This is a genomic window from Halomarina pelagica (assembly GCF_024228315.1).
GTDB classification, from domain to species: Archaea; Halobacteriota; Halobacteria; order Halobacteriales; family Haloarculaceae; genus Halomarina; species Halomarina pelagica.
Genome location: NZ_CP100454.1, coordinates 2,102,332 through 2,539,285 on the forward strand (window position 1 = coordinate 2,102,332; position 436,954 = coordinate 2,539,285).

The following is a 436,954-nucleotide window of genomic DNA, read 5'->3' on the forward strand; positions in this document are numbered from 1 at the left end:
CCCCGTCGCCGGTATCGGGTACGGCGAGTCGACCTACCTCGTCACCGGGTCGGGGACGTTCCTCGCGGCGGGCGAGGACGGCTGGCGCGCCCGGTCGCTGGGCGTCCGCGACGTCCGCGGGCTCGCGGTGCTGTAGTTCCCCGGCGGCAACGAAAACGCGTTTTACCGCGCGCCGTCGAGAGGCGCACATGATACTGCCCGGATCGGCGTCGCAGTCGCTCGCGGCGTCGCTCGCCGCCGAACTCGACGCGGAGGTTGGACCCGTCGAGTACGACCGGTTCCCCGACGGCGAACTCCTCGTCCGCGCGCCGGCGAGCGGCGAACGCGCGATCGTCGTCGCCTCCACCGTCGACAGCGACGCCCACGTTCAGCTCTTGCAACTCCAGGACGTCGCCCGCCAGCACTTCGATCGGGTCACGACGGTGATCCCGTATCTCGGCTACGCCCGGCAGGACCGGGCGTTCAGGGAGGGCGACCCCGTCTCCGCGCGCGCGATGGCGCGGGCCATCTCCACGACCACCGACCGCGTCGTCACCGTCACGCCCCACGAGGAGGCGGTCTGTAACTTCTTCGACGTCCCCACGGAGTCGGTGGACGCCTCGCCGCTGCTCGCCGACCCGCTCCCCGCCGACCTCGACGAACCGCTCTTTCTCGCCCCCGACGAGAGCGCCACGCCCCTCGCGGAGACGGTCCGGGACGCCTACGGGGCGGGCGGCGTGGACTACTTCGAGAAGGCGCGCGACTACGACACCGGCGAGGTGACGCTCACGCCGAGCGAGACGGACGTCTCGGGACGCGACGTCGTCGTCGTGGACGACATCATCGCCACCGGCTCGACGATGGCCGGGGCGATCGAGCACCTGCACGCCGAGCGCGTCGCCCGCGTCTACGCCACCTGCGTCCACCCGATGCTCGCCGCGAACGCCCGGGCGAAGCTGGCCCGGGCGGGCGTCGCGGCGGTCTACGGCACCGACACCGTCGAGCGCGCCGAGAGCGCGGTGAGCGCCGCGTCCGTTCTCGCGCCGGCCGTCGCGGACGCGCGGTAGCCATCCCCCCTTTCCGCCGGTCCTCCCCCCGCTCTCGGGGTAGCGACCGTTCTCCCACCGCGCCGACCTCCGAGCTGATTTTGGTCGGCCTAAATCGATGCGCTCAAGTATTTTAGGCCGACCTAAACCGGTATGGACGCCGGACGAACGGAACGCGAACCGGAGAACGGGGGGATCGACCGTGCGGGCGCGTGAGTGGGTCGTCGCCTCGCTGTACTACGGGCCGGAGGACTACGACATCCCGCCGCTGCCGCGCTGGCGCGAGGGGCGCGACGAGTGCGGTCGGCTGGCGCTGTTCGCCGCGGGGACGGACGAACCGTTCATCACCTGTGCGAGGCCGGTGACGGTGCGCCGGTAGGAAATCGAGAGTGGGGTTCCGGTTCAGTCCGAGGGTTCGGGCGTCGCGAGCGGTTCGACCGCGATCGACATCTCGACGCCCTCGACCTCCCACTCGCGGCGGTGGCCGTCGGCCACGTCGCCGAACTCGGCGGCCCGCACCTCGCGGGCGATGAGGTCCTCGTGTTCGCGCACGAGGCGGGCGACGCGGTCGTCGCCGACGTCGAGGTCGACGCGCACCTCCGCCTCGATGTCGAGGTCGAGGTCCTTGCGCATCTCCTGGACGCGACGGATCACCTCGCGGGCGTAGCCCTCGCTCTCGATGTCCTCGGTGATGCTGGTGTCGACGTAGACGACCCCGCGCTCCCCGCCGTTCGTCGAGAAGACGGTCCCGGCCACGTCGTCGGGCGTCTCGGTGACGAACTCGACCATCTCGTCGGTGAGTTCGACGGGTTCGTCGAGCCGGTCGTTGACGCTCGCCTCGAGCGCGTCGAGCGTCGCCTCGGACACGCGGGCATCGTTGAGCGCCCGCATGACCTCCTGGGCGCGGGGGCCGAAGGCGGGGCCGAGGACGCTCATGTCGGCCTGCGCGGAGTACCGAAGCTCCTCCCAGGACTCGTCGGGGGCGACGACCTCCACCTCGCGGGCGTTGAGCCGCTCGCGGAGGAGCGGGGCGTGCTCGCGGGCGGCGCGGGCGGCCTCGGCGTCGTTGGCGGCGACGACCACGCGCGGGACGGGCCAGCGGAGCTTGCGCTCGGCCTGCTGGCGGGCGTTCGCGCCCGCCTCCTCGATCCCGCGCAGCACGTCGACGTCGGCCTCCAGGTCCTCCCGGAGGAGCGCCTCGTCGGGTTCGGGCCAGTCGCACATGTGGACTGTGTCGTACCCCGCCTCGCCGGTGAGGGTGGCGTAGACGTCGTCCGCGACGTACGGCGCGTAGGGCGCGAGCAACTGGACCGTCTCCAGGAGGACGCGGTAGAGCGTCGCGTAGGCGGCGCGCTTCGAGTCGCTCGCCTCCTCGGCCCACATCCGCTCGCGGACGACCTGGATGTAGAACCGCGAGACGTCCTCGACGACGAACTCGAGGAGGGCGTCGAGCGCGCGGTCCTGCCGGAACTCCTCCCAGTGGGCGGTCATCTCGCGCTTCGTGGACTGGAGGCGCGAGAGCACCCACTCGTCGGCGAGTTCGAGGGGGACGTCCCCGACGCCGACCGCGTCGGGGTCGAACCCGTCCATCCGCATGTACGGCAGCGGGAAGCGAAAGACGTTCCAGAGGATGTTGAGGTCGCGCTGCATCGTCGCCATCTCGTCCCAGGAGAAGCGCATGTCCTCGCCCTGCGGGTTCACCGAGAGGAGGAACAGGCGCATGGGATCCGCGCCGTGGCGCTCGAGCGCCTCCCGCGGCGTGACGACGTTCCCGATGGACTTCGACATCTTGCGGCCGTCCTCGGCCAGCGCCCAGCCGTGCATGAGCACCTCCCGGTAGGGGATCTCGCCCATCGCGGTCGTCCCCATGCCGAGTTGCGACCAGAACCAGCCGCGAGTCTGGTCGTGGGCCTCCATGATGAGGTCCGCGGGCCACAGCTCCTCGAAGTCCGCCGTCTCGGCGGGGTAGTTCAGGGTGCCCCACGACGCCACCGAGGAGTCGAGCCACACGTCGAAGACGTCCGGGACGCGCTCGTAGGTGACGCCCCCCTCCGTGATCGTGAGGTGGTCCACCGTGGGCCGGTGGAGGTCCACGTCCTCGGGATCGACGTCCTGATCGACGCGCTCGGCGAGTTCCTCGCGCGTCCCTACGACGATCACCCCCTCCATGTCGCCGTCCCACCCCTCGGGCACCCAGATCGGGATCGGGATGCCCCAGTAGCGCTGGCGGGAGACGTTCCAGTCGGGCGACCCCTCGATGAACTTCCGGAACCGGTTGTCGCGGGCCTCCGGGGGGTGCCACTCCGAGTCCTCGATGTTCGAGAGCATCTCCTCCTTCACGTCGGTGACGGTGACGAACCACTGGTCGGTGGCGAGAAAGACGATGTCCGTCCCGCAGCGCCAGCACTGCCCGTAGTCGTGGCGGGTGGTCTCGTCGGCGAGCAACAGGCCCTTCGCGTCCAGGTCCGCGATGATGTCGTCGTTCGCGTCGCGGACGAACTCGCCGGCGTACGCCCCGCCCTGCTCGGTGTAGACGCCGTCGGGGCCGACTGGGCAGAAGATCTCGAGGTCGAGTTCCCGCCCACGCTCGAAGTCCTCCTGGCCGTGGCCCGGCGCGGAGTGGACGAGGCCAGTGCGATCCACCTCGACGTAGTCCGCGTGGTAGACCCGCCCCGCTCCCTCGCCGGCCGGGTGGGTGGGCACCTCCTCCGCGAGGGGGTGGTCGTACTCCCAGCCGAGCATGTCCGCGCCCGACAGCTCCTCGACGACCTCGTAGTCCTCGTAGCGCCCGCGCTTCAGCACGTCCTCGACCATCGCCTCGGCGAGGTAGAGGCGATCGGTCTCGCCGTCCCGCTCGGCGTCGACGGCCACGTAGTCGGCCGCCTCGTCCACCGCGACGAAGGTGTTCGCCGGGATGGTCCACGGCGTCGTCGTCCAGATGACGAGCGAGCCCTCGCGGTCACGCAGGGGGAACGTCACGTAGATGCTGGGCGACTCGATCTCGTGGTACTCCACCTCGTTCTTGGCGATCGCGGTCTCGCAGCGGGGACACTGCGTGATCGAGCGCTTCCCGCGGTCGACGAGGCCGCGCTCGTGGGCGCGCGCGAAGCCCCACCACGCCGCCTCCATGTACTCCGGCGTGACGGTCCGGTAGGGGTTCTCCCAGTCCATCCAGACGCCGAAGGACCTGAAGTCGTCCTGGAGGCCCTCGAGTTGCTCGTCGGCGTACTCCTTGCACGCCTCGATGAACGCCTCCATGCCGAACTCCTCGATGTCCTTCTTGTTGGCGAAGCCGAGCTTCTCCTCGACCTTCGTCTCGATGGGTAGCCCGTGCATGTCGTAGCCGGGGCGGTCGGTCACGTCGTAGCCGCACATCCGCTTGTAGCGGATGTAGGCGTCCTTCAGCGACTTGTTCCACGTCGTCCCCATGTGGGCCGCGCCGCTCGTGTAGGGGGGCCCGTCGACGAAGAAGAACCGCTCTGCGCCCTCCCGGTTGCGCTTGGTCTGCTCGTAGGCGTCAACGTCCCGCCAGTACTCGCGGACGCGCGCCTCGACCGCGTCCGGATCGTACTGGTCGTCTACCTCCCCGAACCGTCGTCGGAGCCCGGAGGACTCCGCGCCCGACTCGGGGGCGCTGTCGGCGCTATCGCTCATGGGTGAGAAACGCACCCCCGAAGGTAAAGGCGAATCGGTCCGACAGGTGGGGCCGTCAGCGGTCGCGCGGACGACGGTACGATCGGACGATCAGGCCAGGAGCGCCCGCGCCCGGGGGAGCAGGTGGCCGGTCGCCACGAGGTACGCCCCGCCGAGCGCGACCGCGCCCATGGCGAGCATCCAGAGGCCGAGCGTCTGGTCGGTTCCGAGCGTGGTGAGTCCCGCCTGTTCGGTGAGCAGACCGACGCCCGTCAGCGCGACCGTCACGGCCGCGTAGACGAGCACGGAGAGCGCCTCGAGCGCGGGTTCGAGCAACGCGTCGTTCACGGGGGAGGGTATCGCGCTCTCGGATAAACCACTTGCGGAACGTGTGCTATTCGCTCTCGAACAGGTTTATGCCCGAGGTGGCGAATACGTGAGGTATGGGACGTTACGGTTCGCTCGATTACACTAGGCTCACGAAGGGCGGCTTCCTGCTCGGCCTCGCGCTGTTCCTCGTCGGGGCCATCGGGGGCGCGTTCGCCCCCGCGGTGCTCGGCTCGACGCCCGGCTGGCTCTCCACCGTCTTCGTTGACATGGAGGCCGTCGGCATCCTCGTCGGCCTGCTCTCGCCCATCGTCTTCGGCGTCGTCCTCCCGCTGACGGAGTGACGGTGTCGCCGCGGTACCCCGAGCCCGACGACCGCCTCGTCCTCGAACCCGACTGCCGGCGGTGCCCCGAACTCGCCGACGCCCGCGAGCGCATCTCGTGGGGCGTCGGACCCGCGAACGCCGATCTCGTGGTCGTCGGCGAGGCCCCCGGCGCGGGCGCGCCCGAGGCGGATCGCTGGCGGGGCGGCAACTGGACCGGCGTGGCCTACACCTCCCGCGCCTCGGGTCGGAAGGTGCGGGCGATGTTCGAGGAACTGGGCTACCCGGACGCCTACTACACGAACGCGGTGAAGTGCTTCCCGCCCGCCCCCGGGGGCGGCAACCGCGAACCCACCGACGAGGAGCGCGCGAACTGCCGCCCGCACCTCCTGCGCGAGATCGAACTGATCGACCCGGCGTGCGTCGTCGCCACCGGCAAGCACGCCGCGCGGTCGCTGCTCGCGGTCGAGGGACGCGAGGTCGACCGCTTTCTCGACCTCGTGCTCGAACCGCAGGCGTGTCCGACGCTCGGCGTTCCGGTCCTCCCCGTACTCCACCCCTCCTATCAGGAGGTCTGGATCGCGCGGCTGGGACACACCTACGAGTCCTACCGCGACGCGATCGGAGAGGCGCTGGCGGCGTACGTCTGACGCCAGCGCGTCCGTCCGCGGGTCGTCAGAGCCAGTCGTCCGGCAGTTCGTCTCGGTTGTCGTGCAGGAGGCGGATCGCCGGTTCGATCTCGCGGAAGTGCGGACCGGGACCGATCGTCCCCCGCTCGCGATCCCAGGCGACGAAGCCCGCCGCCGCCAGCTTCGGCAGGTGGACGTGGCGGAGGCGCCCCCGACACTCTTCCGATAGCTCTCCCCGCGCCGTGAACGCGTCGACGCCGAACGCCTCCCCCTCCGATCGGCGTCTCCGACGGTACACTTCGAGGAGGAGTCGGCGGCGATAGCGGTCGCTGAGGACGTCGAACATCGCGTCGAGCGACGAAGCGACGTCGGATTCGTGGTGGTCTGTCGTCATTTCGTGGGCGATAGGACACGCTCGTCGCCGTCGTGGGAACTGCACGGATCGGAGCGACCCAACCAGTGTGATCTGACGCGCCGCGTGAGGAGATCCGGGCGACCGCGTGACCGCAGAACGTCGTGTCTGTCTCCCGGTACTGGCCGAACGGTATTAATGCGTTCCGCGAACCGTGGTAGCGTTTACCCGTTCTCGTGCTAACGGAAAGCCATGACCGTCGACCTCTCCGACCTCGCCCGGCGCGAGGTGACCGGACGCCGCGAGTTCACCGTCCAGCCCCGTCACGCGACGAACGTCTTCGGCGAGCAGGACGACCCGCCCGCGCTCCCCGCGGCGGCGGACGCGACGCCCGAGGAGGCCGTGCGCGTGCTCGGCTCGCCGTCCCTCCTCGCCTTCTGCGAGTTCGTCGGCCGGGAGTCGCTGCACGGACTCCTCCCGGACGGCACGGGCACGGTGGGCGAGCGCGCCGACCTCCGCCACCGGCGGGCCGCGCCCGTCGGGACGACCGTGGCCGTCGAGACGGACCTGGTCGGCGTCGAGGGCCGCCGCCTCGAACTGGCGGCGACCGCCTCGCGCGCGGGCGACGGCGCGGTCGTCGGGACGGCGGATCTCGTCTTCCGGGTCGTCGAGCGCGCGCGGTTCCGGGCGGCGCTGGAGGGACTGGAGGGGTGAGAGCGACGGTCGGGGAGCCGGCCAGCCCCAACGCCTACCCTCCCGGCGTGCGTCCCCCTCCCATGGACACGAGCGAGCAACTGTACGACCGCGAGGCGACCGGGTGGCGGCGGGGCCTCTACGACGACGTCAAACGCACCTTCCGCGCGCCGGTGGTCAACTGGATCTTCCGGACGGCGATGGCGAACGAACCCGCGTTCACCCGCTACGCGTGGGGGCAGGTCAAGCCGCTGTTCGAGACGCGCGCGTTCGCCCGGCTCACGGTCGAGTACCGCGACGCCGTGCTCTCGGAACTGGACGACCTCCCGGCCTACGACCCGGCGGCGCTCGGCGTCTCGCCGGCCGAGTTCGCCGAGTTGCGGGGGCAACTCGCCACCTTCGACGTCGTCGCGCCCCGCCTCGCCGTGCTCTTCGAGGCGATGGACCGGGCGCTCCACGGCGAGGCGGTGGGGACCGAACCGGCGGACGACCCCGCGACGACCGCGCCGTTCCCCGACTGGCTCGACCGCGACCGGGGCGCGCCCCCGTCGATGACCCCGCCCGACGCGGTGCCGGGCGAGCTGTCGGGGACGGTCGAGTCGATCCGGGAGTTCCACGGTTTCGAGTCGAACCTGCCGAGCATCTACCGCTGTCTCGCGCAGTGGCCCGCCGCGCTCGACCGGCTGTGGGGGGACGTCGAATCGGCCTTCGAGAGCGCGGCGTTCGACCGCGCGTGCGATCGCGTGGACGATCTCACGAGCGGGTTCGTGACGGGCGCGCCCTACCGACCCCGCCTCGCGCCCGACGACCTGCGCGGGATCGGGATGGACGAGGATTCGATCGAGGACGTGCAGGACCTCTTCCGGGAGTTCAACTCGGGGCCGGTCGAGACGGTCCTGCCCGCGCTCCCGGTCTTCGCGGCGACGGTGGGCGCGGGCGGCGAACGCTCGTTGTCGTGATCAGTCGTCGGCCGCCGCCACCCCGCCGCGGGCGGGTCGGCCCATCCGCAGGTGGATCCACGCCGCGCAGCCGACGGCGAGCACGCCCGCGAGCGCGGCGAGGCCGAACGCGACGCGGTAGCCGGTGACCGAGTAGACGCGCGCGCCGTTGATCGTCTCGCCCGTCCAGTAGGCGTCGAGCGCGACGCCCATCAGCGCGGGGAAGGTCGCCGCCCCGAAGTAGCCGAGGCTGTTCACCGTGCCGGTCACCGTCCCGCTCGCGGTCGCGCCGTGGCGCTCCTTGGCGACGGTGTAGGCGAGCGCCGTCCCGCCGTTGACGAACGTCCCGAGGAAGAGCAGCGCCCCGAGCACCGGCAGCGGCGGCGCGACCGCGAGGAAGATGGCCCCGTAGGCGAGCGTGAACCCGACGCTCGACGCGAGGATGACCTCCGTCCGGCGGCCGAGGCGATCGGAGAGCGCGCCGAAGACGGGCGGGCCGAGTAGCAGGCCGACGTTCCCGAGCAGGACGTACGTCGAGGCGCGGGCGACCGACACGTCGTAGACGTGGACGACGTACGGCACGCCCCACAGCCCGAGGACGGTGAAGTTGACTCCGAAGAGGAAGAAGAGCATGCCGCCGAGCAGCCACGTCTCCCGCTCGCGCAGGACGCGTTTCGTGTTCGCGAGGACCGTCGCGGCGCTCACCGCCTCCGTCCCGGGGGTCACGCCGTCGGGCGCGTCGAAGCCGGCCCGCGCGGGGCGGTCGCGGACGAGCGCGTAGACGACGACCGAGATGCAGAGGCCGACCGCCCCCGCGATCAGCAGCGCCGTCCGCCAGCCGAGGGCCCCCGCCGCGAGCGCCAGCGGGGTGGTGGCGAACACGCCGCCGAGGCCCGCGGCGGCGATCGTCCACCCGGTCATCGTGGCGAACTCGTCCGCGCGGAACCAGTTCGCGCAGAACCGGAGCGTGGCGATGTAGAGGACGCTCCCGCCGAGGCCGATACTCGCGCGGGCGAGGAAGCCCCCGACGAGCGTCCCCCGGGTGGCGAACGCGAACACGCCGGCGCTCATCACCACCAGCCCGAGGGCGGCCACGCGACGCACCCCCGCGCGATCGACGAGCACGCCCGCCGGTAGCTGGAGGGCGGCGTAGACGTAGAAGAACGAGGCGTGGAGCAGGCCGAGTTCGGCCGCGCTGGTGTCGAACGCGCGGGTCAGCTGATCCGCGAGCACCGACGAGGAGACGCGGTGGAAGTTCACCAGCAGAAAACCGCCAGCCAGGATCGTCCACAGCACCCAGCGCCACCGTCGCGGATCCGACCGGAGCGTCATTCCCTGTTCCGTTCGGCTCGAGCGACAAATAGCTAGGTACGGTCAGCAGTTCGCGAAGCCGGTTTCGGCGTACCGGTCGAACGCCGCCCCCTCTCGTCACTGCGGGATCCTGTGGTTGCGGTGAAAACTTATGCCGGTACCCTCGAATCGTTCGCTCACGATGACGAAATCGACCGGTGAGACGATCGGACGTGTCTCGGGAGCGTCACCGTACTGCTGATCGTCGCGCTGGTGATACGACAGACGTTCCTCGGCGTCGCACATCCCGTCACTGGCGAGTTCGTCAGGGGGATCGACGTCCTCACCGACGAACCGGGAGGGGCCTACCGAGTCGTCATCACCGGCGTCTCCAGCCTCGTGATCGCGGGCGTCGTCGCGTACGCCGCGTACGCGAAGCGACTGACCGTCCTCTGGTTACTCGCGCTCGCGCTCGCCGCCGCGCTCGTCGTCGGTGCAGACCTGGTCGTGGCGCTCCCGGCCGTCCTCGCGCTCCTGCTTCTCACCGCGGTCGCGTACTCCGTCGGCGAGTACATGCACGTCCTCCGGTCGAGGGGGGACGCCACCTGATCCGATCCCGTCCTCGAATCGCGGATCGGCCGGGGGGCATACAGGTCGTCGGAGGAGCTACCGCTCCCCGAGAAAGCGCGCCGCCGCGCCCCGGAGGAGCGCGTCGAAGGCCCCGTCGGACAGGTCCCGGGACAGCAGGTGCTCGCGTTCGCGCTCGTAAGCGTAGGGGACGTTCGGGTAGTCGGAGCCGTACATGATCCGGCCGGCGAGGTCCTCGAAAGCGGCGTCCGGGATCGAGGCGGGGTCGAAGTCCAGCAGGTCGGGCGCGGTGGACGCCATCGCCACGCAGGTGTCGAGGAACACGGACTCGCGCTCGCGGGCCAGGTCGAGAAAGCCCTCGTGCTCGTAGGTGCCCATGTGGGCGCAGCAGGCCCGTACCTCGGGGTAGGAGTCGACGAACGCCCGGAAGCGGTCGAGGCCGACGTGGGGGCTGTCCTCGAACATCGGCGCGGTGCCCGCGTGGAAGACGATCGGGCGGTCGTACTCGGCGGCGAGTTCGTAGGCGGGGTCCAGCCGCGGGTCGTCCGGCGCGCAGCCCTGGACGGGACACTGGAACTTCAGGCCCCGCGCGCCCCCTTCGAAGGCGTCGCGGACGACCGCCCGCACCTCGTCGTCGGCGTGGACCGTCGCGAACGGGATCGCCATCTCCGACGCGCCAGCCCGCTCGAGCAGCCACGCGTTCAGCTCCCGCGCGATGCCCGGCTTGTGGGCGTAGGGGAGCGCCACGTAGCGCGCGACGCCCTGCGCCCGCAGCGCGCGCTCCACGTCCGCCTGGGCGGCCGAGTCCGGGAACGACCAGCCCGCCTCGTCGTGCAGGGCGCTCCGGATGGCCGCCATGAGGCGCTCGGGCATCAGGTGGACGTGGGCGTCCGTGACGTCGCTGAAGCGGTCGTCACGGTCAGCGTCGCCGGGATCGTCCCGGGTCGCGTCGTCGGGGACGTCGTCCCCCGCCGCGCCGCCGGATCGACCCCCTCCCGTCATGCGCGCTCGGCCTCGAAGTCGAGCAGGCGGCGCTTGCACGCGACCCCGTCGGCGGCCGAGAACCCGCGCAGGTCGCCGTCGCTGCCGACCACCCGGTGGCAGGGGACGACCAGCGGGACGGGGTTGCGCCCGCACGCCCCGCCGACGGCGACGGGGGCGGTGTCGAGGTCGGCGGCGAGGTCGCCGTAGGTGCGCGTCTCGCCGTAGGGGATCGCCGCCATGGCGCGCATGACCCGCCCGGTGAACGTGTCGGGGAACCGGATAGGGAGGTCGAACGACCGGCGCTCGCCGCGCTCGTACTCCCTGACCTGCTCGCGGACCTCGTCGGGGTCGGCGTCGAGGGACCGCTCGTCGAGGACGAGGTCGGACCCGAGGACGGAGACGCGCATCAGAAGTGCCCCCGCGCCTCCGCCGCGTACGTCTCGGGGGCGACGTCCACCACGCCCTCGTCGTGCAGCACCGTGAAGAACGGCGAGTCGCTCCAGTAGTACCGGTCGAACACCGACCGCGCGACGACGTCGAACACGGGCGTCGCTCCCTCGTCGAGGAAGAGCGCGAAGTTGAAGCTGTTCAGCCCGGCGTCGCCGTAGTACGAGAGGACGCTCGCGATCCCCGACGCGAGGTCGGCGAGGAGGTCGCTCTCGGGGGCCGGGACGCCCTCCGCCCCGGTCGCGACGCCGACCAGGTGGCGGTGGTGGCGCGGGGCGAACGGCGCGAGCCACGAGACGCCGCTCGTCTCGGCGACGAACCGCTCGCCGTCGCGCTCCTCGTCGGTGAGGTCCGCCCAGTAGTCCGCGCCGTGCTCCTCGCGGTAGGCGCGGTCGGCCTCGCGCAGCTCGCGCTGGACGTTCGTCCCCCGGTCGTCGACGAGCGTCTGGAGGTGCGGGTGGATGATGCTGCTGCCCGCCGGTCGGAGGAAGTTCATGTTCACGCTCGCGTGCGGGGCGTCCTCGTGGTCGCGGACGGCCGTCACGTACCGGAGCGCGGCGCGGAGTCCGTCCTCGAACACCTCGGGCGTGAACCCGTCGATCGGCCGGTAGTGGTCCTCCGTGAGGGCGACGACGTTCGAGTGCGCGCCGTAGGGGTTGAGGTTCGGGAAGGAGGTCGCCTCGCCCTCCGTCACCCGCTCCTCGCCCACCCAGTCGGGGTACTTCGGGGTGACCTCCTCGACCGTCCCCGGGCAGAAGAAGCAGTTCTCGTCGTCGCGCACGACCTCCTCGATGTCGAACTCCCCGGGGTGGACGAAGCTCTCGGGGACGATCCGCGCCTGTCGCCCGGTCAGCGGGTCCTCTCGCACCTCGACCTCGACCTCGACCGGGGCGAAGTCCTCGAGCGGACTGTAGAAGGACGCCCGCTGTACGTCCCTGACGAACTCGATTGGCATGATGTCTCACGGTTTCGCGGGTCGAGACAAAAAGGTTCACCGCCCCGGCGCGCCGGCCCCCCGGTCGGAGTCACCGGGAGGCTTTTCCCGCCGCCGGACGACCGCCCGCCCATGACCGACTGCATCTTCTGTCGCATCGTCGACGGCGACCTCCCGAGCCGCACGGTGTACGAGGACGACTCGATCCTCGCCTTCCTCGACGCGAACCCACTCGCGCCGGGGCACACGCTCGTCGTCCCGAAGGCCCACCACGAGCGGCTCGACGACCTCCCCGGCGACCTCGCGGCGGACCTCTTCGCGGTCCTCTACGACCTCGTGTCGGCCGTCGAGGACGCGGTCGACGCCGACGCCACCACCGTCGGGTTCAACGACGGCGCGGCGGCCGGCCAGGAGGTGCCCCACGTCCACGGCCACGTCGTCCCCCGGTTCGAGGGCGACGGCGGCGGCCCCATCCACGCCGTCGCGGGGAGCAGCCCCGACCTGAGCGACGGGGAACTGGACGACATCGCCGCGGCGATCGGGGAACGGGCGTAGCCGCCGTCGCTCGCCTACCTGATATTTTTATACGAGACTGTCCCGATATACTGTATGAACAGTTACAGCCTCGTCGGTGCCACCGGCGGCGCGGGGACGACCCGTCTCGCGCTGGAGTTCGGTGCGCTGCTCGCCCGCGGCGGCCACGACGTCGCCGTCATCGACGCGGCGTACGCCACGCAGGGGCTCGCCGATCACTGCCCGGTCCGTCCCGAGGCGGACGTGACCGAACTGACGCTCGACCCCGACGCGCCGCTGGAGGCCGGCCTGGTCGACCTCGCGCCCGACGCCGCGGGCCGTCTCGCGGCCTGTCCCGCCCGCGCGCCGTTCGAACGGCTGGCCCGCGCGAAGACGCCCGAGGCCGCCCGGCGGTTCGAGGCGCGTATCGAGGAGGCGGGCGACCGCTTCGACCACGTCCTCGTCGACACGCCGCCGGTCGCGGCGAACCAGGCGGTCGCGGCGGTCTCGGCCTGCGAGTCGACGGTACTCGTCGCCCCGTCCGGACAGCGCGGTCGCGACTCGCTGGTGCGGGCGCGCGACCGCCTCGCGGACCTCGCGGTCGAGGCCGACGCGGTCGTCGTGAATCGGACCGAGCGGCTCGACGCCGCGCCCGACGCCGACGCCGTCGTTCCGGAGTCGTCCGTCGTCGATCCGGCGGCCGTGCCGGTCTGTGATACCGAGGACGGTCCGTTCGCCGCCGGCGTCGCCGCGGCGGTCTCGACGCTCTTCGGCGTGCGCGTCGAGGTGGCGGTCGAGCGGGGCGGGGTGCGCGAACGGTTGCGGTCGCTCCGACGCTAGCGGCAGTCGAACCCGTCGTCCATCGTCTCGGCGAGGAGGTCTCGCTTGGCGACCGCCGCGTCCCCGTCGGGGGCGAGCACGCCCTCCAGCGCCTCGCTCGCGCCGGAGATCGGATCGTGCGTCTCGACGTAGACGGCGAGCGCGAACGCGGACTCGCTCGCCCCCGAGAGCGCGAGGGCGTCGGCGCGCGAGAGTCGCGCGTCCAGCCAGTCGCGCACCAGGTCGCGGCCCGTCGGTCCGAGCGGCGAGACGTGCTCGCCGAGCAGGTGCAACACCTTCGCGCCGGTCATCGCCGGCAGGTCGGCCGTGGCGGCGCTCGCGCCGACGCTCGCCCCCTCCGCGTAGGTCTCGACTACCGCCGCCGCGGCTTCGGGGGAACACGGTAGCTCCGCCGAGAACGCGGCGAGTCGCTCGTCGAGGGCCGTCTCGGTCGCGTCGACGGTCGCGATCCCGCGCTCGCGCTGCTCGGTCGTCACCTCCAACCCGGCGGCGATGTCGGATAATCCCATATCAGACACTATCTCGTAATCTGACTTAAATGTGAGGTAGTAGTTTCATAATGGTTTGAGGACTGCCGACCGCCAGAGGTACCGGTAACCGGTACCTGGGCCCCTCGATCACGATCTCGTTTTCCGACCTGTCGCTCTTCTTTAAAGGTGGTGTCGGGACAAGTTCCACCTGTATGAGTTCGGCATCAGCACGGTGTTGCCCCGAGTGCGACGGTCGCCTGCACCGCGAGCGGACCGAGACGATCTGCGGCAGTTGTGGCCTCGTCGTGAGCGAGGACGCGATCGACCGCGGCCCCGAGTGGCGTTCGTTCGCCGCGGACGAGGCGGATCCCAGGCGCACGGGCGCGCCGCTGACCCGTTCGCGTCACGATCGCGGTCTCTCGACGGAGATCGGCTACGCGACGCGACTCAAGGGCCGGAAGCGCCGTCGCGTCGCCCGGATGCGTCGCCACCACAACCGCGCGAAGATCGGCTCGAAGACGGAACGAAACCGCGTCTACGCCTTCACCGAGATCCGCCGGCTCATCGGCGCGCTCCAGCTTCCCGACCACGTCCGCGACCGCGCGTGCGTCCTCTTCGAGTCCGCGCAGAACGAGGACCTCCTCCGGGGACGCTCCATCGAGGGGTTCGCCGCGGCGGCGGTGTACGCGACCTGTCGCGCCGACGCCATCTCGCGCACCGTGGCGGAGGTCGTCGCGCACGCCAAGGCGACTCGGGCGGAACTGAAGGCGGCCTACGACGCGCTGAACCGCGAACTCGGGCTCCCCACCGGTCCGATCGACCCTCGCGAGTACCTCGCGCGCTTCGCGACGGAACTCGACCTCCCCGCCGCCGTCGAGCGCCGCGCTCGCGACCTCGCCGGGGAGGCGGCGGAGCGCGGGCTCGTCTCGGGGCGTAACCCGGCGGGCGTCGCCGCGGCGTGCCTCTACACGGCGGCCGACGAGGTCGACCACGCGATCACCCAGCGCCGCGTCGCGGCCGTCGCCGACGTCACCCCCGTCACGCTCCGATCGACGTACTACGACCTGACCGACGACTGAACGACCGCGCCCAGTTCCTCGAACGGCTCCGCCGCCCGTCCGTCGAGCGACGTGACCGGCACGCCGTGGGCCGTCGCTCGCGCGACGGCGGCGGACTCGGGGATCGTCGTCACCGGCGCGCCGAAGAGCTGCTCGACCCGATCCGCGGCCGGGTGCTCGCCCGCCCGATTGAGCGCGACGGCGGCGAGCCCCGCGTCGAGTTCCCGCGCGAGGACGCGCACCCGGACGGCGTCGGCCAGCGCGACCGCCGACGGCGTCGTCACGATCACGGACGCCTCCGCCGCGAGCAACGCCATCCCCACGTCGCTCCCCAGCCCCGCGGGGCAGTCGACGACGCACCGACCGTACGCCTCGGCGACCGCCGCGAGCGCAGTCGAGAGGGCGCGCGGGTCCGCCGCCCGCGCGCCGGCGAGCGTCCGACCGCAGGGGAGGATCGACACCGGCCCGTCCTCGCGCACGGCCTCGACGGGATCCGCCCGCCCCGCCAGCACGTCGTGGAGGTCCGGCCCGCGGGCGGCGGGGAGGTCTGCCATCCCGAGATCGGCGTCCACGACGACCGCGTCGAGCGCCCGCCCGAGGTTGTACGCGACGGTCGTCTTCCCGACGCCGCCCTTTCCGCCGGTGACGGCGAGGATCACGCGACGCGCTCCAGCGTCTCGATCGGGAGGTCGAGCGCCGCCCGCCCGCGCAGGTCGGCGACGCGCGCCTCCAGCCGCGCCAGCGCCTCCCGGTCGTCTTCGAGCGCGGACCGAAGCGCACGCGCGCCGGCCAGTCCGCCGACGCGCTCCAGCGCCGCCGTCGCGTCGTCCAGCGTCTCCACGGCGGCGAGTTCCTCGGCCGCCTCGATCCGCGCCTCGACGGTGGGGAGCGCCGCCGTCGCCGCGCGCACCGAGCCGTCGTCTCCCTCGCGCTCGTCGGTCGCCTCTCGCTCGCTCCCCGCGCTCCGCTCGCGTTCGTCCACTCGCCCGCCCTCGCTCCTTCGTTCGGGAACCGGCACGGCCGCTCGCGGCGGCCGGGGATCGCCGAGCGCCCGGACGACGCCGTCGGGGGTCGCCTCGACCGCCGGTGCCCATCCGGGGCGGTCGAACGTCGGTGGCTCCTCGACGATCGGTAACGGTTCGACGTCCACCGGCGCGCCGTCCGTCGGCGGGGCGGGTGTAGCGAAGCCGAGCGACAGGATCCCGTCCACGACCCCCTCGTATCCATCGTCCGTCCACCCCGCTTCGGGCACGCCACGGCGGCGGGGCGGCCAGATCGGCGCGAGCGCGCTCGTCAGTCGAACCCGCCGTCGGCGGTCGCTCCGGAGGACGACCGAGACGAACGTCACCCCGTTTCGGCGACACTGTGACCACTCGCTGTCCATGCGGACGCTTGCCGCGTCTTCCGGGATAAACTACAGGCGGAGGACGGGCGCGTCGAGCCACTCGGCGGCCGCCGTCGCGCTCTCGAAGCGGTCGCACGCGAGCACGACCGGTGCCCGGACGGTCCCCACGCGGAGCACCGCGAGGGTCGCCGTGACGCCGTCCGCGGCGAACGGATCGGACGCGGCCGCCGTCGCTCCGGGCGCGTCGGCGACCGCCGCGCGGTACTCGTCGGTCACGCGCTCGACCAGGTGCCGCCGCGCCGCCCGGTCGAGGTTCGCGACGCGGTCGGCGAGTCGCCGACGCTCGTCGCGGGCGTCGCGGACGGCGCGCTGGCGCTCCGCGAGCGCGTCGAGTTCCTGCGCGGCCGCCTCGCGCGCCGTCTCCCGCTCGGAGAGCGCCCGCGCGGCCTCGGCGAGATCGGCCCGCGCCGCCTCCGCCCCCGCCTCGTCGTCCGCCTCTCGGAGCGCCTGTATCCGACCCTGGAGGGTCGCACACCGCTCGCGCAACCGGGCCACGTCGGCGTCGGCCGCCGCGACTCGACGCCGTGCGTCGCTGGCGTCAACCCGCTCGACCCGTGCGGCGTCGAGTTCGGCCAGTCGCCGTCGGGCGCGGTCGCGCTCCTCGTCCTGCGGGGCGAGGAACCCCCGCGACCGGGCGGCAAGCGCCAGCGCCGTTCGCACCCTGAGCGTCGCGTCCCGGCGGACGACGCCCGCCCGTTCGTGGAGCGCCCCCGGCGGCGGACACTCGACGAAGCCGTCGGCCTCCCGGACCGCTCGCGCGACGCGCCCGACGGCGAGTCCGCTCCCCCGGAGGTCGATCGCGTCCCCGGTCAGCGTCGCGGACGGCAGGTGGACCCTCATCGTCGCGTCGTCACAGCTCCCGGTCGGCCAGCTCCCGGTCGGCTAGCTCCTCGGGCGCAGGGTGGTCGGTCCCCGCCGCGAACGTCGCGTAGGGGACGTTGGGGTTCTCCCGGCGCTCGTAGGCGCGGGCGGCCTCGCGAACGCGCTCGGGGACGGCGCTGAACTCGTTGAACGGCTCGACGCGCGAGATCTGCACCTCGCCGGGGTGCTTCTCGCGCAGGCGGAGCGCGAGGAACGCGCCGAGTTCCGTCGCCTCGAACAGCGCGACCCGACCGAACCGCCTGACGACGCTCCCCTCGTGGGTCCGATGGACGTTCCTGAGGCTCCCGCGGGCGGCCCGCGAGTAGGCGATGACCAGTAGCACTGGGTGAACTGGAACACCTCTATACGATAAACAGTACGATTTTCGTGACTGTCGGTCACTCGACGCGCTCGACGTCGAACGGGCCGGGGTCGTCGACGAGCGCGCGCAGGCGCTCGCGCGCCTCCTTCGGCGAGGTCGCCACGACGACGAGGCCGTCGATCGGCGGATCGCCGCTGGCGCGGTAGGCGTCCTGTTCCGCGAACGACGTGGCGTAGGTGCGCAGGACGCCGCGGACGCGCCGCTCGGCCGTGGCGAGGTCGCACTCGCCCGCCTCGAAGTCGCTCAGCGCGTCCTCGATGTTGCGCAGCGCGGAGATCCGATCCATTCGACTGGTCGTGATCGAGCGCGGGGCATAAGTCTCCCGCTCGGGCGTACCGGTCGACTCAGTCCGTCCCCGGCTCCGGTCCCGCCCGGCTCTGCGCGCGCCAGCCGCCCGACAGGTCGCACTCCGGGCGCTCGACGTACGCGATCTCCGTCTCCCGCGTCACCTCGCCCTCCCCCTCGACCGCCTCGACGACGAACGCGATGTCGTGGGAACTCCCGCAGCAGCCGACGTCACAGAACTCCTCGAAGCGCTCGCCCTCCTCGAACGTCCCGTGGGTGCGCCTGAGCCACGCCCGGAAGGGCTTCGTCTCGATCTGCATGCGCCCCCACGCGCTCAGGTCCTCCGGGTGCGAGAGCACGACGCGCGTGATCATGCCCGCGGGTAGGGGCCGAACGCGCATAGGCCTTCGGCGCGCACCGCGTCACGTCTTCGGTACGAGACGCACGAGACGGGCGGTCAGACCGTCCGGAGGTAGTCGGTCTGTGGCTCGTAGACGTCGCCCTGGCGGCGTAGCTTCTCGATCTCGTGTTCGGCCTTGGAGCGCTCGATGCCGACCGCCTCGGCGCGGTCGAGCACCTCCTCGACGGGCGCGCCCTCGTCGTACTCGCCCTCGACCTCGCCGATGATGCCCTTGATGTCGCGGATGCGATCGCGCTGGGTCTTCGAGGTGCCCGTCTCGACGATGTCCGCGTCGAACTCGCCCGTCTCGGGGTCCATGCCGATGTCCTCCAGCGAGGAGCGCACGATGTCGATGACGCGCTGGGCGTCCTCCCGGTCGACGCTGTCGGAGAGGCGGACGCGCGCGGAGGCCTCCGCGAGGCGGACCAGCCCCTCCAGCTTGCGCGCGGTGACGGGGACGGGCGCGTCGCCGTCGGCCCCCTGCGAGCGGAGGTCGACGTAGAACTCCTCGATCTCCTCGCGCGCCTCCTCGGTCATCACCGGGAAGCAGGTGCGCTTCGCGTAGGCGATGTACTTCCGCAGCAGGTCGGCGTCGATGGCCGGCTCGACCCCCTCGGTGACGGTGTCGACCTCGTCCTGCGTGACGTTCGAGGCGTTCGCCTCCGTGCGGTGGGTGTGGAGTTCGCCCGCGTAGTTCGTCGTGAGGATGTGCTTTGCGAGGTCGCGGTCCCGATCCGGGTCGGGCTTGTCGGTGATGGTGAAGATGAGGTCGAACCGCGAGATGAGCGCGGGTTCGAGTTCGATCTGCTCGCCGATGGACTCGTACTCGTCGAAGCGCCCGTACTTCGGGTTGGCCGCGCCGAGGAGCGCACACCGGGACTTGAGCGTCGCGTTAATTCCGGCCTTGCTTATGCTAATACTTTGTTGTTCAAGCGCTTCGTGCATGGCCGAGCGATCCTCCGAGTTGTGGACGACCATCCCGTTCGCCACGAAGTTGTGCGTCCCCTCGACCGTGAGGTCGTACACCTTCGGCCGGCCGCGAGCCTCCAGTTCGTCGAGGAGCGCGCGGGCTCGCGTCCTGACTGCCTCGAACTCGGCGCGCGCGGTCGCTCTGACCTCCGGGAAGCGATCGGTCTCGACGACCCCGTCGAACCAGCGCGAGACCGTCGAACCGGCGACGCCGAGGTCGTCGGCGAGATCCTCGAACGAGACGCCGTGCCGGTCGAGTTCAGCTCGAAGCTCGTCCCAGGACGACGCCGTCGGCTCCTCCGCGAGCAGGCGTTCGGCGGACGATACCGCGTCCGCCGGCGTACAGCCGAGGAGGTCGGCCAACTCGCCGCGTAGCAGTCGGGTACGGTCGTCGGTCGTCCCCGGCGCGACGGGTTCGACGCTCGCGACCCGCCGCCACTTCACGTCGCCGCGGACCAGATCGCGAAACGGCGCGAGGTCGGTGTCGGCGACGGCCGCGACGACCTCGCGGAGCTGTCGTCGAACAGTCTCGCGGAGGTCGTCGTCGTCACCCCACCGTTGAGACACCTGCGACTGGCTGTACGACGTCCCGCTCGCGAGTTCGAGCTGTGAGACGTGGTACCTCTCCTTCACCTGCGAGAGCGTCTCCCAGCGATCGTCCTCGGACAGCGCCTCCGCGTCGGCCGCGGCGTCCCGCCGCCGCGCCTCGAACGCGTCGAGGACCGTTCGACCCAGCCGGAGCGAGACGTTCGCGTCCCCGTTCTCGAAGTTGCAGTACGTCGCGTCGTTCAATCCGCACTCGGACTGGTAGAGCCGGAGGGAGTCGCGGAGGTCCGAGAGCAGGTCGCCGCACGCTGGGACGACGTCGAGGATCGTCCGGTCCCCGCCCACCCGCTCGCACGCGGCGTCGAGGGCCTTCGTGTCGGCTTCGACGGTACCCGCGTCGGCGACCGTACCGCCGTCGGTGGCCGGATGCGGGAGCCGCCGCGGTACGTACACCCAGTCGTCGTGACCGAGTTCGGCCGCGGCCTTCTCGACGCGCTCGCCGCCGTCGAACACGAAGAACGGGTGGTCGGACGTCGCCGTGACGGCCTCGCCGGATTCGAGCGTCACCTCGACGAGGTCGTCGGGTGCGTCGTATGCGTGGACCGCGGTGACCGGTCGCCTGACGAGCCGCCCGTCGTCGGTCATCGTCCACGCCTCCGCGTCCACGTCGCGGATCGTTCGCCCGTTCGGGAGTTCCTCGATCGTCCCGGAGCGGGCGGCCTCGCGCGCCACTTCGCGGATGCGCGTCACGCGTCCGTCCCCGAGGTGGACGAGCGTGTCGCCCGTCACGCACCGCATCTTGTCGAGTTCGTCGATCGCGGCGATTCCCTGATCGGCCAGCACGAGCGCGCCGGCCTCGAGCGACCACTGCTGCCCCTCGCCGAAGTCGTCGCGCACGGCGGCGGCGGTCAGCCCGGCCGCGGAACTCCCCTTCCCCGAGGTGTACACCGATCGCGGCGCGATGTTTCGGACGTACTGCAGCAGCGCCGACTTCCCGGTCCCGGGGTCCCCGATCAGGAGCATGTGGAAGTCGCCGCGGATCCGGGAGCCGTCGGGGAGGTGCTTCGTCACCCCCGAGAAGAGCTGGAGGACGATCGCGAGCTTCTCCTCCTCGTAACCCCAGATGGAGGGGGCGAGCGAGCCGACCATCTGCTCGTAGATGCTCGACTCGTTGGAGAGGTTGACGATCTCGCGTTTCTCCTCGTCGGTGATGTCCATCTCCTCGAACTGCTCGTCCTCGATCTCGATCGAGATGCCGTCCATGAAGATGTCGAACATCGCGGACTTCTTCTGGCCGGACTCCTGCTGGTCGAGCCGGAGGATGCCGGTGACCTTCACGTGGTCGCCGGCGGTCACCCGGCCGGTGACGTCGTCCTCGACGTGGACGTCGATGTTCTGCGGGGTCTCGCCGCCGCGCAGTCCCTCGGGGGACTCCTGGACGCGGAGCTTCTGTGCGTCGACGAACTCCGACTGGTCGAAGTTGATGCGGAACGGTCCCTGTCGCTCACAGCCCTGACACTCGTGGGGCTCCTGGAAGTCGCCGCCCGTCTGGGGGATGCGGGTGAGCGTCCCGCAGCGCTGGCACTCGAAGGCGGCCTGCTGGATCTTCGGGCGAACGTCGGTGGCCTTGCGGACGATCCCCTGCACGCTGATGAGCTGGCCGCGGTGGCGCGCGCGGATCGCCCGGATGTCCGTCGTCCGATCGAGGTCGCGGATGCGGACGTGCGCCTGCCCGAGGCTCACGTCGACCGGCAGGTCGTAGAGCCGGAGGGCCTCCTCCGCGTACTCCTGGAGCTGCCCCGGCTGATTGCGGTACTGTTCGGCGAGTTCCGGGTCGAACCGGTAGAGGTCGGTCCAGGAGATGTAGAGCGAGCGCTGATCGTTGGGATACTTACGCGCGAGTTCACCGATCTCGTTGCGGTAGTACGTCCGATAGAACTCCTCGAACGAGTCGATGATGTCGGTATCCTCCGCGAGCGCCATTTGCCGACGATTGCGCCCGTTCGGATTAAAACCTTCCCACGAAGCGGAGCGAAAGTGAACGTGATCGATCGACGGCCGCTGCGTCCCGTATCGCCCGCTCGTCCTCTCCTCCCTTCGAGACGTACGCGGAGCGGCCGCTCCTCGCGTTCGTCACGAGATCGGGACCACGAGCGCGAGCGATACGCCCCGCGTACTCCCCCGGAAAAACGGTGAAGGTCTAGAACGACACCTGCTCCGGCCCGAACTCGCCGACCGCGTACGGGTCGCGGTCGGAGTAGAACTTCCGCCCGATCGCCTTGCTGGAGACGCCGCTGTAGAGCGCGTAGCGCGCGTCGTCGGCGTCCGAGAAGACCTCGCCGGGCACGCTCCGGAGCGCCTCGCCGACCGTCTCCGAGCCGTTCGGCAGGTCGAGTTCGAGGTCGCCGTAGGCCTCGACGAGGTCCTCCGTGGTCGCCGGATAGCTGTGCGCGTCGAGCTTCTCGTCCGCGTCGTTGAACAGACGCATACCCCAACGCAGCCGCGAATCCATCATAAACGTTCACTATAGATCCCTAACCCAAATATAAGGAACTTACATGCCCCGGTCGCCTACGGTCGTCGATGGTCGTCGCCGACCTGCACGTGCACACGACGAACTCCGACGGGACGCTGACGCTGGCGGAGGTCCCGCCCGCGGCGCGCGAGGCGGGCGTCCGCGTCGTCGGGATCACCGACCACGACCGGCTCCACCCCGACCTGCGGACGCCGGTGGCGCACGTCGGGGGCGTCACGCTCGTCCACGGCGTCGAACTGCGCGTCGAGAGCGACGCCGGGAGGGTGGACCTCCTCGGCTACGGCGCGCGCCGCACCGACGCGCTCGCGGACGAACTGGAGCGACTCCAGCGCGATCGGATCGAGCGCGCCCGGCGGATCGTAGAGCGCGTCGAGGCCGAGACGGGCGTCTCGCTCGACGTGTCGTTCGAACCGGGCGTGGGGCGGCCGCACGTCGCGCGCGCCATCGCCGAGAGCGACGCGCCGTACGACGCCCAGGGCGCGTTCGACCACCTGATCGGCGACGGCGGGCCGTGCTACGTCCCGCGGGACGTCCCGTCGTTCGAGCGCGGGGCGGCGCTGCTCGACGACGCCTGCGGGCTGGTGAGCCTCGCGCACCCGCTGCGGTACGACGACCCCGGGTCGGCGCTCGCGCTGACCGCGGAACTCGACGGCGTCGAGTACCGCTACCCGTACGGCCGCGAGGTCGACCTGCGGCCCGTCGAGCGGGCGATCGACGAACACGGTCTCGTCGTCACCGGGGGGAGCGACGCCCACGACCGGACGCTGGGGCGGGCGGGGCTGGACCGCGAGGAGTACCGACTGTTTCGCGACCGCGTCCGATTGAGCCGGTAGCGCAGGGTTCAGTAGCCTCGGGCACGGAGCGGACGTATGCAGTGTCACTACTGCAGCGACGAGGCGGACATCGCCGTCGAGCGCGGCGGCGTGACGGTCGGACTCTGTCAGATACACTTCCGCGAGCGCCTCGACGAACTGCAGGAGGAGGGGTGGCTCGACGACCTCAGGAGCGAACTCGAGATGGATCGATTCGACTGATCGCGCCCGGCGCTCAGGCCCGACTCCCGTCGACGTCGATGGCGTCCACCGGACAGATATCCACGCAGAGCATACAGTCGATACACTGCGCCTCGTCGACGGGCGCGGCCTTCTCCTCGCTCGCGGGGTGTCCCGGCGTCTCCACCCACTCGAAGACGTCGACCGGGCAGTTCTCCAGACACGGTCCCTCGCCGGTGCAGACGTCGAAGTCGACGGCGACGTGCGTCCCGTGGATGCCCAGCGCCTCGGGCGGTTCGACGCGGCCCCACACGTCGTAGTCGGCGTCGAGGTCGAGGTCGGTCTCCGCGACGGGTGTTCGCTCGCGGCTCTCGGCGAAGTCCGGGTCGATGGACATGGCGGCGATTCACGGCTCTCGCGTAAACCACACGCGGTCCGAGTCGATGAGCAGAGCTATCAGGACCCACTCCGACGGAGCGCGCATGGAGAAGGTGCGCATCGACGACGTGGACGGGTGGATGGGTCCGGCGGACGTGAAGCGACCGCTCGGGCGCGAACTCGGGACGGAGGACGTGGCGATCAACTACTTCGAACTCGCCCCCGGCGAGAGCTTCGCGTTCGGCTACCACCGCCACGCCGACCAGGAGGAGGTGTTCTACGTCCAGCGGGGAACGGTCGCGTTCGAGACGGCGGACGGCGAACTGCCCGTCGAGGCGGGCGAGGCGGTCCGCTTCGCGCCGGGCGAGTACCAGCAGGGGTGGAACCGGGGCGACGAGCGCGTCGTCGCGCTGGCGATCGGCGCGCCCGCGGAGTCCGGCGAGACGGAGATCCTCAGAGAGTGCGCCGACTGCGGCGACCGCACCCCCCAGCGCATCGAACCGACCGACGACCGCTCCGCGCTCGTGACGCTGTGTGAGGGCTGCGGGGCCGAGACGGGCCGGTTCACCTGAGGACGGGGAAGTAGCCCCCGGCGCGAGGGAACGCCGGGGCGAACGGCTTTGCGCATCGCCCGCCGAGTAGTCGGCGATGGCCGAGGCCGAGACCGCGACGGCGACCGGATCCGAGGACGGAGGGACGCCCTCGCCCGACCGCCTGCTCGAGGTCGCCCTGTTCTTCCTGAAGATCGGGCTCGTCGGCTTCGGCGGCCCACTCGTCCACATCGCGATGATGGAGGACGAACTCGTCGGCCAGGGATCGCGCGAGTGGACCGACGAGCGGACGTTCGTGGAGGGGCTCGCCATCTGCAACACGCTTCCGGGACCGGCTTCCACCCAGCTCGGGATCTTCATGGGCTGGGTGCGGGCGGGCACGCCCGGCGCGCTCGTCGCGGGGACGGCGTTCATGCTCCCCACGTTCCTCGTCGTCCTCGCGCTCTCGTACCTCTACTTCGCCTACGGGGGCCTCCCGGCGGTCGGGGCGCTGTTCTACGGCATCAACCCCGTCGTCATCGGGTTGATCGTCGGCGCGACGTACTCGATGGCACACACGGCGCTCGCGGAGGGCGACGACGACCTCCGGTTCGCCTTCGGCGGACGCGACTGGGCGGTCGACCTGAAGCTCCTCGCCCTCCTCGTCGCCGCGCTGGTCGCCACCGCCGCGCTGAACCCCAACCCGCTCCTGCTGTTCGTCGTCGCGGGCCTCGTCGGCGTCGGGATCTACCGCCCCGACTGGGTGCGCGCGAACGCCGGACGGCTCGCCGTCGGTTTCGCGACCGTAGGCGTCCTCGCCATCGCGTACGACCGGCGGGACGCCGTGGCCGCCGCGCTCGCCGGACTGGGCCGCACGCTCGGCGTGACCGGCGCGCTCGGCGGTCTGGCGGGTGCGCTCTGGGCGAACACGTGGGTGAAGCTCTTCCTGTTCATGGTCTACACCGGGTCGTTCATCTACGGCGGCGGGCTGGTGCTCGTCCCGTTCATCGAGAAGTACGTCGTGAGCGAGTTCGGCTGGATGACCGGCGCGACGTTCGTCGACGGGATCGCCATCGGCCAGCTCACCCCCGGCCCGGTGGTCATGACGACCGCCTTCGTCGGGTACGAACTCATGTACGAGACCTACGGCGGGAGCGTCGCGTGGGGCGCGCTGGGCGCGCTCGTCGCCGCCGTCGGCGCGTTCCTCCCCTCGTTCGTCTTCGTCGTGGGGCTGTTCCCCTACGTCGCCCGGATCCGGGAGGACGACCGTATCCGGGTCGCCCTCACGGGCGTCAACGCCGCCGTCGTGGGGGCCATCCTCGGCGCGACCGTCCCCCTCGCGGCGGAGGCGCTGTTCGCCCCGGAGGGGACGCCCTTCCCCGACCTCGCGGTCGATCCCGTCGCCGCCGCCCTCGTCGCGCTGTCGACGGTGCTGTTCGCTCGCGGGGTGAGCGCCGTGCGGCTCATCGCGCTGGGCGGGGCGGTGGGCCTCGCGACGCTCCTCGCCTGAGGCTTCTTTGCCTCCGACGCCGTAGGAGCGCCATGGACGACCCGCCCCTGCTCGTCTACGACGACGACTGCGGCTTCTGCACGTGGTCCGCTCGCTGGGCGGCCCGTCACAGCGACGTGCGACCGATCGGGTTCTCCGAACTGTCCGACGACCTGCGGGCGCGCCTGCCCGCCGACTACAAGCGGTGCGCCCACCTCCTCGCGGACGGGGAGACCTACTCCTGCGGCGCGTCCGTCGAGCGAACCCTCGGCAGGGTCCACCCTGCACTCGGGAGAGCGTTCGCCGTCCTCCGGCGCGTCCCGGGGTACGCCCGTCTCCGGGAACGCCTCTACCGCTGGGCCGCCGATCACCGGGCGTGGTGGGGAAGGGTCGTGAGCGCGGAGGCCGCCCGCGACGGAGCGTAACGCTCGCTACGCGCGTTGCCCTCCAGTAAGGGACTCCCACCGATCACTGATACCCAGCGGGGAACGACCGGTCGGGGAGCGACGCACATCGCTCGCCCACGTATCCCTGTAAGTTATCTAAACCCACTACGAAGCCACGAAAGCATTGTTTTGGATTGTACAAAAATCCTACCACCCGAACTTTTTTGTTCTGAGCTGAGGGACACGCTAGCGTTATGACAGTGTTCGCCAGCGACTTCGAGGAGGTGCACCGCCGATGATCGGTCCCCTGCTCGGCGTCGGCCTGCTCGTCGCCGTGTTCGCGGGGATCAACACCGGCGGGTCGTCGATCGGGGAGTCGTTCGGGCCGTCGGTGGGGAGCGGCGTGCTCTCCACCCGGGCGGCGGCCGCGCTCATGTCGGTCTCCGTCCTGGCGGGCGGCCTGCTCGTCGGTCGTCACGTCGTCCAGACGCTCGGCCACGGCTTCGTTCCGGAGGCGTACTTCACGCTCCCGGCGGCGATCGGCGTCCTCCTGTTCACGGGGCTCGGCATCCTCCTCGGGAACCTCCGCGAGGTGTCGGTCAGCACGAGCGAGACGGCCGTGGGCGCGGTCGCCGGGATGGGCGCGGCGTTCGGCGTGCTCAACTGGGAGACGGTCGGCGTCGTCGTCACCTGGTGGCTCGTCTCGCCCGTCGTCGCGTTCTGGCTCTCGGCCGTCGTCGGCCGCTACCTCTATCACCGCATCGAGGGTCGGCTCGACCTCGCCGACGGCTCGCGATCGCGCGCCGGAAAGGCGCTCGTGATCGCGATCGCCTGTTACATGGGCTTCTCCGCCGGGGCCTCGAACGTCGCGAACGCGATCGCCCCGCTCGTCGGCGCGGGCGTCCTGCCGATGGGCCCCGGGATACTGCTCGGGGCCGGCGCGATGGCGATCGGCGCGTTCCTCATCGGCCCCCGGACGATGGAGACCGTCGGCAACGAGATCACCGTCCTCTCGCTGGAGGGGGCGCTCGTCGTCGAGGTCGTCGCGGCGACGATCATCACGCTCCTCAGCTGGGCCGGGATCCCGGCGAGCCTGGCGATCACGGCGATCACGTGCGTCATCGGGCTGGGCTGGGGCCGCGCGACGCGTCACACCGAACTGGCCGAGGGCCTCGGGCTGGTCGAACGCCCGCACGCCGACGGCGGCTCGACCTCTGCCGACGAGGTGAGCGACCTCTTCAGCGAGGAGACGACGCGCCACGTCGTCGCGACGTGGATGCTCTCGCCGGCGGTCGCGGCGGGGCTCTCGTTCCTCTGTTTCACGGCCGCACAGACGCTCGGCCTCGTCTCCGTCTAGACCACCACCTTTTGCTGCGGTCGCTCGCTTCGCTCGCTCCCTGGCAAAAGCTGGATCAAAACCGCGCCTCACCCCCTCGCTTCGCTCGGGGGATTCGTCGCGTCCGCTCGTTCGCGCCTCTCGGCGCTCACTCGCGGGTGCTGCGCTGGTGCCGGCGGTGGTCAGGTCGTCCGTACCTTTATACCCGAGAGCGGGACCAGCGTCCGTGTGACCTGACGTCGGTCGCGGGGCGCTCGCGGGTGCGCGACGCCACGCCCCGCGAATCCATCCCTGCCGCGGCGTCGCCTGTCCGCCACTACCTCACCGCCTCCCCGCCCTTGTACACCGCCTCGACGTCCCGGAGGGCCGCGACGTCGTCGAGTGGATCGGAGCCGAGCGCCACGAGGTCGCCGTAGCGCCCCGCTTCGATCGCGCCGACCTCGTCGCCGGGGACGGTGCGCGCGGCGACGCTCGTGGCCGCTCGTATCGCCTCCATCTCCGAGAGGCCGACCGCAGAGACGAGCAGTTCGGCTTCGAGGGCGTTCTCGCCGTGCGGGACGAGGTCGGGACCGATGAAGTCCGTCCCGAGGGCGACGGGGACGCCCGCCTCGTGAACCCGTCGGGTCGAGTCCAGGTGTGCGCGCTGGGCCTCCCTGGCCTTCCGCAGTCCCCACTCCGGCATGCCGTGGTCCGCGCCCTCCGCGACGATCCGGTGCATGATGGCGAGCGTGGGGACGAAGGTGGCGTCGGTCTCGAGGAGGAGATCGATCGCCTCGTCGTCGACGTAGAAGCCGTGTTCGATAGTGTCGACGCCGTTTCGGAGGGCGTTCTTCATCCCCGGCGCGCCCTGCGCGTGGGCGGCGACCGGGATCCCGACGCGATGGGCCTCCTCGGCGAACGCGCGGATCTCGGCCGCCGTGTACTGGCTCTGGTCGGGGGCGTCCTTCTCGGAGAGGACGCCGCCGGTGGCCATGATCTTGATGCAGTCGACGCCGTCGCGGATGCGTCGCCTGGCCCCCTTGCGACACTCGTCGGGGCCGTCGACGATCTCTGAGAGTCCCGCGCGCGAGCGCGACCACTCGTAGGGGAGGAAGTGCGAGTCGCCGTGTCCGCCGGTCTGGGAGAACGCCCGCCCGCTCGTGTAGATCCGCGGCCCCGGGATGACGCCCTCCGAAACGGCCGTCCGGAGACCGAGGCCCGTGGCGCTCCCCACGTCCCGGACGCTCGTGAAGCCCGCCGCCAGGAGCCTCCGGAGGTCGGCGGTCGCGCGGGCGGTCATCGTCGCCACGTCCTCGCGCGCCCAGTCCATCGGGTCCATCGACCGCACCCCGGCGAGGTGGACGTGCGCGTCCACGAGCCCGGGGATCACCACGTCGTGTTCTACTTGCTCGCCGACCGCTTCGACCTCGTCGCGCGGCCCGACCGCCGCGATGCGCCCGTCCTCGATCACCACGCGGGCGTCGTAGCGCGGTTCGTCGGTGATGCCGTCGATCAGCGTCCCGCAGTCCACGGTGAGCATACCCGGTGTGCGGGTACCGGCGACAAAGCCCTGCTGGGTGGGCTTTTCCTTGCCGGGGCGCGTAGGGGAGTCCATGACCGTCACGGCCGAGGTCGTCTCCGTCCATCAGATGACGCCGCGGGTCAAGCAGTTCCGTCTGCGAGTCGAGGGTCACGAGTTCGACTACGAGCCGGGACAGCACACGACCGTTCAGTTCGAGCGGGACGGCGAGGAGGTCGTCCGGCCGTACACGCCGACGAGCCTCCCCGGAACGGACTCGATCACGCTCGCCATCAAGGTCTACGACGACGGGACCGCCTCGGCGTACATGCACACGCGCCGCGTCGGCGACGAGGTCACCCTGGGTGCGCTGGAGGGGAACCTCACGCTCGAGAACCCCGAGGCGGACGTCGCGTTCGTCGCCACGGGGACGGGCATCACGCCGATGATGGCGCTGCTGAAGCAGTACCTCCGGGAGGGCGAGGGCGACGTCCACTTCTTCTTCGGCGAGAAGGACCGGGAGAGCGTCCTCTACCGCGAGACCCTGGACCAGCTCGAGGCGGAGCACGAGAACCTCACCGTCGTCTACTCGCTGTCGGAGAGCGGCTACGAGTGGACCGGTCCCACCGGGCACGTCCAGGAGCACCTGGAGGAGTACCTCGACGACTTCGAGGAGCGAGATTTCTACGTCTGCGGCGTCCCGGGGATGGTCGTCGAGACGACGGAGCGCCTCGCGGACCTCGGCGCGCCCGACGACCGGGTGTTCACGGAGGGCTGGGAGGAGGGTGCCGTCGCGGACGAGGGCGACGGCGGGTGATCGATCGGCGCTCCGTGGGACGCGGAGCGACCCGGAGCGACCCGGGGTGCCCACCGCGAGTGTCTACCACGGCGTGACGCCGCCCCGGTAGTCGCGGATCCGTTCGCCCGCACACTGGCTGTAGCGAAGCATCAGGCGCGGTTCGCGGCCCGCCGGCTCGACGTATCGACACCCGCAGACGCTCCCCTCGTAGTCGAAGTGCTCGGCCCGGACCGCCGCCGTCTCCCACGGGTAGCCGCTGACCATCGGGCTCACCACCAGCGCGCCGTCGTCCGGTCGCATCGAGCCGACGTCGTGTTCGAGGCCGAGGGCGTGGCCGCACTCGTGGAGCGCCACCTGCATCGCGTAGGTCCCCCAGGTCCGGCCGACGACCGTCGACGCGCTCCCGGCCGGCGGGAGGCTCGCCATCGCCGCACCGCCCCCGACCGCCGCGACGTGCGGGACGCCCGCGCCGGTCGGCCACTCGGTCAGGGGCTCGTCGGTGACGAGGAGGTTGACGTCGTCGCACGGCGTCGCCGGTCCCATTCCGGCGCTCCCCTGGACGAGCCGTCGGGGCCACTCGCCGCCGACGACGAGGTCGTATGCACGCTCGGTCGAGACGCGGACGGTGCCGCCGAACTCGACGGTCGCCCCCCGATGCACCCGACGGAACGCCCGTCCGAGGTAGCCGCTCACCCGTCGCCACAGCCCCGCGTACGCGGCCGCCTGTTCGCTGAACCATACCTTCACGTTGAGGGTCGCCTCCGGGCGGGAGAGCCGTCGACCGGTGACTCCCATCGAGCCGATCGCTCCCGCCGAGAGGAGGAACTTTCGCCGTTTCATTCGTGCCAGCCACGCGACATCGAGCGCCGTACCCGGTTCCCACGTGCTCGTATCGGTCGCCCGATGTGTCGCGCTGAGTGGCACTGACGACCGGCCCCGCATCATCCCCCCGTAAATACATGTAGCCGTCGCTCCGGCGGAGGGCTACGTGTATGGCAAGTGAGCAGGTGTGCGAGCGACCGCGGCGGGCTTCGGCCGGCGATCGGGCGGCTTCGAACCGTCGATCCGAGATCGTCCGGTCGGCGGTCGGTCGGCGGTCGGTCGGTTCCGCCCCCGATCGACGCGGGCGGAGGCGTGCCGGCGGAACCGGCGCGTCAGAGGACCGCACCGGGCGTCGCGGGCTACGGTTCCGGGGTCTCCTCGGGAGCCGGTTCCGGTCGGACGTGCGCGAGGCGCATCGCGTTGCCGGTCACCCCGAGGCTCATCCCCATGTCGCCGACGACGACGGCGAGGGCGACGCTGACGTACCCGAGCGGGACGCCGAGTGCGAGGGCGGCCTTCGCGCCGAGGCTGAGCCAGACGTTCTGACGGATGACGCGGGTGGCGGTGTGCGAGAGGCGGTAGAGATAGGGAAGTTTGGCGAGGTCGTCGCCCATGAGGGCAATGTCGGCAGTGTCGAGGGCGGTGTCGGTGCCGGCCGCACCCATGGCGATGCCGACGGTGGCGGTGGCGAGCGCCGGCGCGTCGTTGATGCCGTCGCCTACCATCGCCACGCCGTCGAACCGCTCGGTCAGCTCTTCGATCGCTTCGACCTTCTGGTCGGGGAGGAGGCCGGCGCGGACGTCGTCGACGCCGACGCGGTCGGCGATCGCGCGGGCGGTTCGCTCGTTGTCGCCCGTCAGCATCACCGTTCGCGAGACGCCCAGCTCTTTCAGGCGCGCGACGGTCCGGCGCGCCTCCGGCCGGAGTTCGTCCGCCACCGCGATCACCCCGAGGATGGCCGACTCACTGCCGACGAGGACGACGGTCTTGCCCTCGGCCTGGAGCGACGGGATCGTCCGTTCGGCGAGGTCGACGCAGTTCTCGCGCCCGCAGTCACGCGCCGTCGGCTCGACGATCCCGCCGTCGGTGGTGGCGTGGACGTGCGAGAGGTCGAAACCCAGCTCCTCGAACAGGTCAGGTTTGCCGGCGTAGTGGGTGGTCCCGTCGAGGTCGGCGCGGACGCCCCGGCCCGTCAGACTCTCGAACTCGCTCACGTCGCGCGATCCGACGCCCTCGGCGCGCGCGACGATGGCCTGACCGATAGGGTGTTCGCTGCGCGCTTCGAGCGCCTCGGCGTACGCGAGGACCTCCGATTCGGAGCGACCGTCGAGCGGGACGACGTCGGTGACGGCGAGGTCGCCGGTGGTGAGGGTGCCGGTCTTGTCGAAGGCGACCGCGTCGATCGCCCCCATCGCCTCCAGGTACGATCCCCCCTTGATGAGCACGCCGTTTTTCGCCGCGCTCGTGATCCCCGACACCACCGACACCGGCGTCGAGATGACGAACGCGCACGGACAGGCGATGACGAGGAACGTCAGTCCGCGCACGAACCACGTCCCCCACGGCGCGCCGAACGCGAGCGGCGGCACCGCGGCGGTGAGGATCGCGAGGGCGACGACCGCCGGCGTGTAATAGTCCGCGAAGCGCTCGACGAACCGCTCGCGCTCGGTCCGCCGCTCCCGCGCGCCCTGCACCATCTCGATGATGTGCGCGAGGGTGGTGTCGTCGGCCGTCGCGGTGGTCCGCACCTCCAGGTACCCTTCCTGGGTGATGGTGCCGGCGTAGACCTCGTCGCCGACCGCCTTGTCCACGGGCACCGACTCGCCCGTGATCGGTGCCTGGTTCACCGCGCTCGACCCCTCGATCACTTCGCCGTCGAGGGGGATCTGCTCGCCGGGGCGGACGACGAGCACGTCGCCGACGGCGACGTCCTCGACGGGAACGGTGACTTCTTCGACGGGGGCGGCTTCGCCGGCTGCTCGGGGCGTCTCCGACGCGCCGGTGTCGCGCCGGACGGTCGCCTCCGCCGGCGACAGGTCCATCAGCTCGCGCAGCGAGTCCCGCGCGCGGTCCATCGCGTACTGCTCGAGCAGTTCGGCGACGCTGAACAGTACGGCGAGCGTGGCCGCCTCCTCGAAGTAGCCGATGCCAGTCGCGGCGACGATGGCGGTCCCCATCAGGAGGTCGATGTCGAGGCTCCGGGTGCGCGCCGAGTAGTAGCCGCTGCGGACCACCGGCAGGCCGCTGCTGAGGGCGGCGGCGAACAGGAGGACGTCCGCGAGCGAGAGGTCGTACCAGAGAAACGTCCCGACGGGGACGTTCCGCCCCACGAGGACGAACTCGAACAGGAGTCCCAGCGCGAGAAAGCCCGCGCCGAGCCACGTCTTGCGCGCGCGCGGACTCGTCCAGACCTCGGCGGAGTCCGCGACCGTCCCGGCTCCCGTCCCCGCCTCGTCGCTCCCCGCCGCGACGCGCTCGGTCACCTCGTAGCCCGCGCCCTCGATCGCGGCGACGAGGCGCTCCTCGGAGACGCGGTCGGGATCGTAGGTCACCCGCGCGGTTCCGGCCGTCGGGCGGAGGTCCGCGTCGACGAGTCCGTCCACCTTCCCGAGGGCGTTGTCCACCTTTCCCGCGCAGGAGGGACAGTCCATCTCGGGAACCGCGAACTCGGTCGTCCGCTCCCGCGTCGGTCGTATCGATCGTTCGACCTCGTATCCGGCCCGTCGAACGCGCTCCTCGATGGCCTCCTCGTCCGTCCGCGTCGGGTCGAACGTGACGGCGAGCGTGCCCGCGGTCGGGCGGGGGTCGAGGTCGCGGATCCCGTCGAGTCGTTCGACGCTCTTGGTCACCTTCCCGGCGCAGGAGGGACAGTCCATCTCCGGGACGGAGAGTCGGACCGTCCGAAGCGCGTCCGCGGGCGGCGACCCCGATGGTTGACTCATCGCCCTCGCTACGAACGGACGACGCATATCGCTTGATTGGCGCACGCCAATCGAAGGTTGGCGAACGACGATCCACCTCGGATCAGGTGGGCGACGACAGCGACCCGAGCGGGCGGTCGGCGGCGACGAACCGCTCCGCGAGTTGCGCCTCCGCGCGACGGAGGCGGTACGACAGCGTGGACCTCGGGAGGTCGAGTCGAGTCGCGAGTTCCGAGAGGTCGACGGCGCGGGGGGTCTCGTAGTAGCCGTGTTCGACGGCGGCCCGGAGCGCCTCGCGCTGCTCGGCCGGCAGGACGTCGGCCTCCCGCTCCGTCGGCGGCCGCCGCGGGGAGAGTTCGGTCAGCCGGAGCAGCTCCATCCCTGCGCAGTCGCCGACTTCGACGCGGAGGGCGTCGAAGAAGCCGTGGATGTCCGCCTCGTTCGAGAGGATGATGCGCCAGGTGTAGCGCCGACCGTCGCGCCGGGTCTCGAAGAGCAGGCCGTCGCCGAGGTAGTCGAGCGCGACGTGCGGGACGGAGGTGCAGACGGGCGTCCGCTCCCAGTAGGTGTAGATGACGAGCGTCCCGTCGGTCCGATCCAGGGGCTGGGTGTCGCACTCCGCCCCGCAGTCGTCGGTGACGAGACAGTCGGAGCAGTACTCGGCGGTCCGGTAGGCGTCCTCGAGCGCGTCGAGCGCCGGGGCCGGTCCCGTGGCGTGATCGACGCGCCAGAGGCTCTCCGCGGTCACGTGACAGGAGAGCGACCGCACCGTCGCCTCGGAGTGCGACGCGAGGACGTCGGCCACCGGGTTGCACCCGGGTTCGTAGTCGAGTGCGAAGACGAGTTCGCGCATACCCCCAGTACGGGCGCGAGGGTATTATACGGGGATCGATGCGGCGGATCGTCGCGCGCGTCGCTCGCCCGACCGATCTCGACTCCCCGCGCTCTGCGCTCCGCCCTCACAGCCCGAGGCGGTCGCGTAGCCTGTCGATCGGACCGCCCGTCTCCCCGAAGATCGTCCGCATCTCGTCGTCCGCGAGCGCGAAGTCGAACACGTCGAAGTTCTCCCGCAGGTGGTCGCGTCCGGCCGCCTTCGGGATCGCCGCGACCGTCTCCTGCTGGAGGAGCCAGCGGAGCGCGACCTGGGCCGCGGTCTTCCCGTACCGGTCGCCGATCTCCGCGAGCGTCGCGTTCGACGTCACCTTCCCGACGGCGAGCGGGCTGTACGCCGTCAGCACGATCCCTTCGTCGATGCAGGTCTCGAGGAGCGCCGACTGGTCGCGGTAGGGGTGGTACTCGACCTGGTTCGTGAGGATCGGCGCGTCGGAGACCGCCATCGCCCGGCGCAACTGGTCGACCGAGAAGTTACTCACGCCGACGTGTCGGACGACCCCCTCCTCCCGTAGGTCGTTCATCGCGCCGATCGTCTCCTCGAGGGGCACAGTGCTGTTCGGCGAGTGCATCAACAGCAGGTCGACGTAGTCGGTCCGGAGCGCCGCGAGGGACTGCCGCGTCGATTCGAGGACCCGGTCGCGGCCGCGATTCGACTCGCTCAGCTTCGTCGTGACGAACACGTGGTCGCGGTCGACGTCGGCGGTCGAGACGGCGGCTCCCACGGCCCCCTCGGTGCCGTAGCTCTGGGCCGTGTCGACGTGGCGGTAGCCGACGTCGAGGGCCGCCTCGACCGCTCGCCGACAGGCGTCGGGCGAGTCGAACCGCGCGGTTCCCAGCCCGAGGGCGGGGACTTCGACGCCCTGCGTGGTTACGTACTCCATGGGTCGAACGCCTCCGTTTCCCCTTCGCGCGCCGGCGACGAAAAGGAACGGCCGGCAACGTCCCGACTCGGGCGGGGGGACTCCTCAGTCGGCGTGACGCGAACCGGACGCGTCGTGCCGGGTCTCCAGCCGTTCGGCGACGCCGTGGACGATCGTGGAGCGGACGATCGCCCGCCAGACCTCGCGGGGTAGCGATCGGAGGACGGACCGCAGGAAGGTTCGGACCGCGCTCGTCATCGAACCCGCCGAGAGGGCGCTCACCGCCTCCCGATACGCTCCGGCGAGCGCGTCGTAGTCCTCGGCGTACAGCGCGAACGTGTCCGGGTTGGTCGTGGGCGGGTACGGGGGAGACTCCCACCCCGCGGGGAGGTCGGGAAGGAGCGCTTCCCAGCGCATCGCGGCGAGGTCGAGGACCCGCCGCCGTCGAGCGACCGAGGCGCAGCTATCCAGGAGGAGTGCGACCTGCCGGTAGGCCGACGCGGTCCGTGCGGCCGTCTCGGCGGCGGTGCGACACTGGGCGACGAGGATGTCCCGTGGCGACTCCTCGAGCGACGGAGTCGCGCTCGTGGCGGACATGAGTGGCCGTCGGGTGACTCTCCGGATAACTGTTCCGTCACCGATCGTATCGTCATCGCGTGCGACGGGAATACACATAGCCCCGCTACGCGCTCGCATTCGGCACGGAGCGGCGATCCGCACCGCCGCGCCCGACGGCCGAAGCGACGGCGGTGCGGGTCAGAACCCGGTGTAGTACATGAGGAAGCCGACGACGAGCCAGCCTCCGACGAGTAGACCGACCGCGAGGGCGAGCACTACGTCGCGGGGAGTGATCCCCTGCGCGACGTACTCGCCGTCGGCTCCTCGCATCGCTCCACAGCGGAGACACTCCTGTGCGTCGAGGAACGGGTGATCGGTCCACTCGTGACCGGCCCGCCAGCAGACCACGGGGCCGAACAGCGACGGCTCCGGCGGCGGCGGTGGCGACGCGGAGTCGTTCATCACGTGCGACTCCCTCCGTCAACGAGGCGTGCGAGCAACATACCTCGACAGAGGGGCTACATCTCATAAAACGCTGACGAGCGATTCGCCATACGTGAGTACGTTCACGTGCTTTCATATCTATTTATTTTCACTCGTTGAGGGACGGTTACGGAAGTACCCTTCGCGTCACGCAGAACAGGCCCGACGGACTGAGCCAGACGTGCTCGTTCGCTTCGCTCGTTGCGCGCGCCTTGCAGGGTTCAAATCCGTCGGTACGCTCACCACGCCTCGCTAGCGCTCGGCGGGTTCACGAGCCCGACGGGACCGAGCGAAGCCGAAGGCTTCGCGAGGGTCGTCGGGCGAGTCGACCGAGGAGCGAAGCGACGAGGGAGACGAGCCCGACGGGATTTGAACCCGCGACATCTTGGTCCGGAACCAAGCACTCTGTCCACTGAGCTACAGGCTCTCGTTCAATCGTACCCGACACTCCGGTATAACGGTTGTGTGTTCGCTTCAGTCCTCGCCGTCCGGGTCGGTCGCCTCGACCCGCGGCGTCGGGGTCGACCGCACGTCCACGACGGACTGTTTCCACGTGCCGCGGAGGAACCACAGCCCGGCGGCGATCGCGCCCACGACGTTCCCGAGGGCCATCCCGATCCAGATGCCCGTCGCGCCCATGTCGGCGACGAACGCGAGGCCGTAGACCGTCGGGACGCGCCCGATCCAGAGTGCGACCATCGAGAAGGCGAGGGCGGTTCGGGTGTTGCCCGCGCCGCGGTACGCCCCGAGGAGCACCTGGAGGACGCCGATGAACGCGAACTCGACGGTGCGGATGCGAAGGTACTCCGCGCCGAGGGCGATGGTCCGGAGCGCCTCGGCGGTGCGCTCGCCGATGAACACCGCGACGATGGGTTCGGCGAACAGCAGCGCAACGAGCGCGACGACGAGCATGATCCCGGCACCGGCCCCCGCCGCGAGGTGGACGGCGCGCTCGGCGCGTCCCGGCTTCTCGGCCCCGAGGTTCTGCCCGACCATGGTGTCGGTCGCCCGGCCGAGACCCATCGCGGGGAGGAACACGAGCGAGACGAGGCGGTTGCCCAGCCCGTAGGCCGCGACCGTCGCGGTGGGGAAGGTGGCGACCATCGCGGTGAGGGTGATCATCGCCAGCGCGCTGGTGGACTGTTCGAGCGCGCTCGGGACGCCGATGCGGACGATCTTCGCGATCGCCGAGAGGTCCGGCCAGAGGTCCGTCGGGCGGACGGTCGGGCCGACGTCCGTCCGGAGGATGAGGTAGAAGCCGACGATCATCGCCACGAGCCGCGAGAGCAACGTGGCGAGCGCCGCGCCCGCGACGCCCATCCCGGCGAAGCCGGTCGCCCCGAACAGCGCCGCTTCGAGCCCGCCCAGCCCGAGCGCGCCGAACAGGGGGTTCGCCCGGAAGCCGAAGATGAAGATCGGATCGAGCGCGATGTTGAGCGCGACCGAGAGGAACATCACGCGCATGGGCGTGCGGGTGTCGCCGTGGCCGCGCAGGAGCGCCGAGAAGACGAAGAAGCCGAACATGAACGGCGTCCCGAGGAAGAACACGCGCATGTACTCCTCGGCGAGGGGGATCACCTCGACGGCGGTCTCGGGGTCCGTCGGCAGCAGCGAGAGCGCCGGCCCGGTCGAGAGGTAGCCGACGACGGCGAGCGCCACCGCGAGGAACGTGATGAACGAGAGCGTCTGGCCCGCGATCTTCCCGGCGGACTCGCCGCTGTCGGCCCCCGTGTACTGCGCGACGAGGATGCTCCCCGCCACGGTGAACCCGCCGCCGATCGAGAGAAAGAGGAAGATGAGCGGGAAGGCGATGCTCATCGCGGCCACCGCGGCCGCCGAGAGTTGGCCGAGCCAAAGCGTGTCGGCGATGTTGTACGCCACCTGCAGCAACTCGGTGACGACGATGGGCCACGCGAGCGTGAACAGCGGGCGCGCCAGGCCCCCCTCGGTGATCGTATCTCGTGTGGAACTCACTCCCCCTCATCCATCGCGTGAGGACATTTGAGTGCGTTGGTTTCTCACCCACCGTGACAGAAGAGTAGCACACCGGCGACCGCGAGTGTCGGACGCGTCGAGCGGTCCCACCGAATCGAGAGAGAGCGGTATCGGGGTGGAGCGTGAATCAGGGAAGGAAACCGGCAGATCGGGAGTGAACTACTCAGGGGAGGAGCGAATCTGGGGTGAGTCGACCGGGAGGGGGCGCGGTGCGGTGTGAGGGTCGGATCGGGCGCGTCGTTCGAGCGCGGTCAGGGGCTCTCGCCGGTTTCGAGGCTGAAGTCGGCGGTGGGGTAGGCGACGCAGGTGAGCGTGTAGCCCTCGGACATCTCCTCGTCGCCGAGCATCTCGTTGGTGTGGTGCACGACGTAGTCCTCGCTGTGGCCGCCGTCGGCGATGTGGCCCGAACAGGAGATGCACTGGCCCTGACGGCAGGCGTACGGCAGGTCCCAGCCCTGCTCCTCGCCCGCCTCGAGGAGCGTCTCGTTCTCCTTGACCTCGATGGTCGTGCCCTCCTTCACGTACTCGATCTCGTACACCTCCGCCTCGTCGTCGGGGATGGCCGAGGGATCGTCCCCGGCCGCCTCCTCGGCTTCGCCCTCCTCGAGTTCGCCGCCCGCCTCGCCCGCGGCGACGGCACCCGCCCCCCCGCCTCCGGCACCGATGGCGCGGTTCATCGGCTCGGGGAAGTCCGTCTCGGCGACGGTCGCCGCGCGCCGTTCGAGGACCTGCTCCGAGATGTCCTCCGTCGGCGTCCACGCGGTGCCCCTCGTGAAGTGCAACGTGACGGCGATGAGCGTGAAGAGCGCTCCCAGCCCGATACCCAGCAGTGGGTCAACCATGCTGATCGGTTGGGAACAGGTGCTTAATTGCGTTGTGATTATCCGCCCCCTCCCGGTCCGATCGGTCGCACACCCGCCCCGCGACTCGAACGTGTCTCTCCTCCATGAAATTTGTTTAATAAAAAATTTCATGGATTAAACTTATCCCGGTCCCACGATAGCTTCGGCCGATGGAACTGACCCGACGGACCGCGCTCAAGGCCCTCGGCGGCGTCGTCGCCGCCAGTGCGTCCGGCGGTATCGCCGGGGGCGCGTGCGCCCCTCGCGAGCGCGTCGCGCTCGATTACCTCGCGAACGACGACCTCCTGGGTAACGACGAACTCGAACTGGCGCTGCGCTCGCTGCGCCGGGCCTACCCGCACCGCGTCCGGCTCCGCCGCGCCGGTCGGTCCAATCAGGGGCGGCCGATCTGGTCCGTCAGCGTCGGCACCCGTCGGACGGACGCCGTCGACGTCGTGGCGCTCGGACAGCAGCACGGCGACGAGATGATCTCGTCGGCCGAGGGGCTCCTCTCCGCGGTCGAGTACCTCGCCCGTGCTCCGGAGGCGGCCGCGATCCTCGACCGCGTCACGCTCCACGTCCTCCCGCGCGTGAACCCGGACGGCTTCGTCGCCCGCCAGCGCTACAACGTCGACACGGACGCCCCCGCTCGGGGCGAGGGCGACGACGTCTTCGGCGGCGACGCCGGGTTCTACACCTCCGGGCTGGAGGGGATCGGCTGGGACGTCAACCGCTACCATTGGCCCGACTGGACCGAAAGCGACCTCTACCGGGCGCTCCCGGATCGGTACCCCGAGAACCCGGTCACGGAGGCGCGGGTCGTCCTCGACGCCGTCGAGCGCGTCGATCCCGACTGGGTCGTCGACTACCACCGGCAGGGGACCTACTGCGTCGACCCGGACGCCGCCTTCGATCCGGCGAACCCCGGGGCGGCCTACGAACGCGGCCGGTATCCGCCGGCCCCCGACGACGACGGCGGCGGCGAACTCGTCACCGCGTCGCTGTTCTGGCCGATCGCCGAGGGGGTCCCGACGGCCGCCCGGACCCTCTCGAAGCGCCTCGTCTGGACGATGTTCGAGTCGCTCGACGCGCTCGATCGCTCGACGGTCACGCGCTATCCCGGCGGCACCCACCGGGGCGTCGCCCGCAACGCCTACGGCCTGCAGGGACGCGGGAGCGTCCTCTTCGAACTGAGTACCGGCACGCTCGGCGACCGCGAGTTCCGCGTCAGGCAGGTGTTCGAGTCGCTGCTCGCCGCCCTCGAAGCGACCGCCGACGGCTCGCTGCGGCGCGTCGATCCGAACCGGGTGACGGAACTCCCCGAACGCGAGACGAACAACTTCGTCGTCTGAGACGATGGGCCACCGTTCGAACGCCCCGACCGAGGCCGCGGATCACCCGGGCGCGACGTACCCCAGCGGATCGCCGCGGGCGAAGGTCTCGTTCTCGCCGACGAGCACCTCGACGGTCCCCGTCGCGGGCGCGGGCACGTCGACGCTCACCTTCTCGATCTGGATCTCGCAGACCGCCGCGCCCGCCTCGACGCGGCCGCCCTCGCGGACGAACCAGTTCGCCACGACTCCCTCCGCCACGTCGTCGGCGTCGTCCGGCCAGACCGCCGCGGGGTCGATCGCGGTCCGATCGCCGCCGCTCATGCCCCCGTCGCGCGCACCGCCTCGGCGATGTCCTCGACACCGGGGTTGACCTCCCGCTCCAGCGGCCGCGCGTAGGGGATCGGCACGTCGGGGATCGCGAGCCGCCGGACCGCCTCCAGGTCCGAGAGCGCCTCCTCGGCGACGCGCGCGACGATCTCGCCCGTCACGCCGAACGAGCGGTAGTCCTCGTCGACGACGACGAGGCGGCCGGTCTTCCGGACGGACTCGACCACGGTCTCCGTGTCCAGCGGGACGAGCGTCCGCAGGTCGATCACCTCGGCCTCGACGCCCTCGTCGGCGAGCGCCTCGGCCGCCTCGAGCGCCCGGTGGACGTGCAGGCCGAGGGTGACGACGGTGGCGTCGTCGCCCTCGCGCTTGACGTCGGCCTCGCCGAAGGGGATCTCGTAATCCTCCTCGGGGACGGGGGTCTTCGGGCCCTCCGGCGCGGGCATCCAGCCGAGCCCCATCAGCCGCTTGTGGAACATGTAGACGACGGGGTTGTCGTCCCGGATCGCGGCGTGCATCAACCCCTTCGCGTCGTAGGCCGTCGAGGGGACGACCACCTTCATCCCCGGGAGGTGGGCGAAGGTGCCGTAGAGCGTCTGGGAGTGCTGGGCGGCGTCGTTGTAGGTGCCGCCGACGGCCGTCATGAGCACCATCGGGACGTTCACCGCCCCGCCGCTCATGTAGGTGTTCTTCGCCATCTGGTTGTAGATCTGGTCCATGCAGACGCCGAAGAAGTCGACGAACATCAGCTCGGCAATCGGGCGCATCCCCCGCTGGGCCGCCCCGACCGCCGCCCCGATGAACGCCGTCTCGCTGATCGGGACGTCCATCACGCGGTCGCGGCCGAACTCCTCCAGCAGGCCCTGCGTCGAGTCGAAGATGCCGCCGTAGTCGGCGACGTCCTCGCCCATGACGAACACCTCCTCGTTCCCGCGCATCTCGGTCGCGATCGCCTCGACCATCGCGCGGCTCATCGTCAGCTCCCGCTCCGCGGCGGCCTGCGCCATCAGTCCTCACCTCCGGCGGTCGCGGCCGGCTCCTGGCGCCGCTCTCCCCTCTCGACGAATACGTCCTCGTAGGCCTCCTCCGGGTCGGGTTCGGGTTGGTCCTTCGCCCACGCGATGGCCTCCTCGACGCGCTCGCGGGCGCGCTCCTCGATCTCCTTTACCTCGTCGTCGGTCGCACCGGCCGAGCGAAGGTCGTCGGCGAGTCGCGCTACCGAGTCGAGTCGCCGGTGGCGTTCGACGTCCTCCTCCGGTCGATACGACTCCGGGTCGCCCATGAAGTGGCCCATCCGGCGGTGGACCTGCACCTCCAGAAGCGACGGCCCGTTGCCCGCCCGGGCACGCATGATCGCCTCCTCGGCCGCCTCGTGTACCGCCACGGCGTCGTCGTAGTCGATGCGGACGCCGGGCATGTCGAAGCCCGCGGCGCGCTGTGAGCCGTCGGCCACGTCCGTCACGCGTTCCTTGGGCATGCTGATCGCCCAGTCGTTGTCCTCGATGACGAACACGACCGGGAGGTCGTGGACCGCCGCGAGGTTCAGCGACTCCAGGAAACCGCCCTGGTCGATGGCCCCCTCGCCGACGAACGAGACCGCCACGCCGTCGGTGTTGCGCTTCTTCGCGGCGAGCGCCGCCCCCACCGCGGGCGGGCTACCCTCCGCGATGATGCCGCTGCACGCGAAGTTCACATCGGGGTCGAACAGGTGCATGTGTCCGCCCTTCCCCTTGCAGAGCCCGGTCCGCCGACCGAATATCTCCGCGGTCATCCGCTTCAGAGCCACCCCCTTCGCGATGGCGACGTGGTGCGGTCGGTGGGTCGCCGTCACCGCGTCGTCGTCGCGCAGGTGCGCGCACACCCCGGCGGCGACCGCCTCGTGGCCCGCCGCGAGGTGCAACTCGCCGGGGATCGGCCCCGCCGAGATGTCGAACGCCGGCTGTTTCCCCTCCAGGTACTCCTCCTGCAGGCGCTCCTCGTAGTGGCGAGCGGTGACCATCCACTCGTACATCTCTTGCAATTCGGTAACGCTTGGCATGGTCTCTCCCCGGGTGTCCCCTTACCGACCGCCGTAATAAAATCTCGGTAACACGTTCTCTCCCACCTTTTGCCGCGCTCGGCGGCGAAGCCGCCTCGCTGGCAAAAGCTGGACCAAAAGCGCGGCGCGCTCCCTGCGGTCGCGCTTGCGGCCGCTCGCTCACTTCGTTCGTTCGCGGTCCGATTGCTCGGGTTAGCGGTGGAAGGGCGAGCCTCGCCGACGCCGAACTCGCCGTCTCCCTGACTGAATATTTATATACCGAAACGGGACCAGACCCCCCGTGCGCTGACCACCGCCCGCGGGCGGCCCGCGGTCGTGCGACACGACCGCTCGCGGACCGTAATCCGTGTCGCCTGTCCATCCACCGCGTGCCGCGGTCAGTAGCGGTAGCACTCCTCCGCGGGGCTACTCCTCCCGGACGACCTCGTGCCGGCCGAAGCCGTAGCGCAGGCGGTTCGCCAGCCGCCGCGAGAACCGCCCCTCGTCGGCGCGCGAGCCGAAGCGCTCGGCGAGCGCCGCGTAGATGAGTGGGACCGCCACCTCCCGCTCCAGCGCCTCCTGCACCGTCCAGGTGCCCGTCGAACCCCCCTCGATCCGGTCGGCCACGTCGCCGAGGTCCGTCCCCTCCTCGCGGAACGCCTCCTCGCAGAGTTCCAGCAGCCAGGAGCGGATCACCGCGCCGTTGTTCCACGTGCGCGCGACGGCCTCCAGATCGAGGTCGTAGCGCCCGTTCGCGAGCAGGTCGAACCCCTCGCCGTAGGTCTGCATCAGCGCGTACTCGACGCCGTTGTGGACCATCTTCACGTAGTGGCCCGACCCCGACGGCCCCATGCGCTCGTGGCCGTCGGGGCCGGTAGCGACCGCGTCGAACGCCGGCGTCATCGCCTCGTAGGCCCACTCGGGCCCGCCGACCATCAGCGAGAAGCCGAGGTCCGCCCCGGCGGGGCCGCCGCTGGTGCCGCAGTCGAGGTAGGCGGCGGTCGTGCGATCGGCCCGCGCGACGGAGTCCTCGAAGTGGGAGTTGCCGCCGTCGACGACGACGTCGCCCTCGTCGAGGTGCGGTTCGAGTTCCGAGAGCGTCGCGTCCACGACCTCGCCGGCGGGCACCATCAGCCAGATCCGCCTGTCTTCGCCGAGCGCCTCGGCGAGTTCCACGAGCGAACCGGCGGGCGTCGCGCCCGCCTCGGCCGCCGCCGCGACGGCCGTCTCGTCCACGTCGAACGCCACCACCTCGTGACCGGCGTCCATCACCCGTTCGGCGACGATGCGTCCCATGCGCCCGAGACCGACGACTCCGAGTTGCATGCGCGAGAGTCCGCGGGCGCGCGCTAAGGGGTTGTGGTTCCGCGATCGAACCGTCTCGGTCGCGATCAGCGATAGCCCAGCTGCCGCAGTTGCGCCTCGGGATCGTACTCCCGACGGGGCTGGGCGGTCGCGTTCGGATCGGGGTCGTACTCCTCCGTGTCGCGGGCGCTCGTGACGTACCACGGGACCCGTCGGATCGCGTCGATGCCCGCGAACGCCGGGTGGCCGTAGACGCCCCACTCGCCGAGCGCGTTGCCGTGATCCGACGTGATGACGACGCGCTCGGCGTCGAGGTTCGACAGCAACAGCGACACCTCCTCCAGCGCGTACCGGAGGTTCGACCGGTAGGAGTCGAGCACGTCGTCGAGGTCACGCTCTCCCCTGCGCACCTGATCCCACGGGTCGGCCGTGCGGGGGTTCGGGTAGGTCCCCGGCTCGAACCCCGCCGTGTCGTCGTCGAGAAACGGGTGATGCGGCTGCATGTAGTGGACGATCATCCGCTCGGGACGATGCGCGCGGTGCTGCGCGATGGCTCGGTCCGTGACGCTCCGGGGGAGCACGGTCCCCTCCTCCTCGTCCCAGGCGTAGCGCCAGACCTCGTCGAGCAGGGCGAACGACGACGCGTCGAGCACCTCCCCGGAGAAGGGGTTGGCCGTCACGTACGCCGTCTCCCGAATCTGTCGCGCGTGCTCCGGCGCGAAGTTCCGGCGCATCCACGACTTCGAGTAGCTCGCGACCGAGCGGATCTCCTCGCCGGCGGTCAGGTAGGGGTACTCCCCCTCGAACGCCGCGAGCAGGTCGGCTCGACACGCATCGAGGACGATCAGCGCGTCCCAGTCGCGGTCGTATATCGGCGTCCCGTTTCGCGGACCCGACGCGAACAACCCGATAGTCCCGACTCGGGCGTAGTACAACCCCTCGCGGCCGATGCGGCTGACCGACTGTACTCCACGTTCGATGAACCCCCCTCCCGCCATTCCCGATGTACTTCGACGGTGGTTAGTCTAATTCTTTTGACTATATTACGTTACTTCACGTAGTCGTGTTTTACCTACTCCTGGCTCATTCTCACGCTAGAACGGTTCCGCCGTGATCGAACCGCGCCGTCGGGCGCGACGCGAAGATTTATCCTGCCCACCCCTCTAGACGCGAGCATGTACCGGTCGTCCGTAGTACGTGCGTAGGCTCCTTCTCCTCCAGCACCGTCCGACGACCGTCCCACAGCGACCATGACCGAGCTACCAGACGAGTACGATCCGAACCGAATCGAGCAGAAGTGGCGCGACGCGTGGCGCGAGAGCGACGTCTACGCCTACGACGGCGACGGCGAGCGCCCCGAGTACGTCATCGACACGCCGCCGCCGTACCCCACCGGAAACCTCCACATCGGCCACGGACTCGGGTGGACGTACATCGACTTCGCCGCCCGCTATCACCGCCTGAAGGGCGAGGACGTCCTCTTCCCGCAGGGGTGGGACTGCCACGGCCTCCCGACCGAAGTCAAGGTCGAGGAGATCCACGACATCCACCGCACCGACGTTCCCCGCGAGGAGTTCCGCGATCTCTGCATCGAGTACACCGAGGAGCAGATCGACGCGATGCACGAGACGATGGACCTGCTCGGCTTCTCCATCGACTGGGATCACGAGTTCCGGACGATGGACCCCGAGTACTGGGGCGAGACCCAGCGCTCGTTCGTCCGCATGGCGGCCGACGACTACCTCTACCGCGACGAGCACCCCGTCAACTGGTGCCCGCGCTGCGAGACCGCCATCGCGGACGCGGAAGTCGAGAAGGAAGACCGGACGGGGACGCTCTACTACGTCACCTTCGAGGGGGTCGACAACGACGACAGTGAGGGGCGAAGCTCCTCTGGCTCCTCTGGCTCCGCGGCGGAGCCGCGGAACATCGAGATCGCCACCACCCGCCCCGAACTGCTCGCCGCCTGCGTCGGGATGGCCGTCGATCCCGACGACGAGCGCTACGCCGACCGCGTCGGCGACACCTTCGAGGTCCCGCTGTTCGGCCAGGAGGTCGAACTCATCGCCGACGAGGACGTCGACGGCGACTTCGGGACCGGCGCGGTCATGATCTGCACCTTCGGGGACAAGCAGGACGTGACCTGGTGGGCCGAGCACGACCTCGATCTCCGCCCCGTCGTCACCGAGGACGGCCACCTGAACGAGCTGGCGGGCGAGTTCGAGGGCCTCGCGATCGCCGAGGCGAAGGAGGAGATCGCCGCGGCGCTCGACGAGCGCGGTCACCTCGTCGACAGCGAGCCGACCGAGCAGTCCGTCGGCGTCTGCTGGCGCTGTGACACGCCCATCGAGATCCTCTCGAAGGAGCAGTGGTTCGTCCGCGTCGATCAGGAGACGATCCTCGAGAAGGCCCGCGAGGTCGAGTGGGTCCCCGAGCACATGTACACCCGCCTCGAGGAGTGGACCGAGGGGATGGACTGGGACTGGGTCATCTCCCGCCAGCGCGTCTTCGCGACGCCCATCCCCGCCTGGTTCTGCGAGGACTGCGGGCACGTCCACGTCGCGAGCGAGGACGAACTCCCGCTCGATCCCACCGAGACGGCCCCCGAGACCGACGCCTGTCCCGAGTGCGGGGGCGAGTCGTGGCGCGGCGAACCCGACGTGATGGACACCTGGATGGACTCCTCCATCTCGCCGCTCTACGTCAGCGGCTGGCCCGAGGAGGAGTTCTCGCCCGTCGCGCTCCGCCCGCAGGGCCACGACATCATCCGCACGTGGGCGTTCTACACCATCCTTCGAACCGCGGCGCTGGAGGGCGTCCGCCCGTGGGACGAGATCCTGATCAACGGGATGGTCTTCGGCGAGGACGGCCGCAAGATGTCGAAGTCCCGCGGGAACGTCGTCTCGCCGGACGAGGCGGTCTCCGAGTACTCCGCCGACGCCTTCCGGCAGGCGCTCGCGCTCGGCGGTCAGCCGGGCACGGACGTCCAGTTCCAGTGGAAGGAGGTGAAGTCCTCCTCGCGGTTCCTCACGAAGGTCTGGAACATCACGAAGTTCGCGTCGGGCCACTTCGACGAGCGCACGCCCACGATCGAGGATCCCGCCTACCGAGACGCCGACAAGTGGATCCTCTCCCGAGCATCGCGGGTCGCCGACGCTGTCGGCGCGCACATGGACGCCTACCGCTACGACGCGGCGCTGCGCGAACTCCGCGAGTTCGTCTGGCACGACCTCGCCGACGACTACCTCGAACTCATCAAGGGGCGGCTCTACGAGGGACGCCCGGGCGAGCGCAACGCCGCCCGTCACGCGCTGTACGCGGTGCTCTCGGCATCCCTGCGGATGCTCTCGCCGTTCGCGCCGTTCCTCGCGGAGGAGGCCTACCGCGCGCTCCCGGGCACGGAGGGGAGCGTCCACAACGCGCGCTGGCCCGATCTCGACCGCGTCGACGGGGACGCCGAGGCGCGCGGACGACTCGTCGCCGACGTCGCCAGCGCGGTCCGGAGCTGGAAGTCCGACCGCGGGATGGCGCTCAACGCCGACCTCGACCGCGTCGAACTCTACCTCGACGACGACCGCGCGCTCGACACTTACGACCTGAGCAGCGCGGTCAACGGCCCCGTCTACATCGAGTCCGGCCGTCCGAACGTCGAGATGGTCCCGGTGGGGGTCGATCCCGACCACGCGACCATCGGGCCGGAGTTCCGCGACCGGGCGGGGGCGGTCATCGGCGCGCTCGAATCCGCCGATCCCGCGGAGATCAAGGCGCAGATGGAGACCGACGGCGAGATCGAACTCGACGCGGGCGGCGAGGTGGTCGTCCTCGCGCCCGACGCCGTCGAGGTCGTCGAGGAGCAGCGCGCCGCCAGCGGTGAGGAGGTTCAGGTGCTCGAACTGGACGACGCGACCGTCCTCATCTACGAGGGCTGAGCGACTCGCGTCGGTTCCACATCGGTTCGGCTTTTATCCACGCCCGGCCAGTCGTGGGCATGGACGAACGAATCCGCGAGCACGCCCGCGTGCTCGTCGAGTGGAGCGCCCGCGTCGAGCGCGGCGACGACGTCGTCGTGAGCGTCGGCCCCGACGCCCACGAACTCGCCGTGGCGGTCTGCGAACTGCTCGGCGAGCGTGGTGCGAACGTCGCGACGACCTACGACTCCGGCGAACTCACGCGTGCGTACCTCCGCGCGCACGACGGTGACTTCGAGACGCCGGACCACCGGCTCGCGCTGTACGAGCGCGCGGACGTCGTGCTCTCACTCGGCGGGGGACGCAACACAAGCGCCACCGCCGACGTTCCGGGGGAGGCGCGACAGGCGTACGCGAGGGCGCAGACGCCCGTCCGCGAGGCGCGCATGGACACCCGGTGGGTCTCGACGGTCCACCCGACGCGGTCGCTCGCCCAGCAGGCCGGGATGGCCGTGGAGGAGTACCGGGAGTTCGCCTACGGCGCGATCCTCCGGGACTGGGCGGCGCTCGCCGACGAGATGGGCCGGATGAAGGACCTCCTCGACGAGGGGAGCGAGGTCCGGCTCGTAAAGGAGGACACCGACCTCACGATGTCGATCGAGGGACGCACCGCGGTCAACAGCGCCGCGAGCGTCGCCTACGACAGCCACAACCTCCCCTCCGGCGAGGTGTTCACCGCGCCGTACGCGGCCGAGGGCGAGGTGTTCTTCGACGTGCCGATGACGCTGCACGGCAAGCGCGTCCGGAACGTCCGCCTGGCGTTCGAGGGCGGCGAGGTCGTCGACTACTCCGCAGAGGCGAACGAGGGGGTCCTCGAGGAGATCCTCACGACCGACGAGGGGGCGCGGCGGCTCGGCGAACTCGGCGTCGGCATGAACCGCGGGATCGACCGCTTCACGGACAACATCCTCTTCGACGAGAAGATGGGCGACACCGTACACATGGCGGTCGGCCGCGCCTACGACTCGAACCTCCCCGAGAGCGAGGAGGGGAATCAGAGCGCCGTCCACGTGGATATGATCACCGACGTGAGCGAGGACTCGCGCCTGGAGATCGACGGCGAGGTGGTCCAGCGCGACGGGCGCTTCCGCTGGGAGGAGGGGTTCGAGGGGTAGCCCTACCGCGAGTAGCGCGATACCCGACAATGGCAAACAGGCGACGCCGCGGCGGGGGCTGTTCGCGGGGCGTGGCGTCGCGCACCCGCGAGCGCCCCGCGACGACTCTCACGTCACACGGACGCTGGTCCCGCTCCCGGATATAAAGATACGGACGGGGCGACTGTTGAGCGCCCCGCCTCGAATTGCACCAGCGCGGTAGCCGCGAGTGAGCGCCCCAGGCGCGAACGAGCGGGCCGACGACCGAGCGGAGTTTCCGCGAGCCAACGGCGAGCGGGAGCACGCTGGACGAGCGCAGCGAGTCCAGCGGAGCGCTCGGAGAGCGCGAAGCGAGGGAGGAGTGCTTTTGATCGAGCTTTTACAGAGGGGCCGCCGGAGGCGGCCCCTCGTAGTAAAAGGTCGTTGTCTAGAAGTAATCGACGCTCGGGGGCAGTTCCGTCTTCATGCCCTTGCGCTCTCGGATCTCCGTGATCGTCTCGCCCTGGAGGTTGTCGGCCATGACCTGGAAGCCGGCGTTCTCGGTGTTCCAGGAGGCACGCCCCTCGGTGGCGCTCCGAATGTCGCTGGAGAAGCCGAGCATCTCGGAGACGGGCGCGACGCCCTCGACGACCATGAGGTCGCCCTCCTGGTACATGTCGTCGACGCGGCCGCGGCGGCCCTGGATCTCGCCGCTCGCGGGCCCCATGTGCTCGTTGGGGACGTCGATGCGGACGTTCTGGATGGGTTCGAGGAGCCGCACCTCCGCGTCGATGAGCGCGCCGTGGACGGCCTGGCGGGTCGCCGGGATGACCTGCGCCGGGCCGCGGTGGATGGCGTCCTCGTGGAGCTTCGCGTCGTGGAGGCGGATGAGCGCGCCCTGCACCGGCTCGGCGGCGAGCGGCCCGTCGTCGAGGGCCTCCTCCAGGCCCTCGATGACGAGTTCCATCGTCTCGTTCAGGTGCTGGATACCCTTCGTGTCGTCGATGAGGATGTTCGTCCCGTAGATGTGCTCGACGTTCTGGGAGGTGTCCTTGTCCATGCCGGCCTCCTGGAGGGCCTCGCGGCGCTCCAGTTCGGGCATGTCCATGGACGCCTCGCCGAGCTTCAGGATGTCGACGATGTCCTGACTGAGGGGTTCGACGCTGATGTAGAACCGGTTGTGGCGGTTCGGCGAGATGCCCTCGACGACGTCGCCGGCCCTGGTGGGCTGTTCGCGGAAGACGACGATCGGCTCGCCCGTGATGACCGGGATGCCCTGGTTGCGCTCGATGCGCTGGGTGATGACTTCGAGGTGGAGTTCGCCCTGGCCGCTGATGAGGTGCTCGCCGGTGTCCTCGTTGATCTCGATGCGGATCGTCGGGTCCTCCTTCGACACCTGGCGGAGCGTCTCGATGAGCTTCGGCAGGTCGTCCATGCTCTTGGCCTCGACGGACTTCGTGATGACGGGCTCGGAGATGTGTTCGATCGACTCGAAGGGCGTCATCTCGATGGAGGAGACGGTAGAGCCGGCGATGGCGTCGCGCAGGCCGGTCACGGCGGCGATGTTCCCCGCGGGGACGCGCTCGACCTCCTCGCGCTCGCCGCCCATGAAGATGCCGACGGACTGGACGCGGTTCTTCCCGGCCGTCCCGGAGACGTAGAGTTCCTGGCCCTTCTCGATGGTGCCGGAGAAGACGCGGCCGGTGGCGATCTCGCCCGCGTGCGGGTCCATGGAGATGTCGGTGACCATGAGGACGACCTCGCCCTCGTCGTCGACGAGGCGCATCTGCTCTGCGAGTTCCGACTCCGAGTCGCCGCGCCAGATCCGCGGGATGCGGCGGGGCTGGGCGTCGATGGGGTTGGGGAAGTGCTCACAGACCATGTCGAGCACGACGTCCGAGAGCGGCGTCCGCTCGTGGAGTTCCTCGCGCTCGCCGGCGCGCTCGAGGTCGATGATGTCGCCGAAGTCCATGCCCGTCTCCTGCATCGAGGGCATCGAGACGCCCCACTTGTACAGGGCCGACCCGAACGCGACGGTGCCCTCCTCGACGGAGACGCGCCAGTCGCCGACGTCGTCCATCTCCTCGGTCATGCCGCGGATGAGTTCGTTCACGTCGCGGATGACCGCCATGAGCCGCTGCTGCATCTCCTGGGGTCCCTCCTGGAGTTCCGAGATGAGGCGGTCGACCTTGTTGATGAACAGCGCGGGCTTCACGCCCTCGCGGAGCGCCTGCCGGAGGACGGTCTCCGTCTGGGGCATCGCGCCCTCGACGGCGTCGACGACCACGAGCGCCCCGTCGACGGCTCGCATCGCGCGCGTCACGTCGCCGCCGAAGTCGACGTGGCCGGGCGTGTCGATGAGGTTGATGAGGTGGTTCTTCTCGTCGTACTCGTGGGTCATCGAGACGTTCGCGGCGTCGATCGTGATGCCGCGCTCCTGCTCGTCCTCCTCGGTGTCCATCGCCAGCTGGTGGCCGGCCGTCTCGTCGGAGATCATGCCCGCGCCCGCGAGCAGGTTGTCGGAGAGTGTCGTCTTCCCGTGGTCGACGTGAGCGGCGATCGCGATGTTCCGGATGTTCTCCGGCTTGTCCATCAGCCGCTCGCATTCCTGTACGATTTTCTTACGTCGGCCCATTACCGGGTCATACCGACAGCGTAGTGAAAAGGGTAGTGTTTCGCCCGCAGGATTTCGCTCGAATATTGTGAGAATACGCCTCATACCGCGCGGACGCGCCGATTCCGTCGCGACCGCGAGCGCGCGCCGTGCGGTCCCCGAGTCGCCTCTGCGCGGTCTCCGCGTCTCCTCTGCGCGCGGTCCTACCGTCGCTCTCGAACGCGCTCGTAGGCCCACCGAACGCGCTTGAACGCCTCCCGATCCCCGCCGGCGTCGGGGTGCGTCTCCTTCGCCCGCTCGCGGTACGCCCGCCTGATCGCGTCCGCGTCGGCGTCCGCGTCCACGCCGAGCACGCGGTAGGCCGCCGCGAGTTCGGGATCGATCCCGACCGCCGCCCCGCCGGGTGCCCGTCCGTCGATTCCGCGTCCGTCGGACCCCCGTCGGTCGGTTCCGCGCCGGTTCGTCCCTCGCCCGCCGTTCGCGGCCCCCGCGCCGCCCGTCCGCGAGCGTCCGGTCGTCCGCCCGTCTGCGTCTCCCCGACCGTTACTCGCGGTTCCGTTCCGATCGTTTCTACTTCCCGCCCCCGTCCAGCCGTCGCGCGCGCCGTCCGCCCAGCGCCAGTCGTCGCCGGTCCACTCGCCGTCTCCCGCGTCGCGCCCGCCGACGGTCGCCCGCCAGCCCTCGCGGTGCCAGTCGTCGGCGGGCGTCCGTTCGCGCCGCCCGTCGGTCCACTCCCCCTCGACGCCGATTCGCTCGTAGATGTCGCCGACGACGCGCTCGTTGCCGTAGCGCCAGCAGCGGTGTCCCCCGACGGCGAGCGCGAGCGCGACGGGCAGGGCGAGCGGCGTCCCGGTGACGCCGACGATGCACGCGATCGCCGCCGTCGCTCCGAGGACCGCCGCGAGCGCGAGTGCGACCCAGCCGAGCACGGTCACCATTCCGTCGCTTTCGTAGTAAATCTCCCGCCGCGATCGGTTCGCCGCACCCCTCGCACGCGCCGTCATAAGAGTCATACTCGCCCCGACCGTGGTACGCGTGAGCATGGACGTTCGAGTGTTAGGCGGCGGACCGACGGGGCCGTTTCTCAGCGCGCAGGGGCTGTTCGAGACGGAGTACGACCTCTCGAAGCCGGTGCGCGTGCGCGTCCGGCGGGACCCCGACGAGCGGACGTGGACGGGTCACTACCCCGACCACCACGTCCTGAACATCTCCGCCCAGGCGGCCACCAGCGCGATGGCGCGCGAACTCGCCCTCCACGAGTACGCCCACATGCGGCGCAACGAGGAGGCCCACCCCTCCCACACCCAGTCGACGGCGGAGGCCATCTACATCGGACTGGCCGGGCGGCGCGTCGAGCAGCGTAAGCTCACCCACTGCTACCAGATCGCGAACCACATGAAGGACATCTACGCCGACGACATCACGCTCTCGGTCGCCCCGGCGGACAAACTCGTCTCCTTCCTGGAGGCGAGCCTCGCGGCGGCGCTGGCGGACCGCCCGCACGACCCGCCGCGGGGCCACCGGCTCACGCCCGCGTCCGATCCCGAGATCACCGTCGTCAACGCCGCGTTCGCCCTCGCGCTGGTCGAGCGCCACGACCTCGTCGGGACGGACCACCGCCTCTACGACCTCGCGCACGCCGCGGCCGACGACGCGCCGGGCGTCCCCCTCGAACGGTTCAAGCACCACTTCGAGACGCTGGCGGACGACCCTGATCCGAGCGAGTACCGCAAGGCGCTCGTGGACGTCACCAGACGGTACGCGGTCGAGACGGGGCAGGCGGCCGATTGATCCACCCGACGGACGTAGCGGGACGTCCACCGGGCGACCGCCACGTCGCGCGCCTCCACGGCGTACCGTTCGTCGATGCCGTGATCCCGGTGGCGTCCCGGTGCACGCGTCTCCCCGCCGATTCGAGCGCCCGTCACGGCGCACGACTACGTCGTCGGCGATACGGCCGCCGGTCGGATGCGGGTCCGCTACGGTTTCGGCCCGATCGCGCCCGGCACGACCGTCTCGCCCCGTCCGTGAACGCCAAGGGACGGGACCGCCTCGTATCGACCCATGAGCCGCCGAGTCCTCGTCACGGGCGCGACCGGTACTACCGGGTCGGCCGTGGTCGAGTCGCTGCTCGCCGCCGACTACGACGCGGTCGCCGCGGTCCGCGACGTCGCCGCCGCGCGCGAGCGGTTCGGTCGCGGCGTCGAGTACGCCCGCTTCGACTTCACCGACCCGGCGACCTACGACGCCCTCGGCGGTGCTGACGCACTCTACCTCGTTCGGCCGCCGGCGCTGAGCCGGGTCCACAGGGACGTGTTTCCCGTCGTCGACGCGGCCGAGCGCGCGGGCGTCGAGCGAGTCGTCTTCCTGTCCGTGCTGGGCGCGGAGAAGGCCCCGCCGATCCCGCACCGGCGGATCGAGCGGCGGCTCGAACGCTCGTCGCTCTCGCATACGTTCCTCCGAGCGGCGTACTTCATGCAGAACCTGAGCGGCGTCCACGCGGTCGACGTGCGCGAGCGCGACGAGGTGTACGTTCCCGCGGGAACCGGCCGGGTCGGCATGGTGGACGCCCGCGACGTGGCGGCCGTCGCCGCCCGCGCGCTCGTCGAACCGGATCGCGCGAATCAGGCCTACGACCTCACCGGCCCGGAGGCCCTCGGCTTCGACGCGGTGGCCCGGACGCTCTCGTCGGTGCTCGGTCGCGGGATACGCTACCCAGCGCCCTCCTACCCGGCGTTCGTCCGGCGGCTGCGCGCCCGCGGCTACCCGTGGGGGTACGTCGCGGTGCTGTGCGGCATTTACGCGCCGGTCCGCCTGCACCGGGCGGACCGGGTCACCGACGCGGTGAGCCGGCTCCTCGGCCGTCCGCCCCGCTCGTTCGAGGCGTTCGCGGAGGGCGACCGCTCGCCGTGGTCGCCGACCTGAGCCGTTTCATCCGCTCTCGACGACTCCTCGTCGGCCGGCTCGCTCCTCACTCCCCCGCCAGTCACCCCTTGTCGACCATGTCAGAGCGATCGTAGTCGACCTGTTCGGGCAGGTAGACGTTCGCGTCGGGGTGCTGGTCCGCGTCCTCGACGACCTCGCCCTCTTCGCGGAGGCGCTCGACGGCGGCCTTCGCCTCCCGACGGTCCACGTGACCGACGACGCTCATCGCATCGAGCAGACGTTCCTCGGGGATCCCCCGGCTACCGGTCGGGTTCTTCGGCTCGAACGCCGCCTCCCCCTGCATGAACCGCAGGTACGCCCGCGGGTCGTTCGACCCGGCCAGCCGCTCGTGCCAGTTCGCGGGATAGGTGCTGAGCCGCCCCGAGGGGAGTCCGTACACCGCATCGCCGTCGACCCACGTCTCGCTGTCTGTGCGTCGATCGTCGAGGGCGCTCGACAGCGCCTCGTCCTCCGCGGGAACGCCCCGCTCTGCGAGCGCCGTCGCGTACGCCTCGACGACCTCGGGTTCGACGCCGGGCGTCTCGTCGCCGTGGTGGCGCTCGACCAGCGACAGGAACTCCTTCGGCAGGAGGCTCTCTCCGTGGTGCTCCGCCTCGTCGAGGACGCGCTCGTTCAGGTCTACCATCGTTTCCGACCTTCGCACGCCAACTGTAAAAACCCGGTGCGGGCGTGCAATCGGAGCGTCGCGGGTGGCGGTCCGATCCCCGACGTATTCGACGCGACGCGATAGGACTCGGGGGAGGGGAGATCGACGGAGGCGAGAGGGGTGGAGAGATGGGAGGAGGTGAGGGACGGGAGGAGATGGAGAGATGGGAGGAGGTGAGGAGACGAGAGGAGACGAAACGATACGGAGAGACGAGAGGGGTTACCGTGCCGCGGCGGCGACGCGCTCTTTCTCTTCCTTCTGGTTGATCGCGTAGGTCTGGACGTCGTAGTTGGCCGCGCCGATGAGCTGCGAGGCGAGCGCCTCGGCGGCGGGCGTGGCGGTCTTGAACGACGCGTTGTACGCGCCCTCGGCGATGAACTTGAGCGACTGGTCGACCCGGCGCTGGGGTGCGACGTCGACGGCCTTCGGGACCGAGATGCCGCCGTACTTGAGCCGGACGGTCTCCTCGCGCGGGCCGGCGTTCTCGACGGCCTGGACGAGCACCTGCACGGGGTTCTCCTCCGTGCGGTCGTGGACGATGTCGAACGCCTCGCGGACGATCTTCATCGTCTTCTGCTTCTTGCCGGTGTTCTCCTCGGTCTGCATCAGGCGGTTGACGAGCCGCTCGACGATGCTGATCTCGGACTTCTTGAACTGCTTCGAGGAGTGTCGACCCATCGTGTGGGCGATAGGGGTGAGCGTGATGTAGCGCTCCATCGAGGGGTCGGAGAAGGCGATGTCGGAGACGTCCCACTTCGTGAAGAGCAGCGCGTCGACGCTCGTTTCCTCCTCGTCGGTGCCGGCGGGCGGCTCGGGGTCAGGTGCTTCGCTCTCGCTCACGCGAACCACCCTCGGTGGTGAGCGTGAGTAGATGAGTCACAGCCCGCACAGCGAAGCGAGCGGGAATGTCTTAGCGTACTCATGTTAGCGCACCGGTTTCTCCGCGTTGCCGCGCACCAGTTCGACGAGCGACACGCCGTTTACCTTCTCGACCTTGTAGTTCACGCCGGAGAGGTCGCCCATCGCGCGACCCTTCGCGCCACCGATCCCGGCGATGGTGACCTCGTCGTGCTCGTCGATGAACGAGATCGCGCCGTCGCCGGGGCAGAACGCCGTGACCTGCTTGCCGTTCTTGATGAGCTGGACCCGGACGCACTTCCGGATGGCGGAGTTGGGCTGCTTCGCCTCGATCCCCACCTTCTCCAGGACGATACCTCGACCCTGCGGTGCGCCCTCGAGCGGGTCGGACTTCTTGCCGAGCCCGCGGGCGCGTCGCGCGTACTCAGAGTCGGACCACCGGTGGCGCTGGCGGTCCTTGTTGAGCTTCCGCGCGGCGTACTTGCCGTTCGCCATAGTACAATTCGGTATCTGTCCGAGCTACTTAAGGCTCCCCTTTCGAGACAGGGGACGCGCCGTGCGTGCGGATTTCACGCGGTCGGAGGATATCGTGGAACCCGCTCGCACACCTCGTCCGGTCTCCGAAGCCTCATGTACGTTCGTGGTATAACCGATCGACATGGCAAACACGTCGTCCTCGAAGGACGTGGGGGACGCGCCGGCCGCGACCGACGTGGGAACCGACTGGTTCTCCGGGGTCGCTCGCCGCGCCGCCGGCTTCGTCGTCCTGATGATCGCCCTCGCCCTCGCCCTCGAATTCCTCATCGGGATCGGGGCGCTCAACGACACGGAGATGAACAACGTGTTCATCGGCATCGCGCTCAGCCTCGCGCTCCTGACGGTGCTGACCGGCGTCGTCCTGTTCGTCGTGTCGACGATCCGGCGCGCGCTCTGAGCGGGTCGGGTCGGCGCTCACGGGTCGGGATTGCGGTCGAAGGACCGAACCGTCGAACGCGCCTCTCCTCTCCCACCGTCCGCGTCAGGTCAACTCGACGTCGGCGACGTCGAAGTGCCGTCGGGCGAGCGTCCGCGCCCGCTCGATGTTCCGCCCGTCGACCCCGATGGCGACGCCGCGATCCTCCTGGGCGACCTCGGCGTACGCCACCACGTCCCTGTTCCGGCTGATCGTGACGTTGTACACCGCCGCCGGCGCGAGGGCGTTCGCGACGAACGCCTCGGGCGTGTCGGCGTCCTCGACGAGTTCGACCCGCCGACCCAACCGCTCTTCGACCGCCTTGACGTGCCGACCGTTCGGGCCGATCGCCCGCGCCATGTCGCCGGGCGGGACGAGGTAGACGACCCGGTCGTACTCGTCGTCGACGAGGCAGTCGCGGGCGGCGACGTCCGTCACGTCCTCGAACAGCGCGATGTACCGACGGGCCGCGTCCGAGAGGGTGACGCCCATCGGCTCAGTCGGCGTCGGCGCGCTTCCCGTCGCGCTCTACCGTCCCCATCCGCAGGTTCACGTCGCCGGTGCCCAGCCGGATCGGCTTGCCGACGATGACGTTCTCCGTCACGCCGTCCAGGTCGTCCACCTCGCCGTGGATGGCCGCGTCGAGCAGGTGGTTGACGGTCACCTCGAACGCCGCGCGGGCGAGCACGGAGTCCTTGTTCCCGGAGATCCCGTGTCGGCCGATCGACTCGATCTCGCCGCGGTTCGTCATGATGTCCGCGACGAGCATCAGGTGGCGGATGTTCACGTCACCCAGCCCCTGCTCCTCCAGCGTGTTCATCGTCTCCTCGATGATGGTCTCGCGGGCGGCCTCGATACCGAGCTGCCGGTGGACCTCGTGGATGTTGTTACACGTCGCGCGCGACGCGTCGACGCCCTCGATGTCGAGGACCTTCCCGAACGCCGATCCCTCGGTGTAGAGGACGAACTCCTCGTCGCCGTCGTCGGTCTCCTCCTTCCGGATGACGACGCGGTTGACCTCGTCGATGCCTTTGAAGACGATGTCGCGCAGTTCCTCGACCAGCTGGAGGAGCCCGCGGTAGCTCGGCTCCTCGGGGCCGAACTCGATGACCGTCGGCTGCGGACGGGCGGTCTCGACGCCGAGGTCGCCCTCGATGGTCGCCGCGATCTCCCCGACGATCTCCTCGGTCGCGTCCACGGTCGGCCAGCGCTCGTGGAGCGTCTCCTCGTTGAGGTCGATCCGCACCAGCATGTCCGCCACGTTGGTCGAGACGTCCCCGAGCGCGAGGACGCGCGTCGCCTCCACCTTCCAGACGACCTCGTGGGCGCGCTCGCGGTCGGTCGCGTACTCGTCCTCGAGGTAGACCGTCATCATCGGCGTGTCCGGCGTCTTCCGGGCGTCCACCAGCTCGATGAGCCGGGGGAGCCCCTGCGTGACGTCGATCTCCGCGACGCCCGCGTAGTGGAAGGTGTTCATCGTCATCTGTGTACCGGGTTCACCGATCGACTGCGCGCTCACGGTCCCGACGGGGTCGAGCGGATCGACGCGCGTGTCGATATAGCGGTCCTCGACGCGCTCTGCGATCTCCGTCGCGGTGTCGAGATCGGAGACGCCCTTCTCCTCGATGACGCGGTACACCTCGTCCTTGAGCCGTCGCGGGAGGTCCGTCCCCTCGACGACCGTCTTCACGTCGTCTTGCGTTGCTGCCATCAGTCGTCACCCAGTGCGAAGTGGTCCATGTGTTCAGAGAGGTTGGTCTGCCTGTCCTGGGCGGCCAGGAACTCCTCTCCCTCGTCCTCGAACTCCGCGGCGAGGACGCGATCCGCGATGTCGTCGACGTCGATGTCGTTGTCCGCCGACGAGGAGACGTGCACCGGGCTGGTGCCGTCCTCGCCGAACTCGAACTGCACGATGGTGTCGCTGGTGTCGCGCACCGTCCCGTCGTACTGCGTCTCCAGTTCGGACAGCGCGTTGATGAGCCGCCGCTGGAGGTACCCGGACTTCGACGTGCGAACCGCCGTGTCGACCAGCCCCTCGCGGCCGCCCATCGCGTGGAAGAAGAACTCCCGCGGGGTCAGCCCGGCGCGGTAGGACGACTCGACGAAGCCGTGAGCGTCCGCAGAGAGGTTGTTGCGCTGGTAGTGGCTGAGGGTGCGGTCCTCGTAGCCGCGGTTGATGCGCTCGCCTCGAACCGCCTGCTGGCCGACGCACCCGGCCATCTGGGTCAGGTTGAGCAGCGACCCGCGCGCCCCCGACCGGGCCATGATGACCGCCGGGTTGTCCTCCTCCAGGTACTCCTCGGCGATGTCGCCCGCGCTGTCGCGGGCCTTCCCGAGCGTCTGCATGATCTTCATCTCGAGCGTCTCGTCGACCGTCCGCCCGGGCAGGGACTCGAGTTCGTCCGCCTCGTACGTCTGGATGAGTTCCTCGACGCGATCGTAGGCGTTGTCGATCGCCTCGGTGATCTGCTCTTCCGCCTCGGTGGGCACCGACTCGTCGTCGATGCCGACCGAGAACCCGAAGTGCATGATGGCGCGCATCGCGAGCGACGCCACCTCGTTGATGAACATCCGGGCGCGGGTCGTCGAGTACTGCTTGCAGATGGTGTCCACGACCTCGCCGCCGAACGCCCCGACGGCGTCCTCGTCGATGGTACCGGCCGTGAGGACGCCGTCCTCGATCGTGACCGTATCGCCGGCCGAGGCGGTGAACTCCAGGTTCAGCCCCGCCGGGAGCAGTTCGGAGAAGATGGTCCGACCGTTCCAGTAGGGGACCCCGTCGTCGTCGCTGCCGTCAGGCTCGGGGAGTTCGTCGACGCGGGTCGCGCGCAGCAGGTCGAGCGCCTGCGTCTCGTTGAACTGCGGGTTCTCGTGGGTGAGGAGGTACGTGCCGGAGATGTGGTCCTGGATTGCACCGATGATGTTCTCGCCGAAGCGCGGGCTGAGGATCTGCTCCTGGACGCGCATCAGCACGCGCGCCTCGGCGCGCGCCTCCTCGTTCTGCAGCGCGTGCATGTTCATCTCGTCGCCGTCGAAGTCGGCGTTGTACGGCGGGCAGACGACCGTGTTCAGCCGGAACGTCTTGTACGGCATCACCACGACCTCGTGGGCCATGATGGACATGCGGTGCAGCGACGGCTGCCGGTTGAAGATGACGATGTCGCCGTCGACGAGGTGGCGGTTCACCTCCCAGCCGGGTTCGACCTTCTCGGACAGCTCCTCGCAGTTCTTCTCGGTCACCTTCAGGCGGCGGTTGTCCGGGCGCTTGACGTAGTTCGCGCCGGGGTGGCTCTCCGGTCCGTTACGGACGTACCGGCGGGCGTCCTCCAGGTTCCGCTCGGTGACGTTCATCGTCTGGGTCATCTCGGTCGCCACGCGGTCGGGGACGCCGACCTCGTTCAGGCTGAGGGTGGGGTCGGGCGAGATGACGGTCCGCGCGGAGAAGTTCACGCGCTTGCCCGACAGCGAGCCGCGGAAGCGGCCCTCCTTCCCCTTGAGCCGCTGGCTGAGCGTCTTGAGCGGCCGCCCCGAGCGGTGGCGAGCGGGCGGCGTGCCCGAGATCTCGTTGTCCATGAACGTCGTCACGTGGTACTGGAGGAGTTCCCACAGGTCCTCGATGATGAGCTGGGGCGCGCCGGCCTCGCGGTTCTCCATGAACCGCTGGTTGATGCGGATGATGTCCACCAGCTTGTGGGTGAGGTCGTCCTCGGAGCGCTGGCCGTTGTCGAGCGTGATGGAGGGACGGGCCGTCACCGGCGGCACCGGCAGGACCGTCAGGATCATCCACTCGGGGCGGGACTTCTCGGCGCTGATGCCGAGCACCCGGATGTCCTCGTCCGGGATGTCCTCGAACCAGTCGCGGATGTCGCTCGGCATCAGCTTGTTCATGTCCTCCTCGGTGAGGTCGATGTCGAGGGCCTTCTCGAGCGACTCGCGGTCGGCCGGTCGCGGGCGGAACTCGCCGGAGATGATCTCGTTGACGCGCGAGACATCGATCCCCGTCTCGTCCGCGAGTTCCGTGGGCGAGGTGGGCTCGCGCTCCGTCTCGTCGTCCTCGTCGACCGGGCGGCCCTCCATCGCGGCCGCGATGCGCTCGGCGTAGTCCGAGGAGAGCACGTCCTGCACCTCGTAGTAGGTGGTCGGCTTCTCGTGGTTGATGTCGTACTGCTTCGCGCCGCAGTACGGACAGCGCGACTTCTTGCGCGCCTGCCGGATGGCCGCCTTCGTCACGTTGTTCAGATCGTTGCCGAGCTGGCGGTCCCGCTCCAGGCGCTCGCGGAACTCGTCGCGCTCCTCCTCGGTCAGACAGAGGCGCGAGCACTCCCGGCAGGTGCCGCGCAGCAGCCGCCGGATGAGCTTCGAGAACCCGACGTGGATGACCGGCGCGGCGAGTTCGATGTGCCCGAAGTGGCCGTTGCACGACCCGGAGTGCTTCCCGCAGGTCTTACACTCGAGCCCGGGATCGATGACGCCCAGGCGGGGGTCCATCAGCCCCATGTCGATGGGGAACCCGTCGTCGTCGTACGTGTCCGCCGTGATGACCTTCGTCGCGGACATGTCGCGGTACTCCTCCGGGTTCATCAGCCCGAAGCTGATGGCCCCGATTTCCTTGGGAGACTGGTTTACACTCATGTATTAGACTGCGTCCTTCAGTTCGATGCGCGGCGCGATCCCGAGCGCCTTCATCTCGTCCAGGAGGAGCTTGAACGCGTAGCTCATCTCGATGCGGTGGATGTCCGTCTCCTCGCCGCAGTTCGGGCAGTACACCCGACGCTGCTCGACGTTCTCGACGGCGGCCATCCCGCAGTTGCCGCAGATGTCGATGAACTCGCGGTCGGACTCGTCGAGCAACCGCTCCTTGAGGGCCATGGCCGCGCCGTGGCCGATCAGCACGTCGCGCTCCATCTCGCCCACGCGCAGGCCGCCCTCGCGGGCGCGCCCCTCGGTGGGCTGGCGGGTGAGCACCTGCACCGGCCCCCGCGAGCGCGCGTGGATCTTGTTCGAGACCATGTGGTAGAGCTTCTGGTAGAAGATGATCCCGACGAAGATCTCGGCCTCGATCTTCTCGCCGGTGACCCCCGAGTACATGACCTCCTTCCCGGAGGACTCGAACCCGTGGTCCCGGAGCGCGTCACGCAGTTCCTCCTCGCTCTCGCCCTGGAAGGCGGTCCCGTCGACGCGACGCCCCTCGAGCGCGCCGACCTTCCCGCCGAGCATCTCCAGCACGTGACCGACCGTCATGCGCGAGGGGAGCGCGTGCGGGTTGACGATGAGGTCCGGGACGACACCCTCCTGCGTGAAGGGCATGTCCTCCTGGGGCGCGATGTGGCCGATGACGCCCTTCTGGCCGTGGCGCGACGCGAACTTGTCCCCGAGTTCGGGGATGCGCTCGTCGCGCACCGACACCTTCGAGAGCTTCGAGCCGTCCTCGCCCTCCATCAGCGTCACCGTGTCCACGGTGCCGTTCTCGCCCGAGCGCATCGTGACGCTCGTCTCGCGGCGCTTCTGCGGGGAGAGACCGCCCATGTCGTCGGGTTCCTCCAGGAACCGGGGCGGGCTGGTCTTGCCGAGCAGCACGTCGTTCTCGTCGACGGTCGTCTCGGGGTTGACGAGGCCGTCCTCGTCGAGGTGCGTGTACGCCTCCTCGCCGCGCGCGCCCCGAACGTCGTCGTCGGGGATCTCGAAGCGGTCCTCCTGGCCGCCGGGGTAGCGGCGCTCCTCGCCCTCGTAGGTGCGGAAGAAGTGCGAGCGACCGAGCGCGCGGTCGACGGAGCCGCCGTTGAGGACGAGCGCGTCCTCGATGTTGAACCCCTCGTAGCTCATGACCGCGACGACGAAGTTCTGGGCCGCCGGTCGGTCGTCGAACCCGATCTGCTCTGTGGTCTGGGTCTTGACCATCGAGAGCTGCGGGTAGTGGAGCAGGTGCTGGCGGGTGTCGGGGCGGATGCGGTAGTTCGCGGAGGGGAGCCCGAGCGACTGCTTGATCATCCCCGACCCCATCGTGATGCGCGGCGAGGCGTTGTGTTCGGGGTAGGGGATCATCCCGGCCCCGATGCCGAAGATGAGCTGCGGGTCGATCTCGAGGTGGGTGTGCTCGGTCGTGAGTTCGTCCTCGTCGACCGCCACGTAGATGTCCTCCTCCTCCTCGGCGTCGATGAACTCGATCGCCCCCGTCTCGACGAGGTCGTGGAACTCGATCTGTCCGGCCTCGAGCGCCTCGGTGTCCTCGTCGGTGACGAGCGGTTCGCCGTTCTCGACGACGATGAGGGGGCGGCGTGCGCGCCCCGCGTCGGCGTTGATGATGACCTCGCCGGTGCGCTCCTTGACGGAGACGTTCACCATCGAGCTGACGTCGCCGCGGCGGCGCGCCTGCCTGATGTCGCTCGCGAGCTTGTGTGGATCGGGGTGCGTCCCGATCAGACTGCCGTTGACGTAGATCTTCGCGTCTCGTGCCTGACTCATGTTAGTCGTCCGCTGGTTGCTGGTCGAACGTCTCGATACCCGGCATCCCCTCGACGCCCATCGTGGCGAGTTCGCGCTTGAGCCCGCGCTCGTCCTCGACGTTCTGTGAGAGTTCCATCGCCTGCGCGAAGTTCTTCACGAGGCCGCAGTTCGGACCCTCCGGCGTCTCGGAGGGACAGATGCGCCCCCACTGGGTGGCGTGCAGGTCGCGCGCCTCGAAGTGCGGCTGCGACCGCGAGAGGGGCGAGCGGAGGCGACGGAGGTGCGACAGCACGCCCATGTAGTCCGTGCGGTCCACGAGCTGGGAGACGCCCGAGCGCCCGCCCACCCAGTTGCCCGTCGCGATGGGGTGCTCGAGGCGCTCGGTGAGCACGTCGGAGCGGACGACGGTGCTCACGGTGAGCCGCCGGTTACGCATGTTCGCGCGTTCGAGCTGGTACTTCACGTCGCGCGCGAGCTTGTTCAGCGCCGTCCGGAAGAGGTCGCGCATGAGGTCGCCGCTGACCTTCAGGCGCTTGTTGGCGTAGTGGTCCTTGTCGTCGGCGTCGCGGCGCTTCAGCGCGAGTTCGAAGCAGGCCTCGGCCATCCGACAGAGGTAGTACGCCTTGTTCATCCGCACTTCCTCCTCCTCGATCCCCTCCTCGTGGAGGTGCGGCAGGAGGTAGCGGTCGATGACGTAGTTGGCGCGCTTGAGCTGGTAGTTCTTGCCCTGGCCGCTGGCGACGCGCTTGCCGAGCGCCTCGATCGCCTCGTAGGTCGTCTGGACCTCGGCGGCCTCCAGGTTCTCGAGCATGAACTTCACGATCTCGGGGTCGTCGCTCACGCGGTGGACGATCTCCTCGTCGGACTCGAGGCCGAGCGCCCGGACGAGCGTGACGAAGTTGATGCTCCCCGACACCGAGGGGAACGACACCTCGAGGATGCCGCTCCGGTTGCGCTCACAGAGCACCAGCGCGCGGTAGCCCCGGCGCTGGCTGAACGTCTTCGCGACCTGGATCTCGTCGCCGTAGCGCGTGTCGTACTCCGCGAGGATCTTGTTCGGCGCGAGGTCCTCGCTGGTCATGAGCACGCGCTCGGAGCCGTTGACGATGAAGTAGCCGCCGGGGTCGGCGGGGTCCTCGCCGATCTCGACCAGTTCGTCGCGCGAGAAGCCCGCGATGTTGCACTTGTTCGAGCCGACCATGATGGGCATGCGCCCGACCTTCGTCTCCGCCTGGTCGACGACGTGTTCCTCCTCTTCCTTCCCCCCGCGGACGATCGTCATCTCCATGAACACCGGTGCGGCGTAGGTGATGTTCCGGAGGCGCGCCTCCTGCGGGTAGAGCAGTTCCTCGCTCCCGTCGGCCTCGCGCACCCGGGGCGTGGTCACCCGCACGTCGCCCAGCTCGACGTACACCGGTTCCTGGCCCTCCTTGTCGCCGATGTCGGTGTCGATGGTGCCCTTCTCCTCGACGACCTCCTGCATCCCGCGCTCGAGGAACGCGTTGAACGAGCGGAAGTGGTGTTCGGCGAGGCGGTCGCGCGAGAAGTACTCCCGGGAGATGACGCGTCGGTCTTGCCTGTTCATTCTATCACGAGTCGGTATACTACGGCGACGTCTGCGGTTCGCGAGTTGCGCTCGATGCGGACGACGTCGCCCACGTCGGCGTCCATCGAGCGCAGCGCGGGGTCCCGTCGCTTGATCTTCGGTAAGTCGGTACGGTCGATGTCGTACTCGGCGAGCACGTCGTCGACCTCCGCGTCGTCGACGATAGTGTGCTCTGGCACGAGGTCGTGTTGGCTTGCGTCTACCATGTGTGGCTCTGGACGGTCGAGAAGGCTGTCACGAGATACTACAGCGCGTTAATCGTTCCGGCCACATAACGCTTACTAAGTAGGGCAGCGGCGCTCTCGCTACGTCGGAACGAGGTTCCGACAGGCCGCTTCACGCCAACCGGTATGCCGGCGTCACTGATGTACTAATCGGTGCGCTCCGCGGTATCATACGTTTTGCGGCGCGTCGTTTGGAAAGGGTTAAATGAAGCCGCTAACAACGATTGAGTGCAGCACACCCGGTGCCCGGGTGGTGTAGTGGCCCATCATACGACCCTGTCACGGTCGTGACGCGGGTTCAAATCCCGCCTCGGGCGTTTTTCGGAACACAACGCGAACGAGGAGCGTAGCGACGAGTGAGCCGTGTTCCGAAATCGACTCACGAGGGATTTGAACCCTGCCAGTCGCGCGCAGCGACCGAAGGGAGCGAGCACGTCTGGTTCTGGTTCAAATCCCGCCTCGGGCGCTTCTTCGATTTCTACTCCGTGAGCGACCGGCGTAGCCGTGTCGCGATTCGCTGAAATCGAAGAGCGGTCGGACGAAGGGATTTGAAGCAGGGAGCACGCAGTCCGAGCGTAAGTGAGGAACCGTGCGACCGTGGTTCAACTCCCGTCGGACTCGTCTCCCTCGTCGCTTCGCTCCTCGGTCACCTCGCCCGACGTCGTTCGCGACCGCGAAGCGGTCGCTCACTCCCGCCTCGGGCGTTCCTTCGATTCTCACCTCGCGAGCGGACGGGGGCAGATACTTGTCCGGCCTCGCACAGTTCGTCGGTGATGAACGGAAGGGACCGTTACGACGTGATCGTGGTCGGCGTCGGCGGGGTCGGAAGCGCGACCGCGTATCGGCTCGCCCGACGAGGTGCCGACGTCCTCGGTCTCGAACGCTTCGACGTGCCGCACGGGCGAGGGTCGTCCTTCGGCACTCGTCTCATCTTGCCGGCCGGTCACCGACCGACGCCGGAGGCGCTCGACCGGCGGGCCTACGCGCTCTGGAGGGACCTCGAGACGGAGACGGGCCGTCGGCTGCTCTCCGTCACCGGCTCCCTCGGGATCAGTCCGGCGGGCGGGGAGCAGTTCGAGAACGAACTCCGAGCGTGCCGCCGACACGGCGTCGATCACGAGGTGTTGACCGGCTCCGAGGTCTCCGAACGGTTTCCGGCGTACGACCTCCCGGCCGACTACGAGGCGGTGTTTCAACCCGGGGGCGGGTTCCTCGACTGCGACCGGTGCATCGCCGCGCACGTGGAAGCCGCGCATCGACACGGCGCGGAGATCCGCGCGCGGGAACGCGTCACCGGGTGGCGATCCACGCCGACCGGCGTCGACGTGACGACGACCCGGGGCGAGTACGAGGCGGCGGCGCTCGTCGTCACGGCGGGCGCGTGGGCCGGCAAACTGGTCGACTCCCTGCGCGACCTGTTGACGCCGGAACTCCACCTGACCGCGCGGTTCCAGCCGACGGCTCCCGAACGATTCGCCCCGGAGAACTTCCCCGTCTTCTCGATGACGGCGGAGGAGGGGTTCTGCTACGGGACGCCGATCCACCGGACGCCGGGGTTCAAGTTCGCGCACGGTCGACCGCTGGAGCGCCCGACCGATCCCGACGCCCCCGACCGCGAACCGACCGTGGAGGACGAATCGCGGCTCCGGAGGGTCGCGGAGCGATACTTCCCGGAGGGTGTCGGGGCGACGATGGGGTTGAAGACCGGGTTCATCACGTGGACGGCGGACCGGTCGTACTCGAGTCCCGTACTCGACACGCTCCCGGAGGCGGAGAACGTCGTCGTCGGCGCGGGGTTCTCCGGCGGCGGATTCAGCTCCGCCCCCGTGACGGGCGAGATCCTGGCTGACCTGGCGCTCGACGGGCGGACCGACTACGACACGGACCGGTTCTCGATGCGTCGGTTCGACTGATCGCGCGCCTCACTGGTCATAGAGGGGCTCGACTCCGAGGCGGTTCACGTGATCCCCCAGATGAGGGCGATGCCGAGCACCGTCGCGATCGAGAGCAGCACCTGCAACGGCGCGCCGACGCGGAAGTAGTCGGTGAAGCGGTAGCCGCCGGGACCGTAGACGAGCAGGTTCGTCTGGTAGCCAATCGGCGTCATGAAGTCGGCGCTGGCGGCGAACGTGACGGCGAGGACGAACGCGAACGGGTCCGCGCCGATCTGGTTCGCGGTCGCCACGCCGACGGGGATGAGCAGCACGACGCTCCCGGCGTTGCTCACGAGCGCGGTCGTCAGCGCGGTCACGACGTAGAACAGCCAGAGGACGCCGATCGGCGGGAGGACGGTCGCGCTCTGGGCGACGAGCGAGCCGATGAGCGCGGCCGCGCCGGTCTCCTCGAACGCGATGCCGAGCGGGATCAGTCCGGCGAGCAGGAAGATGACGTTCCACTCGATGGCGTCGTACAGTTCGTCGGAGTGGAGCACGCCGCTGAAGAGCATCAGGATGACGCCCCCCAGCGCCGCGATGAGGATGTCGACCACGCCGAGGGCGGCGAGCCCGACGACGCCCCCGATGATGGCCACCGCGATGGGGATCTTCCCCGTCCGGTAGTCGGGATCGGCGACCTGGTGGGCGACGATGACGTCCGGGTCGGTCGCGAGCTGGTTGAGGCTCTCCTCGGTCGCCTGGACGAGCAGCGTGTCACCCCCGCGCAGCAGCAGTTCGTCGAGGCGGTTGTGCAGGAGCGTCCGCTCGCGGCGGATGGCGAGGACGTTCGCGTCGTAGCGCTCGCGAAAGAGCGCCTCGGAGAGCGAAGTGCCGACCAGCCGCGACTGCGCCGGGACGACGAGTTCGACCAGCGTCTTGCGCCGGGCGACCGCCTCGAGTTCCTCCTCGGTCACGTCCGGCGAGGAGGCGAACGAGAGCCCCTCGGCGCGCATGAGCGCGCGGACGGTCGCGAGGTTGGCCCGGACGATGAAGACGTCCCCAGCCCGGATCGTCGTCTCCGTGAACGGCTCGATGTAGCGCTCCCCGTCCCGGATCAGCTGGATGACCTCCACGTCGAGGTCCGTCTCCGCGAGTATCGCGTCGACGCTCTCGCCGACGAGCGGGGAGCCGTCGTCGACGACGACCTCGGTCAGGTAGCCCTCCATCTCGTACTCCTCGAGCAGTCCCTCGTCGGGGCTGACCCGCTCCGGGAGGAGGTGCTGGGCGACGAACACGACGTAGAGCGTGCCGGTCACGAACACGATCGCTCCGAGCGGGGTGAACTCGAACATCGAGAACGAGTTGCCGATCAGCCGCTCCGAGACGTCGCTCGCGACGATGTTCGTCGAGGTGCCGATGAGCGTGAGCATGCCGCCGACCATCGCCGAGTACGAGAGCGGGATCAGGAGTTTCGACGGGGAGGTACCCCCACCGCGCGCGAGGTCGGACACTGCCGGGATGAGCATCGCGACGATGGGCGTGTTGTTGAGCACGGCCGACGGGAGGCCGCCGACGCCGACCACGGCGAGCAGTTGCTTGCGCTCGTCGGTCCCCGCGAACGACGACATCCAGGTGCTGAGCATCTGAACCGCGCCCGTACGGCTGATGCCCGCGCTCAGGATGAACATCGCGAGCACCGTGATGGTCGCCTCGTTCGAGAACCCCGAGATGCCCTCCTCGATGGAGATACGCGTCCACGGCTCCAGTATCATCAACAGCGCCATCGTGATCAGCGCGGTGACGTCGACCGGCACCACCTCGCTCGCGAACAGGAGGAACGCGAGCAGGGTGATCCCGAACACCACGAGCATCTCGATCGTTATCGGCGGCACATCCGTCGCTGCTTGCAACAACGCCGACGTGACCCCGACTACCCACATGGTATCTCATTCAACGGAGTTGCATTAAAGAGTCATCTCTACCCCGTGAGAACGTCTCCCCGTGCGTACGTCTAGGTCTCGGGATGAGTTCGCGACGCGCTGCGGTTCGTCGGACGCTCGGGGACGTCCGCCCCGAGCCGTCCCCCTCCGTTACACCGCCTCGTCCTGCCCCGTTCCCCGCTTCGTCCGACCGTGTGACCGCTCTCCCGCGTCTCTTCGCACCGCGTCGCGGAACGCATTTATTCCCGCCGTCGTGAGCCTCCCTTATCCGTGTGATGGAGCCCGCCTCGACGCGGAGACGCCGGCCGGTGGCTCCTTCTCGGAGAGCCATGACCGACCGACACCCCATCCTTCGACTCGAATCGCTCGCGCTCGTCGCCGTCGGCGGCTTCGCGGGAGCCAACGCCCGATACCTGGTCGGGCAGTTCGTCCCCGGTGCGCTCGGGACGCTCGCGGTGAACGTCCTCGGGAGCTTCCTCCTCGGGTTCCTCCTCTACGAGGCGATCCTCGGCGGCGTCATCGCCCAGGAGACGCGCGCCGTGCTCGGCACCGGGTTCCTCTCGTCGTTCACCACCTACAGCACGTTCGCGCTCGAGACCGTCCTGCTCGACTCGCCGCTGTGGATGGTCGGCAACGTCGTCGCCTCCTACGGCCTCGGGTTCGCGGCGGTCCTCGTCGGTCGGGCCGTCGCGCGCGTCGTCGCCGGGGGGCACCGGCCGCTGGAGGGGACCGCGTGATGGTCGCGCTCGACCCCGCCCAGCTGGTCGGGCTCGGCGGCGTCCTCGGGGCGGTCGCCCGCCACCTCGTCAGCGAGGCCGTCGACGTCGAGTGGTTCCCGCTGGGAACGCTCGCGGTGAACGTCCTCGGGAGCTTCGCGCTCGGACTGCTCGCGTTCGGCGGGTGGGGGAACGACGTCGTGCTCCTGCTCGGAACCGGTGCCTGCGGGTCGTTCACCACGTTCTCGTCGTTCTCGTTCCAGACCGTGCGGCTGTGGGAGGCGGGCGATCGCGCCCGGTCCGCCGTCAACGCGCTCGGCAACCTCGCGGGCGCGCTCGTCGCCCTCGGCCTCGCCTGGCTGGTCGCGGGCGCGCTCTGAGCGTCGTCCCGGTGGACGGTACGCAGTGTGCGTTCGGAGGCGTTCGTCGTGCGACGCGCTCCCCCTCGGTTCACACCGCTCTACTCTCCCTGCGCTCTACTCCCCCTGCGCTCCACTCTGCTCCGTACCGTTCCAGGCCGTCACTCGTCGTCGCCGGCGCGGACGGTGAGGACGGGGACCGGCGACCCGCGGACGACCTTCTCGGTGACGCTCCCGAGGAGGACGTGACCGAGACCGGTCCGCCCGTGGGTCGCCATGACGATGAGGTCGACGTCGTTGCGCTCGGCGTAGTCGAGGATGACGCTGTGCGGGACACCGGGTTCGAGCGTCGTCGTCACCCGGAGCCCCTCGCCCTTCGCCCGCGTCTCGATCCGCTCCACGGCGCGTTCTCCAGCGTCTTCGACCGCCTCCTGAACGGTCATCCAGCTCTCCTCCGACAGCGTGCTGTAGCTGCGCACGTCGACGACGTAGAGCGCGTGGATCGTCGCGTCGGAGGCCGCCGCGAGCGCGATCGCCTCGTCGACGGCGCGCTCCGCCTCGTCGCTCCCGTCCGTCGGCACGAGTATGTGATCGAACATACCCCGTCGTACGCGCTCGGGGGTCATAGTGGTGGGGAGCGAACGTCACGCTCGCCCGCCGTCCGACAGTCCCGACGGCCGAGGACTCCCTCCGCCGTGGGGCGTCGTCCGCTCTCGAACCTGTACGGTGTGGACGCGTTCGGTCGCGTCGTCGACGACGACCGCCTCGCCGGGGCGGGTCGGCATCCGCTCGTCGAGCGTCTCGCGCATCGAGGTCGGCCTGGCGGCGCGCATCGCCTCGCGGTCGTCCCGGCTCGACAGCCGGTGCATCACCACGAGGTCGGCCTGCGACACGGCCACCTCGGGGAGGGCCGCCGGGCGCTGGGTCGCGGCGACGAGGCTGACCCCCGGCTGTCGCCCCCGGGTGAGCAGGCGACGGAGCGCGGGCGCGGCGAGTCCGTCGAAGAAGGCGTGCGCCTCGTCGACGAGCAGCCACGGGAGGCGGTCGGTCTCGCCGTCGAGTCGGGCGCGGTAGCATCGACTCGCCGCGGCCCGACACACGGCGTTCATCGGCGCGCGATCGAACCCCGAGCAGTCGAGGACCGTCGTTCGCCCGTCGAACAGCGGGGGCAGTTCGCCGCCGAAGACGTCCCACGCGGCAGCGAGGTCGAGGTGGTTCGACGCGGCGCGTCTCGCCGCGTCGGGTGCGTCGGATTCGGCGACGAACGCGCACATCCCCTCGAGCGTCGTGGCGGCCGACGCCGCGCGCCAGACGAGCACTCCCGCCGCGCCCTCGGGATCGAGGCCGAGCAGGTCGCACCACGCCCGCGGTTCGAGCGCGTCGGCGCGGACGCGCGGCCGGACGACCCGCGCGCCGACCGGCCCCTTGGCGAGCGTCTCGAACGCGCCCATGGGATCGACGATCACCGGCGCGATCCCCTCGACGCGGTCGAGTTCCTCCGCCAGCACGCCGAGCGTGTAGGACTTTCCCGACCCGCGCTTGCCGACGACGAGCGCCGCGTGCGGCCCCCCGAGGTCGATCCCGGTCCGCGCTCCCGCGCTCCCGTCGCGCGCCCGGTAGGCCCCGAGGTGGCCGACCGGTCCGTTCTCGTCCGGGGGTCCGTCACCCGACTCTCCTCTGCCCGCGTCCGCTGTCCGCCCGAGGATCGACATGGGGGTGTCTGGTCCCGCTCTGGTTCATAAACTCTCGTCCGAGCCTTCAAGTAGGATACCGGGACCAGCGACCCCATGCGTCTCCCACGGGACACGACGGGACGGTTCGTCGCCGACGAGCGCGCCATCGAGGGGTTGCCGATCCGCCTCGTGATCGCGCTGGTCGTCGGCGTCGCCAGCCTGAGCGTCATGATGAACATGCTGTCGGGCGTCAACGGCCTCGCGGTCGTCGAACTCGACACGAAGCCGACGCCGGAGGTGATCACGCCGGGTCAGCAGGAGATCGACGTGCGCGTGATCTCGCCGGAGGGCGACCCCGTGTCGGGCGCGACGGTCGTCGCGCGCGGCGGGAGCGCCCGCCTCGACGGGATCGAGACGGCGCGAACGGACGAGAACGGGGTTGCGACGCTCGCGCTCTCCCCGCGCCTCGGGGCGAACCAGGCGGACGGAACGATCACGTTCGACGTGAAACCGCCCGCCGGAAGCCGGTACGTCGACCGGCGGGAGAACACGGCGGTGCTGGTGGTGCGGGAGTAGGATCGCGCCCGTACACGGGTCGCAGTCGGTGGGGAATGCGTCGGAACACGCACCCGCCGGCGGGGATCGCCCGTCGCTCTACTCGCCGAGTTCGCGGTTCGTCGCGGCGACGCCGGTTCCGACGTCCACGTCGACGCCCTGCGCGTCGAGCGCTCGGCCGAGCGCCCCGACCGTCGGGAGGACGTTGGCCGCGCGCGCGGAGTGGCCCATGCAGCCGACGCGGACGATCTCGTCCGCGAGGTCGCCGAGGCCGCCCGCGATCTCGATGCCGTCGTCCTCGAGGAGGCGGCTCGTGAGGGCGTCGCCGTCCGCCGCGGCGGGGATGCGGACGGCGTTCAGGCTGGGCAGCCAGTGTTCGTCTGCGGGGAGGAGTTCGAGGCCCATCGCCTCGACCCCGGCCTTGAGCGCGCCGGCCGTCCGCCGGTGGCGCTCCCAGCGCGCCTCGATCCCCTCCTCTGCGACCAGCCGCAGCGCCTCGCGGAGGGCGTACACCGTCGAGGTCATCCCAGTGTGGTGGTACTGCGGGTCGTCGCCCCAGTAGCTCCAGAGCCCCTCGAGATCGAGGTACCACGATCGGGGTTGCGTCTCGCGGTTCCGCACCTTCTCCATCGCCCGGTCGGAGAGGGTGAGCGGGCTCGCGCCCGGCGGTGCCGAGAGGCACTTCTGCGAGCCGGAGTAGACGAGGTCCGCGCCCCACTCGTCGGTGCGGAACTCCACGCCGCCGAGGGAGGCGACGGTGTCCACCACGAGGTAGGCATCGTGTTCGTGGACGATCCGCGCGATCTCGTCGATCTCCGGTTGGCGGACGCCGGTGCTGGTCTCGCCGTGGACCACGCCGACGACCGTCGGCTGGTGCTCGTCGAACGCGGACTCGATCGTTCCGGGGTCGAGCGGCTCGCCCCAGGGAGCGTCCGCGGTGACGACCTCGCCGCCGACGCGGTCGGCCATCTCGCCCATCCGCCCGCCGAAGTAGCCGTTCGACGGTACGAGGACGGTCTCGCCCGGTTCGACGAGGTTGGCGAAGGCGGCCTCCATCGCGGCCGATCCCGTCCCGGAGACGGCGAGCGTGTACTCGTTGTCCGTCCGGAGGACGTACCGGAGCAGTTCCTGTACGTCGGTCATGATCTCCACGAACGAGGGGTCGAGGTAGCCCACGAGCGGCGTCGCCATCGCCCGGAGGACGCGGGGGTGGACGTCGCTCGGTCCGGGGCCCATCAGCGTCCTGTCGGCGGGCGTCAGTTCGTCGGTGTCTGGTGCGTCAGTCACGGTCACGAGCGAACGAACACTCCGCACGGATAAATATCACGAGCACGCGATCGGGGCGTTCGGTCGTTCGAACGATCGGCGGCTCGGGCGCTTGGACGTTCGAGCGTTCGATCAGTACGCGTCCCAGTCGATCCAGTCCTGCTCCCAGCCGCGCCGTCCGTGGGTGTTTCGCCGGGCGAACTCGCGGTCCTCGCGGACGGTGCGGTTGCGCTCGACCGCGTCGGCCTGCTCGCCCTCGACGAGCATGGGCGCGAACGCGACGGGGCCGAAGCGGTCGGTGACCCGCCCCGAGTCATCGACCGCGACGAGCGACTGCTCGGTCGCGCCCAGCGGCATCACGAGGCGGCCGTCGGGCGCGAGCTGGCGGACGAGCGCGCGCGGCGGGTCGACGGCGGCCGCCTCGAGGAGGATGCGGTCGTAGGGCGCGTACTCGGGCAGGCCGTCGGTCCCGTCGCGGCGGTCGACGAGGACGCCGCCGTAGCCCGCCCGGTCGAGGTTGTCCCGCGCCTCGTAGACGAGTCGGCGGGCGATGTCCACGCCCTGGACGGTCTCTTGCCCGGCGATCTCGGCGACGACGGCCGCCGTGTAGCCGACGCCGACGCCGACGACGAGCGCCGAGTCGCCCGGCTCGGGCGCGAGGGCTTCGAGGAGGCGCGCGGCGGTGCTCGGCGAGAGGACGCGCGTGCCGAACCGTTCGAGCGTGCGGTCGGCGTACGCGCTCGCCTCGTCGTCGACGAACTCGTGGCGGGGGACGGTGCGCATGGCGAGGCTGATCGCGTCGCTCCGGACGCAGCCCTTGGCCTCGTACTCGAGGCCGTCGACCATGTCGTCCCGCAGCACCGTCCGATCCATGGTCGCCCTCCGCGGTGGAGCTTAATCAACTACGCGGCCGGCGACCGCGCGGTCGTCCAGTCCGGGGATCCCGATCGCGTCCGGCGCGAAGCCCGCCTCCGCCAGCCAACCTGTCAGTTCGTCGGCGGTGTGCGCGCCCCCCTCGCCGTGCAGCGCGTACTCGTGGAGCGCCCGCAGGGTCGCGTCGGGCGTCTCGCCGCGCACCGAACCGACGAAGACGGCGACCCCGTCGTCGGTCAGCGCCCCCCGCGCGTTCGCGAACGTCCGTCGCAGATGGGTCGCGCCGTACCGCGACAGGAGACCGACCGCGAAGACGAGGTCCGCCTCGGGGTACGCCTCGCCGTCGAGCGGGTCGCCCGCGACGAGCGAGACGGCCTCCTGTTCCAGCGCGGCCTCGTTCACCTCGATCACCGCGTGCGCGTCGAGGAGGGTTACGTCGTAGCCCCGGCGGGCGAACTCGACGGCGTGGCGGCCAGGACCGTCGGCGAGGACGAGGACGCGCTCCGCGCGCGGGTGGTAGCGAACGGCGGCGGTGACGGCGGCGGTGACGGCGGCCTCGCCGCGGGCGGCCGCCGCGCCCATCGCGTTGCGCGTCCAGTCCGGGTGACGGTCCGGGCGCTCCCCGGTTCGCATCGTCTCCGGGAGCGCGAGCCACGCGTCGAGCGCGTCGAGTTCGTGGGGCAGGCGGCCGATCGAGCGCACGTCGGTCTTCGCGAGGAACCCGAGCATCCGGTTGGTGGGCTGGTACTCCCCGTCCCCGCCGAGACGCTTCAGGAAGCCGCGCTCGGCGAGCGCCTCGACGACGAGGCGGGCGGCGCGCCCCTCGATCCCCGTCTCGCGCGCGACGCCCTCGACGGTGCCGGTCGTCCGCGTCAGCGCCTCCAGCACGCCGGTCCGGCGCGCGACGTGGAGCAGGAGGAGTTCGCGCACCGCCGGGTCGGTTCGGTCCTGCGTGGGCATGGCTCCCGGTTCGTGGCGGGCGATAAAAGGCGCTCAGTTCGGGCCCGCCCGACGCGCCGGTCGGCCGTCTGCGCCCTACCACGCGGACCAGGCGTCGCTGGTCTCGTCGTCGGCGTACAGCCGCTTCACGTCCTTCGCGATGGCGGCGTCGCCGCGGTGTCTGAGTTGATCGTGGTCGTACCCGCGGGCGTCGTGGCGGAGGCGGATGGACTTCACGGTGAACTCCTCGTCGCCGAAGGTCTCGGTCGCGCCGACGACGAACTCGTGGTCCCCCGGGAGGAGCAGCTTCAGGCTCCGCGTCTCGTCGCGGCGGCCGTCCCGCGGGTTGAGCGTCACGGGGACCTGCACGTTGTCGACCGCGCGGGTCCAGAACGTCTCGACCTCGCTCGCGGGCGCTCGCTCGGCGCGCCGCTCGTCGCCCACCTCGAGGCTCGTGATGCGGACGGTCATCAGCGCCTCCTCGGTGTCGACGATGAACTCCTCGCCGACGGCGACGACCTCGTCCGCGGGGGCTTCGACGCGCGTGCTGAACGACTCGCCCTCCTGGGAGACGATCACGTCGCGCTCGACGGTCCGCTCCTCCTCGATCGTCGCCTTGTGGGTGTGCCCGCACTCGGCGCAGCGGACGGTCAGCGTCTGTCCGCCCCCGCCCGACGAGAGCACCTCGTGGGCCGTCTCGAGGTCCGGCGAGCACGCCGGACACGGGACGGCCACCTGCTGGCCTGGTTCGCTCATACCCGCCCTACTCGGCGGGGCGTTAAAGGGGCGTTCAATCGTTCTTCCGCGCGTCGCACTGTTCTGCGCGGCGCACTACGGCCGCGGGAGGTCGATCTCCTCGCCGTCGGCGTACACCGTCGGCTCGGTGACGATGCCGTCGAGGTGGAGCGGGGCCTCGACGTCGCCGCCGATGCCAGCGTCGTCGCCGAGCGCGACGTGGACCGTCCCGGCGGCCTTCTCGTCGAGCAGGACGCTCCCGACCAGCTCGGTGACGGCCACGTTCGTCCCGATGCCCAGCTCGGCGAGGTTGTAGGCGTCCTCGCCCACCTCCTCGGCGGCGGCCTCGACCTGCTCGCGGATCTCGTCGTCGCCGATGTGCGTGACGACGCCGTCCTCGACCTCGAACTCGAGGGTCTGGCCCTCCTCCAGCCGTCCGTAGGGCATCATCGTGCCGTCCACGACGTAGGTGCCGTCGGCCGACTCGGGGCTGACGAACGTCTCGCCCGCGGGGAGGTTCGAGAACGCGCTCTGCTCGTGGACGATGCCGGTGTCCTGGAGCCAGGCGCGCCCGCCGGGGTAGAACGTGATGTCCGTCCCCGCGGGGGCGGTGACGCGGATCTCCTCGGCCCCGGCGACCTGGTCGTAGACGGCCCGGCAGTGGCTCGCGATGGAGTCGTAATCGGCGTCCAGACCGGTCACGAACACCTCCTCGGTGACGCCCGGGAGGGTGGCGACGCGCGCGCCGGATTCCGTCGCCTGCCGACGGGCGCGGGTGTGGCTCAGGCTCTTGGTCGTCGGCGCGAGCACCACGTCCGCGTTCCGCATCGCGGCCGCGACCGGCCGCGGCGGCTCCTCGCCGTGCTGGTCGCCCGGCGGGTAGCGGACGATCACGGCGTCGCCGGTTACCTCGCGGGCGGCCGCGAGTAGCGCCTCGCCGATCGCCTCGCGCCCGTCGTCCGTCACGACGAGGCACGACTCGTCGTCCCGCAGCCCCATGCACTGTTCGATGGCCGTCCTCGCCGGGGCGGCGAGGGGGGAGTCGTCGCTCATGCGCCGGGGTTCGCGAGAGGGACGGTTAGGCGTTACCGTGTGCGGCCCCCGGCGGCGGCAGTCCGAACCGCGCGGGCGGGGTCGCCGCGTCAGGGGCGCGAAGCAGAGAACGCGAAATAGAAACTCGGATTCGAGTAAAAACCGGGGGTATGGCGGCGGTACCCACGGAATAATTATCCCCGTCGCTGTTGGACGGGCGGGTAGGTACATGATCAAGGTCGGCATCAACGGCTACGGCACGATCGGAAAGCGCGTCGCGGACGCGGTCGCCCTCCAGCCCGACATGGAACTCGTCGGCGTCGCCAAGACCCGCCCGAACTTCGAGGCGGAGACGGCCGTCGCGAAGGGCTACCCGCTGTACGCCGCCGTCGAGGAGCGCTTGCCCGGGTTCGACGAGGCGGGCATCGACGTCGCGGGCGGCGTCGAGGAACTCGTCGAGGCGGCCGACGTCGTGGTGGACGCCTGCCCCTCCGGCATCGGTGCGGAGAACAAGTCGACGTACGAGGAGCACGACACGCCCGCGCTCTACCAGGGCGGCGAGAGCGCCGACCTCGTCGACGCCTCGTTCAACGCCCGCGGGAACTACAGCGAGGCGGAGGGCGCGGATCACGTCCGCGTCGTCTCCTGCAACACGACCGGGCTCTCGCGGCTGCTCGCCCCGCTGCAGGAGGCCTACGGCGTGCAGAAGGCGCGCGTCACGCTCGTCCGCCGCGGCGGCGACCCCGGCCAGACCGGGCGCGGACCGATCAACGACATCCTCCCGAACCCCGTCACGCTGCCCTCCCACCACGGGCCGGACGTGAACACGATCTTCCCCGACCTGAACATCGACACGCTCGGGATGAAGGTGCCCGCGACGCTCATGCACACCCACAGCGTGAACGTCCAGTTGGACGCCGCCCCGGCCGCGGAGGAGGTGCGCGACCTGCTCGCCGACGAGTCGCGGCTCTTCCTCGTGCCCGCCTCCTACGACGTCGACGGCGCGGGCAAGCTGAAGGAGTTCGCGATGGACCGGGGTCGCCCGCGCGGCGACATCTGGGAGAACTGCATCTGGGAGGAGTCGATCACCGTCGAGGACGGCGTCGCGCCGGCCGGCCGGGACGGGGACGGCGGGACCGCCGGGGCGGACCTCTACCTCTTTCAGGCCATCCACCAGGAGTCCGACGTGGTGCCGGAGAACGTCGACGCGATCCGCGCCGTGCTCGGCGCGGCCGACGCCGACGAGAGCGTGGCGACGACCGACGAGGCCCTCGGAATGGGGTTCTGAGGCGCTCGGAACCCGCACAGACAGAAGGCTTTTGCGGCGAGCGCACCTGTGTTCCCTCATGGGACCTCGTGACAGGGACGACAGGGACCCCTTCGACGACATCTTCCGGGAACTGAGTCGAATGATGAACGATATGATGGGCGACGACGTGGGCGTACACGTGCAGGGTAACGACGCCGGCTTCGGCGACGACGTCCACATCACCACCCAGCAGGACGACGAGCGCGTCTACGTCGTCGCGGACCTGCCGGGCGTGGAGAAGGACGCGATCGACATCAAGTGCGACGGCCGCACGCTCACCATCGCGGCCGCGACCGACCACCGCGAGTACGAGGAGCGCCTCCGCCTCCCGGTGCGCGTCGACGAGCACTCCGCGAACGCGACGTTCAAGAACGGCATCCTCGAAGTGATCTTCGAGCGCGCCGACTCCTCGGCCAACATCAACCTGGAGTAAGCCCGGTCGTCTCTCCGCCCTCCGAAAGTCGACGCGCGAGGAGCGGTCGCTCCGGCGGCCTTCGGTTGCTCCGTCGACCTTCGTCGGTTCGCTCGCTCCTCCGGCTCCCCCGATCGTGCGCCTCGCGGGCGGACACCGGCAACGCTTCGCGGAAGCGCGAGGCTTCTTAACCCTCCGTCGCTTGCCAACGCCAATGAGTCGCGCCGACCCTCTGCGGCGGTGGAGTCGATGAGCGACGACGTGGTTCGGGCGTACACCGTGCGCCTCGAACTCGTCGACGAGCCCGGCGAGCTGCTGAACGCGCTGGGGCCGATATCCCGAAACAGCGGCAACCTCCTCTCGATATTCCACGAGCGCGGCAACCTCACGCCTCGCGGGCGCATCCCCGTCGAGGTGGACCTCGAAGCGACGCCCGAGCGCTTCGACCAGATAGTAGCGGACCTTCGCGCCGCCGGGGTGAACGTGATCCAGGCGGGGCCAGAGCGCTACGGCGAGGAGCTGACGGTGCTGCTCGTCGGCGACCTCGTCGAGACCGACCTCTCGGACACGCTCTCGCGGCTGGAGACGTGCACGAGCGCGTCGGTCGCCGACGTCACGCTGACGGCCGCCGACGGGACGGACAACGCGTCGAGCGCCCGACTCCGCCTCGCCACGCAGGCGGGGGAGGCCGAGCACGTCCTCGAGACGGTCCGCGACCTCGCCGACGAGAAGGGCCTGACTGTCATCGAGCCGCTCACGCCCGGGGGTGCCAAATGAGGCTCTCCGTCGTCGGCGCGGGGGCGGTCGGTCGCTCGGTCGCGGAGCTGGCGAACGAGTACGGTCACGAGGTCGTCGCGCTCGCGGACTCGCGGTCGGCGGCGGTCGCCGACGGGGACGCGCTCGACGTGGCGGCCGTCCTCTCCGCGAAGCGCGAGACGGGCCGGGTCGGCGACCTCGCTCCCGAGGCGGCGCTGGACGCCGACTACGACGTCCTCGTGGAGGCGACGCCGACGACGCTCGGCGACGCGGAACCGGGCTACGGTCACGTCGTCGAGGCGCTCGCGCGCGATCGACACGTCGTCCTCGCCAACAAGGGACCGGTCGCCGAGCGCTACGACGAGGTGCGAGCGCACGAGCGCGAGAGCGCGGGGAGCGTGCGCTTCGAGGCGACCGTCGGTGGGGCGATCCCGATCCTCTCGACCATCGCCGACCTCGGTCCCGGCCAGGTGACGGCCGCGCGTGGCGTGCTCAACGGCACGGCGAACTTCATACTCACCAGGATGGCCGCCGAAGGCCTGGACTACGAGCACGTCCTCGCGGAGGCACAGGACCTGGGCGTCGCGGAGGCCGATCCCTCCTTCGACGTCGAGGGGACGGACGCCGCGCTCAAGTGCGTCATCCTCGCGAACGTGCTGGGCGACGGGGGACACACGCTCGACGACGCCGAGGTCTCGGGCATCAGCGACATCCCCGGCGAGGCGCTCGACCTCGCGGCGGAGGACGGTCGGACGATCCGGCTCATCGGGGAGGTCGCCGGCGACCGCGTCCGGGTCGGCCCGCGGCTCATCCCCGAGCACGGGACGCTCGCCGTCTCCGGCACGCGCAACATAGTACAACTGGAGACGAACCACGCCGGTCGACTGAACGTCAGCGGGCGCGGCGCGGGCGGTCCCGAGACGGCGACGGCGGTGCTCTCGGACGTGGGGCGACTCCCCCCGCTCGAGTGAACCGGAGCGACCCCCGAGGGAGCCGGGGGTCGTTCGCGCCCCTGCCGATCGTGGTAGTAAGTGCCAAACCGCTATACGGCGTCGGGGTGGCCGGTATATCGTTTCGAAATCGTTTTATCCGATTCAGTCGAAAGCTTTCGCCACAGCGCCTTTGCGCGTGAGCTATCAATGAGCGACAAACCCCACCAGAACTTGGCCGTCATCGGCCACGTCGACCACGGGAAGAGTACGATGGTCGGGCGACTCCTGTTCGAGACAGGGAGCGTACCCGAGCACGTCATCGAGCAGTACCGCGAGGAAGCCGAGGAGAAGGGCAAGGGCGGCTTCGAGTTCGCCTACGTGATGGACAACCTCGCGGAGGAGCGCGAGCGCGGCGTCACCATCGACATCGCCCACCAGGAGTTCGACACGGACAACTACTACTTCACGATCGTCGACTGTCCGGGTCACCGCGACTTCGTGAAGAACATGATCACGGGCGCGAGCCAGGCCGACAACGCCGTGCTCGTGGTGGCGGCCGACGACGGCGTCGCGCCCCAGACCCAGGAGCACGTCTTCCTGGCGCGCACGCTCGGCATCGGCGAACTCATCGTCGCGGTCAACAAGATGGACCTCGTCGACTACGACGAGGACAAGTACCGCGCGGTCGTCGACGACGTGAAGAAGCTCCTCCAGCAGGTCCGCTTCGACACGGACGACGCGAGCTTCATCCCGACCTCGGCGTTCGAGGGCGACAACGTCTCCGACAAGAGCGACAACACGTCCTGGTACGACGGGCCGACGCTCCTCGAGGCGCTTAACAACCTCCCGGAGCCGTCCGAGCCGACGGACGCGCCGCTGCGCCTGCCGATCCAGGACGTCTACACCATCTCCGGCATCGGGACCGTCCCCGTCGGCCGCGTCGAGACGGGCATCCTCGAGACGGGCACGAACGTCTCGTTCCAGCCCTCGGACGTGAGCGGCGAGGTCAAGACCATCGAGATGCACCACGAGGAGGTGCCCGAGGCCCGCCCCGGCGACAACGTCGGGTTCAACGTCCGTGGCATCGGCAAGGACGACATCCGCCGCGGGGACGTGTGCGGTCCGGCGGAGGACCCGCCGAAGGTCGCAGAGACCTTCCAGGCCCAGATCGTCGTGATGCAGCACCCCTCGGTCATCACCGCGGGCTACACGCCGGTCTTCCACGCCCACACCGCGCAGGTCGCCTGTACGATCGAGTCCATCGACAAGAAGCTCGACCCGGCGAGCGGTGAGGTCGCAGAGGAGAACCCCGACTTCATCCAGTCCGGCGACGCGGCGGTCGTCACCGTCCGTCCGCAGAAGCCGCTGAGCATCGAGCCGTCCTCGGAGATCCCGGAACTCGGGAGCTTCGCGGTGCGCGACATGGGCCAGACCATCGCCGCCGGCAAGGTCCTCAGCGTCCAGGAACGATAGATGCAGCAGGCACGCGTCCGACTCGCGGGGACGAACCCCTCGGACCTCGACAACATCTGCACCGACGTCCGCGAGATCGCGAACAAGACGGGCGTCAACCTCTCGGGGCCGGTCCCGCTCCCCACGAAGAAGCTGCAGGTGCCCACCCGCAAGTCGCCCGACGGTGAGGGTACCGCGACGTGGGAGCACTGGGAGATGCGCGTCCACAAGCGTCTCATCGACATCGACGCCGACGAACGGGCGCTGCGCCAGCTGATGCGCATTCAGGTGCCCAACGACGTCAGCATCGAGATCGTCCTCGAGGACTGACGCCGGCTCTTCCCGTTCTCTCTCGCCGGGGAAGCGCTCGCCACCCAGCAACGCGATTCATTCTCGTAACCGTCCAGCGACAGGTCGGTCGCTCGCGGCCACCGCCCGCCGGTTTCCGTCGTGATACCGTCCCGCACCCCGGTACTCAAAGCAGAAGGTACAAGTACGAAACGGCGGCAATTCGATAACGCGGGCTCGTAGATCAGCGGCAGATCGCTTCCTTCGCAAGGAAGAGGCCCCGGGTTCAAATCCCGGCGAGTCCACTTCCTTCCCTCACTTCGTTCGGTCAGTCGTGGACTCGCCGACCCTCGCGAACGCTTCGCGTTCGCTCAGTCCCGGCGAGTCCACTCGATCCACTGCGTCTCCTTCCCTTGTCGACGTCACACTCGCTCACGCTCGCGTGACTCCCGGCGAGTCCATCGGAGCGAGAGAGTTCTCGAGCCGGTAAGTCTCGATAGATATTCTCGCTCGAACGACCGCTACATCCGCCTTCATCCGGCGTCGTGGGGATCGGTCTCGGTCGCGCTGCGCCGAGGGGGTCCGGTCGACGTAGCCCTCTCCTGCCTTGTCGTCGAGTACGGCTCGCGCTCGGCCGAGTGGATCAGCTCCCCTCCCGGGCCGCGACCCGAGACCCGGGGAGGCGGTGCTTTTATCCTCCGCTACGTCGAACGTCCTCACCTGTCCCGACACGTGGTAACGCACCACATAATACGGGGTGGGGGCCAATGGTGATCACGACGTGACAGACGAGACGCTAGCCAGCGAGGAGTGGTGGAACGACTATCGGGACGTCGTCAACGCGGACCCCGAAATGAAACTGCACGGCCGGGACGCGTTCGACGAGAACTTCCTGGTCGGTATCGGCGAGGAACACTTCCTCGTCGAGATGCGCGACGGTGAGGTACGGGAGGTGCGGACGCCGGGGCTGGACGACGCGTGGTCGTTCGGCGTCGTCGGACCGCGCGAGGCGTGGGAGCAGTTCGTCAGCGAGGTGCCGCCGCCGCATCACAACGAGGTGTTCGCCTCCTTCTACCGGACCGCGGTGAAGGGCGAGGACGGGTACTTCGACCTCGTCGGCAACCACAAGCGAATATTCCAGAACTTTCGGCCGTTCCAGCGCGCGCTCGATCTGATGCGGACGGCCCACAGCGGGGGCGAACCGCGGACGGAGGGATCGACTCGCCCCGCCGAACCCGCCGCCGCCACCATCGTGGGGCGGTACGTCACCGTGGATCTCGACGGCGTCGACCACCGCATCTACTACGAGGCGGCCGGCCCGGAGGACGGCATCCCCCTGCTCTGTCAGCACACGGCGGGGTGCAACAACCAGCAGTGGCGGCACGTCCTCGCCGACGAGGAGATCACCGAACACTTCCGGGTGATCGCCTACGACCTGCCGCGACACGGGAAGTCGGTCCCGCCGTCGGGCGAGTCGTGGTGGGCCGACCAGTACGACCTCACCGCCGAACGGTTCGCGGACACCATCGTGTCCATCGCCGACGCACTCGAACTCGACGATCCGGTGTTCGTCGGGTCGAGCATGGGCGGGACGATCACGCTCGAACTCGCCGACTGGTACCCCGAGCGGTTCCGGGCGCTCGTCGGCCTCGAGGTCGGCCTGTTCACGCCCGGGTTCTACATCCAGTGGCTCGATCACCCGCACGTCAACGCGAACGACGTCAACTCACACGCGACTTGGGGGTTGATGGCGCCGCAGGCTCCCGAGTGGGCGCGCCGCGAGACGCTCTACCTGTACGAACAGGGTGCGAACGGCGTCCTCAAGGGCGACCTCTACTACTACTCCGTGGAACACGACTATCGCGAGTCTGCCGCCGACATCGACGCCACGCAGGTCCGGATGTACCTGATGAACGGCGAGTACGACTACCTGACCAACCCCGACGACGCCCGCGAGGCCGCCGCGGCCATCGGCGAAGGGGCGACGGCCCACGAGATGAAGGCCACCGGCCACTTCCCGATGAGCGAGCGCCCGGAACTGTTCCGGGCCTACCTGAAACCCGTGCTCGACGATATCCGCGGCATCAGGGACGAACCGCTCCCCGAGGTCTTCGCGCCCGAGGACTTCGGCGTCGAAGCGAGCGAGTAACCCCGCGACCAGCCATGAGCGAACGACAATTCGACCCCGAGCGGTACACCGGAATGCCTGATGGGACGTACGTCCCGTCGCCGCAGCTAATCAAGAACGCGCGGATGCTCATCGTCGGCTACGAGGCCGACCCCGAGGTACTCGAATCGGCGTTGCCTCCCGGCCTCGACCCGCACCCGAACAACCTCGTTCAGATGAACATGTATCGAGTGCCGTCGGCGGAGCAGACGAGCCACCTCGACCCGTACACGCTCACCTACCTGACCGTGGAGGTCGCCGACCGCGACAGCCGCGCGATCAGCGCCGCACAGGGCGAGATTCCCGTCCCCGGCCGGTTCTGGGTGGGCTACTGGAACGACTCCCCGCAGATGCAGGCGTACACCCGCGAAGGTGGCGGCATCCCGACGCTCGACGGGGCCTGTGAGTGGGAGGAGGCCGACGGCGAGTTGTCCTCGACGCTCTCGGTCGACGGCACCCCGGTCATCGAAGCCGAGGCGAGCGTCGGCGACGAGCAGGTGGACACGCTCACCGGCCACCTGCACTACTACGCGCATCGGCAGATACCGGATCCGGCGGGCGGCCGAGCGCAGATCAACGAACTCGTCGAGTTCCCGATCCCCTTCGTCAGCGAACTGTACGAGGCCGAGGTCGACCGCGTCGACTTCGACTTCCCCGACGGATCGCCGTTCCAGCGGTTCGCTCCCGTCGAACCGCTCTCGACGCCGTCGGTCCTCCACGGCACGGTCACGTTCACCTACTCGCAGGGCCGACGCGTCCGGGACTACCTCGCCGAGGAGGCGTCGCGGGGGCTGTCGTCGGACGTTTCCGATCGGTAACTACGACGGACGGGGTGCGAGAGGCGCGGAGTCGTGCCCTCAGTCCGCGCTCTCCGCGACCGACACCGAGAGGTACTCCTCGAGGAGGTCCTCGCGCGAGCGGAGTTCGTCGATGGTGCCCTCGTAGACGGTGCTCCCCTTCTCGATGATGTAGGCGCGCTCGGCCAGTTCGAACGAGAACGCGACGTTCTGCTCGGTGAGGACGACGGTGACGTCCTCCCGGACGACCTGCCCGAGGACCTCCCGGAGGTCGTCGACGATGACCGGGGCCAGCCCCTCGGTGGGTTCGTCGAGCAGGAGGAGGTCGGGGTCCTGTACGAGCGCGCGGGCCACCGAGAGCATCTGCTGTTCGCCCCCCGAGAGGTTGCGTCCCCTGTTCTCGCGGTGGTCGTCGAGCGCCGGGAAGATCCCGTACATCTCCTCTACGTCGCGCGGATCGTCGCAGGCGTCGTGGGCGACCAGCAGGTTCTCGTGGACGGTGAGCGTCGGGAAGACGCGCCGGCGCTCGGGGACGAGCTTGATGCCCATGTTGCTGATGCGATCGACCGACTCCCCGACGATGTCGGTCCCGCGGTAGCGGATGCGGCCCGTTCGACGGGGGACCGTCCCGACGATGCTACGCAGCGTGGTCGTCTTGCCCGCGCCGTTGCGCCCGAGCAGGACGACGATCTCGTTCTCCTCGACGGTCATCGAGAGGTCGAACAGGACGTGGCTGTTGCCGTAGTAGGCGTTCACGCCGTCGAGTTCGAGCAGGCTCACGCCTCCTCACCCCCGAGGTAGGCCTCCTTGACCCGTTCGTCGGCCATCACCTCCGCCGGCGTCCCCTCCGCGATGAGCCCGCCGCTGTCGAGCACGAGGATCCGGTCGGAGATGCCGAGGACGACCTCCATGTCGTGCTCGGTCAGCACGAACGTCGTATCCGTGTTCTCGTTCAACCGCTGGACGAGATCCACCATCTTCCGGGTCTCGCTCGCGTTCATCCCCGCCGTGGGTTCGTCGAGCAGGACGACGGAGGGATCGGTGCCGAGCGCGAGGGCGATCTCGACCTTCCTGGTATCCCCGTGCGAGAGGTTGGAGCACTCGGTCTCGGCCACCTCCTCGAGGCGCGCGAGTTCGATCACCTCCCAGGCGCGCTCGGTGAGTTCCTCGTCCTCGGTCGCCCGCGAGGTGAGGTCGAGCGTCCGTCCCTGGAGGCTGATGCGCGCGATGCGCACGTTGTCGAGCACCGACAGCCCCTCGAAGACGTTGTTGATCTGGTACGCCCGCGAGAGGCCGAGGCGGCTGATCTCGTACGGTTCGTCGCCGGTCACGTCGACCAGGTCGCCGCCGCCTCGCGGGCGCAGTCGGACGCCGCCCGCCGTCGGTTTCAGCTGTCCCGAGAGCAGGTTGTAGAACGTCGTCTTCCCCGCCCCGTTGGGACCGATGATGCTGGTGATGTCCTCGGAGTCGATGCTGACGGTCACGTCGTCCACGGCGACCAGTCGGCCGAACGCCTTGGTCAGCCCCTCCGTCTCGAGGACGGTCGTCATCGAACCACCCCCCCGATCACGCCTCGGCACCCCCGAACAGCCCCTCCGGACGGAGGACGAGGACGGCGATCATGGCGACGAACGGGAGTAGCTGGTTGGCCCCCGGAATACCGACGATCGTCCCGACCGAGATCAGTAGCCCGATGATCATCGCGCCGACGAACGCGCCGACGAACGACCCGAGGCCGCCGATGACGGCCACGACGAAGGCGTTGATGATGACCTGGTCGCCGAGCGACGTGGTGACCGACTGGAGCGGCGCGGCGAGCGCGCCGCCGACGCCCGCGAGCACGCAGCCGGCGAAGAACACGCCCGTGTACAGCCGCGGCACGTCGATGCCGAGAAGCGAGGCCATGTCGCGGTCGGACGAGGTCGCCCGCGTGACGCGCCCGACGTTCGTCGTCTCGAGGACGGTGAACAGCAACCCCATGATGACGAACGCCATCACGATGACGAAGAGTCGGTAGCCGCCGACGGCGACGTTCTCGCTGAACCGAACGCTGAAGTCGAAGACGGCGGGCGGGTTGATGGACCTCTGTCCCGTGCCGAAGACGAACCGGACGGCGTCGGTGAGCATGAGCACGAACGCGAACGTCAACAGGAGCTGGTCGAGCGGTTCGCGGTCGTACACCCGGCGGATGAATCCCGCCTCGATCGCCGCCCCGAGGACGCCGACGACGAGTCCGGCGGCGATCACGCCGATCCAGAAGTTCCCGACGGCGCTGTTGACGGCGACGACGGCCACGTACGCGCCGATCATGAAGAGCGCGCCGTGGGTGAAGTTCAGCACGTCGAGGACGCCGAAGATGAGGCTGAGCCCCACGGCCACGAGGAACAGCCAGCTCCCGATGCTGAGCCCCGCGATGATCTGGTTCGCGAGCAAGTCAGGGCTTACCATACCACTCCGGTCCGGGAGGGTGCGATTAAACCTTTCGCAATGAGTGACCGTTTTCGTCGAGAGTATCGGTGTGAAATCAATCAGAATTATATAATTTCTGACACTCGGGATCGTCAGGCACGGTAAAGTATATATATCGAAAGTCCATGTCCTCGGTAGACTATGACAGGCAGACGGAAGAGTGGCGTGGAAACCGGCGGAGCGCGACGAGGCGGACTGGGTCGTCGCGGGTTCCTGCGGGCGGCCGGTGCCGGCGCGGCGGCGACGGCGCTGGCGGGCTGTCTCGGCAGGGGTGGTGGTGGCGGCAGCGGTCCGATCAAGATCGGCGGCGTGTTCCTGCTCTCGGGCATCGCGGAGGCGCTGGGCTCCGCCTCGCAGGCCGGCGCGAGGCTGGGCGTGAGCGCGGTGAACGAGGCGGGCGGCATCATGGACCGCGACGTCGAGATCGTCTTTCGGGACCACAACAACGGCGACGCCGTCTCTCAGATCACGAGCCTCGTTCAGGAGGAGCAGGTCCACGCGCTCATCGGCCTGACCTCCTCGGGGGTGACGCTCAGTTCGGCGTCCGCCATCCGCGACCTGGGCGTTCCGTTCACGCTGACGGACATCGGGACGCCGTGGATCACCGAGCACGACACGGAGACGTACGGCTCCTTCTTCGAGGACGACAACGGGAAGGCCGCCGGGATCCCCAACCTGTTCCGGACGAACGCCAACACGACGGTCAACACCTACGCGATGGCGAAGTTCGCCGTCGAGGAACTCGACGTCACGCGCGTCGCCAACATCGGCCCGGACTACGCCTACGGGTCGCAGACGTGGGACTACTTCAAGGCGTTCGGGGACGCGCTGGGCGGCGACTTCGAGTACGTCGAATCGGTGTTCCCCAAGCTCGGGGCCAGCGACATGACCCCGCAGATCAACCAGGTCAAGAGCGCCAACCCAGACCTCGTGTTCACGTCCTTCTGGGCGGGTGACGCCGTCACCTTCGTCCAGCAGGCGACCGCGCAGGGACTGTTCGACCAGGTGGACGACGTCTTCGACACGCTGGGTGCCGACCCGACGGTGTTCGAGGCGCTCGGCAGTTCGATGCCCGAGGGGTACCACTACTCCTCGTGGTACTGGCACTCGGCGTACGACAACAAGGCCAACGAGGAGTTCGTCAAGGCGTACAAGGAGGCCAACGACGGCTCGATCCCCTCGTTCACCGGACCGAGCACCTACTCCTCGATCTGGCTGTACAAGCGCGCCATGGAGAACGCGGAGAGCACGAAACCGGAGGACGTCATCGCCGAGATGGAGGGGATGGAGTACGACGGCCCGCGGGGCAAGTGGAAGATCGATCCCGACAGCCACCAGGCGACCGCGCCGACCATCATCGGCGAGACCAGCACGAAGGACGACGTCCCCTACGACGGCGTGGGACTGAAGCCCGTCCAGTCGGTCTCGCTCGACAAGAAGACCGCCCAGGACCTCCTGAAGGGAACCGGTCTGCCTCCGGGACTGTGATCGACGAATATCGACGAATGAACGCGTACGCACGATACCGATGAGCTACGGAGTCCGTGAGCGTCTCCTCGACGGGGAACGCTCGAGTGTCCAGTACGCGGTGCTCGCGGCGGTGCTCGTCGCGGCACCGTTCCTCGTTGGGCCGTTCGAGACGCGACTGCTCACCGAAGTGCTGATCTTCGCCGTGTTCGCGACGGCGTTCAACCTCCTGTACGGCTACACGGGGTTGCTCTCGTTCGGCCACGCGATGTTCGTCGCGGCGGCGGGCTACACGCTCGCGCAGTTCGTCAAGAACGGTAGCTCGGCGCTCGGCTTTCCCGACCTGTTCGGCGGGGCGTCGGTGCTGGTGACGTTCGTCGTCGCCGTCGTCCTCGCCGTGCTCGTCGCGACGCTGCTCGCGGTGGTCGTCGGCTACCTCAGCGTCCAGTTGCAGGAGATCTACTTCGCGATGATCACGCTGTCGTTCAGCATGGCCGTCTTCGTCGTCGCGAACCAGAACATCGGCGGCCTCACCAACGGGAGCGACGGCCTCTCGTTCATCCTCGGACGGGTCGACCTGTTCGGCGTCGAGTTCACGCTGATGAACATTAGGGACCCCATCGTCTACTACTTCGTCGTGCTCGCGGTCTTCGCCGCGGCGATGTACGCGCTCTGGCGGGTGGTCAACTCGCCCTTCGGGATGATCTGTACGGCCATCCGGGAGAACCCCGAGCGCGCGGAGGCCCTCGGGATCAACGAGACCTTCCACAGCTGGATGACGTTCATCGTCTCGGGGGCGTTCTCGGGGCTCGCCGGCGCGCTCCTCGTCCCGTTACGGACGGGCATCACGCCCGATCTGGCCTACTGGTCGTTCTCCGCGGAGCCGGTCATCATGACCGTCATCGGCGGCCCCTACTCGTTCGCCGGTCCCGCCGTCGGCGCGTTCGTCTACGAGTACCTCCGGGAGTTCATCAACAGCTACCCGACGCTGGCGAACCGCTGGCAGTTCGCCTTCGGGTTCGTCCTGTTGCTCGTCGTGCTGTTCTTCGACAACGGCGTCGCGGGCGGGATCGAACGGCTCCGCGCCTGGCTCGGGGAGACCGGGGAGCACTACCGCGAGGGCGGCTTCGCGGCGGTCGTCTCGTTCGCTCGCGCCTCCGTCGTCCGGCGGGTCGCGTCCGCCCGAGACGCGGTGACCGGACGCCCCGCGGGACGAGAGCGCGAGCGGAAACCGAGCGACGACTGACGCCGCCGTCCCCCACGGTTCACCGTCCTGTCTTTTCTCCTCGCTCCCGTCCGACGCTCACGCTCAAGTCCCGGCCGGCCGTCCGTGGGGTATGATCCGCTACGACCTGCGCGACGACGTCGCCTGGATCACCATCGACAGACCCGAGAAGCGGAACGCGCTCCACCTCGACGGGTGGGACGACCTGCGCGCGGCGCTCTCCCGCGCGAGCGACGAGGCCCGCGTCGCGGTCGTCACCGGGGCGGGCGACGCCTTCTGCGCCGGCGACGACGTCGCGACGCTCGCCGAACTGGACGACGAGGCGGCCGTCCGCGCGCTGAGCGACCGTCTCTACGAGGGTCTCCACGGCGTGGAGGCGCTCTCTGTCCCCGTGATCGCCGCCGTCAACGGACTCGCCTACGGCGGCGGGTTCGAACTCGTCGCCGCGGCGGACCTCGCGGTCGCCGTCGAGGGCGCGACGTTCGCGCTCCCCGAGACGCGCATCGGGGCGTACCCGCCCTACGCGGTGGCCCGCGTCGGCGACCTCTGCGGGAAGAAGCGACTCATGGAACTCGCGCTCACCGGCGAACCGATCGACGCCGCCACCGCCCGCGAGTGGGGGCTGGTAAACCGCGTCGTCCCCGCGGAGGAACTGTCCGACGCGGTCGGAACGCTCGTCGATCGGATCCTCGAGTCGCCGGCCCCCGCGACGCGGCTGGCGAAGGCGTACGCCGCCGTCGCGCTGGCTGACGCCGACGAGCGCGAACGGATCGCCGGCGGGTTCGCGCGGGTCGCCGCGGCGGAGGACTGCCGCGACGCGACCCGGGCGTTCCTCGAACGCTGACTGCGCACGTTCGTTCGACTATCTCTTTATACTCGGGGGATACTCTGACCATCCGCGCGCTCGACTGGTCGGATGTCCGCCCGTCACCGATATTTCTTCTCGCGACCAACCTCTACCTTGGTGGGGAAGTAATGGCAACGCAACAGTCGATGGAGGAGCGAAACGTGGACCTCGTCCGACGGTTCGTAGCGGAGGTCGTAAACGAGCGGCGCTACGAGCGCATCCCGGAGTTCTTCTCGCCGGAGTACGTGCGCCACGACCCCGCGGTCGCGGGTGACGCGCGCGGGCCGGAACGGTTCGAGGAGACGGTCCGGGCGTTCCACGCGGGGTTCCCGGACGAGGAGATGGTCGTCGACGACGTCTTCGCCGCGGGGGACAAGGTGTGCCTCCGGTACACCGTGACGGGGACGCACACGGGCGAGTTCATGGGAATGGAACCGACGGGCGAACCCGTCGAGATGACGGCCATCGCCGTCCACCGCATCGGCGAGGACGGCACGGTCGCCGAGACCTGGGTGAACTACGACTCGCTCGGCCTCATGGAACAGATCGGGGCCGTCCCGCCCCGCGACGAGCCGACGGCGGAGTGAGCGGTTCGTCTTCGTTTTTGTCGTCGAAACGAACCAGCACTCGCCATGTTTGATCGTCGTCGGTCACCGTGATCGATCCACGCGTCGAGCGGGAACTGTCGATCTACGGCAGTGGACTCGCAGCCGCCATCGTCTCGCTCGCGGTCGCACTACTCGTCGGATGAGTGGGCGTGGTCCGCTCGACTACTCGACGGTCCCTTCGGCCTCGGCGTCCGCCTCGGCCGTCGCCTCCTCTTCCGTCCCCTCGTCGGTCTCTCCGTCTGTCCCCTCGGACTCCTCCTCCTCCTCGTCTTCCTCGTCCTCGACGACGCGCAGTCCGCGGTTGTTCACGGCGTAGGGGTCCAGACCGACCTCCTGGAGGAACTGCTTGTACTCGCGCTCGCACTGCTCGGCGTTCTTCTGCTTGTCGCTCGCGCGGTCGCAGAGTTCGAGGAGGTCCTCGGGGACGTCGTTCTCGTGGACGATCCAGTGGTTGATGAGGTCGGACAGCCGGCGGATGGGGCTGGTGAAGTGGCCGTAGATCTCGAAGTTGAGCGCGTGGTGGCCGCCGAAGGGGTCGTTCATGTACTTCGCGCGGGGCATCACGCGCATCACGGCGCGCTGGATCTTGTGGAGCTGACGGCCGGGTGCCTGTTCGAGCGTGGCGTTGACCGCCTTGCGGGGATCGTCCCACGAGTCCCCCGGGATGTTCACGCCGTCGAGTTCCTGGATCTCCTTGAGCGCGCGGTCCCACTCCTGGGGCGTGGGCTGGGGGTGGACGCGGTACATCGCCTCGACGCCGCGCTGGAACATGAGCACGTGCGTGACGGCCTTGTTCGCCTTCAGCATGCACTCCTCGATGATGGTGTGCGCGCGGTCCCGGGAGGGGTTCAGGACGAGCGAGCCGTCCTCCTTGCGCTGCTCGTGCATCCGATCCGCGAGTTCGAAGACGAGCGAGCACTCCTCGTGCAGCGGGGCGTCGGGGTCGTCGAGGCGGTTCTCCGCCTGCGTGTAGGTGAGCCGCTCGTCGCTCCGGATGACGGACTTGTAGATGTCGATGGACTCGTAGGAGAGCGTCTCGTCGTCGACGACCATCTCGACGGTGTGCGCGAGCCGGTCCTCCTCGGGCACGAGCGAGCAGACGGTCTCCGCCAGGGCCGGCGGGAGCATGTGGATGGTGTACGCGGGGAGGTAGACGGTGTTGCCGCGCTCGACGGCCTCCGCCCACATCTCGCTGCCCGGGTGGACGTAGTGGGTGACGTCGGCGATGTGGACCCAGAGGCGGTACGCGCCGTCCTCGCGCTCGATCGAGAGCGCGTCGTCGAAGTCCTGGGCGTCGATCGGGTCGGTCGTCCACGTCGTCAGGTCGCGGAGGTCCCGCCGGTCGCCGACCTCGTCCCGTATCTCCTGCTGGACGCCCTCGGTGCGCCGTTCGGCCTCCTCGAGCACTGTCGGCGGGAACGCGTCGCGGATGTCGAACTTCTCGAAGAGTTGTTCGCGCTTGTTCCGCAGGTGTCGCGCGAGTTCCTCGTCGATCTCGACCGGACCCTGGCCCTCGGCCGTCCCGGCCGCCGCCTGGTCCTGCTGACTGGTCATAGCCGGGTTAAGTGAAGAACGCAGTTAGTCGTATCGGGGACGACGAACCGGACGCGAACGCCTCACCGGCCGCGCTCCTCGAGCGACCCGTACCGCTCCTCGACGACCTCGTTGTACCGCCGGAGGAAGTCCCCTTGCCCCCGTCGCCCCTCCCGCTCGATGTCGACGAGCAGCGCCTCGAGTTCGTCGCGCGGTTGGTGACACAGCTCGCGATGACAGCGCTTACAGAGGTACTCGAACGTCTTCCCGCGGCGCGACCAGCGGTCGCCCTCCTTGTCGTACTCGCGCGCGGCGGATCGCTGGACGGTCTGGCCGCAGGCCACACAGACGACGCCGCCGTTCTCGCCCTTTCGCGTGCCCCACATCCTACCCGCCCCTTCGTTCGCTGTCACTTATCCCTTTTCGCTGGTATATGAGAGTGTGTCTGGTGCGTCCACGGAATCCCGTACCGCCGCCTCGCGGCACGTCGGGCGGTTTATCTTTCCGGCACCCGCACACCCCCTCATGCAGGTCAAGTCCCGTCACCACCTCCGCAGCGACGAGATCGAGCGCGTGAAGGAGACGCTCGCCGACGGACTCGGCGTCGACCTCGACGGCGACGCCTTCGAGCGCGTCGCGTTCGTCGACGACGACACCGACCTCGTCCTCGTCGACGGCGACCCCGTCGTCGTCTACTTCGACGACGAACCGTTCCTCACCGTCCGCGGGGCCAACGCGTTCCCCCCCGACCACCACGTCGTCACCGTGGACGCCGGCGCGGTCTCGTTCGTCTCCGACGGCGCGGACGTGATGCGCCCCGGCATCACCGAGGCGGACGAGGCCATCGAGGCGGGCGACCTGGTCGCCATCGCCGAGGAGACCCACGGGAAGGTGCTCGCCGTCGGGCGCGCGCTCGAGGACGGCGACGACCTCACCGGGGACTCCGGGAAGGTGGTCGAGTCGCTCCACCACGTCGGCGACGAACTCTACAACGCCACCTTTTAGAACGGGGTCCTCCCTCGCGGCGCTTCGCGCCGCTCGGTCGAACCCCGTACCAAAATCTGGACCAAAACTGCCGTGAGCGAGGCGTAACCGCGCCTCGCTCACGGTACATCACGGCCGCGAGCGAGCGATAGTGAGTGAGAAAAGGAGTGAGTGAGAAAAGAAGTGAGTGAGGAGGAGATCGATAGACGAGCCGTGCGGGACGGCGGACGCGGTTCGTCGCCAACGAAGCGAGTCCATCGGCGGACCGAAAGCGGAACCTCGCGCGCTCCCACCGAACCGCTCGCTCCGCTCGCGTCTCGGTTCCGCTCGTTCGGTTCCGAGGAGCGCGCACGTAGGGGGTCCCAATCGCTACTATCGGGTAGATCCGTGCCCGTATCGCAGGACGTGTTTCCCGTCGTCGAGCCGGATCGTCGCTCCGCGCCCCTCGTCTAACCCGTACCGAGGTCCGCACTGTGAGGCGCTTCGCGCCTCGCTCGCGGTCCGACACGGCGGCCTCTCCCGGTTGACCACCTCCGTCGAACAGTCGTACGGATCAGTTCGCCGTTGGTTCCCACGTCGCGTCCGCGTCGACGTTCTCGTCGGTAATCGCGACCGACGCGCTCCGTCCGACTCCCACGCACGGTTTTATGTCCTCCCTCATTTGACGTTCGAGCGATGGCTTCACCGATCCACCTCGCGATCCGCTGGCTGCACGTCCTCAGCATGGCGCTCCTGCTCGGCGGGGCCGTCCTCGCGTGGCTGTCTCTCCGGTAGGTCGGGGCGGCCGGCGGGGAGGTGGAACGACGAGAGCGGTACGGTGAGTACGCGGTCGCCGTCGCCGCGGGGTACGAACGGCTGTTCTGGGGGGCCGCCGGCGTCGCGGTGATGACCGGCGTGGGGAACCTGGGCGCGCTCGCGCCGGGTCTCCCGCCGAGCGACTCCGCGTGGGGGCTCGCCCTGACGGTGAAGCTCGCGGGCGTCCTCGGACTCCTCCTCGGGTCGGTTCCCCGGACGCTCCTCGTCGCCCGGTGCGACGCGGCAGGCACGGTCGGCGACGGGGTGCGGACGCTCCGACGGGGCTACGGCGCGACGGCGCTCTACCTGACGGGAGTGCTCGCGCTCGCGGAGGTGCTCGCGCATGGGTGAGCACGCGCCCGACTCGCTCCTCGTCTGGGCGCTCGGTGCGTTTCACGCCGCGTTCCTGGTCGCGTCGCTCGTCGCGCTGCTCCACGTCACCCTGTCGCTGGGCGACCTCCTCAGGGGGCTCGACACCGCTACGGGCCTGGCGCTCTATCTCGTCCTCTGGGCGACGACCTGGTGGACGGCGCGCGCCGTCCTCGCGCGGGCGACCGTCGGCGAGAGCGTCGACCGCCTCGCACTCGTCAAGCGGGGCGTCCTCTGGGGCGGCGTCGCCGGCGTCTGCTTCCTGCTCGCGCTCGTTCTCGTCGTCCTCGCCCCGCGGTTGCTCGTCGAGGGCGAGTTCGTCGCACTCGGCCTCGTGACGGGAATCGGCGTCGTGATCGCCCTCGTCGTCGGGGGCCTCGTCGGCGGCCTGTTCGCCCTGCTCGACCTCCTCCTGTTCCGGTTGGCGGGGTGGTCCCGGCGGGGGAGCGACGCGATCACCGACGACCCTGAACGGCAGTCGTGCGACTGACGTACCGTCGAAGCGCGTCCCGGCGTGGTTCGCCGGCGTTGTCGCGACTCACCCGTCCGGGTACGTCGGCAGCCGGGCCGAGCGCGCGCTCCCCTCGACGAACGGCAGGTCGACGGCGCGCGCCCCGCGCTCCTCGCCGTCGATCCGCACCGTGGGGTCGCCGTCGAAGTCGAACGGGACGTAGGCGAGCGCGATCGGCCCGCCGTGGCTCGGTCCCTCCGCGCCGCGGGTGACCTCGCCGACCGCCGAACCGTCCGAGAGGACGGCCGCGCCGGATTCGGGAACGGCGTCGCACGCGAGGCCGACGAGGCGCTTCGAGGGGCGTCCGCGGTTCTCGACGCGGGAGACGACCTCCTGGCCGACGTAACAGCCCTTCTCGAAGTCGAGGGCGTTGCGGACGCCCGCGACGTTGGGGACGCGACCGCGGAGTTCCGTCTCGTAGAGGGGGGTGCCGGCCTCGAGCGTGAGCGAGTCCCACGTCTCGTAGCCGAAGGGGACGGCGTTCATCCCGTGATTGACGAGGGTGTCGAACACCTCGGCGGCGGCGTCCGCGGCGCAGATCACCTCGTACCCCTCCTCGCCCGCGAGGCCGTCGCCCGCGATCACGGTGACGCCGGCGTCGCCCATCGACCCGCGGACGAAGGTGAGCGCGGGTTCCGGCGCGCCGGCGCGGTTGAGGACGCTCGCGATCTTCTCGGTCGCGCTCGGGCCGTGGACGCCGAAGACGGCGAGGTCGTCGGTCGCGACGCGGATCGAGACGTCCTGGATGAACGTCTTCCCGCGCCAGTCGTCGGCGATGGGGCCCGCGCGGTCGGGCGGGCAGAACAGGAGCAGGCGCTCCCCGGCGTTGTAGACGTAGAGGTCGGCCTCGATGCGGCCCTGCGGGTCGAGCAGGAGGCAGTACGCGCCGCGGCCGTCCTCGTCGGGGACGCGGTTCGAGACGGCGTTGTCGACGAACTCGACGCGGTCCTCGCCGGTCACCTCGACGACGCCGGAGCCGAGTTCGACGACGCCGACGCCGTTACGCACCGCGCGGTGGGTGCGCTCGGTGCGACCGTAGGTGGCGACGACGCGCCGTCCGCCGCGCTCGACGAACGCCGCGCCGTGGTCGGCGTGTACGTCCTCGATGACGGTCATGGCTCGTGATTGGCCGGGGTGGCAGATGACCCCTGCGGTCCTCGCGGGATCGCGCGTCGGTCGCCGTCCGGAGAGCGATACGTCTTCGACGGTCAGGGATCGTCGTTCGACGTCAGAAGGGGAGGCGCTCGCGGAGGCGCTCGAACAGCGACGGCAGTTCGTCCTCGTCGCCGTCGGGGACGACGTGATCCGCCGGGACGAGCACCATCCGGTCGTTCGAACGGGTGGCAGTCTCGATTAGGCCGTCGGCCTTCAGCGCCGTCAGCGCCTCGTCGAGCGCGTCGATCTCGGCGTCGACGCGCGTGCGGAGTTCGAGGACGGTCATCCCCTCGCTCCCGCGCTCGACGAGGGCGTCGAGCACCGCGACCTGCGTCTCGTCGCGGTTGCGGAACTCCCGCTTGGCACGCATAGCCGTCGGTAGCACGCGACGACCCTTAACGTGTACCCCCGCGCGGCGGACAGTACGCTTATGGTTCGGACGCGGTAGTTCCCCACAATGGCTCTCACATGTTCGCTCCTCGGACACGAGTTCGGCGACCCCGAACTGGCGCGCGAGCGCGAAGAGCGCGGGAGCGAGGTCATCACGTCGGTCCGCGAGGTGGTCGTCTGCGAGCGCTGCGGCGCGGAGCGCGTGCTCTCGGAGAACACCGAGATCGCCGCCGTCGTCGACGAGGACGAGGTCGACCTCGCGCCGCCGGTCGGTTCGGACGCGACCGACGAGGTGGGTGCAGCGGCCGACGAGGCGGACGCCGCGACCGACGACTCCGACGCGGACGCCGCGACCGACGACGAGGACGCCTTCGACCTCGAGGAGACGCCCGACCCGGCGGAGGAGGACGCGATCATCCTGACCGACGGTCCCGACGAGCGCGAGTACGGCGAGTGGCCGACCGAGGCGGGGTACGACTACCGGCCCTGGAACCCCGACGAACTCCTGAGCGGACCGGACGACGGCGATCCCTCCGGTCCGACCGTCGCGGAGGCGGTCGGGTCCGACCTCGACGGGTCGGCGGCCGGCGCGTCCGACGCGGACGGCGTAGACGACGCGGCTGGCGATCTCGACGCCGGCGTCGAACCGGCGGCCGAGCCCGCGTCCGCGCGCGACGCGACGTACGCCTGTGGGTCGTGTGGCTACACCGTCGAGGCGTTCAGGACCTCCCTCAGGCGGGGCGACGCCTGCCCGTCCTGTCGACGGGGGTACCTCCGCGACGCTGAACGGAATCACTAAACCTTCCCTCGCCCACCACACATGCATGCGTGAGTACAAGATGCGCCGGGGCGAGCACCTCGAGGAACGCGTCCCCGACATGAAGGCGAAGATCGAGGAGATGTTCGGCCCCATCACGGGGACCGAGGAGTACAAGGGGAGCGACCTCTACGTCGTCGGCGAGCCGTCGAATCCAGTGTTCGAACGCATCGTCGCAGGGGCGGTTGCCTACAGCGGCAAGAAGGACACGCTCGCAGTCGAGTTCGAGGAGGCCGACCCGACCGAACTCTCGCCGGACGACCTCGAAGCCGCGGGCGAGGCGGTCTCGCTCAAGAACGACTTCCTCCTCGAGTGCACGGGCCGCGACGCGAAGAGCCGACGGGAGTCGATGAAGAACGCCGTCCAGGACGACGCGCCCGACGTCTAGTCTACCAGTCCGTATCCCTTCTCGAAGAGGTAGACGTCGAACAGCAACACGGCGAGTGTCAGCGCCGTCAGGACGGCCAGCGAGAGGTTCGGGTCGAGTTCCGCGTAGCCGAGGACGCCGTACTGCACGCCGTCGACCATGTAGACGAGCGGATCGAGCAGCGAGAGGGTCCGGAACGGCTCGGGGAGGACCGACAGCGAGTAGAACACCCCGCCGAAGAACACCAGCGGCCGGAGGATGAACTGGGTGAGCACGGTCAGGTAGTCGAAGTCGCGCGCCCAGAGGCCGCCGATGACGCCCAGCCCCGCGAACAGCGTCGGGACGACGACGGCGAACGCGAGCAGGTAGAACGGCCTCGCGGGGACGACCGGCGCGAACAGGTAGCCGACGGCGTAGATGAGTATCCCGACGAGCAGGCCGCGCAGCGCGCTGGAGAGGACGTACGCGAGCACCATCGACGTGTACGACAGCGGCGAGGTGAGCGTCTCGTGGATGTACTCGTTCCAGCGGCCGTGGAAGATGGAGAACGAGGCGTTCTCGAAGGCGTTCGAGACGATCCCGAGGACGACCAGACCGGGCAGGACGAACTCGACGTAGCCGAAGTCGCCGCTCACGCCCGAGAGCCGCGAGCCGAGGATGACGCCGAACACGGAGAAGTAGAGCACGTTGGTGATCACCGGCGGGAGGAACGTGTTGCGCGGCCGGCGGACGAACCGCAGGATCTCGCGGCGCAGCAGCGACCGGAACCCGGTCGTCGAGAGGCCGCCGACGAGCGAACTCACGCGATCACCTCCGCGCCCGCCTCGGCCTCCTCGCGCCCCTCGTCGCCGTCACCGCCGGTGAGTTCGACGAACACCTCCTCCAGGGAGGCGCGGCGGATGCTCACGTCCACGACGCGCTCGCCGGCGCGGTCCAGGTCGCGGAGCACGTCCGGCGCGAGGCGGCCCGCGCCGGTCGCGCGGAGGCGGATCGTGTCGCCCTCGACCCGCACGCCCGCCACGTCCTCGTAGTCGAACGCGGGGAGCGCGGTCGGCTCCGACGCGAGCGTGACCTCGAGTTCGTCGGTGCTGCGCGACCTGAGGTCGTCGGGCGTCGCCACCTCCACGCGCCGGCCGTCGTCGACGATCGCGACGCGGTCGCAGAGGCGCTCGGCCTCCTCGATGTAGTGGGTGGTGAGGAGGATCGTCGTCCCCTCGTCGTTGAGCCGCCGGACGAGGTCCCAGAGGTCACGCCTGAGTTCCACGTCCACGCCCGCGGTCGGCTCGTCGAGGATGAGCAGGTCGGGATCCGAGACGAGCGCCCGGGCGATCACGAACCGGCGCTTCATCCCGCCGGAGAGCCAGTCGAAGCGGGTGTCGCGCTTGTCGTAGATGCCGACGGTCCGCAGGGCCTCCTCCGCGCGCCGTCGGGCCTCCTTCCGCGGGACGCCGTGGTACCCCGCCTTGTGCTCGAGCACCTCGACGATGGGGAAGAACCGATCGACGTTGAACTCCTGGGGGGCGAGGCCGATGGCGTCGCGCGCCCGCTGGTACTCCGACTCGACGTCGTAGCCGAACACCTCGGCGGTGCCGCCCGTCTTGCGCGCGAGGCCGACGAGGACGTTGATGAACGTCGTCTTGCCCGCGCCGTTGGGACCGAGCAGGCCGAAGAACTCGCCCTCCTCGACGTCGATCGAGAGCCCATCGAGCGCCCGAACGTCGCCGTACTCCTTGTGGAGGTCGCGGACACGGATGGCCTGTGTCATCCCCTGAATCGAGGGGCGGGCGGCGGATAAGACTGCTGAACGCGGCGTTCCGACCGACTCCACGACGGGCGCTTCCGGTGGGAGGAGAGGGCGTGAGACGCGCGGAGAGCGTCGGAGCGGGCGGCGAGAGCCAGAGGAGAGAGAAGAACGGAGAGAGAAGAACGGAGAGAGGAGAGAACGCCGCCGGCCGGACGCGCCGAGGCTCTTAGAGTTTGGTCCGGCTGATCGTCACGTCGGTCGGCGTGATGATGATCTGGTCGTCGTCCTTCTGGACGATGTCGCCGCCGACCTCGCGGGCGACCTGCTTCAGTTCGTCGGTGATGTGCTCCATCGTCCGGTCGGAGGTCGTGTGCCGGGTGATGTCGGCGATGACGAGGTCGCCGTCGTAGACCGCGTCCTTGATGGCGATCACGTCGTCCTGCCCGCCGATGTTCGCGATGCGGACCTGCGTTCCGGGGGTGCTCGACTCGGTGTGGAAGTCGTCGACGTCCAACTCGACGTACTCGTCGGTGCTTCGCGTCCCGGTCCCCCCCATCAGCTTGTCCATGAGACCCATAGCACGTGAGGTGTCCGGCGCGGCAATAATTCTTGCGTCAGACACCGTTTCCCCCTCCGATGCGGGAGTGAGTTCAGATTATTAATTATTTGCTATCGTAATATTAATGTAACAACTACTCTCACATAGAATTGTATGGTACGAAATAACACCACACGACGGCGCTTCCTCGCGGGTACCGCCGCGGGCACCGTCGGAACGTTGTTCGTCGGCGGCGTCGGCGCGAGCCGTGCGCCGAGGCGCATCGTCGGCGTCACCTCCCCCGAGGCGGCGGCGGACGCCCGCGACCGTGCCGAGTCGGTCCGGAGGACGCTCGACTTCGGGGGGATCGGACTGGCCGTCGCCGGTCGCTTCTCCGACCGGGCCGTCGAGGAACTGCGGCGTCGGCGCGACGTGCGGTACGTCGAGGCGGACGGGACGATGCGCGCCATCGGGGATCGGCCGGGGGCGAACGCACCGCCGTGGGAGGGGGGTGGCGGTAGCTCCACCGCCGCCGAGACGCTCCCCTACGGGATCGATCGCGTGGACGCGGAGGTGGCCCACGCCAACGGCTACACCGGCGCGGGTGCGGACGTCGCCGTCATCGACACCGGCATCGACTCCGACCACCCCGATCTGGCGGCGAACCTCGGCGAGGGGAGGGCGTTCGTGAAGTGCCGCGGCGGATCCTGCAACGTCCCGTGGGACGACGACAACGGCCACGGGACCCACTGTGCGGGTACGGCCGACGCGATCGACAACGAGGAGGGGGTCGTCGGCGTCAGCACCGAGGCCACCCTCCACGCGGTGAAGGTGCTCGACAGGCGCGGCTCGGGGTCGTTCTCCGACGTCGCGGCCGGTATCGAGTACACCGCCGACCAGGGCTGGGACGTCGCCAGCATGAGCCTCGGCGCGAGTTCCGGCTCGCAGACCGTCGAGGACGCCTGTACGTACGCCTACGGGAAGGGCGTCCTCCTCGTCGCGGCGGCGGGCAACAGCGGCCCCTGCACCGACTGCGTCGGCTACCCCGCCGCCTATCCCGAGGTGATCGCCGTCAGCGCCACCGACTCGACCGACGCGCTCGCGAGCTTCTCCTCGACCGGTCCCGAGGTGGAACTCGCCGCCCCCGGCGCGGACGTCCTCTCGACGGTCCCCGGCGGCGGCTACGACACCCTCTCGGGCACGTCGATGGCCTGCCCGCACGTCGCCGGCGCGGGCGGTCAGCTGATGGCCCGGGGGTACGCGAACGCGGAGGCGCGCGATCGCCTCGCCGCGACCGCCGAGGACGTCGGTCTCTCGGAGAACGAGCAGGGGAACGGCCTGCTCGACGTCGCGGCCGCGCTCGGGCTGAACTCCGACGACGACCTGAACTGACGATCCGACGACGACCGCGCCCTTCCCCGCCCCGCCTTCCGCGCTACCGGCCGAGCAGCGCCCGAAGCTGGTCGCGCGAGAAGAGCGTCGAGGGTTCGTCCATGTGCACCGCGATCTCCCCCGAGAGCGCCCGCAGCCCGGCCCGCTGGAGGGTCGTCGGGAGGGAGTAGCCCGCGCGGACGAGGCGGCCGAGCCGGATCTCGTTCCGGAGGTCGGCGCGCCACGCCCGCTCGTAGTCGTCGAGCGTCTCCGGGCGTTCGGGGTCCACCCGGTCGGCGGCGTGATCGGCCGCGCGCATCCCGTAGAGGATGCCGCCGCCGGTGAACGGCTTGGTCTGCCCCGCCGCGTCGCCGAGCAGGAGGCTGCGGCGGCCCGTCACCCGGTCGGGCGGTCCGACGGGGATCATCCCCGAGCAGCGCCGTTCGAGTTCGACGCCGTAGGCGGCACACAGGTCGTCGAACCGCCCGGACACGTCCGCGCCCGGCGCACACCCCAGCCCGTACTCGACGCCCGCGTCGCCGCGCGGGATGCGCCACGCGAAGAACCGCGGGACGGTGAGGTGCACGTCCACGAAGTCCCGGTGGTCGGGTTCGGGATCGAACCCGAGCACGCCGTGGAGGAACTCGTTCGGTTCGGGGAGGCCGCACTCCGCGCGCACCCGGGAGCGCGGCCCGTCGCTCCCGACCGCCATCCGCGCCTCGTGGCGCTCCGTGCCGTCCGGGCCCTTGACCGTCACCCGTACGCCGTCCGGGCGCTCCTCGACGCCGGTGACGGTGTGGCCGTCGCGCACGTCCGCGCCCGCGTCGCCCGCGGCGCGCGCGAGGACCCGATCGAGGCCGACGCGATCGATCGCGTTGGAGATCACCTCCCGCTTGTAGAACGGTTCGCCGGGCGTCTCCGGGCCGCCGACGTGGAAGCGCGCGCCGTAGATGTCGTTCTGGAAGAGGTCCGCGCGCGCCCCCTCGGGGACGTACTCCCAGACGTCGAGGCTCACGTGCCCGGAACAGGCGAGGGGCTCTCCGATCTCCCCCTGCTCGAAGACGAGCACGTCCCGACCGCGCTCGGCCGCCCGTCGCGCGAAGCGCGACCCCGCGGGCCCCGCGCCGACGACGATGAAGTCGTGCATCACTCCCCCGTCGGCGGGGGTCCGCAAATAGCTTCTCGCTTCGCCTCAGAGCACGACCAACCCCTGGGGCGTCTGTCGCTCGTACCCCTCGTGCCACGGCCAGACCTGCCGCATCCACGTCTCGCCGCCGTCCATCGAGCGGAAGGGGCCGCGGTTCGTGAGCGCGTAGAACTCACCCGGCCCGCCCGACGCGAGGACGGGCCGGAGGAGGCCGTCGGGTCCCGGCAGGCCGTCCATCGACCGCTCCCACGCGCCGTCGTCCTCGCGGCGGTAGACGTAGGTCTCCGCGCGGTCGGGGTTATGGGCGGTATAGGCCCCCCGCGCCGACGAGAGGAGGACCACGTCCGGGTCGTCCGCGTCCACGGCGACGCTCCAGCAGTAGCGGTGGTCGAGGCCTTCCTGCGGGTGCGTCCAGGTCTCGCCGCCGTCGCGCGTCTCCGCGTAGCCGTCGCCCGCGGCCGCCCACGCCCGCCCCGGTGCGTCGGGGTGGGTCGCCATCGAGTGCGTGTCGCGCCGCGCGGAGGGGACGCGGTCCGTCCACGTCTCGCCGCGATCGCGCGTCTGGACGAGCGCGCCCGCTTCGACGGTGACGTATAGGTGCGCCGGGTCGTTCGGGTCCACCTCCAGCCAGCGGACGTGGTGGGTGTGCGGGCGCGGCGGGAACGACCACTCGGACGACGAGGGGAGGTCGGTCAGCCCCTCGCGTTCGGCCCACGTCTCCCCGCCGTCACCCGAACGGTAGACGCGACTCGGCTCCGTCCCGGCCCACAGTTCGTCGGGGTCGTCGGGCGAGACGGCGAGCGCGGTCACCCGGTCGCCGACGACGCCCTCGCCGACGCGGTTCCACGTCTCGCCGCCGTTCGACGAGCGGTAGACGCCGTCGTCGGCCGTCCCGCAGAGGACGCGATCGGGGCGACCGGGCGCGGCCACGACGCACTGGATCTCCTCGCCGGCGAGGCGCTCTGTGACGCGCCAGTCGCCCGGTTCGCCGTCGGCCACGAGCAGGGCGTTTCGCAGAGCGGCGTAGATGCGGGTCATCGTGTAAGCTAGTCGCACGCGGGATCGGAAACGCCTGTCGCCCCACTGCCTCCGTCGTGATCTCGCCGACGGGTATCCAACCGTCACGAGGTGGGACATCTCTACGTCCGGGTGTGAACGTATTCGTCGACCGCTTCGGCGAACTCGACGTAGCGTTCGAGGCCAGTTTGTAGCGAATCGTACACGATGTCGTCGTTGACGATCGGTCCGTACGTGTGCGATAACACGTCTCTGAATTCGACGGCATCGAGCAGCCTCTCGGTGAGCGCACTATCGATGACCCCCTCCCGTCGCAGTTCGCGGATTTTGTCCTTTCGGCCACGCGGTGAACTCCCACGTTCGTGCTTCAGGAGTTGATCCGCGATGTCGAGAACCGCTTCGGTCAGTTTCTCGAATTTTCGCTCGACTGCATCGCGGAGGTCCTGCTCGTCGCTCGCTTTGTATTCTGCCCGAGATAGATGCTGCTTCTCTCGAAGCGAGGAGAGATTCCGCTCGATATCCTCGATCGCTTCAGTGATTCGATTCGCCCTGTCGCTGGTGAGGGGATCGGTTCCCATATCTACTTCTTCTGGCCCGGCAGTAAATACAGCGCGAACTGTGCCGTTACTTCGTCATCCGGTCGACGGCGGCCGAGATGCGTTCGCTCGCTTCATCCAGTGAGATCGGCTCGCCTGCCAACTCCGTCTCCAGCGCCCGTCGTTTCTCTTCCGTCCCGATGAGCAGGTCGCCACTGTCGAATACCGCCCGTGCGAATCGCGGTGACATCGAATACACGTCGACGATATCGACGTCCGTCGCAAGCGCGTCTGCGAGGTCTGTCGAGAGGCGCAGGTAGACCCGACTGTATCCGGTATCGTCGGGACGGATGTCCTCGAACGCAACGGCGATGTCGATGTCACTGTTCCCAGTAGCGGTTCCGCGTGCGGTCGATCCGAATACGATTGCGAAAGTAATCGGATGGCGGGAGAGGACATCGCGCAGCCGCTCTCGAACCTCGTCGTCGAGGGTGGAGTCCGCTGGAGTGCTGCGCGCCATGGTTGGGTATAGATGCCGGCCGATAAAGTGCTTTTGTACCTCGGTCGTGGTTCCCTCTCGGCCTCGCTGGCGTCGACACTCTCGTCGATGGGGTCCCTTCGTGCTGTTCATGGCCTTGCTCGGGGGTGTCCTATCAGACCGACTGTGGGCGCGTTGTTCTACGGCGTATTTCAGGATACGTTAGCCCACGTTGGCCCGCCGGGTCGTCGTCGCCGTGACGAACACCGGGCGGACGAGATCGACGCCGGAACGCGCGCTTCCTCTGGAAGGATCGTTCGGGGGCGGACGCGCGCCTCGAGGCCCCGTTCGCGCCCGGCGAAACAGTTTACCTCTATCGCCCCGCGGGGGAGGCGGTCGCGGTCGAGGTGAGTCGGACACCGCCCTCGGCCGCGGTCGCCCCTCTCGACGGCTCCTACCGCGTCGAACTGACCGCGGGGCGTACGACCCGCTGGCCGAGGTGCGCGCCGGGTAGCGTCGATCGAGCGCGGGGAGCGGTTCGGCGTCGCGTCGCGCTCAGTCGTCGCTCGCGACCTTCGCCGCCGGGCGATCCGAACGCGGCCCCTCGAGTTCCACCGTCGGCAGGAGGTCGCGCAGGTAGCGGCCGGTGTAGGAGTCGCCGTCCGCGGCGAGGTCCTCGGGGGTCCCCTGCGCGACGACGCTCCCGCCGTTCTCGCCGCCCTCCGGCCCGAGGTCGATGACGCGGTCCGCGTTCTTCACGAGGTCGAGTTCGTGCTCGACGACGACGACCGTGTTGCCGTTGTCGACGAGGCGCTGGAGCACGTCGATGAGCTTGCGCTCGTCCTCGGAGTGGAGGCCGGTCGTCGGCTCGTCGAGCAGGTAGAGGGTGTCGCCGGTGTCCTTCTTCCCCAGCTCCTCGGCGAGCTTGACGCGCTGGGCCTCGCCGCCGGAGAGCGTCGTCGAGGGCTGGCCGAGGCGCATGTAGCCGAGGCCGACGTCCCTGAGCAACTGGAGCCGCCGGCGGATGCCCGTGTGGCTCTCGAAGAACGCGTGAGCCTCGTCCACGTCCATCGCGAGCACGTCGGCGATCGTCTTCCCCCTGTAGGTCACGTCGAGCGTCTCGTCGTTGTAGCGCTTCCCGTCGCACTCCTCGCAGGGGACGTACACGTCGGAGAGGAAGTTCATCTCGATCTTCACCGTCCCCTGCCCGCCGCACTCCTCGCAGCGGCCGCCCTTGACGTTGAACGAGAAGCGCCCCGGCTCGTAGCCGCGCTGCTTCGAGAGTTTCGTCTCCGAGAACAGGTCGCGGACGTAGTCGAAGACGCCGGTGTAGGTGGCGGGGTTCGAGCGCGGCGTCCGGCCGATCGGCGACTGATCGATCAGGCGGACGTTCTCGATCTCCTCGATCCCCTCGATGTCGTCGTGGTCGCCGGGGTTCACGTCCGTGTCGTTCATCCGGCGGACGAGCCCCTTGTAGAGGATCTCGTGGAGGAGCGTGGACTTCCCGGAGCCGGAGACGCCCGTGATCGCGACGAAGGTGCCGAGGGGCACCGTCACGTCGAGGTCGCGGAGGTTGTGCTGGCGCGCGCCGCGGACGGTGAGCGCGCCGGTCGGCTCGCGGCGCTCTTCCGGCACGGGGATCTGCTTCCGCCCGGCGAGGTAGTCGCCGGTGATGGACTCCTCGGTGGCCATCACCTCCTCGACGTCGCCGTTGACGACGACCTCGCCGCCGCGCTTGCCGGGGCCGGGGCCCATGTCGACGACGGTGTCCGCGCGGTACATCGTCTCGGTGTCGTGCTCGACGACGATCAGCGTGTTCCCGAGGTCGCGCAGTTCCTCCAGGGTGTTGAGCAGGCGGTCGTTGTCGCGCTGGTGGAGGCCGATGGAGGGCTCGTCGAGGACGTAGAGCACGCCTACCAGCCCGGAGCCGATCTGCGTCGCCAGCCTGATCCGCTGGCTCTCGCCGCCCGAGAGGGTGGTCGCCTCGCGGTCGAGCGTGAGGTAGTCGAGCCCGACCTCGCACATGAACCCGAGGCGGGCGCGGATCTCCTTCAGGATCTCCTCGGCGATGGTGCGCTCGCGGTCGGTGAGGTCGGCCTCCAGGTGCTCGAAGTGCGAGAGCGCGTCGCCGATCGACAGGCGGTTGACCTCGGTGATCGCGGTGCCGTCGACGAGCACGGCGCGCGACGCCGGCTTGAGCCGCGTCCCGTCGCAAGCCGAGCAGGTCGTCGCCGCCATGTACTTCTCGATGTGCTCGCGGGCCCGGGAGCTGTCGGTCTCGACGTAGCGCCGTTCGAGGTTCTCGATCACGCCCTCGAAGGGGTGTTCCTTCCGGCGGACGCCGTTCTTCGTGTTCCACTCGAACAGCACGTCCTCGTCGGTGCCGCGGAGGAACGCCTCCCGGACCCCCTCGTCGAGTTCCTCGAAGGGGGTGTCGAGCGAGACGCCGAAGTGCGCCGCCACGGAGTCGAGCTGTCGGCGGTAGTACGACCGCGAGTAGCTCCACGGCTCGAAGACGTCGCGCAGGGGTTTCGAGGGGTCGGTCACGACGAGGTCCTCGTCCACCTCCTTGGTGACGCCGATGCCGTCGCAGGCGGGGCACGCCCCGTGAGGGCTGTTGAACGAGAAGCTGCGCGTCTCGATCTCGGGGAGGTCGATGCCGCAGTGGGTGCACGCGAGGTCCTCCGAGAAGGTGACGACGAGCCTGCTGTCGCCCTCCCCCGCGAGGTCGCCCGTCGCCCGCGCCTCCGCGCCGCCCAGTTCGACGCCCTCGGGCGGGTCGGGGAGGATCACCTTGAGCGCGCCGTCGGCCTCGGAAAGGGCCGTCTCCACGCTGTCGGTGATGCGAGAGCGGGCGTCCGCCGACACCTTCACGCGGTCGACGATCACGTCGACCGTGTGGTTGTAGTTCTCGTCGAGGTCGGGCTTCTCGACGGCGAGGTCGTGCTCCTCGCCGTCGACCTCGACGCGGGCGTACCCCTGGGCCACGAGGTCGTCGAACAGGTCGGCGAACGCGCCCTTCTGGTCGCGGACGACGGGGGCGGCGAGCTTCGCCTTCGTGCCCGCCGGGAGTTCGAGGATCCGTCGGACCATGTTCTGGGCGCTCTGCTCGCCCACCTCGCGGCCGCACTCGGGGCAGTGGGGCGTGCCCACGCGGGCGTACAGCAGGCGGAGGTAGTCGTGGAGTTCGGTGACCGTCCCGACGGTCGAGCGGGGGTTGTTCGCGCCGTTCTTCTGGTCGATCGAGATGGCGGGCGAGAGCCCCTCGACCGTCTCGACCTGCGGCTTGTCCATCTGCCCCAGGAAGTTGCGGGCGTAGGCGGAGAGCGACTCGATGTAGCGGCGTTGCCCCTCCGCGTAGATCGTCTCGAACGCGAGCGAGGACTTCCCCGATCCCGAGAGCCCGGTGACGACGGTGAACGACTCCCGGGGGATCTGCACGTCGATGTCCTTGAGGTTGTGCTCCTCAGCCCCACGGACCTCGATGAACTCCTTCATCGTCTGGGTCACGTGTGCGAGAGGGGAAACGCTGTCGATCCGGGCCCGACCCCCGCACGCAGGAACCGTCCGATGAGGTCGTATATCTCCTCTCTGCGGCGTTTCAGGCTCCGTTCGGGAATCCTGACTCTCGCCCGCGTCGACGCAGCGACGCGGCGGCGACGCGGCGGCGACGCGTCGCCCCAGTCGCGTCGAACGTGACTTCGAAACGAACATTCAACCGTCGATTTATTACCGGTGACGGTCGACGTATCGGTATGAGCGACACGACCGGAAGAGACGTCATCGGCGGGATCGACCTCTCGAGCGATCGGTACGTCATCAAGCAGAGCTACATCCGCAGCAAGTACGCCGTCGAGGACGCGAACGGGAACGTCGTCCTCAAGGGGCGAAAGAAGCGCTTCAAGCTCAAGGAGGAGTTCCCCTTCACCGACTCCGGGGGAAACGTCGTCTTCCGGATCAAGGCGCGGAACCTCCTCGACGTGTCGGGCAGCTACGCGCTGGAGGACGAGGCGACGGGCGAGACCTTCGCGGTCATCGAGAAGGAGTTCACCATGTTCAAGCACGTGTACAACGTGCGGAGCCCGGACGGCGCGCTCTGGGCGCGCATCGAGTCCGAGAGCGCCCTGGTCATGGCGCTCAAGGGCGTCTCGGAGCTGTTCGGCCTGCTCCCGCACTCCTACTCCGTGACGGGACCGAACGGCGAGTCGATCGGCAGCATCGAGGAGCGGTTCTCCCTGCGCGACGTCTACGACGTGCGGATCGGCGACGCGGGCGACGCCCCGCGCGAGGCGATCATCGCCGCCGCCGTCGCCATCGACGCCCTGGAGGAGAACTGAGCGCGGAGTTACGCCGACGGCGGCGTATTTACCCTAGCGGTCGCGCAGCAGCAGCGCGACGAGCAGCGCGAGGAGGAGCACCTGGGCGACCTTGTCGACGTAGTCGGCGACGCCCAGTTCGCCGGCGGTCTTGCCGAGGCTGACGACGTTCACCTGGTACCAGAGGGCGATCTGGACCGCCGTGAACGGGATACCGAGGAGGTAGATCAGTCGCCGCCGGTAGTCGAGCAGGACGAGCGCGATCGCCCCGAAGAAGCCGAGGCCGGCGAGGAGGAACGCGATCCCCACCGGCTCGGCGACGAACTCCACGCCCAGCCAGAGGTGGATCGTTCCCGACAGCGCCGCGAGCGCGATGGCGGCCCAGTGGAGACCCGAGAGCGTGCTCGTGTCGAACGCGAATCCGTCTGCGGCGGTCGTTGCCATGTCACGACGGTACACATTCAACGGTATTGACGCTATCCCCGCGGGGTACTTACCCGGCGGGCGTCATCTCCCGCCGATGATGGTCACCACCCACGCGGCGGTCGGGGTGGCGCTCGCCTCCTCGCTGGTCGTCCTCGCCCCGGAGCACGCGACCGTCGGCGCGCTCGCCGCGCTCGCGGGCGGCGTCCTCCCGGACCTCGACCTCCTGGTGGGCGCGCACCGCCGGACGCTGCACTTTCCCGCGCTCTACTGGGTGGCGGCGCTCCCGGCGCTGGCGTGGGCCGTCGTCGCCCCCGCCGCGGGATCGGTCGCGCTCGCGTGCTTCCTCCTCACGGCCGCGGTCCACTCCCTCTCGGACGTCCTCGGCGCGGGCGAGGAACTCCGCCCCTGGGAGCGCACCACCGACCGCGCGGTCTACCTCCACCCGGCGGGGCGGTGGCTCGCCGCCCGCCGGTGGGTGCGCTACGACGGCGCGCCGGAGGACCTCGCGCTGACGGTCCTCTTCGCCGCGCCGGGGATCCTGCTCTTCCCGGGGGCGGTCCGCTACCTCTGTCTCTCCGGGGTCGCGGTCGCCACCGTCTACGCCCTCGTGCGCAAGCGGATCCCCGACATCATCGAGGGATCGATCCGGTAGCCTCAGGGGGCTCGGCGGGACGTCACCGCCGACCAGTCGCGGGCGAACTGCGCGAGGAAGGGGAGCATCGCCGCCGTCGCGAGGACCGTCGTGGTCGGCGGGCCGAGCACCGGCAGGAGCGCGAGGCTCACGACGGCCATCTGGACGCCCGCAAGGACTCGGCGGATCGGTCGCTCCGGCAGCGGCGCGATCGGTCGTCCCCGCCGCCGCCGCAGGAAGAGCCCCGCGAGGAAGACGTAGCGGGCGGCGCTCACCGCGAGGTACCAGACAGGGAGCTGTCCGTAGCGCACGGCGAGTACCGGCGCGACCAGCAGACCGATCGCATCGAACGCCACGTCGAGTCGCGCGCCGAGCAGGGTCGTCCGCCCGGGGCCGCGGGCGACGCGCCCGTCGAGTTGATCGAGCAGCACCGCCGTCCCGTACAGCAGTCCGGGGGTCCACGCGAGCGCCCCCGAGGGCGGCGGCAGGAGGAGGAAGCCGGCGACGCCCGCGACCGCCAGCCCGCGGACGAGCGTGAGGGCGTTCGCCGGGCCGAGCGTGGGCAGGAGGGGTCCCTCGGCGCTCGTTCGGTTGTCCCCGAGCGCGCGCCGCAGCAGCGCCGCCTCCGCGCCGAGGGTCGCCCCCGCCCCGACCGTCCACCAGAGGCCCACCCCGGGTGACCGGGCGAGGGCGAGCGCGCTCGCCCCGCCGACGAGGGCGACGACGCCGGCGGCGACGGCCCCCGCCCATCCCCGACGCAGGCGGTCGGCCGGGGCGTGGCCGTCGCGGGGGCTACGTACGCCGCGGGGCGTCGCGTCCGTGTCGGCGTCGTAGCTGTCCATCTGCGGAGAGAGCGGGCGCGGAGCACCGGTCGGTCCCCGTTACGCCCGCCGGACGGGTTAACCTATCCCGTCGCACCCTCGTTCGGCGGGGTCGAGCGATCGCGGAGCGGAGCGGAGCGAGGCCCCTACACGCGCTCGGGGAGCCACCCGCCGTCGATCTCGACGTTCTCGCCGCTCACGTACTCGCTCCCCTCGTCGCAGAAGAACAGCAGCGCCTGCCGGAGGTCGTCGTAGGTCGCCCACCGTCCGCGGGGGGCCTCCTCGGGGAACTCCGCCGAGTTCTCGACGACGTACGGCGAGATCGCGTTGACCGTGATCCCGTCGTCCTGGGTGTCGGCGGCGAGCATGCGCGTGAACATGAGGACGCCCGCCTTGGCGACGAAGTAGGGGAAGTTCTTCGGGTTCACGAGGCCCCTCTCGCTCGAGGCGTAGCCGACGTTGACGATGCGCCCCCACCCCTCCTCGCGCATCGGCCCGAGCGCGCGCTTCGCACAGAGGACGGTCGCGTTGAAGTTCGTGTCGAGCACAGAGTTCCACGTCGCCCAGTCGATCGCCGCCCAGTGTTCCGGCGCGAACCGACCGACGTTGTTGACGAGCACGTCCACCGCGCCGAGGTCGGCCTCGACGCCCGCGAACAGTTCGTCAACCGTCGCCGGATCGGTCACGTCGCCGCGGACGGTCGTCGCCTCGACGCCGCGCTCGCGTGCCGCGTCGGCCGTCTCGCGCGCCGCCTCGTCGCTGGTGTGGTAGTGGACGGCCACGTCCGCGCCGCGGTCCGCGAGCGCGAGCAGGAGCGCCCGTCCGATGCCCTTCGAACTGCCCGTGACGAGCGCCGTGCGCCCCGAGAGATCCGGCTGGATCATGCGTCCATTCGTCCACGCGGGGGTATATACCCCCGCCCGACCGCCGTCCGGGCGACCCGCCGCCCGGCTTTTGTCCGCTCGCGACCTCCGCTCCGCATGGCGGGAGGACCACCGACGGGGAGACCACTGGCGGGGAGCGTCGCCGTGGTCACCGGCGCGAGTCGGAACGCGGGGCGGGGGATCGCCGTCGAACTCGGGGAGGCGGGCGCGACCGTCTACGCGACGGGTCGCAGCTTCGGCGACGACGCAGCGACCGACCTCGGCACCGGCACCGTGGACGAGACCGCGCGGATGACGACGGCGGCGGGCGGCGAGGGGATCGCCGTCCGTTGCGATCACACCGACGACGAGCAGGTGGCGGCGCTGTTCGAGCGCGTCGCGGACGAGCGCGGGGAGATCGACCTGCTCGTGAACAACGTCTGGGGCGGCTACGAGGGGTACGACGAGGAGTCGTTCGTCGCGCCGTTCTGGGAGCAGCCGATGGACCGATACGACCGGATGTTCGACGCGGGCGTCCGGGCGCACTTCACCGCGAGCAGGCACGCCGCGCCGCTGCTCGTCGAGGGAGGGCTGATCGTCAGCACGACCGCGTGGGACCGCGACCGCTACCTCGGGGCGGTGCCCTACGACGCGGCGAAGTGCGCGATCAACCGCATGGCATACGGGATGGCGCTCGAACTCCGGGATCGGGGCGTCGCCGCCGTCGCGCTCGCGCCGGGGTGGATGCGGACGGAGTACGTCCTGCGCGAGTACGGCGTGGACGACGCGACGGCTCACGAACACCCGGAACTCGGATCGACGGAGTCCACGCGGTACGTCGGGCGGGCGGTGGTCGCGCTGGCGACCGATCCCGACGTGATGGAGAAGAGCGGTCGCGTCCTGCAGACGGGCGCGCTCGCCGACGAGTACGGCTTCGTCGACGTGGACGGGCGGCGCGTGCCGCCGTTCGAGATCCCCGAGGAGTATCGCCGGGAGTGAGCGCGTCTCGCGTCCCCTCGCGTCCCGTGACGGGGCAGTGGCACGTTTTCACCCGCCGCCGAAATAATCTCTTGAGTTTTAAGTGCGGCGGGCGTCCGTATCCGCGTAATGGCCTATTACGTGGGCGTCGACCTCGGGGCGACGAACGTCCGGGCGGTCGTCGCCGACGGCGAGGCGACGATACTGGGTCGCAGTCGCGAACGAACGCCCGACGGTCCGACCGGCATCGCCGTCACCGAGACGGTGCTCTCGGCGATCCGGGGGGCGTGCGAGGACGCGGGCGTCGCGCCCGGGGAGATCAGCGCCGCGGGGATCGGGTCGTTCGGCCCGCTCGATCTCACCGAGGGGACGGTCGAGAACCCGGCGAACCTCCCGGAGGCGATCGACCGCATCCCGCTTACGGGACCGGTGGCGAACCTCGTCGGCACCGATCGGGTACACCTGCACAACGACACGAACGCGGGCGTCATCGGGCAGCGCTACTTCAGCGAGCGCAACCCCGACGACATGGTCTACCTCACGATGTCCTCGGGCATCGGGGCGGGCGTCTGCGTCGACGGGCACGTCCTGCGCGGCTGGGACGGCAACGCGGGCGAGGTCGGCCACATGACCGTCGATCCCGAGGGGCGGATGACCTGCGGGTGCGGCCACGACGGCCACTGGGAGGCCTACTGCTCGGGCAACAACGTCCCCCGGTACGCCCGCCTCGTCCACGAGACGGAGGGCGTGCCGACCGACCTCCCGCTCGACGATCCCGACTTCGACGCGGCCGCCGTCTTCGCCGCGGTGGACGAGGACCCGCTCGCCGAGCGCGTCATCCACCGCTTCTCCGACTGGAACACGATGGGCGTCGCGAACCTCTGTCACGCCTTCGCGCCGCTCGTCGTCTACGTCGGCGGGGCCGTCGCGCTCAACAACCCCGACCTCGTCCTCGACCCGATCCGCGAGCGCCTCGGCGACCAGGTCATGGTGAACGTCCCCGACGTCGAACTGACGACGCTCGGCGACGACGTGGTCGTCCTCGGCGCGCTCGCCAGCGCCCTCACGGACGGGACCGGCGACGGGCGCGCCGGCCGCTGATCCCACGCCGTCGCACCGTTCGCCACCCGCTCACCGCCGCCCGCGTCCCCCCGTCGTCGGATCACCCCATCGCCGTCACGTCCCTCGCTCCTCTGCCATCGTAACGCATACCGTCCTCCCCCGACAGAGGGTGGTATGGTCAGCAGTGGTCCCTCGCGGCGCACCGCCCTCCGGGCGATCGGCGGCGCCCTCTCCCTTCCCGCGCTCTCCTCCCTCGCCACCGCATCCGGCCGCGGGGCCGCTCGCGATGACGTCGCCCCGCTCGGGCGCGTCGAGGTCGACGGCGCGAAGGAGGCCGTCGTGGGCGACGACGGCGACACGGTCTACCTCGCGACGACCGACGGCTTCGCCACCGTGGACGTGAGCGATCCCGAGAAGCCCGCCGTCCTCGCGGAGCGGCGATCGCTCCTCGGGGACCGCGAGGACGGTCCGCTCACTCAGATCTACGACGTGAAGGTGGACGGCGACCGGCTCGTGGTCCCCGGTCCCGCGAACCCCGTCCGGAGCGGGCTCCAGGCGGCGGTCCTCTACGACGTGAGCGACCCCGCCGCCCCCGAGCGGTTGGGCGTCTACGAGACGGACTTCTACCACCACAACGTCTACTTCCACGACGGCGTGCTCTACTTCGGCGGCAACGGCCTCCCCGGCAATCCGCTCGTGATGGTGGACGCGGACGCACTCGCGTCCGGCGATCCCACGCCCGAACTCGGCCGGTGGTCGCCCGCCGACGAGGACGAGCGGTGGCTCGACGTCCCCCTCCCCGTGTTCAACCTGCACGACCTCTGGGTGCAGGGCGGGATCGCGGCGCTCGCCTACTGGGACGCCGGCACGTGGCTCGTCGACGTGAGCGACCCGAAGAACCCCGAGCCTGTCGTGAAAGTGCGCGGGATGGACCCGGGGAAACTCGCCGACCTCTCGCGCCAGGAGGCCACCGTGCGGGCCTTCGAGCCGCCGGGGAACGACCACTACGTCGCGTTCGACGACGACGGACGACTGCTCGGGCTGGGGATCGAGTCGTGGGATCAGAACCAGGAGGACGACGCGGGCGGTCCGGGCGGCATCGAACTCTACGACGTCTCGACGCCGACGGATCCGACGCTCGTCCACTCCATCGCCGCGCCGCCCGCCGAGAACGACTCCTACGAGGGGACGTGGACCACCTCCCACAACTTCGAACTCGCCGCCGGGCGGCTCTACTCCTCGTGGTACCAGGGCGGCGTGAAGCTCTACGACGTGCGCGACCCTGCCGCCCCGGAACTCCTGGGCGAGTGGGCGGACCGCTCGGACGCGAGTTTCTGGACGGCGCAGGCCGCCCGTCCGGGCGAGTTCTTCGTCGCCAGCAGCGCGAACTTCCTCGAGTGGGGGACGACCGAGGCGCTCTACACCTTCTCCGAACCGGCGCTCGACGGGACGCGGAGCGGCGGGGGTAACGGGACCGCGGGACCGCCCGGCGGGAACGGCTCGTCGAACGGAACCGACGGAGACGCAGGAGGCGGTTCGGGCGCGACGGGGGCGGGGTTCGGCGTCCTCGGAGGCGCGGCCGCCCTCGGGATCGCCGGGTGGCGACTCGCGCGCCGACGCCGGGAGTGAGCGGCAGCAGCGAACCGAGCGCGGTGTCGCCCCGTCAGCGGAGCGCCCGCTCGATCGCCGTCGCCACCCGCCGCGCCCGCTCGGCGAGCGGTTCCGGCACCTGTCCGGCGGCGACGGCCTCGTCGAGTTCGTCGTCGTCCACGCGCTCGACCGTCCCGTCGGCGTGCTTCACCACGTCGACGTGGAGGTCGACGTAGCGCGCCGCGTCGGGAAAGAGTTCGACCGGCGTGCAGACGTTGACGTAGGTGCCCCGGCGCTCGCCGTCGGCCCCGCGGTAGACCGTCGCGTACCACCAGCGCCCCTCCTTGAGCTTCGTGACCGCCACGTCGCCCGCCCGCCGCTCGACGCCGAGCGCGTCGTACGTGCCGCCGGGGGTCATCTCCCGCTCGACGGTGATGCCGCCCTCGGGGTCGTAGTCGGTCACCTCGCCGCGCCCGAGGACGAGGAGCCGACCGTCGGGTTTGCCGTGTCCGAGAGCCACGGTGTCGCCCTCGCGCGGGCCGAACTGCCGGGTGACGGCCGAAAAGGGGAACTCGCCGCCCGGCTCGCAGACGGCCTCGGCGAAGTCGACGGCGGCGCTCGCCGCGCTCGCGTGGGCCTTCGTCCGGTGGTGTCCCGGCATCGTCGTCGCGACCGCGCGCCGGTGCTCGTCGAGCGCGAAGCGCGATTCGCGACCGAACCACACCCACGCCGTCGCGCGGCCGTCGGTGAGTCGGCGCGGCGCGTCCACCTCGTCCGCCAGCGCCTCGTCGACTCGCCCGGCGCGCTCGTCGAGGTTCGCGAGCGCGGCCCCGAGCGCGTCGAGGTCGGCGGCGTCCGCCCGCTCGTCCCACCGGACGGCCCACCCCTCGGGAGGGTCGGTCGGGAGCAGGGAGGCGAGATCCACGCTCGCGCCGCCGCCGCTCGCGCCGCCGCTCGCCCCGCGGACGAGGCGAGCGAGGCCGTTTCCGATCTCGATCCGCGTCGCACACTCCGGCGCGCGGTCGCTCCACGGCGGTTCGCCCCGCCGGACCTGCACGCGGACGGCGTCGCCCGTCTCCACGTAGCCGTCGGCGCGGTCGAACGGGAGGTACCCCTCGCGCTCGCCCAGGTCGAGGACCGCGCCGCCCCCGCGCGTGTCGGTCACCGCGGCGTCGAAGACCGCCCCCTCCGGCCCGGGGTCGTCCCACGAGAGGGCGTCGACGCCGACCTCCCGTAACTCGGCGGCGATCACCGCGACCCGCTCGGCGGGGCCGCTGACGCCGACGCCCTGCCGGTCGCGCGTCGTCTCGATCGCGACGGCGGCGGGCCGGGCCGGGAGATCGTCGTCGAAGCGGTCGCGGATGGGCTCGGACGCCTGGACGACCTCGTAGTCCTCGCGGAGGAGGCGCGTCAGCGCCGTCGCGTAGATCCCCCGGACGCGGACGCCCGCGCCGTCGCCGTCGCTCATAGGTCGTCCGAGTCGGCGGCGAAGCGCACGCGATCGTTCACCGTCGGGCCGAGCGTCAACTCGACGGTCCCATCCGAGAGGGGTCTGCCCCCCTCGACGGGGACGCCCCACGAGTCGAAGCGGAGGTAGCCACGGACGTCTGCGGCGTGGGTGTAGAGGTCCAGGTACTCGACGACGTGCTCCTGGACTCCGCCCGCGCCGTGGGCCACCTCCATGTCCGAGTAGACAGTCTCGCGCCCCTCGAAGAACGCCTCCAGGGCGGCGGCGTCCTCTCTGGTGGCTTCCTTCACGAGGTCGCTCGCCGTCCGCAACTGGTCGGCCGAGAGGCCCACCTCGCGGAGGGCCGCCTGCGTCCGCTGGTCGAAGTGCATGGGCGCGCTTGGCGGGCGACCGTAGAAAACCCCGCGAAACCCCGCCGCCGGGGCCTAGAGTTAGGGGACTGGCGCGTGTGCTGTGCGTATGGGAGAACGTGACCCCGTCGAGGCGAGATCCGACGGCACGCGCGACCTCTACGACATCGCGACGTGGGAGCCGCGGAGCGCGCTCGACCGCCTCTCGGTCAAGGTCTACGGCGGTGCCGTCGCGGTCGGCAAGTGGATCGTCGTCCTGCTCGCGCTCGCCTTCACCGTCGCGATCGGCGCGTTCGGGGCGCTCAGCGATCCGTTCGTCGGGGCGCTCACCGTCCTGTCGGCGATCCCGGCGCTGGCGCTCGCCGCGTACGTCTACTACGTCGACATCACGAGCGGCGAGCCGATCTGGCTGCTGACCGCGACGTTCGTGCTGAGCATCTTCTTCGCCAGCTTCGCCGCCGTCATCAACTCGCTGTTCAGCCCGCTCTCGCTCCTCGGCCCGGTGGGGCTGGTGCTCTTCTTCTACCTCGTCGTCGGCCCGGTCGAGGAGTCCGTGAAACTGCTCGCGGTCTGGCTCTACGCCTACCGCGACGCGCGCTTCGACGCCGTCGTCGACGGGGCGGTCTACGGCGCGTTCGCCGGCCTCGGCTTCGCCTTCGTCGAGAACGCCATCTACATCAACCGCGGGCTGGAGATGTCGCCCGCCGCGGGGCCGGAGACGCAACTCGCCGTGGCGGGCGGCACCGCCGCCTTCCGCGCGCTCGCCGGGCCGGGACACGTCGTCTACTCCGCCTTCGCCGGCTACTACCTCGGGCTGGCGAAGTTCAACCCCGAGAACGCAGGCCCCATCGTGGCGAAGGGACTGCTCATCGCCGCGTTCATCCACGCCACGTACAACACGCTGGTCAGCTTCATCCCTAGCGTCGTGTCGCTCAGCTTCCCGAACGTCCCGCAGTTCGTCGTCTTCCTCGCGTTCGTGCTCATCTATCAGGGCTTCTTCGGCTACCTGCTCTACCGGAAGATCGCCCGCTACCGCGCGACCTACCGCGCCGTCCGGACGGAGACCGAACGGAAGGGTGGCGACGTCTCGGTCGACACCACCGAGTTCGATAGCTAGAGTCCACCACCACCACCTTTTGCTGCGCTCGCGCGCCAGCGACACGCTTCGCGGTCGCTGGCGGCTCGCTGGCAAAAGCTGGAGCAAAACCCTCCTCACCCGTTCGAGCCTCCGGCTCTCACGGGTTCGTCGGTCCGCTCGTTCGCGCCTGCGGCGCTCCCTCGCGGGTGCCGCGCTGGCGTCGGCGGTGGTAAAGCCAGTCCGCCGTCCGTACCTTTATATCCGAAAGCGGGACCAGCGTCCGTGTGACGTGACAGTCATCGCGGGGCGCTTCGCGGGTGCGCGACGCCACGCCCCGCGAACCAGCCCCGCCGTGGCGTCGCCTGCACGCCCACCTTTTGCTGCGCTCGGCGGCTTCGCTCGCTCCCTGGCAAAAGCCGGATCAAAACCCTCCTCACCCCCTCGCTTCGCTCGGGGGTTCGTCACCGGAACGCACCGCGTTCCGGTTGGCTCACGAGAGTTTCACTCTCGTGAACGTCGGTCCGCTCGCTCGTTGCACTCGCTCGCGGTGCAACGCGCCGGCGCGAGCGGCGGCGATGAGTGGAAACGCTGGCCGTCGTCGCCCCGCCCGCTTCGTTCACCGTGCGTCGTCGAGCAGCGGGCTCTCCAGGTCGCCCTCGCGGACCAGCCGCTCGACGTACTTCGCGATCACGTCTACCTCCAGGTGGATCGGATCGCCGACCTCCTTCGCCGAGAGGTTCGTCAGATCGTAGGTCGCGGGGATGATCGCGACGGCGAACTCGCCCGCCTCCCCGTCGAGTTCGGCGATCGTGAGCGAGATGCCATCCACCGTGATCGACCCCTTCTCGACGACGTAGCGGGCGAGCGACGCGGGCAGCGAGAAGCCGAAGGTCCAGTCGTCGCCCACGCGCTCGATCCGGGTCACCTCGCCCGTCCCGTCGACGTGTCCCTGCACGAGGTGGCCGTCGAAGCGCCCGTCCGCGGGCATCGCGCGCTCGAGGTTCACGCGGTCGCCCACCGCCACCCCGTCGAGGTACGTCCGGTCGAGGGTCTCCCGCGAGAGGAATAGCTCGAACGAGTCCGCGTCGCGGTCCTCGACCGTCAGACAGGCCCCGCTGACGCTGATGCTCTCGCCGCGATCCAGATCGCCGGTGAAGCCGCTCGCGACTCGGATGCGCTTTCCCCCCTCGTCCGACTCGACGCCGACGACCTCGCCCGTCTCCTCGACGATTCCGGTGAACATGTCGTCCGCTTGGCGGTCGCACGTCCAAAGCGTTGCCATCCCGACTCGCGATCCGTCGCCGGACTCGGCGCGTGTGCGCGGCGGGCGGAACTAAAGATACTTGTCGGAGCGTCGATACCATCCGGACGAACGTGACCGCCAAAGACCCCAGCGGTCCCGGTCGATGGTTGAACGACGAACGTGCCGTTCGCCGTCGGGAGGACTCCGACGGGATCGGCCGGTTGCTCACCGGAATCGGGTACTACGGCCTCGGACAGCTGTGTCTCCTCGCCTGGCCGATGATCTACCTGATCTATCAGGCACCGCTGGCGTTCGTCGAGGCCAAGGCCGCCGCGGCCGTCTCGTTCGGGCTGGTGCCGTTCCTCGTCGGGCTCTTTCGAGGGCGGTACGTCGCGGTCGGACGCCCCTGGCCGGCTCTCACCGCCAACACGCTCGGGACCGACGCGGGGTACGGCGCGTATCTCACGCGCTCTGTGTACCTGTCGTGCACCCTCGGGTTGGCGACCTACGCCGGGACGGCGGTGCACGTGCTCGCCGGCTCCTGGGTGCTGAACGTCCTCGTCGCCGCGGGCATCACCGTCGGCGGGATCGCCCTGCTCCCGTATCTCTCGACCGGATCGACCGAGGCGCGAGTGGCGCGGGGCGGCTACTACGCGCTCTCGCTCGCGGTCGTCGCCGTCGGAGCCGCGCCGCTCGATACGTCCGTCGGCGACCCCATCCTCGGGCCGGCGCTGTTCGCGCTCCTGGTCGGGCTGGCGCTGCTCGACCTCCGGCCGCTGCCCGGTACCGGCGACGGCCGGACGCCGTGAGGGCGGTGACGGACCCGACGCGCATCGCTGGCTTTTATCCCCACGCCGCGTACCACCGGGCATGGCACGCGGCATCATCGGAACGCTCCAGTTGGCCGTCACGGTCGCGTTCGCCGCGCCGATCGCGCTGCTGGGGCTCTCCTTCCTCCGCTCGGGCGAGACACTGCTCGGGGCGGGCTTCGTCGCGTTCGCGGTGCTGATGCTCCTCGTCGAGGAGTACCTCACCACGCCGCAGGACGTGCCCGCGAAGGTCGCAGAGAAGGCGGTCGGGACGGTGCTCCCCGACGAGGACGACCCGGACTAGACCGTCGCCAGCGGTTCCTGCGCGTCGTCGATGAGCTGATCGAGCGGCGCGCCGGTCGGTTCGTTGTGGAGCAGCACGTCGATGGGGAGCGTCGGTGCGCCGTCGACGAGGTTCTCCATGAGGACGAGCCGTTCCCGGGCGCGGGACATGCCGACGTAGAAGACGCGGCGCTCGTTGTCGGTGAGCGTCGGCACGGGGTCGGTCGTCTTGCTGAACGCGCCGTCGCCGGGGACCTCGATGCCCTCGTCCTCGATGGTCGCCGCCATCTGCTCTACGACCTTCTCGGTGAGGTCGGTGGCGACGAAGACGTGGTCCGCCTCGCGCCCCTTCGCGGAGTGGATGGTGCCGAGGCGGACGCGCGAGCGGTCGACGTCCTGGTAGTCCCCCCCGAAGTACGCCTTGATCGAACGCTTCTGGTAGTTGGTGACCTTCCGCACCATGTCGGCGGCGCTCGCCCGACCGGGCGTGAACGGCGCGTGGTCCTTCACGAAGTCGGGGGCGACCTCGAGGTCCGTGAGGTCCTCGACGCCCTCCGCGTCCTGCAGGTCGTCGAGGGCGTCGTAGAGGTCGTCCCGTTCGCCGGTGCCGAAGGCGGCGCTGTCGAGCATCTCGGCGAGGCGGCGCACCTGGAGCCCGTCGACCGGCTCGCCGTCCTCGATGGCCTCGACGGCGCGGACGTAGTCGGTGAGGCGGTCGGTCCACATCCGCTGGTCCGTGAGCGCCCGGAAGGGGATGCCCTCCCCGATGAACTCATCGATGAACTGGTACATCTGGTAGCGCGCGCGGAACAGCACCATCACGCTCCCCTCCTCGTCGGTCTCGATCGTGTGGCGGATGTTGCGCACGAGGTCGAGCATCGAGGGGTTCCGGACGGCCTCGACGGCCCCGCCCTCCTTGCGGGGGAGGAAGTCCTTCTCCTGGCGCTCGGTGACGTGGGCGATCTCGTGGTTGACCACGTTGAGGATGCGCGAGGGGAGCCGATAGGAGGTGTCGAGGATGACGTCCTCGCCGACCTCGTTGAGCAGCAGGTGTGGATCCGCGCCCTGCCAGGCGTAGACGACCTGGTCGTCGTCGCCCGCGATCAGGACGCGCTTCATGTGCGCCTTCCACTCGTCGTAGACCTCGTACTGGAGCGTGGTGATGTCCTGGAACTCGTCGATGACGAGGTAGTCGACGTTCGGCAGCAGCGAGCGCTGCTTGACTCGCTCGAGCATGTCCGCGAAGCCGACGAGGCCGTTGTCGCCCTTGTAGGCCCGCCACGCACGGATGGCTTCGGGCACGTCGAGGCGGTCGTCGCCGCTCGACCACGTCGGGGTGTACTTGTTGCCGGTCTGCGCGTTCGGGTCGACGTCCGGGGGGAGTCGCACCGTCTCGACGTCCCACTGGAACGGCACGTCGTACCAGTCGGCCACGTCGCGGCGCGTCCGCTGGAGCCACTGGCTCGTGGCGATGATCTTGTTCCCCATCGTGGTCGAGCGCGAGGAGCGCCGCCGCGAGGCCTCGTACTCGTCCTCGTACTCGAGCCCGTAGTCCTCACAGAACTCCTTCTTGTGCTTCTCGCCGACCACGTCCCCGCGCGAGAGGTCGAGCAACTGGTAGGCCTTCGCGTGCATCGTGCAGACGTTGCCGCGGAGCGAGCGCGGGTTGCGGTCGAGGCGCTCGGCCAGTCGCTCGCGGATCTCCGCGGCGGCCGCCCGGGTGTACGAGACGACGAGCACGTCGTCGACCTCGACACCCTCCTCCTCGAGCAGCGAATCGACGCGGTCGAGAAGCGCCGTCGTCTTCCCGCAGCCCGGCCCGCCGAACAGCCGGGTAACCTGCGTGTCGGTCATTGAAGCCACGAACGGTCCCCTCCAGTATAAGTCACGTGAATTCGGGAAGGAAACGAAACGGTCCGTCGATCGCCGGTCGCCGATCGACGGCTACGGCGACCACCCGCAGACGGTACACTGCGTGGCGGACATGTCGTGGAGACCACCGCATTCGGGACACTGCTTCTTGTTATAGTCCTGCTCCCAACTCGGCCGCTCGGTCGCGTGACCACGCTGTGACAGGAACTCGTCGAACAGGTCGGTGTCTGCGGTTGCCATACAGGTCATGGTATGGCACACCACGGCAATAAAAGTACTGGCGATTCCCGTCGATCGAGACTGTGCTGACGTGGACTACGGACCGTCCCGCCGCCGGTCAGGCGACGAAGAAGATGAGCACGCTCACCGCGACGACGACGAGGATGAACGCGGCGGCGAGCGCGCCGCCCATCGAGATCATCGCGTTGGCGTGGCTGGCGAGCGTCTCGGTCCGATCGTTGCCGAAGACCGTCACCTCGGCGCGCTCGACGGCCATCCCCGCCTCGACCGGCTCCAGGTCGGCCAGCGCGTCCGAGACGAGGTCGGTGACGAGCGATTCGAGTTCGTCGTGCGGGAGGGCCGCGCCCACCTGGTTGTCCGCCTTGACGGTGTTGACGATGTGGGTGTCGGTCGTCATCACCTCGACCAGTTCGACGTCCGCCTCGGCGAGCACCGCGTCCACCAGACGGTCGCGCAGCCCCGGTTCCATGTTGTTCCCGTCGACGAGGACGTACGCCGTCCGCTGGTCGCCGACCTCGACGCACGCGACGCGAACGCCGAGCGGACCGATGCCCTCCTGGGGCGTCCACCGGGTGCGGTCCCACGCGACGCCGAGGCGGACCGGCCCCTGCTCCGCGGCGGCGAGGCGGCGACCCGCCTCGCCCGCGGCCTGGATCATCGAGAACGAGCGACGGCTCCCGGGGGTGACGTGTCCGAGGTCCTCCCCGTCGAGCCCGTCGTTGCTGTTGTGCGCGTCGACGAGCATCACGTCGTCGAGACCGGTGGTACGCGCCTCGGCGGCCGCGGAGAGGCCGACGGCGTACTCGATGTCGTCGGCGAACGCCGGGGCGTAGGTCGCCACGAGCAGGGCGTCGTCGCCGAAGGCCTGACCGAGGATCGACACCTCCCCGTCGCGCGTTCGGACGCTCTCGCTCGCCGTCGTCGCGTACTCGATGCGCTCGTGGGCGCGCGTCGCCGCCTCGACGACGGCGTCCACCTCGCGCTCGGTGACGAGGTTGAAGTCGTGCCCGGCGGTCGCGTGCGGGGGGAAGGCCATCCCCTCGGAACTCGCCGCGACGCGGGCCGGGAGGTTCCCGCCGCCGATCTCGCCCATCGGACCGGGGTGGATCATCGGGAGGACGAACCGGGCCTTCTCGACGCCGTCCTCGATCCGACGGAACGAGAGGACGGTGACCGGCACGATGGCCTCCTCGCCCAGCTGCTCGAAGAAGTCCTCGAGTTCGCGGGTGCCCTCGGCGATGTGGCCGATGAACCCCCGGACGAAGTCGAGGACGCTGACGCCCAGCCCGCGCTTCCAGGGCGTGTCGATGATCACGACGAACAGCCACGCCGCCCCGCCGTAGAGGAGGCACATCACCCCGAGCAGGAGGAAGTCCTGCGGGACGACGATCGACAGCGCCTCGGGGGCGCGCTCCGGTCGCGAGAGGTACGACCGGAAGATCGGCCCGCCGATCTCGAGGTAGGTCATCGTCCCGCTGTAGACGAACAGCAGGAGCGCCGCCGCGAGCGTCTGGATGCTTGCGGGGACGGCCGCGACGAGCAGCGACTTGCGCGAGACGGCCATCACGACCAGCAACCGGACGGCGAAGACGCTCGCCAGCGCGACCAGCAGCGCGTCGAAGACGAACTGCTGTCCGAGGGGGGTGAGGATGGCGACGACGCCGGCGACGGTCATCACCGCGACGGTGACGAGTTCGCAGAACAGCGCGAGCAGGGAGGCGCGGTTCGGCGTCAACTGCCCGTCGAGGCGACGGTCGACCCACGGCGTGAGCACGCTCGCCGCGACGGTCGGAATGCCGATGAAGAAGACCCCCTGCCAGGCGTCCTCCAGGACGTAGCGCGAGTCGAACGCCGCGATGCCGGTGAGTGCCGCGATGAGGAGCGAGAACCCGACGCTCGCGTACCAGTTCGGCGCGCGGAAGATGAACCGCGAGAGATCCGCGAGGTCGCCCTGATTCGTGGTCATCGTCCGGTGCGGGCTCTCTCAGTCCTCACATCGCGCGAGGAAGTTCTCGAACACCGCCTCGCCCTCCGCCGTGTGGGCGACCTCGGGGTGCCACTGCACGCCGTAGAGGTCGCGCTCGGGGTCGCCCATCGCCTCGATGCCGCAGACGTCGCTGCGGGCCGTGAGGCGGAACCCCGGCGGCAGTTCCTTCACCTCGTCGGCGTGGCTCGCCCAGACGCGCGTCTCGGGGGCGAGCGAGCCGACGAGCGGGTCGTCCTCGTCCACGATCTCGACGGTCACGTCGGCGTAGCCGCCGTAGTCACCGCTCCCGACGCGCCCACCGAGCGCGTCGGCGATCACCTGCATGCCGAGACAGATGCCGAGCACGGGAACGCCGAGGTCGAGGTACTCCGCGCTGTGGCCCGCCCGGTCGATGTCGGGGCCGCCGGAGAGCACGACGCCGTCGGCGTCGACCTCGGCTGCGGGGGTGGCGTTGTCGACCAGCGCGACGTCCACCCCCATGTCGCGGAGCGCGCGCTGCTCGAGATGGGTGAACTGCCCGTGGTTGTCCACCACGACGATGCGGGTCATTGCTGGCACCTACGGCGGTACCCCGATAAAAACCTCCGGAAACCGTCTCTCGGTACGTGCGGGCGGATCGTCTCCCAGCGGCCGGGAGAGCGGCGAACGGATCGGTTCGGCCGACCGACCGTCCTCCCCGCCGGACCGTCCAGACCTGCACAAGCAGGACGTACACTTATCTGGGTGGATAGGTTAGTCCCGCTGTCCGAGCGGTTCACCCCGGACCGACGCGATCTCCGGGGTCCGGGGGCACTCCTGGTCATGGCAAACACCGAACACGAAACGCGAGCGATCGACTCTCTCGAAGAACTGGGCCTGCGGGAGTACGAGGCGAAGTGCTTCGTCGCGCTGTCGCAGCTCTCCGAGGGGACGGCGAAGGAGGTAAGCAAGGTCGCGGGCGTCCCGCGCTCTCGGGTGTACGACTCGCTCGACCAGTTGCGCGAACGCGGGCTGGTCGACGTCCGTGGGTCGAACCCCCGGGTCTATCGGGGGACGCCGACCGACACGGCGATCCGGACGCTCCGGAACGAGTTCAGCGCGCACATCGAGACGGTCAGCGACAGCCTCGCCGAACTCCAGGTGTCGCCCCAGCGGCGGAACGACGAGTGCTGGACCGTCACCGGCGAGGAGAACGTCACCGAACGCGGCCGTCAGCTCGTCGATGACGCCGACCGGGAGGTCGTCGTGGTCGTCCAGGACGACGAGCGCGTCGTCGCCCGCTCGACGTCGTGGATCCGCGCCGCGCTCGATCGCGGGGTGACGACCTTCGTCCAGGTGCCCTCGGCGGAGGTCCGCGACCGGATCGAACAGCTGGTCCCCGGCGCGCAGGTGTTCGTCACCGACCGGTCGCCAGACGGCGGCGGCGTCGGTCGCACCCTCCTCGTCGACGACGACTCGGTGCTGCTGAGCAGTATCGACGACGAGACCGCCGCCGGTGGAATGGAGACGGCGATCCTGGGCACCGGCGGCCTCGGGTCGCGCCTCGGGTCGCTCGTTCGCGGGGGGTCCGCGTCGACCCGACGGCTCACCGACCTCTCCGAGTCGATCCTCGCCGACCCGGGCGAGCGGTTCTCCGACGACTGATACTGTCTGACCGGGTTACAGCGCCGTCGGATCGAACGGGGCCGTCTCGCCCCGCCACTCCTCGCGCTCGTTCTCCGCTCGCGTGTCCAGGTACACCTCGACGCCGTTTCCGTCGGGGTCGGAGAAGTAGAGCGCCTTGCTGATGCCGTGATCTACCGGCGACACCCGGACGCCGCGTTCGCGGAGCGTCTCGTAGACGCCCCGCAGAGCCGCCGCGTCGGGCACCTCCCAGGCGGCGTGGTAGAGACCGACGCCGCGGCCGGGGGGCGCGGCGTGCGACCCGAGCGCCTGCAGCGCGAGGTCGTGGTGGTGCTCGCCGAACGAGAGGAACGCGAAGTTCCCCTGCCGCTCGCTGACCGAGAGGCCGAGGACAGCCTCGTAGAAGCCGACGGCGCGGTCGAGGTCGCGAACCTTCAGGTGGACGTGGCCGAGGTGGCTCGCGCTCGCCGAATCCGCTGAATCCATGCGATCACTTGGCAGGGGGAGACAAAAGCGTTCGCGTCGGGCGGTCGTTCAGCGGTCCTCGGGGATCGCGCCCAGTTGCTTCATCATGCCGAGCGCGTCGTCGTGGACCCACCGCTCCGCGATCTTTCCGTCCTCGATGTGATCGACGATCGCGCCCGTCACCTCGATGCGCTTCCCCGTCGCCTCGACGCCGCGGAGTTCGCCCTCGACCGTCCCGCGCGTCGTGAACCGCGTCGCGACGCGATCCCCGTCGCCGAACATCTCCTCGACGGTCATCTCGAAGTCGGGGACCGCCTCGCGGTACTCCTCGATCAGGTGCCGGTAGCCCTCGGGTCCCCGTATCTCCTCGTCCACCATCGGATTGTGGTAGACGAAGTCCTCGGCGACGAGGTCGGGGATCGCGTCCGTGTCGTCGCCGTTCCAGATCTCCTCGACGTCGCGCCGGACGACGTCCATGTTGTCTCGAGTTGTCACTGCCATCTCTCTCTCACCCCGGTACTCCATCGCGAGCACGGGAAATAGCTATTCTCGCGGATCCCCCCGACAGTACCGGGGCGAGTACGCTCCCGGCGTCGGGCGGGCTACGCCTCGGGGTCGTCGCGCCCGCCGTGATCGTCGCACCCGCCGTGATCGTCGCGTTCGTTGCGATCGCCGCGACCCTCGTGCCCGCCGCCATCGAGTCGACTGTCGTCGGTCGGTTCGACCCGCTCGCCGGCAGTCGAGAAGGCGAACTCCGCGAGTTCGCGTCCCCGGCGCTCCTCGCGCGCGGCCAGGGCCTCCGGATCGGGCGCGGCGTCGTCGTCGACGCGCGCCCACGAGGCGTGGACCTTCGCGTGACACCACCGACAGAGGGTGACCGTGATCTCGTGGGAGAGATGGGACTCGTCGCGGTAGGAGAGGTGGTGCTCCTCCAGCAGCGGGCGCGCCCGATCGTGGGCCATGCGGACCTCCTCGAGTCCGCAGCGGGCGCACTCGCGCGCACGTCCCCGACGGCGCATGTGCGGGCAGTCGCGCCACTCCCAGCACCCCTCGGCGACGGGGCAGGCGTAGTCGTCGCGCTGGCGCGCCTCCGCGAAGCGCGGGTCGGCCTCGGGGCGCTCGAACGCGAACCGACAGCGCCCGTCGTCGGTGAGGTGGTCGCACCGCTCGACGAACTCGTAGGGGTCGTCCACGCCGACCGACGATCCGGCGGGCGTCTTCTCCATGGGCGGGATTGCGCGCCCTCCGATTTCAACGTTCGCGGAAGTATCGAAGGGAGTGTACGTTCGCGGTGTCGCCGCGCGGCGTGCCGCGTCGCGGCTCGACCGTTACCGGCCCCTCGCCTCGCCGGGGCCGGGGCCGGGCTCGGTACCGTCTCCGGGCCCGTTGCCGTTCCCGCGTCCCTTTCCAGTCCGTCGGAACTCGACCTCGAAGTCGTAGGGGACGGTGCCGGTGTCGCCCGGCGGGGCGGCCCACGTCGCGGAGACGACGATCTCCTCGAAGTTACCGTTGCGGAGGAACCTGTCCAGTTCCTCCGCGTCGCCCTCGTCGAACGTCCGCATGTCGAGTTGCTGGACGCGGTAGTTGCCGTTGTTCATCACGCCGACGAGGGTGAACTGGTACTCGACGTAGTCCTCGCGCACCTCCCGGAGGCTCCGGAAGGGCGCGACGCTCGACCCGTCGTAGCTGACATTCGTGCCCGACACGGCGACGTCGCGCACGTACCAGCCCTCGTTCGCGACCGCCCAGTCGGTCTGATAGCGGAAGGCGACGAGCACCTCCTGGCCCGCGTACGCCGAGAGGTCGAACTCCTCGGTCACCCACGAGCCGTTCGTGCTCCCGGTGAAGCCGGGGACGTTCGCCGCAACGTCGGGGTGCGCACCGTCGGCGAGTTCGGTGGACGTGTTCCCGTTCGCGAGGCTGGTCCACGTCTCGCCGCCGTCGGTCGAGACCTGCACGAAGCCGTAGTCCCACGCCCGCTCGATGTCGTAGTAGGTCTCGAACCCGAGCGTCGGGTCCTCGACGTTCGTCAGGTGGGCCTCGAAGATGGCGCGGTTGTCGAGGAGGTCCCCCCGCCCGCTGTAGAGGACGGTGTCGCCCGAGCCGGTCGGGTCGGCCGCGGTCGTCCACCTCGTCCCGGTGAAGTCGATGCCGTTGATCGTGACGCCGGCGACCGGTCCCTCGCCCGCGGCGTCGACGGTGGTGTGAGAGGCACCCCACGCGGCGGCCTCCCGGTCCGGATCGCTCGTGTTCACGTCGAGGTCGATGGTGCGGAACTCGTAGCGTGGCTTACTGGCGCGGCCCATCCCGTCCGCGACGGTCGCCGTCGAGAAGTCCTGGTAGAGCGAGTAGAAGTCCCCCTCGTGACCCTCCGCCTCGAGCACGCCCTCGACGCTCGCGATGCCGTTTTGGTCGTCGCGGGCGATCGCCCGGATCGCGTCCTCGCCGTACTGCTCGTAGAGGTACAGCTGGAAGAGGTAGGCGTGGCCGTAATCCGCGAGGACGTTGATCGCGCCCTCGTCCTCCCACTCGACCAGCGAGTTGTCCGGGCTGGCCTCGAAGGCGCTGACGTGCCCCTCGGGGTGGCCGTAGCCGACCGCGTACTCCGCGAAGTCGGAGAGCCCCTCGTTCACCCACGTCGTCTCGTCGGCGTCCAGGTCGCCGTGGACGAGGTGCTGGTACTCGTGGGCGAAGGTGCCCTCGACGAGGTGCGGGACGTTCCGCTCGTCGCCCGGCTCCTTCCACGGGGCGTCGGGACCGCCCGCGCGGTGCTGCCAGTCGTAGGCGTCGACCGTCACGACGTTGCGGTCGGTGTACCGCTGGATGGTCGGCGAGTAGAACCCGGCGACGTAGTTCGGGTAGTCCGCGTCGTAGTAGTTCTCGTCGCGGACGTTGTCGACGAGGACGACCGAGCGCCCCTCGCCGTCAGTCCGCCAGTAGTTCTCCGGTAGGCCGAGCGCCTCGTCGAGCGCCTCGGTCCCGTTGCGCGGCGCGGGCGTTCCGAACAGCTCGCTCTCGGTCGGGTAGATGTTCGAGTCGAACTCCTCGGCGAGGTAGTCGAGTTGCGCGTCGGTCACCCGCGGCGTAGAGCGCGGGTCGTCGGACGGCCACGAGAGGTCCTCGGCGACCCAGATCTCGACCTCCTCGCCCACCTCTCGGAGGGTGAACTCCTTGAAGTAGTACCCGCCGCTGGCGTAGTCGAGCGCGAGGAAGTACTTCGTCTGGCCCTCCTGTGCGGCGGTCGATCCGGTCCCGCCGCCCGATCCGGCGGCGCTCGCTCCGTCGCCGCTCGCGCCCGCCGCGTCGCCGGGTAGCGTGTCGGCGTCGACGGGGAGCCGCGTGTCGTTCGGGGTCACCTCCGTCGGGCGGTACTCGATGGGTTCTTCGGCGGGGTCGGTCGCGGCGACCGACGCGGAACCGTTCTCGGTGGACGGGTCCGCCACCCCGGCGACACCCCCCGTCCACGCGGTCGCGGTCGATACCACGACCAGGACTGTCAGTACGATGGTACGGATTCGCATCCGAGAACGATTCACCTGCTCGACGACTTAATGTTTCCGATACCAAATTATTATATTCCACACAGGAACGGTGTGTCGATCGGTACGCGACATCGTTTTGGTAGCGGCCCGCTCTCGGAGGGACGTGCGCGTCGTACACGACTCGGGACGGGTGCTCGCGACCGAGGTCGAGCGGGCGGAGGGGTTACTCTCGCAGGGACGGGGGTTGATGTTCCGGCGCTCGATCCCGGACGACTACGCGCTCGTCTTCCCGTTCGGTCGGCAGGCTCGGCGGGGCATCCACACGCTCTGCGTCCCCTTCCCGCTCGACGTCTGCTGGCTCTGCGACGACGTGGTGCAGCGGACGGCGACGCTCGCACCGTGGCGCGGCTACGGCCGGGCGATCGCCGACGCCGTCGTGGAGTTCCCGGCGGGTACGCTCGACGGCGTGGAACGGGGGGACAGAATTCGGATCGAGTGAGCGAGGACCCCGAAGCGCGTTCGGAACGGTGTCACCCTCGCGCGACGGGAGCCGAGGTGGTGGGGATCGGGGGATCGATCAGTCGTCGCTGACGGCCTTCGTCTCCTCCGCGTCGTCCCTGGCGGTCCCGGCCGCTTCGGCGATCTCGTAGAGGTTCTGGCGTGCGTCGGCGAAGTAGACGTCCTCGTCGACGACGTCGATGGATTCGAGCCGTTCGAGCGCGTACCGCACGGTCCTGGCCGAGAGCATCGACTCCTCGACGATACCCTTCTGGGTCAGCGGCCCGTTGTACTCGAGCACCTTGTACACCAGCTTCGCACTCGGCGGTAGGTCCGTTATCCCCTCGGCAGTAGTGTCGCTCATCAGTGGGCGGAAAGACACGTCCACGGCGCATAAAGCTTGAGGGGTTCTTCCGGTTCCGGACACACCCGCCGGTATCCGCGCCGCGGGTGCACCGCCGCGAGCGCCGTCGGAGTCGACCGACGCACCAGCGGGCCAACCGAACGGCTTTTGCGCGCGGGCGGTCGACGCATGGACATGGCAACCGACACCGTCGAGCGACGACGCGCCCACGTGCGGGGCCTCACGGTCACCGCCCTGGCCGCGGTCGCGGGACTCCTCTCCGGCGTCGCCGGGAGCGTCGTCGCCTCCGGTCCGCAGGACGTCCTGTCGGCGTCGGTCCTTCTCGTCGCCATCGCCGTGCAGATCCCCCTGCTTCGCGTCACCGGCGTCGTCGATGAGTTCTCCGGGAAGGACTACCTCTACGTCGCCTTCATGACGTTCGCCTTCTGGTTCGTCAGTCTGACCGTCCTCTACACCGCGGGAGTCAGCTTCTGATGGCGGAGGACAGCATCGCGGTCGTCGATCTCGACCGCTGTTCGCCGGACCGCTGTAACTACGAGTGCGCCAACTACTGCCCACCCAATCGGACGGGCAAGGAGTGCATCACGACCCGCGGCGACGCGGCGAAGGAGGGCAAGATAGCGGGCGATCCCGACCAGGTACGTATCTCCGAGGAGATCTGTCTCGGCGAGTCCTGTGGCATCTGCGTGGTGAAGTGCCCGTTCGACGCCATCGAGATCATCAACCTCCCGCAGGAACTCGACGAGGAACCCGTCCACCGCTACGGCGAGAACGCCTTCTCGCTGTACGGCCTGCCCGCCCCGCAGGACGGGAAGGTGACGGGCATCCTCGGCCCGAACGGGATCGGGAAGACGACCGCCGTCCGCATCCTCGCCGAGGAGATCACCCCCAACCTCGGCGACTACGACACCGAACCGAGCTGGGAGGCGGCCATCGACCGCTTCCGCGGCACCGAACTCCAGAACTACCTGGAGGCGATGCGCGACAGCGACATCGCCGTCGCGCGAAAGCCACAGTACGTCGACAAGATCCCCGATCAGTTCGACGGCAACACCCGCCAGCTGCTCGATTCGACCGACGAACGCGGCGTCGTCGACGACCTCGTCGAGCGACTCGGGATCGGGCCGGTCGTCGACCAGCCCATCGACACGCTCTCCGGCGGCGAACTCCAGCGCGTCGCGCTCGCCGCCACGCTCGCCCGCGACGCCGACTTCTACTTCCTCGACGAGATCACGCCCTACCTCGACATCGGCCAGCGCGTCGCCGCCGCGCGGCTCATCCGCGACCTGGCGGAGGCGGGCGACCGCTCGATGCTCGTCGTGGAGCACGACCTCGCCGTCCTCGACCTGCTCGCGGACTCGCTCAACGTCGCCTACGGCGAACCAGGGGCGTTCGGCGTCATCACGCCCCCGAAGTCCACCAGACAGGGGATCAACGAGTACCTCGCGGGCTACCTGGAGGCGCAGAACATGCGCATCCGTCCGGAGGCCATCGAGTTCGAGCGACACGCGCCGCGCGCCGCGCGCAGGGGCGAGGTGCTCGTCGAGTACCCAGCGCTCACCAAGAGCTACGGCGACGGCGAGTTCACCCTGGAGGTCGAGGCCGGCGCGATCCACGAGAACGAGGTGCTCGGCGTGGTCGGCCCGAACGGGATCGGGAAGTCCACCTTCGCGAAGCTCCTCACCGGGCGACTGGAGCCCACCGAGGGCGAACTCGACGCGCGACTCGACATCTCCTACAAGCCTCAGTACGTCGAGATCGACCAGCCGATGCGCGTCGACGCGTTCCTCGCGTCGATCACCGACGACTTCGGCTCGTCGTACTGGGAGACGGAGATCGCGGGACCGCTCCAGCTGGAGCGGATCATGGAGCAGAACCTCCCCGACCTCTCGGGCGGCGAGCGCCAGCGCGTCGCCATCGCGGCCTGCCTCTCGAAGGACGCCGACCTCTACCTGCTCGACGAGCCGTCGGCGCACCTCGACGTGGAACAGCGCGTGCTCGCCACGCGCGCCATCCGCCGCTACACGGAGAACCACGACGCGACGGCGCTCGTCATCGACCACGACATCTACATGATCGACCTCCTCGCGGATCGCCTGATGGTCTTCGACGGCGAACCGGCGATCCGCGGCGAGACGAGCCCCCCCGTCGGCATGCGCGAGGGGATGAACCGCTTCCTCGGCAACCTCGACATCACCTTCCGCCGCGATCAGCGCACGAGTCGCCCGCGGATCAACAAGCCCGGGTCGCAGCTCGACCGCGAGCAGAAGCGGGCGGGCGAGTACTACTACGCCCCCGAACGCGACGACGAGTAGGGCGGGGAGGCTCACACCGGGGGTACGTTTAACCCCGGCGCTCGACACTCGTCCACATGGACTACGACTACCACGTCCACTCGACCTACTCGGACGGGAGCTTCCTGCGCTGGATGGTGCGCGCCGCGGAGCGGGCGGGTCTGGAGGGCGTCGGTATCGCCGACCACTGTAACGTCTCGGAACGCGAGTCGATGGTCGCGGCCAAGCGCGATCACGGGTTCAACCTCGATCTGACCCACGAGCGGCGTCGGTCGGCCATCGAGCGCGTCCGCGAAGACGCCGCTATCGACATCTTCGACGCGGTCGAACTCGACTACGATCCCCGAGACGAGGACGCAATCCGGCGCTTCCTCGACGGAAACGAGTTCGACTACGCGATCGGGAGCGTCCACACCGTCGACGACCTGAACGTGCAGGTGCCGTCGCTCTTCGACGACTGGTCCGAGTCCGATCGGCGCGACCTGACGGACGACTACTTCGACGGTCTGGTCGCGCTGATCGAGTCCGAACTGTTCGAGATCGCGGCCCACCCCGACCTCCTCGAACGGAACCCTAACCTCCGGGGGTTCGCGACCGACGAGCACTACCGCCGGGTCGCGGAGGCGTTCGAGCGCTCACGGACCGTCCCCGAACTGAACGCCGGGCGGGTCCTGCGCGACTACGGCGAGTTCTCGCCCCGTCCGGCGTTCCTCTCCGTCCTCCGCGAGTACGACGTGGCCGTCACGCTCGGCTCCGACTCCCACCGTCCCGACGAGATCGCCCCCCGCCACGAGCGAGTTCGGGAGTTCCGGGAAGAGATCGATCTGGACCTGGTCGAACTGAACGTGTAGACGTCTTCCGTCGCGTCGTGACTTGGCGGTGAGTCCCTGATCACCGTCGAGCGAGGCACTCAGCGACGAACGTAGCGACCGATACTGGCGAACAGGCGACGCCGCAGTGGGATCTGGTTCGCGGGGCGTGGCGTCGCACACCCGCGGACACCCCGCGACGACTCTCACGTCACAGGGGCACTGGCCGCGCTCTCTGTTATAAACGTACGGACGGGACGACTGGCCTCTGGCTCACCACCGCCAGCGTCAGCGCGGTAGCCGCGAGGAGCGCGGGATTCAGAGAGCCCCGCGGACAGTGCGAACGGCCGGTGCTGTCGGCCGCGAGCGAGGCGCGAAGCGCCGAGCGAGCGGACCGAGGAGCGACCAGCGGGAGCGACGAGGGTTTTAGTCGAGGTTTTACCAGCGACCGAGCGCGAGCGAAGCGAGCGCGAGGGAGCGCAGTAAAACGTCGTGGTTCAGACGACGTTGAGCACCATCACCAGCAGTCCGAACATGACGCCGAAGGCGACGACGGTGCGCGGATCGATCTGGGGGGCGTTGCGGTCCTCGGAGTCGAAGTAGCGGACGAGTCCGGCGCTCGACATCAGACCGCCGGTGTTCTGGCCACGGCTCATGCCTTCCGGTGGGTCCGGTATCGCCGTAAGCTTTTCCACTACTTGCCCACGCCAGTGGAAACCCTTATTCCCGAGAACGGGTAAGCGTGGGTGGACCGATGACTGTCACCCTCAAGGATTTCTACGCCGATTGGTGCGGCCCGTGTAAGACCCAGGATCCCATCCTGGAGGACCTGGCGGAGGACTGGGACGGCCGCTTCGAGGTCGAGAAGGTGAACGTCGACGAGGAGCAGGACGTCGCGAACGAGTACCAGGTCCGTTCGCTCCCGACGCTCATCGTGGAGAACGACGATGGCGTCGTCGAGCGCTTCGTCGGCGTCACCCAGCGCGAGGACATCGAGGACGCCCTCGAATCCGCCGGCGCGTAAGCCGTAGATACCCCGTTTTCTGGACGGCGCGAACCGAAGGACCGAGGAGCCGAAGAGCCGAAGAGCCGAGCGGTTCCCGCGGCGCGTGCCTGCGTCTCGCGGACCCGCGCCGCGGCGTTCACTGGAAGCGGACGCCGAGGTCGTGCATGCCTTCGTTGTGTATCGCGACGTTGACGAGCAGCGGCGTCAGCGCCTCCACCTCGCTCGCGTTGGCGAGGCCGCCCGCGTCGAGCGGGCGCAGTCCCTCGATCTCGTCGGCGAGCAGCATCACGATGTCCTTGGCGTCCGCGTCGTCGCCGAAGACGAGCGTGTCCCACTCGACCTCGGCGTCCAGGTCGGCGAACCTGCCCGCGGCGAGGTTGTGGAACGCGCCGACGACGGGCACGTCGTCGGGGGCGGCGTCGGCACAGAGCGCCGCCACGCTGCCCGCGCTCGGCGGGTTGTAGTGCAGTCCCGAATCGTCGCGCTTCATCCCCACTGCGGGCGTGACGAGGACGGTGTCGGGGTCGAGCCGGTCGGCGATGGACTCGACGGTGTCCACGAGGTGGTAGGCGGGGACCGCGACGACCACCACGTCCGCGCGGTCGGCGGCCATCTCGTTGGCGAATCCTTTCACGTCCGCCTCGATCCCGCGGCTGTCGAGTTCGGTCACGTACTCCTCGGCCTTCCCCCGGGCGCGCTCGGGGTCGCGCGAGCCGATCAGGATCTCGTGGTCGGTGTCGTAGGCCCAGCGGAGCGCGAGCGCCTCGCCGATGTCGCCGGTGCCGCCGCAGAGTGCGATTCGCATACCTGGGAGTCGCGGGAGGGACGATTAAGCGTTGTGCGACGCGCTCACTCGACGCGCACCGAGGCGAATCTCGAGACTCGACGAAGAGCCGCGTCAGCGCGGTTCGAGCAGTTCGGGCACGTCGTTGACGCTGTCCCGGACTGCCCGCGCGCCCGCGCGTTCGAACTTCCGGCGGCCCGATTCGCCCGAGAGGCCGCCGGTGAGGACGCCGATCCCGTGGTAGGTGCGTTCCGGGTCCGCCTCCTCGGCGTTGACGGCCGTCCGCACGTCGTCGAGGGTGTCGCCGACGAACGCGAGCGCCTCGGCGTCGAAGCGCTCTGCGAGGCTGACGAGTGCCTCTGGCTCGGGTTTGCCCGGCGCGTCGTGATCCATCGTGAACAGGTAGGCGTCGGGCACGTCGAGGCTGACCCGATCCAGGGCGATGGCCGCCTCGGCCGCCGGGCGGCCCGTCACGACGCCCACGTCGTAGCGCTCGACGAGCGCCGCGAGCGTCCCCTCCTCGACGAGGACCGTCTCGTCGTTGATGAACCCCTCCGTGTCGAGGGATGGTTCGCCGCCCTCCAGTTCGCGGTACAGGTCGCTCCCGAGGTAGAGCTGCTGGAATACGTCGGTCAGCTTCTCGGGGTCCCAGGCGGCGAGGACGCGCTCTCGCTGGTCGGGGTCGAGCTTGTCGGCGACGACGGTCTGTGCCCCGTCGATGCCGCCCCCGCTGGCCGCGATGGCGTCCGCGAAGGTCGCAGTCGAGTACTCGTAGCCGTGACGGCGCGCGAGGACGAGCAGCGCGGCCGCGTGAGTGAGGTCCCAGTCGTCGTTGAACCCGCCCGCGTCCTTGAACAACTGAATCGTCTCCCGCTCGATCGTCTCGCCGTAGACGTGTTCGATGGACTCGACGATGGCGCGGCGGTAGGACTCGGAGACGTCGACGAGGACGCCGTCGACGTCGAGGACGACGGCGTCGACCGCGAGCGTCACGTCGCAACCCCCCGCTCGCGGGCGGTGAACAGCGTCGTCCCCGGGAGCGTCTCCCGAGTCACCGGGATCTCCGGTTGATCCCCGCCGAGCGTGGTGAAGTGGAACGCCGCGCCGACGCGACGGGCGACGGCCCGCGTCGGACGGTGCAGTTCGGGCGGGAGGCAGATGGCGTACAGCGCTTCCGCCCCCTCGTACACCGAGAGCGTCGGTCGGGTGACGTCGTCGCGGACGAACTCGACGCCGGGCGGCGTCGGTCGGTCGTGAACGTCGGTGGCGACGACCGAGGCGCACTGCGCGAGGGGGCGCGCGACGTCGTCGCGATGCCCGATGCCGACCTCCACGACCGAGTCGTAGTAACAGAGGCGCTCCAGCAGCGCGTCGCGTGTTGCCGGATTCACGTCGGGATATTTATAGCTGGCCCGCTCTAATCTCTTGCTATGCACGTTGACATCGTGCCGATCGGCGACGTGCCCCCCGCCGTCAAGCGCGAGGCGTCATCTGGTCTGCGTGCGGTCTACGACTGCGACGTAACCGTCCATAGCGCCCAGGAGATTCCCGAGGGAGCGTACGATCCGAGTCGGGGGCAATACCGAGCCGAGGAGTTCATCGAACTCGCCGGCCGGATCGGCGACGGCGACAAGAACATCGCCATCACGCCGAAGGACCTCTTCTACCGGCGGCGAAACTACGTCTTCGGTCTCGCCTACCTCGACGGCAACGGGAGCGTCATCTCCACCTATCGACTTCAGACCTCCTCGGACGGCGGAATCGCCTCGAAGCCGGCCAGCGAGGTGTTCTCCGACCGCGTCAGAAAGGAGGTCGTCCACGAGATCGGACACACGCTCGGACTCGAACACTGCGACAACAACCGCTGCGTGATGAACTTCTCGCCGACCGTCCGCGAAGTCGACATGAAAGAGCAGAACCTCTGTGGGACCTGCTCGCGCCTCGTGCACTAGAACCACGACGTTTTGAACTCCCACGTTTTGCTGCGCTCGTTCGCGCGCCTGTGGCGCGCTCACTCGCTGGCAAAACCTGGACTAAAACCGCGCCTCACCCTCTCAGTCGCTCCGCTCCTTCGAGGGATTCGGCGCGTCCGCTCGCTCGTTGCACTCGCTCGCGGTACGGTGCGCTGGCGTCGGCGGTCGGGGCTGTCGGATCGTTCACTCGCGCCGTAACTTTATAACTGAGAGCGGGACCAGCGTCCGTGTGACGTGACGTTCGTCGCGGGGTGCTCGCGGGTGTGCGACGCCACGCCCCGCGAGCATCGCCGCGGCGTCGCCTGTTCGCCCATCTCGTGCTGTGTTCGCCCAGCGCGCCCTCGCTCCATCGCCGACCGATGGCTGGCTTCCGACGGACGGAGCGCGCCGCTTTTGACCGGGACCTCCCTATCGCTCCCCATGACGCTCATCGCCGGCGTCGTCGCGGTCCAGGGCGACGTCTCGGAGCACGCGGACGCGATCCGTCGCGCGGCGACGGCCCACGGCGAGGCCGCCGAGGTCCGCGAGATCAGGACGGCGGGGACCGTCCCGGAGTGTGACGTTCTGCTCCTGCCGGGCGGCGAGTCGACGACCATCTCGCGGCTCCTCCGCGCGCAGGGGATCGACGAGGAGATCCGGGAGCACGTCGCGGCCGGGAGGCCCCTGCTGGCGACGTGCGCGGGTCTCATCGTCGCCAGTTCGGACGCGAAGGACGACCGCGTTCGGACGCTCGATCTGGTGGACGTGACCGTCGACCGGAACGCGTTCGGCCGGCAGGTGGACAGCTTCGAGGCTCCGCTCGACGTGACGGGCCTCGACGATCCCTTCCCGGCGGTGTTCATCCGCGCGCCGCTTATCGACGAGGTAGGTGAGGGCGTCGAGGTGCTCGCCGAGTGGGAGGGTCGCCCCGTCGCGGTGCGGGACGGCCCGGTCGTCGCCACCTCCTTCCACCCCGAACTGACGCCCGATTCACGCGTCCATCGCCTCGCCTTCTTCGAGACGCTCCCCGCCGAGTGACGGTGCTCGACCCCCGTTCCATCCCATAGACGTTTTGCGAGGGGCGTCCTTTTCGCGGGTATGAACGCGTTCATCGAGGCAGTCCGCGTCGCCGGTACGCCTCAGGGACCGGCACCGGTCGTCCTCCTCGGGGCCGAGGACACCGTCGACGTTCTCCCCATCGTCATCGGGTTCGACGAGGCCGCCAGCATCGCCCGCGGTCTCGACGCCATCGACATCGGTCGGCCGCTCACCCACGACCTCCTGCTCGACGTGGTCGAGGAACTGGGCGGCCGGGTCAACCGCGTCCACGTCTCCGAGGTGCGCGACGAGACGTACATCGCGGACGTGTACCTGAACACGCCCCGGAACGACGTGGTCGTCGACGCCCGCCCGAGCGACGCCCTCGCGCTGGCCGCCCGAACCGGATCGCCGATCACCGTCGACGAGGCGGTCTTCGAGGACGGTCGCGAGCCGCTCGATCGGTTCGACGAACTCGACGACATCCGGGAGGTCGTCCAGTGAGTGACGACGTCCTCCGGGAGCTGTTCGCCGTCATCGAGAGACGGCGAGAGACGTTGCCGGACGGTTCCTACACGGCGTCCCTGTTCACCCACGAGAAGGGCGAGAACGCCGTCCTCGAGAAGCTCGGCGAGGAGACGACCGAACTCGTCCTCGCCGCGAAGGACGACGACCGCGAGGAGATCGCCCACGAGAGCGCGGACATCGTCTACCACCTGCTCGTCCTGCTCTCGATGAAGGGGATGGAGCCGGACGACCTGCTCGGGGAACTGGAATCGCGGCGGTAGCGGATCGCCCGTCGCGTCGGTACTCGAAATCGAGCGTCGCGTCGGTATTCAGGTCAGGCCGCTTCGAAGCGGTGGCGCACGACCTCGGCCTCGTCGTCCCACTCGAAGCGGTCGCGGTGGACGCGCTCCATCCGCTCCCTGTACGCGGCCAGGTCCTCGGACCCCTCGGCGCGGGCGTCCTCGTCCGTGAGATCGCCGAGCGTCCGGTGCTCGACTGCGGTCACCTCGAACGTCTCGCCGTCGATCTCGAACGTGTCGCCCTCCTCCGCGTACTGCTCGCCGCGGTGGATCTGGACGAGTTCGCCGTCGCTCGCGAGTTCCTGGAGGCGCTCGTTCGGCAGGAGTACGTCCGCGTCTATCGTCGCCATACCGAACGGTCGCGCGGGATCGTGTAAAGTCCTGTGCCCTGCTCACGACAGCGCCGCGCCGACCGCCCCGCCGACGGCGGAGGGCAGCGACAGCAGCAGCCAGAGGACGATCGCGACGGTCGTCAGGCCGAGTCCGGCGAGCAGGCCGCCGGGACCGCCCGCGAGACCGAGCCCGGCGACGCCGACGACCCCCAGCGCGAGCACGACGACGAGGCCGCCGAACGCCCCCGCGAGAAGCCCGTGCCACGCGCCGTTGCCGGCGCCGCCCTTCGCGATGTAGCCCGCGACGAACCCGCCGACGACGGCCGCGGTGAGCTGACCGAGGACGGGGACGACCAGGCCGACGATACCGAGGACCAGTTCGACGCCGAACCCGACGAGGACGGCGCGCCAGTTGACCATGGTTCGACTACGCTCTCGTCGGGTAAATCCCTGCTCCCTGCATCTCCGATCCCCTCGCGGCCTAAGGGACGCGCTTTTGCGTACTCGTCCGGTACGGGTGGTATGACCTACGAAGACCTCCCCACCGTACCGCGGGCGGAGGAACTCGTCGACAAGGCGTTCTCGCGGGCGGCGCGGGCGGGTCGCGCGAAGTCGGGCGTGGAGGCCCAGCAGTCGATGCTGCAGACGGCGGGCAACATCCTCTCGGACAACCTCCAGAACGTGGTCACCTCGTGGCCCGACTTCGACCGCGTCGATCCGTTCTACCGCGAACTCGCCGACGCCGTCGTCCCCGCCCACGGCGACTGCCCGGGCGGCGTCGACGGCCTCCGCTCGCACCTCTCGGAGGTGATGTGGGCCGGACGGCAGGCCGGACACATCCGCGACGAGTACCAGTCGAAGCTGCGCGGCGTCGACGCCGACCTCGCGCGAAAGCACCGGAAACAGGCGTTCGCCCGCCTCGCCGACGTGACGCGCGAGGTGGCCGACGACCTCGAAGCGCTGGGCGAAGCCCGGGACACGCTGAAGACGCTGCCCGACGTCCGGCCCGACGAGCCGACGATCGTCATCGCGGGCTACCCGAACGTCGGGAAGTCGACGTTCGTCAACCACGTGACCAACGCGAGAAACGAGGTGGCTTCCTACCCGTTCACCACGAAGCAGGTGCGCGTGGGTCACGTCGAGCGCGACCACGTCCGGTATCAGCTGATCGACACGCCGGGACTGCTCGACCGCCCCGAGGCGGATCGCAACGGCATCGAGCGCCAGGCCGTGAGCGCGCTCCAGCACCTCGCCGACTGCATCCTCGTGTTCGTCGACGCGAGCGCGGAGTGCGGCTACCCGGTCGAGGTGCAACTCGCCCTGCGCGACGAACTGGCGGACCGCTTCGCCGACATCCCCGTCCTCACCGTCTGCACGAAGGCCGACCGTGCGCGGGACATCGAGGCCGACGCCTACCTCAGCGTCACCGAGGAGGAGGGCGTCGAGGAACTGCTCGACGCGGCGGTCGAGGCGGTCGACTACGAACTCGAACTCCCGTTCGAGGGGTAGGTGACCCGGCCTCGGTCACTCGATCGCGTAGTCGACCGTCACGGTCGCCGTCACCGCCACGCGACCGGGGTCGAACCGCGTCTTCGCGCCGCCGTCGCTTCCCGCCGCCACCGCCGCCTCGGCGTAGACCGGGCGCGGGAGGCCGTGGTCGACCGTCGAGGCCGATTCGATCCCGCCGAGCGTCAGATCGCCGGCCGCGGCGACGGCCTCGGCGTCGCTTCGCGCGCGATCCATCGCCCGCTCGATGGCCCGCGCGCGGAGTTTCTCGCGGCGCTCCTCGGAGAGCGTGAACCGCACCGAGGAGACGCGCGCCGCCCCGTTCTCGACCGCCGCGTCGACGACCGAACCGGCGGCGTCCACGTCCGACAGCGTGACGCGGTAGGTGTGGACGGCGCGGTAGCCGACGACCTCGCGCCGCTTCTCGCCGTAGTCGTACTCCGCGCCGAGCGAGTAGCCGACCGTCTCGACGGCGTCGTCGGGGACGCCGGCCGCGCGGAGCGCCTCACGCAGTCGTGCGGCGTCCTCGGCCGCCCGCTCGCGGGCCGCGTCGGCGCTTTCGGCGGTCGCCACGACCGCGAGGTGGAGTTCTGCCCGATCGGGGGCGGCCTCGACCGTCCCCGTCCCGGTGACGCTGACGGCGTTTCGCCCGTTCTCGATCGACGGGGCCCCCGCTCCCGGGGTTGCGGTGCTGAGGCAGCCGGCGGTGACGAGCAGGAGCGCGAGCGCTCCCGCCAGCGTGACGTTCGTTCTCGTCGTTCTCGATGGCATGGCGTACGCGAGAACGACGACCGGGGGCATCACCTTCCTGGAGCCTCAAACGCCGGTTTGATGCTCCCGGTCGGCCCCCCGGCCCGGCCGTTCGCCTCGTAGACGACGACAGACACCGACTGGCCCGTCGTCTTCCGGATCCGCTCCTCCAGCGCCGCCGCCGCGCCGTCCGGGGCCGCCGCCGCGTGGACGACGACGGTGCGCGGTTCGCGGCCCAGCATGCCCGGATCGTACTCGACGGTGACGGCGGTGGCGTCGATCCTGCTCTCGCTGACGGCGCGGTCCACCTCGCGTTCGAACGTGGCGTTCGCCCGGTAGTCCAGGGTCGCATAGCCCACCGCGGCGGAGACGACGAGGCCGCTCAGCGCGAGCGCGAGCGCGCGCCGGGCGGACACCGTCCGTACCCGTCGTCGCTCGAAGAGATCGCTGGGGAGGTACCCCCGCGACCAGAGCGTCAGCAGGCTGGTCAGGTTTATCGAGAGGACGTTGACCAGCACGAGGACGGCGGCCCCGACGAGCAGCGAGGGCCGCCAGTATCCGATGCCGAGGCCGATCGCCGCGCTGGGGGGGACGATCGCCGCGGCGACCGCGACGCCGACGAGCGCGGTGCTCACGTCGGACGTGAGCGAGAGCGCGGCCGCCACCCCGGCGACGAGGGCGATGATCAGCGTGAACACGACGGGGTCGGAGAACTCGACGATCTGGTCGAGGCTGTCGAGCGGGAGCGTGGGCAGGACGAGCGCGCGGGCGAGCAGCGCGAAGACGGTCGCGCTCGCCACCGCTAGCACGACGCCGCCCACCTGCGCTCTGATGCCGGTCCGGACGAGGTCGTCGTCGCCGACGACGCTCCCGACGCTGGAGGCGATACCCGGCCCGAGCAGCGGCGCGATCACCATGCTCCCCGTGATGACCGTCGGGCTGTCGAGGATGAGGCCAGCGCAGGCGAGCACCGCGCTCAGCACCGTGAAGAGCGCGTCGTCGACGGGGTCGCCGAGCTGTTCGCGCATCGCCGCCTGTAGTTCGTGTCGCGCGACGTGACTAGTCGATCCCTCGCTCTCCTCGCCTCCCTCGCCGCCCTCCTCGTCCGCCTCTCCCCCGTCGTCGGGTTCGGGGAGGACGACCGACGCGTCCGTGACGACGGCGGTGCCGCCCTCGTCGACGCCGACGTCGCGAAGCGACTCGAGGAGCGGTTCCACGTCGTCGGTGTCGACGGTGACGAACAGCACGTCCCCCCCGCCGTCGGCGGAGTCGACGATCGCGTACGGTTGATCGAGGTCGAGGTCGGACAGCGCGCGCTCGACGGCCTCGCGCGACCCCTCGGGAACGATCGCCTGTATCGAGCGCACGGCGCTACTCGCGGGCGCTCCGCGGCGCGTCCCTCGGCCCAGTGGGGGTCGCGCGTCCGGTCGGTCGACCGATCGTCGGTGCGGGCGGTGTCATCGCCTGGGGGTGATTCGTCCGACCGACATAAATGGAGTCGTCCGAGGGGATCAGGGGCGTACCCGTCGGAGAACGGGGATCTCCTCGATCCGATCCTCGTCGAGCAGGGTCCAGTCGATCCCGTCGGGCTTCGTCGCGTCCGTCGGATCGGGGCGGATCACCCGCTCCGGGGTGGCGATCAGGTCGAGGGGGACGTCGTGGGCGTCGGGCGTCACGTCGCGATCCACGACCTGTTCCTCGCGGACGGTCGTCGCGAGCGGCGTCCCGTCGTCGACCGCACCGAGTTCCCGGAGGACCGCATACTCGAGGTCGCTGTAGCCCTCGCCCTTGCCGACCCGGACGCCCGCCTCCGTGACCGCCACGCTCCCGGCGACGACGAGGTCGATCTCGGGGAGCGCGTCGGGACCGACCTGGACGCCGAGTTCGGAGGACCCCTCGATCGTGGACGCGCGGTCGTAGTCCTCGATACGGGCCGGGTCGAGTTCGACGAAGCACTCCTCGTCGCGCAGGCGCGGGACGGCCACGTAGACGGTCTTTTCCGCCGCGAGCGCGCGCTTCCTGACCGGCCGCTGGGGGGAGTCGGGGTTCGCCTTGACGACCGTCGCGTTCTCCCACTCGGGCGTCTCGAACAGTCGCTCGGCGGCGCGCTCGGCCCCGACGAAGTTGGGGATGCGCCCCCGCGGCGGAAACGGGAACCGCGAGAAGTCGCCCTCCTCGAACCGGGTCCAGACCGCGTCGCGCACGGCCGCCTTGCTCTCGTCGTCCATGGCTCACGCTCGTCGGCCGGGTACAAAAAATCGGATCTCCGGGTCGGGCTCAGGCGGTCGGCCGACCGGCCATCCGGGTCTCGGAGCGACCCTTCGCCCACGCGCCGATCGCCCCGCCGACCGCGCCGGGGATGGCGGCGACGACGAGGAGCACGATCCCCGCGACGAAGATGCCGACCCCGAGGAGTCCGGCGGCGAGCGTCCCGATGAGGGCCAGGATGACGAGCGCGACGAGCGCGCCGGCGATCGTCGCCACGCCGCCGTTGAGCGCCCCGTTACCGATCGTTCCACCCGCCACGTACCCTGCGACGAGCCCGCCGATGACGCCGGTGAGGCCGTACCCGACGGCCGGGAGGCTCATGTCCGTGAAGGGGACGACCGCTCCGCTGAGGAGCCCGACGATCAGGGTCGCTACGAATCCGTATATCACTGCACGTACGTTCAGTTTCATACCGATACAATATCCGTCACGAACGAATATAACGATTTTTTGCCACCCTTGGGACGATATTTCCCCGGTGGACGTCCGACTTTCCGGGCGGTCGGTGTGGCGATCAGCGGACGAGCCCGCGTCGCGGCGCACGTCCCGCCCGACTCCGTCGCCCGGCCGCGACCCGGCGGGCTTTTGCCCGCCGCTCGGGTAGCGCGGGTATGTTCGACTCCCGTCCCGACCGCGACGCCGAGGTGGTGTTCGTCGGGCGCTCGAACGTCGGGAAATCGACGCTCATGCGCCAGTTGACCGGGCACCAGTTCTCGACCGGCGGGAAGCCCGGCGTGACGCGGACGCCCAACCACTACGACTGGGCACCGGAGGACTTCGTCCTCACCGATCTCCCGGGGTTCGGCTTCATGGAGGGCGTCCCCGAGGAGCGCCGCGAGCAGATCAAGACCGACATCGTCCGCTACCTCGAGACGTACGCAGAGAAGGTCCTCGTCGGCGTGCTCGTGGTGGACGGCAAGAGCGCCGTCGACATCATCGACCGCCACTCGGCACGGGACGAGATCCCTCACGACGTGGAACTGTTCTACTTCTTCGAGGAACTCGGCATCCCTCCGGTCGTCGCCGTGAACAAGATGGACAAGGTGGACGACCGCGACGAGCGTCTGAACGAACTCTGCGACCGACTCGGTCTCCTCCCGCCATGGCAACAGTGGCGGGACACGATCGCCCCCATCTCCGCCAAGCGCGGGAATATCGACGCGCTGAAAGACGCGATCCGAACCCACCTCCACGAGGCGAAGCGCGACGACCTGTTGAAGTTCTTCTGAAACCACCACCTCTTACTGCGATCGCGGACAGGCTCCCGCTCGCCGTCGGCTCGCGGGAACGTTAGGAAATCCGGCGCGTCGCTCGCTCGTTTCAGAGCCCGCTCTAGCGGGAACCGATCGGCGGCGTGATCGCGCCGACCGAGTATTCCCGAGTACCGATACGACCCTCCGCTCCCCGTCTCCCACCCGGGGTGCGATACATTCGCTACCGCGGAAGGTAAATTATCTCCGGCGTCGATTCACGTCTGAGATGAGCGAGAACTTCCCCGAGTACCTGACGGTCGACTACGACGACGGGCGGGAGCAGACCGCCGCCGACTACCCGAAACTGGCCGACAAGCTGGCGAAGGCCGTCGACGTGACGAGGATCGCGCTGGAGCAGTACCGCAGGCCCGCGGTCATGTGGACCGGCGGGAAGGACTCCACGCTCGTGCTCTACTTCGTGAAGGAGGTCGCCGAGGAGTACGGCCACGACCTCCCTCCCGTGGTGTTCATCGACCACTATCAGCACTTCGACGACGTCACCGACTTCGTCGAGCGCTGGGCCGGCGAGTGGGACCTCGAACTGATCTACGCGCGAAACGAGGACCCCGTCTTCGCCGAGCACGTACCGGGCGACGACGTACCCGTCGCGTCGCTGACCGAGGAGAACCGGCGCGAACTCCGCCGCGCGGACCACGAGGGCGACACCTTCCGCTTCGAGGCCGACAGCCTCGGCGGCAACCACCTGCTCAAGACCGTCGCGCTCAACCACGTCATCCGCGAGCACGGCTTCGACGGCATCTTCTCGGGCGTCCGCTGGGACGAGCAGGAGGCGCGCGCCGACGAGACCTTCTTCAGCCCCCGTCACGACTCGGAGAAGTACCCGCCGCACGACCGCGTCCACTCCATCCTCCAGTTCGACGAGCGGGCGCTCTGGGACGCCACGTGGCAGTACGTCGTCCCCGACACCGTGGCCGGGTGGCCCGAGGGTCACGTCCCGCAGAGCTACGACGACATGCCGGAGGGATTTACCGCCGAGGACATCCCCGTCTCGCCCAAGTACTTCGAGGGCTTCCGCTCGCTCGGCACGGAGAAGGGGTCGGCGAAGTCCGCCGAGGAACCCGCCTGGCTGCAGGACCTCGACAACACCACCGAACGACAGGGCCGCGCCCAGGACAAGGAGAACCTGATGGCCCGCCTGCGCGACCTCGGCTACATGTGAGACAAACCTGTTGCTCCGCCACCTTTTGCTGCGGTCGCTCGCTTCGCTCGCTCCCTAGCAAAACCCTCCTCACCCCCTCGCTTCGCTCGGGGGTTCGTCGGTCCGCTCGCTCCCGCTGGTCGCTCACGGGTGCCACGCTGATGCCGGCGGTGGAATTCGAACTGTTCGACCCGTCCGTAGCTTTATATCCGAGAGCGGGACCAGCGTCCGTGTGACGTGAGAGTCGTCGCGGGGTGTCTGCGGGTGTGCGACGCCACGCCCCGCGAACCGGATCCCGCCCACGGCGTCGCCTGTTCGCCCACGGTTTACCGCGCTCACTCGTCGCTGCGCGCCTCGTTCGCTGGTAACACATAGACGAAAACCCTCCTCACCCCCTCGTCGCGCCTCCGGCGCTCCTCGGGGGTTCGTCGGTCCGCTCGCTCCCACCGCCGGACTCGCGGTGCTCGTCCGGCGTGCTCCCGCTCGCCTCCGGCTCGCGGGAACTGCGGTCGCTCGTCGGTCCGCTCGTTCGGCCGTCGGCCTCACTCGTGGTCGTGCGACGCCACGCCCCGCGAACCGGATCCCGCCCATAGCCTCGCCTGTTTGCCCCATCGGCTCGGCGCTCGCTCAGCGTGCTTCCACCGGCTCGGTGCCGGACAACGGCCGGCGAGCGTCGCGAGCGGCGGTGTCGAGAGACGGGGCGCTCACTCGACCCGGCCGCTCAGGACGCCGACGAACCCCAGCGCGCGCTCCTCGTAGCGGCGGTCCGTGGTGCGGGCGGCGAGGGCGTCGCGCGCGACGCTGACTCGCTCGTCGAGGTGGCGTCGAGCGCGTCGGCCGGCGAGCGCCTGCTGTACCGATTCGGTGAGCGCGTCGGCGGGCGCGCCCGCGCCGACGAACGCGCCGAAGGCGGGGTTGAGGAGCGGGCCGACCGGGTGGGAACTGCTCGTCGCGTCTAGGAGGGCGACCCGACCGGAGGCGAGGTCGCACCAGCCGTCCACGGCGGCGGTCGGGTCGGCCAGCAACCCGACGACGAACGACCCGAGGACGGCGTCGGCGCGTTCGACCGGCGGTCGCGCGGCGTCCGCCTGTACGAGGTGGACGTTCTCCCAGCCCTCGGGATCGACGCGCGTCCGGGCGTACCGCAGCAGCGGGCGCGTGAGGTCGACGCCGATCACCGTCCCCTCCGGCCCGACGCGCTCGCGCAGAAAGCGGAGGTTCGCGCCCGTTCCGCAGCCCATCTCGACGACCGTGTCGCCGGATTCGAGGTCGAGCGCGTCGACGGCGGCCGCGCGCCAGCGAGCCACGCCGGGAGCGGTGGCGATGGCGTCGTAGAGCGCCGCGTAACGGCCGTAGAACGCCCGGACGCTCATCGGACGCGGAGGTCGCGGACGCGCTCTGCGGCCGTCGACGCGTCGGGCGCGAGGACGTAGACGATCGGCTCGATGCCGAACCCGCCCGTCTGGTAGAGCACGTCGACGGCTGGGTCGTCGGCCACCGCGGCCTCGACCGCGGTGGCGACGTCGCCCTCCGCGTCGAACTCGCGGGTGATCAGCCCCCGCTCCTCGGCGCGGCCGACGATCCCCGGATCGTAGCGGACGTTCAGCGCGGCGCGGGCGTCGCTGCCGCCGGCGCGGGCGGCGAGCAGGACGCCCGCCACGTGCTCGCTCACGCCGAACTCGGGTTCGCCGGGGACGGCCGCCCGGCCCTTGATGTCGAGGATGCGCCCCGGGACGGCGGCCACGTCGTCGATGTCGGTCGCCTCGGGGAGACACTCGACGAGGTTCGACCCGACCGCGGGGACGAGGGCCGCGAACCCGCTCGCGTTCGAGAGGATCCGAAGGCCGCGCCGGACGGAGGCGAGCGCGCGCTCGGCCTCGCGGAGGCCGCTATCGGGGTCGTGGACGGCGAAGTCGCCGTCGTACTCCGCGAGTTCGGGCATCGCCCGCTCGTGGAGCGTCGCGAGCAGGTCGCCGCGCTCCAGCCGCCGGATGAACACCTCGGTCTCGACGAGCGCCTGGACGCGGCTCATCTCGCCGTCGGCGAGCCCCTCCCCGAGGCGCGCGACGAGGTCCGCGACGCGCTCGTCGCCGAGCACCTCCGCGTTGCGGTCGATGTCGCCGTGAGCGTACTTCGAGACGGCGCTCTGGCTGATGCCGAGCAGCGTCGCCACCTCGTTCTGCGTGAGCCCCCGTCCGCGGAGGTCCTCGGCGAGCATCGAGCGGAACGTCGGCAGGAACTCGTCGACGACCACCTCCTCGATGAAGCGCATTACTGGTCGCCCCCGAACTCCCGATCCCCGCCGATCCGGGACGCCTGCGGCCCGGCCTGGTCCTGGTACTTCGAGCCGCGTCCCGAGCCGTAGGGTCGCTCGGCGGGCGACTTCATCTCCGTGAAGATGAGCTGTGAGACGCGCATCCCCGGCGTGAGCGCGACCGGCGCGGTGCCGAGGTTCGACAGCTCGAGCGTTATCTGGCCCCGGTAGCCGGGGTCGACGACGCCCGCCGTCGCGTGGATGACGATGGCAAGCCGGCCGAGCGAGGAGCGCCCCTCGACGTGCGCGAGCAGGTCGGGGGGGATCTCGACGCGCTCCTCGGTCGTGCCGAGCACGAAGTCGCCGGGGTGGAGGATGAACTCCTCGCCGTCCTCCACGACGGTCTCGCGCACGTACTCCTCGACCTCCTGTTCGCTGTTCGGGTGGATACAGGGGATGTTCGTCCGCTGGAACTCGAGGAACTCCCGGCCCAGCCTGAGGTCGATGCTGGCGGGCTGGATCTGGAGGTCGGGGTCGTCGAGCGGGGCGACCACGAGGTCGCCCGCCTCCAGCCGCCGGAGGATGTCGACGTCGGCGAGTATCATTGGATGTATCAGCGCCCGAGAGACGCTAAAACCTCCCGGTCGTCGACCGACGGACCGATCGGTGCCGGCGAAACGCTCGAGCGACGGCCGCTCGCCGCGGGTCGTCGCGGGGCGCGAGCGGTCGCCAGCGCTTTCACCCCCACCCGCCATCCACGCGCATGGGCATGAAGCAGGCCATCGTCGCCCGGACGGACGTCGGCATGGGGACGGGCAAGCTCGCCGCGCAGGTCGCCCACGCCTCGCTCGCGGCCTACGAGAACGCGGGTCCCGACGCGCGCCGGGAGTGGAAGTCCGGCGGCCAGAAGAAGATCGTCCTGAAAGCGGGAAGCGAGCGCGAGGTGTTCGAACTCGCCGAGGAGGCCCGACGGGAGGGCCTCCCGCACGCCGTCATCCGCGACGCCGGCCACACCCAACTCGACCCGGGGACGGTGACGGCGCTCGCGGTCGGTCCGGCCCCGGAGAACCTCGTGGACCGCGTGACGGGGGACCTCTCGCTGTTCTAGGCCGTTCGAGTCGAATCAGAACCCGCGGCGGTACTGGACGGGGACGTGCGCGTCGTCCATCCGGTCGAGCGCGTCCGCGGCGTGGAGCGCGAAGTACGGATCGCGAAGGTGCTCGCGGCCGACGATGGCGAGGTCGGCCCGCCCGTTGCGGATCACCTCGTCCGCCCCCTCGGGGGTCGTGATCTTCCCGACCGCGCCGACGGCGACGTCGTTCGCCTCGCGGACGGCCTCCGCGAGGGGCGTCTGGTAGTGCGAGCCGGTGTCGGGGAGTTGCTGGTCGGGGTGGATTCCGCCCGCGCTCACGTCGATCAGGTCCACGCCGACCTCCGCGAGGTCGCCCGCCAGCCTGACGGTGTCGTCGATGGTCCAGGCGTCCCGGTCGGGCAGCCAGTCGGTCGCCGAGAGGCGGACGAAGACGGGCTTCTCGTCGGGCCACACCTCGCGGACGGCGGCGGTGACCTCTCGGACGAGTCGCGTCCGCCCGTCGAAGTCGCCGCCGTAGTCGTCCTCGCGGGCGTTCGTGACCGGCGAGTAGAACTCGTGGAGGAGGTAGCCGTGCGCGCCGTGGACCTCCGCGATCTCGAAGCCGGCGGCGTGGGCGAACTCGGCGGCCTCCCGGAAGGCGTCGATGACGCCCTCGATGCCCGCCTGGTCGAGCGCCTCCGTCGCGAGCGGCTCGTCGTGGGGCCACGGCTCGTCGGTCGGGCCGAGGGGCGTCCAGCCGTCGTCGCCGTGGACGGGGCCGTAGCCGTCGGCGGGCGGGTAGGTGGAGGCCTTCCGCCCCGCGTGGGCGAGCTGGATCGCGGGCACCGACCCCTGCGAGCGGACGAACCCCGTTATCGGCGCGAGCGCGTCGGCGTGCGCCCGGCTCCAGATTCCGAGGTCGTTCGGCGAGATGCGCCCGCGCGGCTCGACGGCCGCCGCCTCGCTCATCACGATCCCCGCGCCGCCGACGGCTCGCGAGCCGAGGTGGACGAGGTGCCAGTCGGTCGCCAGCCCGTCCGGTCGACAGGAGTACTGGCACATGGGCGACACCATCACGCGGTTGGGGATCTCCGTTCCGCGTAGCGTCAGCGGCGTGAACAGGTCCGACATCGACCGGGGTTCGGGGCGGTAGCCAAAAGCCCCGTCGAAGCCAGCAGGCGCTTCCCCCGTCCGTTCGGGTTTCACGCGCCGACCTCGCGAGCCGGAGCCGGGAACGGGCGCGCGGCGACGGGATGAGTACGCACATACGGCCGCGCCGAGAAGGGCAGGTATGTCAGGAGCGGCGAGGACGGCGGGCCGGGAGAGAGCGACGGGGGGACGCTGATGCGTCCGGCGCACCCGGTCGAGCGCGCGGTCGGCATCGACTACTACGTGAGCGACGCCGACGGCGTCGGCGGCCGGTTGCGCGCCGCCCCCGAGGACTTCCGCGTGCGCGAGCGCGAGGCGGTCGACGTCGAGCCCCTGGACGCCGACCCGGGGGCGTACCCGAACGTCGTCTTCCGCGCGACGCTCCGTAACTGGGACACCAACGACTTCGTCGCCGTGCTCGCCGACCGCCTCGGGTTCAGCCGCGAGCGCTTCTCCTGGGCCGGGACGAAGGACAAGCGCGCCGTGACGACGCAGCTGTTCTCCGTGCGCTGGCTCGACGACCCCGCGTTTCCCGACGTGGGCGGCGCGGAGATCGAGGCGCTCGGACGGACCGGCCGGCCCGTCCTCTTCGGCGACCTCAGGGGTAACGAGTTCGAGATCGCGGTGCGCGACGCGGCGCACCCCGACCGCGCTCCCGCCGTCTCCGAGGCCCTGCGCGCCTTCGGCGACTGCGCGGCGGGCCAGGTGGCCGTCCCGAACTACTTCGGCCAGCAGCGCTTCGGGACGCGCCGGCCCGTCACTCACGAGGTGGGGCTCGCCCTCGCCCGCGGGGACTGGGAGGGGGCCGTCATCGCCTACGCGGGCAATCCGAGCGAGCGGGAACCCGAGTCCACGCGCGAGGCCCGACGCTACGTCGAGGAGACCCGCGACTGGGCGGGGGCGCTGGAGCGCCTCCCCGGCCGCCTCGGCTACGAGCGCGCGATGGTCCACCGCCTCGTCGAGAACGGCGGCGAGGGGGAGGCGGACTTCGCGGACGCCCTGCGGACGGCCCCGAACAACGTCCAGCGGCTGTTCGTCAACGCCGCGCAGTCCTACCTGTTCAACCGGATGCTCTCCGCGCGCCTGGATCGGGGGCTCCCGTTTCACCGCCCGGTCGTCGGCGACGTGGTCTGCTTCGCCGACGATCACGGGCTCCCCGACCCGGATCGCGGCCAGCGCGTCACCGAGCGCCGAGTGGACACGATCGCTCGCCACTGCGCGCGGGGTCGGGCGTTCGTCACCGCCCCGCTCGTCGGCACCGAGACGGAACTCGCCGACGGCGAGCAGGGCGAGATCGAGCGGGAGGTGCTCGACGACGAGGGGATCGCCCCGGAGGACTTCGACCTTCCGGGCGAGTTCGGCTCGACGGGCACCCGCCGCGCGATCCTCGTCGCGACCGAACTCGACGTGGCGGACGACCCGCTCACCTTCTCCTTCTCGCTCCCCTCCGGGTCGTACGCGACGGTGCTCCTGCGCGAGTACCTGAAGGCGGATCCCGCGGAGATGCGGTGAGCGGGGTCCCCTCCGCCGTCGTCCCGCGTCCGATCCGCCGCGGAGGGGAACACGCCAGTTATACGCCTCGATAGAGTGTCCTCTGACATGGCGTGTCGGCAGTGCGCGAGCGACCTCGACCGGCCGGGAGACTACTGTCTCGTCTGTCGGACGCGCAACGCCGACACCGTCGTTCTCGACCTCTCCCGCGAGCGCGCGACCGTCACCGCCCTGCTCGACGACGCGGTGATCGCGCGCCGCGAGGTGACGACCACGCCCGAGGCGGGCGAGCGCGAGACGACCGAACTGCGTAACTTCGCGGGGCTGATCGCGGACGACCTCCAGCGGAAGCGCCCGGAGGAGGTGTACGCCGTCGGCGACCGCGAGGTGCTCTCTGCGGTGCGCGAGCAGGTTCACTACCCCTTCTACCGCGTCGAGGGCGAGGACCCCGTGGAGGCGGTCGTCGAGCGGCGGGGGGAGCCCGCACTCGAGACCGTCGATCGCCCCCCGGCGGCGAAGCTCGGCGGGTCGCACTCGACGCTCATCGGCGGGCGCGCGGGTCGCCGGGCCGTCGAGACGATCGCGGCCCACCCGCACGTGAAGAAGCTGATCCCCGGTCCCATCGACGCCGGCGGGTCCGGCTCCCGGAGCGGCGTGCGCGCGAAGGCGACCCGCGCCGACGAGAACGGCAACGTCCGGATGCTCCTCCGGGACGGCTCGAGCGTCCAGGAGAACCGCGTCGTCACCACCGCCTACGACCGCGAGACGGGCGAGCGCGTCCGCGCCGACCTCGACGAGTGGCTCCGGGACGCCGGACTCCGGGAGTAGGACTGAAACCGCGGAACTCGGGACCTCCCCGCACGGATCGGACTCAACGGATTTATACCGCTGTCGGGGGTACCGACGGGTATCATGGCCAAGAAGAAGGGACGCACGGGCAGCGCGGGTCGATTCGGCGCACGCTACGGCTGCGTCGCCCGCCGCCGCGTCGCGGAGATCGAGGAGGACACGCGAAGCTCGACGGTCGACGGCGCGCCCGTCAAGCGCGTCGGGACGGGCATCTGGATCAACGAGGAGACCGGCGAGAAGTTCGCCGGGGGAGCCTACCGCGCGCAGACGCCGGGCGGTCGCACCGTCCGCCGCTCGATCCGCGCCGCCCTCTCCGAGGACGACACCTAAGTACGCCCACCCGATACTACCAGTATGAGCTACAAGTGTTCTCGCTGCAAGCGCGACGTCGAACTCGACGAGTACGGCGGCGTCCGCTGTCCGTACTGCGGTCACCGGGTGCTCCTGAAGGAGCGCGCCGGCGACGTCAAGACGATCGACGTCGAGTAACGGCGTGTCGGCACCCCCGCGGCACGACGCGCTCCTCGAATTCGAGTACGAGTCGCCCGACCACGCGGCGCTCGTCGAGCGATGCGTCCGCCAGGAAGTCGGGGAGATAGAGGGCGACCGCACCCGTGCCGAGGTCGGTCGTGACGGCGCGACCGTCGCGGTGCGCATCGACGCCGACGACCTCGTGGCGCTCCGCGCCGGGCTGAACACCTGGTGTACGCTCGTGGAGGTCGCGGAGGGCGTGGTGGAGGCGTCCCTCGGCGACGGTGACGGTCGGTGACGGGAGGAGTGCGAGGGAACGAGCGGCGAGGTGGCGGTCGGTGACGAACGATTCGCGTCGCCCTCGCCGGTGAGTCGAATGCCGTGCCTTTTTGCGTCGTCGTCTCGTCGGCACAGTCATGCAGGGTAACCTTCCGCCAGAGGCCCAGGAGAAGATCGAGGAACTCCGGAACCTTCAGGAGACGGCACAGCAGGTCGCGGCCCAGAAACAGCAGGCTGAGACGACGCTGTCGGAGTCGCGCGCGGCGCTCGACCAGCTCGAGGACGTCGACGAGGGGACGACGATGTACCGCGAGGTCGGCGAGCTGCTGGTCGAGACGACCTACGACGAGGCGTCGGAGGCGCTCGAGGAGAAGGTCGACAGCCTCGAGATCCGCGTCGAGACGCTGAACAAGCAGGAAGAGCGCGTCCAGCAGCAGTTCGAGAAGCTCCAGGGCGAACTCCAGCAGATGCTCGGCGGCGGACCGCAGGGTCCCCAGGGGCCGCAGGGTCCCGGCATGGGCGGCCCCGGCGGCGACTGAACCGATGCCGAGCGACGAGGAGGTCGTCCAGGCCGCGAGCGACGCCGCCGAGGACGTCATCTTCTCGCGGTACAAACAGTCGGCGGTCCGTGACTTCGACGTCGCGGTGACGTTCGAGGAGGGCGTCCTCGACGTGGACGTCTACCTCAACGCGCCGGACGACCCCGACCCCGAACGGGTGGCCGAGGACGCGGCGCTCGCGGCGCGGGCCGCCGTCGACGAGTTGTTCGAAGAAGCGTAGCGGTCGTCGCTCTAATCGCCGAGTTCGCCGCCTCAGGTCGTTCGACCGGCGGGCGGCGTCTCGGAATCGCGCTCGCTCGCGTCGCCGCGGTAGGTGTCGACGCCGAGCGCGCGGTTCAGCGGGCACTTCTGGGTCGTCCCCGTGACGAGGAAGACGACGCCGACGAGCCCGGCGATCACCGCCACGATCAGCGTCGAGACGGGGCCGATCGCGAGGCCGACGACGCCGAAGAGCCCGGCGAGCGCTACCGCGACGAGGATCGGTCCGAGGACGAGTCGAGCGATACGGTCGTATCCACCGACGTTCTTTTGCATCTTATCTCACCGACCGTGTTAGGTCACCGTCACGTTTCCCCCTATCGGTCGTTTTCACGGGTCTGGAACCGTGAGCGTCCCGTTCGGCGTACCTCCGCCGCCTCGTCGTTCCGTCGGAACGCGGGGTCGGAGCCGCTTCGCGCGGATGTCACCCGTACCGCTCGGCGTGGCGCGGGCAGAACTCGGGGTCCCGTAGCTGCGCCCGTACTACCCCCTCCTGCCGGTGGGGGTTCGACAGGCGACAGCGCTCGTCGTCGCAGAAGGCCTCGCCCGTCTCGAGGTAGTGGACCGCCCCGAGGACGTACCCCGCGAGTGTCTCCGTGGTGCGGGGGTCGTCCTCGACCAGGAACTCCCCCTCGACCTCGTTCTCCAGGACCTCCCGCGGCGGCGGGTCGCCGGAGAGCAGCGCGCGACGCCCCTGTTCGCGGTAGTACGCCTCGGGCTTCGCCGGGGCCTCGTACAGCCCCGGCACGGAGACGAGCGCCGGCCGACCGAGCACGCTCACGCGCTTGTGCCAGCGGCCGTCGTGTTCCCCCCACGTGCCGAGCACGCGGTCGAGCAGGATCACGTACGCGTGCTCGGACGACCGCTCGCCGGGCGGCAGGCGCTCGCGTAGGGCGTCCTGCACCCGCAACCCGTCGTAGATGACGCCTCCGGCCCGCTCGGGGTTCTCGAGCGCGCGCTCCTCGTAGCGGACGACGCCGAGCATCTCGCTGCCCGTCTCCCGGTCGTACGGGGAGCGGACGCGCGCCCGGGCGAACTCGCGAGCGAGTCCGTCGCCCGCGCCGGCGAGGAACCGATCGCGGGCCTCCGCCTCCCACTCGCCGCGCTCGTCCAGCCAGCGCGCGATTCGATCGGCGTCCGCGACGGCGGTGGGCGCGCGGTAGACGCTGACGCGCTCGACCATCCGCCTAGTCGTCGGCGGTCGTCCGCGAGGTGAGCGCGACGGGCTCTGCGTCCACCTCGAGTTCGTCGAGCGCGAGCTGGGCGGCGCGCTTGCCCGACAGCAGCATCGCGCCGAAGGTCGGCCCCATCCGCGGCAGCCCGTAGGTCGTCGCCACCGCCATCCCCGTCACCAGCAATCCCTCGTGGGTGAGGCCCGTGTGCTCGACGACCGCGTCCTCGCTCCGCCCGACCCACATCGAGTCGTGTCCCGGCGAGTCGTGTCCCGGCGCGCCGTACTGCCCGTCCTCCGTCTGGTCCATCACCCGCCCGCGCTCGCGGGCGCTCCGGACGCCCGGCGCGTCGAGGACGCCCCGCTCGTCGAGTTTCGTGACGGCCATCGCGTCGTGGCCCGTCGCGTCGATCACCAGGTCGGCCTCGACGGCGATCGGATCGACGCAGGTGAGTTCGCGGGGCAGCGCGTGCACCGGCGTCCAGTTCATGACGATGCCGCCGACGCGGTGGTCCTCGCGGATGACGACGTCGGTGAACTCCGTCATGTTCTGGATCTTCGCGCCCGCGTCGCAGGCCGCCTTGATCAGCGCGCTGCAGGCGTGGGGCCCGTCGGCCACGTACAACCCCTCGGTATCGCGCGCCGGACGGTGGTCCACGTCCAGTTCCTCGAGCACCCGCTCCGCGGGCGAGCGCACGGTCACTTTGTTCATGAGGAAACCGCCGAGCCAGAACCCACCGCCGAGGTAGTTGTTCTTCTCGACGACCATCGTCTTCACGCCGCGCTCTGCGAGTTCGGTCGCCGCCATCAACCCCGACGGTCCCCCGCCGACGACGATGACGTCCGAGTCCGAGAAGTCCATGAACTCCTCGGTCCACTCCTGACCGATCGCGCGCGTCACGTCCGCCTCGCTCGCCTCGCTGAATCGCTCGAAATCCGTCATACCACCTAGTGATATTCTGTGGTAGTAATAGTAGTTTGGGTACGACTAGCACTGGCGACCAGTCGTCGGAGAGACCCGTCTCTCGGACGCAGAGGGAGTGCTCGAAGAAGTGGCACCAGGGCTTGGATCTCAGTCTCCGCCCTCCCGAATCGCCCGCTCCGCGTCGGCGAGCGCCGCCTCGCGGTCGAACGCCTCGACGATCGCCTCCAGTTCCTCGCGGGGGGCGTCGCGCAGGTCGCGGGCGTAGCGGGTGATATTCGGGATCGCCCGGATCACGTTGTCCACGATCGGGACGGCCGCCGTCCGGGGCGACCGGGAGAGCGGGTTGAGGTCGACGACGAGTTCGGTCTTGCCCATCCGCCCGAGCGCCTCGGCGCGGTCGCCGTCCTCGAGCGGGACGAGCACCACGTCGGCGTCGTGGATGCCGTCGGCGTCCACCTTGGCGCGCTCGTGGTCGAGGCCGGGGACGCGCTCGTCGGCCGTCAGCCCCTTCACCTCGCCCGCGCCGTGCTCGCGCAGGTGGTCGGCGATGGCGCGCACGCGCTCCTCGGTGCGGTTGAAGAGGTTCACTTCCAGGTCAGCGCCGACGGCGTCGGCGAGTTCGACCAGTTCCGCGGGGCACAGCGCCGCGACGTTCCCGTTGACGGAGACGACGGGGTGGCGCGCGAGCAGGAGGTGGGCGGCGGCGGCGCGCTCGGCCTCGTCGGCGCTGTCGAGCGTGCGCTCGCCGAGCAGGTAGTCGAACGCCTCGCCCCGGCCCTCCGCGATGAGTCCTTGCTTGCTGGTGATGCCCTTCTCGACGCCGGCCTCGATGCGGTGGCGCGTGAGGAGAGACTGATAGCGCGGGTGGCTCTCCGGCACCTCGATGTCACCCATGGGGCGGGGTTTGCGAGAGTGAATGAAAAACGCCGCGCTCTCGGACTCACAGCCGGGTCGCGCCGCCCGTCACGCGACAGGACCGCGCCTCGTCGTAGCCCGCCTCGCTCAGCCCGTCGCCGAGGGCGAACACCGTCCGGCCGAGCATCGCCATCGCCGCCTCGCCGCCCGCGCTCCGCACGTCCTCGACGGTCGCCTCCACGCGGTCGGTCAGCAGGTCTGCCTCCCGCGCGAACGTCCGCGAGGCGGCCATGAAGGCGTCCAGCGTGGGATCGTCGAGGAGGCGGTCGAGGGCGGCCTCCCCCGCGCGGGTGAGGCGGGTCGTGTCCCCCGTGATGATCTCCGCGGTGTCGAGGCCGCCGAAGGTGACGTACTCCACCTCGGGGCGTCCGGGCAGGCCGTCGAGGCGGCCGTGCGGCGGCGCGCCGGGTTCGAGGCGGAGAGGGACGCCGCCGCGGGCCTGCCCGACCACGTCGCCGAGTCCGGTCCCGGCCTCCACCTCGGCGGCGTGGGCGATCGCGACGAGTTCGTTCTCCGTCCGCGGGCGGAGGTCGGGGTGCGTCGGGGCGTGCGCGTCCGCCGCGAGCGCCGTCCCGAGCGCGCACGCGCCGGAGACGCCGAAGCCCGCGCTCACCGGGAGCGCCGTCTCGCACTCCACGCGCGCGTCGACGCCGAGTCGCGCGAGCACGTTCGTCACGGCCGCCATCCCCCCGCGCTCGCCGTTCACCCGCACCGTCGTCCGCTCGGCGGGGACGACCGTCACCCGAACGCCGTCGGAGAGTGCGAGGCCGGCCCCCCGCGACCCCGCGCGTGCGGGGTCGTCGTGCGGGTGGGCGCTGAAGAAGCCGGTGACGTGGCCGGGGACGAACGCGCACGCTGTCATGGTTCCGTCACCGACTCGGACGCTGGCGCGCTTGAATCTTACAGTTCGTCCTCAGTCCGAGGGGGTCGCCGTCGCCTCGGCCTCCGTCGTCGGGACCGGGCGCTCGACGGCGAGGACCGCGATCGATCCCGCCGCGAGCAGGCCGCCGAGGGCGGCGACGGTCGCGAACGGCCCCACCGACTCGGCCAGCGCGCCGCTCACGAGCTTCAGGGGGACGCTCGCGAGCGAGACGAGCATCGACCACGCCGAGAGCACCGTCGCCCGACCCAGCGACGCGGTGCGGTCGTTGAGGTACTGCTCGCTCACCGGGGCGACGAGGTTCAGGGTCGCGCGAAGCAGGAAGAACGTCGGCACCGCGAGCGCCGGGAGGAACCCCAGCACGACGACCGCGCCTCCGAGGCCGACCGGCGCGAGGTGGATCAACCGCCGGACGCCGACGCGCGTCGCGACGGCGTCGGCGTAGTTGCTCGCGACGGCGGACAGGCCCGTCAGCCCCGCGTAGAGCCACCCGAGGTCGGTCGCCGAGAGGCCGGCACGCGTCCCGATGGGCTGGACGAACAGGTCGACGCTCCACCCGACGGCGAAGAAGAACGCCGTGTAGCCGACGAACGACCGCAGCGACGGCGACCGGAGCTGTGAGAGCGCGCGCCGCGCCCCGGCGAGGGTGAACGACTCGCTCGGGTCCGTCGACGGCGGCTCCGGCACCGTGGCGACGACCGCCGCGCTGAGGAGGTTGATCGCTCCCGTGGCGAAGAACGGGTAGCGCGGGTCGAGCGCGTAGAGGTAGCCCCCCGCGATCGAGGCGACCGAGGTCGCCCCGAGCAGCAGCGCCAGCCCCCGCCCGCGGACCCGGGCGAACGCCTCCGGCTCGCCGCCCGCCGCGAGCGTGTCGTAGAGCCACGCGCTGTCGTTCCCCGAGCGGAACGTCTGGGCGACGCCCCACGCCACGTAGACGACGAGGAACTCGCCGACGCCCTCAGCGACGCCGAACCCCGCCGCCGCCGCGCCGACGGCGAGCGAACTCACCACGAGCGCCCGCCGCCGGCCGATCCGATCGCCGACGTACCCGGTCGGGAGTTCGCTCAAGACGATGACGCCGAAGAAGACGCCGTCGAGCAGCGCGATCGACGCGAGCGAGAGCCCCCGATCCTCCAGCAGGACGACCCACACCGGCGAGAGGAAGCCGAGCGTCGAACTCGTCATGTAGAGGTAGTACCGGAGGACGACGCTCGCGCTCGTTGTCACCGTGGAGAGGGAGCGGGCGAACGGCAAAAGCGATCCGGTGCCGTGAGTGACGGTGGCACGACACGGTACGGTCGCGTGAGCGGCGGTAGCACGACACGGTACGGTCGTGCGGGCGGACGAGTTGATCGACGGCGCGGCCGATCGACTGCGGCTTCGTCCTAGGGACTCAGCCGTTGGCGATCTGGGCGAGAGTCGCTGGCGCTCCTCTCGCTGGCTCCCAACGTCTTCGCCCTACGGGCTCAGCCGTTGGCGATCTGGACGAGACTCGCCCCGCCCGCCTCGCTGGCTCCCAACGGCTTCGCCCTACGGGCTCAGCCGTTGGCGATCCCGCGGGAAGAGGACGGCCTCGCGGATGTTCTCGAGACCGAGGATCGTCATGAGCAGGCGCTCCGCGCCCAGCCCGAAGCCGGCGTGGGGCGGCATGCCGTAGCGGAACATCTTCGTGTAGTACTCGAAGGCGTCCGGGTCGAGGCCCTGCTGTTCGAAGCCGGCGATGAGTTCGTCGTAGCGGTGTTCGCGCTGTCCGCCGGAGACGAGTTCCATGCGCGGGTGCATCAGGTCGAAGCCGGTCGAGAGCGACTCGTCCTCGTCGTGATCCTTGATGTAGAACGGCTTGATCTCGCTCGGCCAGTCGACGATGAAGTAGTGACCGCCGACGTCACGCCCGAGGGCCTTCTCGGCCTCCGTCGAGAGGTCGTCGCCCCAGACGAGCTGCTCGTCGAGTTCGCCCGTCGCGTTGACGCGCTCGATGGCCTCGTCGTAGGAGAGCCGCGGGAACGCCTCCTCGGGGACCTCGAACTCGTCGGCGAGCCCGAGCACCTCGAGCTGCTCCCGGCAGTTCTCGGCGACCGCCTCGTAGGCGGCGCGCACCGCCCCCTCGCAGGCGTCCATCGCCCCCCGGTGGTCGATGAAGGCGCTCTCGAAGTCGATCGAGGTGGCCTCGTTGAGGTGTCGGGGCGTGTTGTGCTCCTCGGCGCGGAAGATGGGGCCGATCTCGAAGACGCGCTCCAGCCCGGAGCCGACCATCAGCTGCTTGAACAGCTGGGGGCTCTGGTTCATGAACGCCTCCTCGCCGAAGTAGGTGATGGGGAAGAGTTCGGTGCCGCCCTCGGTGCCGGTGGCGACGATCTTCGGCGTGTTGATCTCGGTCGCGTCGACCTCGCGGAAGTACTCGCGGACGGCGCGGAGGACCTCGGCGCGGATCTCGAAGATCGCCTTCGCCTCGTCGCGCCGGAGGTCGAGCGTGCGGTTGTCGAGCCGCGTCGGGAGTTCGGCGTCGACCTTCCCCGAGGGGTCGAGCGGGAGTTCGGGGTCGGCGGGCGCGACGACCTCGACGGACTCGGGGACGATCTCGACGCCCGTCGGCGCGCGCGGCTCCTCCTCGACGGTTCCGTCGACCCGCACGACCGACTCGCGGGAGACGCTCGTCCCGGTCTCGACGAGGTCGTCGTCCATCTCGTCCTTCGCGAACTTGACCTGTATCCTCCCGGTCTTGTCCCGGAGGATGAGGAAGGCGATGCCACCGAGGTCGCGGAGTTCGTGCACCCAACCGGCGACGGTCACCCGCTCGCCCGGTTCGGCGTCCGCGGTGTACGTGCGGTTCTCCATACGGCCCCGTTTTCCCCGGGCGGGTTAAAGTGGGTCGATTGGCTTTGTCTAAATGATAAGTGGATGATATCTTCGGCGCACGAGGTACAGTTCAAGGGCATATCGCCGCCCCGCCCCGAGTGGGCGTACGGAGAGCCTGGGACCGGCCCCCCGACGTAGCAGACGGGGTCGATCCACGGTCGCGACGAAACTCACCGTCACGTTTCCCCCGCCAGCGACGTCTATTTGGGCACTCCTCACCGAGTTCTCTCGGACTATGGCGATCAAGCGAATGGACAACGTCCTCATCGTGGTCGAGGACCTCGAAACTGCGAAGGCGTTCTTCTCGGAACTCGGTATGCAACTGGAGTTCGAGACGTCCGTCGAGGGAGAGTGGGTAGATCGCGTCGTGGGGCTCGAGAACGTCCAGAACGACATCGCCATGATGCGGACCCCCGACGGCCACGGCCGCGTCGAACTCGCGAAATTCATCACGCCCGAGGCCACCCGCGACGGATCCGAGGAACCGGCGGTGAACACCCTGGGGATCCGCCGTATCATGTTCGCCGTCGACGACATCGACGACGTCCTCGACCGCCTCCGCTCCCACGGAGCCGAACTCGTGGACGACGTCGCCCAGTACGAAGACGAGTACCGCCTCTGCTATGTGCGCGGCCCGGAGGGCATCGTCGTCGGGTTGGCCGAGGAACTCGACGGAGCCTAGCGGGTCGCCCCCACGCTCTTGGCGGCCACCGTCTCGAGCCCGTGCGTGAACACTCGTGTCCGGCGTGTGGGTTCGAGGCAGATAGAGATGCGAACGAATCGCGGAGTGATTCATCAACGCCTGTGGAGACTGCGCTCCCTGTGGATATCTCGGTATCTGCAAAGCGCGTCGTGGAAACAGGAAGACTGCGAAAATCGTGAGATTTTCGCGTTGCCAAGGAGCTTCGCTCCTTGAGCACCCCACCCTCAAGCGCGAGCCGTCAGGCGAGCGGTAGGGTGGGGGAGTTCACTCGACCACTTCGGATTCGACCAGTCGGGCGTACGCGCGTCGGAGCCGCTGGCTGATGGCCTGTTCGGAGACGTCGAACTCGTCGGCGAGGTCGCTCATCGTCGCCTCGCGGGGGATCTCGAAGAACCCGCAGTGGTAGGCGAACTCGATCGTCTCGCGCTGGCAGCGGGTCAGCGGGCGCTCGCCGTTCGAAGCGAGCGTGACGAACACGTCGTCGAGTTCGACGGTGACGTCGTGCTGGTCGAGGAACGCGAGGTAGGCGTCGAGCGTCCCCCGGTCGGGAAAGCGCGTCACCGAGTACCACCAGCCGTCGCGGAACCACGAGGCGTAGTTGCTGGCGTCGAGGTCCGACCACCGCGAGTCGGCGTAGACGCTCGCCGCTCGCGTCACCTGCAGCGTGTACAGTCGCGCGTCGGCCACCTCGCGCATCCGCTCTACGTCGGTCACCGTCGGATCGTCGGCCATCGCGCTCTCGAAGGCGTCGAGGTCAGTCCCGTCGGCCCAGAGGAACCACGTCGGTCGGCCGCGATCCGTCGGGACGGCGCGCGCCACGTCGAGTTCCACCTCGGGAACCGTCGTCACCGCGGTCGCCAACACCAGTTCTGGAGAGGACGTACGATACGCGGCGACGAGACTCATTGATGGGTGTGCGTCGGCATCCCATAATAATGATTTCCCCTGACATATGTGGCACACGCCGCCAATTTCAGGAATTAAATAGAGTTCAAACAACTCTAACTAGTGGTGAAAGTCGCCGTGGAGCGGCCGGGAGTAGCGGCCGATCGTCCATCAGTGGGTTCGTCGCGGGGGGTCCGATCCCAGGCGGTCGCGCCTACCGACGCCTACCGACTCCTGTCACCCTACCGACGCCTACTGGCGGACGCGAGCGGCCTCCTTCGCGCCGCGGACGGTCGCCTCGACCGCCTCGATGCCCTCGTCGTGGAGGAGGTCGCCGACGATCACGACGTCCGCCTGTTCGGCCATCCGGTAGGCGGAGTCGTAGTCGCGGATGCCGCCGCCGTAGAACAGCGTCGCCTCGTCCAGCGCGTCGCGGGCCGCGCCGACGATCTCCGGGTCGCCGAGCGTCCCCGAGTACTCGACGTAGACGATCTCCTGGCCGAACATCCGCTCGGCCACGGTGGCGTAGGCCGCCACCTCGTCGGGTTCGAGATCGCAGTCGGCCTGGGTGTACTCCGCCACCGACGCCTCCGGGTTGAGCACGACGTACGCCTCGGTGGTCGTGTGCTCCCAGTCGATGTCGGGATCGATGCGCGCCCACTCCTTGTGCGCGCCGGTGATCCACGCCACGTCGCCGGCGTTGAAGACGACGGGGACGAGGTAGCCGTCGAGGTGATCGGAGTGGACGACCGCGCCGGCGTGACTCGGTTCGATGTACACCGGAAGGTCGCACGCTCCGCAGGCCTCGATGACCCGGGTCATCTTCTCCTCGGTCATGCCCGTCGTCCCGCCGACCATGATCGCGTCGGTGCCCGTCGCGCGGAGGTCCTCGTACGTGACGCCCTCCGGCAGGGCCTTGTCCGGGTCTACCTTCACGATGTGGTCCCAATCGCCCCACGAGTTCATACGTGTCCGTCCCGACCCCTGGACAAAACGGCTTCGAAACGAGAGAACGGTCGAATTCGCCCCGCAGACGGCCGATTAGGCGCTAACTCGCGCTCGCCTGCGTCTGCCACTCGCGGATGCGGTCCGCGCTCACGCCCTGCACCTCCGCGGCCACCTCGTCCGCCTCCGCCGAGCGGAGGTCGTCGAGGTCCTCGATGCCCGCCGCCGCGAGCTTCTCAGCGGTCTTCTTCCCGACTCCATCGAGGTCCTCGATCGCGCGGGCCGCCCGCCGCGCCCGGTACTCGGAGAAGTTGCAGATGGGACAGCCGAGTTCCCAGGGGTCGCCGTTGTGGACGACGAGTTCGGGCAGGTCGTGCTCCTCGCAGCGCTCGTCGGTCACCTCGATCTCGCCGCGACGCGGCAGGGGAAGCGAGTACTCGCAGTCCGGGTAGCGCGTGCAGCCCACGAGCCGCGACCCGGAGCGGAGCGTCTTGATCGCGAGTTCGCCGCCCTCCTCCGACCCGCAGTCGGGACACGTCCCGATCACCCGATCCTCCGTCTCGTCGGCCTCGTCGGCGCGACAGCGCGGACAGCCGTGGGTGAACGTGTTGCGCCCCGCGACCATCTTCACGTGCCTGAGGTCGTGCTCCTCGCACGCCTCGTCGAGCACCGTCGGCTCGCCGCGGTTGGGCAGCGGCAGGGTGTACTCGCAGTCGGGGTAGCCGTCGCAGCCGACGAAGTACGACCCCCAGCGCGAGCGGCGGACGAGCAGGTCGCTCCCGCACTCGGGACACGGCCCGAGCACCTTGTCGGCCTTGAGCGACGCGCGGAGGTGCTCGCCGATCTCCTCGCGCGAGTCGTGGAGGTCCGCGAACACGCGCTTCAGGATGTCCCTGGACTCGTCGGTCACGTCGTCGAGGGTCGCCTCGCCGTCCGCGATGGCGGTCATGTCCCGCTCCAGCTGGGCGGTCATCTCCTCGCTCACGACGAGGTCGGCGAACCGCTCTGCGGCCTCGACGACGCCCATCGCCAGCTTCGTCGGGCGGGGCGGGTCGCCCTCGATGTAGCCCCGGTCGTAGAGCTTCTGGAGGGTTCCGTGGCGGGTGGATTTCGTCCCCACTCCCCTGCTCTCCATGGCCTCGATGAGCCGCGACTGGCCGCGGCGGCGCGGCGGCTGGGTCTGCTTCGCGTCCAGTCGCACCTCGGTCACGTCGAGCGACTCGCCCTCCTCGACCTCGGGGACGTAGTTCTCGCTGGTCGAGAAGTACGGGTAGACGGCGTGGTAGCCGGGGTCGACGAGGCGCTTGCCGTTCGCCTTCAGCCGGCAGCCGTTCGCCTCCGCGACGACGCGCAGGTGCGCCCACGTCGCCGGCTCGGCCACGGTCGCGAAGAAGCGCCGCACGACGAGTTCGTACACCTCCCACTCGTCGTCCGAGAGTTCCGTCGGGAACTCGCCCGTCGGGTGGATCGGCGGGTGGTCGGTCGTCTGCTCGTCGCCGCTGGTCGGTTCGATCTCGTCGCGTTCGAGGAGGTGGCGCGCGTCGTCGCCGAAGTTGGGGTGCTCGGCGAACGTCTCCAGCAGTTCGCGCTCGTCGAGGTCGTCGGGGTAGACGGTGTTGTCCGTCCGCGGGTAGGTGACGTACCCCGCCGTGTAGAGGTCCTCGGCGATGCTCATGGCGCGCTGGGCGGAGTAGCCGATGCTCCCGGCCGCGCGGATGTACTGGGTCGTGTTGAACGGCGCGGGCGGGTCGTCAGTCCGGGTGCGGCGGCGGACTGACTCGACGACCGCCGCCGTCGCCTCGCGGAGGCGCTCGTGGACGGACTCCGCCTCCGCCTCGTCCCAGAGGCGCTCCTGTTCGGTGCCGTCGTCGCCCTCGAAGAAGTACTGCGCCTCGAACTCCTCGTCCGCCGCGTCCGCCGCCTTCGCCAGGTCGGCGTACAGCTCCCAGTAGTCCTCGGGGTCGAACGCCTCGATCTCGCGCTCGCGGTCGACGATGAGCTTCAGCGTCGGCGACTGCACCCGCCCGACGCTGATGAAGTCGTCGCCGAGTTGCTTCGCGGAGAGCGAGAGGAAGCGCGTGAGCGCCGCCCCCCACATCAGGTCGATGATCTGTCGGGCCTCGCCGGCCGCCGCGAGGTCGAAGTCGAGTTCCTCGGGGTCGGCGAACGCCTCGCGCACCTCGCGGTCGGTGATCGAGGAGAAGCGCACCCGGCGGATGGGAATGTCCGTCTCCTCGCGGACGAGTTCGTACGCCTCCTTGCCGATCAGTTCGCCCTCGCGGTCGTAGTCGGTGGCGACGATGGCGCGGTCGGCCTCCCGCGCCAGCGAGCGCAGGGCGGCGACGATGTTCTCCTGCGTCTCCGTCTTCACCACCTCCGCGTCGACGAGTTCGACGGGCTGGACGTCTCGCCAATCGGCGTACTCGGGGGGGAAGTCCACCCCGACGACGTGTCCGGACAGCCCGATGCAGCGCCGCCCGCCCCACCGATAGACGGGGACGCCGTTGCGCCGCTCGACGGACGCACCGCCCTCGCTCAGGATCTCGGCGATGCGCCGGGCGGCGTTGTCCTTCTCGGTGATGATCAGCTCCACGGGGACCCACCTCTCCGCGTCGTCATGTGAGGGTGGTAAGCCGACGGCCTTTCTAACCCTTTCGACTGGTAAAATCAAGGCACTGCGGGCGTGTGCGTACGCTCGCGGGATCCGCGCGCGTCGGCGAGCACGCCCGAGGGGAAACGGCGGGATCGTCCCCGACCGCCCCCGGCCGTCGCCCGCGTCGCGACCTGAAACCCATTTGTCCCCCCGATCGCTACCCCCACCATGGACAGGCAGTTCATCCCGGGGTTGCGGTTGCTGGTGCTGCAGATGCTCGCCATCGACGCCCTCATCCACCTCTCCGTGGTCGCGCCGCGGCTCGCCGCCGTCTCGCGGACCGGCGAGTTCCCCCGGGTCGTCACCGTGCTGATGACCCTCTCGATCCTCGTCGTCGTCGTCGGTGCCCTCGCGGTGTGGGCCGGCGCGCTCTCCTACCGGACGGCCTACGCGCTCGTGATCCTGCTCACGGTCGGCGAGATCGTCGCGTGGCTGCTCTTTCACAACACCGACGTCGGTCACACGCACGACACCGGGATCGTACAGAGCACGATCGACCACCTCGTGGGCGACCCGCTGGAGACGGCGGCGAAGACCGCGGAGGTCGTCGCGCTCGCCGCGTCGGCGTACCTGCTCCGCGTCGACACCGCGGGAACGACGCGCGATTCGGCCGCCGCTCGGCCGTCGGCGCGCGACGACTGATCTCCCGCTGTCTACCGTCTTCCGCTGTCTACCGTCTTCCGCTGTCTACCGTCTTCCGCTGTCTACCGTCTCCCGCTATCTATCCGTCCGCGGCGGCGAGCGCCGCCGTGGCGTTCACCCGCCCCGCCCCGGAGGCGTCGTCCGCCCCCGCCGGACCGACGTCGGTCGCGCTCCCGGCCAGAACCGTCCGGACCTCCTCGGCGGCGAGGTCCGGGTGTTCCCCCACGACGAGCGCCGCCACGCCCGCGACGTAGGGCGCGGCGAAGGAGGTCCCGCCGTCGACCGCGATTCCCCGCGCGGCGATCGTGTCCGGCGCGACCAGGTCCACGCCCACCCGGGCGCTGTACGGTCTCACGTTCCCCCCCTCGCTCGCGCCGACGGCGAGGACGCCGGGGGCCATCACGGGGGCGCTCGCCCCGCCGGCCGAACGGTGGTGGAGTTTACGGTTCGCGAACAGTTCGAGCGTCGTCGCACCCTCGACGCGATCGCCCTTGACGGCGACGTAGTAGCGCCCCTCGGGTACGACGACGCTCAGGTGTTCGTAGGGGCGGCCGTCGTGGCCCGTCGCCTTCGCGACCGCCACGTCCCGGCTGGGACGTTCGCGGACGAGGTAGAGGTCGTAGTCGGTGGCCGTCTTCGGCCAGCCGTCCCAGCGGAGGGTGAGCGTCACCCGGCCGCTGACGACGTCGCCGCCGTCGAGGTAGTTGCCGCCCGTGTTCGGGGCGAACTGCACCCACGTGGGGTCGCCGGGCCCGTGGGTCCCGGTCCAGTAGCGCCGGGCGTGGTTCCCCACCGAGGTGACGAAGACGGTGTCCTCGGCGGCTTCGGCGGCGATGCGCGAGACGGAACCGCTCCCGTCGCCCGGTTGCGTGTAGTAACTCCCCGAATCGACGATGACGTCCACGCCGGAGGCCTCGAGCCACTCGACGGCGTCGCGGTACTCCTCCGCCGTCGTCGACCGCCCGATGGCGGCGAGGTAGAGCGTCGCCCCCGGGGCGGTGTCCGCGACGACGCTCGCCACGGCGGTTCCGTGTCGCCAGTCGCCACCCGAACCGAAGGTGCGGTACGCCCCGACGTTCGAGGCGATGGCGGGGTGGCTGACGCGGAAGTCGCTGTCGATGACGCCTACGGTGACGTTCTCGCCGGTGACGCCCGCCTCGTGGAGGTCGTCGGCCCCGATCGCGGACACGCCGGGGGCGACGAGGTCGTCGGGCGCGAACGCCGACGACGAGACGCGGATCGACTGGACGCCGGGCTGGGCGGCGAGCGCTCGGACCGCGGCGAGCGGGACCGACCCCTCGACGTGACGGGTCCCCTCGCTGGTGTAGACGCGGTTGATCTGGAACCCGTCGGCCGTCGGGAGGCGCGCGCGCTGCTTCAGGCGGACGACGACGCGGACCTCCTCGTCGACGGTCGGGCTCTCGGGGTCGTCCGGTCCGTAGAGGTGGGTCTTCAGCCGGTCGACGAGCACCGCGTCGTTCGTGGTCTCGCCGCCGGCGTCGGCCCCCGGGACCGGGGCGAGCGGGACGGCGAGCAGGCTACAGGCGACCATCACCGCGAGGAGGTCGCGCGGCTCCATCGGCGGTCAGCGGATCGCGGGGTTCACGCGGTGCCAGCGCCTCCACGCGAGCAGGAGACCGAGCACGAGCAGCCCACCGGCGAAGAAGAGCGCGCCGGGCGGTGCCGAGATCGGGGCCGCGGCCGCGCCGTCCCCGAGTCCGTCGGCCATGCGCGGGAGCGAGTCGGCGGCGGTCGCCACCCGCTGGGGGGTGACGAGCCACTGGACGAACAGGCTGACGATCCCGAGGAGCCCGACGGCGGCCACCAGACTGCGTAGCGAGTCGAGGAACGAGGTCTTGCGTTCCTCGCGTCCGACGAACACGACGAGCGGTTCCTCGCTCGGCGCGTAGACGTTCATCTCCCGGCCCTTCTGGGAGTAGCGCGTGTCGGCCACCCGGACGAGTCCGGCCTCCTGGAGGTTCGTCAGGTGGTGGCGCGCGTTCTGGAGGGACGTGTCGACGCGGTCGGCGACCTCCGAGGCGGTCGCCGGTTGTTCGTGGAGCGCGGTCAGGACGGCGCGCGCCGTCCCGGACGAGAGCGAAGAGAGCAACTCCCCCGCGTGGTCGCTGTCGAGCCACAGCGTGCGGAGTTCCCCCTCCTGCTCAGAGCTGGCATCAGTGCTAGTTGGCAACAGCCCTGACATTGACACGTACTTATCCCCCTGGGTACAAATATTTGCGGTAAGTTTTTTTCACTCTTCCTCGTGAATGTTTGGAACCGGACGTTTTCCTCCGGGATTGGTTTACGCAATGGCAGTTAACGGACACGTCCGTCGCCGGTCACGCGACGGTCGTTATCCGTCGAGTTCCGCCCGCAAGAGCTGGTTGACGGTACCGGGGTCCGCGCTGCCGCCGGTCGCCGCCATGACCTGTCCGACGAGGTAGTTGAGCGCGCCCTCCTCGCCCGCGCGGTAGTCCTCGACGGCCTCGGGGTTGTCCTCGATCGCCCGCGTAACGGCGTCCGCGACCTCGTCGTCGCCGGTCTTTCCCAGTCCTTCCCGCTCGACGATCTCGTCGGGGGCGTCGCCCTCGTCGAGCATCGCGCGGAGGACGACCTCCTCCGCGTTCTTCGCGGTGATCTCCTCGTCCTCGACGAGTTCGAGCAGGCGGGCGAACTCCCCGCGGGGGATGGCGTCGAGGGGCATGTCGCGGTAGTTGAGTTCGCCGAGCAGGCGGTCCGCCGTCCACGCCGCCGCGAACGCGGGGTCGAACTCGTCGGTCAGGTCCTCGTAGAAGTCCGCCACCTGCTTCGTGGAGGTGAGCTTCGAGGCGACCTCCCCGCTCAGGTCGTACTCGCGGCGGAAGCGCTCGCGGCGGGCCTCGGGGAGTTCGGGGATCGGGATCTCCTCCTTCCAGCCCGAGACGCGCATCGGCGGGAGGTCCGCCTCCTCGAAGTAGCGGTAGTCCTTCTCGGCCTCCTTCGAGCGCATCGAGACGGTGACGCCGCGGGACTCGTCCCAGTGGCGCGTCTCCTGCTCGACCTCCCGTCCGCGCGCGACCGCGTTGCGCTGGCGGGTCACCTCGTAGGCCAGCGCCTTCTCCGCCCCCTTGTGGCTGCTTATGTTCTTCACCTCGGTCCGGTTGGCCGCGGCGAGCGCCGCCGCGCCGATGGAGCCGTCCTCGGCCACCTCCTCGCCCGGCACGAGCGAGATGTTCGCGTCGACGCGCAGGCTGCCGTCGCGCTCGGGGTCGAACACGCCCAGGTACTCGAGCACCTCCTCCAGTTTGGCGAGGAAGGCGCGCACCTCCGTCGGCGAGCGGAAGTCCGGCCGGGTGACGACCTCCATGAGGGGCATCCCGGCGCGGTTGTAGTCGACGAGCGTGTACTCGGCGCGGTCGATGGCCCCGCCCTCGTGCTTGAGCGACCCGGGGTCCTCCTCCAGGTGGGCGCGCTCGATCCCGATGACGCGGCGCTCGCCCTCGACGCTGATCTCGAGGGAGCCGTCCTGACAGATCGGGTCGTCGTACTGCGTGATCTGGAAGTTCTTCGGCAGGTCGGGGTAGTAGTAGTTCTTCCGGTGAAAGCGCGTCTCCTCGGGGATGTCGGCCTCGATGGCCTTGCCGACCTTGACGGCGGCCTCCACCGCGGCCTCGTTGACGACGGGCAGCGATCCCGGCAGGCCGAGGCAGACGGGGCAGGTGTGGGTGTTGGGCGCGTCGTCGGCCGTGTCGGTCGAGCAGCCACAGAAGAGCTTCGTGGCCGTCTCCAGCTGGACGTGCACCTCCAGCCCGATGACGACGGCGTGCTCGCGCGCCCGGGTCGCCTGTGCGGTCATTACCTCGATTCACCGGGTCCGCGCGCTAAAGGCTATCGGGACTCGGGTCGGGGGTGGGTTTGGGGGGTCAGCGGTCTACGGTGGCGGTGCCTCGAACGTCTCGGATCTGAGTAGGGAGGGAGCGCCTCGAAAGCTCTCGCTCACGTAACGAACCGCAACGAGAACACCTCGAACGCCCTCGCATGGTCTGCCACATCGTATACCGTCTCGAAAGCCTCCGAATCGGATGCAGAGGACAGTACTACCTCGAAAGCCCTCGCGCTGTGGACTCCCGGAAGACGGTCCTGCTCGCCTCGCGGTGCTCGGCTGCGCGGGCTGCGACTTCCGACGTCACGCTCGCCTTGCTCGCGTGACTCGCGCGCCTCGCTGCGCGCTTCGCTCGCTCGCTCCGCTCTCTCGCTCCAGTGCTTGTGTCGGCGTGCTTCGTCTACAGCGCTCGCCCTTTCAGTCCACCAGGAGACGCGCAGTGCGTGTCTCCTGCGCCTCCGTTCGCTCGCCTGACGGCTCGCTCACGGAGACGCCAGGGGACCGAACCGCACCGTCCCGCACGCCTGCCCTCCCCCGAGTCGGGCGACGAGCCGCCCTCCCGGCCACGCGGCTGGGCGCGCTTCTATGCGCGCCCGGCGGAGTCGGGTAGGCAGCCTGGCGGACTGAAAGGGCGAGGGTCCTACGCGAACCCGGAGGCCGCAAGCACCGCAGGTGAGCGAGCGGAGCGAGCGAGCCGAGGAGCACAGCGTGTCTCCCGGGAGCGTAGGACCCGAGGGCTTTCGAGACACTCTCCTTCGACTCTGATCCGAGGGCGTTCGAGGTGGTAGAAGATCTCGCTGACCGTCCGAAAGCGTTCGAAGTGGCATCGACGGTATCCGCGTTCACGCTAAAAAATCCACCAACTTCTCGTTCACCTCGTCGGCCTTCTCGTGCTGGACCCAGTGAGTCGCGTCTTCGAACACCACCAACGCACCGTCCTCACAGTACTCGACGCTCCGCTCCGCGTTCTCCCGGATCAGGGCGGTATCCCGCGCGCCCCAGAGCACGAGCGTCGGCACCGTCACCCGCTCGCGGCGGTCGAACAACCCGCTCCGCAATCCGTTCGCGCGGTACCAGTTCAGCATCCCCGTCAGCGCCCCCGGGCGACCCCAGGCGGTGCGGTAGCGCGCGAGGTCCACCTCCGAGAAGGTGCCCGGTCGGGAGCTGTCGGTGAGCCCCCGCTCCAGCAGTTCGAAGTCCCGCGCCCGGAGCGCCGCCTCGGGGAGGCGGGGAAGCTGGAAGACGCCGGCGTACCAGCTTCGCAGGGCCTGCCGCGGGTTCTCCCGGATAACCTCGCCGAACGCGCCCGGGTGGGGGACGTTGAGGATCCCGAGGCGCTCGACGCGCCCGGGGTGGTCGAGCGCGAGCCACCACGCGACCATCGCGCCCCAGTCGTGGCCCACGATCCGGGCCGCGTCGTACCCCTCGGCGTCGAGGAGGCCGACGACGTCGCGGGCGAGAGCGTCGATGCGGTAGGCCCCCCTCCGGCCGGGCCTGTCGCTCAGGTTGTAGCCGCGCTGGTCGGGGACGAGGAGACGGTAGCCCGCGTCGGCGAGCGCCGGCAGTTGCCGCCGCCAGCCGTACCAGAACTCGGGAAAGCCGTGGAGCAGGACGACCGGCGCGCCGTCCTCGGGACCGACCGTCCGAACGTGGAGGGTGACGCCGTTCGTCTCGACGTACCGCGAGGTGCCGGGGAGGTCGCGGGTTCGCTGGACCATGGCGTCCCGTAGGACCGCGGGACGGTAATCGCTTCCCCGGTGCGGCACCGAGACGTGTCACTGAACTTGTCATTGTCTGACGCATGTTTATACGTCCGCGCCGGTGCATGTGGGACATGGCCAGCGGAAATCGCGTCGAGGAACTCGAGTCCCGCGTTCGACAGCTCGAGGCGTCGGTGACGGGGTTGACGGACGAACTCGTCGAGTGCAAGGAGCGGATCCAGGCGCTCGAAGCGGAGGTCGACCCGCCGGACGCCGTCGCGGGACGGTCCGGGCGAACCGGCCGGGCGGAGGGATCGGACCCGCCAGCGTCGGAATCCGAAGGGGACAAATCCGAGCGGAGCGAGGAGGAAGAACGGAGCGATTCCCCCGGTGGCGACGAGATAATCGTCGCGTAGGGGGGTCGCCAACGAGCGCCCCATGCACATCAAAGAGCTCGTCCTCGACGATTTCAAGAGCTTCGGCCGTACGACCAGGATCCCCTTCTACGAGGATTTCACGACCATCAGCGGGCCGAACGGCTCCGGCAAGTCGAACATCATCGACAGCGTCCTGTTCGCGCTCGGGCTGGCCCGCACGAGCGGGATCCGCGCGGAGAAGCTCACGGACCTCATCTACAACCCCGACGACGACGGCGCGGCGTTCGCCGGCGAGCGCGAGGCGAGCGTCGAGGTGGTCCTCGACAACGCCGATCGCACGCTCTCGCGGTCGCAGGTCGTGAACGCCGCCGGGACGGAGAGCGTCGGCGACGTCGACGAGATCTCCATCCGGCGGCGGGTCAAGCAGACCGAGGACAACTACTACTCCTACTACTACCTGAACGGCCGGTCGGTCAACCTCTCTGACATCCAGGACCTCCTCGCGCAGGCGGGGGTCGCCCCCGAGGGGTACAACGTCGTGATGCAGGGCGACGTGACCGAGATCATCAACATGACGCCGCACGCGCGCCGCGAGATCGTAGACGAGATCGCGGGCGTGGCGGAGTTCGACGCCCGGAAGGCCGACGCGATGGACGAACTCGAGGTCGTCGAGGAGCGCGTCGACGAGGCCGACCTCCGGATCGAGGAGAAGGAGGAGCGCCTCGCGCAGCTCGAGGACGAGCGCGAGACGGCCCTCGAGTACCAGTCGCTCAAGGAGGAGCGCGAGGAGTACGAGGGCTACCTCAAGGCGGCGGAACTGGAGGACAAGCGCGCCCGCCTCGACCGCACCGAGCGGAAGGTCGAGCGCGACGAGACGAAGCTCGAGGAGCGCCGGCGCACCCTGGACGAGCGCCAGGGGACGGTGCTCCGTCTGGAGGAGGACCTGGAGGACCTGAACGCGGAGATCGAGCGCACCGGCGAGGACGAGCAGCTGCGCGTAAAGCGCGAGATCGAGGAGGTGAAGGGCGAGATCGCCCGCCTGGAGGACGCGATCGAGAGCGCCGAGGGGCGCATCGAGGAGGCCGAGTCGAAGCGTCGGGAGGCGTTCGTCAAGCTCGACGCGAAGCAGGAGCAGGTCGACGACCTCGACGCCCGCATCCGCAACGCGAAGGTCGCGAAGTCCTCGCTGAAGGCCGAGGCGATGGAGCGGGAGGAGGAACTCGCCGAGGTCGAAGCCGAGATCGAGGCGGTGGACTCCGAGTACGAGCAGCTGAAGACGGACCTCCAGGAGGCGCGCGACGAGCTTGAGGCCGCGAAGGCCGAGAGGAACGAACTCCAGCGCGAGCAGGACCGCCTGCTCGACGAGGCGCGGCGGCGCTCGAACGACCAACGCGAACTCCGCGAGGAGATCGAGTCCCTGGAGGCGTCGATCCCCGACCTGGAGGCCGACCTCGCCGACCTGGAGGCCGAACTGGAGAAGGCCGAGAAGAACAAGACCACGATCGAGTCGGTCGTCGACGACCTGCGCGCCGAGAAGTACGAGCGCCAGGACGAACTGGACGACCTGGAGGACGAGGTCAGCGCCGCCCAGCAGGAGTACGCGGAACTGGAGGCCAAGGCGGGCGAGTCCGGCGACAGCTCCTACGGTCGCGCCGTCACGACCGTCCTCAACGGCGGCCTCGACGGCGTCCACGGCACCGTCGGTCAGCTGGGAGGCGTCTCCGGGCGGTACGCGACGGCGTGTGAGACCGCCGCCGGGGGTCGCCTCGCGAACGTCGTCGTGGACGACGACGGGGTCGGCCAGCGCTGCATCGAGTACCTGAAGTCGCGCAACGCGGGCCGGGCGACCTTCCTCCCGATCAACAAGATGCGCCAGCGCTCGCTGCCGAGCGAGCCGAGCCGCGACGGCGTCGTGGGGTTCGCCTACGACCTGATCGACTTCGATCCCCAGTACGCCGGGGTCTTCTCCTACGTCGTCGGCGACACGCTCGTCGTCGAGGACATGGCGACCGCCCGCGACCTGATGGGCCAGTTCCGGATGGTGACCCTGGAGGGGGAACTCGTCGAGAAGAGCGGCGCGATGACCGGCGGCTCCCGCTCGGGATCGCGCTACTCCTTCTCCTCGGGGAAGGGTCAGCTCGAACGGGTCGCCGAGCGGATCACCCGCCTCGAGGACGAGCGCCGCGAGGCCCGCGAGGAGCTACGGGACGTGGAGAGCCGCCTCGACGACGCCCGCGACCGGCAGGCGGCCGCCGCCGACAAGGTGCGCGAGGTCCGGACGGAGATCGAGCGGACCGAGGGGCGCATCGAGGACGTGCGCGAGACGATCGCGGCGAAGGAGACCCGGGTGGCGGAGATCGACGAGGAGCGCGAGGCGGTCGCCGAGCGCATGGAGGCGCTCGAGGACGAGATCGCCGAGGCGACCGAGACCGTCGCCGGGATCGAGGAGCGCATCGCGGACCTGGAGGAGGAACTCAGGAACTCGGCGGTGGCGGAACTCACCGAGCGCGCCGAGGAGATCCGCGCCGAGATCGCCGACCTGGAGGACGAGATGGACGACCTCGACGGCGACCTCAACGAACTCGGACTCGAGAAGCAGTACGCCGAGGACGCCATCGAGGAACTCCACGAGACCATCGAGGACGCGCAGAACCGCAAGGCTGAGGCGGAGACGCGCGTCGCCGACCTGGAGGCGGAGATCGAGACGAAGGAGGCCGCGCTCGCGGAGAAGCGCGAGCAGGTCGCCGATCTGGAGGACGAACTCGCCGAACTCAAGGAGGAGCGTGAGTCGCTCAAGGCCGACCTCCGGGAGGCGCGCGAGGCACGCGACGAGGCGAAGGAGGCGGCCGCGACCGTCGAGAGCCGCCTCGAGAATCGCCGCGAGACCGTCCAGCGCCTGGAGTGGGAGGTGGACGAACTCGCCGCGCAGGTCGGCGAGTACGACCCCGAGGACGTCCCCGACCACGACACGGTCGAGTCGGAGATCGAGCGCCTGGAGGGCGAGATGGCGGACCTCGAACCCGTCAACATGCTCGCCATCGACGAGTACGACCGGGTGGCCGACGACCTCGGGGATCTAGAGGAGAAGCGCGCCACCCTGATCGAGGAGCGCGACGGCATCGTCGAGCGCATCGAGGGCTACGAGGCGAGAAAGCGCGAGACGTTCATGGAGGCCTACGAGGCCATCGACGAGCACTTCACGGACATCTTCGAGCGCCTCTCGGGCGGCACGGGGACGCTCCACCTGGAGGACGAGGCGGACCCCTTCGACGGCGGGCTGACGATGAAGGCCCAGCCGGGGGACAAGCCCGTCCAGCGCCTCGCGGCCATGTCCGGCGGGGAGAAGTCGCTGACGGCGCTCGCCTTCATCTTCGCCATCCAGCGGCACAACCCCGCGCCGTTCTACGCGCTCGACGAGGTGGACGCCTTCCTCGACGCCGCCAACGCCGAGGCGGTGGGCGAACTGGTCGACGAACTGGCCGACACCGCCCAGTTCATCGTCGTCTCCCACCGCTCCGCGCTCCTCGAGCGCTCCGAGCGCGCCATCGGCGTCACGATGCAGGACGACAACGTGAGCGCCGTGACCGGCATCGACCTCGCGGCCGCGGGGGTGACCGCCGGTGACTGAGCGCGCAGGCGAGTCCGACGGCGAGCGCCCCGATCCCGGAATCGGGACCGACGGCGGGGAGGGGATCGCGTTCGACTGGACCGGCCACGACTCGCGCGAGCGCGGGGAGGGAGCCGACGATCCCCCCGACGACCGCCGCCCGGACGGGGCGGAGGACGCCGGCGCGGACGCCGTCGATCCGGACGCGCCCGACGGCGACGAGGTCGAGCCGGTCGAACTGCTCGTGCAGCTCGCCGACAGGGGCGAGATCGAGCCGTGGGACATCGACATCGTCGCCGTGACGGACAAGTTCCTCGCGGTGCTCGACGAGGCCGACCTTCGCACGGGCGGTCGGGCGCTGTTCTACGCGAGCGTCCTCCTGCGGATGAAGAGCGACGCGTTGCTCGAACCGGACGAACCCGAGGTCGAGGACGAGCCGTGGGACGCGTGGGACGACCCGCCCGCCGACGGCGGGGAGTGGGACGGTCCCGACCCGTTCGACGCGCTCGACCGCGAGATCGACCGCCGTCTGGAGCGAAAGCGCGCCCGCGGGACCCCGCGGACGCTCGACGAACTCGTCCGGGAACTCCGCGAGGCCGAGCGCGGCTCGCGGTGGAAGGAGTCGCGCACCTACGACACGAGCGACTCCCCGCGGGGGTTCCGCCGGGGGACGCAGACGCTCGACTACCGCGCGGGCGACGACTTCCGCGTGGACGACGAGCCGACGACGGCCGACGTCACCGGGACGGCCCACGCCGAGGACATCGAGGCGACGATCCGGCGCGTCTACCGCGCCCTGCGCGAGCAGTACGACGCCGGGCGCGCGGAGGTGCTGTTCGCGGAGGTGGAGGAGACCGGCGGCTCGCGCGTCGAGACGTTCCTCGGCCTGCTCTTTCTCTCCCACCGCGGACAGGTCCACCTCCAGCAGGACGAACTCTTCGGCGACCTCTGGATACGGGACCCGGCGGCCGCCTCGACGCCCGAGGAGGTCACGGCGGACTGATCCATCGCCCTCCCGATTAAGCCGGGCTTACGGACCGCAACGGTCGAAAGGGTCATGTGCAATGGTAGCAAACGTCTCGGTGGCCATGACGCCAGCGTGGTTCCGCGAGCGCCTGGCCGAGACGGAGGGTCGCGTCGACCGCGAGCGGCTGATCGAGGCCCTGCAGTACGTGCGCGATCCGGGCCGGTGACCGAGTCACACACTCGGCCGCGCTCCCCGTTTTCCCCTCAGAGGTACTCGCCGGCGAGGAGGTCCACCCGCGATTTCGTCTCCTCGGGGACGTGCTCGCTGGGGGTGTTGATCGTCCCCGCCAGGGCGCGCCCGCAGTCGCACTCGCGGTCGTCGGGCAGCGTCTCGATCGCCCGCTCGACGACCTCCTTGATCGCGGCCTCGTTGGCGGCGGCGTTCTCGAGCACCTCCTCCAGGGTGACCTCGCCGTCGCGCCTCCAGACGTCGTAGTCCGTGACGCCCGTCACCGTGGCGTAGCACAGTTCCGCCTCGCGGGCGAGCTTCGCCTCGGGGACGGCGGTCATGCCGATCACGTCCCACCCCTGGTCGCGGAAGAACTCGCTCTCCGCGCGGGTCGAGTATTGCGGCCCCTCGATGCAGACGTAGGTGCCGCCCTCGACGATCCCGTCGGTCGTCTCGCGCCCGCACCGTGCGAGGTGTTCGACCATGTGGGGGCAGTAGGGGTCAGCGAAGCCCATGTGGACGACCATCTCGCCGTCGAAGAAGGTGTAGGGGCGGTGGCGCGTCCGGTCGAAGAGCTGATCCGGGACCACGAGCGTCTCCGGCGGGAGATCCTCGCGGAGGCTCCCGACGGCGTTGCTCGCCAGGATCCGCTCCACGCCCACCGCCTTGAGCGCGTAGACGTTCGCCCGGTAGGGCACGTCCGTCGGGTCGTACTGGTGGTGGCGGCCGTGTCGGGGGAGGAACGCCACCTCCGTCCCGTCGAGGTCCCCGATCGTGACCGGGGCGCTGGGATCGCCGTAGGGCGTCTCGATCTCCTCCTCGCGGACGTCGGTCAGGTCGAGCGCCTCGTAGATGCCGCTTCCGCCGATGAATCCGACCGTCATGCGTCGGGCGAGGGGCGAGGGGGACTAAACTCCCCCGAGATCGCACTGCGCCAGCGCGTCGAGCATCGTCTCACCCCGCGAGCCGCCAGCCCTCGCCGACGCGCTCTGCGACGCCCCGGCGCTCCATCTCCGAGAGCACCTCCCCCATCCGCCCCGGCTGGGCGATCTCCATCTCGATGCGCTGGACGTCGTGGTACTCGTTGAGGTAGTGGCGGATCTCCTCGACGGTGTAGGACGGCTCGCCGGCCTTCTCCATCACGCCGCGCGTGAGGTCGATCATGTCCTCGATGAAGTTCCACGGGTAGACCACCCACGCCCACTCCTCCAGGCGCTCGCCGACGTAGTCGGGTTCGAACTCGCTGGTCCCGAGCAACTGGAGCGTGGCCGTCCGGACCTCGCCGGGGTCGCGGTCGCTCACGTACTCGTGGGCGCGACGTATCGACCCGCCCGTGTCCGCGATGTCGTCGATGACGAGGACGTCCTTGCCCTCGACGCTCCCCTCCGGCATCGGGTAGCGGATCTCCGGCTCGCCGGTCTTCTGGGCGGTGCCGACGTAGTGCTCCATCTTCAGGCTGGTCAGGTCGTCGAGGCCGAGGAAGTCACAGAGACAGCGCCCGGCGAACCAGCCGCCGCGGGCCAGCGCGACCACCACGTCCGGCTCGAACTCCGCCGCCTTCACCTGGTCCGCCACGTCCCGACAGAGGTCGTAGATGTAGTCCCAGTTCGTGATCGTGCACTTGAATTCGTCCGGGAGGTCAGCCATGGCGCGTGTTCACCACAGTACACCGACGGAGTTTCGCCGTTTAAGTCGTGTGAATCGATCCGGAATCCCGCGTCGAGTCGGGACGCGGCCGAGCGCCGCGCGAGTTCGTCGGACGCCCGCGTCTCCGCGCCTTCGCGCCTCCGTACCCGACCGCCGATTCGGGCGGCGTGATCTCCGCCGAGTGGGCGTGCGTCGAAAGCGTGTCACGCGGCACAGGCAAGCACAGTATCTATATACGTTCGTTCGAACTGTGTTGTCACACAGGTGGAAATATGTCGGCTTGGGACCCGACGACGGCTTCCGATGCGGCGTTCGCGTTGCTCTCCAACGCGCGCCGGCGAACCGTCGTCGAGCACTTATTAGACAACGGCGGCGAAACGACGCGACAGGCACTCGTTCGGGCGGTGGTAGAGGCGGAGACCGGGCGACCGATAGCGGACGCGGAGACGGGGCTCGTACAGGACGTGCACATCTCGCTCTACCACCGTCACCTCCCCAAACTGAGCGAGCACGGCGTCGTCCGCCACGACCGGGAGACGGGGGAGGTGGTGTCCGCGGACAACGCCGACGCCCTCGGGGAGGTGCTCGAGTCGATCACCGCCTCGCTGGACGCCGTCGGGGAGTTCTGCGAGTAGACGGAGACGGTCGTGCCCCGAGTTCCGCTTCGACCGACCGAGGAGCGGCCGCTCGCCGACCTCGACCGGCCCGGCGTTTCGTCGATCCACGACCCAGCGAACCCGAACTTACTGGAGCGTGCCCCGCTTCGGGGACGGTGTGACCGACGACAGCCCCGACGACCCCGGCCACGAGCGGTTCGTCCGCCGCACGCACGAACTCGCGCGCGAGGCGATCGAGAACGGCGACCGCCCGTTCGGAACGCTGCTCGAACGCGGCGGCGAGGTGCTCGCGGAGGACGTGAACACCGTCCTGACGGACGGGGACATCGCGGCCCACCCGGAGCTGAAGCTCGCGCGCTGGGCCGCCCGGGAACTCGACGCCGACGCGCTCGCGGAGACGACGATGTACACGAGCACCGAACCGTGCCCGATGTGTGCGACGGCGCTCTACAACGCCGGCCTGCGGCGGGTCGTCTACAGCACCTCGGCCGCGGACCTCGCCGCGGTCGCGGATCCGGGACTCGTCCTCCCCGCGAGCGACGTGTTCGCCCGCGCGGACGACGAGGTGGCGGTGATCGGCCCGGTGCTCGCCGAGGAGGGGCGGACGATCCACGAGTCGTACTGGTGAGGTCGGGACCGCCGCAGGATGCCGCGGGCCGTCGACCCTCGTCACCCCTCGTCGCCCCTCGCCAACCCTTATCCCGACGGGTCGAGTCGCCCGAACCATGGAGACGCGCCGTACCCTGCTCGTGGACGCCTTCACCGAGGAACCGCTGTCGGGCAACGCCGCCGGGGTCGTCCCCGACGCCGAGGGGCTGACCGCGGATCGGATGCGGGCGATCGCCCGCGAACTCCACGCGAGCGAGACGGCCTTCCTCACCGACAGCGAGGAGGCCGACCGCCGGATCCGCTACTTCACCCCCGAGACGGAGGTCGACCTCTGCGGGCACGCGACGATCGCCAGCCACGCCCTCCTGCACGAGGAGGGCGTCGTCGACGCCGGCACGCACACGCTCGCGACGAACGTCGGCGTCCTCGAGATCGACGTCGAGGCGGACGGTACGGTGTGGATGACGCAGGCCCCGCCCGAACTCCACGCGGTCGACGCGGAGTACGGGGAGGTCGCGGACGCCCTCGGCGTCGAGGAGCGTGCGCTCACGACCGTCGCCGACGACCTCCCGCTCGCGTGGAGTTCGACCGGTCTCGCGTTCCTCGTCGTCCCCGTCGCGCGCCTCGACGACCTCGGGAACGCGACGCCCGATGCGGCGGCCGTCGAGGCGCTCTGCGAGTCGGTCGACGCGACGGGCGTCTACGCGTTCACCTTCGAGACGCTCGACCCCGACGCCGCGCTCCACGGGCGGATGTTCGCCCCGCTCGCGGGCGTCCCGGAGGACCCCGTGACGGGCACCGCGAGCGGGGCCGTCGGGGCGTACCTGCGGGAGTACGACGCCTTCGACGACCTGCCGGCGGAGATGGCGTTCGAGCAGGGTCACTTCGTGCAGCGCCCCGGCAGGGCGCTGGTGCGCGCCCGCGGCGAGATCCGCGTCGGCGGTCGCGCCGTGACCGCGCTCGACGGGACGCTCTCGATCCCCGACCCCGAGGAGGACGACGTGATCGAGGCCTGAGGCGGGCTATCCTCGGCGACGGCGGAGGGTGACGGTGGTGGCGAGCGCGAGCGCCGCGCCCGCGAGGAAGAGCGCCCAGCCGGTCGGCGGCGCGGTCCGCACCGCCTCGACGAGGTTCGCGGAGGCGTTCGGGTCCGCGGGTTCGACCGTCGCCCCGGCCGTGAGCGGTCCGACGTCGACCTCGGGGGCGGCCTCGCCCCGGACGTAGGTGTCGAGCCACTCGTCGAGGGGTTCGCCCGCCGCCCACGCGACGAACCGCGCGAAGTCGGCGTAGCTGACCGTCCCCTCGTGGCGGTTCATCCGCCGGAGGACGTCCTCCAGGCTCCGCCGACCGTCGCTCCGCTCCCTGATCGTCGCGTCGAGCGCCGCGAGCACCCGCATCCCCTTGAAGTAGGAGGCGTCGCCGGCCCCCGCCTCGGCCAGGACGGCGTCGCGCTCCCGCTCCGCGCGGACGTACTCGGCGAACGCCGCCTCCGAGATGCGCCCCTGCCGGTAGGTCAACAGCGCGCCGTAGTACTCGGCGCTCGCGTCGTCGAACCACGCCATCGACTCGTCGGTCTCGTAGGCCTGTCGGCTGTGGGTGAACTCGTGGAGCCAGGCGCTGTCCGGCGTGTTGAGCCGCGCGGACGCGGAGACGTACATGTCGCGCGCGCCGCCGTCGCCGGCGCGGGAGAAGCGCCCGGTCGCCTCGATGGGCGCGGGCGCGACGAAGGCGGTCAGCCGCTCGCGTCCGGCGTCCACCCGCAGGTCGCGCGCCGCCGTCGCCAGCGCGTCGAGCGTCGCCGTCGCGTCCGTGGAGCCGTTCGCGGCGCGCGGGACGACGAGCCTGATCGTCTCGCCGTTCACCGTCCGCGAGCGCGTCGAGTAGGGGCCGAGGTAGACGTACGTCTCCCCGGCGACGCCCGCGCGCTCGGGGACGACGGCGCGCTCGGTCACCCCCGGGTCGGTCCCGGTGTGGGCGTACCCGACCCGGAGGTCGGTCCCGCGCCAGTTGAACAGCGCCCACTCGCGGGTGCTCACGTCCTCGAGCGAGCCGTCGTCGGTCTCGTTCACGGCCACGCGGTAGGACAGTTCGATCCGCCTCGATCCGTCGCCCCCGTCGCGCTCCCACTCGAGCGTATCGCCGTCGCCGCCGAAGTCGGCCGCGCGCACGTCGGACGCGTTCGACGGGAGTTCGACGGAGAGTTCGGTCACGTTCGCGGGCACCGTCGCCTCGGCGGTGACGCGGACGGTGCCCGGATCGCCGGTGTGCTCGTACCGGTAGTCGATCGCGACGGTGCCGTCGTCGGAACTGCCGTCCGGCTGGCCGACGACGCCCGTCGGCAGGGCGGCGACGCAGAGGAGCGCACAGAGCGCGCACACCAGCAGTCGACGGCAGGTCGTCGCGTCGGATCCGCGCATCTCACTCACCTCCCCCGCCGACGTGGTAGCGCGCGGCGTGGTGCAGCAGGAAGCCGACGAACCCGACCGCGCAGGCGACGAACCCGACGCCGACGACGGGGAAGCCGGCCGCCTGCGCGCCGGCGAGCAGCGCGAGGCTCGCCGCGCCGCCGACCGCGAGCGCGACGCGCCTCGGCGAGAGCGTCGACGATCGGGTGCCGTTCCCGCTCGCTCGATCGACTCCGTGCGCGTCCCGGTCGTCCTCGCTCCGCTCGCCGCGCTCGATCCGATCGAGTTCGGCCCCGACCGCCGCCTCGTACCCCGACGCGTGGGCGTCCCACTCGCGGGCGAGCGCGACGCGCTCGTCGGGCGACGCGAACTCGCAGGTCGTGGGCAACCGTTCGACGGCGGCGAGGCGCGCCAGCAGGCCCTGGCCGGTCGTGTTCTGGATGCCGAGGCCGGGGCGGACGTTCACCTCGAGCACCTTGGGGACGTTCCCCTCGGTGAGGACCACGTCGACGCCCGCGTAGCCGAGTCCCGAGGCGGCGGCCGCGCGGACCGCCGTCTCCAGGATCCCCGTCCAGTTCGGGACCGCGAAGTCGGTCAGGTCCGCGCCGGTGTCGGGGTGGCGGTCGAGGTGGCGGTCCCGGCTCTGCTGGTACGCCCCGAGGGGCGTCCCGTCGGCCACGCGCAGGCCGACCCCGACCGCGCCCATGTGGAGGTTCGCCGCGCCCTCGGACTCCTCGGTCGGGAGTCGCGTCATCGCCATCACGGGGTACCCCCGGAAGACGATGACGCGCACGTCGGGGACGCCGCCGCCGCACCGCTCGCGGAAGAACCGCGCCGGCCGGAGGCGCTCCTCGACGATCGCCGTCCCCTCGGGGTCGAGCCCCGAGTAGTGGCCCTCGACGATGCGCCGGACGTGGCCGAGCAGTTCCGCTCTCGTTCGCGGCCCCTTCGAGGTCGCGAACCGGTCGCCGTCGCGCCCGGTGACGACGACGATCCCCTCGCCGCCGTATCCCGCGCTCGGCTTCACGACGAACTCCTCGCGCTCGTCCATCACCGCGGCCGCGGTGGACAGGTCGGCGGCGTCCCGGACGACGGCGTACGTCTCGGGCGCGTCGATGTCGAGGCCCGCGAACCGGCGGTTGATGTGCGCCTTCTCGTCGGCCGCGGGCCGGAGGTACGGTGGGTTGTACCGGTCGATGTATCGGTTTCGCACCTTCATCGGCAGCACGTCGCTCACGGCGCGCAACTCGCCCGCGCCGTTCGAGACGAGCCGTCGCAGGCGGAGGCGCTGGTTGTGGAGCCACACCTGCCCGCCCGTCAGGAGGGCGAGGGCCGCGTTCGAGTCGATGTGGTCGGTGAACCGGACGTACTCCGTGAGGCGGATGCACGGCCGGTTCCCGACGACGACGGTGACGGCGAGCGCGCCGACCCACGCCTCGGGCGTGCGGACGAACCAGCCGACGATCGCCTCGTTCGTCACGACCAGGTAGGCGACGAAGACGGCGACGATCGTCCACAGCAACTGGATGGCCGGGGCGACCCAGCCGCGCTCCTCGACCGCGGTGGCGACGCGGTCTGCGTACCACGCGCTGATGATCGTGGGGAAGAACACGTCGACCGAGCCGAAGAAGCCGGGGAGCAACCCGACGTCCGCGGCCAGCAGCGTCATCGTCGTCGAGAGGCAGGCGACCGACAGCAGCGTCGCCACGCGCGGGGCGGTCCCGAGCTGGAGGGGCTTCACCGCCAGGAACGCGACGAGCGTCACGACGAGGACGTTCAGGAACAGCAGCAGTCCCCACAGCGGCCCGGCGGCGACGAGGATGAAGGCGACGATCATCGGCGCGAACAGCCCGTAGGTCTTCATCCCCACCTCGCTGCGAAGCAGCGAGAGGACGACGCCGGCCAGGATGAGCTGGAAGAACAGCCGGTAGCGCTCGACCGCGCCGGCGAAGTCGTCGACGGTTCGTTCGGCGAGCAGTCCGGCGACGAGGACGACCGCCAGCAGCGCGAGGAACCGTCCGTACGGCGCGACGGTCGAGCGGACGTCGGCCAGCCGGTCGGCCGTCCCCCGGGCTACGGCCGTCACCGTCCGCCCCCCGTCGCGCCGTGGTCGCGCTCCCGCGACAGCCGTTCGAGGGGACCGAACGCGAGCGGCGCGCCCCCGCTCCGATTTCGGGTGTCGATCCGTCCGATTGGTCTTTCGGTCATCTGCGGTCGTGGCGAGGGACGTCACCGTATTAATTCGGAGACATATTGAGTATCAATTACTACGGATCAATATGAATTAATCAGGATTCAATCGCGTAGGGTGTGCTTTACGGGCACGTCGGGGTCGGGTAGGCGGTCGCATCGCGCGGCGGACGAGATCGTATCCGGCGATCCCGTCGATCGTGAAACCGGCGCTAGAGGAGTGCTATCGGCATTTAGCGAGGGGATGGCGTTCGGGTGACGGGCGGCGGGTCGGAAGGTTCTTAATCAAGTTCCGTGTTCATCCCGATACGCAAATGGCTGTACTCTGGCTGGACGACGTCGGGTCCGACGACATCGACGCCGTCGGCGGGAAGGGTGCGTCGCTCGGGGAACTCACGGGGGCCGGCCTGCCGGTCCCGCCGGGGTTCGTCGTGACGGCGGGTACGTATCGCTCGTTCATCGAGGGGACCGGCATCGACGACGACCTGTTCGAGGCGGTCGACGTCGACTCCGACGACTCGGGAGCGCTCGCCGCCGCCGCGAACCGCGCCGAGGAACTCATTCTGGAGACGCCGATCCCCGACGAACTGAAGGAGGAGATCCTCGACGCCTACGCGCGCATCGGCGCATCGGACTCCGGGGAGGACGCCGAGGGAGGCGAGGCGTTCGTGGCCGTCCGCTCCTCCGCGACCGCGGAGGACCTGCCCGACGCGTCGTTCGCGGGCCAGCAGGAGACGTTCCTCAACGTCACGGGCGAGGACCTCGTCGATCGCGTGAAGCGCTGCTGGGCGTCGCTGTTCACCCAGCGCGCGATCTACTACCGCGAGGAGCAGGGCTTCGAGCACCACAAGGTCGACATCGCGGTCGTCGTTCAGCAGATGGTCGACGCCGAGAAGAGCGGCGTGATGTTCACGAGCCACCCCTCGACCGGCGAACCGGAGATCATCGTCGAGGCGGCCTGGGGGCTCGGCGAGGCCGTCGTCAGCGGCTCGGTGTCCCCCGACAACTACGTCGTCGACCGCGAGACCGCGGGGACGACCGAGGTGACCGTCGCCGACAAGAAGGTGATGCACACGAAGGACGCCGAGACGGGCGAGACCGTCGAGATCGAGGTACCGGACGACAAGCGCACCGAGCGCGTGCTCACCGACGACGAGATCGAGCGCCTCGTCGAACTCGGCCGGCAGGTCGAGGAGCACTACGGCCGCCCGCAGGACGTCGAGTGGGCCATCTACGAGGGCGAGGTGTACATGCTCCAGTCGCGGCCCATCACCACGATCAAGCGCTCCTCCGGGTCGGGCGAGGCGGCGAGCGCCACCGACGGGAGCGGCGCGAGCGCCCGACAGGAGCGGTCGGGCGACGACGAGGTCATCCTGAAGGGCCTCGGCGCGAGTCCGGGGATCGCGAGCGGCGCGGTGCGCATCGTCGACAAGCTCGACCAGCTCGACAAGGTCGGGGAGGGCGACGTCATCGTGACGGCGATGACGACCCCCGACATGGTGCCCGCGATGAAGCGCGCGGCGGGCATCATCACCGACGAGGGCGGCATGACGAGCCACGCGGCCATCGTCTCCCGCGAACTCGGCGTCCCCGCCGTCGTCGGGACGGGGAGCGCGACCCGCGACCTGGAGGACGGGCAGGTCGTCACCCTCGACGGTGACAAGGGGACGATCCGCGAGGGTGCCGCCGACTCGAAGGAGGAGGAGGAGACCGACCCGCTCGAGGACGTCCGCCCGAAGAACCCCGTCAAGCCGATGACGGCGACGGAGGTGAAGGTGAACGTCTCCATCCCGGAGGCGGCCCACCGCGCGGCGGTCACGGGCGCTGACGGCGTCGGCCTGCTCCGCCTGGAGCACATGATCCTCTCGACGAACAAGACGCCCGAGCGGTACGTCCGCGACCACGGCGAGGACGCCTACGTCGAGGAGATCGTCAACGGCGTTCGCGCCGTCGCCGACGAGTTCTACCCGCGGCCGGTTCGGGTTCGCACCCTCGACGCGCCCACCGACGAGTTCCGTCAGCTCCAGGGCGGCGAGGACGAGCCGAAGGAGCACAACCCGATGCTCGGCTACCGCGGCATCCGCCGCAGCCTCGACAGGCCGGACGTGTTCGAGCACGAACTGGAGGCGTTCCGCCGCCTCTACGACATGGGCTACGACAACGTCGAGATCATGCTCCCCCTCGTCAACGATGCGGAGGACGTGCTGCAGGCCCGGCGGCTCATGGAGGGGGTCGGCATCGACCCCGACAAGCGCTCGTGGGGGATCATGGTCGAGACGCCCGCCAGCGCGCTCTGCATCGGGGAGATGGCCGACGCCGGCATCGACTTCGCCTCGTTCGGGACGAACGACCTCACGCAGTACACCCTCGCGGTCGACCGCAACAACGAGCACGTCGCCGGGCGCTTCGACGAACTCCACCCCGCCGTCCTGAAGCTCATCGGCGACACCATCGCCACCTGCCGCGAGCACGGCGTCGACACCAGCATCTGCGGGCAGGCCGGTTCCAAGCCGAAGATGGTCCGCTACCTCGTCAACTGCGGGGTCAGCTCCATCTCGGCGAACATCGACGCCGTCCGCGACGTCCAGCACGAGGTCAAGCGGGTCGAGCAGAAGCTCCTCCTCGACTCGGTCCGGTAGCGCGGAGCGCCCCCAACCCTAGGTCGGCATAAGCTTTGTGGACGGCGTCAGACACGTCTTTTTTGATACCTGAATCTAATGGGAACACATGCGACGAAGTCGTCTCTCTCTCGTCCTCGCGGTCGCGTTACTGCTCACGGCCTCGGGATGTCAATCATCCGGTGGGTCCGCGGCGGACGCCGCGGATCTCCCGTCCGACGACGCGCCGCCCGGCGTCGTCGACGGGCGACTCGACAACGTCACCGCGCTCCTCGACGCTCACGTCGCGGCGCTGAACGAGACGGGGTTCGAGACGCTCGTGGTCGTCAACGGGACCCGTCCCGTCACGCTCGGCGGCGACCGGGAGGTGTTGAACGTCTCGCGCTCCCAGCGGACGCTCGTCGAGGCCGGCGGGACGCCCTACGCGTACCACACGGTCAATCGGGGGACCGGAGCCCGGTTCGACGCCTGGGCGAACGCGTCCACGCACTACCTCCGCGGCGACGTCGGCGGGCAGACGTACTACCGGACCGGTCGACCCCACGCGGTCGCCGCCCTGGCGTTCGTCGACCTCCTCGCCCCGCGCCTCGCGGCCGCCGACTACGAGGTGGCGTCGGTGAACCGGACCGGCGACCGGACGCTCGTCACCCTCCGCGCGACGGGCACGACGAACGCGACGGCCGTCTTCCCGGCGAACGCGACCGACACGTCCGACTACCGCTCGACGCTCGTGGTCGACCGCCGGGGGCGCGTCCACCGCTACGAGGCGTCCGGGAACTACACCGTCGCCGGCAGGGACGCCTCCTTCCGCCTCGTCTTCGACCTCGTGCGAACGGAAAACGTGACCGTCGAGCGCCCCGCGTGGGTCGCGAACGTGACCGCGTAACGCAACGGCTAAACGGCGTAGCGCGGTACGGGGCCCCATGCAGCGGGCCGAACCACAGGACTTCGCTCGCGTTCTCTCGTCGATGTGTACCCGGCCGCACCCGTCGGCCCGCGCCGCGGCGGAGCGATTTCTCGCGACCAACCCCGGCGACCCCGGCACCTACCGGACGGTCGCCGCGCTCGAACGCGAGGCCGTCGAGTTGCTCGGCGAGGTCGCCTCGCTGTCCGACCCCGCGGGGTACGTCACCTCCGGGGGAACGGAGGCGAACGTCCAGGCGGTCCGCATCGCCCGCAACCGCGCCCGCGGCCGGACCGACGCGCCGAACGTCGTCGCGCCGGAGAGCGCCCACTTCTCCTTCACGAAGGCGGCCGACGTCCTCGGCGTCGAACTCCGGCGCGCCCCCCTCTCCGACTACCGGGCGGACGTGGACGCGATGGCCGAACTGGTCGACGCGGACACCGTCTGCGTCGTCGGCGTCGCTGGCAGCACGGAGTACGGGCGCGTCGATCCCGTCCCCGCGATCGCCGACCTCGCGCGCGATCGCGGCGCGCTCTGCCACGTCGACGCCGCGTGGGGCGGGTTCGCGCTCCCCTTCACCGACCACGACTGGGACTTCGCGGACGCGCCCGTGGACACGATGACGATCGACCCGCACAAGCTGGGTCGGGCGGCCGTCCCCGCCGGCGGCCTGCTCGCGCGCGACGGTTCCCTGCTCGACGCCCTCGCGATCGACACGCCGTACCTCGAATCGACCGCGCAGGTGACGCTGACGGGGACGCGGTCGGGGGCGGGCGTCGCGAGCGCCGTCGCCGCCATGGAGGCGCTCTGGCCGGACGGCTACGCCCGCGAGGAAGCGCGCGCCGCGGCGGACGCCGAGTGGCTGGCCGGGGAACTCACCGCGCGGGGCTACGAGGTCGTCCCTCCGACCCTCCCCCTCGTGGCCGTCGACCTGCCCGACCGGACGGTCGAGGCGCTGCGCGAGCGCGGCTGGCGGCTCTCGCGGACGGCGGCGGGCGAGGCGCGGATCGTGGTGATGCCACACGTCACCCGCGGGGTGCTCTCGGCGTTCCTCGCGGACCTCGATCGCGTCGAGTAAGAGAAGACTTACAGCGCCGCGCGCGGAACCCGCCGCGTGTGTCAGCGCTCGTGGTCCCCGTCGACGTCGCTCTCGTCGTCTCCGGCGACGTTCTCCACGCGCTGAAGTCGGCGGTCGAGCACGCGACCGGACCGCTCGGGCTCGTCCTCATCGCGATCTACTCCTTTCTCATCGCGGTCGCCCTCCCGCTTCCCAGCGAGACGGTCCTCCTCGCACCCCTCGACCTCGGGCTTCCGCCGTGGGCCGACTACACGCTGATCATCCTCGTGAGCGGCGCGGGGAAGGCCGCCGGGAGCGTCCTCGCGCTCCGCCTGGGCAACGAGGCGAAGCAGTCGGGACCGATCATCGACCTCCTCCGGCGGTCGCGGCTGGACGTGGTGTCCTACTCGGAGCGCAAGACGATCGCGCTCGCCCATCGGTACGGCTACGTCGGCATGGCGCTCGCGCTGTGCGTCCCCTTCTTCCCCGACACGCTCTCGATCTACGCCTTCTCCGTGCTCGAGGACGACTACGCCAAGTTCGCGCTGGCGGCGTTCGTCGGGAGCGCGGGTCGGCTGATCGTGACGCTCGCGCTCGTCGGCGGTGTCGTCACGGTCCTCTGAAGACCGACGAGGCTATGTAGGACGCGCGGCGAACCCAGTGACGTGACTCACCCGGCGCGGCCCCCCGCGGTTTCCCCTCCTATGCGCGCGGAGCCGTCGCCGCGTCGGTGAATCGTCGCGTCGGCCGGTCATACGGCCTCCGGGACGCGACCTGAACCCGACGTTCTCCGGACTGTCGATCGCAGAGCGACCGGCGGGGCCGCGCAGCGCGGCCCCCACGGCACACCACGGACACACGCGGTACACAGCACGATGATCCACACCGATCACCGAAATCGGCGGGTTTTAGGCCCGCACGGGAGGCATCGATAGACATGAGCCACGAGGACTTCCCCACGGAACGCCCGGCGGTGGTCACCTGCGGGTTGCCCTACGCCAACGGCGACCTGCACATCGGCCACCTGCGAACGTACGTCGGCGGCGACGTGTTCGCCCGCGCGCTGCGCCGACTCGGACAGCGGACCGCCTTCGTCTCCGGGTCGGACATGCACGGCACGCCCGTCGCCGTCAACGCGGAGCGGGAGGGCGTCGCGCCCGAGGAGTTCGCGCTCCGCTGGCACGAGACGTACGAGGCGACGTTTCCCCGGTTCGGCGTCGAGTTCGACAACTACGGCCACACGCACGACGAGACGAACACCGAGCTGACGACGGAGATCGTCCGCGCGCTCGACGAGGCGGGCTACGTCTACGAGAAGGAGATCCTCGTCGCCTACGACCCCGAGGAGGATCAGTACCTCCCGGATCGCTACGTCGAGGGGACCTGCCCCTACTGCGGCGCGAAGGCGCGCGGCGACGAGTGCGACGAGGGGTGTCAGCGCCACCTCGAACCCGGCGAGGTCGAGGACCCCGTCTCGATCGTCACGGGCAACCCCGCGGAGTACAGGGAGCGGACGCACAAGTTCTTCCGCGTCTCCGAGTTCCAGGAGTACCTCCAGGGGTTCATCGACCGGCTTGAGGGCACCTCGAACGCGCGCAACCAGCCCCGCGAGTGGATCGAGGGCGAACTCAAGGACTGGTGCATCACCCGCGACATGGACTGGGGGATCGACTACCCGGGAGAGGGTTCGGAGGACCTCGTCCTGTACGTCTGGGTCGACGCCCCCATCGAGTACGTCTCCTCGACGAAGCAGTACACCGAGCGCGTCGGAGCAGACGAGTACGACTGGGAGGAGACGTGGAGGGACGCGGGCGAGGTCGTCCACGTCATCGGCCGAGACATCATCCAGCACCACACCGTCTTCTGGCCGGCGATGCTCCGCGGCGTCGGGTACACCGAGCCGCGGGCCGTCATGGCGAGCGGGTTCGTCACCCTCGGCGGGAAGGGCTTCTCCACCTCCCGGAACCGGGCGGTCTGGGCCGACGAGTACCTCGACGAGGGGTTCCACCCCGACCCGCTTCGCTACTACATCGCCACCAACGGCGGCTTCCAGCAGGACGTCGACTTCTCCTGGGAGAAGTTCGCCGAGCGCGTGAACGGCGAACTCGTCGGGACGGTCGGCAACTTCGTCTACCGCTCGCTACTGTTCGCCCACCGCGAGTACGGGGGGACGCCGGACGCGCCGCTCTCCGACGAGGTGCGCGAGCGCATCGAGGGCGCGATCGCCGACTTCGACGAGGCCGTCAACGACTACGACGTCCGGGCGGTCGGTCGGTCGACGGTCCGCCTCGCGCAGTTCGGCAACGAGTACATCCAGCGCAACGAGCCGTGGAAGCTCACCGACGATGACAGCGAGCGCGCCGCACAGGTCATCCGGGACTGCGTCCAGCTCGCCAAGGCCGTCGCCGTGCTCTTCCAGCCGATCGCGCCCGACGCCGCCGAGCGCCTCTGGGGACAGCTGAACGAGGACGGCTCCGTCCACGACGCGACGCTCGACGCGGCGCTCGCGGAACCCGCCGCCTCCTTCGACGCGCCGAGCGAGCTGTTCGAGAAGATCGAGGCCGAGCGCGTCGAGGAACTCAACGAGAAGCTCGAGGCGCGGGTCGCCGAGGCGACCGAGGAGGACGCCGAGACGGGAGCGGACGCGGACGCCGCCGCTGACGCCGACGACGGCGACGGCGACGGCGAGGCCGAATCGGACGCGCCCGACGCGCCCGCGGACCTCGAACCGCTCGTCGACGAGCGCGTCGGGTTCGAGGAGTTCCAGGGGCTCGACCTGCGCGTCGGCGAGATCGTGCGCGCCGAGCCGATCGAGGGGGCGGACAAGCTCCTCCGACTGGAGGTGGACGTCGGCGTCGAGACGCGACAGATCGTCGCGGGCCTCCGACAGCTCCACGACGCGGCCGACCTGCCCGGCACGCGCGTCGTCGTGGTCGCCAACCTCGAGAAGGCCGAACTCTTCGGCGTCGAGAGCGACGGAATGGTGCTCGCCGCGGGGGAGGCGGCGGACCTGCTCACCACGCACGGCGACGCACCCCCCGGGACGAAGGTTCGGTAGCGGATCAGCGACACGCCTTTCCGGGTCGTTCGCGTAGGCGTCCCATGGCCGACGACGAGTCCGAGTGGCGGTTCACCCCCGACGGCGACCTGATGGGTGCCGGGGACGATCCGTTCGACGCCGATCCGGAGCCGGAATCGCCGACCTTCGAGAACGCCTTCTTCGTCCTGCTGGGGGCCGTCGCGACGGTCGCCGTCTTCGCGATCATGTTCCTCTAGTCCAGAAGCGTTAATCTACGGACAGACCCTAGCACACGCATGACGCTCCTCCAACTCCCCTCGGGATTGGAACTCTCCCTCCCCGTCCTGTTGTTGCTCGCGGGGACGGGTCTCATCGTCGCCGAGGCGCTCGCGCCTGGCGCGCACTTCATCGTCGTCGGCATCGCCCTGCTCGCCGCGGGCCTCGTCGGCCTGGTCGTCGGCGGCGGGGCGCTCGGCATCTTCCTCATGATGCTGTCGGTGTTGCTCGTCGGGGGACTCGCGTTCTACGCCTACCGCGAGTTCGACCTCTACGGCGGGAAGGGCCGCAGTCGGACGAGCGACTCGTCGTCGCTCCGGGGGAAGACCGGGCAGGTCACCGAGCGGGTGACGACCGCCGGCGGGCAGGTGAAACTCGACGGCGGGGGGTTCAACCCCTACTACGCCGCGCGGTCGATGGAGGGGGAGATCCCCGAGGGGACCGAGGTGATGGTGATCGACCCCGGCGGGGGGAACGTCGTCGTCGTCGAACCGCTGTCGCTCATCGAGGACGCCATCGATAGAGAACTGCGCGAGGGACGGGCGCACGAGACCGACCGCGACGAACCCGAAACCGTTTGATTCGGATACGGCGGTCGCGTTTATTCGTTCGCTCTTGTGTAGTACATTGTTGATGTAGAGCTGTCTTGCGATTCTGTAGTGAATCGAGCGAGACTAAAACCAGATCGTTAGGCAGTCAGGCGGTCAGTTTTTGTTCCTGTTCTACCGTAGAGAGCTGTATCAACAATCTCCTACGGAAGAGCGTTATTCGTTTAGTCGCTCGAACGTGATTTCACCGTTCGTGACTCGAACAGCGAGCGGGGAGACGGCGTCATTCCATTCGTAGGTATCACTGGGTCCATTCTGAACAGTCACTTCCACCAAATTATCCGTGTGCATGAGAACTTTGTTGTTAACTGTTTGTTCCTCATTTGGAGATAGCGACATTGTTTCTTCAACAATGATGTCGCTGTCATCTATAGAGGTCACTGCAATTGTCACCGTGATTTCATCGGTTGTTTCATTCGAGATGTCGATATCGGTCGCGCCTCGAGAAGAGGAGAGGCAGCCAGCACCGCTTATCCCGAAAACGGATATACTGCCAGCGCGGAGGACCGTTCGGCGGGAATAGGCCATGAGATTCATAGATGCCATCTCAGTAAATATTTTTTGCTGCCAATGTTTTCTTGCTTTGTATTGATTACGAAATAGTGGTGGTGAAGAGATAGATGAAATGTGTCTATGAGGTCGTTACTTTTGTGTAGGAACAGGCAGTCCAACTCCCCCACGTAAGATAGTGTGATTGGCTGTCGTAGGTGTCATAGAGTTCGAACACTTCTCCGCCCTCACGATATCCAATGACGGTAGTTGTATGGTTCCCATACGGGTTGCTGCGGTCTTGCGCCGTTCCGCCGTTCGTCATATTGAGAAGGAACGGACGATTATTGATGCTGATCTCTGCCAGCGTAAAGTCCGGATGATTCCACGCATAGATGTTAGACCCGTTATAGTTTTTCGTTCCCCAGATGTAATTGTCGAACCCATCATCGATCTTCCAAGGATCGGTTGCCCCTTCTGAATCATTGTCAGTATCCATTGTGATATGGAGTTGGTCAATGATGGATTCACGTGCGTCTGCATCTCCTTCACTGACGCCTTCGTGAAATCCGATGATCATCGATCCAGCGATAGGACTGCAGCCGTCCCATCGGCCCCAGGTATCTGGACCCGTTCCCACATATGTCCGGCTAGCGTTGCCCTTGTCGGTTTCTGTCTAAGCTGGAACTCCATAGATCGTGTCTGAGTCACTGCCACCTGGGTTGATGATATCGGTGGGAGAGATGCTGTCGGTGGAGCCTGAGTGATCAGTATTGTCCTCGGAACTGGTTAGTGTTCTCCATTCATCTATTACATGATCATTATCAAATGACATTGCTACCGGCGAGATGCCATTCCCGACGGTTTGGGGCTGTTTGTTACGAAGATTCATTGCTTTCCCCTCCGCGAGTTCGAGACCGTACTTCACGCCACCGTGATATAGGAGATTTCCGCTTACTGTGAATCCCTGCTGTTGGGCGACGTTGCGCGTTGATTGAACCAATGCATTGGGAGGTGTAGCCCTACTATATTCGAGAATCGGGGCCCAATCTGATCGGGCAGCGGCCGTGACGTAACCGACAAATTCGTTGCTCTTCTTAAGAGGAAAGACATACGCACTTGAGATGTACTTAGGACCCTTTCCAGCATTCTTCATGACGAATGTAGTCGATTTTCCTACTGTTGCACCCTCCCATGACGCGAAACGAGGATCAGCCACAAGTTCACGGACCTTTGTCCGGACTGCCTGCTTCGCAGTTCCCTTCCTAACTCTATCTTCGTGACTACGTGAGTTCAAGCCAGAGGCTCCGAGTGCGAGGCCAGAGGCTGTACTGGCGAGCCCAGTTGTTCCGATAGCTTTGAGAACGCTACGACGATTAAGCTGGAGACCTTTGATTGGTATCCAATAGTGTCTTCTTCATAATAATATATAAACATAACTAACTCTCTGGTAGAGATGTTTGACCTATCGGTAGAAGCTATGAAGGATAGTTTACGTGATACAGAAGAGAGTTCTGCAGTGTGCGAGATGCCCTTCTTTTGTCTTTAATTGAAAGTGGTTGACCCAGTGCGAATCCTTTTATCAGTGACATGCCAAGGTCCGAGTATGCTCCCCGCAATCGTGTTGCAGGTCGGTTTCGAGGGCGCGCTGGTGTCGCTCGTGGCGCTGGTGTTGCTGCTCATCGCGATCGTCGCGGTGTGGCAGGCCGTCGAGATCGTGAACGCCTACGAGAAGCGCGCGCTCACCGTCTTCGGCGAGTACCGCAAACTCCTCGAACCGGGCATCAACTTCGTCCCGCCGTTCGTCTCGCGGACGTACCCCTTCGACATGCGGACGCAGACGCTGGACGTGCCGCGCCAGGAGGCCATCACGCGCGACAACTCGCCCGTCACCGCGGACGCCGTCGTCTACATCAAGGTGATGGACGCGAAGAAGGCCTTCCTCGAGGTTGACGACTACAAGCGCGCCGTCTCGAACCTGGCGCAGACCACCCTCCGGGCGGTGCTCGGCGACATGGAACTCGACGAGACGCTCAACAAGCGCCAGGAGATCAACGCGCGCATCCGCAAGGAACTCGACGAGCCGACCGACGAGTGGGGCGTGCGCGTCGAGTCGGTCGAGGTGCGCGAGGTCAACCCCAGCGCCGACGTCCAGCAGGCGATGGAGCAGCAGACCGCCGCCGAGCGCCGCCGCCGCGCCATGATCCTCGAGGCGCAGGGCGAACGCCGCAGCGCCGTCGAGACGGCGGAGGGAGAGAAGCAGTCGAACATCATCCGTGCGCAGGGGGAGAAACAGAGCCAGATCCTCGAGGCGCAGGGCGACGCGATCTCGACCGTCCTCCGGGCGAAGTCCGCCGAGTCGATGGGCGAGCGCGCCATCATCGAGAAGGGCATGGAGACGCTCCAGGCCATCGGCGAGGGCGAGTCCACGACGTTCGTCCTCCCGCAGGAACTCACCTCGCTCGTGGGGCGCTACGGCAAGCACCTCACCGGCAGCGACGTGCAGGCGGACGGGAGCGTCCTCGACAGCCTCGAGTTCGACGAGGAGACCCGCGAGATGCTCGGACTGGACGACATCGAGCGCATCATCGGCGAGATCGACGAGGCCGCCGAGATGGACGTCGAGCAGATGGAACAGGAGGCCCAGGCGATCAAGGCCGGGGCCGACACGGCCGACATCAAGGACCCCGACGAGGTCATCGAGGAGATGGACGCGGAGATGGACGCCGAGACGAACGCGGCCGATTCCGAGTCCACCGGTGGAGCGTCCGCCGGCGATGCGTCCGACGAGGAGAGCGTCCGGGAACCCGAGACGCAATAAGTCTACCCGAAGCGATTTTACCTCCCTCCGTCGTATCGACTGCCGTGAGCGACCAGCCGAGTGGGAGCGTCGACGAGGAAAAGCGGGCGACGTTGCGGCGGTTCGCGGCGCTCGGAGCCGTCGCTCCGCTCGCGCGCCTCGCGGACACGGACGCGCAGAGCGACGCGCGCGACGCGATCGCGGGCTACCTCTCGACGACGCCCGGCGCGCACTTCTCGAAGATCCGCGACGACCTCTCGCTCGGGACCGGCGAGACCCAGCATCACCTCCGACGGCTGGTCGAGGCGGGCGCGATCGAGAGCTTCCGCGACGGCGAGTACCGCCGGTACGTCCCGGCGCGGCGGTTCTCCCGCTTCGAGCGGACGGCGCTCGGCTACCTCCGGCGCGAGACGCCCCGCGGCATGCTCATCGCGCTGCTGCGCGATCCCGACGCGACGGCGAGCGCGCTCGCCGACGGACTCGGCGTCTCCCGGCCCACCGTGAGCAAGTACGCGAAGGAACTGGAGGGCGCGGGCCTGCTCGACCGCACCGACGGCTACGCGGTGGTGCGCCCCGAGACGGTGCTGACGCTGCTCGTCCGCCACGCCGACTCCTTCGGCGAGGACGCGGTCGCGCTGGCGGGCGAGGCGGACTCGCTGGTCCGGTACGACCCGCGGTGAGCCGACCCGACCCGACGGCGTTCTCTCCCCGGAAGCCGATCCGCTGAAGTCAATTCGCCGAAGTCGATCCGCTGAAATCGATCGAGACTGCGTCCCGGAAGCGGGGCGCTCTGCGGCGTTCCTGTCGATGAATCTATTACTCTTGGGGTCAGACCTGTATCAGAATTCGTACGATGACCAACCACACGGGCAAGGCCAGTATCGCCCTGCTTATCGGTTTACTCCTGGCCGCGACGGTCGCCGGGTCGGCGACCGAGCAGGCGCTCCTCGCGCTCGTGATAGCGGTCCCCGCGTTCGTCGTCCTCTATCAGGTCCATCGGGCGATGGACGCGACCTCCGGCGTCGGGGGAAAACTCGAAGCGGCGGTCTGGGAACTCGGCTTCGCGTGCGCGCTCCTGACTATCGGCGGCGGCATCGGGACGGGGATCGTCTTCAACGCCGATCTCCACCGACAGGAGTCGCACGTCTCGTTCGTCGTCGCGGTAAGCGTCGCGGTGGCGTTCCTGCTGCTCGGCTACGCGGTGGACTTTCGGCGTCGGACGGGGTCGAGGTCGGCGTAGGGAGATCGACCTCAGACGCTGACCTTCCAGGTGGTGCCCGAGGAGTAGCCCCACTTCTCGACCGACAGCGTCGAGTGCTGCTGGACGGCGCGCATGTTCGCGCCGACCTCCTTCGCGCTCATCCCGAGTTCGTCGCCGATGAGCCGCGACTTGAAGTAGGTCTTCGTCCCCGCGTTCTCGCGCAGGAACCGCTCGATGCGCCGCTGCTTCTCCGTGAGGTCCGTCTCCGCGTAGGTCCCCGTCGCACTCACGCTCGTGCTCATGCTCGTGTTTCCAGAGACGGACTATCCAGGTATAGTGGATTTGGTACGATGGGCTAACGGCCCTCTGTCCGGTGGTTTTCCCCGCGGCGGGAGGGTCACGGTCCCGACTACGACGGCGTCGACCCCGGGGACCTGGTACGCGCGGGAAACGGCGCGGAGGGCGCAGTCGTCGGCGTGGGGGGTGTCCGCGGGCGGGGTGGGCGTCGCTGTTCGCACGCTCCCGCATAAACGCCCGGGAGTTTCGACGCCGTCGCCCGTGCGGTCACTCGATGACGTCGCCGACGGCGAAGTTGGACTTCACCTCGCTGATCTCGACCTTGACGCGCTCGCCGATGTCCGCCCCGGGGACGATGATGACGTAGCCGCGCTCGACGCGGGCGATGCCGTCGCCCTGCTTGCCGATGTCCTCGATCTCGACGTAGCGTATCTCGCCCACCTCGACGGGCGGTTGGGGTTCGCTCGGCGGTCGACCGCCGGACTCGCCCTTCTCGAGTTGCTCGCCGGTGGCGATGAGCGCGACGCGGTAGGTCTCTCCGGGTTCGATGGAGCCGGTGTCGATCTCGCGACGGGGGACCTCGACCGTGTAGCGGTCGCCCTCGGCGGTGACGTCCGCACTAAACAGACAGAGGAGCTTTTCTGAGATTTCCATAGGCCTCTGCACGGGCAATCTGCGCCGAGCACCAAAGCCCTTACTCGCTCAGCGGGGCGTCCCGTCGGGTCGCTTTGCCCCCTCCGAGTCGTGGACGACGACCTCCCCGGGCGCGGGGTGGGCGGGTTCGTAGGCGTCGCGGACGGCGATGGCCTCCTCCAGTTCGCGCACCGCGCGCTCCCGCAGCGCGGCGGCCAGCTCCTCCGCGTCCTCCCGGTCGATGTCTCGACCCAGCCCCTCGCACTCGTGGGCGCGGACGATCCCCCGCTCGTCGACCGCCTCGCCCATCGGCTGGCTCGTCCCGGCGAGCGCGACGCTGAAGGGATAGGTCCGGCAGATGAGCGGCCGGTCCGGGTGGACCGCGCACGCGCCGACGCCGTCGGACTCGCGATAGAAGACGCAGTCCCCGCAGGCGTCGGTCCGGAGCGCCCACTCGAAGGTCTCGCCCTCCGGCCCGTCGTCGCCCTCGCGCAGGCCGAAGGGCGTCGGGCGGGCCACGTCGCGCCACGGCTCGCCGGTCGCCTCCCGCAGCGCCCGCACCTCGTCGGGGAAGACGGTCGCCGTGTGCGGGTCGGTCCCGCCGTCGTCCGCCTCCTCCGCGGTGCAGCACGCGCCGCAGCGGGTGCACTCGAAGCCGATCGACTCGATCGCGTCCGCGAGGTCGGCGACCTCGAGGTCGCGGGCGCGCTCCAGTTCGGCTTCGAGCGACTCCATGTCGTGACCGTGCGGACGCAGCGGGATAAGGGGCGTGTTCGCCGGCAGGCGTACCCATAGGTGTGCTCTGGTAACCGTGCCGACACAAAGGCCTCGAAAGCCCTCGCAGTCTGGACTCGCGCGGCTCGCTGCGCGCTTCACTCGGCCTCCGGCCTCGTTGCAGTGCTTACGTCGCCGTGCTTCGCCCAGACCGCTCGCCCTTTCAGTCCGCCAGGGGTACAGTTCACTCGACTGTCGTCGCCCGTTCGCCGTCCCACGTAATCCATTCCTCGACGGCCAGCTTCTCGAGGTGGGCGCTGACGGTGGCCTCCGCGAGCGCGCGGACGGCGGCGACGTCCTTCTCGTAGGCGGCGTCGGTGACCGCGGGGACCGTTCCGGCTCCCCCGCGCACGGCGGCGAGGACGCGCGCCTCGCGCTCGCGGCGGTGATCCAGGAGCCGTCGGGCGACGGCGCGGACCTCGCGCGCGCCCTCGATCAGCGGTCCGTGGCCGGGGAGGAGTCGGTGGGGCGCGCGGGCGTGGACGCGCCGGAGGCTCGCGAGGTAGGCGCGCAGGTCCCCCTCGGGCGCGCCCACCGCGACGCTCCCCTCCGCGACGGCGAGGTCGCCACAGAGCAGGTGGTCGCCCATCGCCGTCTCGAACGCGAACCCGACGTGCTCGGGGGCGTGACCGGGCAGGTCGAGGACCGTCACCGCGCCGTCGCCCGTCTCGATCCTCGTCCCCTCGCGGAACGTCCGGTCGGGCGCGACGCCCGTCGCGCGCTCGAAGTCCGCCTCGCGGCCCCCCCGCGCCCAGACGGTCGCGCCGGTCCGCTCCGCGGCGTGCGCGACGGCCCCGACGTGGTCGGGGTGGTGGTGGGTGACGGCGACGTGGCCGACGTCGAAGCTCGCGAGGATGTGCTCGAGGTCCTCGTGCCGGGCGGCCGGGTCGACGAGGAGGGCGTCACGGTCGTCGACGACGTAGGCGTTGGTCGCGCCGGAGGGCGCGGCGGTCCGCACGGTGACCGCTATCGGCCCGGCCCACGAGTGGATGGTCATGTCTGTCGTAGGTTCGTGGGTGACAAAACGCTGTGCGACGGGCGCGGCTTACTCGATGAGGAAGTACACCTGCTTGCGGGCGTCGCGGAAGCTGTAGCGCGACTCCACGAGGTCGGCCTCGGCGAGTCGATTCAGCGCGTAGCGGACGGTTCGGTCGGGGAGCAGCGAGTCCTCGGCGAGTTCGCCCTGGGACATCGGTGCCTGGTCCTCCAGGACCTTCGCGACGAGTTTCGCGCTCGGCGGGAGTTCGCGCAGGCGCTCTCTGAAATCGGGATTCGACAGGGGTGTCTCCGCCGCCTGCTTCTCCACACGTGTACTCATGTCTCATCCGTCCGGCAAAACATACCGTAAACCTTCGCTATAGGGTGAACAAAACAATACTGACTATCCTATGTGTTCATATCACCCTTATACATCGTTGAGTGACACGACCGTCCCGCGGGCGTCGCCACCTGGTTCGAGCGGGGGGCCGCCGTTTACGGCAGGGGAGTTGACCCACACGGCTTTGCCGCTCGCCCGAGTAGTGGTGGTATGGCGATACCCGACGAGTTCCACGACCTCTTCGAGAAGCGGACGTTCGCGCATCTCGCCACCGTCATGCCAGATGGGACGCCGCAGGTGACGCCGGTGTGGGTGGACTACGACGCGGACAGCGGAGAGTTGCTCGTGAACACGGCTCGCGGGCGACTGAAGGAGCGGAACGTCAGCCGGGACCCGAAGGTGGGGGTGAGCCTGGTCGACCCGGACGAGCCCTACCGGTTCGTCTCGGTGCGCGGCCGCGTCACCGACCTCCAGGAGGAGGGTGCCGACGACCACATCGACGAACTCGCGAAGCGGTACATGGGCGTCGACGAGTACCCCAACCGGGGGGAGGAGTCGGGCGCGCGGGTCGTCCTCCGGATCGCGACGGAGCACGTGGCGACCTCGTAGGTGCGGTCCCCTTCGGGGCGCGTTCCTCCTAATCCAGTATCGTTTTATTGCTCGCCCGGGTCCTTCCGGATAGCGTGAAAGGTCAGGAGTGGTACCAGGCCGCCGACGTCGCCGAGGAGTACGACACGAAGCGGTTCTCGCAGGGCGGCCGGCTCATCGACGAGCGCGAGAAGCAGGCCGTCCTCGACGCCGTCGCGCCGGCCGAAGGCAAACGCGTCCTCGAGATCGCCTGCGGTACCGGCCGGTTCACCGTCATGCTCGCCGAGCGCGGAGCGGACATCGTCGGCATCGACATCTCCGCCGCCATGCTCCGGCAGGGGCGCGAGCGAGCGCAGCGAGCGGGCGTCGCGGACCACCTCCAGTTCATCCGCGGGGACGCCGCCCGCCTCCCCTTTCCGGACGACTACTTCGACTCCGTCTTCGCGATGCGCTTCTTCCACCTGGCGGACACCCCGGCGTCGTTCCTGAGCGAGATGTGCCGCGTCTCGCGCGATCAGGTGTTCTTCGACACGTTCAACCGGGCGAGCCTGCGGACCGTCTACAACTGGTTGCTCCCGATGGGATCGCGCCTCTACGCCGAGAGCGAGGTCCTGCGCCTGCTCCACGGCGCGGGCCTGCGCCTCGACGACGAGGACCACGACTTCGTCCTCCCCTACGGCTTCTATCGCTCGATCCCGAACGACGTCGCCCGGTGGTTCCGCGACGCGGAGGTCTCGCTCGGCGACTCGCCCGCGGGGGCGCTGGCGTCGGTCTCCTACTGGGACGCGCGCGTCGAGTGAGGGCGGGCGAGCGCCGAGTTTCCCCGGGTGACCGCCGAGCGGTCCCCGACGACCGCCGAGCGACCGACGATCGGCGAACGGGCCGAGTAGGGGGGCTTTTTACCGCTCGGGAGCGGCACGTACGAGTATGCAGCTCTCGGTAGTCGTCCCGACGCTCAACGGCCGAGAGCACCTGGTGCGCTGTCTCGACTCCCTCGCCGAGCACGCACCCGAGGCGGAGGTCGTCGTCGTCAACGGTCCGAGCGTCGACGGCACCACCGGGACCGTCAGAGCGCGCGACGACGTGGACGTGCTGGTCGAGATCGACGAGCGGAACATCGACGTCGCCCGGAACGCCGGCATCGACCGATCGACGGGCGACGCGGTCGCCTTCCTCGATTACTCGGTGACCGTCCAGCCGGGGTGGTACGAGGCGCTCGTCGGCGCGCTGGCCGGGCCCGCGAGCGCCCACCGCGCCAGCGGTCACGGACCCGACGTGCCGGCGGTCGTCACCGGTCCGACCCGCCGCGCGCTCCCCGGCGGCGGCGTCGCCAGCGAGGCGGTCGAGCGCCGTCGCCTCGGCGGCCGACGCGTGACCTACTTCAACGGCGGAAACGTCGCGTTCACGCGCGAGGCGCTCGACGCCATCGACGGGTTCGACGAGTTCCTCGCGACCGGCGGCGGCCGCGACGCCGCCCACCGCCTCGCCGCGCTCGACCGCGCGGTGTCGTGGGTCCCCGGGATGGCCGTCCGCTACGACGGGCAGGGGGAGCCAGAGGGCATCCGGGAACCCTCCCTCTACGCCGACGGTGGCGAACTCACTCGCGACTGGTCGTGGCGCTACCGCTCGCTCACGTACCGCCTCGTGAAGAACTACGGCGTGCGGTCCTGCTGGCGGGTCGGCAGGCACGCGGTCGACGACGCCGCCGACGCGCTCCGCGAGGTGGTCCGCGGCGAGAGCCGCCCGTCGAGCTGGTTCGGGAACGGGCGGGACGTCCTCTCCGGGGCCGCGACCGGACTGCGGGCCGGGGTCGTCGCACGCGTGCGCGATCGATCCCCGAAGCGCAACCCCCACGGTCTCTCGACGCGGAGCGACCGCGCCGTCGCCGTCTACGACCGCCGCGACGCCTGACGGGGACGTCCCCGATCGCGCCCGGCGTCGATCCCCCGAGGTCGCCGGGGCTCGCGCGACCGGTCCGACGACGGATGGGGTGGGACCCAGGTCACGACATAGAATGGCATGCCACGCCATCGCTCGATTTCGGCGGCGATCTACGAAACGATTATATAGAATCGCAAACCATGTCCCATCTGATTATGGCACAATCCTTCCAGCGTCGCGGTCAGCCGATGTTCATACTCGCGGAGGACACTCAGCGCACCCGCGGACGGGACGCGCAGTCGTCGAACATCGCCGCCGGGAAAGCGGTGAGCAACGCGGTACGAACGACCCTCGGGCCGCGGGGGATGGACAAGATGCTCGTCTCCGACTCGGGCGACGTCGTCATCACGAACGACGGTGCCACCATCCTGGAGAAGATGGACATCGAGCACCCCGCCGCCCAGATGATCGTCGAGGTCGCCACCACCCAGGAGGAGGAGGTCGGCGACGGTACCACGACGGCGTCCGTCCTGGCCGGCGAACTACTCGCGCAGGCGGAGGACCTCCTCGACGACGACGTCCACCCGACGGCCATCGTCGAGGGGTACAACGAGGCCGCGCGCCTCGCGCTGGAGGCCATCGACGAGCAGGTGCTCGACGAGGAACTCGACGACGACCTCCTCGTGAAGGTCGCCAAGTCGAGCATGACCGGCAAGGGCACCGGCGACGTGGGTGCCGAGCCGCTCGCGGAGACGATGGTCGAGGCGATCCGCCACGTTCAGGGCGACGAGCGCATCGAGCGCGACGACATCCGCGTCCGCACGCAGACGGGTGCCGGCTCCAGCGCCACCGAACTCGTCACGGGCGTCATCAGCGAGGAGGAGCCCGCCCACGAGAACATGCCCCGCCGCGTCGAGGACGCCACCATCGCGGTCCTCGACCTCGACCTGGAGGTGCGCGAGGGTAACGTCGACGCCGAGTACAGCATCACCAGCATCGACCAGCTCACCGCGGCGCTCGACGCCGAGGAGGGCGAACTCCGGAGCTACGCCGAGGCGCTCGCGGACGCCGGGATCGACGTCGCGTTCGTCACGGGCGACGTCGACGACCGCGTCGCCTCGTTCCTCGCCAAGCAGGGCATCCTCGCGTTCGAGGACGTGAGCGACGACGAGGCGACCGCCATTGCCCGCGCGACCGGCGCGAAGCAGCTCGGGAGCGTCAAGGACGTAGACGAGGCGGACCTCGGCCACGCCGAACTCGTTCGCGTCGAGAAGTTCGGCGAGGACGAACTCGCGTTCGTCGAGGGCGGCGCGGAGGCCCGCTCGGTGACGGTCTTCGCCCGCGGCTCGACCGAGCACGTCGCCGACGAACTGGAGCGCGCGCTCACCGACGCGCTCGACGTGGTGACGGCGGCGCTCGACAGGGGCGGCGTCGTCCCCGGCGCTGGCGCGACCGAGATCGCCATCGCCGATCACATCCGCAGCGAGGCCGCGAGCATCACCGGCCGCAAGCAGCTCGCCGTCGAGGCGTTCGCCGACGCCGTCGACGTGCTCCCACGCACGCTCGCCGCCAACGCCGGCATGGACCCCATCGACGCGCTCGTCGAACTCCGCTCGACGTTCGAGAGCGAGGGTCGCTCGGGCATCATCGCGCAGGGCCAGACGGGCGTCGTCGCCGACCCCGTCGAGTACGGCATCCTCGACCCCGCCGCGGTCAAGCGCGAGGCCGTCGAGTCCGCCACCGAGGCCGCGACGATGATCGTCCGCATCGACGACGTCATCGCAGCGAACTGATCGCGCGAGCGTCTCGTCGCGAACCTCACGGTTCGTCGCGAGGAGCGGCGAACTGATCGGACGAACGTCTCGTCGCGCGTTCGAGATTCTTTTCGCGAACGCACGCGACCCGCGCCGAGAGCGGCAGGGCCATCGGGCGCACGGCGTCCCCCCTCGCGTTCGAGCCGGCCGGAGTCGGCGCGCCTCGAACGCCGTCGCTCTCCGTCACTACCCTTTTTCGGGCTGCGGGCCGTCACTCCGAGCAGGGTACCTAACCGTGTCTTCCGACGACCTCGGGCTTGCCGAAGCCGTTTCGATGGCGGTGGGGGGAATGATCGGTGGCGGTATCTTCGCCGTCCTCGGGGTGGTCGCGAGTACGGCGGGACTCCTCGCCTGGTTCGCGTTCGTTGTCGCGGGCGTCATCGCCGCCTGCGCGGGGTACTCGTTCGTTCGGCTCAACGCCCTCACCGACGAGCGCGCGGGGCCGATCACGTACATAGAACGGTTTACGGGAAGCACGAAGCTCGCGGGGATGACCGGCTGGACGTTCGTCTTCGGATACGTCGGCACGATGGCGATGTACGCCTACGCGTTCGGCGGGTACTTCTCGGAACTCGTCGGCGTCGCGTCGGTCCTCGGCGTACCGCTTCGCCCGCTCGCCTCGCTCGCCGCCGTCGGCGCGTTCGTCGGGCTGAACGTCCTCGGTGCGCACGCCTCCGGTCGCACGGAGGACCTCCTCGTCGGACTGAAGGTCGCCATCCTCCTGCTGTTCGGCGTGGGGGGCGTCTACTACGGCCTCGCCAACGGCAGCCTCGGTCTCGGCCTCTCGCAGTTCGGCGCGGGACCGCTCATCGCGGCCGCCATCTCGTTCGTCGCGTTCGAGGGGTGGGAACTCCTCATGTTCGACCAGGGGAGCATCGAGAACCCCGAAGAGACCGTGAAGCGGGCGATCTTCGCCTCGATCTTCGCGGCGACGATCATCTACGTGCTCGTGGCGATCGTGACGACGAACCTCGCGCCCGAGGGGGCGATCCAGCAGCATCCCGAGACCGCCCTGGCGATCGCCGCCCGTCCGTTCCTCGGGCAGGTCGGGTTCGTGCTCATCGCGCTCGCGGCGGTGTTCTCGACGGGCAGCGCGATCAACGCGACGCTGTTCAGTTCCTCGCGGCTCGCGGGCCGGATGGTCTCGGAGGACATGCTCCCCCACCAGATCGAGGGTGACGGCGACGGCCAACCGGTTCGCGCGGTGCTCGTCCTCGGAGCGCTCACGGCGGCGTTCACCGTCTACGGGAGCCTCAACGGCATCACCTCGTTCGCGTCGCTCGCGTTCATCACCGTCTTCGGCGCGGTGAGCTACCTCGCGTTCCGTCAGCGCGAGTCGCCCCGCACCGCGCTGATCCCGGCCGTCGGCGTCCTCGGCGCGGTCGCGACCGTCGTCGCCCTGCTGTGGCACCTCGCAACGAGGGAACCGGCGGTGTTCACGTCCGTCGTACTCGTCGCGGCGACGGTCGTCGTCGTCGAATTGCTCTACTTCGAACGCGAACCGCTGGCTGCCGAGCTGGGCGAGGTCGAGGAGCGCGTCGAGGACGCGGTGTGAGCGACCACGGCGTCGTTCTCCGTCCTCACGCGTCGTAGAACGACGCCCGGTGAGGCGTGAGCCGCCGACGAGGGTGCGTGCGTCCGCGATCCGACTCAGAACCGGAGCGAGACGGCGTCGCCGACGTCGACTCCGAACGCCTCGTCGCCGCGCCCCCGGTTGACCGCGAGTTCGACGTTGCCGTGGCTGCCGACCGTGACGAGCGCCTCGCCGGGATCGCGGTGGGCGTAGGACGGGGCGACGGGGTAGGACTCGCCGTTCACGCGCACCGCCTCCCGGCCGTCGAGCGCGTCGCCGGGGACGTTCGTGACGACGTTGCCGAAGCCGTCCACGACGAGCACCTCGCCGTCCGCGCCGTCGTCGCGCACGTCGGGGGCGGGAAATCGCAGGTCGACGACCTCGTCCGTCGGCCTCGCCCGGTCGAGTTCCTCGATCCCCTCGACGCCCGCCTCGTGGACCGCGGCGGCGGCGGGGGCGAACACGTCCCGACCGTGGAACGTCGCGCTCTCGGGGTCGTCCGCGCGCCAGGCGAACGCGTCGATCCCGGATGCGGGGGCCTCGGGTGGAGCGCTCGTATCGCCTTCGTAGCCCGCCAGTCGCCGCGCGGCGGGGAGGAGGAGGCCGTTGTCCGGGCCGACGAGGGCGTGGTCGCCCGCGCGGAGGACGAGCGCCCGCCGCTCGGTCCCGACGCCGGGGTCCACGACGGCGCAGTGGACCGCCGGGGGGAAGTACGGCAGGACCTCGCGGAGCCAGAAGGCGGCCGTTCGCACGTCCTGCCGGGGGAGGTCGTGGGCCACGTCGACGACGCGGGCGTCCGTCCGCCGGAGGACGACGCCCTTCATCGCCGCCGGGTACGGGGTTCCGAAGTCGGTCGTCAGCGTGATCATCGGATCTGTCCTCAGTCGTTCGGCCCCTCGGCGTATCCGTCGCCGTCGCCGTTGCTGTCCGTGCTGCCGACCTGTCGGAGTCTTCCGACGCCGTCCATCTCGTCGATGACGCCGACGACGGCGTCGGGGACCAGACTGCGCCAGTCGTCGCCGTTCATCATGCGCTCTCTGACCTCCGATCCCTCGAGCACCTCGCGGCGGAACATCGGCGAGGAGTGGACCTCGATGCCCGCCTCCTCGAACAGGCGGACGACGAGCGGGTTGTTGGAGTAGGCGACGTCGAACTCCGGGCACATGCTCTGGACGTGGCTCACCCACACGGCGTTGCGGTTCAGGTCCTCGATCGGGACCGCGTAGGTGATGATGTCGAGGTCGGCCGCGCTCACGGCCTTGGTGATCATGGTGATGCGCTCCCCGGCGGTGAACGGGTCGTGGAGGGTGTGGGACTGATCCGCGCTCCCAATCCCGAGGACGAGTTCCTCGACGTCCTCGGCGATCCGCTCGACCATCGCGTGGTGGCCCGCGTGGTACGGCTGGAACCGCCCGATGTAGAACCCCCGGCTCATACCTGACTCTCAACAGGGCGTTTAATAAGCCCAACGAGTCCCCCCGGTTTCGATCGGGGGTGGTCGAATTCGACCATTTCGGCGGTTCTCGACGCCGTCTGTGTTCGTCGGAGGGGAGAAAGTATATCAGTAGAGGTCCCCTCAGTATCGGTTGACAGCAACGGTTCTATGAACGATAACAACGCAGACGAGGTCTCTCCGGTGGAAGAGGGGGCCGGCGAGGTGCCGGTCGAGCCGGAGGACCAGTCCGAGTCCGACCTGGGGAGGGCGGTCGTCGACGACATGGAGATCGACGAGTCGTCGACCGACGACTTACTTGGGGGGCTCAGGATAGAGAGCACGGCAGACATCGAAGTGCCCGATCGCCTGGTCGATCAGGTCATCGGGCAGGATCACGCCCGTGACATCGTCCTGAAGGCGGCCAAACAGCGCCGTCACGTGATGATGATCGGGTCGCCGGGGACGGGCAAGTCCATGCTGGCGAAGGCGATGAGCCAGCTCCTCCCCCGCGAGGAGCTACAGGACGTCCTCGTCTATCACAACCCGGACGACGGGAACGAGCCGAAGATCCGGACCGTCCCCGCCGGCAAGGGCGAACAGATCGTCGAGGCGCACAAGGAGGAGGCCAGAAAGCGCAACCAGATGCGCAGCTTCCTCATGTGGATCATCATCGCGATCGTCATCGGCTACGCGCTCATCATCGAGGGGGCCGTCCTCCTCGGTATCCTCGCGGCGGGCGTCATCTACCTCGCGTTCCGCTACTCCTCTCGCGGTAGCGACGCGATGATCCCGAACCTGCTGGTCAACAACGCGGACCACCAGACCGCGCCCTTCGAGGACGCGACGGGCGCACACGCCGGGGCGCTGCTCGGCGACGTCCGCCACGACCCGTTCCAGTCCGGCGGCATGGAGACGCCGAGCCACGACCGCGTCGAGGCCGGTGCCATCCACAAGTCCAACAAGGGCGTGCTGTTCGTCGACGAGATCAACACGCTCGACATCCGCAGCCAGCAGAAGCTGATGACGGCCATCCAGGAGGGCGAGTTCTCCATCACCGGCCAGTCCGAGCGCTCCTCGGGCGCGATGGTCCAGACCGAACCCGTCCCGACGGACTTCGTCATGGTCGCGGCGGGGAACCTCGACGCCATGGAGAACATGCACCCGGCGCTGCGCTCGCGCATCAAGGGCTACGGCTACGAGGTGTACATGGACGACACCATCCGCGACGAACCCGAGATGCGCCGCAAGTACGCGCGCTTCGTCGCCCAGGAGGTCGAGAAGGACGGCCGCCTGCCGCACTTCACCCGCGAGGCGGTCGAGGAGGTCATCCTCGAGGCCCAGCGTCGGTCCGGCCGCAAGGGCCACCTGACGCTCGAACTGCGCAACCTCGGCGGGCTGGTCCGCGTCGCGGGCGACATCGCCCGAGCGGAGGACGCGGAGTTCACCACCCGCGAGCACGTGCTGCGCGCCAAGCGCCGCAGCCGCTCCATCGAGCAGCAGCTCGCCGACGACTACATCGAGAAGCGCAAGGACTACGAGCTGAACGTCTCGGAGGGCGAGGTCGTCGGCCGCGTCAACGGGCTCGCCGTCATGGGCGAGGACTCCGGCATCGTCATGCCCGTCATGGCCGAGGTCGCCCCCTCGCAGGGGCCGGGCGAGGTCATCGCCACGGGTAACCTGCAGGACATCGCCCAGGAGGCGGTCCAGAACGTCTCGGCGATCATCAAGAAGTTCTCCGACGAGGACATCTCCCAGCAGGACATCCACATCCAGTACGTCCAGTCCTACGAGGGCGTCGAGGGCGACTCCGCGTCGGTGACGATGGCCACCGCGGTCATCAGCGCGCTGGAGAACATCCCGATCGACCAGAGCATCGCCATGACCGGCTCCCTGTCGGTCCGCGGCGACGTGCTCCCGGTCGGCGGCGTCACGCACAAGATCGAGGCGGCCGCGAAGGCCGGCCTGGACACGGTCATCATCCCCGCCGCCAACGAGCAGGACGTGATGATCGAGGACGAGTACAAGGACCAGGTCGAGATCATCCCGGTCCGGCACATCAGCGAGGTGCTCGAGGTCGCCCTCGTGGGCGAACCCGAGAAGGACTCGCTGGTCGACCGGCTGAAGAACATCACCGGGCAGGCCCTCGACCGGCAGGTCGGCCACGGCGGCAGCCCGAGCCCGCAGTAAGCCGTGACCGACTGGGCGGCGTTCGTCGGCCTGACGGTCGTCGTCCTCCTCTCCCTTCTCGCGCTGGCGCGACTCTCCCAGGGGACCGTCCGCGACACACCGCGCCGCGCCGACCGTTCTACGGGATCCGTTCCGCTCGCCGAGTTCGACCCGCCGACCCGACCGTCGTCGCTCCCGGACGGCGGCGCGCTCGCGCCGTCGGCACCAGTCACCGACCTCGATCGGATCGGGACCGGCGCGCTCCTCGTCAACGTCGCGCTCTCGCAGGGGCTGTTCGGCCTCGCGCTCGTCGCCGGCGCGTGGTACACGCGCGTGCCGCTCGCCGCCCTCGGCGTCGACCCCTCCGCCCCTCTGAGCACGGGCTTCCCGGCGCTCGCTGTCGGCGTCGGCGTCGGGGTCGCGCTCTACCTCGCGAACGCGCTGGGCGCGGCGGGCGCGTCGGCGCTCGGCTTCGACGCCGACGAGACGCTCCGCGAACTGCTCACCCCCGACTCGCCCGGCGGGTGGGGGCTGTTGCTCGTCGGCGTCCTGCCCATCATCGCCGGGTTCGAGGAGGTGCTGTTCCGGGCGGCGCTCGTGGGCGTATTTTCGACGGGGTTCGGCGTCTCGCCGTGGCTCCTCGCGGCCCTCTCCTCGGTCGCGTTCGCGCTCGGCCACGGCGCGCAGGGGCGCGCCGGGATCCTCGTGACGGGGGTGCTCGGCTTCGTGCTCGCCGCCGTCTTCGTCCTCACGAACAGCCTGCTCGCGGTCGTCGTCGCCCACTACCTGGTGAACGCGCTCGAGTTCGTCGTGAGCGGCTACTTCGGCGTGGAGTGGACGGCGTAGCGCCTCGTACGCCGCCCACAGTGACGACTCCCTGTCGTCAGACGAGCGTCTGACGCAAAGTTTTGTACGCCGCGTGAGAATTCGCCCCATGACCAGCCTCACGGAGGTCTACGAGGGGGGCAGCGGCGGGGCCAACCTCCGACGGCTGTACCTCGGCGTCCTCCTGTTCCTCGCGGGCGTGGCGTTCGTGCTCGGGGGCATCGTGTTCGCGACGGCCGACCCGCGGGCGGGACTGTTCGGCATGACGTGGTGGCAGCAGCGGGAGGTCGCGGGCGTCCTCGCGGGCGTCGGGCTTCCGGCGGTGTTCCTCGGGATCTTCTCCGTGCTCCCGGCGAGCCGTCGGGTCAGGATCGCGGCGGTCGTCGGCGCGGCGATCGCGCTCTGCGGCGTCGGGCTCTTCTACCTCGTCTACCCGCACAACTGGGTCAACGACGCGGCGAACTACGCCCTCCCGGTCGTCGTGATCTACTTCTTCGGCGCGATCGTCACGTTCTGGTGTCTGTTCACCGGCGTCGCCAACTTCAAGACGCGCAACGACCCCGGCGGCACCGTCACGCTCGAGATCACCCAGGAGGGCGAGACGCGCGTCGTCGAGGTCGACCGCTCCCGACTGGGGGGTCTCGGCGGCGTCGGCCTGCTCGGGGCCGCCCCCGACGGCGAGGTGGCGACGCAGACGAACGATCCAGGCAGTGCGGAGCGGAGCGCGAGTACGAGGACGCGGACGAGCGCGAGCGCGAGCGCCCACCGGAGCGACGGCGGCGCGAGCGCCCGCCGCTCGTCGCCCTCCGCGAGCGTGGGGACGGGGGCGAACACGGGCGCAAGGGCCCCCTCAGCGGACGCGCGGGACGCGCGGGACGAGCGGGACGACGGGGCCGTCCTGCTCGACGGCGAGTCCGACGGATCGAGCGCCCCGGACGTCTACTGCGGCAGTTGCACGCACTTCAAGTACGTCAGGACCGGCGGCGAACTCCGCCCCTACTGCGGCTACCACGACGAGGTCATGGCCGACATGGACCCCTGCCCGCAGTGGGAACGGAACGGGTGAGCACCACCGTCCCTACCTACTCCTCCCTCACAGCCCCTCCAGCGTCGCGCGCACGTCGTCCCAGTGGCTCCCCCGCCAGAAGCACTGTCGGCACGCCGAACAGCGCCACACCGCCTCCCCGTCCGGGTCGGGGGCGTACTCGGGGGTCGACGCGTCCGCCGGAACCCGTTCGAGGGGACCGTTGCAGCGCCCGCAGACGGAGGGGCGCTCGTCGAGCGCGAGCGGGACGCCCGCCGCGACGAGTTCGCGGAGCTGTTCGCGGACGTCGCGCGATTCGACGAGGATCGCGTCGCCGGCGCGCCCCGCGAGTTGCACGTCCCGCGTGACGAGCGTCCGGTCCTCCTCGCGGGCGAGTTCGAGGAGGTCTCGATCGTCCTCGATCCCCCGATCCAGCGCGTAGGCCGCGTCGTGGCCGCACATCCGGAGGTAGCTCACCAGGCCGCCGCACATCACGTCGAGCAGGAGACGGAGGCGCATCGTCGCGACGCTCAGCGTTCGAGGAACGCCCGCACGTCGTCGGTCTCCCAGGCGTTCAGCACGTCGCCGACTTCCGCCCAGCCCCGCCGGGCGGTGTGGACGCCGTACCGGATCAGGTCGAAGTTCGACGGGCTGTGGGCGTCGGTGTCGACGACGACGGTCGCGCCCTGCTCGATGGCGAGCTTCACCGCGCCGCCGGAGAGGTCGAGGCGGCTGGGGCTGGCGTTGATCTCGAGGGCGGTGTTCGCCTCCGCGGCCGCCGTCGCGACCGTCGAGACGTCGATGTCGAGCCCCGATCGCTGGTTGAGCATCCGTCCCGTCGGGTGGCCGATGACGTCGACCTCGGGGTGCTCCGCGGCGCGGACGAGGCGTTCGGTGCCGTCGCCGTCGAGCGCGCTGTGCGGCGAGGCCACGACGCAGTCGAGCTGCTCGAGGAGGGCGTCGCCCACCGAGACGCTCCCGTCCTCGCCGACGTTCGCCTCGACGCCCGCGAACACCTCGATGTCGGCGTCGTCGCCCACCTCGCGCACCTCAGCGAGCTGCTCCTCCAGTTCGTCGTCCGACAGGCCGACGCCACCGACCATCCCCGGACCGGTCGCGTGGTCCGAGACGTTGACGTAGTCGTAGCCACGTTCCTCGGCGGCCTCGACCATCTCGCGGACCGAGTAGCGCCCGTCGGACCACGTGGTGTGCACGTGGAGGTCGCCCCGGACGTCGCTCTCCTCGATCAGGTCCGGCAGGCGGTCCTCGGCGGCGGCCTCCACCTCGCCGCGGTCCTCGCGAAGCTCCGGCGGGACGAGCGGCAGGTCGATGGCGGCGTACACGTCCGCCTCCGTCTCGCAGGCGAGACGCTCGCCCACGCGCTGTCCCGCGTCCGGGTCGTCGACGTCCGACACGTCGAAGACGCCGTACTCGTTGACCTTCAGCCCGCGCTCGATGGCCCGGTCGCGCACGCTGATGTTGTGGTCGCGGCTGCCGGTGAAGTGCTGGAGCGCGGCGCCGAACTCCTCGGGGGCGACCACGCGGAGGTCCACGCGGATGCCCGCGGAGCGCACCGACGCCTTCGTCGGTCCCGCCTCGATGACCGCGTCGGCGTCCTCCCAGCCGGTGAACGCCTCGACGACCGCCTCGGGGTCGTCGCTGGCGACGAGCAGGTCGACGTCGCCGATGGTGGGCTTCCAGCGCCGCAGCGACCCGGCGACCTCCGAGCGCCCGACGGCCGCCACGTCGGCGAAGTGGCGCTGGATCTCGTCGGCGAGCGGTCGTGCCCGGCTGAGGAGCTGGCGCTCGTTCGACTGGCGGGCGAAGTCGAGGTTGGCGAGGATGTTCTCCTCCGTCTTCGCACCGAAGCCCGGCACCTCGCGTATCTCCTCCGCCCGCGCCGCGGCTTCGAGGTCGTCGAGCGTCCGGACCCCGAGTTCGTAGTAGAGCGTTCCGACGGTCTTCGGGCCGACGCCCTCGACGCTCGTCAGCGCCGCCATGTCGACGGGGAGTTCCGCGCGGAGTTCCTCGAGTTCCTCGATCTCGCCCGTCTCGACGTACTCGACGACCTTGGAGGCGATGGCGTCGCCGACGCGATTGACCTCCTTCACCGCGTCCGTCCCGCCCCGCCGCGCGAGGTCCGCGACGGGTTCGGGGTGCGAGCGGATGTTCTCCGCCGCCTGGCGGTAGGCCCGCGGCTTGTACTCGACGTCCTGGGCTTCGAGGAGGGCGGCGAACTCCTCGAACAGGGCGGCGAGTTCCTCGTTGCGGACGCTCACGATCGCCCCCGCCGTCCGCCGTCGTCGCCGAGCACCTGCCTGAGGAAGCTCACCCAGCGCTTCTGGTCAGCGGCCTCCTGCGCGCGCGCCTCGGCCTCGACGTTCGCCGGACCGAGGTTCTGGAGGGCCTCGAGTGCACGATCGATGCCGACGATGCTCTCGACGAGCGCCCTCCCCTCCTCGTAGCTGACCTCTCCCCGCTCGATGCGCTGTTTGCGCTGGAGGCGTTCACGGCGGAGGTTCCGCTTCGCCCGGTCGACGCGCTCGCGCTCACCCGACGGCACCGTCTCCCGGCGCTTTATCTCGAAGACGAACTCCCGGAGGTTCACCTCCTCGCCCTGGACGGTGATGGTCTCCGGGATGCTCGCGCCCACCGTCGCGCCCTCGCGGTCGATGCGCTCGAGCAGCTGTTTTCGCTCGAACTCTTCCATACCTCGGGTTGGGCGCGCGGGCACAAAAGTCCGAACGAAAGGCGTAATGGCCGCGCCGTCGCACCCACCGACATGGCTGACGAGGAAGAGGAGTCCGGACCCCTGGTCGAACTCGGGGAGGGCGAATCCGTCGAGGGCGCGCCGCTCGCGCGCGTCACCTCGCGACTGCACTACGGCATCGCGAAGAGCGAGGTCGTCCGCCGCGTCGGCGACGTCGAGATCCGAACCCCCGACGGACCGCGGACGGTCGAGGACGCCCTCGGCGAGAGCGACGAGACGTACTTCCCGAAGAAGGAGGCGCTCGAAACGACGATCCGCGACGTCGTCGGACGCGGGCCCGTCCCCACCAGCGACCGGGATCGCGACGCTACGAGCGACGGGAGCCGCGACGGCGACGAGTGAGTCGGTAAGACATTTCTCGCCGGCGACCGTACCAACGGCCGATGAGTCTCGAGTTCGACCCCTCGGCGCTCGATCCGGAGGACATCGGCGAGAAGGAGGCGACGCTCCACATGGACCACGAGGCGGCCGTCGAGCACGTCCGCGAGACGTTCGTCGAGGCGGGCTTCGGCGTCCCCGTGGAGTTCTCGCCCTCCGAACTGCTGAACGAGAAGGTGGACGCCGACCGCGACCCCTACTACGTCCTCGGCGCGTGCAACCCGGCGATGGCCGACCGCGCGCTCGACATGAGCCTGCGGATGGGCGGACTGTTCCCCTGTAACGTCGTCGTCTGGGAGGAGGAGCCGGGCGTCCAGCACGTCTATCACCTCAGCATCATGCGGATCGGTCGGCTCGTCGGCGTCGCGCCCGACTCCGAGCAGTGGCGGGAGCTGATCGACGAGACGGGCGCGCTCGCGGACGAGGCGTTCTCGAACCTCGACAGCCTCGACGGCGCGAACTGACCTGCTACTCGCGTTTCTCGCGCTCTAACTCCTCCACCCGCCGTTCGAGTTCGCGGACGCGATCGGTCGAGGAGCGTCGGCGGAGGACCCCGACCACCACGGCACCGCCGACGACGAGGAAGACCAGCGGGATGGCGAACACGAGGAGGACGATGAACAGCTCCGGACCGCCCGGAACGCCGGGGAAGAGCGGGATCGACGACATGTCAGGGAGGGAGATAGTCGAGGGCATCAGCTTTCTGGTCACTTCTGCCCTACCCGCGTCTGGACGCCCGCCACTTGAGGTAGGCGAGCGCGAGTACGCCGGGGACGCCGAACGCGCCGAGCGCGAGCAGGCCGACGACCATCAGGTCGGTCGGGGAGACGGCGAGGGTCACGAGCCGTAGTCCCCGAGCGTCGCCTGCAGTCCCGACGCCATCTCGGAACTCCGGCGGAGACGGTTCAGGTCGATCGGGAGCGCCGGCGCGAGGGTTCGTATCGCGTCGTGGAACGTCTCGGCTTCCCCCGGCTCAGCGCCGCCCTCGGTGAAGGCGTTCCTGACGCTCTCGCGGATCATCCAGACGCCCGTCGGCCCCCAGTAGTCCTCGGTGACGTGCCGGAGGACGAGCACCTTGGCCTGTCGCCCCCGGTCGGCGAGGTGTTCGAGCACGCCGAGGCGGGCGGCGTAGTACGCCCCCGCGGTCTCCTCGACGTACCCCGTCCGGCCCTCGTAGCCCTCGTAATCTGCGCCCACGAGGTACCGCGCCTCGGGATCGTAGTTCCAGATGCTCCCCGGAGCCTTCATCTCGACGAGTTCGTACTCCCAGCGCCCGGGCGCGAGGAGCACCCAGAAGCGGTTGCCCATGTACCCGTTGTACCACACCTCGACGGCGTCGACGCTCGGGGCGTTGCGGATGCGCCCGCGGAGGTACTGGCCCACGGTGTCGTCGACGGCGGTGATCGACCAGCGCGTGGGGACGAGCCTGCGGCTCTCGGCGGTGCCGAGCGCGCCCGCCGACAGGATGCGGTTGATGTCGTAGACGTCGAACCCGCGGTTGTAGAGGTAGTTCATCGCCCCCTCGGCGCGCCAGTCGTCGTCCGAGAGGGTCTTCTCCACGGCGCGGGGTACGTGGGGGTTCTCGGCGAGTTCGGCGCTCTTCGCGGTCGCGCGCGGGCCGGTCGGCGTCGAGACGTTCGCCAGCCCCGCGTCGAAGTCGATCGTCGGGGGGCCGTCGAGACCGACCTCCACGTCCACCGGTCGGTCGGCGATGGCGACCTCGCGCTGCACGCCCACGAAGCCGCCCCACTCGTCGGCGACGTGGACGTTCGTCCGCTGGGTCGAGTTGAGCAGGTTCGTCCGCGCCTGGAACACGTCGTCGATCGTGAACCCCCGGCGGTACCACTCGCCGCTCGTCTCGTAGTCGGCGGCGTGCTCGGCGTCGCTCACGGGCGCGAGGACGCCGGCGGAGACGTTCGGGTACGACGAGCGCCCGACGAAGATCGAGGGGGCGGTGCTGCCGAACAGCGAGTCGCCCTGCACGGTCTCCTCGACGCGCCGCTCGACGTCCGCCAGGTAGTCGGTGATGGCGTAGGACTTCTCCTTCGCCAACTGGCGCATACGGACCGTCTCGTCGACCTCCAGCCCGTCGATGTACTCGTCGAGACGCATTCGATCGGAGTTGGTACCCGACGGGTTTGAAGGTTCAGTTCCGGCGGACGCGGGATCGACCGCGCGGCGGAATCGTGCCGTTGCAGTCGCTCGGCGGATAGCGAACAGGCGACGCGGCGGCGATGGGTTCCGACGGCGGTGCGTCGCGCTCCCGCGGAGCGCCGTCGGGCGAACGTCAGCGCACGGGGTCGCTGGTTCCGGTATCGTATAAGAACGTTCGCGCCGCTCGGGGGTATCGCGACGCGGAGAAGTGGTACTCGGGAACGCGAGCTAGCTGTGGATGCCCATCGCTTCGATCTGTTCCTGGTAGCGGTTGCGGATGGTGACCTCCGTCACCTGCGCGACGTCGGCGACCTCGCGCTGGGTCTTCTTCTCGTTGCAGAGGAGCGAGGCGGCGTAGATGGCCGCCGCGGCGTAGCCCGTCGGCGACTTGCCCGACAGCAGGCCCTCCTCCGCCGTGGTGGTGATGATCTCGTTGGCCTTCGACTGCACCTCTTCGGACAGGCCCAGTTCCGAACAGAACCGCGGGACGTACTTCTTCGGGTCGACGGGCTCCATCTCCAGGGAGAGTTCCTGGGAGATGTATCGGTAGGTCCGACCGATCTCCTTGCGTTCGACGCGCGAGACCTCGGAGATCTCCTCGAGGCTGCGCGGGATGCCCTCCTTGCGACAGGCGGCGTAGAGCGCGCTGGTGGCGACGCCCTCGATGGAGCGCCCGCGGATGAGGTCCTCCTTGAGCGCGCGGCGGTAGATGACCGACGCGACCTCCCGTACCGAGCGTGGGACGCCCAGTGCGCTCGCCATGCGGTCGATCTCGCTCAGCGCGAACTGGAGGTTGCGCTCGCCGGCGTCCTTCGTGCGGATGCGCTCCTGCCACTTCCGCAGCCGGTGCATCTGACTGCGCTTCTTCGAGGAGATCGAGCGCCCGTAGGCGTCCTTGTCCTTCCAGTCGATAGTCGTCGTCAGTCCCTTGTCGTGCATCGTCTGGGTCGTCGGCGCGCCGACCCGGGACTTCTGCTGACGCTCCTGGTGATTGAACGCACGCCACTCCGGACCGGGGTCGATCTTCTCCTCCTCGACGACGAGACCGCAATCGTCACAGACGAGTTCGCCTCGGTCCGTGCTCTTAACAAGGTGGTCGGACCCGCACTCGGGGCATTCCCTCGTATTTTCCCGTTCTGTGTGATTCTCCTGCTCGCGCTCCCGGGTACGGGTGGACCGTGTCATCGCATTTTTATAGTATTACGGCTCCGCTATTTAAGACTTTGCTTGGTGGAGATCGGCGCATCGGACGGAGAATTCGCCGACGGGAACGTGTCTGACGCCGATTTACCAGTGGTATCCGTCACGACCGGAATCGACTTGCGACTCCCGGGGCGAATGAGGACATGCCGGTCATCGAGTGCGATCCCGACGAGGCGCGAGAGCGCCTGGAGGCGGCGGGCGTCGCGGTGGACGCGGGGAACACGGGGCACGAACGCTGGCGCGCCGAGTACGAGGGGGCGACGGCGGTGGCGTACGACGACAAGGTCGTCGTGCAGGGTCGTACGCCGGGACGGCTGGTCGGCCTCCTGCGCGGCGGCGGCGGCCGCGCGCACGTCTACTTCGACGGCGCGGCCCGCGGCAATCCCGGCCCGGCCGCGGTCGGGTGGGTCATCGTCACGGGCGACGGCATCGCCGCCGAGGGCGGCGAGCGCATCGGGCGCGCGACCAACAACCAGGCGGAGTACGAGGCGCTCGTCCGCGCGCTCGAGGTCGCCGCCGACTTCGGGTTCGACTCCGTCGAGATCCGCGGCGACTCGCAACTCGTGGTCAGGCAGGTGACGGGCGCGTGGAACACGAACGACCCCGAACTGCGCGAGCGACGCGTCCGCGTCCACGAACTCCTCCGCGAGTTCGAGGACTGGTCGCTCGCGCACGTTCCGCGGGAGATAAACGACCGCGCCGACGACCTGGCGAACGAGGCACTCGATGACGGGAGTTCCTGACGACGCCGTAGAGGAGGCAACGCGACTGACCCGACTCGCCCGCGACGCCGTCGACGAGGGCGAAGCCGAGGCCGCGCGCGCGAAGCGCGACGCGCTGCTCGGCGAACACGGGTTCACCGCCAGAGTGCGGGAGGAAGACGCGACGCTCGTGCTCTATCCCGCCGAGTGGATCGAGGACGGGACGGTCAGGTTCGACCGCATCGACGACACCGAGCGCGCGGTCGAGCGACCGCTCGAAGGGGCGGGCGACGGCGAGGACTGGGAGGCGATCGAGGCGCACAACCGCGATATCGTCGCGCGGGTCGCCGACGAACACGGGGAAGTCCACGGAAAGAATGCGGCGGCGTTCGCGGACTTCATGGGGAACCACTACGCGAAGCCGATCGAGGCGGCCACCGCGAGGATGCGAGCGGAGTTCCTCACCGAGTACTTCCCGCGTAACGCGTGGCCCGACGAGCGACAGCGCGACGCCGTCGGCGAGTCTATCGAACTGACGATAAAAACGGCGCGTTCGGTCCGATAGCGTCGGTCGGTCGCCGGAGGTCGACTACTCCTCCGACGCGCGCATCGCCCGTGATGCGCGACCGACGCCGCGACTCGTGACTCGTGACTTACTCGGCGGCGTCGACGAGCGCGCGCAGTTCGTTCGCGCGCTCCGCGTCGGTCACGAACCGCGAGAAGATCCATCCCAGCTGGCCGAGGACGGCGTCCTTGCCCTTCTCGGTCAGCGCGTACTGGTTCGTGCGCTTGTCGAGTTCGCTCTTCTCGACCAGTTCCATCTCGACGAGGTCGTCGAGGTTGGGATAGAGTCGCCCGTGGTTGACCTCCGCCTGGTAGTAGTCCTCGAGTTCGCGCTTGATCGCGAGACCGTAGCGCGGTTCCTCGGAGAGGATGACGAGGATGTTCTGCTGGAACGCCGTAAGTTCCCGCCCGATGCCCGGTTCGCCGGAGACTGACTGTGCCTCTGACATGAGAGGATAAATGTCATGGTGGTATATAAAACTTCTCAACTATCCTTGGATTCATCACCATTTTCGCATTACTGCGACTGATTGTGTACGTATTAACAGATCCGCAACTCGGCTACTTATACCAGTCGTCGCGAGGTGAATGTCGGTATCGGTGATCGGACGGGAGGCCGAAAGTACTTTTTGGCCGTCTGCCGCACGTCCGGTGATGGCTAACCTCTGGGAAGACCTGGAAACCGGCCCGAACGCGCCGGAGACCGTCTACGCGGTGATCGAGTGCCTGAAGGGCGAGCGAAACAAGTACGAGTACGACAAGGACGTTCCGGGCGTCGTGCTCGATCGGGTGCTCCACAGCAACGTCCACTACCCCTCCGACTACGGGTTCATGCCGCGGACGTACTACGACGACGAGGACCCGTTCGACGTCCTCGTGCTCGTCGAGGACGCGACGTTCCCCGGGTGCATCGTCGAGGCGCGCCCCGTCGCGCTCATGAAGATGGACGACGACGGCGAACAGGACGACAAGGTCATCGCCGTGCCGACGGAGGACCCGCGCTTCGATCACATCCAGGACCTCGACGACGTCCCCCAGCAGACGCGCGACGAGATCGACGAGTTCTTTTCGACCTACAAGAACCTCGAGGCCGGCAAGGAAGTCGAGACGCTCGGGTGGGAGGACAGGCGGGCCGCGCTCGACGCCATCGAGCACGCGCAGAACCTCTACGAGCAGAACTTCGCCTGATCCCGTCCGTCGATTCCCCGCGGTAATCGTCGGGACGGCCGGAATGTGTTATAATTATGGGTAATTATTTGTGCTCGAGTCCGCTAGCGCTAGCCGTGATGTCCACGAGAACGTCGTTCGGCTGCCGCCACCTGACGGTCGTCCCCGAGAACTTCGACCCGGACGCCGAGCGTGCCCGTCGCTTCCACGACGACTACCGCGATCGCGATCGTAATCCCGCCCACGTCCGCGATCGCTGAGGGCGGTACCCGACCGATCTCGTTCACCGCGCTCGCCGGTTACCACAGCCGACGAGCCGAGGCTAGAAAACCCCGCAACCCCTGACGGCGAAAAGAACCTTCTTGTGGGAGTGCCTCGGTAGCTATACCATGGGACTGTTCGACCGCCTTCGCGGCGATGATGGGCCACGTGTCGCCTTCTTCGGAATCGACGGCGTCCCCTATAGCCTGCTGAGAGATCACACGGACGAGTTTCCGAACCTCGCGGCCGTCGCGTCCGAGGGGGCCGCGGGGGCGATCGACAGCATCGTCCCCCCCGAGTCCAGCGCCTGCTGGCCCGCGCTCACGACCGGGGTAAATCCCGGCGAAACGGGCGTATACGGCTTCCAGGACCGGGAGAACGGCTCGTACGACACCTACGTCCCGATGGGCCGCGACGTCCAGGCGACGCGCCTCTGGGACCGCGTCGAGGCCGCCGACCGCGACGCGACGGTGATGAACGTCCCCGTCACGTTCCCGCCCCAGCGAAACGTCCAGCGGATGGTGAGCGGCTTCCTCTCGCCGAGCGTCGACAAGGCCGCCTACCCCGACGAACTGCGCGAGACGTTGCAGGAACTGAACTACCGCATCGACGTGAACGCGAAACTCGGCCACCAGGAGGACAAGTCCGAGTTCATGGAGGACGCCCACGCGACGATCGACGCGCGCTTCGAGGCGTTCAAACACTACGTCCAGCAGGACGACTGGGACCTCTTCTTCGGCGTCTTCATGACGACCGACCGGGTCAACCACTTCCTGTTCAAGGACTACGAGCGCGACGGCGAGAACAAGGAGCTGTTCATCGACTTCTACCGCAAGGTCGACGACTACCTCGGCCAGCTCCGCGAGATGCTCGACGACGACACCACGATGGTCGTCGCCTCCGACCACGGGTTCACCAGCCTCGACTACGAGGTCCACTTCAACCAGTGGCTCGTGGAGGAGGGCTGGCTCGACTTCCAGGACGACGACCCGAGCGAACTCGGCGACATCACCGACGACACGCGCGCCTACTCGCTCATCCCCGGCCGGTTCTACGTCAACCTGGAGGGTCGCGAGCCGCGCGGAAGCGTGAGCGAGGAGGACTACGAGTCCGTCCGCGACGAACTCAAGGAGGAACTCGAAGCGCTGGAGGGGCCCAACGGGACGGCGGTCGCGGAGCGCGTCGTCACCAAGGAGGAGGCCTTCCGCGGCGATCACGACGACATCGCGCCCGACCTCGTCGTGATTCCGAACCACGGCTTCGACCTCAAGGCCGGGTTCAAGGGGACCGGCGACGTGTTCGGCGTCGGCCCGCGAAACGGTATGCACAGCTTCAACAACGCCTGCCTGTTCATCGACGACCCCGACGCGCGCGTCGGCGACGCCGACCTGCTCGACATCGCGCCGACGATCCTCGACCTGATGGAGGTCGAGTACGACCGCACGTCGTTCGACGGCTCGAGTCTCGCCCGATAACTCGGGGTCGATCGCCGCGTTTCGTCCGTCCTGTCGTTCACGTACAGTTACCCGTCTGGACCGCGTCCCGTCGTCATGGACGGGGCACCAGGGACGACGCGCGAGGCGCTCTCCCGGATCAGGGAGGTCGTCCGTACCCGCGAGATCCCGCTCGCCGCGGCCGGCATCGCCTACTACGCGCTCGTCTCGCTCGTCCCGCTGCTGGTGCTCACTGTCGTCGTCCTCACCGCGCTGGTGGGAGAGCAACTGGCCGAGTTCGTCCTCCGGCAGGCGGGAGCGATGCTGTCGCCCAGCGGTCGTAACGCGATCCGCGAGACGGTCCGGGACGCGAGCGGCCGCGGCGGGGCGTTCGCGTTCGGCTCCCTGGTCTTCCTGTGGGCCGCCGTCCGGCTCTTCCGCGGCATCGGTGCCGCCTTCGGGGTCGTCTACGGGACGACCGACGGACACGACGTCCTCCGGCAGTTCCGCGACGCCGTCGTCGTCCTCGTGACCGTCGTCGCCGTCGCCGCCGTCCTCGCCGGCATCGACAGCGTCCTCCGCGTCAGCACCACCGTCGATCTCGGCGTCGTGAACCTGTTCGCCCAGTTTCTGGCGCTGACGTTCGTGCTCGTTCCGCTCTACTACTTCCTACCCGACGTCCCGGTGTCGCTCGCCGAGATCGTCCCCGGCGCGGTGCTCTGCGCCGGCGGCTGGACGGTCCTGGGGGTGGTCTTCGAGGTCTACGCGGCGACCGTCGGACCCTCCCTCTACGGCGCGCTCACGGGCGTCGTCCTGTTCGTCACGTGGCTGTACGTCTCCGCGCTCGTCCTGCTACTCGGCGTGGTCGTGAACGTCGTCCTCGCCGGCCGCGACTGAGGGTGTGTTCAGGTAGGAGGCCGGGGAAGCAGCGAGCACCATCCCGAAAGCCCCACCCGCATCGATCGTCCAGCCATCGGTGGGTGGGACTGAAGGGGGCGGCTCGATGGGCGACGGTGGATGAGGCAAGCACCGCAGCGCGGGGGGCACGAGGAGCGCAGCGAGCCGGGCTTTCGAGATCGTATCTCAACCTCGAGTACCTCATCTAACACCCCTCGCGACCGGTGGCCGAAGGTTCAAGTACCGGAACGGGACCACTCCGCCTCGATGGCAGACGACACGCTCTCCGCGCGAATCGACGCGCTCGAACGCGCCCTCACCGACGGTCGCGCGCTCCCCGACCTGGCCGACGAGGCGCGGGTCGCGACCCGCCTGACCGAGATCGAAGACCGGGTCGACGAGCTGGACGACCGGATCGCCGACTTGGACGCCGCGGTGCAGGCGCTTCGCGGCTACGTCGGCGAGGTCAGGCGCGTCGATCGGGCGGTCGAGCGGCGCGCGGACGCCGCCATCGCCGCCGTCGAATCGCTCGAGGGGACGATCGCGGCGGCCGACCTCCCCAGCGAGGGGCGACGGGACGCCCCGGACGAGGCAGACGGCTCCGCCGCTCCGTCCGAATCTGCCCCCGGCCCCCGAACGAGACTCACCGACGGCCCGGAGACGGACGTCGCCGGTACCCCCACCGACGGCGAACGAGAGGCGGACGAGGTCGACGGGGCGCTCGCCCGCCTCCGGAACGCCCTGTAGTGCTCCGCGTCGTCCTCGCGGTCCTGCTGGCCGTCGCGCTCGTGGGCGCGTCCCTCCCCGCCGTCGAACGCGCGCGCGTCGCGTCGAGCGACGCGGCTGTCGAGCGGGAGGCCACCGCGCTCGCGACCGCGGTCGAGCGAGCGTGCGCGGACAGCGACCCCGTCACCCCGGGCGGGCCCGGCGCGCGTCGCGTCGTCACCCTCGCGCTCCCCGCTCGCTCGTGGGGTCACGCCGGCGTCGAGCGGGTTCGCGTCACCCCGCGTGGCGTCCGCTGGCGGGTTCGCGGCGGCGCGCGACACCGTCTCCGGTTCGACGGACCGGCCGCACTCGACCGCCCGATCGAACTGCGCGGAGCGGGCCGCCACCGCCTCCGCGTCGCCTGCGAGCGCCGCGCCGGCCGCGCGGTCGCCGTCGTCCGTCGCGGCACAGGTTTATGAACGAGAACGTCACCAGCCCTGCCCATGTCCCGGTTCCCGTTCGGCCTCCTCGATCGCGGGTCGCCACCCGCCTGCGCCTGCCGCCCGCGCGCGGACGGCGACCGCCTCGTCGTCGACGCGACCGACTGCGACGGCGGCGGCGTCGTGGAGCGCAGCCCCGACTGCCGCGAGACGGTCGTCGACGCGCTCGCCCGTCGCGACGCCGAGGTCGTGCTCGTCCGCGCCGCGGGCGTCGAGCGGTCCTACGAGGGGGACGCGGCGGCGTTCCTCGTCGCCGCGGGTCGGTTCGTCGAGGCGGCCGCCCACCGCGACGAGACGCTCGCGGCGCGCGCCCGCCGCGATCCGCTCCTCGCCGCCAGACAGGCGACCGGCCGCGCGGGGGCGCTCGCCCGCATCGCCGCGGAGACGGGGCTCGCGGAGGGCGCGGCCCGGGCCGAGGGGTACGAGGACGCTCTCCGCCCGCGCGTCGGGCCGACGGTCGCCCGCGCTCGAATCGCCGTCCGTCCGCCGTCGGACGCGCGCCTCGTCGAGCGGACTGACCTCGACACGGGCGCGGTCGTCCGGGTGTACGAGCGCCCGGGGGACGAACTCCGGCTCTACCACCTCGTTCCGATCGAGCACACGTTCGACGATGCCGCGCTCGCCGCGCTCGCCGCCGCCTACGAGCGGTTGGCGGAGGGGGACGCGACCGGCGACCGCGCCGCGGGGCGCGCCGTCCGGGCGGTCGCGGACGCGAGCGGGGACACGGACGTGCCCGTCGAGCGCCTCGTCGCGGTGCTCGAGAAGCACACCGCCGGCGCGGGCGTGCTCGACGACCTCTTCGCCGACCCCGGCTGCTCCGACGTGTTCGTGACGGCCCCCGCCGACGCCGCCCCCCTGCGCGTCCGCCGGGGCGACGAGACGCTCCGGACGAACGTCCGGCTGACAGAGCGCGGCGTCGAGACGCTCGCCTCGCGCTTCCGGCGGACGAGCGGCCGGGCGTTCTCGCGGGCGAGTCCGACCCTGGACGCGGCGACGACGGCGGGCGGTCGCCGCGTCCGCGTCGCCGGCGTCACCGATCCCGCGAGCGACGGCGTCGGGTTCGCCTTCCGCGCCCACGACGTCGAGGCGTGGACGCTCCCGGCGCTCGCGGCGAACGGCACGCTCCCCGCGGACGCGGCGGCGCTCTGCTCGCTCGCCGTCGAGCGCGACGCCGCCTGCCTCGTCACCGGCGGTCGTGCGTCGGGGAAGACGACGCTCCTCTCCGCGCTCTGCTGGGAACTCCCTGCCGCCGTCCGCGTCGTCGCGATTGAGGACACGCCCGAACTCCCCGTCGCCGCCCTGCGCGAGCGCGGGCGGGACGTCCAGCGCCTCCGCGCCGACGCGGACGCGGACGGATTCTCCCCCGAGGAGGCGGTCAGAACCGCGCTTCGGCTGGGAGACGGCGCGCTCGTCGTCGGCGAGGTACGCGGCGCGGAGGCGGGCGCACTGTTCGAGGCGATGCGCGTCGGCGCGAACGACAGCGCCGTCCTCGGCACGATCCACGGCGACGGCGGGGCGAGCGTCCGCGAGCGCCTCGTCTCCGACCTCGGCGTCCCCGAACGCGCCCTGGGGGCGACCGACCTCCTCGTCACCTGTGCGCTGACGCCGAGGGGTCGTCGCGTCGCGTCGGTCGAGGAGGTCCACGCCGTCGAGTCGGGGGTCGGATTCGCGCCGCTGTTCGAACGCGACGGCGACGGACTCGCCGCCACGGGTCGCCTGGAGCGCGGCGAGAGCCGCCTGCTCGCCGGACTCGCCCGCCCCGGCGAGTCGTACGCCGATCTCCGAGCGGCCCTCGACGCGCGGAAAGCGTGGTTCGACGAACTGGTCGCCGCCGACCTGACCGACGCCGCGTCCGTCGTGAGCGAGCACGCCCGCCGTCGCGGACGGGACCGACCGGGTGACCGATGACGCCGCGCCGAACGCGTCCGCGCGACGGTGGCAGAGGGGATCGGCCGACGATCCGCCGCTTTGCCCGCGGCGCGCCGCCGTCCCTCGCCGGCGTCCCGCGGGATCGCTACGAGCGCGCACTCCGGTTCCTCTCACCAACCCTTTCCGTGGAGACCGTCGCCGCCGCGAGCGTCGTCGCGGCGCTCGCGGCCGCCCTCGGTGTCGTCGTGGTGGGGCTCGCCGTCGCGCCCGGCCTCGGTACGGCCCTCGTCCCCGCGGCGGTCGCGATGGGGTTCCTCGTCGCGGTCGCCGCGTGCCGACTCCCCCCCTGGGCCGCCCGCGTCCGTCGCACGGCGGCGCTCGGGGCCGCGCCCGACCTCGTCAGCCGCGCCGTGCTGCGGATGCGCCTGACGCCGACCCCCGAGACGGCCGCGGCGTTCGCCGCCCGAACCGGGCGCGGCCCGCTCGCCGACAGCCTCCGCCGCCACGTCGAGCGGGCCGCCGGGACGCCCGCCTCGGGGCTCGGGTCGTTCGGGGAGCGGTGGCGGGAGGCGTACCCGGCGCTACGCCGCGCCGCGCTCCTCGTCGAGGCGGCGGGGGCCGCGCCCGCCGGGGAGCGCGAGCGGACGCTCGACCGGGCCGCCCGTGCCGTCCTCGACGGGACCCGCGAGCGGATGACCGAGGCGACCGCGGACCTCTCCGGCCCCGTCTCCGTGATCTACGCGTTCGGTGTCTTCCTCCCGCTCGCGCTGGTCGCCGTCCTCCCCGCCGGCCGCGCCGCGGGCGTTCGCGTGACGCTCCCGCTGGTCGTCGCCCTGTACGACGCGCTCCTCCCCGCGCTGTTGCTCGCCGCCGCCGTCGGCGTGCTCGCGCGCCGCCCGGTCACGTTTCCCGCCCCCACGATCTCGCGGACGCACCCCGACGTTCCCGATCGACGGCGGGGTGCGACGGTCGCGCTCGGGGCCGGCATCGCGGCGGGCGGTGCCGCCGGCGCGTTCGTCGTCCTGACTCTCCCCGGCTGGACGCTCCCGCTCGCCGTCGCCGGGGTCGGCGTCGGCGCTGCTCTCCTCGCGTGGTACCGACCGGTGGTCGCCGTCCGCCGGCGGGTTCGGGCCATCGAGGACGGCCTGGCCGACGCGCTCTACCTCGTCGGCCGGCGCGTCGAGGAGGGGCGGTCCGTCGAGCGGAGCGTCGAACTCGCGGCCGACGAGGTGACGGGCGAGATGGGTGCCGTTCTGGAGGCGGCCGCCGCGCGACAGCGACGGCTCCGAGTCGGCGTCGGCGAGGCGTTCCTCGGCGAGCACGGCGCGCTCGCGGCCGTCCCCAGCCCCCGCGTGCGGAGCACCGCCGACCTGCTCGCGATCGCCGCGCGCGAGGGTCGCCCGGCTGGGGCGGCCGTCGTCGCGATGGCGGACCACGTCGAGGAACTCCTGTCCGTCGAGCGGCGGTCGCGCCGCGACCTGAAGCGGGTGACGACCACGCTCTCGAACACCGCGGCGGCGTTCGGGCCGCTGGTCGCGGGGGTCACGGTCGCGCTCGCCGACGCGATCGGCGGCCGCTCGCTCGCGGGCGACTCCGTACCCCTCCCGACGGGCGGCCTCGGCCTCGCCGTCGGGGCGTACGTCCTCCTGCTCGCCGCGCTCCTGACCGCCCTCGCTGCGGGTCTCGACCGCGGGTTCGACCGCGCCGTCGTCGGCTACCGCGTCGGCGCGGCGCTCCCCGCGGCCACGGCGGTCTACCTCGTCGCGTTCGCGGGAGCGCGACTGCTCGCGTAGCACCGGCGTAAGTTCATATACCGGGAGGGGACCAGCGTCCCCATGTTCGACGTCCCGCTCGATTCAATCGCCGCGTGGGTCGGCCTCGCGTTCGTCAGCGTCGCCCTCGTCGGCGTGGCGCTCGCCCTCCCGACCGCGACGCCGCCCGACGCGGCGGCGGCCGCCGACACGATCGACGCGGTCGCCGCGAGCCCGCACGCGGCGGCCGCCGACTACCCCCTCCACGGGGCGACTGTCCGTCTCGACCCCCGACGCCTCACGCTCACCCGCGGTGGCGCGAGCGCGCACGCGACGTTCGCCTACGGCCCTGTCACGCCAGTTCGGCCGGGGTCGCGTCTCGGTCTGGTGCTCGCCGGACGACCGCCGACCGCCGTCTTCAGGTCCCCCGGGGCGCTGGCCCGGGCGACGGCGGCGGCCCGCGAGCGCGCGCCGGTCGTCCGGAGCGCCGCCGACCGACTGCTCGTCAGACACGTCCGCTGGAGGGGTGTCGATGTCACGCTCGTCGGCGCGTAGGGCGCAGGTTGAGCCGGTAGCGGCGCTGCTTGCGGTCGTCGTCCTCTGTCTCGCCGTGAGCCTCTACGCGGGCGTCGTCACCGATTTCGTCGCCACCGACTCGAACGCCGACGGGACGACGGCGATCGCCGCCGACCGGGCGGTCGCGCTCGTCGCGCCGGCGGGCGTCGCGACGCCCGCCGATCTCCCGGCCGCGGTCGACGCCGCGCCGGCGGGGTACCGGCTCAACGCCACGCTCGACGCCGGCGGTGAGCGCTGGCATCTCGGCCCGGCCGCCCCACCGACGGCACCGCGCGCGACCCGCCCGGTGAGCGTCCGCCTCGCGCCCGGCCGGGTCGTCCCCGGAACGCTCGCGGTGGTGGTGTGGTCGTGAGCGCGCGCGGCCAGAGCACGGTCGTGGACGTCGCGCTCGCGCTCGTCGTCGTCTCCGCCGCGGTCGGCCTCCTCACGGTCCCGTCGCCCGCTCCGACGGCAGACGGGACGGCCGACGAGACCATCGCGGCGCTCCAGACGACCACCGTGACCGTCACCACCGAGGACGGAGATCGGACGCTCCACGGGACGCCCGCGCAGCTGCTCGCCCGCGCGACGCTCGACCGGGTTCGGTTCGACGGGACCGCGATCGGCCGCACCGACTCGGCCGACCGTCGCACCGTCGAGAGAGCCGTCGCCCGAGTCACCCGCCACCGCGCGGCGCGCGCGCAGGTGATCGCCCGGTGGGAGCCGTACCCCGGCGCGTCCGTCGCCGGCCGGGTCGCCGTCGGTGGGACGCCTCCCGCCTCGGCGACCGTCGACGCGGCGGTGACCACGCTCCCGGCACCGCTCCCCCTCGGCGCGGTCCCCCCGACGCGCGCGGCGGCCGGGTACGACGCCCTCGGGAGCGCGGCGGCGGAGTCGGTCGTCGCCGCCGTCGCGCCGCCGTCGCTGTGCCGACGCGCCCGTTTCGACGCTCGCGCCCGAACTCGACTCGTCCGGCGGTACCGCCGGCTCGATCGGGCGCTCGGCGGGCGGACCGTCGCTCCCCCGGCGGAGGCGGGACGTCTCGCGTCGACGGACCTGACCGCGACACGCGAGCGTCTCCGACGGGCGCTCGCGGCGCGGTTCGCGGACGACCTCCGGGAGCGGTTCGCGTCGCCCGACCGCGCGGCGCGATCGATGGCGGCCGGGGAGGTTCAGATCGTGGTTCGGACGTGGTCGCCGTGAGGCTAGCGGACGACCGCCGCGGTCGCGTCCCGTTCGCGCTCGTGGCCGTCCTCCTGCTCGTCGGGAGCGCGGCCGTCGTCGCTACCGACCGACCGCGTCGCTACGAGACGCCCGCGGTCGACCGGGTCGTGGGGGAGACGGTGGCAGCCGCGCAGACGGCGCTCAGGCAGGCCGCCGTCGTCGCCGCGCGCGAGTCGGCCGCGAATCCGGTGGTCGCTCCGGTCGATACGCCCTACGGGCGGGTCGTCAACGACTCGTCGCCGTTCCGCGACGCCCTCCGGATCCGCGCGTCCCTCCTCGCCCGTTCGTACCTCTCCCGGATCGGGGAGCGACGCGGCGACGTCGTCTCCTCGGTCTCCCTCCCGCCCGTTCGGTCGCCCGCCGACCTCCGCGCGGCGAAACGCCGCGTCAGCGTCGAGCGCGCCGGGCCGAACGGGACGGCCCTCCGAGTCCGGTTCCGGGGCGTGACGGTGCGGGCGAAGCGCGACGGCCGGGTGATCGCGGAGCGGCGCGTCTCGCCCGTCGTCACCGTCGCCTCGCCCGCGCTCGCGCTCCACGATCGGGTGGCGGCGTTCGAGCGGGCGCTGAACGCGGGACCGCTCGACGGCGGGCTCGGCCGGCGGCTCGCGATCCAGCTGTACGCGCTGGCCTGGGCGCGCGGCTACGCCCAGTACGCGGGCGCGCCCGTCGAGAACGTCGTCGCTAACCGCCACGTCGAGGTGGCGACGAACGCGGGGGCGCTCGCCGTCCAGCGGGAGACCCTCGGCGCGACCGCGTCCGGCGGTGAGCGCGCCGTCCTCGGCGCGGCGGCGCGGGTGGCGGCGACCGACCTCCTCGCCGCGAGCGGCGTCGACGCGCGCTGGACCGACGCCGTGGTGGCCGCCGTCCGGGGGGCGTCTTCGTCCACCGGGGCTCACCGGCCGGTTCGGAGCGACGGTCACGAGGGGCCGGAGCCGGTGTCCGTTCGGGTGAACCACACCGCGGACCGGGCGCTCGTGGACGTGCTCGGAACGCGCGAGGCGTCGAGGCTCTCGACCGCCGTCGATCGCGGGTACTCGGTCGACGCGCGGCTGTTCGTCCGCGCGAGGCGAACCGGCGGTTCGACGACGGGGGCGACGGGGGCGACGGGAACGACGGCGATCGATCCTGGCGGCAACTGGACGCTGGTCGACCGTCGCCGGAGAACGAGCCGTCGCGTCCTCCCCGGCGGCGGTTCCGCCCCGGTCCGCGTCCCGACGGGCTGGCGGGCGTTCGAGCGGTACGACCGCCGGGTGGTCGTGACGCACACGACCGTCTCCCGCTGGCGGCGCGGGGCAGCGCGGCGCGTGACGCGCCGCACCCGGACCGAGCGCCACGCCGTCTCGATCGCGCTGGCCGGGCGGCACTCCCCCGACTCCCGCGCGCCCCGGGTCGGCGTCGCCGGCGTCTACGAGCGCGGCGGGCCGCTCGACGGGCCGAACCTCGCCGGCGTTCCCGCCGCGGCCCGCCGCCGTCTCGTCGCCTCGCGCGGCGGTCCCGACGCGCTCGCCCGCCGGGCCGTGCGCGGTACGCTCGACCGCGAACCGGTCCGACTCGCTGGCGCGCGCCCCGACGGTCTCCGGGCGTGGCTCCGACGCGACCTGGTCGCGCTCCACCGGCGCGTCCGGTCGACGGCCGTCGCGCTCCCCCGCGGGGCGGTCGCGACCTACGGGGTGAATCCGTCCACCCGCCTCGCGGCGCGCCTCCGTGTGCGGCGCGCCGAACTGCTGGACGCGCCGACCCGGTACGCGGGGGTCGCCGACAAGGTGCGCGTCGCCGTCCGCCGGGCGTACCTCGATCGGGTCCTCGCCCGCCTCGACGAGCGCGCGGCGGCGCGCGACCGAACCCGTGGCAACCTGAACGAGGCGCTCGACGGGACGGGCATCGGGTCGCTCGACCGCCTCCGCGCCGTGCGAGCCGTCGGAGGCGGCCCGTCCCCGGTCGAGCGTCCGCCGCCGGATCGAGGGCTCGGCGGCCCGCTCGCGCTGGCGGTCGAGACCGAGCCGGCGTACCTGCGCCTCGATCCGGTGGCCCGCGAGCGTCTCGGCGTCGCCGGGCGCGGGACGGTGACGCCGCTCGACGCGCGCAACACGAACCTGTTCACACTCCCGTACGGCGACGCGGCCGACGCCGTGACGCGCGGTCTCCTCGGCTCGGAGCGCGTCTCGCTTCGCACCGCCGCGCTGATCCTCCGCGCCGAGCGACGGGCGACCGGCGGTCGTGGGGATCGGGACCTCCGGCGGGCGGTGTCGGCGTCGACCGACCGCGTCCGCGACCGGATGGCGACCGTCCTCGCGGCGGCCGGGGTCGGGGTGACCGACGAGACGCCCGGGGCGGTCGTCGACCGGGGACTGTCGCGCTGGCGGACGCCCGCCGGTCGCGCGCTCGCCGTGACGAACGGCTCGGCGATCCGAGCCGTCGTCGCCGTGACGCCGGGCGTCTCCGACGCGGAGCGCGCGGCGCTCGCCGCCCGCCTCGAGGTCGCAGTCTCGGAGACGCTCGCCTCGCCGTCCGCCCGGCCGCCGGAGACGGCGGTCGCCGGATCGGTGGGCGTCGTCAGGGCCGCCGTCCGCGAAGGGGCGACGCGGGCGGCGGAGTACGGCGTCAACCGGACGCTCTCGCGGTTCAACCGCACGTTCGATGCGATCTTCGTCGGCCTGCCCGTCGCGCCCGTCCCCGGCTACTGGTACGCCACGCTCAACGTCTGGGACGTCCACGCTCGCGGTACCTACGAGCGGCTGGTGGTGCGCTCCCGTCGCGGCGCGAGCGGCGTCGCGTACGTCCGCGACGGGGGCCTCGTCCGACTCGACGTCGACGGTGACGGCGCACGCGAGCGCCTCGGCCGGGCCGAACGGGTGGCCTTCGAGACGCGCGTTCCCGTGGCGGTCGTCGTCCCGCCCGGCCGTCGCGGCGTCGGCGACCTGGACGGCGACGCCGACGAGCGCTCGCCGGGGTACGGGTGAGCGGACGCGCGGACGTGAACGCACTTATGCCGCGCCGGCGAAGGGGGAGCATGCTCCAGAACGTCGCTGACGACCCCGGTGCGCTCACGCCGGAGGAGTTGCGCGCCCGCTACGACGACAGCCTTCGAGAGACCGTCGAGGCGGTCGGCGCGGCCGAGATCGCGCGGGAGGCGGGCGTCCCCCGCGAGGCGGTCGACGCGCTCGCCGCGGGGGAATCGCCCGACCTCACGCTGGAGGAGGCGGCGGCCATCCTCGCCGTCCCGGCGGACGCGCCCGACGCCGACGCCATCCGCGTGGAGGTGCTCGACGACCTCATGATGGGGATGTCGATCGCCGTCCTCGACGTCGAGACGCTGGAGAGCGAACTCGACGGGAAGCTTGAGGCCAAGGAGATCCAGCAGAAGATCGAGGGGCGCTTCCCGATGACGCTCTCGGAACTCGCGCTGCTCCAGCAGGCCATCGAGGGGCGCAAGCCGTGAGCGCCCTGGTCTCCCTCGATGCCGGCGTTCGGCCGCGCCGAGACGCGGCCGGGGGTCACCGGTGAGAATCGCCGTCCTCGGCTGTGGCTACGTCGGCCTCGAACTCTGTCGTCAGTTGGCGGGCCACGACGTCGCGGGCGTCCGACGGTCCGACGACGGGCTGGCCGCGGTCGAGGCGACCGGGGCGACCGCCGTGCGGGCGGACGTGACCGACGCCGAGTCGCTCGCGTCGGTCCCCGACGCCGACGCCGTCGTCTTCGCGGCCAGTTCCGGCGGCCGCGACGCCGACGCCGCCCGGCGGGTGTTCGTGGACGGGTTGCGGACCGTCGTCGAGCACTTCGCCGCGCGCGAGGACCCGCCGGGGCGCCTGGTGTACACCTCCAGCACGGGCGTCTACGGCGACCACGGCGGCGACCGGGTCGACGAGGAGACGCCGATCGACCCGACGACCGAGAAGACGCGCGTGCTGGCGGCGGCCGAGCGGGTCGCCCGCGAGGAGGCCGCAGAGCGGGGGATCGAGGGGACGGTCGTCCGCTTCGCGGGGCTGTACGGCCCCGAGCGCTACCGCCTCCGTCGGTACCTCGAGGGACCGGTCACCGAGGGCTACCTGAACATGATCCACCGCGACGACGCGGCGGGCGTCCTCCGGTTCGTACTGGAGGAGCGCCCGCCGGACGACCTGCTGCTCGCCGCGGACGACGAACCCGCCCCGAAGTGGGAGTTCGCGGACTGGCTGGCCGGCGAGTGCGGCGTCGAGCGCCCGCCGAAGCGGACGAAGGAGGAGCGCCTGGCGGCCGACGACCTCTCTGCGGCGGCGCGGCGGCGGGTCCTCACGAGCAAGCGCTGCTCGAACGACCGCCTGCGCGAACTGGGCTACGAGTTCGCCTACCCGACCTACCGGGAGGGGTACCGCGCCGCGATCGAGGCGTACCTGGCAGGCGAGCTCCTCGACTGAGTGGCCTCCCACCTAAGGCGCTCGGACGGGAAGGGGAGGTATGGCTACGAAGAACGGCACGTGGGCGTATCGGGACGCGTTCGATGGGTTCGCCCGCACCTACTTCCGCCGGTTCGGCGAGGGCGTGGTGTCGAGCGTCGGTCTCGGCACCTACCTCGGCGACCCGACGGACGCCGTGGACGAGTCGTACCACGAGACGATCGTGCGCGCGCTCGAGAGCGGCATCAACGTCGTCGACACGGCGATCAACTACCGCGCCCAGCGCTCCGAGCGGGTGGTGGGCCGCGCGCTGGCCGACGCCGACGTGGACCGCGAGGCCGTCCTGCTCGCGACGAAGGGCGGGTTCGTCCCCTTCGACCACGGCCGCCCCGCCGACCCCGCCGCGTACGTCCGCGAGCAGTACGTCGACAGGGGGATCGTCGACCCCGACGACCTCGTCCGGGGCATCCACTGCATCGCGCCTGGCTTTCTCGACGATCAGCTCGACCGCTCGCTCTCCAACCTCGACGTCGACGCGATCGACCTCTACTACGTGCACAACCCGGAGACGCAACTGGAGGAGAACTCGCGAGAGGCGGTCTACGATCGGCTCGAGGAGGCGTTCACCCTGCTCGAACGGCGCGCGGCCGCGGGCGACATCCGCCACTACGGCGTCGCCACCTGGCAGTGCTTCCGCGTTCCGCCCGACCACGACGCGTATCTCTCGCTTCCCGAGGTGGTGAACCGCGCCCGCGCCGCCTCCGACGCGGCGGGGACGGCGGCGACGCACCTCCGCGCGATCCAACTCCCGTTCAACGTCCACATGGCCGACGCGTTCACCGTCGAGGCCCACGAGTCGGTCGAGGGGCGTCAGAGCGCCCTCCGGTTCGCCCACGAGTCGGGCCTGGGCGTCTTCACCAGCGCGTCGCTCGGGCAGGGAGAGCTGACGCGGGAGGGGGCGATCCCGGACGCCGTGGACGCGAAGCTCGCGGGCGAGACGCCCGCCCAGCGCGCGATCAATTTCGCGCGGAGCGCGCCCGGCGTCACCTGCTCGCTCGTGGGGACGAGCGGTCCCGACCACCTGGAGGAGAACCTCGCCGCCGGGACGTTCGAGCCGATGGGCGCGCGGGCGTTCGACCGGACGTTCGAGTAGCGCGCCTCCTCAGCGGTCGACCGCGCGGAGGTACTCCTCCAGCAGCGCGGGGAACTCCCGACCGTAGAGGTAGCGCAGGCCGAGTTCCTCGGCCCAGTTGATGATGCCCTGGTCCTCCGTGACGACGCCCGCGTCGAGTTCGCGCGCGAGGATGAGCAGGTCGAAGTCCTCCCGCGAGTCGAGGACGCCCCGCCGTAGCGCCCCGCGGTACTTCTCGCGGAGATCGGAGATGACGATGTCCACCCCGGTCATGTAGTCGTGGTCGTCGACGGTCTCGGCGCGGGCGCGCTCGGCGCGGCGGACGGCCTCCTCGGAGACGCGCAGGCCGCGGTCCACGCGGTCGTTCATCTCCTCGACGAACCGGTAGACGATCTCCGCCGGGACCGACACCTCGTAGCGCGCGGGGTTCTTCCGGATGACCCACGTGTTGAGCTTCGAGACGGTCTCGTCGGACACGTCGCGGTCCGCGAGGATGGTCGTCAGTTCGCGGTGGATCGACGGCGGCATGTAACAGGAGATGTTGAGCGTCAGCTTCGCCGCCGCGACGGCGTCGAGCAGTCGGTCGAGCGCCTCCGCGAGCGTCTCGTCGTCCCGCCGGATCTCGTTAGTGAGGAACGCCGACGTATCCAGCACGAACCGCTGTTTGAGCGGGTAGTCGGCCATGTGTGGTACTCGTTCGCGTCCCGGGGAGATATATCATACCCGCGGCGAGGAGGGGGCGGCGCACCGGCCGCGGTCGGCGCGCCGCCCCGGCGACGACTCGCTTTTACGCCCTCGCGCGGTACGTCAGTGGTATGAGTTACCACGAGTCGTTGGGGGTGTCTCGTGCTGACTTCGAGGCGCTCGCCGAGCACTTCCAGGAGCGGGTCTACGAGGGACGGCGCTACCGCGCGCTCCCGGACGCCCGGCGGTCGCTCGAACGCGGGACCGCACTCCTCGACGGCGTCGTCGTCCGGGGGTTCCCGAAGGTCCCACGGACGTTCGTCCTCGAGACGGGCGTCCCCCGGCACTTCGACGGTCCGTTCGTCGTCGAGGAGAAACTGAACGGGTACAACGTCCGCGCGGTGCGCGTCGAGGGGGAGGTGCTCGCGTTCACGCGCGGCGGGCTGATCTGCCCGTTCACGACGTGGGCGGTGCGCGACCGCCTCCCCGTCGAGGCGTACTTCGACGCGCACCCCGAGTCGATGCTCTGCGCGGAGGCGATCGGTCCGGAGAACCCCTACACGGCCCACGACTACCCGGCGGTCGAGTCGCTGGCGTTCCGGGTGTTCGACCTCCGCGACCGAACGACGGGCGAACCGCTCCCCGTCGCGGAGCGCCGGGAGCGCTGTGCGGCGTTCGACCTCCCCGCCGTCCGGCAGTTCGGGACGTATCGTCCGGAGGGGGCGGCGGCCGAACTCCGCTCGGTCGTCGACGGACTCGACGCCGAGAATCGCGAGGGGGTGGTGATGAAGTCCCTCGACGGGTCGACGCTACTCAAGTACACGACGAGCGCGGCGAACCGCGGCGACCTCGCGTACGCCTTCTCGGTCCCCTTCGACTACGGCCGCGACTTCGTGTTCCGGCGACTCGTCCGCGAGGCGTTCCAGTCGGTGGAGTGGGACGAGGACGAGGCGACGCGCGCCGAGCGCGCCCGGGCCGTCGGCGAGGCGATCCTCGAACCGATGGCCGGGACGTTCGAGGCGGTGGCCGACGGCGACCTCGCGGGCGAGCGCCACACCGTCCGCGGTCCGCCGGCGGTCGTGGACGCGCTGCTCGCCCACCTCCGCGAGCAGGGCATCCACGTCGTCGTCGAGGCCGACGCCGTCGAGGCGGGCGAGCGCGTCGTCACCTACCTGAAGCGGATGGCGGCGACGACCGACCGGACGCGGGCGTACCTCGACGGGGCGATCGTACGGGAGTAGCCGGCTCGGCGGCGGGCGGCGCGTCGCTCTCGACGCGCCGAGCAGCCCGTCGTGAATGCCTGTCTCTGGCACGGAAACGGTCGATCGTCTCCGGTTTCGGAAGATTTGACACGGCTCGCGCGGAACCCCACGACGTGTCTCGCAGTCAGTTGTTCGGGTCGCTGTGTGCGATGGTCTTCCTCGTGAACCTCGCCCGAGTCATCTACGCCCCTCTCCTGGTCCCCCTCCAGCAGACGTTCGACGTCACGGAGGCGACGCTCGGGCTCATCACGGCGCTGGCGTGGTTCGGGAGCGCCAGCCCCCGGTTTCCGGCGGGCTACCTCCTCACGAAGACCTCGCGGATGGCGGTCGTCGTCGGATCGGGGATCGTGCTCACCGGGTCGGCGCTGCTCGCCGCCGCGGCACCCTCGATCGAGGTCATCATGGTGGGGGCGTTCTGCATGGGCCTCGCGAGCGGCCCCTACTTCATCGCCGCCGGGCCGCTGCTAAGCGAACTCTTCCCGGGCCGGGTCGGTCGCGTTCTCGGCGTCCACGGCGCGGCCAGCCAGTTCGCCGCCGTCGGGGCCGCGCCGTTCGTCCTCGTCGTCCTCGCGTTCGGGTCCTGGCGCGCGACCTTCGCCGTCATCGCCGCCCTCACCGCGGCCGTCACCGTCGTCCTCGCTCTCGTCGGGCGTCGGGCGGATCTCCCCGACGCGGGGGCGGCCGACCGCGACCTCCTCGGGGCGGCGCGCGCGCAGTGGCGCATCATCCTCGCGGGCATCGCCTTCGTCAGCCTCACCGGCCTCGTCTGGAACGGCGTGTTCAACTTCTACGTCATCTACATGATCCAGGCGAAGTCCCTCTCGGAGCCGATGGCGAACGCGCTGCTCACCGTGCTGTTCGCCGCCGGCATCCCGGCGTTCGTCGTGGGCGGCGACTTCGCGGAGCGCCTCCCGACGGTCCCCTTCGTCATCGGGATCTCGGTGGCCTTCGCGCTCTCGCTGCTCGCGCTCGCGACGGTCACCGGACTGCTCGCCGTCGTCGCCGTCACCGCCGTCGTCGGCTTCGTCGTCCACTGCCTCTTTCCCGCCGTCGACACCTACATCCTCGGCTCGGTCCCCGACGAGCACCGCGCGAGCACCTACGCCGCCTTCAGCGGGACGGTGATGCTCCCGCAGGCGATCGGATCGGTCGCCTTCGGGGTCGTCCGCACCGCCGGCGTCGGGTGGGACGCGCTCGCCCGGTGGTCGGCGCTCGGCCTCCTGCTCGCCATGGGCGTGCTCGTGGGGCTGTACGCCGACGGCCGCCTCCCCTCGGCGGGCGTCCCCGCCGAACGGTAACTCACGTCTCCGTCTCCACCCCCGTTTGCGCTTCCCGCTCCACGTCGATCGGACTCGCGAGGGCGGGTATCCCCCGCGCGAGACGGCTGGACTTTTGCGTCGTCGGCGCTGACTCACCGCCGATGGAATACGTACAGGAGCGCGTGACGACGCTCCACGACTTCGCCGACCCGGTCCCCGACGCGCCCGTCGACCGGGCGGCGGTGGTCGTCCCGGCGACCGAGCGCGAGTACGCCAGCCTCGCGGCCGAGCGCACGTTCGCGACGCTCGAACGGGTCGACCCCGCCAGGGTGGTCGTCGCCCTCCGGGCGGACGAGGGGCGGGTCGGCGCGATCCGCGACTGGCTCTCGGCGTACGATTTCGACTGCGAGGTGCTCTGGTGCGACGGGCCGGGCGTCGAGGCGCTGCTCGCCGACGCCGGTCTCGACGGGACCCGGGGCAAGGGACGGGACGTGTGGCTGGCGCTCGGCGTCGCCGCCGCGAGCGAGGAGTACGTCGTCGTCCACGACGCCGACGCGAAGGGCTACTCCGAGCGCCACGTCCGCCGCCTGCTCTTCCCGCTCGAGCGCGGCTACGACTTCTCGAAGGGCTACTACGCCCGCGTCGAGAACGACCGCCTCTACGGACGGCTCTTCAGGCTCTTCTACGCGCCGCTCGTCCGCGCGCTCGCGGACCGCCACGACGCGCCGATCGTCGACTACCTCGGCGCGTTCCGCTACGCCCTCTCCGGGGAGTTCGCCGCCAGCGGGTCGCTCGCCCGACGACTCCGCGTCCCCCGCGGCTGGGGGCTCGAGGTCGGCACGCTGGGCGACGCCTTCCGCGAGGCGGGCTTCGCCGGCACCGCCCAGGTCGACCTCGGCGTCCACGAACACGACCACCGCGCCGTCTCCGGCCCGAGCGGGCTGGGCGACATGAGCGAGCAGGTCGGGGCGGCGCTCCTCCACGCGCTCGCCGACGGCGGCGTCCGCCCGGCGTTCGACGGACTCCGCGAGGCCTACCGCGAGGCGGCGGCCGCCCTCGTCGAGCAGTACGCCGCCGACGCCACGTTCAACGGTCTCGACTACGACCCGGGCGACGAGCGCGAGCAGGTGTCGGCCTACGCCCGCGCGATCCGGCCGCCGGGCACGGACGACCGCCTGCCCGCCTGGGACGACGCGCCGATCGCGCCCGCCGCCGTCCGCGAGGCCGCCCGCGAGGACCTGGAGGGGATCGAATGAGCGACCCGATCGACCTCGACGGCGACGACCTCGCGGGCGTCGTCGACCTCTTCGGCGCGCTCACCCGCGAGGAACTCGACCGCGCGCTCGCGGAACTCGCGTTCAAGCGGGACGCCGACCCGCCCGACGCGGGGGTGATCGAGCGGGCGCTCGCCGACTACGAACTCGTCGCCCACGACGACCGGCTGGTTCCCGGCCCCGCCGCCTTCCCCGCGCTCCCCGAGGGCGCGGCGGACCTCCCCCACATCCTCGACGTGGAGCCTCGCTCGCCGGACCGCGCCGCCGTCGCGCGCGCCGTCGAGGAGCGGTTCCGCGCCGAAACCGCCCGGGCGCTCGCCGAGGGTGACGACGACGCAGTCGTCCGTCTGCTCGACGCGAGCTACGACCTCGAGGCGTGGGGACCGATCGACCTGGGGGACGCGCGCCGCCGACTCGACGACGCGCGCGAACCGTGAGTGGGCTGTTACCGCACCGCTTGCGCAGGACGTAAGCCGATTCCGTCCGAGAGGGGGATATGGACCTGTCGCGGGTGGCCGCCCACGAGCCGGTCGAGGTGACCGACGAGGAGCGCGAGGCGGCCGTGCTGGTGCCGATCGTCGATCGCGGCGGCGATCCGCACCTCCTCTTCACGAAGCGCGCCGACCACCTCGGCGAGCACCCGGGACAGATGAGCTTCCCCGGCGGCGGCCGCGAACCCGGCGACGACGACCTCCTCGGGACCGCCCTGCGCGAGGCGAACGAGGAGATCGGTCTCGACCCCGCGTCCGTGGAGGTCGTCGGCCGCCTGGACGACATCCGGACCGTCACCAGCTACTCCGTGCGCCCGTTCGTCGCCCGGATCCCCGACCGCGAGTACGCGCCCGACGAGCGCGAGGTGGCCGAGATCGCCGTCCTCTCGATCGCCGACCTCATCGACCCCGACAACTACGAGTCCGAACGCCGCGAGCACCCCCACTACGGGGAGATCCGACTGCACTTCTTCCGCGTCGGCGGCTACACGGTCTGGGGCGCGACCGGCCGAATGCTCGTCCAGTTCCTCGAACTCGCCACCGACTGGCGCATGCCCGAGGAGGTCGACCGCGTCGTGGATCCGGATGCGGACCTCCCAACCTGAACGTCACTCCGGAAAGTCATCATCGAAAGAGTGTTCCCCGCGCTGATCGACGGGTGCGGTATGCGAAGATCGTTCGACGATCCGGAATGGCTGTTCGAGGGCGCAGTCCGCATCGGTGTCATCGTCGCGCTCACCCTCCTCGTCTCCGGCCTCCTCTCGGTGTTCGACGCCGGCCTCCCCGGTGCCATCGGCGGGTTCTTCGGTTACGTCGCCGCCGTCGTCCGCTACACCGGCCTCCTCACCGCGGTGATGTACGCCGTCGCGCGGGCGAGGCGGTAGCGTCCCGACGGCGTGCGTCGTCTCCGTCGTCGTCGGACGCGCTCGTCGGGACGCAATCGTGCGGGAACGAGGCGGTCGCCACACTCGCCCGGAACGACATCCTTATCCGACGAACGGCCGTCTCTCGCCCCATGGTCGCACCCGCGGCTGATCGAGTTCCGCACCGACTGTAGACGCTTCTGCGCGACCGGGGTGACGCGATGCTGACCCAGCGGACGCTCTCCGCCGCCGGCATCGACGCCGTCGCGCTGAAACCGACCGAGTGCGACGTGGGCGACGCTCGCTCGCTCGGCGTCGACACGATCGCCATCGACTACGAGGGGCGCGCGCACCTGCCCGACGCGGCGACGCTGCGGTCGCTCGCCGCCGAGTCGACGGTCTACCTCACCACGCCCGTCCGGACGGACGGGTTCGACCCCCTCGGGGACGACTCGCTGCTCTCTGACCTCCCCGAGGGCGTCGGTCGGGTGCTCGTCGCCGGCAACGCGGCGTACCTCACCGACGCCGAGCGGAAGCGCGCCATCGCCCCCCGCCTGCGGGCCGCGCTCGACGGGATCGTCGAGGCGGCCGGTGACGAGCCGACGCCCGCGCCCTGGATCGGCACCGAGGGCGTAGAGCGCCTCGCGCTGGCGGCGGTACTGGAATCGGGCGACTCCAGTGCCGGACGGGACGGGGAGGCCGCGTCGCCGGGCGCGGGCGGCGTCCAGTACGACCTGCTGGGTCGCACCACCGAGCGGGAGCTGCGCGCGCTGCGCTCGGTGGGCTTCGAGGGCGACGTGGCCGTCTACGCGCCCACCGTACTCACCGCCGACGAGGACGCGATCCTCGACGCGCTGGGCGGATACGTCTCGCGACGGCGCGCCGTCGGGCGGGCGCTCCCCGAGGGCGCGGCGACCGATCGCCGCGCGTCGGGACGCGCTCGCGAGGTGCTCCTCGCGGCGGCGCGCGACTTCGCGCTCGTCGGGACCGTCGACGAGGTCCGCGAACAGGTCGACGCCCTCCGGGACGCGGGCGCGACCGCGGTCGTCTGCTACCCCGCCCGGGGACTGGACGCGCTCGCGTAGGGGTCTCCGGGTCGGACCGGCCAGTTCGGATCGATCGAATCCGTCGAACCGGTCGGCCGCGTCAGGCGTCGCGCCCGTCGGAGGCTCCGTCCTCTCGCTCGTCCTTCGGTTCCCCCTCGGCCTCACCTCTCTCCCCGTTTCCGTCCTCCTCCTCCGTCGAGACGGCGACCGCGACGTCGCGCCCCGCGTCGGTCTTCGGGATGCGTACCCGGAGCGTGCCGTTGCTCGCGAGCGTCGCCTCCGCCGCTCGCGGGTCGACGGCGGCGTCCTCCGGGAGGTCCACCGACCCGTCGAGGGAGAGTCCCCGGCCGGGGACGCGCATATCGTAGTCCTCGTAGTAGTCGCGGAAGCGATCGATGCGGATCCGGACGGTGTTGCGGTCGAAGCGCACGTCCACGTCCTCCCCGGTCGCGCCGGGCGCGTCGAAGACCGCGAGATACGCGTCGTCGCTCTCCAGCAGATCGACGGACAGCGGCGTTCGCTCCTGGACGCGACTGGAGAACTTCCCGACGCCGTCGAGGACGACGCTCTCGACCCGCTCGCTCAGGTCCTTCAACATGGTCGGAGGTTCGGACGAGAGCGGCTTATCGGTTGCCCCGTCGATCAGAGGACGATCTCCTCGAGGTCGTCGGTCGACCCGCAGTACGGGCAGGAGAAGTCTTCGACGGACGTCTCGTCGGGCATGTCGTACGTGTAGTGGAGTTCGAACATGTCGAGTTCGCACTCCGCGTTCGTGCATTTGACCTCGAGCGTCTTCGGCATGTTCACCGCTACGGACGGGTCGCTAATCAATTCCACGGGGCGAGGGCGGCGACGCCGCACGTCGCCGCGTTCCGCGACGAGTTAAGCCGCGGCGCGACCAGCGTCCGATATGCGACTCGCAGCGCAGACTACGACGACGTTCCGCGACGCGGCGTGCGAGGTCGCGCCTCTCCCGACGGGGGGCACGGAACAGCACGGCCCGGCGCTCCCGTTCGGGACGGACCACCTCGCGGCCGAGGCGCTCGTCCGGGCGGTCGAGCGAGACGACGCGGCCGGGGGTCGCCGGTGAGAACTGCCGTCCGCCCCGGTTCCGGTGTACGGCCGCGCCGAGACGCGGCCGGGGGTCACCGGTGAGAACTGCCGTCCTCGGCGCGGGGGCGATCGGCACCACCGCCGCGTACGACCTCGCGACGCGCGGGGCGGACGTGACCGTCTTCGAGCGCGAGTCCGTCGCCGCCGGGAGCAGCGGGCGGGCGTCGGGCCTCTGCTACGACGCCTACGCCGGGCGCACCGACGCCGCCGTGGGCGACCGCGCGCTCGAACGGTTCCGGGAGCTGTCCGGCACCGGCGACTTCGAGTTCACCGACCGCCCGTACGTCTGGCTGGCGCGCGAGGGCGACGAGCGCCGCGCCGCGGCCATCCGCGAGCAGGTCGGCCGGATGCGCGAGCACGGCCGGAACGTGTCGCTCCTCTCGAAGGCGGCGCTCGCGGACCGCTTCTCGGCGCTCGAAACGGACGACGTGGCGGTCGCGGCCGTCGCCGAGAACGCGGGTCACGCCGACCCCGCGAGCTACGCCGCCGCGATGGCCGATCGCGCGCGGGAGGCCGGCGCGACGATCCGCGAGCGCACGCCCGCGACGCTCCGGGAAGGAGGGGACGGGAACGAGGGTCCCGTCGTCGAGACGGACGGCGGACGGGAGTCGTTCGACGCGGTGCTCGTCGCGGCGGGCGCGCACACCCGGCGGGTGCTCGCGGCGGCGGGGATCGCCGTCCCGCTCAAGCCCTACCGCGTGCAGGCGCTCGTCACCGGACCGACGCCGGTACGGGACCGTGACGCCCTGCCGATGCTCTTCGACGCGACCGGGGGTTACTACCTCCGGCCGTACGGCGCGGGCCTGCTCGTCGGCGACGGCACCGAGCCGGTGGAGCGCGACCCCGACGACTGGGACCGCGGGGCCGACGACTGGTTCGTCGAGGACTGCGCGGGGTACCTGGCGTCGGCGCTCGGGGAGGCACTCGGCGCGGAGGGGGATGAGGGTGCGGCCCTCGGTGCGGGCGGGGCGACGGCGCTCCCCGTCGAGCGCGCCTGGGCGGGTCTCTGCACGGCGACGCCGGACGGCGACCCCCTCCTCGGGGAGTGCGCGCCCGGCGTCTACGTCGCCGCGGGCTGGCAGGGCCACGGCTTCATGCGCGCGCCGGCGCTGGGCGAGGTGATCGCCGAGGGGATGCTGGGCGGCGAGGGGATCGGGGGCTTCGCCCCGACGCGCTTCGACGGGAGCGAGGACTTCGAGATCGTGGAGGGAATGGACGTGGCGGTGGAGCCGGAGTGAGGTGAGGCCGCTGTCGGCCGTCGCGCCGGTGCGATGGACGCGACGCGGTCGACGGACGGGCCGACCGAACGCAGTACTAACTGGTCGGGCGTCGTAGGGCGAGCGAGTTCCATGAGCGTACACTGTAACGGACCGACGACGCGCGCGAGGGGCGACGCGCCACGGGACGCGCTCTCGCGCGAGGACTGGCCGGGGCTCGCGCTGGCCGTCGCCTTCTGCGAACTGGCGGGGATCGTCCCGGGGATCGTCACCCGCGAGGACGTCGCCGCGCTGAACGAGCGGGAGACGGTCGATCCCGACGTCGCGCCGCCGGGGCGGGTCGTCCCGCTCGTCTGGAACGTCCTGTTCGCGCTGATGGGCGTCGCCCTCTACCTCGTGTGGCGCGACGCCGGCGACACCCCGGAGGGGAAGGTCGCCGTCGGCTTCTTCTCGGCGCAGCTCGGCCTGAACGTCGCGTGGTCGTTCGTCGTCTTCGGCTCGCGGGCGCGGAACACCTACCTCGTCGGCTTCGCGATGATCGTCCCGCTGCTGCTCGCCGTGGCGGTGACCGTCGTCGCGTTCGCCCGCGTCAGCCTGCGGGCGGCGCTGCTGCTCGTCCCGTACCTCGCGTGGGTGAGCTTCGCGACCGTCCTCTGCTACCGGGGGTGGCGGTTGAACCGGTAGGGAGCGAACGCGGAGCACTTCCTTGCAACGCGTTCGACCGATCTCGTCACGAACGTCTCGAAAGCCCTCGCGCTCTCGACTCCCACAGTACGCGCTGCGCGCCTCGCCTCGCTCGCCCCGCTCTCTCACCTGCGGTGCTTACGGTACTGGGGTTCGTCGAGAGTGCTCGCCCTTTCAGTCCACCAGGGCGACGCTCGCTCGGTCTGCACCGCGGATCGGATGATCGATACGTGCGTCCTGGTGTGGACTCGAAGGCGTTCGAGTCGGTGGCTGTCGAAGCGTAGACTGTAGCAGGTAGTCACCGTTTTACGCGCTCGTCCACTCACACCCTCCAATGACCGATCCGGCGACGCTCGACGTGACGCTCGTGGACGGCTACGTCGACGAGCCGGCGCACTTCGGCGTCCCGCCGTACGTCTCGACGTACCCGCGCTACGTCGCGGGCGCGCTAGTGGACGCCGGCGTCCCCGAGGAGCGCATCACCTACCACACCATCGACGCGCTTCGCGAGGACCAGCGCCGGTGGCGCGACGTGGAGGAGGCGGACCTGTTCGTCTACGTCGGCGGGATGACCGTCCCCGGCAAGTACGTCGGCGGCACGCCCGCCGAACCCGACGAGGTGCGGCGCATGGCGTGGACCGCGACGGGGACGACGCTGATGGGCGGGCCGGTCCGCTTCGGCGTCGGCGAGCAGAACGAGGGCGCGAGCGACACGGAGCGCAGGGACCTCGACTACGACTTCGTCGCCAAGGGGGACGTGGAGGCCGCCGCCCACGACCTCGTCGCGAACGGACTGGAGGGGTTCGGGAACCGCATGCGCGACGTGGAGGAGGTGACGCGGTGGGCCGAGCGCGGCGCGTTCGTCGTCGAGGCTCATCCCAACCACCCCGACTACCTCATCGCCGAACTGGAGACGGGCCGGGGCTGTCCCTACCGCTGCTCGTTCTGCACGGAACCGCTGTACGGCGACGCCACCTTCCGCCCGCCCGAGACGGTCGTCGCGGAGGTCGAGGCGCTCTATGAGCGCGGCGTCCGACACTTCCGACTCGGGCGGCAGGCCGACATCCTCGCCTACGGCGGCGACGGCGAGCGGCCCAATCCCGACGCGCTCCGGGCGCTCTACGGCGGGATCCGCGAGGTGGCCCCCGACCTCGGGACGCTCCACCTCGACAACATGAACCCGGTCACGATCGCGCGGTGGCCGGAGCTGTCCCGGGAGGGAATCGAGGTGATCGCGCGGCACAACACGCCCGGCGACACGGCGGCCTTCGGCCTGGAGTCGGCCGATCCCGTCGTCCAGGAGGAGAACAACCTCAACGTGGACGCCGAGGAGTGCTTCGAGGCGGTCCGGATCGTCAACGAGGCGGCGGGGTGGCGTCCGGGGGCGGGGGCGGACGGCGCACCGGGGGACGGCGCACCGTCGGAGGGATCGTCCGGGGAGGGAGCGGACGCCAACCGCCTCCCGAAGCTCCTGCCGGGGATCAACCTCCTCCACGGGCTGAAGGGCGAGCGACGGGAGACCTACGAACTGAACAAGGAGTTCCTCCGGCGGGTGTACGACGAGGGGCTGATGCTCCGCCGGGTGAACATCCGACAGGTGATGGCCTTCGCGGGGACCGAGATGTCGGAGACGGGATCGGCCATCGCGAAAGAGCACAAGAAGCTCTTCAAGCGGTACAAGCGGGAGGTGCGCGAGGAGATCGACAACCCCATGCTGCGGCGGGTCGCGCCCGTCGGCACCCGCCTGCCCGACGTCCACCTGGAGTACCACAGGGACGGCCGGACGTTCGGTCGTCAGCTGGGGACCTACCCGCTCCTCGTGGCGATCCCGGGCGAGCGCGACCTCGGAACGACGGTCGACGTGGCGGTGACCGACCACGGGTACCGCTCGGTGACGGGCGTCCCCTACCCGCTCGACGTGAACGCGGCGTCGATGGACGAACTGACGGCGATTCCGGGGGTGGGCCGCCAGCGCGCCGGCAACCTCGTCGTGGACCGACCGTTCGCCTCCGTCGCGGACGCGGCCGAGCGCGCCGGCGTCGACCTCGCCGACTTCGCCACCGTCCGGACGCCCGAGGGGGCCGACTGATTCCGACGGGGCGGCCGCGGGCCGTCCCGCCCCCGCTCGCCGTCCGTCGCCCGTGACCGTCCCGTCCCGTGACCCGTGGGCAAGGCACTTATTCGTCCGTGCCGACGGGCGACCAATGACCGAGGTGAGCGTCGTCCTCCCCGCCTACAACGAGGAGGCGACGATAGAGCGGACCGTCGAGACGACCCTCGCGACGCTCGCCTCGTTTCTGCCCGACGGCTCGTTCGAGGTGATCGTCGCGGAGGATGGCTGCGACGATCGCACCCCGGAGATCGCCGCGCGCATCGCCGGCGGCGACCGCCGCGTCCGACACGTCCACTCCGACGACCGCCTCGGGCGGGGCGGCGCGCTGGTGCGGGCGTTCCGACTCGCGGCGGGCGAGACGCTGGTCTACCTCGACACCGACCTCGCGACGGGGATGGACCACCTGGAGGAACTGGTCGAGAGCGTCCGTACGGAGGGGTACGACGTGGCGACCGGCTCGCGGCTCGTCCCCGGGCACGTGGTCGGTCGCCCCGCGAAGCGCGCCGTCCCGAGCCGCGGGTTCAACGCCGCCGCTCGGCTCCTGCTCGGCTCCCGCCTGCGCGACCACCAGTGCGGGTTCAAGGCGTTCGACCGGGGGGCGCTCTTCGCGCTCCTCGACGACGTTCGGGACGAACACTGGTTCTGGGACACGGAGGTGCTCGTCCGCGCCCAGCGCCGGGGCTACCGGATCAAGGAGTTCCCCGTGGGGTGGATCCCGCGCGAGGAGACGACGGTCGACTTCGTCCGCGACGTGCTCGGCATGGGGAGTCAGCTCCTGCGCTGCTGGTGGGAGTTCGCCGTCCGCCCGCGGATCACGCCGCGCGCGTCCGTCGCCGCCGGGGCGCTGCTCGTCGCGCTCGCGGCGGCGTTGATGACGCTCTACATCGACTTCGGTACGGTGCTCGCGGAGGTGAGCGCGGCCGACCCCGTCCCGATCGCGCTCGCGGCCGCCGTCTACGCGCTGTCGTGGCCCCTCCGCGGCGGTCGCTACCGGGCCATTCTCTCCGAACTCGGGTACGACGCGCCGCTCGGCTTCCTCACCGCCGCGGTGTTCGTCAGCCAGACCGGCAATCTCGTCTTCCCGGCCCGCGCGGGCGACGCCGTCCGTGCGTACGTGGTGAAGGTCAAGCGGGGGGTGCCCTACCCGACGGGGTTCGCCTCGCTCGCCGTCGAACGGGTCTTCGATCTGCTCACGATCACCGTCCTCGCAGGGACGGTGCTGTTCGGACTCTCGGCGGTCGGTCTCGCCGATCCCTCGGGCCTCGACGGCGTTCCCGCGGCCTACCGGCGAAGCGGGCGGACGGCGCTCGCCGTCGCGGGGGCGATGGGCGTCGCGGCGATCCTCGCGGTGTGGCTCGTCGTCCTGAGCGCGCGCGGCGACCGCCGCCTCGCCCGCCGCGCCGTCGCCCGGATCAGCTCCGACTCCTACGCCGACTACGTCGCCGACGCCGTCGAGCGGTTCGCCGGCGACGTGCAGGCGGTGGCGGGGAACCCGCGAGCCTTCGGCCGCGTCGCCGCGTCCAGCCTGGCGATCTGGACGCTCGACGTCGCCACCGCGCTCCTCGTCCTCGCCGCCTTCGACGTGGGGCTCTCGCCGGTCGTCCTCGTCGCCGTCGGCTTCTTCGCGGTGAGCGTCGGCAACCTCGCCAAGGTGCTCCCGCTGTCGCCCGGCGGGGTCGGCCTCTACGAGGGGGCGTTCACGCTGCTCGTCGTCGGACTGACGCCGGTGGGGTTCGCCACGGCGTTCGGGGCGGCCATCGTCGACCACGCGGTGAAGAACGCGGTCACGGTCGCGGGCGGCGTCGCCTCGACGCTCGCGCTCAACGTCTCGCTCGCGACGGCGGTCGAGGAGACGCGCGACGCCGAGATCGCCGAGATGGACTGAACGGCTCGAACGCGGGAGCGTCGCGGGGTCGATAGATAAACAGGCGCGGACGGATCGCTCTGACGGGAGAACGGGCAGTATTCGACGCTATCGCGCGCGTTCGATGGTGTAGATTCTTATAATCGGTACCGGAACCATTAAGAAGCTTTCGGGCCAAGGGACCGTACCAGACGACTGTCCGGGATTTTCGGGGGCCTCTCCTGCCCGGATAGCACACGCCCTCACAAATGAGTGATTCGAACACGCGAACGCGGGAACGACAGACCGAAGAAGAGCAGTCCGACGAGCGGGAAGGACTCGACTGTCCCGAGTGTGGCGGGAACCTGATCAGCGACACGGAGCACGGCGAGACGGTGTGCGCCGACTGCGGTCTCGTCGTCGAGGAGGACAGCATCGACCGCGGCCCCGAGTGGCGCGCCTTCGATTCCCGGGAGAAGGACAAGAAGTCGCGCGTCGGCGCGCCGACGACCAACATGATGCACGACAAGGGCCTGTCGACCAACATCGACTGGCGCGATAAGGACGCCTACGGCAACTCGCTCGGATCGCGCCAGCGCGCGAAGATGCAGCGCCTCCGGAAGTGGAACGAGCGCTTCCGCACGCGCGACTCCAAAGAGCGCAACCTCAAGCAGGCGCTCGGCGAGATCGATCGGATGGCCAGCGCCCTCGGCCTCCCCGAGAACGTCCGTCAGATGGCGAGCGTGATCTACCGCCGCGCGCTCGACGAGAACCTCCTGCCCGGTCGATCCATCGAGGGCGTCGCCACCAGCGCCGTCTACGCCGCCGCGCGCCAGGCGGGCGTCCCGCGGAGCCTCGACGAGATCGCGGACGTCTCGCGCGTCGAGAAGAGCGAGATCGCCCGCACCTACCGCTACGTGGTGCGGGAACTCGGCCTCGAGGTGAAGCCCGCCGACCCCGAGAGCTACGTCCCCCGTTTCGCCAGCGCCCTCGGCCTCTCCGACGAGGCGGAGAACCGTGCGCGCCGCCTCCTCCGCAACGCGAAGGAGCAGGGCGTCCACTCCGGGAAGTCCCCGGTGGGACTCGCCGCGGCCGCCGTCTACGCCGCCGCCCTGCTGACCAACGAGAAGACGACCCAGGCCGCGGTGAGCGAGGTCGCGGACATCTCCGAGGTCACCATCCGCAACCGGTACCACGAACTGCTCGAAGCCGAGCAGGACATCCCGGTGTAGGTCGGTTTTCACGTTTATCACCTCCCGCGTCGAGCGTCCGCCATGGCCTTCGGTCCCCGCTACGACCTCGCACAGGGCGTCCTCCTCCTCGTGGCCGTGAGCCTCCTTCTCGCCGGTTTCGGCGTCCCTTCGGGGCCGAGTCTCCTCACCCTCTCGTTCGTCGCCCTCGCGCTCGCCGGACTCCTCGCGCTCGCGGCGAGTCGGCGACCCGCGATCGAGGTCGCCGGTCGGCGCGTCGACTACCTCACCCTTCGGGGCACCTCGGGCTGTCTCGTCGGAACGGCGCTCGTCCTCTCCGGCGTGACCCTCTCGCTCGACGGCGACCCGTTCGGACTCCTCGTCGTCGTCAGCGGCCTGTTCGTCGTCGGTACCGGCATCGGCGTGCTACTCCGCCGTCCGACGTTCGTCCCCGAACTGCGAACCGCGTGACCACGGTCGCTCCTCACGTCGCTCCCTGACCGCGTTCGCTGGCGCTCACGCGACCACGGTCGCTCACTCCGTTCGATCCCTGATCACCCTCGCTTCGTCTGCGGGCGACCCGAACGTCGCCCGCACGGCCCGCGAGACGGCATCGTCGTCTCGCGCTGCTCGCGTGACCACGGTCGCTCCCGCTGGTCGCGCGAGCGGAGCAATAAAATTCAGGTATTTCACACGAGTTGGATTCTGGCAGTGAGCAGTGCAGGGCTCGAAAGCCCCCGGTCGCTCGACTCCCGGGGCTCGCTGCGGTCCTCGGGCTTCGCCCTGCGGTCCTTGCGTCGCCCGGGTTCGCCGAGCGACCGGCCCCTTTCAGTCCCACCTCGAGGTGGACGACGTGCTCGCGGCTAGCAGCCGACAGGTAGGCTACCCACGATGCCGTCTCGTGCTGCCCACGCGACCACGGTCGCTCCTCACGTCGCTCCCTGATCACCCTCGCTCCGCTCGCGTGACCACAAGACACTAGACGCCCCCGGTGGACCTCTCGTCCATGCAGACCGAGCACGTCGTCCGCGTCGGCGACGCCCGCGACCTCGCGCTCCCCGACGACTCGGTCGACCTCGTCGTCACCTCCCCGCCGTACCCGATGATCGAGATGTGGGACGAGCAGTTCGCGGCGCTCGATCCCGCCATCGGAGAGGCGCTCGACGCGGGCGACGGGGACCGGGCGTTCGACCTGATGCACGACGTGCTCGACGACGCGTGGGCGGAACTGGCGCGGGTGCTCGCGCCGGGCGGCATCGCCTGCGTCAACGTGGGCGACGCCACGCGCACCGTCGGAGAGTTCGCGCTCTACCCGAATCACGTCGAGGTCGTCCGGCGACTGCGCGAGCGCGGGCTGACCCAGCTTCCGGGCGTGCTCTGGCGCAAGCCCGTCAACCGCGGGACGAAGTTCATGGGGTCGGGGATGCTCCCCCCGAACGCCTACCCGACGCTCGAACACGAGCACGTCCTCGTCCTCCGGAACGGCGGCCCGCGGCGGATCGAACCGGGCGCGGACGACCGCTACGAGGCGGCCTACTTCTGGGAGGAGCGCAACGAGTGGTTCTCCGACCTCTGGACGTTCAACGGGACGCCGCAGGCGCTCGCGCCCGACGAGGAGCGCCGCGACCGGTCGGGGGCGTTCCCGCTCGCGCTCCCGCTGCGCCTCGTGCGGATGTTCTCGACGCGGGGGGACACCGTCCTCGACCCCTTCTGGGGGACGGGGACGACGACGCTCGCGGCGATGCTCGCGGCCCGCGACTCGGTCGGCTGCGAACTCGACGCGACGCTCGTCGAGGCGTTCGCCGACCGGATCGACGACCTCCCGGCCCGCTCGCGCGAGCGCGCTCGCGACCGCCTCGCCCGTCACCGCGCGTTCGCCGCGGGCCGCGACGACCTCGCGTACGAGGCCGACCACTACGACTTCCCCGTGATGACCCGTCAGGAGCGGCGGATCCGGCTCTACGCGGTCGAGTCGGTGGCGGCGACGGACGCGGGCTACCGCTGTGCGCACGCGCCGGTCGAGTTTTGACCCCGCCGGTGCAAGCCCGACCATGGACTTCGATTCGTTCGTCCTCGCGGCGGTCCTCTCCGACCTCGGCGAGGAGCGCGCCGCCCGCGAGCACGCAGACGCCGTCGAGTTCCGCATGGACCTCGCGGACGACCCCCTCGCCGCCCTGGACGACTACGACGGCGAGTTGCCGATCCTCGCCACGAACCGCGTCGAGTGGGAGGGCGGCGAGGCGGCCGACGACGACGCCCGGGTCGACGCGCTCCGGGCCGCCGCGGAACACCCGCGCGTGGAGGCCGTGGACGTGGAACTCGCGGCCATCGCGGCGGGCGAGGGCGTCGGCGTCGTCGACCACGCGCGCGAGCGCGACGTCGCGGTCGTCGTCTCGGTGCACGACTTCGAGGAGACGCCCGCCCGCGCCGAGATGGCGCGCCTGCTCGGCCAGGCGCTGGAGTTCGGCGACGTGGGAAAGCTGGCGGTGACGGCGGACGCCCCTGCCGACGTGCTCCGCCTGCTCGCGCTCACCCACGCCCAGACGGAGGCGGGCAACCGCGTGGCGACGATGGCGATGGGCGAGGCGGGACGACACTCCCGCGCGGTCGCGCCGGTGTACGGCTCGCGCATCGGCTACGCCCCGGTCGATCCCGCCGACGCGACGGCACCCGGGCAGTACGACCTCGCGACGCTCCGCGACCTGGTCGACGCGCTGGACGCTACGTGACGGAATCGGCGATCCCCGCGAAATCGGGGCACAACGCTCATATACGCCCGCCGTAGAGTGCCAATCGTGCGCAAACGTCGCCCCTGGTTCGCCGTCGCGCTCGCGTTCGTCTACCCCGGGCTGGGGCACGTCTACCTGCGGGAGTGGTTGCGCGCCCTGCTGTGGTTCCTGCTCACGGTCGCGACCGCCGTGCTCGTCGTCCCCGCGAGCGCGCTCGACGGCGGCAGCCTCGACGCCGTCCTCCGGGCGCAGCGGAACCTCCCGATCTCGGCGCTGCTGGCGATCCTCGCCGTGACGGCGTTCAGCATGTTCGACGCGTACCGGCTGGCCGCGCACGGCCGTGCGGCCGAGCGGTCCCGCCGCTCCGGTCGCCCCGGATCGACGCCGTCGGTCGCGTCCACCTCCTCCGGTGCGTCCGCGGATGTCGGCGGGAACGCGAGCGGAGACGCGAGCGCCGACACGCGCTGTCCGAACTGCCGTCGGACCGTCGAGGCGGGGTTCGACTTCTGCCCGTGGTGCGCGGCGGAGTTCGACGCGAACGGGTGAGTCACTGGTACATACGCATCGGTTGCGCCTGCGTGCTCTCCTCCTCGGCCTGTCGCATCCGCTGGGCGAGGCGCTCTCTCGCCTCCCGGATGTCCTCCGCCTGTTCGACCAGCGCCTCGACGTCCACCTCGACGCCGGTCAACGGCTTGACGCCGTGTTCGAGGATCGCCCGGGCGGCCTCGGGATCGGGGAACTGCGCGTCCGCCTCGGCGATGAGACCGACGCTCGTCAGTTCGCGCCTGTCCGCCTCGTACAGCAGCGCGCCGGTCGGCCCGCTGACGAACCCGGTCTCGGCGGGCGGGACGACGCCCGCGTCGTCGAGCAGCCGATCGCCGTCGCCCGTCGCGATGCCGTAGAGTTCGGGCGGACTGTCGCCCTTCTCGGTCGGAAGGCCGCTGAGGTAGAGCGGCGTCACGTCGTGCTCGGCCAACCAACTCGTGACGCAACTCGCGAACTCCGAGGCGCTCCGGGGGGAGACCGGGACGTCGCTCTGGAGGACGAGCAGGTCGCGCGCCTCGTCCGCGTAGAGCCGTACCGGCGGGCGCACCGCGGACGACTCGCCGCGATAGACCGCGACGCGCGGGATCCCGTCGCAGTGAACGGCGGCGTGATAGGTCATGTCGAGGGAGTCGACGAGGTAGTCGGCGGCGATCTTCCCGACGAGACCGACGCCCGGAAGCCCCTCGACGAGCGTCGGACTCGAGAGGGACAGCTCCGTCTTGACGGCGATATGTGCCATGTGCGAGCACACGGCCGGCTTCGGGTTAACGGTATGCCCGCCGTGCGCGGGCCGATGGAAACGCACAAACGCGCCCCCGTCCACTCGCGACCATGGTTCTCGAGCGCTACGAACCGCTCGTCGACGACGTCGAGGCCTTCCGGGCGGCCTGCGAGCGACCGCTCCCCTCGGTGGTCCGGGTCAACACCATCAAGACCACCGTCGAGCGCGCCACGCGTGCGCTCGCCGACGGCGGCCACGGCTTCGAACGGGCGGACTGGCTGCCGAAACTCCTCCGGCTCGACTCGCGGAGCCCGGGCACCTCGTGGCCCTACTTCCACGGCTGGCTCTACGGTCAGGAGGAGGTGAGCGCCCTCCCCGCGGTCGTGCTCGACCCGGAGCCGGGCGAGCGGGTGCTCGACCCCTGCGCCGCGCCGGGGAGCAAGACGACCCAGCTCGCCGCGCTGATGGACGACGAGGGCACGCTCGTCGCCAACGACAACAACCTCGGACGGCTCTCCGCCCTCCGGTCGAACGCGGAGCGCTGCGGCGTGACGAACCTCGCGGTCACCAACGGCGACGCGCGAAACCTCTCGCTGAAGCCGTTCGGGGGCGAGCCGTTCGACCGCGCGCTCGTGGACGTCCCCTGCTCGTGCGAGGGGACGATCCGGAAGAACCCCGACGCCTTCGACGACTGGAGCCTCGGTCACGTCCGCTCGATCGCCGGCATCCAGCGGGCGATCCTCCGGCGCGCCGTGCAGGTGACCCGGCCGGGCGGCACCGTCGTCTACTCGACGTGCACGTTCGCCCCCGAGGAGAACGAGGGCGTCCTCGACGCCGTCCTCCGCGAGGAGGACTGTCGGCTCGTCCCCTTCGAGGTCGACCTCGAGACGCGCCCCGGCGTCACCGAGTGGGAGGGCGAGCGGTACGACGAGTCGGTGCACCACGCCAAGCGCGTCTACCCGCACCTCAACGACACGGGCGGGTTCTTCTGCGCGAAGCTGGAGGTGGGTGCGTGACGGCCCCACGCGAAAACCGGAGCCACGAGTTCGACCGCGTCCCCGAGACCGACGCCGAGCGCGAGGTCGAGGGGCGTCCCTCCCGTCAGGCGGTCCTCGACTTCTGGGAGGAGCGCTTCGGCGTCCCGCCGGCGACCTTCGACGGCTACACCTTCTGGGAGAAGGGCGCGGGGAAGCTCTGGGCGTTCGCGGGCGACGTCCCCGCTCCCGCCACGGTCGAGGCGCTCGGGATGACCTTCCTGCGCGTCAGACAGGAGCACTGGAAGCCCACCACCGACGCCGTCCAGCGGTTCGGGCGACACGCGACGAGGAACGTCGTCCACCTGGACGAGGAGCGGGCGAGACGGTTCGTCGCCGGCGAGACGGTCGAACCCGACTGGAACGGCGACTGGGGGTACCTGATCGTGACCCACGACCTCGCGGGCGAACCGGAACCGATCGGCGTCGGCCTCTACCTCTACGACGAACTCCGCTCGCAGGTGCCGAAGGGTCGACGCCGGGAGATCGACTGAAACGATAGTTCATATAGGAGAGGGCGGCCAGAGCCCCCGTGTCCTGACGAGTCACCGCGCGGGGTTCCGCGGTTGCGCGACACGACCCCTCGCGTCCCGATCCGTCGCCTGTTCGCCCATCACCGCGCCTCCTTCTCGCGGACGGTCCCGCCGGACAGCCCGTCCCACTCCACGCGGTAGCCGAGCGCGGAGAGCGCCGCGCTCGCGTCGTCGATCCCCGCCTCCGCGAGAACCGCCTCGGCCTCGGACAGCGACATCCCCGGCTCGATCCGCCCGCGCAGGTCGTCGAGCACCGCCGGCCGCACGAGCGTCCGCCCCACGCGCTCGTGATCCGGGAACGACTTGCCCTCGACGGCGCTCTCGCTGACGCCGTACTCGGCGGCGAGTTCGGCGAGCGTCACCGCGTCGGCGTCGGGGACGAGGTCGTCGGGGAGGTCGGCCGCCGCGTCCGCCACGAGCGTCTCCTCGTAGCGCCGCAGCGCGTCGCGGACGTCCTTCACGCGGACGTTCCCCGAGTAGGGGACGACCCGGTGGTCGAGCGCCTCGATCTCCTCGCCGACGCCGAGGGACTCGTCCACCGCGACGACCAGTTCCACGTCCTCGAGATCCGCCAGTCGCGAGAGCTTCTTCTCGACGTACTCCGGCGTCCAGAAGCCCATTATCTCGAAGAACACGCGGAACGAGGAGTGCCGCCAGTCGAACGCGAAGTCGGGGATGACGACGTACGCGCCCGACTCGAGCGGTTCGGGCTCCCGCACCAGGTCCCAGTCCAGGTCGAGCGCCCGGAAGCGCGCCGCGAAGTCGGCCTCGACGCCGCTGTCGAAGGCCGGTTCCGCGAGCGGTTCGACGTTCGGCACCGTCACGTCGCCAGCGTCGAGTTCGAGCAGCCGCTCGGTGCCGCGGTCGTCGATGTCGGCCTCGAGGTACCACTCCGGGGCCGTCGCCACGGTCCGGAGGAGCCGCGCGAAGCGCGTCCCGTAGCGGCGCGACCGCCGAAAGAGCGCGTCCGGACCGGTGACGATCACCTCGCGCACGGGCGGTCCCGAGCGTCCGTCGGGCCGCGCGCGCTCGTCCGGCACCTTCCTGATCTCGTACATCAGCCGCAGGCGCTTGACCGCGGAGACGAGCGCCTTCGGGTCCGCGGTCCGGACGCGGACCTCCGTCGCGTCGAACAGCGCCGTCTGCGCCAGCGAGAGGTTGTACTGCGCGATCAGGTCCGCCGCCGACCACCGCGGCTCGAACGTCGCGAGCACCTGGCGGTCGTCCAGGTCGGCGTAGAGCGCGGCCTCGATCTCGTCGGGGGCGACGCCGAACCGGTCCGCCACCTCGCGGAGGACGGCCGCGCGCTCGTCGGACGTGACGACGCTCCGCTCCTCGGCCCGTCGGAAGACGGCGTCGCGGACGCGCTCGGGATCGACGGCCGCCCGCGTCTCGAACGTCGCCTCGCGGTCCAGGAGCTTCGCGAAGCCGCGGACCAGCTTGAACGCCCCGCCCTCGCGTTCGAGGTCCGTGAGCGCCGCCTCCAGCGTCGCCCGTGGCTCGTCGACGTGTTCCCGGTAGACGCCGAGGACGCGCTCGGCGAGCGGTTCGTCGTCCGCGTCGGCGAACAGCGGTCGGTAGCCGCCGCCCCGGCGCGAGACGCGGAGGAGGTCCTTCGTGAGCATCAGCGCCGCCTCCGCGCCACGTTCTCCTCCGCGGTCTCCTCGGTGACGACCTCGTACAGCAGCGCCCGCCCGACGCGGGACGGGGTCGCCTCGCCGGCATCCGTAGCGGCGGCTCCGGAGTCGCCGCCGTTCTTCGCGCTCTTCGCGTTCTTCGCGTTCTTCGGGCGGAGCACGCGCCCGAGGCGCTGGGTGAACTCGCGCTCGCTGCCGCTGCCGGAGAGGACGACCGCCACGTTCGCGTCCGGCACGTCCACGCCCTCGTCGAGGACGTTCGCCGTGACGACCCGCCGATAGCGCCCCTCGCGGAACCGTTCCAACACGTCGCGGCGCTCCGCCGTCCCGGTGTGGTGGGTGATCGAGGGGATGAGGAAGCGCTCGGAGAGGCGGTAGACGAGGTCCGTCGAGGCGGTGAAGACGATGACGCGGTCCTCGCGGTGGCGATCGAGGATCTCGGCGAGCGCCTCGACCTTCGCGTCGGCGTGCATCGAGATGTCGCGGGCGCGCTGCTTCGCCAGCAGCGCCTCGCGGGCGCGCGGATCGCTCCCCGAGCGCTTCACGAGTTCCTGGTAGTCGCTCCCCGAGCGCATCTGGATGCCCGAGCGGGCGAGGTAGTCGACGAACGTCCCCTGGGCCGCCTCGTACCGCTCGCGCTCCTCGGGCGTGAGTTCGACGCTCACGCGCTTGATGTCGTAGTGGGCGAGGTGCTCGCCGGCGAGGTCCTCCGGGTCGAGTCGGTAGACCCGCGGGCCGACGAGGTCCGCGACGACCTCGTGAGCGTCGTCGGGGCGCTCGAAGGTCGCGGTGAGTCCGAGGCGGGCGGGCGCGGCGAGCAGGCGGGCGATGTCGCGGTAGCCCTCGCCGCCGAGGTGGTGGACCTCGTCGAAGACGACGAGGCCGAAGCGGTCGCCGATCTCGTCGGCGCGGAGGTACGCCGAGTCGTACGTCGAGACGGTGAGCGCCTCGACCCGCTGCTCGCCGCCGCCCATCTGCCCGATCGGGCGGTCGAACTCCGCCGCGAGTTCCCGCCGCCACTGTTCGAGGAGGTCGATGGTGGGGACGACGACGAGCGTCGCGGTAGAGAGCGCCTCGATCGCCTTGATCGCGACGACGGTCTTCCCGCTCCCGGTCGGGAGTTCGAGCACCCCGCGATCGCGATTGTCGCGCCAGGCGTCGAGCGCCGCCCGCTGGTACTCGCGGAGTTCGTAACTCGAGGCGACGTCGAACGCGGGCGCGTCGAGCACGCGGTCCTCGAAGGGGAGGCCGCGGGCCTCGAGCGCCGCTCTCAGGGCGGCGTAGCGGTGGGCCGGCGCGCGACGGGTCTTCGTCCGCGGGTCGGCCTCGACGCCCGGCAGGGGGACGTCCTCGGGGCCGTCGACGCGGATGGTCCCGTCCTCGAACGCGAGGGTGAACACGGGAGAAACGCGGCGTTCAACGCTCTTGTCGATTACGGGACGGCTCCGTCCTCGGCGCGAATCCGGTGGGTTTACTCGCCCGCCGACCCACCCTCTCGGCAATGAGTGACGACGAGCAGTCTCCGCGGGAACGGGAGCGAGAACGAGTCGAGGAGTCGGCTGATTCCGACGAGGCCAGCGACCCCGGCGAGATCGACGGCGGTGGGGCGAACGGGACCGGCGAGTCGGCAGAGGCGGTCGACGCTGACCCCGTCGAGGGGGGCAACGACGGACCCGTCGACGAGTCGTCGACGGAAGGACCGGACGGCGACCTCGTCGAGCGCGTCGAGTCGGCGGCCCCCGAACAGCTCGCCCGCGAGATCGACGCGCTGCGCTCCCGGACCGACGAACTGGAGGCGGAACTCGACGAGCGCGACGCGCGGATCGAGGAACTCGAATCGAAGCTCAAGCGCGCGCAGGCGGACTTCAGGAACTACAAGAAGCGCCAGGAACGCCGCCGCGAGCAGGAGCGACGGCGCGCCACGGAGGACCTCGTCGTCCGCCTCGTGGACGTGCGGGACAACCTCCGGCGCGGACTGGAGCAGGAGGGCGACATCCGCGAGGGCGTCGAGTCCACGCTGCGACTGTTCGACGACGTCCTCGAATCGGAGGACGTGACCGAGATCGCGCCCGAACCGGGCGAGAGCGTCGATCCCCAGCGCCACGAGGTGCTGATGCGCGTCGACAGCGACCGACCGGAGGGGACCGTCGACGACCTCTACCAGCCGGGCTACGAGATGGCGGAGAAGGTCATCAAGCCGGCACAGGTCACGGTGTCCGACGGGAACGACGAATAGCACTTCTGTTTATACTTCGCGGTTGTCCCTCGACGCGTTTTCGGAAAACCGCACGACGGCGATACGGTGGGGGTGAGGGCCTGTGGACGAGATTCAGCAAGGTTTAACGGGCGGACGACAGTAGGTGGAGGTAACATGGCGAGTAACAAGATTCTCGGTATCGACCTCGGTACCACCAACAGCGCGTTCGCGGTGATGGAGGGCGGCGACCCCGAGATCATCGTGAACGCGGAGGGGGATCGCACCACCCCCTCGGTCGTCGCGTTCACGGACGACGAGCGGCTCGTCGGTCGCCCCGCGAAGAACCAGGCGATCCAGAACCCCGAGCGGACCATCGCCTCCATCAAGCGCCACATGGGCGATGAGGACTACACCGTGGAGATCGACGGCTCCTCGTACACGCCCGAGCAGATCTCGGCGATGATCCTCCAGAAGATCAAGCGCGACGCCGAGGAGTACCTGGGCGACGAGATCGAGAAGGCCGTCATCACCGTCCCCGCGTACTTCAACGACAAGCAGCGCCAGGCGACGAAGGACGCGGGCGAGATCGCGGGCTTCGAGGTCGAACGCATCGTCAACGAGCCGACCGCCGCCTCGATGGCCTACGGTCTCGACGACGACGCGGACCAGACCGTCCTCGTCTACGACCTCGGCGGGGGCACCTTCGACGTCTCCATCCTCGACCTCGGGGGCGGCGTCTACGAGGTCGTCGCCACCAACGGGGACAACGACCTCGGCGGCGACGACTGGGACCAGGCGATCATCGACTGGCTGGCCGAGGAGTTCGAGGCGGAACACGGGATCGACCTCCGCGAGGACCGCCAGGCGCTCCAGCGGCTCAAGGACGCCGCCGAGGAGGCGAAGATCGAACTCTCCTCACGCAAGGAGACCTCGATCAACCTCCCGTTCATCGCGGCGACGGACTCCGGCCCGCTCAACCTGGAGACGAAGCTCACCCGCGCGAAGTTCGAGTCGCTCACCCGCGACCTCGTCGAGCGCACCGTCGAGCCGACCGAGCAGGCGCTCGCCGACGCGGGCTACTCGAAGTCCGACATCGACGAGGTGATTCTCGTGGGCGGGTCGACCCGCATGCCGATGGTCCAGGAGCAGGTCGAGGAGCTGACGGGGCAGGAGCCGAAGAAGAACGTCAACCCGGACGAGGTCGTCGCGCTCGGCGCGGCCATCCAGGGCGGCGTCCTCGGCGGCGAGGTGGACGACATCGTCCTGCTCGACGTGACGCCCCTCTCGCTCGGCATCGAGGTCAAGGGCGGCCTGTTCGAGCGACTCATCGAGAAGAACACGACCATCCCGACCGAGGAGTCGAAGATCTTCACCACGGCGGCCGACAACCAGACCAACGTCCAGGTGCGCGTCTTCCAGGGCGAGCGCGAGATGGCGAACCAGAACGAGCTGCTGGGCGAGTTCCAGCTCGCCGGTATCCCGCCCGCACCTGCCGGCACGCCCCAGATCGAGGTGACGTTCAACATCGACGAGAACGGCATCGTGAACGTCGAGGCCGAGGACAAGGGGTCGGGCAACGCCGAGTCCATCACCATCGAGGGCGGCGCGGGCCTCTCCGACGAGGAGATCGACCGCATGCAGCGCGAGGCCGAGGAGCACGCTGAGGAGGACAAGGAGCGCCGCGAGCGCATCGAGGCGCGCAACGACGCCGAGAGCGCCGTCCAGCGCGCGCGCACCCTCCTGGAGGAGAACGAGGAGAACGTCTCCGACGACCTCCAGTCGGACATCGAGGCCGCCATCGAGGACCTCGAGGGGACGCTCGAGGACGAGGACGCGAGCACCGAGGACCTCCGCGAGGACACCGAGGCGCTCTCGAAGGAACTCCAGGAGATCGGTAAGCAGATGTACCAGCAGCAGGCCGCGCAGGCCGGCGGTGCCGGACCGGGCGCGGCGGGCGCGGATCCCGGTGCGGGCGGTGCCGGCCCCGGCGCGGGCCAGGAGTCGGAGTACGTCGACGCCGACTTCGAGGACGTGGACGACGACGAGGAGCAGTAACGGCGCGTCGAACTGTCGAATCTCGTTTTCGCCCTCTGTGAGATCGACGTCTTGCTGTAGCTCTGCACCATCCCGGACCCCTCACGGTGACTCCCCTGTGCGTGCGACTTCCGCGGTTTCGCATCCTGCGCACTCTCGTCGCCAACGACGAACTGAGCGCCGCCAAGCTCAAATCGGCGGTCGACGTCGAACCCCACAACTTCCACTACCACCTCGACGAACTGGTCGACGTCGGGCTCGTCGACAAGCGCCAGCGACGCACCGCCGACAGCCAGGGTTTCTACACGTACTACCGGCCGACCGCGATGGGGCGTGGCATCCTCAAGCACGGCGTCGAGGAGTTAATGCGTCGCGAACGCGAGTTCAACGACGCGTATTCGTGATCGGATTTCACCAGCCTCCTTGACCAACGAGGCTGATGAACGAGAGTTCTCAGTTGATCACTACCTAGAAGAAGCTCTGTCTCTGTGCGACTGCCGCCGTTGCTCGGGAGAGGGGGACCTCAAACCGACAAAAACGTCGCCCTCGTTCACCTCACTGAACGAAGCCCGCCGATCCCGCCCCGATGTGCTCCTACCGCCCCACGAACTCCGGTTCCTCCTTCCCGAAGAACGCCGCGTAGCCGCGCTCGTAGTCCTCCGTGCGGGTCGCGCCGGCGATGGCGTCCGTCTCGGCGGCCAGCTGTCCCGCCAGCCCGCGCTCGAAGCTCTCGGTCAGGAGGCGCTTGGTCGCGCCGAGGGCCCCCGTCGGCCCGCTCGCGAGGCGCTCCGCGTAGTCGGCGACGCGCTCGTCGAACTCCGCGGCGGGGACGCTCTCGGTGACGAGTCCCAGTCCGACGGCGTAGTCGGGGTCGATCGGCTCGTCGAGGAGGGCGATCTCCTTCGCGCGGCGGAGGCCGACGAGCCGCGGCAGCCAGAACGTCGAGCCGCCGTCGCCGGTGAGCCCGATGCGCCCGTAGGCGTACTCCAGGCGCGCTTCGTCGCTCATCACGACCACGTCGCCCGCGAGCGCGAGGCTGAAGCCCGCTCCCGCGGCGACGCCGTTGACGCCGACGACCAGGGGCGTCTCCGCCTGGTGGAGCTGGAGGATCGCGTCGTGGAGCGACGAGGCCAGGCGGCGCAGTTCGGGGGCGTCCCGCTCGTCGCCGTCGAGTCCCGCGAGGTCCGCGCCCGCGCAGAAGACGCCGTCAGTCCCGGTGAGGACCAGACACCGGATCGCGTCGTCCTCGCTCAACTCGGTGGCGGCGTGGACGAGTTCGTCGCCCATCGTCGGGTTGATCGAGTTGAAGTCGCTCGTGCTGTCCATCACGATCCGCCCCGCGGCATCGTCGCGCTCGACGCGCAGGTTCTCGTAGTCGTCGGTGATCTCGGCCATGTCCCGTCGTACAACTACGGCTGAAATAAAACAACTGGAACAGTCCCGGAACGGCTATCGTCGCGTCCGCTGTTCGAACGGTATGGGTTCCCGTCCGGAGTCGATCGGTTACGGCGCGCCGTACGAGTTCTCCTACCCCCGGCGGCGGCTGCAGGCCGCCGGGCTCGCCGCGACGGTCGTCGCCATCGTCCTGGGGACCGTCGTCGCGGCGCTTCCACGCGGCGGTGAGATCGAGTTCGCCGTCGAGACCGCGTCGTTCGTCGGGCTTCTCGGTTCGTTCGTCGCGACGATCGTCGTCCACGAGGGCGTCCACGCCATCGCCGCCCGGGCGCTCGGTTACCGGGTCGCCTTCGGCGTCGACCGGCGGCTGCCGGGCGTGTACGCCGCCGCGTTCGGGCAGATCGTCACCCGGCGCGACCAGGTGCTGATCGCGCTCGCGCCGCTGGTCGTCGTCGACGCGCTCGCCGTCGCGCTGCTCGCTCTCGGCGACGGTCCGCTGGTCGGCGTCGGGTTCGTCGCGTTCGTCGTGAACACGGCTGGGGCGGTGGGCGATCTGTACGTGACGTGGCGCGCCGCGGGGCTCCCCCGGGGATCGGTGTTCTACGACGTGAGCGCGACGGAGATGTACGTCTTCGAGCCGGAGGGGGCGTCCTGATCGGTCGGGGCGGTCGTCGTGGCGACCGCCCCGACCCACGTTCTACCCGACGGTCGTCCGCTCACTCCGCCTCGTGGAGCCGTTCGCCGCGGTGCAGTCGCGTCGCGATGGAGAACGTCTGTTCGGCCTCCCGCCGGGTCGGGAAGTGCGCCGCCATGTAGCGGGCGGTGGCCATCAGCGCGAGGCGGCGCTCCCCGTCCTCCTCGACCGCCTCGAACCGGCGGAACGCGGCCTCGACGTTCTGGAGGGTGTGGAACCCGGCGTCCTCGCGCAGCAGGCCGCGGCCGAGCGTCCGCTTCAGGTCGTCCGGGTCACCACCCAAATCGAAGTACTCGCTCACGAGCGCCGCCGCGCGGTTGACCCGCCCCTGCTCGTCGAAGCACGACAGCAACTCCTCGCGGATCTCGCCCGGGTCGCGGTCGGACTCGCCCGGCGTCGGGAGGGGCGCGCGCGGGGTGTTGAGGAACCGGTCGAGGTAGACGCTCATCGCGGCGTCGAAGCAGCCGCGGTAGAGTTCGACCGCGTCGGTCCGCAGCGTCGCCCGGTGGACCGCGTTGGCGTAGGTGAACGTGTGGTGGACGGTGTTCCAGTCGGAGAACTCGTTGTTCGTCGCGAAGTACGCCACCCGCCGGGTCGCCGCGCGCGCCACGGCGTCTGCGAGCTGCGTCGTCGTCGCGCCCTCGCGGATCGCGTCGGTCAGCGCGTCGACGATCGCCTCGGGATCGTCCGAGAGGAGCCTCTCGACGAACCCGTCCGGGCGCTCCCACGCTCTCCCCTCCCCCGCCGCGACGAGGTCGGGCAGCAGGTCGTGCGCGTCGAAGCACAAGGAGGCGATGTCGACCGGCTGTCGCCACGAGGACAGTTCCTCGGAGCGGGTCGCGCCGGTCAGCTGTCGCACCGTCGAGGCGAGGACGGCGTCGGCGTGGTCGTCGAACCCGACGTGATCGAGCGTCTCGAACGCCTTGTTGACGAAGTCGAGCGTGTGTCCCGCGTTCAGATAGAGGTGGTCCGTCGCGGCGGTGAACAGCACGTCCGCGACGGCTTCCTCCTCGAGGTTGGCGAGCGCGGTCAGGAGGACGCGCTCCGCGCCGTCTGCGTCCCGGACCTCCACGCAGTCGCGGAACCACTCCTTCAGTCGCTCCTTCGGGAGGTCGCGGTTGTCGAAGGCGTACTGCCCGAAGCGCGGCGGTTCGCCCGCGGCCTCGGCGGCCACCTCGCGCACGCCGAGGAACATCGCGCGGCGCTTGTCGCGCCCGCCGACGTCCGCGTGGAGGTTCGCCATGCAGCCGAGGGTGGTCAGGCCGCGCCCCCACCCCATCTCGCGGTAGCGGGTGCCGAAGTTGACGGCGGTCTCGATCGGCGTGTGGAACCCGTCGACCTGCGATTCGTTCCCCTCGCCGCCCGTTCGCTCGGGATCGCCCGGTCGTTCGGGGTCGCTCCGCGCCGTGCGGCCCGCCTCGTCGAGGCCGATGACGGCCTTCGCCATCACCAGCCGGAGGTTCTCGTGGAGACCGTCGGCGAGGCGATTGCGCCAGTGGACGGCGGGCGGCACGTCCGGTTCGGGGTCCGGATCGATGAGGACGCGCCCGTCGCGCACCTCGACGGGGAACGTCTGCACGTCGTCCGCCCAGATGTCGAACGTGTCGCCCGCCTCCAGTTCGAAGCGCGCGTGGTGCCAGTGGCAGGTGAGGATGCCGTCCTCGACGGTGCCCCGGGTGAGCGGAAAGCCCATGTGCGGACAGCGGTTGTCGACCGCGTACACCTCGCCCTCGTGGTGGAACAGCGCGACCGCCCGCCCGTCAGCGCCGACGACCGCCGTCCCGTCCCGCTCCAGATCCGCGAGGTCCGCGACCGCGACGTACTCGGAGTCAGTCCCCGACTCGGATTCGGTTGCCATGCGCTCACGTCCGCCGTCCGTGGGGAAAACCGTTCCCTGAACCCGATTTTTGTATCGGATCTGACGTGAGTCGCTTCCGTTCTTTTGAAGTGTAACAACGTCATACCACGTTCCAACGAATGAGCGAGGACTTCTACGAGGTGCTCGGCGTCTCGCGCGACGCCGACGAGGACGAGATCAAGCGGGCCTATCGGCGCAAGGCGGCCGAGTACCACCCGGACGTGAGCGACGAGCCGGACGCCGAGGAGAAGTTCAAGCGCGTGAAGAAGGCGAAGGAGGTGCTCATGGACGAGCAGAAGCGCGCGGCCTACGACCGGATGGGCCACGACCGCTTCGAGCAGGCGGAGAAGCGCGGCGGCTTCGACGGCGCGGGGGGCGGCGGTGGCGATCCCTTCGGTGGCATGGGCGGGATGGGCGGCGGTGCCGGGAGCCCCTTCGACGACATCTTCGAGCAGTTCTTCGGCGGCGGTGGCGGCGGTCGGCGCAGCGGCCCGCGGCAGGGGCAGGACCTCCAGACGAGTCTGACGATCGACCTCGAGGACGCCTACCACGGGCTGAACCGGCAGATGACGGTCACCCGTCCCGAGACCTGTCCCGACTGCGACGGCCGGGGTCACCCGCCCGATGCGGACGCGCAGACCTGCCCCGCCTGCGACGGCCGGGGCCAGCAGACGCGCGTCCAGCAGACGCCCTTCGGGCGCGTCCAGCAGTCCCAGACCTGCCGGCAGTGTGGCGGCGAGGGGACGCTCTACTCCGAGACGTGCTCGACGTGCGACGGCGACGGGCGCGTCCTGCGCGAGGCGACGCTCACCGTCGAGGTGCCGGCGGGCATCCGCGACGGCCAGACGCTCCGCATGGACGGCGAGGGCGCGCCGGGCGAGCGCGGCGGCCCGAACGGCGACCTCCTCATCGAGATCACGGTCGAACCGCACCCCGACTTCGAGCGCGACGGCGACGACCTGCTCTACCGCCTGCCCATCTCCTTCCCGCAGGCGGTCTTCGGCGACGAGGTGACGTTCGAGACGCTCGACGGCTCGGTGTCGATGGACGTGCCCGAGGGCACCCAGAGCGGCGAGACGTTCCGCCTCCGGGGGAAGGGGATGCCACGCCTGAAGCGCCGCGGCCACGGCGACCTCTTCGTCAAGGTGCAGGTCGTCACGCCGGAGCAACTCAGCCGGGAGCAGCGCGAGGCGCTCGAGGCCTTCGCCGAGGCCGGCGGCGAGGAGATCGACGTGAAGGAGGGCTTCTTCGAGCGGATCCGGAACAGTTTCTAAAGCACCTTTCCCTTCGTCGGGTTGGCTCGCTCGCCAACCATTCCTCGAAAAATCTGTTCTGCGAAGCCGCGCTTCGCAGCAGCAGCGAGACGCGAAGCGTCTCGCCAGCCACCAAAAAAAGCCGCGGACGCGGAGCGTCCGCGGTGAACCGCGCCGCTTCGCGGCGCGGACGCTGGCGGGGCCACCGGGAGCGAAACGGATCGTTCCCGTCCTACTTCCCGCTCCCCGGCGTCTCCCCCTCCGCCAACCGCGCCTCGTACTTCGAGAGCGCCGCGTCCAGCGCCGCGCCCGCGTCGAGATCTACCTCCTCCGCGAGCGCGAGGAGCGCGAAGAGGGCGTCCCCGAGTTCGTCGTCCGCGATCGCCACCGCCTCGGGGTTCGCCCCGTAGCCCGTCGAGGTGTTCACCTCCTTCGCCAGTTCGCCCAGTTCCGAACAGAGGTCGAGCAGGCGGTAGGCGGTCGGTGCGTGCAGGTCGTGGGCGGCGAGAAACTCGGCGACGCGCTCCTGTTCGTCCATGCCTCCCGATCGGCGCGTCGGAGCACTTCATCGACCCGATTTTCTCCCCGGCGCGCGAACGCCGCGCATGGACGATCTCCCGCGGGTCCTCGGCGACCTCCTCGCCCGCGAGCGTCGGAGCGACGCGCCGGCCCTGCTCGCGCCGGCGCTCGGCCGGGCGTACGACTACCACCGCCTCTGTACGAACGCCTGGAAGACGGGCAACTTCCTGCGCCTCCTCGGCGTCCGCGAGGGGGCGACCGTCGCCGTCGGGGACGACCCGACGCCGGAGGCCGTCCTCGCCTTCCTCGGGGCGGGCCTGCTCGGTGCGGCGGTCCGCTTCGACCCGCCGCGCCGGGTGGACGACCGCGCGCTCGTCACGCCGCTCGCGCGCGCCGCGGAGCACGCGGTCGGGCCGTCGACGAAGCGCGTCGTCTACGGCGACCCGCCCGACGATCCGCGCGTCTCGTACTTCGAGCGGGACGTCTGGAGCGAGAACCCGACCGAACCGCCGGACGCGGTGTCGCCCGACGCGGCGCTCCTGTGCGGATCGGGCGGCGAGTACTCCCACCGGGAGGTGCTCGCCGCCGCCCGCCGCGTCGCCGACCGACTGGGCCTCGCGAGCGACGACCGCGTGGCGGTTCGCGCCCCGCTGGCGGATCCGGGGACCGTCGTCGCGGGGCTCGTCGCGCCGCTGTTCGTCGGCGCGGCGGTGCTGTTTCCGGACGAGGCGACGACCGGGACGGCGGCGGTCGCCGAGGGGAAGGCGCCCGAGGGGAACGCGGTCGCGCCGGCGGACGTGTTCGAGTTCGAATAGTCGGACGGAGGGAACGAGGGGGCGGCGGAAGGGCGGCGTCAGGCGTGCGGCAGGCCGAGGAAGACGGTCATCGTGATCGCCATCACGACGAACCCGGCGAGCATGGCGATCGTGGAGTAGCCGATGATGTCGCGGGCGCGGAGGTCGGCCAGCGCGAGCAGCGGGAGCGCCCAGAACGGCTGGATCATGTTCGTCAGCTGGTCGCCCATCATCTCGATGACGACGGCCGTGTACAGCGGCATGCCGAGCTGCTGGGTGGTTTCGAGGAGGATCGGCCCCTGCGCGACCCACTGGCCGCCGCCGGAGGGGATGAAGACGTTCATGATGCCGGCGCTGATCAGCCCGATGACCGGCCACGTGAGGGGGGTGGCGAAGCCGGCGAAGAAGTTCGCGATGGTGACGCCCAGCGCCGTCCCCGCCACGATGCCCGAGATGCCCGCGTAGAACGGGAACTGGAAGATGATCCCGGCGACGTTCTCGACGGACTCCTCCATCTGCTCGACGATCCCCTCGGGCGTCTTCCAGAGGACGATCGCGCAGAACAGGAAGAACGCGTTGATGCTGTTGAGCGAGAGGCTGGCGATGCCAGTCCCCTCGATGAACCAGGCGTTGACGAAGTAGTACGCCGGGAAGACGGCGATGATCAGCGTGAGGATCACGGAGTTGTTCAGCCGATCCGCGGGGGTCATTCGGTCGGTGAGCGACGGCTCGACGGGGTCCTGTCGCGCGACCTCGGCACCGCCGTCGGCGACGGTCCCCTCCTTCCGGTTGGGTGCCATCTCCTCGACGACGGTGTCGGGCAGCCCGCGGATCTTCTCCTCCGAGTCCGGGTGGAGCATCGCCATCACGAGCGGGACGACGATCAGCAGCAGGGCGACCGTAACGAGGTTCACCGTGCTCCCGATGGTCTGTGAGAGCGGGATGCCGTTCGGCGTGTACGTCTGGAACGCCTTCGGGAGGGTCTCGGGCGACGCCATGATCAACCCGGAGGAGGTCGTCAGCCCGGAGTGCCAGATCATCAGCCCGGTGTACCCGGCCGCCGCGAGCAGCGGATAGTGGAGCGTGAGGCCGTTCTTCTGTCCCTGGTAGGTGACCTGCCGGGCCATCACCGCGCCGACGATGAGGCCGAGACCCCACGAGATCAGCGCCGAACACATCGTCACGAACGCGGTGAACGCGACGGCCGTCGGCCGCGACGACGGGAGGCCGGCGATGCGCTCGAGGAAGCGCGTGACCGCGGGCGACTTCGCGATGGCGTCGCCCGTCATCAGGATGATGGCGAACTGCGCCATGAACGTGAGGAACGTCCAGACGCCGTCGTACCAGGCGTCGAGGGTCTCGACCGGCCCGGCTCCGACGCTGATCGCCCCGAGGAACGCCAGGGCGGTCAGGACGATGACGAACACGTACGGGTCCGGCATGTACTTCAGCGAGACGTCCGCGAACTTCCCCCCTAATCGTCTGATGGGACTCGTGAGCGACATGGTCGGTGATACCGCGTCACAGGTGACTTGACGCCCCCTAAAAGAACTTTCGGCACGTTGTGGATCGTGGAAACGTTAATCCGATGTTTCAGCGCAGTGAACGCGATTTCTGCGCCGACATCTGTACCGGAATCTGATGGATCTCGCCCTCGACGTCCGGATGGTTTTTGCTCCTCGGCACCCGTGGTCTACGCCGTGCGTTCCCGTCTCGCATCCAGCGTGTACTACGGCTGGGTCGTCGCCGCGTGCTGCTTCGTCGTCACCGGCGTGCTCTTCGGGATGACCTACTCCTTCAGCGTCTTCTACGACTCGCTGCTCGCCGCGTTCGACGCCTCGCCCGCCCGCGTCTCGCTCGTCTTCGGCGTCCAGACGTTCGTCATCTACGTCGGCGCGGCGCTGCTCGGCGCGGCGCTCGATCGGTTCGGGCCCCGGCGGATGCTGCTCGCGGGGACCGTCCTGCTCGCGGGCGGCCTGTACGGCACCGCGATCAGCGACTCGTACGCGACGCTCGTGGTCGCCTACGGCCTCGTCACCGGCCTCGGGATGGGCCTCCTCTACCTGGTGGCGTACGCCGTCGTCCCCCACTGGTTCGGCCGGCGGCGGGGCGCGGCGACCGGGTTCGCGAGCGCCGGCCTCGGCGTGGGCATGCTCGTCATCGCCCCCGCGTCCGCGGAGCTCATCGCCCGCTACGGCTGGCGCGGCACGTTTCGCACGCTCGCGGTCGCCCTCGCCGCCGTCCTGCTCGTCGCCGTCGCGCTGCTCGCCGACTCGCCGCGCGAGGTGGGCGCGGACCCCTCGCGGGAGTTTCCCGAGGGTCGTCCCGCCGCCGACGGTCGCCCCGCCTCCGACGGCGGGGCGACCGCGACGTCCGCCGAGCGCGCGTGGGCGACGGTCCGCTCCCTGCCCTTCCTCCTCGTCGTCCTCGGGTGGACGCTCATCTACGCGCCGCTGTACGTCCTCGTCAACCACGTCGTTCCCTTCGCCGCGACCGTCGGCGCGGAGTGGGCGGGCGTCCTCGCCATCAGCCTCGTCGGCCTGACGACCAGCGGCGCGCGCCTCGGCATCGGCGTCGTCTCCGACCGCCTCGGCCGGGTCCGCATCTTCGTGACCTGCTCCGCGCTGATGGGCGTCGCGCTGCTCGCCCTGCCGTTCGCCCGCGCGCCGCTCGCGCTGCTCGGGGTCGCCGCCCTCTTCGGCCTGAGCTACGGCGGCAACGGCGCGCTGCTCTCGCCGCTCGTGGCGGACCTGTTCGGGGCCGACCGGCTCGGCACGCTCTACGGACTCGCGTCCGTCGCCTTCGCCGTCTCGGGGCTGCTCGCCTCGCCGCTGGCGAGCCTCGGCTACGGGACGCTCGGGACGTATCTCCCCGTCTTCCTCGTCACCGGGGTCGTCGGGATCGCCGGCGCGGCCTGCATCGCCGGGGCGGGGCGGCTCAGGGGCGTGACGTGACCGGTCCCCGACGCGCCGGTAGCGCCCGCCGCGTCTACCGCGCCCACCGCCCCGAACGCCTCCCCGCGCCCACTGCGCCCACCGCACCTACCGCACCTACCGCGCCTGCTCGACCTCGTCGATGGCGTCGGGGTTCTCGATGGAGGACATGTCGCCGAGGTCCTCGCCGGTGTAGGTCGCCTGGATGGCCCGGCGGATGATCTTGCCCGACTGGGTCTTGGGGAACTCGTCGACGAACAGCACCTCCCGCGGCCGGAACGGCTTGCCCAGCTCCTCGCCGACCTGCTCGCGCAGCTCCGCGCGCAGGTCGTCCGACTCCTCGATCCCCTCCTCTAAGATGACGTAGGCGACGACCGCGGTGCCGGTCGTCTCGTCCGGCGCGCCCACGGCGGCGGCCTGGTTGACGGCGGGGTGGTCGATGAGCGCGCCCTCGACCTCGGCGGGGCCGACCTTGCGGCCGGCGACGTTGAGCGCGTCGTCCGCGCGGCCGTGGAGGAACCAGAAGCCGTCCTCATCCTGCTGGGCCCAGTCGCCGTGGTCCCACATCGGTGGGTCCTCGAACGTCGACCAGTAGGTCTCCAGGTAGCGCTCGTCGCCGTCCCAGAGGCTCTTGGTCATCGAGGGACAGGAGTCGCGCGCGACGAGGAAGCCCCGCTCGTGGTCGTCGGCGACGGACTCGCCCGCGGCGTTCACGATGTCCACGTCCATGCCGAGGCCGGGCTTGCCGAGCGTGCAGGGCTTGAGCGGCATGCCGGGCAGCGGCATGAGGAAGCAGCCGCAGATCTCGGTCCCCCCGGAGATGTTGATGATGGGGATCTCGCCGCCGCCGATGTTCTCGTAGAACCACAGCCACGACTCGGGGTCCCACGGCTCGCCGGTGGAGCCGAGCAACCGCAGCGAGGAGAGGTCGTGGCCCTCGACCCAGTCGTCGCCTTTCTTGCGCAGCGCGCGAATCGCGGTGGGCGAGATGCCGAACACCGAGAGTTCGTGGCGGTCGATCATCTCCCAGAAGCGGTCCGGCTCGGGGTAGTCCGGCGCGCCCTCGTACATGAAGACCGTCCCGCCGAAGGTGTGGTTGCCGATCAGCGTCCACGGCCCCATCATCCAGCCGATGTCCGACACCCAGAAGAACCGATCCGAGTCCCTGTGATCGAACCCGAAGTAGATCTCCTTGGCCGTCTGTAGCTGGATCCCCGCGTGGGTGTGGACGATCCCCTTCGGCTTCCCGGTCGTCCCCGACGAGTAGAGCAGCATCGACTCCTGGCTCGCGTCCAGTTCCTTCGTCTCGTACTCGTCGGACCGCGTCTCGACGGCCTCCACCCACCGTTCGTCGCGCCCGTCGTTCCACGGCACGTCCGCGCCGAGGCGCTCGAAGACGATCGTGTGCTCGACGTGGCCGGCCTGTTCGATCGCCTCGTCGGCGGTCCCCTTCAGGAGCACCTCCTTGCCGCGGCGGTAGAAGCCGTCGCCGGTGAAGAGGACCGAGCACTCCGAGTCGGCGATGCGGGTGGCGGTGGCGTCCACGCCGAAGCCCGAGAAGATGGGGACGGCGATCGCACCGACCTTGAAGCAGCCGTAGAGGATCGAGACGACCTCGGGCACCATCGGCATGTACAGCCCGACCGTGTCGCCCGTCCCGACGCCGCGCTCCTCGAGCGCGTTGGCGACCTGGTTCGACTGGCGGCAGAGTTCGTGGTAGGTCACCTCACGAACACCGTCGGACGAGTCCGACGAGCCTCCGCTCGCTTCGCTCGCGGAGACCCCTCCGTCCTCACCCTCCCAAATGACGGCGACCTTGTTCCGTCGCTCGTCGTCGACGGCCGCGTGGCGGTCGACCGTGTTGTGCGCGACGTTGAGCGATCCGCCGACGTACCACCGGGAGAACTGCGGACCGTCGGAATCGTCCCGGACGGCGTCGTAGTCCTCGTACCACTCGATCCCGAGGTAGTCGGAGAGGACGTCCCAGAACCACTCGACGTCCCGGCTCCGCTCGATCAACTCGTCGTAGGTGTCGATGTCGAACTCGCGCATGAACGCGGCGACGTTCGTCGACTCGACCGTCTCCTCGGACGGTTCGTAGACGATCTCGTCCAGATCCGGCAGGGAACTCATGGCCGACTGTGTAACCGCCGGGGGCAAGTAGGTTTCTGCGCTCGGGGGAGCGCTCGGCCCCGACGAGGACGGCGCGGTCCCCGCCGTCGGTAAACCCTTTTGCCACTTCGCGAGCAACTAGCACGCATGTACGTCCGGGACGCGAAAAACCGAGAGGAGGTCTGGCTGCTCGACCACATCGAGGCGATGGACCTCGACGAGCGCGCGTTCCGGTCCCGGGACTACGTCGTCGCCATCGACGAGGAGTCGAACGTGAAGACGGGGTTCGGACGCATCCGCATCCACGCGGGCGACGAGGAGGACCGGCCGCGCAGCGCGAGCGGTCGCCGCTCGCGCGCGGGCGACTACTGCGAGATAACGAGCATCGGCGTCCTCGACGGGTGGCGGGGGCAGGGCGTCGGCGCGCACGTCGTCGAGCGCCTCGTCTCCACGGCGCGCGATCGCGGCTTCGACGAGGCGTACGTGCTCACCGACCAGCCGAACTACTTCACGCAGTTCGGCTTCCGCGGCGTCGCGGCCGACGCGCTACCCGAGGTACTGCGCGAGCGCCTCGAGGAGAAGCGCGAGGCGTCCGACGAGCGGGTCGTCGCGCTCGCGATCGACACCGACCGGTTCCGCATGCCGGAGACGCTGCGCGAACGGTTCAAGGTCGCGGCCGAGGACCGCGAGGCGGAGCCACAGGAGGCGGCGGAGGACTTCGGCATCGACCCCGACACGGCCACGTACAAGTACGACACCGGTCGTTGATCGGCCGTCGACCGGTCCGCGCTCGCTCCCGTCGCCCTCCGGACCGAACGCGTCCGCCGAGCGGGGCGTGGTACGGTCACGTCCCGCCAAGGATTAAGCCCGCCGCCCGCCACGTTCGACGCATGTTCGACGAGGACGATCTTCAGCGGATACGGGCGGAGCGCGAGGAGTGGGAGGCGGAGACGCTCGCGCCCACGCTCGATCGGTTCGGCGAGCGCCGGGAGTCGTTCACCACCGACACCGACGGCCGCGAGGTCGACCCCCTCTACACGCCCGAGGACGTCGCGGAGCAGGACTACGTCGCTGACGTCGGCTTCCCGGGCGAGGAACCGTACACGCGCGGCGTGTACCCGACCATGTACCGCGGACGGCTGTGGACGATGCGCCAGTACGCGGGCTTCGGCACCGCCGAGGAGACCAACGAGCGCTTCCACTACCTGCTCGATCAGGGGCAGACCGGTCTCTCGATGGCGTTCGACCTCCCGACGCAGATGGGATACGACTCCGACGACGCCATGGCCGCCGGCGAGGTGGGCAAGTCGGGGGTCGCGATCGACTCGCTTCACGACATGGAGACGGTCTTCGACGGCATCCCGCTCGACGAGGTCTCGACGAGCATGACGATCAACGCGCCCGCCTCCGTGCTGCTCGCCATGTACATCGCCGTCGGCGACCGCCAGGGCGTCCCCCGCGAGGAACTGCGCGGCACCATCCAGAACGACGTGCTGAAGGAGTACATCGCCCGCAACACCTACATCTACCCGCCGGGGCCGTCGATGCGGATCATCACTGACATCTTCGAGTTCTGCGCCGAGGAGGTGCCGAGCTTCAACACCATCTCCATCTCGGGCTACCACATCCGCGAGGCCGGCTCCTCCGCGGCCCAGGAGATCGCGTTCACCCTCGCCGACGGCGTCGAGTACGTCGAGGCGGCCGTGGACGCCGGACTGGACGTGGACGACTTCGCCCCCCAGCTCTCCTTCTTCTTCGCCTCCTACAACAACATCCTGGAGGAGGTCGCGAAGTTCCGCGCCGCCCGGCGGATGTGGGCGACGATCATGGAGGAGCGCTTCGGCGCGGAGGACCCGAAGTCGAAGCAGCTCAAGTTCCACACGCAGACGGCGGGCTCCACCCTCACCGCCCAGCAGATCGAGAACAACGTCGTCCGGGTCGCCTACCAGGCGCTCGCGGCCGTCCTCGGCGGGACGCAGTCGCTCCACACCAACGGGAAGGACGAGGCGCTCTCGCTGCCCACCGAGAAGTCCGTCAGGACGGCCCTCAGGACCCAGCAGATCCTCGCCCACGAGTCCGGCGCGGCCGACACCATCGACCCGCTCGCCGGGAGCTACTACGTCGAGACGCTCACCGACGAGCTGGAGGCGGAGGCGTTCGATCTCCTGGGGGAGATCGACGAGCGCGGCGGGATGCGCCGCGCCATCGAGGAGCAGTGGGTCCAGCGACAGATCCAGGACGTCGCCTTCGAGCGCCAGCGCGAGATCGACGAGGGAGAACGCATCATCGTCGGCGTCAACGCCTTCGAGGCAGACGAGGAACCCGAGGAGGATATCGAGGAGGTCGACGAGGAGGACGAGCGCCGCCAGCGCGAGCGCCTCGCCGCCGTGCGCGAGGACCGCGACGAGGAGGAGGTCGCGGCGGCCCTCGACGCGCTCCGAAACGCCGCCGCCGGCGACGAGAACGTCATGCCGCGCATCGTCGACGCGGTGAAGGCCTACGCGACGACCGGCGAGATCTGCGACGCCATGCGCGACGTGTTCGGGGAGTACAACCCGGGGCTCTGACCGGGGTCCGCGTCGGTTTTATCCTCCCGCCGCGCGCACGTCGATCCATGCACTTCGATCACGCCGGCATCGCCACCGGCGACGCAGACGCGCTCGCGTCGCTGTACTGCGAGCTGTTCAGCACGCGCATCGCCCACGAGGAGGAGTTCGACGGCCTCCGCGTGCTCTTTCTCGATCTCGGCGAGAGTTACTTCGAGTTGCTGGAACCCGTAGAGGAGGGGACGATTCAGCGCTACCTCGATCGGAACGGACCGGGCATCCACCACCTCGCGGTCGCGACGGAGGACATCGAGGCGGCGCTCGCGCGGGCGAAGACGATGGGTATCGACCTCATCGACGAGGAGCCACGTCCCGGCGCGTGGGGCCACGACGTGGCCTTCCTCCACCCGAAGTCGACCGGCGGCATCCTGATCGAGTTCGTGCAACACTGAGCCCTCGCTCGGCGCTGGCGCGCCTCGCTCGCCCTCAGTATTCCGCCAGACCTGCACTGCGCGAGTCCGCGCGGTCGCGGCCCGGCGGTCGTGATCCCACCGTCCCTCTCCTCCCGCCGTCTCCGCTCTCGCTCCGTGGAATTGCGCGAAAGATACAAACCCCCGGACTCCGTGCCTACGTGTGCCAACCCGCCTCAAAACCTTGTTCACCGATGATCCTACCTGCCCCACGGCCCGCCGGAGCGGCCGACGAGCGAGCGATACGAACCGACCCCGACGGCCCTTCCTGTGACGACACGCCGGACCCTCGCGGCGTCACGGAGGGATGAACTCCGACGACGCTCCGAGCGGGAACGGGGAGGGGTTCCCGCTCGATCGCGCGGACGATCGGCGCCTCGCCGACGAGAACCGCTGGTTCGTCCAGGGACGACTGCACCTCCCCGAGTACACGACGGGCTGTTACCACGAGCGACTCGACGACTGCTGCTGGCTGTGCTTCTTCCGCATCACGTCGAGCACCCTGCGGCGGGCGCTCCGTCGATAGTCGGTACGCTCTTCCGCCGCAGTCGCGTTCGTGTTCGTGGCCGTTGGTCCGCGAGACAGCCGGCCCGCGTGAGCCACCACGCGGGCGCTTCCCACCGAGCGAAACGCCCGAGAGGCTGGTCTGTCTCTACCTGTTAGCAGGTATTAACCGGAGATAGTTATCGGTCCCGAACGACGAACGACTCGTCCCCGGACGCGAGCGCGCCGCGCGACGGAGCGGTCGCTCCGCGCGGAAAGCACACGCCCCGGAACACCTCGTTTCGGTGCGGGTTGTCTTGTTCGCGGCGGGTCCCACCCGCCACAGGGCCCGCGGGCCGCCGGGACGTTCACCCTAATATGCGTAATTCGGAGACAATGAACTATGTTGGTGATTTTTAGATATTTTCAGTGTGCTGGTACGCGTCGCGTGTGGCGCTACACCGTCACGCGCTCGCCCGGTCGAGCGCCGCCCGCGCCTCCGCCACGATCCCCTCGACGATCGCCGCCGCGGGGCGGACGTCGTTCGTCAGCCCGCTACTCTGGCCCGCGTAGAGCGCGAGCGCCTCGACGTCGCCGGTCATCCCCGGCAGGGCGACGTCGTCGCCGTACCGCTCGACGGGGCGACCGTTCGGGTACGCCGCGACCGTCTCGCCCTCGCCGGGGCGCTCGCCCGGCGGCGGACGGCCGGCGCGCTCCCACGCCTCGACGGTGGCGTTGCGGAGCGTCCGGTGGGGCGTGCCGGGCCACCCGCCGTCGAACAGTTCGGAGAAGACGGTGTCCGTCTCGTCGGCGTCGCGGACGCGCTCGCGGTAGGCCCCGTGGCTCCGCGCCTCCTCGGCGGCGACGAAGCGCGTGCCGAGCCAGCCGCCGGCCGCGCCGAGGACGAGCGCCGCGGCGAGCCCACGGCCGTCGGCGATGCCGCCCGCCGCCACGACCGGCGCGTCGGGGACGGCGTCCGCGACGGCCGGGACGAGCGGCATCGTCGCCACCTCGCTCTGGACGTGCCCGCCCGCCTCCCAGCCCTGCGCGACGACCGCGTCGACGCCGGCGGCGACGGCCTCGCGGGCCTCCTCGGCGCTCCCGACCGTCTGCATCACCGTCGCGCCCGCCTCGCGACAGCGCTCCACGTGCGGGGCCGCGTCGCCGAAGGAGAGGGAGACGACGGGCGCGCCCGCGTCGAGGCAGGCGTCGAGGTGCTCCTCCGTGGGCGCGCGCGTCGTCGCCGGGTCGAGGACGAGGTTCACGCCGAAGGGGCGGTCGGTCCGCTCCCGCGTCTCGCGGATGGCACGCCGCGTCGCGTCGAGCCCCCGCCACGTGACGGCCAGCGTTCCAAGCCCGCCCGCCTCCGAGACGGCGGCGGCCAGCGCCGGACAGCTGGCGCTGCCGATCGGGGCCTGAACGAGGGGGTGGTCGATATCGAGCGTCCGGCAGAGCGCGGTGTCGAACGGGGGCACGACGCCCCTTGCCCGGCCGGCGTGAAAGAACTACTCCGTCCCCGGGGCGGGACCGAAGCTCTCGATCTTGGCGGCCTCGGCGTCGCCGCCCGCGGCGACGAGCGCCTCGGTGGCCGCCTCGACGAACGGCGCGAACCCGTAGACGAACGTCCCGCGATCCCCCTCGACCCCGTCGAGCGCCTCGACGAGGGCGGCGTCGAGCGCCTCGTCCTCGGAGAGGACGTACACCCGCGCGCCGCCCGCCGCGAGTTCGGCCAGGCGCTCCTCGTGAATCGGTTCGTCGTCGCGGTAGACGACGGTCGCCCGCCCGCCGTCGGCGAGCGTGCGCTCCGCGATGCCGACCGCGGGACCGATTCCCGGCCCGCCTGCGAGCACGAGCGTCTCGGCTTCGTCCTCGTAGTGGGCGTCGCCGAACGGCCCGGTGAAGTGCAGCGCGTCGCCCGGCGCGAGGGTCGCGACGTACGTTCCGAACGCGCCGTCGGGATCGACGGTGAGCGTCACCTCGAACGTGTCCGTCACGGCCGGCGAGGAGATGGTGTAGAAACGGGCGACGGTCTCGCCCGCTACCTCCGCGCTGAGCCTGACGAACTGGCCGGGGCGCGCGTCGAAGTCCGGGGGCGTCTCGAAGTCGATGGCGACGGCGTTCGGTCCCACGTCTCGAACGGCGGCGACGGTCACGGGAGTCGGGTCCATGTATAGTGTGCGTTCGTCCGATTCGAAGGGAGTTTCGGTCGTGTCGACTGGACACCTATACGGTATTCAGAAGTCTTTTGCGGTGTGGCGGGGTACCGACGACTAGCATGCCCGAAGACCTCAACTGGGCCATCGGCGGCGAGGCCGGCGATGGTATCGACTCTACTGGGAAGATCTTCGCCCAGGCGCTCTCGCGAGCGGGTCGACACGTCTTCACCTCGAAGGACTTCGCGTCCCGGATTCGCGGCGGATACACCGCCTACAAGGTCCGGACGTCGGTCGATCGCGTCGAGAGCGTCGTCGATCGCCTCGACATCCTCATCGCGCTGACCCAGCGCACCGTCGACGAGAACCTCGACGAACTCCACGAGGGGTCTGTCATCATCTACGACGGCGAGCGGACGACGATGCAGGACCTCGAGATCCCCGAGGGGATGATCGGCCTCGACGTACCGCTCAAGAGCCTGGCCGAGGACGCGGGTGGCGCGATCATGCGCAACGTCGTCGCGCTCGGCGCGGCCTGCGCGGTCGCCGACTTCCCGATCGAGAACCTCGACGAGTCGCTCCAGAAGCGCTTCGGGGGCAAGGGCGAGTCCATCGTCGAGAACAACAAGGAGGCCGCCCGCCTCGGACGGGAGTACGTCCGCGAGAACTACGACCACGAGTTCGACTACGAACTGGAGACGACGGACGCGGACTACGTCCTGCTCAACGGCGACGAGGCCATCGGGATGGGCGCGATCGCCGCGGGCTGTCGGTTCTACTCGGGCTACCCCATCACCCCCGCGACGAACGTGATGGAGTACCTCACGGGCCGCATCGAGCGCTACGGCGGGGCCGTGATCCAGGCGGAGGACGAACTCTCGGCGATCAACATGGCGCTCGGCGCGGCGCGCGCCGGCGCGCGGGCGATGACGGCCACCTCCGGTCCGGGGATCGACCTGATGACCGAGACCTTCGGGCTGGTCGCCACGACCGAGACGCCCCTGGTGATCGTCGACGTGATGCGCTCCGGTCCGTCGACCGGGATGCCGACGAAGCAGGAACAGGGCGACCTCAACATGCTCCTCTACGGCGGTCACGGCGAGATCCCGCGGTTCGTCCTCGCCCCGACGACCGTGAGCGAGTGCTTCCACAAGGCGGTCGAGGCCTTCAACCTCGCCGAGAAGTACCAGACGCCGGTCTTCCTCGCCGCCGATCTCGCGCTCGCGGTCACCGAGCAGACCTTCCCGCCGGAGGAGTTCGACATGGACGCCGTCGAGATCGATCGCGGGAACGTCGTTTCCGAGGGGCAGATCGACGAGTGGGTCAGCGAGTCCGGGCAGTTCCAGCCCCACCTCGAGACCGAGGACGGCATCAGCCCGCGGACGTTCCCCGGGAACGCCGGCGGCGCGCACATGACGACCGGCCTCGAACACGACGCGCTCGGCCGCCGCACGGAGGACACCGACGTGCGGGTCGACCAGGTCGACAAGCGAAACCGGAAGGTCGAGACGGCCATCGAGCGCGAGGACTGGTCGCCCCGGGAGTTCGGCGACGCCGACTCCGACACGCTGATCATCTCATGGGGCTCGAACGAGGGCGCGATGCGCGAGGCGATGGGCTTCCTCGAGGAGGACGGCGTCTCGGTCCGCTTCGTCTCGGTGCCGTACATCTTCCCCCGCCCCGACCTGACCGACGCCGTCGAGGCGGCGGACGAGGTCATCGTCGTCGAGTGTAACGCCACCGGGCAGTTCGCCGACCTCGTCGAACACGACGCCCTTACCCGCGTCAAGCGCATAAACAAGTACGACGGCGTCCGCTTCAAGGCGGACGAACTCGCGGAGGACGTCAAACGCGTGCTCGGAGAGAGCGCGGAGGTGACTGCATGAGTTCCCAAGTTCGATTCACCGACTTCAAGTCCGACAAGCAACCCACCTGGTGTCCCGGCTGTGGCGACTTCGGGACGATGAACGGCATGATGAAGGCGCTCGCCAACACGGGCAACGACCCCGACAACACGTTCATCGTCGCGGGGATCGGTTGCTCGGGCAAGATCGGGACGTACATGCACAGCTACGCGCTGCACGGCGTCCACGGTCGCGCCCTGCCCGTCGGCATCGGCGTCAAGGCGGCCAACCCGAACCTCGAAGTGATGGTCGCCGGCGGCGACGGCGACGGCTACTCGATCGGTGCCGGCCACTTCGTCCACGCCGTGCGCCGGAACATGGACATGACCTACGTCGTCATGGACAACCGCATCTACGGGCTGACGAAGGGGCAGTTCTCGCCCACCTCGCGCGAGGACTTCGAGACCTCGACCTCGCCGGACGGCACCCACCAGGCCCCGGTCAACCCGCTCGCGCTGGCGCTCGCCGCCGGCGGGACGTTCATCGCCCAGTCGTTCTCCTCGGACGCCCAGCGACACGCCCAGATCGTCCAGGAGGCCATCGAGCACCCCGGCTTCGGCTTCGTCAACGTCTACTCGCCGTGCGTCACGTTCAACGACGTGGACACCTACGACTACTTCCGCGACTCGCTGGTCGACCTCGCGGACGACGAGGACTACGACTCGACGGACTACGACCAGGCCAAGGAGGTCATCCTCGACTCCGACAAGGAGTATCAGGGCGTCATCTACCGCGACGAGAACTCGGTGCCCTACAACGAGAGCATGGGCCTGACCGAGAACATGTCCGAGATCCCCGACGGCGCGCCCGAGGACGCGATGGACCTGGTGCGGGAGTTCTACTGACCCACCACGTTTTTACGCCTCGGGTTTCCTCGCTCGGTCTTCGACCTCGCTGCGGGAACCGCTCGGCGCAAAAACCTGGACTAAAAACGCCGAGTTCGAGCGCGACGCGCTCGAACGCGGTGACCCGAGCTCGTTTCACTCGCGCGGACGAATGTGTCACTTCTTGTTTAGAGTGAAACTCGCATCTACCTTATGCCTAGTTTATAATAATCGTACACCTTCTCCTAACTAAATTATATGTGGATCTACATTAACGATTCTTATTGGTTATATGTGGGAAGGGGACATTTTTAATATTCTCTAACAACTGCAAGTTTGCTATCTATCTATAACAACTGAGGCGTAATATCTTCCATCACATAATCTCTACAGGGTAAAAATCGCTTGGGCGATGACCAAATGGTGCATTATGGTGGACATCGTTACTTATCATCTTTAGCGTATTCTCTCGGTATTCCTCAAAGAAGCCAATGGGGAAAGCATCCCAGAAGACTAGACAACAGAGATTCAAAAATACACTGCCTAGCGAATGCGTTATGAATTCGCTATGAGCTGTTGGATTTCTCAGACAGCGGATAAATTCATAGAAATCTGATTTATTATTCATCTCCGACTCGATCTCCTCAGCATATTCGTCAAATAGGGCTCGGAACGTCTCTTGTTTTTCTTGGTCAAAATTACGGATAGAGTCTAACGCACTGGCAGTTGCTTCTTCAGCCTCCTCTTCGTGCCATAATTTCAATGCTCCTTTTATATAGACTCTCTTACCGCCGCCAGCGTATTCTGATACATCAAATTCTTCACTACCATTACTATACAAATCGTGCAATACGCCGTCCACACCCATCTGCCTGCATCTCCGACGAAGGAGACCCTCAAGAGTAGACGTTCCGAGTCGGGTGACTAGACGAAAGCTATCAATTGTGATTGCGTTGTAACTTGGGTTCGCATCAAATTTATCCAACTTTCCGCCGCTAGCTACGACGCGAAGTTCCTGTCTCTTCATAGTCAGTGCAATCTGAATTAAAACATTCAGGTCTCGGAGTATATCTGTACCAAGCCTCGTCAGTTGCTCGTAAGATTTGTTTCTAGAGTACAATATTCTCAATAATGCAGACATAGAACCAGTCCAAGCCCAATACTGAACATGGTCTTCCCAAAATTCAGCCATGGCAGATTTTAGCGTTAGATCGCAGAGATATTTGGGTAATTCTCTCAGTTCATCTAAAGAAAGCATCCAGATGGCCCGGTCAGTAAGTAATACACGAGAATGTGGACCGATATGAGAGCGAAAACTATCCACCCCAGAGTTGCTTCTCATTTCATCGAAATTTCGAGATTCTAAATGTTCTCTGACTCGGTCTTCAAAGATACGACTTGGGGAGAGAGGCATAAAGAAGATCAAGGCTACCTAGGACTTATACTATCGTGATTGCTTATTAGCACCAATTTTCTATTCGTTCAATGGTGTATAGGGCGCACAATTTCTATCCAACAATCCTCTAAAGAGTAGAATATCTGTTCGATAGGAGCCACGCAGTACTTGTCTTTTGGTCAGTACCATGGTACATGGAAACGGATAGCCACGGCTTCTTATTCCATGGCACCGTTGGTGTGTCTCCCAGGCGGTCCGCTACTGTACTCGACACGCTTTTCAGGTACACTGTCTCCTCGACGAGTCGTACCGGAACGAGGTACTGATAACGGTCGGTGGCACAACTGAAACGCATGACGAAGAAGACGACGACATCTTCTAGCGCGAACGGAGACGAGAGAGACCGCTTCGACGTCGTCATCGCGGGGGCGGGGCCCGCCGGGGGGCAGTGCGCTCGCGACCTCGCCGCGCGCGGATACGACGTCGTCGTCCTCGAGACCGAAGCCGAGGACGAGTTCCCGCGACAGAGCAACAAATCGACCGCGGGGACGTTCCCGTCGATGATGACGGCCTTCGGCGTCCCCGACCGACTCGCGGAGACGTTCACCGACAGCGTCGTCGTCGAGTCGCCCAACGGCCACTACGAGCGAGCCCAGCCCGGGGCGGTCCTCGACTTCGCCGCGTTCAAACGCTGGCTCGTGGCGGACGCGCGCGACCGCGGCGCGGAGTTCCGCTTCGAGTCCCGCGTCTCCGGGCCCATCACCGACGGCGGACGGGTCGTCGGCGTGACGTACGCCGGCTCCGAGGAGGTGTACGGCGACGTCGTCGTCGACGCGACCGGCCCGAGCGCGCCGCTCGCGAAGGCCCTCGGCGTGAGCGACCTCCACCGCGCGAACCAGGCCATCGGCATCGACTACAAGCTCGAGGGCGTCGACCTCGACCACGAGGACTACGCCGACCTCACCGGGGCGATGATGCTCCGTCTCGACCACGACATCGCGCCCGGCGGTTACTCGTGGATCTTCCACACGGGCGGCGACACCGCGAAGGTCGGCGTCTGTTACATCCAGAACGAGCGCCACCAGGAACTCGCCCGGGACGGGATGCGCATCGACGACTACCTCGACTACTGGATGGACTCCGACCCGCGCTTCGAGAACGCCGAACCCGTCGAGGGCGCGCACGTCCTCCGCGGTTCGGCGCACATCCAGATGCCCGGTCGCCTGAGCACGGACGGCTTCATGGCGGTCGGCGACACCGTCCCGACCATCGACCCGCTCTGGGGCGAGGGCATCCACCAGGGGATGGAGTCCGGCCGTGCGGCGGCCATCACCGCCGACCACTGCCTGACGCTCGATACCCCCGACACCTCCGCCGACCGGATGTCGGTGTACGACGACCTCTGGCACGAGCGCGTCGCGCCGAACATGCACCGGCGACTGCTCATGACGGAGTTGCTGTACCTCGCTCCGAACGAGCGATACGACAGGTTGATCCGCGACCTGAACCGACTCGCCCCCGAAACGCTGGCGAACGCCAGCGGCGGGAGTCTCCTCTCGATCGCTCGCCTGCTCGAACTCGACGACCTCCGGTATCTCGCGAAGCTAGCACGGAACCGGCTCACGGACCCGCACCGCCGCTGGAATCCGCTCTCCTGATCGCGAGCGATCGTCTCTCGTACGAGATATACGACTGTTTTTAAAACGTGCCCCGCAAAGTGCGGTCATGCCTGCGGAAACGTACGACGTGGTCGTCGTGGGTGGGGGGACGGCGGGCGCGTTCGCCGCTGCGACGGTCGCCCGCGAGGGACTGGACGTGGTCGTCCTCGAGCGCAAGAGCGCCGAGGAGGCGGGGCACATCGCCTGCGGTGACGCGGTCAAGGGCAAGAGCACCTTCCCCGACGTGATCGACCTCGACTACCTGCGGGAAGAGTCGTTCTCGAACGAGGGGATCACGCGCGCGCGGTTCGAGAACCCGCACAACGGCGAGACGCTCGACGTCCCCTTCGGCCCGACGAACGGTGCCGTCGTCGATCGTAAGCGCTACGGCGAGGTCCTCCTGGAGGAGGCCGAACGCGCCGGCGCGGAGATCCACTACGACACGGTCGTCCGCGACGTCGTCCAGAACGGGTCGATCTCGGGCGTGAAGGCAACCCGGAAGGGCTCGGTGCTCACCTACGAGGGAGAGGTGGTGATCGACGCCGCCGGATCGCTCTCCCTCCTCCAGGACAAGGCCGACCTCTCGGACGCCACCTTCGATACGAACGTGAACTACTCGCAGTTCTGTTCGGCCTACCGCGAGATCGTCGAGGTCGAGGAGCCCGTCGAGTGGCACGACGCGCTCGTCTTCAAGCCGACCGAGGAACTGGGCTACCTGTGGTACTTCCCGCGGACGCCCACCGAGATCAACGTCGGCCTCGGCTTCCAGATGAACAGGCCGCCGGTGAAGCTCGTCCAGGTGCTCAAGCGCGACCTGCGAAACCGCCCCGAGTTCCGGAACGCCCGCGTGATCGACAAGCTGGGCGCGGCGCTCCCGACCCGGCGGCCCTACGACTCGGCGGTCGCGCCGGGGTTCGTGGCCGTCGGGGACGCCGCCGCCCACGTCAACCCCACCACCGGCGGCGGGATCCCCGGCGCGGCGAAGGCGGGCCACTGGGCCGCGCTGCAGGCCGTCGAGGCGATCTCCGAGGGGGCGACGGACGAGGCCGCCCTGTGGGAGTACAACCGGCGGGTCCAGACCGACTTCGGCAAGCGCTTCGCCGCGATGGACCTGTTCAACATCTGGGGCGGCGCGGTCGACATGGACGAGATCATGGAGATCATCACGAAGCTCCCCGGCCAGCAGCTCGCGGACGTGCTCGGCTCCAGCGGCACCACGTCGATGCCCCTCTCGCTGAAGCTGAAGACCGCCGTCAAGTCGTTCGGCCACTGGCGTACCCTCTATCAGATCAAGCGGGTCAACGACACCGCGACCGAACTCAAGCGCATCTACGACGAGTTCCCCGCCTCCCCCGACGGCTTCGACCGCTGGCGGGCCAAGCGCGACGCGCTCATGGACGACTTCTACGACCTCGTGGGCGCGGAGCCGAAGTACTAGACCACCACCTTTTAACAGCCACCTTTTGCTGCGCTCGCGCGCCAGCGACACGCTTCGCGGTCGCTGGCGCGCGAGCGCAGCAAAATCTGGACCAAAAGCCAGCGTCACCTCTTCGGGCGCTCGCTGTGCTCGCGCCCTCGAAGGCTCCTTGGCCCGCTCGCTCCCTTCGGTCGCTCGCGGTGCGACTGATCGTGACGGCGGTGGGAGAGGGAGCTTCGACGACCCCGAACTCGTCGTTCTGCCGGCCCGTACCTTTATATCCGAGAGCGGGACCAGACTCCCCGTGCGCTGACCCTCGCCGCGGGGAGGGAAGCGGTTGCGCGACGCGACTCCCCGCGGGCACGAATCGCGTCGCCTGTTCGCCATCGCTCCCTGTCGGCCCGACGATCCGCGTGCGACCGCGTGTCATCCACCTTCGTAACCCCTTTTGACTCGTCGCCCCTGGTTCGACACATGGTCCAACAGCGTGAGCTTACGCCGTCCGACGTGCCGGCCGCGAGCGGGATGCCGATGCTCGGCCTCGGCACCTGGCAGAACGACGACGCGGAGCAGTGCGCGGAGAGCGTCGCGACGGCCCTGGAGATGGGCTACCGCCACGTCGACACGGCGCAGGCCTACGGCAACGAGGAGGCCGTCGGCGAGGGGATTGCACGCGCGGACGTCGCGCGGGACGACGTCTTCCTCGCGACGAAGCTGTGGATCGACAATCTCGCGTCCGAGGACGTGCTGGAGACGACTCGCGAGAGCGTGGATCGCCTCGGCGTCGACTCGCTCGACCTGCTCTACGTCCACTGGCCCGCGCGGGAGTACGACCCGGCCGACACGCTCGGCGCGCTCACCGAACTCCAGGACGAGGGCCTCATCGAGCGCATCGGGGTGAGCAACTTCGAACCCGAGCACCTCGAAACGGCGCAGGACGCCTGCGAAGCGCCGATATTGGCGAATCAGGTCGAGATCCACCCGCTGCTCCAGCAGAAGGAACTCCGCGAGTACTGCGAGGGCGAGGGCATCGAACTCGTCGCGTACTCGCCGCTCGCGCGCGGGAAGGTCTTCGACGATCCCACCCTGTCCGACATCGCGGAGAAGCACGACGCGAGCGAGGCGCAGGTCAGCCTCGCGTGGCTCCGCGAGAAGGGCGTCACCGCCATCCCCAAGGCGACGAGCGAGGACCACCTCCGCGACAACTGGGGATCGCTCGCGCTCGCACTCGACGACGAGGACGTCCGTCGCATCGACGACATCGGTCGCGAGGACCGGCAGGTTCACCCGTCGTTCGCACCCGACAGCTGGTAGCGCGACAGTCGCTCGTTCGCCTCTCCCGAATCGGCACCGGTACTGGTAAGTAGACGAAACATTCACGTATTCGTGGTGTAACGGTCGCGCATGGTCGTCGAGCGCCAGCGGTACGGCATCGTGAGCGGCATCCGAGCGGACGTGACTCGCCTCCACGTGTTCTGGATGGCGCTCGCCTTCCCACAACTCCGGCGGACGCACTCGGTGATGGGTCGGTGGCGACCGAGTGGACGCGTCCAGCGCGCCCTGTTCCGCGCGTGGAGCCTGCTGGGCGGGCTGGCGCTCCTCGCCGGGTATCCCCTCCTCGTGTTGGGATTCGGCACACGCTTCGTCAGTCGACGGCTCGACACCACCGCCACCCGCCTCGGGGTCGCCGGCACGGTCGTCCTCTCTACCGTCGTCTGGGGTCTATTGACCCTGATCGCCCGTCTGCGGTTCTCCGCCGAGGGGTTCGTCGCCGTGGGCGCGGCGAGCGTCGTCGCCGTCGTCAGCGTCGCCCTCGCGGTCGTCTTCGCCCGCGTCGGCGGTCGGGGGACGACCGTCCTGCTCGCCTACCCCGCCGCCACGAACGCGCTGTTCCTCCCGCCGGTCGTGGCGGCGCTGTACTCACCGACGCTCGCGGGTGTGATCTTCCCCGAGAGCGCGACGCTCGCGCGCTGGGTCCTCGACAACGTCCTGGTCGTCGGTAACGTGAACGTCGCCCTCCGCGACGCGTTCGAACTCGAGGGAGTCGCCTACGTCGCGATGTGGTTCGCGCTCGCGGTTCCCGTCGGGTGGCTCCTCGGGAGCGTCGTCGCGCTCGCGGACGCGGTGCGGCCGACCGCACGCCGATCGAGTCACGCGTAGGCGGAAACGCTTATCAACCCGAACAACGCTTAATCCGGGTCCACCCCAAGGGCCGGTATGGAGTTCGATGCCAAGACGACGATCGGTATCTTCGTCGTCATCGTCGCCGTCGGCGTGCTCGGCCTGCTGGCGATGGGCGTGATGGAGACCGGAACCGTCCTGATGATGGTCCTCCCCGCTCTCGTCGTCTTCGGGTTGCTGTTCATGTTCCTCGGCGTCAAGCACGGCGAGTACCGCGCGATCCGCTGACCGACGCGTCGCTCGCGCGGCGGCGTGGACGCGCGACCGCCCGCCGAGCCAGTGGGAGTTCTTTCGGCCGCGTTCCGAGGAGCGACTGCCATCCACCCGCCGCGGTTGCGCACCGTGCTGTACCGCGAGCGAGGCGTCTCGCGATGCAGCTTTTACCAGCGAGCCGCCAGCGACACGCTCCGCGGTCGCTGGCGCGCGAGCGCAGTAGGAGGTGGTGGTCCTAGACCCCGATGCCGTCCTGCGAGAAGCCGACGAGGAGGGAGCCGGCGGCCATGCCGAGCGCGGCGATCGCCAGCGCGATGTCCGGTACGGGGGTGTCCGGCAGGCCGCCGAAGATGACGAGCGCGCTGCACAGGACGAGGAGACCGACGCCGATGGTGAGTCTTCGTGAATCCGTTGCCATGCGACCCGGTTCGGTCCCGATCGGATTAAGTTCCTGCGAATCCGTCCTACACGTGTTCACGACCCTCGTGAGATAAAGTAGCACGCGGCGCGGGTCGCGTGAGCGGACGCGAGGCTGCGTGAACGGGTGCGCGGCGACTCGCGGTGCTTTTGTCCGCGGGCGGATCAGCGGGGGTATGGACGACGACGAGCGGGCGCGACTGCGGACGATCGCGGACTACCAGTTCGGCGCGGGGGCGGGGGCGGCGCTGTTCCCCGACGGGGAGGCGCTGGCGGTCTGGCGCTCCTCGACCGGCCGTCCCCAGCAGGTCCAGACCGCCGACGAGACGCGCCTCGTCTCCTACGGCACCGACGGTCGGTTCACGCTCGCGTACGCGGGCGGCGCGCGCCTCCACGACGCGCTCGGTCGGCCGCGCGTCGAGGTCGGCGAGGAGAGCGTCCCGTTCGTCCGCGACGGGAAGAACGCCTTCGCGAAGTTCGTCCGCCACGCGGACGCCGACGTCCGCCCCGGCGACGAGGTGCTCGTCACCCACGCGGGAGCGCTACTCGCGGTCGGCCGGGCGGAACTCCCCGCCGCCGGGATGGCGGACTTCGAGACGGGGATGGCCGTGAAGGTGCGGGACGGCGCGGGAACCGGGGAGTGAGCGGCCGACGGACGGCCGCCGAGCGGGAGTCCACTACGCTTTTGCCGCCAGACCGAGTGGCTCCACGTATGTTCGGAGGCGGCGGCGGGCTCGACCCGCGCAAGATGAAACAGATGATGAAGCAGATGGGCATCGAGGTCACCGAGATCGACGCGGAGGAGGTCGTCATCCGGACGGCCGACGAGGACCTCGTGTTCACGGACGCCGACGTCCAGCGCATGGACGCCCAGGGGCAGGCCACCTACCAGATCGTGGGCGATCCCGAGTCGCGCCCGCGCGCCGAGGGTGCCGCGGAGGCGGGGTCCGAGGAAGCCACCGGCGACGTGGACGCGGACGCCGAGGCGACCGACGCGTCAGCCATCCCCGACGCCGACGTCCAGATCGTCGCCCAGCGGACGGGGGCGAGCGAGGAGGAGGCCCGGGCGGCCCTCGAAGCCGAGGGGGGCGACCTCGCCGCGGCGGTCAGCCGACTGGAGTAACGAGCGTGTACCTGTTCGTCCGCGACGGACGCGAGTACCTGCTCGCGCCGGGCGAGACGCTCGAGAGCGACCTCGGTATCCTGGAGGTACCCGAGGACGTCTCGCCCGGCGACACGGTCGAGACCCATCTCGGCGAGGCGTTCGAGGTGCGCGACCTGCGCGGGCCGGACCTGTTTGCCCACTTCGAGCGGACGGGCGCGCCGATGATGCCGCGCGACATCGGCCTCGTCATGGGCCACACCGGGGCCTGCGAGGGCGACCGCGTCCTCGACGCCGGGACCGGAACGGGCGTGCTGACCGCTTACCTCGCCCGCGCCGGCGCGTCGGTCGTCACCTACGAGCGAAACCCCGAGTTCGCGGAGGTGGCGCGCTCGAACGTGGAGATCGCTGGCGTCCCGGATCGGGTGGAGGTACGCGTCGGGGACGTGGTCGACGACCTCGACGACCTCGACGACCTCGGGACGTTCGACCTCCTGACGCTCGACACCGAGGACGCCCCGCGGATCGTCTCGCGAGCGCGGGATCTGCTCGTGTCGGGCGGTTACGTCGCCGCATACGTCCCGTTCGTCGAGGGGACGAGGGCGGTCGTCGAGGCCGCGCGGGAGGCCGATCTCGACGAGATCGAGACCTACGAGACGCTCCAGCGGGAGATGGACTTCGACGCCCGCGGCTCGCGCCCCTCGACGGCCGGCGTCGGCCACACCGGCTACCTCGTGTTCGCCCGCATCTGATCGATCGCCGCGACCGGGGTAGTTTAATGAGACTACCTGCCGTAGCTTTCGGGCATGAGCGATGCAGACTCCCCCGAGGAGCGCTTCGACGAGACCACGACGTGGCCCGACCTCGGCATCGCGCTGTACGACCGCCTGACCGGGCGGAACGCCGAGATCGAGTACGAGTTCGAGGACATGAACGTGTTCGTCCCGAGCAAGGCGGGGGAGGGGGCAGAGCACGCCCACTGGCGACTCGACGGGACGCTGACGATCACGACGCGCGAGCAGCGCGACTGACCGGGTGACCCGACGCGTTCATCCCGTCGACGTCACCGCGGACCTGACGCTGACCATCGACGGCCAACCCATCGCGGTCGAGTCCTACACCGACACGGTGCTCGTCGACCTTCCGTCGATCGGTGCCGCCCGCGCGGTCGCCCGCTCCGGGCTGCGTCGCGCGGACCGACTCGATCGCCTGCTTCACGACCTCGACGTGACCGTGGTGTTTCGCATCGACGGGACGCCCGTCGCCCGCATGGGCGCGGCCGCCCGTCCGGGGCCGGTGGCCCGCATCGCGCCGATCGAGCCCGACGCCCGCGGAATCCTCCGCACCGCGCTCGCGGCCCCGATTCGCGCGCTCAGCTGACCGCTCGGAGCAGTTCGAACAGCTCCGACCGGCACGCGCCCGCGTCCGGTCCGAGTGCTTCCCCTTCTCCCTCCGCGCCGAGTGCCGCCCCGAGTTCGGGGAGGGTCGTGGGGTACGCCCCGCCCGCGACGCGGAACCCGTCGTCCGTCGCCCAGACGCCGAGCCACCCCTCCACCGGAACCGCCTCCGGGCGTGCGCTCGCGTCGGCGTCGAGCGGCAGTCGGGCGCGGAACGACTGCAATCTGGCGCGCGCTCCCGAGCGAACGCGGACCCGTTCGGTGCGCCCGCGCTCGACCCCCCGGAACCCCCGTCCTCGGAGGTCGTTCGCGAACGTCCGCCGCGCCTCGGCCGCGACCGTCGGGAGGAGCATCGCCGGTCCGACGCCGGGCGGGAGCGGCGGGTCGAACGTCAGCCGCGTCGCGAAGAAGAAGCGCCACTGGCGGTCGATCCCGGTCGCCTCGTGGATCCGCTCGCGCGACGCCGCGTCCTCGTAGAGTCGGGTGTATCCCAGCACTCGCGCCGCCGGGAGGCGGACGAGCGTCTCCGTCGACTCCTCGACGAGCGACCAGCCGCCGCGCTCCAGCCGTTCCTCGGGGACGGAGGGCATCATAGGCGAGGATACGCCCACGGATCACTTGTACAGTAGGTGTAGCGAGCGACGGACGACGGAGGGGCCGCCAGCGAACCGGGAACGCTACGTTTCGTACCGCGAGCGAGCACCGCGAAGCGGTGCGAGCGAGCGGGCCGACGAACCCCCGAAGGAGCGCAGCGACTGAGGGGGTGAGGAAGTGCTTTTGATCGAGCTTTTACAGGGACGGCGCGCACAGCGCGCCGTCCCGTCGTAAAAGGTCGTCGTTAGTGATCGTCTTCGCGCCACTTGTGCTCGCACTCGGTGCAGACGAGAAAGCGGGTCTCCGACTCGTCGGCCGAGCGGATCTGCTGCATGTACCAGTAGGCGGTGTCGTTGCCGCAGTTCGGGCAGACGACGGTCGTGGTCGGCAGGCCGCGGTCCTCGGCGTCGCTGACGTCGACGATCTCGCTCTTCTCCTGGCCCTGGGTCGTCGTCATCTTCGCCTCCTGAGCGCGGTCGCGGGCCTCCGTGTGGCCACAGGAGCGACACTCCCACGTCTCGCCGTCCGAGTGCATCATCGAGCCGCACTCGTCACAGAACTTCATACCCCCCTGAACAGGGCCGGGACGTATAAGCGAAGGGAATTTCGACGGGCGATCGCACCGTCCCCCTCGGTCGGTTCGACCGCGAACCCGCGCCCGATCGTCCCCTCCCTCGGTGGTCTGTCCTCCCCTTCGGTGGTCTGCCCTCCCCTTCGGTGGTCTGCCCTCCCCTTCGATGGTCTGCCCTCCCCCTCGGCGGTCAGCCCTCCCCCTCGGACTGGCCGGGTTCGCCGACCGCCGCCACCGGGAGGTGGGAGTAGAGTTCGAGTTCGAGTTCCTCGACGCTGGCGAAGGAGTCGCTCGTCATCTCGTCGAGCGTCCGACCGAGGTTCGCCTCGCCGTCGGCGAGCAGGAGGGTCACGTCGTCGAACGCCGAGACGGCGCGATCGCGCGAGGTCGGATAATCGTGGTCGGCGAGGACGGTCCCGACTCTGCTGAGCTTTACTGTCCGAGCCATACCTCCCGTGAGGAATCGTTACAATATGAGGTTGCCGCTGGCGGTAAGGAAGGAAGGAAACCGTGATTGCGGACGCGTCCGTACGACGACCAGATGGTTCTCGGTACCGACCGTCGCGTGTTGACGCTGGCGCTCGCGCGGATGGCCGACGCGCTCGGCAACTCGTTTCTCATCATCGTCCTCCCCCTGTACATCGAGAGCGGGCAGGTGGACGTCACCGGCCTCGTCGGACGGTCCGTCCTGGGGATCGAACTGACGCTCCCACTGCTCGTCGGTCTCGTCCTGTCGCTGTTCGGCTTTCTGAACAGCTTCGGACAGCCGATCACGGGTCGGCTGTCCGATCGGACCGGACAGCGCCGGGCGTTCGTGCTGGTCGGGCTGGCGCTGTTCGGGGTCGCGAGCGCCGCCTACCCGTTCGTGAGCGGTTACGCGGCGGTCCTCGCCACGCGGGCGCTGCAGGGCCTCGGCGCGGCGTTCACCATCCCCGCGACGGTCGCGCTCGTCAACGAGTTCGCCGCGGACGACGCCGAGCGCGGCGGCAACTTCGGCGTGTTCAACACGTTCCGCCTCGTCGGGTTCGGGTTCGGCCCGATCGTCGCGGGACTCGTCATCGAGGGGGGTCCGTACGCGACGCCGCTCGGGGGGCTGACCGGGTTCAACGCCGCCTTCGCGGTCGCGGTGCTCGGGGCCGCCGTGAGCTTCGCCCTCGTGTCGCTGCTCATCGAGGACCCCGAGCGGACGGCCGCGGCGGCGTCGGACGACCTCTCGTTTCGGGTGTTCGACCGGAGCGGGCGGGGGGCGTTCGATCCGGTGTTCGTCCTCGGCGTGGGCACGCTGTTCATGGCGGTCACCATCGCCCTGTTCGCGACGCTTCAGGACACGATCACGACGAGGCTCGGGGAGGGGGAGTTCCTCTTCAGCGTCCAGTTCGCCGCCGTCGTCATCGCCAACGTGCTCTTCCAGGTCCCGATCGGGCGGGCAAGCGACCGCTACGGCCGCAAGCCGTTCCTCCTCGCGGGGTTCGCCCTGCTCGCCCCCTCGGTGGCCCTCCAGGGGTACGTTCCGGCGCTCGCGCCCGGCATCGAGCGGGCGATCCCCGCTCTCGACGGGGTGGCGGGGCCGGGGCTGATGCTCGCCGCTCGCCTCTTGCAGGGCGTGAGCGTCGCGCTGGTGTTCGCCCCGGCGCTGGCACTCGCGGGCGACCTCGCGGGCGAGGGGCGCTCCGGGACGACGCTCTCGGTGCTCACCACCGCCTTCGGGCTGGGGATCGCCATCGGCCCGCTCGCGTCGGGCTTCCTCGTGCGGTTCGGCTTCCCGACGCCGTTCGTCGTCGGCGGGGCGCTCGCCCTCGCCGGGTTGGCGCTCACCTACTCTCAGGTCGAGGAGTCCCTGCCGGGCAGTGAGGCGCGGCGCGACGCCGTTCCGCAGGACGACTGAACGACGACGCAGTGTCACCGAGCCCCGGCGGGCGGCGGTGTAGTTTTATTCGTATCCCGCATCCAGTACGTGCCATGGCAAGGCCAAACAGTGGTGAGCGGGCCGTCGCTCGCGCGGTCGTGGTACTGGCGGTGGCGCTCGTCGCGGCCGTCGTCGGGTTCGCCCTCTTCGTCGTTCTCCCGAACGAGCGGACCGCGTTCGGCGTGTTGCTCGCCGTCCTCGCGGGCGTACTCGGCGCGCGCGTCGGGGGTCGCGTCGCGTCGCGGGCGTTCCCCGGGTACAACGTCGCGGAGGTCGCGGTCGAGGGACCCATCACGCGCTCCGGTCGCGGTCGGTTCCCGAACCGCGTGCGGGGGACGCCCGCGGACGACGTCGTCGAGCAGATCGAGGCCGCTGGTGACGACGACAACGCGAAGGCGCTGTTGCTGAAGCTCAACACGCCCGGCGGCGAGGTCGTCCCGAGCGACGACATCCGCGCGGCCGCGGCGGCGTTCGACGGGCCGACGATCGCCTACGCGACGGACACCTGCGCGAGCGGTGGCTACTGGATCGCGAGCGGGTGCGACGAGCTGTGGGCGCGCGAGACGAGCGTCGTCGGCTCCATCGGCGTCATCGGCTCGCGGGTGAACGCGAAGGAGTTCGCCGACGAACTCGGCCTCAGCTACGAGCGCTTCGCCGCCGGGCGGTTCAAGGACGCCGGCGCGGCGCTCAAGGAGGTCACCGAGGACGAGCGCGAGTACCTGCAGGGGCTCATCGACGACTACTACGAGCACTTCGTCGAGCGGGTCGCGGAGGGGCGGGACCTCTCGCCGGAGCTGATCCGCGACACCGAGGCGCGCGTCTACCTCGGGGAGCGGGCGCACGAGCTGGGTCTCGTGGACGCCCTCGGCACGCGCGAAGACGCCGTCGACCGCGTCGAGGAACTCCTCGGCGTCGAGGCGAGCGTCACGACGTTCGAACCCACGCGGAGCCTCCGAGAGCGCCTCGGTCGCGGCGCGGAGTCGGTCGCCTACGCCCTCGGCGCGGGCGTCGCCAGCCGGTTCGACGACGACGTGGACGTCAGGCTGTAGGTTTTTTACCCCGGTAGCTCATGCCGGAAAGCGTGGGAACGCTGGTACTGTGTATCGACCGCGGCGGGAGCGTCGATCTGGACGTCCCGCTGGTCGGCGAGGAGGCGGTCGCCGATCTCGTGACCGAGGTGGGCGTCGAGGACCCCGAGGACAGCCACGTGAACTGCCTGCTGGAGGGGTTGAAGGTCGCGCGCGACCTGCGAGCCGACGGCGACGAGCCGATCGTCGCCGTGCTGTCCTGCGTCGGAAACACCGTGGAGGCCAACCGCGCGCTCGCCGCCCAGGTCGACGATCTGGTCGAGGCCTACCGGCCCGACGGTGCCGTCGTCGTCGTGGACAGCGCCGAGGACGAGCAGACGCTCCCCATCATCGAGAGCCGGGTCCGCGTCGACGCCGTCGACCGGGTCATCGTCCGGCAGGCGCGCGACATCGAATCGACCTACTACCTGCTGAAGCAGGTGCTCGCGGACGAGGAACTCCGCAAGACCGTCCTCGTCCCGGTGGGCGTGGCGCTCCTCGCCTTCCCCGCGCTGCTCGCGGCGGCCGACAGCGTCACCGTCGCCGTCGCGGTCGTCGCCGGCGTCATCGGCGTGTTCTTCCTCTACAAGGGCCTCGGCGTCGACGACGCGCTCGCGGGCCTCCCCAGGGAGATCCAGACGGCCTTCTACGCCGGGCGCGTGTCCGTCGTCACCTACGTCGTGGGCGTCGGCCTGGCGCTCGTCGGGGTGTTCCTCGGGGCCATCGGCACCTCGGGTTTGTCGGATCCGGTGTTGATGGCCCTCGAGTTCGTCCACGAGAGCGTTCCGTGGTTCGCCCTCGGGGCGCTCGCGGCCGCCATGGGTCGGCTCATCGACGAGTGGCTCGCCAACGACCGCGTCCGGAGTTCGTTCATGAACCTCCCGTTCGGCGTCGTCGGCCTCGGGTTCGTCGTCCGCGGGTTCACCGGCTTCTTCCTCGAACGGGCGGGCGTGATCGACCGTGTCCGCGTCCCCCGGCTCGTCCTCGGTCCCGTCTCGGTCGACGGCTTCGCGCTCACGGCCGGGACGCGCCTCGCGGTGTTCATCGTCCTCGGCCTGCTCATCAGCGTCCTCGGCGTCGGCATCTCGTCGTACGTGAGCGGGGCGAGCGTCGAGGAGGTCGAGGGGCGCGCCTGACACTGTCTGCCGTACGTCGTCACGGATCTCGCCACCCCGAGGTGGCGAGTCGCGTCACGACGGGACGTCCGACGGGATGAGCCGCCGATCGCAGCCCGTTTATCCCTCCCTCGGCTAGCGCCGCCATGCAACCGCGACCGTGGGTCAGCCTCTTCTCCGGCGGCAAGGACTCCTCGTGGGCCCTCCATCGCGCGCTCGAAGCGGGCCACCCCGTCGAACGCCTCGTCACCGTCCACCCGGCGGGCGACTCCTACATGTACCACGTCCCCGCCACGGACCTCGCGGAACTCGCCGCCGAGTCGGTGGGTATCCCCCTCGTCTCCGTGCGACCGGCGGACTTCGGCGCGGACGACGTCGCCGACGCGGGCGCGCAGGGCGACGCCGAACTCGAACCGCTCGAAGCCGCCCTGCGCGACCTCGCGGCCGACCTCGGCGGCATCGGCGGCGTCACCGCCGGCGCGGTCGAGAGCACCTTCCAGACCGACCGCATCCGGGCGATGTGCGACCGCCTCGACGCGGAGCTGTTCGCCCCCCTCTGGCGGCGCGACCCCCACGACCTCGCGGACGCCATGCTCGACGCCGGCTTCGAGGTCCTGATCGTCCAGGTCGCGGCGGCCGGCCTCGACGAGTCCTGGCTCGGGCGTACGCTGGACGCCGACGCCCTCGCGGACCTCGAGGCGCTCAACGACCGCTACGGCGTCCACGTCCTCGGCGAGGGCGGCGAGTTCGAGACGCTGGTCGTGGACGCGCCGCACATGGAGCGACGGATCGAACTGGAGTACGAGACGGAGTGGGACGGGACGCGGGGGCGGTTGCAGATCGAGGACGCGTGGCTAGCGTAGACGGAGCGTCCGCGCGAGCGAAGCGAGCGCGGTTCACCGTCCCGAGCAAGCGGTAGCGAGCGAGGGACGGCCCTTTTGGTGCAGATTTTGCGAGGAGCGGTTCCCGTAGCGAGCGCGGAGCGCGAGCGAGGAAACCCGACGAGCAGAAAGGTGCTGGAGTACGAGACGGAGTGGGACGGGACGCGTGGTCGACTTCGCATCGAGGACGCGTGGCTCGGCGACTGACGACCGACTAAACCGTCGTCGACGAGCGATCGAACGCCACTTCGGCGGACGGTAGAACGGTGACGGCGCGCTCCGGATGGACGACGGTCGGAAGGACGGCGTTGTGGTGGACGATGGTCGTCGTGGCGGGGAGGTCGTCGCGGTCGACGGTCGTGTGAGCATCGCTGACTAGCGTGACGTCGAATCCCTCGCTGAGCGCCCGACGGCAGGTCGTATCCACGCACTGCTCGGTGGCGAACCCGACCGTGACCACTCGCTCGACATCGCGCTCGCGGAGCACCGTACCGAGGTCAGAATCGTCGAAGCTGTCGCAGGCACGCTTTCTGATGACCGGTTCGTCGTCGGAGGGTACGATCCGGTCGGCGATCTCCCAGCCGCGCGTCCCGACCTCGGCGGGGTGACCGGACTCGCCGTCGTGCTGGACGTAGACGACTGGAACCTCGGCATCGCGAGCGTCGGCGACGAGGTCAGTGATCCTGCCCAGTACCGCATCGGCATCGTGAGCGAGTCCCGGATCTTCGAAGAAGGCGTGCTGAACATCCACGACGAGGAGAGCGGAACTCATGGCCTCGAGAAGCAGGTCGTTGACAAGAAGATATCGTTCGATAGAACCGCGATATAGGTCGCCGAGCACCACGAATACGCCGAAGTACGATCCGACGAGGAAGACGACGCGGGGCGACGGAAAGCTTACCTGATGGATCGTGTTTGTCGAGGATAATGACCTCTCGAATTCCTCGCCGTTCTTTGGCTTTGAGTGTGATCACTGCGTGCGTCGTGGTCTTTCTCGCGGGAGCATGGGTGAGCGGCGTTGGAGCGGGAACAGCCGACGACCCGATAACCGCGACAGGTACTCTCGACTTCGGGGATGGTCGGTACTATCCGTCGAACGACACTGTCCGCCTGGTGGTTGCGCGAGGAGGGGACGAACCGAGATACGCGACCGTTCCGTTCGAACAGTACACGCGTTTTCGCTGCTATCGAATCGCCAATGACCGAGTGCAGACCCTTCTCGAGAGACGGTATACCAATTCAGATGGGTACACCGGGAGTGGATATAGTACCGACGGCGTCCACGTCACTGCGTCGTATGACCCCCGTGTCAATCCCGATTATCTCTCCCTCCTTCGGACCTTTCCCAGAAGCGTGATGGTCACACTACAGTACGAAGATGGAACCGAGACCTGCGCTGTCCCGATTCACATCGACGGGGCGTTAGACACCCCCCGAGCGATGTGAATCGTTCACCGTTCCTCTACGGACGGCGTCATTGTGATCCCCGTATCGAACGGTATACGCTCTGAGAACCACGGAAAGGGGGTTTATATTCAAGAGGCAGGATCTCGCATCTGATGGCAGAGAATAAAATAGATGAAACGGTTTCCGACGCGTGGCCGGAGTGCAAGCCCGGCCAAGTGCGAGTGCTCCTACTCGGGACGTATCACATGGACAATCCGGGGTTAGACACGGTGAACGTCGACGCGGACGACGTTCTCACGGAACGCCGGCAGGACGAACTCACAGACCTGGTTGCTTGCCTCGTGAAGTGGGAGCCCCAGCGGGTCGCCGTCGAGCGTCCCTACGACCGGAGCGACGAGGTAAACGCGCTCTATCGGGAGTACCGCGCCGGTGTACGGTCATACGAACGGGAGGAGGAGATCGAGCCTCCGCACCCGTATCGCGACGAATTACACACGGAGTGTCGGAGCGAGGTCGTCCAGATCGGATTTCGACTCGCGGAGGTGCTGGATCACGAGCAGGTTTATCCAATCGACTACCCGGTGTGGCTCGCCAACGAAGACGCGGAGGCGTTGGAGGAGCGCGGAGTCGAACCGGACGCCAAGACGCAGGTCACCGTGACTGATCTCGAAGCGTTCGAGCGCGAGCAGAACGAGCGACTCGCCGACTCGACTATTCCCGAGTACCTGCGCTGGATGAATCGAGAGGAGCACCTCCGGGTCAATCACGAGGGGATGTTCCACAGGTTCATCCCGTGGGGGGAGGGGGACAACTTCGGCGGTCCGCGGTTGCTCGCGACGTGGTACGACCGGAACATTCGGATGGTCCACAACCTCTGGCGAGCGATGGAGCCCGGCGACGAGCGGATGGTGCTCGTCGTCGGGTCCGGACACGTTCGCGTCTTGCGACACCTCCTCACCGAGTCGCCGATGTTCTGTCCGGTGAGTCCACGTCCGTATCTGTAGCTCGGGTACCTCACTCGGTTTACGGTCCATGCTCGTGGCGTACGACAGTTAGAGGTCAGTACGGAGTCGTCCGACGGGGCGATTCGTCGAGTCACTGCACTGCGGTCGAAGAACGTAACTCGGTGATTCGACACCGCAGACACACGGTCGCGTCGAACGGCCGTGCTCGGTGGTGATCCACGGCCGGAAGGACACGCGTAGCTGTATATACGACCCCGCACACAGCCACCGCATGACGAATTCTCAGGGCCGGAAGGGCTACGATACATGGTGCTCGGCGTCGAGTTGACGCTCCTGGCGATCTTCGTCACACAGCTCTTTTGAACCCCGATCGTGCTCCTGCTGCCGCTCGTCGGCGTGATACTGACGGTCGGCGGGTTCGCGATCGAGGGCGGTCGCTTCCGGTAACTCGCGGTGACCCGTCTCACCTACTGCAACCGCGAGTACGACCCCACGAGCGAGCCCCGCAGGTCCTTCCCCTCGATGCGACAGTGCTCGTCGACGATGGAGTCGGAGATCGACGCGCCGACGACCGCCGTCTCGTGGAAGACGACGGCGTTCGAGAGCGACACGTCGGAGAGGGTCGCGCCGGGCATCACGTGGACGTTCCCGCCGAGGTCGCAGTCCTCGACCCGGGCGTCCTCCGCGACCAGGGTCCCGCCGTCGAGCGCCCACGCCACCGCTTCGAGGTAGGCCTCGGGCGTGCCGATGTCGAACCAGGGCTCGTCGAACTGGTAGGCGTAGACCGCCTCGTTCGCCTGGAGCCACTCGATGAACCAGCCCGGTTCGTCGGGGTTGTTGTCGCCCTCGAGGTACTCCGCGAAGCGGACCGACTCCTCGGGGAAGGCGTAGCAGGCGATGGAGACGAGCGTGCTCTTCGGATCCTCGGGTTTCTCCTGGAAGTCGACGACGCGGTCGCCGTCGAGCGCGACCAGACCGTAATCCGTCGCCTTCTCCCGGGAGCCGACGTCGTAGGCGGCCAGCGTGGGCGCGCCGCGCTCCTCGAAGTCGTCGAGGAAGTCCCCCATCGAGAAGCCCATGAGGTTGTCGCCGGCGACGACGAGGAGGTCGTCGTCCACCCCCTCGCGCTCGACGAGCTGGGCGAGCGCGCCGATGACGCCGAACTTCTCGTCCTCCGCGACCGTCTCCTCGATGGAGAGCTGCGTCTTCTCGTAGTGCTCGTCGTCGAGGTGCCGCTCGAACGAGCCGGCGAAGCGCTCGTTCGTGCTGATGTAGACCCGATCGATGCGGTCGTCCGCCTCCAGTTCCGCCAGAATACGATCGATGACCGTCGTGTCGCCCACCGGGAGGAGCATCTTCGGGCGGTGGCGGGTGATCGGCCAGAGTCGAGTCGCGTAGCCACCCGCCAAGACGACTGCGTACATACTCGCCGCGTCTCCTCCCGCGCGCATAGGCATTGCGGCTTCAAACTCGGAACGTTCGGATTCGCGACCCCGAGAAAGGGTTTTACCGGTCGGCGTCGAGCGTCGATGCATGCGCACCGAGCGCGAGACGACCCGCCAGCGCATCGCGGATCACCTCCGCCGCGAACCCGCCGCCCCCGGCACCCTCGCCGCCGAATTCGGCGTTCGAACCGGGACGGCGCTCTCGCACGTCGAACACATCGCGAAGTCGCTCGACGGGACCGACGAACGGCTGCTCGTCGCGCCCCCGGCGTGTCGCGAGTGCGGGTTCGACGGGTTCGACGACCTCCTGAATCGCCCCTCGCGGTGCCCGGAGTGCAAGGCGGAGAGCGTCGAGGAACCGACGTTCACGATCCGCTGATCGGCGCGAAAGGCGAGGCGGCGCGGACCGAGGGACGCCGCGGGCCGATGAGCGCGGTCAGGTACCGGAGAAGTCGATGCGGCTCCCCGTCGAGAGGTCGTGCTCGCCGGAGGGGCCGAGGTTGGCGAACTCGTAGCGGTCGTCGGCGAGGTAGACCGCGCCGTCCTCGACCGCGACGGCCACCTCCTCCAGGTAGGCCCCCTCGCAGGGACCGAAGGTACAGTAGCCGGAGTCCCGCTCGAAGGTCGCGCCGTGGCGCTGACAGACGATCTCGCCGTCTCTGACCATCGCGCCGCTCCCCTTGTCGAGGCGCACGTCCGTCCAGTGCTGACAGTAGTTCTTCCACGCGGCGACCGACGCGTCCCCGCCGGTCGCCCCCTCGTCGTCCTCCGTCGCGAGTCTGATCAGGACGACCTCCTCCGTGTCGAACCCGTCGCGGACGGTGAACAGCAGCGTCCCGTCCTCGGGCACCTCCTCAACGCTCGCGATGCGGCGGTCCTCGTCCATGCCTCGCGTTCGGTCGCCGACGGTTCAAGGGTTGTGGTCGCCGTCGTCGCCGTCGTCGCCGTCGTCGGCGTCGGGCGCGTCGGGCGCGGACGGCTCTCGCCGGGACGACTCCCGACGGTAACAGCGCTCCTCGACGTGCTCGTCGAACAGGCGCGCCAGCAGGCGGGTGATCGGCCCCGCGCCGACCTCGATGCCGTCCACGCTCGCGATCGGCCGCACCTCCCACGTCGTGTTCGTGAGGAACGCCTCGTCGGCCCCGCGCACGTCGTCGGGCGCGTACCGGCCGACCTCGACGGGGAACACCTCGTCCGCGGCGAGGTCGAGGACGACCCGCCGGGTGACCCCCGGGAGGATCGACCCCTCCGCCGGCGTCTTGAGCGTCCCGTCGTCCACGAAGAAGAGGTTGCTCGTCGCCCCCTCCGCGACGAACCCGTCGGCGTCGCGCATCAGCGCCTCGTCGGGGCGGTAGGCGTCGCTCGACGCCCGCCGGAGTTCGAGGCGCGCGAGGATCCCGTTGAGGTAGTTGTGCGTCTTCAGGTCGGGCGGGAGCGCGTTCGGGGCCGTCCGGCGGGTCTTCACCGACTGGACGACCGCGGGGCCGTCCCACACCGACTCGCCGCCGAGGCCGCCCCGCGGGAGCGGTTCGACGACGACCACGACCGACGGGTCCACGTCCTCGGCGGGGGTGAGCCGTCCCGGCTGGACGCCTCGCGTGACCGAGGCGCGGACGTAGGCGTCTTCGAGGTCGTTCGCGTCGAGCGCCTCCGCGATCCGGAGCGCGAGGTCGTCCGGTGCGGCGTCGGGCATGCCGAGCGCCTCGCAGGTGCGCTCCAGGCGCGCGCGGTGGGCGTCCCACTCGAACACCTCGCCGCCGTAGGCGCGGAGCGTCTCGAAGGCGGCGTCGCCGTAGAGAAAGCCCCGGTCGCGGACGCTCACCGTCGCCTCCTCGGCAGGTACCAGTTGGCCGTTCACGTGGTAGTACATAGCTGACAGAAGTTCCGCACCATTCGCTCGCCGTGTTCGGTCAGGATGCTCTCCGGGTGGAACTGGACGCCCTCGTGCGGTCGCTCGGCGTGTCGGACGCCCATCACCACCCCATCGTCGGTCCGGGCGGTCGCCTCGAGGGAGGCGGGGAGGTCGGGGTCGGTCACCGCGAGCGAGTGGTAGCGACCGACCGTGAGGCGCTCGGGGAGGCCCGCGAAGATCCCCCGGCCGTCGTGCGTGATCGTCGAGGGCTTGCCGTGGACGACCTCGGGCGCGTGGCCGACCGCGACGCCGTTGGCGACGCAGAGCGCCTGATGGCCGAGGCAGACGCCGAGCGTCGGGTAGTCGAGGTCGGCGAAGACGGCCGTCGAGACGCCCGCCGCCTCGGGCGTTCCGGGGCCGGGCGAGACGACGATCCCGTCGGGGTCGAGCGCCCGGATCCCCGCCGCGTCGATCGCGTCGTTGCGCCGGACGACCACCTCGTCGTGGACGCCGACGTACTGGACGAGGTTGTACGCGAACGAGTCGTAGTTGTCGACGACGAGGATCACGGACAACCACCTTTTTTCACGGGGTCCTCGGCGCGGCTTCGCCGCGCCTCGAACCCCGCCAAAAAATCTGCATTGTTGGACGCTTCGCGTCCAACAGGCTTCCAGAACCGCCACGCGGTTCTGGAAGGACCAAAAAAGGCCGGGCGCTCACTGCGTTCGCGCCCGGTGAACCGCTCACTCCCTGCGGTCGCTCGCGGATGCCGTGTCCGTTCTCGTAGGATCATCGTCCCTCCATCGTCAACCGCTGCTCTTCGAGCGCGGCGTCGAGCGCGTTCACGAGCGCCCGACCCTTCGCCAGCGTCTCCTCGTCCTCGCGCTCCGCGACCGAGTCGTGGACGATCCCCGCGCCGACGCGCAGGTGGTACTCCTCGCGGTGGCGTACGAGCGTCCGGATGACGATGTTGAGCGTTACCCGGCCGTCGAAGCCGAACGCACCGATGCTCCCGGTGTAGGGCCCGCGGCGGGTCGCCTCGACCTCGTCGATGATCGCCATCGTCCGGGGCTTGGGCGCGCCGGTGACGGTCCCGCCGGGGAAGACCGCCGCGATCACGTCCGCGAGGTCGCACCCCTCGCGCAGGCGACCCTCGACGAGCGAGACGAGGTGCATCACCTCCGAGTAGCGGTCCACGCGGCGGTACTCGGTCACCTCGACGCTCCCGTACTCGGACACCTTCCCGAGGTCGTTGCGTTCGAGGTCGACGAGCATCGCGTGCTCGGCGCGCTCCTTCCCGTCCGCGAGGAGGTCGCGCTCCAGCGCCGCGTCCGCCTCGGGGGTCGCGCCGCGCGGTCGTGTCCCGGCGATGGGTTCGGTGACGACGCGGTCGCCCTCGAGGCGGACGAGCAGTTCCGGGCTGGCGCAGACGAGGTCACAGGAGGGGAACTCGACCAGCGCCGAGTAGGGCGCGGGGTTCACCTCGCGGAGCGCGGCGTAGACCTCGACGGGGTGGACGGCGGCCGGCGCGCGCAGGCGCTGGGAGACGTTCGCCTGGAAGGTGTCGCCGCTTCGGACGTACTCCTCGACCTGGGCGACGCGCTCCGCGAACGCCGCGGGCGAGCACTCGCGCTCGAAGCGCACCTCGCTCGCGGCGACCGGCGGCGGACCGACGGCGGGGTCGCCCGCCGTCGCGCGCTCGGCCAGCGCGAGCGCCCGGTCCAGCCCGCGCTCGTACGCCGCGGCGGGGTCGTCGCCGACGCGCGGGCAGGCCGTCACCCGGAGGGTCGTCTCGCCGTCGTGCGGTTCCTCCCACGCCGCGACGGCGTCGTAGACGGCCACCTCCAGGTGCGGCAGGGCGCGATCGTCGACCGCCGACTCCGGGAGGTCCTCCAGTTCGCGGGCGACGTCGTAGGAGAGCCAGCCGAAGGCCCCGCAGGGGTACGGTACGTTACAGTCGCCCCGGATCAGCGTCTCGCGGTCGAGTCGGCGGGCGAGCGTTCCGAGCGAGTCGAGCGAGTCGAGCGTGTCGCTCCCCCCGTCCGCGTCGGGCGCGACGGTCAGCGTCTCGATCGGCGAGACGGCGAAGTAGCCCCACCCGGGGCGGCCGCCGCTCGTCTCGAGGAAGACCGACGGCGAGCCGTCGCGGGCGCGGCGGTAGGCGAGAAACGGGTTGGCCGCGACGCGCACCTCGGCGGGGACGCGGGCGTCGGGAGGTGCGCCGCTCGCCGCCGCGGTGAAGTCGTCCCGGTCGGTCGCGACCGTCGGCATCACCGTCACGGAGGACGAGTCGGGATAACGGTCTTGCGATCGGCGACGGACGCTCGTCGACCGGTCGTCAGCGCTCTCTCGCCCGGTCGATCCACCGCTGGATGCGCTTCGCGGAGATGCCCGTCCGGTCGGACAGCGCCTCCGCGTCGGCGTCCGCGAGGTCGTCGATCGACTCGACGCCCGCGTCGGCGAGCGTCTCGGCGTAAGCGGGACCGATCCCCTTGAGGCGGGTGACGGGGCGGACCGTCTCCGGTTCTCCCGAGGCTGGCCCCGCCGCCTCGGCGGGTTCGGCGGCTTCGTCGCCCGTCTCGGCGCCGGCGGGGCCGGCGGCCTCCCCCGGCTCGACGCCCTCCTCCTCGTCGACCAGCGTCTCCGAGGAGGCGGCGGCGTCGGTTCCGGCCCCCGCCGCCTCCTCCTCCGCGATCGCCTCGGACTCGGTCTCCTCCGGTTCGGTCTCCTCCGCGGCGGTCTCGTCAGTCTCCGCCGCCGTCTCGGTTTCCGCGTCCTCCGCCTCCGCGCCCTCGGTCTCGCCCTCCTCGACCGACGGTTCCACGTCCTCGGGCTGTTCGGACTGCGAGGCGGGGCCGGCGGCCTCCGCCGGCTCTGCCGCCGCCTCGACGTCCTCCTCCGGCGGCTCCTCGGTGATCGACCCCGTGGATCCGGTCGCGTCCGTGTCCGCCGCGGCGGACTCGCGCCCCGTCTCGACCGCGTCGCTCTCCGACGGTTCGCGCTCGACGGTGACGCCGGCGGATGGCCGCGACTCACCGCCCTTCGAAGAATCCCCGATGCCGAGGACCGACTTAATTTTCTCGATGAGGCTCATATCCGGTAGTAGATAGGGAGGGACTATTAAAGACCTGCCCGAAGCGCGTCGTTCATCGCCGCGACGGGCGCGGGTCGGTCGGTCCAGCGCTCGAACGCCGCGACCCCCTGATAGAGGAGCATCCACGCGCCGTCCACGGTCGTCGCCCCCGCCGCGTCCGCGTCCCGGAGCAGGCGCGTCTCGACCGGCGCGTAGACCGCGTCGAGCACCGCGAGGTCGGCGTGGAGCGCCTCCGCGGGCACGGGCGATCGATCCTCCTCCATGCCGACGCTCGTGGCGTTGACGAGCACGTCGGCGTCCGCGAGCGCGTCGGGGAGGCCGTCGAGACCGCACGCGGTGGCGTCGCCGCCCACCGCCGCCGCGAGTTCATCGGCCCGCGCCACGGTGCGGTTGGCGATCCGGACCCGCATCCCCTCGTCGGCGAGGCCGAACGCGACCGCCCGGCCCGCGCCACCCGCCCCGACGACGACGGCCGTCCCCGCGAGGTCGACGCCGTGCTCGCGGAGCGCGCGCACCGCCCCCTCGGCGTCGGTGTTGTAGCCGCGCATGGCGGGCACGTCGATCGCGTTGACCGCGCCGATGCGCGCGGCCAGCGGATCGGGGTCGACGAGGTCGAGCGCGTCGCGCTTGAACGGAATGGTGACGTTCAGGCCAGCGATGCCGAGCGCCCGCGCGCCGAAGACGGCGTCCGCGAGGTCGTCCGGCTCGGGTTCGAAGGTGACGTACCGGGCGTCCATATCGAGTTCGCGGTAGGCCGCCTCGTGCATCGGCGGCGAGAGGGAGTGCCCGACGGGATTGCCGATGAGTCCGAACACCTGCATGGGCGACCGGTCGGAACGAGGGGCGATAAGCGAGGCGGTCGACGCGCGCCGACGGGCCGGTGGGACGAGGGGCACCGCGTCGTCCTCTCTCCCGTCTCGGCCCGCTCGAATCGGAACGTAACAAAAGAGATACGTACGCTCCTCGCGCCACTTCACACGATGTTACGTCGTCTTCGCCATCCGCTTACTGCGGTCGCTCTGACGGTGCTTCTCACGCTCCCGTGGGTCTTCACGTGGGCGACCCACGGCGGACACGTTTCGCCCGGAGAGACGCTCCCGGCCGGTACGACGGTCGTCGTGGCGGGGCTCGCCGTCCTCGGCGCGTCGTTCCTGCTGGCGTGGGGGGCCGAGACGGCCGAGAAGGACGTCCCCCGGGCGTTCGCCATCGCGGTCCTGGCGGTGCTCGCCGTCGCCCCCGAGTACGCCGTCGACGCGCTCTACGCGTGGCAGGCCGGGGCCTTCGAGGGAACGGCGCGCGGGACCGAGGCGGCCAACCTCGCGGTCGCCAACATGACCGGGGCGAACCGCATCCTCATCGGGATCGGCTGGTCGGCCATCGCGCTCTTCACCGTCTTCCGCGCGAAGACGTCCCACGACCCCGCCGTCAAATTCCGCGACGGGTTCCTCCGCGACGCGGTCGAACTCGACCGCGACATCGCCACCGAGATCGCCTTCCTGCTCGCGGCGACGGCGTTCGCGTTCTTCGTCCCGTTCAGCATGGCGACGCTCGACAACGGCGGTCCCGCCGGCGGCATCGGCCTCGTCGACACCGCCGTCCTCGTCGGTCTCTACCTCCTCTACATTTCGATCATCATCCGCGGCGACGTCGAGGAACACGAGGGGCAGGTCGGCGTCCCGGCGTACCTCCAGTCGTTCTCGAAGGGGCCGCGGATCGCCAGCGTGATCCTGCTGTTCGCCTACTCCGGCACGATGATCTTCATCGCGGTCGAACCGTTCGCTCACGGACTCGAGATCCTGGGCGAGCAGGCCGGCGTTCCGCCGTTCTTCATGATTCAGTGGATCGCGCCGCTGGCGAGCGAGAGCCCCGAGTTGATCGTCGTCGCCTACCTCGTGAACAAGGCGCGCTCGACCGCCGGCTTCAACGCGCTCATCTCCTCGAAGCTCAACCAGTGGACGCTGCTCATCGGCACCCTCGCCGTCGTCTACAGCATCGCCGCAGGCCACCTCGGGGCGCTCCCGTTCGATCAGAAGCAGGTCGCCGAGATCTGGATCACCGCCGCACAGAGCCTGTTCGCGCTCGCCATCCTGTCCAACTTCGAGATCAGCATGCGCGAGGCGATCAGCCTGCTCGTCCTGTTCGTCTCGCAGGTCGTCATCGAGTTCGTCCTCATCCAGACGTTGCCCGAGGCCAGGGCCGAGGCGCTCAGCATCGACGTCCTCTACGCCTACACCGTCGTCTACCTCGTTCTCGGACTGTGGCTGTTCTACCGGCGGCGCGACGATCTCCGGCGGCTGTTCTCCCGGACGGCCACGACCGCCCAGGACGCCATCCGGTCGTCCCAGCCGCAGGCCGAACGCGCCGACGACTGAGTCCCGGTCGCGCCCGACGCTCGCTCCTCGATTCCCCGCTCTCGTCTTCGTCCGTCTCTCGCTCCGCTCCTCTCACCGTCCTCTCTCACCTCCTCGCCCCTCCTCGCCCCTCCGTCCACACCGACGCCGTTTAGCCCGCCGCCCGCCACGCTCCTCCCGTGCTCGGAATCGTCGTCAGCCGCGGGGACGCCGCGTCGGTCCACGTCGGCGAGCACCTGCTCGCGCTCGCCGACTGGACCGCGACCGAGGACGACGCCCGCCCCGACGCCGAGGGGGGCGGGACCGTCTACCGTCTCCCGGACGCCGAACTGCGCGAGTTCGACGCGCTGCATCTGGATCTCGACCGCGCCGACGAGGCCTTCGACGACCCCGACCTGCTCGCGTTCGCCTCCCGCCACTCGGGGGACACCGGACCGCTACTCACGGCCCACCACACCGGGAACTTCGGCGAGGCGACCTACGGCGGCGAGGACCGCGCCTTCGCCCGCGCCTGTCCGAACGCCCACGCTCGCGTGCTCGACGCCTTCCGCGAACGCGCCCCCGAGGGGTACGCGGTCGGGACGGAGTGCACCCACCACGGGCCGACCGCGATCGAGACGCCATCGATGTTCGTCGAACTGGGTAGCGAGGAGGCGCAGTGGCGCGACCCGGCGGGCGCGCGGGCGGTGGCCGAGGCCATCCTCGACCTCCGCGGCGTCGCGCCCGACCGCGAGCGGACGCTCGTCGGCTTCGGCGGCGGCCACTACGCCCCCCGCTTCGAGCGCGTCGTCCGCGAGACCGACTGGGCGGTCGGGCACGTCGCCGCCGACTGGTCACTGGAGGAACTCGGCCCCGTCAGGGCCCACCCGGACGTGATCGACCGGGCGTTCGAGCGCAGCGGCGCGCGTCACGCGCTCGTCGAGGGGACCCGCCCGCACCTCGTGGAGGTCGTGGAGGACCTCGGCTACCGCGTCGTGAGCGAGACCTGGGTGCGAGCGACGTCGGGCGTCCCCCTCGACCTCGTCGAACGGCTGGAGGACGAGGTGGCGACCGTCGAGGAGGGGTTGCGGTTCGGCAGCCGAACCGACGTCGACGCCGACGAGTGGAACGACTGGACGGTCGTCGGCCTCCCCGACGAACTCCTCGCGGAGGCCAACGGGATCGACCGCGAGGGCGTCCTCGCGGCCGCCCGCGAGCGGTCGATCGCCGTGACGACCGCGGAGAACGGGACGCTGTTCGCCGGGCGGGCGGTCGTCCCCGCGCGGGGCGACCGCGGCGCGCTCGTCGAGGCGCTCCTGGCCGTCCTCCGCGAGAAGTACGACGAGGTGGTCCGCGAGGGCGACGCGGCGGTCGCCCGGGAGATGGCGTTCGACCCGAGCCTGGCCCGGGAGGCGGGCGTCCCGGAGGGGCCGGCGTTCGGTCGACTGGCGGACGGCGAGGCGGTGACCGTCGACGGCGAGCGGATCGACCCCGCCGCCGTCCGCCGGGAGCGCGAGCGGACGTTCAGACTTTCGTGAACGTCTGACGACCGTCAGACAAACGGCGAAAGATAGTTATTTCGCGTCTGTAATTCATCGCGCAGGTATGGACTCGCTTATCGAGGAGGCCATCGACGAGGCCGAAGGCGAACGGGAGGAGAACGCCCCGCGTGGGAACGGGGTCGGGGGCGCGGGTCCCCAGAACACCGACCCGGTATCGTCCGCCGGGACGATGACCGACGAGGAACTCGCGGAGATCGTCCGCGACCTCGAGACGAAGATCACGGTGTTCGGCTGTGGCGGCGGCGGCGGCAACACCGTCACGCGGATGGCCCAGGAGGGCATCCACGGGGCGCGGCTCGTCGCGGCGAACACCGACGCCCAGCACCTCGCCGAACAGGTGCAGGCGGACACGAAGATCCTCATCGGGCGCACCCGCACCGGCGGACGCGGCGCGGGGTCGGTCCCGCAGATCGGCGAGGAGGCCGCCCAGGAGAACATCGAGGACATCCAGTCGGCCATCGGCGACTCCGACATGGTGTTCATCACCGCGGGACTCGGCGGCGGCACTGGCACGGGCTCCGCACCGGTCGTCGCGCAGGCCGCCCAGGAGGCCGGCGCGCTCACCATCGCCGTCGTGACGATCCCGTTCACCGCGGAGGGCGAGCGCCGCCGCGCGAACGCCGACGCGGGCCTCGAACGCCTCCGCTCGGTCGCGGACACCGTCATCGTCATCCCGAACGACCGGCTGCTCGATTACGCGCCGAACCTGCCGCTGCAGGACGCGTTCAAGATCTGCGACCGCGTGCTGATGCGCTCGGTCAAGGGGATGACCGAACTCATCACGAAGCCCGGGCTGGTGAACGTCGACTTCGCGGACGTGAAGACGATCATGGAGAACGGCGGCGTCGCCATGATCGGCCTCGGCGAGTCCGACTCCGAGAACAAGGCGCGCGACTCCATCCGCTCTGCGCTCCGCTCCCCGCTGCTCGACGTGAACTTCCAGAACGCCAACTCCGCGCTCATCAACGTCGTCGGTGGTCCCGACATGAGCATCGAGGAGGCGGAGGGCGTCGTCGAGGAGATCTACGAGCGCGTCGACACCGACGCGCGGATCATCTGGGGTGCGAGCGTCAACGCCGAGTTCGAGAGCAAGATGGAGACGATGGTCGTCGTGACCGGCGTCGAGTCGCCGCAGATCTACGGCAAGGGCGACGGACAGGAGCAGGTCGACACCCGCGAACTCACCGACGACGGCGACGACATCGACTACGTCGAGTGACGCTCGCGGGGGTTTCGATCCCCCTTCCCCCGCTCTCGATCTCTCCCTTCCCGTTTGCTCTTCCGCCGACCACCGATGGGCCGACGGGCCGACGTTTCTTCGCCAGTCGGGGTGTAGAAAGGTAGAAAGATAGAAAAAGGCCCGTCGGTAAGGGCGGGTATGGAAGTTCCCAAAGACCTCTCTTCGTACGTTCGGGTGCTGAAGCTGGCGAGCACCCCCTCGCGCGAGGAGTTCGCACAGGTGGCGCTCATCGCCGGGGCCGGCATCGTGCTCGTCGGTTTCATCGGATTCGTCATCTTCGTGATCATGACGCTCCTCCCCGGAGGCGTCTAATGCCCATCTACGCCGTCAAGACCACGGCCAGCCAGGAGCGGACGGTCGCAGACATGCTCGTCAACCGGGAGGAGGAGTCCATTCACGCCGTCCTCGCGCCGGACTCGCTGACGAGTTACGTGATGGTCGAGGCCGACGACGCGACCGTCTTCGATCGCATCCTCGACGAGATCCCCCACGCGCGGGGGATCGTTCCGGGGGAGTCGTCGATCATGGAGGTCGAACACTTCCTCTCGCCGAAACCCGACGTCGAGGGGATCGCGGAGGGCGACATCGTGGAACTCATCGCCGGGCCCTTCAAGGGCGAGAAGGCGCAGGTCCAGCGCATCGACGAGAGCAAGGACCAGGTGACGGTCGAACTCTACGAGGCGACCGTCCCCATCCCCGTCACGGTCCGCGGCGATCAGATCCGCGTACTGGACAGCGAAGAGCGCTGACGCGCTCTCCGCGCTCCCGCGAACGGATCGACGGTCGTCCATTCACGAATCGCGGCCTTGGCTGACACGCGTCGTCGGATTCTGCAAAACGCAACCACTAACCTCCGTGCGGCGGAAGCGCCGCGAGTGAGCGACGAGTTCCGCGTGGACATGCACGTGAAGATCCTCGACGAGCGCGTCGTCGAGCGGGCGAAGGCCCGCGGCCTCGACGCCATCGTCTACGCGCCGCACTTCACTCGGTTGCCGAGCATCGAGGCCAAGGCCGACGCGTTCTCCGACGACGACCTCCTCGTGATCCCCGCCCGCGAGATATTCACGGGGTCGTGGCGCGACCGCAAGCACGTCCTCGCGGTGGGCCTCTCGAAGCCGGTCCCCGACTTCGTCACCCTCGACGGTGCGATGTGCGAACTCGACCGCCAGGGCGCGGCGGCGCTGGCTCCCCACCCCGAGTTCCTGAACGTGAGCCTGAGCGCGGCCGACCTCGAGCGCTACGACGTTCGGGCCGTCGAGGTGTACAACCCGAAGCACTGGGACTTTCACAACGAGCGGGCCCGCGAGATCGCGCGGCACGCGGGGCTTCCGGGGTTCGGTTCCTCGTACGCCCACCTCCGCGGGAGCATCGGCGAGGCGTGGACGACGTTCGAGGAGCCGATCGAGAGCGCGGCCGACCTCGCCGCGAGACTGCGATCGGGAGCGTCGATGCGGGTGTTCCACCGCGACGGGTTCGAACACAACCTCCGGCGGGCGCTCGAGTTCGCGCACCTCGGCTACGAGAACACCTGGGGGAAGGTCGATCGGATCCTCCTCTCGGCGACCGAACCGACCCACCCGGGGCACGTCGCGTACGAGGGTCGGTTCGACGACGTGCGGGTGTACTGACCGGGGTACGGGACGGTAGATACTCTCGGACGACGGGCGTCTACGGGGCGATCCCCGCGGGGAGCGCCCGAAACGCGCTCGCGACGACGCCGGGCGCGACGCGGACGAGCGCGTAGGCGACGGCGAGTTCGGCGGCGGTGACGGCGAGCGTGACGGCGTTTGCGTAGCGACTGCTCGTGGCGACGCCCGTCGGGAGACCGTACTCCCTCCGCAGCGGGTAGAACAGCGCGATGCCGCGCTTGCTGCCGACGACGTCGAGGACGTAGTGGGTGAGCACCCCCACCCAGACGAAGTGGAGGTTGTCGAAGACGACGGGGAAGGCGACGAACAACCCGAGGACGGGCAGGTTGTGCAGCGTCTTCCTGTGGACGCCGAACGCGGTGTCCACGTCGGGGAGGAGCGCGCCGAGGACCACGGGCACCGTCACCGCCACGACGGCGTAGAGGGTCCCCGCGTCGCCTCCCGGTTCGAGGACGAACCCCAGGCCGACGCCCAGCAGGAGGCCGTTGACGACGTGACCTTCTTTGTTCACGGGCCGACTCTCGGGAGCGCCCGCTAAGGCTCTTGCACTTCTCGTTCGAGGCGCGCGAGCAGGTCCGACAGCGCGCGCTCGGCGAACCGCCGCTTCAGTTCGGTCCGCGATCCCTCGAAGACGTACCGCTCGACGGTCGTCCGCGACGCGCCGGTACCCCAGGGCGCGGCGTTCGCGACGCCGACGTAGACCGTCCCGACGGGCTTCCCGTCGCTCCCGCCGGACGGGCCGGCGATGCCCGTCGTCGCCAGCCCCCACGTCGTGTCGGCGGTGTCGCAGACGCCGCGGGCCATCTGCCGGGCGACCGCCTCGCTCACCGCGCCGTGGGCGTCGAGCGCCTCGCGGGAGACGGCCAGCAGGTCCCGCTTCGCGTCGTAGGAGTAGGTGACGACAGACCGGTCGAAGTAGTCACTGGAGCCCGCCACGTCGGTGAGGAGCGACCCGACGAGGCCGCCGGTGCACGACTCGGCGACGGCGAGGGTGGCGTCCGCCGCGCGCAGCGCCTCGCCGACCCGCTCCGCGATCGGGGTGTCGTCGGCCATGGCGGGGGGAGGGACCGCGGGGGCAAGTAGCCACCGGCGGAGGATCGGAGAGGTCACTGGCGAGGGGATGGGGGTCGCGGTGCGCAGCCGATCGCGCGGGGAGCGGCGGATCGGGGAGCGATCGGCTATCCGGACTGACGGTCGTCGGGGCCACGTCGAACGACCGCGCCGCGAGGCGGCGTCCGAGGGATCTGGTTCCGTTCCGGTACTTGAACCTTCGTCGGGCGTCGCAGGACACCAACGAGTACTCAAGTCGTCGCCGGGTAGCCCCGGCAATGAGCGCGAATCCGGACGCGGACGCGGTCGAGCGCGGGAGCGCCGACGAGTTCGAGGTCGAGGTCGAGGCCGTCGAGTCGCTCGACGACGAGGACTTCACGCCGGAGGGCGTCGACGCCCCGCGGTACGTTCTCTACGGCGGGAAGGGCGGGGTGGGAAAGACGACGATGGCGGCGGCGACGGCGCTCGCGAGCGCGAGCGACGGGACGCCCACGCTCGTCGTCTCGACGGACCCGGCGCACTCGCTGTCGGACGTGCTGGAGACGGCCATCCCGAGCGAACCGGGACGGATCCGCGACGACGTCCCCCTCTACGCGGTGGAGATCGACCCCGAGGCGGCGGAGGCGACGCCGTTCGAGCAGGGGTTCGGCGGCATGGACGAACTGTTCGGCGGGGGCGAGGCGAACCCGATGGGCGGCGCGATGCCCGGGGCCGACGAGACGGCCGCTCTCCAGTTGCTGCTCGAGTACCTCGACGACGAGCGCTTCGAGCGCGTCGTCGTGGACACCGCGCCGACGGGCCACACGCTCCGCCTGCTCTCGCTGCCCGAGGCGCTCGACTCGATGGTCGGGCGGATCCTCGCCTTCCGCGAGCGGATGAGCGGGATGCTCGGGGAGATGCCCGGCCCGTTCGGCGACCCGGACGCGAGCGAGGGCCTCGACCGACTGCGCGACCTCTCCGATCGCATCCAGCGCCTGCGCGCGGCGCTCTCTGACCCCGCGCGAACCGACTTCCGGGTGGTGATGGTCCCCGAACGGCTGAGCGTCGTCGAGTCCGAGCGCCTGCTCCGCGAACTGGACGACTTCGGCGTGCCCGCGCAATCGGTCGTCGTCAACCGCGTCACGGAGGACCTATCGAACGTGGTCGGCTCGGACGCGGACGTCGACTGGTTCGTCAAGCCCGACACGGAGGGCTGTGAGTTCTGCAAGCGCCGGTGGCAGAGCCAGCAGAAGGCGCTCCACCGCGCGCAGGAGGTGTTCCGCTCCCGCGAGATCAAGCGCGTCCCGATGTTCGCCGACGAGGTGAGCGGCGAGGCGATGCTGCGGGTCGTCGCGGCCTGCCTCGACTGAGGGCGGGGCGACCGTCGATCTGCCGCGTCGATCCGTCGGACCGTCGGACCGTCGGTCCGTCGAATCGCTCTGACCGTCGGCTCGCCCTCAGTCCGCCGCGGCGTCGGGCGTATCCTCCGGCGCGTCGAGCACGACGACCCGGAGGTCGTTCACGTTCGTCGCGCTGTCGACGCGCAGCAGCGCGTCGCGGGCGGCGAGGAAGGGGTAGGCGTCGTTGGCCGCGAGGGCGTCGCGAGCGGCCTCCGCGTCCTCGGGAGGGACGGTCCCGGCGTCGACGAGCGCCCCCGCCACGTCGGTCCCGCCGTCCCGCCCGTCCGTGTCCACGCTGGCGAACGTCGCGTCCTCGGGGAGTTCGAGCGCCGCCGCGAGCGCGAACTCGAGGTTCGGCCCGCCGGTGCCGTCGCCGCGAACGGTGACGGTGCACTCGCCCGCCGAGAGGAGGACGGCGGGCGGGTCGGCAGGCTCGCCGGCGGCGAGACACTCCTCCGCGACGGCGACGTGCGCGAGGGCGATCTCGCGCGCCTCCCCGCGCATCCCCGACGCGAGCACGAGCGGATCGTAGCCCGCCTCGCGAGCGACCGCGCCGGCCGCGTCGAGCGCGGTGCGCGCCGTCACGAGCATGTGAGTGTGCACGTGCGAGGCGTCGACTTCCTCGTCGGATCGTTCCCGCAGCGCGGCGCGGACCGACTCCGGCACCGTCACGTCGTAGCGGTCGAGGACCGTCTCGGCGTCGAGGTCGGGGAGGGTCGGACAGAACGGCCCGCTCGCGATCACGGCGGGGTCGTCGCCGACCACGTCGCTCACGAGCAGCGCGACGACGGTCGCCGGGGTCGACGCCGCGGCGAGACCGCCGCCCTTGACCCGCGAGAGGCGCTTTCGCACGGCGTTGATCGCCTCGATGGGCGCGCCGCTCTCGACCAGCGCGCGCGTCGTCGCCCGCATCTCGTCGAGCGGGACGGTCGGCGCGACGAGCAGCGCGCTCCCGCCGCCGGTGACGGGCGCGAGCACGAGCGTCCGCTCGTCGGCCGATTCGAGCAGGGAGACGACGCGCCCGGTGGCCGCGACGCCGCGCTCGCTCGGGATCGGGTGGTCGCCGACCGCGACCTCGACGCGGTCGAGGTCCTCCGTCCCGTCTCCGTCCCCGTCCTCGTCTCCGCCCGGGCGTCCCGGGTCGTCGGTCACGACCACTCCCTCGTCGATCCGCTCGCCGAGGACGGTCTCCAGCCCGCGAGCGACCGCGACGGCGGCCTTCCCGCCGCCCGCGACGACGACCCGGTCGTAGTCCGCGAGGTCGAACGCGGCGTCCCCGACGCGGAGCGTCTCGCCGTCGAGCGCGACCCGCTCGCGCACGGCGCGCTCCGGATCGGCGGCGGCGACGCCCGCCTCGACGCACTCGCGGGCGACGGTTCGCGGGGAACGTGTGTCGGTCATGGGGTCACAGCAGGCGCTCGAGCAGCGAGAAGGCGGTGTCGCGCGCGCCGTCGGGCAGGTAGCGCGCCTTCAGGCTCAGTTCGGCGAACCCGCCGACCGGGTAGCGCGCCCGGGGGTCGGGCGTCACGGCGGCCTCGAGGACGGTGCGCGCCACCTGGTCGGGGCGGACGGCGATCGGGCTCTGCCCGCCGAAGACCTCGCCGTCGTCGTAGAGGCGGTAGACCGTCTCGTAGGCGTCCGACCGGGGGAGTTCCTCCAGTTCGCCGTTGGCGCGCTCGGCGAAGCCGGTCTCGACGGGGCCGGGTTCGACCAGCACCGCCCGGACGCCGTGGGGTGCCACTTCGTTGCGCAGCGCGTCGGTGAGCGCCTCCAGGGCGAACTTCGAGGCCGCGTACGCCCCCATCCCGGGCGTCGAGATCCGCCCGGCGACGCTGGAGACGTTGACGACGCGCCCCTCGCCGCGTTCGCGCATGTGCGGCAGCACCGCGCGCATCAGCCGGTGGGGGCCGTAGACGTTCACCTCGAACTGGCGGTGGAGCGCGTCGGTCGTGACGTCCTCGACGGGGCCGAACTGCCCGTAGCCCGCGTTGTTCACGAGGCAGTCGAGACGGCCCTGCTCCCCGAGGACGGCGTCGACGACGGCGCGAACCTGCTCCTCGTCGGTGACGTCGAGTTCGGCCGTCTCGCAGCCGAGGTCCGCGAGGTCGACGAGGTCGGCGGCGTCGCGGGCGGTCGCGTAGACGGTCCAGTCGTCGTCGAGGAACGCGCGGGCGGTCGCCCGACCGATGCCGGACGAACAGCCCGTGATGAGCGCGGTCTTTGCCATGGTTTCGACACACTCCCCCCGACCTTAAGAATCGCCGCCTCGATCGACGCTCCGTTTCACCTCGTCTGCGTACCCATCGGCCAGCCGCGTCGGTTCGGGGAGCTTGTACCCGCCCCGGCAGGCGAGGACGACGTCGGCCGCCGTCTCGGCGCTCACGCGGTGGCCCGGCGAGACGTAGAGCGGGTTGATGCGGTAGGAGTCGAACTGCCGGGTCTGGACGGCGTAGCCGACGACGGTCCCGTTCGGCGCGTCCACGCGGCCGTTCGCCTCGATCGCGACGCGCGCTCCCTCCGCCAGTTCGTCGGTGGGGGAGACGGGCCGGCCGCACAGCAGGCTCTTTGCCACCCCCACGGCGGGCACGTCGAGCGCGACGCCCATGTGGGTCGCCAGGCCGGCCTGCCGGAAGTGGATGCGGCCGCTGCCGTCGAACAGCACCAGGTCGGGCCGCGCGTCGAGCGCCTCGAAGGCGTCGAGGATGGGGCCGCCCTCGCGGAAGGAGAGCAGGCCGGGCACGTAGGGGAACTCCGTCGGCGAGACGGAGCGAGCGCGCTCCACGACCGTGTCGCCCCGGAGGACGACCACGACGCTCACCACCCGGTCGTCGAGGAAGGCCTGATCGACGCCCGCGACGAGCGGGCCCTCCGGCCGGCCTGCGCGCGCGGGGTCGAACTCGAAGCGGTCCTCGAAGACGGCGCTCGCGGCGATCTCGCGCTGGGTCGCCTCCATCTCCTCGCGCGAGGCGGCCGCGTCGGGTCGGAACTCGGGGCGGGCGACCTCCATGGGTCAGAAGGGGCCGCGGCCGCGACCGGGGCCGCCCGGCCCGCCGCCGAACTGGACCTGGCTCGTCGCCCGGACGCCCTGCCGGCGGGCGTACTCGCCGTAGGCGAGGCCGATCACGAGGCCGATGAGGTGGGCGAAGTGGGCGACGCCGCCGCCGAAGAGGTCGACGCTGAACACGCCGGCCACGGACAGCGCCGCGTACCCGAACGTGAGCACCCAGATCGGGATGGGGATGAAGAAGTAGAGGTACACCTTGAGGTCCGGGTTCAGGACGGTGAGCACCCCGAGGATCGCCATGATCGCGCCGCTCGCCCCGAGGACGGCGGTCGGGTCGCCCATCGCGAGGCCGAGGCCGACCTGGGCGAGTCCGGCCGCGATCCCGCTCACCAGGAACAGCGCGGCGAAGGTCCTCGAGCCGACGTACCGCTCGGTCAGCGGGCCGAAGAAGAACAGCACGATGGCGTTCCCGAGGATGTGGTAGAAGCCGAAGGGAGCGTGGGAGAACACCGACGTCACCCACGTCCAGACGTACCAGACGTTCCGCGAGGAGAGGACGAAGATGGAGAGGAACGCGTCCTGCCCGAGCGTCGCGAGCACGATCTGCTCGGCGATGAACACCAGGACGATGATCCCGAGAAAGAGGTAGGAGACGTTCCCCCGGAAGTACGAGAGCGGGCCGCCGGCCCTCGCGACGCGCTGGCGGGCCGTCGCGACCCGCCCCTGGTCGTTCACGCTGTCGTCGAAACCGCTGTCGAACACGCCGCCCGGGTCGCCCCAGTTCTGCAGGCCGGGGCAGTCGTGAGCCTCGGGAAGCCGGTGGTCGCCACAGTAGGTGCCGCCGCAGTGCCGGCAGCGATACGGCAGGTTCTCCTGCTTCCCACACACGTCGCACGTGGCCATTACCCGACGCTACGAGTCAGGCGACAAAGGGGTTTGGGGTCGCCTCCGGCCCGCACGGGCGTTCACGTCGCCGGATCGGGGTCGTAGTCGGGCCCGACCAGCACGGGGAGGGCGGCCGGGACCGCGGACAGCGAGAGCGACTCGCGCGTCGAGAGTTCGCCGTCGAGGCTCACCGAGACGGGACCGTCGAGGAAGGCGACGTCGGCCGCCGAGGCGTCGAACCGGGTCACGCCCCCCGTCTCGCGGTCGAACAGTCGATGGACCGCCGCCTCGCGGAGCGCCCGCAGGGGCGCGAGCGACTCGACGACCACCACCTCCAGCAGTCCGTCCTCGACGTCCCCCTGTCCGCCCTCGCCGGTGAACCGGCGGCTGTTGCCCACGAGCAGGCAGAGGGCGTCGCCCGACCACGTCCGCCCGCCGGTCGGCGTCTCCATCGAGAGTTCGACCGGGTGCGGTTCGTACGCGGTGGCCTCGCTGACGGCGCTCACCACGAAGGCGAGCGTCCCGAGGCGGGCCTTCAGGCCGGAGCCGGCGGCCCCGCTCGCGGCCGCGGGGAACCCCGCGACGCAGGACATGACGAACACCGCCCCCTCGTCGGTCGCTCCCGCGTCGTTGGGTGCATCCACACGGTCGGATGCTTCCGCGCCGTCGGTCGTTCCGGCGTCGTCCTCGTCCGGCCCGTCGAGGCGGTCGGGCGCGTCCCGCCCGCGCGCGGAGCGTCGCTCCGCGCCCCGAACTCGACCGACGTCGATGCGGCGACGGCGACCCGCGTCGAGCGCGTCGAAGCCGTCGTCGAGCGTCTCGACGCCGAGATTTCCGGCGAAGAGGTTCGCCGTCCCCGCCGGGAGGACGCCGAGGGTCACCGCGTCGAGCGCGTCGGCCTCGGCGAGCGCCCCGACGACGGTGTTGACCGTACCGTCGCCGCCGCAGGGCGCGAGGACGTCCACGCCGTCGTCGAGGGCACCCCGCGTCGCCCGGCGCGCGTCGGCCGCGGAGTCGGTCTCGACGACCTCGTAGCCGCGCTCGTCCGCGACGGCGCGAACCCGTCCGGCGTGGTCGGCGCTCCCGCTCTCGGGGTTGAGCACGATGCGGACTCGAGTACCGGTCTGCAGATCGGTCGCGCCGGGGGACCTCTCGTCTGGTGCGCGATCCATGTCACCGGGTAGCCGTCAGAGACTGAATAGCCCCTCGGTCACCCGATCCGCCAGTGGGAAGGTGGTAGCGATCGAACGCCACACTCATGCGGCTCATCGAGCTGTCGATCCCCGACGATAAGCGGGAGGCGGTCGTCGGGCTACTCGACGATCGGGACCTCCGGTTCACGTTGACCGACGAGGTCTCGGGGCGGGAGTACGGTGCGGTCGTCTCCGTGCCGGTCGACGACGACGCGGTCGAGGACCTCCTCGACGCCTTCCGCGACGTGGGCATCGACCGGGACGGGTACGCGGTCGTCAGCGACGTGCGGGCGGTGCTCTCGGATCGGGTCGACGAGCAGGGCGAGGAGATGGCGGAGAGCGGCGAGGAGCCGATCCAGCGAAACCGCATCTCGCGCGACGAACTCCGGACGCAGGCCGCCGAGATGGCGGAGATAACGCCCAACTTCGCCGTCTTCACCGTCATCAGCGCCGTCGTCGCCGCGGCGGGGCTGCTGACCGACAGCGCGGCGGTGGTCGTCGGGAGCATGGTCATCGCGCCGCTGCTCGGCCCGGCCGTCGGCGCGAGCGTCGGCAGCGTCGTGAACGACGAGGACCTGTTCCGCGAGGGCGTCTCGGCGCAGGCGCTGGGACTCGTCCTCGCCGTCCTGAGCGCGACGCTGTTCGGCCTGTTCGCGAAGGCGACGCTCATGCCGAACGTCGAACTCAGGACGCTGAGCGAGGTCGCCTCGCGCGTCAACCCCGGGGCGCTCTCGCTGGTCGTCGCGCTCGGCTCCGGCGCGGCGGGGGCGCTCTCGGTGAGCGCGGGCGCGAGCGCGCCGCTCGTCGGCGTGATGATCGCGGCGGCGCTCATCCCGCCCGCGGCGGCCGTCGGCCTCGGCGTCGCGTACGGCGACCCCCTCCTCGTCGTCAGCGCGTCGATCCTGGTGCTCGTGAACGTCCTCTCGATCAACCTCACCAGCCTCGGCGTCCTCTGGCTGCGCGGGTACCGCCCCCACCACTGGTTCGAGCAGCAGGTCGTCCGCAGGGCGACGCTCGAGCGCACCGCGGCGCTCGTCCTGGGGATCGCGCTCCTGTCGTCGTTCCTCGTGATCACGACGGCTGACCTCCAGCGCAACGCCGCCTTCGAGGACACCGTCGAGGAGGTCGCCGCCGACAGCGACATGCGGGTGCTGTCGATCCGCATCGACTACGAGACGGGCTACTTCTCCCGGCAACCGAGCGTCGTGACGGTCCGCGCGCTCGGCGCGTCGCCCGACGCCGCGGCGGAACTCCGCGAGGCGATCCGCGAGCGGACGGCCCTCGACGTGGGCGTGGTGGTCATCCGCGAGAACGCGGTCGCCGCGGGGAACGTGAGTCACAGCGGGAGCGGCGAGGCGGCGTCGAACGTCACCGGCGCGATCGAGTTCAGTCGACCGACGGATCCGTCCTCACAGCCCCTCCAGGCTCCGCAACCGCTGTTCGACCTCCGGCGGGGCGGCGCTCGGCCCGTCGCGGACGCGGTGGTCCGGGATCAGTAGCGGCGCGGGGTTCGACGCGAGCGCGTCGCGGACGACGTTCCGGTCGTCGTCGCTGTCGGCGTCGAGGCCGGCCGTCCGGGCGAGGCGCTCTACGGACACCTGCTCGCCGTAGGGGATCGCCCGGGTCGCCTCCAGCACCGTCCGGTGGGCGGTCGGGACGGTGAGCGCCACGGTCACGTCCTCGAAGTCGTCGCGCTCGCCCTCCAGGTAGGCGACGACGCGTTCGAGCAGCGGGTGATCCGGTTCCGCGTCGTCCTCCGGCGCGGCGGGGAACGAGACCGAGATGACGCGACCGCTCGCGATCCCGAGCTGTACGTATCGCTCCAGGTACGCGGACTCCCGCGCGAAGATACCCGACTCGTCTTCCATGACGTGGACGACGGCGACGGGGGGTATCAACGTTCGCCCGGGCGGTCCCTCGCGATTCGACCGGTCGATCCCTCGCGATTCGACCGGTCGATCCCTCGCGATTCGCCCGGTCGATCCCTCGCGATTCGCCCGGGGAGTCCCTCACAGCAGCGCGGCGTAGCGTTCGAACACGGTTCTGTCGGAGACGAGCGACATGTGGCCGGGACCCGAGACGCGGACGTTGGTGACGTTGGTCGCCTCGAAGGGGAGCGCGGCGCTCCGTCCGGGGCGGATGAGGCCGTCGTCGTCGCTCCAGACCGCCGTGTAGGAGACCCCGCGGGGCGGCGCGCGCTCGTTGAGCGTCGAGAGCAGATCGCTGTCGGGCATCATCGCTCGACCGCCCGGGGTGAACAGGTGCATGTACGCGAGGTCCGTCCCCCGGTGGGGCGTGCCGAGGGTCACGAGGTCGTCGACGTTCGCCGCCCCGCCCTCGCGCTCGACGTACCAGCGCGCGCCGAGACCGCCCATCGAGTGGGCGACGATGTCGACGCGGCTGTCGTGACGGTCGCGCAACTCCTCGACCCGGCGGCCGATCAGCCGGGCGTAGTGGCGGGGCGACCAGAGCGTCGTCCCCAGGAGGGGTCCGAAGCTGAGCGTCGAGACGCGCCGCTCGTCGTACCCCAGGCGGTGAAAGTACCGCTCGAGCGTTCCCCACCACGGGGTCTGTCCCGTGTCGCCGTAGCCGTGAACCAGTAGCACGGGCTCGTCGCCCGGCGTCAGGTCGTCTCCCCCGCTGTCCAAGGTCGCCATCACCTCCCGGTACGTCACGGGGGTGAAAAAGTCCGCGGCCCCGTGACGCAAGCCTTATGTCCAGACTAGTACATCAGTGATCAACGATGGACACTAACGAGTCGCTCGCGCCCGCCGTCGAGTCGATCCTCGCGGCGGCGCGGGAGCGCCCGGATCCCGGCGGTGCGGTCTCCGTGACGCCGCGGGACTTCCCCGGCGCGCTCGCGGCGGCCGAGGCGGACGGCCGGACGCCGCTGATCGCGGAGGTGAAGCCCACGAGCCCGACCACGCGCGGCGAGAACGACGACGACCCCGTCGAACTCGCGCGGGCGATGGTCGAGGGCGGCGCGGCGGCCCTCTCGGTGCTCACCGAACCCGAGCACTTCGGGGGCTCCCCCGAGACGCTCCGGCGCGTCCGCGAGGCCGTCGACGTGCCCGTCCTGCGGAAGGACTTCCTGCTCTCGCCCGGGCACCTGGACGCCGTCGAGGCGGACGCGGTGCTGCTCATCGCCCGCTTCCTCGACGATCTCCCCGGGATGCTGGCGGCGGCGCGCGAGCGCGGGTTCCAGGCGCTCGTGGAGGTACACAGCAGGGGGGAGCTGCGCGAGGCGCTCGACGCCGGCGCGGCGATCGTCGGCGTCAACAACCGCGACCTCGCGCGCCTGGAGGTCGACCTCGGCACCTTCGAGCGCGTGGCGGCCGACGCGCCCGCGGACGTGACCCTGATCGCCGAGAGCGGCATCTCGACGCCCGAGGACGCCCGCCGGATGCGCGCGGCGGGCGCGGACGGCCTGCTGGTCGGGACGGCGATCATGCGCGGCGGGCTAGCGGCGGTCCCCGGGAACGTGCGGCGGCTCGCTTCCGCAGAGGATACGGCCGACGAGGACGACTACGACACATGAGTTCAGGCACGTTCGGACGGTACGGCGGGCAGTACGTCCCGGAGGCGCTGATGCCCGCCCTGGAGGAACTGGAGGACGCCTACGAGCGGTACGTCCTCGACAACGAGGACGGGTTCGTAGACGAGTTCAGGGAGCGCCTCCGCGACTTCGGCGGGCGACCGACGCCGCTCCAGCCCGCAGAGCAGTTGAGCGCGCGCTACGACGCCGAGGTCTACCTCAAGCGCGAGGACCTGCTCCACGGCGGGGCGCACAAGCTCAACAACGCCCTCGGGCAGGTCCTGCTGGCGAAGTACATGGGCAAGGAGCGGATCGTCGCGGAGACGGGCGCGGGCCAGCACGGCACCGCGACGGCGATGGCCGCGGCCCACCTCGGGATGCCCTGCGAGGTGTACATGGGCCGCCGGGACACGAACCGCCAGCGCCCTAACGTCTTCCGGATGCGGCTCAACGGGGCGACCGTGACCCCCGTCGACACCGGACGGGGCACCCTCAAGGAGGCCATTAGCGAGACGATGCGCGACTGGGCGACGACCGTCGAGACGACCCACTACGTCATCGGGAGCGTCGTCGGCCCCCACCCCTTCCCGGCGATGGTGCGGGACTTCCAGTCGGTCATCTCCGAGGAGGCCAGAGGACAGGTGCGCGAGCGGGCGGGGCGGCTCCCGTCGAGCGTCGTCGCCTGCGCGGGCGGCGGGTCGAACACGATGGGCGCGTTCTCGGCGTTCGTCCCCGACGAGGGGGTGTCGCTGTTCGCCGTCGAGGCTGGCGGGGCCTCCCTCCGAGTGGACGAGGAGCGGGGCGTCGCGCCCAACTCCGCGTCGCTCTCGACCGGCAGCGAGGGCGTCCTCCACGGCGCGCGCACGAAGCTCCTGCAGGACGCGGACGGACAGATCGTCGAGTCACACAGCGTCTCCTCGGGGCTCGACTACGCGGGCGTCGGGCCGGAGCTGGCCCACCTCGTGGACGAGGGACGGGTCGCGCCGGTCACCGTGGACGACGATGCCGCAGTCGAGGGGTTCCACCGCCTCTCCCAGGAGGAGGGGATCATCCCCGCGCTGGAGACCGCCCACGCGATCGCGTGGCTGGAGGACGCGACGCCCGAACAGCTCGGCGACTGCGTCGTCGTCTGCGTCTCGGGGCGCGGCGACAAGGACCTCGAGTCGGTCGTCGAGGAGACCGCGAAGCGCGACGTGCCGAACGCGCCCGACATGGACGTCTTCCGGGGGGACACGCGGTGAGCCGCATCCCCGAGGCCTTCGCCGACGGGCCGGCGTTCGTCCCCTACCTCGCGGCGGGCGATCCCGACTTCGAGTCCAGCCTCGAGTACGTCGAGTCGCTCGCCCGCGGCGGCGCGGACCTGATCGAACTCGGCCTCCCCTTCTCGGAACCCATCGCGGAGGGGCCGACGATCCAGGGGGCGGTCGTCCGCGCGCTGGAGGGCGGCATGACTCCCGAGCGCTTCTTCGAGTTCGTCGAGGCGCTGGACGTGGACGTGCCGCTCGTCTGCATGACCTACTACAACCTGATCTACCAGTACGGGAGGCGCGCGTCGCGGGGCGACGCAGAGCGCGCCGGTGGCGGGGCCGCGAGCGGCGCAGTCGGCGAGCCGGGGCCGGAGCCGTTCGTCCGGCGGGCCGCCGAGGTCGGCGTCGACGGGTTCGTCGTCCCGGACCTCCCGGCTGAGGAGGCGGACCCGCTGCGCGAGGCGTGCGACGAGTACGACCGCGACCTGGTGTTCGTCGTCGCGCCGACGACGCGCGGTGAGCGCCTCGAACGGATCATGGAGCGCGTGTCCGGCTACGTCTACGTTCAGGCGCGGCTGGGCGTCACCGGCGCGCGCGCCGACGTGAGCGACCAGACGGCGGCCAGCCTCGACCGGCTCTCGGCGTGGGACGTGCCGAAGGCCGTCGGCTTCGGCATCAGCTCGGGCGAGAACGCCCGCGAGGTGGTGACGGCGGGCGCGGACGGCGTCATCGTCGGGAGCGCGCTGGTCGACATCGTAGCCGAGGGCGTCGAGACCGGCGCGCCCGTCGAGGAGACGGCCGCGCGCCTGGAGGCGAAGGCCCGCGAGCTGAAGGAGGGCGCGCTGGCGGGGGAAGACGTGACGGGATCGGAACGGACTTGAACCGACCTGACAGAGAGTGACATACCAATGAACGCAGGAACACGAGCACGACTCGACCGCATCGGGACCGACGGCCGCTACCTCGTCGTCCCGATGGACCACGGGATAACGCTCGGGGCCGTCCGCGGCCTCAAGGACATCGAATCGACCATCGACGCCGTGACCCGCGGCGGGGCCGACTGCGTCCTCACGCAGAAGGGGATCGCCCCACGCGTCCACCCGAACAAGAACGGGAAGGGGTACGTCGTCCACCTGAACGCCTCGACGGTCATCGGACCGGACAGCGACGACAAACGGCTGACCGGCACCGTCGAGGAGGCCGTCCGGGCGGGGGCCGACGCCGTCTCGTTCCACATCAACGTCGGCTCGAACTACGAGCCGAAGCAGATCGAGGAACTCGCGCGGGTCGCCGACGACGCCGACCGCCTCGGCATGCCCCTGCTGGCGATGACCTACGCGCGCGGTCCCGGGATCGACGAACACGACGCCCAGGCGCTCGGGCACGCCGTCCGCCTCGGCGAGGAACTCGGCGCGGACCTCATCAAGACGGCCTACAGCGGCGACGCCGAGAGCTTCGCGCACGTCGTCGAGTCGACGCGCCTGCCGGTCGTCATCGCCGGCGGCGCGCCCGAGGGCGACCACGCGACGCTCGCGGCCGTCCGCGGCGCGATGGACGCGGGCGCGGCCGGGGTGTCGATGGGCCGCTCGATCTTCCAGCACGACGACCCCGAGGCGATCACGCGCGCCGTCTCTGCCGTGATACACGACGACGCGAGCGCCGACGACGCGCTCGACCGCGCGGGGCTGTCCGTCGAGGCCTGAGCAGAGCGACCGCTACCCGATTTCTCTCCCGTTCCGAATAGTCCACGCCCCGCTCAGAGCAGGTCGGGGAGGTCGTGGAGCGTGTCGATCGTGTGGCTGGGCGTCGGCCCCTCCCGGAGCGACTCGGCGTGGGGCACCCAGACCGACCGCAGGCCGAGGGCGTTCGCGCCGGCCACGTCCGAGCCGAGGGAGTCGCCGACGTGCAGCGCCTCGCCCGGCGCGGCGGAGAGCGCGGAGAGCGCCCGCTCGAAGGGTTCGGCGTCCGGCTTGACGGGCATCGCGCCGCCGGCGTAGACGGACGTCTCGAAGGCGTCCCCGAAGTCGAGGGCGTCGAGCTTCGCGCGCTGGACGGCCCGCCCGCCGTTCGTGACGAGGCCGAGGCGGTACTCCTCGCTCAGCGCGTCGACGGTCTCGCGCGCGCCGGGAAGGAGTCGCACGTCCGCGGGGTCGGGGTCGACGTAGGCCGCGGCGAGGTCGTCGGCGACCGCGGGATCGCGGTCCAGTTCGCGGGCGATGCCGCCGAAGACCTGCTCGCGGAGGTCGAGCGCGCTCTCGGCGGAGACGCGGGGGAGCCAGCGGTGGACGTCGGCGGTCTCGAAGAACGGGTCGACGCCGACGCGCTCGAAGGCGGCCGCGAGGCGGTCGGAGAAGGTCGTCGTGTGTTCGCAGAGGGTGTTGTCCAGATCGAAGAGGACGGTCGTCGGGGTCCGAGTCGTAGTCACTTATCTACGGTAGTCCGGCGCGGCGCATAAGCGTTCGCTCCGGGTGGGAAATCGAACGGGGGCGACCGCTCGACGGCTGCGAACCACGCTGCGCGCGCCTCCGGCGTGCTTGCGGGTTCTCGCTCGCCGAGCGGGAGGGGGCGTTCGGAGGCGTCGTCGGTGACGGCCCCACCGGCAGAACCCTCTCATCCGACCGCTACTCCAGTGTCGGCGCGTGGAACATCCACCACGTTCAATAGCACCCCCACCCACGCCCCGGTCATGACACGTGCCGTCTGGCTGAAAGCGGACGACGAGGTGGGCGACTGGGACGCGCGACGACGACGCATCACCGCCGGGCTGGAAGCGGGGGTCGACTGGGTGCTGGTCGACCGCGACGACGTCGACCGCGTGCGGGAACTCGGGCAGGTGAACGTCGCGGCCTTCGCGGGCGACGACGTGCACGTCCTCGACGCCGAGCCGAAGGCGCGGGCGGAGCCGGACGCGCTCATCGTCGGCAAGGGCACCGAGGGCGACGGGACGGTCGACCTGCCCGGGGACTTCTCCGGCTCCGCCGACCTCACTACCCTCCGGCGGGGCAACGGGGCAGCCGACGGCGCGTACGTCCGCATCCTGAACGAGGGGTACGAGGCGTTCGCGGAGGCGGCCGCGGGAGACGCGGACTACACCATCGTCGTCGGCGAGGACTGGAAGATCATCCCCCTCGAGAACCTCATCGCGCGGATCGGCGAGGAGACGACGCTCGTCGCGGGCGTCACGAGCGCGGAGGAGGCGAAGACCGCCTTCGAGACGCTCGAACACGGCGCGGACGCCGTCCTGCTCGACGCCGACGATCCCGACGAGATCCGCCGCACGGTCGACCTGCGCGACGCGTCCGACCGCGAGCGACTCGACCTGCGCTGGGCGACCGTGACGGCGGTGGAGCAGACCGGCAGTGCCGACCGCGTCTGCGTCGACACCGGGAGCCTCTTCGACCACGACGAGGGGCTGCTCGTCGGGAGCATGTCCCGGGGTCTGTTCTTCGTCCACGCCGAGACGGCGGAGTCGCCCTACGTCGCCTCCCGCCCGTTCCGCGTCAACGCGGGCGCGGTCCACGCCTACGTCCGCACGCCCGACGGGAAGACGAAGTACCTCGCCGAACTCAAGAGCGGCGACGAGGTGCAGGTCGTCGACACCGAGGGAAACACCCGCGAGGCGATCGTCGGGCGGTCGAAGATCGAGCGCCGCCCCATGTTCCGCGTGCAGGCCGAACTCGGCGGCGACGGCGAGACCGCCGACGTGGTCGAGACGCTGCTCCAGAACGCAGAGACCATCAAGGTCGCCACCCGCGAGGGCCGGAAGGCCGTCACCGACCTCGCGGAGGGCGACGAAGTGCTCGTCTACTACGAGACGACCGCCCGCCACTTCGGCGAGGAGGTCGAGGAGACGATCATCGAGCAGTAGGCGACCACCACCTCTTGCTCCGCCACCTTTTGCTGCGCCACCTTTTGCTGCGGTCGCTCGCTTCGCTCGCTCCCTGGCAAAAGCTGGAGCAAAACCCTCCTCACCCTCTCAGTCGCTTCGCTCCGTCGAGGGATTCGTCGGTCCGCTCGCTCGGCGCTTCGCGCCTCGCTCACGGCCGGCACTGCCGGCCGTTCGCGTCGTCCGCGGGACTCTCTGAGTCCCGCGCTCCTCGCGGGTGTCGCGCTGGTGCTATCGGTGGTAGTCGGGCCGGTCGAATCGCTCGCCCGTTCCGTACCTTTATAACGGAAGACGGGGCCAGAACCCCCCGTGAGCTAACTTCCGTCGCGGGGCGCTCGCGGGTGCGCGACGCCACGCCCCGCGAACTGATCCCGCCGCGGCGTCGCCTGCTCGCCAGGACGGTTTGCTGTACTCGCTCGGCACTGCGCGCCTCGCCCGCTGGCAAACCCTCCACCAGAACCGCGCCTCATCTCCTCAGTCGCTCCGCTCCGCTCCGTCGAGGAGTCGGCGCGTCCGCTCGCTCCCGCTGGTCGCTCGCGGGACGGCGCGCTCGGCTACGGAACTCGGTCGTCGCCGCTCGGCCGATTCGCCGTGCGAATTCGCGCCGACCACAAACTTGATTCGCGTTACCCCGGTAACAGGATCAATGACCCTCTCCCGACGGCGGTTCCTCGCCGCGGCCGGTGCGACTGGCGTGGTCGGACTCGCCGGCTGTCTCGGCTCGAGCGAGACGATGCCCGACGGTCCCGTGACGAAGGCCCCCGTTCCGAAGTCGCCCGGCGACTACACCTACGCGACGATGGGCGACGGCGGGAAGCCCGTCGTGACGTACATCGGGAACTGGAAGTGCGTCTACTGCGCGGCGTTCAGCACGAACTACCTGAAGGACATCGTGACGAAGTACGTCGAGCCGGGAAAGCTCAGCCTGGAGTTCCGCTCGTGGCCGAACCTCATCGGTCCCGACGACGTTCGGGCCGCGCGCGCCGGACTCGCCGTCTGGAACGTCGACCCGAAGACGTACTGGACGTACCACGAGTACGTGATGGCGAACCAGCCACCCGAGAGCCAGGAGTGGGCGACGACGGACAAGCTGGTGAGCTTCGCGGAGAGCGCGGGCGTCTCCAACCCCGAGGCCGTCAGGCGGGCGCTCGAGGACGGGACGTACCAGCAGCCGGTGCAGGCGAACCGGCAGTACATCGAGAAGCTACGCCGGCGATACCCCGAACTGCGCGGGACGCCCGCGCTCATCGTCGACGGGACGTTCGTCCCCCCGATCAGGGACCGGGAGGGGAACCCGACCGAGGAGGTCAAGCAGGCGCTCCAGCGGGTCGCCGAGAACTGAGATGCGCGTGCGCCCGAGACGCTGGCTCGCCGCCGCGACCGCCTTCGCCCTCGTCTCGACCGCCGGGAGCCTCTACTTTAGCCTCGGCCTCGGGCTGGTCCCCTGTGACCTCTGCTGGTACCAGCGCATCCTGATGTACCCGCTCGTGCTCGTCCTCGGCGTGGCGGCGATCGAGGAGCGCGTCGGCGTCTACCGCACCGCCCTTCCGCTCGCGGTCGGCGGGATCGCCATCGCCGCCTACCACTCCTATATCCAGTTCGCCCAGGCGTCCGGCCCCGCGATCTGTTCGGTCGGGAGCTGTTCGGCCGTCCAGTGGACCGCGCCCGTCCTCGGGCTGACGATCCCGAACCTCTCGCTGATCGGGTTCACGCTGATCACGCTCTCGCTCGTCGGGATGGTCCGTCAGGCGGCGTCCGCTGGATCCTCGACCTCGCCCGTCTCGGGGTAGACGCCCACCTGATCGCAGAGGTCCGACAGGGGGCACGCCTCGGGGTCGTCCAGGCAGGCGGGTTTCCGCGCCGTGCAGTACTCCCGCCCGAACTGGATCGTCGCGGTGTGACCGAAGCCGCACTTCTCGGCGGGAACCCGCTCCTCCAGCACCGCCCTGACGCCCTCGTGGTCGGCGTCCGGCGGCGCGACCCCGAGCCGTCGGTAGATCCGGTGGACGTGGGTGTCCACGGGGAAGACGCCGTCGCGACCGGCGGCGAACAGGAGGACGCAGTCGGCCGTCTTGGGACCGACGCCGTTCATCCCGAGCAGCGTCTCCCGGACTGCGTCGTAGTCGGCGGTGCGGACGTACTCGTCGAAGCCCGACGCCCCGCCGTACTCCTCGACGACGCGCTCGGCGACCGCGAGGAGCACCTTCGACTTCTGGTTGTACAGGCCAGCGGAGGAGATGGTCTCGGCGAGTTCGTTCCGATCCGCGTCGGCGAGCGACGCGGCCAGATCGCCGCCCGACTCGCCGCCGTATCTCGCCATCAGGTCGTCGTGGGCGGGTTGGCTCGCCTTGTCGCTCGTGTTCTGGCTGAGGATCGTGCGGACGAGGCACTCGAAGGCGTCCTGCCCGCCGTAGGTCTTCTGCCAGTACAGCGCGCCGAGGCGGTCCACGACGGCCTCCGCGCGGGAGGTGCCGTCCCCCGGCCGGAACTCGGAGAACCGACCGCCGCCCGCCGACCCGCCGCTTATGTTCTCCGCGGGTTCGTCCATGCGCGGCGTAGGTCCGGCGACGTGATAGGTTCGGCGGTGAGCGACGATACAGCGGTACCGTCCTCCGGCCGGGGATCACTCGACGCTGAGCGCCACCGTCAGTTCCGCCCCCTCGGCGAGCGCGGCCACGAGGTCCCGATCGAGGTCGGCGGCGGCCGCGTCGGCTGCCACCATGGCCGTCCGGTCGTCCACGTAGTCGCTCGTCCTGAACACCATGCTCCGGTCGCCGGCGAAGGTGAGATCCGGGTGGCCTCGCCCCGTCACCGTCTGCTCGCGCCCGCCCGCGGCGAGCGTGACCGCGATCGTCGCGTCCGCGTCGCGGCAGGCCTCGACGAACGCCGGCTCGAGGTCGCTCGGGACGCGGTCGGCCTCGACGCCGACGATGCAGTCGCCCGCCGGCGTCAGCCAGTCGTCGCTGGTCACCTCGAACGTGCTCTCGTGGGTCGCGCGGACGTGTTCGTGGCCGCGGGCGCGGACGATCTGTCGGTCGCCTCCGCCCGTGTCGTCCGTGCCGTCCGTGTCGTCCATGGTACTCGATCGACGCGGCGCGCACTTGAGCGGGTCGTTCCGTGCGAGGGCGTTCGGGTCAACCGTTCGACGGGTCGACGGTTCATTTATGCGAGCGAGCGCGACCGTGCGAACGCGTCACGAGCCGCGTAAGGGCGTGCGTGGACGTTTCAGTGCCCGAGAATTGGAAAAGGCTTAAGTAGTGTCTACTGGTAAGACCAGGTACCAGAACGCCTCTGGCGTTGCGGGTGTATCGAACGGCGACCAGAATGATAGGAGACCCTGATTATCGACCGGTTGCTATCTCCGAGAGATACTCCGCCGTCGGAGCCGGTAATGGACAGTAGCGAGCTAACCATGGCAGAGACTATCGACGAATCCAAGAACGTAGAACTCACCGAAGAGGACCTCGAAACCAAATCCAAGGGCCAGCTGATCAAACGCGCGGGCCAGCTCCGAGATCGACGGAACGAGCTCAACCAGATGGCCTCGGATCGCGCGTCCAAGCGCGACGAACTGAACGCGAAGACGCGGGAGAAGGTGGACGAGGCCCAGGAACACCGCGAGAAGCGCGACGAACTGAACGAGCAGGTTCAGGAACACAAGCAGAAGCGCAACGAGCTGAACGCGAAGGCGAACGAACTCTTCTCGAAGGTCGACGAGGCGAAGTCGGACCTCGATCTCGACGACGGAAAGAGCCTCGAACAGCTCAAGGAGGAGATCGAACAGCTCGAGTTCCGCCAGCAGACCGAGGTCCTGAGCACGGAGGACGAGCGCGAACTCATCGAGAAGATCGAGCGCAAGCGCGACCAGTACCAGGAGCGAAAGCAGAAGCTCGATCAGACCGACGGCATCGACGGCCTCAAGGAGGAGGCCCAGGAGGTCCGCGCCGAGGCGTCGAAGCACCACCAGAAGGTGACGGAACTCGCCGACAAGGCCCAGGAGCACCACAACAAGATGATCGAGGCCTACCGCGAGGCCGACGACATCCGCGACGAGGCGGACGCCGCCCACGAGCGCTTCGTCGAGGCTCAGGAGGCCGCAGACCGCCACCACGAGGACTTCGTCCGCGTCCAGAAGCGCCTGCGCGAACTCGACAAGGCCGAGGAGCGCGAGCGCAAGGACGAACGCGCCCAGAAGCGCGCCGAGGCCAAGAAGGAGGCCGAGGAGATCTACCAGAAGTTCAAGGAAGGCGAGACCCTCGACACCGAGGACCTGATGAAGCTCCAGAAGTCCGGACTGCTCTAACTACCGCCGTTCTCTCGGGGTCCTCTCCCCTACGTTCGTTCTGACACGCGATCCGCCGGAGCGGAGCGGACGCCAGGTCGCTCGATCGACCCGTCCGACGAGCGTCGCCCGTACTCGGACGCGACGGGCGACGCCTACGGTCGCTGGTCTGCGAGCCGCAGGATCGCGCTCGTGAGCAACTCGACGCCGATCGGCAGCGAGTCCTCGTCCACGTCGAACGTCGCCGTGTGGTGGCCGCCGGGGTGGTCGGTGCCGACGCAGAGGTAGGCGGCCTTCCCGCCGCGGTCCTGCACGCGCTGCATCAGGAACGTCGCGTCCTCGCTGCCGCCGAGGTCGTCGCTCCGGACGACGGAGTCGACGCCCGGCACGTCCGCGGCGACGGTCTCCACCACGTCCACGACGGCGTCGTCGCTCCGGGCGCTCGGGGCCTCGCGGTCGCTCTCGACCCGCACCTCGCAGTCGTGCATCGCCGCCGCGGATTCGAGGACGGCGCGCGCGCGCTCGACCATGTAGTCCTTCAGTTCGGTCGTCGCGCCGCGCACCTCGCCCTCGATGCGGGCGTGCTCGGGGACGATGTTCGTCGCGCTCCCGCCCTCGACGATGCCGGCGTTGACGCGCGTCGCGCCGTCCTGGTGGCGCGGGATGGCGTAGAGGTTCTGCACGGCCGTCGCGAGCGCCTGGACGGCGTTGCGTCCGTCTCCGGGGTTCGCGCCCGCGTGGGCGGACTCGCCCGTGAACGTCGCCTCGAAGTGCTGGACGGCGAGGAAGCCGTCGATGCCGGCGACGACCTCGCCCGTCGGGTGGTCGAGACCGACGTGCGCCGCGAGGAGGTAGTCGCAGTCGTCGAGGAGTCCGGACTCGGCGATCGCCTTCGCGCCGCCGACGACCTCCTCGGCGGGCTGGAAGACGACCTTCAGCGTCCCGTCGAAGTCGCTCTCCGCGATGGCTTCGACGACGCCCACCCCGAAGGCGGCGTGCGCGTCGTGGCCGCAGGCGTGCATCGCGTCGGACTCGGCGCGGAAGCCCTCCGCGGTCGGGAGGTGGTCCTCGCTCGTGGACTCCGTCCGCGGGAGCGCGTCGATGTCCACCCGCAGGCCGACCGTCGGCCCGTCGCCGCGCCGCAGGACGGCGAGCGCGCCCGTGAACCCGCCCTCAGTCTTCTCGAGGACGTCCTCGCGGACGCCGCGTTCGCGGGCGAGCCGATACCAGCGGGCGATCTCGTCGTCGTCGGGGACGCCCATGCGTTCGCCCTCGACGAGGAGTTCGCGACCGACGAGCAGTTCGTCCACCCCGATCGATTCGAGTTCCTCGACGATCCGCGCGGTCGTTCGGAACTCGCGCCAGGCGGGTTCCGGGTAGCGGTGCAGGTCGCGTCGCAGGGCGACGAGTCGGTCGCGCGTGACAGACATGACCGCACGTGGGGCGGGAGGGGTTAAGTGCGTGCCCTTCCCCGCCGGATTCGGGATCGGTCTAGCGGGCTTTATCTACCCGGGGGGCACGATATCCGAGCGTGAGATAGCATGGCATCAGACCCTGAAACAGTCGACATCGGCGAGGAACTCCGCGCCGAGGAGGACGCGCGCGAGGGCCTCCGCATCGAGTTCTACGGCGGTCCGATGATGAGCGCGCTTCCGATCGCGTTCTTCATCGTCTGGGCGGTGTTCCAGAGCGGGCTGCTGGGTATCGGCGACACGACCGGCCTCGTCATCGGGATGCTCGTCGGCCTCATCGTCGGGATGCTCTTCGTGCGCGGGGCCTGGCGACACTACGCGAACACGATCTTCGAGGGCATGACCCGTCGCGTCGCCGCCACCGCGATCGTGGCGTGGCTCTGGGCGGGCATGTTCGCGCAGGTCCTCCAGGACGGCGGGTTCGTCGACGGTCTCGTCTGGGCCGCCGACGCGGCCAGCATCGGCGCGGCGCTGTTCCCGGCCGTCACGTTCGTGCTGGCGGCGCTGCTCGCCACCGGCATCGGCACCGGGTACGGGACGACGGTCGCCTTCGCGGGGCTGTTCTTCCCCGCGGGCGTCCTCATCGGTGCGAACCCCGTACTCCTGTTCGGCGCGATCCTCTCGGGGGCGGTCTTCGGGGACAACCTCGCGCCCGTGAGCGACACCACCATCGTCAGCGCCGTGACGCAGGACTCCGACATCGGGGGCGTCGTCGCCTCGCGGTTCAAGTACGCCATCGCGGCGGCCGTGCTCGCGTTCGTCGCGTACCTGATCGCCGGGAGCGTCATGACGGGCGTCGAGGTCGGCGGCGGGGAGAACCTCCTCGACCAGCGCAGCAACCCCCTCGGTCTCGTCCACCTGCTCTCGATCGGCGTCGTCCTCGCGACGGCCATCGCGGGACGGCACATCGTGGAGGCCATCTCGTGGGGCATCATCGTCGCGGTGGCGCTCAACCTGCTGTTCGGCCTCTCCTCGGTGTCCGACATCCTCGTGTTCAACGCGTCGGAGAACGGAGCCTTCGCGTCGGAACTGGCGTGGCTCCCGTTCGTCCGACTCACCAGCGACCCCGAGATCGTCAACACCGTCGGCGGGAGCCTCTACGCGGGCGCGCTGGGCTTCTTCCCGTTGATCGTCCTCACGCTGCTCATCGTCGCCGGGGCGCAGATCATGATCCGCGGGGGCGGCTTCCAGGCGATTCAGGACTGGCTCCTGAACAGCGTCGCGACGTCCGTCCGCCGGACCGAACTCACGATGGTCATGGGGACGGCGATGGTCAACGCGATGATCACGATCAACACCGCCGCCGAGATCGCCATCGCGCCGTACGTCGCGCGCCTCGGCGAGCGGTTCAACATCAACGGGTACCGCCGGGCGAACATCCTCGACGCGAACACCTCGGCGCTCGGGTACATCTTCCCGTGGGCGGGCGGCGTGCTCGTCGGGTACGTCACCATCAGCCAGTTGCCGGAGCAGTACGCGTGGTTCACCCAGGAGATGGTCGTCAACCCCGTCCAGGTGTGGCCGTTCGTCTTCCACGGCTGGCTGCTCGTCGGCGTCTTCGTCTTCGCCGCGCTGACCGGCTACGGCCGCGAGTACATCACCGACCGCGAGAGCGGGGAGGTGGCGCGGGTATGAGCCTCGGTTCGTACCTCCGCGGCCTCTTTCGCACCACGACGCCCACCTTCCGGGAGGGCCAGGAACTGACGGTGTTCGTCACCGGCTACCGGGCCGGGACGGCGGTCGCCCGCGTCGGCGACACGGAGTTACGCGTCACGGACGCCCCCGAGGGACTCCTCGATTCGCGCGTGCGGATCCGGGTGACCTCCTTCGACGCCAGCAGCCACTCTGGGGAGGCGGAGTACCTGGAGCGCGTCGGCGAGAGCGCGTTCTAACCGCGCGTCGGTCCCGTCCCCGCTTCGCTCTCGAGGGCGACTCGACGCTCGGCGTCAGCGGCCGACGCCGGTGACCTGTTCGATCTCGACTTCGACGTGGACCTGATCGGGGAACTCCCGGTGGGCGGTCCGCCTGGCGACCTCGTCGTGGCCGACGATCCGCATCGTCCGCTTGTAGACGGTGTAGTCCCACGGCTCGAACGTCTCGCCGTCGTCGAGTCGCTTCGACTGCGGGACGCGGTAGTCCGTCGGCGGTGCCGGATGTGGCCCCTTCAGCTCCGCGCCCTTTCGCTCCGCGGTGGCCTTGATGTCCTCGACCACGTCCTCGAGCGTGTGGCGGTCCCCGCTGGTGAGGGTGAGGGTCGTAACGAAGGTCATGTGGCGGTTCAGGGACGCGAGCGGCAAAAGCGCACCCATCCGCCCACGGATACGGTTACGGGGCGACGCATGGCGATATTCTCTTATCCTATGATACAGTAGGGAGATGCATGATAGAGGCCACGAGCGCCGGAGCAATCCTGTTCCGCGATACGCGTGGCCGTCGTGAGTACCTCCTGCTCAAGAGCCGCACGGGGGACTGGGAGTTCCCCAAGGGCGGCGTTGAGGGGGAAGAAGAGTTGCAGCAGACGGCCATCCGCGAGATCGCAGAGGAGGCCGGCATCGACGACATCCGACTCATCGACGGCTTCAGAGAGGACTACGACTACATCTTCGAGGCGAACGGGAACACCATCCACAAGACGGTGCACCTGTTCATCGCGAAGTCCTTCGAGGCGAGCGCCGAACTCTCCTCGGAGCACCGCGACCTGCAGTGGCGCGACTACGAGCAGGCGATCAACACCATCACGCAGGACGGCCCGCGCGACATCCTGCGTGAGGCCCACCGCTTCCTCGACAACGGCGGCCTGAAGGGCTGACGGCATGCGGGAGCCGGAGTTCACGTTCGAACTCCGCGTCTGCCAGTGGGCCGAGCGCGAGTGGCCGCCAGAGGGATCGCTCGACGACGAGACGGCCGTCCTCGTCGCCCGACAGCTCGGCACGCGGAGCCGCCGCTGGGACACGCTCGTGCTGGAGTGCGACCGCGAGGCGCTCGCGGCCCGCGCGGTCTTCGGGCCCGACCGGCTGACGGGCGACCTCCTGCACGTCGTCCGCCACGCGCCGCGCGGGTGGGCGTACTACCGCGAGGCCCTCCCCGATCCGGGCTACCCCTGGCGCTACGTCCGCGAGACGATCCACGAGGCCGCCGATCGGGGGATCGTCGACACCAGACGGCGAGGGGGGCGCATCGAACTCAGACGGAAGTGGCACTACCCCGACTGGTGTCGGCGGATCGTCGCGATCGAGAACAAGCCGGACCTCGACGCGAGCGCGGCGCGCCGCCTCGGCGATCAACTGGAGCGGGACGTGGCGCTCGCGCTGGCCGACGAGGTGTGGGTCGCGACCCGCGCGACTGACGACGGCGTCGAACCGGCGCTGCTCGAGCGGCTCCCCGTCGAGGCGGGCATCCTCACGTTCGACGGCGGCGGCGCGTCGGTGGCCTGGCACCCCGCGTCCCTCGCGGTCGACGAGCCGGGGACGCGGATCGCAGAGCGACCGAGCGGGGGCGACGACGCCTCAGCCGCGCGGTTCGAGTACGCCGACCCCGACTGGAAGCGGGCGAAGCGCCGCGAACTCGCCGAACGCGCCTACGAGCGCGGGTGGCGCGCCTACGTCGGGACGATGCGGCCGGACTGTCGGCACTTCGAGTTGCGACGCGAGGGGGACGCGCTGCTCCCCTGGTGTGCGGCGAAGGGGCGGACCCAGACCGCCCGGGAGTGTTCCGGCCGGTGCGAACGGTTCTCGCCGGAGCCGCCCGCCTGGCGCACCCGTGGCTGGCCCATCGAGGGCGGTCCGGGGAAGGGGATACGGCGGTTGCTCGACCGCCAGCGCGAGCGCGCGCGGCGACCCGACTGACCTGCTTAATCGAGCGCCTCGACCGCGAGTTCGTCACGAGGGACGGCGAGTCGGAACGTCGGAACGGTCTGCTGTACGACCTCGACGACGCCCTTGTCCTGGAGGCTCCGGAGGCCCGAGCGTACCTCGTCCACGTCGGCGTCCTCGCCGGCTTCCCGGAGTTTGTGGAGGACGGAGACGACGCTCTCGGGGTCCTCGTCGGGCCCGGCGACGACCTCGGCGATCCGGACCTGTAGCTCGGGGACGCGGATGGCCTCGTCGCCGGGGTCGACGCCGACGAGTTCGGCCCCCTCGGCGGTCGCCCGGATGAGGCTGTTCTCGTCGCGGAAGTAGTAGTCCTTCAGTTCGGATTCGAGGTACCGGTGGACCTCGCTACCGCTGTCGAGGTCCCAGCGGTCCAGCAGTTCGGCGTTCTTCGTCGGCTGCAACTCGACGACGTCGCGCAGCCGTTCTTTCGCTTCCTCGGAGAGCGGCACTGTCGGGGATACGCCCGGACCCCTACATGCGCGTTCCGACTTTCGGAGGACCGAGGAACGAACCCGACCGACCGACGGCCCCAGCACGACGACGTGGATGCGACCCGCGACCGCCCCCGTGACGCCGTGCGTCGGACCGCGAGCGAGCCAGCGACGCTGGCGAGCGAGCGGACGCGCCGAACCCCCGAAGGAGCGAAGCGACTGAGGGGGTGAGGTGCGGTTTTAGTCCAGGTTTTGCCAGGGAGCGAGCGCAGCGAGCGACCGCAGCAAAACGTGGGCGTGCAGGCGACGCCACGGCGGGATCCGGTTCGCGGGGCGTGGCGTCGCGCAATCGCAGACGCCCCACGGCGACTCTCACGTCACGGGAGGCACTGGCCCCGCTCTCCGATATAAACGTACGGCCCGAACGACGGGCCCGATCGCCACCGCCGGCACCAGCGCGGCACCCGTGAGCGAGGCCGAAGGCCGAGCGAACGGACCGACGGAACCCCCGAGCGAAGCGAGGGGGTGAGGAGGGTTTTGCTCCAGCTTTTGCCAGGGAGCGGCCTCCGGCCGCTCCCGCAGCAAAAGGTGGTGGTCCTAGTACTTCGGCTCCGCGCCGACCGTCTCGTAGATGTCGTCCATGATGCGGTCGCGCTTGATCCGCCAGCGGGGGAAGTCGGCCGGCGAGTCGGGGTAGGCCTCGTAGTGGCGCAGGAGGCGGTCCGCGAGGCGCTTCGTCCGGTAGAGGGCGACGAGCGTCTCCCAGTGACCGCGGGACTTCCAGAGGGTGCGGGCGGCGAGCCCCGGACTGACGCCGGTCGAGCCGGAGTAGAGCGCCTCGGAGAGCTGCTCGCCGGGGAGCGCCGCCAGGAGGCTCATCAGATCGTCGAGGTCGTAGGCGGTGGAGAAGACGTTGTAGACGTCGAGCGCGGCGTAGCGGCCGCCGTAGTGGTCCATGACGCGCTCGTTGTACCGCCAGAGCGCCCCCTCGCTCACGTCGGCCGTCTCGATCGCCTCGACGACCTGCTCGCCGGCGTACTTGCCGGCGTAGGCCGCGCCGGCGATCCCGCCGCCGGTGGTGGGGTTGACGTGGGCGGCGGCGTCCCCGACGGCCACGAACCCCGGCGCGACCGCCGAGTCGTACGTGCGGCGGGTCGGGAGCGCCGCGCCCAGCTTGTCGATCACGCGGGCGTTCCGGAACTCGGGGCGGTTTCGCAGGTCCTCGCGGAGGTCCTGCACGAGCTTCATGGGCCGCTCGTTCATCTGGAAGCCGAGGCCGACGTTGATCTCGGTGGGCGTCCGCGGGAAGTACCACAGGTAGCCCGCCGAGCGCTTCGTGGGCTTGAACACGAGCGCGTCGTACCACTCGACGGGCTCCTCGACCTCGACGATCTCGCGGTAGGCTGAGGAGAACTGCGAGTACCGGACGTTCGTGTCGAACGTCGACCCGGAGAGGTCGGCCTTGTCCTGGAGGATGGAGAGCGATCCGGCGGCGTCGATCACCACCTCCCCCTCGTAGGTGACGGGTTCGCCCCTCCGGACGCCCGCGACGCCCGTCACGCGGCCGCCGTCGGCCTGGAGCACGTCGCGGACGACCGTGTCGTAGTGGAACTCGACGCCGGCCCGGTCCGCCCCCTCGATGATGCGCCGGCCGTACTCCCAGCGGTCGATGACCGCGAGTTCGCCGGGGACGGGGATGTCGAGGACGGCGTCCTCGGAGGGGATCTCGAACCGCCCGTGGTCAACGTCCGTGTTGGTGAAGGCGGGTTCGATCTGGGACTTCGGGATGGCGTCGGGGAAGTTCGCCGCCCCCTTGAGCGCGTCGCCGCAGGCGATGTGTCCCGCCTCCTCGGCGCTCTTGCGCTCGACGACGACGACGTCGTACCCCGCCCGGGCGACCGTGGCCGCGGCGTAGCACCCGCCGGTCCCGGCCCCGACGACGACGACGTCGTATTCGTGCGTGGTCATGCCTGTTCGTGGCCTGCGCGCGTGAAAACCTTTGTCGAATCGTCCGTTACGTCGACGACGACAGGAGCTACCAACAAGAGTTTTGTCCCGCATCGTCCAATCGCCGTCCATGACCGAGTACACCGTCGAGTTCGTCGGAACGGGTGAGACAATATCAGTCTCGGACAAGCAGACCGTCCTCAGCCGCTGCATCGAGGAGGGCATCGCCCAGGAGTACTCCTGCCGCGTCGGGATGTGCCTGGCCTGCTCGGCCGAGATCGTGGAGGGGGAGGTCGAACAACCCGTCGCCGTCGCCCGCGGGCTGACCGAGGAGGAGGCCGAGCGCTACGCGCTGACGTGCATGGCCCGGCCCGCCTCCGACCTGAAACTCGACCGGGGGAAGTACCCCCCGAGCATCGAGGGGGACGCGGAGGGCGGGCCTGAGACGGCGTCGGCGGACGACTGAGGCGATCGTCGCGGATCGGCGGCCGCCGATCTCGAGTCCCGTCCGCTCAGTCGTCGTCCGCGGTCGCTTCCTCGGGCGCGTCCGCCCCCTCGCCGTGTTCGCGGGCGCGCTCGCGCAGGCGATCCGAGACGGCGGGCACCTCCTCTGCGGCGACGGGACCGCGCTCCTCGATCTCCTCGAGCGACCGGGGGAACTCGCGCAGGTCGTAGTGGAGCGCGATGCCCGCCTTCGCCCCCTCGCCCATGGCGACGGGGATCTGGTTGTGGCCGGGCGTGAGGTCGCCGACGGCGAAGACGCCGTCCGCGCTGGTGCGACCGTGGTCGTCCACGACCACGGTGCCGTCGTCGTTCAGTTCGCAGCCGAGCGACGCCGCGAGGTCGTTGTTGTACTCCGAACCGTACATCGGGAAGCCGCCCCGGTACTCCCGTCGGGTGCCGTCCTCGAACTCGAACGCCTCGAGCCAGCCGTCCTCGCCCTTCTCCATGCCGACGACCTCCTCCTCGATCACGTCGATCGGGTGGGCGCGCAGGCGCTCGTCGGTCTCCTCGCCCCACTCCGGTTCGCGCCCGCGGGTCAGCAGGTCCACCTCGGGCGTGAAGTTGAGCATGATCATGGCGACGACGGCGGCGCTGTCGCCGTGGCCCATCACGAACACCGGCTCGTCGACGAACATGTAGGCGTCGCAGTGCAGGCAGTAGTGCAGCCCGCGGCCCGTGCGGGGCAGCGGCGGATCGGGTCGCACGTCCGAGAAACCGGTGGCGAGGACGACGCGCTCCGCGAGCACCTCCGCGTCGTTGCCGATCACGCGGAACCGGCCGTCGTCGGTGCGCTCGACGTCCGCGACGAAGTCGCGGCGGACGTCCGCGCCGTAGCCCTCGATCTGTTCGGTGGCGGTCCGCAGGAACTCGTTGCCCGAGACGGACTCGGGGACGCCGATGACGTTGTGCGTGTCGAGCATCATCGCGGCGCGGCCGCCGCCGCGGTTTATCACTACCGTGTCGTGGCCCAGTCGGGTGGCGTACAGCGCGGCGGTGAGTCCGGCCGGGCCGCCGCCGACGACCGCGACCTGATACTCGGGGGTGTCTGCCATGTCGCGTCGTTGGGTGGGCGGTTACATAACGCCCCGGTCGCATGTGCGGCGCGCGCGCCCGGCCGAGCGACGGTGAAGCCGATGGTTCCGCCGAAGACGCTCCGACGACTCGTCGGGGAGCCCGCACGCGGGAGGCGACCGGAGCGGTTCCGGGCGACGAAACACGTTTGTCCGACGCGACGACTATCCCTGGTATGACGTTCGAACCGCAGTCCGACCTGAGCGAGGAGGAGGTCCGCGAGCGCGTCGACAGCGCCATAGAGGAGAACGAGGTCGTGCTGTTCATGAAGGGGACGCCGCTGATGCCCCAGTGTGGCTACTCCCGGCGGGCGCTCGGGCTCATCGGCCAGCACCGCGACGACGTGGCGACCGTGGACGTGCTGGAGGCGCTCGACGCCTACCGCGCCGCGCTGAAGGAACACAGCGGGTGGGAGACCATCCCGCAGACGTACGTGAACGGCGAGTTCGTCGGCGGAAGTGACGTCCTGGCTGAACTCGACGAACGCGGACAGCTCGCGGCGACCCTGGACGGAGAATAACCACCCCTGCTGAAGAGTGACAAAAAGGGTAGAAAATATAAGCAACAAGTCCCTATAATAGGGTGACCAGTTCCGGTCGCGGGGACGCAGCCGCCCCGGTTAGCGTACGCTACACCATGACCAGCCACGTATACACTCTTCACTCGACGCTCGAACTGCCACTCGAAGACGTATTTGAGTACTTCGAGGACGCTGACCTCCCCGTCGAAATAGACGACGTCGAGATCACACGACGGAACAACACGCTCATCGTGAGCGCAGTCGCCGCCGAGGACAACATCAGCAAGTACACGCCGACAGCGCAGTTGAAGGCGAGCGTCACGGAGAACAGGATCTACCTCGACGAAGAGGAAGAAGACGAGAGCGGGCCGTTCGGCGGCGGGCCGTCCGGTGCCCCCCAGTGGACCGCGTTCGGACAGCAGGAAGAAGAGCAGGTCGAACGGCCGTCGGAACTCGTCGAGTACGCCTGCTTCAAGGGCGATCGAGAGACCGTCCTGCAGAACACCGCGCTCCAGTATCCGATGTTCGAGGTCCTCTGTGACCTCGCGCTCGAGTGCGAGAAGGGAACGCTCACCGCCATCACCGCGCGCGACGGGGAACTCCAGGCGACGCGCATCGTCAACGGCGAGGAGCGCGCCGCGACGCTGAAGGTCGTCGAGGACCCGCGCGACGCGCCGAACGGCAACGGGATCAACTGGCGAGACAACAAGTTCATCAGCTAGACGACGACGCGAGCCCTCCTGCGGAGCCCCCTTCGCGAGTGCCGAGTGCGGCCGCGACCGCGCTCCCAGCGAACGCTTCCGAGGCCACAAGCGGTAAGTGGCTGGTAATAATATCTAATTACCACGCATGGCAGACTTCCCGCAGTACCTCGACGTGGACTACACGGATGGCGAGGGAGAATCCCCCGAGGATTATCCGGCGCTCGAGGACAAGATCGAGAAGGCCATCGAGGTCACGAAGACGGGCCTCCAGGAGTACGAGAATCCGGCGGTCATGTGGACCGGCGGCAAGGACTCGACGCTCACCCTCTACTTCGTCAAGGAGGTCGCAGAGCAGTACGACCTCGAACTGCCGCCGACCATCTTCATCGACCACTTCCAGCACTTCGACGAACTCATCGACTTCGTCGAGCACTGGGCCGACGAGTGGGATCTCGAAGTGGTCTACGCCCGCAACGACGACGTCGGGTCGCTCGCCGACGACCCCGGCGACGAGATCCGCGTCGAGGACCTGAACGAGCAGAACCAGCACCACGTGCGGAACATCCTCGAGTACGAGGATGACACCTTCCCGTTCCTGCTCGACACCTACGTCGGCAACCACCTCCTCAAGACCGTCGCGCTCAACAACGCGCTCGAGGAGTACGACATCGACGGCATCATCTCCGGCATCCGCTGGGACGAGCAGGAGGCGCGCGCCGACGAGACCTTCTTCAGCCCCCGCCACGACCCGGACATCTACCCGCCCCACGACCGAATTCAGCCGATCCTCCAGTTCGAGGAGCGCGACGTCTGGGACGCCTTCTGGAACTTCGTCGTCCCGGAGACGGTCGAGGACTACCCGGCCGGGCACGTCCCGCAGGACTACGACGACCTGCCGAACGACCTCACCCACGAGGACATCCCCGTCTCGCCCAAGTACTTCGCCGGGTTCCGCTCGCTCGGCAGCGAGGTCAGCACCGACAAGAGCGCCGAGGAACCCGCCTGGCTGCAGGACCTGGAGGGCACCACCGAGCGCGCCGGCCGCGCCCAGGACAAGGAGGACCTGATGGCCCGGCTGCGCGACCTCGGCTACATGTAACCCTATCTGCTGCCCGCCACCTTTTGCTGCGGTCGGGCGGTGGCGACCGCGGAGCGTGTCGCCACCGCCTCCCTGGCAAACGCTGCATTGTGAGACGCCTCGCGTCTCGCAGGCTTCCAGAACCGCGGGTGGTTCTGGAAGGAGCAAACCCCTCCTCACCCCCCCGCTTCGCTCGCGGGTTCGTCACCGGAACGCACCGCGTTCCGGTTGGCTCACGGGGGTGAAACGCTCGTGAACGTCGGGCCGCTCGCTCCCTTCGGTCGCTCGCGGCGCAGTACAGTCTAACGCGACGCGACTCGACGGAACCACCGCGAGGAATCGTTCCCGGTGAGCCGTCCTACAGCAGGAACCTGTCCGTCTGCTCGCTCAGGTCGACGAACGAGTCCGCGGCCTCGATGAGTTCCGTCGCCGTGGACTGGCGAAAGCCCATCACCTCGACGCGGGTGCCCTCGTGGCGGAGGTGCGAGCAGAGCCGCGAGAAGTCGCCGTCGCCCGTGCAGAGGACGACGGCGTCGACGTGGCGGCCGAGCGTCACAGCGTCGAGGCTCAGCCCCACGTCCCAGTCGGCCTTCTTCGTCCCGTCGCTGTAGGTCTTCAGCTCTTTGATCTTCGTCTCGAAGCCGATGTCCTCGAGCGCCTCGAAGAACGACTCCTCCTCCGGCGCGTGCGCCCGGACGACGTACGCGATGGCGCGGACGAGCTTGCGGTCGTACACCGCCGCCTCGAGCAGGCTGGCGTAGTCGACGTTGCGCGAGTAGACGCTGTGCGACGAGTGATAGAGGTTGCGCGCGTCGGCGAGTACGGCGACGCGTTGATCCGGGTGAATCGGAGGCATGTTCCGGACTCGTCCGCGCTCCGGGATAGACTTTCGTATCGACGCGACGCTCGTATCGACCGACGCCGCGACCGCCCCCCGCCGATCACGTTCGACGCGCTAACGCAGGCTTAATGGGCCGAACTATCCGACTGGTGGGTATGCCCGGTGACTTCCAGCTTCCGGCCAAGGGCGACGTGCTGGTCGAGTTGTACAACCAGTTCAACGAGGACCAGCAGGAGATGACGTACGCGACGGTCACCATCCTCCACAACGGATGGGTCCGGTGCGTGCGGCGACCCGAAGACATGGAGACGGAGGCCGCGGCCGAGGGGGAGGCGGAGGTGGACTACTACCCCCCCAGCACCGTCGGCGGCGTCTACACCATCGAGGACGAGAACGTCGTTCCCCTCTCTCAGTAGGGGGAGGGGGTCCGACCGACCGGTCCGTCGCCGGTAGCGTCGCGAGGGCGACTCGCCGCGCCCGTCGGGGTCTCGACGGACGCGTTCGCGCCGCGCGGTCTGACGCCGGCGTCTCCCGTCGGCAGAAATTGGCGCGCGGCACAACCGATAAATAGGTGGCGTCCCCTCGGACGAACATGCACCTCACGTCCCGCGAGAGCGGGAGTGCGGCCGACCCCCGTCGCAAACGCGCGTAGAGCGACGGGTTCACGGCGGGCTGGCACCCCGTCGCGGGCTGTTTTCGACGCGTATCGAACGATAGCCGCGCATCCAGCGCACTGACACATCACACCACACCAGACCACAGCACATGACGCACGAACCGTACACCGGAGTCTTCCCCGCACTCACCACGCCGTTCACCGAGGACGACCGCATCGACCACGAGACGCTCGCCGCGAACGCCCGCCGACTGGAGGAGGCGGGCGTGGACGGCATCGTCCCCGTCGGGACGACCGGCGAGAGCGCCACGATGACCCACGACGAGCACATCGAGGTCATCGAGACGGTCGCCGGGGCCGTGAGCGAGGTGCCCGTCGTCGCCGGCGCGGGGAGCAACGCCACCCACGAGGCCGTCGCGCTCGCCGGGCGCGCCGCCGACGCGGGGGCCGACGGCCTGCTCCTCATCTCGCCGTACTACAACAAGCCCGAACCGGCGGGTATGGAGTACCACTTCCGGGCCGTCGCCGACGCCGTCGACCTCCCGCAGATCGTCTACAACGTCCCCGGCCGCACCGGGCGCAACATCGCCGTCGAGACGGCCGTCTCGCTCGCGCGCCACGAGAACGTCGTGGGATACAAGGCGGCGAGCGGCGACCTCACCCGCGTCACGCGAGTCATCGAGGGGACGCGCGAGGAGTCGTTCACCGTCCTCTCGGGCGACGACGCGCTCACCCTCCCGATGCTCGCCATCGGCGCGACGGGGTGCATCAGCGTCACCGCCAACGTCGAACCCGAGCGCGTCTGCGCGATGGTCGGCGCGGCGCTGGACGGCGACTTCGAGCGGGCGCGCGCGCTCCACCACGAACTCGGCCCGCTCAACCGCGCGCTGTTCGCCGAGACGAACCCGATCCCGGTGAAGGCGGCGATGGCGATGCGGGGGTACATGCCCGAGCGCATGCGCCCGCCGCTCTCGCCGCTGACCGACGGCAACCGCGAGGAACTCTCCGCAATCCTCGCCGCTCTCGATAGGAATACCCCTCACGAAGTACAAGCGCGACAGACGGAACCATGAGAGTAGTCGTCACGGGCGCGACCGGGCGGATGGGACGGATCGTCCGCGAGGTAGCGGGGGAACGCGGGTGGGAGGTGCTTCCCGTCTCCCGCTCTGAGGGGACCAAGTACGAGCCCTCGAGCCTCGCGTCCGCCCTCGCCGAGGAGCGCCCCGACGCGCTCGTCGACTTCACCGTCCCGGCGGCGAGCGTCGAGACCGTCGCCACCTGCGCCGACGCGGGCATTCCGGCGGTCGTCGGGACGACCGGGTTCGACGACGAGCAGTTGGACGCGCTCTGGGAGGCGAGCCAGTCGACTCCCGTATTGCACGCCCCGAACTTCGCCCGCGGCGTCGCGGCCCTGATCGGCCTCGTCCGCGAGGCCGTCGCCGCCCTCCCGGGCTACGACGTGGAACTCACGGAGACCCACCACCGCGGCAAGCGCGACGCGCCGAGCGGTACCGCGAACCGCCTGCTCGACGCCGTCGACGAGGCGCGCGGGGCGTCCGCAGAGCGCGTCCACGGGCGACAGGGCGCGCACCTGCGCGGCGACCGCGAGGTGGGCGTCCACGTCCGGCGCGCGGGCGACGTCCGCGGCGAGCACGAGGTGCTGCTCGCGGGCAACGACGAGGTGCTGACGCTCACCCACCGCGCCGAGAGCCGGCGGGTGTTCGCCGCGGGGGCGCTCGACGCCGCCGCGTGGCTCGCCGGGCGCGAGGCGGGCTGGTACGACTTCTCGGAGGTGCTGAATGACGACGCTTGAAACCGACGTAGGCGAGCTGTGGGATCGATACGAGGACGGCCTGACCGCGGGCGACGCGGGAGTGGACGAGCTGGCGACGCTCGACGCGTTCCTCGACGCGCTCGAGGCCGGCGAGGTGCGCGCCGCGGAGCGCGAGTCGCGCGCGGAGTGGCGCGCCGTCCCGTGGGTCAAGCGGGGCATCCTGCTCAACTTCGCCCTGCGCGAGACGCGCCCGCGACAGTACGGCGACGTCACCTACCACGACGTGCTCCCGCTGCGCGAGACGCGCGACCTCGCCGTCCGCGGCACGCGAAACACGCCGGACGGGACCGTGATCCGCCGCGGCGCGTACGTCGGAAGCGACGCGATCCTCATGTCGCCGTCGTTCGTCAACGTCGGCGCGCACGTCGGCGACGGCACGCTGGTCGACTCCTGCGACACGGTCGGCTCCTGCGCGCAGGTCGGCCGCGACGTGAAGCTCGGCGCGAACACGCTGCTCGGCGGCGTCCTCGAACCCGTCGAGGACGCGCCCGTGATCGTCGAGGACGGCGTCTCGCTCGGAGCGGGCTGCCGGGTCACCTCCGGGTTCGTCGTAGGCGAGGGGAGCGTCGTGGGCGAGAACACGCTCCTCACGCCGCGCATCCCCGTCTACGACCTCGTCGAGGAGGAGGTCGTGTACGGCCACCTCCCGCCGGAGCGCCGCGCCTTCACGCGGTTCGTGGAGTCGAGCGTCGGCGACCACGACCTGTTCGACGGCGGGGCGTACAAGCCCGCCGTCGTCGCGACGCACATCGAGGACCGCACGCTCGAGGCGAGCGAGCGGGAGGGGGCGCTGCGCGAATGACGGGGACGGGGGCGGCGGTGCGTCGGCTCGCGGACTGGGACGCCGCCCGACTCCGGGCGCTCGCCGACGAGTTCGAGACGCCGCTCTACGTCCTCGACCCCGACCGCGTCCGCGAGAACGCGGCGCGCCTCCTGGCCGCCTTCCCCGACGCGGACGTGAGCTACGCCGTGAAGGCGAACGCGACCCGAGCGGTCCTCGAGACGGTGCGCGACGCCGGCCTCGGCGCGGAGTGCGCCTCCGCGGGCGAGGTGCGGCGCGCGCTCGAGGCGGGGGTCCCCGGCCATCGGGTGCGCTACACCGCCGTCAACCCGCCCGCCAGCGACCTGGATTACGTGGTCGAGGCGTCCCGCGAGCACGACCTCGTGCTCACGGTGGACTCGGCGGACACCCTCGACCGCGTGGCGGAGCGCGGCTACGACGGCCGCCTCTGCGTGCGCCTCAACCCCGGCGTCGGCGCGGGCCACCACGAGAAGGTCGTCACGGGCGACGCCCCGCAGTTCGGCGTCCCCTACGACCGCGCCGCCGCGCTCTGCGTCGACGCCAGGCGTCGAGGGTTCGACCTCGTCGGCCTCCACGCCCACGCCGGGAGCGGCATCTCCGGCGAGGGGCTCGAGGCGCACCGCGAACTCGTCCGTCGGACGAGCGCGCTCGCGGAGGAGGTGGGCGACCTCGACTTCGCGGCGGTCGGGGGCGGCTTCGGCGTCCCCTACCGCCCCGCGGAACCGCCGCTCGACCTCGGCGCGGTCGCGGACGCGACCCGCGAGGCGTTCGGCGACCCCGGCGCGCGCCTCGCCGTCGAACCCGGCCGCTACGTCGTCGCGGACGCGGGCGTCCTCCTGATGCGCGTCACCGCGGTCACCGAGACGCCCGAGACGACCGTCGTCGGCTGTGACGCCGGCATGACGACGCTGCTCCGCCCCGCGCTGTACGACGCGTACCACCACGTCCGCAGCCTCGCGCCCGACGCCGCCGAGCGCGAGTCGGTCCGCTGTCTCGTCGCGGGGCCGATCTGCGAGACGGCGGACGTGCTCGCCCGCGACCGACCCCTCCCCGCGCCCGCCCGCGGCGACCTCCTCGCCGTCGGGAACGCCGGCGCGTACGCCTACGAGATGGCGAGCCAGTACAACTCGCGTCCCCGCCCCGCCGTCGTCTCCGCGACGGGCGACCCCCTCGTCCGCCGCGAGACGCTCTCCGACCTCACCAGGCTCGAAGTACGACCAGAACAATGATCCCTGTAGCGAAGTACCACGGAACCGGCAACGACTTCATCGTCGTCGACGCGGACCTCTCGGTCCCGAACCGACGGCGATTCGCGACTGACCACTGCGACCGAACCTCCGGCATCGAGGGCCCGGACGGCCCCTCGGGCGCGGACGGCGTGCTCTTTCTCGCGCTCGAACCCGCCTTCGACCCGCCGCGGGTCATCATGACGCTCGTCCAGCCCGACGGCTCGGTCGCCTCGATGTGCGGCAACGGCGCGCGCGTCGCCGCCGCCTGGGCCGCGGACCGCACCGGCCGGGACGAGGTGATGATCGACACCCCGGCCGGGACGCGTCACGCCGTCGTCGGCGACGACGAGGTGACCATCGAGATGGGCCGCCCGACGTTCGACCCGGGGTACGTCCCCGTCGCGCGCGACGAACCGATGGTGGGAGAACCGCTCGCCGGGCTCACGGTCACGGCGGTCAACACGGGCGTCCCCCACGCCGTCGCGTTCGTGGGCGACGTGGACGCGGTCGACCTCGAGGCGGTCGCGCCGGACGTCCGCCACCACGACGTCTTCCCGAAGGGCGCGAACGTCACCGTCGCGTCGGAGCACCCGGACGGCGGCGTCAGTCAGCGCACCTTCGAGCGCGGCGTCGAGCGCGAGACGCGCTCCTGTGGCACCGGCGCGGTGGCCGTCGCGGCCGTCGCGCGCCGCCTGGGCCGCGTCGGCGACGGCCCCCTCACGGTCCGCCCGCCGGGGGGCGACCTCACCGTCTCCTTCGAGGACGGCCGGGCGTACCTCACCGGGCCGGTCGTCCACGAGTTCGACGCGGAACTCTCCGCCGCCCGACCGCGACGCGCCTGAGATCGATGGGCGAGATCGATCCGCTCTCCTTCCACGAGCGCGCCGTCCGGACGCCCTCCCACGAGTCCGTCGACGACATGCGCGACCTGCTGGTCGAGGCGCTCCGCGAGGCGGGGGAGGCACCTCGCGTCGACGCGGCGGGCAACGTGCTCGCGGCGAAGGGCGAGGGGCGTCCGCACCTCGTGCTCAACACGCACCTCGATACCGTCCCGCCGCACGTCCCCTTCGGGCGGAGCGCGGCCGTTCCGGGAGCCGACGCAGGTGGGTCGGGCGAGCGAGGAGCGGGCGGCGACGGCGACGATGGCGGTAGTGGCGATGGTGCGCGTGCGTCGAGCGGGGCGGGCGCGGCGGGCGACGTGGTCCTGGGTCGCGGCGCGTGCGACGCGAAGGGGCCCCTCGCCGCGATGGTCGCCGCGTTCGCGGCCGCGCCACCGGACGGTCCCCGCCTCACGCTCGCGGTGACGCCGGACGAGGAGACCACCTCGGCGGGGGCGGCCGCCCTCGCGCCGACGCTCGACGGCGACCTGTACGTGGTGGGCGAGCCGACCGGCCTCGACGTCTGCACCGCCGCGCGCGGCCGGTTCGAGGGATCGATCTCGATCCGCGGGGTCGCGGCCCACGCCGCCGAACCCGAGACGGGCGTGAACGCGGTGGCGGCCGCCGAGGCGGTCCTCGGCGCGCTCCGGACGTTCGACGGCGCGCGCGGTCCCGACCCGCACCCGGAACTCGGCGCGCCGACGCTCACGCCGACGCGGATCCGGGGCGGCGAGGCGATCAACCAGGTCCCCGATTCGTGTCGCGTGGACGTCGACCGCCGGAGCGTCCCGCCCGAGACCGCGGCGGGGTTCGAGCGCGCGCTGAACGACCACCTCGCGCCCCTCGACGCCGACTGCGAGTTCTCCCTCACCGAGCGGGAGACGCCGTTCCTGGAGGCGTTCGCCACCGACCCGGGGCACCCGCTCGTCGCGGCGCTGCGGGGGGCGGGCGCGGGGGAGGCGCGCCCGTTCGGCGCGGCGACGGAGGCGTCCTACTTCGCGCCGGAGCCGACGGTCGTCTTCGGGCCGGGCGCGCTCGCGGACGAGGAGGGACCGGTGGCCCACGCCCGGCGGGAGTACGTCAGGCGGAGCGAGGTCGAGCGCGCGGGCGAGATCCTCCGGGAGGCGGTGACGACGCTGCGGGGATGAGCGGCGAGTACCCGACTCCGACCTCGATTTCCAGACCTACGACGCCCCGACGCGGGTCTCCTGTCGAACGTAGACGCCGATGAACCCGCCGAGCGCGCCGAGGAGGGCGGCGACGAGCGCGACGGCGAGGAACGCGCCGACGACGAGCGCGACGCCGACGGTCCCGACGAGCGGCGTGAGGGTGTCGATCACCGGGACGAACGTGAGGACGCCGCCGAGAAACAGCAGCGCGCCGACGAGCGGGAGGGAGGCGAACACGCCCGACAGCGCCCCGACGCTCGCGCCGGCGCGGCGGTCCCCGCGCTGGAGGTACCCCGCCACGGCCCCCCCGATGACGGGCGACAGCGGAACGAACGACAACACGACGGTCACGATCGCGCCGATAACGGCGTTAAGCAACGTCTCACCCTCTGCCATCGTCTCGCAATTGACGTCCACCTACATAAACGTCCGTCGGACGCGACGGTCCGGACCGACGTTCGCTCCGGCGCTGCGCTTCGACGTGATCGGTGAAGGCACAGAAACGAACGAAGAGGGAGGACGGTCAGAGGCGTCCCCACGATCCTGAGTATCGGCCCACGCACTCGCATCCGTCCGCATCCCTCGGTTTCCCCCACCTGTGGGGCCTCGTCCGGGCGTCGGAGCGAGGCTCGGACGGTCGATGCGACCGGCGTACCGTGCCGATACCCGTTCGTAACGCCTCGGGGGCGGCGGGTACTTCTTTGGGTTGTCCTGTAAAGGTGATTTAAGTAGCGATTCGGACGATACTGCCGCGAGCGTGCGCTCCGGCCGTCCGCGCACCTCCCCAAGAAAGGTCGTGACCCCCGGAGTCGGTGAACCCCGGCGTCCGACGGCTCGAACGTCCCCACGATGCGACGTGAGGGCGGTCCGCCCGTGCGCCTCCCGTTTCGTACCCGTGCTCGGCCGAGGACGGCCGTTCCATCGCCGACCGCCGGTCGGGGGCTCCCGGCGGCGTCACCCTCGTGTGACACTGGTGACCGACCACCGTGGTCCTTGTGGTGTCGACGGACGCGGGTGCACCCTCGATTCGCGAGCGTCGACGCTCCGTCGGTCGAGGGATCCGTCGGTCGAGGTGTCCGTCGGTCGAGGGGTACCGTCGATGGAGGAGTTCGCCCGAGAGAGCGAGCGCCGATTGGGTCGCGCTCACCGCCCTCGTTCGCGATCGAGATACTGCACCGCCTCCTCGTCGGGCACCTGTCCGAACTCCCGGTAGAACCGGCCGACCGCGCCGAAGTAGGCGGGCGTCTCGACGCAGATCACGTCGTCGGCCTCGCGTTCGAGCATCTCGACGGAGTCCGGCGGGGCGACCGGCGCGGCGACGATCACCCGATCCGCGCCGGCGGCGTACGTGGTCCTGACGCAGGCGAGCGTCGTCGCGCCCGTCGCGATGCCGTCGTCGACGACGAGCGCGGTCTTGCCCCGGAGGTCGAGCGGCGGCCGGTCGCCGCGGTAGCGCGCCGCCTTCTCTCGCGCCGCCTCGGCCTGCCGCTCGCGCTCGTCGTCGAGATAGCCCTCGGTGACGCCGAGGCTGGCGACGAGGTCGTCGTTGATCCACGTCGCGCCGTCGGCCCCGACGGCCCCGACGGCGAGTTCCGGGTTACCCGGCGCGCCGAGCTTGCGCGCGACGACCACGTCGAGGGGCAGGTCGAGGGCGTCCGCGACGGCCCGACCCACCGGGAGGCCGCCGCGCGGTATCGCGAGGACGATGTCGGCCTCGACGCCGCGCGATTCGAGCACCTCGGCGAGCTGTCGTCCCCCTTCCGTGCGGTCCGTGAACACGAGTCGTTCACCCGGACGAACTACGGGACTGCGGCGTATGACCCTTTTGCCGGCTCGAACGGGTACCGTTCAGATACGAGTCGTCGAGTCGAACGCGCCGACGTGACGGCCTCGAACGCCCCCTCCCGCTCGACGGCTGCGAACCGCACTGCGCGCGCCTCCGGCGTGCTTATGGGTTCTCGCTCGCCGAGCGGTCGGCCCGTTCACTCCCACCCCCCGTGGGTGCTCGTCCGGCGGCCGCGTACGGAACACTGCCCCCTCGAACGCGCTCGCGGGCGCGTCCCGGTCAGTCGTCGGGATCGTCGGGGGCGTCCGACGCCGGGGCGTCGGTCCCGTCCAGTTCGTCCACGAGGTCGCTCGCGAGGCCCGTGTACCCGGCCGGGGTGAGCGCGCGCAGTTCGTCGCGGACGGACTCGTCCACGTCGAGGTCGTCGAACAGCGCCCGGAAGTCGTCGAGGGTGACCTCCCGCCCCCGCGTGAGCGCCTTCACCCGCTCGTAGGCGTCCTCGTGGCCCTCCCGGCGGAGGATCGTCTGGACCGCCTCGCCGACGACGGCGGGCGTGGCCTCGAGTTCCTCGCGCATGACGCGCTCGTTGGGAACGACCTTCCCCAGCCCGGTCCGGAGCTTCGTATAACCGATGAGGCAGTGGGCGAACGCCGCGCCGATATTACGCTTCACGGTGGAGTCGGAGAGGTCGCGCTGGAGGCGCGAGGTCGTCACGTAGTCGGCGAGAAAGACGAGGTCGGCGTTCGCCTTCGAGAGGTTCCCCTCGCTGTTCTCGAAGTCGATGGGGTTGACCTTGTGGGGCATCGTCGAACTCCCCGTCTCGCCCGCGGCGGCCTCCTGGCCGAGGTAGCGGTCGCTGACGTAGAGCCACACGTCGCGATCCAGGTCGAGTAGCACGTCGTTGACCCGGCGGAACGCGTCGAACAGTTCGGCGAGGTCGTCGCAGGGGTTCACCTGGGTCGCGAGCGGGAGGTGGGCGAACCCGAGCGACTCGACGAACGCCCGCGAGAACGCCCGCCAGTCCACCTCCGGGTAGGCGACGCGGTGGGCGGCGTAGGTGCCCGAGGCACCGGCGAGCTTCCCGGCCAGTTCGACGCCCTCGATCGCGGCGACCGCCCGCCCGACGCGGGCGGCGTAGACGGCCATCTCCTTGCCGAACGTGGTCGGCGTGGCGGGCTGGCCGTGCGTGCGCGCCAGCATGGGGAGGTCGCGGTGCGCCCGCGCGAGGTCGGCGAGGTCGTCGCGGACCGCGCGCAGTTCGGGCAGCAGCGCCGCCTCGACCGCGCCGCGGACGAGCAGCCGCTGGGCGAGGTTGTTCACGTCCTCGCTCGTCAGCCCGAAGTGGATCCACGGGCCGTACTCCGGGAACGAGTCGCGGACGAAGTACTCGACGGCCTTCACGTCGTGGTTGGTCGCCGGGAACTCGCCGTGGCCCTCGGTCTCGATCTCCTTGACGAGTTCCGCGTCGTCCGCGTCGAACTCCCCGTACAGCGCCCGGAGCGCCGCGCGGTCGTCCGCGTCGATCGAGAGCGGCGTGGCGTCGAGGTCGGCCAGCGCGATCAGGTACTCCACCTCGACCCGCACGCGGGCGCGCATCAGGCCCGACTCGCTCGCGTAGGGGACGAGCGGGGCCGTCTTCGAGGCGTAGCGCCCGTCGAGCGGCGAGACGGCGTCGAGTGACGTTCGCATACCGGGGGGTGTGCGCACCGGGCGAAAAAGGGTGTCGAAGCGACGAGCGCGTGGAGACGAGGTCGGCGACCGAAAGTATTCACCGCCGCCGGCGACAGTTCGGCCATGTCGGCCGCCCTCCGCTCGCCGGTCGAGTCGCGCCGAATCGCGCTCGCCGTTGCCGCACTCGCCGCCGTCGCGATGCCGCTCTTCCTCGCGGCGTACGAGGCGACGAACGGGACGGCGTCGGCACTACTGTGGGCGTTCCTGGCACTCGCCGCGCTCGGGAGCGCCGCAATCGGTTACGCGACGCGGACCGTCACGGGGGCGATACTCCCCCTGTCGCCCGCGGTCGCGTACGTCGTCGGTCCCGGTCGGACGGCGTTTTTCCCCGCCGCCGCGTTCGTCCCGCTCGGTGTCCTGCTCCCGCTCGCGTTCGGGTTCGTCGCGGCGAGCGCCGGCGTCTCGCTCCGCCGGACGCTCGCCGCTCGCTGACCCGCTCCGGATCGGCCGCGGAGACGGCGACGGATCGCGCCGGTCGCCGTTAGACGAGCGGGCAGAGCGTTCGATTCACCGGCCGGGCGCGCCTCCGGCGCTCCCGTTCGTCGGTCCGCCCGCGTTCACCGGCGCGCTCGACGTCGACGCGTTTTCCGACGAGCGTCGGGACTCCGGGAGGGGCGCGGCGCTCTCGCTCGTCACGTTCGTCGTACTTCCGCTCGTCGCGCTTTCGTTCGCCGCGCTCGCGTTCTCCGCGCTCCCGTTCGTCGCGTTCGACGGCGACAGGTCGTCCGCCGCCGCGAACGACACGGTCGCTACCTCCTCGTCCGCGAGGTACGCGACGGTGCCGTAGCCGCCGGCGAAGGCGACGACGCAGATCACGAGCGCGAGCGCACCGACGGTCGCGTCCCGGAGGATCACTCCGGCTCACCCCCGTCGGGTATCGCCGCGGGGTCCGACGGCCCGTCGTCGGTCGTCGCGTCCGGCTCCGCCGACGGCGCGGCGTACCACACCGCCCCGAGGAACAGGGCCGTCCCCCCGGCGGCGACGGCCACGCCCACCGACCAGAAGCTCCGGTGCAGGACCGCGACCGCCGCGCTGTACGCCGCGAGGGCGACCAGGACGACGAGCGTCGCCCGGAGGTCGAACCGCGTGACGGCGATCGCGTCGTCCCCCGACTCGACCGCCGCACCGTCCGCGTTCGAGGGCCCGGCGTCCGGTTCGTCCCCGGCGTCCGGGGTCGCGGACCCGTCCGTCCGTCCCGCCCGGTTCGCCCGACCCGATCGGAGTACGCTCCGCACCTCCCCGCCGACGAGCAGCGCCACGGGCGCACCGACGAGCAGCGCCAGCCCGAGGGGCGTCCCGCCGTACCAGAGGACGTAGCCGATCAGCGGGAGGACGTGGACGACCTTCCCGCGGATCTCCGACGGGGTGACGAGTTCGCCGTCGGGCGCGGCGTTCGCGTCGCCCTGCGTACGGAACGCCGGTCCCCCGTCGGTCTCGACGACCTCGATCACGCGGTGGGTCGTCGGCTCGCCGGGAGGCTCCCCGAAGGTGACGACGTCGCCCTCCTCGATCGCGCCGGGATCGACGCGACGGACGAGGACGGAGTCGCCCGTGCCGATGGCGGGTTCCATGCTCCCCGAGAGGACGACGTAACTCTCGTCCGCCCCGACGAGCGCGGGGACCGCGTGGACGACGAACGGCGCGACGGCGGCGACGAGGACGAGCGCGCCGAGCGCGCGGCCGATCCGTCGGCGGCCGGGGAGGTCGGGGCGGTCGCCGAGTTCGTCGCGGACCGCCCGCAGCCTACGCCTCACGCTCGAACACCTCCTCGCTCGCGTTCCACTCGTACTTGACGCACGCCAGATCGCCCGGGCAGGGGTCCGCGGGCGTCTGGTCCGCCGCCGGCGCGGTGCCGCCGCCGACGGTCGCCGTCCCGTCGGTCGCGCCGCCGACCGCGAAGTTCTCCAGGGCGTCGGGACCGCGCCCGAACCGATCGAACCCCTCCTTGAGGACCACGACCTCGATCGGCGCGTCCGCCGCCCACCGGATCGAGAGCGGTTCCCGCGTCCCCCCCTCGACCTTCGATTCGGTCACCTCCAGCGCGGTGATCGTCGGCTCCTCGCCCTCGTAGCAGAAGGCGACGAAGCTGATGCCCGACCGCGGGCCGCCGGGATCGCCGCCACCGTCGTCCGCACACGGCGACTCGGCGGGCGACGCGTGGCGCGCCTGCCGGGCGGCGAAGCGGAACTCGACGTCGACGCCGTCGCCCTCGACCCCCGGCCCCGCGTCGGCCGGGAGTTCCCACTCGAACCGGAGCGCGACCGATCCCCGCTCCCCGGGGGCGGTCGGCCGGAGCGCCGCCTGCGTCCCGGGGGGTCGCGGGCGTCCGGTTCCGTCGACGGGGAGTCCGCCCACGAGCGCGCGCTCGACCGCCGCCAGCGTTCCGGACGCGACGACGGTCGCCCGATCGTTCTCGTCGACGAGCGAGAGCGCGACCCACAGGGCGTCCCACAGATCCGCTCCCTCGTCGGCTCCTCCGCCGCCGTCCGTCCTCGACGCGAACGTGCAGAGCCAGAGCCAGACGGGGTTGCTCGTCACGCCGAACTCGAACAGCACCTCGCCGCTCGAACCGGGCCGGAGGTCGGGAAACGACAGGGTGATCGGCTCGCCGTCGGCGACGGTCCCGCTCCCGACCGTCGCGCCGCCGACCGTCCCCGTGTAGCGGACCGCGAGATCGACCGCCCCGGCGGTGAGCCGAGCGCGGGTGGCCGCCCGATCCGAGAGGGCGGCGTAGGTCCCCGCCCCGAAGCTCGCGGCACCGATCCCGCCCACCGCGGAGAGGACGGCGCGTCGGTCGAGGGTGAGCCGATCGCTCACGGCCCACCTCGGGTGAGTGCCGGCGAGGGGGTGGACCGACGGGAATGCGGTCGCGACGCCGTCGCGGGGACGGCGGGGTGGGATAACCGCCTGGTCATCCCCGTTACTCCAGGTCGTCGCCTTCGTGCTCGCCGCTGGACGCGCCGGTTCCCGGCGTGAACATGCTGGGCGCGAGCGGGTTCCGGTTGTGGCGGTACTGCTGGAAGTGGAACCCGAACAGTACGTCGAGCTGGTCCGTCTGGACCTCGTTCCCGACGGTGTACGGGAGGTGCCAGTCGTAGCCGAAGCGAACGACGTTCTCGGGGTGCTCCTCGCCCGCCGAGTCGACGACCGGCATGAGCGGCTGGACGAGGTCCTCCGGGACCTGGGTGTTGTCGGTGTTCCCGCGCTGCGCGCCGTTGAGCAGGGTGCAGCCCCGCCCGTACTCGCCGTCGTAGGGCACGCCGAGCACCTTCGCGATGAACTGCGTCGCCCCCGGGTAGTTCCAGAGGACGGTCCCGCCCTTGAGTGGGTGTTTCGCGACCTCCGCGACGGTCTGGGGGAGGAAGGTGCACTCCTCCGCGTTGTCCCAGAACTCCGCGGTCGTGCCGTCGGCGTAGTCCCTGACGTACTCCGGATTGCACTCGTAGCGCCCCGCGTCCACGCGGTAGACGCCGGGGTTGTCGCCGTCGAAGAACGACGACCGAACGTCGGCGTCGTAGAACGGGAGGACCAGCAGGGCGTCGGCGAGTTCGCCCTCCCCCTCGCCGCGGTCGTCGGTGACGTGACCGGGTCGAGCCTGCGGGTCGTCGCTGTACGACTCGGGGTTGTTGATGCCGTTGTCGTCGTCGTTCTCGTAGCCGATACAGGACGTGACCCACGCGGGGTTCGTCTCAACGCTCAACTCGAAGACGATCGAGCCGAAGTCACCGGGCTTCAGGTCCTGTACGCTCAGCCCGACCAGCCCCTCCTCGGGCCGCGCCTGGATGCGGACGGGGTGGCCGTCGGCGAGGTCGTTGTGATCGCCCTCGTCCCCCTGGGACTGGTCTACGATCTCCCCGTTGTAGCTCGCGGACCACCGCACCGTACCGTCGAGGTCGCCCGCCGTGAACGTCGCCTTCGCCTGGGCGTCGTCGCTGAACGCCGCGTAGCTTCCGAGCCCCGCGACGGTCGACGCGACGCCGATCGTGCCGAGTCCCGCGAGCATCTTGCGCCGGGACAGTCGAATCGGTTTGTCTGACATGATGTGTCTCCGCCCGGACCTGCCGGGCTGGCAGTCCGCTCTCTCACCACCACCTTCAGCAATTACCGCTTCGCCGACCAAACGGACGGTTCGAGGCGGTAAACGGACGGTTCGGAGGGCTAATGGCTCGTTACTCTGCTCCGGAAGACGCCCCGAAACCGCAGAGAACGGCGGTTAAGCACCGTTTTAGTCGATCCGGGGGGCTCCGTGTATCAAACACCTGTCGCCCGCCGTCCGACTAATTCGACGTTCGTCGCGCTCGGCGCTGCAACGGTCGACCACGCTTACTATCCCCCGTTCTCGACACTCTCACGATGGCGGAGAACACCACGGTCGGGGAGGAGCGTCCGTGAGTCGGCGAGTCCTCGCTTCGCCGCCGCGGCTGGCGGAGACCGACATCCACGACGTGCTGCGCAACGACCGCCGCCGACACGTGATCCGCGAACTGCGCTCGCGCGTGGGGATCGTGACGCTGCGCGGGCTGGCCGAGTCCATCGCGGAGCGAGAGGCGGGCGAGTCGCCCGCGCCGCGAAACGTCCGGGACAGCGTCTACAACTCCCTCCACCAGACTCACCTGCCGAAGCTCGACGACATGGGGATCATCAGGTACGACCGGGACCGAAAGACGATCGAACTCGACGATAGCGCCCGCCGCGTCTGCCTCTACATGGAGGTCGCGACGCCCTACGGCGTCACGTGGGCACAGTACTACCGGACGCTCGCGCTCCTCGCGCTGGTCGCCGTCGTCCTCGTCGAGGTCGGCCTCGTCGCGCTCGGCGAGTCCGGCGTGCTCCTCCTCGCCTGCGGCTCTCTGCTGATCGTCGCTCTCTCCACGGCGTACCAGCTGTGGTCGAACCGGTGGATCATCCTCGGCACCCTCGTCGACTGACGCGCCCGACCGCGGACGCGACGATACACGATCGTGTGTACCTATGATGAGGGCGGAGTTCGATAATACACGTCCGTGCACTCGAACCGACACCGCTTTGAGCCTCCCCCCGGGCCTGACACACATGAAGATCGCGGGCATGGCGAGCAATCGCGGGCGCAACCTGTTGAACGTAGACGACCGAGCGCCGGGCGGCGCGTCGCTGTCGGTCGTCCTCTCGAACCGCGCCGACGCCCCCGTCCTCTCGGCGGCCGCCGAGCGCGGCGTCCCGACGGAGAGCGTCGAGCGCGAGGAGGGCGAGTCGCGCGAGTCCCACGAGCGGCGGATCCTCGACGCCCTCGCCGACTACGACGTCGACGTCGTCTGCCTCGACGGGTACATGCGCGTGCTGACGAGCGAGTTCCTCGACGCCGCGCCGCTGACGCTCAACGTCCACCCCTCCCTGCTCCCCTCGTTTCCCGGCACGAACGCCCACGAGGAGGTGCTCTCGGCGGGTGTCCGCGTCACCGGCTGCACCGTCCACGTCGTCACCGAGGAGGTCGACGCCGGCCCCGTCGTCGCCCAGGAGCCGGTCCCCGTCTACGAGGACGACACGGTCGAGACGCTCACGGAGCGCGTGCTCTACGAGGCCGAGTTCCGCGCCTACCCGCGGGCCGTGCGGGCGGTCGCGGAGGGGCGCGTCGAGGTGACCGACGACGGCGTCCGCGTCGAGGGCGACGAGGCCGGGGCGCTCCCCCGGCGACGGATCGTCGGGGACGACCGCCTCGCGTCGCTCCGCTACGGCGAGAACCCCCACCAGGACGCCGCGCTGTACGCCGACCTCACCTGCGAGGAGGCGACGGTCGTCGGCGCGCCGCAGCTGAACGAGGGCGCGAAGGCGCTGTCGTACAACAACTACAACGACGCCGACGGCGCGCTGAACCTGATCAAGGAGTTCGACGAGCCGGCCGCCGCGGTCATCAAGCACACGAACCCCGCCGGCTGCGCCACCGCCGACTCGCTCGCGGACGCCTACGAGCGGGCGCTCTCGACCGATCCGATGAGCGCCTTCGGCGGCATCGTCGCGCTCAACCGCGAGTGCGACGCCGCCACCGCCGAGCGGATCGTCGACTCGTTCAAGGAGGTCGTCGTCGCACCCGGCTACGCGGACGACGCGCTCTCCGTGCTCCGGGGGAAGAAGAACCTCCGCGTGCTCGCGGTGGGCGACCTCGACGGTCCGTCCGCCGCCGGGCGCGCGAGCGAGCGCGACCGCCGGTCCGAGCGATTCGTCGAGAAGCACGTCACCGGCGGGCGACTCGTCCAGGAGCGCGACCTGCGGACCGTCACCGCGGCCGACCTCGAGTTCGTCACCGAGCGCGAGCCGACCGAGGAGGAGGTGGCGGGGATGCTGTTCGGCTGGCGGGTGATAAAGCACGTCAAGTCGAACGCCGTCGTCTTCGCGAGGGGCACGGAGACGGTCGGCGTCGGGATGGGACAGGTCTCGCGCGTGGACGCGGTCCGCCTCGCCGGGATGAAGAGCGAGGAGCACGCCGAGGGCAAGGACGCGCGGGGTGCCGTGATGGCCTCCGACGCCTTCTTCCCGTTCCCCGACGGGATCGAGACGGCCGCCGAGTACGGGATCGAGGCGGTGATCCAGCCCGGCGGGTCGGTCAACGACGAGGACGTGATCGCCGCCTGCGACGACCTCGGCATCGCGATGGCGTTCACCGGGGTTCGGTCGTTCCGCCACGACTGACCCTCACCGCCGTCTGTAAGTCTCCGACGACACTCCCTCTCCTCCGCGAGAACAGCGTATACAACGGCGCGGACACAATTTTCGGAGACGATGCCCCGGGAATCTATCGCCGAGTTCGACGTCGAGCGCGTGCAGGTGCTGGCGGCGGACGGAACGGTGGACGAGGACCTCGAACCGGACCTCTCGGACGAACAACTCCTCGCGCTGTACGAGTCGATGAAGCGCTCGCGGGCGCTCGACGAGAAGGGCGTGGCGCTGCAGCGGCGCGGCGAGATCGGGACGTTCGCCCCGGCGGTCGGCCAGGAGGCGGCGCAGGTGGGGAGCGCGTTCGCGCTCCGGGAGGACGACTGGATGGTCCCGAGTTTCAGGGAACACCCCGCGTACCTCACCCGGGGGACGCCGATCGCGGCGATCCTCGCCTACACCGCGGGGATGGAGGAGGGGGCGATGATCCCGGAGGGGGAGCACAACATGCCCCCGTCGATCGCGGTCGGGGCGCAGGTCCCGCACGCGGCGGGGATCGGTTGGGCCCAGGAGATCACGGACGACCCCGCGGCGACGCTGGTCTACTTCGGCGACGGGGCGAGTTCCGAGGGCGACAGCTACGAGGGGATGAACTTCGCGGGGGTGTTCGACGCCCACGTAGTCTTCTTCTGTCAGAACAACCAGTACGCCATCTCGGTACCGAGAGCGCGCCAGACTGACGCCGAGACGCTGGCGCAGAAGGCCATCGCCGCCGGGATCGAGACGGTGCAGGTGGACGGAAACGACGTGCTCGGGGTCTATTCGGTCACCGCCGACGCGCTCGAGCGGGCGCGGGCGGGCGACCCGGGGATGATCGAGGCGGTCACCTACCGGCGGTCGATGCACACGACGGCGGACGACCCCTCCGTCTACCGGGACGAGACGGAGGAGGAGGCGTGGGTCGAGCGGGACCCCATCGATCGGTTCGAGCGGTACCTGACGGAGCGGGGGGTCCTCGACGACGAGCGGATCGCGGAACTGGAGAGCGAGATCGCGAGCGACACCGACGAGGCCTTCGCCGAGACGCGGGAGCTGATGGACGCCCTCGACGCGGCGGACATGTTCGAGCACGTGTACGAGGAGCTGACGCCGGACCTGGAGGCGCAGCTCGCGGCGTTCAGGAGGGCGAACGATGGCGAATAACCTGAACGTCGTCGAGGCGGTTCGACAGGGCCTCGACGAGGAGCTGGCGCGCGACGAGGGCGTGATCGTCTACGGGGAGGACGTCGGCGTGAACGGGGGCGTCTTCCGCGCGACCCAGGGGTTGCTCGAGAAGTACCCCGATCAGGTCTACGACTCGCCGCTCGCCGAGGCCGGGATCATCGGGACGGGCGTCGGACTCGCCACGTACGGACTGACGCCGGTTCCGGAGATCCAGTTCGCCGGCTTCATCGATCAGGGGTTCCACCAGCTGAAGCAGCACGTCTCCCGGCTCCGGAGCCGGTCGCGGGGGCGGTTCAACTGCCAGATGACCGTGCGCGCGCCGTACGGGGGCGGCATCCACGCGCTGGAGCACCACTCCGAGAGCTTCGAGGCGGGCTACGCCCACGTCCAGGGGATAAAGGTCGTCGTCCCCTCCACGCCCGCCGATACGAAGGGGTTGCTGACCGCCTCGATACGGGACCCCGACCCCGTCGTCTTCCTCGAACCGATGCGGATCTACCGGCGGTTCAGGGAGGACGTTCCGGAGGGGGACCACACCGTCCCCCTCGGGGAGGCGACCGTCCGTCGGGAGGGCGACGACGTCACGGTGATCAGCTGGGGGGCGATGATGTGGGAGACGCTCCGCGCGGTCGAGGACGCGGAGGCGAGCGTCGAGGCGATCGACCTCCGGACGATCTCGCCGCTCGACACCGAGACCGTCGTCGAGTCGGTCCGGAAGACCGGGCGCTGTGTCGTGGTTCACGAAGCGCCGCGGACCGCGGGCATGGCGGCGGAGGTGATCGCGCGGCTCAACGAGGAGGCGTTCCTCTACCTCGAAGCCCCGGTCGAACGCGTGACCGGGTACGACCTCCCCTTCCCGCTGTTCGCCCGCGAGGAGCGGTACATCCCCGACCGGGAACGTATACTCGGCGGCATCGAGATGGTGGTCGACTTCTGACCGTCTCGCGCCCGTCGCGCCGTCACGGGCGCTTCCGATCCGACGCCCGGGCACCGGGGCCCGCGATCCCCTCCAACCAGTGGGACAACTCGACGAACACGTCGTCGACCTCGGCACACCGTCGCTCCGCTTCGCCCAGGGGTACCTCCTCCCCGGGCTCGAAGCGGTCGGTGAACGCTCGTCGCCGGGTCGAGATCGGATGCGACGGCGAACAGCCGTCGTCGACGTGCTGACGGAAGCGGTCGTACACCCGGTACCGCTCGTCGGGGAGCAACTCGACCGCGAAGTTCGGCGCGAAGCCGTACGCCTCCCGGGACCCCCCGGGGCCAGTACCGACCCGCTCTACGGTGAACGTGTATCGTTCGCGTGCCATCCTCGCCGTAGCCACGGCCGCCCCCCGAGTCAAAGGTTCCGATACGGGTCGCCGAGTACGCGAGGGACTCTCACCGGTCGAAAAAAGCGCGATCTCGCCCCGATCGAGTCGGGAAACGCCGTGACGCCGTGACGCCGTACGCCCTTACGAGGTATTGTTGCCGCTGGTGTCGTTCCCGCTCGTCTGGTTACTGCCGCCACCGCCACCGCTGATCGGCTGTTCCTGTGCGGGGCTGTAGGTGACGTTGATGACGCCGTCCTCGTTGTTCTCGAACAGCGCGAAGCTGTCGCTCAGGCTGTACACCGTGTCCAGTTCCACCTCGGCGGACTGCGCCGGGAAGAACGGCACCGTGTCGCCCGTGCTCACGTACTCGATGAGCCGCGTGTTGAAGTCGCTGAACAGCGCGATGTCGACCTCCTCGGGGCGGTAGTCGATGACGTCCGAGACGAACCGGAACCGCTGGTTCGGATGGAAGTCGTTGGCGTACATCAGCGCCTTGAACTGGTCGCCCGACTCGTCGGGCTGGGCCGCCACGGACCCCGTTCCGGAGAGTCCGACCATCGCGGCACCGGTGGCGAGCGCGCCCTTCTTCATGAACGATCGGCGGGACGATTCGTCGAATCCGTTCTCGACAGGTTTGTCGTCACTCATTGTGATCTCTCCCACGTGCCGTGGGCGTTCGTTACGACGGCTCCCAGCCACTTAATTAGTCTTGATGTGCTGACACGAAATTGCCGGGGCTATACCAGTATCGCGACGTAGTTCGACGGAGGATACCGGTATCGATCGTCGAGTGATGTTTCATTCTACCACTACATTACCGAACCTTTTTATCAGAGGCCGGGACCAGCGTCCCCGTGCGCTGACTTCCGTCACGGGTCGTCCTGCGGTTGTGCGGCACAGCGGCCCGTGGAGCGACCGTGCCGCCTGTTCGCCCCCGGTAGCGCCTACGCTTTTGCGCCCCGGCATCGTCGTCTCCGTCGAATGCGTGCCCCGCTCGCCGTCGCCATCGGCGCGATCGCGCTCCCCTACGCGACGCTCTGGCTCAGCCGCAGCGCCCGCGTGCGGTCCGTCGCCCGCCGCCTCGATCGCACCGGCTGGCCGTCGCGGTTCGCCCTCGTAGCCGCCGCGCTGGCGATCGCCGCGCTCGGCCTCGCGGGGAGCGCGCTCGTGACGTTCCCGGTCGCGCCGGCGTGGGCGTTCGTCACGCTCGCGCTGTTCGGCTACGCGCACGTCGAACTGTTCGTCGCCGCCTGCGAACTCCGCCGCTACCCCGACGAGCGCACGCTCCACTTCGCGCTCGACGCCCCGGCGTCGTGGCCGCACACGGCGCTGCGGATCTACGCGACGTGGACGTACGTCCTGCGGACGCGCCACCCCTGGCTGGCACCGGCGTTTCTCGCCTGCGCGGTCCTGTGGGGGATAGCCCCGTACGTCGGGATTCCGACGGTGCCCGCCGTCGCGCTCGCGAGCGATAGCCTCGTGCTCTCGCTCGCCTGCACGCACGGTGCGTTCGCCGATCACCGCGAGCCCCGCGCCCGACTGGAGCCGCGCCTCGACGACGCGTGAGCGGAGCGGTCGATCGGCAGGGGACGCTTCGACAGGCTAAAGCGGCCCGCTCGGAAGCATCCGAGTATGGAGTTCTACGAGGCGGCGTCGTTCCTCTTCGACCTTCGCCGGTATCCCTCGCGGAGGGGACTCGACGCCACCCGCTCGTTGCTCTCGACGCTCGGAGATCCCCACGAGACCCTCGAGTTCGTCCAGATCGCTGGATCGAACGGAAAGGGGAGCACCGCACGCATGGTCGAGCGCGTCCTCCGCGAGGCGGGTCTCGACGTCGGTCTCTACACCTCGCCGCACCTCTCTGACGTGCGCGAGCGCGTCCGCGTGAACGGTCGAAAGGTGACGAAGGCGGCCGTCGTCGAGTTCGTCGAGGAGACGCGCGAGTCGATCCTCGACGCCGCGGGCCGCGGCGACTGCCCCACCTTCTTCGAGACGATGACGGTCCTCGCGCTCTGGGAGTTCGCCCGGCAGGACGTGGACGTGGCCGTGCTGGAGGTCGGCATCGGCGGACGGTACGACGCGACGAGCGTCGTCTCCCCCGCGGCGAGCGCGGTGACGAGCGTCGCGCTCGAACACACCGACCTGCTCGGCGAGTCGGTCGACGAGATCGCCCGCGACAAGGCACAGGTCGCCGGCGAGGGCCCGCTCGTCACCGGGACGACGGGCCGCGCGCTCGCCGCGGTGCGCGAGGCCGCGGCGGACACCGACGTGGTCACCGTCGGTGACGACGAGGCGGACGTGGTCGTCCGGTACGACGGCCGCGAGGCGCTCGAGGGACGCGTCTCGCTGACCGGCGAGGACTGGTCGGTCGACGTGCGCCTCCCGCAACTCGGCGCACACCAGGCGACGAACGCCGGCGTCGCGGCCGCCCTCGCGCGCGCGGTCGCCGACGTGGACGAGCCGACCCTCGCCCGCGGGTTGCAGAACGCCCACTGGCCGGGGCGGTTCGAGGTGATGTCCCGCGCGCCGCTGACGGTGCTCGACGGAGCGCACAACCCCGGCGGCTGTGCGAGCGTCGCCGACACGCTCGCGGAGTTCGACTACGACGACCTCCACCTCGTCTTCGGCGCGATGAGCGACAAGGACCACCCGGGGATGGCCGAGGCGCTCCCCCGGGCGGACCGCGTCTACACGTGTCGACCGGATCTCGACCGCGCGGAGACGCCCTCGGCGCTGGCGCGGGTCTTCGCGGACGAGGCGGGCGAGGTGATCGAGTCGGGCGACGTCGCGGGTGCGCTCGACGCGGCGCTCGACGCGGCCGCGATCGACGATTGCGTGCTCGTCACGGGATCGCTCTACACGGTCGCGGAGGCGCGCGAGCGGTGGACGCGCGTCGAGATCCCGAAGAGCGTGCGGAACCTCGAGCAGGCGCGGGCGATGCTCGAGGACGCCGACGTGACCGCTTCCGGCGTCTGGCGGATGCGGGGGAAGGGCGTCCACCGCGTCCTCAAGACGCGCGTCCAGCCCCGACAGGCGCGGTACCTCAGGGAGGAGATGCTGAGCCTCGGCGGCGAGTGCGCCGTCTCGGGGCTCTCCTCGCAGGACCGCGAGCCGGTCGACGTGGTGCTGATGGGCACGCTCGCCCAGCACGAGCGCCTCCGCGAGAGGCTCGACGGTCAGCCGTACGGCCTGGCGGAACTCGGCGACTCGCTCGCGGACGCGCTCGCCGTGGACGCGGACCCGAACCGCCACGGCTACCCGTGGGAGGAGCGCCCCTGCGTGATGGGCATCGTCAACGTCACCCCGGACTCGTTCCACGACGGCGGCGAGTACGACTCCGTCGAGGCGGCGGTCGCGCGGGCCGAGGCGATGGTCGAGGCGGGCGTCGACGTCCTCGACGTGGGCGGCGAGTCGACGCGCCCCGGCGCGACGCCGGTCCCTGCGGACGAGGAGATCGACCGCGTGGTTCCCGTGATCGAGCGCCTCGCGGACCTCGACGCGCTCGTCTCCGTGGACACCCGGAAGGCGTCAGTCGCCCGCGCCGCTCTGGAGGCGGGCGCGGACGTGCTCAACGACGTCTCCGGGCTGGAGGACCCCGATATGCGCCACGTCGCCGCCGAGTACGACGTCCCGATCGTCGTCATGCACAGCATCGAGGCACCGGTGGATCCCGACACGACCGTCGAGTACGACGACGTGGTGGAGGACGTCATCGACGCGCTCACCGAGCGCGTCCTCCTGGCGGAGAAGGCGGGCCTCGACCGCTCGAAGATCATCGTCGACCCCGGCATCGGCTTCGGGAAGTCCCGGCGCGAGAACTTCGAACTGCTCGGGCGCGTCGACGAGTTCCACGCCCTCGGCTGTCCGGTGCTCGTCGGCCACTCCCACAAGTCGATGTTCGACCTCGTCGGCTACGACTCGGAGGACCGACTCGCCCCGACGGTCGCGGCGACGGCGATCGCCGCCGAGCGCGGCGCGGACATCATCCGCGTCCACGACGCGCCGGAGAACGTCGCCGCCGTCCGCACGCAACTGGCGGCGACCGACCCCGATCGGTTCTGAGCCCAACTGCAACGTTTATGTTTAGGCCGCCCTAAATCGGGGCGTGAGCACTTCACGGCCCGAACGGACCGACGCCGCATCCGACCGCGAGGTCAGGGCGGTCGCCTGTCGAACGCGTCCGGAGCGGACGGTCATCATCGAGGAGGGGAACGTCGACGGGTGGCTCTCGTCGGACCGCTTCGTCGACCTCTCGCGGTACCGGTAGGGCTCTCTGGCCGTCCCCGCGGCGCGCGACGCCCCCGGTCGCCCGTACCGACGGAACCCTTATCGACGGCGCGCCCGATCCTCCGGCATGCCTACGGCGCAGGAAGCGACCGCCGAGGCCGCCGTCTCGCTCGCGGGAGTGCGGAAGGTGTACGACCGGGGGCGGCCGGTCTACGCGCTCGACGGCGTCTCGCTCGACGTTCCCCGCGGCTCCCACGTCGCCGTGATGGGGCCGAGCGGGTCCGGCAAGAGCACGCTGATGAACCTCGTCGGCTGTCTCGACACGGCGACCGAGGGGACCGTCCGCGTCGACGGTGCCGTCGTCGCCGACCTCTCGGAGCGCGGGCGGACGGCACTGCGCGGGCGGGAGATCGGGTTCGTCTTCCAGACGTTCAACCTCATGCCGAAGCTCACCGCGATCGAGAACGTCGCGCTGCCGATGATCTTCCGGGGCGTCTCCAGCGACGAGCGGGACGCCCGCGCCCACGATCTGCTCGCTCGCGTCGGCCTCGCGGACCGCACCGACCACCGCCCGAGCGAACTCTCCGGCGGCCAACGCCAGCGCGTCGCCGTCGCCCGGGCGCTCGCGAACGACCCCTCGATCCTCCTCGCCGACGAACCGACCGGGAACCTCGATTCGACGACCGGCGGGCGGATCCTCGACCTCTTCGACGACCTCCACGCCGAGGGTAACACCGTGCTGGTGGTCACCCACGAGCGGTCCGTCGCGGAGCGCGCCGAGCGCGTCGTCCACCTCCTCGACGGTCGCATAGAGCGGATCGAGGAACTCGCCGACGGGGGGACCTGAGTGGATTCCAGGGAGGCGGTCCGCATCAGCTGGCGGGCCATCCGCGGGCACGCGCTCCGCTCGTCGCTCACCACGCTCGGCGTCGTCATCGGCGTCGCCGCCGTCGTCACGTTCGTCACGCTCGGCGGCGGGCTCGAGGAGAGCATCATCGGCGACGTCGGCGGGGGCGGCGCGTCGACGATCAACGTCTGGGCGGCCGAGAGCGAGGACGGGCCGCCCGGCGCGGGCGCACAGCCGGTGTTCACCGAGCGCGACGTTCGACAGCTGCGAGGGGTGACGGGCGTCGAGGCGGTCGTCCCGCGCGGCGTCGTCCCGCTCTCGGCGATCGAGTTCCGCGGACGGACGGTCGCCCAGAGCGGCGCGGTCACCGTGACGCCCGCCTACTTCGAGGCGGAGGACTTCGAGGAGGGCCGGGCGTTCAGGAGCGGCGAGCGCGAGGTGGTGCTCAACCCCGCGGCGGCCGCGCTGTTCGAGACCAACGCCACCGTCGGCGACCGCGTGACGCTCTCGCTGGCCGACGGTCGAACGGTGAACGCGACGGTTGTCGGGATCCTCTCCACCTCACAGGGGCAGGGCGCGTTCGACGGGTTCGACGCCTCGCCGCGCGTCTACGTCCCGCCGGACCCGTTCTACTCCACGACGGTGACGAGCCCGAGGACCGGGGAACGCGAGCGCGTCTACCCGCTGCTCGTCGTCGAGGCGGCGGACCCGAAGCGAGTCGAGTCGGTTCGGCGGGGCGTCCTCGACTATCTCCGGGAGGACTCGGACGCGAGGGCGCTCGCCCCGTCCGGGTACTCCTTCAGCGCGCAGACCAACGAGCAACTGCTCGATCAACTGCGGGACATCCTCGACACGCTCACGAACTTCGTCGTCGGGGTGGCGGTCATCTCGCTCGTCGTCGGCTCGATCGGGATCGCCAACATCATGCTCGTGAGCGTCACCGAGCGGACCCGCGAGATCGGCATCATGAAGGCCGTCGGCGCGCAGAACCGCGACGTCCTCCAGCTGTTCCTCTTCGAGGCGGTCATCCTCGGGGTCGTCGGCGCGGTCCTCGGGACGGTCCTCGGCGTGCTCGCGGGGTACGTCGCGACCGTCTTCGTCGACGTCCCCTTCGTCTTCCCGTGGACGTGGACCGCGATCGCGGTCGTCGTCGGCGTGCTCGTCGGCGTGCTCGCGGGCCTCTACCCGGCGTGGAACGCCTCTCGAACCGACCCGATCGACGCCCTCCGGTACGAGTAGCGTGTCCGACGACCGTCCGCTCCTCGAACGGCTGCACGCCCACCTCGAAGCGACCGCCGACCTCCCCCTCGACCGGACGGCGAACCGCTGGCTGGGCGAGGCGGAGGCCGTCGCGGCGGACGTCGCCCGCGGGGACGCGCCGGAGGCGGCGGTCGAGCGGCGACTCGACCAGGTACGGACGCTGCTCTCGCACGTCGAGGGGACCGGCCACCCCGAGGGCGACGCGCACGTCGAGGCGGCGCGGGCGCTGCTCGACGAGCGCGACGAGCGCGACGGATCAGACGAGTCCGATGGACCCGGCGGGTCCGACGATCCCGACGACTCGGGCCGGGACGGCCGGGGGAGTTAGCGCGCCGCCCGCTCCGCCTCCTTCGCCCCCTCGAAGTCGTAGCGCACCCCGGTGAGGTTCTCGGAGGCGATCCAGAGCTGCCGGGCGGCGGTCCGGTCGTGTGACTTCGCGTTCGACTCCACCCGGTCGGGCGGCCCCCGGTACTGGAGCGGTCCCGGGCCGCGCGGCCCGTAGAACGCGCCGCCCTCGACCGGCGAGCCGGCGGCGGCGTACAGGATCGGGAGCGCCCCGCGCGCCGCCGACTGGGCGAAGAGGGCGTTCCCGAGGTCCATCAGCCGCGCCTTCAGACGACTCCCCTCCATCTCGGGGCCGGCGCGCTGGAGGCCGGTGGCGGCCCAGCCGGGGTGGGCCGCGAGGCTCAGCGCGTCGAGGTCGGCCGCCTCGAAGCGGCGCTGTAACTCGTAGGCGAACAGTAGGTTCGCGAGTTTGCTCCCGGCGTAGGCCTCGTAGCGGTCGTACGACGCCTCGTCGGGCGTATCGAGCCGCAACGTGCCGCGTCGGTGGAGGAGGCTGCTCACGGTGACGACCCGGGACGTCCCGTCGGTCGCCGCGAGGCGGTCGAGCAGCAGGCCGGTGAGCGCGAAGTGCCCGAGGTGGTTGACGCCGAACTGAAGTTCGAAGCCGTCGGCCGTCCGGCGGTACGGCGTGTGCATCACGCCCGCGTTGTCGACGAGGACGTGGAGGTCGTCGTGGGCCTCCCGGAAGGCCCGCGCGAACCCGTGCACCGAGTCGAGGTCGGCGAGGTCGAGCGTCAGGAGGTCGAGATCGAGGTCGGCGTCGGGGAACGCGGCGCGGATGCGCCGCCGCGCGCGCTCGCCGCGTTCCTCGCTCCGGCAGGCCATCGCGACGGTCGCGCCGCGACCGGCGAGTTCGCGCGTCACCTGATAACCGAGTCCGCCGTTCGCGCCCGTGACGACGACCGTCCTCCCGCTCTGGTCGGGCAGCCGATCCGCCGTCCAGCCCTTCGTAGCCATCTCGTCGGCCCTTGGCGCGGCGCGCGGATAACGCTGACCGCGTCGTCCGCGAGCGGAGGCACGGACCTCCTGTCACTCCCGAAGGGCTATCTCGCCCCCCGCCCACACTCCTCCCATGCGCGACATCGAGCGCTATCTCAACATCCGGAGCGCCTACGGCGGGTCGCTCTCCCCGTCGGGCACGCTCGCCTTCCTCATGGACACGACCGGCGTCCCGCAGGTGTGGACGCTCTCGGAACCCGAGGCGTGGCCCGAACAGCGCACCTTCTACGACGAGGCCGTCTCGTTCGTCTCCTGCTCCCCGACCCGCGAGGAGGCCGTCTTCGGCATGGACGAGGGCGGCGACGAGCGGATGCAACTGTACCTGCTCGACCTCGATCCCGATCCGACCGCCGACCCGATCGCCGGGCTGACCCTCCCGTCCGATCCGTCGTCGAACGAGTCCCGCCCGAACGACGCTCGCGCGAAGCACCGCTGGGGCGGCTGGAGTCACGACGGCGATCGGTTCGCGTTCGCCTCGAACCGCCGGGACGAGGCCGCCTTCGACGTGTACGTCCAGGGTCGCGACGAGCGCGGCGACGGGGCCGACCTCGTCCACGAGGGCGACGGCTGGCTCACCGTCGAGGGGTTCTCGCCGGACGACTCGGCGCTGATCGTCACCGAGGCCTACTCCTCGTTCGACCAGGACGTCTACGCGCTCGATCTCCCCTCGGGCGACTTCACCCACCTCACGCCTCACGAGGGGACCGTCCGCTTCCTGAGCGCGACGTGGGCACCCGACGGGGAGGGGATCTACGTCGTCACCGACCGCGACTCGGACCTGCTGTACCTCGCGCGCCTCGACCTCGACGGCACGCTCACGCCGGTCGTCGAGGACGACGAGTGGAACGTCGACGGCGTCGCCCTCGATCACGACACGGGGCGGGCCGTCTACTCGCGCAACGTCGACGGCTACACCGAGTTGACGGTCGGCGACCTCGACGGGGCGGTCTTCCGGGGCGGACGGACGCTCGACCTCCCGCCGGGCGTCGCGGGCGGGGTCAGCTTCGACGAGGGCGCGCGCTCGTTCTCGCTCACCGTCACCGGGAGCGCGGAGAACGCGAACGTCCACGTGGTCGACGTCGCCTCCGGCGAGCGCGAGCGGTGGACGCGCGCCTCGACCGCGGGGGTCCCCCGCGAGTCGTTCGTCGAACCCGAACTCGTCCGCTACGAGAGCTTCGACGGTCGCGAGATCCCGGCGTTCTTCTCCGTCCCGCGGGCGGCCAACGAGCGCGACGGCGCGGTGGGCGACGGCGTGCCCGTCGTCGTGGACGTCCACGGCGGCCCCGAGAGCCAGCGCCGCCCGTCGTTCTACGCGCTGAAGCAGTACTTCCTCCGCCGGAGCTACGCCGTCTTCGAGCCGAACGTCCGCGGATCGACCGGCTACGGGACGGCCTACACGCACCTCGACGACGTGGAGCGGCGCATGGACAGCGTCGCCGACGTCCGCGCGGGCGTCGAGTGGCTCTCGGGTCAGCCGGTCGTGGACCCCGACCGGATCGTCGCCTTCGGCGGCTCCTACGGCGGGTTCATGGTGCTCGCCGCGCTCACCGAGTACCCCGACCTCTGGGCGGCGGGCGTTGACGTCGTCGGGATCGCCAACTTCGTCACGTTCCTCGAGAACACCGGCTCCTGGCGGCGGGAACTCCGCGAGGCCGAGTACGGGTCGCTCGAGGACGACCGCGAGTTCCTCGAGTCGATCAGCCCCGTCAACACCGTCGACGCGATCCGCGCGCCGCTGTTCGTCCTCCACGGCGCGAACGATCCCCGCGTGCCCGTCGGCGAGGCCGAACAGATCGCCGAGGCAGCGCGCGAGCAGGGCGTTCCGGTCGAGACGCTGATCTTCGAGGACGAGGGCCACGGCGTCTCCAAACTCGAGAACCGGATCGAGGCCTACTCGCGCATCGTCACGTTCCTCGACGAACACGTCTGAGCGGCTAACTGTTTCGTCCCTCGTAAGGCGACCTTTTCGTGCGACCGGGACTCCGTCGGTCTCGATCGCGTCGATTAGTCCAGTGTAACACCGTTAGGATATATTTGGATTCGTCGTCGATTAAACACCCATTTGATAGCGTCTGAGGCCCTGGAAGGTCATTTGGGTTTATGTATGGTGACGTGAAAGGATCGGTCGGATGTATGCGAGTAACACCCACGAGCGCGTCTCCGAGTGTCTCCGCGCGCTCGACGGTTCGTACAGCGGGTTCGCGGTCCGACAGACGACCGTCAGCGTCCGCTCCGAGGTGTACGATCGGGTGGCCTCGCTCGCCGACGGGGGCGTCGTCGACGCCGCGATCCGCGTCCGAAACGCCGCCGACGAGGTGCTGGCCGTCCGCGAGGACGAACGGGGGTGGACCGACCCCTACGGGGTCGTTCGCCGCGACGAGACCATCGAGTCGGGCGCGCGCCGGTCGCTGCGCGAACGGACCGGCGTCGAGGCCTCGCTCGACGACCTCCTCGGGGTCACGATCGTCTGTCTGACGGACGCGAGAAGCTCGGGGAAAGAGCCGCTCTACCGGCTCTCGGCGCTCTTCGCCGGCGACCACGTCGACGGCGATCCCGGGCCGGACTGCGCGTGGCGTCCGGATCCGCCGCGCTCGATTGCCGCGATCTAGCCTAGACGACGCCCGTCACCGTGGCGGCCTCGACGGCCGCCTCGCGGCTCACGCCGTCGCCGAGGATCGTGTAGCGGTCGCGGATCTCGTGGGCGGTCGTCATCGCCTCGACGAAGTCCTCGGCGGTGATCCCCAGTTCGTCGGCGGTGGTCGGCGCGCCGATGCCCGCGAGCGCGTCGCGGACGTTCCGCCAGCGCCCCGCCGACCCCGAGTGGAGGTACTCGGTGACGACGCTCGCGACGCCGACCTGGTGGCCGTGCAGCGCCGCGCCGGGCGCGATGCGATCGAGTTGATGGGAGATGAGGTGCTCCGCGCCGCTCGCTGGTCGGGAGGAGCCGGCGATCGACATGGCGACGCCGGAGGAGACGAGCGCCTTCACAACGATCCAGGCCGACTCCTCCAGTCCGGGCTTGATGGAGTCGGCGTTGCCGACGAGCATCTCCGCGGTCATCTGCGAGAGCGCCCCCGCGTACTCCGAGTACTCGACGTTCTTCAGCCTGTGGGCGAGTTCCCAGTCGCGGACCGCCGTGTAGTTGGAGATGATGTCGGCGCAGCCCGCCGTGGTGAGCCGCCAGGGCGCGTCCGCGATGATCGCGGTGTCCGCGACGACGGCGAGCGGCGGCTCCGCGGCGACGCTGTGGCGGGTGTCGCCCTCGGGGACCGACCCCCGGCCGGAGACGATGCCGTCGTGGCTCGCCGCCGTCGGCACGCTGACGAAGCCCATCGCCAGCGTGTCGGAGGCCATCTTCGCGATGTCGATGGCCTTCCCGCCGCCGACGCCCACGAGGAAGTCGACCTCCTCGGCGCGGGCGGCCTCGATGACGCGCTCGACGGCGGCGAAGCTGGCCGTCTCGACGGTGACGGTGACGCTCGACTCGAACTGCTCGGCGACGCGCTCGCCGGCGATCCGCCGCGGCGTCGGGCTGGTGACGATCAGCGGCGTCCCGCCGAGGTGCACCTCCGAGACGGCCGCGGCCGTCTCGTCGAGGACGCCGTGGCCGACGACCACGTTGCGCGGCAGGCGTATCCACGCGCGTTTGTCGAACATACAGTCCGGTGTCCGGCGCGCGCTATAACGGTTCGTTCTCGATGCTGGAGTTCCATCATTTACCGCCGTTACGACGACGCGGGAATCCGGTTCCGAACGCCGAATTACGGGATCGGTGACAGAGCAAGATATTTGCTGAATGCGGTGTATCGACCCGCATGACACTCCCAGGTGGTTTCGAGGTATTTCTCTTGCCGGGTCTTCTCCTCCTCGCGCTCCTGCTGTACGGCGGTCGGATCCTCTATCGAGAGCTACGGAAGGGGTATCGCAACGAGCTTCCAGAGGAGCCGAACGCCGGCGAGTAGCGTACGGGAGTCACCCGACGGCTGAAACCGCTGGCGCTCTCCCCCTGTCCCGCGTACTCGAACAGGTGCCTCACGGTCGGTCCGGCCCGTTCGAGGACGGCTCCCTCTGCACGGGGCGTCTCGGCGTCGTCGCCTTCGTCTTCGAGCGGTGGGTGTCGGCTAGAACGTCTCCAGCACGCCGAGCACGCGCTCCTCGGCCTCGCGGTCGGGTCCCTCCTCGCGTCCCGCGCCCTCCGGGTGGGCGGAGACGGTCGCCGCGACCGTCTCGGCGAGCGGGGTCGCCTCCCAGCCCAGTGCCTCCAGCCGGTGGGTGTCGAGGACGTGCGGGTAGTCGCGGTACAGCGGGAAGTCACTCGGTTCGATGCCGCCCGCCGACAGCTCGCGCGGGCCGGCGCGGACGACCTCGACCTCGCGGTCCGCATCCGCCGCGATCAGGTCGACCCACTCCGGGAGGGTCGGGAGCGTGTGGTCGCCGACGTTGTACGCCGCGCCCGCCTCCCCCGACTCGGCGACGGCGCGCAGGGCGCTCGCCACGTCGCCGACGTACGCGAGGTGCCTGAGGGCGGTGTACGGGACGATCACCCGGTCGTGGTTCAGGACGCGGTCGATCCAGTAGTCGAAGCGCTCGGTGTAGTCGTGGGGGCCGTAGATCACCGGCGGGCGGACGCTCATCGCGCGGACGCCGCGGTCCGCGGCGGCGACGACGGCGCGGTCGCCCTCGGCCTTCCGGGGGCCGTAGGTGTCCATCGAGTCGTCCGCCGCCTGCTCGGGCGTGCAGTCGTGCAGCGGCGTCTCGCTCTCGCGCTTGGGGACGACCTCCTCCCCGTAGGCCGCCCCCGAGGAGACGTAGACGTAGGCCGCGCAGTCGGCGAAGACCTCGGTCGCGGCGCGCACGTCCCTGGGGTGGTAGGCGACGCAGTCGATCACGACGTCGGGGTCCGCCCGCTCGCGGGCGAGGGCGAGCGCGGAGTCGTTCGCCCGGTCGCCCTCGACGTGCTCGACCCCCTCGCGGGCGGCGAACGGGTTCTCGCGGTTCCCGCGGGTGAACGTCGTCACCTCGTAGCCGGCGTCGAGGAGTTCTTCGACGGCGTGCCGGCCGACGAACCGCGTCCCGCCGATGACCAGTGCGGTGTCCATGGCGAACGCTTCGGCGGACGGGCCAAACGTGTGGCGGTCCCCCGTCGCTCAGACGTCGGGGCGCTCCCCGTCGGCCGGGACGGACACCTGCTCGCCGACGCCCGCCTCGTCGACCGCCGCGCGGAGGTCGGCGCGCGAGAGGGGGCAGTGGTTGATCGCCTCCATGTGGACGGCGACGACGGGCGCGTCTGCGTGCTCGCAGACGGCGATCACGTCCTCGGCGGTCATCGTGATCGGGTCGCCCTCGACGAACTGCGCCGCGCCGGCGTTCACGACCACGACGTCCGGGTCGTACCGCTCCAGGGTCTCGCGGACGCCCTCGTACCAGACGGTGTCGCCCGCGAGGTAGACGCTCGGGCCCCCCTCGGCGCGCAGGACGAACCCCGAGACTGGACCCATCCGTTCGGCGAGGTCGCCGTGTCCGTGGCGCGCCGGCGTCCGGATCACCTCGAGGTCGCCGAGCACGCGCGCGTCGTCCACCGTGTGGATGTCGGTGAAGCCCGCCTCGGTGAGTTCGTCCACGTCCTCCGGTTGGCAGAGCACGTGGACGTCGCCCGCCAGCCGGTCCTTCGCCGCGTCGTCGAGGTGATCGCGGTGGAGGTGCGTCACCAGGAGGGCGTCCGCGGAGAGATCGAGGTCCGCGTCGGGCAGGTCCACGAGCGGGTTGCGCCGGTCGTTCGGCGAGTTCGGAATCGGCGGGTTCGCGCCCGCGTCGCTCAGCATCGGATCGACGAGGACGGTCGTCCCGCCAACCTCGAGCAGGAGCGTCGCATGCCGGATCAGTCGAATCGAGAGGCCCCGCGTCGTCATAGCTCACCCGTCGCGAGGAGCGGGGAAACCCGTTGGGGTCGACCTCGGGGTCCCGATCAGTCCGCGCCGCCGCGCAGGGCCGCGTCGGCCTGCCCGGCGACGGGCGTCGCGCTCTCGGGGAGTTCCGTGCGGACGTCCCACTGCTCCTCCTCGGCGATGACCGCGGCGTAGGCGTCGGGGAGGACCTTCACGACCGAGTCGAGCACGTCGTCCCACTCGTCGAGCAGGTCGGCGGCGCGCTCGCTGCCGGTGTGCTCGTAGTGGTTCTCGACGAGGCGACGGAGCATCCGGCGGTCGCGGTCGTCGAGGTCGCGCGTGAGCGTCACCATGCCGGTGTTCGCCTTCGACTCGAAGTCCCCCGACTCGTCGAAGACGTAGGCGATCCCGCCGCTCATCCCGGCTGCGAAGTTCCGCCCGGTGTCGCCGAGGACGGCGACGACGCCGCCGGTCATGTACTCACAGCCGTGGTCGCCACAGCCCTCGACGACGGCCTTCACGCCGGAGTTGCGGACGGCGAAGCGCTCGCCGGCCACGCCGTTGATGTACGCCTCGCCGTCGGTCGCGCCGTAGAGCGCGACGTTCCCCACGAGGACGTTCTCGTCGGGTTCGTAGGCCGCGTCGACGGGCGTCTCGGCGACGATGGTGCCGCCCGAGAGGCCCTTGCCGACGTAGTCGTTGGCGATGCCGGTGAGGTGGAGCGTCACGCCGCGGGCGAGGAACGCCCCGAAGCTCTGGCCCGCCACGCCCTCCAGGTCGACGGCGATCGTGTCGTCCGGCAGCCCCGCCTCGCCGAAGCGATCCGAGACGTGGTACGACAGCATCGCCCCGACCGCCCGGTCCGTGTTCCGGATCTCCCCCGAGACGTGGACGGGTTCCTCGCGGTCGAGCGCGGGCGCGGCCTTCGCGATGAGGCGGTGATCGAGCGCCTCGTCAAGGTCGTGGGCCTGCTCGATCGTCTTGGTCCGCCCGTCGCCCGACGGCTGGACGAGCATCGCGGCGAGATCGAGCTTCGACGCCTTCGGGTGGGTGACGTCCTCGCGCTGTCGCAGGCAGTCGGCGCGGCCGACCATCTCCTCGACGGTCCGGAAGCCGAGTTCCGCCATCAGCTCGCGGAGTTCCTGGGCGATGAACGTCATGTAGTTGACGACGTGGTCGGGTTGACCGGGGAACCGGTCGCGCAGGTCCTCGTTCTGCGTCGCGACGCCGACCGGGCAGGTGTTGCTGTGACACTGCCGGGCCATCACGCAGCCGGAGGTGACGAGGGAGGCGGTGCCGAAGACGTACTCCTCGGCCCCCAGCAGGGCCGCCACGGCCACGTCGCGGCCGGTCTTGAGGCCGCCGTCTGCGGTGACGCGGATGCGCGAGCGCAGGCCGGTGTGTCTGAGCATCTGGTTCGCCTCCGCGAGGCCGAGTTCCCACGGCAGGCCCGCGTTCTTGATCGAGGTCTTCGGGGACGCGCCGGTCCCGCCGGAGTGGCCCGAGACGTGGACGGCGTCCGCCTTCGCCTTCGCCACCCCCGCCGCGATGGTGCCGATGCCGGCCTCGGAGACGAGCTTCACGTTCACGTCCGCCTCCGGGTTGGCCGTCTTCAGGTCGTGGATGAGCTGCTTCAGGTCCTCGATGGAGTAGATGTCGTGCAGCGGCGGCGGCGAGATCAGCCCCACGCCGGGGGTCGAACACCGAACGTGGGCGATCATCTCGTTCACCTTCTTGCCGGGGAGCTGTCCGCCCTCGCCGGGCTTCGACCCCTGGGCCATCTTGATCTGGAGTTCGTCGGCGTGCGCGAGGTAGTTAGACGTGACGCCGAACCGCCCGGAGGCGACCTGCTTTACGTTGCACTCCTTCTCGGTGCCGAAGCGCTCTGGCGGTTCTCCGCCCTCGCCGGTGTTGGACTTCGCGCCGAGGCGGTTCATCGCGATGGCGTTGTTCTCGTGGGCCTCCGGCGAGAGGCTCCCGAGGCTCATCGCGGCCGTCGAGAAGCGCCGGACGATCTCGTGGATCGGTTCCACCTCATCGAGGGGGATCGGCTCGCGGTCCGAGTCGAGTTCGAGGAGACCGCGCAGCGTCTGGAGCCGCTCGCTCTCGTCGTTGCTGAGTTCGGCGAACTCCAGGTAGCGCTCGTAGTCCCCTCGCCTGACCGCCTGCTGGAGCGTGCCGACGGTCTGCGGGTTCCACTCGTGGTGGACGCCGGTCTTTCGGTTCTCGAACTCGCCCTGCCGTTCGAGGTCGGGGTCGTCGCCGAACGCGGCGGCGTGCCGTCGTCGGAGGTCCTCCTCCAGGTCCCCGACGTCGACGCCGCCGGTGCGCGCCGTGGTGCCCTCGAAGTACTCGGCGACGAAGTCGGAGTCGAGACCGACCGCCTCGAAGATCTGTGCGCCGCGGTAGCTCTCGACCGTCGAGATGCCCATCTTCGCCATCGTCTTCAGCAGGCCGTCCTCGAGCGCCTTGCGGTAGGTGGCGAGCGTCTCGCCGAGGTCCGCGCCGTCCGGCCCCGCGACGAGGTCCTCGATGGTCTGGTGGGCGAGATACGGGTTGATCGCCCCCGCGCCGTAGCCGACGAGCGTCGCCATCTGGTGGACGGTGCGCGGATCGCCCGACTCGACGACGAGGCCGACGCGGTTGCGCAGCCCGGTTCGCACCAGGTGGTGGTGGATCGCGCCGACGGCGAGCAGGCTCGGGATGGGGAGGCGCTCTGCGCCCGCCGCGCGGTCGGAGAGGACGAGCACGTCCGCCTCGTCCGCGGCCCGCGCCGCCTCCTCGCGAACGCGCTCGACCGCCTCGGCGAGCGTCTCGTCGGGATCGAACGTGACGTCGAGTACGGTCGAGGTCACCCGGCCGTCCAGATCCTTGATCGCGGCCGTCTGCGCGTCGCTGAGGAACGGCGAGTCGAGCACGAGCTGTCGGGCGTGCGCCGGCGACTCGGAGAGCAGGTTGCGCTGGTGGCCGAGGCGACACTCCATCGACGTGACCAGCTCCTCGCGGATGTAGTCGAGCGGCGGGTTCGTCACCTGGGCGAACAGCTGCTTGAAGTACGAGTCGAGCGGCCGGTCGTAGTCGGAGAGGACGGTCAGGGGCGTGTCGTCGCCCATCGAGCCGACGGGGTCCTTCCCCGTGCGCGCCATCGGCTCGACCAGGTGGTCGAGTTCGTCGTAGGTGTACCCGTAGAGCGCCTGGTGGGCGCGCAGGCCGTCGACGCGCTCGCCGAGGCTCGGCTCGTCGTCGAGGTCGGTCAGGTGGACCTGTTCCTCGCCGACCCACTCGCCGTACTTCTCGTCGGTGAGTCGTTCGAACACCTCCGCGTCGGGGATGACCCGCCCCTCGCTCGGGTCGGCGAGGAAGAGCTGTCCCGGCTGGAGGCGACCGCGCTCGCGGATCTCGCTCGGGTCGTGGTCGAGCGCGCCGACCTCGCTCGCCATCACGAGCGTGTCGTCGTTCAGGACGTCGTAGCGACACGGCCGGAGGCCGTTGCGGTCGAGGACCGCCCCGACGCGCTCGCCGTCGGTCGCCGCCACGAGCGCCGGGCCGTCCCACGGCTCGACCAGCGAGGCGTGGAAGTCGTACCACTCGCGGCGCGCCTCGCTGACGCCCGTCTCGGGGTCGCGCCACGCCTCCGGGATGAGCATCCGGAGGACGTGGGGGAGGTCGCGTCCGCCCTGGAGGAGCAACTCGACCGCGTTGTCCACGCTCGCGGTGTCGGACTGCTCCGGGTCGTTGATGACCGGACGGAGCGTGTCGACGTCGTCCCCGAACGCCTCGTGTTCGAGGTCGTTCTCCCGCGCGCGCATCCAGTTGATGTTCCCCTGGATGGTGTTGAACTCGCCGTTGTGGACGATCGTCCGGTAGGGGTGCGCGAGGTGCCACGCGCCGAGCGTGTTGGTCGAGAAGCGCGCGTGGACGAGCGCGAAGGTGGAGCGGACGCGCTCGTCGCGGAGGTCGGGGTAGTAGTCAGCGAGCTGTTCCGCGGTGAGGAGGCCCTTGTAGACGAGACGGGTGCGGTCGAGCGAGCAGACGTAGAAGCGCTCGCGACCGGGGACGTCGCGGTTCTCGACGCCCTTCTCGAGCGCGCGGCGGCCGACGTAGAGACGGCGGTCGAACGTCGCCGCGTCGAGATCAGCGGCCGGGCCGACGAACACCTGCCAGACGTCCGGCTCCGAGTCGAGCGCGGTCTTTCCGAGGTCGGCGTTGTCCGTCGGGACGTCGCGCCACCCGAGCACGTCGAGGTCGTACTCGGCCAGCACCTCCGCGACGAGCGCTTTCAACTCCCCCTGCACCGCCTCGTCCTCGGGCAGAAAGACTGACCCGACCGCGTAGGGGTCGGGGAGGTCGAAGTCCACCTCGTCCGCGAAGAACTCGTGGGGAACCTGCACCATGACGCCCGCACCGTCGCCGGTGTTCTCCTCCGCCCCGGTCGTCCCGCGGTGTTCGAGGTTTCGAAGGAGGTCGAGTCCGTCCGATACCACCCCGTGGGAGCGTCCGCCGTCGAGGTCCATGACGAGGCCCACCCCGCAGCTCGCGCGGGCGTCGTCGGGCCTTGCGAGTCCGGCACCACCCGCAAAGCTCAGTGAGTGATCTTCAGCCATACCTATCCACGAGCAATCGTCCCCCATGAGGGTTCTGCTCAAGGGGGTATCACCCTGTTTATGCTATATTAAGACATATTACAGCCGGGCGGGTGTGGTAAAGGAGTGGGGTAGACCTGACGCATCTACCGGGGACGGTGCAAATAATGCAAACAAAACGATTCGGAACGCGGTATCGAAGTGACGTTCGTCGTGACGGCCGCGCGGCCGTCACGCTCGGTGTGTCGGGACCTCCGGGGAGAGTCGGCGTGTGTCCCCGTTCCCCGCCAGGGTTCAGTAGGACTTCGCGAAGTAGGCCGTCGTCTCCGCGCGCTCGCCGCAGACCCCGCAGGTGTCGTGTGGGGGTTCCTCGTCGTCGTTCATGGGCACCATCACGATCTCGGCGGCGATCTGCTCCTTGATCTCGGCCTCGCAGGTCTCGTCGCCGCACCAGCCGGTCTTCACGTAGCCGCCGTGCCGTCCGATGGTGCCGAGGATCTCGTTTCGACCGTGGGCCTCGCGGACGTTCGACTCGAGGTTCTCCTCGGCGTCGGCGTAGAGTTTCGCGTAGACGGTGTCGAGCGCGTCCTCGACCGCCGACACGAGGTCGTCTCGGTCCGCGGCCTCGGACTCCCCGTCCGGGCGGTGGACGAGCGTGACCTCCGCGTCGTCGACCTCGTTGGGGCCGACCTCGATCCGGAGGGGGACGCCCTTCAACTCCCACTCGTTGAACTTGAAGCCGGGGTTGCGCTCGTCGCGGTCGTCCAGGTGGACGCGAACGCCCGCCCCGCCGAGTTCGTCGCGCAGTCCCTCGCAGTACTCCAGGACCGCCTCGCGGGTGTCCTCCTGCCAGATGGGGACGATCACGACCTGCTCGGGGGCGATCGTCGGCGGCAGGACGAGTCCCTGGTCGTCGGAGTGGGTCATGATGAGCGCCCCTAGCGCGCGCCAGGAGAGTCCCCACGAGGTGGTGTGGGCCAGTTGCTCCTCCTCGTCCTCGTCGGCGTAGGTGACGTCGTAGGCCTCCGCGAACGACGTCCCGAGGTAGTGGCTCGTGCACGACTGGACGGACTTGCCGTCGGGCATCAGCGCCTCCAGCGTCGTCGTCGTGTCCGCGCCGGGGAACTTGTCGTGGTCCGGCTTCTTCCCGCGGAGCGCGGGGATGGCGAGCACGTCGGTGTAGAGGCGCTCGTACTGGTCGAGGCGGCGGATCGTCTCCTCCCACGCCCCCTCGCGGTCGCGGTGGGCGGTGTGGCCCTCCTGCCAGAGGAACTCCTTCGTGCGGAAGAACGGCTTCGTGTCGGTCGCCTCCCAGCGCACGACCGAGCACCACTGGTTCAGCCGCATGGGGAGGTCGCGGTGGCTGCGGATCCACTGCGCCATGAACGGCGTGATGATCGACTCGCTGGTGGGCCGGACCGCCAGGCGCTCCTCGAGTTCCTCGTACCCGCCGTGGGTGACCCACGCCACCTCGGGGTCGAACCCCTCCACGATGTCCTTCTCGCGTTCGAGGTAGCTCTCGGGGATGAACAGGGGGAAGTAGGCGTTCTGCACGCCGGTCTCCTTGAACCAGCCGTCGAGGTGCGACTGCAGACCCTCCCAGAGGGCGTACCCGCGGGGACGCGTGACGATGAAACCGCCCATCGGCGCGTAGTCCGCGAGGCCGGCCTTCCGGACGACCTCGGCGTACCAGTCGCCGGGGCTGTGCGCTTTGGACTCGGTGATGCCGAGTTCCTGTTCGCCGCTCATACCGGTAGGTGTCGCAGGGTGGGCTTAAGTCCGACGTGATGCTGGTACGCCTTCACGCGCCCGAACGCCGTCGACCCCCCGGGGGTGGAGGGGGGATTGGGGGTCGACGGAAACGGTTATGCGTCAGTGGTCGAGAGAAGGCGTATCGCCCGCGATCCGGGCATGGTTTCAGACGAACCCTTGTGGGGTTGAAGCGAGGACGCGGTCGCCACATTCGGGACACTCCGTGTTTCAGACGAACCCTTGTGGGGTTGAAGCGCCTCTCGCGCCCCCGTGTGGTCGTCCATCGTCGCGTTTCAGACGAACCCTTGTGGGGTTGAAGCCGATAGGCCGCCTGGTTCTGCGCGCCCGACGTGTCGATCCCGTTTCAGACGAACCCTTGTGGGGTTGAAGCAACTCGTCTCGGGGGATGACGATTGAGGTTCGCGTTTCAGACGAACCCTTGTGGGGTTGAAGCGCTCGGAACAGGATGTGTACGTGGTCGTCCTCGCGTTTCAGACGAACCCTTGTGGGGTTGAAGCCTCAACATGCGGGACGGACGCGGCGTTCACGAACGGCGTTTCAGACGAACCCTTGTGGGGTTGAAGCACGAACAAACTCGACGGCGACAGTATCGTCAACGCGTTTCAGACGAACCCTTGTGGGGTTGAAGCGAGGTGCCCGAGAAGCCCGAGAACCCCTGCAGTTGTTTCAGACGAACCCTTGTGGGGTTGAAGCAAGGACCTCCGGGCCGAGGAGAACTCTCACCGGGGCGTGTTTCAGACGAACCCTTGTGGGGTTGAAGCGCAGTATACCAACTCACGCGCCCGTCACACGGTCCTAGTTTCAGACGAACCCTTGTGGGGTTGAAGCTCTTTCGTTCCCTGCTTCGGTCGCTCGATGGCCTCGAGTTTCAGACGAACCCTTGTGGGGTTGAAGCCTCGAGAGAGTCCACGACTACGAGGCCTACCTCTGGAGTTTCAGACGAACCCTTGTGGGGTTGAAGCCCCCATCGTCTGGGGGCCACGGCGTACACGCCCCGGTTTCAGACGAACCCTTGTGGGGTTGAAGCGACCTCGGGGTGCAGTACATGACGCTGACGCTCCTGTTTCAGACGAACCCTTGTGGGGTTGAAGCGAGCATGGAGATATCGTGGAAAGCAACCATCCAATCGTTTCAGACGAACCCTTGTGGGGTTGAAGCTTTGTACGCGAGATTGGGACGGCCTCGATAAGCGTTTCAGACGAACCCTTGTGGGGTTGAAGCAGGCTGAAATCGGCGGGTGCAGCATGGCATCGACTGTTTCAGACGAACCCTTGTGGGGTTGAAGCACAGAAATCTATCTCGACGCCGAGAGCACGCCGTGGTTTCAGACGAACCCTTGTGGGGTTGAAGCACGAACGTCCTCTTTCAGGAGAAGGGACACGAGACTGGTTTCAGACGAACCCTTGTGGGGTTGAAGCGCGCTCTCGCAAGGGACGCCCGACCAGCGCAGTGTTTCAGACGAACCCTTGTGGGGTTGAAGCCACGGGCAATCGGATCGGCTCCCCGAGGACGGACGCGTTTCAGACGAACCCTTGTGGAGTTGAAGCCAGGACGTCGAGCAGGCACGCGGCGGGAACGCTTCGGGTGAACCCTGTGCGACGAAGCAACGCAACAGCATCGCCGATTCCCCGAAACCCGTCGTCTCTCCCTCCTCGCCGGTTTCCATCCGAACCAGCTAACCTCCGGGTGTCCTAACCACGTAGGTCCGCCCGTCTCTAACCAGTTAGGTCGCTACTACTCCCCCGCGGGCGGTCAAGAATTACACAACTCTCGTAGAGAGTGGGGCGAATCAACATGTTGGGAAGTGACACGAGACGGACGCTCGTATCCGTGCTGGTGATTCTCGTCGCAGTAGTCGTCGTATTCGGCTCTATGGGCGCGCTGGCCGGCCAGAACTCCGGCGGTCAGGGCACCGATAGCGGCACGGGCGACGGAGCGAACGCGAACAACGGAAACGGAAACGGAGGCAACGGGAACGGAAACGGAAACGATGACGGCGGCGATCGCGTCGACGTGGAGGAGACGGACGACGGCGTCGACATCGAGGGCGACGGTCGGCAGATCGATCACGACGACGGCGGTGACGACGTCGACGTCGAGAGCGCCGACGATGACCTCGATTACGACACCTCCGACGACGGCGACGAGGTCGACGTCGAGAGCGACGGTCAGGAGATCGAGCAGGACGACGGTGACGCCGAGGTCGAGAACGACGACCTCGACTTCGAGACCGACGACGACGGTGACGAGGTGGACGTCGAGAGCGACGATCTCGAGATCGAGCACGACGACCGTAGCGAGGTCGAAACCGCGGACGTGGACTACGACCGCGACGACGACGGCGACCTCGACTTCGAGAGCACCAGGGGTCCCGTCGACCTCGAATTCGATGACGACGACGTCGACGTCGAAGCCAACGGCCTCGACATCGAGGAGGACGACGACGACCTCGAAGTCGACGACGACGACGTGGACTTCGAAAGTGACGGCGACGGTGACGTCGAGTTCGAGGACGACGACAACGACATCGAGCAGGACGACGACGAACTGGAGGTCGACAACGACGACCTCGACTTCGAGAACGACGGCGACGGCGATCTCGAGTTCGACGACGGCGACAACGACATCGAACAGGACGACGACGATCTCGACGTCGAGGGCGACGACGGCTTCGACATCGAGAGCGACGGCGACGACGTGGAGGTCGGCGGCGACAACTAACCCGCCCCGCCTCACGTCGAACGTCGAACATCGAACGTCGAACACCGAACGGACGCGACGAGCGCGCCGATTTTTGGACCACTGCGGACGCGGAGTTACGCACGACCCGCAGTCGGGTTCGGAATCCGAGCGAGTAGGTTCCGCTCCACCGAACCCGTTAGGTGGGTAACTCTCGCCGGTCGCCGTCCAATCTCGCTACTGTCCCGCATCAACAGTAGGGCTACGGAGACATTCGAACATGAGACAATCAGTGAAAGCGGTAGTCGTCGTACTCGTTACGCTGACCGTGGTGGTCAGCTTCGCCGGCGCGATCAGCGCGCAGGACGATTCGAGCGACGGCGCGGATGGTACGAACGGTGGGAACGGCGGCGGCTCCGCGGACGGAGGCGATAGCGACGACTTCGACTTCGAGAGCACCGACGACGGCCTCGACATCGAGGGGCTCGGTTTCGAGATCAACCACGACGGCAACGACGTAGAGGTCGAGAACGCGGACGACGACCTCGACTACGAGACCCGCGATCAGGGCGACGAGGTCGACGTCGAGAGCCGTGATAGCGAGATCGAGCAGGACAGCGACAGGACTGAAGTCGAGAACGACGACCTCGACTACGACCGCGACGGCGACGGGAACCTCGACTTCGAGAGCGCGGACGGACCCATCGACCTCGAGTTCGACCGCGGCGACGCCGACGGCGACGTCGACATCGAGACCGACAGCGACGAGATCGAGGAGCGCGGCGGCGAACTCGAGGTGGAAGGCGACGACCTCGACTTCGAGAACGACGGCGACGGCGACGTCGAGTTCGACGACAGCGACACCGACGTCGAGCAGGACGACGACCGCCTCGAGGTGGAAGGCGACGACTTCGACCTCGAGAGCGACGGCGAGCGCGCCGACGTCGAACAGCGGTAGGGATCGGTTACCCTCCACCGACTCGACGTGACGAACGCGTCGGTATCTTTTCGGTAGACTCCGGTGCCGCGAGGGGTCGACGTCTCCCTACGACGCCCGCGACTTCGAGCGGTACGACGTGCACGTCGGGACGTCGAGATCGACCGGCGAGCGACGCGTTCGTGAGGGACGGAGTACGGGGGCTAGAGCACCGCCTGGAACGCCACCAGCGCCGCGAGTCCGGTGACGATCGTCGCCAATACGCTCTCGGTGCGCCAGGCGACGAGCGCCGCCAGGACGCCCGCGAGCAGGCGGGGGGTCGAGGTCCCGCCGGGCGCGAGCGAGACGAACTCCGGCGCGACGAGCGCCGCGAGCACCGCCGCGGGGACGAACGACAGCGCCCAGCGGACGCGCGGCGGGACGGTGTCGACGCGCTCGAACAGGAGGAAGAACGACAGCCGGATGGCGAACGTCCCGAGGCCCGCGGCGAGGATGACGAGCCAGAGTTCGAGGTCGGTCACTCCGCGATCACCTCCGCGAGCATCCCGCCGCCGATCCCGCAGAGCGCGCCGACGATGAGCCCGAGGTTGAACGGCACCCCCGCCCCCAGCACGGCGACGCCCCCGCCGACGGCGGCCGCCGCGGCCGTGCTCCGCCCCTCGATGGCGGGCACGAGCAGCGCGAGGAAGGTGAGCGGCACGGCGAAGTCGAGCGGGATCGACTCGGGAACGGCGGCCCCGGCGACGATGCCGATCACGGTACACGCCTGCCAGACGACCCACAGCGGCAGCGCCGTGCCGAGGTAGTACCACGGGCGCGAGGCCGGGTCGTCGTCGCCGAAGCGCGTCACCGACAGGGCGTACGCGTGGTCGGTCAGCAGGTAGGCGAGCGGCAGTCGGGCGAGCGTCCGCATCCGGTCGAAGTAGGGCGCGATCGAGGCGCTGTACATCGTCATCCGGAGGTTGACGACGAGCACCGTCGCGATCACCACCGCCGCCGGTGCGCCGTTCTCGACGAGGTCGATGGCCGCGAGCTGGGAGGCTCCCGCGAAGATGAACACCGACATTCCGAGCGCCTGCATCGGGGTGATGCCCACCGCGACGGCGGCCGCACCCGCGAGCAGACCGAACGGCACGATGCCGACCGTGATGGGCGCGGTGGCTCGCGCTCCCGCGAGGAACGACGCCCGGCGAGCAGTCATGTCCGGAGGTCGGTGGATCGGGTGTAAATCGCGTTCGATTTCGCCCTCGATCGGACCGGTTCGGCGAGCGGTTCGAGCGGCCGCATCGACGTCCGGCCGCCGGTCGCGTCGGCGGTCGGGGCGCGCTACGCGACGTTCCGTTCCTCGACCAGCTCCCCCCGCTCGAAGCGGTCGCTCCCGAGCGCCGAGACGTCGACGAGCGACGCCTCGCCGTCGAACGCGAGTTCGGCCACGACCTGCCCCGTCGCGGGCGCGTGCTGGAAGCCGTGGCCGGAGAACCCGACGGCGTTGACGAACCCCGGGAGCGTCTCCTCCACGATCGGGTGATGATCGGGCGTCACGGCGTAGAGGCCGGCCCAGCCGCGCCTGACGCGCGTCTCCGGACCGAAGTAGCGCGCCGCGTCGCCCGCCCGCTCGACGGCGGTCCTCGCCCAGTCCAGGTCGAACGAGCGCCGGTACGCGTCGGGGTCCCGATCGGGGTCGTCGGCCGAGAAGTGCCCGCCGACCAGCGCCGCGCCCTCGCGCTCGGGCCGGAAGTACGCGCCCGCGTCGAGGTCGATCGTCAGCGGGACCGACTCGGGGACGGGCGTCTCGGGGTCGACGACGAGCAGCTGTCGCCGTCTCGGTGCCACCGGCAGGTCGACGCCCGCCGTCGCGGCGACCGCGCGCGCCCACGGGCCGGCGGCGTTCACCACGAGATCCGCGTCGAGCCGTCCCGCGTCGGTCTCCGCGCCGACCACCGCGTCGCCGTCGCGCCGGATCGCCGTCACCGCGGTCCTCGTCCGGATCTCGGCCCCCGCCTCGCTCGCGGCGCGCGCGAACCCCTGGAGCGCGAGGTGCGGGTCGGCGAACCCGTCGGTCGGGGAGTACGTCGCCAGCCGGAACGCCTCGGCGCGGAGTTCCGGACAGTGCTCGCGGGCGTCGTCGGGATCGAGCACGCGGCTCGGGACGCCGAGGTCGTTCTGCATCGCGACCTGCTCGCGGAACGCGTCGGCGGTCGACGGCTCTCGCGCGAGAAACAGGTAGCCGGGTCGCCGGTAGGCCAGTTCCGTATCGAACGCCCCCTCGAAGGTGCGCCAGACCGCCACGCTCGCGAGCGACAGCTCGACGTTGATCGGGGTGGAGAACTGCGCCCGGATGCCGCCGGCCGAGCGCTCCGTGCTCCCGCCGCCGAGCGACCCCTTCTCGCAGACGACGACCGCCGCGCCCCGTTCGGCGAGGTAGTACGCCGACGCGAGCCCGACGATCCCTCCGCCGACGACTACGGCGTCCATGGGCGATGATCCCCACGGCGGACGATAAGTGTGGCGCGCCGTCCCCAAGAGCTAACCCCCGATCCTCGATACTCGGGACATGGTACGCGTCCTCTCGGACGACGACGTGTCGGCCGTCCTCGACCTCGGCGACCTCCTCCCGGTCGTCGCCGACGCCTTCCGGAAGCAGGGCGAGGGGGCCGTAGAGCGCCCCGAGCGACCGCACTTCCCCGTCGGGGCCGGCCTCGACGGTCCCGAGCCGCTCGGGACGGGGCTGGTGATGCCCGCCTACGTGCACGGGGCGGCCCACTACGCGACGAAGCTCGTGGGCGTCCACGAGAGCAACGCCGAACGTGGCCTGCCGACCGTGAACGCGGCGATCGCGCTCACCGCCGCGGACACCGGCCGGCCCACCGCGCTCCTGGCGGGGACGCGCGTCACGAACGCCCGAACCGGCTGTATCGGCGGGCTGGCCGCGCGCGAACTCGCGAACCGCCCCGTGTGCCTGGGCGTCCTCGGGGCGGGCGCGCAGGCGCGCTGGCAGGTCCGCGCGATCGCCGCCGCGACGGGCGTCGAGCGCGTCCGGATCTACTCGCCGAGCGAGTCCCGGGAACGCTGCGCGGCCGACCTGCGCGCGGAACTCGCGACCGACGTGACGGCGGTCGGCGCGCCCGCGGCCGCCGTCGAGGAGGCGACGGTCGTCGTCACGGCCACGACGGCGACGGAGCCGGTCTTCCCGGGCGACGCGCTCGCGCCGGGGGCGCTCGTCGTCGCGGTCGGCGCGTACACCAGCGAGATGCAGGAACTCGACCCGCGGACGGTAGAGCGCGCGGCGCGCGTCTTCGCCGACGTCCCGGAGGAGGCGGCCGTGACCGGCGACGCGCGCGCCGCGGGGCTCGCCGCGGCCGACTTCGTCCCGTTCTCGTCCGTGCTGACGGGCGAATCGGGCCGCGAGCGCGAGGAGGAGATCCTGGTCGTCGAGAGCGTCGGGTCTGCGGTGCTCGACGCGGCCGCCGCGGAGCACGTCTTCGAACGGGCGCGCGAGGCCGGGCGGGGGACGACCGTGCCGCTCTGAGCGGCGCTACTCGCGCCTCCGAACGGCGAAGGGGCTCTCGCGCTCCGTCCACCGCCACCCCGGAAGGCGGGTCTGGAAACCGGCGGCGAGCGCCGCGTCGAGGTCGTCGAGGCCCGCCCGTCCCTCGCCGTGGACGTGGATGTCCGCGTAGTGGAAGGTGGCCTCCGCGAGCAGCGCGAGGGGCTGGCCGCCGGCGATGGTCGCGGCCAGTTCGCGCCCGAGGAACTCGTCGACGACGAAGCCGGGGTAGTCGCCCGGCACGTCGATCGCGCGGAGGAGGGCGACGAACGCCGCGACGTTCACCGCGCGGTCGCCGTCGGCGAAGACGACCGCCACCTCCTCGCGGTACTGCTCCCCGGTGACGGGCGCGACCTCGGTGTCGAACGCTTCGCCGAGCGACCGGCGCACCTCGGTGATGAGGGGGGCGATCGGGCGCTCGCGGACGAACTCGTACTCCTCGCGGACGCGTTCGGGGGTCAGGTCGAGGTGCATACTGCCGCCTTCGTCGCGGCCCGACGTGTCCTTTGCGAAGGCTTTTATAATGACGGGGATATAGGGCCAGGTAACGCGGGTTTTCCGAGCCGTTACCGCGGCACGAGTGCCTAGCATGACGTCCTGTTTCGTTCCGACACTGGTCCCGACCCTCGTTCGCCGGACGAACGCCGGCGAATCGAGTGACGACGTGCGCCGGAACCCCGCCCCTTCGAGTGACCTATGAGCACGGTAGAGAAGCAACTCGACACGTTGAAGGCAGAGATTACAGAGGAGGTCCCCAGCGACATTTCCATCTCCGACGTCACCTACGAGGGACCGGAGCTGGTCATCTACACGCGCGATCCGAAGCGGTTCGCGCGGAACGGTGACCTGATCCGGACGCTCGCGGGGAAGCTGCGAAAGCGCATCACGGTCCGTCCGGACCCCGACGTGCTCTCGCGCCCCGCCGACGCCGAGGAGCAGATCCGCTCGGTCATCCCCGAGGAGGCGGGGGTCACCGACCTCGACTTCCACGCCGACACCGGCGAGGTGGTCATCGAGGCCCAGAAGCCGGGGATGGTCATCGGGCGGCACGGCTCGACCCTCCGCGAGATCACCCAGCGCGTCGGCTGGACCCCCGAGGTGGTCCGCACGCCGCCCATCGAGTCGTCGACGGTCTCGAACGTGCGGAACTTCCTGAAGCAGGAGCGCGACGAGCGCCGCGACATCCTCGAGCGGGTGGGTCGGCAGATCCACCGCAAACAGCTCTCGAACGAGGAGTGGGTGCGCATCTCGACGCTCGGCTGCTGTCGGGAGGTGGGACGCGCGAGCTTCATCCTCTCGACGCCGGAGACGCGCATCCTCGTCGACTGCGGCGACAAGCCCGGCTCCGACGACGTGCCGTACCTCCAGGTGCCCGAGGCGCTCGGGTCGGGCGCGAACTCGCTCGACGCGGTCGTCCTGACCCACGCCCACCTCGACCACTCGGCGCTCGTCCCGCTCCTGTTCAAGTACGGCTACGACGGGCCGATCTACTGCACCGAACCGACCCGCGACCTGATGGGACTGCTGACGCTCGACTACCTCGACGTCGCCGCGAAGGAGGGGCGCACCCCGCCGTATCAGTCCGAGATGGTCCGCGAGGCGATCAAGCACACAATCCCCCTCGAGTACGGCGACGTGACCGACATCGCCCCGGACGTGAAGCTCACGTTCCACAACGCCGGGCACATCCTCGGGAGCGCGGTGAGCCACTTCCACATCGGCGACGGCCTCTACAACGTCGCGTTCTCGGGCGACATCCACTACAAGGACACCCGCCTGTTCAACGGGGCGGTCAACGAGTTCCCCCGCGTGGAGACGCTCGTCCTCGAGTCCACCTACGGCGGTCGCAACGACTACCAGACCGACCAGGAGGACTCAGAGCGGAAGCTGGTCGAGGTCATCAACCGGATCTACGACGAGGGCGGGAAGGTGCTCATCCCCGCGTTCGCCGTCGGGCGCTCCCAGGAGATCATGCTCGTCATCGAGGAGGCGATGCGGACGGGGAAGATCCCCGAGATGCCCGTCCACCTCGACGGGATGATCTGGGAGGCGACGGCCATCCACACGACCTACCCCGAGTACCTCCGCGACGACCTCCGCGACCGCATCTTCCACGAGGACGAGAACCCCTTCCTCTCGCCGCAGTTCAACCACATCGACGGCGGCGAGGAGGAGCGCCAGGAGATCGCCGACGGCGACCAGTGCATCATCCTCTCGACCTCCGGCATGGTCACCGGCGGCCCCATCATGTCCTGGCTCGAACACGTCGGTCCGGACCCCAAGTCGACGATGGTCTTCGTCGGCTACCAGGCCCAGGGGACGCTCGGTCGCCGCATCCAGAACGGCTGGGACGAGATCCCGATCAACGGCTACGGCGGCCGCGCGAACACGCTACAGCTGAAACTCGACGTGGAGACCGTCGACGGCTTCTCCGGCCACGCGGACCGCAACGGCCTGATGAACTTCGTGCGGACGATGAACCCGCGCCCCGAGAAGGTGCTCTGCGTCCACGGCGACGAGGGCAGCGTCCAGGACCTCTCCTCGGCGCTCTACCACGAGTTCAACATGCGGACCTTCGCGCCGAAGAACCTCGAGACGTTCCGGTTCAAGTAGCTCGGCTCCGGACCTCTCGGATGGATTCATACGGGTTCGTGATCTATAGGGAGACATGGCAGACACCGACGACGCCCTGCGGACGTTCCTCCGGCGGGCCGACGAGATCATCCACGAGTACGACAACGGCTACATGGACGCCGACGCCGCCATGAGCGCGATGGAGACCTACGTCGAGGACCTGCGCGAGACCGTCGACGGCGACGGCTGAGGCGGCCGCCGACGCGCCGGTGGCCTCGACCGCGCCGGCGTCGAACGGGGCGATCGCTGTCGCGACCCCACGACGACCGCCGACGGGCTGACTCTCACGGCGACCGACGGGTGGGCGAACGCGCATGGCGCTCGCGCCCGTACAGACGGTCGATGTCGGACATCGTTCTCCTCGACGGCGCGCGCACCGCACACGGCTCGCTCCTTGGCGGGCTCTCGTCGCTGTCGGCGATCGAACTCGGCACGACGACGCTCGACGCGGTCCTCGACCGGACGCCCCTCGCCCCGGACGCGGTCGACTGGGTGGCCCTCGGCTGCGCGATCCAGGCCGGCCTCGGGCAGGTGCCCGCGCGGCAGGCGGTCGTCGCCTCGCGGCTGTCGGACGGGACGCCCGCGACCACGATCAACGAGGCCTCCGGCTCCGGCCTGCGGGCTATCGCGCTCGCGGCCGACCGCATCGAGGCCGGCCGCGCCGAGGTCGCGCTCGCCGGCGGCATGGAGTCGATGACGAACGCGCCGTACGTCCTCCCCGACTACCGCACGGGGCGGCGGTACGGCGACGCCACGCTGGTGGACTCGATGATCCGCGACGCCCTCTGGGATGAGAGCTACGACGCCCACATGGGCGAACTCACGGAGGAACTGGTCGAGCGCGAGGGCATCCCCCGCGAGGCGCAGGACGAGTACGCCCTGGAGAGCAACCGGCGCGCGGTCGAGGCCGTCAGCGCCGGTCGCTTCGACGCCGAGATCGTCCCCGTCGAGGCGGGCGGCGAGCGCGTCGAGACGGACGAGGGGCCGCGCGAGGACACCTCGATGGAGCGACTGGCGGGGCTCCCCCCGGCCTTCGGGTCAGATGGGACCATCACGGCCGGAAACGCCTCGAAGCTGAGCGACGGCGCGGGGTGCGTTGCGCTCGCGACCGCCGACGCGGCGGACGACCTCGGCGTCGACCCGCTCGCGCGCGTCGTCGACTACGCCGTCGCCTACCGCGACCCGAAGTGGTTCAACGTCGCGGTCGCGGACGCCGTGGAGGAACTGCTCGCGGCGAACGACCTCGCCGCGGACGACGTCGCGCTGTTCGAACTCAACGAGGCGTTCGCCGCGCAGATGGTGTACGTCACGGAGCGACTGGGGATCCCCCGCGATCGGCTGAACACGCGCGGGGGCGCGGTCGCGTTCGGCCACCCCATCGGCGCGAGCGGCGGCATGCTCGCCACCTCGCTCGCCTACGAGATGCGCGAGGCCGACGCCCAGTACGGCGTCGTCGGTATGAGCATCGGCGGGGGCGGCGGGATCGCGATGCTCCTCGCCCGGTAGCGCGGATCACCAAGAGTTATCGCCGCCCACGTCGGGAGGTAGCGTATGACCGAGTTCTCTCGGCGGGTCGAGCGGATCTCCATCAGCGGGATCCGCGAGGTGTTCGAGGCGGCGGGGGCGGACGCGATCAACCTCGGCCTCGGCCAGCCGGACTTTCCGACGCCCGAGCACGCGAAGCGGGCGGCCATCGACGCCATCGAGTCGGGCGCGAGCGACGCGTACACCTCGAACAAGGGCACTCTCGCGCTCCGCGAGGCGATCACCGCGAAGCACGAGCGGGACAACGGCTTCGCGCCCGATCCCGGGAACGTCATCGCCACGGCGGGCGGTAGCGAGGCCCTGCACATCGCGCTGGAGGCGCACGTCGAGGACGGGCGGGAGGTGATCTACCCCGATCCCGGGTTCGTCTCCTACGAGGCGCTCACCCTGCTCGCGGGCGGGACGCCCAGGCCGATCCCGTTGCGCGAGGACCTCACGATGGACCCCGCCGCCGTGGAGGAGGCGATCACCGACGACACCGCCGCGTTCGTCGTCAACTCGCCCGCCAACCCGACCGGGGCCGTCCAGTCGGAGGCGGACATGCGAGAGTTCGCCCGCATCGCCGACGAGCACGACGTGCTCTGCCTCTCGGATGAGGTGTACGAGCGACTCGTCTTCGAGGGCGAGCACCACTCGCCGATGCGGTACGCCGAGACGGACAACGTCGTCGTGGTGAACGCCTGCTCCAAGGCCTACTCGATGACCGGCTGGCGACTCGGCTGGGTGACCGCGAGCGAGCGGCGGATCGAGCGCATGCTCCGCGTCCACCAGTACGCCCAGGCCTGCGCGAGCGCCCCGGCGCAGTTCGCCGCCGAGGCCGCCCTCTCCGGACCGCAGGACGTGGTGGACGAGATGGTGGCCGCCTTCGAGGAGCGCCGCGACGTCCTCCTCGACGGTCTCGAGGACATGGGCCTCCGGACGCCGACCCCGCAGGGGGCGTTCTACGCGATGCCCGAGGTCCCCGATGGGTGGGTCGAGGCGGTCATCGACCGCGGCGTCGTCGTCGTCCCGGGCGAGGCGTTCGGCGAGCACGGGGCGGGGTACGCGCGGATCTCCTACGCGGCCGGCGTCGAAACGCTCCAGGAGGCGCTCGAGGCGATGCGCGAAGCCACCCTGGCCGTGCGCTGACTCGGCGAGCGTGCAGGCGTAATCCGTAACTCGTCGCCCGCCCTATGGGGGGCGTGGACTCGCTCGCCCCCGACCACGTGCCGCTCTACGAGACGGCCGCCGAACAGCGCCGCGTGTGGGAGCGCTGCGCCGAGCGCGGCCTCCCGGTCGTCGCGGTGCGCGACGCCGCCCGCGGCTACGTCGTCCGGTACGACCTCCAGCACCTCGGGCGCGAACTCAGACCGGACGTGCTCCAGCGCCTGCGCGACCGCGTGCACGCCTTCCGACGGCAGGAGCCGCGCGTCGACGCCGCCTCCCAGGTCGAGCGGATCGGCGGCGAGGTCGGCCCCGTCTCCGGTGACCTCCACGCGCCGACCGAGGCGGTCGCCCGCGACCTCGCCTCCCACGTCGCTGCCACCGTCTTCGACCGGTCGAACTGGCGGTATGAACCGCGGTAACGCGACCCGCGGCACCCTCCACGCTTTTACCGGTCGCTCCCCTCGTCGGTGATACCATGAGGACCGGACTCCCGATCGACGACTGACGGTCCCGCATCGGCGCGCCGACGCGCCCGTGTCGGGACTCCCGTTTCCCCCGTCTCGGCACGACTCCCCGTTCTGCCGAGTCCGCACCGCCTTCGAGCGACAGCACTCGCACACACATGTCCCGACAGTTCCACTCAGACGCACAGTCCGATCGGCTCGACCGCCCGTCGCGGCGGTCCCGCCGGGCCGCCCGACGACCCTCGCGGCTGGACCGATCGACCCGATACGACCCCCGAACGCCTGCCGACGCCCGCGCGCTCGCGGTGGCGTTCGCGCTCGCCGCCGCCGTCCCGCTCGCGCTGGGCGCGGCGGCCGCACCCCTCCCCGCGGCGCTCCTGCTGATCGCAGTCGCCGCCGTGGCACTCGCGCTCCGCCGGGTCGCCCGCCGACGCCTCGCGGCCGGCGGTCCCGGTTCCCGGACGGCCAGGCTTCCCGGCCTCGGCCTCTCGGTCGAGGTGACGGTCAGCGCCTCGGACAGACGCTGACCGTCGCTGACTGCCGGGCGAGGTTTCTTGTCGCTGCTCCGCCACCTCATTAATATGGCAATCGCACGCCACGGCTCGGGGGTGGACGCGGCCGTCCGCGCGCTCGCCTCGCAGGTCCACCCCGTGTTCATGCTCCCGCCGCTGGCCGCGAGCGCCTTCGGCGCGGTGCTCGCCCGCGACTTCTCGCTCGCGCTCGCGCTCGTCCACCTGGCGGCCGCCTTCTTCGGGCTCTACACCGCGCACGTGAAGGACGGCTACGTCGACTTCTACGGCCGCGGGGAGGACGACGACCACCCGCTCAGCGAGCGCGGGTGTCGCCTCGCGCTCGCCGGTGCCTCCGCCTGCTTCTTCGTCCTCCTCGGCGTCATCGCGCTCCTCGTCGGCCCGATCGCCGCCCTCCTCACCCTCCCGGGGTGGCTCATCGGTTACTTTCACGCCCCGCAACTCGACATGCACCCCGTCTCGGCGACGGCGGGCTACCCGACGGGTGTCGGACTCGCCCTCCTCGGGGGCTACTACGTCCAGACGCGGACGCTCTCCCCGACGGTGCTCGCCTTCGCCGCCGTGTTCGTGGTCGTCCTCTCGGGCATCAAGGTGATCGACGACGCGAAGGACTACGACTACGACCGCTCCATCTCGAAGCGCACCGTGGCGGTCGTCCTCGGTCGCCGCCGCGCCCGCGAGGCGGCCTACGGCCTCATGGTCGCCGGGATGCTCGCGGTCGCGCTCCTCGCGCTGTTGACCCCGATCTTCCCCCCGAGCAGCGTCCTCGCGGCAGTCGCGTTCGGTGCCGTCGCGCTCGTCGCCCGCCCGATGGACTCCGCGCTGGCGACGATGGTGCTCATCCGGGGGTCGTACGTCTTCCTCGCGCTGCTCATCGCGGCGGTGTGGTTCCGGCCACTGGGGTAGCGCTTTGTCGATCCCGGGACTGTACCCGTTCGATGACCGACTGGTACACCGACCGCGATGCGGTCGCCGAGCAGTACCGCGACGCCTCGAACCTGAACGCGCGCGCCGCCCTCCACGAACGGTACGGCACGGCCGAACTCGACCTCCACCCCTGGCTCCTCGAGCAGTTCGAGCTTCCGGAGGACGCCCGCGTCCTGACCCTGGGCGGCGGTCCGGGGGACATCTGGCCGACGGTCGCGGAGCGCGTTCCCGACGGCTGGCGGGTGTGCCACACCGACGTCTCGCCGGGGATGGTCCGCGAGGCCCGCGGGGCGCTCTCCGATTCGGCGGTCGCCGCCGACTTCGGCGTGGTCGACGCCAAGTCGCTCCCGTTCGCGGACGCGTCCTTCGACGCCGTCACCGCGAACCACATGCTGTACCACGTACCGGACCGCGAGCGGGCGCTCCGCGAGGTCCGGCGCGTCCTCGCCCCGGACGGCGCGCTCTACGCGGCGACGAACGGGGAGGGGAACGTACGGGCGATATACGACGTCATGGAGTCCGTCGCGGACGACTCGCTCCCTCGGGTATCCGGATTCAGCCTGGAGGACGGCGGCGATCAACTCCGGGCGGTCTTCGATCGCGTGGACCGCAGACGCTACGACGACTCGCTCGCCGTGACGGACGTCGACGCGCTGGTCCGGTACGCGCTCTCCCGCGACGAGTTCGACGCCGACGACGCGCCGGCGCTCCGCGAGGCGTTCCGCGAGGGGTTCGAGGGCGGCGTCTTCCGCGCCGAGAAGGACGTGGGGGTGTTCGTCGCGCGGACTCGGTAGCGCACCGTGACCGGGGGCGTCGTCGCTCGTGACCGGGAGCGCCGTCGCTCACAACCCACCTCGCACGTGTCCGTCCGGGACCGTCCGCCTCCGCGAGGCCCCAGCCTTGATACCCGCCCCGCGAGTAGCCCGAGGCCGTGACCGACACCGCACGGACGACGGCCATCGACGCCGAGGTCTGCGAGCGGATCGCCGCCGAGGGCGGAACCGACGCCGACGACCTCGTCGGCGCGCTCGCGGTCGTGGACGCCGCGCTGACCGACGAGCACTCGACCTACGAGCGCGAGTACGAGTACGCCACCGTCGAGGGGACGCGCGTCTACCTCGCCGACCCCGCCGAGTGGGACGACCTCGCGGCGCGCCTCGACCTCGACGCCTCCCTCCGCGCGGCGGTCGCCCGCGCCCACGAGGCGCAGGCCGAGAAGCTGCTCGACGACGCGACCGCCGGCCGCCGGGCCGAGGTGGAGGAGGGCACCGCGATCGTCGTCGGGACCGACACCGCCGAGGAGATGGCCTGATCGGAGGGTCGTCGTTCCCCACGCCCCCGCGGCCGTCACTCCTCCAGTCGCTCTGCCGCCCGCCGACACCGCGCGAGCCAGCGCTCCTCGTACGTCCAGGGACCGACGACGCGCCCGAACAGGTCCCGGACGCTCGTGACTCCCTCCGCCTCGCACCACCCGACGCACTCGGCGTAGAGCGCCCGCGGGTGGTCGTCGTCGTCCTCGCGGAGTCGGAGTTCCGTCGCCCCCGAGAGGGCGGCGAGGAACGCGCGGGTGTGCCCGTCGATCAGTACCCATCCCTCCACCCCCTCCAGGCGAATCGCGGGCAGGGGATCGTAGCTCGGCTCGTCGGCGTCGAACCACGCGAGCGCGCGGACGAGCTTTTCACTGCTCAGGTAGAGCTGACTGGGCCGCGGCGCGTCGACCGGCACCGCGAACGAATCCGCGTCCGACACGTCGGGACCAACGGCCCGTCGGGGGAAAGAACCGTCCCCCCGCCGTGGGTTAATGCTATCTATTGACACGTCGACGTACGATCGAGAACCATGTCTCGGATCGTCGAGAAGGCCTGCGTCTACGCGACCCGCGCTCGGGACGAACTCCTTGTCTTCGAGCGCCCCGACGCGGACGCGGGCGTCCGCGTCCCCGGCGGCACCGTCGAGTCGGACGAACCGCACGAACTCGCGGCTCTGCGTGAACTGAAGGAGGAGTGCGGGATCGCGGGCGACCGCGCCACCTACCTGGGCTCCATCCGGCGGCACCACCCGCGGCGGCCGGAGATCCACCACCGGCACTTCTTCCACGCGCCGGTCGAGGAGCGCCGCGACCGCTGGGATCACGTCGTCACCGGCGGCGGCGACGACGCCGGGACGGTGTTCCGGTGCTACTGGTTACCCGTACCCGCAGCGCCCTACGCGCTCGATCACGGGTTCGACGCGCTCGTCCACCGCCTGCGGTGACCCGGTAGCACGCGTCGCCGCTCGCGCTCCCGAGGCGTGCTAAAATCCGGCACGCCGAGCGAAGCCTGAAGAGCGAGCGCCGTGGAGTCCCCGTATGGAACTCGTCGAAGCCACCGCTGACGACCTCGGCGCGCTCGTCGACCGCTGGTACGACCTCGCGAGGGCGACGGAGGGTTATGCCGAAACGAACGAACTCGCCTACGGGGACGTCAGCGAGGTCGCCGACGACGGCTTCCGCGCTCACCTCGCCGACGAGGACGTCACCGACTACCTCGTCGTCCACGAGGGCGAGACTATCGGCTTCGTCACTCTCCGCGAGGGCCACCACCCCTCGCGGCGGTACTCGCGGTACCTTCGCATCGTGAACCTCGCGATCGACGAAGGTCACCGGAGTCAGGGTCACGGCACGGAGGTCGTAGAGCGCGTGAAGGAACTGGCCCGCGAGCGGGGTTGTGACCACCTCAAGGTCTCCTGCGAGTGGCGGAACGAGGACGCACGCCGGTTCTACCGCGACGCGAACTTCCAGCCGAAGCAGGTCGACTACGTACAGCCGCTAGAGTGAGCCGAGATACGCCCCCATCCTACGGCTATCTTCGAACAGCGAGCGGATCCGCCCTTCAGGGCGGACGTCGCCCGTCACGGGGTTGCACCGTCAATTAACGCTCACGATCACGATTGTAGATAGAGGTTGTTTAAGAGCCACAGGTGATGAGGGCAGAGGTACTTCTTAGTGGCGATGTAGATCGCACACTGATGGGTTTTCCCGAGATAGATTCGGCTGTCTTCTTCGGTTCGATCACGATGGTAACGTGGGGGATCTGGGTAGTCCTGGGTAACGCTGCGTCGGAGTCCATCGACCCGAGGACGGCCGCCGCCATCTCCTATCTCGTTGCGGGACCCCTCGCACTCGGATTCATCCTCGTTTCAGACGCATCGCTCGCCATCACCGCGAGAGGAGGACTGCTCGCCGGCGCGGCCGGGTTGTTCACCGGAATCGGCCTCATCTCGATGTACATCGGCCTCTCCGGAGGGTCAACGACAACCGTCTCTACTCTCGGTGCGATGTACTTCGTCATCGCGGCCATCATCGGTATGGTCGTCCTCGGAGAGGAAGTTACGATAGCGAGGCTCGCCGGGATCGCGTTCGCAGTTGTCGGGGTCGTATTGGTGACCCGGTGAAGTACCACGGGTCGGGGTGGCCCGTAGTACTCTGCCTCGAAACCTATAGACGTAGCACTCGGTGCAAAAGTTATCAGTTAGTGCTCACGATCTTGATCACGTCGCCCTCCTCCAGTTCGTGGTCGTCGCCGATGCGCCGCCGCGAGCGCGCGTCGACGGCGTGGAGGTAGCCGTCGCCGATGTCCGAGTGGACGGCGTACGCGAGGTCGCGGGGAGTAGAGCCCCGCGGGAGCAGGAAGGCGTCGGGGAGGACGTTCCCCTGCCCGTCGGTCCACTTCGTCTCGTTCTGGACCGGGTAGGCGGTCACGCGGTCGAGCAGGTCGTAGACCGCCGCGTCGAGCGCCGCCTGTACGCCCGTGCCGCCCCACGCCTCCATCACGCCGCGGATGCGCTCCAGACCGGCCTCCTGCTCCGCGGTCACCTCGCCGACCACCGCGAAGTCGGGGTCGCCGGGGTCGTACTCGACGACGCCCGCCTTCGCCGCCTGCCGGAGCGCGAGTTCCCCCTCCGCGCTGGCGGGGACGACGATGTCGGCCGCCTCGCGCAGGCGCGCCACGTTCTCCGCCGGGGCGACGTCCGCCTTGTTCGCCACGACGACGATAGGCTTCGAGCGCGCCCGGAGGTCCCGAGCGAGGCGCTCCCTGTCCTCGTCGGTCCACGCCTTCGGGTCGTCGGGGTACTCGACGCTTCTGAGGGTGGCGGACACGTCCGCCTCGCTCGCGCCGATGCCGGTCAGCATCTCGGTGAGCGCGTCCTCCAGGTCGAAGTCGGGCGCGCGCGACTGGCGCTCGATCGACTCCCAGTTGCGCGCGACGATGCCCGCCATCCAGAGGTCCATCTCCTCCTCGACGAAGTCCACGTCCCGCACGGGGTCGTAGCTCCCCACCTCGACGGGTTCGCCCTCGGCGTTCGTGCCGCCGGAGGCGTCCACGACGTTGAGGATCGCGTCGGCGTTCGACAGCGCGTCGAGGAACTGGTTGCCGAGACCGCGCCCCTCGTGCGCGCCCGGGACGAGGCCCGCCACGTCGAGCAGTTCGATCGGGACGTAGCGCTTCCCGTCGCGGCAGCGCTCGTTCCCGCAGCGCTCCTCGCGGTCGAGACAGGGACACTCGGTGCGCGCGTGGCTCACGCCGCGGTTCGGGTTGATGGTCGTGAACGGGTAGTTGCCGACGTCGACCTCCGCGAGCGTCGCGGCGCGGTAGAACGTGGACTTCCCGGCGTTGGGCTTGCCCGCGAGCGCGACAGAGAGCATACCGTGGGGTCGTTTCGAGTCGCGGAGTGCCTTTCGGTTGCTTGGGGAGTGGGGTTCAGGGTAGTTGGAGGTTCACGATGCGAGAACACCGAGATAACGATGCCTCGGCGACGATCAGACGACAGCGTCTGCAAAGCCCTCACGCGCTGCACTCGGGCGGCGAGCGAGACCTTCGGTCTCGCTACTTCCCGCTCACTCCGCTCGCGGGAACCTCGCTGCGCTCCTCGGTTCGCTCGTTTCACTCGCTCACCTGCGGTGCTTACGTCGTCGGCCTTCGCGCAGCGCGCTCGCCCTTTGCGATTCCGCCAGGAAACTCGCGTGGCTCGTCTCCTGAGCCCTCGTTCGCTCGCGTTGCTCGCTCGCGGGAACGCCAGGACCCTACCTGACTCCGTCGGGCGCGCACGGAGCGCGCCCGGCCGCGTGGCGGGTGTGACGGGTATGCGTGCCCGTCCACTCCCCGAAACCGTCCCGATCACCGATAGTTACCTGTGTCTCGGGTGCACGATCCTCACGTATGGATCCCATCAACGAGTCGGACCTCGACTGGACCGAACTCGACGGGGTGGAGGGGACGTTCGGACAGAAGCGGTTGGGCGAGGCGGCCGGGGGCGACCGTCTCGGGTGCACCCTCTACGAACTGCCCGCCGGCTGTCAACCGTGGTCGTACCACTACCACGCGGCGAACGAGGAGGCGATCTACGTGTTGTCGGGGACTGGCACCCTCCGCGTGGATGGCGACGAGTACGCGCTCTGCGAGGGGGACTACGTGGCCTTTCCGGCGGACGAATCCGGCGGTCACTGCGTCGTCAACGACTCGGACGCGCCGCTCCGGTACCTCGCGTTCTCGACGATGGCGGAGCCGGACGTCACGGTTCACCCCGAGATCGGGAAGGTCGGGGTGTACGTCGGTGCCGCGCCCGGCAGCGGGGACGAGCGGACGCTGTCGGGGTTCTTCGACGTCGACGACGCCGTGGACGGGTCGGAGGACGAGTGACCCCGGCGATCGGAACGGATGCGGTTTCCACGCGAGCCGCGCGGCCGGGAGGGCGTCCCGTCGCCCGATCCGGGGGAGGGCAGGCGGGCGATGCGGGACGGTGCGGTCGCCTGGTGGACTGAAAGGGCGAGCGCGGTAGACGAAGCACGCCGACGTAAGCACCGCAGGCGAACGCAGTGAGCCGAGGAGCGCAGCGAGGCGCGCGAGTCACGCGAGCCGGGCGGGACCGGAGGTCCCGCTGGAAGCCGGCCATCGGCCGGCGACGATGCGAGCGTGACGTCGGAAGTCGCAGCCCGCGCAGCCGAGCACCGCGAGGCGAGCAGGACCGTCTTCCGGGAGTCTACAGCGTGAGGGCTTTCGGGGTGTTGCGGTTAGTTACGTGAGCGAAGGCTTTCGAGACGTTCTACGTGGGAACGTTCCGTCCTCTCACTCGGCGCGTTACTCCGTCTCCCGGGCGAACTCGCGGTGGATGGACATCTCGCCGCGCGCCCGAATGCTGCCGTCGATGGCGGCGTCGTCGTGCAGCGAGAGGTCCTCGCAGGCGACGTCACCGAGGATCTCAGCGCCGGGGGCGATCCTGACGGTGCCCCGCTTGGTGGTCACGTCGCCGTGGACGCGCGTGCCCTCGCCGACGGTGATGTCGCCGCGGGCGCGGAGGCTGCCGAAGACGTTGTTGTCCCGGCCCACGTCGAGCGAGGTGGCGCGGATGTTGCCGTGGATGCGGCAGTCGTCGCCGACGACGCCCGGCTTGGAGACGCGCCAGGCGTCGTCGCTGACGCTCGACCCGCGGGGGACGATCAGCGGGTCGGGCTCCTCGTCCTCCTCGTCGGCCTCGGCGTCGCCGAGCAGTTCCTCCGCCGCCTCCCGGGCCTCCTCCTCCTCGCCGATGCGAAGCAGGTGCGAGAGGTAGACGAAGAAGAACACGACGGTCGGCATGGGGTTGCGAATGACGATCCAGCCGTTGGCCTCGAAGCCGCGCTCGATGTCCACGTCGTCGCCGATGTCGAGGTCGCCGCTCACCATCAGCTGCCCGCCGATGCGGGTGCGCTCGCCGATGTAGGCGTCCTCGCCGACGAGGACGTTCCCCGCCACGTCGCACCACATGTCGAGGCGGCAGTCGCCCGCCGCCTCGATGTCGTGGCCGAAGGTGACGCGCTCGCCGGCGACGACGGTCCGCCCGCGGACACCGAACTCGACGGTGCTCTGGCCGCCGACGATCACGTCGCCGTCGGTCACCAGGTCGCGTTCCTCGACGGTCGTCCCGTCGGGGATGGCCAGTCGTTCGAGCGGGTCCGAGCGAATCGACACGAGTAGTCCGTTACCGTCACCCGTAATAAACCCCGTGCGATCGTCCGACGCGGGGCTGACGCTCCGCTCCGTTCCGCTCCGACTCGCGGGTCCCGTCTCGCGGGATCCGGAGCGGTCGGTCGACCCCACGACCGCCCGATTCCCGGCGACGATCCGGTCAGGTTTATGGCCGCGCGCGGCCAACGCGGAGTCACGTATGACCGTTCTCTCGTTCGACGAATCGGGCGTCGACGTCGTCTACAAGGGTACCGAGTTCCGCCTGGAGAAGTCGCTCATCGAGGACGCCGTCCAGAAGCCCTACCCCGACGTGACCGACCACGAGGTCCTGATGATCGTCGAGGAGGACCCGTCGCCGACGGGCGAACCGCGTCGCATCGCCGACATCGTGGGATAGACGGCTCTCGACCCCGTCCGACCACTTCCGATCGTCGAATCCCCGACGGCCCGCTCCCTGTTCGGACCCCTCGCCCCTCGAGCGCATCCCTCGCCCGACCTCGGCTCGACCGGTCGCGTCGCCTCCGCAGCGATAGAGCTTTCATCCGGCGCGCGCACCCTCGGATATGGCCGATCTCGCCCGGTTCGACCACCCCGCCTTTCGGACGGCCGCCGCCACCGTCGTCAGCTACCTGCTGATCCTCGCCGCGATGACCGCCCTGCTGTTCGGCGTCCCGTACCTCCTCTTCTGATCCGGGAACCGGTTCGCGGAACCTGCGGCTACCGGAGTAGCCGCAGTCTATACCAACCCTCGCGCCGTTATGGGGGTGTATGTCCCGGGTAGTCGCGTGGATCCGCCGACACCACGTCGGCGTGCTCGCCGTCTCGCTGTTCGTCGTCACCGTGCTGCTGTTCGGCGTCCTCGGTCTCGGAACGCTCGTCGCGCTCGCGTCGCTGACCGCGCCGCTCGACGCGCTCGTCGGCGCGGTCCTCCCGTGGGCGGTCGCGGCGCTCCTGCTCGGCGCGCTGGCGCTCGGGCTGATCGCCGCGCTCGCGTGGACGTTCGTCCGGCGGCTGTCGCTCCCGAAGAGTCAGCGCGCGGCCGACCTCGCCGCGCGGATCGAACGCCACAACGAGTGGGCGCGCTCGGTCGGCCTCTCGGCGGTCGTCGCGCCGCCGCGCCCCACGACCGACGATCGGATCGACGACCTCAAGCGCCGCTACGTCGACGGCGACCTCTCGGAGGCGGAGTTCGAGCGCCGCGTCGGCTCGCTCGTCGACGGCGAGCATCGCGAGGGGAGACGGGGGCACACCGGACGGAAACGCGGCCCACGGCGCGAACGGGGGGACGCGGAGCGCGCCCGGGGTCGGTGACCGCGCTCACGTGACGAACGCGTAGACGATGAGGAAGCCGAAGTAGACGAGCACGAGCAGGGCGAGCGCCTTCAGCCGGAAGAGGTTCAGCTCCTCCTCCTCGCCCTCGTAGGTCTCCTGGAACCGTTCGTACTCCGCCGGGGAGAGGCGATCGCCGTGCTCGAGGCCGCGGTGGAGCACCAGCCAGTCCTCGCGGGCGAACCGCCGGCCGCAGAACTCACAGACACGCGGTCCGTCGGGGCCGTTCGCCTCCGGCGATCCGTCCGACTCGGCGTCGCGCGAGCGCGTGCGAACCGGTGGTGGGGAGTCGACGTCGGTCATCTGTGGGGTCGGAACGGGGGCGCTCCGGGCCTTCGTCGGCACTACGGTGACGGCGAAGGTGTACCTTCCGCCTTCCGCCGCTCGCATTTCGCCCTCCACCCCGTGCGTTTGAGAGCCTTTTTGCTTCCCCGCTCGTAACGAAGCGACATGAGTGTAGACGAAGCGGACGAGCACGGCGGGCACCACCACCACCTGCCCGCGGTCGAGGACTGGCCGCGGGGGTTCGGCGAGGCCAGCTGGTGGCCGTTCATCACCGCCCTCGGCGGCGCGGGGTTCTACGTCGGTGCCGCCCTGTTCGTCCTCGGTAACGGTGAAGAACCGCTCATCGACCCGCTCATCGGGCCGGCGGTGTTCGTCGGGAGCACGTTCGTGTTCCTCGCCGGGCTGTACGGCTGGCTGTACCACGCCTTCATCGTGAACTTCTGGGAGGGCGAACCCGAGGGGACCAGCTCTCGCGGCCTCCGACTGGCGATGCTCCTATTCCTCGGGAGCGAGATCTCCACCTTCGGGGCGGGCTTCGTCTACTACTTCTTCATCCGGGCGGGGACGTGGCCGCCGACGGGCGGGGAACTCCCCCACCTGCTGAGTTCGCTCGTCCTGATCAACACGGCCATCCTGGTGGTGAGCAGTTTCACCCTCCACTACGCACACGTCGCGCTCCTGAACGGCAAGCGCGGGCGGTTCAAGGGCCTCCTCGCCGTGACGCTCCTGCTCGGGGTCGTCTTCCTCGGCGGGCAGGTGCTCGAGTACTACGAGTTCATCGTCGGGGCGGGCTTCACGCTCCAGCAAGGCGTCTACGCGAGCGCGTTCTTCGGGCTGACCGGCCTGCACGGCCTGCACGTCACCCTGGGCGCGGTGCTCATCGCCATCGTCTTCATCCGCGCGCTCTACGGGCAGTACTCCCCCGATCGCCACACGTCCGTCTCGACGGTCTCGATGTACTGGCACTTCGTGGACGCCGTCTGGATCTTCCTCGTCGTCGTCCTCTACGTCGGCGCGGAAGTCCACTTCTGATCGGCGACGCGACGCACGCTCTCTTCTTCCTTCTCTCCCGCTCCTCCCTCACCCGTTTCTCTCCTCCGCTTCCTTCGCCCGTTCCACCTCCTCTCTTCTCTCATCCGTTCCTCTCCCCCTCTTCCTTCGCCCGCTCCCTCTCTTTCTCCTCTCCCTCTCTCCTCGCTGCTGGACCACCGACCCGGGCGACGACGCCGAGGTCGGGGCGGCCGGCGTCGCTCCCGAGACGCCGACCGTCGGGACCGGACTCAGTCCCAGCCCGCGAGGACGAGACGCCGGGCGACGCGTTCCCGAAGTGGCCGCCGCCGTGCGCGGGTGGGCGATTCCTCGCGTCGCTCCCCGCGTTCCGGATTCGCCGCGGGACAGATCCCCGAACGTCCGGTTTCGGCGAGGGGGCGTTCGGGTCGACGGGGTGGACGCGCGCGAGGGGTGAGACGCGCATCCCCGGGAATCGCGCGTCGGCGAACCGCCGCCGTCCCGGGCACGACGACCACCGCGGGCCGCGCGGGGCCGATCCGTCGGACGGTCCGGCGCAGCGATAGTCGAGGGTCAGCCCCGGTCCGATCCGTTCCGCCGCCGCGGCGTCCCGGAGGCCGGGTCACTCGTCGGCGCGGATCGGAGGCGACGGGGTGCACGTTCGAGAGCGACGACCGACGGAGCGACGAGCGACGGTCGGCGGTGGCGGTAGAGCGGTCGGGGTCGGAGGAACGACGGCGGTAACTCGGCGCGGAGAAGCGGCGGCGCGGTGGACGAGAGGGGCGTGCTCGCGGATACGGTCGGCTACGGCGCGGCGTCGGGAGAAGTGCGTCGTGGGAGTACTCTGAGATCGCGTCGGATCGGTTCTCGAGCGGGTTCAGGCCGTGCCGTTGGCGGTCCCGTTCGCGGTCGCGTTGGCCGTAGCGTTGGTGGCGTTGCCGCCCGCGGTCGCGTTGGTGGCGTTCGTCGCGTTGCCGGTGGTCGCGTTCGTCGCGTTGGTGGCGTTCGTGGCGTTACCGCCCGTGGCGTTCCCCGCGGTGGTGTTGTTGCTCGCGGTGGCGTTCGCGCCGCCGCTACCGGACTGCTGTTGCTTCTGGAGGTACTGCTCGTACTTCTCCTGGGAGACGACCTCGACCGTGCCGAGCATCTGCGAGTGCCCGACGCCGCAGTACTCGGCGCAGTAGAGCTGGTAGGTGCCCTTCTCCGTGGCCTTCGTGATGATCGTGTTGTACTGGCCGGGGAAGGCGTCCTGCTTCAGCCCGAGATCGGGCGCGTGGAACGCGTGGAGCCAGTCGACGGAGGTGACGTGGATGTACACCGTCCGGTTGGCGGGGATCACGACGCGGTTCTTCTCGCCGGTCACGTTCTCCTCGGGGTAGTAGACGTTCCAGAGGTACTTCTGGGCGACGACCTCGACCTGGACCGCGTTCTCCCCGGCCGGCACCTTCTCGCCGGGGTAGTCCTGCGTCAGGTTGGCGACCTGACCGTCGTCGGGGCTGGTGGCGGTCGCGCCGCCGATGAAGGCGCTGCCGAGCACCTGGTAGGAGGCGAGACCGACGAAGAGGAGGATGATGGCCGTGGCGACGGTCCACGTGATCTCGAGGCGACGGTTCTCCTGGGTCGGTGACGGGTCGTCGTTGTTGCGGAACTTGTAGACGGTGTAGATGAGGATGCCCTCGACGAGCACGGTGATGGGGACTGCGACGTACAACAGCTTCTGGTTCAGTCCCGAAATCAGCCGCTCGTTGACGGACGACTGGGCCGCGACGGGCTCTGCGAGGACCGCGAGGAGCACGAGCCCTCCGAGCACACCCAGTAATCTCCGGGTAACTCTCATGCGAGTCGGTTAGAAACTGCGGCGTAAATACCTACTGACTGCGCCCCGACGCGGGCCGAAAGCGGGGGGTCTAAGTGCCGACGTGACCGACTCTCGAGGCAGTGACCGTGTCTCGACGCCCCCGCTTCACGACGATGCTCACGGCCGCGACCGTCGGCGTCTATCTGCTGGTCGTGGTCGGGGCCACGACCGCGCTCGCGGACGCCGTCGCCGCGTGCGGAACCTGGCCGCTCTGTTCCGGTCCGCTCACCGACCCGCAGGTCGCGATCGCCACGGGCCACCGCGTCGCGGCGACCGTCGTCGGCGCGCTCGTCGTCGCCGCCGTCGCGCTCGGCTGGTCCGAGGCCGCCCCCCGGGCGAAGGCGGCGCTCCTCGTCGCGCTCGCGCTCTACCCCCTCCAGGTCGGCGTCGGCGCGTTCGTCGCCGTCTCCGGCGCGCCGCCGGCGCTCTCCGGCGCGCACCTGTTCACCGCGATGGTCATCTTCGGGAGCCTCGCGCTCGCGCTCGCGTGGCAACTCGAGGCCGAGACGGGCCATCGACCCCCCGTCGAGACGCTCGACTCCCCGACGGCCGAGTCGACCGGTTCGATCGAGTCGACAGGGCCGACCGGATCGACCGGACCGACCGGATCGAGATCGACCGGATCGACCGCGTCAGCGACCGGGCCTGCACCCGCGTCCGGGGACGCCCCCGACCCGACGGCGGTTTCGGCGGTTTCGTCCCACCCGGACGTTCCCTCCCGCCCCGAGACGCTCCTCGACCGCGCGACGACGACCGCGGCCATCTACTTCAGGCTCATGAAACCGCGGCTGATGTGGCTGCTCTGTCTCGTGGCGGGCGCGGCGATGGCGCTCGCGGCCGGTCCCGACCTCCGGGTCGACACGGTGCTCTACACCCTCGGCGGGGGCGTCCTCGCCATCGGGGCGAGCGGAACGTTCAACCACGTCCTCGAACGCGACATCGATCGGAAGATGGCTCGCACGTCCGACCGTCCCCTCGTCACCCACCGCGTGCCCGTCCGCAACGCGCTCGCGTTCGGCGGCGTCCTCACCCTCGCCGCCGTCGTCGCGTTCCTGCAGATCAACGTTCTGACCGCCGCGCTCGGCTTCGCGGCCATCGTCTTCTACAGCGTGATCTACACGCTCGTCCTCAAGCCCAACACCGTCCAGAACACCGTCATCGGCGGGGCGGCGGGGGCGCTCCCGGCGCTCATCGGGTGGGCCGCCGTCACGAATTCCGTCGAACTGGCGGGGCTGGCGCTCGCGGGCGTCATCTTCCTCTGGACCCCGGCGCACTTCTACAACCTCGCGCTCGCCTACAAGGAGGACTACGCCCGCGGGGGCTTCCCCATGATGCCGGTCGTGCGCGGCGACACGGCGACGCGGCGACACATCGTCTACTACCTCGCGGCGACGCTGCTCGGCGCGAGCGTCCTCACGGCGCTCTCGGACCTCGGCTGGCTCTACGCCGTCGTCACCGTCGCCTTCGGGGCGCTGTTCCTCTGGACGGTGGTACGCCTGCACCGCGAGCGCACGAAGTCGGCGGCCCTGCGCGCGTTCCACGCGTCGAACGCCTACCTCGGCGCGCTCCTCGTGGCCGTCCTCGTCGACGCCATGGTCCTGTAGCATGAGTACCGCGACCGCCGCGTTCGACCGGGTCAGCCCCTCCCGGGAGACGCTGCTGGGGCTCGCCGTCCTCGTCAACACCGAACTCCTGCTCGTCGTCGGGTACCTCCTCTGGACGGGGGTCACGCCCACCCGTCCGCTGTTCTACGTCTACCCGTTCGTCTGGATCAACGCCGCGGCGTGGGGGCTGTGGCGCGTCGAGGTCCCCTCCGCGCCGGCGCGTCGTCGCCTCGCCGTCGGCGCGGTCGCGGTCGGCTACTTCCTCCTGCTCGGCTACGTCGGCGGGCTGTACGCCGTCGGCTCGACGCCCGGCCCGTCCGACGTCAGGATCGTCCTGCGGACCCTCCCGCCGGGGTGGAGCCCCGCCCTCCTCTACGCGGGCGAGTGGCTGACGCTCGCGCTCCTCCCGTTCAAGGTCGTCGGCTACGCGACGCTCGCGTACCTCGTCTACGCGACGCTCCTCGACGCGGGCGGGTCGGCCACGGCGGGGTTGCTCGGCCTGTTCTCCTGCGTCTCGTGCACTCTCCCGCTGATCGCCGGCGTGCTGAGCGGCTTCCTCGGCGGGGCGACGGCGCTCGTCTCGGCCGCCTACGGCCAGAGCTACGGCCTCTCGACGGTCGTGTTCGTGCTCACCGTGGCGCTGCTCGTCTGGCGACCGACGGCGGCGGACCTATCACGGGTGCGCTCCTTACTCCGCCCGTGACGACGGTCGAGATCGAGTACTGCGTTCCCTGCGGCTTCCTGCGCCGCGCCGAGGACGTCCTGCACGTCCTGCTCGCGACCTTCGGCGAGCGGCTGGACCGGGTCGCGCTCGTCACCGGCGACCACGGCGTGTTCGTCGTTCGCGTGGACGGCGAGGTCGTCTTCGACGTGAGCGAGGACGACTTCGACGCCGACGAGATCGCCCGCCGGGTGCGCTCGCGGATGTGAGCGGGGCGGGCGTATCGCCCACTCCTGTATCCCCGCCAGCGAGCAGCGCGAACAAAGGGGTGCGCCGGAAACCGATCGTACTGAACCCCCTGGCGGACTGAAAGGGCGAGTGGTCTGGGCGAAGCACGACGACGCAAGCACTGCAGGGAGGCCGAACGGAGTGAGGCCGAGCGAAGCGCGCAGCGAGGCGCACGAGTCCAGACCGCGAGGGCTTTCGAGGTCACGTTCACGCACTCGACAGTAGCCAAGACCGCCTCGAAAGCCCTCGCGCTCTCGGGTCGGGGGGCTCGCTGCGCGCACTCTCTCGCTTCGCTCGTTCGCGTGCTTACTTCGCCCGCCTTCCCCGAGAGCACTCGCCCTTTCAGTCCGCCAGGGAGTACGACTCGTCGTCCCGACAACGGAACCCTTAGGCGCGGGTCGGACCTCGGATCGGGCATGGTTGTGGTCGCCGAGGACGTCTCCCGCGCGTACGGCGAGCGCGTCGCGCTCGACGGCGTCTCGCTGTCCATCGACGAGGGTGAGGTGTACGCGCTGATCGGTCCGAACGGCGCGGGGAAGACGACGCTCGTCCGCTCGCTCACCGGCACGACGGACTACGAGGGGCGCGTCGAGCTGTTCGGCGTCCCCCCGACGGCGGTCGACCCCCAGCGCCTCGGCCTCCTGCCCCAGTCGTTCGACCCGCCCGAGCGCCTCACCGCGCGCGAACTGGTCGGCTACTACGCGGGGCTGTACGACCGCGCCCGGCCGATCGAGGACGTGCTCGCCGACGTGGGGATGACGGCCTCGGCCGACACGTGGTACGAGAACCTGTCCGGCGGGCAGCAGCGCCGGGTCTGCGTCGCCACGACGCTCGTGAACGACCCGGACCTGCTCGTGCTCGACGAGCCGACCACGGGCATCGACCCCGCCGGGCGGCGCGACCTCTGGGACCTCCTCGAGTCGCTGGCCGCGGGGGGGACGACCGTCCTGCTCACGACCCACTACATGGAGGAGGCCGAGCGGCTGGCCGACCGCGTGGGGCTGCTCGCCGACGGCCGCCTCGTCGCGGAGGGCACGCCGGACGCGCTGATCGCGGAGCACGGCGGGTCGAGCCGCCTCGAACTGCGCACCGCCGCCGACGAGGCCGCCGCCCGCGCGCTGATGGACGCGGGCTACGCCGTCGAGCGGACCGCGCGGGCCGTCGTCGTCTCCGGGATCGCCCCGGAGGAGATCGGCGAGGTCGTCGGGGTACTCGCGGCCGCGGACGTGAGCTACGACGCGCTGTCGTGGCGACAGCCGGACCTCGACTCGGTCTACCTGGCGCTCGCCGGCGCGGACGTGACCGAGACGGGCGAGGCGATCGAGCGCGAGGCGGGGGTGACGGCGTGACGCTGACCGCCCGCGTCGGGGCGGAGACGACCGCCGCCCTGCGCTCGTTCCTGCGCCGCCGGACGGCGGTGTTCTTCACGTTCTTCTTCCCCGTGATCATCATCCTCATCTTCGGCGCGCTGGTGGGGACGCAGCCGACCGGCGGGGGGCTGTTCGCCGAACCGCCGGCCTACTACCTGCCGGGCTACCTGGCCGTCGTGGTGCTGTTCACGCCCCTCTCGCGGGTCGGCAGCGAGGTGGCGCGCCACCGCGCGGGCAACCGGTTCGAGAAGCTGGCGACGACGCCCCTCTCGCGGACCGAGTGGCTCCTCTCGCACACGCTCGTCAACGTCGGCATCATCGGCGTCGCCGCGCTCGTCATCTTCGCGCTGGTGGTCGTCGTGACGGGTGCCGAGATCCCCCTGACGGCCGATCTCGCGCTCGTCGTCCCGTTCGTCGCGCTGGCGGTCGCGCTGTTCTGCGGGCTGGGCGCGCTGCTCGGCCGGATCGCCGACTCCCAGGACGGCGTCATCGCCGCGAGCAACGGCATCGCCGTCCCGCTTCTGTTCCTCTCGGAGACGTTCGTCCCGCCGTCGCTGCTGCCGGCGTGGTTCGTCCCCGCGCTCTCGCTCTCGCCGCTCACCTACTTCTCCCGCGGGGTCCGGAGCGTGACCTACCCGGCCGCGGGGGGCGATCCGCTCTCGAATCTCGCCGTGCTCGCGGCGCTCACCGTCGTCTTCTTCGCCGCCGGCGCGGTCGCGCTCCCCCGGACGGACTGATCCCCCACTCCGCGCTCGCCGCTACGTTCATGCCCGTCGCAAGTATTGCCTGAACATGGACGAGACCACCCCACTGGAGAACATGCTGGCCCAGATGGAGCGGGCCCAGGAGTACGCGCGGGTCGATCCGGGCATCTTCGAGCGGCTGAAGTACCCCGAGCGGACGCTGAAGGTGACGCTCCCGGTGCGGATGGACGACGGGAGCGTCGAGGTGTTCACGGGCTACCGCTGTCAGTTCGACAGCGCCCGCGGCCCCTACAAGGGCGGCATCCGCTATCACCCGAGCGTGACGATGGAGGAGGTGACGGCGCTCGCGGGGTGGATGACGTGGAAGACGGCGCTCGTGGACCTCCCATACGGCGGGGCGAAGGGCGGCGTCATCTGCGAGGTCAAGGAGATGAGCACGGACGAACTGCGCCGCATGACCCGCCGCTACACGGAGGGCATCCGGCGGATGATCGGCCCGCACGTGGACGTGCCCGCGCCGGACATGAACACCAACCCGCAGGTGATGGCGTGGATCATGGACACCTACTCGATGTACGAGGGCTACAGCATCCCGCAGGTGGTCACGGGCAAGCCCCTCTCGCTCGGCGGGACGCCGGGTCGCGTCGAGGCGACCGGCCGCGGCGTCGCCATGATCACCCGGAAGGTCTTCGACTACCTCGATAAGGACCTCCACGAGGCGACCATCGCGATCCAGGGGTTCGGGAACGTCGGGAGCTGGGCCGCGCGCCTGCTCGCCGAGATGGGGGCGAACGTCGTCGCCGTCAGCGACGTCACCGGCGCTCGCTACGACCCCGACGGACTCGACCTGCGCTCGCTGCTCGCGTTCTCCGAGGGCGGCGGGACGATGGAGGGCTACCCGGACGCGGAGTTCATCTCGAACGAGGCGCTGCTCGAACTCGACGTTGACGTGCTCATCCCCGCCGCGGTCGCCGACGTCATCACGACGGACAACGTGGACGACGTGCGGGCGTCGGTGATCGTCGAGGCGGCCAACGGCCCGACGACGACGGCGGCCGACGACGCGCTCGTGGAGCGCGACGTCCCCGTCGTGCCGGACATCCTCGCCAACGCGGGCGGCGTCATCGTCTCGTACCTCGAGTGGGTGCAGAACACCCAGGAGTACTCGTGGACGCTCTCGCAGGTGAACGCCGACCTCGAGCGCCGCCTCACGGGGTCGTTCGACGAGGTCGTCGACGCCTACCACCGCCACGAGACGCCCGACCTCCGGACCGCGGCCTACACGATCGCCCTCCGGCGGGTCGCCACGGCGCACGAACTGCGCGGGCTCTTCCCCTGAGGGGACGAGAGGCGAGGAGGGTCGGAAAGCGAGCGGTCAGCGGATCGGAACGTCGGTGCCGCGTCCCCGCCGCCGCGGGCCGTATCCGGGCCCGCCCCGCCTCGGCCCCCGCTCGGCCGCCGGACGCTCGCCGAGCGTCACCTCGGCCCGGCGCTCGCGGCCGTCCCGCACGAGGTCGACGGTCACGCGCTCGCCCGGGCGGGTCTCGAGCAGGAGGTGACGCATCAGCTCCTCGTGGCTGTCGACCGGGGTGCCGTCGACGTGCGTGATGACGTCGCCGCCGACGGGGACCTCCCGTCCGCGGACGCGCCTGGTGCCGGTACAGCCGCGCAGCGCGCCGCTCGCCGGGCCGACGCTCACGTCCACGACGAGGACGCCGCGTACCTCCGGAAGTCCGTTGGCCTCAGCGACGGTCGGGGAGACGTCGAGCGTGCGCACCTTCAGGTAGGAGTGGCGGTACGCGCCGTCCTCGACGAGCGCCGGGACGACCTGCGCGGCGACCTCGGCGCTGACGGCGAAGCCGATGTTGTCGCCGCCGCGGGCGCGGTTGACGCCCACGACCGCGCCGTCGGTCGTGACGAGCGGGCCGCCGCTGTTGCCCGGGTTGATGGGCGCGTCGGTCTGGACGGTGTCGGGGATGGCGAAGCCCTGCTGGGTGGGCATCGAACGGCTCGCGCCGCTGACGACGCCCGTCGTCAGCGAGCCGTCGAGGCCCATCGGGTTACCGAGCGCCGCGACGGGCGTCCCCGGCACCGGGTTCGACCCGGCGAGCGGGAGCGGGACGGCGTATTCGGGGTGATCGCCCACGCGGACCACCGCGAGGTCGGTGTAGGCGTCCACGCCGACGACCTCGCCGACGCGCCAGTCGCCCTCGCTGAAGCGCACGTCCACGGAGCGGTTTTCCCCGACGACGTGCGCGTTGGTCACGACGTAGCCCTCGCCGTCCATCACGTCGAAGACGAAGCCGGAGCCGGCTCCGCCGGGGGTCCGTCCGTCGCCCGCGAGGTAGATGGAGACCACCGAGGGGATGGTCGAGCGATACAACTCCTCGTAGCTGTGAAAGTCGGTCATACGGTGGTGCCGGCGCGTCCCGCGCCGGACTTACCTCGAGTTAGGTCGCGGGCACTGATAACCTGTGCGCTGTCGTGTCACGGGCGCACACGTCCGTGGCGGACGTGCGGTCGGTCAGGAGCGGGTACGCCGGTCGCGGAGCGCGGCGAGCCAGGAGCGCGCCGGGACCGCGAGCAGGAGGAGGGCCTCGCCGCGCACCTCCCACGAGTAGACGTGGTTGAGCAGGACGTACGTCACCACGCCGAGAAAGAGGCTGAGCGACCAGGCGACGACGGCGACGCGTCCCACCCTCGCGTGGGCGGTCTCCGCGAGTTCCGCGGGCGTGTGGGTCAGTCCGAGGACGACCGCGTAGAGCACGACCGGCACCGCCACCACCGAGAGGAGGATGTGGATCGCGAGCATCGCGAGGTAGACCAGTTCGACGGTGCCCGCGTACTCCGCGAGGAACTGCCCCTCCCGGATCGCGATGCTCTTCTCGAACCCGCCGCCCACCTTCCAGAGGTAGAGCACGAGGAAGACGCAGATGAGGCCGAACGCGGTGAGCATGGCGGCGCGGTGCCTGCGAACCTCCCCACGGCGGATGAGGTACCAGCCGACGAGCAGCGAGGTGAGCGCGAGCGTGTTCACGACCGCGATGAGGTCGGAGAACAGGACGACGGTCGCCTCGGAGAGCGGGGGGAACAGCGGGATGAGTCCCGCGAACGCACCGATGACGAGTGCGTAGCCGACGACCGAGAGCGCCGCCGTGACGGCCTTTGGGTGCGCCTTCACGACGCCCTCGGAGGAGGCTGTAGCCATGCGGGACCCTTCGGACGCGAGGTGTATGGCCGCTTCGCTTTCCTCGTTCTCCCCGAGCGGCCCGCACGCGGCCGATTCGACCCGCTACCGTTAGAGTCAAACCCGACTCTCACGATTGTTCGGCACATGAGTACCGATCAGGATCAGCGTACCATCCGGTGTCTGGTGGCGAAGGTGGGGCTGGACGGCCACGACCGCGGGGCGCACGTCATCGCCCGGGCGTTCCGTGACGCCGGCTTCGAGGTCATCTACTCGGGGTTACATCGATCGCCGGACGAGGTAGTGCAGGCGGCGGTCCAGGAGGACGTCGACGTGCTCGGCATCTCCATCCTCTCGGGGGCGCACAACACGCTCGTCCCGAAGATCCTGGAGGGCTTAGAGGAGTACGACGCGCTCTCGGACACGCTCGTGGTCGTCGGCGGAATCGTCCCCGAGGACGACCGCCCCGCGCTCTACGAGGCGGGCGTCGCCGAGATCTTCGGCCCCGGCGCGTCGATGGAGGAGACCATCGACTTCGTCCGCGAGAACGCCCCTCAGCGCGAATGAACGACGCGAACCGCCGGCTCCTCGACGACCTGCTCGCGGGCGAGCACCGCGCGCTCGCCCGGGTCATCTCCAAGATCGAGGATCGGTCGACGGGCTATCGCGACCTCGTGAGCGCGCTCCACGAGCACACCGGCGACGCGGACGTGATCGGGATCACCGGCAGCCCCGGTGCCGGCAAGTCCACGCTCGTGGACAAACTCGCCAAACACTACCGGGAGGAGGGACTCACCGTGGGCGTCATCGCGATCGACCCCTCCTCGCCGTTCACCGGCGGGTCGGTGCTGGGCGATCGCATCCGCATGGCCTCGACCAACGGCGACATGGACGTGTTCTTCCGCTCGATGAGCGCCCGCGGCAGCCTCGGCGGCCTCTCGACGGCCACCGCCGACGCCGTGAAGGCCCTCGACGCGTTCGGCAAGGACAAGGTCGTCATCGAGACCGTCGGCGCGGGCCAGAACGAGATCGACGTCGTGAAGGCCGCCGACACGGTCGCCGTCCTCGTCCCGCCCGGCAGCGGCGACGACGTCCAGATGCTCAAGGCGGGCATCCTCGAGATCGGCGACGTCTTCGTCGTCAACAAGGCCGACATGCCGGGGGCGGACCGGACCGTCCAGGAACTGCGCGAGATGATCCACACCCGCCAGGACTTCACGCGAACTGGACACCACGGCGCGGGCGCGATGGAGGCGGTCGCCGAACCGGCGATCGCCGCCGACGAGGATGGGTGGGAGCCCCGCCTCGTCGAGACGGTCGCCAAGACCGGCGAGGGCGTGACCGACCTCGTGGCGGCGCTCGCCGACCACGCCGCCTACCTCGACGAGTCGGGCGCGCGCGAGGAGCGCGAGCGCCAGCGCTACGCCGAGGAGATACGCACCCTCCTGCGCGAGGACGTGAACCGGCTGCTGGCCGACGAGATCGACCGACAGGGGGGCCTCGACGCGCTGGTCGAGGCGGTCGTCGAGCGCGAGCGCGACCCCTACACCGTCGCGGACGACCTGATCGAGCCGCTCGCGGAGTGCCTCGAACGGGATAGTTATTAAGCGTCAGTCGGTCGTACGCCCGACCATGAGACTTCGAACCCTCCTGACCGGGACGGCCGCCGGCGCGGGGCTGCTCGCCGCCGTCAACCGAACGCTCTCCTCGCGGGCGAAGACGCTCCGCCCGCCGCTCGGTCGGGCGACCGAGGGCTACCGCTGGCGCGGCTTCGACGTATCGTACACCGAAGCGGGCGACCCGGACGCGCCCGACCTCCTCCTGCTGCACGGCGTCAACGCCGCCGCGTCGAGCGCCGAGTTCGAGGCCGTCTTCGACGCGCTCGCCGAGGACTACCACGTGGTCGCGCCGGACCTCCCCGGCTTCGGGTTGTCCGACCGCCCGCCGCTCATGTACTCGGCGTCGCTCTACTCGACGTTCGTGGCGGACTTCGCGCACGACGTGACCGACCGGCCGACCGTCGTCGCCTCCTCGCTGTCGGGGGCGTACGCCGCTCAGGCCGCAGAGACGGTCGACTTCGAGGAACTCGTCCTCGTCTGTCCGACCACCTCCACGATGCCGGGTCGCCGGACGTGGCTGCGCTCGCTCCTCCGTGCGCCGCTCGCGGGCGAGGCGCTGTTCAACGCGCTGACGAGCCGACGCTCGCTGCGCTACTTCCAGCGGGATCACGGCTTCTACGACATGAGCCACGCCGACGACGAGTGGGTGGAGTACCGCTGGCAACTCGCCCACCAGCCCGGCGCGCGCTTCGCGCCCGCGTCGTTCGTGAGCGGTTTCCTCGATCCCGACGTCGACCTCGGGGAGACGCTCGCCGGTCTCGACGAGCCGATCACGATCGTCTGGGGACGCGACGCCGACATCCTGCCGGTCGAGCGCGGCGAGGAACTGGCCGAGGCGGCCGACGCCCGGTTCGTCGTCTTCGACGAGACGCTGCTCCTTCCCCACTACGAGCACCCGGCGGAGTTCGCCGCGCTCGTCCGGGGCGAACTGCCCGCGCGGACGGAGTACGCGAACGTGCAGTAGGCCGCTTCGGGATCAACTCCTCCGGACGCGGCCGGAGACGAACCGGACGACGTATCCCGCGACGAACCCGGCGCTCCCGAAGACGAGCCCGAATCCGAGCGCGATCTGCAGGTAGTCCCCGAGCGTCGGGGTCCACCCCGGCGGCGCGGAGAGACCGATCGCTCCGCCGACGAAGAGGCCGAACAGCACGACGCTCGCGAGGACGACGCACGCGGCGAGCCCCCGATTGCGGTACGCGTGAAACGCGTTGAACCCGACGAGCAGCGTCACGCCGACGGCGTCGGCGACGTCGGATCCCGCGACGTACGCGCCGATGGGGATCGCGGATCCAACCGCGACGACTGCGGCGGCCGCCAGCGCGGCTACCAGGAGGAACGCGGCGGTCGTCCTCGCGGAGTCACCGAACAGGAAGCCGACGATCGGACGCTGCGTGGAGCGCATGACGTTCGGATCGGCGGGCTCGGACTTGACATTTCGCTACGATACGGTGCTGGTTCGCGGATCGACGGTCACGACCGCCCCGAAGCTCGTTCCGATGCCGAACGGGGACGAATCCGTTCCGTTGCTCAGCGCGGCACGAACCGCACCAGCCGCTCGCCGGACGTCCTCGACTCGCCGACCGTCGCGCCGACGGTCATCCCCGTCTCGACGGCCTCGGGGTCGGCGTCCACGACCCCCGTCAGCCGGACGGTACCGAAGTCGACGACGGCGGTCGCGTACGGCGCGTCGTCGGCGAACTGCGGCGTCGGGACGCGGACGACGGTGTGGGTCGCGACCGTCCCCGACTCGGGGAGCGGGTGCTCGTCGAGGTCGCGCGCGCCGCAGTGCGGGCAGACGCGCCGGGGCGGGAGCGATCCGTGGTCGTTCGGACAGCGGAGGTAGTACCCCTCGCCCGCCTCGATCGCGTCGAGCAGGTCGTCGAAGCCGTCGTTTCGACCCCCGCGACCACGGTCGCTCCCGCCGGTCGTTCCCTGATCGCGCTCGTCTCCGCTCACGCGACCACCTCCAGCACGTGGACCGTCGCGCTGGCGACCGTGCCGCCCGCGTTGTGTGCCAGGCCGACGCGCGCGCCGGACGCGTCGGAGGCGCGCGGGTGCGTCCCCGAGAGCAACCGCGCGAGCGAGACCACCTGCGCGACGCCGGTCGCGCCGACCGGGTGGCCCTTCGCCTTCAGGCCTCCCGAGAGGTTCACCGGCAGGTCGCCGTGGCGGGTCGTCTCGCCGCGCCGGGCCGCGCCGATGCCCTCGCCGGGGTCGTAGAAGCCGAGCGCCTCGATCGCGAGCACCTCGGCGATCGTGAAGCAGTCGTGGACCTCCGCCACGTCGACGTCGCCGGGGCCGATCCCCGCGTCGGCGTAGGCCTCCTCGGCGGCGTCGGCGGTCGCGGGTGAGCGGGCGAAGTACTCCCGGTCCTGCAGCGCGAGGTTGTCGCCGCCCTGGCCCGTGCCGGTGACGGCGACCGGGGCGTCGAGTCCCGCCCGTTCGGCGTAGTCGTCGCTCACGAGCACGGCGGCGCTCGCCCCGTCGGTGATGGGGCAGGAGTCGTAGAGTCCGAGCGGGTCGGCGATACGCGGCGCGTCGAGCGCCTCCTCGACCGTGATAGACGAGCGGAACTGCGCGTGCTCGTTCGGCAGCGCGTGCTCGTGGTTCTTCACCGCGACGTGCGCGAGGTCCTCGGCGCTCCCCCCGAACTCCTCGAAGTACGCCCGCGCCATCAGCGCGTAGGCGGCGGGGAAGGTCATCCCGGCGCGGATCTCGTAGAGGTCGTCCGCGGCGATGGAGAGGCCCTCCGTCGCGCCCGCGGTGCCCATGTTCGTCATGCGCTCGGCCCCGCCGACGAGCACCACGTCCGCCTCGCCGGTGCGAACGGTTCTCACGGCCTCGCGGACGGCGACGCCGCTCGACGCGCACGCCGACTCGTAGCGCGTCGCGGGCGCGCGGACGCCCACGGCCTCGGCCATCTGCGGGCCCATGTGCCCCTGGTGCTCCGCGAGTTCGCCCATGAAGTTCCCGAAGTAGAGATGCTCGATCTCCCCGGGGTCGACCCCCGCCTCGTCGAGGGCGGCCAGTCCGGCCTCGGCGAACAGGTCGCGCCCGGTGCGGTCCGGGAACCGACCGAAGCGAGTCAGGCCACCTCCCGCAATGCGTACCTCTGACATGGCCGGACGTAGTTCACTGCCCGGTATATGTCTGCCGTCTATGGACGATGACGCGCCCAACCGGCACGACGATGGACGAATTCGTCTACGACGGTTGCCGTCGATCCTCGGCGCGACTCGCTCGGGCGCGCTGGCGAACAGGCGACGCCGGGGCGGGGTCGCGGGGCGCGGCGGCGTCTCCCCGCGAGCATCTGGTTCGCGGGGCGTGGCGTCGCACAACCGCAGCCGCCCCGCGACGAACGTCACGTCACACGGACGCTGGTCCCGCTTTCGGATATAAAAGTACGGACGGCGGACTGGCTTTACCACCGCCGACGCCAGCGCGGCACCCGCGAGGGAGTGTAACGAGCGAGCGGACCGACGGAACCCCCGAGCGAAGCGAGGGGGTGAGGAGGGTTTTGCTCCAGCTTTTGCCAGCGAGGCGGCGAAGCCGCCGAGCGCAGCAAAAGGTGGTGGTTCTAGATCCCCATGTCGCGCGCGGCGTCGGGGATCGGGAGGTCGCGGACGGCCACGCCCAGGAGTTCCGCCGCGTGGTCGAGCGCCATGTCGAAGCCGTAGTAGCGCTCCAGTTCGTCGCCCGTCGGGGTCGGCCGGACCTTCAGCATGGCGTAGCCGTCGACGTTCTGCGCGACCGCGGCGGTCGCGCCGCCCCCCGACCGCTCGAAGGTCAGCACGCGTTCGCCGTCGGTTTCGAAGTAGCGGGCGGTGACGTCGCCCGCCTCCGCGGCGTCCTCGGAGTCCGTCATGACGGGGGATAGGGGGAGCCGCCTGTCGTCTCTATCGGTTCCGGGCGAGGGTTCAAGTAGGAGAGCGGGACGGGTGGCGGTATGTTCGACCGACCGCGGTGAGTTGCCGCCGTTCGTGGTGGTAGGGGTGGGTAGGGGCTCTGCCTTCGACGCTATCGGACCGAACGATCACTCGCCGCCGGCGACGGTTTCGGGGGCGAGCCGGTCGATCACGCCGTCGAAACCGTCGTCGAAACTCAGCACCGAGTCGATGTCGTGCCGGTCGACCATCGCGACGATCGTCGCGTCGGTGAAACTGAGTCCGTGATCGGAGTACCGCTCGTACGCATCGACGGCATCGTCGAAGAGGGTTGGGGTGAGATACCGGACGTCGATGGCCTCCGGATACCCGTCGCCCCGGATACGTCGACCGAGTTCGACTGCGTCCTCGATGCGACCCGTCCGTCGGTGCGTGAGCGTCACGACTTCGTCGTAGACGTAGTCGCTCGTGACCGCTCGGCCGAATGCCGCCGACCGAAGGACGCGGTTGAGTGCGGCGACGCCGACGTCGTGTCGGCTCGCGTCCGTATCGTGATGTGCGTAGAAGACTCCCGTGTCGACGAAGACGCTCATCCGTAGAGTGTCTCGTCGATGTCCGCCTCGTCCGTCTCGACGCCCGAGGAGATCATTCCCTCGTTGAACCGCTCTACCTCCTCGTCCGTGAGCGCGGCCTCCCCCCCGCGGAACGAGTCGACGAACTCCGCGCGCGACTCGTAGGCCGACTCCACGATACGCGTCAGGATCTCCTGCTGAGTGACCTTCTCCCCGGTCTCGAGTTTGATCTCGGCCTGCAATTCCTCCAGTTTGGACTTCGTTTCCTCGTCCATCTTGACTGCGGTCGCCATGGGGGAAGTTACCTCTTAAACCTGGTTAACGTTTCGACCGTAGCTGCGGTCGAGCCCAGAGAGGTGACGGATGCTCCCTCTATTCGGCTGGATGCTCCGCACTGCGCGACAAGACCGTCGGTTCCGGGCGAGGGTTCAAGTAGGAGAGCGGGACCATCGACGGTATGTTCGACACGTTCCGACCGATCCACCTCGCCGCCGTCGCCGTCGTGACCGTCGCGCTCGTCGCGCTCGTCGTCCTCCTGGCCGAGTTCTGGTGGGTCCTCGCGTCCGCCGGCCTCCTCCTCGCGCTGGTGCTGTTCACCGATCTGTCCGCCGCGTCGGTGCTCGCCCTCCTCGTCCGCGAACTGCTCGACGCCGGACTCGACGAGTGAATCGCAAGCCTAGGGGCGCACCGACCCGTCCCCCTCGCCATGGCGAAGTGGCTCGACAGCGGCACCCGGCGCGACGTCTGCGTCGTCCTCTACGCGGGCGGCGAACTCCGCGCCCCGCAGCTGAAGCGACGGCTGGAGACGCACTACGACGCCCGCCTCGATCCGAAGCGCTTCTACGGCCCGCTCGACGCCCTGGTCGAGTCCGGCTACGTCGAGCGCCGGGTGGACGGGCTGGACGACGTCTACGCGCTGACGGACGCCGGCGCGCGGGCGGTACGCGATCACTACGCGTGGCTCCGGGAGTTGGTCGAGGGCGAGGAGTAGTCCGGAGGGTTCGCGCGTCGCGGCGCTACGCCTCGTCCGCGTCGTCCATCGGGCGCGGCTCGAACAGGTCGAGTCGGTTCCCGTAGAGGTCCTCGAACTGTACCTCGACGCCCCACGGCCACTCCTCGGGTTCGCCGAGGAACTCGACGCCGGCCTCGCGCAGGCGGTCGTACTCCGCCCGGCAGTCGTCGGTTGCGAGGACGAACGCCACGTAGTCGGACACCTGGTTCCCGACGCGCTCGCGGTGCTCGTCGGCGTCGGCGGCCATCAGCGCGAGCTGGGTCGCCTCGGAGTCCGGCGGCGCGACGGTCAGCCAGCGCCCCTCGTCGGTCCGCTCGTCGTCGCGCTTCTCGAACCCGAGCACGTCAGTGTAGTACGCGAGCGCCTCGTCCTGGTCCTCGACGAGGACGGTCGCGTGCGAAACGGCTGTTATCATAGCTCGATGTTCGATCGGCTACGTGCGGACAAGAATGCGAGCCTAGCGCGGAGCGAAAGTGATGTCGGAGGGCTCGGAGACGGCGGCGAACGGGCGCTCCGAGGGTCAGGAGAGCAGTTGCGCCGCGATTGTGTTGCGAAGCACTTCGCTCGTCCCCTCGTAGATCTCGTTGAGCTTCGCGTCGCGGTAGAACCGCTCGGCGGGGAAGTCCTTGGTGTAGCCGTAGCCGCCGTGGATCTGGATGCCCTCGTTCGCGACCTCGCGGGAGACCTCGCTCGCGTAGAGCTTCGCCTGCGCGGCCTCCTTGATGAACGGCTCGCCGCGGATCTTCAGGTCGGCCGCCTGGTGCATGAGCAGGCGCGCGGCGCTCGTCTTCGTGTCCATGTCCGCGAGCTTGTGCTGGATGGCCTGGAACTCGGCGATCGGGCGGTCGAACTGCTCGCGCTCCTGGGAGTAGCGCAGCGCCTCGTCGAGGGCGGCCTGCGCGATGCCGACGCCCCGGGCGGCGATAGTGATGCGCCCGCCGTTGAGCGTCTTGAGCGCGTGGACGAACCCCTCGCCCTCCTCGTCGAGCAGTCGGTCCTCGGGGATGCGCACGTCGGAGAAGCGCAGTTCGGCGGTGGGACAGCCCTTGTCGCCGAGCTTGTCCTCGGTCCCCTCGACGACGAACCCGTCGTCCTCCTCGGGGCGCACGACGAACGAGGAGATGCCCCGCCTGCCCGCGTCGGGGTCCGTCTTGGCGAACACGGTGACGGTGTCGGCGACGGAGCCGTTGGAGATCCACAGCTTCCCGCCGTCGATCACGTACTCGTCGCCGTCCCTCTCGGCGGTCGTCCCCATCGCGGGCACGTCGCTGCCCGCCTGCGGCTCCGAGAGCGCGAACGCGCCGATGTCGCGCCCCTCCGCGAGCGGCGTCAGGTACTCCTCCTTCTGTGCCTCGTCGCCGAACTCGTAGAGCATGTTGCCGGCGAGCGAGGTGTGCGCGGCGACGATGGTACCGAGGCCACCCGATCCCCGCGAGATCTCCTCGAGGCCGATCGCGTAGGCGTGGTAGTCGAGGCCCGCGCCGCCGTACTCCTCGGGGAAGGGCATGCCCATCAGCCCGAGGTCGCCCATCTCGCGGACGAGGTCGCGCGGGAACTCGTCGGTCCGGTCGATCTCCGCCGCGACGGGGACGACCTCCTCGTCGACGAACTCGGCGACCATGTCCCGGATCTGCTTCTGCTCCGCGGAGAGGCTGAAGTCCATAGACTCGGTTGCGGGTGGTCGATCCTGTACTTTTCCCTTCCCGGGGTGGAACGTGCCGCCCCTCGACGGCCGCTCAGCGCCTCCGCTGGTACAGCCGGATCCCGAGTTCGGCCAGGAGTCCGGCGACGCTCCAGCGGTACGCGAGGACCGCCGCGCCGGCGAGCAGCGCCGCGACGCGCTTGTTCCCGCGGTACAGCGCCAGCCCCGCCTCCGCGAGCATCGAGAGCGCGCTCAGCCGACGCGAGGACCGCGACGCGAGGAATGTACCTAATCCCATAGGCATCTATAGGTCCGCCGATCCGAAAAACCCCGGGCCGGCGTGCGCCTGCCGTCCGCCCGACTCCGGATCCGTCCGGACGGTGCGCCGGGTCGCCCGTCGCCTACTCGTACTCGTAGAAGCCTCGACCGGTCTTCTTGCCGAGGTCGCCCGCGTCCACCTTCCGTTTCAGGAGGTACGCCGGTTTGTACCGATCGCCGAGTTCCTCGTGGAGCGTCTCGGTCGCGTCCAGGCAGATGTCGAGGCCGATGTGGTCGGCCAGTTCGAGCGGCCCCATCGGGACGTTCGTGCCGAGTTTCATCCCGCGGTCGATGTCGTCCTTCGTGGCGACGCCCTCGTCGAACGCGCGGATCCCCTCGTTGATCCACGGCATGAGGATACGGTTGGAGACGAATCCCGGCTTGTCGTCGGATTCCCAGGTCTCCTTGCCCAGCGCCTCCGCGAACGCGTGGGCGAGTTCGACGGCCGCCGGGGCGGTCTTCTCCCCGACGACGACCTCGACGCCCGTCATGACCGGGACCGGGTTCATGAAGTGGAGGCCGACCACCTGCGCCGGGCGGTCGGTCGCGCTCGCGATGGTCGTGATCGACAGGGTGGACGTGTTCGTCGCGAGGACCACGTCCTCCTCGACGATCTCGTCGAGATCGGCGAAGATCTCCCGCTTGACCTCCATGTTCTCGAGAGCCGCCTCGATCACGAGGTCGCACTCGGCGAGGTCCGCGAGGTCGGTCGTCCCCGAGAGCCTGTCGAGGGCGTCCTCGGCCTCGCCCTCGGTGAGCCGCTCCGCGTTCACGAGCCGTTCCAGGCTGTCCTCGACGTTCGAAAAGCCGCGGTCGAGAAACTCCTGCTCGACGTCCCTGACGACGACCTCGTACCCGTTCGTGGCGGCGACCTGCGCGATGCCGCCGCCCATGGTGCCCGCGCCGACGACGCCGACGCGCTCTACGGAGTCGAATCCACGCATACCGGAGAGGACGCGCCCGGCGAGTAAAACGTGCCGGCTCGCCGCCCGTCTGTCCGTCTACCCCCGAACGAGCGCCGGGAGCGCGTCGAGGCCGTCGATCTCGTAGGTCGGCGCGACCTCGCACTCGACGGGGCGACCGCGCGTCAGCAGCGCCGAGTCGATGCCCGCGTTCGCGGCCGCCTCGACGTCGCAGGCGCTGTCCCCGACGTAGAGCGCGTCGCGCGTCCCGAGGTCGGAGAGCGCCTCGTTCAGGTAGTAGGGATCCGGCTTCATCCGGCGCAGGCCCTCCGGGGTGAAGGGACACCCGTAGACGGCCTCGAACCGGTCCTCGATGCCGAAGAACCGCAGGACGTAGGTGACGGCCTCGTGCTGGTTGTTGCTCACGAGGCCGAACGGCGCGTCGAGCGACCAGACGGCGTGTACGTCGTCGTAGAGGCTTCTGAGTCCCACCTCGAGTTCGCGCTTCTGCTCGCGGACCGCGTTCGCGGCGGCCTCGTAGCAGAAGTCCATCGCGTCGACCCGGTGGCGCTGGCAGAGCTGTCTGATCCCCTCGACGTTGCCGGCGACGAGCGCCCGCACGTCGTCGCGGGTCGGCCGACGCATGTCGAACTCCCGGAAGGTCCGCTCGGTCGCCCGACGGAAGACCTCCCGACTGGGGAGTTCGACGAGCACGCCGTCGTTGTCGAAGATCACCGCGTCGTACGTCACGCGGACCCCCTCCGACGTCGTTCCCCCCGTTTTGCGCGTTCCCTGTTCGTGGTCATTCCCCTGCTGTCGTGAGTCCTCGCGCTTCTCGACTATCAATCTGTCCGATTCGATCCGACGCGCTGGGCGGGCGGCACTAACAGTATTATACCCCGTTACCGAACACCCTCCCGTACATGATACCGATCGATGACAGTCCGCTCGTCCGCGACGGCAAGGTGCTCATCCTCGCGTACGACCACGGTCTCGAACACGGCCCGGTCGACTTCACCGAGGTCCCCGAGAGCGCCGACCCGGAGCGAACCTTCGAGGCGGCGACCCACCCCGCCGTCACCACCGTCGCCGTCCAGAAGGGGATCGCGGAGGCCTACTACCCCTCCTACGAGGACGACGTGAACCTCCTGCTGAAGCTCAACGGCACGTCGAACCTCTGGATGGGCGAACCCGACACGGCGGTCAACTGCTCGGTCGAGTACGCCTACGAGGTCGGCGCGGACGCCGTCGGCTTCACGCTCTACGGCGGCTCGAACCACGAGATCGAGATGGCCGAGGAGTTCCGCGCGATACAGGAAGAGGCGCGCGCCTACGAACTCCCCGTCGTCATGTGGTCCTACCCGCGCGGCCAGGGGCTGAAGAACGACACGAGCGAGACGACCATCGCCTACGCCGCCCGCCTCGCGCTCGAACTCGGCGCGGACGTGGCGAAGGTGAAGTACCCCGGCTCGAAGGAGGGCATGGAGCACGCCGTCCGCATGGCGGGCAGGACGAAGGTCGTCATGTCCGGCGGGTCGAAGACGTCCGATCGCGAGTTCCTCGAGTCCGTCAAGGCCGTGATGGACGCCGGCGGGAAGGGACTCGCCGTCGGCCGCAACGTCTGGCAGCGCGAGGACCCGACGCGCATCCTCGACGCCCTGGAGACGATCATCTTCGAGGGTGGATCCGTCGACGCCGCGCTCGAGGAGTGAGATGAGCGGGGACGAGGTCATCGAGCGCGTCTTCGAGACGATCGCCGCGACCGCCCCCGAGATCAGAGAGAGCCTCGTCGGTCGTCGTCGCTACGAGGCGGGCGAGAACCCCTCCGGCGAGCAGCAACTGGAGGCCGACGTCCACGCCGACCAACTGTTCGAGGAGCGTCTGCTCGCGCTCGACGGCGTGGCCTCCTACGCCAGCGAGGAGCGCGAGGAGGTGATCCGGGCGGACGGCACGTCGGCGGACGGTACCGGGTACCACCTCGCGCTCGACCCGCTCGACGGTTCCTCGAACGTCAAGCCGAACAACGTGATGGGGACGATCGTCGGCGTCTTCGACGAACCGTTCCCGGCGGGCGGCGACGCGCTCGTCGCCGCGGGGTACGTCCTCTACGGCCCGCTGACGACGATGGTGACCGCCCGCGACGGGCGGGTCACCGAGTCCGTCGTCCACGAGGGCGAGCGCCACGCGGCGACCGTCGACCTCGCGCTCCCGGACGACCCCACGGTCTACGGGTTCGGGGGACGCGTCAACGCCTGGACCGACGAGTTCGCCGCGTACGCCCGCGAGGTCGAGCGGGAGCTGAAACTCCGGTACGGCGGCGCGATGATCGGCGACGTCAGTCAGGTGCTCACCTACGGCGGGGTCTTCGCCTACCCCGGCCTCACCACGCACCCGAACGGGAAGCTCCGCCTCCAGTTCGAGGGGATCCCCATCGCGGCGATCGTCGAGGCGGCGGGCGGCGCGTCCACCGACGGCGAACGGTCGTTGCTGGAGCGGACGCCCGAGGAACTCCACGAACGCACGCCCGTCTTCGTCGGGAACCGGGAGTACGTCGAGCGCGCCGAGGCGGCGCTGTCGGAGTAGCGGGGCTGTCGGAGTTGCGGGACGCGGGGCGCGGGGCGACTCGACGTTTCCGACGCGAAGCCCCGCGTAGCCGAGCAGTTCCGAACGGTCTTTCGGGTGGTTTCGGAGGACCTGTCGGCTACGTGATACGTAAATTGATGTACGCCATCCTCCAAGTACGCGTGATGGTCCTCGAAATCATCACGAATCCCGATTCGGCGTTCCGCCGGCGGGCCGACGAGCCGGGACTCCTCCTCCCGGCGGGTATCGTCACGGTAGTCGCGGTCCTCGCGGTGGTCGGCGCCTATCCGGTCACGGAACTCACCAAGCAGATCGCGGCCAGCGCGATCCAGGACGGCGGCGGGGGCGTCGACCGGGGCACGGCTTCTGCCATCTCGGCGGCCGCGGGCACGGTCGGCCTCATCGGCGCGTTCGTGGGCGTCTACGTCCAGTGGGCGCTCTACGCGGTCGCCTTCTACGCCATCGCGCGCGTCGCGTTCGACGGGTCCGGCTCGCTGAGCGACACCTTCGCCGGAACCGGCTGGGGGTTCGTCCCGGCGATCGTCGGCACGGCGGTGAGCGCGGCCGCCAGCCTCTACGTCTACTCCGGCGTGACCCTCCCGGAGGGTGCCAACGCCGCGAACCAGGCGCTCGCGCGCCTCCAGAGCGACCCGGCCCTGCTCGTCGCGAGCGCGTTCGGCCTGCTCGTGTTGCTGTGGAGCGGCTACATCTGGACGATCGCGATGCAGCACGTCCACGGACTCTCCCGCCGAAACGCCGCCATCGTCGTCGGGATCCCCGTCCTCGTCGGCGTGCTCACCAGACTGCCGGGCCTCCTCTGAGGGAGGTCCCCCGGACCCCGACCGGTTCCCGTCGGAAGATAACGGTTTTCACCCCCCTCCGCGCAATTCTTGCGTATGAAGGTTCGCATCGACGAGGGCGCGAGCGAGGACGAGGCCGCCGCCATCGCCGCCGCGCTCGCGCGCCACGCCGTCGAGGAGGTCCGGGTCTACGTGGGGGACGCGGCGGAACCGGCGGTCGTCCACGAGGGCAACCGGGTCGGTGACGCCGTGCCGCACGACGACTTCGGGCCGACCGACCGCGAGATCGCGCTGCTCGAGGAGATCGCCGACATCGAGCAGGGCGGCCCCGAGAAGTACAGGGAGCGACTCGACGAGCAGGGGAAGTTGTTCGTGCGCGACCGCCTCGACCTCTGGTTCCCCGAGGGACTGCTCTTCGAGGACGGGACGTTCGCGGAGTTCGACGCGGCGGACCGGCTCCCCGCCGACGGCCTGCTCACCGGCGCGGCGGAGTTCGAGGGACGGGAGGTCCACTTCATGGCCAACGACTTCACCGTGAAGGCGGGATCGATGGCCGCGAAGGGCGTCGAGAAGTTCCTCCGGATGCAACAGCGCGCGCTGAAGACCGGCAAGCCGATCCTCTACCTGATGGACTCCTCGGGGGGGCGCATCGACCAGCAGACCGGCTTCTTCGCCAATCGCGAGGGGATCGGGAAGTACTACTACAACCACTCGATGCTCTCGGGGTACGTCCCGCAGATCTGCGTCCTCTACGGGCCGTGCATCGCGGGCGCGGCCTACACGCCGGTCTTCGCCGACTTCACCGTGATGGTGAAGGGGATGAGCGCGATGGCGATCGCCAGCCCGCGGATGGTGCAGATGGTCACCGGCGAGGAGATCAGCATGGAGGACCTCGGCGGGCCGGAGGTCCACGCCCGGTACTCGGGGAGCGCGGACCTCGTGGCCGAGGACGAGGAGCACGCCCGCGACCTCGTCGCCCAGTTGATCGGCTACCTCCCGAACAACGCGGGGGGGAAGCCGCCCCGGGCCGAGCCGCGCGACCCCGCGCAGTCGCCGACGGGGATCGACCGCATCGTCCCGACGGAGCCGAACCGGGGGTACGACGTGCGCGAGTTGATCGACCACGTGGTCGACGCGGAGTCGTTCTTCGAACTCCAGCCGAACTACGGCGGCGAGATCGTCACGGCGTTCGCGCGCATCGACGGGCGACCGGTGGGCATCGTCGCGAACCAGCCCGCCACGCGCGCCGGTGCGATCTTCCCCGACGCCGCGGGGAAGGCCGCGGAGTTCATCTGGAAATGTGACGCGTTCAACGTCCCCCTACTGTACCTCTGTGACACGCCCGGGTTCATGGCCGGGTCGCAGGTCGAGAAGGACGGCATCCTCGAACAGGGCAAGAAGATGATCTACGCCACCTCCTCGGCGACGGTCCCCAAGCAGTGCGTCGTCGTCCGCAAGGCCTACGGCGCGGGCATCTACGCGATGAGCGGCCCGGCGTACGACCCCGATTCGACGATCGCGCTCCCGAGCGGCGAGATCGCCATCATGGGCCCGGAGGCGGCCATCAACGCCGTCTACCGG

General features: G+C 70.1%; 460 protein-coding genes, 3 tRNA genes, 2 pseudogenes and 1 CRISPR repeat array (2 of these 466 running past the window's edge). Of the genes and pseudogenes, 252 read left to right on the forward strand and 213 right to left on the reverse strand.

The window, feature by feature from the left end:
* The 3 genes from NKI68_RS10875 to NKI68_RS10885 all read left to right on the forward strand — a co-directional run.
* Window positions 1-136, forward strand: the final stretch of a protein-coding gene (locus NKI68_RS10875) for an HVO_0234 family beta-propeller protein (RefSeq protein ID WP_254543079.1). It extends 644 nt beyond the left edge of the window; only the last 136 of its 780 coding nucleotides appear in the window; its start codon lies off the left edge, out of view; it ends in the stop codon at window positions 134-136.
* Window positions 137-188: 52 nt separating this feature from the next.
* Window positions 189-1,046: a ribose-phosphate diphosphokinase gene (gene prs / locus NKI68_RS10880; RefSeq protein WP_254543080.1), complete on the forward strand. Its 858-nt coding sequence runs from the start codon at window positions 189-191 to the stop codon at window positions 1,044-1,046.
* 181 nt (window positions 1,047-1,227) lie between these two features.
* Window positions 1,228-1,404: a hypothetical protein gene (locus NKI68_RS10885; protein ID WP_254543081.1), complete on the forward strand. Its 177-nt coding sequence runs from the start codon at window positions 1,228-1,230 to the stop codon at window positions 1,402-1,404.
* A gap of 23 nt (window positions 1,405-1,427) precedes the next feature.
* On the opposite strand, the gene ileS is transcribed toward NKI68_RS10885, so the two are convergent.
* Both ileS and NKI68_RS10895 read right to left on the reverse strand, forming a co-directional pair.
* Window positions 1,428-4,679 (reverse strand): isoleucine--tRNA ligase, encoded by a 3,252-nt coding sequence (gene ileS, locus NKI68_RS10890; RefSeq protein ID WP_254543082.1) that lies wholly within the window; start codon window positions 4,677-4,679, stop codon window positions 1,428-1,430.
* Between the two features lie 90 nt (window positions 4,680-4,769).
* Entirely contained in the window at window positions 4,770-5,006 is a 237-nt protein-coding gene (locus tag NKI68_RS10895) for a DUF8151 family protein (protein WP_254543083.1), read from the reverse strand.
* A gap of 95 nt (window positions 5,007-5,101) precedes the next feature.
* Between NKI68_RS10895 and NKI68_RS10900 the strand changes: the two genes are divergently transcribed.
* Window positions 5,102-5,329, forward strand: coding sequence for a DUF7860 family protein (locus NKI68_RS10900; protein WP_254543084.1), 228 nt, complete (start codon window positions 5,102-5,104; stop codon window positions 5,327-5,329).
* Complete coding sequence (locus tag NKI68_RS10905) at window positions 5,326-5,958, forward strand: uracil-DNA glycosylase (RefSeq protein ID WP_254543085.1); 633 nt, start codon at window positions 5,326-5,328, stop codon at window positions 5,956-5,958. The genes NKI68_RS10900 and NKI68_RS10905 overlap by 4 nt, the downstream gene beginning before the upstream one ends.
* A gap of 25 nt (window positions 5,959-5,983) precedes the next feature.
* Here NKI68_RS10905 and NKI68_RS10910 read toward each other — a convergent pair whose 3' ends face one another.
* Window positions 5,984-6,331, reverse strand: coding sequence for a DUF7344 domain-containing protein (locus tag NKI68_RS10910; RefSeq protein ID WP_254543086.1), 348 nt, complete (start codon window positions 6,329-6,331; stop codon window positions 5,984-5,986).
* 210 nt (window positions 6,332-6,541) lie between these two features.
* Between NKI68_RS10910 and NKI68_RS10915 the strand changes: the two genes are divergently transcribed.
* The gene (locus NKI68_RS10915) at window positions 6,542-7,003 is read left to right on the forward strand and encodes a thioesterase family protein (RefSeq protein WP_254543087.1); all 462 of its coding nucleotides are present in this window, start codon (window positions 6,542-6,544) and stop codon (window positions 7,001-7,003) included.
* Window positions 7,004-7,065: 62 nt separating this feature from the next.
* Window positions 7,066-7,941: a halocarboxylic acid dehydrogenase DehI family protein gene (locus NKI68_RS10920; protein WP_254543088.1), complete on the forward strand. Its 876-nt coding sequence runs from the start codon at window positions 7,066-7,068 to the stop codon at window positions 7,939-7,941.
* On the opposite strand, the gene NKI68_RS10925 is transcribed toward NKI68_RS10920, so the two are convergent.
* Complete coding sequence (locus NKI68_RS10925; RefSeq protein ID WP_254543089.1) at window positions 7,942-9,252, reverse strand: MFS transporter; 1,311 nt, start codon at window positions 9,250-9,252, stop codon at window positions 7,942-7,944.
* Between the two features lie 231 nt (window positions 9,253-9,483).
* On the opposite strand from NKI68_RS10925, the gene NKI68_RS10930 reads away from it, so the two are divergent.
* Window positions 9,484-9,819 (forward strand): hypothetical protein, encoded by a 336-nt coding sequence (locus NKI68_RS10930; protein ID WP_254543090.1) that lies wholly within the window; start codon window positions 9,484-9,486, stop codon window positions 9,817-9,819.
* A 57-nt stretch (window positions 9,820-9,876) separates the two neighbouring features.
* Here NKI68_RS10930 and NKI68_RS10935 read toward each other — a convergent pair whose 3' ends face one another.
* Genes NKI68_RS10935 through NKI68_RS10945 form a run of 3 tightly spaced genes read right to left on the reverse strand, consistent with a single transcriptional unit; the run spans window position 9,877 to window position 12,184 of the window.
* Window positions 9,877-10,800 carry an amidohydrolase family protein gene (locus NKI68_RS10935; protein ID WP_254543091.1) on the reverse strand — a complete coding sequence of 308 codons (924 nt, stop codon included), beginning with the start codon at window positions 10,798-10,800 and terminating at the stop codon, window positions 9,877-9,879.
* Window positions 10,797-11,189 carry a methylated-DNA--[protein]-cysteine S-methyltransferase gene (locus NKI68_RS10940; protein ID WP_254543092.1) on the reverse strand — a complete coding sequence of 131 codons (393 nt, stop codon included), beginning with the start codon at window positions 11,187-11,189 and terminating at the stop codon, window positions 10,797-10,799. Before NKI68_RS10940 ends, NKI68_RS10935 begins: the two co-directional genes overlap by 4 nt.
* Complete coding sequence (locus NKI68_RS10945) at window positions 11,189-12,184, reverse strand: hypothetical protein (protein WP_254543093.1); 996 nt, start codon at window positions 12,182-12,184, stop codon at window positions 11,189-11,191. Before NKI68_RS10945 ends, NKI68_RS10940 begins: the two co-directional genes overlap by 1 nt.
* Before the next feature lie 111 nt (window positions 12,185-12,295).
* Between NKI68_RS10945 and NKI68_RS10950 the strand changes: the two genes are divergently transcribed.
* Window positions 12,296-12,718: an HIT family protein gene (locus NKI68_RS10950; protein WP_254543094.1), complete on the forward strand. Its 423-nt coding sequence runs from the start codon at window positions 12,296-12,298 to the stop codon at window positions 12,716-12,718.
* Between the two features lie 54 nt (window positions 12,719-12,772).
* Window positions 12,773-13,516 (forward strand): P-loop NTPase family protein, encoded by a 744-nt coding sequence (locus NKI68_RS10955; protein ID WP_254543095.1) that lies wholly within the window; start codon window positions 12,773-12,775, stop codon window positions 13,514-13,516.
* Here the strand turns inward: NKI68_RS10955 and NKI68_RS10960 are convergent.
* Complete coding sequence (locus NKI68_RS10960) at window positions 13,513-14,025, reverse strand: DUF7858 family protein (RefSeq protein WP_254543096.1); 513 nt, start codon at window positions 14,023-14,025, stop codon at window positions 13,513-13,515. The two genes, NKI68_RS10955 and NKI68_RS10960, sit on opposite strands and share 4 nt — an antisense overlap.
* A 173-nt stretch (window positions 14,026-14,198) precedes the next feature.
* On the opposite strand from NKI68_RS10960, the gene NKI68_RS10965 reads away from it, so the two are divergent.
* On the forward strand, window positions 14,199-15,065 hold the full coding sequence (locus NKI68_RS10965) for a transcription initiation factor IIB (RefSeq protein WP_254543097.1): 867 nt from the start codon (window positions 14,199-14,201) through the stop codon (window positions 15,063-15,065).
* Here the strand turns inward: NKI68_RS10965 and NKI68_RS10970 are convergent.
* From NKI68_RS10970 to NKI68_RS11005, 8 genes are all read right to left on the reverse strand, one after another.
* Window positions 15,044-15,703 carry a nucleotide-binding protein gene (locus tag NKI68_RS10970; RefSeq protein WP_254543098.1) on the reverse strand — a complete coding sequence of 220 codons (660 nt, stop codon included), beginning with the start codon at window positions 15,701-15,703 and terminating at the stop codon, window positions 15,044-15,046. The two genes, NKI68_RS10965 and NKI68_RS10970, sit on opposite strands and share 22 nt — an antisense overlap.
* The gene (locus NKI68_RS10975) at window positions 15,700-16,428 is read right to left on the reverse strand and encodes a DUF7857 domain-containing protein (RefSeq protein ID WP_254543099.1); all 729 of its coding nucleotides are present in this window, start codon (window positions 16,426-16,428) and stop codon (window positions 15,700-15,702) included. The genes NKI68_RS10970 and NKI68_RS10975 overlap by 4 nt, the downstream gene beginning before the upstream one ends.
* Window positions 16,429-16,458: 30 nt before the next feature.
* Complete coding sequence (locus NKI68_RS10980) at window positions 16,459-17,289, reverse strand: DUF7856 family protein (RefSeq protein ID WP_254543100.1); 831 nt, start codon at window positions 17,287-17,289, stop codon at window positions 16,459-16,461.
* Window positions 17,290-17,299: 10 nt separating this feature from the next.
* Entirely contained in the window at window positions 17,300-17,653 is a 354-nt protein-coding gene (locus NKI68_RS10985; RefSeq protein WP_254543101.1) for a DUF7855 family protein, read from the reverse strand.
* A gap of 55 nt (window positions 17,654-17,708) precedes the next feature.
* Window positions 17,709-17,978 (reverse strand): DUF7854 family protein, encoded by a 270-nt coding sequence (locus NKI68_RS10990; RefSeq protein WP_254543102.1) that lies wholly within the window; start codon window positions 17,976-17,978, stop codon window positions 17,709-17,711.
* Between the two features lie 58 nt (window positions 17,979-18,036).
* Window positions 18,037-18,351, reverse strand: a complete 315-nt coding sequence (locus tag NKI68_RS10995; protein ID WP_254543103.1) for a DUF7968 family protein — start codon at window positions 18,349-18,351, stop codon at window positions 18,037-18,039.
* Window positions 18,352-18,434: 83 nt separating this feature from the next.
* Complete coding sequence (locus NKI68_RS11000; RefSeq protein ID WP_254543104.1) at window positions 18,435-21,875, reverse strand: XRE family transcriptional regulator; 3,441 nt, start codon at window positions 21,873-21,875, stop codon at window positions 18,435-18,437.
* Window positions 21,876-22,092: 217 nt separating this feature from the next.
* Entirely contained in the window at window positions 22,093-22,380 is a 288-nt protein-coding gene (locus tag NKI68_RS11005; protein ID WP_254543105.1) for a DUF5789 family protein, read from the reverse strand.
* Between the two features lie 95 nt (window positions 22,381-22,475).
* Here NKI68_RS11005 and NKI68_RS11010 point away from each other — a divergent pair, with 95 nt between their 5' ends.
* Entirely contained in the window at window positions 22,476-23,261 is a 786-nt protein-coding gene (locus NKI68_RS11010; protein ID WP_254543106.1) for a PHP domain-containing protein, read from the forward strand.
* A 36-nt stretch (window positions 23,262-23,297) separates the two neighbouring features.
* Entirely contained in the window at window positions 23,298-23,462 is a 165-nt protein-coding gene (locus tag NKI68_RS11015) for a DUF6757 family protein (protein WP_254543107.1), read from the forward strand.
* Between the two features lie 13 nt (window positions 23,463-23,475).
* On the opposite strand, the gene NKI68_RS11020 is transcribed toward NKI68_RS11015, so the two are convergent.
* Window positions 23,476-23,817 carry a ferredoxin family protein gene (locus NKI68_RS11020; RefSeq protein ID WP_254543108.1) on the reverse strand — a complete coding sequence of 114 codons (342 nt, stop codon included), beginning with the start codon at window positions 23,815-23,817 and terminating at the stop codon, window positions 23,476-23,478.
* A gap of 85 nt (window positions 23,818-23,902) precedes the next feature.
* Here NKI68_RS11020 and NKI68_RS11025 point away from each other — a divergent pair, with 85 nt between their 5' ends.
* From NKI68_RS11025 to NKI68_RS11040, 4 genes are all read left to right on the forward strand, one after another.
* Complete coding sequence (locus NKI68_RS11025; protein WP_254546422.1) at window positions 23,903-24,370, forward strand: cupin domain-containing protein; 468 nt, start codon at window positions 23,903-23,905, stop codon at window positions 24,368-24,370.
* A gap of 76 nt (window positions 24,371-24,446) precedes the next feature.
* Window positions 24,447-25,838, forward strand: coding sequence for a chromate efflux transporter (gene chrA / locus NKI68_RS11030; protein WP_254543109.1), 1,392 nt, complete (start codon window positions 24,447-24,449; stop codon window positions 25,836-25,838).
* A 32-nt stretch (window positions 25,839-25,870) separates the two neighbouring features.
* Window positions 25,871-26,242 (forward strand): thiol-disulfide oxidoreductase DCC family protein, encoded by a 372-nt coding sequence (locus NKI68_RS11035; RefSeq protein ID WP_254543110.1) that lies wholly within the window; start codon window positions 25,871-25,873, stop codon window positions 26,240-26,242.
* Between the two features lie 256 nt (window positions 26,243-26,498).
* Window positions 26,499-27,560 carry an inorganic phosphate transporter gene (locus tag NKI68_RS11040; RefSeq protein WP_254543111.1) on the forward strand — a complete coding sequence of 354 codons (1,062 nt, stop codon included), beginning with the start codon at window positions 26,499-26,501 and terminating at the stop codon, window positions 27,558-27,560.
* Window positions 27,561-27,855: 295 nt separating this feature from the next.
* Here NKI68_RS11040 and NKI68_RS11045 read toward each other — a convergent pair whose 3' ends face one another.
* Window positions 27,856-29,058, reverse strand: coding sequence for a metal-dependent hydrolase family protein (locus NKI68_RS11045; protein ID WP_254543112.1), 1,203 nt, complete (start codon window positions 29,056-29,058; stop codon window positions 27,856-27,858).
* 73 nt (window positions 29,059-29,131) lie between these two features.
* Here NKI68_RS11045 and NKI68_RS11050 point away from each other — a divergent pair, with 73 nt between their 5' ends.
* On the forward strand, window positions 29,132-29,854 hold the full coding sequence (locus NKI68_RS11050; RefSeq protein ID WP_254543113.1) for a ferredoxin--NADP reductase: 723 nt from the start codon (window positions 29,132-29,134) through the stop codon (window positions 29,852-29,854).
* 63 nt (window positions 29,855-29,917) lie between these two features.
* Here NKI68_RS11050 and NKI68_RS11055 read toward each other — a convergent pair whose 3' ends face one another.
* From NKI68_RS11055 to NKI68_RS11095, 9 genes are all read right to left on the reverse strand, one after another.
* A complete protein-coding gene (locus tag NKI68_RS11055; RefSeq protein ID WP_254543114.1) occupies window positions 29,918-30,676 on the reverse strand; it encodes a hypothetical protein in 759 nt (252 codons plus the stop codon).
* A 341-nt stretch (window positions 30,677-31,017) separates the two neighbouring features.
* Window positions 31,018-33,600, reverse strand: coding sequence for a heavy metal translocating P-type ATPase (locus NKI68_RS11060; protein ID WP_254543115.1), 2,583 nt, complete (start codon window positions 33,598-33,600; stop codon window positions 31,018-31,020).
* An 82-nt stretch (window positions 33,601-33,682) separates the two neighbouring features.
* The gene (locus NKI68_RS11065) at window positions 33,683-34,432 is read right to left on the reverse strand and encodes a helix-turn-helix domain-containing protein (RefSeq protein WP_254543116.1); all 750 of its coding nucleotides are present in this window, start codon (window positions 34,430-34,432) and stop codon (window positions 33,683-33,685) included.
* Window positions 34,433-34,538: 106 nt separating this feature from the next.
* The gene (locus NKI68_RS11070; protein ID WP_254543117.1) at window positions 34,539-35,354 is read right to left on the reverse strand and encodes an aldo/keto reductase; all 816 of its coding nucleotides are present in this window, start codon (window positions 35,352-35,354) and stop codon (window positions 34,539-34,541) included.
* Between the two features lie 84 nt (window positions 35,355-35,438).
* Window positions 35,439-35,930, reverse strand: coding sequence for a hypothetical protein (locus NKI68_RS11075; protein WP_254543118.1), 492 nt, complete (start codon window positions 35,928-35,930; stop codon window positions 35,439-35,441).
* A 159-nt stretch (window positions 35,931-36,089) separates the two neighbouring features.
* Window positions 36,090-36,353 carry a hypothetical protein gene (locus tag NKI68_RS11080; protein ID WP_254543119.1) on the reverse strand — a complete coding sequence of 88 codons (264 nt, stop codon included), beginning with the start codon at window positions 36,351-36,353 and terminating at the stop codon, window positions 36,090-36,092.
* 375 nt (window positions 36,354-36,728) lie between these two features.
* Window positions 36,729-36,801: transfer RNA gene (locus NKI68_RS11085), tRNA-Arg, on the reverse strand.
* A 47-nt stretch (window positions 36,802-36,848) separates the two neighbouring features.
* The gene (locus NKI68_RS11090) at window positions 36,849-38,348 is read right to left on the reverse strand and encodes an MATE family efflux transporter (RefSeq protein ID WP_254543120.1); all 1,500 of its coding nucleotides are present in this window, start codon (window positions 38,346-38,348) and stop codon (window positions 36,849-36,851) included.
* A 272-nt stretch (window positions 38,349-38,620) separates the two neighbouring features.
* On the reverse strand, window positions 38,621-39,211 hold the full coding sequence (locus tag NKI68_RS11095; RefSeq protein ID WP_254543121.1) for a 2Fe-2S iron-sulfur cluster-binding protein: 591 nt from the start codon (window positions 39,209-39,211) through the stop codon (window positions 38,621-38,623).
* Between the two features lie 170 nt (window positions 39,212-39,381).
* Here NKI68_RS11095 and NKI68_RS11100 point away from each other — a divergent pair, with 170 nt between their 5' ends.
* A complete protein-coding gene (locus NKI68_RS11100) occupies window positions 39,382-40,563 on the forward strand; it encodes a M14 family zinc carboxypeptidase (protein ID WP_254543122.1) in 1,182 nt (393 codons plus the stop codon).
* A 42-nt stretch (window positions 40,564-40,605) separates the two neighbouring features.
* Here the strand turns inward: NKI68_RS11100 and NKI68_RS11105 are convergent, their stop codons facing one another.
* From NKI68_RS11105 to NKI68_RS11125, 5 genes are all read right to left on the reverse strand, one after another.
* Window positions 40,606-40,866, reverse strand: a complete 261-nt coding sequence (locus NKI68_RS11105; RefSeq protein WP_254543123.1) for a biotin/lipoyl-containing protein — start codon at window positions 40,864-40,866, stop codon at window positions 40,606-40,608.
* The gene (locus NKI68_RS11110; protein ID WP_254543124.1) at window positions 40,863-41,879 is read right to left on the reverse strand and encodes an alpha-ketoacid dehydrogenase subunit beta; all 1,017 of its coding nucleotides are present in this window, start codon (window positions 41,877-41,879) and stop codon (window positions 40,863-40,865) included. The genes NKI68_RS11105 and NKI68_RS11110 overlap by 4 nt, the downstream gene beginning before the upstream one ends.
* Window positions 41,879-42,883 carry a thiamine pyrophosphate-dependent dehydrogenase E1 component subunit alpha gene (locus NKI68_RS11115; protein ID WP_368410947.1) on the reverse strand — a complete coding sequence of 335 codons (1,005 nt, stop codon included), beginning with the start codon at window positions 42,881-42,883 and terminating at the stop codon, window positions 41,879-41,881. Before NKI68_RS11115 ends, NKI68_RS11110 begins: the two co-directional genes overlap by 1 nt.
* A 432-nt stretch (window positions 42,884-43,315) precedes the next feature.
* On the reverse strand, window positions 43,316-44,398 hold the full coding sequence (gene gnd / locus NKI68_RS11120; RefSeq protein WP_256562586.1) for a phosphogluconate dehydrogenase (NAD(+)-dependent, decarboxylating): 1,083 nt from the start codon (window positions 44,396-44,398) through the stop codon (window positions 43,316-43,318).
* Window positions 44,281-45,192, reverse strand: a complete 912-nt coding sequence (locus NKI68_RS11125; protein WP_254543127.1) for a sulfatase-like hydrolase/transferase — start codon at window positions 45,190-45,192, stop codon at window positions 44,281-44,283. The genes gnd and NKI68_RS11125 overlap by 118 nt, the downstream gene beginning before the upstream one ends.
* A gap of 252 nt (window positions 45,193-45,444) precedes the next feature.
* Between NKI68_RS11125 and NKI68_RS11130 the strand changes: the two genes are divergently transcribed.
* Window positions 45,445-48,123: a valine--tRNA ligase gene (locus NKI68_RS11130; RefSeq protein WP_254543128.1), complete on the forward strand. Its 2,679-nt coding sequence runs from the start codon at window positions 45,445-45,447 to the stop codon at window positions 48,121-48,123.
* Between the two features lie 59 nt (window positions 48,124-48,182).
* Window positions 48,183-49,277: an aminopeptidase gene (locus NKI68_RS11135; protein WP_254543129.1), complete on the forward strand. Its 1,095-nt coding sequence runs from the start codon at window positions 48,183-48,185 to the stop codon at window positions 49,275-49,277.
* A 406-nt stretch (window positions 49,278-49,683) separates the two neighbouring features.
* On the opposite strand, the gene NKI68_RS11140 is transcribed toward NKI68_RS11135, so the two are convergent.
* Window positions 49,684-51,870, reverse strand: coding sequence for an elongation factor EF-2 (locus tag NKI68_RS11140; protein WP_254543130.1), 2,187 nt, complete (start codon window positions 51,868-51,870; stop codon window positions 49,684-49,686).
* A 182-nt stretch (window positions 51,871-52,052) separates the two neighbouring features.
* Window positions 52,053-52,787, reverse strand: coding sequence for a J domain-containing protein (locus tag NKI68_RS11145; protein ID WP_254543131.1), 735 nt, complete (start codon window positions 52,785-52,787; stop codon window positions 52,053-52,055).
* 103 nt (window positions 52,788-52,890) lie between these two features.
* Here NKI68_RS11145 and NKI68_RS11150 point away from each other — a divergent pair, with 103 nt between their 5' ends.
* Together NKI68_RS11150 and NKI68_RS11155 are read left to right on the forward strand one after the other, a co-directional pair.
* Window positions 52,891-53,640: a DUF5781 family protein gene (locus NKI68_RS11150; RefSeq protein WP_254543132.1), complete on the forward strand. Its 750-nt coding sequence runs from the start codon at window positions 52,891-52,893 to the stop codon at window positions 53,638-53,640.
* Between the two features lie 273 nt (window positions 53,641-53,913).
* A complete protein-coding gene (locus tag NKI68_RS11155; RefSeq protein WP_254543133.1) occupies window positions 53,914-54,774 on the forward strand; it encodes an NmrA family NAD(P)-binding protein in 861 nt (286 codons plus the stop codon).
* Between the two features lie 61 nt (window positions 54,775-54,835).
* Here the strand turns inward: NKI68_RS11155 and NKI68_RS11160 are convergent, their stop codons facing one another.
* The 3 genes from NKI68_RS11160 to NKI68_RS11170 form a co-directional block, all read right to left on the reverse strand.
* A complete protein-coding gene (locus NKI68_RS11160; protein ID WP_254543134.1) occupies window positions 54,836-55,420 on the reverse strand; it encodes a hypothetical protein in 585 nt (194 codons plus the stop codon).
* A 240-nt stretch (window positions 55,421-55,660) separates the two neighbouring features.
* On the reverse strand, window positions 55,661-56,281 hold the full coding sequence (locus tag NKI68_RS11165; RefSeq protein WP_254543135.1) for a 30S ribosomal protein S7: 621 nt from the start codon (window positions 56,279-56,281) through the stop codon (window positions 55,661-55,663).
* A gap of 84 nt (window positions 56,282-56,365) precedes the next feature.
* The gene (locus tag NKI68_RS11170; RefSeq protein WP_254543136.1) at window positions 56,366-56,794 is read right to left on the reverse strand and encodes a 30S ribosomal protein S12; all 429 of its coding nucleotides are present in this window, start codon (window positions 56,792-56,794) and stop codon (window positions 56,366-56,368) included.
* Between the two features lie 163 nt (window positions 56,795-56,957).
* Here NKI68_RS11170 and NKI68_RS11175 point away from each other — a divergent pair, with 163 nt between their 5' ends.
* Window positions 56,958-57,233, forward strand: a complete 276-nt coding sequence (locus NKI68_RS11175) for a hypothetical protein (protein WP_254543137.1) — start codon at window positions 56,958-56,960, stop codon at window positions 57,231-57,233.
* A gap of 84 nt (window positions 57,234-57,317) precedes the next feature.
* Here the strand turns inward: NKI68_RS11175 and NKI68_RS11180 are convergent, their stop codons facing one another.
* From NKI68_RS11180 to NKI68_RS11205, 6 genes are read right to left on the reverse strand one after another with little or no spacing between them, the layout of a single operon-like run.
* On the reverse strand, window positions 57,318-57,743 hold the full coding sequence (locus NKI68_RS11180; protein ID WP_254543138.1) for a NusA-like transcription termination signal-binding factor: 426 nt from the start codon (window positions 57,741-57,743) through the stop codon (window positions 57,318-57,320).
* Between the two features lie 4 nt (window positions 57,744-57,747).
* Window positions 57,748-58,962 (reverse strand): DNA-directed RNA polymerase subunit A'', encoded by a 1,215-nt coding sequence (gene rpoA2, locus NKI68_RS11185; protein WP_254543139.1) that lies wholly within the window; start codon window positions 58,960-58,962, stop codon window positions 57,748-57,750.
* On the reverse strand, window positions 58,962-61,883 hold the full coding sequence (locus tag NKI68_RS11190) for a DNA-directed RNA polymerase subunit A' (RefSeq protein WP_254543140.1): 2,922 nt from the start codon (window positions 61,881-61,883) through the stop codon (window positions 58,962-58,964). Before NKI68_RS11190 ends, rpoA2 begins: the two co-directional genes overlap by 1 nt.
* A 3-nt stretch (window positions 61,884-61,886) precedes the next feature.
* Entirely contained in the window at window positions 61,887-63,713 is a 1,827-nt protein-coding gene (gene rpoB, locus NKI68_RS11195) for a DNA-directed RNA polymerase subunit B (RefSeq protein ID WP_254543142.1), read from the reverse strand.
* Window position 63,714: 1 nt separating this feature from the next.
* Window positions 63,715-65,280 carry a DNA-directed RNA polymerase subunit B'' gene (locus NKI68_RS11200; RefSeq protein WP_254543143.1) on the reverse strand — a complete coding sequence of 522 codons (1,566 nt, stop codon included), beginning with the start codon at window positions 65,278-65,280 and terminating at the stop codon, window positions 63,715-63,717.
* Complete coding sequence (locus NKI68_RS11205) at window positions 65,277-65,507, reverse strand: DNA-directed RNA polymerase subunit H (RefSeq protein ID WP_254543145.1); 231 nt, start codon at window positions 65,505-65,507, stop codon at window positions 65,277-65,279. The genes NKI68_RS11200 and NKI68_RS11205 overlap by 4 nt, the downstream gene beginning before the upstream one ends.
* Window positions 65,508-65,769: 262 nt before the next feature.
* Here NKI68_RS11205 and NKI68_RS11210 point away from each other — a divergent pair.
* Together NKI68_RS11210 and solA are read left to right on the forward strand one after the other, a co-directional pair.
* Window positions 65,770-65,842 (forward strand) — tRNA-Asp (locus NKI68_RS11210).
* Window positions 65,843-66,298: 456 nt separating this feature from the next.
* Window positions 66,299-67,438, forward strand: a complete 1,140-nt coding sequence (solA, locus tag NKI68_RS11215; RefSeq protein ID WP_254543146.1) for an N-methyl-L-tryptophan oxidase — start codon at window positions 66,299-66,301, stop codon at window positions 67,436-67,438.
* Window positions 67,439-67,482: 44 nt separating this feature from the next.
* On the opposite strand, the gene NKI68_RS11220 is transcribed toward solA, so the two are convergent.
* Window positions 67,483-69,339 carry an SLC13 family permease gene (locus NKI68_RS11220; RefSeq protein WP_438267775.1) on the reverse strand — a complete coding sequence of 619 codons (1,857 nt, stop codon included), beginning with the start codon at window positions 69,337-69,339 and terminating at the stop codon, window positions 67,483-67,485.
* A gap of 329 nt (window positions 69,340-69,668) precedes the next feature.
* Here NKI68_RS11220 and NKI68_RS11225 point away from each other — a divergent pair, with 329 nt between their 5' ends.
* Window positions 69,669-70,076, forward strand: a complete 408-nt coding sequence (locus tag NKI68_RS11225) for a fluoride efflux transporter FluC (protein WP_254543147.1) — start codon at window positions 69,669-69,671, stop codon at window positions 70,074-70,076.
* Window positions 70,076-70,435: a fluoride efflux transporter CrcB gene (gene crcB, locus NKI68_RS11230; RefSeq protein ID WP_254543148.1), complete on the forward strand. Its 360-nt coding sequence runs from the start codon at window positions 70,076-70,078 to the stop codon at window positions 70,433-70,435. Before NKI68_RS11225 ends, crcB begins: the two co-directional genes overlap by 1 nt.
* Window positions 70,436-70,575: 140 nt before the next feature.
* On the opposite strand, the gene NKI68_RS11235 is transcribed toward crcB, so the two are convergent.
* Both NKI68_RS11235 and NKI68_RS11240 read right to left on the reverse strand, forming a co-directional pair.
* A complete protein-coding gene (locus NKI68_RS11235) occupies window positions 70,576-71,013 on the reverse strand; it encodes a universal stress protein (protein WP_254543149.1) in 438 nt (145 codons plus the stop codon).
* Window positions 71,014-71,058: 45 nt separating this feature from the next.
* Window positions 71,059-72,126, reverse strand: coding sequence for an ATP-binding protein (locus NKI68_RS11240; RefSeq protein ID WP_254543151.1), 1,068 nt, complete (start codon window positions 72,124-72,126; stop codon window positions 71,059-71,061).
* Window positions 72,127-72,201: 75 nt separating this feature from the next.
* Here NKI68_RS11240 and NKI68_RS11245 point away from each other — a divergent pair, with 75 nt between their 5' ends.
* The gene (locus NKI68_RS11245) at window positions 72,202-72,663 is read left to right on the forward strand and encodes a DUF7382 domain-containing protein (RefSeq protein WP_254543153.1); all 462 of its coding nucleotides are present in this window, start codon (window positions 72,202-72,204) and stop codon (window positions 72,661-72,663) included.
* A gap of 78 nt (window positions 72,664-72,741) precedes the next feature.
* On the opposite strand, the gene NKI68_RS11250 is transcribed toward NKI68_RS11245, so the two are convergent.
* The 5 genes from NKI68_RS11250 to NKI68_RS11270 all read right to left on the reverse strand — a co-directional run bounded on the left by NKI68_RS11250 (window position 72,742) and on the right by NKI68_RS11270 (window position 77,508).
* Window positions 72,742-73,878, reverse strand: coding sequence for a pyridoxal-phosphate-dependent aminotransferase family protein (locus NKI68_RS11250; protein WP_254546424.1), 1,137 nt, complete (start codon window positions 73,876-73,878; stop codon window positions 72,742-72,744).
* A 162-nt stretch (window positions 73,879-74,040) separates the two neighbouring features.
* Window positions 74,041-74,781, reverse strand: coding sequence for a protein-L-isoaspartate O-methyltransferase family protein (locus NKI68_RS11255; protein ID WP_254543154.1), 741 nt, complete (start codon window positions 74,779-74,781; stop codon window positions 74,041-74,043).
* A gap of 21 nt (window positions 74,782-74,802) precedes the next feature.
* Window positions 74,803-75,741, reverse strand: a complete 939-nt coding sequence (locus NKI68_RS11260) for a class I SAM-dependent methyltransferase (RefSeq protein ID WP_254543155.1) — start codon at window positions 75,739-75,741, stop codon at window positions 74,803-74,805.
* Between the two features lie 75 nt (window positions 75,742-75,816).
* Window positions 75,817-76,476 (reverse strand): HVO_0476 family zinc finger protein, encoded by a 660-nt coding sequence (locus NKI68_RS11265; protein ID WP_254543156.1) that lies wholly within the window; start codon window positions 76,474-76,476, stop codon window positions 75,817-75,819.
* A 75-nt stretch (window positions 76,477-76,551) separates the two neighbouring features.
* A complete protein-coding gene (locus NKI68_RS11270) occupies window positions 76,552-77,508 on the reverse strand; it encodes an aminopeptidase (protein WP_254543157.1) in 957 nt (318 codons plus the stop codon).
* A gap of 208 nt (window positions 77,509-77,716) precedes the next feature.
* Here NKI68_RS11270 and NKI68_RS11275 point away from each other — a divergent pair, with 208 nt between their 5' ends.
* The 9 genes from NKI68_RS11275 to NKI68_RS11315 all read left to right on the forward strand — a co-directional run bounded on the left by NKI68_RS11275 (window position 77,717) and on the right by NKI68_RS11315 (window position 85,621).
* Complete coding sequence (locus NKI68_RS11275; RefSeq protein ID WP_254543158.1) at window positions 77,717-78,775, forward strand: type II glyceraldehyde-3-phosphate dehydrogenase; 1,059 nt, start codon at window positions 77,717-77,719, stop codon at window positions 78,773-78,775.
* Between the two features lie 58 nt (window positions 78,776-78,833).
* A complete protein-coding gene (locus NKI68_RS11280) occupies window positions 78,834-79,229 on the forward strand; it encodes an Hsp20/alpha crystallin family protein (protein ID WP_254543159.1) in 396 nt (131 codons plus the stop codon).
* A 228-nt stretch (window positions 79,230-79,457) separates the two neighbouring features.
* Window positions 79,458-79,985, forward strand: coding sequence for an amino acid-binding protein (locus NKI68_RS11285; RefSeq protein WP_254543160.1), 528 nt, complete (start codon window positions 79,458-79,460; stop codon window positions 79,983-79,985).
* Window positions 79,982-80,935: a homoserine dehydrogenase gene (locus tag NKI68_RS11290; protein WP_254543161.1), complete on the forward strand. Its 954-nt coding sequence runs from the start codon at window positions 79,982-79,984 to the stop codon at window positions 80,933-80,935. The genes NKI68_RS11285 and NKI68_RS11290 overlap by 4 nt, the downstream gene beginning before the upstream one ends.
* A 168-nt stretch (window positions 80,936-81,103) precedes the next feature.
* Window positions 81,104-82,369 (forward strand): translation elongation factor EF-1 subunit alpha, encoded by a 1,266-nt coding sequence (gene tuf, locus NKI68_RS11295; protein ID WP_254543162.1) that lies wholly within the window; start codon window positions 81,104-81,106, stop codon window positions 82,367-82,369.
* Window positions 82,370-82,678, forward strand: coding sequence for a 30S ribosomal protein S10 (gene rpsJ / locus NKI68_RS11300; RefSeq protein ID WP_254543164.1), 309 nt, complete (start codon window positions 82,370-82,372; stop codon window positions 82,676-82,678). It abuts the gene before it with no gap.
* A gap of 191 nt (window positions 82,679-82,869) precedes the next feature.
* A tRNA-Ala gene (locus tag NKI68_RS11305) sits at window positions 82,870-82,941 on the forward strand.
* 476 nt (window positions 82,942-83,417) lie between these two features.
* Entirely contained in the window at window positions 83,418-84,785 is a 1,368-nt protein-coding gene (locus NKI68_RS11310; protein ID WP_254543165.1) for an alpha/beta fold hydrolase, read from the forward strand.
* A 14-nt stretch (window positions 84,786-84,799) separates the two neighbouring features.
* Entirely contained in the window at window positions 84,800-85,621 is an 822-nt protein-coding gene (locus tag NKI68_RS11315; protein WP_254543166.1) for an acetoacetate decarboxylase family protein, read from the forward strand.
* Between the two features lie 39 nt (window positions 85,622-85,660).
* On the opposite strand, the gene NKI68_RS11320 is transcribed toward NKI68_RS11315, so the two are convergent.
* Genes NKI68_RS11320 through NKI68_RS11330 form a run of 3 tightly spaced genes read right to left on the reverse strand, consistent with a single transcriptional unit; the run spans window position 85,661 to window position 88,048 of the window.
* Complete coding sequence (locus tag NKI68_RS11320) at window positions 85,661-86,380, reverse strand: ABC transporter ATP-binding protein (RefSeq protein ID WP_254543167.1); 720 nt, start codon at window positions 86,378-86,380, stop codon at window positions 85,661-85,663.
* Window positions 86,377-87,150 (reverse strand): ABC transporter ATP-binding protein, encoded by a 774-nt coding sequence (locus NKI68_RS11325; protein ID WP_254543168.1) that lies wholly within the window; start codon window positions 87,148-87,150, stop codon window positions 86,377-86,379. The genes NKI68_RS11320 and NKI68_RS11325 overlap by 4 nt, the downstream gene beginning before the upstream one ends.
* Before the next feature lie 16 nt (window positions 87,151-87,166).
* Window positions 87,167-88,048 carry a branched-chain amino acid ABC transporter permease gene (locus tag NKI68_RS11330; protein ID WP_254543170.1) on the reverse strand — a complete coding sequence of 294 codons (882 nt, stop codon included), beginning with the start codon at window positions 88,046-88,048 and terminating at the stop codon, window positions 87,167-87,169.
* A gap of 162 nt (window positions 88,049-88,210) precedes the next feature.
* On the opposite strand from NKI68_RS11330, the gene NKI68_RS11335 reads away from it, so the two are divergent.
* The 4 genes from NKI68_RS11335 to NKI68_RS11350 all read left to right on the forward strand — a co-directional run bounded on the left by NKI68_RS11335 (window position 88,211) and on the right by NKI68_RS11350 (window position 92,195).
* Complete coding sequence (locus NKI68_RS11335) at window positions 88,211-89,557, forward strand: ABC transporter substrate-binding protein (RefSeq protein WP_254543171.1); 1,347 nt, start codon at window positions 88,211-88,213, stop codon at window positions 89,555-89,557.
* 40 nt (window positions 89,558-89,597) lie between these two features.
* On the forward strand, window positions 89,598-90,782 hold the full coding sequence (locus NKI68_RS11340; RefSeq protein WP_254543172.1) for a branched-chain amino acid ABC transporter permease: 1,185 nt from the start codon (window positions 89,598-89,600) through the stop codon (window positions 90,780-90,782).
* Between the two features lie 91 nt (window positions 90,783-90,873).
* The gene (locus tag NKI68_RS11345; protein ID WP_254543173.1) at window positions 90,874-91,605 is read left to right on the forward strand and encodes an enoyl-CoA hydratase/isomerase family protein; all 732 of its coding nucleotides are present in this window, start codon (window positions 90,874-90,876) and stop codon (window positions 91,603-91,605) included.
* A gap of 131 nt (window positions 91,606-91,736) precedes the next feature.
* Complete coding sequence (locus tag NKI68_RS11350; protein WP_254543174.1) at window positions 91,737-92,195, forward strand: ester cyclase; 459 nt, start codon at window positions 91,737-91,739, stop codon at window positions 92,193-92,195.
* A gap of 183 nt (window positions 92,196-92,378) precedes the next feature.
* On the opposite strand, the gene NKI68_RS11355 is transcribed toward NKI68_RS11350, so the two are convergent.
* Window positions 92,379-93,770: an RNB domain-containing ribonuclease gene (locus NKI68_RS11355; protein WP_254543176.1), complete on the reverse strand. Its 1,392-nt coding sequence runs from the start codon at window positions 93,768-93,770 to the stop codon at window positions 92,379-92,381.
* A gap of 62 nt (window positions 93,771-93,832) precedes the next feature.
* Window positions 93,833-94,135 carry a DUF7562 family protein gene (locus NKI68_RS11360; RefSeq protein WP_254543177.1) on the reverse strand — a complete coding sequence of 101 codons (303 nt, stop codon included), beginning with the start codon at window positions 94,133-94,135 and terminating at the stop codon, window positions 93,833-93,835.
* A gap of 139 nt (window positions 94,136-94,274) precedes the next feature.
* Here NKI68_RS11360 and NKI68_RS11365 point away from each other — a divergent pair, with 139 nt between their 5' ends.
* From NKI68_RS11365 to NKI68_RS11375, 3 genes are all read left to right on the forward strand, one after another.
* Complete coding sequence (locus NKI68_RS11365; protein WP_254543179.1) at window positions 94,275-94,754, forward strand: RNA-binding protein; 480 nt, start codon at window positions 94,275-94,277, stop codon at window positions 94,752-94,754.
* A gap of 774 nt (window positions 94,755-95,528) precedes the next feature.
* A complete protein-coding gene (locus tag NKI68_RS11370) occupies window positions 95,529-95,879 on the forward strand; it encodes a hypothetical protein (protein ID WP_254543180.1) in 351 nt (116 codons plus the stop codon).
* Complete coding sequence (locus tag NKI68_RS11375) at window positions 95,872-96,387, forward strand: DUF7965 family protein (protein WP_254543181.1); 516 nt, start codon at window positions 95,872-95,874, stop codon at window positions 96,385-96,387. Before NKI68_RS11370 ends, NKI68_RS11375 begins: the two co-directional genes overlap by 8 nt.
* A 48-nt stretch (window positions 96,388-96,435) precedes the next feature.
* Here the strand turns inward: NKI68_RS11375 and ygfZ are convergent, their stop codons facing one another.
* Together ygfZ and NKI68_RS11385 are read right to left on the reverse strand one after the other, a co-directional pair.
* Window positions 96,436-97,524, reverse strand: coding sequence for a CAF17-like 4Fe-4S cluster assembly/insertion protein YgfZ (ygfZ, locus tag NKI68_RS11380; protein WP_254543182.1), 1,089 nt, complete (start codon window positions 97,522-97,524; stop codon window positions 96,436-96,438).
* A 112-nt stretch (window positions 97,525-97,636) separates the two neighbouring features.
* A complete protein-coding gene (locus NKI68_RS11385) occupies window positions 97,637-97,933 on the reverse strand; it encodes a DUF6432 family protein (protein ID WP_254543183.1) in 297 nt (98 codons plus the stop codon).
* Between the two features lie 87 nt (window positions 97,934-98,020).
* Between NKI68_RS11385 and NKI68_RS11390 the strand changes: the two genes are divergently transcribed.
* Both NKI68_RS11390 and NKI68_RS11395 read left to right on the forward strand, forming a co-directional pair.
* Window positions 98,021-98,752: a DUF7093 family protein gene (locus NKI68_RS11390; protein WP_254543184.1), complete on the forward strand. Its 732-nt coding sequence runs from the start codon at window positions 98,021-98,023 to the stop codon at window positions 98,750-98,752.
* A 25-nt stretch (window positions 98,753-98,777) separates the two neighbouring features.
* Window positions 98,778-99,158: a DUF5611 family protein gene (locus tag NKI68_RS11395; protein WP_254543185.1), complete on the forward strand. Its 381-nt coding sequence runs from the start codon at window positions 98,778-98,780 to the stop codon at window positions 99,156-99,158.
* Here NKI68_RS11395 and NKI68_RS11400 read toward each other — a convergent pair.
* The 3 genes from NKI68_RS11400 to NKI68_RS11410 form a co-directional block, all read right to left on the reverse strand.
* Window positions 99,155-99,940, reverse strand: coding sequence for an ABC transporter permease (locus tag NKI68_RS11400; protein WP_254543187.1), 786 nt, complete (start codon window positions 99,938-99,940; stop codon window positions 99,155-99,157). The two genes, NKI68_RS11395 and NKI68_RS11400, sit on opposite strands and share 4 nt — an antisense overlap.
* Window positions 99,937-100,902, reverse strand: coding sequence for an ABC transporter ATP-binding protein (locus NKI68_RS11405; protein ID WP_254543188.1), 966 nt, complete (start codon window positions 100,900-100,902; stop codon window positions 99,937-99,939). The genes NKI68_RS11400 and NKI68_RS11405 overlap by 4 nt, the downstream gene beginning before the upstream one ends.
* Window positions 100,903-101,107: 205 nt before the next feature.
* On the reverse strand, window positions 101,108-101,458 hold the full coding sequence (locus NKI68_RS11410) for a cell division protein SepF (protein ID WP_254543189.1): 351 nt from the start codon (window positions 101,456-101,458) through the stop codon (window positions 101,108-101,110).
* Between the two features lie 135 nt (window positions 101,459-101,593).
* Between NKI68_RS11410 and NKI68_RS11415 the strand changes: the two genes are divergently transcribed.
* A complete protein-coding gene (locus NKI68_RS11415; protein WP_254543190.1) occupies window positions 101,594-102,811 on the forward strand; it encodes a S8 family peptidase in 1,218 nt (405 codons plus the stop codon).
* 43 nt (window positions 102,812-102,854) lie between these two features.
* Here NKI68_RS11415 and NKI68_RS11420 read toward each other — a convergent pair whose 3' ends face one another.
* The 5 genes from NKI68_RS11420 to uvrA form a co-directional block, all read right to left on the reverse strand.
* Entirely contained in the window at window positions 102,855-103,937 is a 1,083-nt protein-coding gene (locus NKI68_RS11420; protein ID WP_254543192.1) for a geranylgeranyl reductase family protein, read from the reverse strand.
* Between the two features lie 45 nt (window positions 103,938-103,982).
* The gene (locus tag NKI68_RS11425; RefSeq protein ID WP_254543193.1) at window positions 103,983-104,975 is read right to left on the reverse strand and encodes a WD40/YVTN/BNR-like repeat-containing protein; all 993 of its coding nucleotides are present in this window, start codon (window positions 104,973-104,975) and stop codon (window positions 103,983-103,985) included.
* Between the two features lie 101 nt (window positions 104,976-105,076).
* Complete coding sequence (gene hepT / locus NKI68_RS11430; protein ID WP_254543195.1) at window positions 105,077-105,532, reverse strand: type VII toxin-antitoxin system HepT family RNase toxin; 456 nt, start codon at window positions 105,530-105,532, stop codon at window positions 105,077-105,079.
* Window positions 105,533-105,578: 46 nt separating this feature from the next.
* Window positions 105,579-106,010: a type VII toxin-antitoxin system MntA family adenylyltransferase antitoxin gene (mntA, locus tag NKI68_RS11435; protein WP_254543196.1), complete on the reverse strand. Its 432-nt coding sequence runs from the start codon at window positions 106,008-106,010 to the stop codon at window positions 105,579-105,581.
* A gap of 513 nt (window positions 106,011-106,523) precedes the next feature.
* The gene (gene uvrA, locus NKI68_RS11440) at window positions 106,524-109,466 is read right to left on the reverse strand and encodes an excinuclease ABC subunit UvrA (RefSeq protein ID WP_254543197.1); all 2,943 of its coding nucleotides are present in this window, start codon (window positions 109,464-109,466) and stop codon (window positions 106,524-106,526) included.
* A gap of 257 nt (window positions 109,467-109,723) precedes the next feature.
* Between uvrA and NKI68_RS11445 the strand changes: the two genes are divergently transcribed.
* The gene (locus NKI68_RS11445) at window positions 109,724-110,305 is read left to right on the forward strand and encodes an LURP-one-related/scramblase family protein (RefSeq protein WP_254543198.1); all 582 of its coding nucleotides are present in this window, start codon (window positions 109,724-109,726) and stop codon (window positions 110,303-110,305) included.
* A gap of 33 nt (window positions 110,306-110,338) precedes the next feature.
* Here the strand turns inward: NKI68_RS11445 and NKI68_RS11450 are convergent, their stop codons facing one another.
* Window positions 110,339-110,728, reverse strand: coding sequence for a DUF7475 family protein (locus tag NKI68_RS11450; RefSeq protein WP_254543199.1), 390 nt, complete (start codon window positions 110,726-110,728; stop codon window positions 110,339-110,341).
* Window positions 110,729-110,804: 76 nt separating this feature from the next.
* Between NKI68_RS11450 and NKI68_RS11455 the strand changes: the two genes are divergently transcribed.
* Window positions 110,805-111,362, forward strand: a complete 558-nt coding sequence (locus NKI68_RS11455) for a metal-dependent hydrolase (protein ID WP_254543201.1) — start codon at window positions 110,805-110,807, stop codon at window positions 111,360-111,362.
* Window positions 111,363-111,364: 2 nt separating this feature from the next.
* Here NKI68_RS11455 and NKI68_RS11460 read toward each other — a convergent pair whose 3' ends face one another.
* Both NKI68_RS11460 and NKI68_RS11465 read right to left on the reverse strand, forming a co-directional pair.
* The gene (locus NKI68_RS11460) at window positions 111,365-112,183 is read right to left on the reverse strand and encodes a CDP-alcohol phosphatidyltransferase family protein (RefSeq protein ID WP_254543202.1); all 819 of its coding nucleotides are present in this window, start codon (window positions 112,181-112,183) and stop codon (window positions 111,365-111,367) included.
* 125 nt (window positions 112,184-112,308) lie between these two features.
* Entirely contained in the window at window positions 112,309-113,046 is a 738-nt protein-coding gene (locus NKI68_RS11465) for an SDR family NAD(P)-dependent oxidoreductase (protein WP_254543203.1), read from the reverse strand.
* A gap of 96 nt (window positions 113,047-113,142) precedes the next feature.
* Between NKI68_RS11465 and NKI68_RS11470 the strand changes: the two genes are divergently transcribed.
* The 3 genes from NKI68_RS11470 (at window position 113,143) to NKI68_RS11480 (ending at window position 116,694) form a co-directional block, all read left to right on the forward strand.
* Window positions 113,143-114,024, forward strand: a complete 882-nt coding sequence (locus NKI68_RS11470; protein ID WP_254543204.1) for an SDR family NAD(P)-dependent oxidoreductase — start codon at window positions 113,143-113,145, stop codon at window positions 114,022-114,024.
* Window positions 114,025-114,132: 108 nt separating this feature from the next.
* Window positions 114,133-115,104, forward strand: coding sequence for an ROK family protein (locus tag NKI68_RS11475; protein WP_254543205.1), 972 nt, complete (start codon window positions 114,133-114,135; stop codon window positions 115,102-115,104).
* A gap of 135 nt (window positions 115,105-115,239) precedes the next feature.
* The gene (locus NKI68_RS11480; RefSeq protein WP_254543206.1) at window positions 115,240-116,694 is read left to right on the forward strand and encodes an LVIVD repeat-containing protein; all 1,455 of its coding nucleotides are present in this window, start codon (window positions 115,240-115,242) and stop codon (window positions 116,692-116,694) included.
* Window positions 116,695-116,728: 34 nt separating this feature from the next.
* On the opposite strand, the gene NKI68_RS11485 is transcribed toward NKI68_RS11480, so the two are convergent.
* Complete coding sequence (locus NKI68_RS11485; protein WP_254543207.1) at window positions 116,729-118,123, reverse strand: ribonuclease FAU-1 family protein; 1,395 nt, start codon at window positions 118,121-118,123, stop codon at window positions 116,729-116,731.
* A complete protein-coding gene (locus tag NKI68_RS11490) occupies window positions 118,120-118,494 on the reverse strand; it encodes a DUF7532 family protein (protein WP_254543208.1) in 375 nt (124 codons plus the stop codon). The genes NKI68_RS11485 and NKI68_RS11490 overlap by 4 nt, the downstream gene beginning before the upstream one ends.
* 88 nt (window positions 118,495-118,582) lie before the next feature.
* On the opposite strand from NKI68_RS11490, the gene NKI68_RS11495 reads away from it, so the two are divergent.
* Window positions 118,583-119,590, forward strand: coding sequence for a PrsW family intramembrane metalloprotease (locus NKI68_RS11495; protein WP_254543209.1), 1,008 nt, complete (start codon window positions 118,583-118,585; stop codon window positions 119,588-119,590).
* Between the two features lie 577 nt (window positions 119,591-120,167).
* On the opposite strand, the gene NKI68_RS11500 is transcribed toward NKI68_RS11495, so the two are convergent.
* Entirely contained in the window at window positions 120,168-120,794 is a 627-nt protein-coding gene (locus tag NKI68_RS11500) for a riboflavin synthase (protein WP_254543210.1), read from the reverse strand.
* Between the two features lie 131 nt (window positions 120,795-120,925).
* Between NKI68_RS11500 and NKI68_RS11505 the strand changes: the two genes are divergently transcribed.
* Together NKI68_RS11505 and NKI68_RS11510 are read left to right on the forward strand one after the other, a co-directional pair.
* A complete protein-coding gene (locus tag NKI68_RS11505; protein ID WP_254543211.1) occupies window positions 120,926-121,603 on the forward strand; it encodes a DUF8215 family protein in 678 nt (225 codons plus the stop codon).
* 61 nt (window positions 121,604-121,664) lie between these two features.
* The gene (locus NKI68_RS11510; protein WP_254543212.1) at window positions 121,665-121,907 is read left to right on the forward strand and encodes a DUF7533 family protein; all 243 of its coding nucleotides are present in this window, start codon (window positions 121,665-121,667) and stop codon (window positions 121,905-121,907) included.
* Here NKI68_RS11510 and NKI68_RS11515 read toward each other — a convergent pair.
* The 4 genes from NKI68_RS11515 to NKI68_RS11530 form a co-directional block, all read right to left on the reverse strand.
* On the reverse strand, window positions 121,904-123,739 hold the full coding sequence (locus NKI68_RS11515; protein ID WP_254543213.1) for a UvrD-helicase domain-containing protein: 1,836 nt from the start codon (window positions 123,737-123,739) through the stop codon (window positions 121,904-121,906). The genes NKI68_RS11510 and NKI68_RS11515 overlap by 4 nt on opposite strands.
* Window positions 123,740-123,829: 90 nt before the next feature.
* Window positions 123,830-123,997 (reverse strand): HVO_0416 family zinc finger protein, encoded by a 168-nt coding sequence (locus tag NKI68_RS11520; RefSeq protein WP_254543214.1) that lies wholly within the window; start codon window positions 123,995-123,997, stop codon window positions 123,830-123,832.
* A gap of 97 nt (window positions 123,998-124,094) precedes the next feature.
* A complete protein-coding gene (locus NKI68_RS11525) occupies window positions 124,095-125,963 on the reverse strand; it encodes a DUF2070 family protein (protein ID WP_254543215.1) in 1,869 nt (622 codons plus the stop codon).
* Between the two features lie 18 nt (window positions 125,964-125,981).
* Window positions 125,982-126,533 carry a GMP synthase subunit A gene (locus NKI68_RS11530; RefSeq protein WP_254543216.1) on the reverse strand — a complete coding sequence of 184 codons (552 nt, stop codon included), beginning with the start codon at window positions 126,531-126,533 and terminating at the stop codon, window positions 125,982-125,984.
* Window positions 126,534-126,785: 252 nt separating this feature from the next.
* On the opposite strand from NKI68_RS11530, the gene NKI68_RS11535 reads away from it, so the two are divergent.
* A complete protein-coding gene (locus NKI68_RS11535; protein ID WP_254543218.1) occupies window positions 126,786-127,607 on the forward strand; it encodes a TrmB family transcriptional regulator in 822 nt (273 codons plus the stop codon).
* A gap of 15 nt (window positions 127,608-127,622) precedes the next feature.
* Here NKI68_RS11535 and NKI68_RS11540 read toward each other — a convergent pair whose 3' ends face one another.
* From NKI68_RS11540 to NKI68_RS11555, 4 genes are all read right to left on the reverse strand, one after another.
* Window positions 127,623-128,072: a VOC family protein gene (locus NKI68_RS11540; RefSeq protein ID WP_254543219.1), complete on the reverse strand. Its 450-nt coding sequence runs from the start codon at window positions 128,070-128,072 to the stop codon at window positions 127,623-127,625.
* A gap of 48 nt (window positions 128,073-128,120) precedes the next feature.
* Window positions 128,121-128,552, reverse strand: a complete 432-nt coding sequence (locus NKI68_RS11545; protein WP_254543220.1) for an ester cyclase — start codon at window positions 128,550-128,552, stop codon at window positions 128,121-128,123.
* Window positions 128,553-128,653: 101 nt separating this feature from the next.
* Window positions 128,654-129,277 carry a DUF7097 family protein gene (locus tag NKI68_RS11550; protein ID WP_254543222.1) on the reverse strand — a complete coding sequence of 208 codons (624 nt, stop codon included), beginning with the start codon at window positions 129,275-129,277 and terminating at the stop codon, window positions 128,654-128,656.
* A gap of 102 nt (window positions 129,278-129,379) precedes the next feature.
* Complete coding sequence (locus NKI68_RS11555; protein WP_254543223.1) at window positions 129,380-131,572, reverse strand: M6 family metallopeptidase; 2,193 nt, start codon at window positions 131,570-131,572, stop codon at window positions 129,380-129,382.
* Between the two features lie 124 nt (window positions 131,573-131,696).
* Here NKI68_RS11555 and NKI68_RS11560 point away from each other — a divergent pair, with 124 nt between their 5' ends.
* Window positions 131,697-132,032, forward strand: coding sequence for a DUF192 domain-containing protein (locus NKI68_RS11560; protein ID WP_254543224.1), 336 nt, complete (start codon window positions 131,697-131,699; stop codon window positions 132,030-132,032).
* A 78-nt stretch (window positions 132,033-132,110) separates the two neighbouring features.
* Here the strand turns inward: NKI68_RS11560 and NKI68_RS11565 are convergent, their stop codons facing one another.
* A complete protein-coding gene (locus tag NKI68_RS11565) occupies window positions 132,111-132,395 on the reverse strand; it encodes an ArsR family transcriptional regulator (protein WP_254543225.1) in 285 nt (94 codons plus the stop codon).
* A 174-nt stretch (window positions 132,396-132,569) separates the two neighbouring features.
* Between NKI68_RS11565 and NKI68_RS11570 the strand changes: the two genes are divergently transcribed.
* From NKI68_RS11570 to NKI68_RS11580, 3 genes are read left to right on the forward strand one after another with little or no spacing between them, the layout of a single operon-like run.
* Entirely contained in the window at window positions 132,570-132,869 is a 300-nt protein-coding gene (locus NKI68_RS11570) for an EMC6-like membrane protein (protein WP_254543226.1), read from the forward strand.
* Window positions 132,869-134,710 carry a ribosome biogenesis/translation initiation ATPase RLI gene (locus tag NKI68_RS11575; RefSeq protein WP_254543227.1) on the forward strand — a complete coding sequence of 614 codons (1,842 nt, stop codon included), beginning with the start codon at window positions 132,869-132,871 and terminating at the stop codon, window positions 134,708-134,710. The genes NKI68_RS11570 and NKI68_RS11575 overlap by 1 nt, the downstream gene beginning before the upstream one ends.
* A gap of 56 nt (window positions 134,711-134,766) precedes the next feature.
* The gene (locus NKI68_RS11580) at window positions 134,767-135,540 is read left to right on the forward strand and encodes a PHP domain-containing protein (protein WP_254543228.1); all 774 of its coding nucleotides are present in this window, start codon (window positions 134,767-134,769) and stop codon (window positions 135,538-135,540) included.
* A 455-nt stretch (window positions 135,541-135,995) separates the two neighbouring features.
* On the opposite strand, the gene NKI68_RS11585 is transcribed toward NKI68_RS11580, so the two are convergent.
* Window positions 135,996-136,154 carry a preprotein translocase subunit Sec61beta gene (locus NKI68_RS11585; protein ID WP_254543229.1) on the reverse strand — a complete coding sequence of 53 codons (159 nt, stop codon included), beginning with the start codon at window positions 136,152-136,154 and terminating at the stop codon, window positions 135,996-135,998.
* Between the two features lie 98 nt (window positions 136,155-136,252).
* Between NKI68_RS11585 and NKI68_RS11590 the strand changes: the two genes are divergently transcribed.
* Complete coding sequence (locus NKI68_RS11590; RefSeq protein WP_254543230.1) at window positions 136,253-136,522, forward strand: thioredoxin family protein; 270 nt, start codon at window positions 136,253-136,255, stop codon at window positions 136,520-136,522.
* Window positions 136,523-136,640: 118 nt separating this feature from the next.
* Here NKI68_RS11590 and npdG read toward each other — a convergent pair whose 3' ends face one another.
* From npdG to NKI68_RS11605, 3 genes are all read right to left on the reverse strand, one after another.
* Window positions 136,641-137,309, reverse strand: coding sequence for an NADPH-dependent F420 reductase (gene npdG, locus NKI68_RS11595; protein WP_254543231.1), 669 nt, complete (start codon window positions 137,307-137,309; stop codon window positions 136,641-136,643).
* 93 nt (window positions 137,310-137,402) lie between these two features.
* Window positions 137,403-138,281: a TIGR01548 family HAD-type hydrolase gene (locus NKI68_RS11600; protein WP_254543232.1), complete on the reverse strand. Its 879-nt coding sequence runs from the start codon at window positions 138,279-138,281 to the stop codon at window positions 137,403-137,405.
* Window positions 138,278-138,679 (reverse strand): UPF0146 family protein, encoded by a 402-nt coding sequence (locus tag NKI68_RS11605; protein WP_254543234.1) that lies wholly within the window; start codon window positions 138,677-138,679, stop codon window positions 138,278-138,280. The genes NKI68_RS11600 and NKI68_RS11605 overlap by 4 nt, the downstream gene beginning before the upstream one ends.
* A gap of 39 nt (window positions 138,680-138,718) precedes the next feature.
* Between NKI68_RS11605 and NKI68_RS11610 the strand changes: the two genes are divergently transcribed.
* The 4 genes from NKI68_RS11610 to hisE all read left to right on the forward strand — a co-directional run bounded on the left by NKI68_RS11610 (window position 138,719) and on the right by hisE (window position 141,066).
* Window positions 138,719-139,240, forward strand: coding sequence for an archaemetzincin family Zn-dependent metalloprotease (locus tag NKI68_RS11610; protein WP_254543236.1), 522 nt, complete (start codon window positions 138,719-138,721; stop codon window positions 139,238-139,240).
* A 441-nt stretch (window positions 139,241-139,681) separates the two neighbouring features.
* Window positions 139,682-140,278, forward strand: coding sequence for a pyridoxal 5'-phosphate synthase glutaminase subunit PdxT (gene pdxT, locus NKI68_RS11615; RefSeq protein ID WP_254543237.1), 597 nt, complete (start codon window positions 139,682-139,684; stop codon window positions 140,276-140,278).
* A gap of 60 nt (window positions 140,279-140,338) precedes the next feature.
* A complete protein-coding gene (locus NKI68_RS11620; RefSeq protein ID WP_254543238.1) occupies window positions 140,339-140,782 on the forward strand; it encodes a bifunctional nuclease family protein in 444 nt (147 codons plus the stop codon).
* Window positions 140,779-141,066, forward strand: coding sequence for a phosphoribosyl-ATP diphosphatase (gene hisE / locus NKI68_RS11625; protein WP_254543240.1), 288 nt, complete (start codon window positions 140,779-140,781; stop codon window positions 141,064-141,066). Before NKI68_RS11620 ends, hisE begins: the two co-directional genes overlap by 4 nt.
* Window positions 141,067-141,119: 53 nt before the next feature.
* Here hisE and NKI68_RS11630 read toward each other — a convergent pair whose 3' ends face one another.
* Together NKI68_RS11630 and NKI68_RS11635 are read right to left on the reverse strand one after the other, a co-directional pair.
* Complete coding sequence (locus NKI68_RS11630) at window positions 141,120-141,434, reverse strand: ASCH domain-containing protein (protein WP_254543241.1); 315 nt, start codon at window positions 141,432-141,434, stop codon at window positions 141,120-141,122.
* Window positions 141,435-141,476: 42 nt separating this feature from the next.
* Complete coding sequence (locus NKI68_RS11635) at window positions 141,477-141,836, reverse strand: DUF5518 domain-containing protein (RefSeq protein ID WP_254543242.1); 360 nt, start codon at window positions 141,834-141,836, stop codon at window positions 141,477-141,479.
* A gap of 102 nt (window positions 141,837-141,938) precedes the next feature.
* Here NKI68_RS11635 and NKI68_RS11640 point away from each other — a divergent pair, with 102 nt between their 5' ends.
* Window positions 141,939-142,925 (forward strand): NOG1 family protein, encoded by a 987-nt coding sequence (locus NKI68_RS11640; RefSeq protein ID WP_254543243.1) that lies wholly within the window; start codon window positions 141,939-141,941, stop codon window positions 142,923-142,925.
* 15 nt (window positions 142,926-142,940) lie between these two features.
* Here NKI68_RS11640 and NKI68_RS11645 read toward each other — a convergent pair whose 3' ends face one another.
* From NKI68_RS11645 to NKI68_RS11660, 4 genes are all read right to left on the reverse strand, one after another.
* The gene (locus NKI68_RS11645; protein ID WP_254543244.1) at window positions 142,941-143,693 is read right to left on the reverse strand and encodes an SIMPL domain-containing protein; all 753 of its coding nucleotides are present in this window, start codon (window positions 143,691-143,693) and stop codon (window positions 142,941-142,943) included.
* 29 nt (window positions 143,694-143,722) lie between these two features.
* Window positions 143,723-145,039 carry a TIGR00341 family protein gene (locus NKI68_RS11650; protein ID WP_254543246.1) on the reverse strand — a complete coding sequence of 439 codons (1,317 nt, stop codon included), beginning with the start codon at window positions 145,037-145,039 and terminating at the stop codon, window positions 143,723-143,725.
* 144 nt (window positions 145,040-145,183) lie between these two features.
* On the reverse strand, window positions 145,184-145,900 hold the full coding sequence (locus NKI68_RS11655) for a 5-formyltetrahydrofolate cyclo-ligase (RefSeq protein ID WP_254543247.1): 717 nt from the start codon (window positions 145,898-145,900) through the stop codon (window positions 145,184-145,186).
* Window positions 145,901-145,949: 49 nt separating this feature from the next.
* On the reverse strand, window positions 145,950-146,351 hold the full coding sequence (locus NKI68_RS11660; protein WP_254543248.1) for a DUF5518 domain-containing protein: 402 nt from the start codon (window positions 146,349-146,351) through the stop codon (window positions 145,950-145,952).
* 200 nt (window positions 146,352-146,551) lie between these two features.
* On the opposite strand from NKI68_RS11660, the gene engB reads away from it, so the two are divergent.
* Both engB and NKI68_RS11670 read left to right on the forward strand, forming a co-directional pair.
* Complete coding sequence (engB, locus tag NKI68_RS11665; RefSeq protein WP_254543249.1) at window positions 146,552-147,169, forward strand: GTP-binding protein EngB; 618 nt, start codon at window positions 146,552-146,554, stop codon at window positions 147,167-147,169.
* Window positions 147,170-147,419: 250 nt separating this feature from the next.
* Window positions 147,420-148,373: a phosphoadenosine phosphosulfate reductase family protein gene (locus tag NKI68_RS11670; RefSeq protein ID WP_254543250.1), complete on the forward strand. Its 954-nt coding sequence runs from the start codon at window positions 147,420-147,422 to the stop codon at window positions 148,371-148,373.
* 683 nt (window positions 148,374-149,056) lie between these two features.
* Here the strand turns inward: NKI68_RS11670 and NKI68_RS11675 are convergent.
* From NKI68_RS11675 to dcd, 3 genes are read right to left on the reverse strand one after another with little or no spacing between them, the layout of a single operon-like run.
* On the reverse strand, window positions 149,057-149,725 hold the full coding sequence (locus NKI68_RS11675; RefSeq protein WP_254543251.1) for a class I SAM-dependent methyltransferase: 669 nt from the start codon (window positions 149,723-149,725) through the stop codon (window positions 149,057-149,059).
* Window positions 149,722-150,624 (reverse strand): thiamine-phosphate synthase family protein, encoded by a 903-nt coding sequence (locus tag NKI68_RS11680; RefSeq protein WP_254543252.1) that lies wholly within the window; start codon window positions 150,622-150,624, stop codon window positions 149,722-149,724. The genes NKI68_RS11675 and NKI68_RS11680 overlap by 4 nt, the downstream gene beginning before the upstream one ends.
* Window positions 150,624-151,211: a dCTP deaminase gene (dcd, locus tag NKI68_RS11685; protein WP_254543253.1), complete on the reverse strand. Its 588-nt coding sequence runs from the start codon at window positions 151,209-151,211 to the stop codon at window positions 150,624-150,626. Before dcd ends, NKI68_RS11680 begins: the two co-directional genes overlap by 1 nt.
* Window positions 151,212-151,375: 164 nt before the next feature.
* Here dcd and pth2 point away from each other — a divergent pair, with 164 nt between their 5' ends.
* On the forward strand, window positions 151,376-151,714 hold the full coding sequence (pth2, locus tag NKI68_RS11690) for a peptidyl-tRNA hydrolase Pth2 (protein ID WP_254546425.1): 339 nt from the start codon (window positions 151,376-151,378) through the stop codon (window positions 151,712-151,714).
* A gap of 15 nt (window positions 151,715-151,729) precedes the next feature.
* Here the strand turns inward: pth2 and NKI68_RS11695 are convergent, their stop codons facing one another.
* Window positions 151,730-152,809, reverse strand: coding sequence for an NADH:flavin oxidoreductase/NADH oxidase (locus NKI68_RS11695; RefSeq protein WP_254543254.1), 1,080 nt, complete (start codon window positions 152,807-152,809; stop codon window positions 151,730-151,732).
* Window positions 152,810-153,022: 213 nt separating this feature from the next.
* Between NKI68_RS11695 and truD the strand changes: the two genes are divergently transcribed.
* From truD to NKI68_RS11730, 7 genes are all read left to right on the forward strand, one after another.
* Window positions 153,023-154,339 carry a tRNA pseudouridine(13) synthase TruD gene (truD, locus tag NKI68_RS11700; RefSeq protein ID WP_254543256.1) on the forward strand — a complete coding sequence of 439 codons (1,317 nt, stop codon included), beginning with the start codon at window positions 153,023-153,025 and terminating at the stop codon, window positions 154,337-154,339.
* An 87-nt stretch (window positions 154,340-154,426) separates the two neighbouring features.
* Complete coding sequence (locus NKI68_RS11705) at window positions 154,427-155,146, forward strand: DUF2103 domain-containing protein (protein WP_254543257.1); 720 nt, start codon at window positions 154,427-154,429, stop codon at window positions 155,144-155,146.
* Between the two features lie 84 nt (window positions 155,147-155,230).
* Window positions 155,231-155,497 carry an eL43 family ribosomal protein gene (locus tag NKI68_RS11710; RefSeq protein WP_254543258.1) on the forward strand — a complete coding sequence of 89 codons (267 nt, stop codon included), beginning with the start codon at window positions 155,231-155,233 and terminating at the stop codon, window positions 155,495-155,497.
* 24 nt (window positions 155,498-155,521) lie between these two features.
* Window positions 155,522-155,656: a DNA-directed RNA polymerase subunit P gene (locus NKI68_RS11715; RefSeq protein ID WP_254543259.1), complete on the forward strand. Its 135-nt coding sequence runs from the start codon at window positions 155,522-155,524 to the stop codon at window positions 155,654-155,656.
* A gap of 4 nt (window positions 155,657-155,660) precedes the next feature.
* A complete protein-coding gene (locus NKI68_RS11720; RefSeq protein ID WP_254543260.1) occupies window positions 155,661-155,936 on the forward strand; it encodes a KEOPS complex subunit Pcc1 in 276 nt (91 codons plus the stop codon).
* A gap of 118 nt (window positions 155,937-156,054) precedes the next feature.
* A complete protein-coding gene (locus NKI68_RS11725) occupies window positions 156,055-156,456 on the forward strand; it encodes a prefoldin subunit beta (RefSeq protein WP_254543261.1) in 402 nt (133 codons plus the stop codon).
* Between the two features lie 4 nt (window positions 156,457-156,460).
* Window positions 156,461-156,697, forward strand: a complete 237-nt coding sequence (locus NKI68_RS11730) for a DUF3194 domain-containing protein (protein ID WP_254543263.1) — start codon at window positions 156,461-156,463, stop codon at window positions 156,695-156,697.
* A 32-nt stretch (window positions 156,698-156,729) separates the two neighbouring features.
* Here NKI68_RS11730 and NKI68_RS11735 read toward each other — a convergent pair whose 3' ends face one another.
* The 7 genes from NKI68_RS11735 to aspS form a co-directional block, all read right to left on the reverse strand.
* Window positions 156,730-157,011, reverse strand: coding sequence for a YgaP family membrane protein (locus tag NKI68_RS11735; RefSeq protein WP_254543264.1), 282 nt, complete (start codon window positions 157,009-157,011; stop codon window positions 156,730-156,732).
* Between the two features lie 148 nt (window positions 157,012-157,159).
* Window positions 157,160-157,918 carry a DUF7001 family protein gene (locus NKI68_RS11740; protein ID WP_254543266.1) on the reverse strand — a complete coding sequence of 253 codons (759 nt, stop codon included), beginning with the start codon at window positions 157,916-157,918 and terminating at the stop codon, window positions 157,160-157,162.
* 4 nt (window positions 157,919-157,922) lie between these two features.
* Window positions 157,923-158,849 (reverse strand): sulfide-dependent adenosine diphosphate thiazole synthase, encoded by a 927-nt coding sequence (locus NKI68_RS11745; RefSeq protein WP_254543267.1) that lies wholly within the window; start codon window positions 158,847-158,849, stop codon window positions 157,923-157,925.
* Window positions 158,850-158,978: 129 nt separating this feature from the next.
* Window positions 158,979-159,725, reverse strand: a complete 747-nt coding sequence (locus NKI68_RS11750; protein WP_254543269.1) for a 4-phosphopantoate--beta-alanine ligase — start codon at window positions 159,723-159,725, stop codon at window positions 158,979-158,981.
* A 46-nt stretch (window positions 159,726-159,771) separates the two neighbouring features.
* Window positions 159,772-160,608, reverse strand: coding sequence for a pantoate kinase (locus NKI68_RS11755; RefSeq protein ID WP_254543270.1), 837 nt, complete (start codon window positions 160,606-160,608; stop codon window positions 159,772-159,774).
* 51 nt (window positions 160,609-160,659) lie between these two features.
* Window positions 160,660-161,853, reverse strand: coding sequence for an MFS transporter (locus NKI68_RS11760; protein ID WP_254543272.1), 1,194 nt, complete (start codon window positions 161,851-161,853; stop codon window positions 160,660-160,662).
* A gap of 303 nt (window positions 161,854-162,156) precedes the next feature.
* Window positions 162,157-163,461 (reverse strand): aspartate--tRNA(Asn) ligase, encoded by a 1,305-nt coding sequence (aspS, locus tag NKI68_RS11765; protein ID WP_254543273.1) that lies wholly within the window; start codon window positions 163,459-163,461, stop codon window positions 162,157-162,159.
* Window positions 163,462-163,717: 256 nt separating this feature from the next.
* On the opposite strand from aspS, the gene NKI68_RS11770 reads away from it, so the two are divergent.
* Together NKI68_RS11770 and NKI68_RS23800 are read left to right on the forward strand one after the other, a co-directional pair.
* Window positions 163,718-164,164: a VOC family protein gene (locus NKI68_RS11770; protein WP_254543275.1), complete on the forward strand. Its 447-nt coding sequence runs from the start codon at window positions 163,718-163,720 to the stop codon at window positions 164,162-164,164.
* Between the two features lie 41 nt (window positions 164,165-164,205).
* Window positions 164,206-164,438, forward strand: a pseudogene (locus NKI68_RS23800) (hypothetical protein); the annotation flags it as partial.
* A gap of 11 nt (window positions 164,439-164,449) precedes the next feature.
* Here NKI68_RS23800 and NKI68_RS11780 read toward each other — a convergent pair.
* The 3 genes from NKI68_RS11780 to NKI68_RS11790 form a co-directional block, all read right to left on the reverse strand.
* The gene (locus NKI68_RS11780) at window positions 164,450-165,091 is read right to left on the reverse strand and encodes a helix-turn-helix domain-containing protein (RefSeq protein ID WP_254543277.1); all 642 of its coding nucleotides are present in this window, start codon (window positions 165,089-165,091) and stop codon (window positions 164,450-164,452) included.
* Between the two features lie 231 nt (window positions 165,092-165,322).
* A complete protein-coding gene (locus NKI68_RS11785; protein ID WP_254543278.1) occupies window positions 165,323-166,036 on the reverse strand; it encodes a phosphoglycerol geranylgeranyltransferase in 714 nt (237 codons plus the stop codon).
* An 82-nt stretch (window positions 166,037-166,118) separates the two neighbouring features.
* Complete coding sequence (locus tag NKI68_RS11790; protein ID WP_254543280.1) at window positions 166,119-168,608, reverse strand: DNA topoisomerase I; 2,490 nt, start codon at window positions 168,606-168,608, stop codon at window positions 166,119-166,121.
* 228 nt (window positions 168,609-168,836) lie between these two features.
* Between NKI68_RS11790 and NKI68_RS11795 the strand changes: the two genes are divergently transcribed.
* On the forward strand, window positions 168,837-169,310 hold the full coding sequence (locus NKI68_RS11795; RefSeq protein ID WP_254543281.1) for a hypothetical protein: 474 nt from the start codon (window positions 168,837-168,839) through the stop codon (window positions 169,308-169,310).
* Window positions 169,311-169,389: 79 nt separating this feature from the next.
* Here the strand turns inward: NKI68_RS11795 and NKI68_RS11800 are convergent, their stop codons facing one another.
* The 4 genes from NKI68_RS11800 to NKI68_RS11815 all read right to left on the reverse strand — a co-directional run bounded on the left by NKI68_RS11800 (window position 169,390) and on the right by NKI68_RS11815 (window position 174,890).
* Window positions 169,390-170,889: a S8 family serine peptidase gene (locus tag NKI68_RS11800; protein WP_254543282.1), complete on the reverse strand. Its 1,500-nt coding sequence runs from the start codon at window positions 170,887-170,889 to the stop codon at window positions 169,390-169,392.
* A gap of 6 nt (window positions 170,890-170,895) precedes the next feature.
* Window positions 170,896-171,513, reverse strand: coding sequence for an ArsR/SmtB family transcription factor (locus NKI68_RS11805; RefSeq protein WP_254543283.1), 618 nt, complete (start codon window positions 171,511-171,513; stop codon window positions 170,896-170,898).
* A gap of 150 nt (window positions 171,514-171,663) precedes the next feature.
* Window positions 171,664-173,145, reverse strand: coding sequence for an Asp-tRNA(Asn)/Glu-tRNA(Gln) amidotransferase subunit GatB (gene gatB, locus NKI68_RS11810; protein WP_254543284.1), 1,482 nt, complete (start codon window positions 173,143-173,145; stop codon window positions 171,664-171,666).
* An 869-nt stretch (window positions 173,146-174,014) separates the two neighbouring features.
* Entirely contained in the window at window positions 174,015-174,890 is an 876-nt protein-coding gene (locus NKI68_RS11815; protein ID WP_254543285.1) for an alpha/beta fold hydrolase, read from the reverse strand.
* A 116-nt stretch (window positions 174,891-175,006) separates the two neighbouring features.
* Here NKI68_RS11815 and NKI68_RS11820 point away from each other — a divergent pair, with 116 nt between their 5' ends.
* The 4 genes from NKI68_RS11820 to NKI68_RS23570 all read left to right on the forward strand — a co-directional run bounded on the left by NKI68_RS11820 (window position 175,007) and on the right by NKI68_RS23570 (window position 180,049).
* On the forward strand, window positions 175,007-175,288 hold the full coding sequence (locus NKI68_RS11820; RefSeq protein WP_254543287.1) for a DUF7518 family protein: 282 nt from the start codon (window positions 175,007-175,009) through the stop codon (window positions 175,286-175,288).
* A gap of 22 nt (window positions 175,289-175,310) precedes the next feature.
* Window positions 175,311-178,877, forward strand: coding sequence for a chromosome segregation protein SMC (smc, locus tag NKI68_RS11825; protein WP_254543288.1), 3,567 nt, complete (start codon window positions 175,311-175,313; stop codon window positions 178,875-178,877).
* Entirely contained in the window at window positions 178,870-179,859 is a 990-nt protein-coding gene (locus tag NKI68_RS11830; RefSeq protein WP_254543289.1) for a segregation and condensation protein A, read from the forward strand. The genes smc and NKI68_RS11830 overlap by 8 nt, the downstream gene beginning before the upstream one ends.
* Before the next feature lie 61 nt (window positions 179,860-179,920).
* Complete coding sequence (locus NKI68_RS23570; RefSeq protein ID WP_256562697.1) at window positions 179,921-180,049, forward strand: hypothetical protein; 129 nt, start codon at window positions 179,921-179,923, stop codon at window positions 180,047-180,049.
* Between the two features lie 37 nt (window positions 180,050-180,086).
* Here the strand turns inward: NKI68_RS23570 and mtnP are convergent, their stop codons facing one another.
* Together mtnP and NKI68_RS11840 are read right to left on the reverse strand one after the other, a co-directional pair.
* Window positions 180,087-180,935: an S-methyl-5'-thioadenosine phosphorylase gene (gene mtnP / locus NKI68_RS11835; protein ID WP_254543290.1), complete on the reverse strand. Its 849-nt coding sequence runs from the start codon at window positions 180,933-180,935 to the stop codon at window positions 180,087-180,089.
* A gap of 70 nt (window positions 180,936-181,005) precedes the next feature.
* Window positions 181,006-181,698: a phosphoribosyltransferase gene (locus NKI68_RS11840; RefSeq protein ID WP_254543291.1), complete on the reverse strand. Its 693-nt coding sequence runs from the start codon at window positions 181,696-181,698 to the stop codon at window positions 181,006-181,008.
* A gap of 272 nt (window positions 181,699-181,970) precedes the next feature.
* Between NKI68_RS11840 and NKI68_RS11845 the strand changes: the two genes are divergently transcribed.
* From NKI68_RS11845 to NKI68_RS11855, 3 genes are all read left to right on the forward strand, one after another.
* On the forward strand, window positions 181,971-182,333 hold the full coding sequence (locus tag NKI68_RS11845) for a DUF7344 domain-containing protein (RefSeq protein WP_254543292.1): 363 nt from the start codon (window positions 181,971-181,973) through the stop codon (window positions 182,331-182,333).
* A 139-nt stretch (window positions 182,334-182,472) separates the two neighbouring features.
* Complete coding sequence (locus NKI68_RS11850; protein WP_254543293.1) at window positions 182,473-182,943, forward strand: nucleoside deaminase; 471 nt, start codon at window positions 182,473-182,475, stop codon at window positions 182,941-182,943.
* A gap of 97 nt (window positions 182,944-183,040) precedes the next feature.
* Window positions 183,041-183,940: a PhzF family phenazine biosynthesis protein gene (locus tag NKI68_RS11855; RefSeq protein ID WP_254543294.1), complete on the forward strand. Its 900-nt coding sequence runs from the start codon at window positions 183,041-183,043 to the stop codon at window positions 183,938-183,940.
* A 6-nt stretch (window positions 183,941-183,946) separates the two neighbouring features.
* On the opposite strand, the gene NKI68_RS11860 is transcribed toward NKI68_RS11855, so the two are convergent.
* The 3 genes from NKI68_RS11860 to NKI68_RS23575 are packed head-to-tail and all read right to left on the reverse strand — an operon-like array spanning window position 183,947 to window position 187,537.
* On the reverse strand, window positions 183,947-185,341 hold the full coding sequence (locus NKI68_RS11860; protein ID WP_254543295.1) for a M61 metallopeptidase family protein: 1,395 nt from the start codon (window positions 185,339-185,341) through the stop codon (window positions 183,947-183,949).
* A 1-nt stretch (window position 185,342) separates the two neighbouring features.
* Window positions 185,343-187,415 carry a sugar-transfer associated ATP-grasp domain-containing protein gene (locus tag NKI68_RS11865; RefSeq protein WP_254543297.1) on the reverse strand — a complete coding sequence of 691 codons (2,073 nt, stop codon included), beginning with the start codon at window positions 187,413-187,415 and terminating at the stop codon, window positions 185,343-185,345.
* The gene (locus NKI68_RS23575; RefSeq protein WP_256562596.1) at window positions 187,412-187,537 is read right to left on the reverse strand and encodes a hypothetical protein; all 126 of its coding nucleotides are present in this window, start codon (window positions 187,535-187,537) and stop codon (window positions 187,412-187,414) included. Before NKI68_RS23575 ends, NKI68_RS11865 begins: the two co-directional genes overlap by 4 nt.
* Window positions 187,538-187,833: 296 nt before the next feature.
* Here NKI68_RS23575 and ppsA point away from each other — a divergent pair, with 296 nt between their 5' ends.
* From ppsA to NKI68_RS11900, 7 genes are all read left to right on the forward strand, one after another.
* Window positions 187,834-190,158, forward strand: a complete 2,325-nt coding sequence (gene ppsA, locus NKI68_RS11870; RefSeq protein ID WP_254543298.1) for a phosphoenolpyruvate synthase — start codon at window positions 187,834-187,836, stop codon at window positions 190,156-190,158.
* A gap of 88 nt (window positions 190,159-190,246) precedes the next feature.
* The gene (locus NKI68_RS11875; RefSeq protein WP_254543299.1) at window positions 190,247-191,023 is read left to right on the forward strand and encodes a hypothetical protein; all 777 of its coding nucleotides are present in this window, start codon (window positions 190,247-190,249) and stop codon (window positions 191,021-191,023) included.
* A gap of 37 nt (window positions 191,024-191,060) precedes the next feature.
* Window positions 191,061-192,119, forward strand: a complete 1,059-nt coding sequence (gene mfnA, locus NKI68_RS11880) for a tyrosine decarboxylase MfnA (protein WP_254543300.1) — start codon at window positions 191,061-191,063, stop codon at window positions 192,117-192,119.
* Between the two features lie 38 nt (window positions 192,120-192,157).
* Window positions 192,158-192,721 (forward strand): YqaA family protein, encoded by a 564-nt coding sequence (locus tag NKI68_RS11885; protein WP_438267776.1) that lies wholly within the window; start codon window positions 192,158-192,160, stop codon window positions 192,719-192,721.
* Between the two features lie 314 nt (window positions 192,722-193,035).
* A complete protein-coding gene (metG, locus tag NKI68_RS11890) occupies window positions 193,036-195,156 on the forward strand; it encodes a methionine--tRNA ligase (RefSeq protein ID WP_254543301.1) in 2,121 nt (706 codons plus the stop codon).
* Between the two features lie 44 nt (window positions 195,157-195,200).
* Window positions 195,201-195,374 carry a DUF7312 domain-containing protein gene (locus tag NKI68_RS11895; protein WP_254543303.1) on the forward strand — a complete coding sequence of 58 codons (174 nt, stop codon included), beginning with the start codon at window positions 195,201-195,203 and terminating at the stop codon, window positions 195,372-195,374.
* Window positions 195,375-195,413: 39 nt separating this feature from the next.
* The gene (locus NKI68_RS11900) at window positions 195,414-195,974 is read left to right on the forward strand and encodes an NfeD family protein (protein ID WP_254543304.1); all 561 of its coding nucleotides are present in this window, start codon (window positions 195,414-195,416) and stop codon (window positions 195,972-195,974) included.
* Window positions 195,975-196,157: 183 nt separating this feature from the next.
* Here NKI68_RS11900 and NKI68_RS11905 read toward each other — a convergent pair whose 3' ends face one another.
* The 3 genes from NKI68_RS11905 to NKI68_RS11915 all read right to left on the reverse strand — a co-directional run bounded on the left by NKI68_RS11905 (window position 196,158) and on the right by NKI68_RS11915 (window position 197,646).
* On the reverse strand, window positions 196,158-196,529 hold the full coding sequence (locus NKI68_RS11905; RefSeq protein WP_254543305.1) for an Ig-like domain-containing protein: 372 nt from the start codon (window positions 196,527-196,529) through the stop codon (window positions 196,158-196,160).
* Between the two features lie 103 nt (window positions 196,530-196,632).
* Window positions 196,633-197,130, reverse strand: a complete 498-nt coding sequence (locus tag NKI68_RS11910; protein ID WP_497007287.1) for a C39 family peptidase — start codon at window positions 197,128-197,130, stop codon at window positions 196,633-196,635.
* Window positions 197,131-197,166: 36 nt separating this feature from the next.
* Complete coding sequence (locus NKI68_RS11915; protein WP_254543308.1) at window positions 197,167-197,646, reverse strand: hypothetical protein; 480 nt, start codon at window positions 197,644-197,646, stop codon at window positions 197,167-197,169.
* A gap of 450 nt (window positions 197,647-198,096) precedes the next feature.
* On the opposite strand from NKI68_RS11915, the gene NKI68_RS11920 reads away from it, so the two are divergent.
* The 3 genes from NKI68_RS11920 (at window position 198,097) to NKI68_RS11930 (ending at window position 200,530) form a co-directional block, all read left to right on the forward strand.
* Window positions 198,097-199,311 (forward strand): SPFH domain-containing protein, encoded by a 1,215-nt coding sequence (locus tag NKI68_RS11920; protein ID WP_254543310.1) that lies wholly within the window; start codon window positions 198,097-198,099, stop codon window positions 199,309-199,311.
* Between the two features lie 44 nt (window positions 199,312-199,355).
* On the forward strand, window positions 199,356-199,970 hold the full coding sequence (locus NKI68_RS11925; RefSeq protein WP_254543311.1) for a winged helix-turn-helix transcriptional regulator: 615 nt from the start codon (window positions 199,356-199,358) through the stop codon (window positions 199,968-199,970).
* Window positions 199,971-200,143: 173 nt separating this feature from the next.
* On the forward strand, window positions 200,144-200,530 hold the full coding sequence (locus NKI68_RS11930) for a hypothetical protein (RefSeq protein WP_254543312.1): 387 nt from the start codon (window positions 200,144-200,146) through the stop codon (window positions 200,528-200,530).
* Between the two features lie 11 nt (window positions 200,531-200,541).
* Here the strand turns inward: NKI68_RS11930 and NKI68_RS11935 are convergent, their stop codons facing one another.
* The 5 genes from NKI68_RS11935 to NKI68_RS11955 all read right to left on the reverse strand — a co-directional run bounded on the left by NKI68_RS11935 (window position 200,542) and on the right by NKI68_RS11955 (window position 203,513).
* Window positions 200,542-200,793: a DUF7123 family protein gene (locus tag NKI68_RS11935; protein WP_254543313.1), complete on the reverse strand. Its 252-nt coding sequence runs from the start codon at window positions 200,791-200,793 to the stop codon at window positions 200,542-200,544.
* A 262-nt stretch (window positions 200,794-201,055) separates the two neighbouring features.
* Entirely contained in the window at window positions 201,056-201,442 is a 387-nt protein-coding gene (locus NKI68_RS11940) for a TRAM domain-containing protein (RefSeq protein ID WP_254543314.1), read from the reverse strand.
* A gap of 48 nt (window positions 201,443-201,490) precedes the next feature.
* On the reverse strand, window positions 201,491-202,156 hold the full coding sequence (locus NKI68_RS11945) for a YkgJ family cysteine cluster protein (RefSeq protein WP_254543316.1): 666 nt from the start codon (window positions 202,154-202,156) through the stop codon (window positions 201,491-201,493).
* A gap of 223 nt (window positions 202,157-202,379) precedes the next feature.
* Complete coding sequence (locus NKI68_RS11950; protein WP_254543317.1) at window positions 202,380-203,192, reverse strand: MBL fold metallo-hydrolase; 813 nt, start codon at window positions 203,190-203,192, stop codon at window positions 202,380-202,382.
* A gap of 48 nt (window positions 203,193-203,240) precedes the next feature.
* On the reverse strand, window positions 203,241-203,513 hold the full coding sequence (locus NKI68_RS11955; protein WP_254543318.1) for a MarR family transcriptional regulator: 273 nt from the start codon (window positions 203,511-203,513) through the stop codon (window positions 203,241-203,243).
* A gap of 210 nt (window positions 203,514-203,723) precedes the next feature.
* Between NKI68_RS11955 and NKI68_RS11960 the strand changes: the two genes are divergently transcribed.
* The 5 genes from NKI68_RS11960 to NKI68_RS11980 all read left to right on the forward strand — a co-directional run bounded on the left by NKI68_RS11960 (window position 203,724) and on the right by NKI68_RS11980 (window position 209,351).
* On the forward strand, window positions 203,724-204,122 hold the full coding sequence (locus NKI68_RS11960; RefSeq protein ID WP_254543319.1) for a PPOX class F420-dependent oxidoreductase: 399 nt from the start codon (window positions 203,724-203,726) through the stop codon (window positions 204,120-204,122).
* A gap of 74 nt (window positions 204,123-204,196) precedes the next feature.
* Entirely contained in the window at window positions 204,197-204,901 is a 705-nt protein-coding gene (locus NKI68_RS11965; protein ID WP_254543321.1) for a class I SAM-dependent methyltransferase, read from the forward strand.
* Window positions 204,902-205,028: 127 nt separating this feature from the next.
* Window positions 205,029-206,012: a glycosyltransferase family 2 protein gene (locus tag NKI68_RS11970; RefSeq protein ID WP_254543323.1), complete on the forward strand. Its 984-nt coding sequence runs from the start codon at window positions 205,029-205,031 to the stop codon at window positions 206,010-206,012.
* A 185-nt stretch (window positions 206,013-206,197) separates the two neighbouring features.
* On the forward strand, window positions 206,198-207,775 hold the full coding sequence (gene thsA / locus NKI68_RS11975) for a thermosome subunit alpha (RefSeq protein ID WP_254543324.1): 1,578 nt from the start codon (window positions 206,198-206,200) through the stop codon (window positions 207,773-207,775).
* A gap of 256 nt (window positions 207,776-208,031) precedes the next feature.
* The gene (locus NKI68_RS11980) at window positions 208,032-209,351 is read left to right on the forward strand and encodes an APC family permease (RefSeq protein ID WP_254543325.1); all 1,320 of its coding nucleotides are present in this window, start codon (window positions 208,032-208,034) and stop codon (window positions 209,349-209,351) included.
* A 95-nt stretch (window positions 209,352-209,446) separates the two neighbouring features.
* Here the strand turns inward: NKI68_RS11980 and NKI68_RS11985 are convergent, their stop codons facing one another.
* Both NKI68_RS11985 and NKI68_RS11990 read right to left on the reverse strand, forming a co-directional pair.
* Window positions 209,447-210,238: an SAM hydrolase/SAM-dependent halogenase family protein gene (locus NKI68_RS11985; protein WP_254543326.1), complete on the reverse strand. Its 792-nt coding sequence runs from the start codon at window positions 210,236-210,238 to the stop codon at window positions 209,447-209,449.
* Between the two features lie 11 nt (window positions 210,239-210,249).
* A complete protein-coding gene (locus NKI68_RS11990; RefSeq protein ID WP_254543327.1) occupies window positions 210,250-210,804 on the reverse strand; it encodes a nicotinamide-nucleotide adenylyltransferase in 555 nt (184 codons plus the stop codon).
* 168 nt (window positions 210,805-210,972) lie between these two features.
* On the opposite strand from NKI68_RS11990, the gene lonB reads away from it, so the two are divergent.
* The 3 genes from lonB to NKI68_RS12005 all read left to right on the forward strand — a co-directional run bounded on the left by lonB (window position 210,973) and on the right by NKI68_RS12005 (window position 214,861).
* On the forward strand, window positions 210,973-212,991 hold the full coding sequence (gene lonB / locus NKI68_RS11995) for an ATP-dependent protease LonB (protein WP_254543328.1): 2,019 nt from the start codon (window positions 210,973-210,975) through the stop codon (window positions 212,989-212,991).
* A gap of 3 nt (window positions 212,992-212,994) precedes the next feature.
* Window positions 212,995-213,816, forward strand: coding sequence for a CPBP family intramembrane glutamic endopeptidase (locus tag NKI68_RS12000; protein ID WP_254543329.1), 822 nt, complete (start codon window positions 212,995-212,997; stop codon window positions 213,814-213,816).
* Between the two features lie 88 nt (window positions 213,817-213,904).
* A complete protein-coding gene (locus NKI68_RS12005) occupies window positions 213,905-214,861 on the forward strand; it encodes a cell division protein CdpA domain-containing protein (protein ID WP_254543331.1) in 957 nt (318 codons plus the stop codon).
* Between the two features lie 27 nt (window positions 214,862-214,888).
* Here NKI68_RS12005 and NKI68_RS12010 read toward each other — a convergent pair whose 3' ends face one another.
* Genes NKI68_RS12010 through NKI68_RS12020 form a run of 3 tightly spaced genes read right to left on the reverse strand, consistent with a single transcriptional unit; the run spans window position 214,889 to window position 217,529 of the window.
* Window positions 214,889-215,338 carry a Mut7-C RNAse domain-containing protein gene (locus NKI68_RS12010; RefSeq protein WP_254543332.1) on the reverse strand — a complete coding sequence of 150 codons (450 nt, stop codon included), beginning with the start codon at window positions 215,336-215,338 and terminating at the stop codon, window positions 214,889-214,891.
* Between the two features lie 11 nt (window positions 215,339-215,349).
* Window positions 215,350-217,098 carry a DNA polymerase/3'-5' exonuclease PolX gene (gene polX, locus NKI68_RS12015; protein ID WP_254543333.1) on the reverse strand — a complete coding sequence of 583 codons (1,749 nt, stop codon included), beginning with the start codon at window positions 217,096-217,098 and terminating at the stop codon, window positions 215,350-215,352.
* Window positions 217,095-217,529: a DUF5788 family protein gene (locus NKI68_RS12020; protein WP_254543334.1), complete on the reverse strand. Its 435-nt coding sequence runs from the start codon at window positions 217,527-217,529 to the stop codon at window positions 217,095-217,097. The genes polX and NKI68_RS12020 overlap by 4 nt, the downstream gene beginning before the upstream one ends.
* A gap of 72 nt (window positions 217,530-217,601) precedes the next feature.
* Here NKI68_RS12020 and NKI68_RS12025 point away from each other — a divergent pair, with 72 nt between their 5' ends.
* Together NKI68_RS12025 and NKI68_RS12030 are read left to right on the forward strand one after the other, a co-directional pair.
* A complete protein-coding gene (locus NKI68_RS12025; RefSeq protein WP_254543335.1) occupies window positions 217,602-217,931 on the forward strand; it encodes a DUF5789 family protein in 330 nt (109 codons plus the stop codon).
* A gap of 41 nt (window positions 217,932-217,972) precedes the next feature.
* Complete coding sequence (locus NKI68_RS12030) at window positions 217,973-218,431, forward strand: DUF302 domain-containing protein (RefSeq protein ID WP_254543337.1); 459 nt, start codon at window positions 217,973-217,975, stop codon at window positions 218,429-218,431.
* Between the two features lie 4 nt (window positions 218,432-218,435).
* Here NKI68_RS12030 and NKI68_RS12035 read toward each other — a convergent pair whose 3' ends face one another.
* The 4 genes from NKI68_RS12035 to NKI68_RS12045 form a co-directional block, all read right to left on the reverse strand.
* A complete protein-coding gene (locus NKI68_RS12035) occupies window positions 218,436-218,636 on the reverse strand; it encodes a hypothetical protein (RefSeq protein ID WP_254543338.1) in 201 nt (66 codons plus the stop codon).
* Between the two features lie 49 nt (window positions 218,637-218,685).
* Entirely contained in the window at window positions 218,686-218,808 is a 123-nt protein-coding gene (locus NKI68_RS23580; protein ID WP_256562598.1) for a hypothetical protein, read from the reverse strand.
* Entirely contained in the window at window positions 218,805-220,079 is a 1,275-nt protein-coding gene (gene nreA / locus NKI68_RS12040; RefSeq protein WP_254543339.1) for a DNA repair protein NreA, read from the reverse strand. Before nreA ends, NKI68_RS23580 begins: the two co-directional genes overlap by 4 nt.
* Window positions 220,080-220,349: 270 nt before the next feature.
* Window positions 220,350-221,306, reverse strand: coding sequence for a transcription initiation factor IIB (locus tag NKI68_RS12045; protein ID WP_254543340.1), 957 nt, complete (start codon window positions 221,304-221,306; stop codon window positions 220,350-220,352).
* A gap of 161 nt (window positions 221,307-221,467) precedes the next feature.
* Here NKI68_RS12045 and rnhA point away from each other — a divergent pair, with 161 nt between their 5' ends.
* Entirely contained in the window at window positions 221,468-222,067 is a 600-nt protein-coding gene (gene rnhA / locus NKI68_RS12050) for a ribonuclease HI (RefSeq protein ID WP_254543342.1), read from the forward strand.
* Window positions 222,051-222,590 (forward strand): DUF7108 family protein, encoded by a 540-nt coding sequence (locus NKI68_RS12055; RefSeq protein WP_254543343.1) that lies wholly within the window; start codon window positions 222,051-222,053, stop codon window positions 222,588-222,590. Before rnhA ends, NKI68_RS12055 begins: the two co-directional genes overlap by 17 nt.
* Window positions 222,591-222,678: 88 nt before the next feature.
* Here the strand turns inward: NKI68_RS12055 and NKI68_RS12060 are convergent, their stop codons facing one another.
* The gene (locus tag NKI68_RS12060) at window positions 222,679-223,038 is read right to left on the reverse strand and encodes a PadR family transcriptional regulator (protein ID WP_254543345.1); all 360 of its coding nucleotides are present in this window, start codon (window positions 223,036-223,038) and stop codon (window positions 222,679-222,681) included.
* Between the two features lie 205 nt (window positions 223,039-223,243).
* Here NKI68_RS12060 and NKI68_RS12065 point away from each other — a divergent pair, with 205 nt between their 5' ends.
* From NKI68_RS12065 to NKI68_RS12135, 15 genes are all read left to right on the forward strand, one after another.
* Window positions 223,244-223,777 (forward strand): inorganic diphosphatase, encoded by a 534-nt coding sequence (locus NKI68_RS12065; protein ID WP_254543346.1) that lies wholly within the window; start codon window positions 223,244-223,246, stop codon window positions 223,775-223,777.
* A 98-nt stretch (window positions 223,778-223,875) separates the two neighbouring features.
* Complete coding sequence (locus tag NKI68_RS12070; protein WP_254543347.1) at window positions 223,876-224,016, forward strand: hypothetical protein; 141 nt, start codon at window positions 223,876-223,878, stop codon at window positions 224,014-224,016.
* A 129-nt stretch (window positions 224,017-224,145) separates the two neighbouring features.
* Window positions 224,146-225,492 carry an alkaline phosphatase family protein gene (locus NKI68_RS12075; protein WP_254543348.1) on the forward strand — a complete coding sequence of 449 codons (1,347 nt, stop codon included), beginning with the start codon at window positions 224,146-224,148 and terminating at the stop codon, window positions 225,490-225,492.
* A gap of 75 nt (window positions 225,493-225,567) precedes the next feature.
* Entirely contained in the window at window positions 225,568-226,347 is a 780-nt protein-coding gene (locus NKI68_RS12080; protein WP_254543349.1) for a YihY/virulence factor BrkB family protein, read from the forward strand.
* Between the two features lie 267 nt (window positions 226,348-226,614).
* Window positions 226,615-227,094, forward strand: coding sequence for a DUF7310 family coiled-coil domain-containing protein (locus NKI68_RS12085; protein WP_254543350.1), 480 nt, complete (start codon window positions 226,615-226,617; stop codon window positions 227,092-227,094).
* Entirely contained in the window at window positions 227,094-227,531 is a 438-nt protein-coding gene (locus tag NKI68_RS12090; RefSeq protein ID WP_254543351.1) for a DUF7311 family protein, read from the forward strand. The genes NKI68_RS12085 and NKI68_RS12090 overlap by 1 nt, the downstream gene beginning before the upstream one ends.
* A 24-nt stretch (window positions 227,532-227,555) precedes the next feature.
* On the forward strand, window positions 227,556-229,460 hold the full coding sequence (locus tag NKI68_RS12095; protein ID WP_254543352.1) for an ATPase, T2SS/T4P/T4SS family: 1,905 nt from the start codon (window positions 227,556-227,558) through the stop codon (window positions 229,458-229,460).
* Complete coding sequence (locus NKI68_RS12100; RefSeq protein ID WP_254543353.1) at window positions 229,457-231,214, forward strand: type II secretion system protein; 1,758 nt, start codon at window positions 229,457-229,459, stop codon at window positions 231,212-231,214. The genes NKI68_RS12095 and NKI68_RS12100 overlap by 4 nt, the downstream gene beginning before the upstream one ends.
* Window positions 231,215-231,256: 42 nt before the next feature.
* Window positions 231,257-231,727 (forward strand): DUF7283 family protein, encoded by a 471-nt coding sequence (locus tag NKI68_RS12105; RefSeq protein ID WP_254543354.1) that lies wholly within the window; start codon window positions 231,257-231,259, stop codon window positions 231,725-231,727.
* Window positions 231,705-232,100: a DUF7285 family protein gene (locus NKI68_RS12110; RefSeq protein WP_254543355.1), complete on the forward strand. Its 396-nt coding sequence runs from the start codon at window positions 231,705-231,707 to the stop codon at window positions 232,098-232,100. Before NKI68_RS12105 ends, NKI68_RS12110 begins: the two co-directional genes overlap by 23 nt.
* The gene (locus NKI68_RS12115) at window positions 232,097-232,930 is read left to right on the forward strand and encodes a DUF7284 family protein (protein WP_254543356.1); all 834 of its coding nucleotides are present in this window, start codon (window positions 232,097-232,099) and stop codon (window positions 232,928-232,930) included. Before NKI68_RS12110 ends, NKI68_RS12115 begins: the two co-directional genes overlap by 4 nt.
* The gene (locus NKI68_RS12120) at window positions 232,927-235,911 is read left to right on the forward strand and encodes a DUF7286 family protein (protein WP_254543357.1); all 2,985 of its coding nucleotides are present in this window, start codon (window positions 232,927-232,929) and stop codon (window positions 235,909-235,911) included. The genes NKI68_RS12115 and NKI68_RS12120 overlap by 4 nt, the downstream gene beginning before the upstream one ends.
* A 50-nt stretch (window positions 235,912-235,961) precedes the next feature.
* Entirely contained in the window at window positions 235,962-236,390 is a 429-nt protein-coding gene (locus tag NKI68_RS12125; protein WP_254543358.1) for a DUF5791 family protein, read from the forward strand.
* Window positions 236,391-236,451: 61 nt separating this feature from the next.
* A complete protein-coding gene (locus tag NKI68_RS12130) occupies window positions 236,452-237,345 on the forward strand; it encodes an SDR family oxidoreductase (RefSeq protein ID WP_254543359.1) in 894 nt (297 codons plus the stop codon).
* 40 nt (window positions 237,346-237,385) lie between these two features.
* A complete protein-coding gene (locus NKI68_RS12135; protein ID WP_254543360.1) occupies window positions 237,386-238,477 on the forward strand; it encodes an aldo/keto reductase in 1,092 nt (363 codons plus the stop codon).
* Between the two features lie 9 nt (window positions 238,478-238,486).
* On the opposite strand, the gene NKI68_RS12140 is transcribed toward NKI68_RS12135, so the two are convergent.
* Entirely contained in the window at window positions 238,487-239,140 is a 654-nt protein-coding gene (locus NKI68_RS12140) for an RNA ligase partner protein (protein WP_254543361.1), read from the reverse strand.
* Between the two features lie 131 nt (window positions 239,141-239,271).
* Between NKI68_RS12140 and NKI68_RS12145 the strand changes: the two genes are divergently transcribed.
* The 7 genes from NKI68_RS12145 to NKI68_RS12175 all read left to right on the forward strand — a co-directional run bounded on the left by NKI68_RS12145 (window position 239,272) and on the right by NKI68_RS12175 (window position 245,374).
* On the forward strand, window positions 239,272-240,381 hold the full coding sequence (locus NKI68_RS12145) for an RNA ligase (RefSeq protein ID WP_254543362.1): 1,110 nt from the start codon (window positions 239,272-239,274) through the stop codon (window positions 240,379-240,381).
* 134 nt (window positions 240,382-240,515) lie between these two features.
* Entirely contained in the window at window positions 240,516-241,700 is a 1,185-nt protein-coding gene (locus NKI68_RS12150; RefSeq protein WP_254543363.1) for an MFS transporter, read from the forward strand.
* Window positions 241,701-241,822: 122 nt separating this feature from the next.
* Window positions 241,823-242,917 carry a glycosyltransferase family protein gene (locus tag NKI68_RS12155; protein WP_254543364.1) on the forward strand — a complete coding sequence of 365 codons (1,095 nt, stop codon included), beginning with the start codon at window positions 241,823-241,825 and terminating at the stop codon, window positions 242,915-242,917.
* A complete protein-coding gene (locus NKI68_RS12160) occupies window positions 242,914-243,372 on the forward strand; it encodes a DUF7109 family protein (protein ID WP_368410827.1) in 459 nt (152 codons plus the stop codon). The genes NKI68_RS12155 and NKI68_RS12160 overlap by 4 nt, the downstream gene beginning before the upstream one ends.
* A 59-nt stretch (window positions 243,373-243,431) precedes the next feature.
* Window positions 243,432-244,031, forward strand: a complete 600-nt coding sequence (locus NKI68_RS12165) for an NUDIX hydrolase (protein ID WP_254543365.1) — start codon at window positions 243,432-243,434, stop codon at window positions 244,029-244,031.
* 60 nt (window positions 244,032-244,091) lie between these two features.
* A complete protein-coding gene (locus NKI68_RS12170; protein WP_254543366.1) occupies window positions 244,092-244,310 on the forward strand; it encodes a hypothetical protein in 219 nt (72 codons plus the stop codon).
* 200 nt (window positions 244,311-244,510) lie between these two features.
* Window positions 244,511-245,374 carry a DUF7388 family protein gene (locus NKI68_RS12175; RefSeq protein ID WP_254543367.1) on the forward strand — a complete coding sequence of 288 codons (864 nt, stop codon included), beginning with the start codon at window positions 244,511-244,513 and terminating at the stop codon, window positions 245,372-245,374.
* A gap of 61 nt (window positions 245,375-245,435) precedes the next feature.
* Here the strand turns inward: NKI68_RS12175 and NKI68_RS12180 are convergent, their stop codons facing one another.
* Entirely contained in the window at window positions 245,436-245,933 is a 498-nt protein-coding gene (locus NKI68_RS12180) for an Hsp20/alpha crystallin family protein (RefSeq protein ID WP_254543368.1), read from the reverse strand.
* Between the two features lie 44 nt (window positions 245,934-245,977).
* A complete protein-coding gene (locus tag NKI68_RS12185; RefSeq protein WP_254543369.1) occupies window positions 245,978-246,136 on the reverse strand; it encodes a DUF7559 family protein in 159 nt (52 codons plus the stop codon).
* Window positions 246,137-246,245: 109 nt separating this feature from the next.
* Between NKI68_RS12185 and NKI68_RS12190 the strand changes: the two are divergent.
* From NKI68_RS12190 to NKI68_RS12235, 10 genes and pseudogenes are all read left to right on the forward strand, one after another.
* Window positions 246,246-246,404, forward strand: a pseudogene (locus tag NKI68_RS12190) (creatininase family protein); the annotation flags it as partial.
* Between the two features lie 82 nt (window positions 246,405-246,486).
* The gene (locus tag NKI68_RS12195; protein ID WP_254543371.1) at window positions 246,487-247,686 is read left to right on the forward strand and encodes an NAD(P)/FAD-dependent oxidoreductase; all 1,200 of its coding nucleotides are present in this window, start codon (window positions 246,487-246,489) and stop codon (window positions 247,684-247,686) included.
* Between the two features lie 111 nt (window positions 247,687-247,797).
* Complete coding sequence (locus NKI68_RS12200) at window positions 247,798-248,349, forward strand: TspO/MBR family protein (protein ID WP_254543372.1); 552 nt, start codon at window positions 247,798-247,800, stop codon at window positions 248,347-248,349.
* A gap of 334 nt (window positions 248,350-248,683) precedes the next feature.
* Window positions 248,684-250,438 carry a radical SAM protein gene (locus tag NKI68_RS12205; protein WP_254543373.1) on the forward strand — a complete coding sequence of 585 codons (1,755 nt, stop codon included), beginning with the start codon at window positions 248,684-248,686 and terminating at the stop codon, window positions 250,436-250,438.
* Window positions 250,439-250,553: 115 nt separating this feature from the next.
* Window positions 250,554-252,347, forward strand: a complete 1,794-nt coding sequence (locus tag NKI68_RS12210) for a flippase-like domain-containing protein (protein ID WP_254543374.1) — start codon at window positions 250,554-250,556, stop codon at window positions 252,345-252,347.
* A gap of 227 nt (window positions 252,348-252,574) precedes the next feature.
* Window positions 252,575-253,537: a transcription initiation factor IIB gene (locus NKI68_RS12215; protein ID WP_254543375.1), complete on the forward strand. Its 963-nt coding sequence runs from the start codon at window positions 252,575-252,577 to the stop codon at window positions 253,535-253,537.
* 42 nt (window positions 253,538-253,579) lie between these two features.
* The gene (locus NKI68_RS12220) at window positions 253,580-253,966 is read left to right on the forward strand and encodes a DUF7994 family protein (protein ID WP_254543376.1); all 387 of its coding nucleotides are present in this window, start codon (window positions 253,580-253,582) and stop codon (window positions 253,964-253,966) included.
* Window positions 253,967-254,501: 535 nt separating this feature from the next.
* On the forward strand, window positions 254,502-255,524 hold the full coding sequence (locus NKI68_RS12225; protein WP_254543377.1) for a DNA-methyltransferase: 1,023 nt from the start codon (window positions 254,502-254,504) through the stop codon (window positions 255,522-255,524).
* Window positions 255,525-255,546: 22 nt separating this feature from the next.
* A complete protein-coding gene (locus tag NKI68_RS12230; RefSeq protein WP_254543378.1) occupies window positions 255,547-256,224 on the forward strand; it encodes a type I 3-dehydroquinate dehydratase in 678 nt (225 codons plus the stop codon).
* A gap of 66 nt (window positions 256,225-256,290) precedes the next feature.
* Window positions 256,291-256,770 (forward strand): DUF7575 domain-containing protein, encoded by a 480-nt coding sequence (locus NKI68_RS12235; RefSeq protein ID WP_254543379.1) that lies wholly within the window; start codon window positions 256,291-256,293, stop codon window positions 256,768-256,770.
* A 1-nt stretch (window position 256,771) separates the two neighbouring features.
* On the opposite strand, the gene NKI68_RS12240 is transcribed toward NKI68_RS12235, so the two are convergent.
* Complete coding sequence (locus NKI68_RS12240; protein WP_254543380.1) at window positions 256,772-257,509, reverse strand: proteasome assembly chaperone family protein; 738 nt, start codon at window positions 257,507-257,509, stop codon at window positions 256,772-256,774.
* Window positions 257,510-257,601: 92 nt separating this feature from the next.
* Between NKI68_RS12240 and NKI68_RS12245 the strand changes: the two genes are divergently transcribed.
* Together NKI68_RS12245 and NKI68_RS12250 are read left to right on the forward strand one after the other, a co-directional pair.
* The gene (locus NKI68_RS12245) at window positions 257,602-258,507 is read left to right on the forward strand and encodes an RsmB/NOP family class I SAM-dependent RNA methyltransferase (RefSeq protein WP_254543381.1); all 906 of its coding nucleotides are present in this window, start codon (window positions 257,602-257,604) and stop codon (window positions 258,505-258,507) included.
* On the forward strand, window positions 258,504-259,019 hold the full coding sequence (locus NKI68_RS12250) for a DUF7122 family protein (protein WP_254543382.1): 516 nt from the start codon (window positions 258,504-258,506) through the stop codon (window positions 259,017-259,019). Before NKI68_RS12245 ends, NKI68_RS12250 begins: the two co-directional genes overlap by 4 nt.
* Before the next feature lie 119 nt (window positions 259,020-259,138).
* On the opposite strand, the gene NKI68_RS12255 is transcribed toward NKI68_RS12250, so the two are convergent.
* The gene (locus tag NKI68_RS12255) at window positions 259,139-260,683 is read right to left on the reverse strand and encodes a DUF790 family protein (RefSeq protein WP_254543383.1); all 1,545 of its coding nucleotides are present in this window, start codon (window positions 260,681-260,683) and stop codon (window positions 259,139-259,141) included.
* Entirely contained in the window at window positions 260,683-262,095 is a 1,413-nt protein-coding gene (locus NKI68_RS12260; RefSeq protein ID WP_254543384.1) for a DEAD/DEAH box helicase family protein, read from the reverse strand. Before NKI68_RS12260 ends, NKI68_RS12255 begins: the two co-directional genes overlap by 1 nt.
* Before the next feature lie 101 nt (window positions 262,096-262,196).
* Between NKI68_RS12260 and NKI68_RS12265 the strand changes: the two genes are divergently transcribed.
* From NKI68_RS12265 to NKI68_RS12275, 3 genes are all read left to right on the forward strand, one after another.
* Window positions 262,197-262,931 carry a nucleotide exchange factor GrpE gene (locus NKI68_RS12265; RefSeq protein WP_254543385.1) on the forward strand — a complete coding sequence of 245 codons (735 nt, stop codon included), beginning with the start codon at window positions 262,197-262,199 and terminating at the stop codon, window positions 262,929-262,931.
* Between the two features lie 135 nt (window positions 262,932-263,066).
* Window positions 263,067-264,947, forward strand: coding sequence for a molecular chaperone DnaK (gene dnaK / locus NKI68_RS12270; protein WP_254543386.1), 1,881 nt, complete (start codon window positions 263,067-263,069; stop codon window positions 264,945-264,947).
* 62 nt (window positions 264,948-265,009) lie between these two features.
* The gene (locus NKI68_RS12275) at window positions 265,010-265,330 is read left to right on the forward strand and encodes a winged helix-turn-helix domain-containing protein (RefSeq protein ID WP_438267802.1); all 321 of its coding nucleotides are present in this window, start codon (window positions 265,010-265,012) and stop codon (window positions 265,328-265,330) included.
* Between the two features lie 190 nt (window positions 265,331-265,520).
* On the opposite strand, the gene NKI68_RS12280 is transcribed toward NKI68_RS12275, so the two are convergent.
* A complete protein-coding gene (locus NKI68_RS12280) occupies window positions 265,521-266,321 on the reverse strand; it encodes an enoyl-CoA hydratase/isomerase family protein (protein WP_254543388.1) in 801 nt (266 codons plus the stop codon).
* An 82-nt stretch (window positions 266,322-266,403) separates the two neighbouring features.
* Between NKI68_RS12280 and NKI68_RS12285 the strand changes: the two genes are divergently transcribed.
* Window positions 266,404-266,976, forward strand: coding sequence for a DUF3267 domain-containing protein (locus NKI68_RS12285; protein ID WP_254543389.1), 573 nt, complete (start codon window positions 266,404-266,406; stop codon window positions 266,974-266,976).
* 61 nt (window positions 266,977-267,037) lie between these two features.
* On the opposite strand, the gene NKI68_RS12290 is transcribed toward NKI68_RS12285, so the two are convergent.
* A complete protein-coding gene (locus NKI68_RS12290) occupies window positions 267,038-268,873 on the reverse strand; it encodes a Rieske (2Fe-2S) protein (RefSeq protein ID WP_254543390.1) in 1,836 nt (611 codons plus the stop codon).
* Window positions 268,874-268,992: 119 nt separating this feature from the next.
* Here NKI68_RS12290 and dnaJ point away from each other — a divergent pair, with 119 nt between their 5' ends.
* Window positions 268,993-270,147 carry a molecular chaperone DnaJ gene (gene dnaJ / locus NKI68_RS12295; RefSeq protein ID WP_254543391.1) on the forward strand — a complete coding sequence of 385 codons (1,155 nt, stop codon included), beginning with the start codon at window positions 268,993-268,995 and terminating at the stop codon, window positions 270,145-270,147.
* 211 nt (window positions 270,148-270,358) lie between these two features.
* Here the strand turns inward: dnaJ and NKI68_RS12300 are convergent, their stop codons facing one another.
* A complete protein-coding gene (locus NKI68_RS12300; protein ID WP_254543392.1) occupies window positions 270,359-270,664 on the reverse strand; it encodes a MazG-like family protein in 306 nt (101 codons plus the stop codon).
* 67 nt (window positions 270,665-270,731) lie between these two features.
* On the opposite strand from NKI68_RS12300, the gene NKI68_RS12305 reads away from it, so the two are divergent.
* Entirely contained in the window at window positions 270,732-271,460 is a 729-nt protein-coding gene (locus NKI68_RS12305) for an AMP-binding protein (RefSeq protein WP_254543393.1), read from the forward strand.
* Window positions 271,461-271,498: 38 nt separating this feature from the next.
* Here the strand turns inward: NKI68_RS12305 and NKI68_RS12310 are convergent, their stop codons facing one another.
* Entirely contained in the window at window positions 271,499-272,944 is a 1,446-nt protein-coding gene (locus NKI68_RS12310) for a TIGR00366 family protein (RefSeq protein ID WP_254543394.1), read from the reverse strand.
* 195 nt (window positions 272,945-273,139) lie between these two features.
* Here NKI68_RS12310 and NKI68_RS12315 point away from each other — a divergent pair, with 195 nt between their 5' ends.
* A complete protein-coding gene (locus NKI68_RS12315) occupies window positions 273,140-274,393 on the forward strand; it encodes an MFS transporter (RefSeq protein WP_254543395.1) in 1,254 nt (417 codons plus the stop codon).
* Window positions 274,394-274,489: 96 nt separating this feature from the next.
* On the opposite strand, the gene NKI68_RS12320 is transcribed toward NKI68_RS12315, so the two are convergent.
* Window positions 274,490-276,505 carry an AMP-binding protein gene (locus NKI68_RS12320; RefSeq protein ID WP_254543396.1) on the reverse strand — a complete coding sequence of 672 codons (2,016 nt, stop codon included), beginning with the start codon at window positions 276,503-276,505 and terminating at the stop codon, window positions 274,490-274,492.
* A 126-nt stretch (window positions 276,506-276,631) separates the two neighbouring features.
* Here NKI68_RS12320 and NKI68_RS12325 point away from each other — a divergent pair, with 126 nt between their 5' ends.
* From NKI68_RS12325 to NKI68_RS12340, 4 genes are all read left to right on the forward strand, one after another.
* Complete coding sequence (locus NKI68_RS12325) at window positions 276,632-277,252, forward strand: GNAT family N-acetyltransferase (RefSeq protein ID WP_254543397.1); 621 nt, start codon at window positions 276,632-276,634, stop codon at window positions 277,250-277,252.
* 122 nt (window positions 277,253-277,374) lie between these two features.
* On the forward strand, window positions 277,375-279,051 hold the full coding sequence (locus NKI68_RS12330; RefSeq protein WP_254543398.1) for an acyl-CoA mutase large subunit family protein: 1,677 nt from the start codon (window positions 277,375-277,377) through the stop codon (window positions 279,049-279,051).
* A 47-nt stretch (window positions 279,052-279,098) separates the two neighbouring features.
* A complete protein-coding gene (gene mce, locus NKI68_RS12335; protein WP_254543399.1) occupies window positions 279,099-279,482 on the forward strand; it encodes a methylmalonyl-CoA epimerase in 384 nt (127 codons plus the stop codon).
* A gap of 325 nt (window positions 279,483-279,807) precedes the next feature.
* The gene (locus tag NKI68_RS12340; RefSeq protein WP_254543400.1) at window positions 279,808-280,026 is read left to right on the forward strand and encodes a hypothetical protein; all 219 of its coding nucleotides are present in this window, start codon (window positions 279,808-279,810) and stop codon (window positions 280,024-280,026) included.
* 421 nt (window positions 280,027-280,447) lie between these two features.
* Here the strand turns inward: NKI68_RS12340 and NKI68_RS12345 are convergent, their stop codons facing one another.
* The gene (locus tag NKI68_RS12345; protein ID WP_254543401.1) at window positions 280,448-281,458 is read right to left on the reverse strand and encodes an NAD(P)H-dependent flavin oxidoreductase; all 1,011 of its coding nucleotides are present in this window, start codon (window positions 281,456-281,458) and stop codon (window positions 280,448-280,450) included.
* A 30-nt stretch (window positions 281,459-281,488) separates the two neighbouring features.
* On the reverse strand, window positions 281,489-282,151 hold the full coding sequence (locus tag NKI68_RS12350) for an FAD-binding oxidoreductase (RefSeq protein WP_254543402.1): 663 nt from the start codon (window positions 282,149-282,151) through the stop codon (window positions 281,489-281,491).
* A gap of 107 nt (window positions 282,152-282,258) precedes the next feature.
* Here NKI68_RS12350 and NKI68_RS12355 point away from each other — a divergent pair, with 107 nt between their 5' ends.
* A complete protein-coding gene (locus NKI68_RS12355) occupies window positions 282,259-284,022 on the forward strand; it encodes a 2-oxoacid:acceptor oxidoreductase subunit alpha (protein ID WP_254543403.1) in 1,764 nt (587 codons plus the stop codon).
* Window positions 284,019-284,885 carry a 2-oxoacid:ferredoxin oxidoreductase subunit beta gene (locus NKI68_RS12360; protein WP_254543404.1) on the forward strand — a complete coding sequence of 289 codons (867 nt, stop codon included), beginning with the start codon at window positions 284,019-284,021 and terminating at the stop codon, window positions 284,883-284,885. Before NKI68_RS12355 ends, NKI68_RS12360 begins: the two co-directional genes overlap by 4 nt.
* 355 nt (window positions 284,886-285,240) lie before the next feature.
* Here NKI68_RS12360 and NKI68_RS12365 read toward each other — a convergent pair whose 3' ends face one another.
* Window positions 285,241-286,278: a hypothetical protein gene (locus tag NKI68_RS12365; protein ID WP_254543405.1), complete on the reverse strand. Its 1,038-nt coding sequence runs from the start codon at window positions 286,276-286,278 to the stop codon at window positions 285,241-285,243.
* Window positions 286,279-286,613: 335 nt separating this feature from the next.
* Between NKI68_RS12365 and NKI68_RS12370 the strand changes: the two genes are divergently transcribed.
* The 5 genes from NKI68_RS12370 (at window position 286,614) to NKI68_RS12390 (ending at window position 291,744) form a co-directional block, all read left to right on the forward strand.
* Window positions 286,614-287,918, forward strand: coding sequence for a digeranylgeranylglycerophospholipid reductase (locus NKI68_RS12370; protein WP_254543406.1), 1,305 nt, complete (start codon window positions 286,614-286,616; stop codon window positions 287,916-287,918).
* Between the two features lie 67 nt (window positions 287,919-287,985).
* The gene (locus NKI68_RS12375; protein ID WP_254543407.1) at window positions 287,986-289,356 is read left to right on the forward strand and encodes a geranylgeranyl reductase family protein; all 1,371 of its coding nucleotides are present in this window, start codon (window positions 287,986-287,988) and stop codon (window positions 289,354-289,356) included.
* A gap of 453 nt (window positions 289,357-289,809) precedes the next feature.
* Window positions 289,810-290,649 carry an aldo/keto reductase gene (locus tag NKI68_RS12380; RefSeq protein WP_368410828.1) on the forward strand — a complete coding sequence of 280 codons (840 nt, stop codon included), beginning with the start codon at window positions 289,810-289,812 and terminating at the stop codon, window positions 290,647-290,649.
* A gap of 90 nt (window positions 290,650-290,739) precedes the next feature.
* Window positions 290,740-291,495, forward strand: coding sequence for a hypothetical protein (locus NKI68_RS12385; RefSeq protein ID WP_254543408.1), 756 nt, complete (start codon window positions 290,740-290,742; stop codon window positions 291,493-291,495).
* A 57-nt stretch (window positions 291,496-291,552) separates the two neighbouring features.
* The gene (locus NKI68_RS12390) at window positions 291,553-291,744 is read left to right on the forward strand and encodes a DUF7333 family protein (RefSeq protein WP_254543409.1); all 192 of its coding nucleotides are present in this window, start codon (window positions 291,553-291,555) and stop codon (window positions 291,742-291,744) included.
* A gap of 220 nt (window positions 291,745-291,964) precedes the next feature.
* Here NKI68_RS12390 and NKI68_RS12395 read toward each other — a convergent pair whose 3' ends face one another.
* On the reverse strand, window positions 291,965-292,147 hold the full coding sequence (locus NKI68_RS12395) for a hypothetical protein (protein ID WP_254543410.1): 183 nt from the start codon (window positions 292,145-292,147) through the stop codon (window positions 291,965-291,967).
* Between the two features lie 175 nt (window positions 292,148-292,322).
* Between NKI68_RS12395 and NKI68_RS12400 the strand changes: the two genes are divergently transcribed.
* The 5 genes from NKI68_RS12400 to NKI68_RS12420 all read left to right on the forward strand — a co-directional run bounded on the left by NKI68_RS12400 (window position 292,323) and on the right by NKI68_RS12420 (window position 294,628).
* On the forward strand, window positions 292,323-292,790 hold the full coding sequence (locus NKI68_RS12400) for a PUA domain-containing protein (RefSeq protein WP_254543411.1): 468 nt from the start codon (window positions 292,323-292,325) through the stop codon (window positions 292,788-292,790).
* Between the two features lie 68 nt (window positions 292,791-292,858).
* Entirely contained in the window at window positions 292,859-293,269 is a 411-nt protein-coding gene (locus NKI68_RS12405; protein ID WP_254543412.1) for a nascent polypeptide-associated complex protein, read from the forward strand.
* Window positions 293,270-293,274: 5 nt separating this feature from the next.
* Complete coding sequence (locus NKI68_RS12410) at window positions 293,275-294,000, forward strand: methyltransferase domain-containing protein (protein ID WP_254543413.1); 726 nt, start codon at window positions 293,275-293,277, stop codon at window positions 293,998-294,000.
* Window positions 294,001-294,054: 54 nt separating this feature from the next.
* Window positions 294,055-294,279, forward strand: a complete 225-nt coding sequence (locus tag NKI68_RS12415) for a hypothetical protein (RefSeq protein ID WP_254543414.1) — start codon at window positions 294,055-294,057, stop codon at window positions 294,277-294,279.
* Window positions 294,280-294,283: 4 nt separating this feature from the next.
* Window positions 294,284-294,628, forward strand: coding sequence for a hypothetical protein (locus NKI68_RS12420; protein WP_254543415.1), 345 nt, complete (start codon window positions 294,284-294,286; stop codon window positions 294,626-294,628).
* Here the strand turns inward: NKI68_RS12420 and NKI68_RS12425 are convergent.
* From NKI68_RS12425 to NKI68_RS12435, 3 genes are all read right to left on the reverse strand, one after another.
* Window positions 294,621-295,235 (reverse strand): DUF6517 family protein, encoded by a 615-nt coding sequence (locus NKI68_RS12425; RefSeq protein WP_438267803.1) that lies wholly within the window; start codon window positions 295,233-295,235, stop codon window positions 294,621-294,623. The two genes, NKI68_RS12420 and NKI68_RS12425, sit on opposite strands and share 8 nt — an antisense overlap.
* Window positions 295,236-295,483: 248 nt before the next feature.
* Complete coding sequence (locus tag NKI68_RS12430) at window positions 295,484-295,804, reverse strand: transcription factor S (RefSeq protein ID WP_254543417.1); 321 nt, start codon at window positions 295,802-295,804, stop codon at window positions 295,484-295,486.
* A gap of 196 nt (window positions 295,805-296,000) precedes the next feature.
* The gene (locus tag NKI68_RS12435) at window positions 296,001-296,258 is read right to left on the reverse strand and encodes a DUF5789 family protein (protein ID WP_254543418.1); all 258 of its coding nucleotides are present in this window, start codon (window positions 296,256-296,258) and stop codon (window positions 296,001-296,003) included.
* A gap of 93 nt (window positions 296,259-296,351) precedes the next feature.
* Here NKI68_RS12435 and NKI68_RS12440 point away from each other — a divergent pair, with 93 nt between their 5' ends.
* From NKI68_RS12440 to NKI68_RS12455, 4 genes are all read left to right on the forward strand, one after another.
* Window positions 296,352-297,695, forward strand: coding sequence for an MFS transporter (locus tag NKI68_RS12440; protein ID WP_254543419.1), 1,344 nt, complete (start codon window positions 296,352-296,354; stop codon window positions 297,693-297,695).
* A gap of 74 nt (window positions 297,696-297,769) precedes the next feature.
* Entirely contained in the window at window positions 297,770-298,765 is a 996-nt protein-coding gene (gene sppA, locus NKI68_RS12445) for a signal peptide peptidase SppA (protein ID WP_254543420.1), read from the forward strand.
* Between the two features lie 32 nt (window positions 298,766-298,797).
* Window positions 298,798-299,919: a DUF373 family protein gene (locus NKI68_RS12450; RefSeq protein ID WP_254543421.1), complete on the forward strand. Its 1,122-nt coding sequence runs from the start codon at window positions 298,798-298,800 to the stop codon at window positions 299,917-299,919.
* Between the two features lie 125 nt (window positions 299,920-300,044).
* On the forward strand, window positions 300,045-300,761 hold the full coding sequence (locus tag NKI68_RS12455; RefSeq protein ID WP_254543422.1) for a diphthine--ammonia ligase: 717 nt from the start codon (window positions 300,045-300,047) through the stop codon (window positions 300,759-300,761).
* A 232-nt stretch (window positions 300,762-300,993) separates the two neighbouring features.
* Here the strand turns inward: NKI68_RS12455 and NKI68_RS12460 are convergent, their stop codons facing one another.
* Complete coding sequence (locus tag NKI68_RS12460; RefSeq protein ID WP_254543423.1) at window positions 300,994-301,623, reverse strand: cysteine hydrolase family protein; 630 nt, start codon at window positions 301,621-301,623, stop codon at window positions 300,994-300,996.
* 715 nt (window positions 301,624-302,338) lie between these two features.
* On the opposite strand from NKI68_RS12460, the gene NKI68_RS12465 reads away from it, so the two are divergent.
* Window positions 302,339-303,190, forward strand: coding sequence for a DUF5694 domain-containing protein (locus tag NKI68_RS12465; protein ID WP_254543424.1), 852 nt, complete (start codon window positions 302,339-302,341; stop codon window positions 303,188-303,190).
* 428 nt (window positions 303,191-303,618) lie between these two features.
* Here the strand turns inward: NKI68_RS12465 and NKI68_RS12470 are convergent, their stop codons facing one another.
* Window positions 303,619-304,575, reverse strand: coding sequence for a nucleotidyltransferase family protein (locus NKI68_RS12470; protein WP_254543425.1), 957 nt, complete (start codon window positions 304,573-304,575; stop codon window positions 303,619-303,621).
* 109 nt (window positions 304,576-304,684) lie between these two features.
* Between NKI68_RS12470 and NKI68_RS12475 the strand changes: the two genes are divergently transcribed.
* Window positions 304,685-304,975 (forward strand): transcriptional regulator, encoded by a 291-nt coding sequence (locus NKI68_RS12475; RefSeq protein ID WP_254543426.1) that lies wholly within the window; start codon window positions 304,685-304,687, stop codon window positions 304,973-304,975.
* A gap of 57 nt (window positions 304,976-305,032) precedes the next feature.
* On the opposite strand, the gene NKI68_RS12480 is transcribed toward NKI68_RS12475, so the two are convergent.
* The 6 genes from NKI68_RS12480 to NKI68_RS12505 form a co-directional block, all read right to left on the reverse strand.
* On the reverse strand, window positions 305,033-305,482 hold the full coding sequence (locus NKI68_RS12480; RefSeq protein WP_254543427.1) for a Rieske (2Fe-2S) protein: 450 nt from the start codon (window positions 305,480-305,482) through the stop codon (window positions 305,033-305,035).
* A 24-nt stretch (window positions 305,483-305,506) separates the two neighbouring features.
* The gene (locus NKI68_RS12485; RefSeq protein ID WP_254543428.1) at window positions 305,507-306,466 is read right to left on the reverse strand and encodes an aminotransferase class IV; all 960 of its coding nucleotides are present in this window, start codon (window positions 306,464-306,466) and stop codon (window positions 305,507-305,509) included.
* Window positions 306,451-307,017, reverse strand: a complete 567-nt coding sequence (locus tag NKI68_RS12490; RefSeq protein ID WP_368410829.1) for an anthranilate synthase component II — start codon at window positions 307,015-307,017, stop codon at window positions 306,451-306,453. Before NKI68_RS12490 ends, NKI68_RS12485 begins: the two co-directional genes overlap by 16 nt.
* Window positions 307,018-307,237: 220 nt before the next feature.
* Window positions 307,238-308,719 carry an aminodeoxychorismate synthase, component I gene (gene pabB / locus NKI68_RS12495; protein WP_254543430.1) on the reverse strand — a complete coding sequence of 494 codons (1,482 nt, stop codon included), beginning with the start codon at window positions 308,717-308,719 and terminating at the stop codon, window positions 307,238-307,240.
* A gap of 67 nt (window positions 308,720-308,786) precedes the next feature.
* Window positions 308,787-309,542, reverse strand: a complete 756-nt coding sequence (locus NKI68_RS12500; protein ID WP_254543431.1) for a helix-hairpin-helix domain-containing protein — start codon at window positions 309,540-309,542, stop codon at window positions 308,787-308,789.
* Between the two features lie 26 nt (window positions 309,543-309,568).
* The gene (locus NKI68_RS12505) at window positions 309,569-310,363 is read right to left on the reverse strand and encodes a shikimate dehydrogenase (protein ID WP_254543432.1); all 795 of its coding nucleotides are present in this window, start codon (window positions 310,361-310,363) and stop codon (window positions 309,569-309,571) included.
* A 159-nt stretch (window positions 310,364-310,522) separates the two neighbouring features.
* Here NKI68_RS12505 and NKI68_RS12510 point away from each other — a divergent pair, with 159 nt between their 5' ends.
* From NKI68_RS12510 to NKI68_RS12535, 6 genes are all read left to right on the forward strand, one after another.
* Complete coding sequence (locus NKI68_RS12510) at window positions 310,523-311,914, forward strand: calcium:cation antiporter family protein (protein ID WP_254543433.1); 1,392 nt, start codon at window positions 310,523-310,525, stop codon at window positions 311,912-311,914.
* A 158-nt stretch (window positions 311,915-312,072) separates the two neighbouring features.
* Window positions 312,073-313,410, forward strand: coding sequence for a D-aminoacyl-tRNA deacylase (locus tag NKI68_RS12515; RefSeq protein ID WP_254543434.1), 1,338 nt, complete (start codon window positions 312,073-312,075; stop codon window positions 313,408-313,410).
* Between the two features lie 67 nt (window positions 313,411-313,477).
* Window positions 313,478-314,653, forward strand: coding sequence for a cell division protein FtsZ (gene ftsZ / locus NKI68_RS12520; protein WP_254543435.1), 1,176 nt, complete (start codon window positions 313,478-313,480; stop codon window positions 314,651-314,653).
* Window positions 314,654-314,812: 159 nt separating this feature from the next.
* Window positions 314,813-314,986 (forward strand): protein translocase SEC61 complex subunit gamma, encoded by a 174-nt coding sequence (locus tag NKI68_RS12525; protein WP_254543436.1) that lies wholly within the window; start codon window positions 314,813-314,815, stop codon window positions 314,984-314,986.
* Window positions 314,986-315,423 carry a transcription elongation factor Spt5 gene (locus NKI68_RS12530; RefSeq protein ID WP_254543437.1) on the forward strand — a complete coding sequence of 146 codons (438 nt, stop codon included), beginning with the start codon at window positions 314,986-314,988 and terminating at the stop codon, window positions 315,421-315,423. The genes NKI68_RS12525 and NKI68_RS12530 overlap by 1 nt, the downstream gene beginning before the upstream one ends.
* 150 nt (window positions 315,424-315,573) lie before the next feature.
* A complete protein-coding gene (locus tag NKI68_RS12535; RefSeq protein ID WP_254546429.1) occupies window positions 315,574-316,302 on the forward strand; it encodes a PHP-associated domain-containing protein in 729 nt (242 codons plus the stop codon).
* Window positions 316,303-316,342: 40 nt separating this feature from the next.
* Here NKI68_RS12535 and NKI68_RS12540 read toward each other — a convergent pair whose 3' ends face one another.
* Both NKI68_RS12540 and NKI68_RS12545 read right to left on the reverse strand, forming a co-directional pair.
* Window positions 316,343-316,834, reverse strand: a complete 492-nt coding sequence (locus NKI68_RS12540) for a metal-dependent hydrolase (protein ID WP_254543438.1) — start codon at window positions 316,832-316,834, stop codon at window positions 316,343-316,345.
* Window positions 316,835-316,857: 23 nt separating this feature from the next.
* Window positions 316,858-317,376, reverse strand: a complete 519-nt coding sequence (locus NKI68_RS12545; protein ID WP_254543439.1) for a CinA family protein — start codon at window positions 317,374-317,376, stop codon at window positions 316,858-316,860.
* 275 nt (window positions 317,377-317,651) lie between these two features.
* Between NKI68_RS12545 and NKI68_RS12550 the strand changes: the two genes are divergently transcribed.
* A complete protein-coding gene (locus NKI68_RS12550; RefSeq protein ID WP_254543440.1) occupies window positions 317,652-318,722 on the forward strand; it encodes an ArsA family ATPase in 1,071 nt (356 codons plus the stop codon).
* An 87-nt stretch (window positions 318,723-318,809) separates the two neighbouring features.
* Here NKI68_RS12550 and NKI68_RS12555 read toward each other — a convergent pair whose 3' ends face one another.
* The 5 genes from NKI68_RS12555 to NKI68_RS12575 form a co-directional block, all read right to left on the reverse strand.
* Window positions 318,810-320,153 carry a glycerate kinase type-2 family protein gene (locus NKI68_RS12555; protein ID WP_254543441.1) on the reverse strand — a complete coding sequence of 448 codons (1,344 nt, stop codon included), beginning with the start codon at window positions 320,151-320,153 and terminating at the stop codon, window positions 318,810-318,812.
* Between the two features lie 4 nt (window positions 320,154-320,157).
* Window positions 320,158-320,979, reverse strand: a complete 822-nt coding sequence (locus tag NKI68_RS12560) for an SDR family oxidoreductase (protein ID WP_254543442.1) — start codon at window positions 320,977-320,979, stop codon at window positions 320,158-320,160.
* Window positions 320,980-321,003: 24 nt separating this feature from the next.
* Entirely contained in the window at window positions 321,004-321,759 is a 756-nt protein-coding gene (locus tag NKI68_RS12565; RefSeq protein ID WP_254543443.1) for an endonuclease V, read from the reverse strand.
* A gap of 3 nt (window positions 321,760-321,762) precedes the next feature.
* Window positions 321,763-322,659 (reverse strand): rhomboid family intramembrane serine protease, encoded by an 897-nt coding sequence (locus NKI68_RS12570; protein WP_254543444.1) that lies wholly within the window; start codon window positions 322,657-322,659, stop codon window positions 321,763-321,765.
* 62 nt (window positions 322,660-322,721) lie between these two features.
* Window positions 322,722-323,813 (reverse strand): diacylglycerol/lipid kinase family protein, encoded by a 1,092-nt coding sequence (locus NKI68_RS12575; protein WP_254543445.1) that lies wholly within the window; start codon window positions 323,811-323,813, stop codon window positions 322,722-322,724.
* A gap of 86 nt (window positions 323,814-323,899) precedes the next feature.
* On the opposite strand from NKI68_RS12575, the gene NKI68_RS12580 reads away from it, so the two are divergent.
* Window positions 323,900-325,333 carry a TIGR00341 family protein gene (locus NKI68_RS12580; protein WP_254543446.1) on the forward strand — a complete coding sequence of 478 codons (1,434 nt, stop codon included), beginning with the start codon at window positions 323,900-323,902 and terminating at the stop codon, window positions 325,331-325,333.
* On the opposite strand, the gene NKI68_RS12585 is transcribed toward NKI68_RS12580, so the two are convergent.
* The gene (locus NKI68_RS12585; RefSeq protein ID WP_254543447.1) at window positions 325,244-325,702 is read right to left on the reverse strand and encodes an MGMT family protein; all 459 of its coding nucleotides are present in this window, start codon (window positions 325,700-325,702) and stop codon (window positions 325,244-325,246) included. The genes NKI68_RS12580 and NKI68_RS12585 overlap by 90 nt on opposite strands.
* Before the next feature lie 141 nt (window positions 325,703-325,843).
* Window positions 325,844-326,491 (reverse strand): esterase/lipase family protein, encoded by a 648-nt coding sequence (locus NKI68_RS12590; RefSeq protein ID WP_254543448.1) that lies wholly within the window; start codon window positions 326,489-326,491, stop codon window positions 325,844-325,846.
* 86 nt (window positions 326,492-326,577) lie between these two features.
* Between NKI68_RS12590 and trpC the strand changes: the two genes are divergently transcribed.
* Genes trpC through NKI68_RS12610 form a run of 4 tightly spaced genes read left to right on the forward strand, consistent with a single transcriptional unit; the run spans window position 326,578 to window position 330,319 of the window.
* Complete coding sequence (gene trpC, locus NKI68_RS12595) at window positions 326,578-327,372, forward strand: indole-3-glycerol phosphate synthase (protein ID WP_254543449.1); 795 nt, start codon at window positions 326,578-326,580, stop codon at window positions 327,370-327,372.
* Window positions 327,369-328,610, forward strand: coding sequence for a tryptophan synthase subunit beta (gene trpB, locus NKI68_RS12600; protein WP_254543450.1), 1,242 nt, complete (start codon window positions 327,369-327,371; stop codon window positions 328,608-328,610). Before trpC ends, trpB begins: the two co-directional genes overlap by 4 nt.
* Window positions 328,607-329,497, forward strand: a complete 891-nt coding sequence (gene trpA, locus NKI68_RS12605) for a tryptophan synthase subunit alpha (protein WP_254543451.1) — start codon at window positions 328,607-328,609, stop codon at window positions 329,495-329,497. Before trpB ends, trpA begins: the two co-directional genes overlap by 4 nt.
* 27 nt (window positions 329,498-329,524) lie before the next feature.
* A complete protein-coding gene (locus tag NKI68_RS12610; protein WP_254543452.1) occupies window positions 329,525-330,319 on the forward strand; it encodes a 2-amino-3,7-dideoxy-D-threo-hept-6-ulosonate synthase in 795 nt (264 codons plus the stop codon).
* Between the two features lie 53 nt (window positions 330,320-330,372).
* Here the strand turns inward: NKI68_RS12610 and NKI68_RS12615 are convergent, their stop codons facing one another.
* Window positions 330,373-331,041, reverse strand: coding sequence for an HAD family hydrolase (locus NKI68_RS12615; protein WP_254543453.1), 669 nt, complete (start codon window positions 331,039-331,041; stop codon window positions 330,373-330,375).
* Between the two features lie 261 nt (window positions 331,042-331,302).
* Between NKI68_RS12615 and NKI68_RS12620 the strand changes: the two genes are divergently transcribed.
* The 3 genes from NKI68_RS12620 to NKI68_RS12630 all read left to right on the forward strand — a co-directional run bounded on the left by NKI68_RS12620 (window position 331,303) and on the right by NKI68_RS12630 (window position 334,292).
* Complete coding sequence (locus NKI68_RS12620) at window positions 331,303-332,484, forward strand: 3-dehydroquinate synthase II (RefSeq protein WP_254543454.1); 1,182 nt, start codon at window positions 331,303-331,305, stop codon at window positions 332,482-332,484.
* A 664-nt stretch (window positions 332,485-333,148) separates the two neighbouring features.
* Window positions 333,149-333,844 carry a thioredoxin domain-containing protein gene (locus NKI68_RS12625; RefSeq protein ID WP_254543455.1) on the forward strand — a complete coding sequence of 232 codons (696 nt, stop codon included), beginning with the start codon at window positions 333,149-333,151 and terminating at the stop codon, window positions 333,842-333,844.
* Between the two features lies 1 nt (window position 333,845).
* The gene (locus tag NKI68_RS12630) at window positions 333,846-334,292 is read left to right on the forward strand and encodes a disulfide bond formation protein B (RefSeq protein WP_254543456.1); all 447 of its coding nucleotides are present in this window, start codon (window positions 333,846-333,848) and stop codon (window positions 334,290-334,292) included.
* Here the strand turns inward: NKI68_RS12630 and NKI68_RS12635 are convergent.
* Both NKI68_RS12635 and NKI68_RS12640 read right to left on the reverse strand, forming a co-directional pair.
* Entirely contained in the window at window positions 334,247-335,050 is an 804-nt protein-coding gene (locus NKI68_RS12635) for an endonuclease III domain-containing protein (RefSeq protein WP_254543457.1), read from the reverse strand. The genes NKI68_RS12630 and NKI68_RS12635 overlap by 46 nt on opposite strands.
* A 75-nt stretch (window positions 335,051-335,125) precedes the next feature.
* The gene (locus NKI68_RS12640; RefSeq protein ID WP_254543458.1) at window positions 335,126-335,578 is read right to left on the reverse strand and encodes a DUF371 domain-containing protein; all 453 of its coding nucleotides are present in this window, start codon (window positions 335,576-335,578) and stop codon (window positions 335,126-335,128) included.
* A 336-nt stretch (window positions 335,579-335,914) separates the two neighbouring features.
* On the opposite strand from NKI68_RS12640, the gene NKI68_RS12645 reads away from it, so the two are divergent.
* A complete protein-coding gene (locus NKI68_RS12645) occupies window positions 335,915-336,805 on the forward strand; it encodes a coiled-coil protein (protein ID WP_254543459.1) in 891 nt (296 codons plus the stop codon).
* Between the two features lie 134 nt (window positions 336,806-336,939).
* Here NKI68_RS12645 and NKI68_RS12650 read toward each other — a convergent pair whose 3' ends face one another.
* Window positions 336,940-338,214 (reverse strand): amidohydrolase, encoded by a 1,275-nt coding sequence (locus NKI68_RS12650; RefSeq protein ID WP_254543460.1) that lies wholly within the window; start codon window positions 338,212-338,214, stop codon window positions 336,940-336,942.
* A gap of 207 nt (window positions 338,215-338,421) precedes the next feature.
* Between NKI68_RS12650 and NKI68_RS12655 the strand changes: the two genes are divergently transcribed.
* A complete protein-coding gene (locus NKI68_RS12655; protein ID WP_368410948.1) occupies window positions 338,422-339,891 on the forward strand; it encodes a Na+/H+ antiporter NhaC family protein in 1,470 nt (489 codons plus the stop codon).
* Complete coding sequence (locus tag NKI68_RS12660) at window positions 339,888-340,148, forward strand: DUF7513 family protein (protein ID WP_254543462.1); 261 nt, start codon at window positions 339,888-339,890, stop codon at window positions 340,146-340,148. Before NKI68_RS12655 ends, NKI68_RS12660 begins: the two co-directional genes overlap by 4 nt.
* A 54-nt stretch (window positions 340,149-340,202) precedes the next feature.
* Here NKI68_RS12660 and NKI68_RS12665 read toward each other — a convergent pair whose 3' ends face one another.
* Window positions 340,203-340,526 (reverse strand): uS10/mL48 family ribosomal protein, encoded by a 324-nt coding sequence (locus tag NKI68_RS12665; protein WP_254543463.1) that lies wholly within the window; start codon window positions 340,524-340,526, stop codon window positions 340,203-340,205.
* Between the two features lie 110 nt (window positions 340,527-340,636).
* On the opposite strand from NKI68_RS12665, the gene NKI68_RS12670 reads away from it, so the two are divergent.
* Entirely contained in the window at window positions 340,637-341,065 is a 429-nt protein-coding gene (locus NKI68_RS12670; RefSeq protein WP_254543464.1) for a bis(5'-nucleosyl)-tetraphosphatase, read from the forward strand.
* A 4-nt stretch (window positions 341,066-341,069) separates the two neighbouring features.
* Complete coding sequence (locus tag NKI68_RS12675; RefSeq protein WP_254543465.1) at window positions 341,070-342,101, forward strand: DUF5787 family protein; 1,032 nt, start codon at window positions 341,070-341,072, stop codon at window positions 342,099-342,101.
* Window positions 342,102-342,106: 5 nt separating this feature from the next.
* On the opposite strand, the gene NKI68_RS12680 is transcribed toward NKI68_RS12675, so the two are convergent.
* Together NKI68_RS12680 and NKI68_RS12685 are read right to left on the reverse strand one after the other, a co-directional pair.
* Complete coding sequence (locus NKI68_RS12680) at window positions 342,107-342,577, reverse strand: DUF5797 family protein (RefSeq protein WP_254543466.1); 471 nt, start codon at window positions 342,575-342,577, stop codon at window positions 342,107-342,109.
* A gap of 579 nt (window positions 342,578-343,156) precedes the next feature.
* Entirely contained in the window at window positions 343,157-344,527 is a 1,371-nt protein-coding gene (locus tag NKI68_RS12685; RefSeq protein ID WP_254543467.1) for a geranylgeranyl reductase family protein, read from the reverse strand.
* Between the two features lie 109 nt (window positions 344,528-344,636).
* On the opposite strand from NKI68_RS12685, the gene NKI68_RS12690 reads away from it, so the two are divergent.
* On the forward strand, window positions 344,637-344,972 hold the full coding sequence (locus NKI68_RS12690; RefSeq protein ID WP_254543468.1) for a 2Fe-2S iron-sulfur cluster-binding protein: 336 nt from the start codon (window positions 344,637-344,639) through the stop codon (window positions 344,970-344,972).
* Between the two features lie 46 nt (window positions 344,973-345,018).
* Here the strand turns inward: NKI68_RS12690 and NKI68_RS12695 are convergent, their stop codons facing one another.
* The gene (locus NKI68_RS12695; RefSeq protein ID WP_254543469.1) at window positions 345,019-346,062 is read right to left on the reverse strand and encodes an NAD(P)/FAD-dependent oxidoreductase; all 1,044 of its coding nucleotides are present in this window, start codon (window positions 346,060-346,062) and stop codon (window positions 345,019-345,021) included.
* Between the two features lie 194 nt (window positions 346,063-346,256).
* Here NKI68_RS12695 and NKI68_RS12700 point away from each other — a divergent pair, with 194 nt between their 5' ends.
* From NKI68_RS12700 to NKI68_RS12710, 3 genes are all read left to right on the forward strand, one after another.
* Window positions 346,257-346,601, forward strand: coding sequence for a glutaredoxin family protein (locus NKI68_RS12700; protein WP_254543470.1), 345 nt, complete (start codon window positions 346,257-346,259; stop codon window positions 346,599-346,601).
* Window positions 346,602-346,717: 116 nt separating this feature from the next.
* Complete coding sequence (locus NKI68_RS12705; protein WP_254543471.1) at window positions 346,718-347,323, forward strand: DUF7110 family protein; 606 nt, start codon at window positions 346,718-346,720, stop codon at window positions 347,321-347,323.
* Between the two features lie 127 nt (window positions 347,324-347,450).
* Window positions 347,451-348,404, forward strand: coding sequence for a phosphoadenosine phosphosulfate reductase family protein (locus tag NKI68_RS12710; RefSeq protein WP_254543472.1), 954 nt, complete (start codon window positions 347,451-347,453; stop codon window positions 348,402-348,404).
* 337 nt (window positions 348,405-348,741) lie between these two features.
* On the opposite strand, the gene NKI68_RS12715 is transcribed toward NKI68_RS12710, so the two are convergent.
* Window positions 348,742-349,239: a LabA-like NYN domain-containing protein gene (locus NKI68_RS12715; RefSeq protein ID WP_254543473.1), complete on the reverse strand. Its 498-nt coding sequence runs from the start codon at window positions 349,237-349,239 to the stop codon at window positions 348,742-348,744.
* 140 nt (window positions 349,240-349,379) lie between these two features.
* On the opposite strand from NKI68_RS12715, the gene NKI68_RS12720 reads away from it, so the two are divergent.
* The 7 genes from NKI68_RS12720 (at window position 349,380) to NKI68_RS12750 (ending at window position 355,731) form a co-directional block, all read left to right on the forward strand.
* Complete coding sequence (locus NKI68_RS12720) at window positions 349,380-349,640, forward strand: hypothetical protein (RefSeq protein ID WP_254543474.1); 261 nt, start codon at window positions 349,380-349,382, stop codon at window positions 349,638-349,640.
* 349 nt (window positions 349,641-349,989) lie between these two features.
* A complete protein-coding gene (gene dapA, locus NKI68_RS12725; RefSeq protein WP_254543475.1) occupies window positions 349,990-350,913 on the forward strand; it encodes a 4-hydroxy-tetrahydrodipicolinate synthase in 924 nt (307 codons plus the stop codon).
* Window positions 350,910-351,653 carry a 4-hydroxy-tetrahydrodipicolinate reductase gene (dapB, locus tag NKI68_RS12730; RefSeq protein ID WP_254543476.1) on the forward strand — a complete coding sequence of 248 codons (744 nt, stop codon included), beginning with the start codon at window positions 350,910-350,912 and terminating at the stop codon, window positions 351,651-351,653. The genes dapA and dapB overlap by 4 nt, the downstream gene beginning before the upstream one ends.
* Complete coding sequence (locus NKI68_RS12735) at window positions 351,640-352,476, forward strand: 2,3,4,5-tetrahydropyridine-2,6-dicarboxylate N-succinyltransferase (RefSeq protein ID WP_254543477.1); 837 nt, start codon at window positions 351,640-351,642, stop codon at window positions 352,474-352,476. The genes dapB and NKI68_RS12735 overlap by 14 nt, the downstream gene beginning before the upstream one ends.
* On the forward strand, window positions 352,473-353,705 hold the full coding sequence (gene lysA, locus NKI68_RS12740; RefSeq protein WP_254543478.1) for a diaminopimelate decarboxylase: 1,233 nt from the start codon (window positions 352,473-352,475) through the stop codon (window positions 353,703-353,705). Before NKI68_RS12735 ends, lysA begins: the two co-directional genes overlap by 4 nt.
* Window positions 353,702-354,547, forward strand: coding sequence for a diaminopimelate epimerase (gene dapF, locus NKI68_RS12745; protein WP_254543479.1), 846 nt, complete (start codon window positions 353,702-353,704; stop codon window positions 354,545-354,547). Before lysA ends, dapF begins: the two co-directional genes overlap by 4 nt.
* Window positions 354,548-354,552: 5 nt before the next feature.
* On the forward strand, window positions 354,553-355,731 hold the full coding sequence (locus tag NKI68_RS12750; RefSeq protein WP_254543480.1) for a M20/M25/M40 family metallo-hydrolase: 1,179 nt from the start codon (window positions 354,553-354,555) through the stop codon (window positions 355,729-355,731).
* A 36-nt stretch (window positions 355,732-355,767) separates the two neighbouring features.
* Here NKI68_RS12750 and NKI68_RS12755 read toward each other — a convergent pair whose 3' ends face one another.
* The 3 genes from NKI68_RS12755 to purB form a co-directional block, all read right to left on the reverse strand.
* Window positions 355,768-356,148, reverse strand: coding sequence for a DUF5518 domain-containing protein (locus tag NKI68_RS12755; RefSeq protein ID WP_254543481.1), 381 nt, complete (start codon window positions 356,146-356,148; stop codon window positions 355,768-355,770).
* A gap of 747 nt (window positions 356,149-356,895) precedes the next feature.
* Window positions 356,896-357,531, reverse strand: coding sequence for a phosphoribosyltransferase (locus tag NKI68_RS12760; RefSeq protein ID WP_254543482.1), 636 nt, complete (start codon window positions 357,529-357,531; stop codon window positions 356,896-356,898).
* 286 nt (window positions 357,532-357,817) lie between these two features.
* On the reverse strand, window positions 357,818-359,227 hold the full coding sequence (gene purB, locus NKI68_RS12765; protein WP_254543483.1) for an adenylosuccinate lyase: 1,410 nt from the start codon (window positions 359,225-359,227) through the stop codon (window positions 357,818-357,820).
* Window positions 359,228-359,332: 105 nt separating this feature from the next.
* On the opposite strand from purB, the gene NKI68_RS12770 reads away from it, so the two are divergent.
* A complete protein-coding gene (locus NKI68_RS12770; RefSeq protein ID WP_254543484.1) occupies window positions 359,333-359,701 on the forward strand; it encodes a hypothetical protein in 369 nt (122 codons plus the stop codon).
* A gap of 75 nt (window positions 359,702-359,776) precedes the next feature.
* On the opposite strand, the gene NKI68_RS12775 is transcribed toward NKI68_RS12770, so the two are convergent.
* From NKI68_RS12775 to NKI68_RS12790, 4 genes are all read right to left on the reverse strand, one after another.
* On the reverse strand, window positions 359,777-360,124 hold the full coding sequence (locus tag NKI68_RS12775; protein ID WP_254543485.1) for a hypothetical protein: 348 nt from the start codon (window positions 360,122-360,124) through the stop codon (window positions 359,777-359,779).
* Window positions 360,121-361,023 (reverse strand): signal peptidase I, encoded by a 903-nt coding sequence (locus NKI68_RS12780; protein WP_254543486.1) that lies wholly within the window; start codon window positions 361,021-361,023, stop codon window positions 360,121-360,123. The genes NKI68_RS12775 and NKI68_RS12780 overlap by 4 nt, the downstream gene beginning before the upstream one ends.
* Window positions 361,013-362,086 (reverse strand): hypothetical protein, encoded by a 1,074-nt coding sequence (locus tag NKI68_RS12785; protein ID WP_254543487.1) that lies wholly within the window; start codon window positions 362,084-362,086, stop codon window positions 361,013-361,015. Before NKI68_RS12785 ends, NKI68_RS12780 begins: the two co-directional genes overlap by 11 nt.
* A gap of 103 nt (window positions 362,087-362,189) precedes the next feature.
* Complete coding sequence (locus tag NKI68_RS12790) at window positions 362,190-363,308, reverse strand: SipW-dependent-type signal peptide-containing protein (RefSeq protein ID WP_254543488.1); 1,119 nt, start codon at window positions 363,306-363,308, stop codon at window positions 362,190-362,192.
* Window positions 363,309-363,657: 349 nt separating this feature from the next.
* Here NKI68_RS12790 and NKI68_RS12795 point away from each other — a divergent pair, with 349 nt between their 5' ends.
* From NKI68_RS12795 to NKI68_RS12810, 4 genes are all read left to right on the forward strand, one after another.
* Window positions 363,658-364,197 carry a DUF7344 domain-containing protein gene (locus tag NKI68_RS12795; RefSeq protein ID WP_254543489.1) on the forward strand — a complete coding sequence of 180 codons (540 nt, stop codon included), beginning with the start codon at window positions 363,658-363,660 and terminating at the stop codon, window positions 364,195-364,197.
* Window positions 364,198-364,321: 124 nt separating this feature from the next.
* Window positions 364,322-365,932 carry a bifunctional phosphoribosylaminoimidazolecarboxamide formyltransferase/IMP cyclohydrolase gene (gene purH / locus NKI68_RS12800; protein ID WP_254543490.1) on the forward strand — a complete coding sequence of 537 codons (1,611 nt, stop codon included), beginning with the start codon at window positions 364,322-364,324 and terminating at the stop codon, window positions 365,930-365,932.
* Between the two features lie 90 nt (window positions 365,933-366,022).
* Complete coding sequence (gene pdhA, locus NKI68_RS12805) at window positions 366,023-367,099, forward strand: pyruvate dehydrogenase (acetyl-transferring) E1 component subunit alpha (protein ID WP_254543491.1); 1,077 nt, start codon at window positions 366,023-366,025, stop codon at window positions 367,097-367,099.
* Window positions 367,089-368,057 carry an alpha-ketoacid dehydrogenase subunit beta gene (locus NKI68_RS12810; protein WP_254543492.1) on the forward strand — a complete coding sequence of 323 codons (969 nt, stop codon included), beginning with the start codon at window positions 367,089-367,091 and terminating at the stop codon, window positions 368,055-368,057. Before pdhA ends, NKI68_RS12810 begins: the two co-directional genes overlap by 11 nt.
* A gap of 22 nt (window positions 368,058-368,079) precedes the next feature.
* Here the strand turns inward: NKI68_RS12810 and NKI68_RS12815 are convergent, their stop codons facing one another.
* Both NKI68_RS12815 and NKI68_RS12820 read right to left on the reverse strand, forming a co-directional pair.
* Window positions 368,080-368,430 (reverse strand): hypothetical protein, encoded by a 351-nt coding sequence (locus tag NKI68_RS12815; protein ID WP_254543493.1) that lies wholly within the window; start codon window positions 368,428-368,430, stop codon window positions 368,080-368,082.
* Window positions 368,431-368,574: 144 nt separating this feature from the next.
* The gene (locus NKI68_RS12820; RefSeq protein WP_254543494.1) at window positions 368,575-369,081 is read right to left on the reverse strand and encodes a twin-arginine translocation signal domain-containing protein; all 507 of its coding nucleotides are present in this window, start codon (window positions 369,079-369,081) and stop codon (window positions 368,575-368,577) included.
* Window positions 369,082-369,414: 333 nt separating this feature from the next.
* Between NKI68_RS12820 and NKI68_RS12825 the strand changes: the two genes are divergently transcribed.
* From NKI68_RS12825 to NKI68_RS12850, 6 genes are all read left to right on the forward strand, one after another.
* Entirely contained in the window at window positions 369,415-369,999 is a 585-nt protein-coding gene (locus NKI68_RS12825) for a hypothetical protein (protein WP_254543495.1), read from the forward strand.
* Between the two features lie 66 nt (window positions 370,000-370,065).
* Window positions 370,066-372,495, forward strand: a complete 2,430-nt coding sequence (folP, locus tag NKI68_RS12830) for a dihydropteroate synthase (RefSeq protein ID WP_254543496.1) — start codon at window positions 370,066-370,068, stop codon at window positions 372,493-372,495.
* A 43-nt stretch (window positions 372,496-372,538) separates the two neighbouring features.
* Window positions 372,539-372,700 (forward strand): hypothetical protein, encoded by a 162-nt coding sequence (locus NKI68_RS12835; protein ID WP_254543497.1) that lies wholly within the window; start codon window positions 372,539-372,541, stop codon window positions 372,698-372,700.
* Between the two features lie 87 nt (window positions 372,701-372,787).
* Complete coding sequence (locus NKI68_RS12840) at window positions 372,788-373,507, forward strand: ABC transporter ATP-binding protein (protein ID WP_254543498.1); 720 nt, start codon at window positions 372,788-372,790, stop codon at window positions 373,505-373,507.
* Entirely contained in the window at window positions 373,508-374,746 is a 1,239-nt protein-coding gene (locus NKI68_RS12845) for an ABC transporter permease (RefSeq protein ID WP_254543499.1), read from the forward strand.
* A 1-nt stretch (window position 374,747) separates the two neighbouring features.
* The gene (locus NKI68_RS12850; RefSeq protein ID WP_254543500.1) at window positions 374,748-375,095 is read left to right on the forward strand and encodes a DUF8152 family protein; all 348 of its coding nucleotides are present in this window, start codon (window positions 374,748-374,750) and stop codon (window positions 375,093-375,095) included.
* Here NKI68_RS12850 and NKI68_RS12855 read toward each other — a convergent pair.
* Window positions 375,092-376,069 (reverse strand): oxidoreductase, encoded by a 978-nt coding sequence (locus tag NKI68_RS12855; protein ID WP_254543501.1) that lies wholly within the window; start codon window positions 376,067-376,069, stop codon window positions 375,092-375,094. The genes NKI68_RS12850 and NKI68_RS12855 overlap by 4 nt on opposite strands.
* 115 nt (window positions 376,070-376,184) lie before the next feature.
* Here NKI68_RS12855 and NKI68_RS12860 point away from each other — a divergent pair, with 115 nt between their 5' ends.
* Together NKI68_RS12860 and NKI68_RS12865 are read left to right on the forward strand one after the other, a co-directional pair.
* Window positions 376,185-378,041: a S9 family peptidase gene (locus NKI68_RS12860; RefSeq protein ID WP_254543502.1), complete on the forward strand. Its 1,857-nt coding sequence runs from the start codon at window positions 376,185-376,187 to the stop codon at window positions 378,039-378,041.
* A gap of 199 nt (window positions 378,042-378,240) precedes the next feature.
* On the forward strand, window positions 378,241-378,720 hold the full coding sequence (locus NKI68_RS12865) for an NUDIX domain-containing protein (RefSeq protein WP_254543503.1): 480 nt from the start codon (window positions 378,241-378,243) through the stop codon (window positions 378,718-378,720).
* A gap of 1 nt (window position 378,721) precedes the next feature.
* Here the strand turns inward: NKI68_RS12865 and NKI68_RS12870 are convergent, their stop codons facing one another.
* The gene (locus tag NKI68_RS12870) at window positions 378,722-379,768 is read right to left on the reverse strand and encodes an NAD(P)-dependent glycerol-1-phosphate dehydrogenase (protein ID WP_254543504.1); all 1,047 of its coding nucleotides are present in this window, start codon (window positions 379,766-379,768) and stop codon (window positions 378,722-378,724) included.
* Window positions 379,769-379,926: 158 nt separating this feature from the next.
* On the opposite strand from NKI68_RS12870, the gene NKI68_RS12875 reads away from it, so the two are divergent.
* Window positions 379,927-380,073, forward strand: a complete 147-nt coding sequence (locus tag NKI68_RS12875; RefSeq protein ID WP_254543505.1) for a hypothetical protein — start codon at window positions 379,927-379,929, stop codon at window positions 380,071-380,073.
* A 159-nt stretch (window positions 380,074-380,232) separates the two neighbouring features.
* Here the strand turns inward: NKI68_RS12875 and NKI68_RS12880 are convergent, their stop codons facing one another.
* The 4 genes from NKI68_RS12880 to proS form a co-directional block, all read right to left on the reverse strand.
* Window positions 380,233-381,210, reverse strand: coding sequence for an NAD-dependent epimerase/dehydratase family protein (locus NKI68_RS12880; protein WP_254543506.1), 978 nt, complete (start codon window positions 381,208-381,210; stop codon window positions 380,233-380,235).
* A gap of 48 nt (window positions 381,211-381,258) precedes the next feature.
* A complete protein-coding gene (locus NKI68_RS12885) occupies window positions 381,259-382,020 on the reverse strand; it encodes an MBL fold metallo-hydrolase (RefSeq protein ID WP_254543507.1) in 762 nt (253 codons plus the stop codon).
* A 56-nt stretch (window positions 382,021-382,076) separates the two neighbouring features.
* Window positions 382,077-386,600 (reverse strand): glutamate synthase large subunit, encoded by a 4,524-nt coding sequence (gltB, locus tag NKI68_RS12890; protein ID WP_254543508.1) that lies wholly within the window; start codon window positions 386,598-386,600, stop codon window positions 382,077-382,079.
* 273 nt (window positions 386,601-386,873) lie between these two features.
* Window positions 386,874-388,328 carry a proline--tRNA ligase gene (gene proS, locus NKI68_RS12895; RefSeq protein ID WP_254543509.1) on the reverse strand — a complete coding sequence of 485 codons (1,455 nt, stop codon included), beginning with the start codon at window positions 388,326-388,328 and terminating at the stop codon, window positions 386,874-386,876.
* A gap of 165 nt (window positions 388,329-388,493) precedes the next feature.
* Window positions 388,494-389,899: direct repeats of the CRISPR family, unit length 30 nt; unit sequence GTTTCAGACGAACCCTTGTGGGGTTGAAGC.
* Window positions 389,900-390,146: 247 nt separating this feature from the next.
* Between proS and NKI68_RS12900 the strand changes: the two genes are divergently transcribed.
* Window positions 390,147-391,073 (forward strand): hypothetical protein, encoded by a 927-nt coding sequence (locus tag NKI68_RS12900; RefSeq protein ID WP_254543510.1) that lies wholly within the window; start codon window positions 390,147-390,149, stop codon window positions 391,071-391,073.
* A gap of 286 nt (window positions 391,074-391,359) precedes the next feature.
* Window positions 391,360-391,989 (forward strand): hypothetical protein, encoded by a 630-nt coding sequence (locus NKI68_RS12905; protein WP_254543511.1) that lies wholly within the window; start codon window positions 391,360-391,362, stop codon window positions 391,987-391,989.
* A gap of 182 nt (window positions 391,990-392,171) precedes the next feature.
* Here NKI68_RS12905 and NKI68_RS12910 read toward each other — a convergent pair whose 3' ends face one another.
* The 3 genes from NKI68_RS12910 to NKI68_RS12920 all read right to left on the reverse strand — a co-directional run bounded on the left by NKI68_RS12910 (window position 392,172) and on the right by NKI68_RS12920 (window position 394,443).
* The gene (locus NKI68_RS12910; RefSeq protein WP_254543512.1) at window positions 392,172-392,489 is read right to left on the reverse strand and encodes an AzlD domain-containing protein; all 318 of its coding nucleotides are present in this window, start codon (window positions 392,487-392,489) and stop codon (window positions 392,172-392,174) included.
* Complete coding sequence (locus NKI68_RS12915) at window positions 392,486-393,169, reverse strand: AzlC family ABC transporter permease (protein WP_254543513.1); 684 nt, start codon at window positions 393,167-393,169, stop codon at window positions 392,486-392,488. The genes NKI68_RS12910 and NKI68_RS12915 overlap by 4 nt, the downstream gene beginning before the upstream one ends.
* 125 nt (window positions 393,170-393,294) lie before the next feature.
* A complete protein-coding gene (locus tag NKI68_RS12920; protein ID WP_254543514.1) occupies window positions 393,295-394,443 on the reverse strand; it encodes an NAD(P)/FAD-dependent oxidoreductase in 1,149 nt (382 codons plus the stop codon).
* A 79-nt stretch (window positions 394,444-394,522) separates the two neighbouring features.
* Between NKI68_RS12920 and NKI68_RS12925 the strand changes: the two genes are divergently transcribed.
* Window positions 394,523-395,497 (forward strand): ornithine cyclodeaminase family protein, encoded by a 975-nt coding sequence (locus tag NKI68_RS12925; RefSeq protein ID WP_254543515.1) that lies wholly within the window; start codon window positions 394,523-394,525, stop codon window positions 395,495-395,497.
* A 6-nt stretch (window positions 395,498-395,503) separates the two neighbouring features.
* Here NKI68_RS12925 and NKI68_RS12930 read toward each other — a convergent pair whose 3' ends face one another.
* Window positions 395,504-395,989, reverse strand: coding sequence for a DUF7984 family protein (locus NKI68_RS12930; protein ID WP_254543516.1), 486 nt, complete (start codon window positions 395,987-395,989; stop codon window positions 395,504-395,506).
* Between the two features lie 222 nt (window positions 395,990-396,211).
* Between NKI68_RS12930 and NKI68_RS12935 the strand changes: the two genes are divergently transcribed.
* The 9 genes from NKI68_RS12935 to NKI68_RS12975 all read left to right on the forward strand — a co-directional run bounded on the left by NKI68_RS12935 (window position 396,212) and on the right by NKI68_RS12975 (window position 404,073).
* The gene (locus NKI68_RS12935; RefSeq protein ID WP_254543517.1) at window positions 396,212-398,128 is read left to right on the forward strand and encodes a beta-CASP ribonuclease aCPSF1; all 1,917 of its coding nucleotides are present in this window, start codon (window positions 396,212-396,214) and stop codon (window positions 398,126-398,128) included.
* Between the two features lie 55 nt (window positions 398,129-398,183).
* The gene (locus tag NKI68_RS12940; protein ID WP_254543518.1) at window positions 398,184-398,339 is read left to right on the forward strand and encodes a hypothetical protein; all 156 of its coding nucleotides are present in this window, start codon (window positions 398,184-398,186) and stop codon (window positions 398,337-398,339) included.
* A gap of 152 nt (window positions 398,340-398,491) precedes the next feature.
* The gene (locus NKI68_RS12945; protein ID WP_254543519.1) at window positions 398,492-399,655 is read left to right on the forward strand and encodes a thiolase family protein; all 1,164 of its coding nucleotides are present in this window, start codon (window positions 398,492-398,494) and stop codon (window positions 399,653-399,655) included.
* A 45-nt stretch (window positions 399,656-399,700) separates the two neighbouring features.
* Entirely contained in the window at window positions 399,701-400,822 is a 1,122-nt protein-coding gene (locus NKI68_RS12950) for a pyridoxal phosphate-dependent aminotransferase (protein WP_254543520.1), read from the forward strand.
* A 53-nt stretch (window positions 400,823-400,875) separates the two neighbouring features.
* On the forward strand, window positions 400,876-401,259 hold the full coding sequence (locus NKI68_RS12955; RefSeq protein WP_254543521.1) for a hypothetical protein: 384 nt from the start codon (window positions 400,876-400,878) through the stop codon (window positions 401,257-401,259).
* Window positions 401,260-401,462: 203 nt separating this feature from the next.
* Window positions 401,463-401,831, forward strand: a complete 369-nt coding sequence (locus NKI68_RS12960) for a hypothetical protein (protein WP_254543522.1) — start codon at window positions 401,463-401,465, stop codon at window positions 401,829-401,831.
* 54 nt (window positions 401,832-401,885) lie between these two features.
* Window positions 401,886-402,740 (forward strand): UbiA family prenyltransferase, encoded by an 855-nt coding sequence (locus NKI68_RS12965; RefSeq protein ID WP_254543523.1) that lies wholly within the window; start codon window positions 401,886-401,888, stop codon window positions 402,738-402,740.
* 32 nt (window positions 402,741-402,772) lie between these two features.
* Window positions 402,773-403,555, forward strand: a complete 783-nt coding sequence (locus NKI68_RS12970) for a class I SAM-dependent methyltransferase (RefSeq protein WP_254543524.1) — start codon at window positions 402,773-402,775, stop codon at window positions 403,553-403,555.
* Window positions 403,556-403,692: 137 nt separating this feature from the next.
* Window positions 403,693-404,073, forward strand: coding sequence for a DUF8048 family protein (locus NKI68_RS12975; protein WP_254543525.1), 381 nt, complete (start codon window positions 403,693-403,695; stop codon window positions 404,071-404,073).
* Window positions 404,074-404,108: 35 nt separating this feature from the next.
* On the opposite strand, the gene NKI68_RS12980 is transcribed toward NKI68_RS12975, so the two are convergent.
* Window positions 404,109-404,510: a hypothetical protein gene (locus NKI68_RS12980; RefSeq protein ID WP_254543526.1), complete on the reverse strand. Its 402-nt coding sequence runs from the start codon at window positions 404,508-404,510 to the stop codon at window positions 404,109-404,111.
* Window positions 404,511-404,600: 90 nt separating this feature from the next.
* On the opposite strand from NKI68_RS12980, the gene NKI68_RS12985 reads away from it, so the two are divergent.
* From NKI68_RS12985 to NKI68_RS12995, 3 genes are all read left to right on the forward strand, one after another.
* Window positions 404,601-405,014, forward strand: a complete 414-nt coding sequence (locus NKI68_RS12985) for an NUDIX hydrolase (RefSeq protein WP_254543527.1) — start codon at window positions 404,601-404,603, stop codon at window positions 405,012-405,014.
* A 94-nt stretch (window positions 405,015-405,108) separates the two neighbouring features.
* On the forward strand, window positions 405,109-405,576 hold the full coding sequence (locus tag NKI68_RS12990) for a GNAT family N-acetyltransferase (protein ID WP_254543528.1): 468 nt from the start codon (window positions 405,109-405,111) through the stop codon (window positions 405,574-405,576).
* 191 nt (window positions 405,577-405,767) lie between these two features.
* Window positions 405,768-406,193, forward strand: a complete 426-nt coding sequence (locus NKI68_RS12995; protein ID WP_368410949.1) for an EamA family transporter — start codon at window positions 405,768-405,770, stop codon at window positions 406,191-406,193.
* A 73-nt stretch (window positions 406,194-406,266) separates the two neighbouring features.
* On the opposite strand, the gene NKI68_RS13000 is transcribed toward NKI68_RS12995, so the two are convergent.
* Window positions 406,267-407,445, reverse strand: a complete 1,179-nt coding sequence (locus NKI68_RS13000) for a redox-regulated ATPase YchF (protein ID WP_254543530.1) — start codon at window positions 407,443-407,445, stop codon at window positions 406,267-406,269.
* Window positions 407,446-407,959: 514 nt separating this feature from the next.
* Between NKI68_RS13000 and NKI68_RS13005 the strand changes: the two genes are divergently transcribed.
* The gene (locus NKI68_RS13005) at window positions 407,960-408,439 is read left to right on the forward strand and encodes a cupin domain-containing protein (protein ID WP_254543531.1); all 480 of its coding nucleotides are present in this window, start codon (window positions 407,960-407,962) and stop codon (window positions 408,437-408,439) included.
* Window positions 408,440-408,877: 438 nt separating this feature from the next.
* Here NKI68_RS13005 and NKI68_RS13010 read toward each other — a convergent pair whose 3' ends face one another.
* The gene (locus NKI68_RS13010; protein ID WP_368410831.1) at window positions 408,878-409,747 is read right to left on the reverse strand and encodes a polymer-forming cytoskeletal protein; all 870 of its coding nucleotides are present in this window, start codon (window positions 409,745-409,747) and stop codon (window positions 408,878-408,880) included.
* Between the two features lie 196 nt (window positions 409,748-409,943).
* Here NKI68_RS13010 and NKI68_RS13015 point away from each other — a divergent pair, with 196 nt between their 5' ends.
* The 3 genes from NKI68_RS13015 (at window position 409,944) to NKI68_RS13020 (ending at window position 411,055) form a co-directional block, all read left to right on the forward strand.
* Window positions 409,944-410,141 (forward strand): DUF5800 family protein, encoded by a 198-nt coding sequence (locus tag NKI68_RS13015; RefSeq protein ID WP_254543532.1) that lies wholly within the window; start codon window positions 409,944-409,946, stop codon window positions 410,139-410,141.
* A 166-nt stretch (window positions 410,142-410,307) separates the two neighbouring features.
* Window positions 410,308-410,433 carry a hypothetical protein gene (locus tag NKI68_RS23585; protein ID WP_256562610.1) on the forward strand — a complete coding sequence of 42 codons (126 nt, stop codon included), beginning with the start codon at window positions 410,308-410,310 and terminating at the stop codon, window positions 410,431-410,433.
* 79 nt (window positions 410,434-410,512) lie between these two features.
* Window positions 410,513-411,055 (forward strand): SHOCT domain-containing protein, encoded by a 543-nt coding sequence (locus NKI68_RS13020; protein ID WP_254543533.1) that lies wholly within the window; start codon window positions 410,513-410,515, stop codon window positions 411,053-411,055.
* Window positions 411,056-411,061: 6 nt separating this feature from the next.
* On the opposite strand, the gene NKI68_RS13025 is transcribed toward NKI68_RS13020, so the two are convergent.
* Window positions 411,062-411,463, reverse strand: coding sequence for a DUF7410 domain-containing protein (locus NKI68_RS13025; RefSeq protein ID WP_254543534.1), 402 nt, complete (start codon window positions 411,461-411,463; stop codon window positions 411,062-411,064).
* Between the two features lie 60 nt (window positions 411,464-411,523).
* Here NKI68_RS13025 and NKI68_RS13030 point away from each other — a divergent pair, with 60 nt between their 5' ends.
* Complete coding sequence (locus tag NKI68_RS13030; RefSeq protein ID WP_254543535.1) at window positions 411,524-412,390, forward strand: cytochrome c oxidase subunit 3; 867 nt, start codon at window positions 411,524-411,526, stop codon at window positions 412,388-412,390.
* An 853-nt stretch (window positions 412,391-413,243) separates the two neighbouring features.
* On the opposite strand, the gene coxB is transcribed toward NKI68_RS13030, so the two are convergent.
* Window positions 413,244-414,203, reverse strand: a complete 960-nt coding sequence (gene coxB / locus NKI68_RS13035; protein ID WP_254543536.1) for a cytochrome c oxidase subunit II — start codon at window positions 414,201-414,203, stop codon at window positions 413,244-413,246.
* Window positions 414,204-414,337: 134 nt separating this feature from the next.
* Between coxB and NKI68_RS13040 the strand changes: the two genes are divergently transcribed.
* The 6 genes from NKI68_RS13040 (at window position 414,338) to NKI68_RS13065 (ending at window position 420,190) form a co-directional block, all read left to right on the forward strand.
* Entirely contained in the window at window positions 414,338-415,828 is a 1,491-nt protein-coding gene (locus tag NKI68_RS13040) for a heme o synthase (RefSeq protein ID WP_254546430.1), read from the forward strand.
* 1 nt (window position 415,829) lies between these two features.
* A complete protein-coding gene (locus NKI68_RS13045; RefSeq protein ID WP_254543537.1) occupies window positions 415,830-416,531 on the forward strand; it encodes a DUF7546 family protein in 702 nt (233 codons plus the stop codon).
* The gene (locus NKI68_RS13050) at window positions 416,528-416,758 is read left to right on the forward strand and encodes a SelT/SelW/SelH family protein (protein ID WP_254543538.1); all 231 of its coding nucleotides are present in this window, start codon (window positions 416,528-416,530) and stop codon (window positions 416,756-416,758) included. The genes NKI68_RS13045 and NKI68_RS13050 overlap by 4 nt, the downstream gene beginning before the upstream one ends.
* Window positions 416,759-417,193: 435 nt before the next feature.
* Window positions 417,194-418,126, forward strand: coding sequence for an ABC transporter ATP-binding protein (locus NKI68_RS13055; RefSeq protein ID WP_254543539.1), 933 nt, complete (start codon window positions 417,194-417,196; stop codon window positions 418,124-418,126).
* The gene (locus tag NKI68_RS13060; protein WP_254543540.1) at window positions 418,123-418,884 is read left to right on the forward strand and encodes an ABC transporter permease; all 762 of its coding nucleotides are present in this window, start codon (window positions 418,123-418,125) and stop codon (window positions 418,882-418,884) included. The genes NKI68_RS13055 and NKI68_RS13060 overlap by 4 nt, the downstream gene beginning before the upstream one ends.
* A gap of 55 nt (window positions 418,885-418,939) precedes the next feature.
* On the forward strand, window positions 418,940-420,190 hold the full coding sequence (locus tag NKI68_RS13065) for a Glu/Leu/Phe/Val family dehydrogenase (RefSeq protein ID WP_254543541.1): 1,251 nt from the start codon (window positions 418,940-418,942) through the stop codon (window positions 420,188-420,190).
* A 36-nt stretch (window positions 420,191-420,226) separates the two neighbouring features.
* Here NKI68_RS13065 and NKI68_RS13070 read toward each other — a convergent pair whose 3' ends face one another.
* Complete coding sequence (locus NKI68_RS13070; protein WP_254543542.1) at window positions 420,227-421,261, reverse strand: S1C family serine protease; 1,035 nt, start codon at window positions 421,259-421,261, stop codon at window positions 420,227-420,229.
* Window positions 421,262-421,375: 114 nt separating this feature from the next.
* Entirely contained in the window at window positions 421,376-422,059 is a 684-nt protein-coding gene (locus NKI68_RS13075; protein WP_254543543.1) for a DUF420 domain-containing protein, read from the reverse strand.
* Between the two features lie 126 nt (window positions 422,060-422,185).
* Between NKI68_RS13075 and NKI68_RS13080 the strand changes: the two genes are divergently transcribed.
* Genes NKI68_RS13080 through NKI68_RS13090 form a run of 3 tightly spaced genes read left to right on the forward strand, consistent with a single transcriptional unit; the run spans window position 422,186 to window position 424,621 of the window.
* On the forward strand, window positions 422,186-422,605 hold the full coding sequence (locus tag NKI68_RS13080) for a cobalamin B12-binding domain-containing protein (protein WP_254543544.1): 420 nt from the start codon (window positions 422,186-422,188) through the stop codon (window positions 422,603-422,605).
* Window positions 422,602-423,645 carry a methylmalonyl Co-A mutase-associated GTPase MeaB gene (gene meaB / locus NKI68_RS13085; protein ID WP_254543545.1) on the forward strand — a complete coding sequence of 348 codons (1,044 nt, stop codon included), beginning with the start codon at window positions 422,602-422,604 and terminating at the stop codon, window positions 423,643-423,645. Before NKI68_RS13080 ends, meaB begins: the two co-directional genes overlap by 4 nt.
* A gap of 25 nt (window positions 423,646-423,670) precedes the next feature.
* Window positions 423,671-424,621 carry an alpha/beta fold hydrolase gene (locus NKI68_RS13090; protein ID WP_254543546.1) on the forward strand — a complete coding sequence of 317 codons (951 nt, stop codon included), beginning with the start codon at window positions 423,671-423,673 and terminating at the stop codon, window positions 424,619-424,621.
* A 12-nt stretch (window positions 424,622-424,633) separates the two neighbouring features.
* On the opposite strand, the gene NKI68_RS13095 is transcribed toward NKI68_RS13090, so the two are convergent.
* The 6 genes from NKI68_RS13095 to NKI68_RS13120 form a co-directional block, all read right to left on the reverse strand.
* Complete coding sequence (locus NKI68_RS13095; protein WP_254543547.1) at window positions 424,634-425,062, reverse strand: hypothetical protein; 429 nt, start codon at window positions 425,060-425,062, stop codon at window positions 424,634-424,636.
* A gap of 125 nt (window positions 425,063-425,187) precedes the next feature.
* Window positions 425,188-425,616, reverse strand: coding sequence for a Zn-ribbon domain-containing OB-fold protein (locus NKI68_RS13100; RefSeq protein ID WP_254543548.1), 429 nt, complete (start codon window positions 425,614-425,616; stop codon window positions 425,188-425,190).
* The gene (locus tag NKI68_RS13105; protein WP_254543549.1) at window positions 425,613-426,779 is read right to left on the reverse strand and encodes a thiolase C-terminal domain-containing protein; all 1,167 of its coding nucleotides are present in this window, start codon (window positions 426,777-426,779) and stop codon (window positions 425,613-425,615) included. The genes NKI68_RS13100 and NKI68_RS13105 overlap by 4 nt, the downstream gene beginning before the upstream one ends.
* A 458-nt stretch (window positions 426,780-427,237) precedes the next feature.
* Window positions 427,238-427,525, reverse strand: coding sequence for a DUF7111 family protein (locus NKI68_RS13110; protein WP_254543550.1), 288 nt, complete (start codon window positions 427,523-427,525; stop codon window positions 427,238-427,240).
* 168 nt (window positions 427,526-427,693) lie between these two features.
* Window positions 427,694-428,137 (reverse strand): type II toxin-antitoxin system VapC family toxin, encoded by a 444-nt coding sequence (locus NKI68_RS13115; RefSeq protein WP_254543551.1) that lies wholly within the window; start codon window positions 428,135-428,137, stop codon window positions 427,694-427,696.
* Window positions 428,134-428,409 carry a hypothetical protein gene (locus NKI68_RS13120; RefSeq protein WP_254543552.1) on the reverse strand — a complete coding sequence of 92 codons (276 nt, stop codon included), beginning with the start codon at window positions 428,407-428,409 and terminating at the stop codon, window positions 428,134-428,136. The genes NKI68_RS13115 and NKI68_RS13120 overlap by 4 nt, the downstream gene beginning before the upstream one ends.
* Before the next feature lie 164 nt (window positions 428,410-428,573).
* On the opposite strand from NKI68_RS13120, the gene NKI68_RS13125 reads away from it, so the two are divergent.
* Both NKI68_RS13125 and NKI68_RS13130 read left to right on the forward strand, forming a co-directional pair.
* Window positions 428,574-428,783: a hypothetical protein gene (locus NKI68_RS13125; RefSeq protein WP_254543553.1), complete on the forward strand. Its 210-nt coding sequence runs from the start codon at window positions 428,574-428,576 to the stop codon at window positions 428,781-428,783.
* Between the two features lie 39 nt (window positions 428,784-428,822).
* A complete protein-coding gene (locus NKI68_RS13130; protein WP_254543554.1) occupies window positions 428,823-429,107 on the forward strand; it encodes a PadR family transcriptional regulator in 285 nt (94 codons plus the stop codon).
* Window positions 429,108-429,132: 25 nt separating this feature from the next.
* On the opposite strand, the gene NKI68_RS13135 is transcribed toward NKI68_RS13130, so the two are convergent.
* The 5 genes from NKI68_RS13135 to NKI68_RS13155 all read right to left on the reverse strand — a co-directional run bounded on the left by NKI68_RS13135 (window position 429,133) and on the right by NKI68_RS13155 (window position 432,740).
* A complete protein-coding gene (locus tag NKI68_RS13135) occupies window positions 429,133-429,543 on the reverse strand; it encodes a VOC family protein (protein ID WP_254543555.1) in 411 nt (136 codons plus the stop codon).
* A gap of 105 nt (window positions 429,544-429,648) precedes the next feature.
* Complete coding sequence (locus tag NKI68_RS13140) at window positions 429,649-430,791, reverse strand: acyl-CoA dehydrogenase (RefSeq protein WP_254543556.1); 1,143 nt, start codon at window positions 430,789-430,791, stop codon at window positions 429,649-429,651.
* Window positions 430,792-430,864: 73 nt separating this feature from the next.
* Complete coding sequence (locus NKI68_RS13145; protein WP_254543557.1) at window positions 430,865-431,068, reverse strand: hypothetical protein; 204 nt, start codon at window positions 431,066-431,068, stop codon at window positions 430,865-430,867.
* A 103-nt stretch (window positions 431,069-431,171) separates the two neighbouring features.
* Entirely contained in the window at window positions 431,172-432,032 is an 861-nt protein-coding gene (locus NKI68_RS13150; RefSeq protein WP_254543558.1) for a 3-hydroxyacyl-CoA dehydrogenase family protein, read from the reverse strand.
* A gap of 57 nt (window positions 432,033-432,089) precedes the next feature.
* The gene (locus NKI68_RS13155; protein ID WP_254543559.1) at window positions 432,090-432,740 is read right to left on the reverse strand and encodes an HAD family hydrolase; all 651 of its coding nucleotides are present in this window, start codon (window positions 432,738-432,740) and stop codon (window positions 432,090-432,092) included.
* Window positions 432,741-432,913: 173 nt separating this feature from the next.
* On the opposite strand from NKI68_RS13155, the gene NKI68_RS13160 reads away from it, so the two are divergent.
* The 4 genes from NKI68_RS13160 to NKI68_RS13175 all read left to right on the forward strand — a co-directional run.
* Entirely contained in the window at window positions 432,914-433,702 is a 789-nt protein-coding gene (locus NKI68_RS13160) for a class I fructose-bisphosphate aldolase (protein ID WP_254543560.1), read from the forward strand.
* Window position 433,703: 1 nt separating this feature from the next.
* The gene (locus tag NKI68_RS13165) at window positions 433,704-434,573 is read left to right on the forward strand and encodes a class 1 fructose-bisphosphatase (protein WP_254543561.1); all 870 of its coding nucleotides are present in this window, start codon (window positions 433,704-433,706) and stop codon (window positions 434,571-434,573) included.
* A gap of 164 nt (window positions 434,574-434,737) precedes the next feature.
* Window positions 434,738-435,394 carry a Yip1 family protein gene (locus NKI68_RS13170; protein ID WP_254543562.1) on the forward strand — a complete coding sequence of 219 codons (657 nt, stop codon included), beginning with the start codon at window positions 434,738-434,740 and terminating at the stop codon, window positions 435,392-435,394.
* A 75-nt stretch (window positions 435,395-435,469) separates the two neighbouring features.
* Window positions 435,470-436,954: the 5' portion of an acyl-CoA carboxylase subunit beta gene (locus NKI68_RS13175; RefSeq protein WP_254543563.1), read on the forward strand. 225 nt of this gene lie beyond the right edge of the window; 1,485 of the gene's 1,710 nt are visible here — the first part of the coding sequence; it begins with the start codon at window positions 435,470-435,472; its stop codon lies off the right edge, out of view.

Bases quoted from the DNA above. Each gene is read 5' to 3' on its own strand.
- prs (WP_254543080.1), top strand. From the start codon at position 189: ATGATACTGCCCGGATCGGCGTCGCAGTCGCTCGCGGCGTCGCTCGCC.
- ileS (WP_254543082.1), bottom strand. From the start codon at position 4,679: ATGAGCGATAGCGCCGACAGCGCCCCCGAGTCGGGCGCGGAGTCCTCC.
- NKI68_RS10900 (WP_254543084.1), top strand. From the start codon at position 5,102: ATGGGACGTTACGGTTCGCTCGATTACACTAGGCTCACGAAGGGCGGC.
- NKI68_RS10910 (WP_254543086.1), bottom strand. From the start codon at position 6,331: ATGACGACAGACCACCACGAATCCGACGTCGCTTCGTCGCTCGACGCG.
- NKI68_RS10915 (WP_254543087.1), top strand. From the start codon at position 6,542: ATGACCGTCGACCTCTCCGACCTCGCCCGGCGCGAGGTGACCGGACGC.
- NKI68_RS10920 (WP_254543088.1), top strand. From the start codon at position 7,066: ATGGACACGAGCGAGCAACTGTACGACCGCGAGGCGACCGGGTGGCGG.
- NKI68_RS10925 (WP_254543089.1), bottom strand. From the start codon at position 9,252: ATGACGCTCCGGTCGGATCCGCGACGGTGGCGCTGGGTGCTGTGGACG.
- NKI68_RS10935 (WP_254543091.1), bottom strand. From the start codon at position 10,800: ATGACGGGAGGGGGTCGATCCGGCGGCGCGGCGGGGGACGACGTCCCC.
- NKI68_RS10940 (WP_254543092.1), bottom strand. From the start codon at position 11,189: ATGCGCGTCTCCGTCCTCGGGTCCGACCTCGTCCTCGACGAGCGGTCC.
- NKI68_RS10945 (WP_254543093.1), bottom strand. From the start codon at position 12,184: ATGCCAATCGAGTTCGTCAGGGACGTACAGCGGGCGTCCTTCTACAGT.
- NKI68_RS10950 (WP_254543094.1), top strand. From the start codon at position 12,296: ATGACCGACTGCATCTTCTGTCGCATCGTCGACGGCGACCTCCCGAGC.
- NKI68_RS10955 (WP_254543095.1), top strand. From the start codon at position 12,773: ATGAACAGTTACAGCCTCGTCGGTGCCACCGGCGGCGCGGGGACGACC.
- NKI68_RS10960 (WP_254543096.1), bottom strand. From the start codon at position 14,025: ATGGGATTATCCGACATCGCCGCCGGGTTGGAGGTGACGACCGAGCAG.
- NKI68_RS10965 (WP_254543097.1), top strand. From the start codon at position 14,199: ATGAGTTCGGCATCAGCACGGTGTTGCCCCGAGTGCGACGGTCGCCTG.
- NKI68_RS10975 (WP_254543099.1), bottom strand. From the start codon at position 16,428: ATGGACAGCGAGTGGTCACAGTGTCGCCGAAACGGGGTGACGTTCGTC.
- NKI68_RS10980 (WP_254543100.1), bottom strand. From the start codon at position 17,289: ATGAGGGTCCACCTGCCGTCCGCGACGCTGACCGGGGACGCGATCGAC.
- NKI68_RS10990 (WP_254543102.1), bottom strand. From the start codon at position 17,978: ATGGATCGGATCTCCGCGCTGCGCAACATCGAGGACGCGCTGAGCGAC.
- NKI68_RS10995 (WP_254543103.1), bottom strand. From the start codon at position 18,351: ATGATCACGCGCGTCGTGCTCTCGCACCCGGAGGACCTGAGCGCGTGG.
- NKI68_RS11000 (WP_254543104.1), bottom strand. From the start codon at position 21,875: ATGGCGCTCGCGGAGGATACCGACATCATCGACTCGTTCGAGGAGTTC.
- NKI68_RS11005 (WP_254543105.1), bottom strand. From the start codon at position 22,380: ATGCGTCTGTTCAACGACGCGGACGAGAAGCTCGACGCGCACAGCTAT.
- NKI68_RS11010 (WP_254543106.1), top strand. From the start codon at position 22,476: ATGGTCGTCGCCGACCTGCACGTGCACACGACGAACTCCGACGGGACG.
- NKI68_RS11015 (WP_254543107.1), top strand. From the start codon at position 23,298: ATGCAGTGTCACTACTGCAGCGACGAGGCGGACATCGCCGTCGAGCGC.
- NKI68_RS11020 (WP_254543108.1), bottom strand. From the start codon at position 23,817: ATGTCCATCGACCCGGACTTCGCCGAGAGCCGCGAGCGAACACCCGTC.
- NKI68_RS11025 (WP_254546422.1), top strand. From the start codon at position 23,903: ATGGAGAAGGTGCGCATCGACGACGTGGACGGGTGGATGGGTCCGGCG.
- chrA (WP_254543109.1), top strand. From the start codon at position 24,447: ATGGCCGAGGCCGAGACCGCGACGGCGACCGGATCCGAGGACGGAGGG.
- NKI68_RS11035 (WP_254543110.1), top strand. From the start codon at position 25,871: ATGGACGACCCGCCCCTGCTCGTCTACGACGACGACTGCGGCTTCTGC.
- NKI68_RS11040 (WP_254543111.1), top strand. From the start codon at position 26,499: ATGATCGGTCCCCTGCTCGGCGTCGGCCTGCTCGTCGCCGTGTTCGCG.
- NKI68_RS11045 (WP_254543112.1), bottom strand. From the start codon at position 29,058: ATGCTCACCGTGGACTGCGGGACGCTGATCGACGGCATCACCGACGAA.
- NKI68_RS11050 (WP_254543113.1), top strand. From the start codon at position 29,132: ATGACCGTCACGGCCGAGGTCGTCTCCGTCCATCAGATGACGCCGCGG.
- NKI68_RS11055 (WP_254543114.1), bottom strand. From the start codon at position 30,676: ATGAAACGGCGAAAGTTCCTCCTCTCGGCGGGAGCGATCGGCTCGATG.
- NKI68_RS11060 (WP_254543115.1), bottom strand. From the start codon at position 33,600: ATGAGTCAACCATCGGGGTCGCCGCCCGCGGACGCGCTTCGGACGGTC.
- NKI68_RS11065 (WP_254543116.1), bottom strand. From the start codon at position 34,432: ATGCGCGAACTCGTCTTCGCACTCGACTACGAACCCGGGTGCAACCCG.
- NKI68_RS11070 (WP_254543117.1), bottom strand. From the start codon at position 35,354: ATGGAGTACGTAACCACGCAGGGCGTCGAAGTCCCCGCCCTCGGGCTG.
- NKI68_RS11075 (WP_254543118.1), bottom strand. From the start codon at position 35,930: ATGTCCGCCACGAGCGCGACTCCGTCGCTCGAGGAGTCGCCACGGGAC.
- NKI68_RS11080 (WP_254543119.1), bottom strand. From the start codon at position 36,353: ATGAACGACTCCGCGTCGCCACCGCCGCCGCCGGAGCCGTCGCTGTTC.
- NKI68_RS11095 (WP_254543121.1), bottom strand. From the start codon at position 39,211: ATGGTTGACCCACTGCTGGGTATCGGGCTGGGAGCGCTCTTCACGCTC.
- NKI68_RS11100 (WP_254543122.1), top strand. From the start codon at position 39,382: ATGGAACTGACCCGACGGACCGCGCTCAAGGCCCTCGGCGGCGTCGTC.
- NKI68_RS11105 (WP_254543123.1), bottom strand. From the start codon at position 40,866: ATGAGCGGCGGCGATCGGACCGCGATCGACCCCGCGGCGGTCTGGCCG.
- NKI68_RS11110 (WP_254543124.1), bottom strand. From the start codon at position 41,879: ATGGCGCAGGCCGCCGCGGAGCGGGAGCTGACGATGAGCCGCGCGATG.
- NKI68_RS11115 (WP_368410947.1), bottom strand. From the start codon at position 42,883: ATGTACGAGTGGATGGTCACCGCTCGCCACTACGAGGAGCGCCTGCAG.
- NKI68_RS11125 (WP_254543127.1), bottom strand. From the start codon at position 45,192: ATGGCGGGAGGGGGGTTCATCGAACGTGGAGTACAGTCGGTCAGCCGC.
- NKI68_RS11130 (WP_254543128.1), top strand. From the start codon at position 45,445: ATGACCGAGCTACCAGACGAGTACGATCCGAACCGAATCGAGCAGAAG.
- NKI68_RS11135 (WP_254543129.1), top strand. From the start codon at position 48,183: ATGGACGAACGAATCCGCGAGCACGCCCGCGTGCTCGTCGAGTGGAGC.
- NKI68_RS11140 (WP_254543130.1), bottom strand. From the start codon at position 51,870: ATGGGCCGACGTAAGAAAATCGTACAGGAATGCGAGCGGCTGATGGAC.
- NKI68_RS11145 (WP_254543131.1), bottom strand. From the start codon at position 52,787: ATGGTGACCGTGCTCGGCTGGGTCGCACTCGCGCTCGCGGCGGTCCTC.
- NKI68_RS11150 (WP_254543132.1), top strand. From the start codon at position 52,891: ATGGACGTTCGAGTGTTAGGCGGCGGACCGACGGGGCCGTTTCTCAGC.
- NKI68_RS11155 (WP_254543133.1), top strand. From the start codon at position 53,914: ATGAGCCGCCGAGTCCTCGTCACGGGCGCGACCGGTACTACCGGGTCG.
- NKI68_RS11160 (WP_254543134.1), bottom strand. From the start codon at position 55,420: ATGGTAGACCTGAACGAGCGCGTCCTCGACGAGGCGGAGCACCACGGA.
- NKI68_RS11170 (WP_254543136.1), bottom strand. From the start codon at position 56,794: ATGGCGAACGGCAAGTACGCCGCGCGGAAGCTCAACAAGGACCGCCAG.
- NKI68_RS11175 (WP_254543137.1), top strand. From the start codon at position 56,958: ATGGCAAACACGTCGTCCTCGAAGGACGTGGGGGACGCGCCGGCCGCG.
- NKI68_RS11180 (WP_254543138.1), bottom strand. From the start codon at position 57,743: ATGGGCGTCACCCTCTCGGACGCGGCCCGTCGGTACATCGCGCTGTTC.
- rpoA2 (WP_254543139.1), bottom strand. From the start codon at position 58,962: ATGGCAGCAACGCAAGACGACGTGAAGACGGTCGTCGAGGGGACGGAC.
- NKI68_RS11190 (WP_254543140.1), bottom strand. From the start codon at position 61,883: ATGAGTGTAAACCAGTCTCCCAAGGAAATCGGGGCCATCAGCTTCGGG.
- rpoB (WP_254543142.1), bottom strand. From the start codon at position 63,713: ATGAGTCAGGCACGAGACGCGAAGATCTACGTCAACGGCAGTCTGATC.
- NKI68_RS11200 (WP_254543143.1), bottom strand. From the start codon at position 65,280: ATGAACAGGCAAGACCGACGCGTCATCTCCCGGGAGTACTTCTCGCGC.
- NKI68_RS11205 (WP_254543145.1), bottom strand. From the start codon at position 65,507: ATGGTAGACGCAAGCCAACACGACCTCGTGCCAGAGCACACTATCGTC.
- solA (WP_254543146.1), top strand. From the start codon at position 66,299: ATGAACGGAAGGGACCGTTACGACGTGATCGTGGTCGGCGTCGGCGGG.
- NKI68_RS11220 (WP_438267775.1), bottom strand. From the start codon at position 69,339: ATGTGGGTAGTCGGGGTCACGTCGGCGTTGTTGCAAGCAGCGACGGAT.
- NKI68_RS11225 (WP_254543147.1), top strand. From the start codon at position 69,669: ATGACCGACCGACACCCCATCCTTCGACTCGAATCGCTCGCGCTCGTC.
- crcB (WP_254543148.1), top strand. From the start codon at position 70,076: ATGGTCGCGCTCGACCCCGCCCAGCTGGTCGGGCTCGGCGGCGTCCTC.
- NKI68_RS11235 (WP_254543149.1), bottom strand. From the start codon at position 71,013: ATGTTCGATCACATACTCGTGCCGACGGACGGGAGCGACGAGGCGGAG.
- NKI68_RS11240 (WP_254543151.1), bottom strand. From the start codon at position 72,126: ATGTCGATCCTCGGGCGGACAGCGGACGCGGGCAGAGGAGAGTCGGGT.
- NKI68_RS11245 (WP_254543153.1), top strand. From the start codon at position 72,202: ATGCGTCTCCCACGGGACACGACGGGACGGTTCGTCGCCGACGAGCGC.
- NKI68_RS11250 (WP_254546424.1), bottom strand. From the start codon at position 73,878: ATGGGCCCCGGACCGAGCGACGTCCACCCCCGCGTCCTCCGGGCGATG.
- NKI68_RS11255 (WP_254543154.1), bottom strand. From the start codon at position 74,781: ATGGATCGGACGGTGCTGCGGGACGACATGGTCGACGGCCTCGAGTAC.
- NKI68_RS11260 (WP_254543155.1), bottom strand. From the start codon at position 75,741: ATGCCCACGCAGGACCGAACCGACCCGGCGGTGCGCGAACTCCTCCTG.
- NKI68_RS11265 (WP_254543156.1), bottom strand. From the start codon at position 76,476: ATGAGCGAACCAGGCCAGCAGGTGGCCGTCCCGTGTCCGGCGTGCTCG.
- NKI68_RS11270 (WP_254543157.1), bottom strand. From the start codon at position 77,508: ATGAGCGACGACTCCCCCCTCGCCGCCCCGGCGAGGACGGCCATCGAA.
- NKI68_RS11275 (WP_254543158.1), top strand. From the start codon at position 77,717: ATGATCAAGGTCGGCATCAACGGCTACGGCACGATCGGAAAGCGCGTC.
- NKI68_RS11280 (WP_254543159.1), top strand. From the start codon at position 78,834: ATGGGACCTCGTGACAGGGACGACAGGGACCCCTTCGACGACATCTTC.
- NKI68_RS11285 (WP_254543160.1), top strand. From the start codon at position 79,458: ATGAGCGACGACGTGGTTCGGGCGTACACCGTGCGCCTCGAACTCGTC.
- NKI68_RS11290 (WP_254543161.1), top strand. From the start codon at position 79,982: ATGAGGCTCTCCGTCGTCGGCGCGGGGGCGGTCGGTCGCTCGGTCGCG.
- tuf (WP_254543162.1), top strand. From the start codon at position 81,104: ATGAGCGACAAACCCCACCAGAACTTGGCCGTCATCGGCCACGTCGAC.
- rpsJ (WP_254543164.1), top strand. From the start codon at position 82,370: ATGCAGCAGGCACGCGTCCGACTCGCGGGGACGAACCCCTCGGACCTC.
- NKI68_RS11315 (WP_254543166.1), top strand. From the start codon at position 84,800: ATGAGCGAACGACAATTCGACCCCGAGCGGTACACCGGAATGCCTGAT.
- NKI68_RS11325 (WP_254543168.1), bottom strand. From the start codon at position 87,150: ATGACGACCGTCCTCGAGACGGAGGGGCTGACCAAGGCGTTCGGCCGA.
- NKI68_RS11330 (WP_254543170.1), bottom strand. From the start codon at position 88,048: ATGGTAAGCCCTGACTTGCTCGCGAACCAGATCATCGCGGGGCTCAGC.
- NKI68_RS11335 (WP_254543171.1), top strand. From the start codon at position 88,211: ATGACAGGCAGACGGAAGAGTGGCGTGGAAACCGGCGGAGCGCGACGA.
- NKI68_RS11340 (WP_254543172.1), top strand. From the start codon at position 89,598: ATGAGCTACGGAGTCCGTGAGCGTCTCCTCGACGGGGAACGCTCGAGT.
- NKI68_RS11345 (WP_254543173.1), top strand. From the start codon at position 90,874: ATGATCCGCTACGACCTGCGCGACGACGTCGCCTGGATCACCATCGAC.
- NKI68_RS11350 (WP_254543174.1), top strand. From the start codon at position 91,737: ATGGCAACGCAACAGTCGATGGAGGAGCGAAACGTGGACCTCGTCCGA.
- NKI68_RS11355 (WP_254543176.1), bottom strand. From the start codon at position 93,770: ATGACCAGTCAGCAGGACCAGGCGGCGGCCGGGACGGCCGAGGGCCAG.
- NKI68_RS11360 (WP_254543177.1), bottom strand. From the start codon at position 94,135: ATGTGGGGCACGCGAAAGGGCGAGAACGGCGGCGTCGTCTGTGTGGCC.
- NKI68_RS11365 (WP_254543179.1), top strand. From the start codon at position 94,275: ATGCAGGTCAAGTCCCGTCACCACCTCCGCAGCGACGAGATCGAGCGC.
- NKI68_RS11375 (WP_254543181.1), top strand. From the start codon at position 95,872: ATGGGTGAGCACGCGCCCGACTCGCTCCTCGTCTGGGCGCTCGGTGCG.
- ygfZ (WP_254543182.1), bottom strand. From the start codon at position 97,524: ATGACCGTCATCGAGGACGTACACGCCGACCACGGCGCGGCGTTCGTC.
- NKI68_RS11385 (WP_254543183.1), bottom strand. From the start codon at position 97,933: ATGCGTGCCAAGCGGGAGTTCCGCAACCGCGACGAGACGCAGGTCGCG.
- NKI68_RS11390 (WP_254543184.1), top strand. From the start codon at position 98,021: ATGGCTCTCACATGTTCGCTCCTCGGACACGAGTTCGGCGACCCCGAA.
- NKI68_RS11395 (WP_254543185.1), top strand. From the start codon at position 98,778: ATGCGTGAGTACAAGATGCGCCGGGGCGAGCACCTCGAGGAACGCGTC.
- NKI68_RS11405 (WP_254543188.1), bottom strand. From the start codon at position 100,902: ATGACACAGGCCATCCGTGTCCGCGACCTCCACAAGGAGTACGGCGAC.
- NKI68_RS11410 (WP_254543189.1), bottom strand. From the start codon at position 101,458: ATGGGTCTCATGGACAAGCTGATGGGGGGGACCGGGACGCGAAGCACC.
- NKI68_RS11415 (WP_254543190.1), top strand. From the start codon at position 101,594: ATGGTACGAAATAACACCACACGACGGCGCTTCCTCGCGGGTACCGCC.
- NKI68_RS11420 (WP_254543192.1), bottom strand. From the start codon at position 103,937: ATGCACGACTTCATCGTCGTCGGCGCGGGGCCCGCGGGGTCGCGCTTC.
- NKI68_RS11425 (WP_254543193.1), bottom strand. From the start codon at position 104,975: ATGACCCGCATCTACGCCGCTCTGCGAAACGCCCTGCTCGTGGCCGAC.
- hepT (WP_254543195.1), bottom strand. From the start codon at position 105,532: ATGGGAACCGATCCCCTCACCAGCGACAGGGCGAATCGAATCACTGAA.
- mntA (WP_254543196.1), bottom strand. From the start codon at position 106,010: ATGGCGCGCAGCACTCCAGCGGACTCCACCCTCGACGACGAGGTTCGA.
- uvrA (WP_254543197.1), bottom strand. From the start codon at position 109,466: ATGAAGGAGTTCATCGAGGTCCGTGGGGCTGAGGAGCACAACCTCAAG.
- NKI68_RS11445 (WP_254543198.1), top strand. From the start codon at position 109,724: ATGAGCGACACGACCGGAAGAGACGTCATCGGCGGGATCGACCTCTCG.
- NKI68_RS11450 (WP_254543199.1), bottom strand. From the start codon at position 110,728: ATGGCAACGACCGCCGCAGACGGATTCGCGTTCGACACGAGCACGCTC.
- NKI68_RS11455 (WP_254543201.1), top strand. From the start codon at position 110,805: ATGATGGTCACCACCCACGCGGCGGTCGGGGTGGCGCTCGCCTCCTCG.
- NKI68_RS11460 (WP_254543202.1), bottom strand. From the start codon at position 112,183: ATGGACAGCTACGACGCCGACACGGACGCGACGCCCCGCGGCGTACGT.
- NKI68_RS11465 (WP_254543203.1), bottom strand. From the start codon at position 113,046: ATGATCCAGCCGGATCTCTCGGGGCGCACGGCGCTCGTCACGGGCAGT.
- NKI68_RS11470 (WP_254543204.1), top strand. From the start codon at position 113,143: ATGGCGGGAGGACCACCGACGGGGAGACCACTGGCGGGGAGCGTCGCC.
- NKI68_RS11475 (WP_254543205.1), top strand. From the start codon at position 114,133: ATGGCCTATTACGTGGGCGTCGACCTCGGGGCGACGAACGTCCGGGCG.
- NKI68_RS11480 (WP_254543206.1), top strand. From the start codon at position 115,240: ATGGTCAGCAGTGGTCCCTCGCGGCGCACCGCCCTCCGGGCGATCGGC.
- NKI68_RS11485 (WP_254543207.1), bottom strand. From the start codon at position 118,123: ATGAGCGACGGCGACGGCGCGGGCGTCCGCGTCCGGGGGATCTACGCG.
- NKI68_RS11490 (WP_254543208.1), bottom strand. From the start codon at position 118,494: ATGCACTTCGACCAGCGGACGCAGGCGGCCCTCCGCGAGGTGGGCCTC.
- NKI68_RS11495 (WP_254543209.1), top strand. From the start codon at position 118,583: ATGGGAGAACGTGACCCCGTCGAGGCGAGATCCGACGGCACGCGCGAC.
- NKI68_RS11500 (WP_254543210.1), bottom strand. From the start codon at position 120,794: ATGTTCACCGGAATCGTCGAGGAGACGGGCGAGGTCGTCGGCGTCGAG.
- NKI68_RS11510 (WP_254543212.1), top strand. From the start codon at position 121,665: ATGGCACGCGGCATCATCGGAACGCTCCAGTTGGCCGTCACGGTCGCG.
- NKI68_RS11515 (WP_254543213.1), bottom strand. From the start codon at position 123,739: ATGACCGACACGCAGGTTACCCGGCTGTTCGGCGGGCCGGGCTGCGGG.
- NKI68_RS11520 (WP_254543214.1), bottom strand. From the start codon at position 123,997: ATGGCAACCGCAGACACCGACCTGTTCGACGAGTTCCTGTCACAGCGT.
- NKI68_RS11525 (WP_254543215.1), bottom strand. From the start codon at position 125,963: ATGACCACGAATCAGGGCGACCTCGCGGATCTCTCGCGGTTCATCTTC.
- NKI68_RS11530 (WP_254543216.1), bottom strand. From the start codon at position 126,533: ATGACCCGCATCGTCGTGGTGGACAACCACGGGCAGTTCACCCATCTC.
- NKI68_RS11535 (WP_254543218.1), top strand. From the start codon at position 126,786: ATGGCAAACACCGAACACGAAACGCGAGCGATCGACTCTCTCGAAGAA.
- NKI68_RS11540 (WP_254543219.1), bottom strand. From the start codon at position 128,072: ATGGATTCAGCGGATTCGGCGAGCGCGAGCCACCTCGGCCACGTCCAC.
- NKI68_RS11545 (WP_254543220.1), bottom strand. From the start codon at position 128,552: ATGGCAGTGACAACTCGAGACAACATGGACGTCGTCCGGCGCGACGTC.
- NKI68_RS11550 (WP_254543222.1), bottom strand. From the start codon at position 129,277: ATGGAGAAGACGCCCGCCGGATCGTCGGTCGGCGTGGACGACCCCTAC.
- NKI68_RS11555 (WP_254543223.1), bottom strand. From the start codon at position 131,572: ATGCGAATCCGTACCATCGTACTGACAGTCCTGGTCGTGGTATCGACC.
- NKI68_RS11565 (WP_254543225.1), bottom strand. From the start codon at position 132,395: ATGAGCGACACTACTGCCGAGGGGATAACGGACCTACCGCCGAGTGCG.
- NKI68_RS11570 (WP_254543226.1), top strand. From the start codon at position 132,570: ATGGCAACCGACACCGTCGAGCGACGACGCGCCCACGTGCGGGGCCTC.
- NKI68_RS11575 (WP_254543227.1), top strand. From the start codon at position 132,869: ATGGCGGAGGACAGCATCGCGGTCGTCGATCTCGACCGCTGTTCGCCG.
- NKI68_RS11580 (WP_254543228.1), top strand. From the start codon at position 134,767: ATGGACTACGACTACCACGTCCACTCGACCTACTCGGACGGGAGCTTC.
- NKI68_RS11585 (WP_254543229.1), bottom strand. From the start codon at position 136,154: ATGAGCCGTGGCCAGAACACCGGCGGTCTGATGTCGAGCGCCGGACTC.
- NKI68_RS11590 (WP_254543230.1), top strand. From the start codon at position 136,253: ATGACTGTCACCCTCAAGGATTTCTACGCCGATTGGTGCGGCCCGTGT.
- npdG (WP_254543231.1), bottom strand. From the start codon at position 137,309: ATGCGAATCGCACTCTGCGGCGGCACCGGCGACATCGGCGAGGCGCTC.
- NKI68_RS11610 (WP_254543236.1), top strand. From the start codon at position 138,719: ATGCACGTTGACATCGTGCCGATCGGCGACGTGCCCCCCGCCGTCAAG.
- pdxT (WP_254543237.1), top strand. From the start codon at position 139,682: ATGACGCTCATCGCCGGCGTCGTCGCGGTCCAGGGCGACGTCTCGGAG.
- NKI68_RS11620 (WP_254543238.1), top strand. From the start codon at position 140,339: ATGAACGCGTTCATCGAGGCAGTCCGCGTCGCCGGTACGCCTCAGGGA.
- NKI68_RS11630 (WP_254543241.1), bottom strand. From the start codon at position 141,434: ATGGCGACGATAGACGCGGACGTACTCCTGCCGAACGAGCGCCTCCAG.
- NKI68_RS11635 (WP_254543242.1), bottom strand. From the start codon at position 141,836: ATGGTCAACTGGCGCGCCGTCCTCGTCGGGTTCGGCGTCGAACTGGTC.
- NKI68_RS11640 (WP_254543243.1), top strand. From the start codon at position 141,939: ATGACCTACGAAGACCTCCCCACCGTACCGCGGGCGGAGGAACTCGTC.
- NKI68_RS11645 (WP_254543244.1), bottom strand. From the start codon at position 143,693: ATGCCATCGAGAACGACGAGAACGAACGTCACGCTGGCGGGAGCGCTC.
- NKI68_RS11655 (WP_254543247.1), bottom strand. From the start codon at position 145,900: ATGGACGACGAGAGCAAGGCGGCCGTGCGCGACGCGGTCTGGACCCGG.
- NKI68_RS11660 (WP_254543248.1), bottom strand. From the start codon at position 146,351: ATGAAACTGAACGTACGTGCAGTGATATACGGATTCGTAGCGACCCTG.
- engB (WP_254543249.1), top strand. From the start codon at position 146,552: ATGTTCGACTCCCGTCCCGACCGCGACGCCGAGGTGGTGTTCGTCGGG.
- NKI68_RS11670 (WP_254543250.1), top strand. From the start codon at position 147,420: ATGAGCGAGAACTTCCCCGAGTACCTGACGGTCGACTACGACGACGGG.
- NKI68_RS11675 (WP_254543251.1), bottom strand. From the start codon at position 149,725: ATGAGCGTCCGGGCGTTCTACGGCCGTTACGCGGCGCTCTACGACGCC.
- NKI68_RS11680 (WP_254543252.1), bottom strand. From the start codon at position 150,624: ATGCGCTTCATCGAGGAGGTGGTCGTCGACGAGTTCCTGCCGACGTTC.
- dcd (WP_254543253.1), bottom strand. From the start codon at position 151,211: ATGATACTCGCCGACGTCGACATCCTCCGGCGGCTGGAGGCGGGCGAC.
- pth2 (WP_254546425.1), top strand. From the start codon at position 151,376: ATGAAGCAGGCCATCGTCGCCCGGACGGACGTCGGCATGGGGACGGGC.
- NKI68_RS11695 (WP_254543254.1), bottom strand. From the start codon at position 152,809: ATGTCGGACCTGTTCACGCCGCTGACGCTACGCGGAACGGAGATCCCC.
- truD (WP_254543256.1), top strand. From the start codon at position 153,023: ATGCGTCCGGCGCACCCGGTCGAGCGCGCGGTCGGCATCGACTACTAC.
- NKI68_RS11705 (WP_254543257.1), top strand. From the start codon at position 154,427: ATGGCGTGTCGGCAGTGCGCGAGCGACCTCGACCGGCCGGGAGACTAC.
- NKI68_RS11710 (WP_254543258.1), top strand. From the start codon at position 155,231: ATGGCCAAGAAGAAGGGACGCACGGGCAGCGCGGGTCGATTCGGCGCA.
- NKI68_RS11715 (WP_254543259.1), top strand. From the start codon at position 155,522: ATGAGCTACAAGTGTTCTCGCTGCAAGCGCGACGTCGAACTCGACGAG.
- NKI68_RS11725 (WP_254543261.1), top strand. From the start codon at position 156,055: ATGCAGGGTAACCTTCCGCCAGAGGCCCAGGAGAAGATCGAGGAACTC.
- NKI68_RS11730 (WP_254543263.1), top strand. From the start codon at position 156,461: ATGCCGAGCGACGAGGAGGTCGTCCAGGCCGCGAGCGACGCCGCCGAG.
- NKI68_RS11735 (WP_254543264.1), bottom strand. From the start codon at position 157,011: ATGCAAAAGAACGTCGGTGGATACGACCGTATCGCTCGACTCGTCCTC.
- NKI68_RS11740 (WP_254543266.1), bottom strand. From the start codon at position 157,918: ATGGTCGAGCGCGTCAGCGTCTACCGCGCGCCCACCGCCGTCGCGGAC.
- NKI68_RS11745 (WP_254543267.1), bottom strand. From the start codon at position 158,849: ATGACGGATTTCGAGCGATTCAGCGAGGCGAGCGAGGCGGACGTGACG.
- NKI68_RS11750 (WP_254543269.1), bottom strand. From the start codon at position 159,725: ATGGGTGACATCGAGGTGCCGGAGAGCCACCCGCGCTATCAGTCTCTC.
- NKI68_RS11755 (WP_254543270.1), bottom strand. From the start codon at position 160,608: ATGACAGCGTGCGCGTTCGTCCCCGGCCACGTCACCGGCTTCTTCAGC.
- aspS (WP_254543273.1), bottom strand. From the start codon at position 163,461: ATGGAGAACCGCACGTACACCGCGGACGCCGAACCGGGCGAGCGGGTG.
- NKI68_RS11770 (WP_254543275.1), top strand. From the start codon at position 163,718: ATGGCGATCAAGCGAATGGACAACGTCCTCATCGTGGTCGAGGACCTC.
- NKI68_RS11780 (WP_254543277.1), bottom strand. From the start codon at position 165,091: ATGAGTCTCGTCGCCGCGTATCGTACGTCCTCTCCAGAACTGGTGTTG.
- NKI68_RS11785 (WP_254543278.1), bottom strand. From the start codon at position 166,036: ATGAACTCGTGGGGCGATTGGGACCACATCGTGAAGGTAGACCCGGAC.
- NKI68_RS11795 (WP_254543281.1), top strand. From the start codon at position 168,837: ATGGACAGGCAGTTCATCCCGGGGTTGCGGTTGCTGGTGCTGCAGATG.
- NKI68_RS11800 (WP_254543282.1), bottom strand. From the start codon at position 170,889: ATGGAGCCGCGCGACCTCCTCGCGGTGATGGTCGCCTGTAGCCTGCTC.
- NKI68_RS11805 (WP_254543283.1), bottom strand. From the start codon at position 171,513: ATGTCAGGGCTGTTGCCAACTAGCACTGATGCCAGCTCTGAGCAGGAG.
- gatB (WP_254543284.1), bottom strand. From the start codon at position 173,145: ATGACCGCACAGGCGACCCGGGCGCGCGAGCACGCCGTCGTCATCGGG.
- NKI68_RS11815 (WP_254543285.1), bottom strand. From the start codon at position 174,890: ATGGTCCAGCGAACCCGCGACCTCCCCGGCACCTCGCGGTACGTCGAG.
- NKI68_RS11820 (WP_254543287.1), top strand. From the start codon at position 175,007: ATGGCCAGCGGAAATCGCGTCGAGGAACTCGAGTCCCGCGTTCGACAG.
- smc (WP_254543288.1), top strand. From the start codon at position 175,311: ATGCACATCAAAGAGCTCGTCCTCGACGATTTCAAGAGCTTCGGCCGT.
- NKI68_RS23570 (WP_256562697.1), top strand. From the start codon at position 179,921: ATGGTAGCAAACGTCTCGGTGGCCATGACGCCAGCGTGGTTCCGCGAG.
- mtnP (WP_254543290.1), bottom strand. From the start codon at position 180,935: ATGACGGTCGGATTCATCGGCGGAAGCGGCATCTACGAGGCGCTCGAC.
- NKI68_RS11840 (WP_254543291.1), bottom strand. From the start codon at position 181,698: ATGGCTGACCTCCCGGACGAATTCAAGTGCACGATCACGAACTGGGAC.
- NKI68_RS11845 (WP_254543292.1), top strand. From the start codon at position 181,971: ATGTCGGCTTGGGACCCGACGACGGCTTCCGATGCGGCGTTCGCGTTG.
- NKI68_RS11855 (WP_254543294.1), top strand. From the start codon at position 183,041: ATGGAGACGCGCCGTACCCTGCTCGTGGACGCCTTCACCGAGGAACCG.
- NKI68_RS11860 (WP_254543295.1), bottom strand. From the start codon at position 185,341: ATGCGCGGATCCGACGCGACGACCTGCCGTCGACTGCTGGTGTGCGCG.
- NKI68_RS23575 (WP_256562596.1), bottom strand. From the start codon at position 187,537: ATGACCGAAAGACCAATCGGACGGATCGACACCCGAAATCGGAGCGGG.
- ppsA (WP_254543298.1), top strand. From the start codon at position 187,834: ATGGCTGTACTCTGGCTGGACGACGTCGGGTCCGACGACATCGACGCC.
- NKI68_RS11875 (WP_254543299.1), top strand. From the start codon at position 190,247: ATGCGACGAAGTCGTCTCTCTCTCGTCCTCGCGGTCGCGTTACTGCTC.
- mfnA (WP_254543300.1), top strand. From the start codon at position 191,061: ATGCAGCGGGCCGAACCACAGGACTTCGCTCGCGTTCTCTCGTCGATG.
- metG (WP_254543301.1), top strand. From the start codon at position 193,036: ATGAGCCACGAGGACTTCCCCACGGAACGCCCGGCGGTGGTCACCTGC.
- NKI68_RS11895 (WP_254543303.1), top strand. From the start codon at position 195,201: ATGGCCGACGACGAGTCCGAGTGGCGGTTCACCCCCGACGGCGACCTG.
- NKI68_RS11900 (WP_254543304.1), top strand. From the start codon at position 195,414: ATGACGCTCCTCCAACTCCCCTCGGGATTGGAACTCTCCCTCCCCGTC.
- NKI68_RS11905 (WP_254543305.1), bottom strand. From the start codon at position 196,529: ATGGCCTATTCCCGCCGAACGGTCCTCCGCGCTGGCAGTATATCCGTT.
- NKI68_RS11915 (WP_254543308.1), bottom strand. From the start codon at position 197,646: ATGAAGAATGCTGGAAAGGGTCCTAAGTACATCTCAAGTGCGTATGTC.
- NKI68_RS11920 (WP_254543310.1), top strand. From the start codon at position 198,097: ATGCTCCCCGCAATCGTGTTGCAGGTCGGTTTCGAGGGCGCGCTGGTG.
- NKI68_RS11930 (WP_254543312.1), top strand. From the start codon at position 200,144: ATGACCAACCACACGGGCAAGGCCAGTATCGCCCTGCTTATCGGTTTA.
- NKI68_RS11935 (WP_254543313.1), bottom strand. From the start codon at position 200,793: ATGAGCACGAGCGTGAGTGCGACGGGGACCTACGCGGAGACGGACCTC.
- NKI68_RS11940 (WP_254543314.1), bottom strand. From the start codon at position 201,442: ATGGAAATCTCAGAAAAGCTCCTCTGTCTGTTTAGTGCGGACGTCACC.
- NKI68_RS11945 (WP_254543316.1), bottom strand. From the start codon at position 202,156: ATGGAGTCGCTCGAAGCCGAACTGGAGCGCGCCCGCGACCTCGAGGTC.
- NKI68_RS11950 (WP_254543317.1), bottom strand. From the start codon at position 203,192: ATGACCATCCACTCGTGGGCCGGGCCGATAGCGGTCACCGTGCGGACC.
- NKI68_RS11955 (WP_254543318.1), bottom strand. From the start codon at position 203,513: ATGAGTACACGTGTGGAGAAGCAGGCGGCGGAGACACCCCTGTCGAAT.
- NKI68_RS11960 (WP_254543319.1), top strand. From the start codon at position 203,724: ATGGCGATACCCGACGAGTTCCACGACCTCTTCGAGAAGCGGACGTTC.
- NKI68_RS11970 (WP_254543323.1), top strand. From the start codon at position 205,029: ATGCAGCTCTCGGTAGTCGTCCCGACGCTCAACGGCCGAGAGCACCTG.
- thsA (WP_254543324.1), top strand. From the start codon at position 206,198: ATGGCACAATCCTTCCAGCGTCGCGGTCAGCCGATGTTCATACTCGCG.
- NKI68_RS11985 (WP_254543326.1), bottom strand. From the start codon at position 210,238: ATGATCACGCTGACGACCGACTTCGGAACCCCGTACCCGGCGGCGATG.
- NKI68_RS11990 (WP_254543327.1), bottom strand. From the start codon at position 210,804: ATGAGCCGGGGGTTCTACATCGGGCGGTTCCAGCCGTACCACGCGGGC.
- lonB (WP_254543328.1), top strand. From the start codon at position 210,973: ATGAACGATAACAACGCAGACGAGGTCTCTCCGGTGGAAGAGGGGGCC.
- NKI68_RS12005 (WP_254543331.1), top strand. From the start codon at position 213,905: ATGACCAGCCTCACGGAGGTCTACGAGGGGGGCAGCGGCGGGGCCAAC.
- NKI68_RS12010 (WP_254543332.1), bottom strand. From the start codon at position 215,338: ATGCGCCTCCGTCTCCTGCTCGACGTGATGTGCGGCGGCCTGGTGAGC.
- NKI68_RS12020 (WP_254543334.1), bottom strand. From the start codon at position 217,529: ATGGAAGAGTTCGAGCGAAAACAGCTGCTCGAGCGCATCGACCGCGAG.
- NKI68_RS12025 (WP_254543335.1), top strand. From the start codon at position 217,602: ATGGCTGACGAGGAAGAGGAGTCCGGACCCCTGGTCGAACTCGGGGAG.
- NKI68_RS12030 (WP_254543337.1), top strand. From the start codon at position 217,973: ATGAGTCTCGAGTTCGACCCCTCGGCGCTCGATCCGGAGGACATCGGC.
- NKI68_RS12035 (WP_254543338.1), bottom strand. From the start codon at position 218,636: ATGTCGTCGATCCCGCTCTTCCCCGGCGTTCCGGGCGGTCCGGAGCTG.
- nreA (WP_254543339.1), bottom strand. From the start codon at position 220,079: ATGCGTCTCGACGAGTACATCGACGGGCTGGAGGTCGACGAGACGGTC.
- NKI68_RS12045 (WP_254543340.1), bottom strand. From the start codon at position 221,306: ATGACACGGTCCACCCGTACCCGGGAGCGCGAGCAGGAGAATCACACA.
- rnhA (WP_254543342.1), top strand. From the start codon at position 221,468: ATGCCGGTCATCGAGTGCGATCCCGACGAGGCGCGAGAGCGCCTGGAG.
- NKI68_RS12055 (WP_254543343.1), top strand. From the start codon at position 222,051: ATGACGGGAGTTCCTGACGACGCCGTAGAGGAGGCAACGCGACTGACC.
- NKI68_RS12060 (WP_254543345.1), bottom strand. From the start codon at position 223,038: ATGTCAGAGGCACAGTCAGTCTCCGGCGAACCGGGCATCGGGCGGGAA.
- NKI68_RS12065 (WP_254543346.1), top strand. From the start codon at position 223,244: ATGGCTAACCTCTGGGAAGACCTGGAAACCGGCCCGAACGCGCCGGAG.
- NKI68_RS12070 (WP_254543347.1), top strand. From the start codon at position 223,876: ATGTCCACGAGAACGTCGTTCGGCTGCCGCCACCTGACGGTCGTCCCC.
- NKI68_RS12075 (WP_254543348.1), top strand. From the start codon at position 224,146: ATGGGACTGTTCGACCGCCTTCGCGGCGATGATGGGCCACGTGTCGCC.
- NKI68_RS12080 (WP_254543349.1), top strand. From the start codon at position 225,568: ATGGACGGGGCACCAGGGACGACGCGCGAGGCGCTCTCCCGGATCAGG.
- NKI68_RS12085 (WP_254543350.1), top strand. From the start codon at position 226,615: ATGGCAGACGACACGCTCTCCGCGCGAATCGACGCGCTCGAACGCGCC.
- NKI68_RS12095 (WP_254543352.1), top strand. From the start codon at position 227,556: ATGTCCCGGTTCCCGTTCGGCCTCCTCGATCGCGGGTCGCCACCCGCC.
- NKI68_RS12100 (WP_254543353.1), top strand. From the start codon at position 229,457: ATGACGCCGCGCCGAACGCGTCCGCGCGACGGTGGCAGAGGGGATCGG.
- NKI68_RS12105 (WP_254543354.1), top strand. From the start codon at position 231,257: ATGTTCGACGTCCCGCTCGATTCAATCGCCGCGTGGGTCGGCCTCGCG.
- NKI68_RS12110 (WP_254543355.1), top strand. From the start codon at position 231,705: ATGTCACGCTCGTCGGCGCGTAGGGCGCAGGTTGAGCCGGTAGCGGCG.
- NKI68_RS12125 (WP_254543358.1), top strand. From the start codon at position 235,962: ATGCTCCAGAACGTCGCTGACGACCCCGGTGCGCTCACGCCGGAGGAG.
- NKI68_RS12135 (WP_254543360.1), top strand. From the start codon at position 237,386: ATGGCTACGAAGAACGGCACGTGGGCGTATCGGGACGCGTTCGATGGG.
- NKI68_RS12140 (WP_254543361.1), bottom strand. From the start codon at position 239,140: ATGGCCGACTACCCGCTCAAACAGCGGTTCGTGCTGGATACGTCGGCG.
- NKI68_RS12145 (WP_254543362.1), top strand. From the start codon at position 239,272: ATGAGTTACCACGAGTCGTTGGGGGTGTCTCGTGCTGACTTCGAGGCG.
- NKI68_RS12155 (WP_254543364.1), top strand. From the start codon at position 241,823: ATGGAATACGTACAGGAGCGCGTGACGACGCTCCACGACTTCGCCGAC.
- NKI68_RS12160 (WP_368410827.1), top strand. From the start codon at position 242,914: ATGAGCGACCCGATCGACCTCGACGGCGACGACCTCGCGGGCGTCGTC.
- NKI68_RS12165 (WP_254543365.1), top strand. From the start codon at position 243,432: ATGGACCTGTCGCGGGTGGCCGCCCACGAGCCGGTCGAGGTGACCGAC.
- NKI68_RS12170 (WP_254543366.1), top strand. From the start codon at position 244,092: ATGCGAAGATCGTTCGACGATCCGGAATGGCTGTTCGAGGGCGCAGTC.
- NKI68_RS12175 (WP_254543367.1), top strand. From the start codon at position 244,511: ATGCTGACCCAGCGGACGCTCTCCGCCGCCGGCATCGACGCCGTCGCG.
- NKI68_RS12180 (WP_254543368.1), bottom strand. From the start codon at position 245,933: ATGTTGAAGGACCTGAGCGAGCGGGTCGAGAGCGTCGTCCTCGACGGC.
- NKI68_RS12185 (WP_254543369.1), bottom strand. From the start codon at position 246,136: ATGCCGAAGACGCTCGAGGTCAAATGCACGAACGCGGAGTGCGAACTC.
- NKI68_RS12200 (WP_254543372.1), top strand. From the start codon at position 247,798: ATGAGCGTACACTGTAACGGACCGACGACGCGCGCGAGGGGCGACGCG.
- NKI68_RS12205 (WP_254543373.1), top strand. From the start codon at position 248,684: ATGACCGATCCGGCGACGCTCGACGTGACGCTCGTGGACGGCTACGTC.
- NKI68_RS12210 (WP_254543374.1), top strand. From the start codon at position 250,554: ATGACCGAGGTGAGCGTCGTCCTCCCCGCCTACAACGAGGAGGCGACG.
- NKI68_RS12215 (WP_254543375.1), top strand. From the start codon at position 252,575: ATGAGTGATTCGAACACGCGAACGCGGGAACGACAGACCGAAGAAGAG.
- NKI68_RS12220 (WP_254543376.1), top strand. From the start codon at position 253,580: ATGGCCTTCGGTCCCCGCTACGACCTCGCACAGGGCGTCCTCCTCCTC.
- NKI68_RS12225 (WP_254543377.1), top strand. From the start codon at position 254,502: ATGCAGACCGAGCACGTCGTCCGCGTCGGCGACGCCCGCGACCTCGCG.
- NKI68_RS12230 (WP_254543378.1), top strand. From the start codon at position 255,547: ATGGACTTCGATTCGTTCGTCCTCGCGGCGGTCCTCTCCGACCTCGGC.
- NKI68_RS12240 (WP_254543380.1), bottom strand. From the start codon at position 257,509: ATGGCACATATCGCCGTCAAGACGGAGCTGTCCCTCTCGAGTCCGACG.
- NKI68_RS12245 (WP_254543381.1), top strand. From the start codon at position 257,602: ATGGTTCTCGAGCGCTACGAACCGCTCGTCGACGACGTCGAGGCCTTC.
- NKI68_RS12255 (WP_254543383.1), bottom strand. From the start codon at position 260,683: ATGCTCACGAAGGACCTCCTCCGCGTCTCGCGCCGGGGCGGCGGCTAC.
- NKI68_RS12265 (WP_254543385.1), top strand. From the start codon at position 262,197: ATGAGTGACGACGAGCAGTCTCCGCGGGAACGGGAGCGAGAACGAGTC.
- dnaK (WP_254543386.1), top strand. From the start codon at position 263,067: ATGGCGAGTAACAAGATTCTCGGTATCGACCTCGGTACCACCAACAGC.
- NKI68_RS12280 (WP_254543388.1), bottom strand. From the start codon at position 266,321: ATGGCCGAGATCACCGACGACTACGAGAACCTGCGCGTCGAGCGCGAC.
- NKI68_RS12285 (WP_254543389.1), top strand. From the start codon at position 266,404: ATGGGTTCCCGTCCGGAGTCGATCGGTTACGGCGCGCCGTACGAGTTC.
- NKI68_RS12290 (WP_254543390.1), bottom strand. From the start codon at position 268,873: ATGGCAACCGAATCCGAGTCGGGGACTGACTCCGAGTACGTCGCGGTC.
- dnaJ (WP_254543391.1), top strand. From the start codon at position 268,993: ATGAGCGAGGACTTCTACGAGGTGCTCGGCGTCTCGCGCGACGCCGAC.
- NKI68_RS12300 (WP_254543392.1), bottom strand. From the start codon at position 270,664: ATGGACGAACAGGAGCGCGTCGCCGAGTTTCTCGCCGCCCACGACCTG.
- NKI68_RS12305 (WP_254543393.1), top strand. From the start codon at position 270,732: ATGGACGATCTCCCGCGGGTCCTCGGCGACCTCCTCGCCCGCGAGCGT.
- NKI68_RS12310 (WP_254543394.1), bottom strand. From the start codon at position 272,944: ATGTCGCTCACGAGTCCCATCAGACGATTAGGGGGGAAGTTCGCGGAC.
- NKI68_RS12320 (WP_254543396.1), bottom strand. From the start codon at position 276,505: ATGAGTTCCCTGCCGGATCTGGACGAGATCGTCTACGAACCGTCCGAG.
- NKI68_RS12325 (WP_254543397.1), top strand. From the start codon at position 276,632: ATGTACGTCCGGGACGCGAAAAACCGAGAGGAGGTCTGGCTGCTCGAC.
- NKI68_RS12330 (WP_254543398.1), top strand. From the start codon at position 277,375: ATGTTCGACGAGGACGATCTTCAGCGGATACGGGCGGAGCGCGAGGAG.
- mce (WP_254543399.1), top strand. From the start codon at position 279,099: ATGCACTTCGATCACGCCGGCATCGCCACCGGCGACGCAGACGCGCTC.
- NKI68_RS12340 (WP_254543400.1), top strand. From the start codon at position 279,808: ATGAACTCCGACGACGCTCCGAGCGGGAACGGGGAGGGGTTCCCGCTC.
- NKI68_RS12350 (WP_254543402.1), bottom strand. From the start codon at position 282,151: ATGGACCCGACTCCCGTGACCGTCGCCGCCGTTCGAGACGTGGGACCG.
- NKI68_RS12355 (WP_254543403.1), top strand. From the start codon at position 282,259: ATGCCCGAAGACCTCAACTGGGCCATCGGCGGCGAGGCCGGCGATGGT.
- NKI68_RS12360 (WP_254543404.1), top strand. From the start codon at position 284,019: ATGAGTTCCCAAGTTCGATTCACCGACTTCAAGTCCGACAAGCAACCC.
- NKI68_RS12365 (WP_254543405.1), bottom strand. From the start codon at position 286,278: ATGCCTCTCTCCCCAAGTCGTATCTTTGAAGACCGAGTCAGAGAACAT.
- NKI68_RS12370 (WP_254543406.1), top strand. From the start codon at position 286,614: ATGACGAAGAAGACGACGACATCTTCTAGCGCGAACGGAGACGAGAGA.
- NKI68_RS12375 (WP_254543407.1), top strand. From the start codon at position 287,986: ATGCCTGCGGAAACGTACGACGTGGTCGTCGTGGGTGGGGGGACGGCG.
- NKI68_RS12380 (WP_368410828.1), top strand. From the start codon at position 289,810: ATGGTCCAACAGCGTGAGCTTACGCCGTCCGACGTGCCGGCCGCGAGC.
- NKI68_RS12385 (WP_254543408.1), top strand. From the start codon at position 290,740: ATGGTCGTCGAGCGCCAGCGGTACGGCATCGTGAGCGGCATCCGAGCG.
- NKI68_RS12390 (WP_254543409.1), top strand. From the start codon at position 291,553: ATGGAGTTCGATGCCAAGACGACGATCGGTATCTTCGTCGTCATCGTC.
- NKI68_RS12395 (WP_254543410.1), bottom strand. From the start codon at position 292,147: ATGGCAACGGATTCACGAAGACTCACCATCGGCGTCGGTCTCCTCGTC.
- NKI68_RS12400 (WP_254543411.1), top strand. From the start codon at position 292,323: ATGGACGACGACGAGCGGGCGCGACTGCGGACGATCGCGGACTACCAG.
- NKI68_RS12405 (WP_254543412.1), top strand. From the start codon at position 292,859: ATGTTCGGAGGCGGCGGCGGGCTCGACCCGCGCAAGATGAAACAGATG.
- NKI68_RS12415 (WP_254543414.1), top strand. From the start codon at position 294,055: ATGAGCGATGCAGACTCCCCCGAGGAGCGCTTCGACGAGACCACGACG.
- NKI68_RS12425 (WP_438267803.1), bottom strand. From the start codon at position 295,235: ATGCCCTCCGTCCCCGAGGAACGGCTGGAGCGCGGCGGCTGGTCGCTC.
- NKI68_RS12430 (WP_254543417.1), bottom strand. From the start codon at position 295,804: ATGAAGTTCTGTGACGAGTGCGGCTCGATGATGCACTCGGACGGCGAG.
- NKI68_RS12435 (WP_254543418.1), bottom strand. From the start codon at position 296,258: ATGGCTCGGACAGTAAAGCTCAGCAGAGTCGGGACCGTCCTCGCCGAC.
- NKI68_RS12440 (WP_254543419.1), top strand. From the start codon at position 296,352: ATGGTTCTCGGTACCGACCGTCGCGTGTTGACGCTGGCGCTCGCGCGG.
- sppA (WP_254543420.1), top strand. From the start codon at position 297,770: ATGGCAAGGCCAAACAGTGGTGAGCGGGCCGTCGCTCGCGCGGTCGTG.
- NKI68_RS12455 (WP_254543422.1), top strand. From the start codon at position 300,045: ATGCAACCGCGACCGTGGGTCAGCCTCTTCTCCGGCGGCAAGGACTCC.
- NKI68_RS12465 (WP_254543424.1), top strand. From the start codon at position 302,339: ATGGCAGAGAATAAAATAGATGAAACGGTTTCCGACGCGTGGCCGGAG.
- NKI68_RS12470 (WP_254543425.1), bottom strand. From the start codon at position 304,575: ATGTACGCAGTCGTCTTGGCGGGTGGCTACGCGACTCGACTCTGGCCG.
- NKI68_RS12475 (WP_254543426.1), top strand. From the start codon at position 304,685: ATGCGCACCGAGCGCGAGACGACCCGCCAGCGCATCGCGGATCACCTC.
- NKI68_RS12480 (WP_254543427.1), bottom strand. From the start codon at position 305,482: ATGGACGAGGACCGCCGCATCGCGAGCGTTGAGGAGGTGCCCGAGGAC.
- NKI68_RS12485 (WP_254543428.1), bottom strand. From the start codon at position 306,466: ATGTACTACCACGTGAACGGCCAACTGGTACCTGCCGAGGAGGCGACG.
- pabB (WP_254543430.1), bottom strand. From the start codon at position 308,719: ATGCCGACGGTCGCGACCGACCGGGACGACTTCACCGCGGCGGCGAGC.
- NKI68_RS12500 (WP_254543431.1), bottom strand. From the start codon at position 309,542: ATGAGCCTCATCGAGAAAATTAAGTCGGTCCTCGGCATCGGGGATTCT.
- NKI68_RS12505 (WP_254543432.1), bottom strand. From the start codon at position 310,363: ATGCAGGTGTTCGGACTCATCGGCAATCCCGTCGGGCACTCCCTCTCG.
- NKI68_RS12510 (WP_254543433.1), top strand. From the start codon at position 310,523: ATGTTACGTCGTCTTCGCCATCCGCTTACTGCGGTCGCTCTGACGGTG.
- ftsZ (WP_254543435.1), top strand. From the start codon at position 313,478: ATGGACTCGCTTATCGAGGAGGCCATCGACGAGGCCGAAGGCGAACGG.
- NKI68_RS12525 (WP_254543436.1), top strand. From the start codon at position 314,813: ATGGAAGTTCCCAAAGACCTCTCTTCGTACGTTCGGGTGCTGAAGCTG.
- NKI68_RS12530 (WP_254543437.1), top strand. From the start codon at position 314,986: ATGCCCATCTACGCCGTCAAGACCACGGCCAGCCAGGAGCGGACGGTC.
- NKI68_RS12535 (WP_254546429.1), top strand. From the start codon at position 315,574: ATGCACGTGAAGATCCTCGACGAGCGCGTCGTCGAGCGGGCGAAGGCC.
- NKI68_RS12545 (WP_254543439.1), bottom strand. From the start codon at position 317,376: ATGGCCGACGACACCCCGATCGCGGAGCGGGTCGGCGAGGCGCTGCGC.
- NKI68_RS12550 (WP_254543440.1), top strand. From the start codon at position 317,652: ATGAGCGCGAATCCGGACGCGGACGCGGTCGAGCGCGGGAGCGCCGAC.
- NKI68_RS12555 (WP_254543441.1), bottom strand. From the start codon at position 320,153: ATGACCGACACACGTTCCCCGCGAACCGTCGCCCGCGAGTGCGTCGAG.
- NKI68_RS12560 (WP_254543442.1), bottom strand. From the start codon at position 320,979: ATGGCAAAGACCGCGCTCATCACGGGCTGTTCGTCCGGCATCGGTCGG.
- NKI68_RS12565 (WP_254543443.1), bottom strand. From the start codon at position 321,759: ATGGAGGTCGCCCGCCCCGAGTTCCGACCCGACGCGGCCGCCTCGCGC.
- NKI68_RS12570 (WP_254543444.1), bottom strand. From the start codon at position 322,659: ATGGCCACGTGCGACGTGTGTGGGAAGCAGGAGAACCTGCCGTATCGC.
- NKI68_RS12575 (WP_254543445.1), bottom strand. From the start codon at position 323,813: ATGGATCGCGCACCAGACGAGAGGTCCCCCGGCGCGACCGATCTGCAG.
- NKI68_RS12580 (WP_254543446.1), top strand. From the start codon at position 323,900: ATGCGGCTCATCGAGCTGTCGATCCCCGACGATAAGCGGGAGGCGGTC.
- NKI68_RS12585 (WP_254543447.1), bottom strand. From the start codon at position 325,702: ATGGAAGACGAGTCGGGTATCTTCGCGCGGGAGTCCGCGTACCTGGAG.
- NKI68_RS12590 (WP_254543448.1), bottom strand. From the start codon at position 326,491: ATGGCGACCTTGGACAGCGGGGGAGACGACCTGACGCCGGGCGACGAG.
- trpC (WP_254543449.1), top strand. From the start codon at position 326,578: ATGGACACTAACGAGTCGCTCGCGCCCGCCGTCGAGTCGATCCTCGCG.
- trpB (WP_254543450.1), top strand. From the start codon at position 327,369: ATGAGTTCAGGCACGTTCGGACGGTACGGCGGGCAGTACGTCCCGGAG.
- NKI68_RS12610 (WP_254543452.1), top strand. From the start codon at position 329,525: ATGAACGCAGGAACACGAGCACGACTCGACCGCATCGGGACCGACGGC.
- NKI68_RS12620 (WP_254543454.1), top strand. From the start codon at position 331,303: ATGACACGTGCCGTCTGGCTGAAAGCGGACGACGAGGTGGGCGACTGG.
- NKI68_RS12625 (WP_254543455.1), top strand. From the start codon at position 333,149: ATGACCCTCTCCCGACGGCGGTTCCTCGCCGCGGCCGGTGCGACTGGC.
- NKI68_RS12630 (WP_254543456.1), top strand. From the start codon at position 333,846: ATGCGCGTGCGCCCGAGACGCTGGCTCGCCGCCGCGACCGCCTTCGCC.
- NKI68_RS12635 (WP_254543457.1), bottom strand. From the start codon at position 335,050: ATGGACGAACCCGCGGAGAACATAAGCGGCGGGTCGGCGGGCGGCGGT.
- NKI68_RS12640 (WP_254543458.1), bottom strand. From the start codon at position 335,578: ATGGACGACACGGACGGCACGGACGACACGGGCGGAGGCGACCGACAG.
- NKI68_RS12645 (WP_254543459.1), top strand. From the start codon at position 335,915: ATGGCAGAGACTATCGACGAATCCAAGAACGTAGAACTCACCGAAGAG.
- NKI68_RS12650 (WP_254543460.1), bottom strand. From the start codon at position 338,214: ATGTCTGTCACGCGCGACCGACTCGTCGCCCTGCGACGCGACCTGCAC.
- NKI68_RS12655 (WP_368410948.1), top strand. From the start codon at position 338,422: ATGATGAGCGCGCTTCCGATCGCGTTCTTCATCGTCTGGGCGGTGTTC.
- NKI68_RS12660 (WP_254543462.1), top strand. From the start codon at position 339,888: ATGAGCCTCGGTTCGTACCTCCGCGGCCTCTTTCGCACCACGACGCCC.
- NKI68_RS12665 (WP_254543463.1), bottom strand. From the start codon at position 340,526: ATGACCTTCGTTACGACCCTCACCCTCACCAGCGGGGACCGCCACACG.
- NKI68_RS12670 (WP_254543464.1), top strand. From the start codon at position 340,637: ATGATAGAGGCCACGAGCGCCGGAGCAATCCTGTTCCGCGATACGCGT.
- NKI68_RS12675 (WP_254543465.1), top strand. From the start codon at position 341,070: ATGCGGGAGCCGGAGTTCACGTTCGAACTCCGCGTCTGCCAGTGGGCC.
- NKI68_RS12685 (WP_254543467.1), bottom strand. From the start codon at position 344,527: ATGACCACGCACGAATACGACGTCGTCGTCGTCGGGGCCGGGACCGGC.
- NKI68_RS12690 (WP_254543468.1), top strand. From the start codon at position 344,637: ATGACCGAGTACACCGTCGAGTTCGTCGGAACGGGTGAGACAATATCA.
- NKI68_RS12695 (WP_254543469.1), bottom strand. From the start codon at position 346,062: ATGGCAGACACCCCCGAGTATCAGGTCGCGGTCGTCGGCGGCGGCCCG.
- NKI68_RS12700 (WP_254543470.1), top strand. From the start codon at position 346,257: ATGACGTTCGAACCGCAGTCCGACCTGAGCGAGGAGGAGGTCCGCGAG.
- NKI68_RS12705 (WP_254543471.1), top strand. From the start codon at position 346,718: ATGACCAGCCACGTATACACTCTTCACTCGACGCTCGAACTGCCACTC.
- NKI68_RS12710 (WP_254543472.1), top strand. From the start codon at position 347,451: ATGGCAGACTTCCCGCAGTACCTCGACGTGGACTACACGGATGGCGAG.
- NKI68_RS12715 (WP_254543473.1), bottom strand. From the start codon at position 349,239: ATGCCTCCGATTCACCCGGATCAACGCGTCGCCGTACTCGCCGACGCG.
- NKI68_RS12720 (WP_254543474.1), top strand. From the start codon at position 349,380: ATGCCCGGTGACTTCCAGCTTCCGGCCAAGGGCGACGTGCTGGTCGAG.
- dapA (WP_254543475.1), top strand. From the start codon at position 349,990: ATGACGCACGAACCGTACACCGGAGTCTTCCCCGCACTCACCACGCCG.
- dapB (WP_254543476.1), top strand. From the start codon at position 350,910: ATGAGAGTAGTCGTCACGGGCGCGACCGGGCGGATGGGACGGATCGTC.
- NKI68_RS12735 (WP_254543477.1), top strand. From the start codon at position 351,640: ATGACGACGCTTGAAACCGACGTAGGCGAGCTGTGGGATCGATACGAG.
- lysA (WP_254543478.1), top strand. From the start codon at position 352,473: ATGACGGGGACGGGGGCGGCGGTGCGTCGGCTCGCGGACTGGGACGCC.
- dapF (WP_254543479.1), top strand. From the start codon at position 353,702: ATGATCCCTGTAGCGAAGTACCACGGAACCGGCAACGACTTCATCGTC.
- NKI68_RS12750 (WP_254543480.1), top strand. From the start codon at position 354,553: ATGGGCGAGATCGATCCGCTCTCCTTCCACGAGCGCGCCGTCCGGACG.
- NKI68_RS12755 (WP_254543481.1), bottom strand. From the start codon at position 356,148: ATGGCAGAGGGTGAGACGTTGCTTAACGCCGTTATCGGCGCGATCGTG.
- purB (WP_254543483.1), bottom strand. From the start codon at position 359,227: ATGCGAACGTCACTCGACGCCGTCTCGCCGCTCGACGGGCGCTACGCC.
- NKI68_RS12770 (WP_254543484.1), top strand. From the start codon at position 359,333: ATGTCGGCCGCCCTCCGCTCGCCGGTCGAGTCGCGCCGAATCGCGCTC.
- NKI68_RS12790 (WP_254543488.1), bottom strand. From the start codon at position 363,308: ATGTCAGACAAACCGATTCGACTGTCCCGGCGCAAGATGCTCGCGGGA.
- purH (WP_254543490.1), top strand. From the start codon at position 364,322: ATGAAGATCGCGGGCATGGCGAGCAATCGCGGGCGCAACCTGTTGAAC.
- pdhA (WP_254543491.1), top strand. From the start codon at position 366,023: ATGCCCCGGGAATCTATCGCCGAGTTCGACGTCGAGCGCGTGCAGGTG.
- NKI68_RS12810 (WP_254543492.1), top strand. From the start codon at position 367,089: ATGGCGAATAACCTGAACGTCGTCGAGGCGGTTCGACAGGGCCTCGAC.
- NKI68_RS12815 (WP_254543493.1), bottom strand. From the start codon at position 368,430: ATGGCACGCGAACGATACACGTTCACCGTAGAGCGGGTCGGTACTGGC.
- NKI68_RS12820 (WP_254543494.1), bottom strand. From the start codon at position 369,081: ATGAGTGACGACAAACCTGTCGAGAACGGATTCGACGAATCGTCCCGC.
- NKI68_RS12825 (WP_254543495.1), top strand. From the start codon at position 369,415: ATGCGTGCCCCGCTCGCCGTCGCCATCGGCGCGATCGCGCTCCCCTAC.
- folP (WP_254543496.1), top strand. From the start codon at position 370,066: ATGGAGTTCTACGAGGCGGCGTCGTTCCTCTTCGACCTTCGCCGGTAT.
- NKI68_RS12840 (WP_254543498.1), top strand. From the start codon at position 372,788: ATGCCTACGGCGCAGGAAGCGACCGCCGAGGCCGCCGTCTCGCTCGCG.
- NKI68_RS12855 (WP_254543501.1), bottom strand. From the start codon at position 376,069: ATGGCTACGAAGGGCTGGACGGCGGATCGGCTGCCCGACCAGAGCGGG.
- NKI68_RS12860 (WP_254543502.1), top strand. From the start codon at position 376,185: ATGCGCGACATCGAGCGCTATCTCAACATCCGGAGCGCCTACGGCGGG.
- NKI68_RS12865 (WP_254543503.1), top strand. From the start codon at position 378,241: ATGTATGCGAGTAACACCCACGAGCGCGTCTCCGAGTGTCTCCGCGCG.
- NKI68_RS12870 (WP_254543504.1), bottom strand. From the start codon at position 379,768: ATGTTCGACAAACGCGCGTGGATACGCCTGCCGCGCAACGTGGTCGTC.
- NKI68_RS12875 (WP_254543505.1), top strand. From the start codon at position 379,927: ATGACACTCCCAGGTGGTTTCGAGGTATTTCTCTTGCCGGGTCTTCTC.
- NKI68_RS12880 (WP_254543506.1), bottom strand. From the start codon at position 381,210: ATGGACACCGCACTGGTCATCGGCGGGACGCGGTTCGTCGGCCGGCAC.
- NKI68_RS12885 (WP_254543507.1), bottom strand. From the start codon at position 382,020: ATGACGACGCGGGGCCTCTCGATTCGACTGATCCGGCATGCGACGCTC.
- gltB (WP_254543508.1), bottom strand. From the start codon at position 386,600: ATGGCTGAAGATCACTCACTGAGCTTTGCGGGTGGTGCCGGACTCGCA.
- proS (WP_254543509.1), bottom strand. From the start codon at position 388,328: ATGAGCGGCGAACAGGAACTCGGCATCACCGAGTCCAAAGCGCACAGC.
- NKI68_RS12900 (WP_254543510.1), top strand. From the start codon at position 390,147: ATGTTGGGAAGTGACACGAGACGGACGCTCGTATCCGTGCTGGTGATT.
- NKI68_RS12915 (WP_254543513.1), bottom strand. From the start codon at position 393,169: ATGACTGCTCGCCGGGCGTCGTTCCTCGCGGGAGCGCGAGCCACCGCG.
- NKI68_RS12920 (WP_254543514.1), bottom strand. From the start codon at position 394,443: ATGGACGCCGTAGTCGTCGGCGGAGGGATCGTCGGGCTCGCGTCGGCG.
- NKI68_RS12925 (WP_254543515.1), top strand. From the start codon at position 394,523: ATGGTACGCGTCCTCTCGGACGACGACGTGTCGGCCGTCCTCGACCTC.
- NKI68_RS12930 (WP_254543516.1), bottom strand. From the start codon at position 395,989: ATGCACCTCGACCTGACCCCCGAACGCGTCCGCGAGGAGTACGAGTTC.
- NKI68_RS12935 (WP_254543517.1), top strand. From the start codon at position 396,212: ATGAGCACGGTAGAGAAGCAACTCGACACGTTGAAGGCAGAGATTACA.
- NKI68_RS12940 (WP_254543518.1), top strand. From the start codon at position 398,184: ATGGCAGACACCGACGACGCCCTGCGGACGTTCCTCCGGCGGGCCGAC.
- NKI68_RS12945 (WP_254543519.1), top strand. From the start codon at position 398,492: ATGTCGGACATCGTTCTCCTCGACGGCGCGCGCACCGCACACGGCTCG.
- NKI68_RS12950 (WP_254543520.1), top strand. From the start codon at position 399,701: ATGACCGAGTTCTCTCGGCGGGTCGAGCGGATCTCCATCAGCGGGATC.
- NKI68_RS12960 (WP_254543522.1), top strand. From the start codon at position 401,463: ATGTCCCGACAGTTCCACTCAGACGCACAGTCCGATCGGCTCGACCGC.
- NKI68_RS12965 (WP_254543523.1), top strand. From the start codon at position 401,886: ATGGCAATCGCACGCCACGGCTCGGGGGTGGACGCGGCCGTCCGCGCG.
- NKI68_RS12970 (WP_254543524.1), top strand. From the start codon at position 402,773: ATGACCGACTGGTACACCGACCGCGATGCGGTCGCCGAGCAGTACCGC.
- NKI68_RS12985 (WP_254543527.1), top strand. From the start codon at position 404,601: ATGTCTCGGATCGTCGAGAAGGCCTGCGTCTACGCGACCCGCGCTCGG.
- NKI68_RS12990 (WP_254543528.1), top strand. From the start codon at position 405,109: ATGGAACTCGTCGAAGCCACCGCTGACGACCTCGGCGCGCTCGTCGAC.
- NKI68_RS12995 (WP_368410949.1), top strand. From the start codon at position 405,768: ATGGGTTTTCCCGAGATAGATTCGGCTGTCTTCTTCGGTTCGATCACG.
- NKI68_RS13000 (WP_254543530.1), bottom strand. From the start codon at position 407,445: ATGCTCTCTGTCGCGCTCGCGGGCAAGCCCAACGCCGGGAAGTCCACG.
- NKI68_RS13005 (WP_254543531.1), top strand. From the start codon at position 407,960: ATGGATCCCATCAACGAGTCGGACCTCGACTGGACCGAACTCGACGGG.
- NKI68_RS13015 (WP_254543532.1), top strand. From the start codon at position 409,944: ATGACCGTTCTCTCGTTCGACGAATCGGGCGTCGACGTCGTCTACAAG.
- NKI68_RS23585 (WP_256562610.1), top strand. From the start codon at position 410,308: ATGGCCGATCTCGCCCGGTTCGACCACCCCGCCTTTCGGACGGCCGCC.
- NKI68_RS13020 (WP_254543533.1), top strand. From the start codon at position 410,513: ATGTCCCGGGTAGTCGCGTGGATCCGCCGACACCACGTCGGCGTGCTC.
- NKI68_RS13025 (WP_254543534.1), bottom strand. From the start codon at position 411,463: ATGCGAGCGGCGGAAGGCGGAAGGTACACCTTCGCCGTCACCGTAGTG.
- NKI68_RS13030 (WP_254543535.1), top strand. From the start codon at position 411,524: ATGAGTGTAGACGAAGCGGACGAGCACGGCGGGCACCACCACCACCTG.
- coxB (WP_254543536.1), bottom strand. From the start codon at position 414,203: ATGAGAGTTACCCGGAGATTACTGGGTGTGCTCGGAGGGCTCGTGCTC.
- NKI68_RS13040 (WP_254546430.1), top strand. From the start codon at position 414,338: ATGCTCACGGCCGCGACCGTCGGCGTCTATCTGCTGGTCGTGGTCGGG.
- NKI68_RS13045 (WP_254543537.1), top strand. From the start codon at position 415,830: ATGAGTACCGCGACCGCCGCGTTCGACCGGGTCAGCCCCTCCCGGGAG.
- NKI68_RS13055 (WP_254543539.1), top strand. From the start codon at position 417,194: ATGGTTGTGGTCGCCGAGGACGTCTCCCGCGCGTACGGCGAGCGCGTC.
- NKI68_RS13065 (WP_254543541.1), top strand. From the start codon at position 418,940: ATGGACGAGACCACCCCACTGGAGAACATGCTGGCCCAGATGGAGCGG.
- NKI68_RS13070 (WP_254543542.1), bottom strand. From the start codon at position 421,261: ATGACCGACTTTCACAGCTACGAGGAGTTGTATCGCTCGACCATCCCC.
- NKI68_RS13075 (WP_254543543.1), bottom strand. From the start codon at position 422,059: ATGGCTACAGCCTCCTCCGAGGGCGTCGTGAAGGCGCACCCAAAGGCC.
- NKI68_RS13080 (WP_254543544.1), top strand. From the start codon at position 422,186: ATGAGTACCGATCAGGATCAGCGTACCATCCGGTGTCTGGTGGCGAAG.
- meaB (WP_254543545.1), top strand. From the start codon at position 422,602: ATGAACGACGCGAACCGCCGGCTCCTCGACGACCTGCTCGCGGGCGAG.
- NKI68_RS13090 (WP_254543546.1), top strand. From the start codon at position 423,671: ATGAGACTTCGAACCCTCCTGACCGGGACGGCCGCCGGCGCGGGGCTG.
- NKI68_RS13095 (WP_254543547.1), bottom strand. From the start codon at position 425,062: ATGCGCTCCACGCAGCGTCCGATCGTCGGCTTCCTGTTCGGTGACTCC.
- NKI68_RS13105 (WP_254543549.1), bottom strand. From the start codon at position 426,779: ATGTCAGAGGTACGCATTGCGGGAGGTGGCCTGACTCGCTTCGGTCGG.
- NKI68_RS13110 (WP_254543550.1), bottom strand. From the start codon at position 427,525: ATGACGGACTCCGAGGACGCCGCGGAGGCGGGCGACGTCACCGCCCGC.
- NKI68_RS13115 (WP_254543551.1), bottom strand. From the start codon at position 428,137: ATGAGCGTCTTCGTCGACACGGGAGTCTTCTACGCACATCACGATACG.
- NKI68_RS13120 (WP_254543552.1), bottom strand. From the start codon at position 428,409: ATGGCGACCGCAGTCAAGATGGACGAGGAAACGAAGTCCAAACTGGAG.
- NKI68_RS13125 (WP_254543553.1), top strand. From the start codon at position 428,574: ATGTTCGACACGTTCCGACCGATCCACCTCGCCGCCGTCGCCGTCGTG.
- NKI68_RS13130 (WP_254543554.1), top strand. From the start codon at position 428,823: ATGGCGAAGTGGCTCGACAGCGGCACCCGGCGCGACGTCTGCGTCGTC.
- NKI68_RS13135 (WP_254543555.1), bottom strand. From the start codon at position 429,543: ATGATAACAGCCGTTTCGCACGCGACCGTCCTCGTCGAGGACCAGGAC.
- NKI68_RS13140 (WP_254543556.1), bottom strand. From the start codon at position 430,791: ATGGACTTCAGCCTCTCCGCGGAGCAGAAGCAGATCCGGGACATGGTC.
- NKI68_RS13145 (WP_254543557.1), bottom strand. From the start codon at position 431,068: ATGGGATTAGGTACATTCCTCGCGTCGCGGTCCTCGCGTCGGCTGAGC.
- NKI68_RS13150 (WP_254543558.1), bottom strand. From the start codon at position 432,032: ATGCGTGGATTCGACTCCGTAGAGCGCGTCGGCGTCGTCGGCGCGGGC.
- NKI68_RS13160 (WP_254543560.1), top strand. From the start codon at position 432,914: ATGATACCGATCGATGACAGTCCGCTCGTCCGCGACGGCAAGGTGCTC.
- NKI68_RS13165 (WP_254543561.1), top strand. From the start codon at position 433,704: ATGAGCGGGGACGAGGTCATCGAGCGCGTCTTCGAGACGATCGCCGCG.
- NKI68_RS13170 (WP_254543562.1), top strand. From the start codon at position 434,738: ATGGTCCTCGAAATCATCACGAATCCCGATTCGGCGTTCCGCCGGCGG.